This window comes from Clostridium mediterraneense (genome assembly GCF_900091705.1).
GTDB classification, from domain to species: Bacteria; Bacillota; Clostridia; order Clostridiales; family Clostridiaceae; genus Sarcina; species Sarcina mediterraneense.
This window is the reverse complement of record NZ_LT594785.1, coordinates 66,333-484,718: the sequence shown is the minus strand read 5'-3', so window position 1 is coordinate 484,718 and position 418,386 is coordinate 66,333. Positions and strand designations below refer to the sequence as shown.

The window sequence follows — 418,386 nt, the reverse complement described above, 5'->3', positions numbered from 1 at the left end:
TATATATGTGTAATTTTCAAAGAACAATTTTGAGTAACCAAAAGGTTTCTCAAAATTAAACAGAGAATTAAGTAGCATTCTTTTTGCTTTTATTTTTTGTCTTTCTAGTTATCCTAGAAAGTTAATTCCTTAGAAAGGAGGTGATCCAGCCGCAGGTTCTCCTACGGCTACCTTGTTACGACTTCACCCCAATCGCTGACCCTACCTTAGGCCGCTGCCTCCTTGCGGTTAGCTCACGGACGTTGGGTATTGCCAACTCTCATGGTGTGACGGGCGGTGTGTACAAGACCCGGGAACGTATTCACCGCGACATTCTGATTCGCGATTACTAGCAACTCCGGCTTCATGAAGGCGAGTTTCAGCCTTCAATCCGAACTGGGACAGGTTTTGTGGGATTTGCTCCACCTCACGGTCTTGCGTCTCTCTGTACCTGCCATTGTAGCACGTGTGTAGCCCTACACATAAGGGGCATGATGATTTGACGTCGTCCCCACCTTCCTCCTGGTTAACCCAGGCAGTCTCGCTAGAGTGCTCAACTTAATGGTAGCAACTAACAATAGGGGTTGCGCTCGTTGCGGGACTTAACCCAACATCTCACGACACGAGCTGACGACAACCATGCACCACCTGTCACCTTGTCTCCGAAGAGATTTCCCCGATTAAGGGTAATGCAAGGGATGTCAAGTGTAGGTAAGGTTCTTCGCGTTGCTTCGAATTAAACCACATGCTCCGCTGCTTGTGCGGGTCCCCGTCAATTCCTTTGAGTTTTAATCTTGCGACCGTACTCCCCAGGCGGAATACTTAATGCGTTAGCGGCGGCACAGAGGTATCGAAACCCCTACACCTAGTATTCATCGTTTACGGCGTGGACTACCAGGGTATCTAATCCTGTTCGCTCCCCACGCTTTCGAGCCTCAGCGTCAGTTACAGTCCAGAGAGTCGCCTTCGCCACTGGTGTTCTTCCTAATCTCTACGCATTTCACCGCTACACTAGGAATTCCACTCTCCTCTCCTGCACTCTAGATACTCAGTTTGGAATGCAGTACTCGGGTTGAGCCCAAGTATTTCACATCCCACTTAAGTATCCGCCTACGCTCCCTTTACGCCCAATAAATCCGGATAACGCTCGCCACCTACGTATTACCGCGGCTGCTGGCACGTAGTTAGCCGTGGCTTCCTCCTTAGGTACTGTCATTATCATCCCTAAAGACAGAGCTTTACGATCCGAAGACCTTCATCGCTCACGCGGCGTTGCTGCATCAGAGTTTCCTCCATTGTGCAATATTCCCCACTGCTGCCTCCCGTAGGAGTCTGGGCCGTGTCTCAGTCCCAATGTGGCCGATCACCCTCTCAGGTCGGCTACGCATCGTCGTCTTGGTAGGCCGTTACCCCACCAACTAACTAATGCGACGCGGGTCCATCTCATAGCGGATTGCTCCTTTGATTATCAAGTGATGCCACTCGATAATATTATGCGGTATTAATCTTCCTTTCGGAAGGCTATTCCCCTCTATGAGGCAGGTTACCCACGTGTTACTCACCCGTCCGCCGCTAATCCATTTCCCGAAGGAAACTTCATCGCTCGACTTGCATGTGTTAGGCACGCCGCCAGCGTTCATCCTGAGCCAGGATCAAACTCTCAATTTAAAAGTTTAATCTTAAGCTTAAAACATAAAAAGAATTGCTGGTTTACTTAATTTCTTCTGTTTAATTTTCAAAGACCTTTCAAATCGCATTCAAGCGACTTCTATATGTTATCATTAAGATTTTTTCTTGTCAACACTTTTTTCAAAACTTTTTTTGTTTTGTTTTTCGTGTTGTCTTAACGACAAGATATATCTTATCACCCCTTTAATTTATATCCCGCTTTATATTTATACAGTTTTACGATTTATTTTCACTTTTCTTTATTTTTTTATTCTTTTCTAATATTTTTATATATAGATACTCTAGGATATGTTTTCTTTAATAAACATTAAAAATATATATCTATAACTATAAAAAAGGATTATCCACTCTTGAATAATCCTTTTTTATTAAAAATATTTTGAAAAATATCTTTTTAACGGTATATATATTTATTAGTTTAAGTTATTTACTAACTCTTTAAACTTATTTCCTCTTATCATGAAGTTTTTAAACATATCAAAACTTGCACAGGCTGGTGATAAAGTTACCTTATCTCCCTCTTCTGAAATTTCTCTTGCTTTATTAACAGCTTCTTCTAAGCTATCTACTATATAAGTAGGTATACTTATATTTCTTTCTTCTTCTAACTTTTTAAATGCATCTTGTATTTTATATTTAGTTAAACCAAATAACACTAATGCTTTTATCTTTTCACATCCTTCATTAGCTAAAGGTTCAAAAGGAATTTTTTTATCATATCCACCCGCAAGTAGTATTACTGGTTTTTCAAATGCTTTAAGTCCTGCTACTGTTCTTGTTGGACTTGATGCAATTGAATCATTATAGTAAGAAACACCATCAAGTTCTCTTACAAATTCACATCTATGTTCTACACCACCGAAAGTTTCAGCTATCTTCTTCATAGTTTCTATCTTAACATCATCTTTAACTGCAAGAAATGCTGCTAAATAATTTTCAACATTATGCATTCCCTTTATTATTATATTTTCTTTTTTACATACTTCTTTTCCATCTAAATATAATGCTCCATCTTTATAGTAAGCATCTTCACCTTCTGTTTTAACTGAGCTAAATCTATATACTTTACCCTTAGCTTCTTTATCTAAAGTTTTAGTTATATAGTTTTCATCATTTATTATTAAAATACCATTTTCATCTTGATACTTAAATACATTCTTTTTAGCTTCAACATACTCTTCCATATCTTTATGCATATCTAAATGATTTGGAGTTACATTAGTAACAATAGCTATATCAACAGGACAATCCATTGTCATAAGTTGAAAACTTGATAATTCTAAAACTACTTTATCTTCATCTTTAATTTTTTCTATTTCGGCAAATAATGGAGTTCCTATATTTCCTCCAACCCATGTTGTATATCCTTCTGCTTTTAAAAGTTCTGATGTTATTGTTGTTGTAGTTGTTTTTCCATCACTACCTGTTATAGCAAATATCTTTCCCTTAGTATATCTAACAAACTCCTCTATTTCTGAAGTTATATAAGCTCCCTCTTCTTTTGCTCTAACTAAAGCTTCACAGTCTATTCTCATTGAAGGTGTTTTAAATACAACCTCAAACCCTGTTAGTCTATCTAAATAACCTTCTCCAAGTTCAAGTTTTACACCTTTATCCTTAAATCCTTTTGCTACTTCTCCAAGTTCACTTTCATTTTTCATATCAAAAGCAGTAACTTTTGCTTCTAATTCAACAAGAAAATTAATTAACGGAATATTACTAACACCTATTCCTACAACAGCTACTTTTTTATTTTTTATAAATTCTTTAAACTCATTAAAATCCTTTTTCATCTTAAATATCCTCCAAAACATACTATATGTTTTTAAAACAGTTTACATCTACTAATACTGTCCATTTTTACTATAATTATAACACTCACAAAGAACTTATTCTATAAACTTATATCTACTAACACAAGTTATTTTATCTATATAAAAATATATTTTTAACTCTAATCTTTAATGTAAAAAGTAGAGAATTAAATAAATAATTCTCTACTTCTTCTTATTCATTCCATATTGGAGGCATTTCTCTTTTATGCATATTTCTCTTTTCTTTAATTTCTATCTTTTTAAATAATTCTTCTGATATATTTTTTCCACCTGTTAAAATATAATCATCTATTTCACTATACTTAATTCCCATTTCCTCTTCATCAGTTTGACCTTCCCAAAGTCCTGCTGATGGAGCTTTATCAATTATACTATCTGGAACTCCTAAATATCTTGATAAAATTCTTACCTCTGTTTTTGTTAAATTTCCTATTGGATTAAAATCATGTCCTCCATCTCCCCATTTAGTTGAATATCCAACTGTTCTTTCTGATAGATTTCCTGTACCTCCAACAAGATATCCCATACTTTGACCTAATGCATATAAAGTAGTCATTCTAACTCTAGGTCTTATATTACTAAGAGCAAGTGATCCTAATTCTATCTTTTCTCCCTTATTTGTTACACTAGCTATATTTAAGCTTTTTTCTAAAGCATCAACTGTTGATGTTATATCAACTTCTGTATAATCAATATCAAACTTTTCTATTAATTCAAGTGAATGATCTCTATCTTTAGTTCTATTCATACTATCACCATAAGGCATCATAACAAGTAATAAATTAACTCCTGCTTTTTTGCATAAAGCTGCTACAAGTGAGCAATCTATTCCACCACTCATTCCAAGTATTACGCCATTTGCTTTAGTCTCTTCTACTCTTTCCCTAATAAAAGCTGATATTTTTTCTGCATATACATGTGCATTTTCATTTGTAATTAAAAAGTTTTTCTTCATTTCACCATACCTCCATAAAGATTATTTTTCTTTATATAACTTAAAACCTCTTTATCTATATAAGATTGTACTAATTCTATATTTCCTATATTTTCTCGAATGTAGGTAGAACTAACACTCTTATAAGAAGTATCTTTTAATATTAAGAATTTATCTTGATATTTATTTAGAAGATGATTTTCTTTTATTAACTTAGAAACATCATCCTCTTCTCTTTCTATAACTATAAAATAGAATTCTTCAAGTAAACTTTTGGGATTAGACCAGCTATTAAATTCTTTTATATTATCTGTTCCCATCACAAAAGCTAAATCCTTTTTATATTTTTCTTTTAATATTCTAAGGCTTTCTATTGTATATAATCTTCTGTCTGTATCCATTTCTAAGGTACTTATTTCAATATTAAAATCTTCTAAAACTAATTTATTAGAAATTATTTTTAACATTTCATATCTATAATTACTTTCTATAAGATTTTTTTTCTTATAAGCATCTCCAACAGGCAAATAGATAAGTTTATTAATATCACTTAAGCTTAATATATCTCTGGCAATATTTTCATGTGCTATGGTAGGAGGATTAAAACTCCCACCATAAATAGCTATAATATCTTTATTCATCACCTTTTAACCTTTCTATGAGTGTATCTTTCATCACCCATAGTTTCTTCGATAAGTCTACATAATATTTATGAGGATTTTCAAATCTTCTAACTTCATCCCAAAGTTTATTAACTTCTTCCATACAATAACTTCTTATATCTTTTAAATCAGGAATTTCATAAACTAACTCACCATTTTCAAATATAGGAACTTGTAATTCTTTTGCATAAAAATTAGTAACAGTTTTCTTCTTCCAAGTATGAACTGAATCAAATATTTTATATGGTTTTATTTCATCAATAATTTCATCAGCTACAGTAATAACATCTGCAATTGCTTTATCTGTTTCTTTATCAAATAATCTATATACCTTCTTAAATCCTGGATTTGAAACTTTCTCAGTATTTTCTGAAAGTTTAATTCTTGGTATTATTTCATTATTTTCTTCAACAGCAGCAAGTTTATAAACTCCCCCAAATACAGATTCAGCTTTTGAAGTTATTAATCTTTCACCTACTCCAAATGAATCAATTTTTGCTCCTTGTAATAAAAGGCTCATTATTGTATATTCATCTAATGAATTTGAAGCAATTATCTTACAATCTTCAAGTCCAGCTTCATCTAACATCTTTCTTGCTTTTCTTGAAAGATATGCTATATCTCCACTATCAAGTCTTACACCTTTAAGTCTTTTACCCATGGGTTCTAAAATTTCTTTTGAAATCTTTATAGCATTTGGTATCCCACTTTTTAATACTGAATAGGTATCTACAAGTAAAACACAAGAATCTGGATAATTTTTAGCATAAGTTTTAAATGCTTCATACTCCTCATCAAAAAGTTGAACCCAACTATGAGCCATAGTTCCTGAAACAGGAATTCCAAAATCTTTTCCTGCAATTGTAGTAGCTGTTCCATCTACTCCACCAATATAAGCTGCTCTAGCTCCATAAATTGCTCCATCATATCCTTGAGCTCTTCTTGCACCAAACTCAAGAACTTGTCTGCCTTCTGCTGCTCTTACAATTCTATTGGCTTTTGTAGCTATAAGAGATTGATGATTTACTGTTAAAAGTAACATAGTTTCTATAAGTTGTGCTTCTATTACAGGTGCTTTAACTGTTATTAATGGTTCACCTGGGAAAATTGGTGTTCCTTCAGGAATAGCATATATAGATCCTGTAAATTTAAAATCTGAAAGATATGTTAAAAATTCTTCAGTAAATAAATTTAAGCCCCTTAAATATTCTATATCGCTCTTATTAAAACTTAATTCTTTTATATATTGAATAAGTTGTTCAAGCCCAGCCATTATAGCAAATCCACCTTGTTCTGGAACCTTTCTGAAAAACATATCGAAATATACTATTTTATCTCCTATTCCTTCATTTAGATAAGCATTACTCATTGTAAGCTCATAAAAATCCATTAGCATTCCTAAATTTCTATTTTCTCTTACGTCAAAATTTTTCAAAACATTAACCTCCTAAAGTCTAGATTCCTAAACTTTTTTAATTTATATCCTTAACTATTTGTACTCCATTAGACTTCATTTCAAATAAAGATGTTAGATTCCAAAAATCTCTACTATGAAACTCAGCATCATAAGTTTCTACCATATTTGCTGGTACTATAATTCTCTTCTCCAAGTTTTTCTCATTAAAATAAGTTTTTAAAGATAATGCAAAATTCTTAACGCAAATATCTGTGCAAACTCCAACAACTATAAAGTTCTCTATATTTTTATTGTCCCTTATCTTTTCAAATCCATTAGCATTAAATCCATTTACACTATTTTTCTTGATAAAAATAGTATTTTCATTTGTCATAGCTTCACTTTTTAAAAATTCATCTATTAATTCTTCTTCAATTGTTCCTTCAACGCAATGCCTTGGATAAGACTCAAATTCTACTGAATTCTCATTATGACTATCTATAAAAAATACCTTTTTATAGTCTTTCATCTTCTCATTTAATTTAAGCATTGGTTCTATAACATTTTTAACATCTGGATTTGCTAAAGGACCTTCATTATAAAATCCCTTGACCATATCAACAACTATCAGAGCTGTATTCTCCTTATTTATCCTTAATTCTTCAAATGAAACACTCTCAATTTTGTTTAAATCTTCTTTCATATAAGCTAAAAACTTCTCCATACTCTCCACCTCATTAAATTCTATATATTTAAAATACCTTCCATAATTGCTTCTTTTCTTAATTTAAATAATCTTGAAGGTCTATGAGCCCCTTCTTTTTTAGTTTTATCAGTTTCTTCAACTATTTTACTCACCCATCTTCTAAAATTAGATTTTATAAGTTCCCTACCAAGTAAAATCTCATATACTTGTTGAAGTTCTGTTAAAGTAAATAATTCAGGCAATAAACTAAAAGCTATTGCTGTATATTGAACTTTATTTTTCATTCTTTCAAGTGCATAATCAATTATTTTTAAATGATCAAATGCTAAATCTTCTTTATGATCACATTTCTTGTACTCATATATAACTTCTCTATCAAACGCTTTAATTTTTGTTTTTTCTATTAAATCATATTTTATCTCTATATTTCTTTCTTTATTAAAAAGAGAAAGTCTATAATTATAATGAATCTCACTACAAGATATTTTTTTGCTTCCAAGGCTTTCTTTTTTAACAGAAAACCAAGCAATATCTTCTGCATCTTCATTCATTTTAGATTTTAAATCTTTATTATTCACAAGAGCCATATATGATGTTGATATTATCCTCATTCTTGGATCCCTATTTACATCACCAAATGTATATAGTTGTTCAAAATAAACATTTTCTATATTAGTTTCTTCTTTTAATTTTCTATATACACCATCATTAAGACTTTCATCTATTTTTATGAATCCTCCAGGAATAGCCCACTTATTTATAAATGGATGATCTTTTCTCTTTATTAATAAAATCTGTAGTTCCTTTTCTTTATTTTTTCTATTTAAGGTGTCTTTTTGTTTTTCTCCCAAAGTAAAAAGTACCATATCAACAGTAAGTGAAAGTTTTTCATACTTCTCACTCTTATATCTCTTCAGAAATTCTTCTTCTGTAATTCCATCCTTATTTTTATTTAAGTCCGCTTCTGATACTTTCAACTCATTCACCTCCAGTTATTACTATATAGATATTATCACTTTGATAATATCTATATGATTATTATATGCTGATGCCTCTAAAAATTCAATCAATTAATAAGCAATTTTCCTATTATATATATTTTTTACATTTTATTAACATTTATACTTAAGTTTACTTTTAAATTTATATAAAAAAAGAGGAAAAATCTTTTTTTGATTTTTCCTCTTAAATAGATTATATAAAAATATTAAAATTCTAAGCTCTTAGCGATATATGCTTCAACTTCTGAAATTTGAATTCTTTCTTGTTCCATTGTATCTCTATTTCTTATTGTTACACAGTTATCTTCTAATGTATCAAAATCTACTGTTATACAGAATGGTGTTCCTATTTCATCTTGTCTTCTATATCTCTTTCCGATACTTCCTGTTTCATCATAATCAATATTAAACTTCTTAGCTAAATCTGCATATACTTCATCAGCTTTTTCTGAAAGTTTCTTTGATAATGGAAGAACTGCTGCCTTAAATGGAGCTAAAGCTGGATGTAAGTGTAATACTGTTCTTACATCTGACTTATCTTCTGTACCTATTTCTTCTTCATCATAAGCTTCAGCTAAGAAAGCAAGAGTAACTCTGTCTGCTCCTAATGATGGTTCAATAACATATGGTACATACTTTTCATTTGTTGAAGGATCTAAGTATGTCATATCTTGACCTGAATGTTCTGCATGCTTATTTAAGTCATAGTCTGTTCTATCAGCTATTCCCCAAAGTTCTCCCCAACCAAATGGGAATAAATATTCGATATCTGATGTTGCATTTGAATAGAAGCTAAGTTCTTCTTCTCCATGATCTCTCATTCTTAAGTTTTCTTTATTCATTCCTAAGTTTAATAAGAAGTTCCAGCAATAATCTTTCCAGAATTTGAACCATTCTAAATCTGTTCCTGGTTTACAGAAGAATTCTAATTCCATTTGTTCGAATTCTCTTGTTCTGAATGTGAAGTTTCCTGGTGTTATTTCATTTCTGAATGATTTACCGATTTGAGCTACTCCAAATGGAACTTTCTTTCTTGATGTTCTTTGAGCATTTTTAAAGTTAACAAAAATACCTTGTGCTGTTTCTGGTCTTAAGTAAACTTCATTAGCACTTTCTTCTGTTATACCTTGGTGTGTCTTAAACATTAAGTTAAATTGTCTTATATCTGTATAATTTAATTTTCCACACTTAGGACAAACAATATTATTTTCCTTGATATAATCCATTAATTGTTCATTTGACCACCCATCAGCTGAAGCAACTTCAACACCTTGTTCTGTCATATGATCTTCAACTAATTTATCAGCTCTAAATCTAGCTTTACATTCTTTACAGTCCATAAGTGGATCTGAGAATCCTCCAACGTGACCTGAAGCTCTCCATACTCCTGTATTCATAAGGATTGCTGCATCAAGCCCTACATTATCTTTATATTCTTGAACAAACTTTTTCCACCATGCTTTTTTAACATTATTCTTGAATTCTACTCCAAGTGGACCGTAATCCCATGAGTTTGCAAGACCTCCGTATATTTCTGATCCTGGGAAGATAAATCCTCTATTCTTACATAGAGAAACTAGCTTTTCCATTGTTTTTTCAACTGCCATAATAAATTCCTCCAACTTAATTTATACAAAATTTATTTTACTCCTAAGAGTAATTAAAAATATCTAAAATTTATTTTATGAAATAAAAAAAAGCCTATACATAATAAAGGGACGAAAATATTTTCCGCGGTTCCACCCTTCTTAGCAAAAGCTCAACTTTAAATCATTGTACTCAAAAGCTCCCTTCCTATTAATCTTATGGTAATTTTCAGCTTCCATTACCTCTCTAAAATAAGTTTTAATAGTACTCCTCTTTATCAACGTACTTATTAAGTTTTTAACATTATATAATAATTTTATCAGAAATGTTACATATGTCAATATATTTATAATAAGCATAAATACTAATAAAATTAATATAAATTAATTTATCTTTAAAAGAATAATATTAATAGATGCACAATTTAAGTAAGCTAACAGTTTAATAAATTGTACATCTTGTTTTTAAAACATAATAATAGCAAAATTTATTTCACTATATCATATTATTTTGTTAATTCTTCCATGTTTAACTTTCCAACAAAATCTCCACCATGGTAGCAACGAACTAATTCAATATCAAAGTCTGCTAATTTCTTTATTGATTCCTTAGCTTGTTCTACATCATAGTTATAGAAGTCATTGATTCTTGATAATTTTCCATCTTCAATTGCTAATGTATCACCTGTTATTAATGACTTATCTTCTTTTATGTAAAGACAAATATGTCCTAATGTATGCCCTGGTGTATCTATTGTTTGAATTCCATCAAATAATGGTAAAACATCTCCAGCCTTGAAAGTTTCATCTACATTAATATAAAGTTTTGGGAAGTTTTCACTAAGCATGTTATAGAACCCTAAAGTTCCCTCATCTAAGTTTTCTTTATTAGCTCCTAATTTTTGAAGTTTTAAAGGCATCTTAGCTCCTGAAATATATTCAGCTTCAACATCTGTTGCATAAATTTTAAGATTATCTCCTAATAGATTCTTAAATTCCTTAGCTGTACCTATATGATCGAAATCATGGTGAGTTATTACTAAAGCCTTTAATTTATTTATATCTATATGTTTTTCTATTTCATTTTTAAGAATTTCAAAATGTCCTGGATAAGATGAATCTACTAATACTGCACTTTCTCCATCTGTAATAAGAACAGGGTATACTGTCATCTCATGTCCTGCAGCTACACTTGATGATTTTAAAGTTATTGCTTTTAAATTTGCCATAATATAAGCCTCCATTTCTATTTATAAAAAATATTTAAATTTTGGCTAAACCACTAATTAATCATTTTATTATATATATTATCACCCTAAAATAAAATATCTTTGTATCTAAGTAGTTACAATATTCTTTATTTTGTGGATAATTTATTTATCTTATAAGCTGTGGATAAATTCTTTATAAAAAAACTGTGGATAACTTTATAAAAAGTTATCCACAGTTTTAATATTTTATTAATCACCAAATTTGTCTTACAAAAAACAAAAAAACACCAACAACCACGTTGATGCTACCAAATAAAAAATGGCTCCAGAAGTGGGACTCGAACCCACAACCTCTCGGTTAACAGCCGATTGCTCCACCATTGAGCTATTCCGGAACATTGATTACAATATTATTATATCAAAGTTTTAAAAAATTACAAGCCTTTTTTTTAAACTTTTTTATATTTTTTATTTTATTATATAAAGCTATTTTTAATACTAAATATAAAATGTATACTCTCTATTAATATCTAGAAAAAAAGAAGCTGTCTAAAAAGACAGCTTTCTAATTATCTAAAAATTATTTATGATTTGGCTTCATTGTTGGGAATAGTAAAACATCTCTGATTGAAGCTGAATCTGTTAAGAACATAACCATTCTATCAACTCCGAATCCAAGTCCTCCTGTTGGAGGCATTCCTGTTTCTAAAGCACTCATGAATTCTTCATCTATCATGTAAGCTTCATCATCCCCAAGTTCTCTTTCCTTAGCTTGTTGTTCAAATCTTTCTCTTTGAACTATTGGATCATTTAATTCTGAGTAAGCATTACATACTTCTCTACCAAATACAAATCCTTCAAATCTTTCAGTAAACATTTCGTTTCCTCTCTTCTTCTTTGTAAGAGGTGAAATTTCTACTGGGTAATCTGTAACAAATGTAGGTTGAATCATTTTTTCTTCTGCATATTCTTCATATAATGCATTTAAAACTTCTCCCTTTGTTACATGCTTTAAGTCTTTAGGGAATTCTAATTCTTTTTCTTTAGCAATAGCTTGAGCTTCAGCATCTGTTGCTATTGTATTAAAGTCAATTCCTGCATGTTCTTTAACAGCATCAACCATTGTGATTCTTCTCCATGGTGGTTTAAAGTCAATTTCTGTTCCTTGGTAAGTAACCTTAGTTGTTCCATTAACTTTTTCACAAACATATGCTATTAAGTTTTCCATGATTTCCATCATGTCATTATAGTCAGCATAAGCTTCATATAATTCTATCATTGTAAATTCTGGGTTATGTCTTACTGACATTCCTTCATTTCTGAAGTTTTTACCCATATCATAAACTTTTTCGAATCCAGCAACTATACATCTCTTTAAATATAATTCTGTAGCAATTCTTAGATACATATCTATATCTAAAGTATTGTGATGAGTTATGAATGGTCTAGCAGCTGCTCCACCAGCAATTGGTGAAAGGATTGGTGTTTCAACTTCTATAAATCCTCTAGTATCAAGGTAATTTCTGATTTCCTTAATAATTTGTGCTCTCTTTAAGAAAGTTTCCTTAACTTCTGGGTTTGTTATTATATCAACTTCTCTTTGTCTATATCTTAAGTCTGGATCTTTAAGTCCATTCCACTTTTCTGGTAAAGTCTTAAGTGATTTACATACTAAAGTAATTTCAGTTGGTTTAATTGAAATTTCTCCTCTTTGAGTTTTAGCAACTGTTCCTGTAACTGCTACTATATCTCCTCTATCGTATGTCTTATATGCTTTAAGAGTTTCTTCTCCAACTAAATCAAGTTTGATAAATAATTGAATTTTTCCATCTCTGTCATGAATGTCTGAGAAAATAACTTTTCCTTGACCTCTCTTTGACATAATTCTACCTGCAACAGTAACTTCTTTTCCATCTAACTCTTCAAAGTTATCAATAATTTGTCCTGTTGTATGAGTTCTTTCAACTTTATATACATCAAAAGGATCCTTTCCTTCTGCTTGTAATTGAGCTAACTTTTCTCTTCTTAAAGCATCTTGTTCACTTAAGTCAGCTTCTATTTGATTAATATTCATATCCTCATTTGACATTTAGCATACCTCCGTAATTATCTTCTGATTTCTAAAATTTCAAACTTAGCCACTCCACCAGGAATGTTAGCTTCCACTACATCTCCAACTTTTTTATTTAAAAGAGCTTCCCCAACTGGTGACTCATTTGAAATCTTATTATTCATTGGATCAGCTTCTGCTGAACCTACTATTGTATATTCGACTTCTTCGTCGAAATCATAGTCCATAACTTTTACTATACATCCAACTGAAACTTTATCTGTTGAGATTTCACTTTCATCAACAACTTCAGCATTCTTTAACATAGTTTCAAGTTGAAGTATTCTACCTTCGTTAAAAGCTTGCTCATTTTTAGCTTCATCATATTCTGAGTTTTCACTTAAATCTCCATATCCTAAAGCTACTTTTATTTTTTCTGTTATTTCTTTTCTTTTAACTGTTTTTAAAAATTCTAATTCATCTTCTAATTTCTTAAGACCTTCATAAGTCATTATATGTTTTTTTTCGCTCATATTTTTCTCCCCTTTGAAATATTACTTTTATAATATCATATTTAAAAATATTAATACATATTTGTATCTATTTTTTTAGCATAATTGGAATTTATATCTCCCTAATTTTCAAATAATTATAAAGGGAATATGCTAACCTGTCAATAAGTAAACGTTTTTTCAGTTTAATATATCCGTTTTATTCTATTTATATTCCCAAATAAAAAAATATAAATTTATATTAACATATAACAAATATGTCTAATAAATATTATTCCTATAATCCTTCTTTTATAACAAATTCCTTATAGTTATTTAAAGCTTCTAAAACTGCTTGTGGATCATTTATTGTATTAAGCTTATTTCTCATTTCAGCTGAATTCTTAATTCCCTTTAAATAAGCTCCTGTATGTCTTCTCATTTCTCTAACAGCTCTTTCAGGTCCATTATATTTCATTGCAAGTTCATGATGTCTAATACACATAGCAATTTTTTCTTCAGAAGTTGGAAGAATAACTTCTTCACCTTTTAATTTTTGTTCTATCTGCTTAAATATCCAAGGGTTTCCTATACTCCCTCTAGCCACCATTATGGCATCACAATTTGAGATTTTCTTAAGCTCTAAAGCATCATCAGCAGTAAATACATCTCCATTACCTATAACTGGTATAGAAACTGCTTCTTTAACTTGTCTTATAATATCCCAATCAGCTTTTCCAGTGTACATTTGCTGTCTAGTTCTTCCATGAATAGCTACTGCATCAGCTCCAGCTTCTTCAAGCATCTTTGCAAATTCTACTGCTACTATTTGATCATTATAATAGCCTTTTCTTATTTTAACTGTTACTGGTTTTGTTGCAACCTTTTTAACAGCACTTACAATTTCAAAAGCTAATTTAGGATTAGTAAGAAGTGATGATCCATCATCATTCTTAACAACCTTAGGCGCTGGACACCCCATATTTATATCTATAATGCAAATATCTTCTCTTGGATTGAAGTATTTTTCAGCAGCATAAGCCATTATTTCAGGATCACTCCCAAACATTTGGCAAGCTACTGGTTGTTCTTCTTCAACTATTCTCATTAGTTCCTCAGTTTTTTCATTACCATGATATAATGCTTTTGAACTAACCATTTCAGTATATACCATTCCACAGCCCATTTCTTTACAAAGACCTCTAAATGCTATGTCAGTAACTCCTGCCATTGGTGCTAAGAATACATTACCATCTGGCTGTACATTTCCTATCTTCATAATGTATTACTCCTTATTCTTATCATAAAGAATCTTTAAGCCTTCTAATGTTAATCTAGGTTCTATATTATCTATAACATCTGTTCCATCAGATATTAATTTAGCAAGCCCTCCTGTTGCAATAACATATGGTTCTGCTTCCCCTAAATTCATCATTTCTTTTTTCATTCTTCTTACTATATATTCAACCTGCCCTATGTAACCATAAATAATACCAGCTTGCATACTTGTAACTGTATTTTTGCAAATTAAAGTATTTGGTTTTTCAAGTTCTACTCTTGGAAGCTTGGCTGCTCTTTCATATAAAGCTTCTGATGAAATCTTAATTCCAGGGCATATATTACCACCAAGATAATCTCCTCTTTCAGTTATAGCACAATAAGTTGTTGCTGTACCAAAATCTATTACTATCAATGCTCTCTTATTCTTTTCATAAGCTGCCACAGCATTTACTATTCTATCTGCTCCAACTTCTCTTGGATTATCATATCTTATATTAATTCCTGTCTTAATCCCAGGTCCTATTACTATAGGTTCTTTTTTGAAACATTTTATAACCATGTTTTCTATAGAATGCATAATATTAGGGACAACTGATGATATTATTATTCCTTCTACTTCTTCTGGATTTAAATTACTTTGACTAAATAATTGCATGATTTGTATTGAATATTCATCTGAAGTTTTATTAGCATCAGTAGATATTCTCCAACTAGCTATATAGTCATCATTCTTACTAAGTCCTAATACAATATTTGTATTACCAGCATCGATTAATAAAATCATTTGTACACCACCTTAATATAATTAAAAGCAGCCTTATTTGGCTGCCTGTAAAATACATTTAAATATATAAATATACAATATAATTTTATCAACAAATAGCTATTTGTCAAGCAGATACTCACTATTATAAGGAATTTTTCCTATTTTTTACTTTATTTAAAAACATAAAAAGAAGCTACTATAAACAAAGTAGCTTCTTTTTAACTTCTTAATTTTAAAATTAGAATAATCCTGTAATTTCTCCAGATTCACTAATATCCATTATATTAGCTGCTGGAACCTTTGGAAGCCCTGGCATAGTCATTATATTTCCTGTTTGAACAACTACAAATCCAGCTCCATTTGAAACTCTAACTTCTCTAACTGTTATATTAAATCCTTTTGGTCTTCCTAAAAGCATTGGATTATCTGATAAAGATGATTGGGTCTTTGCCATACATACTGGAACTTTATCCATATTGTACTTTTCTATTTCAGCTATTTGTTTTAAAGCTGCTGGCTCATAATTAACTCCATCTGCTCCATAGATAGTCTTAGCAATTTTAAGTATCTTATCTTTTATACTTTCATTAGTATCATATATAGGTGCAAAGTTAGAAGGTTTATTTTCAATAGTTTCTATAACCTTATTAGCAAGGTCTACTCCACCATCTCCACCTTTTTCCCAAACATCTGCTTCTGAAACCATAACCCCTTTAGCTTCACAGAAGCTCTTAACAAATTCAACTTCTGCTCTTGAATCAGTTATAAATTTATTAATAGCAACAACTACTGGAACTCCAAAGGCTTGAATATTTTCTATTTGCTTTTCTAAGTTTTCTATCCCAACTTTTACTGCATCAACATTTTCTACTGATAATTCATCTTTCTTAACACCACCATGATGTTTTAATGCTCTTATTGTTGCAACTAAAACAACACAATCTGGCTTTAAATCACCATAAACACATTTAATATCAAGGAACTTCTCTGCACCAAGGTCTGCTCCAAATCCAGCTTCAGTTACTGCATAATCAGAAAGTTTTAAAGCCATCTTAGTAGCAACTATTGAATTACAGCCATGAGCAATATTAGCAAATGGTCCTCCATGAATTATTGCTGGTGTATTCTCAAGAGTTTGAACAAGATTTGGTTTTATAGCATCCTTCATAAGAAGAGCCATAGCTCCTGAAACTTCTAAGTCCTTAGCAAATACAGGTTCACCATCTAAATTATAAGCAACTAATATATTACCCATTCTTTCTTTTAAATCTGAAATTCCTGTTGCCATACAAAGTATAGCCATAATTTCTGATGCAACAGTAATCATAAATCCATCTTCTCTAAGGAATCCATTAATTTTACCACCCATACCAACAACTATTTGTCTTAGAGCTCTATCATTCATATCCATAACTCTTTTAAATACAATTCTTCTTGAATCAATATTTAAAGCATTCCCTTGATGAATATGATTATCTATTGCTGCACAAAGAAGATTATTTGCCGCAGTTATAGCATGCATATCTCCTGTAAAATGAAGATTTATATCTTCCATAGGAACAACTTGTGAATATCCACCACCTGCTGCTCCACCTTTTATACCAAAGACTGGTCCTAGAGATGGCTCTCTAAGTGCAATAATTGAATTCTTTCCTATTTTATTAAGAGCCTGCCCTAATCCAACTGTAACAGTTGATTTACCTTCACCTGCAGGTGTTGGGTTTATAGCTGTAACTAAAATAAGTTTCCCATCTTTATTATCTTTATACTTATCAAAAACATCTAGATTTATCTTACATTTATATTTTCCGTATAATTCTATATCATCTTCTGTAAGACCAATTTTCTTACCTATATTAACAATAGGTTCCATCTTAGCACTTTGTGCAATTTCTATATCAGTATTCAAATTTCACACACCCCTTTTATATAAGTTAAAATTATTTCACTTATAATATCATTTAATATCATTATACATATAAATCGTAATAAATAAAATATGTTTTACGAATATTATTTAAAAATAAAGGAATATATTTCGTTTTTATACATCTAGGATATAAAAAAAGAACTATCTTTTATAGATAGCTCTTTTTTATTTTAAGATTCAACATAAATTCTTTCGAATTCGTCTGCATCAATTTTTTCTTTTTCCATTAATACCGCTGCAACAGCATGAAGTTTTAAAATATTTTCTTTTAGAAGTCTTTCAGCAGTTTCATAAGCTTCATCAACTAAAGCTTTAACTTCTTTATCAAGAAGTGCACTAGTTTCTTCACTTATATTTCTTGACTTACCAAATTCTCTGCCAAGGAATACTTCTCCACCTTCATCACCAAATGAAATAGTTCCAACCTTATCGCTCATACCATATTGCATTACCATAGCTCTAGCTATAGAACTTACTCTATCAATATCGTTCTTAGCTCCTGTACTTATGTCATTAAGTATAAGTTTTTCAGCCATTCTTCCTCCAAGTAAACCTGCCATTTCAGATTTTAGCTTAGATTTTGATGTATAACTTCTATCTTCATTTGGAAGATGCATAGTATATCCACCAGCCATTCCTCTAGGAATAATACTGATTTCATGAACTGGATCTGCATTTGGAAGTGATCTCATAACAATAGCGTGACCTGCTTCATGATAAGCTGTAAGCTTTTTATCATGCTCACTTATAACCTTGCTCTTTTTCTCTGGTCCAGCTATAACTCTAGTAATAGCTTCTTCCATATCATCCATATCAATCTTTTGCTTATTTTTTCTAACTGCAAGAAGTGCTGCTTCATTAGTTAGATTTTCTATATCAGCTCCTGTAAAACCTGGTGTTCTCTTCGCAAGAACATTTAAATCTATTGACTTATCTAAAACCTTATTTCTTATATGAACATTTAAGATTTCTTTTCTACCTTCTACATCGGGTGCAGCAACTACTATTTGTCTATCAAATCTACCTGGTCTTAAAAGTGCTGGATCAAGAATATCAGGTCTATTTGTAGCTGCAATCATAATGATTCCTTCATTTGCTCCAAAACCATCCATTTCAACAAGAAGTTGATTTAGTGTTTGCTCTCTTTCATCATGACCACCACCAAGTCCTGCTCCTCTTTTTCTACCAACAGCATCAATTTCATCTATAAAGATTATACATGGAGAATTCTTCTTTGCTTGCTCAAATAAGCTTCTTACTCTTGAAGCCCCAACCCCAACAAACATCTCAACGAAATCTGAACCTGAAATTGAGAAGAATGGTACTCCTGCTTCTCCTGCAACAGCTTTAGCAAGTAAAGTTTTACCTGTTCCTGGGGGACCTACTAAAAGAACCCCTTTAGGTATTCTAGCACCCATATCAATATAGCGTTTAGGATCTTTTAAGAAATCAACTATTTCTTCTAACTCTTCTTTTTCTTCTTTTGCCCCGGCAACATCTTTAAAGTTTACTTTCTGGGTATCAGGATTAGCCATTTTAGCTTTACTTTGCCCAAAATTCATTGCTCCCTTATTAGCTCCGCCACCTTGTGACTGTTGAATGAAAACAAAGAATATCACAACTCCTACAACCATTATTAATCCAGTCATTACTATTTGGAACCACTGAGAGTCATTATTAGGTGCTATATATTTAATATTTACATTCTCACTCTTATATTGCTCTTGTAATGCATTTAATTGATCTTGTGGCACATAAACTTCAAAAGTTTTATTATCTTTTGTTTTACCCTGTATCTCATTTCCACTAACAACTATATTAGTGATTTGATTATCAGCCCACATAGTTTTAAACTTCGTAAAGTCTATAGTATTCCTAGTACTACTTGAATCAAGTATCATATATGATCCAAAAACAATTATACCTATAACTAATAACCAAGTTATCAGTGTCTTAGACATATTTTTCATCTAGGGACCCCCTCTCTTCACATAAATTCTATTTATAATTATTTTTCATAAATTTCCCTTTTCAAACTTCCGATGAATGGTAAATTTCTATAATTTTCAGCATAATCAATTCCATATCCAACTATAAATTCATCTGGAACATCAAATCCACTATACTTAACTTCTACATTTGCTTCTCTTCTAGCTTCTTTATTTAATAAAGCAACTATTTCTATACCTGCTACTTTTCTAGCCTTTAAATAATCTACTAAATAACTAAGAGTTTTTCCTGTATCAACTATATCTTCAACTATTAATATGTGTTTGCCTTCAACATTAGTATCTAAATCTTTTAAAATTCTAACAATACCTGAACTCTTTGTAGACTTTCCATAACTTGAAACTGCCATAAAGTCTATTTCACAAGGAATAGTAATATATTTAATTAAATCAGATGTAAAAACAACTGATCCTTTTAAAATTCCTACTACTAAAAGTTCTTTACCTTGATAGTCTTCACTTATCTTCGCAGCTATTTCTTTTACCTTTGTTTGTATTTGCTCTTCTGAATATAAAACTTCTTTAATATCATTTTTAATGTTAACCATAATATTATTCCTTCCTAACACAACTTATCTTTAAAAGTTTATTATTTTTTTTGCTTATTTTAAATAGTTCACTAGTTCTAACTCCAACAGCCCAGGCAATATCACTATCAAATTCTATAATTGAAACCTTATCTCTCTGTTCTTTAGGAATTTTAGAATTAATGAAAATATCTTTTAATTTCTTTTCTCCCTTAAATCCAAAAGGAATCATTTTATCTCCATTTACCCTAGTTCTTATATTTATAGTTTCAACTCCATCAAAACTAAAATATTTCACATTAGTATCTTTAGAAAAATCTATTTTCCCGTCATTATCAACTATCTCAAACAATAAACTATCAGAATTAAAATCTATGGAAATTTTTTCAGACTTAATTAGATTTTCCACATTTAATTTAAATAATTCATCTTGATTTTGTTTCTTTATAAATTTATCCTTAGCTATATGTATATTGCAATATTCATTAATAGCAATAATTTTATTAGTTAAATCTAATCTTCTACCAGTCTTACCTTTTTGAAGATTTATAACATCATAAATATGCTTCATCTCAAAATTATTAAAAGCTCCAGATACATCCATAAGTGCCTTTCTTATTATTCTAGTTAGAATAGCTTCTTTTTCTAAAAAGGCATTAGCATTTATAACTACACCATCTTTATTACAAATACAAAATTCTTTGTACTTTTCTTCAACTACTCCATCAATAAAATCTGAATCTACACTTGCACTATATGCAAGTCTATTGAGAGTATTAATAATATCACTATTAAAATTATCCTTAATAAAAGGAATCATTTTTAATCTTACTTTATTTCTTGAATATAGCTCCTCTAGATTAGTTTTATCTATTCTAGGATCTAAATTATTTATCTCACAGTAATTTTCGATTTCTTCTCTAGTTAAAGAAAGTATAGGTCTTATATATAATCCATCTCTAATGGGTCTTATTCCTACTAAGCCTTCTAAGCCAGTTCCCCTCATTATTCTCATAATAAGAGTTTCTGCCTGGTCATTAGCATTATGGGCTATAGCTATCTTATTTATACCTATTTTTTCTTTAATTTCATCAAAGAAAGAATATCTTTCATCACGCCCTGCCATTTCCGTGGAAATACTTTTTTCTTTTGCTATCTTTTCTACTTCTACTCTTTTAACAAAGAAATCAACATTTAATGATTCACATAATGATTTAGCGTAATCCTCATCTGCAAATGCTTCATCACCTCTAATAAGATGATTAACATGAGCTGCAAAAACTTCTATATTAAGTTCATCTCTAAGCAAGCAAAGTATATGCAATAAGCAAACAGAATCTGGTCCTCCTGACAAAGCTACTAAAACTTTATCTCCTCTTTGAATCATGGAGTTATCACTTATATATTTCAATACTTTTTTCTTCATAAAATCATACACTCCATTATTTAAATTATACTAATTATTATAACATAATACTAATTTATTGTAAGTAATAAAGCAAAAAAATTAGCTACTTAATCCCCTCTAAATCAGGTTAATAAGTAGCTTTTTTTAACATAATATTATTAATAATTATGCTATACTAAATTACTGTAAATTATATATTTTAGAAACTACAACAGTCATATCATCCTTTGCTTTTCCCTCTGTTATTTCCTTAGCAGCTGATAATATCTCACTTGAAAGTTCCTTAGATGTTCTAGCTCTAGTCTTCTCTAAAAGATTTATAAGCCAAGTATTAGAAAGATCTCCATCTTTAAATAAATCTAAAACTCCATCACTTATTGTTATTATGAAATCCCCACCTTTTAATTGGAAATCAAATTCATCAATATCAGGAGTATCTAAAACACCAAAAGGTAAAGTCTTAGAATCTATAATTTTAACTTTATTACCTCTCTTAATAAAACTTTCCATAGCTCCAACTTTTAAGAACTTAGCTCTTCCATCATAAAGATTTATTTTTTGCATATCTAAAGTTGAAAACTTTTCTTCTTCTGAAAACTTAATACTCATAATTGAATTTATAGTATCTATCGCTGTCTTTTCACTAAAGCCAACTTCTGAAAACTTTTCAACCATTTCTACAGCAATTCTACTTTCTGCACCAGCTCTTGGACCAGTTCCCATCCCATCACATAATAAAATCATATGATGTCCATCCTTAGTCTTACCAAAACTATAAGAATCTCCAGTATATTTTTCTCCATCTTTTGAACATAAAGAAACATGTGAATTAACATGATATCTTGGAGCTTCTTCTATTAAAATTTCACAACAGCTAGTACTTGGATCTATATGACATTCTTCAGCTATACTCATAGTTCTACCTATTGTTTTATTTACAATAGGTAAAATATCTTTAACACAATATTGAAGACCTTCACAATTCTCCATATCAATTTTTATGTTAAGCCTTGATTCCTTATCTGTATAAGCAATAATATCTTTAATTTCAATATTATTTTTTAATAAAGCTTTTCTTATTATTCTCTCTATATCAATAGCAAGATTAACTTCTCCACTAAAATCATTAACTATTTCTCCAATAGTTGCAGACATATTTTTTATATGACTAGATAAAAGTCTTCTTCCCTCACCAAGTCTTTTCTTAAGCATTTCATCTGCTATATGCTTATTAACAAGTTCCTGTGTTTGAGCAATTAAAGCTCCTTCTTTTAAACATTTTTTCTTTAAATGAAGAGGAAATTGATTTTCACCTTCTTCATAAGATTGTATAAGCTCCTTAAATGAACTATAAGTCTCATGCATTTCTCTTTTCCAACAGATCTTTTTATAATCACAATTTTTACATACTCTATCAGCTAAGTTATCCACAAGTGCTTCAGCCTTATTTTTATCCACAAGCTTTTCATTTTCAACCATTGTATTTAAAGTTGTTCCCATGGTATTAAGAACATCTGTAAAATCTGAAAGTCTTCCTGATAATTCATTTTTCATTTTATTAAAATGCTTTTCATTAAACTCATCTTTTTTACTTTCATCATCAAATTCTATTCTAATCTTTTCTATAACTTTTTTAGGTATTAATATAAAAACTGTACTCCCAATAAATAATTCTATAAGCATATTCATATCAAATGACTTAAGATAAAATGCTAAAAGTATATACATTGTATTAAAAGATATATAACTTAAAAATCTTCCACTCTCTCTAAATATAGTTGATATAAGACAGCTCACTCCAAAAACAGCTATATAGAATGTAAGATTTCCTGTTATCATTCCAAAAACTGCACCAAGTATTAACCCTACTGTTGCACCTAAATTTCCTTTGCCTATGTAACTTATAAATAAAACAAAAAATATTGCAATTATATTTCTTATATCTAAGTTAAATATACTTATGTTACCTATTCCGACTATAATTATAGATAAAAGTAATTCTATACTTATTATTTCATCATTATCAAAATAATGTTGAGTTTTAAATTCATTCAAGCATTTAATTCCATAAGATATAATATAGTAAGTTGGAATTAATATACCTGTTATTATTCCTCCAACAACACTGCTTGCTATTAGATCTTTCTTTAAGATCAAAATTCCATAGCCTGTTATTAGTACAAAACTTAATATAAAATTTAAAACAATACTTATCTTATTATTCTTACCTAAAATTACAGTTGTTAATATCATTAATATAGACATAATGATAAAAATAGGTATTTCTTCAATCGTAGGTATTAAAGTTACATATCCTATTATTGATGATGCTAATGCAATTATACCTTCTTTTATACTCAAATTAGCTATCGATATAATAAATACAATACCAAATGGAGCTATAGTTTTAATAAATTCTAGATTTACATCAATATAAACTCTACTTATTAAAAAACTAGCTAGTGCTATAATTATAAGTCTACTATAATTATCCTCACTACTAAAAACACTCTCTTCTTTTATTTTTCTTTGCTTAGATTTTGTAAAACTTTTTATATCTGCTCCATATTGCATGTTTATATCCTCCATTCCCACTTTATAAAAATTATTATAACAATGGTAAATAGAAATATATGTCAATTTATTAGAGTATATTACAATAAAAATAAGACAAATACTATATTGATATTATTTCATTTTACAAATTATTCCTTTTTGTATAAAATTCATCTTTTTTAGTTTTTAATTTTTAGATATTTCTTGTATATTTATGTATTTATTTATCATAAACTTTTTTCTATTACATAAAAAATATATTTACTAAAAGAATATCTAGTAAGTATATTTCTAAAATAAAAAAAGCAATCTATAAAGATTGCTTTTTGGTGCCGAAGACCGGAATCGAACCGGTACGGTGTTTAACCACCGCAGGATTTTAAGTCCTGTGCGTCTGCCAGTTCCGCCACTTCGGCATACTACACAATTATGTTATATATATTATGTGTTTTTTGGTAGCGGGGACAGGACTCGAACCTGTGACCTTTGGGTTATGAGCCCAACGAGCTGCCGACTGCTCCACCCCGCGTTATTAAGTGTAAAATATGTGCTTTAAATGGTGCCGAAGACCGGAATCGAACCGGTACGGTGTTTAACCACCGCAGGATTTTAAGTCCTGTGCGTCTGCCAGTTCCGCCACTTCGGCAGGACATCATTTAAAATGGTAGCGGGAACAGGACTTGAACCTGCGACCCTTCGGGTATGAACCGAATGCTCTAGCCAACTGAGCTATCCCGCCAAATATGTGTGAATTATAAAGTTTGTGGTAGCGGGGACAGGACTCGAACCTGTGACCTTTGGGTTATGAGCCCAACGAGCTGCCGACTGCTCCACCCCGCGTTATTAAATTTAAATGGTGCCGAAGACCGGAATCGAACCGGTACGGTGTTTAACCACCGCAGGATTTTAAGTCCTGTGCGTCTGCCAGTTCCGCCACTTCGGCAGGACATCATTTAAATGGTAGCGGGAACAGGACTTGAACCTGCGACCCTTCGGGTATGAACCGAATGCTCTAGCCAACTGAGCTATCCCGCCATATTATGTTATATTATACAAACCTTATGGTAGCGGGGACAGGACTCGAACCTGTGACCTTTGGGTTATGAGCCCAACGAGCTGCCGACTGCTCCACCCCGCGTTATTTTGGTGCCGAAGACCGGAATCGAACCGGTACGGTGTTTAACCACCGCAGGATTTTAAGTCCTGTGCGTCTGCCAGTTCCGCCACTTCGGCTTATCTTTTGTTTTTGGGTTACTCCCTTAACGACAAGGATTATTATACCGAATATAAATCTTAGTGTCAACACTTTTAAATAGATTTTTTTCTTTTTTTTATTCACTTTTTTCTAAAGTCCGACAAATACTATGTTTAGCTAATAAAAATAACTAAAAAAACTTAATAAAAAGTATATAAATCTTATGTTTTTAATAATTAAATTCGTAATATAATTAAATAAAAATCTTATTTTTAAATAAACTTAATATATTTATTATAAAAAATAAAGGATGCCTAAAACTATGACATCCTTCTAGAAATTATATTAAATTACATTCTTCTCTTTGATCTTGGCTCTTGATTTTTCTTAACATCTTGAAGTCTTTCTTCACTGTCCTTTAAAAACTTTGCCATTATATCTTCAAAGCTTTCAGCAGATTGCTTCTTTCTGTTATTATTTGAGTAATTATTCCCTCTACTATTTCTGTTATTATTTTTTCCCCAGTCTACTTCTGCTGGTTTAACTGATTTTTTCTTAGGTGGCATAGCTTGCTTAATTGATAAGCTTATTTTACCTTTTTCATCTGTACCTAATACTTTAACTTTAACAATATCATTTTCTTTTAAATGTTCATTGATATCCTTAACAAAAGAATCAGCTACTTCAGAAATATGAACTAAACCAGTTTCTCCTTCTACTTCTACAAAAGCTCCGAAGTTTGTTATGTTTGTTACTTTACCTTCTAATATGTTTCCTGTCTCTAAGGCCATTTAAAAAGACTCCTCCTTAAAATAAATCAATATATATTATTATGTTTTAATAATAATAATCTTTTTATGTAATTATTTATCCTTTGAATCAATAATTACTTTTTCACCCTTCTTTATCATTCCAAGCCTCTCTCTTGCCATCTGTTCTATATATGAATCTGACTTAGAATTTTTAAATTCTTCAGTTAACTCAACATTTTTTTGATTAATGTTTTTCATCTGTTGTTCAACTTGAGATTTTTCCTTATTTAATCTTCTATTTGTTATCAATTGCTTTCCAAATGAAAAAACAAATAAAACACTCACCGTAACAATTACTAATTTCCTAGCAGTGAACTTACTTTTCATCTAACTTCCCCCACCCTTAATAATAAGGCTATACCTATATTTTAAACACTGTGAGGAACTTATTCAAGAAAATTCTATTTATTTTGTTACTATATTTTTAAATATATATCTAATATTTTTACCTAATACTCTACAAAACTTGAAAACAAGCCTAGCTACAACATTTTCTACACTTACAACCATCTTAGAAAATATAGCTAAATAAACCATTACTCCAATAAACATAAATAAATATACATAAGCACCTAAAAAACCATAATTAAATACTAATAAGAAAATAAAAATAACAATTGAGATTAAGATCCAAAATAATATATCTTGTATCATACCTAATATTTTAGGAACATTAAAACCTCTTATAAGTCTATAACCATCAAATAAAATTCCAACTAACATACCTGCCAAACAAGAAAATATAACTATATTAAACTGAATTCCTAAAGGTAATAACAAATTACTTCCTCCTTAGAATCTTATTTATAAAATGTAATTTTCTTTTTTTATTTTCTTTTGTATGGTATGACATAGAATTTACATATCCTGATATTATTACATCACCATTTTGAACATCAAGCTTATTAAGCTTTAAATTCTTACCAGTAATATTAAGTCCCCCAAGACTTGTATTAAGACTTATAGCATCATCATCAAAACTAAGCACTTCTAAAACACCTGTTAATGATAATTTTTTTCTATTTTCTAAACTCAAATTGCCTTTATTATTTTCACTTAGGTTTATATTGCCTTTATTACTTTCCATAGCATTTCCCCCTATATTTTTATAGTAAAATATATGAGTTTATGCTATCCTTTATGCTATTTATAATAAATAGTTCTACTCTTTATCTTCTTCACCTTCTAGAATCTCATACATATTTTTAGCATCTTCTTTTTTAACATGCTCTGCTATGTTTATTATTCTAGCTTTTAAAGTTCTGTTTCCAAATAATATTTCTATTATGTCTCCATCTTTTACTTTTGTTGATGGCTTAGCAACTTTATCATTTATATTAACTCTTCCACCTTCACAAGCTTCTTTTGCTACTGTTCTTCTTTTTATAATTCTTGAAACTTTTAAGTATTTATCTAATCTCATAATATCATTCTCCTAAAATACTTATTTAAATATATACAAGTATATATTCAAAAAAAACCCGAGAAATCTCGGGTTTTCATATTAATTAATAAAATTATTTATTAACTCTTTCTTTGAATTCTTTTCCTGCTTTGAAAACTGGTGCTTTTGAAGCTGGGATTTGAATTACTTCTTTAGTTCTTGGGTTTCTTCCTTCTCTTGCTGCTCTTTCTCTTGTTTCGAATGTTCCGAATCCAACAAGTTGAACTTTATCTCCACTTTCTAAAGCTTCTTGAACGCTTTCTATGAAAGCCTTTAATGCTACTTCAGCATCTTTCTTTGTTAATCCAGCTTTGTCAGACATGCTTGTTATTAATTCTGATTTATTCAATTCTACATCCTCCTTAAATTGAGTAATTTACTGTAAAGTATCTTACTGCAATCTTTATACTGCAATATATATAATAATATTATATATTTAAACTTTTGTATAGTACCAAAACTGCTATTTTACAGTATTTAATTAACTTTTTTTTCTCTTTTCTTTTATTTTTGACTATTAAAAGCCAAAATTACTACAAAATTCATTGAATATTAGACATTCTTCTCTTGTTTAACTAGCTCCCAAAGCTCATCCATCTCTTCTAAACCCATATTATCTAAATTCTTATTTTGAGCTATTGCAGCTTCTTCTATAAATGAAAACCTCTTTACAAATTTATTTGTTGTTTTTTCTAGAGCTTCTTCGCAATCAACTTTTAGGAATCTTCCAACATTAACTGCTGAGAAAAGTAAATCCCCTACTTCCTCTTCTATTCTTGACAGATTTCCAGTCTTATATACATCTTTAATTTCATTTAATTCTTCTTCTATTTTAGCCATAGCCTGTTCTACATTTTCAAAATCAAACCCAACCTTCGAAGCTTTCTTTTGAATCTTTGCTGATCTTGTAAGAGCAGGTAAAGCTCTTGCCACTGCATTCATTTCATCAGTTACAGTTTCAAAGCCCTTCTCTTTCTTTTTTCTCTCATCCCAACTATCAAGAACTTCATCTGATGTAATATCTTTTTTTACATCAAAAACATGTGGATGTCTGCCTATCATCTTTTGACAAATACCATCAATAACATCTGATATATCAAATTCATTATTCTCTTTAGCTATTAAGCTATGAAATACTACATGAAGTAAAATATCTCCAAGCTCTTCCTTTAAAGCACTCATATCTTCTTCATTTATAGCATCTAATACTTCATAACATTCTTCAACAAGTTGTCTTTGCATACTCTTATGAGTTTGCTCTCTATCCCAAGGACACCCTTGTGGTGATCTAAGTATTTGAATAATTTCTATTAAGTCATTAAAATCTTTTTTCTCTTTCATAATATACCTCCTACTAAACTAACTTAAATATACTAAAGGAGAAAAAATATTTCCATAAAATATTCTTTCTCCTTTGATTTCTATATAAATTTATGAAATTTTTCTATTATTTATTTTACCCATAGCTCTACCTTTTAAATACTTATAATCAAATACTTTAAGTAACATAATTAACAATAAATATATAATTCCACCTATACAAATTGATATTACACACATTAATGATTGCTTTGGCCAAACTTTAATTAATAAAAGAAAAGAACTCATAGTAACTATAATCATCCCTATACTAGCCATAAGAGGTTTCCATAAAGTTTCTTTTAAATCACTTTTATATTTAATATTAATCTTTATACAAATAACATTAAGTAATCCTATAATCACATAAGATGTTATAGTTGATATAACAGCCCCTTGAATATTAAATTGAGGCATTGGAACAAGTACCATTGTTAGAATTAATTTAGCAACAGACCCTACAAGCATATTTATAACTGGCAAAGTCATTTTACCTATTCCTTGTAAAATAGACGTTGTTATCTGTGTTAAAACTAAAAATGGTATACTAATTGAAAGCCATCTTAATATATCAGCTCCTCCATCTCTCCCTGGAAAAATAGTTGACATTATAGGTTCTGCCATAAAAAACATTCCCATAAAGCAAGGAAGTGATATAACAAAAACAAATTTCATAGCTGTACTTATATTTTTACTCATTTCATAATTATCTTTAGCTGCATTACTTGCAGATATTGCTGGAACTAAAGCACTTCCAATAGCAACTGATAATGTCATAGGTATATGAATAAGCGCTGTTGCCTTTCCTGTTAATTGTGAAAATAACACTGTTGCCTCTTGTCCACTAAATCCAGCCTTTAAAAGTTTTTGTGGAACTAAAATAGCATCTATTATTCCCATTATACTTACAACAGCTGCTCCTATTGCTATAGGTATAGATGCAAAAATAAGTTTTTTAGTTAAAGTACTATATCTAGTCTTACTTCTTGAAATATTCCTAGGCTTTAACTTAAAATATCTAAATATTAAATAAATAGCTGCTAGTCCACCTCCAGCAGTTGCTCCAAATGTTGCTCCTGCTGCTCCATATTCTATACCTTTAGGTAATAATATATAAGCTAGTCCAACTCCAAAAATTACTCTTCCAATTTGCTCTACAAATTGTGAAACTGCTGTTTCATTCATATTTTTATAACCTTGGAAAAATCCTCTTATAGGATTTACAACTGAAATAAATAAGGGGGCTACACTTATTGCTATAATAGAATAATATGCTTTCTTGTCCCAATTAAATAAATCAACTATTTTTTCACCATAAAAACTTAAAACAAATGTAACTGATAATGCTAAAAACATTAAAAGCATAACTGAAATTTTCATTAACTTAAAATTGTCTCCTTCTTTTCCAAGATTATTATTCTCAGATACAAGTTTTGACATAGCTATAGGTATTCCCCCCGCTATTGCTATAAAGAAACTATATAAAGGAAAAACCATTTGATAATATCCTAAACCTTCATCACCCATCATCATAACTAGTGGCCATCTAAAAAAAAGTCCTAAAAACTTACTAACAAGTCCTACCACAGCTAAGATTAAACCACCTTCTATAAAGGTTTGTTTTTTCATATAATACCTCCAAATTTAATTACTAACTATTTATTATTATTGTAAATTTGGAGGCATTATTACTTATTTTATGTATAGTTAAAATTTTAGTAGGATATATTATTGCTCCATTTGCTTTCCTAAAAATGCTGCTGCTGTTTCTACAAGCTTCTTTTCTACTTCTCCAAAAGAGCTTTCATCTTTTGAAAATAATATTACAGTACCTATTGCATCACCTTCAGCAATTATTGGTGCTATTGCTTGTGCTTTATACTTTTCTTCAGGATTATCTTCTGAATAAAGAGGTTCAACCTTACCGTTATTTCCTCCAAGTATTACTGCTTTTCTATTTTCCATTACTCTTTCTAGCTCATCACTAATTTTTCTATCAACGAAATCTTTTTTAGCAACACCACTAACTGAAATAAACATATCATTATCTGAAATTAATACAGAATGACCTGTTGCTTGTTGAAGTGCATCAGCATATTCTTTAGAGAAATCTGTCAATTCTCCTATAGGTGAGTATTTTTTTAATATTACTCCACCTTCTCTATCTGTAAATATTTCTAAAGGATCTCCTTCTCTAATTCTTAGAGTTCTTCTAATTTCCTTTGGTATTACAACTCTTCCTAAATCATCTATACGTCTTACTATTCCTGTAGCCTTCATAAATTATATACCTCCCTTTAGGTTAAATCTTTTCTTTTGTCTACACCCTTATTATTTTTCATATTTCAAATTTTATACACATTGGTTATATTTATATGAATTTATTATTATTTGTCCATTGATGAATTTTTTATAATTATAATAAAAAAAATACCCTTGGAACTTCCAAGAGTATTTTTAAATTTATTTTTTATTTATATTATTGATTTGCTGTTGTTCCTGTTGAAGCTGAATTTGATTCTGCTTGAGTATCTTGTGCTGGTATTGCATAATCTAATTTATTAGTGAATACTTCTACTCCAGCTGCTTTCTTCCACTCTTCAACCTTCGCTTGAAGTGCTTGTGATTTCTTTTGATTTGTTAAGTAATCAATTATTTCTTGTTTTTCATCTGCAAAATTCTTATATGTTGGTTGAAGATTTACTTCACTAGCAAATGCTATATTATAAACTGCACCATTTGGTCCTTCATTTTGAACTACTGCTGATACGTCTCCAGCAGCCTTAAGTCCTTTAACAGCTGTCATAAATGGAGCTTGATATTGTTGAGAATCAAATGGAATAAATCCTAATGCTCCACCATCTGATTTTGATGAGTCTACATTATTTGCTGATGCAATCTTCTTAAATACTGCAAGTTTATCTTCTACACTTGTCATATTTGCTGTTTCACTCTTATATTGAGCTAAAAGCTTATCAGCATCAGCTTTTGAGTTAACTACGATATCATAAACAACTGCTCCTGCTTGCTTAGCAACAAATTGTGATTTATTTTCATTATAATATGTTTGAGCTTCAGCTTCTGTTGCTGGCTTAACATCCTTTGTTACAATATCAGTAAGCTTTTGAACTTGTATTGACTTAGCTAATTGTTGTTTATAAGTTTCTTCTGTTAATCCATTTTGCTTTAAAGCTGCATCAAATGCTTGTTGTCCAGCTTCCTTACTACCTGCTTGCTTTATATATGCATCTAATTGCTTATTATAAGCTTCTTGTATTTCTTCAGGAGTAGCTGTTATTTTTTGTTCTTGTATTTGCTTATCAATAATAGGTTGTAATATTTCATAGTTAAGAACTTCCTCTCTATCTTGTATTACAGCCTTTTTAGCATCAGCATTATCCATTAAGTTTCCTGAATATTGTTGTTCTAATTGTTGATAATATGGAGCCATATATTTTTCAACTTGAGCAACTGTTATATCAGTGTTATAGACCTTACCAACAACAGTTTTTTGTATTGCTGCAGGAGTTTTTTGAATCATTCCAGTTCCTACAGCTACCGCTGCTACTGCTGCGATTACAACTGCAACCCCTACTATTCTCTTTATACTTTTCATTTTAATACCTCGCTTTTTTATACTTTACATAACATAGAAATAAGTATATCAATATTCACAATTTTTTTCAAACTACTTTTTTAAAGTAATCTTGTATTCTACTAGCTTATCAAGCAACTTTTTGAAAACTTGAATTAAGTCTTCTTTTTTCTCATCATCAAATCTATAAGAAAAACTTGGTTTCTCACCAAACTTAAATAAAATATTCTTTTTATAATCCTCAAGTACTTTAACAAGCAATCTTTTATCTGTTCTTTCTCTACTTTGGAATTCAAAAATAATTTCATTTTTTCTTTCCTTAATTTCTTCTATATCTAGAAGCTTTGCCTTGCTTTTAATATAAGCTATATCCATAAGGTTATAAACTGGCTTAGGAATAGTTGAATATCTATCTTCAAGCTCTTCCTTTACATAATTATAATCCTCTTCATTTTCAATAGCAGCAATCTTTTTATAAACTTCTATTTTTTGAATTTCATTATCTATATAACTTGAAGGAATAAATGCATCTAATTTAATATCAACAGTTGTTTCAACAGGTTCTTGCTCAATTTCACCCTTAATAAGCTTAACAGTATCTTCAAGCATTCTACAATATAAATCATAACCTATACTTGCCATATGACCATGTTGTGATGAACCCATCATATTTCCAGCTCCCCTAATTTCAAGATCTCTCATTGCAATCTTAAATCCTGAACCAAGCTCTGTAAAATCTTTTAATGCCTTTAATCTCTTCTCAGCAACTTCTGTTAAAACTTTATCCTTTTGATAAACTAAATAAGCATAAGCTACTCTATTACTTCTTCCAACTCTACCTCTTAATTGATAAAGCTGTGAAAGTCCCATTTTATCAGCATCATAAACAATAAGAGTATTTACATTAGGCATATCAATTCCTGTTTCTATAATAGAAGTACAAATAAGTACATCAGCTTCTTTATTCATAAAATCAATAAGCTCAGTCTCTAATTGTTTTTCTGTCATTTGTCCATGAATAACTCTAGGTGTACATTCTGGAACAAGTTCTTTAATATAGGCAGCTATAGATTGTATATTTTCAACTCTATTATAAACAAAGAATACCTGACCACCTCTATTAATTTCTCTTAAAATTGAATCTCTAATAAGTTGATCATTTTGTTCAACTACATAAGTCTGTATTGGATATCTATCTTCTGGAGGAGTCTCTATTACTGATATATCTCTAACCCCTGTAAGAGACATATGAAGTGTTCTAGGTATAGGTGTAGCACTTAAAGTAAGAACATCTACATTTTTCTTAAGATTTTTTATCTTTTCTTTTTGTGTAACACCAAATCTTTGCTCCTCATCAACAATTAAAAGTCCTAAATCTTTAAAGTTTATATCTTTTGAAACAAGTCTATGAGTTCCTATAAGAATATCAACATTTCCTTCTTTTAAAGCTTGAAGAGTTTGATTTTGCTCTTTTCTTGATTTAAATCTACTAATTACATCTATAGTAATTGGGAAACCAGCAAATCTCTTTTTTAAATTACTATAATGTTGATCTGCAAGAATAGTTGTTGGAACTAAGAAAGCAACTTGTTTTCCATCCATAACTGCTTTAAATGCTGCTCTTATTGCAACTTCAGTTTTTCCATACCCTACATCACCACAAAGTAATCTATCCATTGGTTTATCTGATTCCATATCAGCTTTAATTTCTTCTAATGAAACTAATTGATCTGGTGTTTCTTCATATGGAAACTCATCTTCAAACTGCTTTTGCCATTGAGTATCTTTAGAAAACTTATATCCCTTAACTGTTGCTCTTGCAGCATAAAGTTTAACTAAATCTTTTGCAATATCATTAATAGACTTTCTAACTTTAGCTTTAGCCTTCTGCCACTCATTTCCCCCGAGTTTATTAACCTTAGGACCTTTACCTTCTGAGCCAACATATTTTTGAACAAGGTCTAATTGCTCAACTGGAACATAAAGCTTATCTCCCTTTTGATATTCAATATCTAGATAATCTCTTTTATTACCACCAACATCAATTTGCTTTATTCCTTTGTAAATTCCTATTCCACTATTAACATGTACAACATAATCTCCAGGCTTTAATTCACCAAAGCTCTTAATTTTGGCCATACCTTTTTGCTTTTTATGTTTTTTAGTTGATTTTCTCTTTCCTTCCCCAAAAGCTTCTTTATCTGATATAACACAAAGTTTTAAATCCTTATAATCAAAACCTTTTGCTTGATTACCAAAGGTTACAACTACTTCACCATCATTTATTTCTGAAATTACATCTTTATAATTAGCTTCTATATCTCTATCTCTTAAAACTTCTACAAATCTTTCACCTCTAGGTCTAGTACCTGATAAAACTACAACTTTATAGCCATTTTTCTTTTTCTCTTGTATTTCTTCAATCAGAAGTTCAACCTGACCATTATAATTATGTAAACTAGCTTGATTAAACTCTACACTTTCTCTTGCTTCTAAAAATTTCAAATTTTTCTTTAATGCATTTAAGATAATAACGTCCTGACTTCTAAAACCTTCTTCTACCTCTTCATTTGATAAAACTAATTTATTTTGAGATGGAAGAATATCTCCTCTTTCAAGAAAAGCTTTATAATCCTCAAGAAACTCAAGTAAAACACTATCTACTTTTCCTTTACACCTATCTGATTCATCCATAATAAATAAATAATCATCTAAATAATCAAATAATTTTGATGGTTTATCAAAAAGAAAAGGAATATAACTTTCAATAGTTTCAAAGCTCCATTTTTCTCTAAGACTTTCAATATTATGATTAACAATAGATTTTAACTTATCAGTAAGTTCTGTATTATCTTTATTCTTCTCTAGAACTTTATTTAATTCATCTTCTATTTTCTCTAATGAACTTTTTAATATTTCATTATCTAAAATAATTTCTTTTGCTGGGAAAATATGAACTGAATCTTGTCTTTCAATACTTCTTTGTGACTCAACATTAAAAGTTCTAATAGAATCTATTTCATCTCCAAACAGTTCAATCCTAAAAGGAGTAGCACTATAAGGTGGATAAACATCTAATATTCCTCCTCTTACAGCAAATTCTCCTTTCCCTTCAACAACTTGAGTTCTTTCATACCCACACTCTACAAGCTTTTGTGTAACTGAATTAAGCTCTATCTCTTCTTCTTCAGAAAGAGTAAAGCTATATTTCTTATAAAGTTCAATTGGAGTATACAATGAAACAAAAGATTCAATTGAAGTAACTATTATTTTTTTCTTATTTTTATTTTCCAATATTTCTTTAATTACTTTAAGTCTAGCCCACCTCAAATCACCTGAGATAGCATCAATATTATAAAAAACAATTTCTCTAGTTGGTAAATAGTAAACATCTAAACTATAAAAACTTAAATCTTCATATAAAGTTCTCGCCTCAACATCACTACTTGTTACAATAACCATTGGCCTATCTTCATTTTCATATATAGCATTTATAAGATATGCCCTTCCCGAATCACTAAGTCCATTTACCTCAAAAGGAAAACTTTTTGAATCCAAAGCTTTTTTTAAAACATTAAAATTCTCACTATTAATTAAAGGATCCATAAGTCCATTTAATCTCATTTCTTTAACACCACCATTTCAAAATAAAGAGCTACTTTTCTACTAAAACACCGTTATATTTATTCATAGCACTTTTAACATCGCTCTTTAACATCTCTTCTACAGACTCACAAACTACAGGCATTACCTTTTCCATATGACTCCATTCATCAGCTGAAAATTTACCTAATACATGAGAAACTAAATCATGAGCTGGAGCTCCAACCCCAACTTTAACTCTTGGGAATTTATCTGAACCTAAATTACTTATAATACTCTTAATTCCATTATGTCCACCAGCACTACCTTTTTCTCTAATTCTGATTTTACCTATTTCAAGACTTATATCATCATATATAACAACAACTTCATCTTCACTTAATTTATAGAAATTCATTATTTCTCTTATACTATCTCCACTAAGGTTCATAAAAGTTTGTGGCTTTAATAAAATTACTTTTTTATTATTAATAAACCCTTCCCCATATGCACCTTTAAATTTTATCCTATTTATGTCAATATTATACTTATCTGAAATATAATCTATTATCTCAAATCCTATATTATGTCTTGTTCTATCATATTCCTTCCCTGGATTACCTAAGCCTACTATTAAAAACATTCTTTCTCCTCCGTATCATAAAAATATAAATAAATTATATCAATAATATTGTAATCTGTATAATAAAATAACTTGCCGCATAAAAAGCGACAAGCTATTTTAAATTATTATAAAATTTTTAAACTAATAAGTAAGTTTCATAGGTATTTTCATAGAATTACCATTTCTAATAAGATTAATGTAAACTACATCCCCTACAGATTTAAGTTTAACTATTTTATAAATCTCATTTATATTACTTACTTTAATATTATCAATATCAGTTATGATATCTCCATCTCTAATCCCTGCTTTATAAGCACAACCTTGTTCATCAACCTGATTAATAAGAACTCCCTTATTATGTCCTGTAGCTGATATACCTTCTATTCCTAAGAATACCCTTGATACTCTGCCATCATTAATTAAATCTTTTATAACATTTTGAGCATAGTTTACTCCTACCAAATAACTAAATCCATCTTTATTTTCAATAGTATTTGTATTAATACCTATAACTTGCCCATTTAAATTTACAGTAACTCCACCTACTATAGGTTTACTAATATTTAAATCTGTTTCTAAAACTCCTGTTTTAATAACATTATTATTTTGATCAGTAACATCAATAAGTTTATCTGTATTACTAATAACTCCTATTGTTGCAAGACTTCCGCCCTCTTCACCTGAGTTATTTCCTACCGCTATAGCTATTTGACCCTGATTAATATTATTACTCATCTTAACAGGTACTAATTTATCTACATCAATTTTTAGTATAGCTATATTAGTTATAGTATCCTCACCAACAATAGTTGCTTTAAAACTTTTTCCACTTATATTAGGAACTTCAACATAGATACTTTTAAAATCTTTTATACTTGAATATGCTGTAGCTATATATCCATTTTCTCTAACAACAAAGCCAGTAACCTTAATTCCATCCTTTGAATCTTTACTTTCATTTGTAATAGTAACAAGTGATGGTGTTACATCATTTATAGCTTTTGCTACATTATCAGAATTAGTATTGTTATCAATACTACCAATATCACTTAAATTATTATTCTTAGAACTATTTTCAAGCCATCCACTATCTAAGATATAAACAACCATAGCAGTTGAAATGCAAGCTGCTAATATAATTATTATTAGATATTTTAAAATAGCTTTTAAGATTTTATATTCTTTTTTCTTAACTATTGTAATCTTCCCAATAGGATGATTTTCTGTTTCTGTTGTTGTAGTTCCTTTTTGCTTAATCTTCTTAAGTTTTTCTTTATCCATGTAAGGCTCCTAACTAAAACATTAATCAATCTTGCTTAAAGTAAATGCGAAGATAACACCTTTTCCATCTTCTGAATTTTCTACCCATATCTCTTGATCATGGCTTGTTATTATATTTCTAACTATTGATAAACCAAGTCCTGTACTATATTTATTAGTTCTTGATTTATCTGCTTTATAGAATCTTTCCCAAACTTGTCTAAGTTGCTCTTCACTTAACTGTGGACTATCATTATAAATAGAAACCACTAATTTATTTCCACTCTTAGATTCTGTTTTTATTCTAATATTTCCATTATCAATACAATATTTAATAGCATTATCAATTAAATTAGTTACAACTTGAACTAATCTATCCTTATCTCCTCTTACATTCATATATTCTTCCTCAAGAACAAGATCTACATGTATATTTTTATCTCTTATTTTTGGCTCTAAATTTATTGCTGAAGTCTTTAGAATATAATTTATATCTACCTTACTGAAATTGAACTTTAATTTACCAGCTTGCATTGCTGATATATCTAACAAGTCACTTATAAGTCTTGTTAATCTTTCAATTTCTTCCGAAACTTTTTCTAAATAAAAATGTTCTTTATCAGGTGGTATAATTCCATCTAAAATTCCAGCTATGAACCCCTTAATTGAAGTCATTGGAGATCTAAGCTCATGTGAAACATTTGAAATAAATTCTCTTCTATTCATTTCAACTTGCTCTATAGACTCTGCCATAAGATTAAAATTCTTAGCAAGTTCTCCTATCTCATCATTAGAATTTATTTTAACTCTTTCTTCAACATGACCTTTTGCTATTTTTCTTGATACCTTATTAACTTCTTCGATAGGTTGTAGTATAAATTTACTACATACAGCGTAAATAACTATAGTTAAAATTATTAATGTTAATATAATGAAAAACCATATTATTGAATATATACTATCAAGAACCATATTCATTTCATCAAGAGGTGTCTTAACAATAATTACCCCATTAAAATAATTTTTATAATATAACTTTTGGCTATATACATTATAATCTCCACTATTATAGTCTAACTCATCATTAGTTAAAATACTCTTACCATCTATATCTGTTATTTTTTTGTATTCTAAATTATTATTATCTTTATTAGATACTGCAAATACTACACCTTGACTATCAGTTATTATAATATCTGCATTTAAAAATTGATGACTAAACTGCAAGATAGAATTTAACTGGTCTAAATCCTCTCCATTACTATTTACATAAGAATTAACTGACTTTTCAACTAAAGAACTTACTTCTTTTATTTTCTCTAGTCTATTTTTATAGTAGTATTCCTTTACACTAGCAGATAAAATAAAAGCAATTATGGCAAATATGATACCCACAATTGCCATAACGCTTAATAATAACTTAGGAACTAACCCTCGATTATTCATATTATTTAACCTCGAATTTATATCCTACTCCCCAAACTGTTTCTAATTGCCAATTTTCACCTTTGTTAAGTTTTTCTCTTAATCTCTTGATGTGTACATCAACAGTTCTTGAGTCACCTGGATAATCATATCCCCAAACTTCACAAAGTAATTGTTCTCTAGTAAATACCTTATTTTTGTTGTTTGCTAAATAATATAATAGTTCAAATTCTTTTGGTGGCATCTTAATTTCTTCTTCTCTATAAAGAACCTTATATGAATTTGTATCTATAACAAGTCCTGGGAATGTTAAAATATCTTCCTCTGTCTTGTCTACTGAATATCTTCTCATTACTGCTTTAACTCTAGCCATAACTTCTTTTGGCTCAAAAGGTTTTACAATATAATCATCAGCTCCAATTTCTAAAGCTAGTACTTTATCAAATACTTCTCCTTTAGCTGTAAGCATAACAACTGGAGTATTTCCTTCTCTTCTTATCCATTTTAGAACTTCTACCCCATCTATTCCTGGTAACATAACATCAAGTAACACTAAATTTGGTTTATAAGTTGAAAACACTTCTTGTGCTGATTTTCCATCATTAACAACTTTAACGTCATAATTAGCACTTTCTAGATACATTTTTAAAACTTGGCATATATTTTCATCATCATCTACTACTAAAATCTTTCCTAATAAACCATCCATTGTTCACACACTCCTAATCTTAATAAATAATTAATACAAAACACTAGATACCCTTACTTGTAACTATTTTGTATATTATTTAAACAAAAAAACATATTTTTTTTATTATACCACAAATTTCATCATAATTGGTAAATAAAAAACACCTAGGCCCAAATATAAGCCTAGGTATTTTATAATATTAATTAAAAAATGGATGTTTTATTATAATTTAATTATAAATTTCCATTTATTTTAGTTAAATTCTTCAAATAATCTACTTAATGGTTCATCATCGTAAATTCTTTCAATTGCATTTGCAAGTAAAGGAGCAACTGATAATGATTTGAACTTTTCAAGACCTTCCTTTTCTGGAAGAGCTATAGTATTAAGCATTACAAGTTCTTCTATTGCAGATGCATTAATTCTATCAAATGCTGGGCCTGAAAGTACACCATGTGTACAGCAAGCATATACATTTTTTGCGCCAAGCTCTTTAAGTGCATTAGCAGCATTTGCTATTGTTCCAGCTGTATCTATCATATCGTCTATTAATATACAAACTTTATTTTCTACTTCACCAATTATATTCATAATTTCTGAAACGTTAGCTTTTGGTCTTCTCTTATCTATTATAGCTATTGGTGCATGTAATTTATCAGCAAACTTTCTAGCTCTTGTAACAGAACCTAAGTCTGGTGATACAACAACAACATCATCTCTTTCACCAAGTCCTTTATCTACAAAGTAGTTTGCAAGTATTGGTGATCCTAACATATGATCAACAGGAATATCGAAATATCCTTGTATTTGTGAAGCGTGTAGATCCATTGTTAAAACTCTATCTGCTCCAGCTGCAGTTAATAAATCTGCAACTAATTTTGCTGTTATTGGATCTCTTGATTTAGCTTTTCTGTCTTGTCTAGCATATCCATAGTATGGCATTACCGCAGTTATTCTACCTGCTGATGCTCTTTTAAATGCATCAATCATAATTAATAATTCCATAAGGTTATTATTTACTGGACTACATGTTGATTGAACGATAAATACATCGCAACCTCTTACAGTTTCATCAATATCTACTGATATTTCACCATCACTAAAAGTACCTACCTTAGCTCTACCTAATGGTAATCCTAAACATTCAGCAATTTCTTTTGCAAGCTCAGGGTGAGAGTTACCAGTAAAAATCTTAATATTCTTTAACTGATTTTCCATTGTCGTGAAGACCTCCTTAAAATAATCCCATTTTACATTTGTGTATATTTAAAAAAAGAAAATTTATTTTCTTTTTCTATTAACCCAACCTTCGATATTTGTTTGTCTAGCTCTTGCTATAGCTAAACTTCCTTCAGTAACTTTATCTGTTATAGTAGATCCAGCAGCAATATAACTATTTTGTTCTACTTCAACAGGTGAAACTAAGTTAGTATTACATCCTATAAATGCATTATCTCCAATAATAGTCTTATGTTTCTTTTGACCATCATAGTTAACAACTACTGTTCCACATCCAAAGTTACATTTCTCACCAACTTCTGCATCTCCAATATAAGTTAAATGTGATACCTTTGTATTATTGCCTATAACTGATTTCTTTATTTCTACAAAATCACCTATCTTAACATTATTACCGATTGCTGATTCTGGTCTTATATAAGCAAATGGTCCCACACTTGTATTATCTCCAACTTTACTATCAAGAATAACTGAATTTTCTACCTTAACACCATTTCCTAAAACAGCATTACTTAATCTTGAATTTTGATAAATAACACAATCTTCACCTATAACTGTCTTACCTTCTAAAATAGTTCCAGGATAAATTATTGTATCCATACCAACTTCAACTTCAAGTCCTATATAAGTTGAATTTGGATCTATTATAGTAACTCCATTATCTAAATGCTTTTTATTAATTCTTTTTCTTAAAATTGATTCTACAACTGCAAGTTCTGCTCTTGAATTAACACCAATTGTTTCTTCAAAATCAGTAATCATAGCTCCAACTTTCTTATTATCATTTTTTAACATTTCTATAACATCTGTTATATAATATTCTCCTTGAGCATTGTTATTTGAAAGCTTGTCTAAGCATAATAAAAGACTTTCGATATCAAAACAATACATTCCTGCATTTATTTCCTTAACCTTAAGCTCTTCACTTGAACAATCTTTATGCTCAACAATCTTTTCAACTTCATCATTATTTCTAATTATTCTTCCATATCCTGTTGGATTTTCAATAACTGAAGTAAGTAGTGTAGCAAAATTATTTTCATTTATATGAGTTTCCATTAATTTTGAAACAGTAGCTGCTTCTATTAATGGAGCATCACCTGTAAAAATAGCAACTACGCCTTTTTTACCTTGTAAAAATTCTTTTGCACATTTTACTGCATGACCAGTTCCAAGTTGTTCTTCTTGTAATGAATAACTTACATTTCTTGATGCTGTTTTTTCTTTCACAAGTTCAGCACCTTTTCCAATTATTACATTAACATCCTCTAAACCAGAAGCTCTCATTGTATCTATTACATGATTGACCATTTCTTTGCCACATGCCTTATGTAGTACCTTTGGAAGCTTTGATTTTATTCTTGTACCTTGTCCTGCTGCTAATATTATAGCACATTTATTCATTTTTTCACCTCATTATGATAAAAATTTAGTAAATAGTCTATACTAATTATTTTTTTGATACTTTATTCCATTCGTATTCTTATACTAATTATATTTTAAACAAAGTCTTATTTCAATATGAAAACGAGCATTTACAGTGAATTGTCAAAAAATACACAAAAATTTTTTTCTATATAAAATACTAATTATTTCTAAAAAATTTTAAAAAAAATTAAAGAGGTTACCTATATTTAGATAACCCCTTAACACCCTTTTATACTTCTTCAGTATTTTTTACTTGTTCGTATTCACTAAGAATAGCTGTTTGTATCTTTTCTCTAGTCTCAGTGTTTATTGGATGTGCTATATCCTTGAATTCACCATCTGGTGTCTTTCTACTTGGCATAGCGATAAATAATCCACTTTGACCTTCTATAACTTTAATATCATGAACAACAAATTCATTATCAAAAGTTACTGATACAATAGCTTTCATTTTTCCTTCAGACGCTATTTTTCTGATTCTTACATCTGTAATTTGCATTGACCACACCTCCAGTTGTTGTAATAATTATATAATTCTATCTTTTTTTGTAAATTCCTCTTTTTTTTCTAAGTTTTTTTATTTTTTTTTAAAACTTTTATATTTAAAGAAATTTATAGGTTTTCTATTAGATTTTTTGATGGAATTACCTTTATTCCATTCTCTTCTTCTAACTCTTCAACATCAACAATAGAAATATAATCTTTAACAACTTTATTTGGAGAAAGTTTATTATCAACAAGAACTCCTATACCCACAAGTTCTGAATCAAATTCACGAAGTAAATCTATAATTCCCTTGGCAGTTCCGCCACCTCTCATAAAATCATCTATAAAAATACATTTACTTCCTGTTCTTAAAGCCTTTTTTGAAAGACACATTTGTTGTATTCTTCCTGATGTACCTGATAAATAGTTGATTGATAAAGTTGAACCTTCTGTTACTTTACTATCTCTTCTAGCAACTATCATTTGTACACCTAAATTTTTAGCTACTTCATAAGCTAATGGAATACCTTTAGTTTCAACTGTTATAACATAATCAATACTTTCTTTATCAAAGAAAGATGATAATAATACTCCAGCCTTACTAATAATAGATGGATCAAACATTAAATCTGTAACATATATAAATTTACTTGCTACAAGTCTATTATGTGAACTCATAACCTCACAAAGATTTTCTACAAAACTTAAAGCTTCTTCTTTCCCCATACTTGGAAGAAACTTTATTCCCCCTGCTGCTCCTGCTATAGTTTCAATAGTTCCCATTTCCTTTTTTTCTAAACTTTCTCTAACTATAACTATATCTTCACTTATTGTAGACTTAGCTGCATTTAATAGTTCAGAAAATCTATTTAATCCTATTATTTTATTTGGATTTTCCATAAGTATCTTTGTAATAATTGATACCCTACTATTCCTACTTAATTTTTCCATTTATATCACCTTCAATTTTATACGAATTATTACCTTAATATTTGCCTTAATATTCATATTTTATTCAATATTTTAAGTAATATCAACTAATATTAAAGAATTTAACTATATTTTTACGTTTATTTATTTAAAGTGTGTGTTTTTTTAAATTTGTGTATATAATTAGTATGTGGAATAAAAAAAGGAGTTGATACTTTTGTCTTTTAATTTAGAAAGAGATGTTAATAAAAAAGTTCATTTTATAGGTATAGGTGGAGTTAGCATGAGTGGTCTTGCTGCTATCTTACTTAACGCTGGATACAAAGTTTCAGGTTCTGATTCAAAAGAATCTGCCTTAACAGATAGATTAAAGAAAAGTGGAGCTGAAATTTACATAGGACATAGTGCAGACAATTTAAATAATGTTGACGTAGTGGTCTACACTGCTGCTATTCCTAGTGATAATCCTGAAATAGTTAAAGCTAAAGAAATTAATGCTTTACTTATGGATAGAGCTGAATTTTTAGGCTATCTATTAAAATCACATAAGCTAAATGTTGCTGTTTCTGGAACTCATGGAAAAACAACAACAACATCAATGATTACTCATGTAGCACTTGCTGGAAAGCTTGACCCAACAATATTAGTTGGTGGTGATTTAGATATTATTGATGGAAATTTCAGAGTTGGTAATAGTGATCACTTTATTACAGAAGCTTGTGAATATAAAAAGAGTTTCTTAAGATTCCATCCATTTATAGGAATAATCTTAAATATAGATGCAGACCACTTAGATTTCTATAAAGATATAAATGAAATTGAAGATACATTCTTAGAATTTGCAAGACTTATTCCTAAGGATGGTCAATTAATAGGTAATGCTGATGATGAAAGAGTAAGAAATATACTTTCAAAATGTGAATGTAATGTAATATCATATGGTATTAAAAATGGAGATTTAAAAGCTGAAAATATAACTTTCGATGGAAGAGGCTGTGCAAGCTTTGATGTTTATAATAAAGGAGAAATGTTATTCTCACTTTCATTAAACGTTCCTGGAATGCATAATGTTTCAAATTCACTTTCTGCTATAGCAGTTGGTTTAATATTTGGTTTAAGTGTTGAAGATATAAAAGCAGGTCTTTCTTCATTCGGAGGGGCTCATAAGAGATTTGAATACAAGGGAGAAAAAGATGGTATAACAGTAATTGATGATTATGCTCACCACCCTGTTGAAATTGAAGCTACTCTTAATACTACAAAGAAAATGAATACTAAGAGAACAATATGTGTATTCCAACCTCACACATACACAAGAACAAAAACATTATTTGATGATTTTGCAAAATGTTTCAGTAAAGCTGATGAGTTAGTTCTTATGGATATTTATGCTGCTAGAGAAAAAGATACAGGTCTTGTAAACTCAGTAGAACTTGGAGATGCAATAAGAGCTAATGGAGTAAAATGTACTAATGTTCATTCTCATGAAGAAGCTTTAGAATACGTTAAAAGTATATTAAAGAAAGACGATTTACTTATAACAGTTGGAGCTGGTGATGTAGTAAAAGTTGGAGAAATGTTCTTAGATAATAAATAGGATATAAAAAAGCTAGTATTGTACTAGCTTTTTTTAATTTAAATCTTAACTTAACAAAAATTTAAATAATTCCTAATGGCACTTTTCGAGCATTTTAATAAACTCCCCTTACATTTCTACTTTTTTTGATAATTTATTACTAATTAACTAACTTTATTAATATATTAATTAATATATTAATTTGCATATATTAAAATGTAATGATATGATTATTTTAACAATAAAAACTTTTTTGTAACTGTTTAAAGCTTGATGTAAGCGTTTAACTTCTTATTAAATCTAACTCTTAAATATGTTAACAAAAAAACTTTGTAAATATTTAACTTGATAATTTTGACATATTTTTCATTGTGCTTTTTATCATTAATATTTATAATTAAGGTATCTTATTTAGATAAATAATATATCTTATTAAATTATTTAATGTATATTATTTATTTAAAAATTACACTTAATTTCTCAAACGAATATTTATATAAATTAAGTACAAAATAATATATCAATTTATACAAATTGTGTTTTAGATTTAAAAAATTATATGTGAACTCTAATTTAAAGTTACAAATTATAATTATGAGGTGATTTTATGATTAATAGGGTTATTTGGATCGTTTTAGATTCTGTTGGTATTGGTGCTTTACCTGACGCTGATAAATACGGTGATGTAGGCTCAAATACTTTAGGACACGTTGTAGAATTTAATAACGGATTAAATTTAGAAAATATGCAAAAGCTTGGACTTTCATCAATAGATGGAATAACAAACCTTGATAAGGTTTCTAATCCAATAGGTTCTTTTGCTAGAATAAAGGAATCTTCAAAAGGAAAAGATACTGTAACAGGTCACTGGGAAATGGTTGGAATTGATACACAAGATCCATTCCCAACATATCCTAATGGATTCCCAAAAGAAATAATAGATGAGTTTGAAAAAAGAACTGGAAGAAAGGTTATTGGTAATAAGGTAGCTTCTGGTACTGAAATTCTTAATGAACTTGGTAAGGAACACATGGAAACTGGTGCTTTAATAGTTTATACATCAGCAGATAGTGTTTTCCAAATAGCTGCTCATGAAGAAATAGTTCCATTAGAAGAACTTTATAAATGTTGTGAAATAGCAAGAGAAATGATGAGTAAAATTGCTCGTGTAATTGCTAGACCATTTATCGGTACTGAAGGTAATTTTGTAAGAACTGCAAATAGACATGATTATGCTCTACTTCCACCACACAAGACAACACTTGATATGCTTAAAGATAAAGATTTATCAGTAATGGCTGTTGGTAAAATATCTGATTTATTCTCTGGTCAAGGAGTTACAGATTCTGTTCATACAAAGAGTAATTCAGATGGAGTAGATAAAACTTTAGCATATATGAAAGAAAACAAGAAAGGTTTAATCTTTACAAATCTTGTTGACTTTGATATGAAATGGGGACATAGAAATTTACCTAAAGAATATGGTGAAGGTTTAGAAGAATTTGATAGAAGACTTCCTGAAATCATTGATGCTATGAATGATGATGATGTTCTATTTATAACAGCTGACCATGGTTGTGATCCAACATATCCTGGTACAGACCATACAAGAGAATATGTTCCATTTATTGCTTATGGTAAGCAAATAAAAGAAAATAATAATCTTGGAACAATTGAAGGATTCTTCTCAATGGGTCAAACAATATGTGATATTTTTGATGCTGAAGAAATTCCACATGGAAAGAGCTTTTTACAAGAAATTAAAAAATAATCAATTGATATAAAACTTAAGAGGTGATTATGATGGATTTATCAACAAAAATTAAAGTTGCTGCAGACTATATATTAGAAAAAACTAAATATAAACCAGAACTTGGATTAATACTTGGTTCAGGACTTGGTGCTATAGCTGACACTATTGAAGAAGCTGAATATTATAACTATTCAGATATTCCTGGTTTCCCAGTTTCAACTGTTGAAGGTCATGCAGGAAGATTAGTAATTGGTAAACTTGAAGGTAAAGTAGTTGTAGCTATGCAAGGTAGATTCCACTACTATGAAGGATATGCAATGCAAGAAGTTACTTTCCCAGTAAGAGTTATGAAACTTTTAGGAACTGAAAAATTAATAGTAACTAATGCTGCTGGAGCAGTTAATAAAGATTTCACTCCTGGAGATTTAATGTTAATAACAGATCATATTAATTTATCAGGTGCTAATCCTCTTGTTGGAAGAAATCTTAATGAATTTGGAACTAGATTCCCAGATATGTCAGATGCTTATGATAAAGAACTTAGAAAAAATGTAAAAAATATTGCAGCTGATCTTGGATTAACTCTAAGAGAAGGTGTATATGCAATGTTTAGTGGTCCAACTTATGAAACTCCTGCTGAAATAAGAATGGCTAGAACTATAGGAGCTGATGCTGTTGGTATGTCAACAGTACCAGAAGTTATTGTGGCTAAACACAGTGGTATGAGTGTTATAGGTATTTCATGTATGACAAATATGGCTGCTGGAATTTTAGATCAACCACTTAATCACGAAGAAGTTATGGAAACATCCGAAAGAGTTAGAAAAAGTTTTATACAACTTATGACTAATATAATAAAAAATATTTAAAAATAGTATAGCTGTCCCACTCTTGTTGAGACAGCTATATTAAAATAAATAACCAAAACTAAAATAAACTACGTTGCGAAAAGGGGAGAAACTGTGGATAGATTTACTGGTGTTTTAGGAATTATGGCTATTTTAGGTGTCGCTTACCTACTTTCTGAAAATAAGAAGAAGATAAATTGGCGTTTAGTTATTACAGGAATTGGATTACAAATATTCTTTGCTTTCCTAATCTTAAAAACAGGAATAGGTGCAAAAATATTTGGTGGATTCAATGATATGATTACTAAGCTTTTAGGCTTTACAACTGAGGGAACAAACTTCTTATTCGGACCTCTTAATGATGGCTCAGGCCCATTACCAGCTGGTTCAATATTTGTAATTAATGTATTACCTACATTAATATTCTTCTCATCATTAATGAGTGTTTTATATCACTTAGGTATCATGCAATTTATTATTAAACATGTAGCAAGAGCTTTATCAAAACTACTTAAAACAAGTAGTGCTGAAACAATGAGTGCTGTAGGAAACATTTTCCTTGGACAAACAGAAGCTCCATTATTAATTAAGCCTTATATATCAAAAATGACTCGTTCTGAGATAATGGCTATTATGGTAGGAGGAATGGCAACTGTAGCTGGTGGAGTTATGGCCGGTTATGTTGCTATGGGAATTAGTGCTGGTAATTTACTTGCTGGTTCAATAATGGCAGCTCCTGCTGGATTATTAATTGCTAAAATGTTAATACCTGAAACTGAAACTCCTGAAACTGGAGAAAATTCAGAAGTTGAATTTGAAAAAACACATTCAAGTGTTATAGAAGCTGCTGCTAGTGGTGCTTCAGAAGGTTTAGGACTAGCTTTAAATGTTGCTGCTATGCTTTTAGCTTTCATAGCTTTAATAGCATTAATAAATGCTATGCTTTCAGGAGTAGGTTCATTATTCGGAATGGATTACTTAAGTCTTAACTGGATATTAGGTAAATTATTCACTCCAATTGCTTGGTTACTTGGAATTCCATCAGCTGATTTATCTACTGCTGGAAGTATTCTTGGTCAAAAAATAGCTATAAATGAGTTTGTTGCTTATTCAGAACTTTCAACTCACATAGCTAATGCAACATTACAACCAAAAACAATAATGATCTTAAGTTATGCACTTTGTGGATTTGCTAACTTCTCATCAATCGCTATACAAATAGCTGGTATTGGTGGAATAGCACCTGAAAAGAAAGGTATAATCGCAAAGCTTGGATTTAAGGCTCTTATAGGTGGAGCAATGGCTACATTTATGACAGCATCAATAGCTGGAGTACTATTCTCAGCTTAACATAAAAGAGGAATTGTCTCATATGGGACAACTCCTCTTTTTTTATTTATTCATAAATCCAAAGATTTTTTCTAAATCTTTCTTTGTACTATTATTTATTCTTTCTAAATTTCCACCAAAGCCTATTTCATCTTTACTTTCTTTAAGTCCAATCATAACCTCATCTATATATTCATCTACACCAACCATATCAAATTTAACTTTTGCTCTACCCTCTGGGTTTAAATTAGTATCAACTGCTGGTGGAATTATTTCTATAACTTTGATTCCCTCTTCTTTTAATTGATATCTCAAAGATTTAGTAAATGAATGCATTGCCGCTTTAGTTGCACAGTACATAGGTACTCTAGCTAAAGTCATAAATGCAAGTCCTGAAGATACATTTATTATAACTGGATTATTATTTTTTCTAATAGTTCCAAGTAATAATTGTATTAGATGAATAGGTGCTTCTAAATTAATTTTAAGTTCACTAAAATCATCTAAATCTATATTTTCTTTTGAAAAATCTACATCTCTTTGAATTCCTGCATTATTAACCAAAATATTAAGTTTCTTAAAGTTTTCCTTTATATAATTTGCAAACTCTACTCTCTCTTTTTCATTTCCTAAGTCACAAACTACTGTATGGATTTTAGGATATAATTTTTTAGCCTCATCTAAAGCTTCCTTACTTCTTCCACAAATAATAATTTCATTTTTATCCACAAGCTTTTGAGTTAAAGCTAATCCTATTCCTCTTGATCCACCAGTTATTAATATAGTATTTCCTTCTAAATTCATGACCCTTTTCTCCTTAGTTTAAATATATTTTTATCCTATTCTATTATTGTGAGTTCCTTTGGATATACATTAAGTCTTTGACATCCATCTTCAGTAACCATAACTAAATCTTCAATTCTTACTCCAATATCATCTTTTATATATATTCCTGGCTCAATTGAAAAAATCATTCCAGGTCTTAATATATCTTCATTAACTGAGCTTACATTTCCAAAGTCATGTACTTCTATTCCTATACAGTGACCTGTTCTATGTGTAAAGTATTCTCCATATCCTTTTTCAGTTATATAATCTCTTGCTGCCTTATCAACATCACAGAATCTTATTCCTGGCTTAACTGTCATTATTGCTCTCTTATTAGCTTCTAAAACTGTTTCATAAACTTCTCTATGTTTTTCTGAAACTTCTTTATAGAAGAAAGTTCTTGTCATATCTGAACAATAATTATTATGTCTACATCCCATATCTATAACTATACAATCCCCAGCTTTAAGCTTATTATCTCCTGATACACAATGCGGATCTGCTGCATTGGCTCCATAAGCAACTATTGGAGGGAATGAGAAACCTTGTGTTCCTTTTTGTGCATACTTTTCTCCTAATATTGCACAAATTTCTTTTTCTGTCTTATCACTTGATATACAATCTTTAATTTCTCCCATAACTTCATCATTAATCTTAGATGCTTTAATCATAAGGTCTTTTTCAATTTCATCCTTAACCATTCTTAGATTATCAATTATAGGTGAACCATTAACAAAGCTCTTAGCTCCATTTAGTTCCATAAGTCTTATTAAGAAATGAGCTTTCCAATCCTTATCAATACCTAAAGCTTCATTTTTATCAGTATACTTACTTAATATTTCAACAGCATCCTGTGTATCATCATACCAAACTAAATCTAAACCTTCAGTTTCCTCACAAGGGAATAATTTATTTATTATAAATTTGGCATCTCCATTTTTATTTATATATAAAGCTACCATTCTTTCTCCTGCTGAAATCCACTTACCTGTTAAATAAAATAAGCTTGGAGCTGAAGATATAAGCATTTGTGAAAGATTTTGCTCTTCCATAGCCTTTATTACTTTGGCAAGTCTTTCTTGATTCATTTTTACCCACTCCTTTTAAAATAATATTTATTCTTATTATATCATTCTAAACTACCATATGTATTACAGATAAATCCCAATACTTTCATAAAATTAAATTAACTCTAGACTATTTATATAAATTTCTACACAAAAAATATTAAATGGATTAAATTTTATATTAATTCTTTAATATTAATCTCACCTTTATTTAGCACTAATTTTTTTATCAATCTACTATATATAATAAAAAATGTAATTATTATTCACTAATTAAACCAAATTGTTAATATTTATAAGTTCTAGTGTTTTACAATAAATATTGTTTATTTAAACTTAATAATACAATAATTCCTTTAATATACAATTATTTTTTTAAAATTATTATAGTTATATCACAAAAATAATTTTTTAATTTTATTTATTTAATAATATAAATGCAACACTAATTACCTAAAAATATACTAATACAAAATAAAAAAATTAGAAAAAAATTTAAGGAGATTAAATGAAAAAAATATTTAACATGGCTACTTATAGGCGCAATAATAGTTATACTAGCTATAGCAGGTATCTGTTATTATCATATAAATACTAATACTAATAAAACAGAAGAAAAACCTTATAATGTATCTAAAACTATAGCAAAAATAGATAAGGATAATTATAATACTACTTATTGGTGGCATGCTACAAATTCACAATTATTAGAAAAGTTATCTAGTGAGGCTACAAAATACAATGATTCTCAGATACAATCAATAGTAAATAACTCTAAAGAAATACCTGAAGAATTAATTAGAATGGCAGTTATGCGACCTGAAACAATACCTTATGTGGCTGGATATCCAACAAGAGAAATAAATAAAGTAATTAATATTGAATCTTATTATAAAAAAGGGGAAATCCCTTTGTTTGAACAATTTGATAAACAATGGGGATATGATTATTACGGTACTGAACTTCTTGCCATTAATGGCTGTGGACCTACTTCTTTAGCTATGATCATTGTTGGATTAACTGGAGATACTAAAATTAATCCCAGAATCGTTGCTAACTATAGTGAAAAACATGGTGGTTATGTAAAAAATAAAGGCTCAGACTGGAGCGTTATGGATAAATTATCTACTTACTTTGGTGTAAAAGGAACTATGATTCCATCAAATCAAGTAATAAAATCACTAAAAGAAGGACATCCTGTTATAGTTTCTGAAGGTCCTGGAATATTTACATTGTCAGGGCATTTTATTGTTTTAAGTGGAATTACTTCAGATGGAAAAATTAAAGTAAATGATCCTGATAGTATTAAATATTCAAATAAAACTTGGGACTTCAAAGATATAGAGAAAAGTGCTAATGCATTCTGGAGTTTTAGCAAAATAAATTAATAAAAAATGTACTTAATTTGGTATTTTCAATGTATAATATATAATGAATTTATTATGTATTGGAGGTTATTATGAGATTAGCAATTATATCTGATATACATGGTAATCTATATTCACTTATGAAAGTGCTAGAAGATATAGATTCACAAAATGTAGACTCAATTATTTGTTTAGGTGATTTAGTTGGCTATGGTCCTCATCCTAATGAAGTTATAGCTCTAATAAAAAGAAAAAATATTCTTTGTATAAAAGGTAATTATGATGCAGCTGTTGTTAATAACTCTTTTGAATTTATAAGAAGAACAGCAATAAATGATTTTTCACTTAGTTGGACTATTGAAGAACTTAGAGCTTCAAATAGATTCTATCTTGAAAGCTTACCAAGTGATATTTCTTTATCAGTTTGTGATAAGAAAATTAAATTTGTTCATGGAAGTCCTAGAATGATAAATGAATATCTAGATAATAATTCACCAGAACTTGAAAAAGTTCTTAATGAAATTGAAAAAGATATTCTAATTTGCGGACATACTCATATTCCTTACTTTAAAGAAATAGGAAATAAAATGATAATTAATGATGGAAGTGTTGGAAAACCTAAGAATGGTACACCACATGCTACATATACAATACTAGATATATTTAATGGTGCTACTCCTAAAGTTAATATAAGAACAGTTGAATATGACTATATGAAAATAGTTAAAGATATGCAAATGAAAAACTTCCCACCATTACTTATAGCATCATATCAATCAGGAAAAGAATAAAATAAAAATAGCCTGTCTCAAAAGAGACAGCCCTTTTTATTTTATTATTGCATTAATACTCCAACAACTATAGCTTGTTTTAATAACTCTTTATTTTTCCCGTAATTTTCATAAAATTTTTCAGTTACATCCTCTCCCATCTTCATACCTTGCTCTTTAAAAGCTTTCCATACCCCATTATCCCCTAAATTATATACTGTTCCATCAACTGCTATATAATGTGGACTTCCATTTTCACCATTAAATTTTTTTAATTCTTCTAAAGTAAAACTTTTCATGTTCCTATATTCAATTTTATCTTCTTTAAGTAATTCAAATAACTTTAATATATGTTTTTTATAAAATTCTTTATTTTTAGGATTAGAAATCATATAATCTTTAAGTCTACTAATTTCAAAAAATATGATTAATTCATCTTTCATGTAAGTAACACCCCTATTTAAACACTTTATATATTTTTATGCTGATTATATTGCATTTGTTAAAGAGTTATTGTAGAATTGAATTAATTAAATTATTACAATTACTGTGAAGAGAAGAGTAAATTTAGGATTTTTTTCTAAGCGAGTGAGTTATGGTGAAAGTCTCATAAAAAAACCTTTATTGAAAAACGCCTCTGAGTTTCTAACCGAACAATTAATTTTTAGTAGGCTTAGACGGAGTCAAACCGTTATTGATTGAACAACATTTTAGTGTTGATTAAAGTTGGCTATATCTCTTTATAGCAATTTGGGTGGTACCGCGAATATTCCTTCGTCCCAGAAGAAGGATATCGGGGTTTTTTTTATTTTCAAAAATAATAAACTTATATAATGAAAGTGAGGATTTTTAATTATGAAAGATTCAGTTTTAGTAAAAAGTCTTTATAGAAATACTGAAGACTACACAAACAAAAAAGTAGTTATTTCTGGTTGGATAAGAACTCTTAGAGCATCAAATGCTTTTGGATTCATAGAAGTAAATGACGGTTCATTCTTTAAAAACGTTCAAGTTGTTTTTGCAAGTGATAAACTTTCAAACTATGATGAAATTGCAAAATTACCAATCAGCTCATCAATCAAAGTTATTGGTACTTTAATTGAAACACCCAACACAAAACAACCTTTTGAAATTCAAGCTGATGAAATAATCTTAGAAGGTATGTCAGATTCATCATATCCATTACAAAAGAAGAGACATACATTTGAGTACTTAAGAACTATAGCTCATTTAAGACCAAGAAGTAATGCTTTCTCAGCAGTATTCAGAGTTAGAAGTGTAGCAGCTTACGCTATTCATAAGTTCTTCCAAGAAAGAGGATTTGTTTATACACATACTCCAATCTTAACAAATTCAGATACAGAAGGTGCTGGAGAAATGTTTAGAGTAACAACTCTTGACTTAAATAACCTTCCAAAGACAGAAGAAGGAGCTGTAAACTACAAAGAAGATTTCTTTGGTAAAGAAACAAACCTTACAGTTTCAGGTCAATTAAATGGTGAAGCTTATGCATTAGCATTTAGAAACATCTATACATTCGGACCTACATTCAGAGCTGAAAATTCAAATACAGCAAGACACGCTGCTGAATTCTGGATGATAGAACCTGAAATAGCATTCGCTGATTTACAAGATGATATGGAACTTGCAGAAGATATGCTTAAATATGTTATAAACTACATCATGCAAGAATGTCCTGAAGAATTAGAATTCTTCAATAGTTTCATAGATAAAGGCCTATTAGAAAGATTAAATCACGTTGTATCATCAGACTTTGGTAAAGTTACTTACACAGAAGCTGTTGATATGTTATTAAAATCAGGTAAGAAATTCGAATATCCAGTTAAATGGGGTATAGATCTTCAAACTGAACATGAAAGATATTTAACAGAAGAAGTATTCAAGAGACCAGTATTTGTTACTGACTATCCAAAAGATATTAAAGCATTCTACATGAGATTAAACGAAGATGGTAAGACAGTTGCAGCTATGGACTGTTTAGTTCCAGGAATCGGGGAAATCATAGGTGGAAGCCAAAGAGAAGAAAGATATGAAAAATTAAAAGAAAGAATCACAGAACTTGGACTTAAAGAAGAAGAATACTGGTGGTACTTAGAACTTAGAAAGTTCGGAGAAACTAAACACTCAGGATTCGGTCTAGGATTCGAAAGATTAATCATGTATGTAACAGGTATGGCAAATATCAGAGACGTTATTCCATTCCCAAGAACAACAGGACAATCAGATTTCTAATTAATAAAAATCAGCACTTAATATTAAAAAATTAAGTGTTGATTTTCTTTTCCATTAGTGATATAATTTTTCAGTAAAAAAATATAATTAATTTAAAATAATGTAATATAAGGGAGTAGTTTGCTTACTTTTATATAAGTTCTTAGGTCAACATATTGACTTTCAGTCTGGCCTAAGATTAAAAAACGAGACTTATAGGTATTTTTTTGATACCTATAAATCTCGTTTTTTTTATTTTAAATTAATAAAATACTTGGGAGGAATTTTTTATGTCTTTACTTACTCTAACGCTTACAGGAGTTGGACTAGCTATGGATGCATTTGCAGTATGCGTAGCTAAATCTATTTGTTTTAGGAAGTTTGAATGGAAAAAGTCAATTAAAATGGCTTCAACATTTGGATTCTTTCAATTCTTAATGATTGTTATAGGTTCCTTTATAGGAGGTTTATTCTCATCATTTATTGATAAATATAATACCTTAATTGTATTTATAGTATTTGTCGCGCTTGGTTTAAAATTACTTTATGAATCTCTTACTAAAGCTCCTGAAACATGTGAGGTAGATGAAGTAATAAACTTTAAAGAATTAACTGCTATGGGAATCGCAACTAGTTTAGACGCTTTAGCTATTGGGGTTACATACGCTTCTCTACCAGATTCTATGAAATTACACGCTGGAATCATAATAGGAATTGTAACTTTATTCATCTCAGGTATTGGCTTACTTTTAGGCTACTTACTAGGTATGAAAATTAATAGTAAATACGCTGAAATTTTAGGTTCAGTTGCACTTATACTCCTTGGAGTAAAGGTTCTACTTTAATCTTTTTAGATTAAAATAGAAAAAAGAGATGTCTCTATGAGACACCTCTAAATTTTAAACTATCTTATTTAACTTATCTAAAAAAATTATCTTCTCTTAACAAGTTCATATAGAAGTCTTGCACCTTCACCAGTTCCACCTATTTCTGAATAATCCATAACTGAATCTGTCCATGCTGTTCCAGCTATATCTAAGTGCATCCATGGCTTATCTTGTACGAATTCACCTATAAATAATCCTGCTGTTATTGTTCCTGCAAATCTTCCGCCTGCATTCTTTAAATCAGCAACTTTTGACTTATTAAGTTCTTTATATTCATCAAAGATAGGTAATCTCCACACTTTTTCTCCTGTTGATGCTGAAGCTTCTTCAAGAGATTTGTAGAATTCATCATTATTTGCAAGTACTGCTGTTGTTGTTGTTCCAAGTCCTATAAGAGCTGCTCCTGTAAGAGTTGCAATATCAACTACTGAACTTACATTTTCTTTTTCAATTATATAGTTAACTGCATCTATTAATGTTAATCTTCCTTCTGCATCTGTATTAACTATTTCTATGAACTTCTTACCCATTGATCCAATGATATCACCTGGCTTATAAGCTGCTCCTGAAATAGCATTTTCACAAGCTGCAACAACTGCAATTACATTTTTCTTAAGCTTTCTTTGTGCAATTATGCTCATAGCTCCTATAACTGCTGCTGAACCACCCATATCTGATTTCATTGTTAACATTGAATCTGTTGGTTTAAGTGAGTATCCACCTGTATCAAATGTTAATCCCTTACCTACAAGTCCTTCAATCTTATCTTTATTATCTTCATCTCCAAAGTATCTCATAACTATAAGCTTTGGTTCATGAGCTGATCCTTTTGCAACTGATAAGAATGCTTCCATTCCAAGTTCTTCAATTTCAGCTTTTTCTTTAACAACTACTTCAAATCCATATTTATTTCCTGCTTCTTCAGCCTTTTGAGCTAATAAAGCTGGTGTCATTATGTTAGCAGGTTCATTTACTAAATCTCTTGCAAGGATTGTTCCTTCAACTAAAGCCTTAGATTCTTCTAATGCTTCTGCTGCGTCAGCTAAGCTACCATGTGTATATCTCTTGTCTGAGAAATAAACATTCATAACTTTCTTATCTTTTCTATCACTCTTGAACTTATCAAATTTATAATCTCCAAGTAGAACACCTTCTACGATTCCCTTTATGAAATCGCTAATGCTCATAACTTCGAAATCTGCTAATGATATACGAGCATTTTCACTATTTAACTTTCTAAGTTCTCTAACAGCCTTTGACATAACTTTTCTTACTTTATCAACTGTTAAATCTGCTTCTTTTCCAAGACCTACTGCTAATACATCTTGTAATTCTCCAGTAGCAAGTGTCTTTGTTACTTTAATTAATTCACCAAAAGCAGCTTTAAATTGTCCTTTTTTAACAGCTTGTGTTAATGCAATAGTAACTTCTTGATTTGGAACGCTTATTTCTTGATCTTCAAAGAAAGGGATTACTAATGAATCAACTTGCTTACAGCAAACTTTTTCTAAATTTATATTTATCACGGTTATCACCTCTTATTTTATATTTATATATGAAAATTCTCATATGATATCTATTATTTGTTGTTTTATTTATATATTATTCTATCACTTTAAAATTCTAAATTGTAACAAAAAAAAATTTTTTTTATGATTTTTGAAAAATAATCTACTTCAGGTATATATATTTAGTGAAAGAAAGGAGTGTTGCAAAATGGAAAACACAAATATTTTAAAATCATCACTAATACTAAAATATGAATATGGAGTTGATTCAAAAGGAGAACCTAAAACAGTTACTCAAAAATTTTCAAAAATCAATTCAAAAGTTGAGCTTGAAGCTTTTAAACTTGTAGGAGATGCCCTTGGAGCACTTATAGACTCAGAACAAGTTATTGTTAATCAAGAACAACTTATATCACTTGCTGATATCTAAACAGAATAATCAAAATAAAAGGGGGATTTTATTTATGGCAAAGATATTTACTTTAATTATGAGTTTTAAAAATGAGGAAGGGAAAACTTGTAATATATCATTAAAGAATGTTAAACCTATTTTAAGTGCACAAGATACTAAAGCAGCTATGGATCTTATAATTGAAAAAGATTTATTCGTAACATCAGGTGGAAGCTTAGTTTCTGCAATCTCTGCTGAAATAGTAGAAAAGACAACAACTGAATTAGAAATAGCATAATTTTAAAAGTAGGACTATTAGCAAAATAGTCCTACTTTTTAATACCACTTTCTAAATCCTTTTACATCCTCAGTAAATCCTATTCTTTCATAGAATTTATGAGCTCCTTTTCTATGTCCTGATGATACTAAAAGTGAATAAGCACAATCACTATTAATAGCAAACTCATCGAGTTTCTCCATTAATTTTCTACCTACTCCTTTACCTCTAGCCTCTTCTTTAACTATCACATCTTCAATAGCTAAGAAATATCCACCATCAAGAGCTAGAATCATACAGCATACTCCAAGAACTGAACCTATTATTCTCCCCTCTTCTTTAGCCACCAATAATAGATATTTTTCATCCTTTAGCATCTGCTTATATGTTTCTATTGCTATTTCTACTGAGCCTTCCATATCTGTTAGTTCTTTATATAAATTTAATAACTCTGGAATATCATCTATCTTTAATTTTTCAATAATCATAATTAATCTCCTTTTACTAAAATATATTATTTATTATAGCAAAAGAAATTAAAATTAATCTTCTTTATATTCATCTTTAAACCCATAATCATAAGGATTTATATTTCTGTGCTTCGTACACATATTATAGCACTCATATCTTCCCCCATTAACTACTATCATATATTCATTATATTCTTTATTATTTGTATTATACCAGTTCTTAGCTGAATCAATGGCTTTCTGACGATCAATATTAGAATTCTTCTTAAAGCCCATTAAAATTTCATCAGATATAAAAAATCTTTCTTCACCTTGATGAGTTTTTGTGCACCCTTCTTCACATATCTCATTCTCAGTAATCTCTATACTTGTATTCTTAGATTTTACATCCTCTGCTTTTGTAGCTGTAACACCTATTGAAATTATTGTACTCGCTAAAAGTACTGTTGTTATTACTTTTTTCATATAACCCTCCATAATTTTCCTTTTATAAGTAAATTATACCTTTATTTTACATAATAATAAATTACATAAATATTAATAATATAAAATCATTATATAAATAAGCTCTTAATTGTAAATTCATTTCTATATAATACAATAATAACTAAATTTGTTATATAATTGGTATAAAAATAAACATCAATGGGGGACAACTAGTGGAAAACAAAAAAAGCTTTTGGACAAAAAATAAAAAAATTATTTTAGCTATCTTATTTATTATAATTGGACATTTTTTAATAAATATTTCTTATATCATATATAATGATATAAACCAAAAAAGAACAGAAAAAATTAATAATGAAAAAGAAATACAATATAATATAGACGCTAATAGATTTGATATATTCATACCTAAAGGAGAGTATAAAGCTGTAAAAAGTAAAGCTTTCTCCTATAACTTAGATCAAAATTTTGAAAAAGAATTTAAAGCTCAATCTGAATTACTAACTTTTAATAAAGATATTGATACAAAATATTCAGATTATATAATTACAAAAGATTCTACTTACCTTAAATTAAATATAAATAATGAACAGTATATATTAAAATATCCTGTGCCACTTTCAGATAATCAATTAACTAACTTAAGAGATAGAATACATAAAAACGAAGACTTAAGTGTATTTCCATTTAATGATGGTATATATTGTTTAGTCCAAAGTTCTAATGGTTCCTATATTATAAATACAGAAACAGGTAAAGAAACTACAAATATAGAAGATGATTATGAATCTTTTAAAATAAATATTTATACTGATAAATTAGAATGTGAAAGATATTTAAATGGTGATACCTTTATTTATGATAAGAATAGTGGGTTTGAAGAAAGAATCAAAGTCTTACCACTATCAATTATCGACGTAATTTTTATCACACTAAGTACTGGTACTATCATAGCTATACCTATACTTATAAATCTAATTGTACTTCGTAATATAAAAAATAAACTAATAAAAATATTATCTATACTTCTTACAATTGGTTTTACTATACTTATAATTCTTATATATCTTTTCATTCTTTTTGCAGGATTAATACTTTAAAATAAAAAATGCTTATCATTTTGATAAGCATTTTTCTTGTATTTATAGTAAGACTACCTCACCAGCTTTAAGGCTTTTTGGTACATCTATAATTCTTTGATTACTTGAGCCCTTAAATTTTAAGCCCTCTTCTTTTAAGCTTTCTTCAAATCTTCCGTCAACTAGTACATCTATATTTTCTAGTAAATCTCTAAATTTATTTTGAGCATTACTATTCTCTAATAGATACTCAAATTTATATCCTGTATAGCACCAAATATTAAGATTCATTTTCTTAAATTCTTTAGCCATATATGCAAATTTATCTGCTTGTTCTAATGGATCTCCCCCACTAAATGTAATACCTTTAAGAATAGGATTTTCTTTAACATCATCTATAAGTTCGTCCATATCCCTAAGTTCTCCACCATTAAAATCATGTGTATCTGGATTAAAACATCCCTTACATTTATGTCTACATCCTTGTGAGAAAAATACTCTTCTCATCCCTGGACCATTAACTAAACTCTCGTATGCTATACCTGATAATCTTATCTTTCCGTTCATTTTAACCACCTCTATATCATTATAACAATATTATTATAACAGTGGTTTATTTTAGATAGCGAGATTTTCCACCTCTGTTTCTTCTATAACGTTTTTAATCCACTTTCCTGATTTTAATCTATAAATTTCAAAGAATAATTTAATAAATTCTTCTACACAAATTAAGAAATAAACAGATATTAGAGATAAACCAAATGTAGTTGCTCCTATAAAAGCTGCTGGAACTGAATAAAGCCATATTGTTCCTGCTTGAACGAGCATTGAAAAAGTAGTATCTCCACCACCTCTTAAAACTCCGACAATCATAACAACATTATAAGTTCTGATAGGAGTAAATACTGCTATCAATCTTAAAACATTAATTGTATCTCTTGTTGTTTCAGCACCTATATTAAAAGGTTTCACAATTATAGGTGCAAAAATCCAAAGGAATATACCTATTACCACTCCTACTATTGGTGATAATATTCCTATCTTACCAGCATAATCTTTTGCAACATCTTCCTCATCAGCTCCTATTTTATTAGCTATCATTATTGAAGAAGCAACTGCTATTCCTATACCTATAACCATAAATAAATTACTCAAAGTTGTTGCTATTTGCATTGATGCAACAGCATTTGTTCCTATTCTTGCGTATGATATTGAATAAACCATCATTCCAACAGACCAAATGATTTCATTAGCTATAACTGACCATGAAGTTTTAAAATAGATTTTTATAAATTCAAAATTAAAGTTTATTAATTCCTTTATTTTTGCTGATATTTTATTTTTTCCTATATAAACTCTTATTAAGATATAAGCCATTTCTACAGCTCTCGCTATTGTTGTAGCAAGTGCTGCTCCCATAACTCCCATAGCTTCTACACCTAAATTTCCAAATATAAATACCCAGTTTAAAAAAGCATTACATAATACTCCAATAATACTTGCAACCATTGGAATTCTAGGCTGTTCTGTACTTCTTAATGCTGCTGAATATGCCATTGTAATATTAGTTATTAAATAACTTATAGCTGCTACTCTTAAATATTCTACTCCAAGTTTTACAACTTTAGGATCTTTAGATAGTATCTTCATTATAGACTCTGCTGCAAAGAATGCAGCTATTGCAAAAATTATTGATGCTATAAAACCTATTACAATTGATAAACCCAATACTGTTTTTATTTTATCAACATCTTTTCTTCCCCAATATTGAGCCATAAAAATACTTGCTCCAGCAGTAATACCAGAAATACAAAGCATAAATACAAAGAAGTATTGATTAGCAAGTCCTACTGCTGCTATTGCCTCTTCACCAAGACTTCCAATCATAAGGTTGTCTACTAAATTTAATGATGACATTATGAAATTTTGAATAACTATTGGTATTGCTAAAATCCATAAGGTTTTTAAGAATTTTTTATCTTTAAATATTCCTTTCAAAACTATGTCCCCCTTATTAGTTCTTTCAAAAAAATAAGGCACATGGGTAGTTTTGCCACCCATCTGCCTTTATATTAATCATTCTAATTTTAAAGTATCTACTCCTAAAGTCAACAACTTTAGAATTAATTAACACAAATTTTTTATTTAAAAATTAATTTATAAAAAAATAAAATTTTTATTGACTAAAAAAAAACATAATGGTACTATAAAATCATTAACTGTATATACTGTTTATACACAGTAATAACAGATATATTTTAGTAGAATATCATGATATTAAAAAAATTGAAAAAAATAATAGGATGGGGGTCTAATATGAATATTTACACTACTCTTTTAAAAAAAGAATATGCTTACTCTACATTAAAAAATAAGTCTTTTATATGTCTTCTTATATTTTTAAACTTACTCATTATGTTTGTACCAGTTGTACTTTATATACCTCTAGTAATAGCAGTTCAAGCTTGCTTACTTTTTAGTCTAAAAAAAGAATATGCTTCTAATACAAATGCTCTGAATTTTAGATTACCAGTAAAAAAGTCTCAAATAATAAAATCTAAATATTTATTTGCTTTTATCATAATGATGTCTGGAACATTACTTTCTATTTTTGATTATATGGTATCTATTATTTTAAATAAATTTAATCTAATTTATTTTATAAATTCTCTTGATTATCAATTAAGTTCAATAGTGCTACTAACAGTTTTAAACCTTATTACATTTTCAATATTCATGCCTTTAGATATTTACTTTAAAAAAATTGTTTATCAAGTTGGATATGTAATTTCAATAGCATTAAGTACAACTTTTTATTCTAGATTTAATTCAGTTGTACCTAATATAGTTTTGATAATTTTATTAATAATAGCAATTATTTTATTTGTGATTTCCCTTATAATATCTATAGGAATATACGAAAGAAAACAACTTTTAAATTAAGGAGTTTAAACATGAATATACTAATTTCAAACTCATCTTCAGTTCCTTTATACAAACAAATAAAAACTCAAATAGAAGGTGAAATTCTAAGGGAGAATTTAAATCCTGGTGATCCACTTCCTTCTATAAGAATGCTTGCAAAGGAACTCAAGGTTAGCATAATAACAACAAAAAAGGCTTATGAAGAACTAGAAAGTGAAGGATTTATAGAAACTACTCCAGGTAAAGGAAGCTTCGTTGCTATGAAAAACAGTGATAGACTTCGTGAACTGACTATATCAAAAATTGAAGATAGTCTTACACAAATAATTAAGACTGCAAAGTCTATAAATCTAGAAGAGGAAAATCTTATAGAAATAATTAAAATTCTTTATGAGGAGGTATAACTATGAATGCAGTAGAAATTAAAAATCTAAAAAAACAACTAGGCAACTTTTATTTAGATATAGATAATTTAAAAATTCCTAAAGGTTATATAACTGGCTTTATTGGCCAAAATGGATCTGGTAAAACAACTACTATTAAATTAATTATAGATATGTTACATCCTGATAATGGTCAAATTACTCTATTTAATAAAAAATTAAGAGAAAATGAAGCTGAAATAAAACAAAATTTAGCTTATATAGGTAGTAATTCTGCATTTCCTGAAGATACTAAACTTATAGATATAAAGAAGATGATTGCTCCCTTTTATAAATCATGGGATGAATCACTCTATTCAAAATATATAAAAAAATTTTCTTTAGATGAATCTAAAAAGTTTAAAGATTTATCTTCAGGTAAGAAAAAACAATTTGAGCTTTGTATGGCTCTTTCATATAGACCTAAACTGCTTTTAATGGATGAGCCTACAGTAAATCTTGACCCTATAATAAGAAATGAATTTTTAGATATATTACTTGAAAATATGGAAGATGGTGAAATGAGCGTATTCTACTCTTCTCATATAACAAGTGACCTTGAAAAAGCAGCTGACTTTGTTTATTTTTTAAACAATGGTAAAATAATGCTTAGTGGCGAAAAAGATTTATTACTTGATAATCATAAAATAGTCAAAGGTCCTTTAAATCTACTTGATGATGAAATAAAACAAAATTTTGTTAGTATTAAAACTAATTCATTTGGATTTGAAGCTTTAACTAATGATTATAAAAAAACTTTCAACTTACTTGGAGAAGAAGCTATTTATGAAAAGCCTTCTTTAGAGAGTCTTATGCTTTATTATTTAAACTAAAGAAAAAATACAGGAATAGGAGAATATTATGGTTTTAGAAGTTAAAGGTCTTACTAAAAAATTTAAGAACTTCACAGCAGTAGATGGAATTAGCTTTAGTGTTAATGAAGGCGAAATTCTTGGACTACTAGGTGAAAATGGGGCTGGTAAAACAACAGCACTTAGAATGATAGCTACTATGCTTCAACCATCAGCTGGAACAGCAATAGTCAATGGACATGATGTAAATAAAGATCCTGCTGGAGTTAGGGGAAGCATTGGTATTCTTTTTGGTGGTGATGTTGGAATTTATGACAGACTCACAGCAAGAGAAAATATTATGTATTTTGCACAGCTTGGTGGGCTTTCAAAAAAACAAGCTAATAAAAATATAGAAAAACTTATCAAAGATTTTGAGATGGATAGTTATATAGATAGAGTTGCTGGAAAGTTTTCAAGAGGTATGAAACAAAAAGTTTCTATAGCTAGAAGTATAGTTCATGATCCAAAAGTTATGCTTTTTGATGAACCATGTACTGGACTTGATGTTTCAGCTACAAGATCTGTTCAAAGATTTATTTTAAATTGTAAAAAAGATAATAAGGCAGTAATCTTATCAAGCCACAGCATGTATGAAGTTGAAAAATTATGTGATAGAGTCGCTATAATTCATAAAGGTAAAATAGTCGAAGTAGGAACTATCCCTGAATTAAAAGCTAAATATCAAAATGATGATTTAGAAGAAATCTTCATTCATCTAATTGGAGGTGAGTCAAATGAATAGTATGTCATGGCTTGTCTTTAAAAAAGAAATGCGAGATTTATTCAGAGATAGAAAAGCATTTTTAGGCGCTGTATTATTACCAATATTTATTTTACCATTTATCCTTTACATTATAGGAGGGTCTGCTGCTAGTAATACTAATGCTGTTAAAGATGGACTTAGAATTGCGATAGTTGGAAATCAAAATTCATCACTTGAGCAAGCATTAGAACAAGTTAATGGAATTCAAATTATAAATGTATCTAATCCAGAACAAGCATTAAAAGATAATGAGATTTATCTTTATTTAGATATTCCAAATAACTTTAATTCTGCAATCGCTTCTAAAGATGGTAGTGCTAACTTAAAGATTTATTATGATAATACAAGCCAAAAATCACAAATAGCACTTTCAACACTTGAAGAAGTAATTAGTGGATTTAGTAAACAAACTGTAAGCAACAGATTATCATCACTTGGAGTTGATAATAATTTATTAAACCCTATTAATATAGAACCTGTTGGTGTCGGCATACAAAATGAGAATGAAGCACATTCACTTCAATTAATAGCTATGCTTTTACCTATGTTCGTTTTAGCTTATGCAGCACAAGGTGGAGCTGCAGCTGCAACTGATCTTGCGGCTGGCGAAAAAGAAAGAGGTTCACTTGAACCACTATTAAGTACTAGAGCTAGCAGAAGTTCAATTTTAATTGGTAAACTTGCTGCTATAACACTTATGGGAATCCTATCTACTCTATCTGGTTTTATAGGAGTCCTCGTATCAATGTTTATACCAAATAGTTTATTTATGAATACTGATGGCCTTGCACTTTCACCAAAAGCTATAATAATAATTGCAGCACTTGCTATACTTATTACATTAAGCTTTAGTGCATTACAACTTGCAATAAGTGTATTTGCTAAATCATTCAAGGAAGCTCAAACTTATCTTGGATTCTTAACATTTGCACCTATGATTGTTTCATATGGTACTATGTACCTAGATTCAACAGGATCATCACTATTATTATATAATATCCCAATAATCAACGCAGTTCTTGTTATGAAAGAAGCTATCTTTGGAGTATTTGTTCCAATGCACTTAATCTTAACATTTACTTGGTCAATAGTTTATATAATACTAGCAGTCCTACTTGCAAGATATATGTTCAATAGAGAAGATGCTCTATTTAGAAGTTAATAATTTAATTTTAAAAGTGCCGATAATATCGGCACTTTTTATTTGAAACAAATTTTATATACAAATTAAATTAGCTAAATAAAATAAAAAACATAAGAAAATCAACTAATTCTTTTTTATTATATTAAAATTATTTAATTATCTTTTATATTAAAATTTTAAATTTATACATTAAAATATATCCATATGAGAATAATAAGAGTAATACACTATAATCTTCTCATTGTGTTAATATTATTCCAATATAGTTAATATTGTTGACATTAAATACATATTATTGTAGTCTAAATTCGACAAATAATTATTTTTATGAACTTGTATTAGAGAAATAAATTTTACCAGGAGGTTACAAATGAAAAAATTATTATTAATAGTTCCTGCATTTAATGAGGAAAAGAATCTTCCTGAATTAGTAAACAAAATTAATGAAGTTCAAAATACTATGCCTATAAAGGTAGATACACTTATAATAAATGATTTTTCAACTGATAATACAAAGGAAGTTTTAAAAACTTTAAAAAATGTAAATTTCATAAATTTACCGTGTAACCTAGGCATAGGGGGAGCTGTTCAGACTGGCTATAAATATGCTAAAGAAAATGATTATGATTATGCCATACAAATAGATGGAGATGGTCAACATAATCCTAAGTACATAAAACAAGCTTATGAAGAAATAGAGAAAGGATATAATTTTGTAATAGGGTCTAGATTTATAAATAATCAAGGTTTTCAATCTAGTTTTGTAAGAAGACTTGGAATCAATTTCTTTTATTATTTAATAAGAATCTTAACTAGAGAAAAAATTACAGATGCTACATCTGGCTTTAGATTATGTGATAAAAAGGTTATAGACTTATTTTCTAGATACTACCCTGCAGATTATCCAGAACCAGAAACTCTTATGATTCTAATAAGCAATGGCTTTAAAGTTACTGAAATCCCAGTAATTATGAATGAAAGAGAACATGGTAAATCTTCTATAAATGTAGTTAACTCAATTTACTATATGATAAAAGTTACAACTGCTATATTACTATCATTTTCTCTTAAAAAGAAGGTGAAAAATTGAATGAAATATTCCAAATAATATTAATTATAGCGTCTTGTCTTTTTACGTTATATATAATATCAATAACTAAAAGGTCAAAGCTAACTATTAAGTATTCTATGCTTTGGATAGTACTTGGAATTTTCTTTATTGTACTTAGTATCTGCCCTGGAATAGTTTATAGCGTATCAAGACTATTAAGAATTTATAATCCTGTAAATACTTTATTCCTTGGAATAATATTTATATTAATTCTAATACTCTTCACTCTAAGCGTTGCTATTTCAAAGCTTAGAAATCAAGTAACAAGTCTTTCTCAAGAACTTGGAATACTAAAGAAAAAGGTTGATGAAAGGGACTAATACAATGAAAGAAATTATTTTAGTACTTATAAATTGTATCTTGCTTGTATCAGGGCAACTTTTATGGAAAATAGGGCTTGGTCATGTTTCTCTTGATGGAGCTAAGGCAATAATACTTGCACTATTTAATAAATTTATTTTTAGTGGAATTATTATTTATGGAGTTGCAACTATTTACTGGCTATACATACTAAAAAATTATGATTTAAGTAAGGTTTATCCTCTACAAAGTATGAGCTATATAATCTCATTATTTGCAAGTTACTTTATCTTAAATGAAAAAATAAGCACTAATACAATCATCGGAACAATAATAATACTTATCGGTGTTTTTGTTATTTCAATGAAGTAAGGAGCGTTTATGAATTTAAAAAAATATCTATGGGAAGACGATAAGAAATATCGACTTTTTTTATTTTTAGCAATAGCTATCCTACTTGGAATATCTATTTTTGAAGCTATAAAAAATAATAACTATTTCTATATCGGAAACCCAGTAAAATTAAATAATGATGATGTTAGATATCTACATACAGCTAGATTATTCTTACAAACAGGTCAACTTTATTATTATGGAGTACCTACTGCATTTATAATGCCTTTATTCCCTCTATTTTTAAGTGGAATTATGGCTATCTTTGGTACTGGTGACTCAGGTGTAACAGCAATTAGAATAATACAATGTTTAATGCAAGGTGTTTCTCTTTATTTTGTTTACCTTATTGCAAGAGAATTATTTAATAAAAAAGTAGCTATAATAGCTGCATTCTTATTTGCACTTTATCTACCAGAGGCAGTATCACCAAACTTAATATTAACAGAAGTTTTATTCCAATTCTTATTTATCATAATGCTTTATTTCTCAATAGTAGCTATAAAAGAAAATAAGATGATCTACTATATAATAACTTCAATATTTTGGGCACTTACTTGTCTTACAAGACCAAATGCAGCGATATTCCCTCTATTTATAGTTATCTTCTGGATAGTAAATAAATACACAATAAAAGATATGATTAAATATACTCTTGTGGCTTTTGTTACTTTCACAATTTTCTTCACTCCATGGTGGGTAAGAAATTATAATCTAAAAGGTCACTTTATTTTATTTACAGATTCCTCAGCCAATCCTAAGCTTTTAGGTGCATTTATATTTGATGCTCCTCCAAGTTTTGCAAAGGATATTCCTGCTGAAGATGGCTATGAAAAATTTGAAAATAATAAGTATATGTCTGATGAAGAGCAAAATAATCTTGCTAATTATATAATAGAAACTGGTTTTAAAACTCAACCATTAAAATATACAGCTTGGTATACTCTTGGTAAGACATTCATGCTTTATTGCATCCCTTATTATTGGCGACCAATACTGGGAATAAGTATGGGAGTAATGACTGGAATTCATTGGATTTATATTTTCCTAGCTATATTGGGAATAATATTTATGTTACTGAAAGGTAATAGAAATCGAAATGTAGGAATGCTTTTAACTATATTCACTATGTGTACTGTAGTTTATTGGCCATTTGTTACATTCTCTAGATATGGTTTCCCTAATATGTTTATGCTTATAATAGCTGCTGCTTTTGCAATTGCTTCATTCATAGACAGATAAACTTTTTTAGGAGGAGAGAAATGAAAAAAAAGGTCATTATAGTTTTATTATTACTTTTAGCCATAGGTGTAAGTATCTTTACCTTTATGGAAATAAAACAAAATCATGCATCTAATAATAACATTACTCAAAATTCTAATAAAAATATAAATTCAACTGTAATACCTACACCTGACTTATTACCAATTAAAGCTAAGCCACTTGATAGTTATACAGATGCTGAATTAATAGATTTACTTGATACACTTACAAATAATTTAAAAAATGTATTTATAAATAGTGTTAATCCTGATCAAAACTTATCAGGAAATTATCATTTACTAAAAGCACCTTATCAAACTAAGGAAGCTTTTACTACAGCTTTAGGAAATTATTTAAGTAATGATGTAATCTCTAAATTACAATTTAAAACTGAAAATAATAATACCTATATAAAATTCCCTGATCATATAACACAAAATGATTTAATAAATACATCCATAAAATTTGCTAACATTAAATCCAAAGAGATTAAAAATGGAGCATTAGTTGTTGTGTCTCATGTAAATATAACTTATAAAGGAATTAGCATAGCAAAAAATCTAACTACTGAATTTATTGATTCAGATGGTTATATTAAATTAAATACTAATCCCTTAGATATAAACTTAGGTTTTTAATCCACAATTTAAAAATAAAAAGTTATCCACAGGTAAAAGTTTAAAATTTACCTGTGGATAACTTTTTTATATTACTTATAAACATAATTTTTATTAAAAATTTCTTTATCGGAACTATTATTATATCTTTAAAAGTCTATTCAAACAAGTCTAAATTTTTCTTAAACTCATTATAATAATTTATTGTAAATTGCTTGAACTGTACCGATAAATCAGAAAGATATTTTCCTTTTAAATATGATAAACCAATTTTTCTTTTATTACATTTATCCTTAAGTCGTAGTATCTTAAACTCTTCTAATTCAGGAGTATGGTCCTTTCTATATCTATGCCTAATAGAAATTGGAGCTAAAGCTACCCCTCTATCCAATCTAAGAAGCTGCTCTATCATATTATTATCACCTTCAAAAACTATATTAGGTTCAAAGCCAGCTTGATTATATAATTGCTGAGTTATAAGTCTAAATGCATATGATTCTGTAAGCTCTATAAAATTTTCTTCTGATAATTCTTTTAAATATACATAATCGACATTAGCAAACTTCCCTTTAGCTGGTGCAATAACTACTATTTCTTCTTCTATTAATTCAATAGTCTCTATTTCCGGTATTTCAATAATAGGTGATGTTATTGCAAAATCAACATTCCCATTTTTTAAAGATTCAATAATTACATCTTGAGTATTTATAGATTGAGTCATTTTAATATTGGGATGCTCAATTAAAAAGTCCCTTAAAAGTTCTGTTAAAAATAAAGTCGCATTTACACTTAATGATATATGAGTATTTTTTATACCATAAAGCTCTAAAACCTCATCTTTTGCACTTTCAAGATCTGTTAGTATTCTGCTTACATGCTTTAAATATGCTTCTCCATATTGATTAAGCTCTATCTTCTTTCCTACTCTTCTAAATAGAGGAATTCCTATTTCCTCTTCAAGTTTTTTTATAGTTAAACTTAATGATGGCTGGGATATATGTAATTCATTAGCTGCTTTTGTTATATTCTGATGCTTTGCAACATGTTGAAAATATTTTAATTGAAGTAATTCCATGACTCTATCCTCCACTATATATTTATTTAAATAAATATATATATACAATAATATATATTTCTAATTATATAAAAAAGGTTATATAATACAAGTATAAATTGTTTCAAATTTGTAAATTTTAAAAATAAATATTAAACAAAGGAGATGTAATAATGGATAAACAAAAGAAAAAGTTAAGTCCAATGATTTTATTAGTACTCATAAGTATTTTAGTTTTACCAGCGTTTTATTCATTTACATATTTAAGAGGTTTCTGGAACCCATATCAACAAATGGGTAAAGTTCCTGTAGCTTTCGTAAATATGGACCAGCCAGTAACAAAAGATGGACAAACTATTGATATTGGTAAAAGTGTCGAAGCGAGTTTAAAAGATAACCATAGTGTAAAATGGGAATTTGTAAACTACGATGAAGCAAAAGCAGGAGTTGAAGGTAAGAAATACTATGCTATGGTAGTAATTCCAAAGAACTTCTCATATGATGTTGCAAATGCAATGACTGATGGATTTAAGAAGCCAGTAATTGATGCAACTATAAATCAAGGTAAGAACTATGTGTTCTCAAAGATATTCTCAGCAGTAGCTCAAGGAGTTCAAGGAAATATTTCAAAACAAATTTCTGAAGCTACTTCAATGACTTTAATACAAACATTAGAAAAGGGAGCTAAGCTTGGAAATAACCCTGAATTATTAAAGCAAATTAGTGCTTATATCGCAAACCCAGTACAACTTAACTATACAACTATAAACCCAGTATCATTATACGGTGAAGGGTTAGCTCCTTACTTTATTTGTATAGCATTATGGATGGGAGCAATGTACACTTACTTCGTTGCTTCAAGCCTTGGTAAGAAGTTTAAAGGTAAATTCATGGCTAAATTCTTCAAGGTTTATCTTGCAGGAATAATCATGACAATATTACAAAGTATCGTTATGGGAATAATTTTATGGGCTGTACTTGGATTAAATCCAGTTGCAATGCCACAATTCTTCTTATATAATGCATTAATTTCTATAACATTCTACTCAGTGTTAAATGGATTACATTATATAATAACACCAATAATGAAGGGTTCAGTAATTGTAATGTTCCTATTACAATTAACATCATGTTCTGGATTATACCCAATAGAAACATCACCAGAATTCTTTAAGGCATTACATCCTTGGATACCAATGACTTATGCAGTAAATGGACTTAAGATGACTATTTCAGGTATAAACCATGAAGGACTTGTTCATGACGTATGGATGTTAATATCATTTATAGTAGTTTCATTAATACTTGGATACTTAATGGGAAGAGTAAAAGCTTTATTACTTCATAAAGTAGATACTGATAAATCAGAATTAGTATCAAAGAAAGAAATATCAAACAGATTTGCTTAATAAATAATTTAAAATCCTAGTATAAGCAATATAGTTATTCAAATATTTAATCAACAATAGGATTTAAATAATAAATATAAAAAAAGGTATATCTCAAATTGAGATATACCTTTTTTATATTAACAAGATTTAATTTTTGTATAATTAAGCTTTCCACCCGCCTTAATAATTTCTATTTCTTTTTGTGAAAGCTGAGTTTTAACTCTAAAGCTTCTACCATTTGTAATATTCTTAACTTCTAAAACTCCATCATCTATTTTTTCTAATATATCTGGAATTTCTAAACTATCTAAAAGTCCTATATCATTATAATCTTCTTCATTTTCAAAAATCATAGGAACTATCCCACTATTAATAAGATTAGCTTTATGAATTCTTGCAAATGACTTACATATAACTCCCTTAATCCCAAGATATAAAGGTGCAAGTGCAGCATGTTCTCTACTAGAACCTTGTCCATAATTTTCTCCAGCTACTATAAATCCACCATTATTCTCTTTTGCTCTAGTTGGAAACTCTGTATCAACAGTATTAAAGCAATATTCTGAAAGATAAGGTATATTACTTCTATAAGGAAGAAGTTTTGAATTTGAAGGCATAATATGGTCTGTAGTTATATTATCTTCAACTTTTAAAACAACTTTTCCATTAATACTTTGACTTAAAGCAGTATTAATAGGGAAAGGTTTTATATTAGGTCCCCTTTCAACTTCAACCTCTTCTCCTAGTTTCGCTGGCTCTATTATCATACTATCATCTATTATAAATTTATCTAAACTTATATCATCAAAATCAACTTCAAAGTCTGTTGGATCTGATAAAACTCCCCTAATTGCAGTAACTGCCGCTACTTCAGGACTTACAAGATATACTTTAGCTGATAAAGTTCCACTTCTACCATAGAAATTTCTATTAAAAGTTCTAACAGAAACTCCATTTGTTTTTGGTGATTGTCCCATGCCTATACATGGTCCACAGCCATTTTCAAGAATTCTAGCTCCTGAACTTATAATATCTCCAAGTGCCCCATTTCTAGCAATCATCTCCATAACTTGTCTTGAACCTGGTGCAATAACTAAGCTAACATCATTATGAACTTTTTTGCCCTTAAGAATTTTAGCTACTTTCATTAAATCTTCATATGAAGAATTTGTACAACTTCCTATAGCAACTTGATCTACTTTTATTTCTCCAGCTTCTTTAACTGAACAAACATTATCTGGGCTATGTGGTTTTGCTACCATTGGAACTAGCTTATTTAAATCTACTGTAATTTCTAAATCATAAATTGCATCTTTATCTGCACTTAATTCTTTAAAATCATATTCTCTATTTTGAGCTTTAAAATATTCATATGTTCTTTCATCACTTGGAAATATTGAACTTGTAGCCCCTAGCTCTGCCCCCATATTAGTTATAGTAGCTCTTTGTGGAACTGAAAGAGTTTTTACACCCTCTCCTGTATATTCAAATACTCTACCAACTCCACCTTTGACAGACATTTGTCTTAAAACTTCTAAAATAATATCTTTTGAAGTAACCATTTTTCTCATTTTACCAATAAGATTTACTTTAACTACTTCTGGTGCATTAATATAATAAGCACCACCAGCCATTGCAATAGAAACATCAAGTCCACCCGCTCCTATTGCAAGCATTCCAACTCCTCCTGCTGTTGGAGTATGACTATCTGAACCAATCAAAGTATCTCCAGGTACTGAGAATCTTTCTAAAAATACTTGATGGCAAATTCCATTCCCAGGCTTTGAAAAATAAACCCCATATTTTGATGCAACAGTTTGAATATATCTATGATCATCTGCATTTTCGAATCCTTGTTGAAGCATATTATGATCAATAAAAGCTATACTCTTTTTGGTCTTTACTCTATCTATTCCCATAGCTTCAAGTTGTAAATAAGCCATTGTTCCTGTTGAATCTTGAGTTAATGTTCTATCTATCTTAATTCCTATAGGACTTCCTACTTTAAGCTCACCTTCTACTAAATGCTCTTTTAAAATCTTATAAACTAAATTTAACCCCATAATTATTTCCCCTCTTGAATATCATGATAGATTTGAACTACTTCTTTATCAAAAAGAGTTCTTTTAAGACTTACTGAAAGAGACCTTACTTTCTCTAAAACTCTATTTGCCATTTCAGGACTAAGCTCAATATTATATTCTCTAAATTTATTAACTATAGCTGCTTTTCCTGAATGCTTTCCTATAACTATTTGTCTTTCAAGTCCTATTTCTGCTGGATCAAAAGCTTCATAATTTTTAGGATTTTTTATAGCTCCATCAGCATGTATACCTGATTCATGTCTAAACATATTGTCTCCAACAATAGCTTTCCACTCAGGTAAATCTCTCCCTGCAGCTTTTGACACATATTCTGAAATTTCCTTAAATTTAGTTGTATCATATCCAAGGTCTACTCCATAAACATATTTAAGAGCCATTACAACTTCTTCTAATGCTGCATTACCAGCTCTTTCACCAAGTCCATTAACTGTGACACCTATATGATTAGCACCTCCCATAACTCCTGCTAAAGCTGTTGCAGTACCCATTCCAAAATCATTATGAGTATGCATTTCTATATCAGCCTTTGTCATCTTATAAAGATACTCTATATTTTCTCTTATGCCAAAAGGGTCCATAATACCAACAGTATCACAATATCTAAATCTATCAGCACCAACACTTTTAGCTGCTTCAATAAACTCAACTAAAAAATCTTTATCTGCTCTTGATGCATCCTCTCCATTTACAGAAACATAAAGTCCATTCTTTTTAGCAAATTCAACAGCTTTTTGCATATTATCTAAAACCCATTGTCTAGAAGTTCTAAGTTTATGCTTTATATGAATATCTGAAACTGATATTGAAATTGCTACGGCAGAACATCCACAGTCGATAGATTGCTGTATATCCCCAATCACAGCTCTATTCCATCCCATAATGCTAGCTTTTAAATCTCTTCTACAAATTTCTTTTATTGCCTCTTTTTCATCTCCACCCATAGCTGGAATTCCAACTTCTAGCTGATCAACACCTAAATTACTTAGAGCTTGTGCAATAGTTACCTTTTCATGATTTGCAAAAACAACACCAGCTGTTTGTTCACCATCTCTCAAGGTAGTATCAACAATAAATATTTTCTTATTTAATAAATCACTCATAAATTCTTGCCCCCTTTTGCTTTTATTTTTATCCTATTTTACCATAATATAGAATAACTTTCTATATTATTAATATCACACAATATTAATAAAAAAGTAATTTCTAATATATGTATTAGATGTTATAATTTTATAAAACAAAAAAAGGAGGATAAAAATGAATTTATACAAAATTGAAAGACCTCTTATTTTACTAGAAATAGCCTATTTCTTTATAGCTATAGTCCTTCAAATACCATTTATAGTTAACGTATTAATTGGAGCTATAACATTAACAGTTTTACATTATGCTTTTAAAGATATAATAGGCCTTAGAATTATAGATTATGTTTTTTATTATGCTTCAACTCTAATGGTTATACATCTTAACTTACCACTAGCAATTTTATCAGTTGTAGCTAGTGAATTATTAATTAAGCCTAGAGTAAAGCTTTATGCTCAAAAAACTAGATTTATTTAAAATCAATTAAATTAAATTTTAAGATAAAAAAAGCTATCTCTTCCGAGATAGCCTTTTTTAGATTAAGCTTTCAAGCCACTTTTTAGTTTCTTCATCACAAAAAGCACCTCTAACACTATTAAGATATATCTTTTTGTAATCCTCATAACTAATTTCATTTTGTTCATTTAAATTTTTACATTCTGTTGCTAAATCTATATTAGAAACAGTTCTATTATCTGTACTTAGATTAACTTCAAGTCCTTCATCAAGAAATCTTCTAATTGGATGACTTCCATAATTCTTAACTGCTTTAGTATCTAAATTACTCTTAGGACACATCTCTAAAGTAACTTTATTATCTTTAACAGTATTATAAGCTTTTAAATCATTTTGAATTGCAACAGCATGACCAATTCTTTCTGCTCCTAAAAGCTCTATAGCATCAATAACATTTTGTGAAAAACCAGTTTCTCCAGCATGAACTGTTACTCTAAATCCATATGCTTTAGCCTTATCGAACATTTCCTTATATTTTGGAGCGAAACCTTCGAGTTCAACACCTGCAAGATCTACAGCAACTACTCCTTTACCTATAAATTTCTTAGCTTCTTCTATTAATTTAAAGCCACTTTCTAAATCATGATGTCTCATAATACATATTATTAAATTACTCTTAACACCAAACTTTTCTTCTCCAAGCTTCATTCCATCAAGGACAGCTTGTATAACTTCTTCTGTTGAAAGCCCTTTTTCTTTATGGAATAATGGTGCAAATCTTATTTCTATATATTTAACATTTTCTCTATTAACATCTTCTATTAATTCATAAGCTACTCTTTTTAAATTTTCCTTAGATTGCATAACTGATCCAGTTAAATCAAATCTTCTAAGATAAACATCTAATGACTCACAGTCATCAGGTACTACAAGTAAGTTTTCTAACTCTTCGTAATTATAAGTTTCTAGCTCAATATTATCTTTTTTAGCTAATTCTAAAACTGTATTTGTTCTTAAACAACCATCTAAATGACAGTGTAATTCTATTTTAGGTAATTCATTAAATCTTATCATAGTATCTCCCCTTTTTATTTAAAAATGATTAATCCGAAATTTATTGTTTTTAATTCTATCATAAATCACGAATAAATCAATAGAAAATATTAGTGGTTTGTTCGTGTTTTTTCTAAATAAAATAAAAGCTACATGGTTGTGTCCCCATGTAGCCCTTGTAAGAATAATAATTAAAAGAGTTTAAATATTATCCATGCAATAGTATTTTATGTGAAAAAAACTTTTTTATACATTATAATAAGCTTTTTTATGTGATTCGTTATGAGAAATTCTATCTGCTCTTTCTCCATATTTACCAGGACCAAATCTTTCGTCAAGACTTAAATAACCTGTAACTCTTGAAACTCCTTGAATTTCAGTAGAACCACATTCTGTACATTTACTTTCATTATTTTTTAGATAAGTTCCGCACTTCTTACAGTATCTAATATGGAAGTTAATACCTAAGTAGCTTATATTAGTTTTCTTATAAGCATAATTAAGTATATCCATTATAACTTCACCTGTTGGACAATCATCAACTTCTAGATAACTTATATGTCCAGCATTACAAAGTTTATGATATGGAGCTTCTATATCAATTTTTCTAGTTATTGATATTGGATGATAAACAGGTACATGATAACTATTTGTATAGTACTCTCTATCTGTAACTCCCTTTATAATTCCAAATACTTTTTGGTCTTGTTTGATAAACTTACCTGATAAACCTTCTGCTGGTGTAGCATAACAACTCCAGTTAAGCTGAGTTTCTTTTGAAATTTTATCAGTATATTTTCTAATATGAGTTATTACTCTTTCTCCAAGTTCTCTAGAATTATCATCTTCTCCATGATGCTTTCCTGTTAAAGCTATAAGAGCCTCAGCAAGTCCTATAAAGCCTATTCCATAGCTTCCTTGTTTTAGGATAGGTTCAATTGAATCATCTTGTGAAAGCCCTTCTGAGCCTTTTAAAAGACCTTGACCTGCAACAAAAGGTAAATCTTTAACTCTTAAATTTTTAAGGATACTATATCTATGTAATAATGATTCCTTAGCTGTTTCTAATCTTTCATCTAAAAGTTCAAAGAATTTATCAATATTAGCTTTTGCAAGTATACCTATTCTAGGTAAGTTTATAGTTGTTGGAGCAATATTACCTCTTCCTTTGCAACCTGGCTCACCATTAATATTACTCATGATATATGTTCTACATCCCATTGTAGCTGGCATATATCCTCTATCATAATATTCTTTATTAAAATCAGCATCTATATTCATAAATGTTGGATTCATTCTTTTAGCTGCAACTTCACAAGCTATTTTATATAAATAGTGATATGGATCATTTTCTTCTCTATTTACTCCTTCTTTTACCCTAAATATTATATTAGGGAAAATTGGTTGTTCACCTTTTCCAAGACCTTTTTCATATTCTCTTAAGAAAATTTCACAAACTAATGCTGCATCTTCTGAATTAGGAATTCCAAGATTTATTGAACTAAAAGGTACTTGTGACCCAGCTCTACTATGCATAGTATTAAGGTTATAAACTACACCTTGCATAGCTTGATGAACTCTTTGTCTTAATTTCTTTTCTACTAATTCTTCTAATTTACTTTCATCTATTCCAAGTTCTATATATTCATTTCTTATTTCATCTCTAGTAGGCTTTATAAAAATAGCCATATCATTATCAAAATCAGGATGAGCCTGTCCTCCAAACATATCATTTTGAGTTGATTGAAGTAATATACAACTAAGCTCTGCTGCTGTTTCTATTCTCTTTGGAACATTTAAAGTTCCGTATCCTGTATTAACACCATTTTCTAACACTTCCTTTGTTGGAATGTGAAGACAGTTTATTGTTAAATTATAAGAATCTAAATCATGAAGGTAGATATCTCCATTTTCATGTGCCTTTGCTAAATGTTTTGGCATTGTAGCAAGATTATGCCATTTATTAGATTCTGAAGCTATTCTAAGAAGCTTTGAAGAGAAATTATTTCCTACATTAGCATTATCTCTATCTGTTTCCACTCCAATTTTGCTTATGGCTTTCATTAAATCTGATTTTATTTGTCTTACTCTTGTTCTTTCTGCTCTATAACTTGAGTAATTTGCTGCTATATGTCCATAGCCATTTTTCTTTAATGATTTTTCAACAAGGTTTTGAATTTCTTCAACAGTAATCTCTTGTTGTTCATTCTCATTTATATAACCTAGAACCCCTCTTGCGATTTCTTGTAAATCACAAAGTTCTAATTCTTCTCCTACATCTCTAGCAGATTTTCTTATAGCATTTGCTATTTTTTCAATATCAAAACTGGATTCTCTTCCATCTCTTTTTATAACTTTTGGCACAACTATCTCCTCCTAATTAATTTAGAGCCTCTCAAACTCCTTACTATATATAGTGATATGTAATTATTGTCAATACAATATATAGTGCCTTATTATTATAAACTACTTAATTTTTAATTACTAATTTTATAAAAATACTATTTAACAAACTTAAATTAATTTAAGTCATTTATGCTCTAAATTCCTTTATCTTGTTCAATTTTTTGGAAGTTGACTTTTTCATATAAAACTTATATTATTTCCAAATTTAGTAAGACAAACTTCGACATTCATCATAAATGTTATTGCAAATCATTTGCATTTAATTAATATTCCTGTTATTATTATTTGTACAACAAATGATGAAACAACATAGGAGAAATTTTTATGATTTATTTTTTAATAGCTTTAGCTGCAACTAGCATAGGAGGTCTTGTTGGACTTGGAGGAGACCTTTTAATAATCCCATTTCTACTAACACTTGGTGTCCCTAAAGCACTTATCTCTGTTAATGTGGATTTAACTATGTTTTTTATGAGCTTACTATCAACAATAATATTTGCTAGAAGAAAACAAGGTGATTTTAAAACATCTTTACTATTTGCACTTGGAATAATTCCAGGAGCAAGTTTTGGAGTTTACATAAACAATAATATAACAATACCGGAATTTCATTTATTTTTTATAGTATTACTGGTTCTATTGGGAATCTTAACATTTATAAAGGACAAGCTACCTAAAATAATTCTTCCAAACTACACAAAACCAATTGTAGGCCTTGGAATAGGAATTATATCTGGACTATTTGGAATTGGTGGTGGAGTTATCTTAATCCCTATACTTATAGCATTCTATAGTTTATGTAATAAAAAAGCTGCTGCTACAACAATGTACTTAATATTTATAAGCACAATTATTACAGTTTCAAACTACTATGTTAGAGGATATACTAATTTTACATATGCACTTTACATGATTCCTGGAGCATTAGTAGGATGCAGAATAGGAACTTACTTTAATAAAAAGGTTACTCATAAAACTATAGATATAACCTATAAATTAATTTTAATATTTATTTTAATAAAAGAGTTTATTACTATTTTCTAAAAATATATAAGTCTACCTAATATATAGGTGGGCTTTTTTGTTATATCTCCTTCTATTATTGCTAATAATATGGATAAGGAGATATTTTTTATGAAAAAACAAAAATTTAAATTTATAATAACCACGCTGTTATTAATTTTTTTATTAGTATTTTATAGCATTTTAAAAGATGAACTTAAAATTATAGATACTCTTAAAGCAATCAATTAAATTTTGATTGCTTTTTTATTTTATAGCACCTTATAAAACTATAATATTTGTTAATTTATTAGAATTGTTGAACAATCCTTAAATATTTTCAAAATTTTAAACATTATCACTAGTGATATAGTTATCACTTGTGCTATAATTTTGATTAATTAATACTGGAATGTATTGTTGAAGGGGGAGACTTTAATGCAAAAAATAGCTATATTAACAGATAGTTCATCTGATTTATCAAAAGAGGAAAGAGAACAAAAGGGCATTTTTCTTTTACCTCTTAGAATAATCTATAAAGATAGAGAGTATTTAGATCATCTTGATATATCACCTAGTGAAGTATATGAAACCCTTGATGTAGAAACACCAACAACATCACTTCCAAGCCCAGAATATATGGATAAAATCTTTGATAAAATAGAAGCAGAAGGTTATACTCATGTTATTGGTATATTTATATCAAATTCATTATCAGGAACTATGAATGCTGTTAGACTTCAAATTCAAGAAAGAACTAATTTTGAATATACACTATTTGATAGTGGCATTATTGGATACCCTCTTGGATGTATAGTTTTAAAAGCTTTAGAATTTGCTAAACAAGGCAAATCATTTGAAGAGATATGTGATGCTCTTCCATCAATTAGAGAAAAAACAACTGGTTATTATACATTAAATACTTTAGAATATTTAAGAAAGGGTGGTAGAATAGGAAAAGTAGCTGGAACTATTGGCCAACTACTTCATCTTAAACCAATAATAACTGTTGGTGAAGATGGTGCTTATATCACTATTGATAAGGCAAGAGGAAGAAAACAATCACTAAAGAAAATTAAAGACTTAGCTGATGGGCTTGTGAAAAAAGGAGCTTGTAATCTTTATATCCTACATGGAAACGCAAGGCTTGAAGCAGAAGCTTTAATGCAAAGTTTTATAGGTAATAATAATATTAAAAATTTAGAAATTCGTGAAATTGGTCCTGCTATGGGGGTTCATGCTGGTCCTGGAATGCTTGCTTTTGCTTATCAAAAAGAAATTTAGTATAAGGAATGTTAAAAATGGATATTAAGGCTGAAGAAAAAAAACTTTATGAAGAATATAAAATGAAACTAAATGAATTAAAAAAAGTTCAGAAAGAAAAAGATGCAGTTGGACAAGTCTTTACAAAAGGTCTACTTCCAATATATTTACTTTACATCTTGAGCCTAGGTCCCACTAATGGAAATGACATTGCAAAGCAAATAGGAGCAAGAACCAAGGGTCTTTGGATTCCTAGTACTGGTGGAATTTATCCACAACTAAAAAAACTAGAAAAACAAGGACTTATAATTGGAGCTTGGGATAATCCTGAAAAAAAATTTCAAAAGATTTATACTTTAACTGATGAAGGTTTAAAAGAATTTGAGCATAAAAAAGAACTTCTACAAAATAAGATTGAAGAAGCTCTTAAAGTTTTTACAATCATCTATAATGATTTATATTAAAATTTAATTAGATAATTAAAAAAAGGTGTCTCCTATGAGACACCTTTTTATATTAATATAAAGCTGAGAATAAGCTTGAATATAAAGGATTATCACTTATATATTCTTCTGCTCTACCTTCTTCTAATGCTTCTGTTAAATCTAAATTTATAGGTAATTCTGCGATTAAAGGTAAATCTAAGTACTCTGCATGTTCTTCTGAAGATTTTCTGCTAAATACATTCATCTTTTTGCCACAATCACATTCTATATAAGCCATGTTTTCTACAACACCTCTTACATTAACACCTACTTTATTAGCCATCTTGATTATTTTCTTAACTATCATAGAAACCATATCTTGAGGAGTAGAAACTATTACTAACTCCTTAATTGGATAACTTTGCATTAAAGTTAAATTAACATCACCTGTACCTGGTGGCATATCTATTAAAAGATAATCAAGTTCTTCCCAATTTGTTTCAGTATAAAGTTGATTTAAAACTCTTGTAACAACAGGACCTCTCCAAATAACTGGATCCTCTTCAGCTTCATTAACAAGATTCATTGAAATTACTTTAATTCCACTCTTAGTTACAACTGGTTCAAATTTAAAGCTTTTATCATCAACAGGTGTCATATAAGCTCTTTTATCATGTATACCAAAGATTCTTGGCATTGATGGACCTGTTATATCTGCATCTAAAACTCCTACTTTATATCCATTGCTGGCTAATGTTGTTGCAATTATTCCAGTAACAGTAGATTTACCTACTCCACCTTTTCCACTTGCAACCCCTATTATATTTTTAATATTGCCGTATTTTGGCATTATTTTTTGCATTACGTCACTTGGACATGACTTTCCTGTATTAGCTGATGAACAGCTATTTTTACTAGGGCATCCTGAACAATCTGGCATATGAATTCCCCCTTTTAATTATTCCATGATTGAGGCATTGAATTAAATACCTCTATATTCCAAGAATTTGTAAAATCTCCTTGTACATAATATTGTTTTTCTGAATTATTCAATTTATCATTTATAGTTATGATTGTTTTGAAAGTTTTAGTAGTAAAACCATAATTTTGTACATTTACTATTATATCATATTTACTTCTATCATGGTTCATAGTTTCTATACCTGGTACTATTTGTCTTGCTTGTTCTAAGAAGTTTTGTATATCAACTGATAATAAGAACTTAGTACATAAATAGTCATCAAGTAAATTAACTGCAACTTTTGCGTTACCTTGTGTAAGTTGAGCTTTATCTAATTTTAATACATCTAAAATTGAATCATAGTAAATAGTATTAAAATCTCTTGGCTTTTGAATAAATGATAGGTTTTGGATTATTTCATTATCAAGTCTCTTTGATAAATGGAATACTTGGTCTCCATTATAGAAGTTTCCAGTACTTCCACCAGTTGTTCCAGCAACATAATCATATTTTGATACTTGATTTCCTTCATATATTTCAACTATATAATCTGGTTGTAATTTACTCTTATCACTAGCTGGTACAAGTCTACCAGATGATAAAACCTTATATACATCTTGTATTGCAGTTGGTTCTGTAACAACAATCTTAAATCCTGGGTCTCTTGTACTTTGCATTGCAACCTCAGTTACTACACCTTGTTTGAAATAATTAAAGTAATTATTTCTTAATCCTAGTCTTACTGCTATCTGATTAAACATACTAAAGCCAGTACAAATAGCAATAATAATTATTGCTATAATAGCAACTATTGAAATCTTCTTAATATTCACTTCTACTCTTTCTCCCTTTAAGTTTATCTCTATTTAAAAGAAGTACTCCTGCAATTAATATAAATATTGATATAAATTGAGATGTACTTAATATTCCAATTTCTCCTCTAGGGTCATTTCTTAAAAACTCCACTAGAAATCTTCCTATACTATATATTATTAAATACATAGATGTGGTATCTCCAAGTTTCTTTGATTTTTTCTTACTATACCAAAATAAAAATACAGATAATAAAAAATCAAAGATAAATGAATACACTTGAGTTGGATATAAATGCTCTCCTACTGGTGCTAATCCTCCATATGGAAATACTATGTATAAAGGTCCATTTGTTATGGCTCCATAGCAACATCCTGCTAATAAACATCCAATTCTTCCAAATCCCTGTGCAAGTGCTACTTCAGGTACTAATAAATCAAATACTTCTAAAGTACTCCACTTTTTTTTCTTACTATATAAGAATACACTTACAATACCAAAAATTATAGCACCATATATTACAAAACCGTAACCAAATTGCTCAATTATAATACTTGGATTGCTAGCTATATGTTTAAAATCTGTTAATATGTAAAATACCTTTCCACCTAGTATCCCAAAAATTATAGTAATTATTATCATATTTAAAATATGATCTTCATTATAACCCCTATCCTTAGTTCTTTTCATAAATAACCAAACAGCTATAACTATACCAATAGCAATCATTAGACCATATCCATAAATATTAAAACCTGCAACACTAAATAATATAGACTTCATTCACCCTCCTTACCATATCTTTTCCATATTAATAAAAAGAGAAGCTTTTGGCTCCTCTTCATCTATAAATTATAATACATATCAAATTTTTACACAATAACTATTTAGCCTTCTTAAAGCTCTCTAAAATAAGCTTATACACTGTCTCATAATTATCTTTATACTTATCTTTACTAGCTGAAAAAGTAATTTTAAGCTTTACATTTTCCTCTAAAGAAAAATAGTATGTTTGAGTTAAAAAAGATCTTCCATTAGAAGTTTTTTCATCATATCTTAGTTTTTTAACAGCTGCTTCACCTATCTTATCATCTAAAACACTAATATTGCTTACCTTCTCTGCTTCAAAAGCCTTTTTATCATTACTTATTAACTCATCAATACTTGTTTTTGTATTAATAATTTGAACATAGCCTACTATCCCCATTTCTTTGCTAATAAAGCTATTATTATAGACTATGTAATCATCTGGAGCACTTTTTTCTGCCTTCCAGTTATCAGGAAGCTTATAAATTATATTTCCATCCAAAGCTATATACTCTATCATATCCTCAATATTATTATTAACAAGTGCAACCTTTTGTATATTACTATCGAAAAATTGCTGCATAACTACCATTACTCCCATTAAAAAAACTAAAATTGAAGTAACCATAAGCTGTTTCTTATTCATAAAATCCTCCTCCCTCTACATATTTTTAGAAATACTTTCCTTAAAATATACTAATTTCATTTTGCTATTATGCTTAAATTATTAATTTCTGCACATAATAATATCGCAGCCTTTGAATATTAAATAATTAATACCCTTCAATTTTACTTAATTTAAATAGCACTACATCAATAAAAAAGGTCTAGAGTTCTTCACTCTAGACCTTCTTTTTATTTCATTGGTACTACTACTAAACTATTTTTAAAATCATAGAACATTAGCCAATGTCCTTCATTACTACCTGGTCTTTCTGGAACAAATGTTACAAATCCTGTCTTACCACCATAAGGTTGACTTTGCTTATCCTTACTTCCTGGAACTCCATAAATTATATATTTAACTCTTCCTTTATTATCACATTTAAGCCCAACTAAGAAGTGACCTTTTTTAGATATATATGGATAATAATTAATCATAGGATAATATAAAGTTGTATATTTATTGTAGTTGGATATGTTACACATTTCATCAAAGTTCTTAACTTTAACCTTATACCACTTACATTTTTTAATTTCATGTGTTACTCTTAGTGGCTCAAGCCCATCAACAATACTAGTAAAGAATTCTCCTATAGAACCTCTTAATTCAAAATCATAATCATCGTTTATATCTCCAACCGCATTTCTATATCTTAGTTCTTCAAATTTTTGTTGTAGATCCTTTTCATATTCATCAAATTTATTTTGAGGCTCATTTAATTCAACTTTCTTAGTTAAGGCTGTATCTACTGATTCTAAATCCAAATCTATATCTAATTTTTCACTTATTTCATTCTCATCTCTATATTTACGTTGATTTGGAGGTGTAGCATAATTATCATTATTTAAATCAGCCATACCATCCATATTCATATTTGTAGTACCCATATTCATATTGGCATTTTGATTCATTCCTGTACTGCCCATATTCATATTGGTATTTTGATTCATTCCTGTACTACCCATATTCATATTGGTATTTTGATTCATTCCTGTACTACCCATATTCATATTAGTATTTGGATTCATTCCTGTACTGCCCATATTCATATTAGCATTTGGATTCATTCCTGTATTACCTGTATTCATATTGGTATTTTGATTCATTCCTGTAGTGCCCATGTTCATATTAGCATTTGGATTCATTCCTGTATTACCTGTATTCATATTAGTATTTTGATTCATTCCTGTACTACCCATATTCATACTAGTATTTTGATTCATTCCTGTACTACCCATATTTGTATTCATTTCTTGCATGTTTTGATTAGTTCCAGTTGTTCCTTCCTCTTTAGTCTTATCAACACATACACATTCTACTTTCTTCTCTATATATTGTTTCTTTCCATCATTAACATTTCTAGCTGCACTAACCTTTTTATATTCTTTCCAATTTGTTGTTGGCTGCTCACCATTTAAGAATCCACACATAAGGAAATTATTTTTGCCCCCAACTTCTTTACAAATAGCAGCTCCTACTATTTTTTCAAAGTCTATATCTGTATTTCCTATGTTACGGGCATCATATTCAAGGCTACTTTCAGCCTTCCCTTGTGGTGTTATGTTCATAGTTCCTAAGTCAACTAAAAACTTAGAGTCTTTCTTATTACATATAAGCATCATACGACATTGAGAATATTCTTTTTTAAGATTTTGAGCATAAAATGCAATTTTACAGACATTGTTCTTAACCTCAATTTTAGCATAGCCTGATAGAGGTTTATCTTTTGATACTGAATGGCCTCTTTCATCTTCTTGTAAAATTATAAAACTTCTATATAACTTACTATGTGCCAATATCTTGTTCCTCCGCTTTAAATTATTCATTATATTATATGAGTATATGCTTGTTTTAAGAATATGTTTATAAAATATTCTCTCCAAGCCTTTTTTAATAATATATTTCTTCCTTTAAATTTTTAGAACACATAATAAAAAAATGTTAAGTAAAAAAAATGCTCCTATTTATTTAGAAGCATTTTATATTAAAATTATTGATTTTTCATATAATGATTAATTCTATTTGATAAAGCACAGAATTCTTCTATTGATAGAGTTTCTCCTCTTCTCTTAGGATCTATTCCTGCTTCTTCATAAGCAACAGTTAAAACTTCTTTTGAAAGTCCTAGAGTCTTTGTTGAATTCCATAAAGTCTTTCTTCTCATATTAAATGAATTTCTTATAATATCAAAGAATAGCTTTTCATTATCAGGACTTACTCTTGGAGCATCAAGCTTATCAAGTCTTATAACTATTGAATCAACCTTTGGTCTTGGCATAAAGCATTTTGCTGGAACATTTCTAACTATACTTGTATTACAGTAATATTGAACAAGTAATGATAAAGCACCATATTCCTTACAATTTGGCTCTGCATTTATTCTTTCAGCAACTTCCTTTTGAATCATAATAGTAAGTGACTTAAAATTATATCGATCCTTTAAAAGTTTTGCTATTATTGGTGTTGTTACATAGTATGGAAGGTTCGCAACAAGCTTAACACTCTTCTCATCACCAATAACTTCATTAAAATCTACTTTTAAAGCATCGTTATGTATTAATTGGAACTTTTGATTATCACCAAGCTCTTCCATAAGTATTGGGATAAGGTCATTGTCAAGTTCTATTGCCACAACTCTTTTTGCTCTTTTTAAAATTTGAGCTGTAAGAGTACCAACACCTGGTCCTATTTCTATAACTAAATCTTCTTCATTAACATCTGCTCCATTAACAATATCATTTAAAACAGAATCATCAATTAAGAAGTTTTGACCTAAAGCTTTTGAAAATTTAAAGTCATACTTTTCTACTAGGTCCCTTGTTTTAATATCTTTCATCATTTAAAAATTTCTCCTGTATTATTTTATTTTTTCTTCTACCTTCTTCATAGCAGCAACAAATTCTTCTTTTGTTACTCCATAATTATTAAGTCTACTTAAAAGTTGATTTGCGTTACCATAGCCAATTGAAAGTTCTTTTCCAAGAAGTTCTCTTCTTTCTTTTGCCTTTGGATCAGCTGATAATTTAAAGTAAACTAAATCTGCTATTACAAATTCCTCACGTTTTTCTTCTACAGTTACTTTTGCTTCATTTAAAGCTCTTATAATAACTTCTGGTGAAGCATTTTCTACTCCTATATTTCCATCTTTTGCTCTTGTTCCATCAACTCTTGCTATATAAGCATGTTTAGCTTCTGGAACTCTTTTTCTTATTATACTTCTTATCTTTTCACCTGCAAAATCTGGGTCAGTTAAAACAATAACTCCCTTTCTTTTTTGCGCTTCTTTTATTCTTTCTATAACTTTTTTATTTATGCCAAAGCCACCAACAGCTATTAGCTCTGCATCAATTGCTCTTTTTACAGCTGCTACGTCATCTCTGCCTTCAACTACTATAACTTCTTTTATCAAGGTAATCTCCCTTTCTTAACTATGCTAAAGTTAATAAATAAATATTTTTATCACTTGTTAAACTCATTAGTTAATTAATATCTATATTTTAAATCTTATGTAGAGTCTGTGCAAGTTTTCCAAAATAAAAAGTACTCAAAAAGCTAATACTTTTTGAGTACTTATAAAGCCCTCTATCTTATAAGTCTACCATTGTCCTGGATAAGCTATTATAGTAACTTGTACACTTCTTCTGCCCCAATTAAAACATTCTGATGCAGAATTCATATATAAATCAATTATATTATTTTTAACAGCTCCACCTGTATCTTCAGCTATGGCATATCCATAACCACTAACATAAACTTTACTTCCAAGAGGTATAACTCTTGGATCAACAGCAATTGTGCTTAATCCGCCTGGATTTCTTCTAGGTGTTGTTCCTGTTGCAGTTACACTACCTTGATAATATGCAGTTGCTTGCATTGTCATTGTCTTATTAGATGATGAGCCACTATTTGATACTTGATTACTACTACTTGATGTAGAACTATTTACTGCAACACTGCTTGAATTACCTCTACTTACTGGGGTACTAGCCTTTGCTAAAGCAAGTGTTTGCTTAGTTCCTTGTTCTATTATTTTTTCTTGTGGTTCTACTAATACTTTTTCTGATAATATGTTTTTTCCGACTTCCTTACCATTTTCATAGATTACCTTAGTAGTAATTTCCTTTTCGCCCTTACTACCTGCTTGTACAACTTTTTTAACTGTTTTATCAAGCTTACTATTTTTTCTTACTATGGTTTCAAAGTCTATATCTTCTTTCTCTTTTACTAACTTCTCTTCAACTCTTACAACTTCAATTTTTTGTCCTTTTGCAATTTTAGAATCTAAACCTGGCTCTACTCTATCTTTTTCACCAAGCTTAACTTTTTCTGCTTTTAACATATCTTTTACTGAAGCTTCAGCTGTTTTTATTGTTTTTTCTTTTCCATCAACTAATAAAACTACCTCTCTAGCTTTATTAATTTTAATCACATCATTTCTAGATAATTTTTCATCTAGGCTTGGTGATACTTTATCTTTTTGTCCTAAAACAATTCCTTCTTGCTTTAGAACATCTTGAACAGTCCATTTCAAAGTCGCAGCTTCTACTGGTTTACCATCAACATCAATTGTAATCGTTTTAAGTGATAATCCAACGTAAGCTACTGCTACTATTGCTACTCCTGTCACTATTGATATAAATTTCTTTTTTGGACTGTCAAAGAAGTGGCTTTTTAAGTATTGAAATTTTTTACTCATACCTAATCCTCCTTTGGCATTCTATTTTTGCATTATATACCAATTTTTAAAAAGTGTCAAATTAGTTACAAAATTAGTACTATATAATTACAAAAATTCATTTTTGAGAATAGAATATTTTAAATAGCAAAATATTCTTTTATTTCCCCTTAAAACTAGCTAAAAAAAACTACTCTAACTAGCTCTATCGCTAGTATAGAGCAGTCAAATATGCCAATTACATAAAAAGCAGTTTATATATCCATATCTCTATTACTATTACTACTTTTCACATACTATACTAAATTTCTATAAATTTTACACAATGTTAAATAATTTTTTTGTATTTTCTATAGTCGCTTTACTTACCTCTTCACCTGATATTCCCTTGATTTCAGCTATTTTATCCATTACATATTCAATATATGAAGATTGATTTCTCTTACCTCTCATAGGAACTGGTGCCATATATGGAGCATCTGTTTCAACTAAAATTTTGCTTAAATCAATGTCCTCACAAACTTCTAGAAGTTTTCTAGCATTTTTAAATGTTATAACTCCTGTTATTCCTATGTAATAACCAAGCTTTACACATTCTCTTGCCATCTCAACTGATCCTGAGAAAGAATGAACAACTCCTTTAACATTTGGAAACTCCTTCATAATTTCTAAAGTATCACCATGAGCATCTCTATCATGAATAATTACAGGAAGTGATAATTCTTCTGCAAGCTTTAAATGCTTTCTAAAAACTTCTTTTTGCTCTTCTCTTGATGGGTTATCTTCCCAATAGTAATCAAGTCCTATTTCTCCAATAGCCTTAATCTTATCATGCTTAGCAAGTTCTCTTATTTCATCTATCATTTTATCATCAACATTAAAAGCATCTGTTGGGTGAATTCCTACTGCACCATAAAAAATATCATGCTTTTCACAAAGAGCTATAGTATCCTTAGAACTTTGAACATCTGTCCCACAATTCATTACTCCTATAACACCGTATTCCTTTATTTCTTCTATAACTGAATCTCTGTCTTCATCAAATTGCTCTGCATTATAATGAGCATGTGAATCAAAAATCTTATATCTCAACATAAAAACATCTCCTATTCTAAAATTCTCTTTATTTATATAATATATTTCACAGTATAAACAATATCAACAATTTTTATATTTATAAAAATAAAAGGTACTTTCTTTATTTGAAAATACCCTTTAATTAAATATTATATATCTCTTAAAATTAATAAAGCCATTTTACATATAAAGACTTGAAAGTAATGGAGATAATATTCCAAGTATTCCTCCAAGAACTGCTCCAAGCCAAGTAATAGCACTAAGTTCCTTATTAGCTATTCCAAGAATTATTTTTTCTGCATAATCAACTTCAAATGAATTAATTTGATCTTCAACTATAGCTTCAATATCTACAAGTTCTAAGATTCCATTTAAATCTTTACTTACAAACTTTTCATAATTATCATCTATAAGCTTTGAAATAGTATCTAGAATATTTTTCTTAGTTTCTTCTTCCTTACTTATTTCATAAGATAAGATTTCATTTTTAGCAAGAGCTATTCCTTGCTTTATAATTCTATCAATTTCTTTACTATAAACTAAATCATCTATAATTTTCTTGATGAATACTTCTAATTTTTGAACATAATTTGAATCAAAACTACTTATTAGCTCATCATAAGAATTAAAACTATTAACATAATCTTTTAACTTATTCTTAATAAGCTCAAGATTAGCATCATCTGAAATCATACCAGTAGATTTTTCAATTATAAATTGTGCTATATCTTTATTTAATCCTTCAGGTAATTTTTCTAGAATATCTGAAACTTCTGTTTCTGCAAATTTATCTATATACTCAACTATATAAGAAGCTAATTCATTAACATTATCTTCTTCTGTAAAGTGGTCACTTACTGCTTCTACAAATTTTTCATATATACCGTCAATCATACCTTGAAGCATAAATGCCATAGGCCCTTTAACTATCTTACTTAAAATAGCATTTTTTATTTTATAACTAACTTCTTCTCTTCTTAAAGTATTACAAAGTTCATTTGCTATTATCCATTTGTTATCATAAACAATATTTTCAGTAGCCTGCATTAAATTTTCTGGAACTACATCCTTTATAGATTTTTGACTTTTTGATAAATCTGTGGATAACTTTTCTATATTTTTTTCCACAAGTAAAACAATTTCTTCTTTATTAACTTTTTCAGAAATTGTTTCAATAAGATTCTTTAAATCAAGTTTATCTAAAAATTCCAAAACAATTGTTGGTTCTTCTTTTAATTTATCCTTTAGAATATTTACTATGTATTTCAAAGCTAAATCTTTATTTGATTCATCTTTTAAAAGTAAATTAACTTTACTATATATCTTATCTTCAATTCTTTTTTCTTGCACATTATAATTTTCTTTAAGTATTTTTTTAAGTCTTTGCTCTAATGTACCTTCTTCATTTAATAATTCGCTTACCTTATTTTCTACAGAAACTTTTACTTTCCCCTTAACTTCTTCTGTATTTAGTGAATTACTAATACTTTCAGGATTTATAAGATGCTCTTTTACAGTTTCAGCTATACTTTTAGCTATTCTTGGTTTTTCCTTCGGAATAAGCCCAGGTGTAAAAGGAACCTTAATTCCTCCAATCCTTTTCTCCGTATGTGGTTTAAATAACATCTTAATCGCTAACCAATTCGTAATATATCCAATAATAGCTCCTAAAATTGCTCCTATTATGTATGGCATATTATTTCTACACTTCCTCTCTTTTCTTCCATTTTGTAATTCTTTAAACTTTATTTAATAATACTATTGTATATAATTAAAGTATGTATTACCATAATTAAAGACTATTTTAAATAAATAACAAGAAAGTGGTGGCTTATATGGAGAATTATTTTGAAAATTTAAAGAAGTCTAAACTTTTCTCTAACTTTTCAGATGAAGATATACAAAAGTTAAAGGACTCTAATAATTATTATATTAAATCATATAAGGCTGAAGATGTTCTCTTTATAGAAGAAGAAGATTGTGAACACCTAAGCATAATATTAGATGGAAAAGTTGAACTTCAAAAATTAGATGTTAATGGAAATATACTTATAGTTTCATCTTTTGAAACTGGTAACTCATTTGGTGAAGCACTATTATTTGGTGATAGACACCTATACCCTATGTCAGTAGTAGCTAAAGAAGACTGCACTGTTATACATATTAAAAAGGATTATATATTTGCTTTATGTACAAGTAATCAAGATTTCTTAAAAGAATTACTTAGACTATTCTCAAATAAAGCTCTTATACTTAATTCAAAATTAAAACAAGTTAGTATGAAGTCACTAAGAGAAATGATATCTCATTTCCTAGTAACAAAATATAACCAAACTTCAAATCTAACTATAACAACTCATATGAGTAAAAAAGAATGGGCTGAAAAGCTTGGAGTTAGAAGACCATCTCTATCAAGAGAACTTATAAAGATGAAAAATGAAGGATTAATTGAATATAATAGAAAAGAAATTATTATTAAAGATATTGAAAGATTAGAAGAATTTATTTAATTAAAAATAGTTCACAAAAAATTTATAATTGACACTTAACTGTCATATAAGGATAGTAATATTATATTTGTAACGTAGCTAAAACACTAATTTAATTTTACCCCTTAAATTGAACATCCTCGGGATTCGTCCCCCTTACACCGGTTCCGAGGTATGTTTCTTTTCACCAAGTAGAAGATCTAGGTAACGGAAACCTAGGTCTTTTTTTGTTTTTAAAAATTTAAAAAATATAATTTTATTACATAAAGATTACTTTATCATTACTTTTTATATTTGACACATTTTTGCCATATAGCAGTAGTATATTTATAAATGTAACGTAGCTAAAACACTAATTTAATTTTACCCCTTAAATTAAATATGCTTGGGATTTGTCCCCCTTAAACAGTTCCAAGTATATTTCTTTTCACCAAGAAGACCTAGGTAACGGAACCTAGGTCTTCATTTTTTATTTAGATTTTTCTTTTATTTTTAAGTCTAAACACTTCCTCGGATATCTTTTTTTTATCTATCCTATTAAATAGTAATTCAACTTTACCTACATTAATCTCATCTAAAATTATTGGATTAAAACAAATTTCTTTAATCTCCAAAATTTTTCTTATCCTATCTGCTGTTTTAGGTATTATAGGATTCAAAAGATTTGAAAGATTAGCCACAATAATAGAACAATTATATATTACTTCCTTGCATCTCATTGGATCATTTCTAAAAAGTATCCATGGTTTTTCAGCATCAAAATATTCACTACCTCTAATAGCAAGATTTAAAATACTTTTAGTAGCTTCTCTTAAATTTCCTTTTTCAATAGAACTTGAAACTATTTTATAAGTCTCTTCTATTTGATTTTGAATAGATTTATTTATTCTTTGCTTTTCTAAGTTTCCATTATAATATTTTTCAACAAAGCTCAGACTTCTATTTATAAAATTACCATAGATACCTAGAAGCTCATTATTATGAACATTAATAAAATCCTTCCAAGTAAAATTAGAATTTCTTTTCTCAGCTCCATGTGTTAAAAAATAATATCTTATAGTATCACTATCGTATCTATCAATAATATCATCTAGCCAAATAACCCAATTTCTATTTGTTGAAAATTTCTTTCCTTCAAGATCCATATGTTCAGATGATAATATTCTAATATTAATATTTTCATATCCAAGTCCTGCAACAATAGCTGGAAAAGTTATAGTATGGAAAGGTATATTTTCTTTTCCATGAAGTAGATATAATCTTGAATCTTTACCTCCCCAATAATCCTCAAACTTTTCACCTTTTTCTTCTATACATTTTTTTGTTGCAGTTAAATAAGCCATAACAGCTTCAATCCAAACATAAATCTTTTGATCAGTAAAGCCTTCTATTGGAACATCAATTCCCCATTCTATGTCTCTATTAATAGGCTTGTCTCTAAGCCCTTCATCTAAATATTTCTTACTAAGTTTTAGAGCATTTTCTCTCCAAGATAAATCTTTAGAAACTAATCCTTTTAAATAATCTTCAAATGTGGATAACTTAAAAAATAATTTATCCACAGATTTTTTTATAATCTTTTTCCCACAAACAGTATGGATATTGTTTTCTATAAATCTATCTCCTACGCTTTCATTACAATGCTCACAAAAATCTTCCTCTACATTAAGTTTATAAATATAGCCCCTATTATAAAGAGTCTTAATAAACTCTTTAACATTTTCCTTATGATAATCAGAATCCGTCTTTGTAAAATAATCAAAAGAAAAATCTAATTCTTTAAACTTTTCTTCAAAATCTTTATGAAAATGACTACTCACAACTCTTGGTGATTTATCTAATTCTTTTGCTTTTTTTAATACAAGCTCCCCATGACAGTCTGAACCTGAAATAAAAATAACATTATCACCTTTTGCTCTATGATATCTAGCTATAGCATCACCTGGCATCCATGAAGAAACTCTCCCTATATGTAATAATCCATTTGCATATGGCAAAGCATTTCCTACAATAATATTCATTTTCTTACCCCCAATCTAATTTTAAAAAAGAGCTTTTCAAAGAAATACTTTGAAAAGCTCTAATGTTTATCTTATAAAGTCAATTATCTAACTTGGCTTCCTGTCTTTAATTCTCCTGGATTAACAAGTAATAATTCTGAATCATCTGAAGGTGCTGCTGCAAGAATCATACCTTGTGATAATTCACCTCTTAATGTTACAGGTTTTAAATTAGCAACTAAAACAACATATTTACCAACTAATTCTTCTGGTTTATAGTGCATTGCTATTCCTGAAATTACTTGTCTTTCTTCTCCTGCTAAATCAACTTTTAATTTTAAAAGTTTCTTAGCTTTTTTAACTGGTTCACATTCAAGAACCTTAACAACTCTTAAATCTATTTTTTCAAAATCATCTATTGTAATTTCTTCTTTAATAGGATTTTTTATTACTTCTTCATTAACTTCTGCTTTAGCTTCTGCTAATGCTTTTAATCTTAATTCTTCAAGCTCAGCAAGTTTAGCTTCAACATCAATTCTTGGGAAGATAACTTCTCCTTTTTCAACTTTTACGCCTACTTTTGTTCCATCGAAGCTAGCAAGACTTTCCCAACTAATAACGTCTGTCTTTAATTGTTCATTTATCTTTTCGCTTGTTGATGGTAAGAATGGGGAAACTAAAACTGATGCAAATCTTAATGATTCCATTAAGTTATACATAACTGTTCCAAGTCTTTCTTTCTTTTCTTCATCCTTAGCAAGTATCCAAGGCATTGTTTCATCAATATATTTATTAGCTCTACCTATAAGTTCCCATATGCTTGCAAGAGCTTCTGGAATCTTGTAGTTTTCCATGTAAGCTTCAACTTTCTTTGGAGTTTCAAGAGCTAAATTGATAAGTTCATCATCTATAGCTTCTTTAGCTGTTGGTGCTGGAATAACTCCATCAAAGTATTTGCAAACCATAGCTATTGTTCTTGATAATAAATTACCAAGGTCGTTAGCTAAATCTGAATTTGTCTTTTTAATAAATGTTTCATTATTAAATAATCCATCTGAACCAAATGGTATTTCTCTTAATAGATAATATCTAACTGGGTCTACTCCAAATTCATTTATTAAAACAACTGGGTCTACAACATTTCCTTTTGATTTAGACATTTTTCCACCGTTAACAAGTAACCATCCATGACCAAATACTTGCTTTGGAAGTTCTTCTCCTAAAGCCATTAACATAATTGGCCAGTAAATTGTATGGAATCTTAAAATATCTTTACCTATTAAGTGAACATCAGCAGGCCAGAACTTTTTGAAAAGTTCATCATTTTCTTGACCATAACCTAAAGCAGTTATATAGTTTGATAAAGCATCTATCCAAACATAAGTTACATGATCTGGGTCGAATTCAACTGGAATTCCCCAATTAAAACTTGTTCTTGAAACACATAAATCTTGAAGACCTGGTCTTAAGAAATTATTAAGCATTTCATTCTTTCTTGATTCTGGTTGTATAAAGTGTGGATTATCTTCAATATACTTTATTAATCTATCAGCATATTTACTCATTTTAAAGAAGTAAGCTTCTTCCTTAGCTGGTTCTACATCTCTTCCACAGTCTGGGCACTTTCCATCTACTAATTGATTTTCTGTCCAGAATGATTCACAAGGTGTACAATAAAGTCCTTCATAAACACTCTTATAAATATCACCTTGATCATATAATTTTTTAAATATCTTTTGAACTGTTTTCATATGATAATCATCAGTTGTTCTTATAAATTTATCATATTTAATGTCCATCATGCTCCAAAGGTCTTTTATACCTGCAACTATTTCATCAACATATTCTTTTGGAGTAACATTTTTTTCTTCAGCTTTTCTTTGAATTTTTTGTCCATGTTCATCTGTTCCTGTTAAGAACATAACGTCATATCCTGTTAATCTTTTAAATCTAGCAAGTGCATCAGCAGCTACAGTTGTATAAGTATTTCCTATATGTAACTTTGCTGATGGGTAATAAATAGGTGTTGTAATATAAAATTTCTTACTCATCATCTTATCCTCCTAAATCTTTATATAAAAAAACCTCTATGAGAAAATCCCATAGAGGCGTTAATTACGCGTTACCACTCTAATTCATAGTTCTATCACTAAAACTATCTCAATAAGTAAAAAAATTTTGCACAGATTTGGACAATTGTTTATATTAATACGCATAAATATATTTTTTGGACACACTATGCAAAAATTAATTACTTTAGCAATATAACGGTTGCTCCCGTATTTTCCTAAGAATAAATTCCTCAGAAAACAAGCTCAGAGGCCATCTTCATAAAGTTTCCTGTCTCTGGTTCTCAGCACCCCAGCTCTCTTTTGCACATTTCACTTTACTACTCTTCTCTTCATAGCATTTACATATAAATTATATGCTTTTTAAAGATACAATGTCAATCTATTTTAAATTGTATTTTCTCTTTCTTCAAATATGTCTGTATAATCATTTTCTAATTTTTCTTCTTCAAAATTATCTTCAATATTTTCTTCAATATCCTCTTCTAATTCTTCATCTTCTTCATCAAGATCTTCAAAGAATTCTTGTACTTCTATATTAAATATTTCACCTTTTTCTAAAAGTTCATGCTGAACTGAAAGATTACATCTAGCATCAATAGCTGCAAATAGTAAAAAGGCATAACATACAGTCATAAATATAATTAAAGCAGTTGAAGGTAGTATATTCATAAAGTTAATGATTACTAAACATAATATTAAAAATAATGCTATCATTACAAATATCTTATGTTTAGAACTTTGCTTTTTGATAACCTTATAATATTCTCCCGCTTCAATAGAATTATAATGCTCTTTTTTAATATACATTTTCCAAAGCTTATGAACTAAAAATACAGAAGCATAAACAGCTACTGCTATAGCTAAATATTGAACTATAACTATGTTTAAATTTAGAAAATGTCTTATAATAGCTTCAGCTATTATGATTACATTAAAAGTAAAAATATTTCTTAAGTACTTAATTTGATATTCTATATTTAAATTTTCCTTTTGTTTAGTCTTTTTTAAATTCCAAAGATTCTTTAATAGTTTAAACATAAGAGCTAAATCTAATACTAGAAATATTCCTCTTGATATTCCCTCGGAAATATATAATACAAAAGCCCCAATAGCAAAAGCAGCAAAAATTAAACAATTATAATAATACTCTTCTAATGAACTTCTCGAACTTTCCTTTAATTCAAAATAAGCTTTATTTTTTTCCTTTTCAGTTTCATCCATGCAAAACACCTAATTACCTCCTTTTAGTCCTTCATCCTCTATTTTATCATTAATCTGAATTTTAAATTATAATTTTCTATAAATATTGTTATTTTTCATTAATAATATCAACTCATAAAAATTTAATTAAAACTAATATGATATAATAAAATAAAGTGTAAAGGAGGATATTTATGGATAAATACAAACTCCCAAAAATCGGTGCAAGAAACTTAAAAACAGCCCTAGCTATATTTTTATCAATTATAGTGTTAAAGCTTCTAGGATTTGACTCATCATTTTATGCCTGCATAGCAGCCGTTATTTGTATGGGAGACTCATTTGAAAATTCATTAAAAATGGGCAAAAATAGAATGATTGGAACTTTAATAGGTGGTTGTGTTGGCTTATTCGCTACATTCTTATTATCTTATTACAGTAATTTCTGGTTTGAAACTATACTAATAACTGGACTATCTATAATAGTGATATATATATGTACCTTATTAAATAAGCCAGGTTCTGTATCAATAGCTTGTATAGTTTTTTTAGCTAATTTATTACTAACAAGAGATTACTCAAATTATGTCTATAATATAAGTAGAATATTTGAAACACTTGTAGGGATAGTAATTTCAATAATAATTAACATATATATTTTCCCACCAAAAGATGCAAAAGACGTGAAAGATAAAATAAATCTATTTTAAATAAAAAACCAGCTAATAATAGCTGGTTTTTATATTTATTATAAAGTTTTGATATTCTTATCGCTTATATCTTCATCTACCTTAGCACCTATCTCATCTTTATCAACTCTTTTACCTACAATCATTAAGAAAATCGTTATTACTGCTACTCCCATAATAAGAGTTATCCAAACATTTAAACCAAGTCCTGCTGGTATATATCCAAATAATATTGCAACTACTCCAACAAAAATTGCATAGAATATTTGAGTCTTAACATGGTCTATATGATTACATCCTGCTCCTGTTGATGATAATATAGTTGTATCTGAAATAGGTGAACAGTGATCTCCAAATATTGCTCCTGTAAGAACTGCTGATGTTGAAATTATTACAAGATTCATATCACCACTTGAAATTGTATATGAAAGTGGAATTGCTAGTGGCATTAATATTCCCATAGTCCCATATGCTGTTCCAGTTGCAAAAGCAATTACTGAACCTAAGATAAATATTATAGATGGAAGTATAAATGCTGGTACTGTATTTGATAAAATATCAACTAGATATTGAGCTGTTCCAACTTCCTTAGTAACTGAACTTAAACTCCATGCAAGAAGTAAAATTACTCCTGTAATAACTAATCCCTTCATTCCTTCTATCCAATTTTCTATTGCTTCTGAAAGTGTAAATATCTTTTTTCCAACTGCTAAAGCAATAGTTATAATTGATGATATTAAAGCTGATTGGAATAAAGCAATTGAAGCATCAGCATTTGAGAAAGTTTGTTGTATTGCTGTAAATCCAAATGGTGATTCATTAATAAGTACCTTAAGTGCTGTATCATTTCCAGCCATTATTGTTGAATATCCACTATAATAAAATGCTATAAGTGAAAATACTATTAATGACCCTACTGGTATTATTGCATTCCAAATACTAAGCTTTACACCTTCTTTTGGCTCTAATTCATTTATTACTTCATCAATTTGCTCTTTTGAATGTGAACTTACCTCTTTATTTCTTATCCCTTTTCTAGCATTAAGCTCTGCTTTATACATTGGACCAAACTCTCTAAGAGTTATAGCTGAAATAAGTACAAAAGCTAAGATTAAAATATTATAAAATCTATATGGAATTGTTTGAAGAAATACTCCAAAAGCATCTACAGATTGTCCTATACTATTAAAAGCATCTCCTATAAGTCCAACTTCAAGCCCTATCCATGTTGAAATTATAGCAAGTCCAGCTACTGGAGCTGCTGTTGCATCAATTACAAAAGCAAGTTTTTCTCTTGAAATCTTAAGCTTATCTGCAACTGGTCTCATTATAGGTCCAACTATTAAAGAATTTGCATAATCATCAAAGAAAACTGCAAGTCCAAGTAAGAAAGTAGTAAGCTGACCACTTCTTACTGTCTTTGCTTTTCTAGCTAGAGCTTCAGCTATAGCCTTAGCTCCTCCCATTTTACCAACAAGATGAATTATTCCCCCAATAACTAATACCTGAAGAATAATACCTGCATTCCAAGAATCTGCAAGTGATTCTAAAACTCTATTAACAAAATCCATAAATCCCTGAATCAAAGCTATAAATATATTACTATCTGTAACATAAAGCATTACACATCCAATAATAGTTCCTAAGAATAAGGAAACAACAACATTCTTTGTTATAAAAGCTAAAACTATTGAAACAAGTGGTGGTAGTATAGTCCAAATACCAAACTTATTTGCATTTGCTACTCCAACATTTTCACTAGCAAAAGCTACTGTAGAGAATAATAAAATATTCAAAGTTAACATAGCTGTAAAAATACTAATTCTCTTTTTCATTAATAAAACCTCCTTAAATTTGTGATATGACTTAAAGAGGCAATAAAAAAGAATCCTAGGCGCACACCTAGGATTCTTAAATATATCCAAATATTTAAAACAATCAAAATTAAATAGAAATCCTTCGATGATAGCTCTCCACATACGTGACAGTCCTGCATATATTCTATACAGACCCAGCAATATAAACTTAAAGTATATTTATATAACTTCGGCGATTCTTCCTTTCATTTTACATCTTAGCACTTCTACTCCATAAAACTACTCTTAATAATCGCGCCTCTACCTCTTTAAAAATATTCACTTATTTTATATCTATATTTATACATTAACTGTAAGAAATATGCAATATACTTTCTATATAATTTATAACTTGTTCATATATTTTTACTTATTATTTGACATAAACTCTTCTATATCTTTAACTGACTTTATAATATCTTTAGTTAAAACTTCATTACCATCCTTAGTAATAAGAACATCATCTTCTATTCTTATTCCTATATTTTCTTCTGGTATATAAAGACCTGGTTCTACTGTCCAAACCATTCCTTCTTTAAGTTCTCCCCATCTTTTACCTACATCATGAGTATCTAATCCAAGACTATGTCCTATTGAGTGGAAGTAATATTTTTTATAATCTTTTTCATCTTCTACTAAACCAAGTTCAACACATTTTTTAGCTATCATATCATTAGCTGTATCATTAACTTCTTTCATAGTAATTCCTGGCTTCATCATTTCTATAATTCTTTCATTTACATCAAGAACTGCTTCATATATTTCTTTTTGTCTAGCTGTGAACTTACCGTTTGCAGGGAATGTTCTACTAACATCAGCATTATAATAATTAACTTGTGCACCTAAATCAAAAAGAATTAAATCTCCATCTTGAATTTCTGAATTATTATCTGAGTAATGTAAAATTGCCGCATTCTTTCCTGAACCAGCTATAGTCTTAAATGCAAAATCCTTAACTCCATGTTGTTTTAAATAAAAATCAAAATGAGCTTCTAGAGCATATTCTATCATTCCAGGTTTTGAATTTTTCATTAAAGCTTCAATACCGCCTTTAGTTATTTCTATAGCCTTTCTCATTTCAGAAATCTCTTCATCATTCTTTACAAGTCTAAGTTCTGAAACAAGATTATAGAAATCCTTAATAACTATTTCTGGATATCTTTCTTTTAATTTAACTGCAAATGCTGCTCCTGTTCTTTGATCTTCATCAAAGCCTCTTCTTTCTAAATCAAGATATACATTTTCTATGTCCCCTGATTTTAAAAGAATATTAAGTTGTGATAAGAATCCATCAAGATAAGCTATATCATCAACTCCTGATTTTTCATTAGCTTCTTCAACAGTAAATGTTGCTCCTACCCATTTAGCCATAACTTCATCTATTTCATTTATAAATAAAGTTTCTGATACTTCACCATTGATTTTCTTAATAAGTAAAATATCTTGTTCTTCATCTATTCCTGTTAGATAATAAAAGTTTCTATTTGGTGTAAAAGGAAACTTCTCATCAGCACTCTTATACCTAGCTTCTCCAGCAAAAGCTATAATTACTGAATTATCCTCTATTTTATTAACTAGTCTCTCTCTATTATTTTTAAAAGTAATATTTTTCATAAATACACGCCCCTTTAGCTGTTTATTAATGCTTATTTCCCCAATGTAGCATTAATAAAATTATATCATATCTAGAAAAAATTATATCTTTTGAACAGTTAATTTTATCTTTAAATTAAAAAAGAGCTGTCTAAACATAGACAGCTCCTTTATATTTAATATCATCGAAAGGATGGTGATATTTCTTTATTAAACTCTTTCAACATTTCCTTCATAAGCATTAATATACATTTGCTTGATTTCACTTATTAATGGATATCTTGGGTTAGCTCCTGTACATTGGTCATCAAATGCTTCTTCACTCATTTTATCAAGTGAAGCATAGAATGCTTGTTTACTTACTCCACATTCAGCTATGCTTGCTGGAATTCCAACTTTAGCCTTTAATTCTTCAATAGCCTTAATTAAGTTATCAACCTTTTCATCCTCAGTATTTCCACCAAGATTTAAGTAGTCTGCAATCTTAGCATATCTCCACTTAGCATTTGGATATTTATATTGAGGGAAAGCAGCTTGCTTTCTTGGATTATCAACAGCATTAAACTTAATTGTATGGTTGATTAATACTGCATTAGCTACTCCGTGAGCTATATGATGTTCTGCTCCAAGTTTATGTGCCATTGAGTGACAAACTCCAAGGAAAGCATTTGCAAATGCCATACCAGCCATTGTTGAAGCATGAGCCATTTTTTCTCTAGCCTTAACATCAACTCTACCATTGTTATAAGCATCTGGTAAGTATTTGAATATTAATCTAATAGCTTCTAAAGCTTGACCATTTGTAAATTCTGATGCAAGAACTGAAACATAAGCTTCTATTGCATGAGTTAAAGCATCTATACCTGATGCTGATGTTAATCCCTTAGGCATATTCATCATAAGCTCAGCATCTACTATAGCCATATCTGGAGTTAACTCATAATCTGCTAATGGATATTTAACTCCTGTCTTTTCATCAGTAATAACAGCGAATGGTGTAACTTCTGAACCAGTACCAGCTGATGTTGGTATTGAAATCATCATAGCCTTTTCACCCATTGTTGGGAATTTATAAACTCTCTTTCTAATATCCATAAATCTCATAGCTAAATCATCAAAGTTAACTTCTGGATGTTCATATAATACCCACATAATTTTAGCTGCATCCATTGGTGAACCTCCACCAAGAGCAATAATTGTATCTGGATTATAACTTAACATAGCTTCTGCACCTTTTTTAGCAACAGCAAGTGTTGGATCTGGTGTAACATCACTAAATACTCTGAAATCTACATCTATTTCTTCTAATACTTTTGTTATCTTATCTACATATCCTAAATCTGCAAGAACTCTATCTGTTACGATAAATACTTTCTTTTTCTTTAAATCTTTAAGCTCTCTTAAAGCAACTCCTAATGAACCTGATTTAAAGTAAACTTTTTCTGGAATTCTATACCAAAGCATATTTTCTCTCCTCTCAGCAACACTCTTAACATTTATAAGATGCTTTGGACCAACGTTTTCTGAAACAGAGTTTCCACCCCATGATCCGCAACCAAGTGTTAATGATGGAGCTAGCTTAAAGTTATATAAATCTCCTATAGCACCTTGTGTTGATGGCATGTTTATTATTGTTCTACCTGTTTTCATAGTAGCTCCAAACTTTTCAGCTCTATCCTTTGAAATGTTTGTATCTGTATATAAAACTGATGTATGTCCAAATCCACCAAGTTCAACTAATCTTTCAGCTTTTACTAGAGCTTCATCGAAATCTTTAACTCTATACATACCAAGTACTGGTGATAATTTTTCATGTGAGAATTCTTCTTCTAATTCTACTGATTCAACTTCACCTATTAATACCTTAGCATCTTCTGGAACTTTAACTCCAGCCATTTCAGCTATTTTATATGCTGATTGACCAACTATATTAGCATTTAATGCTCCATTTATTAATATTGTCTTTCTGACCTTGTCCACTTCTTTTCCTTTTAAGAAGTAAGCTCCTCTATCAGCAAACTCTTTTTTAACTTCATCATAGATTGAATCTACAACTAAAACTGTTTGCTCTGAAGCACAAATAACTCCATTATCAAATGTTTTTGAAAGTAAGATTGAACTTACTGCCATTTTTATATGAGCTGTTTCATCAATTATAGCTGGTGTATTACCTGCTCCAACCCCGATAGCTGGTTTACCTGATGAATAAGCTGATTTAACCATTCCTGGCCCGCCTGTTGCAAGTGTAATATCTGCTTCTGCCATTAGCACTTGTGTCATTTCTAATGATCCTTCATCAATCCATCCAATAATTCCTTCTGGAGCTCCAGCCTTAACTGCTGCATCTAAAACAACTTTAGCTGCTGCTATTGTAGCATTCTTAGCTCTTGGGTGAGGTGAGAAAAGTACAGCATTTCTTGTTTTTAATGCTATTAAAGCCTTAAATATTGCTGTTGATGTTGGGTTAGTTGTTGGAATTACTGCAGCAACTACTCCTATTGGCTCAGCAACTTTTGTTATTCCGAATGATTCATCTCTTTCAATCACTCCACAAGTTTTCTCATCTTTATATTTGTTATATATATATTCTGAAGCAAAGTGGTTCTTAACAACCTTATCTTCAACAATTCCCATTCCTGATTCTTCAACTGCTTGTTTAGCAAGTGAAATTCTAGCATTATTAGCTGCCATAGCTGCTGCTCTAAAAATTTCATCTACCTTTTCTTGACTAAACTTAGCATATATTTTTTGAGCTTCCCTAATTTGCTCTAGTCTTAATCTTAGTTCTTCTACATTAGTAACTTTCATAAATACCACCTTAAACCGTAATTATAAATGTGTAAATAATTACGACCAATCCTTTCACAGTTTATTTTTACCATACTTGAAAAACACATTTTTAATTATTTTATTCCCACTAATTTTCTAGTTATGGTTTATTTTCCCTAACATTTGATAATATTTTAACATACATTTTTTTATTTGGTCAATAGTTTTTTGTCGATTTTTTTTTATTCTTATCTATATCTATTCTTTATAGGCTTATATTAGTATTATAATCGTTTTCTTTTGTTAATTTATTATCAAATTTATTTACTTTTAAATAAACTTTTCATATAAATTTTCTAAAAATTAAAAATATATTTTTTTATTATTTTTTTTGTTAATTTATATCTTTTTCATACTTTAAAATCTATAAAATAGCTTATTAAATTATTATAATACTTCTAAACTTTGAATGATTGAGTATTTAATTATAAAAAAGAGTATTTAAAGAATATTTGTAAAATTCAATACTTGAAGTAAATATTTGTATTAATCTATACTTTGTTTTAACTTCCTAAAAAAACTACAATTATCTTGTTATTAAATCTATATTTAATAACGGAATTAATCCAATATTGGCTAATATAAGTGAATAGTATTATAATAGATCACTCACTTTACCGAACTAACTTATATCATTTATATTAGCTTATATAAAATAAACTCTAAATAAAAAAATATTGCTAGGAAAACTTTATGTTATATACAAAAGATGAGAATTTATAAACTTCTAAGCAACCATATTCAGTAATCTTTAAAATAATATGCTACTTCCCTCATTCAAATAGGACAACATCCCATTTGTTCTAAAAATGCATATTATCCTCAAAAATTAATTACTGAATACGGAACAGACATATATCAAGACATAACTTTAATATTCATAAATAGTTTTAACCAAGCAATAGAAGACTTGACTAATTAGTCTTTTCCTAGAATAGGAGCCTATGGCTTCACACAATAAAATAATCCCTTTTATTTATGCAAAAGGAGTTATCTAAAAATTAGATAACTCCTTAATTATTTTAAACTAAAAAAATATATCAACCATAGTAATAGCCATTATAAGTGCTACTATATCAGCCATAACTGCTGCCCACATTGTATGTCTTATTTTTTTAACTCCTACTGCTCCAAAATATATAGTTACTGTATAAAATATAGTTTCTGTAGTTCCCATAAGTACAGATGCTATAAGTCCAGTTCTAGTATCAGGTCCAACTGTATTTAATATATCTGTAAATATTCCAAGTGCTCCGCTACCTGATAATGGCTTTATAAGAACAAGAGATATAAGATCTGTTGGTAAACCAATTAATGAAACTACTGGCTCAAGAAAATTATTCATATATTCTAATAAATTTGCTTCTTTAAATATTCTTACTGCAACTATCATAGCTAAAAGTGCGGGGAATATCTTCATACAAATGCCAAGCCCCTCTTTTGCTCCCTCTAAAAACCATTCATAAACTTTTCCACCTTTAAACATCCCATATATAACAATAACAACTAATATTATTGGTATTAAAGAATTAGCTAAATACTTCATATATTATCCCCCTAAAAATATCTCTGCAATAATTTACATATAATTATCCCACTTATAGCAGCTACTGCTGTTGCAAGAATAGCTGGAAGTACTATAGAAGCTGGTGATTGTGAACCTGCTGCTGCCCTTATAGATATAACAGTTGATGGCATAAATTGAATACAAGCTGCATTCATAACTAAAAATAGAGCCATATCATTAGTAGCCTTACCTTTTTCTCTATTAAGTTTATCAAGTTCCTGCATAGCTTTAAGTCCAAAAGGAGTTGCTGCATTAGCTAATCCAAACATATTAGCTGTTAGATTCATAACTATAGCTCCCATTGCTTCTTCACTCTTTGAAGCTTCTTTAAATAATTTTTTTAAGATAGGTTTTAATATATTGGCTAGCTTTCCTGTAAGCCCACTTTTTTCTGCTATCTTCATAACTCCACACCAAAAACACATTATACCAACTAATGAAATAATAAATTTTGTAGTCCCTTCTGCTGAGTTTATTATTCCTGCAGATATTGCTTCTCCTTGTCCTGTAATAAGTCCGACAATTACTCCAAGTGCTATAATTCCAAACCATATGTAATTAATCATAATTCTCTCCTTAACACTTATTAATTTCTGTATAATATATGCCTTGCATAAAAAAATTAGTAGTGATAACATAAAATTATAGATTTAGTCCTTCTAGTTTCTCTAGAATGTCTTATATCAAAATATTTATGTTAAAGACTTTGCTTAACATAAATTTTATATTGTAAGCTAATTAAGCATAAAGGAGATTTAATTATGAACGAAAACAACTTAAAATTAGCCCAAGAGGATATTGATGCAGCTTTAAAAACAATAGAATCTTTAGAGGAAAGTTTACAAAGTGGAAGTCTTTCAAAAGATGACCTAAAAAATAAGTTTGTATCTTTAACAGAAAAAGTTCACGAACTAGAAGAAGTACTAAAACAAGAAGGTATTCTTTAAAATTATAAGTGTCTTAGCAAAAATAAACCCTGTAGATTTATATATCTACAGGGTTTTTGTATTCAGTATTTCTTGAAAAAATATAACCTACATTACCATTATATTCAACTTTATACCATAAAGCAATTCTTGCTAATACATTTATTGTACTACCTTTTTTTATATTTCCTATTACAGTGGAACCTTTAAATGGATTAGACATTAATTGCATATCTTCTTTTACATATCCTTTAACATTTATTCCATCTAAGTCACCCTCTTGATAATTACTATATAAAATCAAGTTATTTTCATGGGCAGTATTATATGTACTTGGTTCTCTATGAGTTAATAATAATTCATTACGTACTATTCTATTACTTCTTTGTTGAACAGTAGGTAATATAATAATAGTAGCTATAATTGTTCCTGCTACAGTTACAGTAGACATCAGTTTAAATAACATCTTATTATTCATTTGTTTTTTCTCCTATATTAATTTTCTAATTCTATTCTAATTCTAATTTTAGTTTATTAGTAACTATACTTATATTACAAGTCTATAAAAATATTATATATATAAAAAACTGTATATTTATTAATTAATATAAATTTTCAAATAAGGTTTACCTTTATTATTAATAATAAAATACCTATTGTATTTGTAAATTAAAAAATAAAATACCTATCCATTTATTTCTTAATTACTTATAATTTAGAACAAAAAAAGCTTAGCCTTAAAATAAGACTAAGCTTTTATTTTATATAGCATCAGCTACTAATTCAGCCTCTTCTTGTTTATGAAGAAGTTTCATTTCTCTAACTATAAATGCACCTGTAACTATTGATGAAACTAAATCTGCAATAGCTCCAGCAAGCCAAACACCTGTAAGTCCCCAGAAGTTTGGTAAGATAATAAGTAATGGTATTAAAAGTATAACTTGTCTAAGTAAACTTAAAAACATAGCGACTTTAGCTTTACCAACAGCTTGGAAGTAGTTTGAACTTATTATTTGGAATCCTATTATAGGTAACATTGAAAGGAAAATTCTTATTCCTATACTACCTGTTTTAATAAGACTTGGATCATCATTAAATAATTTTATTGCATACTCTGGAAAAACCTGAATTAATACAGCTCCAATAGAACATATAATAGTTGCAACTATTATAGGATATAAAAGTGCTTGTTTAACTCTTATATATTTTTTTGCACCATAATTAAATCCTACTATCGGCTGAGACCCTTGATTCAATCCAAAAATAGGCATTAAAAATATCATTGAAATAGATGATATTATAGCCATTGCTGCAACAGCATCATCTCCACCATTTTTAATTAAAGCTGAATTAGATACAACTTGAACTAAACTAGCTGCAATTTGCATAGCACAAGGTGCCATACCGATAGCAAATATTTTTAAAACTAAAGGTCTCTCAAGCTTTAAGTTTTCTTTTTTTATTTTTAAATTAGATTTACCCTTTGTAAAATAATGAATAATAAATATGGTTGAAACTGCTTGTGATATTACTGTTGCATAAGCAGCACCTGCTATTCCAAGATCAAATACAAAAATAAATATAGGATCTAATACTATATTAGTTATAGCTCCTATAAGCATAGTAACCATAGCTATTTTAGGATTTCCATCAGATCTTATAGTTTGATTTAAAGCAAACCCTGCAACATTAAATATTGTTCCTGCTAATAATATATTTATAAATTGTATAGCATATTTTAAAGTTAATTCACTTGTTCCAAGCATAGATAATATCTTACCTGAAAAAGCTAGACCTAAAACTGTAACTATAGCACTAATTATTATAGTAAGTGTAACAGCATTTCCAAGTAACTTTTCTGCAACTCCTCTTTTTTGAGCTCCAAGTTTTATAGAAATACTTGCAGCTGTACCAACACCAATTAACATCCCGAGTCCCATTACAACATATGTAATAGGCATAGTCATTCCAACACCACTCATAGCTATTGAGCCTATTCCAGGTATTCTTCCTATAAACATTCTATCAACAGTTGTATATAGTGAATTAACCATCATTGCTATTATAGCTGGAAGTGAATACTGTACTAGTAATTTTATCACTGATTGGTTTCCCAATTCTTTTTGTTTATCCATAATATCCCCCTTATGTTAAATCTACAATAAGTATATAGTATAAAGTATTACTTATATTTTTACAATGTATTCCCATAAATATAATATTTTATATAATAATATTCCCAAATAAAAAAACTGTTTCTATACGAAACAGTTCTTTCTTTACTTTATATGAAAAAATCATCTAAACTCTCATCAATATTAAATGAACTTATATATGAAACTATAAATGAAATAAACATACTTAAAACACTAAAACCTATAACCATTAAAACTGGTATGTCCTTAAATAAAATAAAAGGACTAAATACAATAATACTTATAAAGAAAGTAACTAATAATTGTTTCCCAAAATTTAATTTAATCCTACTGTATAAACCTTTTAAAGCAGTTTTAAAATTATAATTATTCTTAGACATTGATATTGCTAATATAATTAGATAATTTAAACAACTACTAAATACTAATAAAATTATTAAATCTAAAAATAAAGTTGTTTTATTATTTAAAGTTAAATTATTAAAACTAGAAAATAATAGCTTAAAGATTACTATAAATAATAAACTTAAAAAATAATGAGATAATAAATTTTTCTTATTAAAATATAGCTTTTCTACACATTCTAATATTTTTTTATCTTCATTATTTACCTTTGAGATGAAATAATCCACACCTACAAAAACCCCAAAATCACCCACGAAAACTACTAAAGAAATTATAACTAAGCCTAATAAAATACTTACTAAAGAATTAAGTAAATTAGAATCTGTTAATACTAAAATAGATTCAAAAAGTAGACTTCCTGATAATATTGGGATTAAAAAAAATAATATACCAATAATAAAAATAATTTTTAGATTTTGTTTCAGAACTTCCTTTCTCAAAACCTCTTATCACCCTCTATATAATTGCTAAGTCTTCTAATATAAACTAGAAGAACACATACATTCATATATACGTTGATACTACTTATAAAATGAGTCTTTTGAAATAAAAGTCTAAGTTCTATCTAACTCTTATTCATTAAAAAGTATTTTTGTTATTTGCAACTGGTAAATTATAAAATAATACTATACTTGCTAAAGTAACTATAGTTGATAAAATCCCCATTGCAATAGCTCCTACCATAGCTACAACTGCATTAGCAGAAGATAAAGTTGTAACTCCAACCATTACTATACCAAGTATTGCTGATAATATAAGAATTTTAGCTGCAACATCAAAAAAATTAATCTTAACTAAGTTAACACTATCTATAATACTTGTTACTATATTTCTACCACCTAAAGTTGCAAGTGGAATTGATACTATAAGCATAATATTAACTATAATTCCTAAAAGACTAAAGAATTGAGCCCCTAGAGTTATTAATAAGTTTTGAACTAAAATTGCCCCTGTTGGTATCATCCAATTTTCTTTTATTGATAAAATAGCCTTGCTCCAAGTAATATAATTTCCTTTAGATCTACTATCTATAAGTTTTATTATCCCAACAGTCAACATTACATTTAAAGCTACTACAATAAAATTAACAATTAATTCTAAATATCCACCCTTTTCAACTATTAACTTAGATATTAAAAAAGGAGCATTAACTATTACAGCCATTATAGTTATATCAGTTATATTTTCTTTGAATATAGCAAAAACTAATTTTAAGAAAGTAGGTATACTCATTTTTCCATTAAAACACTCATTAACAAGTGCTGATGTATTATTCTTCATCCTTATCCCCCTTTTGATTATTATAAAAATATAATATCAAATAATTACTTATTTAATTGATATTATTATGTTTATTTTCATATTATTCTTTCTTTATTAATAAATTTACATAAAACAAAAAGAGTTATCTCATCTTGAGATAACTCATATTTTCTAAATATTAAATTAACAACTGCTTCTTTCAATAAGCTCATATGGAAGTTCATAATAAGCTTCTTCTAATTCTTGTTTATTAAGAAGTTTTATGAGCATTCTCATAGCAACTGAACCCATATCATACATAGGTTGAGCAACTGTTGTTATACTTGGGTAAAAATTCTTAGCTATTTCAATATTATTAAATCCAATAACTGAAACATCTTCTGGAACTCTAATACCTTTTTCTCTTAAAGTATTTATTGCCCCTACTGCTATTTCATCTGACGCACAAACTATAGCATCAAATTTTTGTCCTCTATCTAATAATTCAAGAACGCCTTCTCTACCACTCTTAATTTTTAAATTATTGAAGTAGCAAAGTTCCTTATCATATTTTATATTACTATCTGTTAAAGCTTTTTCATAACCTTCACATCTCATTCCAAAAGCATTTTTTTCACTTTTTTCAATTCCTATAAAAGCTATATTTTTTCTACCCTTTTCAATAAGATATTTAGTTGCATCATAGCTTGCCCTAACATTATCTATACTAACACTTGGAAGCTTTCCTTCTTTATCACTTGTTTCAACAAGAACTGTTTTTATATCAAGTTCATTTATTAAGTCAAGTATTTCGTCTTCTAATGCTGAACTCATATAAAGAATTCCATCAACCATTTTTTCCCTTAAAACTCTTAAATATTCTTTTTCTTTTTCAATATCAAAATCTGAATTACAAAGCATTACATTATATTTATAAATATTTGCAACGTCTTCAGCACCTCTAACTATTTCTGGATATAATTGACTTGATATATCAGGTACAACTATTCCTATTGTTCTAGTTCTTTGTGTTTTTAAACTTCTTGCAACTATATTAGGTCTATAACCTAATTTTTTTATTGCATCTTGAACTTTCTTTTTTGTTTCTTCATTTACAACATCTATGTCATTTAAAACTCTTGATACCGTAGCTATAGAAACTCCCGCTTCTTTCGCAACATCTTTTATTGAAGTCGCCATTATTCTATCATCTCCCACCTATATTATCACTGATATTTATCCATACTTAAACACTATTTTTACATTTTATTTACTACATTAATTATATTCAATAAATTAATGTTTTTCAATACGTTTTCAATTTAGTTACTACTTTAGTAACAACTCTGATTATCTTTTATTAATATCAATTAATTCTATACAAAAAAAGAGTTATCTCTTTTTTAGAGATAACTACTTTTTTATTATGAATCTTATTTCTTTTCAACAAACATTTGAAGTTTTTCACCATTTATTACTGTTTCAACATAATTTACTTCAGCACCATAGATAACTTCTACTGTTAATGTTTCTTTCTTGATATGATCTTCAAACTTCTTAACTACTTCAAGTAACATATCATTATCTGCCACATAAAGAGCTATCTTATCAGCAACTTCAAATCCACTTTCTTTTCTCATGTTTTGAATCTTTGATATTATTTCTCTTACATGACCTTCTTCTCTTAATTCATCTGTGATTGTTGTATCAAGAACTACTCCAACTTCACCTTCACCAGCAAAACCAAATCCTTCAAGACCGCTCATTGTTACAAGTAAGTTTTCTGAATTTAATTCAATTTCTGTTCCATCAACATTTATAACTTCTACTTCACCGTTACCTATCTTTTGAGCAAGTGCCATTTGGTTTCTTGCAGCAATTTCTTTTCTTATTCCAGGAATCATCTTTCCGTAAGCTCTTCCTAAAACAGGTAAGTTAGGTTTGATTTCAAAGTTAACGTATTTAGAAACGTCTGATCCAAATTCAACCTTCTTGATATTAAGCTCATCTCTGATAATTTCTCCATAATATTCTGGAAGCGCAGTAGTTGAGATTAACATTTCTGAAAGCGGTTGTCTGTTCTTGATGTTAGCTGTATTTCTAGCACTTCTTCCAAGCTTAACAATCTTATAAGCAAGATCCATTTCTGCTTCTAATGCTGGATTTATAGCTGATTCATCTACTACAGGCCATTTAGTTAAGTGGATACTTTCTTCTGCATTCTTATCTAATCCTACAACTAAGTTTTGGTAGATTTCTTCTGTAATAAATGGTACAAATGGAGCTGCAACCTTAGCAAGTGTTACAAGTACTCTATATAATGTTACATAAGCACCTATCTTATCATCAGTTAAGTTTTCTGCCCAATATCTAGCTCTATTTCTTCTTACATACCAGTTTGATAATTCATCTGTAAATTCTTCAATCTTAAGAGCTGAATTTGTTATATCATATGAATCAAGTCCTGCTTCAACATCTTTAATTAATGTATTAAGCTTAGACATTATCCATTTATCCATAACATTTTCTGAAACAAAGTCCTTGTATTCTAATGGATTGAACTTATCTATATCTGCATATAAAACATAGAATGAGTAAACATTCCAAAGTGTACTTAAGAACTTTCTTTGAGCTTCTGCAACATCATCTATTGAGAATCTTGTTGGAAGCCATGGAGCACTAGCTGTGTAGAAATGCCATCTTGTTGCATCTGCACCTTGTGAGTTTAATACATCAAATGGATCTACAACATTACCCTTAGATTTTGACATCTTAAGTCCCTTCTTATCAAGAACGTGACCTAAAACTATACAGTTTTCAAATGGGTTTCTATCAAATAAAGCAGTTGATATAGCTACTTGTGTATAGAACCATCCTCTTGTTTGGTCAACAGCTTCTGAAATAAATTGAGCTGGGTAGTTAGCTTCGAATAATTCTTTATTTTCAAATGGATAGTGATGTTGAGCAAATGGCATTGATCCTGAATCGAACCAACAGTCAATAACTTCTTTAACTCTTTCCATTTCTTTTCCACACTTTTCACAATTTAAGTGAACATTATCAATGTATGGTTTGTGTAATTCTATATCATCTGGAACATTAATTCCTTTAGCCTTTAATTCTTCAATACTTCCGATACATTCTCTGTGACCACATTCACATTCCCATATTGGAAGAGGTGTTCCCCAATATCTATCTCTTGAGATACCCCAGTCAATAACATTTTCTAAGAATTTACCAAATCTACCTGTTCTAATGTTATCTGGATACCAGTTTATTTTATCATTGTTCTTTAAAAGATTATCTCTTAAAGTACTCATTGCAATAAACCAACTTTCTCTTGGATAGTAAAGAAGTGGTGTATCACATCTCCAACAATGTGGATATGAGTGCATGTGCTTTTCAGCTTTGAATAATTGATTTCTTTCTTCTAAGTAATCACAAATCTTTTGATCACATTTCTTAACATTCATTCCAGCCCAAGGAGTAACTTCTTCTGTGAATTCACCCTTACCATCAACTAAGTTAATAAATGCTAATCCATTTTGTTTTCCGATTAAATTATCGTCTTCACCATATGCTGGAGCTATATGAACTACCCCTGTACCATCTGATAATGTTACATAATCACCATGTACAACAACAAAAGCTTTTCCTTCTGGTTTGTGGAATGGTAATAATTGTTCATATTCTGTTCCTAAAAGTTCTGAACCTTGGAATTCTCTTATGATTTCATAATCTTCCCCAAGAACTTTTCCTGCAAGATCTTTAGCGAGAACTAATATTTCATCTCCAACCTTAGCTTCAATATATGTGTAAGCCTTATTTATACATAAAGCTACATTTGAAGGTAATGTCCAAGGTGTTGTTGTCCAAGCTAAGATATACTTATTTTCTTCACCCTTAACTTTAAATTTAGCTATTGCTGTAAGATCTTTAACATCCTTGTATCCTTGTGAAACTTCGTGTGATGAAAGTCCTGTACCACATCTTGGACAGTAAGGCATAACTTTATGACCTTTGTATAATAAGTCTTTATCCCATATTTGTTTTAATGCCCACCATACTGATTCTATATATGGATTGTGATAAGTAACATATGGATTTTCCATATCAACCCAGTAACCAATTTGGTTAGTCATCTTTTCCCACATATTCACATATGTGAACACGCTGTTTTTACATTCTTCAACGAACTTCTCTACTCCATATTCTTCGATTTGTTCTTTACCTGAAATTCCAAGCTTCTTTTCTATTTCAAGTTCAACTGGTAGACCATGTGTATCCCATCCAGCTTTTCTTATAACTTTATATCCCTTCATAACCTTAAATCTTGGGATTATATCTTTCATAACTCTTGTTAAAACGTGACCTACGTGAGGTTTTCCGTTAGCTGTTGGAGGTCCATCATAAAATGTGAAATATTCTCCATCTTGATTTAAGTCAAAATTTTTCTTGATTACATTTCTGCTTTCCCAAAATTTTGCAACTTCTTGTTCCATACCTACAAATCCATTTGTAAGTTCAACTTTTTTATACATTTAATTCGCTCCTTTCAGTTTTAACTATTTTTATATTTATAAAATAATCTATAAATTAAAAAATTACTTTATATAAACAAAAAAACCTCATCCAACAGGACGAAGCTTACACTCGTTATACCACCTAAGGCTATAAAGCACCTCTAAAATTAGAAATACTTAAAATTCAAGTACATACATACTCTATCCTTTAACGCTGGATAGCGAGATCGCTTAATAGGTTTTGCCTTTCAGCTTCTAACTCCTAGGTGATATTCCTTAAGAGACTTTGTAATTTTCCAGCAACCAATTACTCTCTATAAAAGCTAATCTTAAGTACTTTTCCTACTCACAGTTTCTTTTTATTCAAATCACCTTATATTTTATACCATTAAAATTAATTTATCAATATACAATTATTTTGATTCTTTAAAATATTTTATTATTAACCTATTTTTTAATTATGCCCTAAAACTCTAATTTATAATATATTTATACTCATTTAATTTTAAAAATCATTTTACATTATATATATACCCAAATACATAATATTTTTATAAAGGAGAAAAATAATGATAAAATATCATGAAAAACTTAAGAGTTTCCCAATAGCCTGCGTCGGAGCAGCTTTAGGATTTATATCTATAAGTAATATTTGGGATATTCATGGAATTCATTTTTTAAAACCACTAGGAATAATCTTTGGATTAATAGCACTTTCTTTAATGTTACTAAAACTAATTTTACATCCAAAACAAGTTTGGAAAGAATTAAACCATCCAGTAGCAGGAAGCTTTTATCCAACAATAGATATGATTTTAATGAGCTTTTGTGTTTATCTTTTACCTTATAATAAACCTTTTGCTAGAATACTTTGGATTATAAGTATCATAATTCATTTTTCAATATTTTTCTTATTCTTTACTTTAAGACTTAAGAATTTTAAATTTAAATCAATTTTACCATCTTGGAATGTTGTCCTTGTTGGATATTGTACTGCTAGTGCTGGAAGTCTTGGAATGGGATTCCCTCATATAGCTGAATTTTTGACATATATAGCATTAATTCTATATATACCATTTTATCCAATACTTATATATAGAATTTACTTTTATAAACCTAAAATTGAGGTATGTGATTGTGCAACAATGGGAATTTTACCTGCTGCATCAAGTCTTGTATTAGCTTCTTATTATACAACTTCAGCTAATCCAAATATTTTAATTCTTCTATTTCTTATAATAACATCAATATTAAATGTTATTTTAATCTACATAGAATTACCTAAATTTTATAAAATGGGATTTATGCCTGGATGTGCTGCTTTTACTTTTCCACTTGCAATAAGTGTAATTGCTATGTGGAAAACTAATATATATGTTTCTAAGTATAGTATATGGTACTCTAATTTATTTAAAGTAATTTCTAATATAGAGCTTATTATTTGTTCAATAGTTGTTCTTTATGTAACTATAAATTTCATAATATTAGGATATAAAGCATTATTTAAACATTAATTTTAAAATAAGTATTTAAGATACTTAATAAATTATATTAATTAATAATTTTTATTGACTATATTTATTTGCTATGGGATAATTGAATAGAAATATGTAACCAACATGTTTCATCCAATTTTGACATTAATAAGCAATTCATAAGTTTGATAATTATAAATAATTCACAAGAAAGTTCAGGAGGACTAATATATGAGTACTGATAACAATTTAAATCAAGAAGTTCTTGATAAAATAACTAAAGTTTGTATATGTAAAGCAGTTTCAAGAAAAACAATTAAAGATGCTATAAAAAATGGCGCTGATACATTTGAAAAAATTCAAGAAGCAACAGGAGCTGGTACAGGTTCATGCAGAGGTATGAGATGTAAAGATAAAATTCTTGAATTAATCGATGATCATAAAGAAGGATTATTCTAATAGAATTTAAATTAACATAGAAAGAACATGAGTTAATTCTCATGTTCTTTTTTTATAATTCAATTTCAAAAAGTTCATCTGTATTTTTCCACGCTAAACAGTGCTTTGGACAACAATTATTTGTTAAAGCCCCAACAGTATATGATTCCTTTACATCAATACTATTATTTTTTATTATTTTATAGCCTTTTAATAAATACTTTATTCGCTCTTTGCTAAGTTGACATAATTCTGATGGCATATCCCCCCATGCTAATATTAAGTAATTTGCACTCATCATAGATTCAAATATTACTTCATCATTCTTTATAAGATTTCCTTTTTCATCATAAAAGCCATCATTTCCTATTAAATATTTTTCTCCATATTCATATAAAATATTTTCTAAACTTGAACATTCATATTCCATAACAGGAAATAAAAAAACTATGTCTACTCTAGATACTCCAATAAACTCTTCATTCTTTTTATGCTTTATATAATTTAGTATTCTTAAAACCATCTTATTGTAACCATCAAACTCAAAAGGCTTTACCCCTCTACTTATAACTAAAAGTCTTTTTCCACCTTTAAAATTTAATGGTATTGATAATTTAAATAATCTTCCATTTTGTACATCTTCTATTTTTTCAATATTATTTTTATCAACAAATTTAGGATACATAAAACTTCCTCTTTCACCTATACTTTATTAAAATACATATTTTTAATTACATAAATGTATTCATATTTTCAATATATTTTCTAAATTCTATTTTGTGACTTTTGTTATCTATAAAAATTAACGATAACTTAGTATCTATATATCAAAAAAATAATAATATAGAGCAAAAAAATTTATAATAGTATAATTATGTATAATAATTTTTTTAGTTCTTTAATTCACATAATATTTAGGGGGTAAATTATATGGAATTTCGTAAATCAATTGAAGCTGATATTGATAGAATAATGATTATAATCAAACAAGCTCAAAATTACTTTAAAGAAAATAATATTGATCAGTGGCAAAATAATTATCCAAATGCTGAAACTATAAGAAATGATATTAAAAATAATGATAGTTATGTTTTAATAAAAGATGGTGAAATTGTTGCAACTACTGCACTTTCTTTTGATGGGGACTCAAATTATGATCATATTTATGACGGTAGCTGGCTTAGTAATAATAAGTTTGCAGTTATTCATAGAATTGCTGTTGATAATAAATATAAAGGTCTTGGATTATCATCAGAAATTATTAAAAAGGCAGAAAAAATGTGTTTAGAAAGAGAGGTACATAGTATTAAAGTTGATACTCATAAAGATAATTTATCTATGCAAAAATTACTTAAGAAGAATAATTTTAAGTACTGCGGTGTAATTTATGTATCTGACGGAACAGCTCGTGTAGCTTTTGAAAAACTCTTATAAAATAAAAAATAGCCCTAGAGTATTCTAAGGCTATTTCTATTTTTATTTATTTTTCTTATTTTCTTCTATTTCAGCTGCAAGTTCGTTTAAGTATTCCCATCTTTCATACTTATGTTGAAGTTCTTCTTCTACAGCTTCTTTTTCCTTCATTAAATCTTGAAGCTTTGAATATTCTGTAGCACTAGCTGCCATAGCATTATCAAGTTCTTCAATTTTCATTTCAAGAGCTTCTATATCTGCATCTATAGTATCAAATTCTTTTTGTTCTTTATAAGAGAACTTCATTTTCTTAGTATCTTTATTATCTTTTCTATCATTAGATTTCTTCACTTTTTCAACTGGTTCTTCAGCTGCTTTAAGTTGTGCATTTTCTATTTCCTTTTTAATTAAATAATCACTATAGTTACCTGTATATTCTCTTACAATACCATTTCCTTCATAAGCAAATATTTTTCTACATACTCTATCAAGGAAATATCTATCATGAGATACAACCATAACTACTCCTGCAAAACTATCTAAATAATCTTCTAGAATTTTAAGAGTTTCAATATCTAAATCATTTGTAGGCTCATCAAGTAAAAGTACATTAGGTCCTCCCATAAGAACTCTTAGCAATTGAAGTCTTCTTCTTTCTCCACCTGAAAGCTTGCCTATAAGTGTATATTGCATTGTTCCATCAAATAAGAACTTTTCACACATTTCACCAGCTGTAATTCTTTCTCCTGTTGCTGTTGGAATATATTCTGCAACTTCTTTGATATAATCAATAGCTCTCATATTAAGATCCATTTCATCACTATCTTGTGAGAAGCAACCTACATTAACTGTTTCACCTTTTACTATTTCACCTGAATCTGGCATAATTCTACCTTCAATCATCTTGATTAAAGTAGATTTACCCATTCCATTATCACCAATGATACCTATTCTATCTTGTTTAACAGTTATATAGTTAAAATCTTTTATTAAAACTTTATCTCCAAAACTCTTTGATATATCATGGAATTCAATTATTTTTTTACCTAATCTACTTCCTGTAACTGATATTTCTATATCTTCATATTCTTTAAAACTTTCAATACTTGTAAGCTCATCAAATCTTTGAAGTCTTGCTTTTTGTTTAGTTGTTCTAGCTTTTGCTCCTCTTCTAACCCAAGCAAGTTCTTTTTTAATAAGGCTTTGTCTTTTAGCTTCCATACTTCTTTCTCTATCTATTCTTTCCATTTTCTTTTCAAGAAACATTGAATAGTTTCCATCATAACTAAATACTCTCCCTCTATCTACTTCAAGAATTCTATTAGTTACTCTATCAAGGAAATATCTATCGTGAGTAATCATAAGAAGAGCACCTTTTCTTGAATTTAAATAATCTTCAAGCCAATTTATAGTTTCATTATCTAAATGGTTAGTAGGCTCATCCATAATTAATAACTCACAAGGAGTAATAAGAGCTGAAGCAAGAGCTATTCTTTTTCTTTGTCCACCAGATAAATTTTTAACCTTAGCAGAAAAATCATTTACTCCAAGCTTTGTTAGAACCATCTTAGCTTCACTTTCTAAATCCCATAGATTTAAAGCATCAACTTTTACTTGTAAATCCATTAATTTTTTATGTAAGTTCTCATCTTCTGGAGACTTATTTATTAACTCTAGCACACTTTCATATTCTCCAAGTATTTTCATCTCATCAGAATTCCCTTTAAATACTTGTTCTAAAACAGTAGCATCTTCATCATAATTTGGTCTTTGTGAAAGATACTCTATTCTTACTCTATTACCTTTAGTAATAACACCTTCATCTGGTTCTAAAACACCTGCTGCAATCTTTAAAAATGTAGATTTACCAGCACCATTGACACCAATTACTCCTATCTTTTCACCTTCGTTAATACCAAGTGATATATTATCTATTAAAACTTTTTCAGAAAAACTCTTAGTTATATTTTCTAAAGTAATCAAATTCATTTAAATCATCCTTTTCTAAAATAATTACTAATTAAATAATAACATATCTCTCAATATATCCTAAAAAAATCTAAATATTTTTTTATAAAAGAATATATATTCTTTTATAAAATGTAACTATATATGATATAATTTAAAAGCAAACATTATATAATTAATAATAATTATTAGTTAATAGGAGGTATTTTAATGGGAACATGGCTTATTTATGCATTACTTGCAGCACTTACAGCAAGTCTTTCAACGATATTTACTAAACTTGGAGTACAAAATTTAAGTTCTTCTCTTGCTGGAACAATCAAAGCAATTATAATGGCAGTATTCTTTATAATAATATCAATTGGAAAAAATGATTTTACAGGTGTAAACATATTTAACTATAAAAAAGATTTAGTATTCCTTGTTTTAACAGGAGTATGTGGAGCTTTATCATGGTTATTCATGAATATAGCTTTAAAATACGGAAAGGTTACTCAAGTAGCTCCAATAGACAAGCTTTCAATAGTTTTAACTGTTATTTTATCAGCTTTAATATTTAAAGAAACCTTATCTATAAAAGCATTTATAGGTGTAATATTTATAGGAGTTGGAGCTATCTTAGTAGCTTTATTCTAATATATAATTAATAAATTTTATCCTACAAAGATTTAAATAAAAAATAAAAGGGAGTATCTCAAATTAGAATATAAATCTAATTTAAGATACTCTCTTTTCCTTAATTTCAGAAAATTAAGCTTAATAATTATATTATTGAACTAATATAATCAGCAGCTCTTATAACATCTTTTTCTGATTCTTCATTTAATGAAAATCTAATTCTTACTGGGAAATAAACATCAATCATACCAGTAGATTTTATTATCTCTGAAGTATTTAAAACATTACCATTTGTAGTGTTTAAATAATCTTGAATTATTTCTATAGGTTCACCACTCCAACCAAATGATCCAAAAGCACCTAAAATCTTATTACTTAAATCTAATTCAGGTAATTTCTTTAATATATCTTCAAGAGAACCTATTAAATCTCCATATAATGTTGAAGTACCAAATAATATTGCATCTGATTCCTTTATTGAAGCTAATATATCTTCTTCACTAGATCTATCTGCATTAAAAATAGTAACTTCAATATCTTCACTTTCTAATTCAGATTTAAATTTATCAGCTATTCTTTTTGTTGCATTTCTCATTGTAGTATAAACTATAGTAGCTTTTTTACCATTCTTAGTTTGTTGGCTAGATTTATCATATATATCAATATATTTTTGAACATTTTCATCTAATATATAACCATGAGATGGAGCAATCATTTCTATATCTAAATCTCTTAAAGCATCAATCAGTGGTCTAACATATTTTCTATGTGGTTCCATTATAAGCTTATAGTAAATTGTAAAATCTTCTGTAATATCTTCCTTTGCCTTACTTGCGAAACATTCTTTTGCAGCAAGATGAGTACTAAAAATATCACAAGGGAATAATATTTTATCTTCTATACAATATGTAATCATTGTTTCTTCAGTATGAAGATAAGGAGTCATTCTAAATAATAATGTTTTTCCTCCTATATCAAGTGTATCTCCATCATTTACTACTATAAACTCTCTATTGTGTAATTTATATAATTCTTTTAAATGATATACAGCTTTTTCACTGCAAACTATCTTAGCATTAGTAGCTCTTCCAGCTAGTCCACCTAATGCACCTGAATGGTCAGGTTCAGTATGATTAATTACTATATAATGTATATCTTTAAAATCTATAGTCTCTTTTACATTATTTAAAAATTCTTTTGTATATATTAAATCTACAGTATCAATAATTGTTGGCTTTTCAGTTTTTAATAAATAACTATTATATGTAGTTCCTTTTTCTAAGGTTAATCTATGAAATGGAACAGGTCTATCATCTATAACCCCTAATGAGTAAACATCCTTTTTTATTTCTATATTCATAAGTGTCCTCCTTACAGAATCTCTTTCTCAAAATCTATAAGTTTAGTTTAAAACATAATAAAATAATTAGATGTGATTAAACGCACATAAGAAAAAAATATATTAAAATTTAGATGATATTATATTTTAAAAATACAAAAAGACTATCCCTAAAGTGGAGTTTTTGTCCACTTTGAGATAGTCTCTTTTTAATTATTTATATATTTTTCAAATACTTCTGAGAAATCCTTTCTAGTAAATAATTCTCTATTATTCACCATCCAACTAAAAGCATACTCATTTATATTTTTAAATTCCATTCCTAATTGAGTTGTATCAGGTCTTATATTAGCAATTGAATTTGCAGCTAATTGTAAACTCTTTTGGCTATCTTCTAGATTAAGTCTATTTTCTCTTTGTATACTACTAATGCTAGTTAAAGCCTTATATAAATCTTTAAGCTGTTCTAATTGATTTTTATCTACATCAATAGAAAACATCTCTTGACCTATAGTAAACTTAATCTCAACATCTAAATCTACAGTTCCAGCTGTTTCTAAACTTACATTACTAATATTATTTAAGTAATAACTATATCTTTTCAAGTTTCTCTTTTTACTCATAGCACTTTGACCATCAACATGAATTAAAGCTCTATCTGTAAAACAATACTCATCTGATTTTGATTTTATTAAGAAAAATATTTTCTCATTATCCTCATGAAAAATATAATCATCAGATTCAACCTTATTATAATCACTAGGTCCTATTATTTTACCTATATCTGATAACCCCAATGCATCTGCAGCTAATCTATTAAACATCAAATCCCACTCCCCTAATTAACTTATTAACTATATCATATTATAAATTTAGCTTATATTCCAATTAATATATTATTAATTTCTTCACTAACTCTAAGTCTTTCTGAATTTACCCACTCTATATCTATTGGAAGATTAAATATCTTTGAGAATGAATAATACATATTTATCTTTTGATAATATATTTCAAGTTCAAATAGATTTTCTGAGAAAATCTGTGGTTTTGTAAGTTCCTCATATTTTAATATAAATAATTCATCTACAAAATTTAAAAATGTAGTCATAAGCTCATCTTGATTTACATCAAAGGCAACTTTTAAAAGATTCCATTCATCTTTATCCTTAAGCTTATACTTACTTATTCTATCAAGAATTAAAAGATATTCTGTAATATCCATCTTTCTATAATAATCAAGCTTTGAACTTCTATCTCTCCAAAGAGCAAGTTTTTCTTTAAGTCTGATATTCTTTATTCTAAGTATAGCTTCTGAAGGTCCTAAAACTGCTGATTTTATAACCATATCTTCTTCTTCTATTCTTTCTTTAATAAATTCTTGCCATCCTTTAATAGTTGCAACATAACCAACTTCATAAATTCCTTTTCTACCAGCTCTACCTGCTATTTGCTTAACTTCTTGTGATTTAAGTTCTCTAAACTCTTCACCATCAAATTTCTTAGTATTTACAAAGACAACTCTTCTTATAGGTAAATTAACTCCCATACCTATCGCATCTGTTGTTATAACTATTTTATTTTCTTTATTTATAAACTGATCATATTGTTTTTTTCTAACTTCAGGAGGTAAATCACCATAAATTATACTTGCTTTTATTCCCTTTTCTGAATAAGCCTTAGCCATTTCTAAAACTTTCTTTTTAGAAAATAGAACAATTGCATCTCCTTCCATTACATCATCAACATTAAAATCTGCCTTTTCAACTTCAAGAGGAGTATTTCTCTTATACTCTTTTATTTCATATTCTTCTCCACAATCCTCTAAAATCTTTATTAAAAGCTTTTTACTATTTAAAGCACCACATATATGAATTTCAGATGCTGGAAGTCCTAAAAGTGCTCTAGTCCAAGCGTCTCCTCTTTGTGAGTCATCAATCATTTGAATTTCATCAATTACAGCAATATCATATTGTTTCTTAATATTTGCCTTTTCAATAGTTGAGCTAACATGAGTTGCTCCTTCTTTAATAACTTCTTCTTCACCAGTAGATAAATTACAGATAACACCCTCATTATTTAATCTCTCAAAGTTTTCAAGAGCTAATATTCTAAGAGGTGATAAATAAACTCCACTTTTAGCTTCTTTAAGTCTTTGCATAGCATTATAAGTCTTTCCTGTATTTGTATCACCAAGATGAATATAAAATTTTCTTTCCATTCTTCTAGCAAGATTATACTCATCTTTTGGATTATCCGGGAAAACAGCTTCAAACTCTTCTGCTATAACTTTAGGAATATGCTGCTTAACAAGTATAGTCATAATTCCTGAATTTATAAGCTTTCTATAATTACCATCTATAACTTCAGCAAGCTTAAACTTACTTCCATTTTTGCTATTATAATCATCTAAAAGTCTTGATGATATATTTTCTAAAAGACCTATATAGTCTAATTTTACTTCATTAAAACCCTTAAAACCTATATTCTCTATTTCATCTAATGTTTGTAGCTTTTTCCTAATAGCAATATCATGTTCTATAAGTGCCTTAGTACCTGAGTTATAAACTATTTCTTCTATCTTCTTAAACTGACTTTGTAATTTTTTAAATTCTCTTTGTGCCGCGTTCCTTTTCATACTTTCCCTCCTCATGAAAAACCTACTAAATTAATTTTAACATTACTTTAGTTTTATACAATCCAAGTAAATTTATAAAAATATTTAAAATAAAAAAAGTTGCCCCCAAAAGGACAACTTTTCTAATCATTATTTATTATAATGCTTGCATCAGTTTGCGCTTCTTCAGTATTTAACCTATCTGTATCTGAATACTTATAAAAATATCCTGCAAAAGCAAATCTATCTGATCTAGCAATCTCTAATTCTTCACAAACATGATTTAAGAATTCAACTTCATCCATATCATAATCTTCATCTACAAGACCAAGTCTTAAAAGTTCGAAATAAACAATTTTTTTCACCTTTGCTGAACTATTTTTAAATAAAGCTATAGCCTCTTCAAGACTCATAGACTCTAATAAATCATCAGCTAGTCCCATTTCTTCACATGCTTCTTCTATTAAAGCCTTTTCCTCTAAATTAATATCATGATCTGCTAAAGCAAATTCTGATACTAAATTTACAAAAGCATTTGCTTCTTTTTTATTTAACGCCGTTAAAAACATATTAAACCCTCCAAGTTTATGTATAAATTCTAATAGATTAATCTTTTGTTATCTATTACTATATATTATACATTCTTAGAAGAGATAAATTAATTAAATATTTATTTCAATTCTCCATCCTTATACTCGACAACTATATCAAACATATCCTTTGTTGAACAATAATCAATATCAGCTTCAAGATTTAAAGATTTTAAAACCTCATAATGAGTAGCACCCTCTATATACTTTCTAATATCTTTATTATTTTCATATATTTCTTTTGCTACCTTTGCAATATCAGTTAAAACAACTTTTTTCTCTTTCATAATCTCTGAAATAATATATCCACCACAAATAAAATCATCAGTTGAAAAAGCACCATTAGTTCCTGCATTAACTAAGATAATATCCATATCTAAACTTATAAGCTTTTTAGCCATAGCCTTAGCATTTAATACAGAAGCTATAAATACTCTTTCACCTTTTGATGATAAAGTTAAAGCTCTTGTTCCATTTGTTGTACTCATAACAACTGTCTTTCCTTCAACTTTATCTTTTGTAAATTCTAGTGGTGAATTAGAAAAATCAAAGCCTTCTATTTTCTTTGCTTGTCTTTCTCCACCAAGAACAACATCTTCTTTTAATTTATTTTTTATATCAAAAGCTTCTTCTATAGTTAATGTTGGTATAACTCTCTTAGCACCATTTCCAATAGCAGTTACCATAACTGAAGTTGCTCTTAACATGTCAATTACAACTATAGCTTTACTACTTAAATCACTTTCTTTAATATGATCAGCAGATATCACAACATCTATTTTCATAACTCTTCCCCATTTCTTAATTTTTAATTAAGCTTTAAAGTTTTTACCTTGATAAAGATTATTATCTTCTAAAGTTTTATCTATAGCATTTAGAATCTCCCATTTTTTAAGACTCCACATAGGTCCTATAAGCATATCTCTTGGAGCATCACCTGTTAATCTATGAACTACCATATCTTCTGGCACTCTTGAAATAGCTTCACAAACTAGGCTAACATATTCATCTTGAGTTAAGAACTTAAGTCTACCCTCTTCATAATCTTTAACCATTCTTGTATTCTTCATTAAATGAAGAAGATGGAACTTAACTCCTCTAACCCCTGTTTTAGCTATATAATCTACTGTTTCAAGCATTTGTTCTCTAGTTTCACCTGGAAGTCCAAAAATAGCATGAACAACAGTATCTATACCTCTTGATTTTAAGCCTTCAATTGCTTTATCAAATACTTCTAAATCATAACCTCTATTAAAAGCTCTAGCTGTTTCATTATGAATAGTTTGAAGTCCTATCTCTACCCAAACATAAAGCTTTTTATTAATTTCTTCTAAAAGGTCTAAAACTTCATCGTCAATACAATCAGGTCTTGTTCCAAGTGCTAAAGCTACAACACCTTCTTTATTTATTGCCTCTTCATATTTTTGTCTCAACTCTTCTACTGGAGCATAAGTATTAGTATATGCTTGGAAATATGCAATATACTTATCACTCTTCCACTTCTTATTCATCATAATTTTAATATTTTCAAACTGTTCGCTAATTGGTTGAATTCTTGAACCTGCAAAGTCTCCTGACCCTCTTGAACTACAAAAAGTACATCCTCCCTTTGCAACCTTTCCATCTCTATTTGGACAAGTAAATCCACCATCTAAACTTATCTTAAAAACTTTTTCTCCAAATTTATTTCTTAGGAAATAGTTTAAGCTATTATACCTTTTATCTCCCCATTTTTTATCTTCGTTCATCTTTTTATCTCACCTTTTCCTCTTTTAATGTATTTATATAAAAATTAAAAATTCTATATGAAAATCAAGGGAATGTCTCTCTTGAGCCATCCCCTTACTTATTATACTATATTTTTTGTACTTTCATATCCTCTAAATCTAAGGAATATGTTCCTATAACTTCTTTTCTTATACCTTCTTTGCCCTCAGCTGCTTTGACATTAAACTTAAGTTTCTCATACTGACAACTTAAATAAGTTATCTCATATTTCTCTGGATCAAATAAATCATCAAAATTTAATTTCACCTTATCTCCAGCATTCTTATATAATTTAAATCTACTTACACCATATTCGTTTTTGTAGCTAATAATATTATATTTGCCATCATTAGAAAAGATTAAATAATCAATATCAATATCCTTAAAAATATCTAATGTTGTTATTTTAGTTGCTATACTTTTTTCAAGAACTTGCTGTAGCCCTGAAGATATACTCATATCTTGACCTGCTGCCTTTGAACTATCTCCTCCTTTATCTGATGAACCACCTGATGGAGGAAGCTGATTAAACTCTAATACTGCAACATAAGATCTATTATCTTCAACAGTTGCTATCATAGCAAACTTTTGCTCAAATGAAAGTCCTATTGCTTTAAAGCTTTTTTTAGGAACCGGAACTCTTCTTATATCACTTGATACACTCTTAATATAAGCCTCACTTGGTATTTCTGAAAGTTTAATCAAAGTATCCATATTCACCTTATCTTTAAATCTAATTCTTACTTGTTGCCCTTGAGCTTCTGCAAATATACTATCTGAACCTGATATCTTACCAATTTGGTATTTATCATCTTCTTTTTTATCTACTCTTATGTAATACTCCTCTAATATCGCCTTCGGTTCAGATTTAACTGCTTTAGCAACATTAAACTTATACATCTCTTTTTTCCCTCTTTGAACAGCATCAAGCAATTGATAAGCAGTTATATTATAAGTACTCTTATCTTGTACTTTAATTGCATCCACAACCTCTGAATCACTAATTCCCTCTAATTCTTTTAAATTATTATGGGCAATAGCATCCATTGCTTCTCTCCCAAGCTCCATTGCTTTTTCACTATCAAAATTAAAATTTTGTGCTACATGATCCTCTTTATCTTTTTTATCACAGGAAACTAAAAATAACATTAAGAAACTTAATAAAATTACTACTATCTTTTTCACATCTATTATCTCCCTATAACTTGCTTTTATATTTTAGTTTTCCAAGATTTTAGAAAACTATTTACTACTTTTATGAATAAACATAATCTCATCTTTGTATATTTATCATATGGAAGATTAAATTTAGGGGGGATTTTTTTGAAAGATGGGAAACAAGTTTTTCAAATAGCAGCTATATTTATTGGGACGATAGTTGGGGCAGGACTTGCTTCTGGTAAAGAAATAGCTAATTTTTTTACTGTATATGGTGTTAGAAGTATCTTTGGAATAATATTTACAGGTCTATTTTACATACTTTTATGTTCGATCATATCAAAAATAAGTATAGAAAATAATCTAAAATCTTATAGTGAAGTAATTTCACTTGTTAGTCCTAACTTCTTGGGAAAAATTACAGGAGTAGTAACAACACTTTACTTAATTTCTAGTGCATCGATAATTCTTGCAGGAAGCGGAGCCCTTATAAATCAGTTTTTTGGAATTCCTAAGATTGTTGGAACATTAATAATGCTTACAATTGCTGCACTTACTTTACTTAGAGGAACAAATGGTTTAGTAGAAATAAATTCTGTAATAGTTCCAACTCTTATTTTTGTAATAGGAACTATTACTATTCTTTATATCTTCTTTTCAGGTGATACTCTAAATCCTATAAAATTATTTGCCCTTGAATCACATAAAGCTAATGGTTGGATTATTTCAACTATTCTCTATGCTGGATATAATGTTCTTTGCTGTTGTGGAGTAATAGTTCCCATAAGTACTAAATACGGAAATAGAAAAACAATGTTTAAAGGAATTGCCCTTGGAGCTATAATTTTAACTCTATTATGTGTATTCATAAATCTTATGCTTATTGTTAATCAGCCTAAAATATATGAATATGAAATTCCTTTACTTTATGTAGCTGATAGATTTGGTAAACCAATTCAAGTAATGTTAATGGCAATAATTCTTGGAGAAATGTTCTCAACAGAAGTTTCAGATGTATTCTCTATAGCTCAAACATTAAAGCAATCATTTAACTTAAACTTTAAAAAGGGAATTTTCTTAGTATTGCTTATAGCACTACCTATATCACAAATAGGATTTTCAAATCTTATAAAAACTCTTTATCCTATTTTTGGTGCACTTAGTTTAGTGTTTATAGTTCAATGTTTTATTTTTTACTTAAAGAAGGGCGAAAAATAAAATTAAAAGGCTGTCTCATCAGAGGCAGCCTTTATCTTTTAATATTTTACTATTGGTACATTCTTAACTAAATCATTTATTACTGGTGGACAGAATATTCCGTTTTCATCTTCATCATAATTATCTGTTAACATTGATCTAGTAAGTTCTGCTAATTTATTTACAGCAACATAAGTGTTTGAAATTGAATACCAAGTTGCATAATCAACTTCTCCAGTTTGAGGTAAATTAAATATTTGTTGATAAGTTTTAACTGCATTAGCTGTTGCAGGTCCAAAATTACCATCAACTGCAACTTTTTGAATTAAAGGATAGTTATTTGAAATTGAATTTAAGTACTCTTGTAGTCTTCTAACATAAATATTATTATATCCAAGCTTTAAGATATATCCTGGAAAAGATTGTGGTATACCTTGAACCTTAGGAGCTGTGACCAAATTAAGATCATATCCAAAATAATGAGTTAAAATTTCATATGGTGAATTTCCTTGGTCTCCAAGATATTTACTTCCCCATTGACTAAGCCAATCAGGACATGTAACTGTAGTTCCATTGCAATATTGAGTTAATAGTGGTTGTTTTTCATTTGGTCTTTGAACAAATGTTGAGAAAATTTGATCAACAACAGCACTTATATTATCATAAATAGTTCTACCATAAACAAAGGCTTGGTCATAAGCTGTTGAATTTGTTATATCAAAATTCTTTCCCTTACCTCTATACCATTCAGTATATATCCTATTAAGTGTAAATGAAATTATACAATATATGTTTGCCCTTATAGTAGAATTTGGCCATGTTGAAAATATTTCTGATGATGCAACATTTTTTATATACTCTGCATAAGGCAGTGTATAATTCGGAGCACTTGTATTATCAGGAGTTCCAGCATGAACTACTACAAATTGAGGTACTACAGGTTCTGGAAGAACAACAGTGCCTGATGGCTTTGGTAAAGGTTTTATTGGGTCTTCAGGTATTTTAGCTGGAAAGTTTCCTACTAGTGTATTTGCTAATATATCTATAACATTAACAGTAGTAGCTCTAGTATTATCTAAAAACTCTAAATTACATTTTTGTATAGCAACTCTATTTGGGTAAACTTGAGCTCCATTTATTTGTAATGGATTGAATCCTTCTCTTTCTACCTTTACATCATATAAATAATAAGGTACATTACCTGGACTTTGTGATGCTGACATATCTGGTGTTTCAAGCTCTATTTCTTCTGTAGTTCCCACAGTATTTGTATATAAAACCTGTTCTTTTTTAGTTTGAGGATCAGTTACTGTTACTTTCGCCTTACCTACAGGCTGTATTGTACTACCACTAAAACATTGACATCTTAATCTTCCTATTCCACTCACTGCTTTAGTCTCCTTTTATATTTTTCTCTTTATCTTATGCTTTTCTCTCTATTTGAGTGATTAAATAATAGGATTCCTAATATATAAACTTCCTATATTAAATTCATTTTTATTATTTACAGCTATAATTCCTGCTTCTTCAGTATCTATATATATTCTTTCATCTTCTCTAAAACCAACCGGACTAGTTCCTATACTCTTATCATTTGATAAAACAGAACCTTTTATATTATCAAATAGCTTTTGCATATTAATAACCCCAAATCCCCATTGTTCATTTGGATATATATCTCCAATTCTTTGATCTGTTCCTCTCATAAGATAAGTTTGTACTTTTCTTGCATACATAGTTACATCATTTTTATTTACTATCCCCCATTGAAGAAGTTGACAACAACATCCTGAAATAACTGCACCTGCAATACTTCCTCCTGTCATCATTGTTTTTCTATTATTAGGAGCTGTTACAATTGCATCTACCCCACCTGCTGCAATAATTGGCGATATTCTACCATCTCTTGTATAACCTCTTCCTGATTGTGAAACAGTAGCATTAATATTTTGATTATAATAAGCAACAGGAATTATATAAGATGATGTTGCTGGAAGTGTCAAGGTTGTATATTGTGTAGGACTTAAAAATCTAGTTTTTGGTTCTAAAAGTTCTCTTTGAACAAGCCATGCATTATAGGTACCATTAACTATATATTCACCTATTAATCCAAAATTCCATATTCCTGGTCTAAGATTTGTTGCCCTTACTACTATTATTTCATCACCTGTATGCTCATCTGGCTCAATAAACATAACATTCATACTACTTCCTTCAAGAACAAAATTTACTACAGTTCCCTCTCTCTTTTTAGGAGTTATATTTCCAACTGCTTCACCAGCTGGAGAAACAATTGAAAGTCCCATTCTATCTGGCCTTGTAATATATATATTCATAAGTAAATCTGTTTGATTTGTATCTACATAAAGTTCTATACTCTTTGTTTCACCTTGTTTATCTATTTTTCCAGCTGTATGATTTTCTGCAAGACCTTGATTGCCTGTTGATGTAACTACAATAAGTCCACTATCTTGTGAAATGTCATCTATATACCTTTCTATAACTGAACTTCCATCATGTGCTCCTATTGTAGTTCCAAGTGGTATAAAAATTACCATTGGTTTTACTAATTGTTTAGCAAGGTCTGATAAATATTTTATTCCAAGAAGAATATCTGTATTTCTATATTGATATTCTGTTTTACCATTAGTTCCAAAATAATTTCTATACTGCTCATTAGCTGTGTGTAATTTAACCATAGCTATAGATGCATCAAAAGCTATACCTTGCTCTGCATTATTACCTCTTCCTGCAATAAGTCCTGCCATAGCAGTTCCATGTCCATTTATATCTCTACTTGGTACTATTGAATATGGGTCTCCTCCATTTAAACTTTCATTTAATGCCCTATTTATATCCTGTTCTTTATATTCAGTTCCAAAAAATATAGTGCTAGGTGTTGGTCCAGTACTAATTCCTTGATCCCATATTCTAATTATATTAGTTGTATTATCAGCTTTTATAAAATCTTTATTTAAATAATCAATTCCTGTATCAATAATTCCGATAATTGTACCATAACCTGTAAGATTTAAATATGGATTATAATGAAATGTATTAGCTTGGGATGCTTCTGCCGGACTTACAGCTTCTAAAGTATAAACCCCACCACTATCTATATAAACTATTTCATCAATTGATAAAAGAATCTGTCTATAATCTTCAACTCTTACAGAAACAATTGCATAATTTCTATCAAGTGCAAAAGCTGAAGCCTTATCATTTATTTTTTCTACAGCTGCAATTAAATCACCTTTATACTGAACTAAAAAATCAACAAATCCAGTGGTTAAATAATGTAGCTTAGTTGTTTTACCATAAACAGTTTGACTATCTATATTAAGATCTACATATCCTTGGGTTGCTGAAAATATAGTTTCTCCAGTTGTTCCTGTTACAGATGTTGCTCCAGTAACTCCTGTTATCATAGTTGGACCAGTTATTCCTGTAATTTGTGTTATTTGATTTAAATTTTGAGTAACACCTGTGGCTTGATTTGTATTAATATTTTCATTAGTTACTCCAGTTGCTCCTGTTACCACATTTAAGCCAGTTACTCCAGTAGATTGTGTTATTTGATTTATATTTTGAGTAACACCTGTGACTTGATTTATAGCATTTCCATTAGTTACTACACCAGCTGGAGAATTAATACTTCCTTGATTTGGACTTATATTTAAACTTTGATTTACATCTGGATTTCCACTAGGATTTAAAATGGGATCAGAATTTACAGACATATTCACATTACTTAAATCTTGATTAGTTATATTTCCTGGTATAGGAGTAGCTCTTTTATCTTTCATATCAATTAATTCATTATTATCTCCACTTGGTGCAAAAACTAATTTTTCCTCTTCTTCATCCTGCCCAGAAGTTAATAACAAACCACCAGTACTTGTATCATTACTTAAAAGACTCATACTATCTGCACCACACATAAATCCATACCCTGATTCTCTTGTAGGATAAACTACATCCATTCTAGTTCTTTTAGCTCCTTTAATTAAATAATATTTTAATCTTTCTCCAAAAACAAAAGCATCATTATTTTTTACAATTCCCCATTGTAAAATAAGTGCACACATACCAGCTACTTGAGGTGCTGCAACTGAAGTTCCTGTCTCCGGAGCAAAACCACCTCCTACATTAGCTGCCATAATATTTTGACCTGGAGCTAACAAATCTGGTTTTCTAATACTTCCTACTCGGTGTATTCCTCTACCTGAAAAAGCAGAATAATTATTTGCAGTAAAATCATAACTTCCAACAGAAATAACCCCATCAACAGTTGCTGGAATTCCTAATGTATTAAAAGGATCTGGTTGCAAAAATTTTGTATCAGGGCTTAAAGCCTCAGCAATAGGTAACCATATATCAAAAATACCATCATATTGATTAATTCTTTTTATATTTACCTGCCATTCTCCCGGATCAATGGTATTTCCATTTGGAATTATATTAATACTTATTTCACCAGCAGCATCAAAAGGTTTAGGACCACTATTATAAATAACACATCTTTGAGCACCAAGATTTAGTCTTTTTGCACCTTCATTAATTGACACTCTTCCAGTTGTTTGTCCTGAAGGTGCAACAACTTCTATAGTTATCTCAGATAGTGGTGGCTTATATAATTGTAAAATCATATTTGTTTCGCCACCTGCTATATTGAAAAAAATTTCATTACTAAGTTCTAAATTAGAACTATAGTGATGTCCTGCTTCACCTTCATTTCCTGCTGCAATAACAATAGCTACTCTTTGAATCTGAGAAAATTCTTGAATATATTTTTCTATAAGACTACTTCCATTATGAGCCCCATCATTCGAACTAAGACTTATATTTACAACAAGAGGCATATTTGATTCATTACTTTTATCAATAAGAAATTTAAGTCCCCTCATAATTTGTGTACTTAAAATAGATGTAAAAGTACCTTTACCTGTAACTTTAACCATAGCTATTGAAGCTTCATAAGCAACACCATAATTATTTCTTCCAAGATTACCACCTCCGGCAGCAACAGATGCTACTGCTGTCCCATGTCCTATAAGGTCTTCTTCTGGAACTATTGATTGTGGATCAGGTGAAGCAAGAGCTTGATCTATTTGCGCTTTATTATATGATGTTGCTGTATAAATATCATATATATATTCAATTCTTGTTTTACCAGTAGAATCAAGAAAAGAAGGATGAGTATAATCTATTCCAGTATCAATAAATCCAATTAAAACTCCTTTTCCACTAAGATTGTATTGCTCCCAAACTCTTGGAATACAACTTGCAGTATTACTTTGTATACCTGTGGTTGTAAATATTTTAGGAAACTCTGCATATTGAACACCTTTTAATTGTGATAACTTTCTAAAGTCACTTCCCTTTATACCTATAATTCCATAGCCCATTCCAAGGTCTTCAAATTTTGCACCTATTTCTTTAGCAGACTCTGCAACTAAAGCTGCATTATTCCCAAATAAAACTACAATTTCTATATAATCATTACTCCCCTGATGCTCATAAATAAACTTTATAACATTATCTATAGTTTCTTGAGGTACTCCACTTATGAAATCCCTATAATAATAACTACTAGTTTCTATGTTAATCACCCCAATTTAAAACTTATTACTCTACTATATATAAAGTATTCAAGTAAGTTGATTTAGTTATTGAAATATTTTGTCCCTTGTGTTAAATTAATTAAGTCATTATCAAATTTATTTATATAAATTTCTTTTTAATACATAATTAATAAGAGCTACCTACTGACAAAAATTAAATCTTATAAATACAAATTTTTAATTTTTGAAGTTGGTAGCCTTTTTTCTTTTCTTATTCACAATTCTAAAAAACAAAAGTTATCCACAGATATGAAATTAAAAAGTTATCCACAGGTTTCACTCTTAAAAGTTATCCACAAGTTTCATAAATCTTATATAAATTTAAATTAGAAAGATATATCTTAAATATTTCTATTTCATCAGTATAAAAATATATAAATAAAAAAAGCTGTGCAGAAATAATATTTATTATTTCTGCACAGCTTTAAAAAATTTATTATAGATTAAATTCTATTCTATAAAGTGTTGCTATTGGAGTTAATTCTTTTATTACAGCAGTTTCAGTCATCATACTTCCACCATTACTTACTAAAAGAACTTTAGAGTTATCAAGTTTTTTAATTTGTCTTACAACTCTTTTTCCTTTATGTTCAACTAAAGCTATAGTATTATTTTCAATTTCTTTGATACTATAACAAAGTGCCATATCACCCTTTTGAATTCTAAATCCAGTCATATCATTTTCTTCTATTTGTATATAGAATACTTTATCTGATGCGTGACCATCAATTTTACTTGAACTCATAGGAAGTTGTCTATGACCTAAAGCTTTATTTAGACCATAATTATATATAGGCACATTCTTTAAGTTTGAACCAAAAGCTTGACTCCACATTTCATTAACTTCTGTTTTTGGCTTTTGATACTTAACTTCTTCTTGTTTTCTAATTTCTGATTTTTCTTTTTCAAGTTCTGCATCAGTAGCAAGCATACTTACATCGTTTAAATCTACTTTTAAAACTTTAGAAATCTTGCTTATTAAAGCTTCATTAATTATCTTTCTTCCAAGTTCAACATCGTTAATAAATTTATCATTAACACCTAGCTTTTTTCCAAGAGCTTTTTGAGTTAAACCTTGAGAAAGTCTAACTTCTTTAATTTTTTCTCCAACTCTATTCTTGTTCATGCATAGCACTTCCTCTATTTGTCTTGAACCATTCACGTTCTTCCATAAGATGTTCAACTAAATAATCAAATTCCCATTCATTTGATGTTACAGTAACTGTTGCAAGAATAGGCTTCTTCTTGATTATTTTCTTAGTAAGTTCAACTATTGTTCTTAATTGAATATCAGGTATATTATTGAAAACAAGAATCTTTTCTCCTTCAATCTTTGTTTCTGAAGCAACTTTTTCTTCTTTTTCAGCAATAAGATCTTTGATTTTCATCTTAGTCATTTCAGGAGTAACTTGTAAAACTTTAAAACGAAGTTTTTCAAGATTTTTAATTTCATCATTATCTAATCCGTAAACTAATATGCACTTTTTAGCTTCCATCTTTCTCTCTCCCTTCTTAATATACTAAATCTATCTTTTAATCTTATATTGTTTTTACTTCTGGAATATCATCAGCATTTTCTACTGTTACTTTTTCCATAACTTGATCTTCGTATGGTCTATCCATTCTATCTGTTTGAGCTGAAACTATCTTGTCAGCAACTTCTATTCCTTCAATAACTTTACCGAATGCTGCATAATCTCCATCTAAGTGTGGAGCATCTGCTACCATAATAAAGAATTGGCTTCCACCTGAGTTTCTTGACATAGCTCTAGCCATTGATAAAACACCTTTTGTGTGCTTTAAGTTGTTATCAAATCCGTTTGATTTAAATTCTCCCATGATTGAATATCCTGGACCACCCATTCCTGTTCCTTCTGGACATCCTCCTTGAATCATGAATCCTGGAATTACTCTGTGGAATATCTTTCCGTCATAAAATCCTTTTTTGATTAAGCTAACAAAGTTAGCAACTGTATTTGGAGCTACTTCTGGATATAACTCTGCTTTAATTACGTCACCTGTGTTCATTTTTATTGTAACTATTGGGTTCATAATAAATTCTCCTTTCAAATATATTAATTTTTATTAAATAAAATTAATATCCTCATTAAACCTATTATATATTATTTTACTTATCATTGAAACATTATACAATAACATATATATTACTTTGTTCAATAAATAAAAAAGTGATGTCATAATGTAGACATCACAGTTTAAAACTATAAATTTATTTATATTTAGCCCTTTTATTTTAGCTACTTATATACCTATTGCTGAAAAGTAGTTCCCCTAACTACTCTTGAATAATCTCTGTAATTTGATAAATTTTTAACACCAATTTTCTTAATTATATTCTCTCTACCATTTCTATATATTAAATCATTGAAAAGACAGCATAGAAATGTTGTTGATACTCTTTCAACACCTTCAAAGTCTAATTCTATATCTTCATCTAAATTATTAGTTATAAACTGTCTAAGAATTATAGCATCTTCATTATTAAATTTAGTACCTAAAAACTCTTTTACCTTTATTATCATATCATTATCCCCTTACCAATGATTATTTATTTTGCTTATTATTTTTATAATTTTCAGAAAATTCTATTTATACTATTATAATAGCAATAAGATTCAAATATGTCAATAATTTCACAAACTTTTTTTAAAATTTTTTTATACTATTAATTTCTTTTACTTTTTTAGTGAATAAAAAAACTAAGCTAAAGTAAAAATATATAAATTTTTAACTATATATCTTTACTCTAAGCTTAGCTTACATATTCCTTATTATTTTTACTTTTCTAAAAGACTATAGCTTAAATCTATTATTTTAGGGTCATCTAATGAATTATAAATTTCAATTTTTCCTGGTTTATCACTTTTATTTAAAAGTCTAATTTCATCAAGTCTTCTTCTCATTTCTTTTGATGTTCCAAGACTACCATCTATAATATCAATATCCTTTCCTACTATTTTTGCAATTGTTTCTCTTACAAAAGGATAGTGTGTGCACCCAAGCACTATAGTCGCTATTTTTTCATCTTTATATACTTCAAACTTCTCTCTTAAGAAGTTTTCTATATTTTCTCCCTCAAGTTCTCCTTTTTCAATAAATTCTACTAGTCCTGGGCAAGGTAATGGAATTATATCCTCTTCTCTCTCTTTAGCTAATCTATCTACAAGCTTATTAAATTTACCTTCAGATAAAGTTCTATTAGTTGCCATTACAACTATCTTACCTTCTTTTTGTGATTGAACAGCTGGTTTTAAAGCTGGCTCTATCCCTACTATAGGAAAACCTTCATATTTCTTTCTAAGTTCTGCAACTATAACTGATGTAGCAGTATTACATGCTACCACTATTCCTTTTACACCTTTTTCTAAAAGAAAATTAACAACATCATATGATAATGCTCTAATTTCATCAGCTGTTTTTACTCCATACGGTGCATTTTTTGAATCTCCGTAATATATGTAATTTTCATTAGGCATAACTTCTAATGCTGCTCTTAATACACTAAGTCCACCTACTCCTGAATCAAAGAAACCTATAGGACTATTTGAATTCATGTTTTCTTCCTTCATATTAATTCTCCTCATAATACTTTCGTTTAAATAAGATATAATTCATCCTAATATAATATACTAAAAATATGAAATTTAATAAATTGACTGTGCTTTAAATCAGTGGTAAAATTTACACAACACGAACCTTAATTACTTATATTTCCATATTATTCGTTTATTAAATATAGAAAGGATGTGAATATAGATACTGCTATTTTATATCTTATTTTGTTATAACGATATATTAATATATTTATTAAATTAACTTTTATTATATTATAGCACTATCTTAAAATTTATGAGAACTGATTTAATATATACTATCCCCAAAGAAAATCATAATGAAAATGATTTAAGAAAAATATTTAAAAATTCCCCTGAAATAAAATTTGTCTCATTAGTTGGTGTAGACTTAGCAGGAAATGATACTGATGAGAAAATACCTATTAAACTATTTCTAGAGTCAATAGATGACTTCCTTTATGGAACTGCAATACAAACTGATGGTTCATCTGTTGTTTTACCTGGAATAGCAACTTTAAATGACGCAAAAGTAGATATGGTAGCTGATATAAATGTTAATTGGTTTGTAGATTATAACTATAATTTCATAGATCCTATAAGTCAAAAACCAGTTGGAACTGTAAGAATACCTTGTTTCCTTATGCATAATAATAAACCTGTTGATTCTAGACATATTTTAAAGGACTCAATAAAACTTTTAGAAGATAAAACTTTAGAATTATTAAAAAACAATCCAGATCTTTTAGAAGATTATGATATAAGTTTTGATGAAATAGACAGTGTTTCATTAACTTCTGCTACAGAACTTGAATTTTGGGTTAAAACTCCTAATGATAGAGCACATATAGAAGAATTAACAACATCTGAAGTTCTTCAAGAACAATATTGGACAAGAACTAAAGGTTCTGTAAGAACTGCTTTAGAAGAATCTCTACTTTTAATGGACTTATATGGATTTGAACCTGAAATGGGACATAAAGAAGTTGGTGGAGTTAAAGCTACTCTAACTAATGATGGTCAATTTGATCACATTATGGAGCAATTAGAAATAGATTGGAAGTTTTCAACTGCATTACAAGCTGCAGATAATGAACTCTTTATTAGAACATTAGTTAAAGAAACATTTAGATCTCATGGTCTTGAAGCTACTTTCCTTGCAAAACCTATTGATGATGTTGCAGGTTGTGGAGAACATACTCACCTTGGTATTTGTATTAAAACTAAAGCTGGAAAATTTATAAACTTATTTAATACTAAAGATAAAAATCATTATCTTAGTAAAATAGGATATGCTGCATTAATGGGAATTCTTAAAAACTATGAAGTATTAAATCCATTTATTTCTTCAACAACAGATGCACTTAAAAGACTTAGTCCTGGATTTGAAGCTCCTATATGTATAGTTACTTCACTTGGTCAATCACCATCTAATCCATCAAGAAATAGAACAATTCTTATTGGACTTATAAGAGACCTTGAAAGCCCAATGGCAACTAGATTTGAGCTTAGATCACCAAATCCATTTACAAACACATATTTATGTATAGCAGTTAGTTATTTAGCTATGCTAGATGGTATAGAATTTGTAGTAAATAATAATATGAGTAAAGATATTCTTCTAAAGGAAATTTCAAAAGCTCCTGGTGATGATGCTATTTATTTAGAAAAAGAAAGAGCCTATAGAAGTGAAGAAGATATTTATGAATTCTTTACCCCTGAGCAAAGAGATATTTATTTTGGTAAAGCACCTGCAACTGTATATGAAGTAGTAAAAATTTTAGATGAGGATATAGAAAAAACTAAAGTTCTAAAGTCATATGGAATATTAGACGATAAACTAATTAATAGTTTTAAGGCTTCTCTATTAAAAAGATGGACAACTGAAATTGCATATAGAATTATACCAAGACATGCAGAATCAATAAGAGGATTTAGTAAACTCCACTCTTCAGAGAGAGCTTTAGATTTAGACATATCTAACTGGGAAGCTATAAATAATTTAAGATTAAAAATTATGAAGGATAGTTATGGAAGTAAAAGCTTATTTACACAAATAAGACTCGCTATAGAAAATAATGATTTACAATTAGTTTCTGACTTACAGGTACAACTTCAAAAAGATATGAAATTACTTAGAAAATCTTATAGAAATTATAGAAGGAACCTACTAGATATTTAGCTAAAAATAATTTCATGAGGTGCTTTAGATGAGACTTGTTCCAATAGAAAGTATAAAAATAAACAGCGTGCTTGCTAGAACAATTTATGATAATGATGGTCGTGCTCTCCTTAAAGAAGGTGTTCATCTTACAGAATCATTATTAAAAAAAGTAAAAGAGCTTAAAATTTATTCACTTTATATAATAGATGAGTATAGCGATAAGGAGATTAATGATGTAATTTCTCCAGAACTTAGACAAAAATCTATTAGACTTGTAAAAGATATATTTAATTATTCTGATGGTATAAAACTTGCTTCTTCAAATGTTTTTGATTTAGATCCTAAAAAAAGACTAAGTATCTTAAAAGAAAAAGAGGCATATATTGATACCTTAAAAAATTTATCTGAAGAAATTTGCCAAAGTATTATAAATAATAAAGATATATCTGTAAGTCTTGTTGATATTAAAAATATGGATAACTATACTTATCAACATTCTGTTAATGTTGCCACCTTATCAGTAGTTATAGGAGTTGGACTAGGTCTTCCTAAAAATAAACTTGTGGACCTTTGTATAGGAGCACTCCTACATGATATAGGTAAAGTATTTGTTGGTAAAAAGATTATTCAAAAACCAGGTAAATTAACCGATGAAGAATTTGAGATTATAAAAACTCATCCTAAGAAAGGCTATGATTATATAAAAGATAATCCAGGCTTAAAGACTAGTTCTAAGATGGTTATACTTCAGCATCATGAAAGAGTAGATGGTACAGGATACCCATCTAACACAAAGGATGATGATATAAATATTCTAGCTAAGATAGTAGCAATAGCTGATGTCTATGATGCTTTAACATCTGATAGACCATATAAAAGAGCTATGTGCCCAAATGATGCTTTTGAATTTATACTATCTAAAGTAAATTCAATGTTTGACATTGAAATTGTAAAAGTTTTTTCTAGAGTGGTAGTTCCTTACCCACCCGGGTCTATTGTTAAGCTTAGTAATTCTAGTTTGGCTGTAGTAGAAAATACAAACTCTGTATATCCACTAAGACCTAAAATCAGAACTATTCAAAATCCTGATGAAAAATTAAATAATATAACTATAGATTTAGCTAAAGAATTATCTTTAGTAATATCATCTATTGAATACAAAGCCTAAATTCAAACGACTATCTCAATAACTCAGAGATAGTCGTTTTTTACTAACACTTTATTTTAAAATTGATAACTTACTTTTTAATTATATTGATATATTGTATAAGATATTTTCTATGATTTTTTAGAAATACTATTTCTATCAAGTATTTCACATGAGTAATATTTACTACCCATGAAAGGATTATTAAAAGCTAGTCTTTTTGCATCTTCATATGTATTGGCTTCAACAATTAAAGATCCACATCTTTTTCTATATGTACCACCCCAAAGAAGATATTTTGATGAATCAAGTTTTAAGTAACTATCTCCATTTTGCTCCCTATACTTTTTCATTTCTTCATCAACTCTATAACTAATTTTTAATAATACATTTGTTCTCATATAAAAACCTCCTATTAACCTTATAATCAATATATATTATGTAAATCAAACTTTTATTCTTAAAAATTTAAATCACATATGAGAACATTCGTTCTATATACAAGATACCAAACAAACGTTCCCCTGTCAACATAAACTCTTATTTTATACCATTTTTCTACAAACACTTTTCGAGTTATATCTTTATTTTTCTCATTATTAGGACGATTATCTATATTTTATATTTAAAAATAAAATAAGCTATCTCATAAGAGATAACTTATTTTCTATGTATATTACCATACGTAGTTATCGTATGTTTTTCTTGGCATCTTTTCAAAGTCATAGGCTCTTAATTCATCTAATGATGAAAGATAAGCTGTTAAACTATCACTTATCATTAAGTTAACTGCCTTATCTGATAAGTTAACAATTATAACTGGTTTCTTTGTTGCATATGCATAACCACATTCCCAAGCTGTTCCACTGTCTGAATAGTTTCCATTTGATATTATTGCAACTACGATGTCAGCTGTATCAATTCCATTTATATCTCCTGCAAATGTAGCGTCTCTCCATTCTTTTGAACCAAATTCTAAATGTTTATTTTGGTTTTCAAATGGTGCAAAAACTTCAAATCCCTTTTCTTCTCTTAATATCTTCTTTACGTTTTCCATTCTTTCGATTTCTACATCATTGAAAAAAGGTGATGCTAAATATACTTTCATGTTAAACTCTCCCTATTCTTCATTTTAACTAAAAACACAATATATTGTTTTTAATTTCTTTCTAAATACTATATATAGTATTATATATAACTTGTCCAATAATAGCAAATATTTTTTTACTTATTTTTCACTAGAATATCTTTTTACAAATCCCATTACAATCCTACTAACAATATATCCAATCATGATACCAACCATATTTACTACTATATCACTAACATCAAATACTCCTCGCTTAAATACATTTTGGAATAGTTCAATATTAAACTCTATAGATAATGCAAAAAGTCCAGCTTCCCATATTTTATACTTTCTAAGTAAATATCCTATAGGAATAAAGAATATCACATTTCCTACTAAATATAATTGATTTCTTACATGATCTAATCCATGCATAAAGTTTAAAGGATTTAATATAATTCCTCTTTGAACTTTTGGTCTAGCAAATAATAAAAGAAACATCGTTCCTGCATATAAACCAAATATAAAAAATTTCAATACTGCTCCTATTTTTCTTCTAAAAATCATTAGAAATACTAGATAGATAAGCATTACCGTAGTAAGTTTAAAGAAATTATATATTATAAATCCTTTCATACCATTAAGATTTATCAATATAAAACTCTCGATACATCTTCTTATTATGACCTTATAAAATACAGCTCCTAATACTACTGATATACCTAATAAAATAAGCTTTATAAAAAAGTTTATTATTAACTCTTTATACTTCATTTACTCTCTCTTTTCTCTCCTTTTCTTAGGTTTTCTAAATGAAAAATAGCCTACATAAACACCTATAATACTAAATATAATATCATTTACATCAAAATAGCCTGACTTTAAAGCATATTGCGATAACTCTATGGTTAAAACTAATAATACCACAAATGCAAAGCTCTTTAATACATTTTCTTTTCTTAAAAGGTAACCAATTGGGAGAAATAACGCTATATTTTTAATTAATATAAAAACATACTCTAATCCTGAAAATGATAATTTATTAAAAGGATTTAATCTAAATCCACTCCCCCCTTTGTTTATAGCAAAATTAATTATAAAAAATAAAATAAAATAATGAGCCCATAAAACATATATAAAGAATTTTGGTAACTTTCTTTCTAAAAGAAAGCTAAGTGATATATATATTAAGACCATACAAGAAGTCATAAAAAATAAAGCTATTAAACTTTCAAATCTGCTATTTGGCACTATTTTATTACTTACAGTTTCCCCTATAAAAAAATATAGTAAATAACCAACCATCAATGAAAATAAACTTACCCAAAATCCATTAAATCTTTCTCTACTTCTAACATTCATAAATATCTACCTCAACTCATATAATAATATTTAAACTATTTTTATTTTACCATTATTTACCAATTTATAGTAGATATTATTATTATCTTTTAATATAATTTTATAAAAATGAAAAAAGGAGTTATGTTTTAAACTCAAAACATAACTCCTTTTTTCTATCCTATAGTTGCAACCATAACTGCTTTTATAGTATGCATCCTATTTTCTGCCTCATCAAAAACTACTGAATTCTTACTTCTAAAAACTTCATCATCAACTTCTCTTATATCGACTCCAAGTTCTTCTTTAGCTTTTCTAGCTACTTCTGTATTAAAATCATGAAAAGCTGGTAAGCAATGCATAAATAAGCAATCTTCATTTTCAGTAAGTTTCATTAAATCTTTAGTTACTTTATAATCTTTTAGAAGATTTACTCTTTCAAGCATTTTATCTTCTTCACCCATTGAGCACCATATATCAGTATAGATAACATCTGCACCCTTTACATCTATAATCTTATCAGTTACCTCTATAACAGCCCCTGTTTCTTTTGAAATCTCATCTACCCTTTTTAAAACATTGATATCAACTTTTAACTCTTTTGGCCCTAATGCTATAAAGTGCATTCCCATTTTGGCAGCTCCATACATTAAAGCATAACTCATATTATTTCTTATATCTCCTACAAATACTACTTTAACCTTATTAAGCGGTTTTACTAACTTTTCTTCAATAGTCATAAAATCAGCAAGTATCTGTGTTGGATGATCAACATCTGTTAATCCATTCCATACTGGAATTCCTGAATATTTTGCTAGAGTATCTACAGTTTCCTTTTTAAATCCTCTAAATTCAATTCCATCATACATTCTTCCTAAAACTTTTGCAGTATCTTCTATACTCTCTTTTTTACCCATTTGAGAGTTTGTTAAAAAAGTTACTCCTGCACCTTCATCCATTGCCCCAACTTCAAAAGCACATCTTGTTCTAGTAGATGTTTTCTCAAATAAAATAACTATGTTTTTTCCCTCTAATAAATTTCCCTTAATACCGGCTCTTTTTTTCCTTTTTAAATCATGAGCTAGGTCTAAAAGATATCTAATTTCCTGAGGTTCAAAATCCAAAAGACTTAAAAAGCTCTTTCCCTTTAAATTTATAGCCACGCTCAGCCCCTCTTTATTTATTGCTTATTGTTATATATATAACAATATTTATAATTATACTCTTTAAAACTAATAATTACAAGTTTTTACTGTATAAATACTACTTTTAATGTATATTATTCATTTTTTTATTTTATTCAAAAGTAACTCCTTTCAATAGTATCAAAAAGAGTTACTTTTGTTTTTATTTTTATTAAATTAATTATTCTATATCTTCAATTACTCAATACCTTTTACTTAAATAGCCTACTCAATTTTTTATCCCTAATATAACTTCTTCTCATATCTTTCAATACAACTCATTTTCATATTCATTCAAATGAGTAAGTTTAAGTACTCAAATTAAGATTTGAACTTTCACTTAAGTTCGACTTACCAAATTAAAATTTGGAGTCTCACTTATGCACTACATCATAGATTTCTAAATCTTCTTTGTGTACTCCTTGTTGTTGTAAATCAACTAATGCCTTTAAAGTATCTAAAGCTGTCATTACACCTATATTTCTTTCGATAGCTGCTCTTCTAATATGGAATCCATCTCTCTTTGAATCATTTCCTTTAGTTGGTGTATTAACAACTAAGTTAATTTCTCCATTTACAACTACATCTAAAATATTTGGTTTTTCTTCAGTAATTTTTCTAACTATTTCTGCTTCTATTCCAGCTTCTTTTAATGAAATTGCTGTTCCCTCTGTTGCTACAAACTCGTAACCTAAACTTGAAAGTCCTTTAGCAATTTGTATAAATTCTTTCTTATCATGATTGTTGATTGTTGCAAGAATCTTTTTACCTTTATCTCCAGTATACATTCCAGCTGCTACAAATCCTTTGTGTAATGCTTCATAGATATTTTTACCTACTCCTAAAACTTCTCCTGTTGATCTCATTTCTGGTCCAAGACTTACTTCAACATTTGGTAGCTTTTGAGTTGAGAATACAGGAACTTTAACTGATACTAAATCAGGTTCTGCATAAACTCCAACTCCATATCCTAAATCTTTAAGCTTTGCTCCAAGCATTATCTTTGTAGCTAAATCTACTATTGGAACTCCACTTACCTTTGAAATATAAGGAACAGTTCTTGATGCTCTTGGATTTACTTCTATAACATATAGGTTACCTTGAAATTCAATAAACTGAATATTTATCATACCCTTTATTCCAATTCTAAGAGCAAGTTTCTTTGTATAATCTAATACATCGGCCTTAATCTTATCTGTTATATTTTGACTTGGATACATTGTTATACTGTCTCCTGAGTGAACTCCAGCTCTTTCTAAATGTTCCATTATTCCAGGTATTAAAACATCTTCACCATCTGATATTGCATCTACTTCTATTTCAGTTCCCATTAAGTACTTATCTATAAGTATTGGATTTTTACTATCTTTTTCAAAAGCATTACTTAAATAGAATCTTAATTCTTTTTCATCATGAGTTATCTCCATTCCTTGTCCACCAAGAACAAATGATGGTCTAACTAGAATTGGATATCCTAATTTTTCTGCTTCTTTTACTCCCTCTTCAACTGACCAAATACCTTTTCCTTTTGGTCTTGCAATTCCAAGCTCTTCTAAAAGCTCATCAAATTGTTCTCTATCTTCAGCAAGATCTATTTGATCTGAAGTTGTTCCAAGTGTCTTTATATTTTTATCCTTTAAGAACTTAGCAAGTTTAATTGATGTTTGCCCTCCAAATTGAAGAATAACTCCATCTGGATTTTCTTTATCAATAATACTTAATATATCTTCTTCTACTAAAGGTTCAAAATATAGCTTATCTGATATATCAAAGTCTGTACTTACCGTTTCAGGGTTATTATTAATTATTATTGTTTCTATACCTTGTGATCTAAGTGATTTAACACAATGAACTGAAGCATAATCAAATTCAACCCCTTGTCCTATTCTAATAGGACCTGAACCTATAACAATAACTTTCTTTTTATCAGAAACTACAACTTCATCATATTCATCATAAGTTGAGTAATAATATGGTGATACAGCATCAAACTCTCCTGCACAAGTATCAACCATCTTATAAACTGGTTTAATACTCCATATATTTCTTAATCTATAGATTTCATCAGTCTTAACACCAATCATATCTCCTATAGCTTTATCAGAAAATCCTTTTTTCTTAAGCTCTAATAACCATTCTTTATTTAAATCATCTACCTTTGAATTAACAAGCTTTTCTTCTTCTCTTACAATACTCTTGAACTTTTCTAAGAAGAATACATCTATTCCTGTTATTCTTGAAACCATATCTATTCTATAATCTCTTCTTAACATTTCTGCTAAAGCAAAGATTCTTTGGTCATCAGGTGTTATAACTTTTTCTCTAAGCTTTTCCATTGAAAGCTTAGCAAACTTTTTATCCTGTAATGAGAATTTTCCTATTTCAAGAGATCTAAGTCCCTTTAAGAATGCTGATTCAAAATTTGAACCTATAGCCATCACTTCTCCTGTTGCCATCATTTTAGTTCCTAAAACTCTATCAGCGCCTTCAAATTTATCAAAAGGCCACTTAGGTATCTTAGCTACTACATAGTCAATAGTAGGCTCACAGCAAGCAAATGTCTTCTTAGTTACTGAGTTAACTATTTCATCTAAAGTGTAACCAAGTGCTATCTTCGTAGCAACTTTAGCTATTGGATATCCTGTTGCTTTTGATGCAAGAGCTGATGAACGTGATACTCTTGGATTAATTTCTATAACTGCGTATTCAAAAGAATTTGGATTTAAAGCAAACTGTACATTACATCCACCTTCTATCTTAACAGCATCTATTATATTCATTGATGCTGTTCTAAGCATTTGAGTTTCTTTGTTAGATAAAGTTTGACAAGGAGCTACAACTATTGAATCCCCTGTATGAATTCCTACAGGGTCAATATTCTCCATATTACATACAGCTATCTTATTTCCCTTTGAATCTCTTATTACTTCATACTCAATTTCTTTCCAACCTTTAACGCTCTTTTCTAAAAGAACTTGTCCTATAGCACTTAATTGAAGACCTAATGAAAGTGTTACTTTAAGTTCATCTTCATTATTAGCTATTCCACCACCAGTTCCTCCAAGTGTATATGCTGGTCTTACTATAACTGGGTAACCTATCTTTTTAGCAAATTCTAAACCTGCTTCTAAATTATGAACTATTTCACTTTGAATAACTGGTTCATTAATATTTTTCATCATATCTCTAAAGAGCTCTCTATCTTCTCCTTCTTTGATTGATTCAATTGATGTACCAATTACTCTTATTCCGTACTTTTCTAAAATTCCTTTTTCATAAAGCTCAACAGCTAAATTTAAACCAGTTTGGCCACCCATTCCTGCAAGAAGTGAGTCAGGTCTTTCTTTCTTTATTACTTTTTCAACATATTCAACAGTTAATGGCTCTAAATAAATTTTATCTGCAACTTCTTTATCAGTCATTATAGTAGCTGGATTAGAGTTCATTAAAACAACTTCTAAACCTTCTTCCTTTAACGTTTGACATGCTTGTGTTCCTGAATAATCAAATTCAGCTGCTTGTCCTATAACTATTGGGCCTGAACCTATAACTAAAACCTTTTTGATATCTTTATTTAATGGCATAAATTTTTCCTCCTAACAACTACTTTAAAAACTCATCAAAAATAAATTCACTATCTCCACTTGGTACAAATTGTACTGAAAGTAAATCTAACTCTTTATGTTTAAGTCCTGCTACTGTGCTATCATTTACATTTTTATAGATAACTTCCATAGCTTCTGGTACCTCTGATACATAATATCCTTGACTTTGTGATGTTATATAAACCCTACCTGTATTTAAATCTTTTACTGGATGATTTGATCCTCTATGACCAAAATCAAGCTTTGAAGTCTTTCCACCCATAGCAATAGCTAAAAGTTGATGTCCAAGTCCTATAGCACTTATTTTCATCTTCTCTGAAAGTTTAGCTATTTCCTTTGATATTTCTTTTATATCTTCTGGATTTCCAGGACCGTTAGATAAAAATACTACGTCTGGATTTATATTTAATATTTCTTCTGCTTTTGTGTTATATGGGAATATTGTTATATCACAACCTCTTTTTATGAAATTAGATAAAACACTATTTTTTATACCTAAATCTAATATAGCTACTTTCTTTTCTGCACCTTCAATTCTATAAGCTTCTTTTGTTGAAACTTCTTTGACTACATCAGCATTTGAAAATCTAGCTATCTTTTCTTCTACTTCACTTAAAGTAAAATCATCTAAAGTTATAAGACCTTTCATAGAACCCTTATTTCTTAAAAGCTTTGTTAAAGCTCTAGTATCTATATCTTCTAAGCCTAAGATCTTATTATGCTTTAAATAATAATCTAATTCTAATTCACATCTGAAATTATTTGGGAATGAACATTTTTCCTTTACTATAAGACCCTTTATTTGAACAGAGTCTGATTCAATATCTTCTAGGTTAATACCATAGTTTCCTATTAAAGGATATGTCATTGTTACGATTTGTCCATGATAAGAAGGGTCTGTTATAACCTCTTGATATCCAGCTATTGATGTTGTAAAAACTACTTCTCCAATAGCCTCCTTTAAATATCCAAAGGCTTTACCCTCAAAAATTGTTCCATCTTCTAATATAAGCTTTGCTTTCATTAATTTAGACCTCCTAATAATTTACTAGAAAAACACACTTTAAAAGGTCTTATCCAACTTAGTTAAATTAAAATTTTAAAAAAAGGTAATAGAGAGATTAAAACTACGCATAATCCCCTATTACCTTTCTATATTAATTGGAATACAAAATCCAAAGCTATTCTCTTTTGAAATGCAATATTGTTGTTAAATTCTTTATTTCTCATTACTATACCTCTTTCTGGCCTCACGGGACCAATTTAAAGTGTATTTTCTAAATCTTACTACATATTGTAAGTTAAAAACCAAAAATAGTCAATACATTTTTAAACAAAAAGGTTCAAGCCCCGAGTATAAATACCCAGGGCTTGAACTAATTTCAACCTATTTACCTACTTCATTGTCCTATTGAAGCAATTTCTATTATTATATATACTCGCCTTTTTGTCAATTATTTTTTGTTATGTTTAGTAGAAATTTTAAATTTAGCAACTATATTTCGATAAAATACCCTAGTTTTTTAACAACTTTGCCACTTATTATAAATATTATTAAATAAACTTATTCCAAGAATAATATAATTTTCTATAAAAAATTTTTGTTATAAAAATAAAAAACAAAGAGCTTATCTATTAAATTTAGATAAACCCTTTATCATGTTGACTAATATTTATTTAAAGATGAATTTCATCTTTTAAACTTTTTATGAATAAGTTCAGCTTGCAAAAATAAATTTTGGAGCTTTACTTATGAAACTCAGCTCATCTTCATTCACTGAGTAAGTTCAGCTTACCAAAACAAGTTTTGGGGCTTCACTTAGAATATTGTGTATTGTTCTTCTTTATCAAATATGTGTAATTTGCTAAAGTCTAATGTATATCTTACTTCATCTCCTGGAGCGTATCCTTCACCTGTAGTTGTTTTAATAATCATATTTCTATTTTCAACTAATAAATAAAGATATGTTTCTGCTCCTAAGTTTTCGGCAACATCAACTTTTCCTGTAAATACTATAGCGCCATCTTTTTCTAAATCTGATTTTTTACAGCTTATATTTTCTGGTCTTATTCCAACTATAACTTCTGCATTTGCATGCTTTGTTCCCTTTATTTTATCAGCCTTATCTTTTGGAAGCTCAATTCTTTCACCAAGCATTTCAAGATAAACTTTTCCACCCTCTTCTATAGTTTTACCATAGAAATTATTCATTTGAGGACTTCCTATAAAGCTAGCTACAAACATATTTGCTGGGTGTTCATATATTTCCTTAGGTGATGCAACTTGTTGAATAACTCCATCTTTCATAACTACTATTCTTGTTCCAAGAGTCATAGCTTCTGTTTGATCGTGAGTTACATATATGAATGTAGTTTTTAACTTATTATAAAGTTTAGCTATTTCTGTTCTCATTTGAACTCTAAGCTTTGCATCTAAGTTTGAAAGAGGCTCATCCATTAAGAAAACTTTTGGATGTCTTACTATAGCTCTTCCCATAGCAACTCTTTGTCTTTGACCTCCTGATAGAGCCTTAGGCTTTCTTTCTAATAAATGTTCCATATCAAGAATCTTAGCTGCTTCTCTAACCTTTTTATCTATTTCTTCTTTTGGAGTTTTTCTAAGCTTTAAACCAAAGGCCATATTATCATATACTGTCATATGTGGATATAAAGCATAGTTTTGGAATACCATAGCTATATCTCTATCCTTAGGCTCTACATCATTCATAACATCATCGCCTATATATAATTCACCATTTGATATATCTTCAAGCCCTGCAATCATTCTTAAAGTTGTTGACTTACCACATCCTGAAGGACCAACTAAAACTATAAATTCCTTATCTTTAATATCTAAATTAAAATTATCAACCGCCTTAACATTTCCATCATATATCTTATCTATATTTTTTAATACTACCTTTGCCATTTTACTCTTCCCCCTAATTTAAATCCCATTAAAAACTCTTGGATTAATTCTTCTGCATATTTCTAACATTTTTCTATCCATAGCAATTTTATAAGCTCTTATTTGATTTTTTTCTTTAACATATAAAACTTTTTTATTTAACTTATTTTCAACATCAATATAAGTATCTATAACTTTACAAGCTTTTTTATCTGCTTCAACTTCAATTATGTTTTTTAACTCTATATTTGCAATTCTTTTTCTTTTCTTTTTATTTAAAATCTTTGTTATAGTTAATTCATCACAAACAAGTTCATATTCATATTCCACAAATTTATTATTTGAGTAAATCAATAATCCTAGATAAATTAAAGCCATAATAATTGATATTACCCAATTTCCAAGACCAAAGACTGCAACTGCAATCAAGAATAATAATAAACTTGATAAAGTATTTACCGTATTTTGATTTGGTCCATAATTTTTAGTTAAAAATTGCTCATAACATTCTTCCATATTTATCGCCTCTATTTACTTTCCACAATTGCTAGAGCTACCGCTCCTAAAACTCCTGCTTTTCCACCAAGCTTTGATGGTACTACCTTACAATGATTACGTATTGTATTTAAACATCTATCTTGCATTTCTTCATCAATGATATCGAAAACTATATCTCCACCATTAATTACTCCACCACCAACAACTATAACATCTGGATCAAAGCTATTTGCTGCATTTGCAACTGCTACTCCAAGATATCCTAAACATTCTCTTAATATACTCTTTGATACCTTGTCCCCATTTTCAGCTTCAGCAAAAACTTCCTTAGCTGTAGGATTTTCATATTTTTTAAGACTTGTTACAACATTACTTGTAATTGCTTCATTTGCAAGTCTCATAATAGCTGTTCCTGAAGCAAGTGTTTCTACACATCCCCTATTTCCACAGCCACATCTTCTACCATCATACTTAATAGTTGTATGACCAAGTTCTAAAGCATTTGATGTACTTCCTCTATATAATTTTCCATTTAAAACAGCTCCTGCTCCAACTCCTGTACTAGTAGTTATGAAAATCATATTTGTTGAACAAGTTCCAGCTCCAAAAGTAAATTCTGCTAGTGTAGCTGCATTAGCATCATTATCTAAATATGTTTTGATTCCAAACTCATTTTCTATATCTTTAACTATTTCATAATTCTTAAATGGTAAGTTTGGTGGTTCAGCAATTATTCCCTTTCTTACATCTAAAGGCCCTGGTGAACCTATTCCTATAGCTTTTACTAATGAAATATTTATATCTCTAGTAACTATTCTTATACTTTCTTTTATTTTTTCTATTATTTGTTCTGGTCCTTTACTCGCTTCTGTTGGTAAGATGAATTCTTCTTTTATTCTTCCTTCTTCATCTGCTAAAGCTGTATATATTTTAGTTCCTCCAAGATCTACTCCAACAAAAAATTGATTGCACATATCTAATTACCTTCCTTTATAAAATTTGCAACAGCACCTATTAAATTAGCATCCTTTTTATGTGTACATGTAAGTACCTGTGGTCTAACCTTTGCGATTTCGACTTTGCTCATTATTTCATCTATTTTTTCGTTAATTCTATCAATAAAATCTTCTCTTTCGCTTATTGCTCCACCAAGTAGAATCATCTCTGGATCGTAAACATATTGAATATTAAATATTCCTATTGCTAAATTCTTATAAAATCTTTCTATAGCTTCTATACAAACTTCATTACCATTTGCTGCTTCTTCAAATATTTTTACTCCATCCCAAGATTCATCATTATAATATTTTCTAACTCTTCTTACGAATGACATTGTTGAAGCAACTTCACTGAAGTTATAAAATTGTCCATCTTCTTCCTCCATTAACATGTAACCAAATTCACCACCATGTAAATGCTTTCCGTGATGTATTTTTCCATTGTTAACTATTGCTCCACCAATTCCTGTACCACAAACTAAGAACATCATATCTGATACACCTTTTGCAGTTCCTGAGAAAACTTCTGCTAAAGCTGCACAATTTGCATCATTTTCTATACTTGCTTTTAATGAAGTTCTTTTTAAAATTTCTTCTTTCCAATTAGGTCCATGTATACAAGGAACTGCACTAGCTCCTCCAACTATTCCTGTTTTTGTATCTACAGCTCCAGGTGAACTTATTGCTACACCTTCAATCTCATATTTTTCTTTCATTGAATTTATCCATTCAACTATATTTCCCATTAAAGCTTCAAATGTTTCTTCAACTTTAACAAAACCTTTTTCTTTTAAATTTCCTTCTCTATCTGAAACAGCAACCTTAATTGATGTTCCTCCAATATCTAAACAAGCTATCATTTAACTTTCCCCCTAAAATCTAATTAATAAAAATAAATTCTTTCTTCCTTTCTTCTAGGCCTTTATTTAGATAATTTATATCTATATTTTTATCATTTACATTTATTGAAATTAGATTAAATTCTCCATTTTTATACTTCATAGTCTTACCATCATCATAATAATGATCCGTCTTTGCATTTTTTCCATAAACCTTATAAGTAAATGTATCTGGTTGGCTTTCAACATTCATATAACTTTCTTTATAAGTTGGTATTATACTTCCTGATTTAATAAAGATTAAAATTTCATCTAAACCACAGCTTAATCTATATCTTTTGCCTCCACTTAATTTTTCACCTGAATCATATCTATACCAATCTCCCTCTGGAAGATAAACTATCTTTTCTCTTTCACTCTCATATAAAACAGGAGCTACTAAAATACTTTCTCCAAACATGAATTCTTCTTTTAGATTCCATACATTTTTATCTCTTGGATACTCCATAACTAATGGTCTAAATACTGGTAAACCTTCTTTATATGATTTATAAAACTCACTATAAATATAAGGTAATAATTCATATCTTAATTTAATAGCTTTCTTTGCTATATTTTCAGCATTTTTACCAAAGGCCCAAGGTTCTTGTCTTCTTGTATACATATTTGAATGATTTCTAAAGATAGGTAAGAATGTTCCAAGTTGCATCCATCTTATAAATAACTCCTCTGTAGTATCTAAGCCAAATCCTCCAACATCATTTCCAACAAAAGAGAATCCACTTATACCTAGATTACAATTCATAGGAATTGACATTCTCATCTGGCTCCAAAGACTCATATTATCGCCAGTCCATACTGATGAATACCTTTGTCCACCTGCATAAGTAGCTCTTGTCATTGAAAACTCTCTCTTATTTCCATCAAGCTCTCTTTGTGCTTCATGTGAACATCTGCTCATTTCCATTCCATATCTATTATGGAATTCACTATGTTCTATAACTCCATCATCTGAATTATGAATACAAGTTTCTAACATAGTTTTATGATCATTATTGAAAACACAAGGCTCATTCATATCATTCCAAATACCATCCATCTCATATTTAGAAATAAAACCCTTTAATTCTGTTTTCCACCATTCTCTACAATTCTTATTTGAGAAATCTGGGAAAGCACTATCTCCAGGCCAAACAGCTCCAACAAATACTTCACCATCTGCTTTAGTTGTAAAATGATTTCCTTCTTTTCCTCTTTTATAAATTTCATACTCTTCATCAACTTTTACTCCTGGGTCTAAAATTGTAATAACTTTAATCCCTTTTTGATGAAGCTCTTCTATCAATTCTTTAGCCTTATCAAAATGAGGAGTCTTAAATGTCATAACTCTAAATCCATCCATATAGTCTATATCTAGATAAACAACATCTATTGGTATTTCTCTATCCTCAAATTCTTTTATAACATCTTTAACTTCTTCTTGAGTGAAATAGCTAAATCTATTTTGTTGATATCCTAAACTCCATAAAGGCGGCATGTCCATTTTTCCTGTTAAGTTTGAATACTCCTTAACTACATCTTTAATATCCTCTCCTAAAATCAGATAATACTGAATTTGTCCTCCAACTGCTCCAAAGAATATTCTATCCTCATATTTTTCTCCCATATCGAAGAAGCTTCTGTGACTATTATCAAAGAACATCCCATAGCAATTGTTTTCGTTAACTCCTACATAAAACGGAATTGTCTTATAATACATTACTGAATCATCATCTGTTTCTGGATCATCAGTATTAAAGTTTTCTGTGTAATAACCTTTTTTATTAAGTTCTCCACCTTTTTCTCCAAGTCCATAATAAGCATGACAATCATTAACCTTTGATATATAAACTGTTCCATCCTCATCTTTAAAACTTGCTTGGAAATCCTGACATATTGTATTTCCATTAGAATCCTTAAATTTTATTTCACCATTAATCTTATTTACTATAGTTATTACTTTTTCTCCTAAGATAACAAGCTTTTCATCTAATTCTGAAACTGTCAGCTTAACATCTTCTATTTGTTTTATAACAGCATTAGTATTTCTTTCTTCTTCAAATTCTTCACCAATAAAGATCTTTACTATAAAATCATTAAAATATAATATTTTAATTTTTTTAGATGAAAAGTAAACTTCTACTGATGAATTATCTAAGTTATAACCTTTGTAACCATTAAGACTACCATTATATCTTTTTAAATCTTTATCTAAAACTTCCCTATAGTTTAATAATTTCATAATATAAACCTCTCTTTTAAATCTTTTAAAGAAGGAGAGATATATCCTTCACTTAAACTGAATAAATATATCTCTCTTCTAATCATAAATATATTTTATTTCTTTGCCCAAGCATCAATTTGTGATTGCATTTCTGCTATTACTTTGTCAAGTCCTTGTTCTTTAAGCTTTTTATTTAGCTTTTCTACATATTCTTTATTATCAACTGAACCACTATATAATGTTGCTTTATATTCTTCTAAAACATTGTTTATAGCAGCTATTTCATTACTTACTTTCTTAGTATCAAACTTAAATCCAAGTGCTGGTGATTCTTTAGCCTTATCATTAAATTCTTTAAATTCATCCCATTTTGTTAATGGTTCATTATGAAGAACATCTGTAATAAATAAGTTTCCAAGTGTGTAGTAACCAACATTATAATCTTTAAGTCCTCTTTCATTTAACTTAATCTGACCTTCCTTAACTCTTTCATAGTGAGTTCCTTCTATTCCATAGTTAATTAAGTTTCTAAGATATTTATCAGTATTTAATAAGTTTAAGAATTCTACTGCTTTTTCAGGATTCTTAGAATTTCTTGATACACCAATCATTGATCCTGTTGTAGAAGCATTAGTAATATAAGCATCCATCATTTGAGTAGCAACAACATCATATTTTAAGCTCTTTGACCATAAAACATCAGCGTAAGGTTGTCCATCACCCTTAGTAACAAATCTCTTAACTGTTTTATCATCTTGTGCTGTAGCAGCATCTGCATTGATATATCCAAGTTTATAGTATCTTGTTAATGTATCTAATGTTGATTTCATTTTTTCTGTTTCAAACATATTCTTTATTGTTAAATCTTTTTGTCCATATTCAACCCCTATTGGATCTACTAATTGGTCAAAGTATTGTGGAGCTGAGAATCCCTTTGTGATATAGAAAGGAACTACATCTGGTTCTTTTTCCTTTATAAGCTTTAACCATGGCTCTAAATCTTCTAAAGTCTTTATATCTTGATATGGTATGTTATATTTATCAACATACTCTTTTGTAAATGCCCACATTGGAGCTGTTGAAATTTCTTTTTGGTTTGGAACTGCATATGTCTTACCATCAACTTTAGCTCCATCCCAGAATCTTTCATCTATAGCAGCTTTCATATCCTTACCTTGATTGTCTAGGTATTGATCTAATTCTAAGAAAGCACCTTTTCTTGCATTTCCTAAATAATCTCCTGCCCATGAACTAACAAATGCTAAATCAAAATTTTCCCCTGTATTCATGATTACTGACATCTTTTGAGTGTAATCACCATAGTCAATAAAGTTCATATCTATATTGACACCTAATTTTTCCTCTAAATATTTATTAGCTTCTGCTTCAACTAATGATAAGTCCTTTGGTTCTTGACCAATTGTGTACCATTTAAGTGTTACAACGCCGTTATTTGACTTTGCTTCACTCTTACCACACCCTGCTAATACACTAGTTGCTAAAAGACCAGTTAGTCCTAAAGCTAATATTTTTTTTAACTTCATATTAACGTCCCCCTCTGTTAAAACTCATTTTGTATCGTTTACATTTTTAATTATATAGTAAATATTGGTACTATTATAGTGTACTTTTTCAATATTTCATTGTATAAATTCACTTTTATAACACTAAAAAAAGAAGATGCCTTTTTCAAGACAACTTCTTTTTATTTATTATTTTAATTTGAACTTTAATGTCTTAATTTCATAAGGCTTAATTGTAAACTCAACCTTATTACCAGTAGCTGTTAACTCTTCTAAATCTCTTTCCATTAAGTTACACTCTTTAATTTCTGCAATTTCTTTGTAGAATTCTAATGTAGCCTTAGTTGATTTATTATGATATTCATACATTCTTATTATTAGGTGGTCTGAATCTTCGGCCTTCTTAATAACTTCTATCATAACATTTTCTTTATCAACTTTTACGAAACTAAGTTCTGAAGAAAGGTCTCCTTCGTGTGCTTCTTCAACCTTTGTTATTAATGGATTATTTAATTCATAAGCAACTTCTGCTGTATTTGCTTCTTTCCATGTTCCTTCATGAGTATAAATTGAGTAAACAAAATTATGAACTTCTTTATCAGCATCTGGATTTGGATCTGTACCTGATTTAAGAAGTGTTAATCTCATATTACCATCTTGAATATCATGTCCATATTTACTGTTGTTAAGAAGTGAAACCCCAAAGTCTCCTTCTGATAAATCAGCCCACTTATGTCCACAAACTTCAAATCTTGCAACATCCCATGATGTATTATTATGAGTTGGTCTTGTAACATTTCCGTATTGGATTTCATAAGTAGCTTCGCTAGTATTGATTTCTATTGGGAATGCTGCCTTTAATAGAACATCATATTCTTTCCAATCAATTACTGAATCAAAGTCTACTCTAGCTATATCATTGTAGATATATATTTTTTGTGTAATTGTTGATTCTAAGAACTTTCTTTCTATCTTTAATGTACTTCTTACAGGTCCTTGTTCAACAACTTCTATACTTTGAACATCATCAACCTTCCACATTTTTTCTTTATAATAAATATCTATATCCCAGTTATCAAAGCACATAGGTTTATCTTCAAATGCTTGAATTTCATTTCCTATTGCACCATCTTTTAATATTTCTCTATTTGTTTTCTTATCTATGAATGAGATAATTTGTCCCTTATCATCAAACTTAATCTTAACAAATTCATTTTCAGCTTCTTTATTTGTTAACTTAACAAACTGAGCATCTGTCTTTGTAGCTTCTACTATCTTAAAGCTCTTATATCCATTTGCAGGTATATCTTTTGCAAAGAATATAGCCTTATTTCCGTCTATATTTTGACATACTATTTCATTACCATCTTCATCAATTACAGCAACATTTGTTATATCACTTGGAACTTCAAAAGTAGCTATATCACTTCTTTCAAATCCTAATGTATTAGTTACAACAACACTTCTATCCTTTAAGTTAATTTTTGAAGCTATGAAATCTGTACCATCTTTAACTATATTATTAGCATTTTCTATTAATTCTTTATATTCAACAGCTGTAACATCATAAACTTCTTTGATTGATGATCCTGGAATAATATCATGGAATTGATTTAATAATACTGTTTCCCATGAATCATTAATATTCTTTTGTGGGTAATCTGTCTTACCTTCTGCTAATGCTAATGAATGAATCTTTTCTGCTGAAGTATAAAGATTTTCACAAACTCTGTTATCTCTCTTATTTCTAGCCATTGATGTATAAGTTCCTCTATGGTATTCAAGATATAATTCTCCAACCCATTTTGGTAACTTATTATTATCCTTAACTTTTTCTTCTAATCTCTTGAAGTAATCAAGTGATGTTCCCATTTTAACTCTAGGAGCTCCTGGAATACCTTTTGCAAGTCTTCTTCCATTTTCAAGCATTTCTAATGTGGCACCACCACCACCATCTCCCCAACCGAAGGAAATTAAAACATCATCGTTTATATTTTTATTTTGGTATCTTCTCCAAGCACCCATAACAGCATCTGGTTGAATATGACCATTGTAAGTTGTAAAATGTGATTCTCTTTCTTGTCCCGGTCCTGTTGTTGTTATAAAGTGAGTTAGAACTTCTGAACCATCAATACCTTTCCACATAAATGTATCATTAGGAATTTTGTTAAATTGGTTCCAAGCAATTTTTGTTGTCATAAAGTAATCAACATCTGATTTCTTTAATATTTGAGGAATTGCTGCTGAGTAACCAAATACATCTGGTAACCAAAGAACTTTATTATCAACATTAAATTCTTCTTTAAAGAATCTCTTTCCGTGAATGATTTGTCTTACAAGTGATTCCCCTGAAGTTACGTTACAATCAGCTTCAAGCCACATTGAACCTTCTGGTTCCCAAACACCCTCTTTAACTTTTTGCTTAACTTTTTCATATATTTTTGGATGATCTTCTTTTAAGAATTTATAAAGTTGAGGTTGTGATGACATAAATATATACTCAGGATATTCTTCCATAAGTTTTAAAACTGTTGAGAAACTTCTTGAAACTTTTTCTCTTGTTTGAGCAACAGTCCAAAGCCATGCAACGTCTATATGAGTATGTCCAACACAAGTAGCAGTAACATCTTCATGTCCACACATTTCTCCATAGAATTTTTCATTTAAGAAATCGTTAGCTACTTTTACACTTTCATCATATTCTTTAGTCTTAGGTCTTCTTAAATCTACTAAATTGATAGCATCATTTAGCATTGTGATCATATCTATTCTTCTTTTATCTTCTTTCTCTAATTCCTTACATACATCTGCAGGAACTTTTAAGTTGAAGTATAATTCTCTTGAAGCCATATCAATAACAACAAGTTTTCCATGTAATGTTGGTTTTTTATCTGATAACATACCAGCATATGCATGTAAATCTATTTCATATTTTTCACCTGCAACAGCATCGTGACTTAAAATAATTTCTCTGTGATTTATATCAACACCTTGGATTTGTTCTCCATTAACATATAAAATAAATTGAGGATTTGTTGCATCCCAACCTTCATCAAAAGTATGGAAGTTTAATGCTATAGTTTGTCCAGCAAATTCTTCTGGTACTACAACTGAGCACTTGAACCAACCATGACAATCTCTTCCTCCCCATAAATCACCTTTTTTGAAATCTCTCCAACCATCTTCTGGAGCATTCTTTATTAAATCAATGTTATGGTAGTTTCCATCTATATATTTATAACCTTCTATTTCAATACTATTTCTGTAAATATTCTTTTCAATTTCTCTACAAGTTTTATCTATTCTTTCTAATAAGTAATGCATGTTTATCTCTCCTTATTTTCCTTAAACATATTTTTTATTCTTTAACTGCTCCAACTGTTAATCCATTTACAAAATATTTTTGGAAGAATGGATAAGCAAATATTATTGGTAAAGTTGTTATAACAACTATAGCCATCTTCGCTGTTTCAGTTGGCATCTTAGATGCTGCTTCTGCAGCACTAGCTCCCATTGTTGATGCATTGTTAACTAAGAATTCCATTGATGTTTCTATTCTTACTAACAGATACTGTAATGGTATTAAACTATTATCATCTATATAAAGCATGGCATTAAACCAGTCATTCCAGTAAGCTAATGTTAGGAATAATCCTACTGTTGCTATACCTGGTAAAGATATAGGAAGTACTATCTTTAAAAATAATTGCCACTCTGTAGCACCATCAATCTTTGCAGATTCAACAATTGATTCTGGAATTGTTGTTTTAAAGAAAGTTCTAAGAATAATGATATTAAATGAGCTAACACATAAAGGTAATATAAGTGCAAGTAAACTATTTTTAAGATTTAAGAAGTTTACCATTACTAAGTATGATGCAACCATACCACCTGAGAATAACATTGGTATAAATATAACCTTTGTGAAAAACTTCTTGTAAGCAAAACTTTTTCTTGATAATGCATAAGCATACATAGTCATTATTGCTAGTCCAAGTAATGTACCACTAATAGTTACAATTATTGTTATTCCATAAGCTTTTAATATTTGGTTACTTGAAGAGAATATATGCTTATAAGCCTCTAAACTCCATTCAGCAGGCCAAAAACTATATCCATTTGTTCTTAATGCATCTTCACTAGTAAATGAAATGATCATTACAAATACAAATGGTATGATACAAGCTGCTGCTAATAATCCAAATAAAATATTTATAGCAATTTGGCTTTTAGTTGATACTTTATTAAATCTATTTTCCTCAGCTTCTGATGAGGTACTATTTTTTTTGAAAATTTTCTTTATCTTGTCCAAAACATTTTCACACCCTTTCACCTAGAAGAAAGCATTCTCTTCGTCAACTTTTCTAACTATTCCGTTTGTTACAAGTATAAGAATCATTCCTACAAATGATTGATATAATGCAGCAGCTGAACTCATTCCTATGTTTCCAAGGTTCATAAGTCCTCTATAAACATAAGTATCTATAACGTTAGTTACAGAATATAAAGCTCCTGAGTTTTTAGGTAATTGATAGAATAGACCAAAATCTGCTCTAAATATTCCACCAACAGCTGTAATAAACATAATAATCATAATTGGTTTAAGTAGAGGAATTGTGATGTGTTTTATTTGTTGCCATTTAGTAGCTCCATCTATAAGTGCAGCTTCATAATAGCTCTTATCTATACCACATATTGATGCTAAATAAACAACTGTTCCATAACCTACACCTTTCCATTGGCTCATTACAATAATTATTAGAGGCCAATATTTAGACTCTGTATACCATGAAACTGGATCTTTACCCATTTTTACTAAAATTTCATTTAAGAATCCTTTATCTGGGCTTAAGAATGAGTATACGCAGTAACTAACTACAACCCATGATAAAAAGTAAGGTAAGAACATTGAAGTTTGATAAAATTTAGATAACTTTTTATTAAATACTTCTTTTAATAAAATCGCTAGTGTTACTGGAAGAACAACTCCCATCACAATAAATACAGCATTGTACATAACAGTATTCTTAGTAATTAACCAAGCATCTGTACTTTGGAATAAGAACTTAAAGTTATCAAACCAAACCCATTCACTTTGGAATAAACTTTCAAAGAATCCTCCATGTATTCTCCAGTCCTTAAATGCAACCAAAACCCCAAACATAGGTAAATATGCAAATACTAAAAACCATACAAGTCCTGGAATTGTTAAGATTAATAGTCCTAAATTACTTTTAAATTTTGATTTCTTTTTTGAATTACCCTTCTTATTAACAACCTTAGATGAATTTTCTACTTTTTCTTTTACTAATACTTCAGTACTCATCTAACCCCTCCCTTCTGTAAACGTTTGTTAAGTTATGAAATAAATATAACATAGTAATATTTTCCTTTATAGGTTAAAATTTTTAGATTTAGTGTACATATTTAAGTTTCATACATTTTTAGCTTACTAATAATGAAAAATATATTTATCCACAGACAAAATAAGCTAAAATACCTGTGAATAAAATAAAAAAGAGCTGTCTTTTTATAAAAGACAACTCTATAATAAATTCTAATAATTTTTCATTTCTCTAAGTGTTGAAGGACATACACCATAATATTTCTTAAACTTTCTATAGAAATAACTTGTATCAGTATATCCAACTTCTTTTGCTATATTATTAATTTTCATATTAGTAGTTAAGATAAGTTCTTTAGCCTTAGTATTCTTAACTTTATTTAAATAATCAGAGAATGAACATCCAACTTCTTTAGTAAAAATCTGACCTAAATATGAACTATTAATATTATATTTAGCTGATAAAGTCTTAAGACTAAGCTCATTTTTATAATCTTCATTAATTAGATTTATAACTTGCTGAACAACTGGACTATATTGGTTAGCATTATTACTAACTATTTTAATTAATTCGCACAACTCGGTAATTAAGAAATTCTCGATATTAACTCTAGTATCTTCATTACATAAATCAACTATTGTACTACTAAGACTTTCTCTAGCATATTTGTTAGATAACTTAAATTCACTAAGAACTTCATCTGTAAGGAATAGAACTTTAATTGAAAAATCATAAATATTCTTAGGTGTTAAATCTTGATTTTCAAAAATATCTTTAATATAAGTTTCTATCTCCTTAGGCTTTTTCTCTATAATAAGCTTATTTATTTCTTCTATTTCTTTCTTAAAATCTTTCTTCTCTTCTTTAATTCCTAATATCTCATCAAAAAATACTATATTTCCATAACCCTTACTTAAAATATGTTTTTTAATTTTTCTACACTCTCTATAACTTTCTGAAATACTCTTTGCACTATCTACTATATTTCCAACTGATATAAAGACATCTATATTTAAATCTTCTTTTATAGTATTTTTTATAAGTTCAAAGTACTCTTTTAAAGATTCTCTACTAATATCAGAACTTAAAGACTTTATAAGAACTATACTTGAATCATAGTTCCTTATAATCTCAAAATTCTTATCTTCATATTCTCTAATAGTGTTATCTATATTTTCAATAACACTTTCTATATCATCAGCCTTAAAAGAAATATTTGAAGCAATATAAGAATTACTATTAAAATCTAAAGTAATTATATCTTTTATATCAATAATTTCATCAATACCAACTCTTCCCCCTAGAAAATCTATTAACTTATTATTTTTTTCTAAAAGACCTTTTTCTTTTTTCTTCTCTTTATTTACCTCTTCTATTATAGATAATAAAGCCTCTTCTAATTCTTCTTCATTAACAGGTTTTAAAATATATGACTTAACTCCCAGTTCTATGGCACTTTTAGCATATGAAAACTCATCATATCCACTTAAAACTATAAACTTTACATCATCATTTAAATCTTTTAAACTTCTTAAAAGTTCAATACCTGTAACCTTTGGCATATTTATATCTGTAATTACTATGTCAACTGGAAGCTCCTTAAACTTTCTTATAGCTTCTTCTCCATTACTAGCTGTATTTACAACTTCTAATCCAAGATTATCCCAATCTATAATATTCTTAAGCCCTTCAACTATTAAATTTTCATCGTCAACTAACATAACCTTAAACACAAATATATCCCCCTATATCTTTGGAATTTTTACTAATATTTTTGTACCTAAATTTATATCCTTAGTAATTAAAACTCCATATTTTTCTCCATATAATGTTTTTATTCTCTCATTAACATTTAATATTCCTATTGATCTTGTATTATGTTTCTTTTCACTAAGCTTCTCATTTATTTCATCTATTTTCTCTATATCAATCCCTTTACCATTATCCTCAATATGAATAAGAATATCTTTATCTTCACTTACTATAGAAATTACAATCATATTATCATCATCTTCAAGCCTAATTCCATGTATTAAGTAGTTTTCAACTAAAGGTTGTAAAATAAATTTTATAACTTTATTTCCTAGTAAATATTCATCACAATATATCTCATAATTAAACTTTTCTTTATATCTAAACTTAAAAAGTTCGAGATACTTCTTACAATAATCAACTTCACTTTTTATAGTTATAATATCCTTCTCTTTAAGCTGACTTCTAAATAAAGTTGCTAGATTATATAGCATTTTTCCAACCTCTTTATTTCCACTACAAATAGCTTTCATCCTTATAACTTCTAAAGTATTATATAAGAAATGTGGATTTATCTGACTTTGAAGTGCTTTCATTTCAGCATTTTTTTGGTTTATCTCAGCTAAATAACTTTTTTCTATATGTTCCTTTAGCCTTTTACACATCTCATTAAAGTTAAATGCTATATAACTAAGCTCATCATTTTCTTCTCCAACATCTATTGATATATCAAAGTTTCCATCTTTAACCTCATCCATGGCCACTATTACTTTATTCATTCTATTATTTAATTTTTTAATTTTTAAATAAATAATTGCTTCAGCCATTATAAATGCAACTAAATCTAGACAAATTAAAGTAACATATACACCTAAAGGTATATTATCAGCTATCCCTTTAGATATTCTACCTATTACAGCTATATCTTCATCTTGATATTTTGCATTTAAATAATTTCCCCCTTTTATACTTAATAGCTCTTTTTTATCAATGATATTTCCATAATAAAAATTATATTCACCATTAGAGTCATATATAGTATTTCTATCTGAATCCACTATAGATACTTTATTATAGCTATCATACTCCTTTACTACATTCTCAACATTACTCATATTAAAGGTTAACATAAGAAGTCCTGCACTATTAAAATTCTCAGTATTATTTATATTTCTTATATAAGTTATAGAATCCTTATGCGGTATTATTTTCTTATCCACATATCGACTATAATCCTTTATCTTTTCATACTTTATTTGGTTCTTTCTATTAAAGGTACTAATCATTTCTCTGCTAAATGATACTATAGCAACACTCTCTAAATTTTCATATGAATTAAATATCTTTTTTATAAAAAGCTCTGTACCGATATTCCCCATATTAGTACTTTCACTTATAGTATCAAGCCTTTGCTTTTTATACTCACTTAAATCCATATTTATAAAATTGAGCATATCAAATAATACATCCTTATGATAATAAATATCATCTATTATCCTATTAGTTGCTGAAAGATCCTCATCAAGTTTTCCAGCTACCTCATTTACCATTTGCTGATTTATGTATAAATTTTTATCCTTTGTACTATCACTAAAATATTTTAAAAAATATATATCTAACGAGACTATAAGCAAGATTATAACAGCAGTATAAACTGTAAAGACTCTTCTATATATATTTTTCTCTCTACTTTTCAAATGACTGCCCCCCTAACAATATCAATTTTTAAGTAGTAATTCTTTTCTTGATAATACCATAATTGACAAAATAAATATTTTTAAATATACTTTATTTTACTACATTTAGATTATTATGTCTTTTATAAGGGGGTTTCATTTTTATGAACAATATCTTTAATTTAGAAAAAATTCTTACTTTTTTCAATTATGTTTTTTGGTTTTTAACACTTAATTTAATATTTATGCTTGTTAATATACCAACAGTATTGTTTTTAATATTTATCGGAATAAGTAAAGTGACTACATATTTACCACTATTCTTAGTTTGCTTAATTCCTTTTGCAGCCTCATTTACTACGTTATTATACTGCATGGGAAAAATCATTAGAAACAAAGACATAAATGTACTTTCAGACTTTATACATGGATTTAAGTCTAATTTTAAAAATTCAACAATCATATGGATAGGTGAACTTATACTAGTTTTCATACTTTATACAAATGTAAACTTTTTCTCAAAAGTTCAAAATAATTTAATTTTCAGCTCACTATTTATAGGTATATTTTTAATACTTATACTTATAACTCCATATATTTTCTTACTAATTAGTAGATTTTCTATGGATATTAAAAGTATTATAAAATCTTCTTTAATACTTTTATTTACTAGACCATTAATAACTATTGCTAATGTACTTTGCTTTATTTTTACTCTAATTTTATTTGAACTTGCAGCTAGTACAACAGTATTATTCATGTCTAGTATAACTGCATTTTTAATCATGTTTTCAAGCCAAGCCTTATTAAAGGAGCTTGAGGAAAAAGCTAAAAAGAGTGTATAAACTATTAATTTACTTAACTTATTATAGAAAGATATATTTATATATTTAAAGGTTTTCACTAATATTATAAAATCTAACATATAACTTAGTTTTTTAGGGGGACTTTTTTATGAATAAGTGCGAAGTAAATAAGATAGATACACTACAAGAAACTATAAAAACTCTAGCTTGTAATCTATCTAATGAAATAGAAAATCCAAAGTTAAGAGAAACTTTTTATAAATGTTTTATAGATACAATGGAAACAACAGTAATCTTAGATGAAGATGGAAACGATACATTTATAATTACTGGAGATATTCCTGCAATGTGGCTTAGAGACTCTACTTCTCAAGTAGAACACTATCTTCCATTTGTAAATGAATATCCTATATTAAAAGATGTATTTAGAGGATTAATTAAAAGACAATTAAAATGTATTGCAATTGATCCATATGCTAATGCTTTTAATAGAACTGCTAACGGTAAAAAATGGGACAATGATATAACAAAGGATAGTCCTTGGGTTTGGGAAAGAAAATATGAAATAGACTCTCTTTGCTATCCTGTTAGATTAATCTATAAATATTGGAAGAAAACTAATGATTCTTCTATCTTTAATGAAGATGTCTTAAATACATTTAAAACAATAATAGAACTTTGGACTGTTGAACAAGATCATTTTAAGAATTCAGATTATACATTCCAAAGATTAAATTGCTCAGAAACAGATACATTATGTAATAATGGACTTGGTAACCCTGTAAAATATACAGGAATGACATGGTCAGGCTTTAGACCTAGTGATGATGCTTGTAAATATGGATATCTTGTACCTGCTAATATGTTTGCTTCTGTAGTACTTGGATACATAGCTGAAATCTGCGAAGAAATTTATTCTAACACTGAAATTAAAGAAAAAGCACTTAAGCTTCAATATCAAATAGATACAGCTATTAAAGAATATGCAATTATTGAACATGAAGAATTTGGACCAATATATGCTTATGAAGTTGATGGATTTGGAAACTATAACTTAATGGATGATGCTAATGTACCTAGTCTTCTTGCTATTCCTTATATAGGTTATAAAGAAATTGATGATCCTATATATCAAAATACAAGAAAATTTATATTAAGCAAAGAAAATCCTTTCTTCTTTGAGGGAAAAGAAGCTAGAGGTATTGGTAGTCCTCATACTCCACATGAATATATTTGGCATATTGCTTTATCAATGCAAGGGCTTACAACTAATGATGAGTCTGAAATAGAAAGTCTTGTAGAAACTTTAATTAGCACAGATGCTGATACAGGTTATATGCATGAAGGCTTCCACTGTGATGATTCAACTAAATTTACTAGAGATTGGTTTGCATGGTCTAACTCACTATTTGCAGATTTTATATATAAAAAATATTTAAATACAAAATAAATCAAAGGTATATATCTGAAAAACTTAAATTCAGATATATACCTTTTTAATATAAAATAAATAATTTATTTTTGTTATCCCTATCTTCTAATTCACTTTTTCAAATTCTCACCATACAATATAGTGTTATAAATTTACTTAGGAGATTTTTATGGAAATTATTTATCCTGTCAATTATTTTAGAGTTCTTGATGACGGTGAAATAGAAGATTTAGAAGAAGGAGAAATTGGAGAATTCGAGATTAATGACGATTATATAGACTTAGAAAGTTCTGATGTATTTAATGAATTTGAAACTGAATCTAAAGCTTACTATGAATATGAAGATTCATATCCTAATTTAGAAAGAGATAACTTTTTAGCAAGAGATGGATTTTATAGAGAAGTATCAGAAGAAGAATTAGATGCTGAAAGACCTGATAACAATAATAATCCTATGAGTAATCAACCTATGAATAAGCAACCTATGAGTAATCAGCCTATGGGTAATCAGCCTATGGGTAATCAATCTAATCAAGGCAAGAATAATCCTTGGCCTTTAAATATGGGACCATTAAACAAACTCCCAATGCCTAACTTTGGAATGCCTTTCCCTGGTCCTATGAAACCAAATATACCACCATTTAATAAGATTCCACCTATGAATGAAATTCCACTTGTTAATTTGGTTCCCCCTTTTAATCAACCTGGTTATCCAAAAAATCTAGGATTACCACCATCAACTATTCCATCAAAATTTAATAAGAATGTTAAAAATATTTCTAATTTAAATTTTAAAGGTGGTCAAGATTGGAGTAATACAGTTAGATTTTGTCTACACAGATTCACTTATATTTGGCAAAGAAATGGCCGTTCTTACTGGGCATTTTTAATAAGTGCTAATAGAAACTTTATAACAGGTTGGAGATGGAACAACTGGAGATGGGTTTTCTTTGGAATTGATATGAGAAGAATTGAAGCATTCTATTGCTAGTATAAAAAAATTTCAAATAAAAAAGAGATGTTTTTAAAACATCTCTTTTTTATATTAAGCTTCTTTTTTTGCTACAGCTGCCTCTTCTGCTGCTCTTATAGCTTCTTCTTGATTTTTAATATCTCTATGAGCTGCTATTCCTACAAATGGAATGTAGATTAATGTATCTATTACTAATAGTATTATTGATAATAATCCACCTTGCCATGAGTTAGTTGCTATTGCACCACTTAAAATTGGAGGTATTGTCCAACTTGCTTGTAATGCTACAATAGGTACAAAATGTAATAAGGTTGCATAATAAGCTACTATAGCATTAAGTAAAGGTACTATTAAGAATGGAACGAAGTATATTGGATCTAAACTTATTGGAAGACCAAATATAACTGGCTCATTAATATTAAATACACCTGGTAAAGCTCCAAGTTTTGCAATTGTAAGTTGAGCTTCACTCTTCTTCTTTCTTGTTCTATTTACTATAAAGATTGCAGCAACTAAACATATTGTAGCTCCAGCTCCACCCATAAATACAAATGAGTTTAAAAATTGATCATTAATAATATGTGTTGGAGCTTTTCCAAGCTTCACCATGTCCATATTATCAATTGTAAGTGGTAATAATACTCCATTAACTATTGGAAGCATCATATTTGAACCATGTAATCCAAAGAACCATAATATTTGAATTACAAATATAAGTACTAATACTCCCCAGAAGCTTCCTACTATACCTTGTAAAGGTGCTTGTACAGCTGAATAAATTGCTGCTGGTATATTTGAATCACCAAATATTGTGTATATTACTTGAATTGTAGCTGCAATTGCTAAAACTATCATTGATGGGAATAATGCTGCAAATGATCTTGCTACTGCTGGTGGAACTCCTGCTGGCATTTTAATAACAAGCTTTGGATTTCCCATTAAATAACTCATTAAGTCTCCAACAATTAATGATACTGCAAGAGCTAATAATAAACCGTTTGTTCCTAAAAACTCAGTTGTCTTAGCTAAATCTCCAAAGAAAATAATAAATGTTCCAACTGCTGTTAAACCAGATGCTAGTCCATCTTTTCCTCTAGATCTAGCAAGATTATATGCGATACTAAATGTAACTAGTAAGCTCATTATTGCATATGAACCATTCCATATTGAGCCGCCCCAGTTTTTCCATCCCTCTCCAAATATATTTTTCATAAATTCTTGGTACCATGGCCAAGAGAAATTGTTTATCAATATTGCAAAGGCTCCTGCCATTATTATAGGAATAATTGCTACGAAACCATCTCTTATAGCTGCAAGATGCTTTTCTGCTCCAATCTTAGCAGCCACAGGAATAAAGTGTTCTTCCATCCAATCGAAGAATTTTTTCATTTGTATTCCTCCTTACTTTTTCACAAGTAATTTTTTTAATTAAATTGATATCCATATTTTATCTAAAAAACTTTTCAACAACATTTTAATATCGTTTTAATAAAATGTAAACTTTTTTATTACGAAATACAAATCACTATTAATTAAAATATTGTTAAATCTTTAAATATTTTTATTAAGATACAAATACTTGTTAATAAATATTTTATACACTTAATCAAAATATTTAAATTTACACTACTTATATAACGCAAATTACATGCCACACTAAGTTTACTTGTTACTTATTTGTAAATCCAGTTAACAAGCCGTTGTTTATTTTAATACTTTTTACACATTTACAGTGTATTTATAATGTAATTTTTAAAACTTACACACTATATATGGAATTTCTATATATTAATGTAGATTCTGTATTTTTAAAAACCTAGAAAGTTTATCCTTTGTGATATTTTTTTAAGTAATCTTTGTATTTTTAATATCTATTAGTCTTTTAGCCCTAATTTATTATTTTGAAATGTACAATCTTTAATAAAATATATACTTTTTATAATTTTACAATTTAATAAAGCAAGAATATACTAAGGTTAAAGATACATTTTATAACAAACATGAGAATTTTAATAAATAATTTAATAATTATTTATTAAAGAATCTATTAATTAAATTCAATAGATTTACTGAGGAGGAATTTATATGAACACAGATCATTTAGTAGAAAAAATACGTGAAGAAGAAGCTAATATATTAGATAAATTCGAAAAGATGGAAGAACTAGAAAAAGAACGCGAAAATTTAAATGCATCTGTTCCTGATGATATAAAAGATAGAAAACTTCGTGATAAAGAACAACATCATCTTGAAAAGATAGAACATAAGCTTGAAAAAAAAGAGCATAAACAAGAGCATAAATTTGAAAAAAAAGCTGAAAAGTTAGAACATAAGCTTGAAAAAATAGAAGAAAAAGTTGAACATAAGCTTGAAAAGAAAGAAGATAAGCTTAATCATAAGCTTGATAAAAGAGAAGAAAAAGAAAGACATCATCTTGAAAAAGTAGAAGCTAAAGAACATTATCGTAACGAAAAGAGAGAAGAAAAAGAAAGACATCATCTACAAAAAGATGAAAATAAATATGAAAAAAAAGTGCATAAACATGAGGAAAAATACGAAAAGTAATTTAAATCTTGATAACTTCTCCATACAATCTTGATTAGTTCTTCACATAATCTTGATTACTTCTACACATTGGTATACTAGAATATAAGCAAATCTAGAGGAGCTAGCTACTAGAGAATAAGAATATATGAAGGAAGAGGTATAAAGCATGAAATTTAATACAAATGATACAGCAATAGTTTTAACAGATCCACAAAACGAATTTTTAAGTAAAAATGGAGCTGGATACAATCTAGTTAAAGATGTTCTAGAAAAAAATAATACTATTGAAAATTTAGTCAAGTTACTTAAAACAGCTAAAGAAAAAGATTATAAAATCTTTATTTCACCACATTACTACTATCCTCATGATCACCAATGGGCTTTTGAAGCTAAAGGCGAAAAAATGATGCATGATATGAATATGTTTGAAAGAAAAGGGCCTTCAGAAGCCGTTGATAAAAACTCTGGTGCTGATATTCTTGAAGTACTAAAGCCATATATTGAAGATGGAAGAACTATTATATCAAGTCCTCATAAAATATTTGGACCACAAACTAATGATTTAGTATTACAATTAAGAAAGCAAAAGATTGATAAAATAATTCTTGGAGGTATGAATGCAAATCTTTGTGTTGAATCTCATTTACGTGATCTTGTAGAACAAGGGTTTGAAGTTTATATAGCAAATGATGCTACAGGTGCTCCTGGATTTGATTCTTTCAATGCAGCTTTAATTAATTTTGAAATGATTTCTAGTGGTTCATATTCAACTGAAGAAATAATCAAGAATTTATAATATACAAAAGATTATCTTATTAGTTTAAGATAATCTTTTTTTCTTAATTAAATAATTTTTATATCTATAAAAAATATCAGTTTTTATTAAAACTATTGTATAAATAATACATTTAATTACATTTAGTATATTCTCCTATAAATATTTTTCATCAAATAACTATATATTGAATAAATATCTATCTATACATATTTTACAAAGATAATTTCAGATAATATACTTTAATTAAAGGATTTTCATTCTAAGCACTTACTAAGGAGGAAGCTAATATGGATAAACAAAAATTAATAAACAAATTAAAAGAAGAAGAAGCTAAATTTGTTGATAAATTTGAAAGATATGAAGAATTTGAAATAAGACGTGAAGAAATAAATTTAGGCCTTCCTCATGACCTTAGAGAAGAACTCGCTGAAAAAAGGGCAGAAGAAAGAGAAAAACACCTAGAAGAGAAAAAAGAAAAAAAACTAGAAAAAGAAGCTAGAAAGGAAGCTAAAAAATTAGCTCAAAAACATGACTTTGAAGATTAAAGATACTTTTAAATATACTAAGAAGTTCTTTAAAAAAAAGGATCCTTTACTAGATTCATTTTCTAAATTAGAACTTGATAGTTTGGAAGAATTAAAAAATGAAGGTGAGTATTTAGCTAATTTACACCATCACAGTCATCTTGAAAAAGAAATTGAATCAGACAAAATTAAATTCGAAGATTAGTTTATTATAAATATAAAAAGAGTTGTCCTAAGACAACTCTTTTTATATATTTTTTTTATCTTTAAGAGTATTTCTAATGTAAAAAAATGATATTACTGAACAAATTAATATATATCCTTCTACAATAAATAAATTACTTATAAGTCCTGTTTGATACATAGCAGGAATAAAATCAACTCCTGCATGAAATAGAATTGCACAGATTAAATAAAATATACTTTTCTCTTTTACTGCTTTGAATACTAATAAAGTTAAGCCTAGTTGTATGAGCAATACAAATCCCCTCTCTAAAGCAGCAAGGATATTAATAAATATTGATGTTTGTTGTAAATTAGAAATTAGAGAACCATCTATACTTACCCCTTTATTAATTAAAATAACTAGTACAATTTGAATTATCATTGTAATAGCATAAACAATAAGTATTTCTAGACCTGCATGACCAAGTCCATAAGCTAAAGCATCATACACTCTATTCTCTTTTTTAAGAATAAATTTAAAGCATACAAATCTAGCTAATTCTTCAAAAATACCAGCCATAAAAGCACCATATAGAACAAATATAAAAGGATTATCTTTTATAAATTTTCCTATAACAATATTTTTATTTAGTAAATAATAATTTATAAAGCCCTCTAAAATAATTACAGCTACAAAAAATGCTATCGCTCCTACCAAAAGTGCTTTATAACTTACTTTATACTTTTTTCTTAAAGTAATAATTAATATACTAGGAATTGCTAAAGTTAGTACTATAGATATAAACATAACAATTATTTTAGCAATACTTATCAATTTGATTCCCCCAAAGTTTACTCCTTAATATATCTTATTCCTATTTGTATAAAAAAATATCCAAGTAGAATAATCTCTACCTGGATATTTTATAATTTATATTAATCTTAAGCTTCTTGGTTTTCAGCTTCCATAGCTAATTCTTGTCTTGTTGCCATTCTTACAAATGGGATGTATATTACAACTGAAACTGCGATACATACTATTGCTACTAAAGCTCCTCTTATTGAGTTTGTTGATAACCAAGCTCCTAATACTGGAGAAGTTGTCCATGAAGCAAGTATTGATACTTTAGGCACAAGACCTATAACTGTAGCTACATATGCTATAGTTCCTGAAACAAGTGGTGCTATAACGAATGGTATAAAGTATGTTGCATTTAATACAAGTGGCATACCGAATATAACTGGCTCATTAATATTGAATGCTCCTGGAGCTGTTCCAAGTTTTGCAATCATCATTTGAGTCTTACTTTGTCTACCTACTAAGTATATAGCTATAATTAATGCGATTGTTGTTCCTGAACCACCCATATTTACAAATGAATCAAGGAATTGGCTGTTTACAATATGTTCTGGAGTTTGTCCAGCTTGTACTGCTGCCATGTTTGCTTGTGTTAATGGTAATAATACTGCACTTATGATTGGTGCTAATATATTTGATCCATGTAATCCAAAGAACCAAAGTAATTGTTGTATTAATATTAAAGCTAACATTCCCCAAACACTACCTACCATATTTTGTAGAGGTGCTTGAATCACTGTAAATAAAGCTTCGTGTATATTTTCTATTCCTACATATCCTAATAATAATTTTACAAGTGCTACTATTGATAATGCTATGATTGATGGGAATAAAGCTGCAAATGATTTTGATACTGCTGGAGGTACTCCTGCTGGCATCTTAATAACAAGCTTTTCATTTCCTGCTAATCTAACAAATATTTCAGTTACTAATAGTGCTACTATAATTGATACAAATAATCCTGATCCACCAAGATATGTTGCTGGAATACTTCCATCTTTATTTGGTGTATATAAAAGCATTGTTGAACCTAATGATAACATTGCTGCTGCAAGTCCATCTTTGCCATACCCTTTTGCTAAGTGATATGCTATTGTACATGAAGCAAGAATTGCCATAATAGCAAGTGATCCTGCCCATATTCCTCCACCAAAATCTTTCCAATTTGATGGTAATAACCAATCCATAAAGTTTTGGTATGGTTTAAAGCCTATGTTATTTATTAATGTTGCAAAGGCTCCAGCCATGATAAGTGGACTTATAGTAACAAATCCATCTCTAATAGCAACTAAGTGTCTTTGTGATCCAACTTTTGCTGCTACTGGAACAAAGTATTTATCCATTAAGTCAAAAAACTTTTTCATCTGTATTTTCCCCCTAAATTAAAATTTTGCTAAAGTTTTTTTATGTCAAATTATTTTTTATTTGCTTTCAAAATATGATTTAAATTGTGGTAAATAATCTTTATGTGCTTCTAATAATTCATCCACTAAAGTTTTAGCAAGTGAATCTGAAGCTACAAGTGGATTTACCGCTAAAGCTAAAACTGCTTTTTCATAATTTCCTTCTACGGCTGCTTCAATTGTTAATCTTTCAAATGTCTTAATTTCTTGAACAAGTCCTTTTACTGCTACTGGTAACTCTCCAATTTTAAGAGGTACTGGACCATTCTTTGTAATGATACATGAAACTTCAACTGTTGAATCTGGATCTATATCTTTAATAGCATCTCCATTTCTAAAATCTACTGGTTGAATATCTTGTGTATCATTATATATTGATGTTATAAGTCTACAAGCTGCATCACTATAGTAAGCGCCTCCTCTTTTTTCAAGTTGAGTTGGCTTAACATTTAGATTTGGATCTTTATATAAGTTGAATAATTCTGCTTCTACACCTTTAACAACTTCTGCTCTTGTTTCACCCTTTGAGAATTCTTTTAATTCTTCTTGTAACATCTTTTCTCTTTGGAAGTAGTACTTATGATATGGACAAGGCATAACTCCTAATCCTCTTATAAACTCTGCATTCCATGAGAAATCTGAAATATTTTTAACTATTTGTCCGATTTCTCCTTTTGCTAAAGCTTCTATTAAATCATTTGTTCTATCTTCACCTTTTACTTTAACCTCTGTTCCAAATACCATGTGGTTAAGTCCTGCAAATATCATTTCTAAATCTTTGTGTTCTACACCTAAAACTTTAGCTGCTGCCATTTCCATTCCTATTGGAACATTACATAATCCAATGTACTTACCATTTTGTCTTGCTCCATATCTATTAAGAGCTTCAGTAACCATTCCTGCTGGATTTGTAAAGTTTATAAGCCAAGCATCTGGACAAAGTTCTGCGATATCCTTTTCAATATCAAGAATAACTGGTATTGTTCTGAAAGCTTTAAACATTCCTCCAGCACCATTCGTTTCTTGTCCTATAACTCCATGACTTAAAGGAATTCTCTCATCTTTTATTCTTGCATCTAAAAGACCTACTCTCATTTGAGTTGTAACAAAGTCTGCTCCTGGCAACGCTTCTCTTCTATCGTAAGTTAAATGAATTTCCATAGGAACTCCAGCTTTTTCTACCATTCTCTTTGCAAGGTTTCCTACAATTTCTAGCTTTTCTCTACCTTCTTCTATATCAACTAACCATAATTCTTTAACTGGTAATTTATCATATCTCTTAATAAATCCTTCAACTAATTCTGGAGTATAACTTGAACCTCCACCAATTGTAACGATCTTTAAACCTTTTTTCATTAACTTTACCTCCTTAAAAATAATAAAGATAATAATTAAAACTCTCTTTTATAATTACACCAATATACTATAGCAATTAGCATGCCAACTTTTATTTTTAAGAAAATTTCATTTGTTTTTTTTCAAAATGGCTTAATCACAGGATTTGTATAGACAAATTTAAAATGCACAGTTTTTTATTTTTTTGCGCCTTATTTTTGCACACTAATAAGTAATTGTACACTTATCTTTCTAAATTTTTAATAATATGAACCATTATTAACAATTTAATTATTTGTGTTAATACTTTAGAAATATTATTTATACAAAATACAAAAATACCCCAAAAAAGCTTACACTCTCCCAGGGTATCCCATATTATACATATATTAAAATAAGCAAATATTATTTTTCTTTCTTAGTAAATCCAAAACTCATCCAAGGTTCAATATAGTCAAGTAAGAATATTTCATCTTCTGCTACTCTTCCAACAACGCTTGTCTTTCCTGAATTTTTCATATCCTTTATAGCAACTTGAAGTTCTCCTGCATATCTTGTATATAAATCTGAGTCAATTAAGATATCTCCTCTTTTTATATCCCTAGTATTTTTAGGAGGGAATTTTTCACCTTTATATTTAACTCTACTTTGAGTACTTCTTATCATATATTCTGAAACATCTCCTCTATTAAAATGATGTTCTTCAAATATAATCTTTTCTTCAAGTTCTGAAGTTTCAGGATAAACTTCTGCATTTAAAGTTATCATTGATTTATTTAATTCACTTAAAGCTTTTAATTCTCTTTCTGAAGCAAAAGCGTTAGCAATGATAACATCATCAATTAATCCTGTTGCAAATAAATGTTTAGCTTGAACTTCTATTGGCATATCTCTATGTTCTTCTAATGTACATAAACCTTCTGATACAGGCCATGGTCCATGTGTTGCATCCTTTGAATTAACAAAAGCTGCTGTTCTTATTCCATATTCCTTAAATTGCTTACTACATTTTATAAAATGATCATATGAAAGTCCTGTATATACATGAGGATAGAAATTATGACATCCATATAGATTTTCTTTATTTGGACTATATGAAAGTATATTATCTAAATATTTAGTTCCATTACTTACATTTAGCTCAATTTTTAATCCGTATTTATTATATGTCATTATTGATTCTTCATGTCCACTAAATCCAGCATCAAGTCTTATACCTGATAAGCCCATTTCTTTAAATACCTTTAAATCTGTTATTGAAGCATTTAAATTTTTGAATACTGTCGGATCAAGGTCTGCTATAACTTCCATACCTTCCTCATTTGCAGCATCAAGCATAACTTTAAATTCTTTTATAAGTTCATCAACAGTTTTATCCTCTGCTGATAATAAACATGTGAAAATTCTTTTAAAGCCATATTTTCCTGCTAAATGTATATATTCTACAACATCCTCCATTTTTGCATGGTTTGGATATACTGATATTCCAAGTCTCTTCATTATAATGTCCCCTCCTAATTTTTTTATCTTATTGTCTTATTAATTAAATTTATTTATTATTTTTCTTATAAATATAATATGCACCCTTAGCTGCTGAAACTTGTGATTCAACAAACTCCACTACATTTATATTCTTTAAAAGATAACTTTCAAAAATATCCCTTACAATTTTGCTCTTTCTTATAACTCCACCTACAAGACCTATTGAACAACTTTCAAATTCAAGCCCTTTAAATGTGTTTTCTGTAGTTTTTGCAAGTGCTAGACCTTCTTTTTCCATTATTTCAATTGCTACTCTATCTCCATTTTCAGCAAACTTTGATACTACTGGAGCTACCTTTGCAACTTCATCTTTAGTTGATGAATAAACAAATCCTATTACATCATCTTCTGAATCAATTCCTATTTCATTCATAATAGCTTCAATAAATTCTGATTTTGGAAGTCTGTTTTCTTTAACAAAAATCATATGCTTAATAGCCTCTATTGAAATTTTATATGCAGAACCTTCATCACCTAAAAGATGACCCCAGCCACCACATCTAAGCCTTTCATCTTTATTAACTCCAAATGATATTGAACCTGTTCCTGCTATTGTTAAAATCCCATCTTCACCTTTTAACATTGCTCTTAAAGCAAGTTCTCCATCATTCATAACAACAGAATCTTTAAAGAACTTATCAGCAACTTCTTTTATTAACTGCTCATTATCACCAGCTTCTGAACCTGCTATACCAAGATAAAGTCCTTTTAAATTTTCTTGTCCATATTCATCTACAAGTTCCTTAATTGAATCATGAATATTGTTTAAAGCTTCTTCCTTATTATTAAGAAGATTAGCAAACCCTTTTAAAGAAGTTTTTAAAACATTTCCGTCTAAATCATAAGCAACAGCTTCTGTTTTTGTTCCACCACCGTCAACACCTATAATATACTGCATTTAAATCCCCACCTTATAATTTGTAGCTAGAAGTAAAGCTCTAATGAAAACATTAGAGCTTTATATATTATTTGTTTTCGATTTTTTCATGTAAATCTACTATTTCTGCTGCTAAATCCTTTAATGTCATTGATGTCATTAAGTGATCTTGTGCATGCACTAATAATAATGATACTTCTGTTTTATTTCCACCAGCTTCACCTTGGATTAAAGCTGTTTGTGATTTATGAGCTTCTGCAAGTTTTTCTGAAGCTTGATTTATAAGTTCTCTAGCTTCTGCTATCTTTCCTTGTTTTGCAAGTGCCATTGCTTCCATTCCGTAGCTTCTAGCTTCTCCACTATGAATGATAAGATTCATGATTATTTCTTCCATTTTACTTCACTTCCCTAACTAATTTAATTTTATCTATATATCTATTAACCGATTAATTCTAAAGCTCTTGTAAGAACCTTTTCACCATTCATTGTTCCGTAAGCTACTGTATCAATAACTTCAACTGGTACGTTCTTACCTTCTGTTAATCCTTTGAACTTTGATAATAAGAATCTAACTTGAGGTCCTAATAATAATACATCAATATCATCAATTTTATTTTGAGCATCTGCTTCTGCAACTGCTTCTATTGAACATTCAATTCCTTTATTTGCTGCTGCTTCTTGCATCTTTGTAACTAATAAACTTGTTGACATACCTGCTGAACATACTAATAATATCTTTTTCATAATTAATTCCTCCTAAAAGTTCATTTCTAAATTTATTTCTTTTTTCTTATGCCTATATATAAAGCAATTTGCATGCCAACTTTTATTTTACACAAAAACTTTTTTTACCCGCCTATAAGCTAGTATTTAAGCCATTTCTATTTTTCTATAAAAATAAAATAATAGTGTGTAATAATATACACACTATTATTGTCTAGACACACTACATAATAATACTATTATTTTTTGCTGAACTATTATTAAGTATCATCTTTACTATATATCCAATTTCATTATCTCCAACATTTACATTGTAAGCTACCTCTAATGGTTTAAGACCTTTCTTAACCATTATAAATGCCTTATTATTTTCTGCCCTATATTCATTAAGATCTGGGAAAGGAGTTTCCTTACCACCTTTCTTTATCTTATCTATAAGGAAACTAATATGCATCAATATTCCAAGTCTTGCATCAAACTCTATAATAATATCTAAATTATTTTCCATATCTCTTATTGCATACCTAATATTTTTGATAAGTTCAAATGAATCTATCTCTTTAAGCTGTGTTTTTAAAGATTCAGCAATTTGAATATAATCAATTTCTCTTTTTACTAACCTATTAAGAACTACTATTCCATCGCCAGTAAATATATCTGCTCCTGAAATAAATGGAATATTTTCAACATACATATTTACAGTTCCTACGATAGCTAATACTTGATAAGTCTTATTTACCTCTTCTAGATTCTTAAGAAATTTTTCTCTATCTAAAATATCCATAGGAATAATATTAAGTCTATCAATATTATTTAACTTATCTTCAAGCACACTTCTAAGTTTTTCTGCTGAACCTTCTCCTGTAAAACAAGTAGTAAGTATAGCAAGGCTTTTTCTTTCTTCTTTTTCTGGTACTGATTTTAAACCATACCTATTAATATTATTACATGCTTCATAAATTGAATTAATATCTCTACCATTAAGAGCTTTTCTTCCAGCTTCAATAACTGCTAAAGTACTTACCATATCAACAGTTTTGACATTAACACCAATCTCTTCTTTTAACATATCACCAAAATTAACAAGTGATCCCATATCAGCAAGAATTATAACCCCCTTGCCCTTATCCATCTTTTTAACCATATCCTTAACTCTTTCAAACATTACCTCAGCTTTCATATCAAGCGGCATATCAAGAGCCTTAACATATTCTTCTCCTATAAGGGTATTAGCAACTTCAACCATACTTGTAGCTGTTGCTCTACCATGCATTATAACTAATACAGCAACTTTTTCTTCATTAACACTATCTAGTTTATCTGTATCAGTTGCAAGGAACATAGTTATATATCCAATTTCATCAAGAGAAATTGAAATATTAAATTTATCCTCTATCATCTTTGCTATTTGCATAGCAACCATAAATTCTTTACTATACTCTTTTCTAACATTATTAAGTCTTGGATGATAAATATCATTTCCATTAAGTATTCTTTCAATGCTACCTTGCATATGAAGAGCTAAACCAAAATAAACTTTTTCATCAAATTCTCTATCAAGAGATTTACTTGCGAATTCTAAAGATTCTTCAACAACATCAACAACTCTAGTATCTACTATTTTAGAAATCTCTTCTTTTCTAAAGTTACCATTAAGTCCACTTATATACTTTCTAAAATAAATATCTATATCATCATTTAAAACATTATCTATTTCATCATTAGTTAAGCCTTGTTTTTTAAGTTCTTCTAATTTATTTTCTATAGTTGAATAAAACTGCTTTATATTTTCAGTTTCATATTTATCTCCATTTTTATCTTTGCAGTTAGTACATTCATCACCACAAATAGTACAAGCATTTTCATCATTATCTGCAAAACAAATTATATCTCCAAAATTGCTAAGTAAAGATTCTACTTCATTTCTCTTATCTTGGATTTTCATTATTCCTCTTTTAACTGAACCCTGAAGATCAGATTGTTCAACAAGAATTATATCCTTCTTTCCACTCTTATAATTTAAGAATGCCTTAGCACAAGAAAGTTGTATATCACTCTTTAATTGACCTATATTATTCTGGCAATCATATAAAAGGAAAGACATTAAAGCATTTTTTCTAAAATAAATATTTTCATTAACCCTTACTGACTCTGCTCTTATAAATTCATTTAAAAGCCCATATCTTTCATTTAAACTTCTTTCTCTAAGTGGAGGAAGAATTATAGTCATGGGAATTCTTCTAGTAAATGTTTGTAATAAATATGATTTTGGATCTTCTGTTGTTGCAGCTATAATCTGTAATTTTGCCTTAACTTGCTTTTCAGTTTCTCCAAGTGGTCTAAAGAATCCCTTATCTATAAATGTAAATAACATTTCTTGTCCTTGAGGGGATAGTCTATGTATTTCATCTAAAAATAATATTCCACCATCAGCTTTCTTTAAGAAACCATCTCTATCTTTATCAGCTCCAGTAAAAGCACCTTTTTTAACACCAAATATTTGAGCCATAACAAGTTGTGGATTATCTGCATAATCAGCACAGTTAAATCTTATAAACGGAGCATTTTCTTTTAAAACTTTAGTTGCTTTTGCAAAATCATACATTGATTCAGCAAACATTGACTTACCTACCCCAGTTTCTCCAAGTATTATAGTATGAAGTCCATTAGGTGGATAAAGTATTGCTGCCTTAGCTTGCTGAATAGCTATTTGAAGCGAGCTATCTGCTCCAACTAGTGAATCTAAACTATTTTTTTGTAAAGTAGCCTTACCCACTTCTTCTCTATCTAAAGTTTTATCTATATTTTCTTCTAAATTTTTAAATCTTGTTCCAGTAGTATATCTAACTGGTCTACCATCTAACTTATCTAATTTATCTTCCTTAAAGAGCTTATTTAAATATCTGCTAACATTTGCCCTATCAAGCCCCATGTATTCACTTAATTCTATAGCTGATACAGCTTTTTCATTTATTTTTTCAAGCTCTATAACAGATTCTAAAACACTATCTATTTTTCTCATTTTAAAATCCTCCATATTATACTTATATATTATTATACATTATTTATTTATACCTGAGTTGTCAAAATTCTTATAACTCTACATTTTTTTCAAAAGTTTTTATAGAAAAATTTTATCTTGTCTAAAAAATATATTTTTTTATACAAAAAAAGAAGTCTATTTTAAAATAAACTTCTTTCTTCTAAACTAATTATTAACTTCTAAATAATACATCTTCTCTATTAAACATATATCTTGCAAGTAAAATTGCTAATACTATATAAACTATTGACCAACCAAATGTTAAAGCTAAATGCATTGAATCATAAACACCAAATATTGCTTCCTTCATAACAAGAACTGCATTTAATATTGGTACATTATATAAAACTAAAGGTGTTCCATTAACATCTAAATACATTGTTGCATATGAAATAATCATAGGTGCAAATGTTAAGAATCCAAGATAAGTTTGAGATTCCTTAAATGATTTAGCAAATACACTTATAGCAAGTTGTAACGCACTAAAACTTAAAGTAATAAGTATAGCAAGTACTACTATTACTACTATTGCCTTTACTTGAAGTGCCATTCCTCCATTAGTCATAAGTAAACTACTTGGTAGAAGCATTGATACTAAAAATCCTATAAAACCAGCTATTGTAGATAAAATTCCCATAACTGTTATAGCTCCAAGTTTTCCTATTAAAATAGAACTTCTACTAGCCTTAGTACTTAATAAAGGTTCAAGTGAACTTCTTTCTTTTTCACCAGCTGCAAGATCAGTAGCTGCTGCTGCTCCCCCTTGTGCTGCATAAATTAAAACAAACATAGGTAATAACATTGCTAAAAATTGCATAGCATGAGCTTCATCTTGATTTTCAATCCCAACTCCAACTGGCTCTATTTTAATTGGGTTTAATAAATTATTATCAACTTTAAGCGTTGATAATCTCTGACTAACCTTTTGATTATTATATTGATTTATTATAGCTTCTATTGTTGAAAGTGCTATTTGCGATTTTTGACTTGTATTATCATAATAAATCTTTAAATTAGCACTACCATCTTTTGAATCTATTTTTGAATCTAAATCATCTGGAATATCTAAATAAAGATAAATTTCTTCACTTTTTAATGCTTCTTTTGTATCTTCTACTTTAACAATTTGAATACTATTATCTTGCTTTAAAACTTTTTCTAAAGATGAATTTTGATTTCCTACTATCGCAATCTTAAGATTTTCTTTAACTGCATTACTACTACTAGCTAAAGAACCTCCTAAAACATACATTATAAGTGGAAATAAAAATATAGGTAATATTACTGCACTTAAAAATGCTTTTCTATCTCTAAAAAGGTCTTTAATCTCCTTTTTAAAAACAAGCCACGACATACTATTCATCTATTTCACCCCCAATTAATTTGATAAATATTTCTTCTAAATCATCACTTTCATATTTATCTTTTAATTCAGGGATAGTTCCAACTTCAACTATCTTACCTTTATGAATTATAGCAACTCTATCACATAATTTTTCAACCTCATACATACTATGGCTTGATAAAACTACTGCTTTATTTTCTTTTTTACAATTTAAAATAAATCTTTGAACCGATCTTGTAGCTGAAACATCAAGTCCTGTACTAGGCTCATCAAAAAGCATAACCTTTGGATTATGAACTATACTTCTAGCAATAGAAACTTTTTGCTTCATCCCTCTTGAGAACTTTCCAGCAACTCTATCTATATAATCTTGCATCTCAAAATCTTTTACTAGTTTTTCTATATTTTTATTAGCTTCTTCTTTTGAAAGTCCGCCAAGCTGTGCAAAATACATAATATTTTCTCTTGCTGTAAGCCTGTCATAAATTCCAACATCTCCACCAAAAAGTATACCAATGCTACCTCTAACGGCTTCTGGCTCCTTATTTATATCATATCCATCAACTATTGCTGTTCCAGCTGATGTTTGAAGCATAGTAGCTATCATTCTAAGTGCTGTTGTCTTTCCAGCTCCATTTTCACCAAGTAATCCTAAGATTTCACCTTCATTAACATGAAAACTAATTCCGTCTACTGCTATAAAGTCTTTAAATTTTTTAGTAAGACCTTTAACCTCTAAAACCATCTTTTACCCCTTTTCATTTAATTTAATACAAATTTCTCAATAACGTGTGCCACACCATCTTCTTCATTAGTCTTAGTAATATAATCTGCTATTTCCTTTATTTTTTCACTAGCATTTCCCATTGCAACACCAAGACCTGCAAATTTTATCATCTCAAAGTCATTTTGCTCATCACCAATACTAACAACTTCTTCTCTCTTTACTCCAAGTTCTTTAATTAACTTTTCTAAACCAAATCCCTTATTACATTCCTTATTCATAATTTCTAAAGTCATTGGTAAGCTTTTTACTAATGCATATCTCTCTTTAATTTCTTCTGGAAGCATTTTTATTTTTTCATCAAGTATTTCTGGCTCTTCAAGCAGTAATACCTTCATTATGTCATCATCTTCTTTTATATCTTTACAGAAATCTATAATTTCTATTTTAGAACCTATATGCTCCCTTTCAAACTTTGTAAATTTATTTTCTTCATTAGCAAAACATAAATCTAAAGTATAAGCCTGTATTTTTAGATTTAATCCCTTGTTAATTTCATTTATAATGTGCAAATCCTTTCCCTTTAAGCCCACACTAGTTATAACTTCTCTAGTATAGCAATTATATGCTGCTCCTCCATTGCAAACTAAAGCATATTCACCTTGCTTATTTAAACCAAGCTCATCTAAAAATCTTTCAATTCCTGAAAAACTTCTACCTGTAGTAATAACAACCTTAACTCCATTTTCAGTAGCTTTATTTATAGCTTGTCTATTCTTCTTAGAAATTTTGCCTTCTTTATTTAATAATGTACCATCCATATCTATTGCTATTAATTTATACATATTTACACACCCCTTTATCTTTCGGTTTTATATAATTATAATCCAAAATTTTCTATTATTCAAACTATAAGGATATTTTATAAATTTCAGAAAATAAAAAAAGCTATCATTAACATAGATAGCTTTTCAAATTATTATCTTATTTGACCATTTCCATAAATAATATATTTAGTAGTTGTAAGCTCTTTAAGTCCCATAGGTCCTCTTGCATGAAGTTTTTGAGTACTAATTCCTATTTCTGCTCCAAATCCGAACTCACTACCATCTGTAAATCTTGTTGATGCATTAACATAAACAGCTGCTGCATCTACTCTTTGTAAGAATTTTTCTGAATTAAAGTAATTTGTTGTTACTATAGCTTCTGAATGACCTGTTCCATGTTCATTTATATGGTCTATTGCCTCTTCAAGACTATCAACAACTTTTACAGAAATAATATAATCAAGGAATTCTGTATAGAAATCTTCTTCTGTTGCATCTAAAACTGAAGGAACTATTTTCTTAGTCTCCTTACATCCTCTTATCTCTACACCTTTTTCTTTTAAAGCTTCAATTGCCATTGGTAAAAATTCTTCAGCTACATCTTTATGAACAAGTAAAGATTCTGCTGCATTACAAACTCCAGGTCTTGAAGTCTTAGCATTAACAATTATATTTTTACCCATCTCCATATCACATTCTGAATCAATATAAATATGACAATTACCTGTTCCTGTTTCTATTACTGGAACCGTAGCATTTTCAACAACTGCTTTAATAAGTCCAGCTCCACCTCTTGGAATAAGAACATCTAAATATTTATTTAATCTCATAAATTTAGAAGCAGTTTCTCTTGATGTATCTTCAATAATTTGCACACAACCTTCTGGAAGTCCAACTTCTAAAATAGCCTCTTTTATAATTTCAACAATTTTAAGATTAGAATTTAAAGCTTCTTTTCCCCCTCTTAAAAATGCTGCATTACCAGTCTTTAAACATAAAGCTGCTGCATCTGCTGTAACATTAGGTCTTGATTCATAAATAATTCCAACAACACCAAGTGGAACTCTTTGAACTCCTATTCTAAGTCCATTCATTCTTTTCTTCATGGAAAGAACTTCTCCAACTGGATCTTCTAAAAGAACTATTTCTTTAACACCACTAGCCATAGCTTCTATTCTTTCCTTAGTAAGCTTTAATCTATCAAGTAAAGATTCCTTTGTTCCTTTTTCTATAGCAATATCAGTATCTTTCTTATTTTCAATAAGAATTTCTTCAGCTCTTTCAACAAGCTTCTTAGCTATATTCTCTAAAGCCTCATTTTTTTTAACTGTTGAACTTATACCAAGTTCATAAGCTGCTTTTTTAGCAAGCTTCCCTTTAATTTCTAATTCACTCATCACTAAATTCTCCCCTTTCCAACAAATAAAGTCCCTTTTCTTTCCCCATCAACTAAGATATCTCTTAATATAGATGGTTCTTCACCATTTGCAAGTATCATATGAATTCCCTTATCAACAACTTTTTCTGCTGCAGAAATCTTAGTTCTCATACCACCAGTTCCAAATGAAGTTCCAGCTCCACCTGCACATGCTTTTATTTCTTCTGTAATCTCATCTATTTCTGATATAAGCTTTGCATTTTCATCTTTTCTTGGATCACCATTATAGAATCCATCAATATCTGATAAGATTATAAGTAAATCTGCATCAACAAGTAAAGAAACAATTGCTGATAAATTATCATTATCACCAAAGTTGCATATATTCTCAATCTCATCAATAGATATAGTATCATTTTCATTTACTATTGGTATAATTCCTTGTTCTAGAAGAGTACCAAATGTATTGCAAACATTATTTCTCATTCTATCATCTTCAATAACATCTCTAGTTAATAGCACTTGTGCTACAACATGTCCATATTCCCCAAAAAATTTACTATATATATTCATCAAATGACATTGCCCAACAGCTGCTGCCGCTTGTTTTCCCTTTGTTGTTTCAGGTCTTTCTTTTAAGCCCAATCTACTGCATCCAACCCCAATTGCTCCTGAAGAAACAAGAACTATCTCTTTGCCCATATTTTGAAGGTCAGATAAAACCCTAGCAAATTTCTCTATTCTCCCAAGATTTATATTCCCATTTTTATGTGTAAGACTTGATGTACCAACCTTAACAACAATTCTTTTAGCTTCTGTTATTTTAACTGACATTTACTTTATAGCCCTCCTTAATCCTTTAATAATTATAATTATTATACACTAAACATATCTATGTTATATATAAGAATTTAAAAATAAAAACTCCTAGATATTCTAGAAGTTTTTATAAACAATTTAACTAGTTATCATTTCTCCACCATTAACATGAATAGTTTCTCCTGTAATATAAGAAGCACCTTGACTTGCTAAAAATACATAGCTCTCAGCAAGCTCAACTGGTTGCCCCGCTCTATTAAAAGGTAAATTATCACTAAACTCTGAAACCTTCTTTTTATCGAATGATGAAACTATTAAAGGAGTCCAAATAGGTCCTGGTGCTACTGCATTTACTCTAATTTGTTTTGGAGCTAAATTCATAGCTAAAGATCTAGTAAAACTTGTTACAGCTCCCTTTGTTGCAGAATAATCTATAAGAGCTTTATTACCTTTATATGCAACTACTGAACTTGTATTTATAATACAAGAATTTTTTTTCATATGAGGAAGTGCTGCTTTTACTAAATGAAAAGAAGCAAAAATATTTGTCTTAAATGTTTTTTCAAGTTGTTCACAGCTTATATCTTCTATTTTATCCTGTGGATATTGTACACCTGCATTATTAACTAAAATATCAACACATCCAAATTGTTTTACTGTTTTATCCACAATTTCTTTGCAATGATTTTCTTCACATATATCGCCACCAATTAAAAGGCATTCGCCACCTCTTTCAATTATTAACTTTTCAGTTTTTTTAGCATCCTCTTCTTCATTTAAATATGCAATAACAACTTTTGCTCCTTCTCTAGCATAAGCAAGTGATACTGCTCTTCCAATTCCACTATCACCTCCAGTAATTATTGCTACCTTATCTTTTAGCCTATCACAAGAATAACTATATTCCCCAGCTTCATAAATAGGTTGTGGGGCCATTTTTTCTTCACTCCCAGGTTGTACATCTTGATGTTGTGCTGGAAACTTATCTGGAAATTTATCTACTATAGTCATAAAAATATTCCTCCTCAATTAATCTTATTACTAATAAGTATTTTCATAAGAACAATATTTTATGTAGATTTAGCTTATAAATTAAAAATGTGTTGTTAGCTAAAAGCCAATCAACACATTTAATTAGATATCTTTCTTTATTAAAACTATAGCAGGTAAAACTATATAAGCTATAATTGCTGCTATAATTCCTAGAATTATTAATGTAATATTCATTACACATCACCTCAACCTCTATTTGATTAGATAATTTTGGGTTGTTTTTAATTTATTAAATAAACTTATTAATAAATTAATGAAATACTATGAGTTAAATAAGTAGCTTATCATCTCATACTTTTCTTACATTTTATTCTCAACATTTAATATAGTCAAATATTTTGTATTTAAATGAAAATATTGTAAAACTATTCAATAAAAAAATAGCATAACCTCATTGGTTATGCTATCTTTATATATTTAATCTTTTAAGCTAAAGATCTTTCTTTATTAGAACTAATGCAGGTAAACCTAAATACGCTACTCCTGCTGCAATAAATCCTAATGTCATTAATATTGGATCCATATTATCACCTCAGTATTTATATTTTAGGCAATTATAGAACACGTCCAAAGCTGTTCATAAATAGTTTCTTTGCAAGTTGGCTTAATAAGAAGTAAGCTACTATTACGAAGAATATGAATATGAAGTACATAGGATTCATATATACCATTCCTACTGCTTTTCCAATAGGTGTATATGGTAAGAACCATCCTATTAATAATGATACAACAATTGACGCATTAAGTTGCCATGATGGATTACTTTGAGTAAATGGTACTTTTTCAGTTCTTAACATATAAAGAACTAAAACTTGAGTAGTAAATCCTTCTATAAACCAACCTGTTTGGAATAAATTAGCTGTTGCAGCTGTTGTGCATCCGTATCCAAACCACATAAGTGTAAATGTTGCTATATCAAATATAGAGTTTGTAGGTCCAAATACTATCATCATTTTACCGATATCTTTAGCATCCCATTTTCTAGGCTTTTCTATAAGCTCTTCATCAACATTATCCCATGGGATAAATACTTGAGTAATATCGTAAACTAAGTTTTGTATTAAAAGTTCTATAGGTAACATAGGTACGAATGGTAAGAAAATACTTGCAAGTAAAACACTTATGGAGTTACCATAGTTTGAACTAGCAGTAATCTTTAGATACTTAGTTGTATTAGCAAAAACTTTTCTTCCTTCAATGATACCTTCTTTTAGTACCATTAAGTCTTTTTCTAAAAGTATTACGTCAGCTGATTCTTTAGCAATATCAACTGCTGTATCAACTGATATTCCTACATCTGCTTCTTTTAAAGCAATAGCATCATTGATACCATCACCCATAAATCCAACAACTTTATCTCCATTCTTAAGTACTCTAACAAGTCTAGCTTTTTGTAATGGATTTAATTTAGCAAATACATTTGTTCTCATAGCTAATTTAAATAATTCAGCATCAGTTAAATCTACTATTTCTGAACCAACAACTATGTTTGTTATTTTAAATCCAACTTGTTCACATACTTTCTTTGTAACAAATTCATTATCTCCAGTTAAGATCTTAACATCAACACCATAGTGTGCAAGAGCTGCTAAAGCTTCTTTTGTAGTTTCCTTTGGTGGATCTAAGAATCCAATGAATCCAACTAAGATCATGTCACTTTCATCAGGTACTCCAAATTTCTTATTAGGGTCTTGATTATCTTTTCTTGCTACCCCAATAACTCTCATACCTTCATTATTAAGTTCTTTAACTTGATTACGTAATTTCTTTATTAATTTTTCATTTAATTCGATAGTTTGTCCATCGACTTCAACATACTTAGAAACTTGAAGCATTTCTTCAAGTGCACCTTTAGTAATAACTTGTGCCATTCCTGTATTTTGGTCTTTTATTATTATTGACATTCTTCTTCTTGTGAAGTCGAAAGTAATTTCATCTAATTTTTCAATCTTACTTCCAAGCTCTTTTTCAAAATTCTTTTCATTACCACAATCTATTATTGCATGGTCAATAACATTTTGTAATCCACTTTGGAAGTAACTATTTATATATCCGTACTTTAATACATCATCACTTGTTTCACCATTAATATTTATATGGCTTTCAACTTTAATTCTATCATCTGTTAAAGTACCAGTTTTATCTGTACATAAGATTTCCATTGAACCAAAGTTTTGGATTGAACTAATCTTCTTAACAACTGTCTTTTTCTTAGACATTTTAACAGCACCTTTTGCAAGGTTTTCTGAAACGATTGTTGGAAGCATGATTGGTGTTAATCCAACTGCAAGTGAAGCTGAGAACATTAATGAATCTAAGAAACTCTTTGTTTGGTACCAGTCTATAACAAGAACTAAAGGAACCATAACAACCATAAATTTTAAAAGCATTTTTGAAACATTCTTAACACTCTTTTCAAAGCTTGTTTCTTCATCTGCTTCCATAAGTGAGCTTTGCATTGCTCCAAAGTAAGTATGTTCTCCTGTACCTATAACAACTGCTGTAGATGTTCCACTAACAACATTTGTTCCAAGTAGACAAATGTTTGTATAATCTCCAATTTCTCTACTATTTGATCTATTGTCACAGTGTTTTTCAACAGGTTCTGATTCACCAGTTAAAGCTGATTGACTTACAAATAAATCCTTACATTCTAATACCCTAAGGTCTGCAGGAACTACATCTCCAGTAGTTAATTTAACAATATCACCTACTGCTAAATCTTTCATATCTATCTTTTCAAAATCTTTTCCGCCTCTTTTAACAAGACAAGTAGTTTTAATAAGACTCTTCAAAGCATCAGCTGCTTTTTCTGACTTATACTCTTGAACAAATGAAATAATTCCACTCGCTAGGATTAAGATAACTATAATTATAATTTGTGACCAACTTTGTTGTGATTTTGGTACAAATACTACGCTAGTTAAGTAAGTAATAATACCGATTATTATTAAAACTAATACAAAGGCATTTGCAAATGATTTAAAGAATTGAACTATTACAGGAACATCCTTTTGTTCTTGAGTATCATTCTTTCCATATTTAGAAATGTTCTTTGCTACTTGGTCATTACTTAACCCATCTCTTGAGCTGTTAAACTTCTTGAAAAGTTCTTCTGTAGAGTTTGCACTATTAGTATGTAAATCTTTAACGACTTTATCAAAGGCTTCTCTGTTAAACTCTTTTTTATTATCCTTCTTCATATGTTTTCTCCCAATCTTTTATTTTTCATATAGTTTTCTGTTTGTAAATTATTTATTACTCAAAATTAAAACATAATTGTCTATATGTAGATTAGGTCAATACTGTAAATTCAAAATATTCAATTTTTAATACTTAAAAGCATAAAATTAATTTGGTTTCTGAAAGTTCAGTATTCACTCCAAACTAAATTACAGCTATTCCAACTGTGAGTAATACTAAACTGACCTGGTACGTCTTCCATGAAACCACCACCTTTATTTTATTCTCCATTCTTTTTGCTGATAATTTATTATCATTTAGAAATTCTAGTGTTGATAACACATTATCAATAAAAAAAATTTAAAGCTCTCCTGTGTTGGCTAAGCCTCTATTTGATAGTAATATACAGCACATAAAATATCAATTACAGAGAAATTACATAAAAAAACATAAAGGTTACATAAAAAATTAATAATAGTAAAAAATAGCTATTAATTTTAAAATTATTAAAAATTAATAGCTATTTTTATTATACTCTTGTAATATACCAATAAATTTTTTTCTATTTTTTCATGGCTTTTGACTGTATCTTTTTTACCATTTTTGAAGTAAAAGTATATGGTAAGATTCTTGAGAAAGCTACTGCAAATTTATTCATAAGCCCCGGAATTATAATAGCTTTTCCATTCATTAAACCATTATAAGCAATTTTTGCAACAAGTTCTGGAGACATAGCAACATCTAAATCGCCTTTTCCTGCTCTTCTACTAAACTCAGTTTTTGTAGCTCCAGGACATAAAGCTGAAACAGTAATATCTCCATAATCTTTAAGTTCTTCTCTCATAGCTTCTGATAAAGATAAAACATAAGCTTTACTAGCATAATAAACAGAAATAAGAGGTCCTGCTTGATAAGAGCCTGTTGATGCAACATTTAATATTTTTCCTTGCTTCTTCTCTTTCATATAACTTGCAGCTAAATAATTAAGTCTTGTAAGAGATTTTATATTTAAATCAATAACCTCTTCATGCTTTTCCCAATCTATATTTGTAAATTCACCATTAAATCCAACACCTGCATTGTTTATAACAATATCTATCTGTGGATAACTTTCTTTAATAGTTATCCACAGCTTTTCTAATAATTCTATTTTAGAAATATCCACAGCGAAAGCTTTTACTTCAACTTTATAAATTTCTTTAAATTCACTTTCTAATTCTTTAAGTTTATTTTCATTTCGACTAACTAAAATAAGATTATAATTTTCTTTTGCAAAAACTGTAGCTAAAGCTAATCCTATTCCACTACTTGCACCAGTTATTAAAATATATTTACTCACTAGACTCACCTAACCCTAAAATTAAATTTCCGTTTTATTTATCACTAAACTTAAATATAAGTTATTTAGACTTAAAAGAAAATAAAATATTGATTTATTAACATAAATATTACTTATAATCTAAAAGTTTAAATAACTTAATATAAAAATATTTCTTTAAAAATTAAATAAGTAAAATAGCAATAATCATCTATTTTTTAACTTTTGAACATATTTCTTTTGGATGATATTATCTGTTAGTAAAATTATCCTAAGGAGAAAATCAAATGAAAAAAATAATAATTTTAGTTGCTGCCATAGTTGTTATAAGTGGTGGAGTAATAGCTTATACATCTGAGCATAAAAATAATGGTTCTAATAATGTAAGTAATATTGAATCTAATAATGAGCAAACAAATTCTACAAACTCATTATCAAATCAAAATTCTAATAATACAAACTCAAGTAGTAATCAATCTAATACTAGTAGTAATTCAAACTCAAATTCAGAATCAAATCAGAATTCTAATAATAATTCTAATAATAAAAACACTACTAAATTAAGTAATACAACTACAGAATCAAATAATTCAAACTCTACACAGATTCTACAAACATATGATGATACTGTTGCTGTTACTATTGGAAATGATAATTCTACATATAAAAACTGTGTTTCTGGATATGCAAAGCCTAATCCAAATAGTCAAGTTAGATCATTATTATCAGACTATGGAGAAACTGAAGTATTAGCTAAATTAGAAAATCAATTTGGAATATGGTATAAAGTTAGCCATTGTGGAACTATTTCTTATGTACCTAAACAAAATATTACTTTTGATACTAAAGAAGCTAAATATGATCTATAAAAAATAGATATTATATTGAATATATTATCCTTTATATAACTTCGTTAATTTACTTTTAAATAACTTAAATTTCAATTTTATATACAAGTTTTCTTTGTTATAATATTGATTGTATCGAGAGATATGGGTGGGAGAGGGAAGAATTAACGAGGTTTTCGAAAGGATGAATAATTTATTTAAATTAAAAGAACACAACTCAAATCTAAGAATTGAACTTATGGCAGGTTTAACTTCTTTCTTTGCAGCAGTTTATATTGTTGTCGTTAATGCCAGTATTTTAAGTGATGGAGGAAAATCAATGCAGCCGCTAATTATAGCGACAGTACTTGCATCAGTAGTTGGTTGTTTGCTAGTTGCCTTTATTAGTAACACTCCACTAATTATTATGCCTGGAATGGGTATAAATGCTCTATTTACTTATACTATTGTACAAACTATGGGACTTAGTTTTGATCAAGCCCTAGGAGCTGTCTTAATTGCAGGTATTTTATTTACCATAGTTGCTCTTACACCTTTATCCAGATTATTAAATGAAGGAATTCCAACTTCACTAAAAACAGCTATTACTGTAGGAATAGGTTTATTTATTACTTTCCTTGGTCTTCAAAAGGCTGGAATAGTAGTAGGAGATAAATCTACTTTAGTTAAGCTTGGTGATCTTTCTAGTCCACACATTCTTGTATTTGTCTTAACTTTAATAGTTATGCTTATACTATTTATAAAAAATGTGCCTGGTAACTTTTTAATAGGAATTATATTTGGAACTATTTTATCTATAGTTCTTGGGGTAAGTTCATTTAGTGGATCTGCTTTTGCTATTCCAAGTTTCAAAGAATATGGTAGTGTATTTATGCATCTAAACTTTTCAAGTATTGGTTCTGTTAACTTCTGGATTGCAACCATCTCACTAACACTTGTTTTAATCTTTGAAAATATAGGATTATTACATGGTCAAGTTAATGGAATGCTTAAAGCACCTGAAAAAAATAAAAAAGCTTTAAGTGCTATTGCACTTTCAACTATAGCTTGTGGAATATTTGGAACAAGTCCTTCTGTTTCAACAGTTGAAGGTCAATCAGGAATAGTAGCTGGTGGTAAAACTGGGCTTACATCAATATTTGCAGCTTTATTTATATTCTTATCATTGTTCTTTATACCATTGATAACTTTAATACCAAATGAAGCAATTGCACCTATCCTTATAATTATCGGTTCACTTATGATGAGTCATATAAAGGATATTGATTTTAATGATTTTTCAGAAGCATTTCCTGCTTTTATAATACTTATATTAATACCTTTAACATATAGTATTGTTGATGGTATGGCATTTGGATTTATACTTTATCCAATAACAAAGATAACTTCAAAGAAATGGAGAGATATTCCTATACCAACTTATGTTGTTGCAGTAATATTCTTAGCCTATTTCTTAATGAACAGCTTATAAAAATAAAAACTATGAAAGCTCTACTCTGCTTTCATAGTTTTTTTACTTCTAAAAATATATTACTAAATCATTTAGTTAAATTACATATAGTAAAATACTATCTAATAAATTTATCACTTTCTAACAAATTTAACCTAAATATATATATGTTATTAATTTATACTTTTTGAAATTATAAGGATTATTTAATATACTAACTAAATGGAAAATTTAACTTAAGGAGAAAACAAATGAAAAAAATAATAATTTTAGTAGTTGCTATTTTAACTATAGGTGCTGGAGCTATGGCTTATGCTTCTTCAAAAGATAGTAATAATACTCAATCTAATAATGAAATAAATACTACTCAAAGTACTAATTCAAATACAAGTTCATCATCTAATAGCAATGAAAACTCTAATACAAATACACAATCAAATAATTCAAGTTCTTCATCAAAGCAAAATTCAAATAATAATTCTGCGTTAGAACAAAATTTAAATAATACTAATTCTAATAATGAATCTAACAGTAAATCATCACCTACTGCTGTAATAAATAAATTTACAACCTCAAAAGTTATAAATCAATACGGCGTAATATCTAATACAAATAAGCCTAATAACTATGATGGATTAGATTGGGAGCCTAATACAGTTAAAGTATTTAGTTGTCCAGATTCTTATTCAAAAGGAATTGGTAATTTGACAGTTGGTACAAAAGTATTTGTTCTCAGTGAGCAAACATTTGAAAAAGCTCCTAAGTACTGGTCAAACTCACAAGTTGGTACATGGGCTGCTATAAAATTTGATAATGGAGCTCGTACAGGATATGTTTATGCATCTACATTAAATATTAACTAATAAAAAAAGAAACTACCTCTATAAAAGTAGTTTCTTTTTTACTGTATCTCTATTTAGATATTTAATTAAGACTTGTTTTTGTTAAATATACATATATCTCATTTGATTTATCAGCTTTTCCATATAAAAACTCTTTATATTTTTCTTCACTAACTTCTGGCATACCTTTTAAAAGCTCATTAAGTTCTTCTCTATTAGAATAAGCTTCTTCTACTCTAATCATATTATAGATATCCATCTCTATATCGTTGTATTTAGTATTTTCTAATAATGTAGCCCAAGCTCTATTATATATTTGAAGTGCAGTTTCATTACTTAATTTAAAATACTTATTATATAATTCTTGAATCTCCTGAAATTTTTCTTGTGGATTTCTATTTAAACAATAATTAGCTGCATTTTCAAGGAATACTAATGCAAATTTAGTAGCTCTATTAAACATCCTATTAAGACTATGTCTAAGTAATACTGTCATCATTCCTTCAGTATCTAGAGCATCATTCCCCCTAAAATCAACATTTACTAACTCACTCACAGCTATATCAATGTTTTCTTTATAGATTCCTTCAAACATTGCTTCTATTACAGCTGATGCCATAATAAATTCATTTTCCATTTCTTCTTTTGTCATAAAGTTACTCATTTATTTTATCCTTTCGTACTAACATCCTCTATATAACTGTATTTCTAATATAATCTTATATTGGATTATTTTATATAACTAATAACTATTATAAAACTATCCTTCAATTTTTTTCAATAAACTATAAGTTTAATTTAGTACCAAAAAATAAAAAAAAGAAACTATTTCTAAGAAATAGTTTCTTTTTTAAATTATTCCCCAAGGAATAACTTAATATCATCTTCAACATCACCGATTCCTGCAATTCCAAAGTTCTCTACAAGAACGTTAGCTACATTTGCTGATAAAAATGCTGGTAATGTTGGTCCTAAATGAATGTTCTTGATTCCAAGGTGTAATAATGAAAGTAATACTATTACTGCCTTTTGTTCGTACCAAGCTATGTTATAGCTTATTGGTAATTCGTTAACATCATCTAATCCGAATATTTCTTGAAGTTTTAATGCTATTAATACTAATGAGTATGAATCATTACATTGTCCAGCATCTAAAACTCTTGGAATTCCTTGAATATCACCAAGGTCTAATTTGTTGTATTTGTACTTAGCACATCCTGATGTTAATATAACTGCATCTTTAGGTAATGCTTTTGCGAAATCTGTGTAGTAGTTTCTTGATTTAGCTCTACCATCACAACCTGACATTACGAAGAATCTTCTGATTGCTCCTGATTTAACTGCATCAACAACTTTATCTGCTAAAGCAAATACTTGCTTGTGAGCAAATCCACCAATGATTTCTCCTCTTTCGATTTCTATTGGAGCTTCACATCTTTTAGCATGTTCTATTAATGCTGAGAAGTCTTTGTTTCCGTTCTCATCCATATCTATATGCTTTAGACCTTCAAATCCAACAGTTCCTGTTGTGTAAACTCTGTCTTTGTAACTATTCTTTGGTGGTACAAGACAGTTTGTTGTCATAAGGATTGGTCCATTAAAGCTTTCGAATTCTGTTGTTTGTTTCCACCAAGCATTTCCGTAGTTTCCTACAAAGTGTTCATACTTCTTAAATGCAGGATAGTAGTTAGCAGGTAACATTTCACTATGTGTATAAACGTCTACTCCTGTTCCTTCTGTTTGCTTTAATAATTGTTCCATATCTTTAAGATCATGTCCTGAAATTAAGATAGCTGGATTGTTTCTAACACCGATATTAACTTTTGTCATTTCTGGGTTACCATAGCTTTCTGTATTAGCTTTGTCTAGAAGTGCCATTCCTGAAACCCCTACTTTACCCATTTCTAAAGCCATTGCTGTTAATTCATCAACTGTTAACTTATCATCTGTTAAAGCTGCAAGCATTCTGTGCATGTCTCTATCAACTTGCTTGTCGTAGTATCCAAGTGCTGATGCATGCTTTAAGTAAGCACAAAGTCCTTTTGCTCCATATGTGATAAGTTCTCTTAAACTTCTTATATCTTCGTTTTCTGTTGAAAGAACTCCTACTTCAGGTGCCTTAGCATCCATTTCTTCTCTTGTTTCACATGTCCATGTTGCATGTTCTGGAAGATTTTCTAGGTTTCCACCTGCTTTTAATACTTCTTTCTTTAATTCTTCTCTTAAAGCTAAACCTTCTTTAATTCTTGCAACGAATATTGATCTATCGAAGTTAGCATTTGTTATTGTTGCAAATAATGATTCAATTATAAATTTATCTACTCTATCATCAGTAACATTAACTTCACTTGCTCTTGTACTTACTACTGAAAGTCCCTTAACTACGAAAACTAATAAATCTTGAAGTCCTGCTAGTTCTGGGCTCTTTCCACATACACCTTGGATTGTACATCCAGTACATCCTGCTGTCTCTTGACATTGAAAACAAAACATTTTCTTCTTCATAATGGATCTCCTTTTTATTATATTAGAATTATATTAGAATTAATTTTTATTGAGTTTAAAGTACATTTGATTTGCACTTTTAAAGGTATAAATAATATTGGTTTTATATTAAAGTGTTATAAGTTTTTTAGTATGTGTATACTATATCATCTTTTTAAATTTATTTCGGTAACCAAAGTTACCTTTTGAAAAAATATTTTTATTTTTGCTCTATGAATATTTATGCAAAAAATCAATTGAATTTATACATTTTTTATTGATTAATAGCAAATTTTTATGTATAATCAGTACATAACATGGTATAAAGTTTAAAGGGGGATATACTAATGGATAATACAAATTTAAATAAATTAGCTAAGAAACGTTACACTACTTTAGAAATTTCAAAATTCTTAATTCCATCACTTATAGGAATTTTACTTTTTATGGTTCCAATAAAAACAAGTGAAGGACTTACTATTCCTGTTGCTTATTTTTCTGGACTAGTAAGCAATTCTTTAGCAGATGAATTACCTTTAATTCTTACAATAATAATTTCAGCTACTGCAATTATATCCGTACTAACAAAAATATTTAAACCAAACTTTATTTTAAAAAGTGAAACATTAAACTCACTATTTAATGTTTCTACACTTTGGTTTGTATCAAGAATTCTTGGAGCAGTCTTTGCTATATGTACATATTTTCAAATAGGACCAGCTTTTATAATAAGTGATGCTACTGCTGGAACTGTACTAAATGGTCTACTTCCAACATTATTTGGAGTATTCTTATTTGCAGGACTTTTACTTCCTCTTCTTTTAAATTTTGGTCTTTTAGAGTTTTGTGGATCTATGCTTACCAAAATAATGAAACCTTTATTTGGACTTCCTGGTAGAGCTTCAGTTGATTGTATAACTTCATGGATAGGAGATGGAACTATTGGTGTTTTACTTACATCTAAACAATATGAACAAGGTTTCTACAATAAAAAAGAAGCTTGTATAATCGGAACAGCTTTTTCAGCAGTTTCAATAACATTTAGTTTTGTTATTATATCTCAAGTTGGACTTCAACATATGTTTGTTCCATTTTATTTAACAATCACTTTAGCTGGAATTATTGCTGCAATAATAATTCCTAGAATCGGACCATTAAAAAAGAAATCAACAGAATGCTATGATGGAGTTACTCATCAATCAACAGAACTTTTACCTGAAGGTCATACATCTTTTAGCTATGGTATTGAACTTGCTGTTGAAAAAGCAGCTAGTACTAAAGGCTTTAAATCTCTTGCTGTTGAAGGAGTAAGAAATGTATTAGATATGTGGATTGGTGTTATTCCAGTAGTTATGGCAATGGGTGGAACTGCTCTTATACTTGCAGAATATACTCCTATTTTCAAAATACTTGGTATTCCATTTATACCACTATTCTGGCTTTTAAATATTCCAAATGCAACAGATGCCGCTGGAACAATACTTGTTGGTTTTGCTGATATGTTCCTTCCATCAGTTATGATTGCTAAAGAAGGAATTCCTGAAATAACTAAGTTTGTAGTTGCCTGTGTTTCAGTAACTCAACTTATATATATGTCCGAGGTAGGAAGTGTTCTTCTTGGTTCATCAATACCAATAAACTTTAAAGAATTATTTATAATCTTTATTCAAAGAACTCTTATAACACTACCAATAATAGCGATAATCGCACATTTATTATTCTAAAAAAGGAGCTATCTAATTATGATAGCTCCTTTTACTTTAATTAAATTCTTCTATTCTTATTAAATTATCTATTTTTTTCATTCCCTTAATTTCATAGATAGTATCTATTGCTGTAATTATATTAACTTCCTTTGTTTCATGTGTTTCAAAAACTAATGTAACATATTGCCCATCTCGTCTTTTTCCTCTTTGTATAACTGACCTTAAACTTACACCATTTACTCCAAAGCTTTTTGTTATATCTCCAAGAACTCCTGGTTCATCTATAACTGTTGCTCTTATATAATATCTACTCTCAACTTCACTCATATCCTTAATTTCTTTTTTCCACAAATTATTTTTAACTACTGGAATATAATTTTCATTTTCAACATTACTTCTTAAAATCGAAATAATATCACTTACAACCGCACTACCTGTTGGTAAATCTCCAGCCCCTTGTCCATAAAACATTAAATCTCCAACTGCATTACCTGTAACAAAAACAGCATTAAAAGCATCATAAACATTAGCAAGAGGATGTGTAGCTGGTATCATAGTTGGATGAACTCTAAGCTCTAAAGCTCCATCCTTTTCTTTAACTGTTGCAAGTAATTTTATTTTTAACCCAAGCTCTTTTGCATATTGTATATCCAAAGAATTTATATGTGTAATCCCTTCTCTATAAACATCTTGAACTTCTATTTTTGTTCCAAATGCAAGTGATGAAAGTATAGCAAGTTTATATTGAGCATCAAAACCTTCAATATCTGATGTTGGATCTGCCTCTGCATACCCCTTATCTTGTGCTTCTTTTAATGCATCTAAAAAGCTAATTCCTTCAAGCTCCATCTTAGTTAAGATATAATTAGTTGTTCCATTTACTATTCCATATAATTTTTCAATCTTATTAGCTGTAAGACTTTCATTTATAGCACTTATTATCGGAATTCCTCCAGCGACACTAGCCTCATAATTAAATTTAACACCCACCTTATCAGCTTCTTCAAAAATTTCATCTCCACTAGTTGCTAAAAGCATTTTATTAGCTGTTACTATATGCTTTCCCCTTTTTATTGCTTCAAGAATATAACTTTTAGCTGGTTCTATTCCTCCCATAAGCTCTACTACTATTCTAATTTCATCATCTTCAATAATATCTTTATAATTTGTAGTTAATATCCCATCTGGAATATGTACTCCCCTAGATTTTTTTAAATCTCTTACAAGTACCTTTTTTATTTCTACCTCATATCCTGAACGTTTTATAATTTCATCTTTATTTTTCTCAAAGATTTTCCAAACTCCACGACCTACATTACCTAGACCTAAAACTGCTATTTTAATTTTTTTCATATTTAATAACCCCCTTTTTTCAAAATACCCCAATATAAATTTCTCTATAAGATATATTATATATGTTAGTTGAATTAATTTCCACTATTTAACAATAATTTAAAGACAAATGTCCTCCAAAGAATTACATTAAAATAAAAAAAGACTACCTCTTTCAAGATAATCTTTCAAAATTTATATAAATGAACCTATAAACACAATCAAAATTAAAATTGGTGTTATATATTTTGAAGTAAATAATATAACGTCTACTAACTTCTTATTATTTAATGTTCCGTTATTAGTAAGCTGATCTACAAAATATTTTTTCTTTATAAAATAACCTGCAAATATTGATATAAGTATTCCGTTAATAGGTAACATAACCATAGATACTGATTTATCATAGAAATCAAAAATACTATATCCAAATAATTTTATTCCTGCTAAAACTGAATCTGGACTAGCTGATAAAGCAGCTAATGCTCCAAATAACATAACAATAATTATATTAATAACTTGAGCTTTTTTTCTACTAATCTTAAATTGTTCTATTAAAGCAGCTGTTAAAACCTCAAAAAGAGAAATCATAGCCATAGTTGCTGCCATTGCTGTTAAAGCAAAGAATAATATTAATAATATATTTCCTCCAGGCATTCCTGCAAAAATAAGAGGTACTGTTTTAAATAAAAGTCCTGGTCCACTCGTTGCTTCTAATCCAAATGAAAATACTGCTGGAAAAATAGCAAGTCCTGCAAGTAAAGAAACCCCTGTATCAGCAAGAACAACTTTTGTACCTGTCGCAGGTAAATTATTATCATCAGTATAATAACTACTATATGTTATCATTGTTCCAGTTCCTACACATAGTTTAAAGAAAGCAAGTCCCATTGCTGAGATAATAACTCCAATATTTATTTTTGAAAAATCAGGTTTTAAAAGAAAACTTACCCCCTCCATGGCTCCTGGTAACATTAAACTTCTAATAGCACATATAATTAAAAGTCCTATAAGAACTGGCATTAAAGTTTTCGTAAGCTTTTCTATTCCACTTTTTACTCCAAACATTAAAATACCACAAGTAACTACTACGGCTACAAGCTGCCAAGTAAGTGAAGCTGTTGCACTTCCACTAGTCTGAGCAAAAATATTAGAAACCTCACTTGCACTCATTCCTGTAAAAATACCTTTTATTGCTTTAAATATGTATGAATAAACCCAACCTGCTACAACTGTATAGAAAAATAAAATAAAGCAAGTTGCTATAATTCCTATAAATCCTATACTCTTAAAAATTTTTTTATCTGTAAAACTAGAAATAACTCCATATATATTTTTTCTCTTACCTCTTCCCATAGAAAATTCTATTAAAAGTACTGGTAAGCCTATAAGAAAAATACATATAAGATATGTAATTATAAATGCTGCTCCACCATTTTCCCCTGTAACATACGGGAACATCCAAATATTACCCAGTCCTACTGCTGAACTAAGTGTAGCTAAAAATACTGCAATCCCTGAAGAGAATTTTTCTCTATCTTTATTTAGTTTTACATCCACTATACTTTCCCCCATTCTTCCTAAAGTTTTATTTTTACATTATATACTAATAAATTGTTTATTTTCAATATTTTTCTTATAAAAGAAAAAAGCTATCTCTAAAAGATAGCTTTTATTTTACTTTATTCTGCTTACTAACACATTCCCATTGTCTATTTTAAATTCTATAATAAGATTTTCAAATTTATTATCACTTACTTTAACTCTTAATCTCAAAACTACTTTATAAGATGAAATACTTCCTAGATTCTCTAGGCTAATAATCTCTATCTTTTGCATACTATAATTCTTTTTTTCATCATATAAATCGACAACTTCTTTATCTATATATGGCTTTAATAAAGATTTTATAACATCTAATTCTAATTTTGAATCTGGTATAAAATCAAAACTATTTTCACCAATATAGTCATCCACTATCCCCCAATTTTCTATTTTATCGTAGTAAGGGAGAGAGGATTTAAAACAAACAATCACATTAGATTGTTTTAAGTAAGCATGTTTGTTTATTAATTTTATATCTGCTTTAAGTATTTGTTTTATACAATCAACTAGGTTTCTTCTAATAATTGCATTTCTAACACCAATACCTGCAGGTCTATTGCACTTATCAAGATGTATATGAAAATATAATATATATTCTCCTTCTGTTACAGCCCATTCCCCTAATATCTCATTTCCTTTTGACGCTAGCTTTTTAAAGTTATATCTTAGTCCTATGCTTAAACTAGCATTTTCATCCTTTGAATCAACAAAAGTATATCTTCTATGGTTTATAGGATCCTCTGTACTAATAGAATCTTTAAAATCTACCTCAAGTTTTAAATCTTGATATTTAGCCAAACCTCTCACCTTCTTTAAATTAATACATTTCATTATATGTATCTTAGTTAGTATTGTGAGTTTTATTAAGTATTCTTAATGTATTTTTAATAATTTGATAAGTAGGGTCATTTGAAAACTCTTTATTAATTATTAAAGAAAAAAAGGCTATCTTAAATAATAAGATAGCCTATAAATATTAACCATATATATTTAAAGAAAACCCTTTATTTAATACCTCTCTTGCGCAAGCTTTAGCTCCATCTAAAGATAAATCTCTATAATTGCCACATTGAATTTCATTAGCTGCTGGAATTTCTTTAGCTTTTAAAACCTCATTTAATGAATATTCTAATGCTTCTTTGACTTCTTTTGCTTCTATATCTCTAAATACACTTAAATAAAATCCTGTTCTACATCCCATAGGTGAAATATCTATTATATTATCAAGCTTTTCTCTAAGATACGTTGCAAGTAAATGTTCAAGAGCATGTATACTTGCTGTTTCAAAATATTCTTTATTAGGCTGAAAAAATCTTAAATCAAATTTAGTGATTTTATCCCCACTTACTCCATCTAAAGTACAACATTTTCTAACATAAGGAGCCTTAACCTTTCTATGGTCTAATTCAAAACTTTCTACTTTATTTTTTACTACTTCCATTTAAATTCCCCTTCCAACTTTAATTTTTGAATCTATATCACTATAAATTCCTATATTATTAAACTTATTTATTTTTGAATTTTTATTTATTGACTTAACTATCGAGCTTATACTTTCTGATATTTTCTTTGCAACATAAGGATTATTCATAGTATATAAATGAATTCCATCTACTCCTGTTGAAATTAAATCAACAATTTGTTCAACTGCATAAGCTATTCCTGCATCTCTTAAAGCAATATTATCATACTCATATTTTTCTACTATTTTCATAAACTTTCTTGGGAATTTTGCTCCACAAAGAGATACTATTCTTTCTATTTGCTTTCTATTAAGAACTGGCATAACACCTGCTTCTATTGGTATATTAATATTTTTTTGTCTTGCCTTATCTAGAAAATCATAAAAGTAATTATTATCAAAAAATAATTGAGATACTAGATGACTCACTCCTGAATCTATTTTCCTCTTAATCATATCTATGTGAGTATCAAGAGTTTCATTCTTATTGTATCCTTCAGGGTAACAAGCTCCTGATATATTAAAGCCACCAAAGTCATCTATATGTTTTGCAAGGTCGCTTGAATACTTATATCTATTAACTGAAATATTTTCTTTTGGTAAATCCCCTCTTAAAGCAAGAATATTCTCTACATTATTTTTTCTTAAGCTTTTTAACACTTCATTTATTTGTTCTTCTGTTGAATTAATACATGTTAAATGTGCTAATGGTTCTATATTATATTTTTCTTTTAAAAGCCCAGCTATTTCAACAGTCCTATTATTATTAGCCTTGCCACCTGCCCCATAGGTAACACTTACAAAGTCTGGATTTAAACTTTTAAGCTCATCTAGTGTTTTATAAATAACATCTATCTTTGAACTTGGCTTTGGTGGAAATACCTCAAAAGATAACACCAATTCTTTTTGATTAAAAATTTCTCTTATATTCATTTTTTAGCCCCCTATTTTAAAATTAATTTTTACCCCAAGAAAATAAAAAAATGCCCAAGGATTATTCCTTAAGCATTCTAATACTCTAATAATACCCTTATCTCTCAGAAAACTGCAGGAATTAGCACCTATAGAAAAAATTTCCTATTGGTTGCTGGGCTTCATAGGGCCAGTCCCTCCACCACTCTTGATAAGTTTTAAATATATTTATTATTTTCTATATAATATATTATTTTACTTTATTTGTAAATATGTTTTTTATTTATTATACTTTTATCTTTCTCTTGAATATTATATTAAAAAAGCATTAGGCTTATCACTTAATATAGGAGGATTTTTATGGACTTAAATCATATACAATCAAGACAGATATTAAACTCTAAAAAAAGAAAATCCAGAAGTAGAAAAACTACTAATAAAATTACTGTACCACTTAATAAAAATAAAGTTATTTACAAAACTCCAATGGGTTCTTCTGGCCCGATTATAGGTGCCTTTCCTGTTATCCTCTCAGAATTTGATGTAAATATTTTTTGTGAACTTAAATATAAATATCCTATTATTTCAATGAAATCAGATGTTAGCACAGTTATCTTAAAACTTTGTAAGTTTAGTTCTGATAATAAAAAAATGTACCTTGAAGGGTATATAGATAAAGGTGTTCAAATTACTCTTGCTGATTCTGCTGAAGATCAAAAAACAACTGTAAAGCTTCCTTTTAAAACAATGATAAATATAAAATACAATAAAGAACCTAATTTTGATACAGATTATAAAAGTCTAGATAAAGACAATAACTCTTTAACTTATTATTTCTCTCCTGCAGATAAAATTTACTGGAGTCACGAATATACAAAAATTACTGAAAAATATGAAGAGTTACATTCCGAGTCCAATGATAAACAAGAATTTGTTAATAAGATAGTTTTAACACTTGGAATGGTAATACTTCAGGACCAAAGAGTATTTATTCCTGAAAGTACTGATGATGCTACAGTTATAGCTGAATTCAATAATTCTAACTCTGAAAATATAACACATATTGATGTTGGCTATGATTCTAAACAAGGCTTAGTTGCTAGGGTGATAAAAAATTAGATTTTATTAAAAACTGTGTCAAAGTATTCTACAGAACATACAATATACTATGCAAACCTAATAATAAAATTTTAATAAACTTATAGATAAAAACGGAGGTAACAAACTTATGAATTTAAATTTCCCTAACGAAAGTGATAGTTATAAGGATGAAGATTGCTACGAAAGTAGAAAATCTAACAAATATGATTGTGACGATTCAAGAGAATATGAATCAAGAAAATCTCGTTCAAGAAGCAGATATTATGATTCAAGAAAATATGAATCAAGAAGTAAATATTATGATGAATCAAGAAAATATGGTTCAAAGGAAAAGAGCTCAAGAAAGTGCAGTTCAAATAATTGTTGCTGTAACTGTTGTGAAAAGAAGGTAAAACCATGTCCACCTATGACATTTGAAGCTTGTTGTGGTTCAACAACAACTCTTCCACCAACAATAACTCCTGGTAATGCACCACTTCCAATTACTCCAATTTCTCTTGTTTGTATCTCATTAGATACAGAATGCTTAAAAGACCCTAAAGTTTTATTAAGATTCGAAGCTCAAATACACGCTAGATTTATAAGTGTTGATACAATTAGAGCAAACTTTGAACTTGTTAAAACTGATGGATGTAAAGAAATTTCATGTGGTACTTTTAGTTTCACATTCCTTCCAGGATCTGCTCCAACTGAAATAGAACAACAATTCTCATTCGATAAGATTGATTGTGGTACTTGTTCAGAATGTACAACTTATTCAGTAAGAGTAACAAATATATCTAATAACCCTGATGATGTTGCTTTCTTCCAAATCGAAAATCCTACACTTACAGCGTTTGCTAAATCTTGCTAATTTATTAACTTAGATATAAATGGTTAATCATTTAATTAAAGGGAGAGTTAAATACACTCTCCCTTTAATTTTTAATTATATTTACTTAAAACTTCATAGTAATCCTCTCTTACTTTAATTCCATCAATATCTTTTCTACTGATATTAACAGTTTCATCAATTACTATATTCTTCTTTAGTTCTTTATCAGTTTCAACTTTTCTTTTTGTGATAACTTCATCCCAAATAAAATAATTTCTTTCTCTAAGCTTATTAGATAATCTCACTATATTTATTAAGTTCTGCTTATCATATCTTTCAGCCTCTAGTTCTTTTAACTTATCAAGAATTCTTTTATAACTACTCTTAATATCTCCAATTATAAATGACTTATATTTTTCTAAAGCCTTTTTTCTCTCATTAGTTCTAGGAAATCTTTCTAGCTTCCATTCAACTACTTTTGATAAATAAAACTCATATTTAGACTCTGTATCTCTTTCTACTTTTATTGGTGAATAAACTCCCTTTTCATCAACTCTAAATAAATTTCTCATATCTGATTCTTCTCTATTTAAGTTACTATCCTCTTCTAACTCTACTTCACTAAAAACTTCTTTTATAAGATTTTCTAAAGCCCAAATTTCACAATCTAAAACTCTTACATCATATAAATACTTAGCTAATGTATATTCATTAATTAGCTTACTAGTTCTCTTATTTGTAAGTCTTACATTCTTAAGATTTAGAACACATATCTCTTCATCGTAGACTTTTATAACATCTTTAATTAGCTTCTGATTCTTAATTTTTGATTTAAGGCTTTTAGATAGCTTACACCAAATTTCATCAGTATTTATATTTCCATTAACAACAAGATTATAATCTCTATATATACAAGCATTCATCATAAGTTTATTCTTAATATTTTGGACAACTCCATTAATTTTCACCTTAACTCCTATATTAAGTTTTTTACTTCCTACTGTTATGCTTGTAACATCACCATAACCTGTTTTAGGTCTTATAAATTTATAATCATCCTCTATTTGCTTTTCTCTAACTCCTATTCTCTTATAATTATAAGAATAATCCCATAAAAGCTTTGACTCTTTATCATCCATAATTTCTTTTAAAATCTCTAAAAGACAAAGAGGTTCAGTTTCTTCATTTTCTAACTTTATAGTCTTCTTACCCTTTTTAAACCTCTTACTTCTATCATTATATAAAAGATCTAAAAATTCTAAAACTTTTCCCTTTTCACTAAATGAATAACAGTTAACAAGAGATTCATAAGCATAAATATCATTACTTATAGCAACTGCAACTTCCATATTATCTATATCATCCTGATAAACATAATATCTAGCAAGACTATAACTAAAATCCTCTATATACTGTCTTTTAAGTACTTTTTTATTACTCTGTATAACTTTACCGTCTATATTTAAATCTTCATCAAAAACTACTATTATATTCTCTTTATTAGTTTGAATACTATTAACAGTATGTTTTCCCCTAATGTTTTTATTAGAATTTACTAAGAAGTATTCCTTATTATCAATCTCAATATTTACTTCTTCACTATTATTAATTCTTCTTACTTCTGATAGAACAACCCTTGAATAATCTTTTATCTCTTCTATATGACTAAGTCTTCCACCATAAGATTTACCTGCTAAATCCTTTAAGAAATCTCTATCATAATAAGCTCCAAAGCCTACTGTATTTATACACACATTTAACTCTTCTAATTTTTCCACCATTTCCAAACAAGATTCTTTTTCTTGAAATTGACTTGAATCAACATTTGAAAAATATCCATCAGTAAAAATAATTATATTGTGTCTTGTTGTTTGTGAATTAAGATCATTTATTATTTCATCAGATTTTACTAAAGCGTTAAATAGTGAACTTCCCTCTCTAGTATAAAGCTCCGTATCTATTTTTTTATAAATTCTGCTCATTCTATATGAAGAATCATCACATCTAATTCCTTCTCCTAAAACAATTAGATTTTCATTTCCTGCATATAAAATTACAGAAACAAAATTATTTTTTTCTTTCTTAAGAGCTCTCAAAGTTTCTTTTACACTTTTACTTAACTTTAAAATCTCATCTTTCATACTTTCGGATATATCAATAAGTAAAATATGATGATTTAATATATCCTTATTATTCTGTCTACTCTCTAAAGAATAAAATTTACATATTTTATTTTTATCCACAGCAATATCAATAGATTTTTGCCCTAAAAATTTAACATTACATTTATCCACAGAAAATCTCCTACTTAATTACTCACAAATTTCTTCACTTATATAAATATATGAAAAGCCTTTTCTTTTAATGTGCTATTTTATTATTTTATTTGAGAAAAAACTACTTATCTTTACATAATTTTTATAACTTTATCTAGAATCTAGTATTATTATTCCAAGTCTTAAAATAAATACTCAAACACTCATAAAATATAAAAAAAGATAGTTACCAAATTAGTAACTATCTTTTTATTTATATCTTATAATCCTGATTCTTTAAACTTTTCTTCCATAAACTCTGTTGACTTATTTACTAAAGGTTTTGCAAATCCCAGTATTAAGAATATTACTGCAAAGATTGCTAAAACTTTAATGTCTGTATTTACCATGCTCCAGTTTGGACCAGCTATTGCTTCTCTAAAACTATCTATTGCATAAGTAAATGGCCATAAGAATTGTAAGTCTCCAAATATTTTTGGATTAGTTTGAATTGGATATATTCCTCCTGAACCTGCTATTTGGAATACCATTATAACTATACATAAAGCTTTTCCGAAGTTTCCAAATAGAGAAACTAATGTGAAGATTATAAATGTAAATACTAATGAGCAAAGCCATGCCATTCCAAGCATCAACCACATATTTGCAGGATTTAATCCTAAGATAAATTTATCTCCTACTGTTACTATTGTTGTTTGGATTAATGATAAGATTACGAATAAAAGTAATTTACCAAAATGCTTTTGCATAAGATTTAGCTTTGTTCCATCTTCAAAATCTTCAGCATGAACAGTGAATAATGAAGTTAGAAGTAATGATCCAACCCATATAGCAAGAACTGTATAGAATGGTGTAAGACCAACTCCAAAATCATATGTTCCATATACATTTTCTTGTTTTACTTCAATAGGTGAAGCTAAGAATGAAGATATTGTTTCTGGATTCTTATTTAGTAATTCAATTAAATTATCTAAACTTTGCTTATCAACTCCATTAACTTTATTTTGGAAAGTAGCAAGTTGACTTGAGAAACTATTTAACTTATCTTTCAATTGATTAGCTTTTTCCACAGCAGTATCACTTGTATTTATACCGAAGTTTGCAAGTGAATTTAATTGTGGAACTATTGATTTACTACTTTCAAGTAATGAATCAGCACTTGTTAATCCTGATGTTAAACTTTGTCCTATTGAATTTATAGCTGGTATTGTATTAGTAGTTATACTATTTGCAGCTGAACTAATTCCTGAAGTTAAGTTATTACTCATATTTGAGATTGACTTTAACTTATCGCCTATAACTTGTGGATTATAATCTGTTGCATTAAGAAGATTTGCTAATCCTTTTAATTGTTCTTGTTGTTGTTCAATCATACCTTTAACATTTTGAAGCTTAGCTATACTTGCTTCAATACTTGGATTGTTAAAGATACTATTTATAGATTGTAGCTTATTAATATTAGCTTGAACTTCACTTATTAATTTATCTGCAACTCCGATTGCACTATTTACAGTTTGCTTTAATTTATCTTTATCAGCTACTGAAGTATTTAGTGTACCTAAAGTTGATAAAAGTTCTTGTAACTGACTATTTACTGATGTTATTTCTGGTACAGCTGAAGTAACACTATTTCCTAGGGAATTAACTGTACCTTGAGTTGAAGAAATTAAGTTTTTGCTTGCTCCAACAACTCCTTGTAATGTATTTATTTGATTTGTTATTTGTGGTAAATCAGTCTTCATAGTACTTAAATAACTTGAAAGACTATCTGCACTCTTACTTGATTGACTTATACTTTGGTCTATTTCAGTAAGTCTTTGATCTGCTGCATTCATAACAGATTTTAATTGGTCTAATACTGGTTTATTAGTTTCTAACTTTTCACCAAGTGTATTAGCCATATTTACAGCTTGCTCATTAACTGCCTTAACAAAATTAGTTTTAATTTGTTTAGCTAATTCAGTCTTGGCAAATCCTGTTATCTTAGTAGCAATTATATTAGTTTTATCATTTACTATATATTTTAATGTAGGTTTTACAGGTGCAGCTGTTGTAAGACTAGCAAGATCTTGTGAAAAATCTTGTGGTATTACTATAAGTGCATAATACTCACCATTCTTTAAACCTTCTTCACCTTGTTGCATAGTAGTAAATTTCCAACCTATACTTTTATTTTGTTGTAATTGGTTTACTACATCATCACCAACATTAAGTATCTTATCTTTTACTATAGTTCCTCTATCTTCATTAATAACACCAACTGGTAAGTTTCCTGTATTTATATAAGGATCCCAGTTAGCTTTTAAACTTATCCAAGCATATAAAGATGGGATAATACAAATTCCTAAAACAATTACTATTGCTGCAGGATTTTTGAATATATTAACTAAGTCTCTTTTTAAAACTTTAAATATTTTTCTCATATCCTCACCTCTATTCTCCTATTCCTGATTCTTCAAACTTCTCTTCGAATTTTGCCATTGGTTTATCTAAAAGTGGTTTTAAGAAGTAACCAAGTAAAACAAATCCTAATGAGAAAGCAAATAGAACTACAAAATCTGTAACAACATGTTTAACAACTACTCCTGCTACAGCTTCTCTAAATCCTTCTACTGCATAAGTAAATGGAGCAATTGGTTGTATTATTCTAAAGAATAAAGGTAAAACTTGAACTGGATATGTTCCTCCAGTACCAGCAAGTTGAATAACCATTAAAACAATAGCTGTTGCTTTTCCCATATTTCCTAGTAATGAAACTAAAGTAAATACTATTATTCCAAATGTAATTCCTGTTGCAATTCCAAATGCTAATAATAGTGGGAAACTTGCTGTTTGAACTCCTAAAATATACTTATCTCCAACTGTAACAATTATTGATTGTATTATTCCAAGAGTAACAAAAGTAAACATCTTTCCAAAATGCTTTTCTCTTATTGAGATATTTTCGCTTCCTTCAAATTCTGGTGGTCTTACTTTTAATAATGATGATAAAAGTAAAGCTCCAACCCATAAACAAAGAACAGTGTATATTGGTGCCATACCTGAACCATAATTGTGAATTGGGAATACTGATTCTTCTTCAACATTAAAAGGTTCTGACATAAAGTTACCCATAACTTCTGGATTACCTTGAAGTAAAGTAATTATGTTATTAAGGTCAGCAGTTGATATATTTCCTAATTGCTTACTTAATTCTGATATAACTCCTCTAAATTGATTTAAAGTTGAATTAATGCTTGTTGCTGTACTTGAAGCAAGTTGTGAACTTGAACTTGCTGATGAAAGAACATCATTCATTTTTTCAACTAATCCATTTGCTTTATTTATAAGCTCTGCTGCTGTTTTTGTTGAACTTGATAATCCACTTCCTATAGTTTGTAAATCACCCTTAGTTGAATTGTTATAAGTTGAAATTACATTCCCAATTCCTGATGAAACATTTCCAAGTCCATTAATTGCAGCATTAAGTGCTGATTCTTTAACTTGACCCGTTTGGTCAATTGCATTACTTGCTAAATCTAATTTACCTTGTTCATCTGATATAGTAGATTGAACATTTGATATAGTATTAATTAAATTTGCAATAGATTGTTTTGGATCAGACTTTTGCATACTTTCTAAGAAAGTTTTAACTCTTCCTAGCATCTCACTTGATTTAGTAAGACTCCCCTTAATACCTGTTATAGTATTTTGAGCTTGTGCTGCTGTGTTTGAACCTGAGTTAAGTGAAGATAACTTTCCTTGAACTCCAGCAATTTCACTTTGAGCTCCTTGTAAATTAAGACCTATATTATTAAATGCTGTACTTAATGTACTGTTTGTATTATCTATTATTTGTCCTGTATTTACTGTTATAGTCTTTACATTATTTAAACTAGCAGTAATTTGTGGTAAAGACATTTTTACTGTATTTAAATAATTATCTAAGTTTGTAGCACCTGTGCTAACACTATTTAAAACATTAGTTATTAAATCCATATTATTATTTACATTAATAACTGAGTCTTTTAACTTTAAGATATTTTGCTCATTTTCTTTAATTTTTCCACCAGCTACATTTAATTTAGAAAAAACTTCCTTATTTACTGTGTCTAAGAAACTAGTTTTTATTTGTGTAACTAAAGTTGATTCTGCTGCATCAGTTATTTTATTAGCAACAGGGTTAACTTTTGTATTAACTTTATATATTATATCTGCCTTTACAGGATTATTTGTTGTTAAACTAGTTAAATTCTTTGAAAAATTGCTTGGTATTTCTATAATTGCATAATATGTACCATTTGCAATACCTGCATTGGCCTGCTCTGCGGTGACAAATTTCCATCCTATCTTATTATTCTGTTTAAGTTGATTTACAACATCATCACCAATATTCATGCTTTTTCCATCAAAAGTAGTACCTGCATCTTCATTAACCACAGCTACTGGTATAGTACTTGTATTTTCGTACGGATCCCAACTAGCTTTTATATTAACCCAAGCATATAAAGATGGAATTATACATATTCCTATTATTATTACTAAAGCTACAGGGTTAGTGAACATACTTTTTATATCCCTTTTATACACTCTAAAAGCATTTTTCATAATTTCACCTCCATGAATTTATATATTTACTTTTCCCAATTACCTATGGGCTATGAATTAAATTTAAATAAACATAAAAATTTTGTCTAAATTAATCTCACTACATCTAAATATATCAAAAATTAGTTTACAAGTAAACTAAAATTAATACTTTTTTTATCTTTTATTTAATAATATTAAAATAAGGTAAAAAGCCATAAAATATGCAATTTATAAGAAATTTATTGATAAAATAATAATTAGTATTAAACATATTTTTCCTGTTAATATTTAATAAATAATGTAAAGTTTTTTATACATAAAAAAAGGAGAATATCTAAAAGATATTCTCCTTAAATAAAATATAAATTAATAAACTTTTTCTCTAGTTGCATCTTCATATTTATCAACTAAACCATTATCAATTTTTTCATTTGGATCTAAATTATTATCATCATTTTTAAATACTAATTTTAATAATATTGGTGTTACTACTGTAGTTACAACAACTACTATAACTACTGGTGCTAAGAATTTATCATTCATAAGCCCTATAGCAATTCCCTTACTTGCTACTATAAGGGCAACTTCACCTCTCGATACCATTCCAGTTCCTATTTGCAATGACTCTTTACTTGAATATTTGCAAACTTTTGCTCCAATAAAGCAACCTAATATCTTAGTAAGTATTGCTACTACTAAAAGAAGAACTGTAAATAATATTACTTCTGAATTCATTCCTGAAAGTATTACCTTTATACCTATACTTGCAAAGAAAATAGGTGATAATAACATATATGATAGAGTTTCAAATCTAGCATTTATATAGCTTGTCTTAGCTGTATTCGAAATTATCAGCCCAGCTATAAAAGCTCCTGTAATATCCGCAACTCCAAAAAATTCTTCAGCAACATATGAGAATATTAGACATAAAGAAAATGCTACAATAACAAATCTTCTTAAGTCTTTTTCATAATTACCTACCCACTTATTAAATATATAATGGAATATAACTCCCATTATCGCAGAGAAAACAAAGAATAAAACTATCTTTATAAGAACTATTTTTATATTTACTGTAGAATCTGCCATACTTGTTATAAGTGTAAGCCCTATAATACCTAGAATATCATCTATTAAAGCTGCACCAAGTATAGTGTTACCAGCTCTAGTATTAAGCTTACCAAGTTCTTTTAAAGTTTCTACAGTTATACTTACTGACGTAGCTGTTAAAATAATCCCTATAAAAACATTTTCTAAAAATGCTTGATACCCTGAACCATCATGGAAGAATATTGAGATAACGAATCCACCAACAAGAGGTAATAAAACTCCCAAAGCTGCTACAATAAACGAAACAAGACCCGTTTTCTTGAGCTCTTTAATATCAGTTTCAAGCCCTGCTGTAAACATTAGAATAATTACACCAAGAGATGCTACCTGTTGTATAAAGTCTGTTTCTTGCAGAACATCTAACATAGCTGGTCCCAAGACTAGTCCTGCAATTAATGCTCCAACAACTTGAGGCATATGCAATTTTTTAGTAATAAGTCCCAGCAATTTTGTACTTAACAAGATAATTGCAATATCTAATAAAAATTTATGTGACACATTATTCACCCCTTACATTAAACCTATATGAATTATATTCCTATTTCCAAATACTATCAATATCCCTTTTAATCCCTTTTAAGGATTATTTTATAATTAACCCTCATCATTACATTTACATTTCTACTTTTCTTTATTTTACCTTTATTTACTTTAAATAACTCCAATTATCATATTTCATTTGTCAATAGTTATTATAAGTTTCTAATTTTATTTATAAAAAAAAATTATTATGTATATAAATAAAAAAATCATTATTTATAAAGACTTTATCTATTAAAATAAAAATACTCCTTAGACATTACTACTCCTAATATCTCCATAATATTAACCATTTTATTCTTCTTGCATAAAAATACAGATATAATTTAATTTTTATACATATATAAATATATTTTTTTTATAAAAAACTAAAAAATATAATAATTACATAACCATTTATATATTAATTTTTCAAATTGATTTAGACACATATTAATAATATATACATTACTAATAAAAGCTGATTTTTACTTGATTTAAAGTAATTTCACCTCTTTGTTTTCACTATATTTTTTTGATAATATTATGAATGTAATTTTAGTAAGTAATTATATAAATCAATTTAATGTTAAAGAGGTAAACTTATGAAGAAAAAAGCTAAAGATTTTACAGTCATAGGATTTATGATTTTCTCATTATTTTTTGGAGCAGGTAATTTAATATTTCCTCCTAAACTAGGACAAAATGTTGGAAATCATTTTTACTTAGGCATAATAGGATTTTGTCTAACAGGTGTATTACTTCCTATGCTAGGTCTACTAACGTGTATGAAATGTAATGGTAACTTTGAAGAACTATGTATAAAGTGTGGAAAGAACTTTACTAAGATATTCTCTATTTGCTTAGTACTTTTACTAGGTCCTTTAATAGCATTACCAAGAGCAGCAGCTATAACTTATTCAATAGCTATAAAGCATAACTTTCCATCTATTAATCTAATAGAATTCCTAATAGTATTTCTATTATTACTATATTTTTTAGTAGTAAAAAAATCAGGAGTTATAGAAATTATAGGTAAGTATTTAACACCTATTCTTTTAATAGTTATTTTTGCAATAATAATAAAAGGTATTATTACTCCTATAAGTGGATTTTCAAGAAATATTATTCCTAATGATTTTTCTTTATCACTACAAGATGGTTATCAAACTATGGATACTATAGGATCTGTACTATTTGCAAGCATCGTAACAGCTTCTATTAAATCAAAAGGATATAAAAATAATGAAGTATTTGGAGTTATATTAAAATCTTCAACTGTAGCAATTATACTTTTATGTGCTGTGTATGGTGGACTTGTATATTTAGGATCTAGAACTGGAAATTTAGCAAACGGTTTTTCAGATTCTGATTTACTTTTATTTATATCAGATTCTACCCTTGGAAAACTTGCTGTTATAGCAATAGAAATAGTTTTAGCTATAGGTTGTTTAGCATCATCTGTTGGACTGTTAGCAGCTAGTGGATCTTTCTTTGTTAGAATTTCTAATAATAAAATTAAATATAATGTAGCTATTGCAGCTATACTTGTTGTAACTGGAATAACTGCTAGTATCGGACTTACAAACATAATCTCAGTTTCAACAGTAGTCTTAAATATAGTTTATCCAGCAACTATTGTTGTTGTTGTCTTAAATATTTTTAGAAAATTTATCGTAAGCCATTTAGTATATAAAATTTGTACATATATAACTTTAATAATAAGCTTTTTAGAAGCCTTTCCTAAACAATTTGGATTTATAACAAGATATCTACCTTTAAGTTCTCAAGGTTTTGGATGGGTGTTGCCATTTATAATAATACTTATACTTAGCAACTATTTCTTAAAGTTTTCAAATTATAAAGTAAATATCAACAAATAATTTAATAATACAAGCTATACAAAATAATAAGATACCTCATTAAAATTAATGAGGTATTTTTTTTAATAAAAAAGAACATATTCATAAACTAAAGTTTATAAATATGTTCAATATTTTAAGTTTTATTATTTAGCCTTTTTTAATTCTGGTTCTTTCTTATCTTTAAATACTAATTTTAGAATGATTGGTGCTACAATAGTAGTAAATACAACCATTATAACAACTGGTGCTAAGAACTGATCTGCCATAAGTCCTACGCTCATTCCATTACTTGCAACAATAAGAGCAACCTCACCTCTTGATACCATTCCTGTACCTACTTGTAATGATTCTCTATTACTGTATCCACATAATTTTGTTCCTAATCCACATCCAATTATCTTTGTTATTATTGCTACAACTATTAATGCTACTGTGAACCAAATCATTTTTGAATCCATTTGACCAAGTTCTAGCTTTAATCCTATACTTGCAAAGAATATTGGTGATAATAGTAAGAATGATAGTGTTTCCATCTTACCATTTATATAATGTGTCTTTTCTGTATTAGATACTATCATACCTGCAATGAATGCTCCTGTAATATCTGCAACTCCAAAATAATGTTCTGCAATATATGCTAAGAATAAGCAAAGTGCAAATGGTATAACAACAAAACGTCTTAAATCTTCTTTACCACGTTTTGCAAACCATAAAACAAATAATTTACGGAATACAAATGCGATTATTGCTGCTACAACAAAGAATGCTACTATTTTGAATAATACCATACCGATACTTACTGATGAATCAGCCATACTTGTTACTATTGTAAGAGCTATGATACCTAAAATATCATCTATTAAAGCTGCTCCAAGTATTGTATTACCAGCTCTTGTACTGATTTTTCCAAGCTCTTTTAAAGTTTCAACTGTAATACTTACAGATGTAGCTGTTAAGATTATTCCTATGAATACATTTTTAAGAACTTTATGTGGTCCTACTCCTTCATGGAATAATGTAGCTATTAAGAATCCACCTAATAAAGGTAGTATAATTCCTAGTATTGCTGCTATAAGTGATGCTTTACCACTTTTCTTTAATTCTGTTACGTCAGCTTCAAGTCCAGCTGCAAACATTAATACTATAACACCTAAAGATGATAACTGTTCAACTAATGGTGAATCTTTTAAAATATTTAAAAATGATGGTCCAAGTATTAGCCCTGCAAGTAATGCACCAACTACTTGTGGCATCTGTAATTTCTTTGTTAATAAACCTAATAATTTAGTACTTATAAGAATTAGGGCTAAGTCAAGTAAAAAGTTGTGTGACATATTATTTTCCCCTTTCAATTTTATCTTTTGTTTTGTTAAAAATAAGATATAAAAAATATCTTTATGTACTAGCTAAATTACTTTTAATCACTCCTCTTTTATTTGTTTTTTATCTTTTGTATTAACTTACATATTTAAGTTTGTCCACTACTATAAAATTTTATGTAAAATATTAAGTATTTCTCTCTGAACAATTTCTAGTATATATCATTTTGTTATCTTTCTCCAGTATTTTTAGTAATTATTTTAATTAATTTAACATTTTATTGTTCATGTTTAAATTAATTCCTTATTATTTTATTTATTTATTAATATTATTAATTATTTATTCATACTTTTGCCGTTTTTTGTATAATAAAAAACCATATAAAGAAAAAATATCTTTTCCCCTTAATATGGTTTCATTCTCTTTAATAAACTAAACTATCTACAATTTATATTAAAAGTTTCCTAAAATTAAATTATAAATCATATTTCCACCTAATAAAGCAAACATTATCCATAATATTATATATCCTATCTTATTAGTCTTAGCTAATTTTTCTCTATCATAATCATTAACCCCTTTATCTCTTATAGCTTCTAAAAATTTTTCTAATTCCTTTTGCTTCTCTCTATTATGAATAATCATTGCTATTGACTTATCTTTTAGCTCTATAATATTTTCATAGTATGGGATAATATCTTCTTTATCATCTCCATCACTACTTGCGAGTCCTGCTGATTGTATATCTTTTATAGAGATAGTTTCTTTATTTAGAAGAAGATAATTAAAATCAAAGCCATAATAAATAAGCTCATCTGCTGTTAAATATAAATAATAATAAGCAACTGATCCATAATAATAGCCCATAGGTCTAACATTTACTCTAAGACTTCTTTCTATTTTTTTATTTGCTAATTCTTCCACCATAGTTTTTTCAACTATCTCTTTCATTACACCAGCATCTTTAACACCATTAATATTTTCTTTTCCAATAGATATAAGATTTCTTTTTATCTTTAAAACCTCTTCTTCTGTAATTGTAAAATTCATTTCTTTATTTCTTTCTTTTAAACCATCTAAAACCTTTCTAGCATTCATTTTTATCTTCTCCTTTTCTAAATCACTAATTTCTACATCTGGTAAATCAATTTTTGAAAAGTCCTCTATTTTATCTAAAAAACTATCATCTTTTTTCATCTTTAACTCCCTCCTCAAAAACCTTACATACTCGCTTTTTCCCTCTAAAAATCCTAAGATTAATAGCATTCTGTGACATATTCATAATCTTTGCTATATTAGATATCTTTTCTTCATAAAAAAATCTCCTCACAAATATTTCTCTATCTATATCCTCCATAGAGTTAATAACATCTTTTAAAATCATTACTTCCTCTCTCTTATCTTGGTTTATAAATATTTCTTGTTTCAAATCATCTATATTAAAATTTTCTTGATGCTTTTCTTCTTTTCTAAGCATATCTATAGCTCTATACTTTGTTATAGTACAAACCCAGTTTCTAAAGTTATCTTCATTCCCTTCAAAATCAGAAACATAACTCCATATTTTCATATATACATCATTTATACATTCATTAGAAAGCTCTCTATTATTTAAAACACTATACGCTACCCTAAACATCAAATTAGAATATCTATCTATAATATAATCTAAAGCTTCTAAGTTTTTTGATTTTAGATATGCTATATAATTTTTAGAATTTATCATCCATATCTCCCCTTAAATTTCTAAAACTTATTCCTTCACTAATATAGACGTAAATAATCTTAAAAACCTTTCATCTCAAATTAAATTTATAAATTGTTAATAATAAAAAATAAAAAACCTGTGGATAACTTCTTTAAAAAGTTATCCACAGGTTTTTACTTTATACTTTAGTATCTATATAGTTCAAATTTATTTTATTGATTTGTACATTATCTTTTCTCTATATTCTATAGGTCATCTATTAATGCCCCAGCCTTTGCATAAGCTGTTGATTTTGCTTCAAAGAAATCTGTTTTAACCATATTAGGATCTGAATATAATTCAACCCATTTAGCTGGATTTTCTAAATTACTTTCATATAATATTTCTAAACCTAAATCTCTAAGTCTTAAGTTTCCTACATACTTGATGTAATTTTCAATAAGTGTTTCATTCATTCCTTGGATTCTGTTACCTATTACATATTTACCCCAAGCAATTTCATTTTCTACACCTATTCTTACCATATCTCTAAGTTCATTTTTGAACTCATCTGTAAATACTTCTGGCATTTCATAAGTAAGTTCTCTAATTATATTTCTAAATAACCATAAATGAGTATTTTCATCTCTATTGATATATCTTATTTCTTGAGATGAACCTGGCATTTTACCCATTCTTTCTAAGTTGTAGAAGAACATAAATCCTGAGTAGAAATAAACTCCTTCTAAAACATAGTTAGCCATTAATGCTTTGATAAAATTATATAAGTTTGGTTCATTTATAAAGTTATTATATAAATCCCCAATAAACTTATTTCTGCTTAAAAGAATTTCATCATCTTTCCATTGATATAATATATCATTTCTCTCTTCTGGAGAACAAATACTATCAAGCATATAGCTATAACTTTGTGAGTGTACTGCTTCTTGGAAAGCTTGAATTGTTAAACATAAATTAACTTCTGAAGCTGTAATATAATTATTTATATTTCCAAGGTTAGCTGTTTGTATTGAATCTAAGAAGATTAAGAATGATAAAATCTTATCGTAAGCTGTTTTTTCATCCTTAGTTAATCTCTTATAATCCTTTAAATCTTGTGATAAATTAATTTCTTCTGGTATCCAGAAATTATTCATCGCCTGTCTATACCAATCTGAAACCCAAGTATATTTCATATTGTTAAAGTCATTAAGATTAGTTGTATTACCATTTACCATTCTCTTCTTTGATACTTCTGTATCACCAAATTCATTAAATAATGCTTTTTTATTTAAATCCATTAAACTCACTCCTTTTTAGTTATTTAAAATATTGAAATCTATACTGAGCAAACTGCACATTCTTCAATTTCTAGAGATTTACTTCTTACATAGTAGATACTCTTCATTCCTTGCTTGCAAGCTTCTATATATAAATTAGCTATTTGTCTCATTGTCATATCAGTTGTTATATAGAAGTTAAATGATTGACCTTGATCTATATGTCTTTGTCTTGTAGCAGCAGCTTTTACTGACCATAATTGATCTATTTCATATGCTGACATATAGTAGTAACCATTATCAATTCTTAGATTTGGAGCTGTTCTTGGAACTATGCTACCTTTCTTTTCTTCTAACCAGAATTTTGATACAACAGGGTCTATTCCTTCTGATGTTCCTGAAATTGTAGCAGTAGAACCATTAGGTGCTATTGCAAATAAATAGCCATTTCTTAGTCCAAATTCTTTTACTTCATTTCTTAGCTCATTCCATCTATCTGAGTTATAATCTCTTAAATCAAAATATTCACCTGTTTGCCAGTCTGAACCTTCAAATAAACTGTAACTTCCTTTTTCCTTTGCAATCTTCATACTTGCTTTAATTGCATAGTAATTTATGTTTTCATATACTTTATCAACAAATTCTATATGTTTATTTGTTTCCCATAAGAATTCATTATTAGTTAGCATATGGTGATAACCTGAAGTTCCAAGTCCTATTGCTCTATATTTTTTATTTGTTATTTCAGCAAAAGGAACTGAATAATAATTTAAATCTATAACATTATCCATAGCTCTTATTTGTGTTTCAACTAACTCTTCTAGTTCTTCTTCTGAATTAACATTAACATTTCCAAGTACTATTGATGAAAGATTACATACAACAAAATCTCCAGCCTTTGTTCTTTCTACAACAATAGTATCTCCATTTTCATCAATTATTTCTGATTTTTGAATTTCTGATGCACTCATATTTTGCATAATTTCTGTACATAAGTTTGATGAATAAATCATTCCCTTATGTTTATTAGGATTCATCTTGTTAACTGTATCTCTATAAAATGCAAATGGTGTTCCTGTTTCTGATGCACTCTTTATTATAAGTCTAACAAGCTCTCTTACTTGCATAACTCTTTTTTCGATTCTATCATCAGCTACACAATCGTAATATCTCTTTTCCCATTCTTCACCGTAGAAATCTTCTAATGAATATCCTTTAACTGTTCTTATTTCATGAGGACACATCATATACCACTCTGATGACATATCTTTTTCAGCAAGTTTCCAGAATAAATCTGGGTAACATATACCAGGGAATATATCATGAGCTTTCTTTCTATCATCTCCATTATTAGTTCTAACTTGTAAGAATTCAGCTACATCTCTATGCCAAATATCAAGCCAAACTGAAACTGAGCCGTTTCTAACACCTAATTGATCAACAGCTACAGCAGTATCATTAAATAGCTTTACCCAAGGAATAATCCCACCTGAAGCACCTTTAAATCCTCTTATTGATGAACCAAGTGCTCTAACTTTTCCTATATAAACACCCATTCCCCCACCGAATTTAGATACTTTAGCAAAATTATCTACTGATTTGTATATTCCATTAAGACTATCATCAACAGTATCTATAAAACATGAACTTAATTGATAAAATGGCTTTCTAGCATTAGACATAGTTGGTGTAGCCATTGTTGCCTTTAATGTACTTAATGAATTATAGAATCTCTTTACCCAGTGTAATCTATTTTCTTTTTTCTCTGGAATCGCAAGGTGCATAGCAATTCCCATAAACATTTGTTGTGGTAATTCCTTTTTCTTTCTATCAAAATTCTCTATTAAATATCTTTCTGATAAAAGCTTTATTCCACTAAAAGTGAAAAGAAAATCTCTCTCTGGCTTTATTTCCTTTTCTAATAGCTCTATCTCCTCTTTAGAGTAATTCTCTAATATATACTTTCCATATAACCCTTCTTCAGTTAACTCCTTTATAAAGCTATAGAAATCGCTATAAACTTCATTGCTATCTATTCCCCTATTCTTAGCAACTTCTTCTCTTAAATTTAAAACATAAATATGAGAAGCTATTTGTTGCCAATTTGGTTCAATTTGAGAAGTTAATTCTAAACTAATTTGCATAATACAATTTCTTATCTCTTTTTCGTTCATATTTGGAGTTATTATATTTTCTAATCTATCAATTAACTTATCTTTTGAATATCTATCTGAATCATCTTTTAGATAGCTCATAGCAGTTTCACACGCTTTTTCTATCATTTTCTCTCCACCCTTCCTAATACAATATGTAGTGTTTTTCAATTTCAAACGTCCAATATAATACTATATATAGTATCTAACTTAATATATTATAATTATCGATTTTATAAAAGTAAAACCAGAATTAAATCATTTTAAAGGAGTTTTTTAATGCTAGACTTCTATTACTTATCTTTTACTCCATATTCATCAACCACTCAATTTTAATTCGACTTTATTTTTATAGTTATTAAAAATTTTAGCAATAAACACTTGGAATTTAAGTCTTAATTAAAATTGCTATAACTTTATTTTTTTATCCTAATATTTTTTAGAAAACTTAAATTTTACTTTTTAAAATTCATTAGATATTCCATAAATCCTGAATCCTCATTTTCTTCTTCTTTAACAATTTTAAATCCAATATTCTTATAAAAATTTACTGCCTTTTCATTTTGTTTGTAGACAGATAAAGATAAACTTTCATATCTATCAATTAAATATTTTATAAGTTTTTTCCCTATACCATTCCCTTGATAATCAATATCTACAAATAAAGCTCCTATATAGTTACCATCAATTAAACTTATAAATCCTTTTATCTTTGTATCCTCTTCATATACAAAAGTTTCTGATGCAGGTATATATGTATCTTTAACTAAATTATAATTAGCTTTCCAATAGCTCTCTTCAATAAATCTGTGCCCATCAATGCTACTCTTTAACCATATCTGCATTATTCTATCTATATCTCTAGACTTAAGTTTTCTTATCATTTATTTCTCCTCCTTAAATTACTTATATAAACAATACAATATTATCCATAATAAAGCTAGAAATAATATATAAACTAAATAGCAACAAAAAAGGGACTGTCTCAAAGTGGAATTAGATTCCATCTTTAGAGGCAATCCCTTTTTTTGCGTTTAAACGACTTTTTATAGATTTTGTTTAAAATATAAGTATGCAAAAAACAAACAAAACCTATGATATAAATTTAACCATAAATACAGAAAATATTCTAGAAAAAAATTGTATGGTGAGGACGCTAAATTACTTTATAGATAATTTAAAAATAAGAAAGGATTTAAGTAATCTCTACAAAAAAGGTAGAAATCCAGCGGTAGAACCAATTACTATGCTAAAATTAATAGTTTATGCTTACATAAAAGGGATATATTCTAGTAGAAAAATAGAAGATGCGTGTAAACGAAATTTAGATTTTATTTGGTTATTAAAAAATTTAAAACCGCCTACACGAAATACAATATGCAGATTTATAAAAAAAGTATCTCCACTTATGAAGAAAATACTTAGTAAGTTTGTTGATTATCTTTCATCTATTGGTGAAATTAACTTTGAAAATATCTTCATTGATGGTACTAAAATAGAGGCATATGCTAATAAATATTCCTTTGTGTGGAGAAAGTCCATAGAGAAATCTAAGGAAAAATTACAAGAAAAGATTAAAAATCACTTTTTACTTTATGGGGTTTCTGTTAATGATGATTATTTATATTGCCTATTAATTTTGCAAAAATATTTAAAAGAAATGATAAGTAATGAAGCTATTAAATTTGTTTATGGCAAGGGTAAACGGAAATCACCCGTTCAACGAGAATATGAAATAATAACTGAATATATAGAAAAACTTGAAAGGTATTGCACTTATGAAAAAATCTTAGGAAAAAGAAATAGTTTTTCTAAAACAGATACTGAAGCCACATTTATGAGAATGAAAGAAGATCACATGCTAAATGGACAATTAAAACCGGCTTACAATATACAAATAGGAGTTGCTTCTGGATATATAGTAAATTTTATGGCTTCTCAAGAAAGAACGGATGTTAATACGTTAATTCCATTTCTAGAAGATACATCTAAATATCATAAATATAAAAATATAATTGCAGATGCAGGTTATGAAAGTTTAGAAAATTATAGATATCTAAAAGAAAATGACTATAAATCATATATTAAACCTAATAATTATGAAATAAGAAAAAAAAGAAATTACAAAACCAAAGTAAGCAATATTGATAATATGACTTATAGCCCTAAAGATAATAAATACATATGTGCTAATAACGTAACTTTAAGTTATAAATATACGGGGAAACGCAAGAATAAAAGTGGTTTCGAATATATTGTAGATATTTATGAAGCAGAAGACTGTAGTAACTGTGAATTTAAATCATTATGTAAAAAAACTAATAGAAATAAAACAATTCAAGTAAATAAAGAATTTCAATTAATGAGAAAAATATCAAATGAAAACATAAAATCTGAATATGGTATTAAACTTAGGACAAACAGATCAATACAAGTTGAAGGTGTCTTTGCATTGATAAAAGAAAGTAGAAAGTTTAGAAGGTTTTCATACAGAGGATTAAAAAACGTTGAAACGCAATTTTTATTAATTTCATTAGCACATAATATGATTAATTATATTAGCAAAAGAGATACAGGTAGATTAAAAAAGCACTTATTCTAACATTTTTTCATATTTATTCAAATGGGTATTTCTAATACCTTTATTTATCATGCATAAAAATAAATTAAAATAAAAGGAACCGTCTCACTCTTCCAAATTGTGGTATTATGAGACAGCCCCTTTTACTAATTTATATTAATTAAAATTCAAGATCCCCAAACTCACCATTTCTATAGTCTTCAAATGCTTGGTATATTTCTTCTCTTGTATTCATAACAAATGGACCTGCTGAAGCTATTGGTTCATTAAGTGGTTCACCACTTAAAACTATAAATGTTGCTTCTTCACCAATTGATTCAACTTTTATTTCTCCATCTACATTATCAAATAATATGAAATCATCAGCCTTGAAGTTTTTATCTTCATTAACTTTTACTTCACCCTTTATTACAAGTATTGCAGTATTATGATTGGATGGTTCATTTAAAGTAACTTTTCCATTATTCTTTAAATCAACATTATAAAGATTTATATTTGAGAAAGTACTTGCTGGTCCTTTTACCCCATTTACTTCTCCTGCTATAATTCTAATTTGACCTTCATTATTTTCAAGATTATAAATTCCCATATCATCTTTTGTAAGTGGTTGATATTTAGGCTTTGTCATCTTATCCTTAGCTGGAAGGTTAACCCATAATTGAATCATGTGTAGTATTCCACCATTTTTAGCGAATTCTTCTGAATGATATTCTTTATGAAGAACACCAGCTCCTGCTGTCATCCATTGAACATCTCCAGGCCCTATTATTCCATGATTCCCCTTATTATCGTGATGTTCCACACTACCTGAATAAGCAATAGTTACAGTTTCAAATCCTCGATGTGGGTGAGCATCTACACCAAGTCTTTTATCTGTTGGTGCAAAATATTCTGGTGCACCATAATCCAATAATATAAATGGTGAAAGACGTTGCATTAACTCACTTCTATTTGCTGGGAAGTATTGTGATACTTTAAACCCATCTCCTACAAAGTGGAACCCTGTTCCTTTAAATGTTGTTTCTATATTTCTAAATTTTTTCATAATAACCCTTCTCCCCAAAATCTTAATTTCTAAATAAGATTTTTTATTTTATTTTTTATCCTTTGTTTTATAACTCTTTAAATTCTCATTTTATAAAATTAGAAATCTTTAGCTATATTTTTAGCTACTTCTATACTTTCTTGGACTTTAGCATCAACATCTACACCTACTATATCTACACCTTCTACAGCTATAGTTTGTATATCTTGAATACCATAGAATCCAAATATTGTTCTTAAGTACTTATCTCCCATTTCAAATGGAGAATCCCCGTATACTCCACCTCTTGATGTGATGTGTAATGCTTTCTTTCCACCTAGAAGACCTACTGGACCCTCTGCTGTATATTTAAATGTAATACCTGCTACTGATACATAATCTATATAAGCCTTTAATATTGCTGGTATACTTAAATTCCACATAGGATCTGCAACTACGATTTTATCTGCTTCTGCAAATTGATACACATATTTTAATAATGGACTATTTTTACTATTTTCATCCTTTGGTCCAAATAATTCGCCTAAATTTTCAGCTCTTAAAAAGTCTATATTTTCATTATATAAATCTAATACTTGAACTTCATCATTAGGATTAAGCTTCTTATATTCTTCTATGAAACTGTCCGATACTCTAAAAGTTCTTGATTGTCCTTCTGGTTTGATATTTGCTTTTATATATAATACTTTACTCATTTTATTTCTCCTTTTATTGTATATTATTTTATACAATCCCTTATTATTTTTAATATTCATTTATATTCTTTAATTTATCCAAATATATATTTTTTTATTTAAACAAACTTTTTATCACTAATTAGTGATATTTATCTAAAAATTAAAGATTTAATTATAAATCTTTAAATTTCTTAAGTATTGTTTTTAATGTTAATTTTTCTTCTTCAGTTAAAACTGCGAATATTCTACTTATATTTCTGACATGTTCTGGTAAGATTTCTTCTACGATATCTCTACCTTTATCTGTTATTGAAATAAGACTTGCTCTCTTATCTAATGGATCTTGTAATTTCCTAATAAGACCGCAATTTTCTAAATTTTTTATAACAACAGTGATATTACCAGAAGTAGTTAATAGCTTTTCTATTAGTTCGCATATTCTTAAGTCACCCTTACTATATAAAGTTTCTAAGACACCAAACTGAGCTATTGTTAAACCACTTTTTTTAATAGTTTCATATTCTAGTTTATGAATTTTATGTTCTGCTCTAGTAAAAGCAATTAGCGTAGTCAAATCTAATTTATTTTCCTTTATTATTTCATCTATATAACTCATGACTTAATATTATCACTAACTAGTGATAATGTCAATAAGTTAATTTTAAAAAAATATTATCTTATCTTTTATTTAAATTATAAATATTGTTCTAAATCTAAGCTTCAAACATATAAGGTACTATAAGTAACATATAAAAGGAGAATAATATTTATGAAAAATACTAATGCAAGTATAGCATTAAAAATTCTACACGAAAAAGGAATGACTCCTAAAAACATAAATTTAAAAGTTCTAAACGATACAAAGGAGACACGAATTTTGGAATTAGAAGAATTAAAAGAAAGAATAGAAAAAATTAAATATGAATTATCAACATTAGAAGTTGATATAAATACAATTAAAGTACTTTATAAAAACTGTTATAAGTTCTTTAAATCAGAAGAAATGACAGCTTCAAGAGATGATTTAACTGCAATAGAATATAAACTTAATGAATATAATAACTCATTAGAAGAAAAAGAAAAAAACTATTCTAAATCTAAACTATCAATGGAAGAACAAATAGAAAGTCTAAAATTTAAAAAGAGATTCATAGAAAGTGAACTATCTGCATTAAACTCAGAGATATTAAAAATTTCTACATCTAAATAGAATTATATTGATAAATAATTTTACTTAAACTCATTGACATTAAATTCAATATTATATATAATTATCCTTAAAATTTTAAAATTCAAGGGGGGATATTCCTTAATGGAAAATCACGAACAGATGCCTTGGCATTCACAAACAATTCAAGAAGTATTAGAAAATCTAGATTCTTCTGAGGATGGTCTGTCGGATCTCGAGGCTAAAAACAGATTACTTAAAAACGGGGCTAATGAATTAAGAAAAAAGCCTAATCGTACACTTCTACAAATGATTTACTCTCAATTAATAGATCCTATGGTACTAATTCTAATTTTTGCAACAATCCTATCTTTTGTTTTAGGAGAAATAGTTGAGGGGTCTGTAATCTTATTTATCATTATACTTAATACTCTAATTAGTATTATTCAAGAAAAAAAAGCTGAGTCATCATTAGAAGCATTAAAAAATATGAGTGCTCCTAATGCTATAACTTTAAGACAAGGTGAGGAAAGCATAATCCCTGCTAAAGACCTTGTTATTGGAGATATTGTTTTTTTAGAGGATGGTAGTATAGTTCCTGCAGATATTCGTTTAATCCAATCTTACAATTTAAAAGTCCAAGAATCTTCATTAACAGGTGAATCTACTTCATCTGAAAAAAGTTCACAAGATATATTACCTAAATCTTGTCCTATAGGTGATCGTACTAATATGCTTTATTCATCTTCTATAATAACTTACGGTCGTTGTATAGGTGTTGTTGTTGATACTGGGATGGATACAGAGGTTGGTAAAATAGCTAAATCACTAGATTCAGAGGAAAATGATGATACTCCTTTAAAACGTAAACTTGCATATGTAGGTAAAATTCTAACTATAATTGGTATAGTCGTATGTATACTCATAATTATTATAGGCTTACTATATGATAAACCATTAATACCAATGCTTATGATTGCAATTTCTTTAGCTATATCAATAATTCCTGAAGGTCTACCCGCTACTGCAACTATAATTATGGCAATTGGTATTCAGCATATGGCTAAGAAAAATGCCTTAATTAGAAAATTACCAGCTGTTGAAACTCTAGGAAGTACAACCGTTATATGTTCTGATAAAACGGGTACACTAACTTTAAATAAAATGACTGTTACTCATATTTTTAGTAGTGCTAATCTAAATAATTCTAAAATTACTTCTATGAATGATATAGATAAAAAAGATTTACCAGAATATAAAGATATAGTATTTGCTAGTGCACTATGTAACAATGCTAACCTTAATCCCGATAAAGAAAATGAGATATTAGGTGACCCAACAGAAGGTGCTTTAATCTTTATGGCTAAACACTTTGGTATTAATCAGGATGAATTTGAAGAAAATCATAATCGTGTATATGAGCAACCATTTGATTCAGATAGAAAACTTATGACTACAGTATCAAATATCGATGGTACTTTAGTTTCTTATACTAAAGGTGCTATAGATGAATTGCTTCCTTTATGTACAAATATTTTAGATTCAAATGGAATAAGAAAAATAACTGATAAAGACTGTGAATTAATCCACAGTATATGTTCTTCAATGTCATCTAAAGCTTTACGTGTTTTAGGGTTTGCTAAGTCAACATTAAAAGATATTCCTAAAGAAGGCGATAATATAGAAAATAATCTTACTTTTATAGGTGCTATTGGTATGATAGACCCTCCAAGAAAAGAGGTTAAAAAATCTATAGAAACTTGTAAGCGTGCTGGTATTAGAACTATTATGATTACTGGTGATCATAAAACTACAGCAGTTGCAATAGCTAAAGAGCTAGGAATATTCTCTAACGGTGATAAAGCAATTTCTGGTGATGAATTAGAATTAATGAGTGATGATAAATTAGATAAATTAGTAAATCAAACTACTGTATTTGCTCGTGTATCTCCAAATGATAAACTTAGAATTATTAAATCACTGAAAAGAAATGGCGAAATTGCTGCTATGACAGGTGATGGTGTTAATGATTCTCCTGCTTTAAAAGCAGCTGATATCGGGGTTGCTATGGGGGTTAATGGTACAGATGTTGCAAAAGATTCTGCTGATATGATATTACTTGATGATAATTTTACTACTATTGCCTATGCTATGAAAGAAGGTAGAAGAATTTATAGAAATATACAAAAAGTTATACAATTCTTATTAGTAGGAAATATCGCTGAAATCTTAACTCTATTTATTGCAACATTATTTAACTGGGATATGCCACTACTCGGTGTTCATATATTATGGGTAAATCTTGCTACAGCGACCTTACCTGCACTTGCTCTTGGAGTAGATCCTGCAAGTAAAAATATAATGAATAACCCTCCAGTAAAATCAGGAACATTATTTGAAAGAAAGCTTATTATAAATGTGCTTACTCAAGGTATATTTGTTTCTCTACTAACGATATCAGCTTATATTATAGGTATTAAGTATTTTGATTATGCTACGGGACAAACAATGGCATTTTGTGTATTAGCATTTTCACAAATGTTACGTTCCTTTAGTCAGCATTCAAATACTGAGTCTATGTTCTCTAGAAATAAGGCTCATAACCCTTACCTATTCTTATCATTTATAATTTCTGGACTTTTAATGATGGCTATTTTATTTATACCAGCATTAAAATCTATATTTAGTTTAACTTCTCTTTCAATACAGAACTGGCTTATTATTCTTTTCTTATCTTTACTTTCTGTTATTCAAGTTGAACTATTTAAACTTATCAAAAGAAAATAACATTATAAAAATTAAGTTGGTCATATCTTATATAGATATGACCAATGCAAAAAATTTCACTAGATAAATGGAGGTCTTTAATGGAAACCTTTCTAATACAAAACATAAATAAATATGGATACTTTGGTATACTACTACTTATTGCTATTGAAAACATATTTCCACCAATACCATCTGAAATAATTTTAACTTTTAGTGGATTTATGACTACATATACAAATATGACAGAACTTTATGTAATACTATTCGCAACTCTAGGTTCTATAATAGGAGCAGCTGTTTTATATTTTATTGGTACATTTTTTACTGAAGAAAGACTTTATAAAATTATAGATTATAAATTTATATCATTACTTGGTTTTAAAAAATCTGATGTAACTAAAGCTATTAATTGGTTTAATAATAAAGGTAAATTTGCTGTTCTCATAGGAAGATGTATTCCTATAGTTCGTAGTTTAATTTCTATTCCAGCAGGTGTTGCTAAAATGAATTTTGCAGTTTTCTTAATCTATACAACTATTGGAACTTTAGTCTGGAATACTGTTCTTGTCTATCTTGGAGCATTTGCTGGCTCCTCATGGAGAGATATTTTAAAATATATTGATGAATACTCTACAGTAGTACTTATATTAATAATACTTATAACTATTATTGGTGGAATGTTCTATTTTAAAAAAAGAAAACTTAATAAAAAACAATAAAAATAAAGCCTACAATATAAATTAATTTAATCTATATTGTAGGCTCTTTTTATTTATATCTTTTTAATTATTCAGCAGTCTTTGGAATAAAGATGCGTAAGAATAATATAAGAAGATTTATTAATACATAAATGATTGTCAATGTTGTAATTGCTAGTTCTACATTTCCTATAATATTAAAAATTCTAGCTAAACTTGAATTTATCCCTATTAAACTATCATGTAATTGATACATTACTAAAGTAGATATTGTTAATGGGAATGTAAATGCTGCAAACAATGGTTTAAATCCTGTTACAAATAATTTGAGCATTACAGTATAAACTATAATAATATTTATTATTGATAATATTGCTAATCCATATACTAAGTACATATTTGGATTTGGAACTACTATTAAATAACTTATTAAAGTTAATGAAGCAGGTGATGCTAAAAGTGCTGCTGTTGGCTTAATTGAAATTGGTAAAGCATCCTTTTTAAATATTTTATATAACATTATAGGATATAAAACTATAAAGGATATCATTGATAAGTATAAAGTAAATAATGCTATTGATGGATGTCTCATTCCTGGACTTGTTTCAGTAGCAACTGCTGCTCCTGCAAGAACTACATATATACTTGGTGCAAGCTTTGTAAATTTAAAATCTTTAAGTATTACAAAAAAGGTAAATAAAACATAATAAGCTAAATGTACTATTACTGATAATGTCCAAGCTAACTTAGATACTTCAGGCATAACTGGTAAATAGTATTGGGCAAGTAACATTACTGCCATATCTATTATTGGATAAAATGTTCCTACAACAGGATTTTTTATCTCAACCCAAACTTTTTTAGGATAAAATATGATTTTAATAAGCATTATAGCTAATGCAATCCATGTATATGCTACACTAATAGGAATTAAAAACTGTACATTTTTAACTTGCCATGCATCTGCTAAAACCATAAGTGCTACTCCAGTTCCTACAATTCCAACTGGATAATTCTCTAGTGATTTTATTAGTTTCTTCATTAGTTACCTTCCTCCTTTTATATTCTTTTAAATTAATATAACTAGCCTCTTTAACATATAAAGTTCCCCTATAAAAATAAAATAATACTCAAATTTATTGAAATTGATTATTATTTGATAATACTTAGATAAACTTATACTGATAGTTATATTATTCTAAAATATTTTTAATATAAATCTAAAAATTATATATCCCTTTTTAAATTAAGCTCATTATATTCTGAGATTTTAAATTTCTTATGAAGTCTATTAAATAAAAAATAATTTAGTAATAGAATATAACATTATGTAACCTTACTGAATAGTATATATTATCATAAGCTAGGAGGTAGGCTATAAATGAATATAGGAGATTTAGTAAGCAGAAAATCATATAATTCTGATATTGGATTTATTATTAAAGAGATTCAAGGAAATCATGTTATTCTGTCAGGTATAAACTATAGATTGATAGCAGATACTGATATACATGACCTTGATTCTTTTTTTATTAGCCCTAATTTAAATAACTTAGATACTTTATATACTCCAAATAAAACTTTAAAACAGAGTAAGCTAGCTGAAACTTGTTATACAAGTCTTAAAAGTGCTTCTTCAATATCAGATAAAAAATTAGGATTAATTCTTCATATTGATTCAGATAAAGTTTATCTTAAACGATGTATAGATTTATATAAAAAATTTGGAGTAAAAGCCATAGGATTTAATATACCAGAAAAGAAACAACCTTTTGAAATATTGGATTTATTAAAAATATATAATCCAAATATCTTAATACTCACAGGTCATGATGCTCTAGCAAAAGATACTTTAGATTCTACTGATATTAATAATTATAAAAATTCTAAATACTATGTAGAGTCTGCAAAAATAGCTAGGCATTATAATAAAAACTATGATGATTTAGTTATTTTTGCAGGTGGTTGTCAATCTTACTATGAAGAAATAATGAATGCTGGAGCTAATTTTGCTAGTTCTCCAAATAGAGTTCTTATAAATGTAACTGATCCAGTATATTTAGCTTATAAATTTGCATCTACATCTATAAGAGATTTTTTAGATATAGATACTATATTTAATAAATCTAAATCATCCATAGGAGATATTGGAGGAGTTGAAACTAGAGGTCAATGTAGAAATGCTAAACCTTTCTTTTAAGATGATTATCTTATAAAAGTCACGATTATAATATACTAATTTATAATCGTGGCTATATTTTTGATATTAGCTTAATATCTTTAGATATGCTAATAGATATACCGCACTTAAACATAATATTATTAATGAAAATGGTATTGAAAATTTTAGATATTCTTTTAAGTTAAAAATTACGTTAATTCTATCTTTTTCAGGTTTTGGAACATGAGGTCTTTTTGCAAATCTATTAACCTGACTAAGAAGTATTGGCCCCCCTGTTGCAGACCATGGCAACATACTACTTCCTGCTAATACTCCAAGTGCTAAAGCTGCATATATTAATTTAAATGGAATTAAAGGTGCTAAGACAGCACAAATAGGAAGTAAGGTTGCTGCTGCTGGACCTGCTGATAAGAATGTTGCAATTATAAAAGCAATAAATAAAACTGATAATAATATTAAATAAGGATTATTATTAGTAAGACCTATAATATATTCGGCAGCAATTTTTAAAATTCCACTATACTCTAAAATCCCACCTATTAAAAATAAAGCTATTATAAAAGCTATTGAATCCATAATAGGAAGTTTATTTAAAGTATCCATTGGGTCTGGTTTATCTATAATTAATAAAATACCACCAAATAATAAAGATATATAAGCTATTGATATTCCAACAAAAGGCCCCACACTAACTGCAATAATATATAAAACAAAAACTATCATCGGTAATCTTGCTTCATGCCATCTTACAGGTGGCTTCTTCTTAAATGGAATCTCTCTTTTCAGTTCTTTACTTGGTGTAAAGTGTTTGTAGTACATATAAGTGTACCCTGCTAGTAAAATTACATAAACTAAACAGGGAATAAATAATTTAGTTAAAAAATCTGCTAAATTAAAATTAGTATATAAAGTTAGTATAACTGCTGGTGTATCAGCCCAAGGAAGTGGTGCTCCACCTATATTAGATCCTATAACTACACTAACTAAAACAGGAATAATGGGTAACTTATATTCCATACATAGATATAAAGCCATGTAGGTAAATAATAAGACAACAGTTAGATTATTCATCCAAAGTGACATAAAATAAACTATAAGTGGAATTGTAATCATTATAATAATTCTATTTTCTTTCGAAAAAGATATAAATTTATATCCAATATAATTTATTAATCCTACCCTTTCAAAAAGGTCTGTAAATAAGGCTAAAACTATAATAAGAATAATTATTTCACTTGGAAACTTTAAAAAGGCAGCATTAACATCAAAATATGAGCTTACACTTCCTAGAATGAGTAAAAATCCAGCCCCTATAAATGCAATAGAAGTCCTATGCTTAGCAAAAAATATCATTCCTATATAGACAATAAGCGTTATTATTAATATTAAAGTCATATCATCCTCCTAGGATACTAGGGTACAACTAAAAAATGTAGCCCTATTTTATACTATATTCTATTGATAATTGTATAATTTTGTACCTTAATTTAATTTTACATATCTATAATTCATCTGTTTTTAAAGACTACACCCCTCACTCTAATTAATCTTTTTATTTCTAATATAACTCTTAAAACATTACATAAAGTAAAGCCCACTTAATATTCTTATAATAAAAATCTCCTTATAGTAAATAATAAGAAAAGTACTATACAGATACTTAAAAATATAAAAATTCAACTTAGGTACTTTAAGTAAGAAAATCGAAGAAAAAAGGATAATGATAATCACTATCGTTTCTAATTAATAATTATTATCCAATATTATATTGACATTTTATTAAATAATAATTATTATTAATTACAAGAAGACGTGATACATAATATCAAATATAAATAATCATAAGGAAGGTGTTTTAATATGTCATTAATCAATAAAAAAGTTTCAGACTTTAAAGTTCAAGCTTACCACAATGGAGACTTCAAAGAAGTAACTCAAGATAATTTAAAGGGTCAATGGTCAGTATTTGTATTCTACCCAGCTGATTTCACATTTGTATGTCCAACAGAACTTGGAGAACTTGCAGATAACTACGAAAAATTTAAAGAAATCGGATGTGAAGTTTACTCAGTATCAACAGATACTCACTTTGTACACAAAGCATGGGCTGATACAACAGATACAATCTCAAAAATTCAATATCCAATGTTAGCAGACCCAACAGGAAAATTAGCTAGAGACTTCGAAGTAATGATCGAAGAAGAAGGTGTAGCTTTAAGAGGATCATTCGTAATTAATCCTCAAGGGGAAATCAAAGCTTACGAAGTTCACGACAATGGAATCGGAAGAGATGCAGAAGAATTATTAAGAAAAGTTCAAGCAGCTCAATTTGTTGCAGCACACGGAGATCAAGTTTGTCCAGCTAAATGGAAACCAGGTGAAGAAACATTAACACCAAGCTTAGACTTAATAGGAAAGCTTTAATAAATAAAAAGAGTGGTTTTTCCACTCTTTTATTTATCAAAATATTTTTAAGTTATTTAGAGATAAATATTTTAAAAATATTTTGATTAAGATTATTTGATTGGAGGAGTTATTATGAATAAAATTTATGATTTAGTTATAATTGGTGGAGGACCTGCTGGTCTTTCAGCTGCTTTATATGCAGGAAGAGCTAAAATGAATACATTAATTATAGAAAAAGATGAAATTGGTGGGCAAGTAACTAAAACATATGAAATCTCTAACTACCCAGGTGCTAAAGGTACTAATGGACCTAAGCTTATGGCTGAAATGAGAGAACAAGCTGAAGAGTTTGGTGTTGAATTTATGGGGGCTGAAGTTACATCAGTAGATTTTGAATCAGACAAAGACCTTAAAATTTTATCAACAAATAATGGGGATGTTAAAGCTAGAGCTGTTATTATAGCTACAGGTGCCGTGCCAAGAAAAATTGGATTTAAGGGTGAAGAAGAATTTACAGGTAGAGGTATAGGTTACTGTGCTACTTGTGATGGTGAATTCTTTGATGGATTAGAAGTATTTGTTATTGGTGGTGGATTTGCTGCTGCAGAAGAAGCTGTATTTTTAACAAGATATGCTTCAAAAGTAACAATAGTTTCAAAATATGCTGAATTTAAATGTTCAAAATCAATTGCTGACATGGCATTAGATAATCCTAAAATAGAAGTAATGTTCAATACAGAAATAGTTGAAGCTGGTGGAGAAGGTTTAGTAAACTACGCTAAATTTATTAACAATCAAACTGGTGAAACATTTGTATATAATGCTAAGAAAGAAGATGGAAGCTTTGGAATCTTCGTATTCGTAGGATATTCACCAAAAAGTGATTTATTTAAAGATATCTTAGAATTAGATGAACGTGGTTACATAATCACAAATGAAAATATGGAAACTAAAATTCCAGGAGTTTATGTTGCTGGTGATTTAAGACCTAAGGAACTCAGACAAATAGTTACTGCTGTTTCTGATGGAGCAATTGCAGCAACAGTAGCTGAAAAATATGTTGCTGCATTAAAAACTAGACTTGGAATTAAAGATGAACCTGTAGCTGCTAAAAAAGAACAAGTAAAACAAGAAGCTACTCCTTCAAATACTGAACTTGGCTCAGTTTCAAAGAAAAGTTCACTTTTAAATGATGCTATGAGAGCTCAACTTAAAAATGTTCTAGATAGAATGGAAAAGGAAGTTACTCTTGTTTCAATAGTAGATTTAGAAAATGAAAAATCTATAGAACTTAGAGATTTAATTCTTGATATAGCTGATCTAGGAGATAAATTATCAGCTGAAATCTATAATAAGGGTGAAAACTTAGAAATAGAAGAAAAGGTACATGCAGATAAATTCCCAGTAGTATCTTTATTAGATCATAATAAGGAATATAGCGGAGTTAAGTTTCATGGAGTTCCTGGTGGACATGAATTAAATTCATTCATCTTAGCTATATATAATCTTGCAGGTCCAGGACAACAATTACCTGAATCAGTTTTAGAATCAATAAAATCTATTGATAAACCTGTGAAAGTTAAAGTATGTGTATCATTATCATGTCACTTATGCCCTGAAGTAGTTGTTGCAGGACAAAGAATAGCTATAGAAAATAAGAATGTAGAAACTGAAATGTTAGATATCTCAAACTTCAAAGAAATAAGAGATAAATACAAAATAATGAGTGTTCCTGCAATTATTGTTGATAATGAAGAAATCCATTTTGGTGCAAAAAAAATAGATGAAATAATAAACTTATTAAAAAAATAATATAATTAATATAAAGTAAATTTTATACTGCAACTTAATTTTAAATTTATCTTTATCCTCCACTCAGAAGAGATATTTTCAAATACTGAAAATATCTCTTTTTTATTTTATGTTAATATCCTTATTTATAAAAACCTGTGGATAACTTTAACTAAAAGTTATCCACAGCTTACTAATAATAAAAATTAACTAAAGCCACCTCTCTACTACATTACCATCCGAATCTTTAAACTTATTTAAAAGTATTCTTACTATATCTATTAAAACTAGTACATATGCAATACATGTTGTTATACCAAAAGTTAAAAAGCCTAGTACTGTTAAAGCTATATAAAGTATTCCTCTTTGATTTTTCCCTACATAAAATTGATGAACTCCAAGTGATCCTATAAAAACTGCTAGCAATAAAGTAACAAGCTTTAATTTTTCTCCATCATATCCCCCAAATGGTCTTCTAAAATCTTTTCCACAGTTTAAACACACATCTTGATTTTCACTTTTTCTTGGAGTACCACAATTTGAACAATATTTATTTCCATTACCTTTTTTTACTCCACAACTTAAACAATAACTAGCTTCTTCATTCGTATACATCATTCCACATTCTTTGCAATACATAAATACACCCCCATGATTTACATCTATGAGGGTGTATTTATTAATATTACATTATTACATTTTTATTTATAAAACTTTTCTCTTATTTTGCGTATAAAGAAATAATATCACATAAGATATTAACTACTCGTTCTCCAGCTCTATCATTATAATATTTAGCAAATCTTTCATCTGCAATATACATCTGTGCAAGCCCTATATGAGCCTGAGCTGAATAACTAGGCCATGAGAATTTTAGCCACTCTTTATGCTTTTTAAATACATTTTTAGCAGCAGCTGAATTTAAATCCTTTGTCTTTGCAACCTCTGCTAAAGATTTAAACATATCTGCTTCAATCTCTTTCATCTTTTTAAAATCCTCTTCACTAAGATTCATAAATTTTTTATTAGAAGCATCTACTGTTTTATCACCATATTTTTCTCTAATCTCTTTACCATACTTCTTTTCATTTTCAGCTAACTTTTCTTTTTTAAAACCTTCAAACTTTTCTTTATCTGCCATATCCCTTTCTCCTTTTTTATAAGCTATTGTTTTTTCAACAGTTAAAATTAAACTATCAAGCTGATTTCGTCTGGAAATAAGCTTTTCATGATGCTCAATTAATGATTTATAAATATCAAAATCAGGCTTAGAAATTATCTCTTGTATCTCATCTAATCTCATATCCATTGATTTATAAAATAAAATTTGTTGTAATAAATCAACTTCATTTTGCCCATAAATACGATACCCTGATGAATTAATTCTCTTTGGCTTTAAAAGATTAATCTCATCATAATATCTTAAAGTTCTTACACTAACTCCCGCAATCTCTGCAAGCTTTTTAATTGTATATTCCATCCTCTTTCCTCCTGACAATTTTATAATAAAGGATTCCGCTACGTGAAGGTCAACAGCTTTTTAAATTTATTTTTATTATATAAATATAGAGAGTAAAATTCACCAAATTTTACTCTCTAATGTTTTATCTTTTTTTATTTATTATATTTTTAGCTCCCATAAAGGTAGTTATAAAGTAAAGTCCATAAATTATAGCTATGAATATTACAGCAAATATTATATTATAGGTAAAATTTCTTGCTCTATCTAAATGTATTACTCTATATGAAAATATAAGTCCAGACACAGAATTTATTATAGCTACTGCAAGTGGAATTAAGAAATACATGCCTATTTGCATAACTAATGCTTTATTTATCATCTTCTTATCATATCCAAGTTTTCTAAGAATCTTATATCTTTCTTCATCTTCACTTACCTGTGATAATTTTTGAATTGAAAGAATTGCTCCACTAATTATTAAGAATATCATTCCTATATAAAAACCTATATAAGATGCCATCATACATGAACTAAGAATACTTACTTCCATTGTTTTTCTGCTAGTAAAGAAATAATCTTCTCCAAGCATTGTGTTCTTTTGTAAATTAGCAAATAGCTTCTGAATTTTTTCTGCTTGTTTATATGTAAACTTGTTATTAAAATTCATAGCTAAAGTCTTATCAAAAATTTGTAGTTTATCACATGCCTTATCTGGAAGAATGAAAATTTCTGAACTTGAACCAGCTGTTATATTTGTGATGTTATTATACAAAACGTTCTTATATGCTGGAACATATTCTTTATTATTTATATCAATCTTATTTCCTAAACTTAAAGCCTTATCATTTGCAGCTATAAGATCTTTTTTATTAGTACATACTGCATATTGATTATCTTTAAGATAAATTGGCTTTTCTCCTTTCATCTCTAAAAGCTTATTATAATCTGAAAGCTTCATAATATAGGTATCCCATAATTGATTTTTTAATTGTGTATACTCAACAGGTGTTAAAGAAGCAAAATAACTTTTTTCTATCATATCAGTTATTGTCTCATTTATAGTATATCTATTATATTCAACATCATTTTTTATATATAAATTCATATCAATACCATTATTCTTAAGTAAGCTGATGATATTCTCATTTGGACCAATATTACTTATAACAGCATCATATGGATATCTAAAGTTTACATTTAAACTTGAATAGCCACTTAGTCCCATTCCTAATCCTGCTGAAAAAATACATATTGTTATAAACAACATTAAGCTTATAATACTCATTGATATAAAATTATTACTAAGACTATTTTCTAATTGTCTTAGTATAAAAGGATTTAAATTTCTAAAATATACCCTCTCATTTTTCCTAAAATAATTTATAAAAAATCCTGATATAGAAATAAAGAATAATACAGTCCCTACTATTCCAAGAATTATTGCTACCTGAATTGACCTTGTAATCTCTGCTACTTCACCTACTCTAAGAATTATTGTATAAGCTGATCCTAAAGTGATTACTGCTAATATAAAGATTATTATAGATAGTTTTATATTCTTTACTTTTATTTCTTGATTCCTATTTACTGAATAAATTAAATCTACTGCCTTATATTTACTTATAATTACTATGTTAAAAATACTTATAAAAATAAATATTAGTCCAAAACATAAAATAGTTTTAATAAAAGCATTAAATGAAAAAATAATATTGTACTTTAAGAAACTGACATTAAATATTCTAGCTGTAAATGCTGCTAATGCTTGTGATAAAAATATACCTATAATCATTCCTACAATTAAACAAACTATACCTATAGCAATAGTTTCAATTAATAGAATTCTAGATATCTTTGATTTTCTCATCCCTAAGCTTATATATATTCCAAACTCCTTTTTTCTTCTTCTAATTAAAAAGTTATTAGCATATATAATCAAAAAAGCTAATACAACAGACATACATATTGTTAAAATATCTAAAACTTGATTTATAATCCTTAGATTTACGATATTTTTAGCAGTTACTGGAATCATTATCTCCTGGGAAATAATACAGTTGAATGAATAATATAATGCTATTGCTAAAGTTAAGGTTAAAAAATAAATTAAATAATCCCTAAAACTTCTTTTTACATTTCTAAATGCAAGATTATAATACATTGTTACCTTCACCTCCTGGTAAAGTAACAAGCTTAATAAGCCTATTAAACTCTAAAACTCTTCTCATAAAATATCTCCTCTTTAGTTAAATTTACCTTACATATTTAGTTTATCGTAAATTTTTATAATCTTATATTGATTTACATTTCTTGAATTTTTCATTTTTGAAATATTTCTTTATCAAAATAAATATAGCGAGTAAAATTCACTAGATTTTACTCGCTACTTCCTTTTTCTTCTTATTTGTCTAATATATCTGATAAACTATTCAATTAATTTAACATGAATTAAATCATTATTAGTACTTTCATACCATATATAAATATCATCAGTTAATTTAATTAATTTATCTACATTTATTCCATCTATACTAATAGTCTTTTTATCACTTGTTTTTAAATACCCAAATACAAAATATTTTTCAGGATCTTTATTAATTAAAACTTGTTCCCAACTAAACTCTTTATCTACAATTAGATGCTGTTCCTGAATACTTTCCCATATATTTAAAAACTTATGTTTATATAATGTTATATTAATAATAAGATTTTGATTTTGATTTATATCAAAATTTTTTTCAATTATTAATAAGGTATCTTTATCTATAGTATTATCAATAAAATATTTTTTTGAATTATCATCTTTATAAAGTGTAATTATATTAGTAGAACTTTTTAGGATAGTTTTATTATTAGTTAAATATAATAAAATCCCTAAAAATAATATCATGATGATAAATACTATTAAAAATATTAACTTTTTGAGTTTATACTCTCTTCTCATATATATTTACCCCTACCAAATAATGTAATATTATTATACTGATATCTTACATAAACATCTATATCAAATAGTAAAAAAGGATTTAGATTAGAGTAAAATAAATATAACGAGTAAAATTCACTAAATTTTACTCGCTACTTTCTTATCTCTTCTTATTTATTATATTTTTAGCTCCCATAAATGTAGTTATAAAATAAAGTCCATAGATTACACATATAAATATAGCAGCAAATATTATATTACCTACCATATCATCTCCTCCATTTAATTGTACAATCTTATTTGAAACTTTAAGTCCAACTATAGAATGTATTATTGCTAGTAATAAAGGCATTATAAAATATGTTCCAATCTGAATAAATAATGCTTTATTTATCATTTTTCTATCTGAACCTAATTTTCTAAGAAGAGAATATCTTTCTTGATTGTCACTAGTTTCTGATAATTGCTGAATTGCTAGTACTGAACCACTAGTAATTAAGAAAATTATACCTATATAAATACCTATATATCCTATAAGCATAGACATACTTAATGCTTCTACTCTAAGATCCTCTTTAGTATAAACAAAATAATTTTTTTCATATCCTGTATCTTGTTGTATCTTTGCAAATAAATCTTTAATTTTCTTATCTACATTAGCCGTAAACTTATCATTGATATCCATAACTAAAGTTTTATTATATACTTTCAAATTATCACATACACTATCAGGTACTATTAAAGTTAAAATAGTATTATTAATCATTGAATTATCAATATTATTGTATAATACAGTTTTATATGCTGGTAAGTATTCTTTATTATCTATGTCTACGTTCTTTCCGGTCTTTAAAAATTTATTATAGAAATCAACCATCTCTTTATCATTTGTATATATTGCATATTGATTATTAGTAAGACTAATTGGCTTTTCTCCTTTCATCTCTAAAAGCTTATTGTAATCTGAAAGCTTTATGGCCTGAGTATCTCGTGAAGTAAAATCTACAAGCTTTTCTGTGGCAGTTACATACTGTTTCTTACCTAGAATTTCAGATGGAAGTTTATCAATAATATATCTATTATAGTCAATAGAATCCTTAGTATATAAATTTATATCAATCCCATTTTTCTTTAAAAGCTCTTTCATATTAGTATCTGGATCATTTTGGTGTATAACTGAATCATATGGAATCTTAAAGTCTAAATCTGAATTTACTCCTTTACCTATTCCTATTCCTGAAGCCAAAATACATACAGTTACAAATAACATTAAACTTATAATACTCATTGATATAAAATTAGTTTTTATATTATTTCCTAATTGTCTTACTACAAAAAAATTTAAATTTTTAAAATATATATTTTCACTCTTTTTAAGAGAATTTACTAAAAATCCTGCCAAAGAAACAAAAAATAATACTGTTCCTATTATTCCAAGGGCTACTGATAGATAAATTTCCTGTGTTCTACCTAATAAACCTTCTTTAAGAATTATTGAATAAGCTACTCCTAAAATAACTACTGATAATATAAATATTGCTAAAGACACTTTACTATTTTTAAGATGTAACTCTTCATTCTTTTTAGAAGCATAAATTAAATCAATTAATTTATATTTCTTCATAATTCTTATATTAAAAATACTTATAAAAAGAAATATTATTCCAAAGCATAAAATAGTTTTAATTAATGCATTACTAGAAAAAATAAAAGTGTATTTTGAAAGACTTATTTCAAATACTTTTGCCGTCATTGCTGATAATCCTTGAGATATAAATATTCCTATAATTAAGCCTATAACTAAACAAAATATCCCTATAATAATAGTTTCCATTAATAAAATCTTTGATATCTTTGATTTGCTCATTCCAAGTGTAGTATATATACCAAATTCTCTTTTTCTTCTTTTAATTAAAAGATTGTTAGCATATATAATTAGAAATGCTAATATAACAGATACAAATCCTGATAATATTCCTAAAAATAAATTTATAGCTTTTAATATCTCATCATTTGAAGAGGTAAATGGAATCATCATGTCTTGCGAACCTAAAGAATTAAATGAATAAAATATAGCTACTGATAAAGTTAGTGTGAAAAAGTAAATTAAATAATCTCTAAAACTTCTTTTTACATTTCTAAGCGAAAGATTATAATACATTACTAGCATCACCTCCAAGTAAAGTCACAACTTCAATAATCTTATTAAAGAACTCTTTTCTTGAAGAATCTCCTCTATAAATTTCAGTAAAGATTTTACCGTCCTTAATAAAAAGTATTCTATGTGCATAACTTGCTGTAAATGCATCATGTGTAACCATTAATATAGTTGCTTTAAATTCATTATTTAATTTTTCAAATGATTCTAATAATAATTTTGCAGATTTAGAATCTAAAGCTCCTGTTGGTTCATCAGCTAATATTAATGATGGATCTGTAACTATTGCTCTTGCTGAGGCAACTCTTTGCTTTTGTCCTCCTGACATTTGATAAGGAAACTTATCTAAAACATCCGTTATCTCTAATTTCTTTGCAACTTTTGTTATAAGCTCTCTTATTTCTGCTGGTTTTACCTTTTTTATAGTAAGAGCTATTGCTATATTTTCATAAGCAGTTAATGTATCTAATAAATTAAAGTCTTGAAATATAAACCCAAGCTCATCTCTTCTAAACTTTTCTAAATCTCTATTTTTAAGCTTTGTTATATCAATATCATTAATCTTAAGTTCTCCTGAAGTAATTTCATCAATTGTAGAAATACAATTTAAAAGTGTAGTCTTACCACTTCCTGATGCACCCATTATCCCTACAAATTCTCCTTCATTTATCTTAAAACTTATCTTATCTATCGCCTTTGTTATATTACTCTTATTTCCATAATATTTTTCAATGTTAGTAACCTCTAAAACTTGTTTCAAAATTTCTCTCCTCCTTGTATTTATCTTACCCCTTAATTCTATCTCAATTTTTTCCAATATTATATTGATTTATATTTCGTGAACTTTTCATTTTCGAAATATTTCTCCCTTAAAATAAAAAACTCAGTATTAACTGAGTCTTAAATTTTATCTATATATTTGTTAAATCTCCTATTGGGAAAATTATATTTACTTTAGTTCCTACTCCAAACTCTGAACTTAATTCTAAGCCAAAACCAAGTTTATCAGCTAAGTTTTTACATATATAAAGTCCCATTCCTGTTGATTTTCCATACTTTCTACCATTTTCACCAGTAAAGCCTTTATCAAAAACTCTTCTAACATCTTCAGTAGGAATTCCAACTCCATTATCCTCAATAGTTAAAATTACATTCTTCTCAGTCCTTACTGAATATATCTTAATTCTTGCCTCTTCTTTTTTAGAGTATTTTAATGAATTTATAATAATCTGATTTATTATAAAATTAACCCATTTTGGATCTGTATAAACTACTTCATCTAAATCTTCTAAAACAAGACTTATATCATTATATATAAAACTCTTCATATTTTTCTTAAGGACAGTTTTTATAAGCTCTTTTAAAATTATTTTTTTAACTATATAATCCTTACTAGTATCATTACTTCTAGCATAATATAGGACTTGTTCTAAATACTCTTCAATTTTTAGTATTTCTGTTTCTATATTTTTTGTAGCTTCGCTTTTATTATTATTTATTATAAGTTTTGTTGAAGCTATTGGAGTCTTTATTTCATGAATCCAAGCTTCTATATATTCTCTATAATTAATTTCCTTATTTTCGTGATAATTAATCTTCTTATGTATATCTTTTTCTATACTTTTTAAAGCATCATAAACTATCTTCCCTTCTAAAAAATAAGGCTCGTCCATAACTTCAGCTACTAAATATTCTCTATCTAATGATTCTAAGCTATTTATAAGAGTATAATAAAAATCTTTTTTCTTTATATAATCTAGAGTAAAATAAATAATCATAGGTAAAAACCAAATTATAAATATTCCTATCCACCAAATAAAGCTTATTTCTATATAAATTAAGAACATCAATAATAAAATAAATAACATTAAATTTATTGATATAAATAAAAGCTTATCTTTTAAATATTCTCTTAAACTCATGGCATTATATACCCTTGTCCTCTTCTAGTTTCTATGGCATTATCTAAACCTATTTCAACAAGTTTTTTTCTAAGCCTAGTAACATTTACTGATAATGTACTGTTATCCACAAAGAAATCATCATTCCATAAATGCTCCATAAGTTCTTCCCTTGAAACTATAACTCCCTTATTACGAACCAAGAAAATTAAAATTTTAAGTTCATTTTTAGTAAGCTCTATATTATTATTTTTATAAGTCATGCTACTATTATATAAATTAATCTCAAGATCATTATAATTTAACTTATCTTTAGTGCTAGATTGTTTTGAACTTCTTCTTATAAGTGAATTGGCCCTAGCTAAAAGTATTTCTATATTATAAGGCTTTGTTATAAAATCATCTGCACCTAAATTAATACTCATAAGCTCATCCATATCACTATCTCTGCTAGTAACTATAATTATTGGAATATCTGAGCTTTTTCTTATTTCTCTACATAAATAATAACCATCAAATATAGGTAAATTTATATCTAGTATTATTAAATCTGCATTTTCTCTTTTTACAAAGTCCAATACATTATCAAAACTATCCGGAACTTTTACCTCATATCCATATCTCTCAAAAACTTCTGTTAATTCAAGTCTTATTCTTTCTGCATCCTCAACTATAATTATCTTTTTCATACCTACATTCCTTTAATCTATAATATTAATTTTAAAATTATGTATTTATACTATATATAATTATACCTTAATTTTACTAAATAAGAATAAAACCCCGTCATATTTATATGACGAGGTTTGCTATATTAATTAAAGTGCTTTTAATGCTACTGCATTTAATAAACTCCAAGGCTTATTAAAATGTGGTTGGAAGAAGAAGTCTGTCATTGCAAGTTCTTCAATAGTCATATTATTTTGAATAACTACTGATAAAGTATTCATATATTGAGTTAAATCAATCTTAGAAATAATTTGTCCACCAAGAATTCTTCTTGTATCTTTATCAAAAACAAGTTTTACTGTTGCTGGTTCATAAGTTGGCATAAATTCTGGTCTGTAGTTATCTGTTAATATTACAGTTCCTATATTCATATCTGTTGTTGATTTTGCTACTTCTTCAGTCATTCCTGTTGAAGCTATTGATTGATCATATATCTTAATTCCTGATGTTCCTTGAGTTCCCATATACTTAAGAGTAGGCTTCACAATATTTCTAGCTATTAATGTTCCCATTCTTACAGCATTAGTTGCTAAAGGTATATATCTCTTATCATTAGCAGGATTGTAAGTTACAACACAACAATCTCCAGCAGCATATACATCTTCTTTGCTTGTTCTCATATATTCATCTATTATTATTGCTCCATTTGGTAAAGTATCTAATTTACCTTGTACAAGTTTACTATTTGGTGCAAATCCTATACATAAAACTACTAAATCACCTTTATAAGCTCCATTTTCAGTTACAACTTCAGTTACCTTACCATTTTCTCCATTGAACTTTTGAACTTTTTCACCTAAAACTAAATTTACTCCTCTATCAGTAAATTCTTTTTCAGCTATATCTGTAAATTCTTTATCTAGATACTTAGGCATTATTCTATCTTCAGCATCTATTAAAGTTACTTTCTTTCCTTGCATTTCAAAAGCTTCTACTAGTTCTACCCCTATATATCCAGCTCCTATAATTACTACATTTTTAGCATCCTTAGCTTTTTCTATTATATTTAAAGCATGGTCATGATTTTTACATAATACTATATTTTCAAGCTCTCCACCTTCAAACTTTGGTACTATTGGCCATGAACCTAAAGTAAGAACTAATTTATCATAACTATCTTCAAAAATTTCTTCTGTAATTAAGTTTTTAACTTCTAAAGTTTTCTTATCAAAATCAATATTTAAAACTTCATGCTTCATATTTGTAGTTACGCCTAGCTTGGCTAGATTTTCTGGTGAATTATAAAATAAGCTATCAGTATCTTCAATTACCTTTCCTACATTTAAAGCTATTCCACATGATAAAAATGAAATATTATCATTCTTTTCATACACTGTTATTTCGCTTTCTGGGTAAAGCTCCTTTAAATTTACTACTGCTGCGGTTCCTGCATGTGTACATCCTACTACTACTATTTTCATATATATCCCTCCAAGATTCTAAACACCTTAATTGTTTATTTTTTAACAATATCCTATTACATACTATTTTACTCTGAATTTCCAATAAAGTAAATATAATTTTTAATAATTTTTATTTATTAATAATTATTTTTATTAGTTCTATAAATTCTAATACACTTTATTAATCTAATTAAAATAATTACAAAAAAAGATACTTGATATATTTTTTTATCAAGTATCTTTTTAATTCTAAAAACTTAAATTACTTTCTGATTTCTTTTTGTATTTTCTTTAAAGCTTTCTTTGAACCTCTCTCTATATCTCTTTGAAGCTTTCTTTCTTCAAAACTAATAAATAAAGAATCTAAATCGTAACCATCTGGGTATAATTCTTTAGCACTTATCTCAAGATTTACTCTATTTAAAGGAACTTCAATATACTCATCTTTATAGAAAACCACTAGTTTATTAAACTTATCCTCTGGCTTAAAGACTATTCCACTTTCATTAAAATCTAAAAGTAAAACTTTATCACCAACATTATATCTAAATTCCCTTTCCTCATCTAAGATATCATTTATACTATCTGTTTGCTTTTTAATTTTACTCTCTTTAACTTTTTCATAATTATAGTTCTTACTATCAATATAAGTTTTTGCTCTTTCTAATATTGAATCCTTTATTCCCATCTTCTTAGAAATCCAAAGAGCATTACTTTGTCCTGATTTACCTATTAATAATTTATACAAAGGATTTAAAGTTTCTTTTTCAAATTGCATTGCTGCGTTTTGGAAGTCTTCATGAACTTCTGAGAAATTCTTTATCTCTCCATAATGAGTTGTTGCAACTGTTATACTTCCTTTATGATAAAATTCTTCTAAAATAGCTATTGCAAGACCTGCTCCTTCATTAGGTTCTGTTCCACTTCCTATTTCATCACATAATATTAAACTTGATTTATTGCACTGATTCACTATCTCACATAGATTTTTCATATGAGATGAAAATGTACTAAGAGAGTTCTCTATACTTTGATTATCTCCTATATCAACAAATACTTTTTCAAAGATAGACATATTAGTTCCTTCTTTTACTGCTATATGAAAACCACTCTGCACGGCTAAAGTTAAAAGCCCAACAGTTTTTAAAACTATAGTTTTTCCTCCAGCATTAGGTCCTGTTATTATAAGTGATCTATAATCATCACCTACTCTAAAATCTAAAGGAACTACCTCTCCTTTTAAAAGTGGATGCTTTCCTTTAACTATATTTATATAACCATAATCATTAATTTCAGGCTTTATTCCATCTATAGCTTTACTATATTTAGCTTTAGCAAAAATCATATCAAACTCTGCTATTGCTTCTATATTTATTTTAAGTTCCTTAATCTTATCATGTATAAGATTTGAAAGCTCTGAAAGTATTCTATATTCTTCTATAGCTTCATCTGCTTTGAATATCTCAAGCTCTGTTCTATATTTTGATATAACTGCTGGTTCTATAAAAACAGTTGAACCTTTTGATGATACTTCGACAACAGTTCCTTCAACTTGATTTTTATAAGATGCTTTTATTGGAATTGTAAATCTCTCATTTCTTTTACTAATAAAGAACTCTTGTATATATTTCTTATTAGTACTACTTTGTAGAAACTTCTCTAATCTTTCTTTAATCTTAGTTTCACAATTATCTATATGTCTTCTTATCTTCTTTAAATCTTTACTAGCATTAGAATCAACTCTTGAACCTTTTATACTATTTTCTATTTCTTCTTCTATACTTCTAAACTCTGATATAGACTGAGCATAGCTTGCTAAAGTTTTTGCATAATAACTCTTATCTTCCATAAACTTTTTTATCTTTCTGCAACCTCTTAAGAAGTCACAAATACTAATAAGCTCATTTGGTTCAATAATTATTCCTTTTTCTATTCTATCTATAACTACTTTTATATTTGATATACCATCTAGTGGAATATGACTTGCCATATCCAAAATGGTTACACCTTCACTAGTTTCATTTAATCTTTTCTCAACCACTCTTAAATTACTAGACGGCTCTAATTTATCTATTAACTCTTTTCCTAGTCCACTAACACAGTAAGACTTAACTATTTCCTTTAACTCATGATATTGTAACTTTTCAAATGTATTCTTATTCATCTTTTTGTCCCCTTTCAACTAAAAGCATTAATAATAAACATCTATAAAGATACATAAAGATAGACTCCATATATCTTAAAAATAAAAAAAGCTGTGGATACTCCACAGCATAAAATTCATACCTATAAATTTAATCTCTTAAATCATCTAAAAATAAATATAGTTATCCTATATTCACTATTGGTACCTTTTTGCTAGTTGTATCTTCATAGACTATCTTAAATAAATCCACAACAAATAAAGGTATGCTTATACCCCATTTTTAGATTTATTTAACTATAAAATTTATCTATTTAGATACTACCCCGCTCATCAAGCACCTCACTAATTAATTTATTTCATCTTTAATGAAATCTATCTTTAATCACATCTTATTATAAAGAACTATTTCTTGTCAATAAATCTTGAGCTATCCATAAAATGTTTCCACATACGTAACATTTTATTTATTTTTATAATAAAAAAACTAGGTAAATTACCTAGCTTATTTATATTTATTAAATTATATCTTTTTAACAAATTCTGATTTTAAGCTCATAGCTCCAAAGCCTTCAATCTTACAATCAATATTATGATCTCCATCAACTAAACGTATATTCTTTACTTTTGTACCCTTCTTTAATGCTGATGAAGCTCCTTTTACTTTAAGGTCCTTTATTATTGTTACAGAATCACCATCTTGTAATATGTTTCCGTTTGAGTCTTTAACTATTAATTCATCTTCATTATTTGCACCTTGCATATCTGCATTCCATTCATAAGCACATTCTGGACAAACTAAAAGACTTCCATCTTCATATACATATTCTGAATTACACTTTGGGCAATTTGGTAAAGTATTCATAATTTAATTTCCTCCATTTGTTATCTATTCTAGTATTAAAATTAATTTTAATTTTTAAAATCTACACCAAGTAACTACATAGATTATTATATAAAATCCTTATATAAAGATATAAGTACTTTGTTATAGGCTTATATAATATCATAGTATTTGCCTATTTACAAACTTTACTCCAAAAGCTAGAGCTTATAAATTATATTTATTATGTTCTATTTACTATGAATAAAGTTCAATATTCTAAGCAAAGCTAATAGATAATAATTAAATATGAGGTAGATACTTATGATAAAATTTTTAAAACCCAAAATATTTATATTTTTTAGCTGCTTATTCTTTATCTTTATTTCCTATTCTCCTAAAGTTTTTGCAAACTCTAGTTTAATACAACAGCCTTTATCACAATTAAGTAAAACAAATGAAGCTGATTCTCCTTTTATTAAAAATTCTATAATTCCTAAATGCCTTTATGTAATTTCAGAAACTGATATGACTAAAGAAGAACAAACTATGATAGCTACACTTCAAGGTATTGTGGCTACTAAATCTGATAAGCAAATTTATATTATAAGTCCTACTGAACCTGATTATGAAATTTGGCTTCAAGATTTAAAAAAGAATTATAAAGTTAAATATAAAAAAGTTAAGGACCCTTGGAAATTATTAAATCAATTCAAGTCACTTACTAATGGATATGTACTATATAGTAAATTAAATATGTCATCTATAAATAATGCTTGTACTCTTGCTTCATTAAAAAATTCAATAGCTATAGATGAATCTTTAGAAACTAAAGTTAAAGACTTAGGCATAGATAATTTAATGAAAGATTGTAGAGATACTGATAAATACTGGGCTTTCAATAATCTTTGGGATTCATTAAATCACTCCACAGTTATAGAATTATCTCCTTATAATCCTATGGCTTTAAGAGATTATGCAATAATATCAAAATCTCTAATTTTCTATGAAGATAGTCTAGATGACTTTTCTTTAAGAGAAAAAATCTTTAACTCTATGGATAATAATGCTCATTGTCTTGGTTGGGGACCTGATGAACATAAAAATGTATTATCTGCTTCTAAAGCTGGTGTAGATGTAATTGCTGCTGATTGGTCTTATAATTTATCTATACTAAGCTCATTTCCATCTATTCCTCAAAAACAAAAAATTAATAATAAAATAATTTCAGAAGATGGTGTTCATTATGTTACCTTTATTATGTCTGATGGAGATAATCAGCAATGGCTACTTGGAAGTAATTATGGCTCAAAAAATTGGTTTGGTTCTCCATATAGGGGGAATTTCAATTTAGGTTGGTCAATAAGTCCTTCTCTTTATTACTTAGCTCCAAATGTTTTCAATAAATACTATGACAGTACCAGCTATTTAAAATATAGTGATAACTTTATAGTCCCTCCATCAGGTAATGGATATATGTATCCTAGTAAATTTCCTATAGATAAATTAGATAACTACACTAAAGTCCTAAGTGATTATATGAAAAAAGTAGATCAGCATTCTGTATTAATACTTGATGATGAAGCTTTTTATAAAGAAGATTTATGGAATAAGTATACTACTCATGATAATATAAATGGTCTTTTCTATCTTAACTATGAAAAGAATAATAGTTATAACGGAAAAATATTATGGTCAGATAATAAGCCTATAATATCTTGCAGAGATTTACTTTGGGGTGGTTTAGAAGATGAGAAAACACTTATAGAAAATATTAATGAAAGAGTGAAACTTGGATATACAGATATAAAAAATCCTAATTCTTATACATTTGTTTATGTACATGTATGGAGTAATACTATGGATAATGTTCAAGATGTAGTAAATAAACTAAATCAAAATCCTAAAGTAAGAATTGTAACTCCAGATAATTTTATAGAATTAATTAAAAATAATGTAACTAAATAAGATACTTAATTTATAAAAAAGGCACCCATTAAATTAAATGAGTGCTTTTTACTATACATCAGCTTTTAGTTTTATTTCCTTATTCATTCTCCTTATTTCAAAATACATAAGTGTAGCTGCAAGAGTGGCAGCAATAATATCTGAAATAGGTCCTGCATACATTATTCCATCAATTCCAAAGAACAATGGGAAAATTAATAATAATGGAATTAAAAATAAGATTTGTCTTGTTGAAGATAAAATTATACCTTTCTTTGCTTTTCCTATAGCTGTGAATAAGGTTGATGTTACAGGTTGAATTCCATTTATAAAAGTCATAATCATATAAATTCTAAAATATTCTATAGCAAATTCAAAATACTCTTTGCTTCCACCACCAAAAATACTAATAATTTGTTTTGGAAAAACCTGAAATACTATAAATCCAATTGTAGCTATTATGCTTGCGATAATTACTGAAGAAATATATGTTTTCTTTACTCTACTATAATTTTTTGCCCCATAATTAAAGCTGGCAATTGGCTGACATCCATGTCCTACGCCCATAATAAAAGCCATAAAAACTATATTAACTTTTGAAATAACACCAACACAAGCAAGTGGAATCTCACTACCATATTTAGATAAAGCTCCATAATATGTGAGAGTGTTATTCATTGTTATTTGTACAAGAGTCATAGCAAGTTGATTAAAACAAGCAGAAACTCCCAGTGCAGCAATTGATTTTATATATCTTATTCTTGGTATAAAATTTTCCTTTGATAACTTAACTGATTTAAAATTTAATATATATCTAAAGGCAAGTACACTTGATGCAATTTGACCAATAACTGTTGCCCATGCTGCTCCTGCAATCCCCATATCAAAAACAAATATAAATAATGGATCAAGTATTGTATTTAATACAGCTCCAAAAAGTACACATAACATAGAATATTTTGGACTACCATCTGCACGAATTAAATGGCTAGCTCCAGTTGAAAATATAAAAAAAGGAATCCCAAAAGAAGTGATACTTGTATATGTCAAAGCAAGAGATAAAACTTCACCACTTGCTCCAAACACTAGTATTAAAGGTTTTAAAAAAATAATAACAATACCTGTAAGTATTGTTCCACCAATTAACATTGAAGAAAAGCTATTCCCTGCAATATAAGCTGCTTTTTCTTTTCTTCCAGCTCCTAAATTTAAATTATAATTAGAAGCACCACCAATTCCTAAAAGTAAAGCTATTGATGTACTTATTGTAGTTATTGGAAAAGCAACATTTGTAGCTGCATTCCCTAATATCCCAACTCCTTGACCAATAAAAATTTGGTCAACTATATTGTATAATGCACTTACTAATAAAATAACGATAGATGGGATGGCAAACTTAAAAATTAATTTGCCTATTTTTTCTGTTCCTAAAAAATTTCTTGATTGTTCCATAGTTGCTTTCATAAATATACTCCCTTATTATAACTACCTATTAATACTTATATGATTTATAAGTGCAAAAGAGTTAAACAAATTTAATTTAGTCTTTACCTTAATAAGTTTATAAAAGCTATAAGAAGTTATATAATAATACCCACTTAAAAATTATTTAATTAGAATTTTATATAACAAACAAAAGAGGAGATTTAAATATGAAAAAACTAAGCGTAAAATCATTAGAAGCTTCATTAACTTTTGGTGGAAGAGAAATGATTATTCATCCTGTTCTTATTTTCGATGAAGAAAAAGCTGTTCTTATAGACTCTGGATTCTCAGGGCAATTTGAAGTTTTAAAAAAAGAAATCGAAAAATATATAGATATAAATAAATTAAAGGCACTTGTTATAACACATCATGATATTGACCATATTGGTACTGCTAAAGAATTTAAGGAACTTTTAGGTGATAATCTTAAAATTTACTCAACTGATGTAGAAGCTGATTATATATCAGGTAAAAAAATACCACATAAACTAGCGGCATTAGAGAATAATAAAGAAAACTTAGATGAAAACTCAAAAGGAAGACTTGAATTCTTTAGAAATGGATTTAATAAGATATTTGTAGAAGTTGATGAAACCTTTAAAGCTGGAGATAACTTACCTATATTTAATGAAGTGCAAACATTAGATATGCCAGGACATACAATAGGACATATCTGCATTTATATCCCTATTGAAAAAACTTTATTAACGGGTGATGCATTAATGCTACAGGATGGAAAACTTATAAGATCAAGAAATACTTCTAACTTTAACCCAGAACAGGCAATCCAATCATTAGATAAACTAAGAGGATTAGATATAGAAAAAGTTCTTTGCTATCATGGTGGAGAATATTTTGGTAAAGTAGATGTTGATGAATTACAAAAATAATATCTTTCCTGGGAAATAAGATTAATATATCAAAAAGGTAGTTAAATTAATTTACCTACCTTTTTATAAAATCTATTTTACAGCATTCTTATAAACTACAAAGTATTTAATTATTTGATATATTATTATTCCAACAAGCATACCAATAACTAAATACTTACTATCTATTCCAAGTCCCTTTATAATCATTGTACCTAATATACCTATCAATACACCAAAGAAGTTATTCCATTTCATATATAATCCCCCTAAACCTAAATCACTAATTCCCAAATCATTATATTTAATTATAGTATTACTTTACTTAATTTTATGTCGATATAAGAACTATATTCATTAATTATTTTTGCTCCAATAATAATATTTAGGGATTTAGGATAAGTGGAAACTAATCAAAGATATGTGGATAACTTTAATTAAAAGTTATCCACAGCTAAATAAAAAAACTACCTACAACAAGTAAGTAGTTTTTTAGTATTTTATTTATAGATTAAAGTTCCTGAGTAAATTCTTTCTGTTCTAGTACCAGGTTTAACTTCTCCATTTATTGAATATATATTATCTCCTTCAAGAATTAACCCTTCTCCACAAGGTGCATTAAAAGGTATTTCTCCTGTACTTGTCCATTCATTTGTCTTAGAATCATATATTAAAACTTTTCTATTCCAATTAAATTCAGCAGGATCAGCTCCAAAATAAGCTTGTTTAAAATCATCTAATTCTTTATCTTTTAATGAACCTAATTTATCTACTGCATTATCATAAATCTTTTTATTAAATCCACCTATAACAAGCATTCTATCTTCATCTAGTTTTACAGAGTTTGCTCCTAAAAGTGAAATTTCTTCATCACCAATTTTAACATCAGCAATCTTACTCCAAGAATTATTTTTTATATCATATTTATATCCATCTGTATAAGCAACCTTATCTCCACCACTAAATACATAAATATTATCCCCAAGCACTTGAGCTACTGCTTGATTTCTAGTAGCTTCACCTGGAATAGCTGCTAATTCTTCTGTTTTTCCAGTTTCAGTATCAAATTTATAAAATTTATTACTTGCTTCTCCATTTTGTTTTCCAAGTCCAGTATATATAAACTTATCATGTTTTACTGAAATACCATCAGCAAGAGTAAAAGGTAAATCTCCTATATGTTCTGTAGTTATTTCACCTTTATCATCAGCTTTAATAAGTGTAACATTATCAGCTTCTTTTTCATTTGGACTTCCACCTACATAATATATCCCTTCATCAGTAGTTATTGAATTCCCATATCCAATCTCATAATCTAAAGTTGTATGATTTACTTGTTTCAATCTTCCATCTTCAGCTTTTAACACATAGATATCTGGATATAATACTTTTGTTCCACCTTTTGAAGCTGGTTCTTCTGGAAAGTTTGCTCCACCACCAACAATAATATAGCCATTAGACTTACCAGCAAGTATACCTGCAGTACCAATATTTTTATCATACCTTTTTTGTGCTTCTAATTCTCCACCTTGTTCCCAAAGAATTTTTTTCACTTCTTTTTTCTCCTTTGAGTCCTCAACCTTAGAGCTTGTCCCACTAGTACATCCAACTAAAATTAATGATGTAGCTGCTATAGCTACCATAGCTTTTAACACTTTTCCCATACACTCCACCTCACAAAAATATTTATAAATTTGAATACTGGTTATACTCTATAATACTTTTATGAAATCGTTTCTATACCAATCAATAACAAATATTTTTATTAAATTTAAAAATAAAAAGAGGTTATCTTAAATCAGATAACCTCTTAGTTTATTCTTCAGTATATTCTATTATATCTCCTGGTTGACATTCTAATTCTTTGCATATTGCTTCTAATGTAGAAAATCTTATAGCTTTTGCCTTATTATTTTTAAGTATTGATAGGTTAGCATTAGTTATTCCAACCCTTTGAGCTAGTTCTTGTAGTGACATTTTTCTTTTTGCCATCATTACATCTAAATTTATTACTATAGCCATACATTCACCTATATTGTTAGATCATTATCTTCTTTATATTTAACTGCTTGCTCAAACACTTTAGAGAGTATTCCTATAAAACATCCAGCTAATAGAAATATAAATATTTCAGCATCAGTATGAATACCTTTTGAATCTATATAAACTATACTATAGCTCTCTTTTCCTATATTCACAAGAAAGTTTATAAGATAACATCCTGCTATTATAAAACAACTAAAAGTTATTCTTCTTAACGATTTTACATTCTCCCAAGTAAAAGGATTCTCTAAAACTAATGTTTTTATAACTCTTCTTAATTCTATTATAACTACAAAAGTACATATAATCCCTATTGTTAAGAGAATAATTAAAATTATACCTTCAATACTTTTCATATTGTTTTTAGAAAATGTTGTGTAATAAGTAAACCCTGTTAATATAACTCCAAAGAATAATACAAATCCAAGAATAATGTTTAAAATGCCTGATAAAGATTTTTTACCGTAATACTTCATTCTTACCCTCCAAAATATCTTTACACATATTCATAACATTATAATACCATACAACTATATATTTTACATTTTATTTATCGTTATAATAATTGTATTCATACCACTGTGAAGTAAGTTGTTTCTGCTCTTTATATTGCATAAATTGTTCTTTACTTATTTTCCCTTGCTCATAAGCTTTTAATACTACATCATAACTATCTAATGATAAAGTAGATAAATACTCAATATCTACACCTTTTCCTTTTGCATTTAAATTATATTCAGCTATCATCTTATCCATATTACAGAAGTTAATTCCTAAATAAATTATACTTCCTATAATTATACAATATTTAAATAGCTCAATCTTTTTCCATAGTGATACAGCTATAAGCACTAACATAATTAATATAAATATCATAAAAATGCTAGTTACAAATCTTAATTGTGTCATACCAAACTCTCTTATATAAAGTCTCATTTTATATAAAGATGTAAGTCCCATATTAAAACTTAGTATAGTCATTAATGTATTTAAAGAACAAGTTAATTTACTATTATCTATTCTATTTTTAAAGTAAAGAATTATCATTATATTTAAAACAACTACAGCAATCAGTTGGAAGAATCCATTTCTCGCATAACTTGAATACTCTGCTGGGCTAAGATTAAAATTACTAACCTTTATATATAAATATTTTATTTGTACATAAGTAAATACAAGATAAAGTACATTTACTAAAACTAATATAGTATTAACCATACTTTTATCAAGTTTAGTTACAGTCATCTTATATGTTCTTTTAACCATAAATTTAAAGCTTGAGAAAAGATAATATATATATATAAATACTAAAGCAAATACTATTAACTTTAATAATACTCCACCTGTACGTATTAAAGATATTGCATTTATCATATTATTTATAGTATCTTCAAATATACTTGCAAATATTTCATCTGCTGAAGATAAAAGTACTATAAGAAAAATTAACAATGGTATTGAAATAATTACTCCTTTTATAACTCCTCTATACTTACTATTTTTAAAATTGAAATCTTCTCTATTCTTAAATAACTTTCCAATCATTCCAACATGGGGATTAATAAAAATTCCTATAGTTATATTAGGTATAACATTATTAAGTAAATCTTCTCCCTTTAATCTTATATCTGAGAAGTTTATCATATATAAACTTGTTGCTAAAGTTAAAGGTATCAATATTATATTTATCTCTCTAAAAATATAATTAGTAAATATCGCATAAGTTACACTAAGTAATATTGATACTCCTAAAAAATAGACACCAGTATAATTTATCTTTTTTACTTTTCCTATAGAAAATATAGCACTCGCAGAAATTATTGTAACTATTATAGGTACAGATATTCCAAAATAATTAAATTCATTATTACCTACAAAAAGAATAATTGTAATTAAACCTATTAGTACCGCCATAATTGTATTTTTTATAGTAACTTGTTTTTCTTGCTTATTAAGCTCAAAATCATTTGTTATAAATTCATAAGAACAAAATATATTTAATAATCTAAAATCCCTATAACCTATATCTTCAGATTTTATTTCATTAAAAGCCTTTAAAGCGCTTCTATCAGTAACACCTTTGTATTCAAGAACATCAATTAATATTACTTTATACTCATCGCCATAATAAATAACATCCTTTTCCTTAATTATTTTTAAAAAGCTATACTCCATTTTATCTTTGATATATTTCTCTACTCTTTCTAAATGATCTGTGTCCTCTCCCTCAAAATATTTTAATTTCTCATCCTCATGCATAACTATGGATGAACCTTTAGTTTTTAAAATGTATAAATATTTTTTCATATTTCCTCTCTCCCAAATTATTTCTTACTAAATAATATCACCTTCATTTTCTTTTTTCAATATATTTTTATTGTTTTTCAATAAAATTTTATTAATAATCAATTAAATATTATTTTTAAACATAAAAAAGCTATCTTAGCATTACACTAAAATAGCTTCTCTTTTAAAACACTAATTTAATTTTACTTCTCTTATAAGTAGAAAAAAAACGTCCCTATAATTAAAGTCATAAGAATAGGATTTGCCACTAATAGTATCATAAAAATCTTTTTATTTTTTTCTTGATTATATTTAAGATTTACTCGATAAACTATATAAGTTAAGACCTCCATATATATACTCATTGATATTGAAATATATATAGAAATATTGTTTATATCTGCATTTAACCTACTAATTCTCTGAGCAAAAACTGCAAAGAAATAAAAAAATACTAAGAAATGTATTGGTATTAATATTGTATATATCAATACATACATCCAAATCATTTTTGATTTATCTGTCATATATCACCTCAAAACAATAATATATAGTTTATTATCTAAAATTATAAGATAAATTAGAATTAAAATAATTATCAAAATGATGATAATATACTCCTATTCCATGTCCCAATAAATTCTTCTTACATTCCTTGTCTAATGCTTTTTTTGCATTTATAAACTTAACATTTCCCACTAAATAACTATTAATTCCAAACAAACTAACAAGATCTGAATCTATTTTATAACTAAATAATTTATTTTTAAATATTTGCTCACTCTTGCCTACTAATATTTTACTTTTTGGTACAAATCCAGGAGCAGCCAAAGGAACACTTTTCTTAAGTTTAGAACTATTATCCTTTAAAATCCCCCCATATAACCTAGCTGGTATCTTAAGTATTGAAGGTATTTGCCTAGCTATATTATCATTAGTATTTATTATTGACCCTGTAACTTTTGTTGCTAACCATCCACCTAAAGAATGTCCTGTCACATAAATTTCATCATTTTTATACTTTGCCATTACTTTTGCTGTAAACTCATAAGCTTTATATAATTGTAATGATGATGATCCCTTAACAATTCCATATATATCAGCCCAAAAAACATCCCCTATAAGATCATTCTCAAAATCTGTTCCTTCAAATGAAATTATTATTTTATTCCCCTTTTTCATAGCAATAGCTCCAAATCCACCATCTAATATCTCTTCTAATTCTATTTTATTATGAGAATCATCTGATTCAATAATTGTCCAATCTAATAGTCTATTAAATTCCTTAGAATTAGCTCCTACTGCACTAGATACTTTTTTATTCTTATACTTATCAGTTTTACTATATGCTAAATTAGAAGCCTGTTTAAATATTTTATCACTCTTATCAAATTTTCCTAATACAATATTATTTTCATAAGGTTTATCATCTTCCTTGTCAGGTATACCATCCCCATCCATATCTTGATTTCCAGCATCACCATGTATATCATCTTCTATATCTCCTATTTCTTCTCCTGTCTTAACATGATAATACTTTCCACCAGTTTCATTTGCTATTTTTTCTAATAATTTTTTATCATAACTTGTTCCTAGACCTATTGTATATATTTTTATATTTTCTTTTTTAGCAGCTTCTAATGAACTATCATAAAAAGTTCCTTCTCCATCAGTTAATAAAATTATTTTTTTGTCCCTATTAGAACTATCTTTTAATTGTTCTATAGCACTATCTACTCCTGATGATATATGAGTTCCTCCACTAGCTAATCCTAATTTATCTACATTAGATAATAATAAACTCTTATTATCAGTTAGATTCTGATATATATTAGAAGAACTTGAGAATCCAATTAAAGCCATTCTATCCTCTTCCACTTTTTTATTTATGAAATGTTTAGCTAATTGTACTCTATATTTATTTCTATCATTACTAGACATACTTCCAGAGGTATCAATTACAAATGCTAAATCTAACTTTCCCTTTTCTGATGGATGTTTAATCTCACTTTCCCAATATTTATCCCATTCTTTTTTATCTATTAAAATAAAATTATCATTTATATAATAATCTATTTCCTCTGAACTTTTACTATTCTTAGTAAATTGTTCTATATTATTCTTTAACTCTAATGAAACAATTCCGTCTTTTGATTTATCCTGGCCTTTTACTTCAACTAAAGTATTCTTTTCTTTATCTAATTTGTATAATGTAGGGTCAGCCCCTTCTTTTATTCCTGATTTATCATAATTAAATTTCATTGATACATCTGTTGAACCTTTTGGTACTTTAATTGAATATGGAGAACCCATATACCCTGGAGTCTCTTTAGAAGTCATAACATGCATTCCTTCCATATTTGTAATAGATATATTCTCTATCTCCTTTGCCAAGAAATTTCCCTTTATCTCTGCATTTACATTATTATCTTTTTGATATTCTTCTGCTTCATAAGAATATTTAACTATCTCATCTCCATCTAATACTCCATCACTATTACTATCTGTATTATTAGGATTAAACTTCAAGTCAATTTCTAGGCCATCTAGAATACCATCTTCATCTGTATCTCTATTATTTGGATCCGTTTTATATTTATATATTTCATCTTTATCACTTAAACCATCAAAATCACTATCTATTTCTTTTGGATTTGTATTTAATTTCAATTCTTCATTAATAGTTAATCCATCTTTATCTAGATCTTCATCTCCATCTAACACTCCATTTTCATCTGTATCTTCCTTTAATGGACTAGTATCAGATACATATACTTCATATGCATCATCTAATCCATCATTATCAGTGTCCTTAATAAGTGGATTAGTCTTATTTACTAATACTTCTTCTCCATCAGTTAATCCATCACCATCAGTATCACTATTATTAGAATCTGTTCCTAATTTTATTTCTTCTTCATCACTTAAAGAATCATCATCACTATCTTTAAATGAATCTACTTTTATATTTCTAGATTTTCCAATTCTATTTCCATCTTTATCAAAAGCTATTACTCTATAATAGTATGTAGAGTCTAACTTTTCTGCTGTTGGATCTACATACATATTAGCAATCAAATTATTTTTTACTTCTGTAAAATTATTACCATTTATAGAACTTTCGATTAAATAATATGCATCTTCTATTTCAGTCCATTTTAATGAAACTGCATTGCTCCTTCTCTCAGCTTTTAAATTTATATCTTGAAGCCCATCATTAATTTCTGGCTCTTCACCTGAAATTATATTACCATCATATAAAACTAAAATTTTACTCCAATCTGTATAGTCTATTGCATCCTTATTGAAAGAATAATCATTATACTGATCATATGTCTCCCAATTCTTTTTATTAAATCTACTATGAATCTCTAACTCTTTTCCAACGCCTAACTTATCATTAGAATTTAGTTTTATTGATAAATATCTGTCTGCTTCTTTTCTATCTTCAATATTTTGTATTTCTGGTATAATCTTTTCTTTTCCTATATTAGCCCAGTCTATTACTACTTCTTCTGATGAATCAGAATCTATTGTATAATAGTATCTTAATTCTAGTTTTGATAAATCTAAATTAACATTACCTGAATTTATAATCTTGAACCAAGGATATATGGCTGTAATATCCTTATTTAACTGTTTATTATACATTTTTGAATCTACTTTTATAATAGGTTCTTCATCTGGAATTTCATTAGGAGTAGTTCCAAATATATTTTCTCCATTATATTGAGCTGTTATATCGTTCATAAATGAATAATTTTTTTCCTGATTATAAGACTCCCATTGTTTATTTTGCAATCTAATATTCAATTCAATCTCATCATTCTTTTTTAATTCATTTAATCCATCTTTAAAACTTATGTTTATCCTACTATTTGCTCTTTCATAAGATTGATTCATCTTTTCTATCTCAACATCTACCTTTGATTTATCAATAGAAATCCAATCTTTTATTACCTCTTCATTTTTTATTCCTTGATCATCATACCAATAACTTAGTATTAATTTAGATAAATCTAAATTTTCTTCTTTATTATTTTGAACTCTTATTTTAAAAGATAAAGTATTACTTTCCTTATCTTTTATAACTTCTTCTTTTGATATTTTTACTTCTTTTACTTCTTCAGCATATACTACTTTAGCTATATAAAAATTTTGAACCATTTGTAAAATAAAAGAAAGTAAAATAAGTGTTGCTATTTTTCTTTTTTTATTATTTTTCAACATAATCCTCCCCCTCTCGCTACAATTTTACCTTTTAAATGTTTTTTTGTAAATATTTTTCATTTTTCTTTTTTTTACATTTTTTTTATAAATATTAATTAAATAAAAAATTCAATTAAACATATATTTGTCACTAAATATAGTTAAAAATAACCAATAAAAAAGAGTATCTTTTCTGATACTCTCTAATCTAGACCTCTAACATTTACCTTAATTAAATTTTATTTCTATATATATTTATTTTAAATATCCTATATCTTAAAAATAGATATATATACAATAAAAGGTGTACAAATAAGATTTACTACTGACAATATTTTAAATATTTTTTTATTTTTTTCTTTATACATATATCTTAAATTGTATCGATAAGCTAAATAAGTTAAAACTTCTATATATATATTCATTGCTATCGAAACGTATATCCAAGCATTCCCTATATCTGCATTTAACCTATTAATTTGTTGAGCAATGGCAAAAAAGAAATATAAAAATACTAAAAAGTGTATTGGTATTAATATTGTATATATCAATACATACATCCAAATCATTTTTGATTTATCAGTCATATTTCCTCCCTTACATATTTAAAATAATTATTTATATCTAATATTTTACATTTTATTACTTGAACATTATATAATAAATTCTAGTAAATATGTTATATAATATTAGCATAATACATTTTTGAAGAGAGGTTCCGTTTTATGAATAATACACTAACACCAGAGAATATGAGAAAATTAAAAGAAGAATTAGAATATAGAATGACAACTAAAAGAGCTGAAATCGCAAAAGAAAAAATGATTGCTGCTGCACATGGTGATAGATCAGAAAATGCAGAATATAAAGAGGCCTGTGCAAACTATAGAGCAAATGATAATAGAATCCAATATTTATTAACTATGATTTCTACTGCTACTGTAGTAGATGATACAACTTTAAATAAATCAGTACTTGGAATTAACAGCAAAGCTAGAGTTAAGTTTGTAGAAGATGGAGATGAAGATGTTTTAACACTTGTAACTACTATGGATTTAGATCCTGAAAATATGTGCATAAGCATAGAATCAGATTTAGGAAAAGCTCTATCTGGTAAAACTGTTGGAGATGTAGTTGAAGTTAATGCTCCTGGTGGAAGCTACACAATAGAAGTATTAGAAATATTAGAATAATCTTTAATCTAAACATAAATAATTATATTATTGATATATTTTATTTAATAAACGTATACTTTACTTATATCATAGGTTTAGCTATAAAAATAATAATTTTAATTGGAGGTATATTAATGAATAAAAGACAATTTGTGTGCCCAAAATGTAATCATACTGAATATGAAAGTGACCAATTCCAAGCAACAGGAGGAAACTTATCAAAAGTTTTCAATGTTCAAAACAAGAAATTTATCACTATTAGTTGTAAAAATTGTGGTTTTACTGAGCTATATAAAGGTACAACTTCTACTGGAATGAATATCTTAGATTTATTAATGGGTTAAAATACTATATACTTATCGAACTAAAATGGGGGCTTATTAAAAGTCCCTATTTTTATATTTATAAATGTAATATACTTCCTATCACCGTGTACTCTCTAATAAATTAATTAAAATATTTAATTTTTTGATTAATTTATCTCTATCTACAACTACTTTTTTATACTATTTTCCCTTAAAATAATAAGATTTAAAAAAAATAAAATTTAAATCAAAAAATTATTTTATTTTTTAGTCATCTTTTTGTCATTAATTATACCATCTATAACACTTCAAATTACATCTCATTTTAGTCATTTACACTTTATTGATAATGCATTATCATTTTTAAGATATTGATAACGTATTATCAATTGAATAATTTAAATTCCTTTTTTTATAGTTGTTTCTTTTATAATTTAATACTTAATTAATTTAATATAATATAAAATCTTTACTTATTATATGTTAAACTTCATACTTAACATTATATATTAATTAATAAAACATTAAACAAACTAATTAGTAATCTTTTTGTTTTATTTTGTACTGAATCGTTTTTTATTTGTAGTGAACGTATCTTTTTGATTTATTATAATTTACACGTAAATTAACAATGAAAGGACTGATTATTTTTTATGAAAAATAGTAGTGCAAACTGGAAAGTTGATGCAATAAAATATGGTGCATTTATAATCTTTATGTTTATTTGTGGAATCGTATTACTTTCAACTGGAGTTTTCAAATTCCCAACTCTTTTAGGAATGGGTGTAGTATCTTTAACTTTTGGACTTGCACATGCATTTGACTGTGATCACATAGCATGTATTGATAACATGACTCGTAAACTAGTTCAAAAAGGTGAAAGAACTAGAGGGGCTGGATTCTTCTTTTCATTAGGACATTCAACAGTTGTTATCATCATGGGAATAGTAACAATTTTTGCTGTTAACTGGGCAAAGAAAGCAATTCCTGAATTCCAAGCTGTTGGAGGAGTTATAGGAACTGTTATTTCAGCAGTATTTCTATTAATTCTTGCTATCGCTAATTTTGTTATATTAAGAAATGCAATCAAAACTTTTAAAGAAATAAAAAATGGTACTTATACTGAAGAAAGCCTTGAAAGACCTGATACAGGTTTTGTAAATCGTTCAATAAACACTTTACTTAATGTTGCTAATAAAAACTGGCATATTTATCTTATAGGTTTCCTATTTGGACTTGGATTTGATACTGCTACACAAATAGCTGTTCTTGCTACATCAGCAACTGCAACTGCTCAAGGAGTTCCATGGATCGCAGTATTATCTTTCCCAATTTTATTTACTGCTGGTATGTGTCTTATGGATACATTAGATGGTTTCTTCATGTCAACAGCATATCAATGGGTACTTACTTCACCATTAAAGAAAGTGTACTACAATATAACTATTACTACTCTTTCTATATTAGCAGCTGGTGTTATAAGTATTATAGAAGTTGGACAAGTTCTTGCTATGGAAGAAAACTGGAATAGTGGCTTCTGGGGTTGGTTACAAAACTTAGACTTCGGTAAAATGGGATATGCTCTTGTTGCAATATTTGTAACAGTTTGGGTAGTATCATTAATTTGTTGGAAAGTATTTAATTTAGACGAAAAAGATAAAAGCTTAATGGCAAATTAATTTTCAATTTATTATTTGATATAATAAACCGAAAATAGACTTTAGTAAATACAGTTTACTAAAGTCTATTTTTTATTTTTCTAAATACCTATAAAAACTCAAAAACTCAAAAACTTTTTTTCACTTCAATAAGCTTCTTTCGTTTATCATCACTTCTAATAGTTATAAATAATTTCTAACTTTACCTTTTGTCTTATTTTTATATTCAATAGCTTCTTTAGGACATTTATTAATACAAGCCATACAATGTGTACAATCTTTTCCCCACTTAGGTCTTCCATCAACTAATTGAATATTATTCAGTGGACACACTATCTCACATTTTCCACAACTAATACATTTATCTGTGGAATAAAAACCTTTTGCACTTACAAATGCTGAATAAAATATAGTGTTAACAACTCCACTTTTAAGCTTATCCACAACTGTTATTTTTTCTTGTGGAATATCTTTATTTTCATTTATATCTCTTGATATATCAGATATTTTTTTAGCTGCCTTTTGTACAATCTTATCTGCTTCTTCTTTGGTTGGTGCATCATACATAGCAATATAATTGTCCGGCATAATTACTGAACTAAGTCCTTTAAACTTAAATCCTTTTTCATTACAAAGTTTCTTTGTATAATTTACTGCTTCTCCTGTATCTCCACCACAAGTTAATACAAAATAAGCCTCATTATTTCCTGAAAATTTAGTTTCTCTAATAAAATCTTCTACTACTCTAGGTATTCTCCAAGCATAAGTAGGACAAACAAATACTAATGCCTTATCAGATTTAATTTCTTCTTTACTTCCTCTTTTCATAAGATCATTTATAGAAATAACCTCATCTCCACTAACTGATTGAATCTTCTTTGCTACATACTTACTATTTCCTGTAGCACTAAAATATAAAATCATATTATATCCCCCTATATCTCATAGTTTAATTTAATAAATCTTATTTCAAACAATATATCTGTAATCAATTAAGTTACAAATATTAAATATATTTAACTTAAACTTATTAACAATTACTCATCTTCACACCCTTCTCTATTTTGTTTATCTGAATAATTCTCAATTATCTCATTGATATGTTTAAAAACATTAAAAATCCTTCCGAACTCTGTACCATTAGCATTTATATAATAATAATTTTTAGTCCCTTCTCTTCTCATACCAATAATCCCAGCTTCTTTTAATATCTTTAGATGATGTGATACTGCTGGTCTTGAAAGATGTGTTTTCTTTGTAATCTCTCCAACACGAATACCACTACAATCACTTTCAAGTAAAGCAATGATAATATGCTGTCTTGTTTCATCACCAATTGCTATAAAAGCCTTATTACATTCTTGAAATTCTTTTGATAGCTTAAGCATATCTTCCTTACAATCTTTCATGCACAGCTCTTCCTTTCCTAAAGTATTCGTCCAATTGTTTAAACCATTATATCATATGATTTTCTAAAAATTTCAATGGTTAAGAAAATCGAGACCATTAAGTTAATATCTTCACTATGTTATAATTAAATTAACGTATTGGAGGTGTTTTTTATGAAGGTATATGATACATTCAGCTTTAAACCTACTTGCTCCTGCAAAGACTACAACAAAGTCAGCTATGCTTTGTTTGGAGCCTAAGTTGTTAGTTAGCTGAAATACGTATATTTTAGGCTCTGTAACACATAGCATTTTAGTATTCTTTGCTTTAATTGTACTTTTAAAGTTAAGGAGTAAAAAAATGAAACATGTAAAAGCACTAGATGTGTTACCAACAGAAGTTATTGAAATAATACAAAAATATGTAGATGGAGAATATCTTTATATCCCTAGAAAAAATGAAAATCATAAAGCTTGGGGAGAAAAAAGTGGTATAAAAACTAGCCTTAAGATTAGAAATAATGAGATTTATAAAAAATATCTTAATGGTAGTACCATAAATGAACTAGCTAAAGAATATTATCTATCAGAAAAAAGTATAAGAAGAATTATAAGTCAAGAAAGACAGTTATGCTCATAATCATTACAGAATCATTTATTAGATTGAAGGCTTATTTAGGCTATGATATTATTTCATTGTGGTAAGCCACTTGAAGTTATCATTTCTAATTTAAAATATTGATATAAAATGATTATGGATATGAAATATATTTTTAGAGATGATTATTATTACTTTAAAATCATGTAATATTAATCATCTCTTTATTTTATTAAAAACAACAAACAATTTATATAAATATAAGAAGAGAGGTGCTAGATTTTATGAAAACTTTTATTAGAAAATATGAATATAACTATATAAAAAAATGCTTATTTGATTTAAATAATACTCTAAGAAATTGTACAGACCCTAATATTGTTGAAGCTACTAGAGCTTATATACAAGATAAGATATTAAATACTTTTAAAGATTTATCAAAAGAAGAAATAGAAATACTTGATATTAGTAAGCTAACTGATCCATTACATATTGAAAGTTATCTAAAAGATTTAGACCAATATGTATATGGAATGCCAAGCATCACTAGTACTCAACTAACTAAATTATTTAAAAAAGAAAAGAAACTTAAACTACCTAATTTAGATAATCAGGATTCAAAACTTGTATATTTAGGTTGGATTGATGAATCAATTAGAAAATTACTTATAGCTTATAGTATGGATGGTAAACTTGTAGGAATGGCTTGTAGACTTACAAATTCTAATTCAAATAATGCTAATGTATGTGCTGTTTGTAACCATATAGGTTCTGATAGTGAAGTTGCTTTTGTTTCTCCTATTTGCAAAACATCTAATACAGGAATAGGAGCTTATAAATCAATAGCATTCCATATATGTTTAGATAGTGCAAGTTGTAATGATAGAATTACATCCACAGAAAAGCTCGAAAAACTCTTAAAGGATGTTAATAATTTAAAATAATAATTTTTATCTCCCTCTCCGAAATAAAAAAGCCTAAAGTTTATGTACTAACTTTAGGCTTTTTTACTTATTAAAACTTTTAAAACTTGCTATTAGCTCTTTATATCTTATTACTCTTCTTAAGACTTAACTTTACATAAATCCCCAGTAATATATAACTAAGTATATTAATTACTCGGTGTGAAATACTAATATCGAACTTAATAAAAGGAGGTACGAACATGTTTAATCAATTAAATCATTTAGAGTTACAAAACTTACGTCATTTAATAGGAGCTCACTGCAATACTGAAAAAAAATTAAATGACTATGCTGAAAAATGTACTGATCCTGAATTAGTACAAATGCTAAGAAAAGATGCTGATGACGCAAAAAACAGTAAAGAAAAATTAATGCAATTCTTAAATTAGGAGGTACCTACTATGCAAGAAAAAGAAATGATAAGCGATTACCTTAGCAGCATAAATGCGAGTTTAGCAGGTTATGGTGCTACAATCGCACAAACAGAAAATAGAGAACTTCGTCAAACATTACAAGATATGAGAAACCAAGACGAAATTCGTCAATATAACTTATTTAAAAAGGCTAAGGAAAAAGGTTACTATAAACCTGCTGAGCCTGCTACACAAGATGAAATCTCATCAATTAAGCAAGAATTTTCACAAGAACAACAATAAAATAAATATAAGCTATAACACGAGCTGTGTTGTAGCTTATATTTTTAAAAATACTTACACATTTAAAATATATCTTATCTATTCATATTAAGTAGCTAATTCTTTTATCTTTCACTATTAATAACTTTTTCCATTGTACTTTTATCCATAGCACCTGGTATATATTTAGTTATATATCCTTCTTTATTTATTATAAGTGTTGTTGGAAATGCACTTATACCATATTCAAATGCCATAGTTCCATTATTATCAAATACTACTGGAAATGTAATTCCCTCTTTCTTTAAAAACTCTTTTATATGCTCTTCTGAACCTTCTCTACCTAAATTAGGTGATGCAACTCCTAATATTACTACATCATCTTTATTTTCATTATACTGCTTATACAGCTCTTCTATATAAGGCATTTCTTCTTTACAAGGTGGACACCATGTAGCCCAGAAATTTAAAAATACTGTTTTCCCCTTATATTCACTAAGCGTATGTTTCTTTCCATATTGATCATATAGAGTGAAGTTTATTGGCGCTATTTTATTCTCTTCTTTACTACCTTCATTAGTACTTTCTTTATTATTCTCACTTACACTACTTGCATTTATATTTTGATTTTTAATAGTTAGTTCTTTGTTCATATTACTAAATCCATTAAAAATCAGAACTAATCCAGCTATAATAATAAAAATTCCACCTATACCTTTTATCACCTTCATATAACGTTTCATCTTATCAAACTTTTTAAATAGCTTATTATAGAATAATGATGCTATTATAAATGGCAAAATAAATCCCACTGTATAAGCTAATATAAGTAAATTAGACATAACAATATTATCTGAAGTTGATGCCATAATAAGTACTGATGCTAATATAGGCCCAATACAAGGAGTCCATCCAAAACTAAAAGTAAAACCTAATAAAAATGCTGCTATTGGAGACATAGTCTTAGATTTAATATTTAGCCTCTTCTCTCTACTTAAAAAGTCTGATTTTATAATATCTAAATAAAATAATCCCATGATTACTATGATGATTCCACCAATACTCATTATCATATTTTTATTTGTATCAAAAAATGAACTTAGTGCATGTATAGATGAGCCTAGTATAAAGAATGTAGTAGAAATTCCTAGTGTAAAGAATATTGTATTTCTTAATAAAATACTACGACTGAAATTCGAATTTTTTATATCATCTATACTACTATTAGATAATATACTTAAATATATAGGAAGTATTGGTAATATACACGGTGAAAAAATTGATAATACCCCTTCTATAAACACAATAAAAAAGTTTATATTCTGCATAAAATCCCCCTAATTAATAAACTTTAAGTATATCTTAAAGTAAATACCTAACTTACTCAATTAGGCACTTTTTTGTAACTAGTTATATAACTAAAAAATACTTAGTTAAATTATCTTATAACTATTAACTAATTCTACTTTATTTCCTTTCACATGAAAGATTATTATTGCTCCAGTTTATCATCTTATCCATAATAGGTAATAACAATAAGCCTGAATCACTTAAATAATATGTAGATTCGACTTTATTATTAACTCTCTTTTTTTCATTAATTATAATATTATTGCTAATTAACAATTCTAATTGTTGAACTAACATTTTTTTGCTACATCCTTCAACAGCTCTTTGCAATTCTCCAAATCTCATTTTTTTATCTTGCATACTCCATATTATAACTGCAACCCATTTTTTCCCTAACATATTTGATAAAGCCTCAACAGGACAATCATATATATATTCATCTATATTGTACACTCTAACATCCCCCAATATTATATTTATACTATACTTTATATCTAAACTATTTTATTAATCATTGATATTAATGAATCTTTAGGTAAGAATCCTACCTTTGTAGTAAACTCTTCTCCTTTTTTAAATATCTTTATTGTTGGTATATTCATAACTCTATATTCTACTGCTACATTAGGATTTTCATCTATATCAATTTTAACTATCTTTATATTTTCCATCTCTTCTTGCAACTCTTCTAAAATAGGCTCTAACTTTTTACAAGGTCCACACCAAGTTGCAAAAAAATCAACAACAACTACTCCGCCTTCTTTTAATACTTCTAAATCAAATTCTTTTTCATTTATATGCTTTACCACTTTTAATTCCCCATCTTTCATTTTTTATTTTAATTCTACCAATTAACATCAATACTAACAATTAGGAACTTTAAAGTTACTATTGTCATATCTATATATTTTTACTCTTTTAACTTATACTAAATTTAATTATTCATATATACCATTCTTACAAAGCAAACACATTATATAAATATATTTCATATAATATCATGAACTTCGTGAAAGGAACTTTTAATATGTATAAATTTTATAGAGCATATTCATACCCTTATTGGATTGATACACCAATGTATGATCCTTATTCTTATTGGGCTAATGCACAAATGTATAACCCATATCAATTTATTGATACAACCACATACAACTCAGGCTTTAGACAAGTATCTACTGATTTAAAAGATAATGGACCAAATCCATTTGTAGTTAATATTGAAGAAGCCACTACACGAAATAATACTTTCCGTACAACTTTATGGACAGGAAATCACTTACAAGTTACTTTAATGAGTATTCCTGTTGGAAGTGATATAGGATTAGAAATGCATCCTTCAACTGATCAATTCATACGTATTGAAGAAGGTCAAGGACTTGTTAGAATGGGGAATACTAAAGATAATTTAAATTTTCAAAGACAAGTAACTGATGATTTTGCAATTATGATACCTGCTGGTAAGTGGCACAATATAGTTAATACAGGTACTAAACCTCTTAAATTATACTCAATTTATGCACCACCTCATCATCCACACGGTACAGTTCATCAAACTAAAGCAGATGCAGAAAAAGCTGAGCGTTGATTAAGAGCTTACTGTAAAAACAGTTTTCTATGATAAGTTTAAGCTTTCATAGAAAACTGCTTACAATAAAATCTTTCTCATACTTAATTACACAATAAAAATAGCTTTACATAATTAATTATATTTATATATAAAATAAGCCGTATCACTATTTGCGATACAGCTCTTTAAATTTATTAAATATATATTATTTCTACTCCTGCTAAATCAACTCTTCCAACAAGCGTTAAAACATTTTCTGAATTTTCTAAGTTCTTATTTTTTTCATTTACACCACCTAAATGTACACTTACTCTGTTATCCACACCCCAAGTTTTAGGTACATATAATTCTATTCCAGAAAATGAGGCATCCATTCTAACAATACCTCTTCCATTAAGAAGAGTAGCATTATCAAAATATATCTTCATTGATCCAAAGTGGCATTTTAAATCTGCTTGTTCAAACTTATCTGTATTTATATATTTTATACTTTCAGCAAATGAAGTTTGAAATCTTATATGACTATCATCTTCTATATCAATAATTTCTTCTTTAGAATTCCACTTAGTATATCTACCATACCATCTTGATTCTTTATAAAATATTATATAAAGACCAATACTTCCGAGTAAAGCTGTAAGTAGTACGGTCCATGGAGTAATATCTGTAATACCTAGTTGCTTATCATAAATTATACAAATAAATGCTATTGGGAATAAAATACCTGCAAAACTAATTCTAAATAAGCTTCTTATAATAATTCCTACTAAAAATACAGTTGCTGTTATGCTAAAAGCATTTATACCTGAAAAATAACCTAGTTTACCTACAATTAGTGCTATTGCACATAATATAAATAAGCAACCCCAAAATATCCTTTCCTTTTTCATACTATCTCCTCTTTTCTAATAACTTAAGTTTTAATTGCTTATAATAATGTCTTGAAACATACACCTTTTTATGGGTATTCTGAAATTCAACTAAACTTGATGATGTAAGATTTCTTGTTATTGAATAAATATGATTTATATTTACTATTGTTGATTTAGAAGCTCTTACAAAATCCTTTGGTAAAATTTCTTCTAACTCATAAAGCTTATATTTTACTAAATACACATTATCCACAGTATGTGCACTTATATTAGATTCATCTGTTTCAAAAAATAATATTTCATCTAGAGAAATATAATACTCTGTATTATTCTTATAAAAAGTTATTTGCATCTTTTGTGACAGCATATCTGAAAGTACTCTTTGAATATTTTTAACTTCTTCACTTAGTTCACTACATCTAATAATAACTTCATCCTCTGATATTTTTTCATCAAGTTCAATTCGTATTTTCATATCTTCACTCTCCACATTATCAATTATATTCACTTGATTTTCCTTGTAAACAGATTAAAAGTAAGTGGTAAATTAATAGCTCTAACAGGTAATATTTTATTAGGTTATTACATTTACAAAATAAAAAACCTCATTATTTCTAAATGAGGTTTTGATAATACTTTTACAATATAAGTTCCTTTTATTTATAATAAAATTATACTTTTCTGTACTTAATGTTCATATTATAATATATATTTAAATATTTATAATTTAACTATTCATTTAAGCATGCTTTAGCATAAAACTCAAACTTTCGTCCTGCTTCTTTTAAAGATTCTAATGCATAATACCCTTCCTTAGTTTTTCCTACACATTCTATTAATGGTGATGATAATAATTCAAGTATAGCTTCAATTTCCTTTAAATCAGGTTTAATATCAAATCTCTCATCATTTCTAATAGAACGATAAATATCTCTAGCAAGCAATATTCCCTCTGTTACTAAATCTGTACTTTCTTCTGCTAAACAATTCATTATTGCTTCTACTAAATACCCATATCTTTGAATTTTATTACGTTCATCATTTAAAACACTTAAATTAACTAACCCTGCTTTACTAAATATTTTTCTATAGATACTTATTTGAACAGGAATCTCCATATGATTTCTTATTATCTCTTCTAAATTATTTATATCAATAAGAACTACATTATGCTCTAAAGCTCGCTTAACTAAACGGTCACCTTGAAATGAATATCCAACTACTACAGTATAATCAGCATTATGTAACTTTTTATGTTCCATTAATGTATCAAAATTAATTAAGCCTTCAGTAACATTTCCAGATGCAGTTGATTTAGTATCTACAGTAACTTTATAAGATAATTTAGCTGCATTTTTAGTTTCTAATAATATATCTGTTTTTCCAGGCCCTCCAAGCCATTCAGCTTTAAATCCTAATAATTCAAATGTTTCTCTTATTGCTTTTTCAAACCTACTTGGATTTGATGAATCCTTAGAAGCTAATCTAGCTTCCGTTAATATACTATCTACTTTCTCATTAATAATCTTTTCTGTTAAGTCTAATTTATTTGTTTCATCTTCATTAGATATATTAACTTCCTTTTCCTGAAGATGTATAAATTTTAATAATCTCTTTCCTCGTTCTGTTAAAGAATAGCTTTCAGCTCCATCTTCTCTTATAAGATGAGCTTCTTTAAATAAGATAATCCTTTTTCTTATTTCATCTATATTTTCACGATTAAACCCATAAGATACTTTTGCTATAACAGCTAACTCCTTTGCACTTAGCCTTTTCTCTTCTAATTCTTTAAGTAATTCAAATATAAATAAAAACTTTATATGTAAACAACAAAGTAAATCAATTAAATTATTTTTCTTTAGCCATAAATCTCCTAAATCAGTTATTTTATAAGTACTCCTACTTTTTCTATCAATAAATTCTATACTATTTAATAGTGTAATAAACATATTTGATGATGAAACTGATATACCATATAAATTTTTTGAATACTCACGAATTATATCTTGTGTTACTTCTTCACTCATCAGCTGTAAATATCCTATAAAAGTTTCTACTGCATTAGATACATTACCAGGTATATATCCAATAGATGATTTCCTTAATTTTAAATTTTCTTGGTCTATTTTACACTTTTCTATTGCCCAATCTGATATTGGTATATTCTCTTCATTTATTGTACTATCTATTTCAATAGTAATCTCCTCTGGTCTTATAATATCTATATTTTGTACAAATTCTTTTCCCTTATTTGTAAGTGAATATTGTAATAAATAATCTTGAAAATCTACTAATCCAAGTTGTCTAAGCCAAGTTAATCTATTATTTATCTCAGATGTTGTTTTCCAATTTAAATGATATTCATTAATAGCTATTTCATACAAATCTTGCATTTTTTTAGGTTTTTCTAAAAAATATAAAATTTCTCCAACAAATCTTATATTCGCGCATAAAATAGCTGTTAAATATAAATCATCCCCTGTCTCTAGCCAACGTTTACTTTCATCTGAAATCTTCCAAATTCCATCTTTTTTATATACTAATCCTATAGGCCTTAACCATATACATAAACGTTCTAATGTAGCTTTACTATCACTTCCTTTAAACTTTAAAACTGTTTGATTAGGTTTTCCTTCTTTAATAGCTTCTAAGATAGATTTTAAAACCACTGCTTGTCCCTCTTCCCCCCTTGGTATCTTCGGTATAGAAAATACCTTCACATTCCACTCTCTATTTTCTGGATATTCTTCTTTTTTAACTACTTTCATAACTTCATGCTCCTTTTTTTGTATTTAAAACTATATATCTTTCTAATTTATATATAACTATTCTCTTCTATCATTAAATTAGTGCCCTATAAAGAAATTAAATTTAAAGTACTAAATTTTTTTCACTAATTTAATCTATAAATATAGATATCTTTATAAATGACTAGTAATGAATATAACTATATTTAAGTCTAATATATTTATTATACAATTTCCAGAAAGAGTATCTTTTTTCTCTAATTTCTCTTTATTACTTATATAACTAACTATTGTTAATTACTAAAATTACTTAATATACTTTTAATAAATTTATAATATATTTCTGCTTATAACCGACTACTAAAAAATTATTTTATACTTATAGAATAAAAAACCTCATTATTTCTAAATGAGGTTTTGATAATACTTAAATTAAATTTTATTATATAAATTATAAATTCTTTGGTAATTTTCCATAATAACATCTAAGTGGACGCTCTTCAATACCAATAATACAATAATTACAGTTTATACATCTAGATTCTGTTTGCTTACCCTCTTTAAACTTTTTAACTATATTAGGCTCTATTATAAAGGGTTTAGCCATCGCAACAAGATCACTCTTATTACCTTTTATAATTTCTTCTATTTCACTTAGCTTTCTTATTCCTCCGACTGTAATCACTGGAATACTTACTTGCTTTTTAATTTTTTCTGCACTATCTAAATTATATAATCTATGAGGTGTGGGACTTTTGAATTTTCTTTCAAGTACTGGCTTAGCAAGATTTCTAATAGGCTTTGGTATCTTTTTAATTCTAAAATTATCATGTTCCATAATTTCAAATGGGAAATCTCCTCTAAGAGTAAAGAAGCCATCCTCTGCTATTCCACAAGATACAGTAATAGCATCACATCCAGTCTCCTCAAGATATTTTGAAATCTTAATAGCTTCATCTATATTCATACCATCATTTGATTTTTCATAAGCATTTATCTTAGCTATTATTGTATAGTTTCCCACTACTTCTTTTGCTTTAGATAAAATTTCTTTTACAATTCTAAATCTATTTTCTGTATTTCCACCCCATCTATCCTTACGTTTATTCATATGTGGTGATAAAAATGAGGATAATAAATATCCATGAGCTAAATGTAATTCTACACCATCAAATCCTGCTTTTTTAGCTCTTTCTATACCTTTCACGAAATTATCTATTATTTCTACAATCTCACTTTCCGTTAATTCATGAGGCTTATCCTCATTATATAACTTATCCTTGATTGGAGATGGTGCAACTGTTGGATATCCTGTCATCTTTGATCTTGTCTGTCTTCCACAATGTGCAAGTTGTAATATTATAGGCGTATCATACTTATGAACTCTATCAGCTACTTTTTTAAAAGAATCAATCTTTTCATCACTATCTATCATATTCATAAATGGAACTTTACCATTTTGCATAATTCCAACAAATCCTGTAACTATTGCTCCAACTTCACCTTTTGCAAGTTGCTCATATTTTTTGATTAACTCTTCAGTTGGTTCTCCATTTTCGTTAGCCATACTTTCATGAGCTGCTGATCTAATAATTCTATTATTTAAAACAATCTTACCTATTTTAACCTTTTCAAATACTTGATTCATAAAACTATACCTTCCATACTCTATTTTAACTTTAGATTATTATTTACTTACAACTAGCACTAATTGACAATCATCCAGATTTTGATATGATAATATCATCAAGTTTGACAAGTGTCAATGTTATAACAACAACTTATACAAAAAGGAGATTTTGTCAATGTATAAAGGAAATAATAAAATTGCATTACAATCACAGCAAATGATTGTTGATGCATTTATGAAACAATTAAAAGATAAACCATTTCATAAAATAAGTATTAGTGAACTTTGTAATGAGGCAATGGTATCAAGACAAACATTTTATAGCTTGTTTGATTCTAAAGAAAATATTCTATATTATGAATATGAAAAATACGCTCTAGATTTTTCAGATCATTTTATTAATGAAGATATAATTACAATTCGTAAATTAGTACATGTATTTATTGAATACATAGCTCAATATGATGAGCTTTTTACAATACTAGTGAATAATAATTTAACTGAAATCTTAGGGAATGGCATAAGAAACTCTCTTTTGAGCTGTGAAAAATTATCTTTTTCTACTGAAGATTTAAAAAATGATTATGCTATTTCATTTATCTCTGGTGCTTTAGTTGAAATGACAAATAAATATATTAAAAATGGAAAAGTTGATGATTTGAATATGATTGAAGAACTATTAGTTGAGTTATTTGAAGGTAAATATCTTTCAGCATATAGTGAAGAATCTAATTCTTAAGTAAAAAAATAGCTTTCTATGAAAATTAAATATTATCATAGAAAGCTATTTATATCTTAAAGCTTATTAATTAATCTTGTTATAAACAATTTTATCTCTTAGATTATTATACCTTCGAAATGATCCATTTCATGTTGGATAATCTGTGCTGTAAATCCACTAAATACTTGCTTATGTTTTTTAAAGTTTCTATCAAGATATTCTACCTCTATTGTTTCATATCTCATTGTTTTCCTAAAGCCAGTTAAAGATAAACAACTTTCTTCTGTCTCATAAGCTTTTTCCTTCTTTAATATAACTGGATTCACCATAGGAACTATCATATCACCCATACAAAATACTAGTATGCGCTTTTTAACTCCTATCATATTAGCAGCCATACCAACACATTCATCTAAATTTGCTCTTAATGTATCTACTAGGTCATCAACAACTGCTATATCATCTTTAGTTGCAATTTCTGATTTTTGTCCTAGGAATACTACATCTTTTACAATTGGTCTTATCATCTTTATTCCAGCCTTTCTATGTATATTCTATTTATTTAATAATATTATAACTTGTATTATTATTTTGATAATAGCTTAATAATCTACAATTTATCTCTAATCAATATCTAACTTTAGTAAAATCCTCGTTTATTTATGATACTATTCATTATTACTTATTCTAACTCTATTTATCATAAAATGCAGAGTAAAGAGCTTTAGCACGTTTTTCAATCATTATCTTTGTTATTTCAGTATTTAAAAACATATCATAACCATGGAAAACATTTTTTATATCTTCTAGCTGAACTTTTACACCTGCTGATATCAGTGACTTAGCATAATCTATACCTTCATCATAAAGACAATCATATTGTGCTGTCTCTATATATGCAGGTGGCAACTTTGAAAAATCCTCTGCTAAAATTGGACTTGCATACTCTTTCTTTTCTTTAATACCATTTCTTAAATAGACTTTCCACATCTTTTTTATTAAAGTAGAATTCCATAATGGACTATCTACATATTTTTTCATAGTTTCAGTTTCCATACGTGAATCAATTACTGGATAAATCAACATTTGAAAACACAATTTTATATCAGTTTCATCTCTACACCATAATGTACATGCACCTGCTAATGCTCCACCAGCACTATCACCACCTAGTGCAATTTTCTTTTTATTTACATTAAGTTGCTTAGTATTTTTCCATACATATTGAATTACATTACAACAGTCTTTAAAAGGTATTGGAAATGGATATTTATCAGCTGTTCTATAATGAACAAATATAGCCATACATTTTGCTCTCTTAACATATTCACAAACCAACTTATGCATATATCGCTCATCTTTAAGGAAAAAGCCACCACCATGAAAATAAATAATACAAGGAATATTCTCATTCATATCTTTTGGCTTATAAATACTTAAAGGTATATTTTCTTCATCTTCAGCCTTAATATATCGTATTTCTCTAATAATATCATCAGATGTTTCTGGCAATCTCTCTTTAGATAATAATCTATTAGCTAGCCTAACATTCGATAATGTTAATACTTTATCTGGTATACTGAATTTATTCATTAGATAATAACCTTTTGCCAAAGGATATTTCCTATCACGATAATAACACCATATTCCTATTAGCCCAGCAATACCTGCTGATGTAGCAACTATTTTTTTCATTATATCTTCTCCTTCTTAGAACTATCTCAGATCACTCAATTTTAAATTACACTTTTGTATATCAGTTGTTACATCTATTTTTATTGTAAATTCAATAGTATTACCTACACTCATAAAGTATCTAAAATAGTCTGCTCTATCAAATTTTTTCATATCTATTATTCTATATAATTTGATAGTATAACCCTGCATCTCTTAAATTATTTCTTAGCTGATTAAATTGGGATTATATAAAATATAAATATAACTTATATATAATTACTCAACAGATTACTATAACTAAATTTGAAATTCTTTATTAAAACTTAATAAAAATCGTACCTACTCATAATCATTTAGTCATCCAGATTATACATAATAAATAGAAATACACTTAAATATTTAAGCTTATTATGGTAAACTTTACTAAATAACTTTCTATAGAGCAGAAATGTTATATAAAAAAGATCAAGAAAGAATTAAATTATCTATATAAAACTTGGAGGATATATTATGAAATATGAGCTTATATTATTTGATGCAGATGAAACATTATATGATTTCAAAAAATCTGAAAGAGAAGCATTTAAAAACACAATGCTTAAATTTAATATAAACTATGATGAAAATTATCATTTAAAAATTTATCAAGAAATAAATACAGCTATATGGAAAGAGTTTGAACAAGGACTTATTACACAAGAAAATTTAAAAATAGAAAGATTTAAAAGATTATCAGATAGATTAGGAGTAAGTTTTGATGAAACTGACTTTGCAAAATCATATATGGAGCATTTAGCTGATGCATCATTTTTATATGATAATAGTATTGAGCTTATAGAAATTTTAAGTAAGTCTTACAGACTTGCTATAGTAACTAATGGACTTACCTTAGTTCAAGATAAGAGGATCAGAAAATCTACTATAGCAAAATTTTTTGAGACTATAGTAATATCTGAAGAAATATTAATGTCAAAACCAAATCCTGATATTTTTGAACATACTTTAAAAACTATAAATTTCTTTGATAAAAGCAAGGTTTTAATAGTAGGAGATAGTTTAAGCTCTGATATACAAGGTGGCATAAACTTTGGTATAGATACTTGTTGGTATAACCCTAATAAGATTATAAATAAAACTTCAATAAAACCTACTTATGAGATTTCTAGTTTTGATGAACTTAAAGCTTTGCTACTTAAATCATAAAACATTTATAAATAATATTAAAGGTATAGAATTAAATCTAATTCTATACCTTTTTAATGTTTGATAAACTGTACTCCCTTACTTATAATACAGTTTATTATTACTCATTCTAAAAGCATAACTCTAAATAACTGATATAAAAAAGTTATCTTTGATTAATAATTACATATTAACTCTAATAGGTATTTATATCTTACTTCCCCCTCTTAACTGTCTTCATTCCAAATACTATCTATTTTAAAACTACTAATTTTCAGCACTATATATCCTGATTTCTAATTAAATTAGATTCAGTACAATCGTTATAAACTACTAAAACTTTGGGTACATCTTTAATTTTCATATTACATATACTATGTATTTATCAATTTACATAAATATACATATTTGATATAATATAAACATACATAATGTATGAAAAGAGGTGTATTTATGCCAAGAAACAAATATCCTGAAGAAACCGTACAAAAAATACTTGATGCAGCACTTCATCTTTTTTTGAAAAAAGGATATGAGCAAACCACTATTTTAGATATTGTAAAAAATATGGGTGGCATGACTCGTGGTGCATTTTATCATCATTTCAAGTCAAAAGAAGAAGTATTAGATGCGTTAGGCGATAAACTTTTTTTTGATAACAATCCTTTTGAGAAGGTAAGAAAACAAACAAATCTAACTGGTCTTGAAAAACTTAAACTGATACTAATACTTTCAACAGAAAGTAACGATAGAAATAAAATAAATGTTATGTCAGTACAAGCTCTTCAAAGTCCAACATTCTTAAAAAAGCTAATTGATAATAATCGAAATATAATTGAACCTCTTTATCAAGAAATTATTGAAGAAGGTATATCAGATGGCTCTATCAAAACAGATTATCCTAAACTACTTTCACAACTGATAACCTTTTTGACAAACTTCTGGACGTTACCAATGATATACCCCTCATCAATAAAAGAAAATATGGATAAACTTTTCTTTATTAAAGAAATTACAGAAAAAATGGGTATTCCTCTTTTAGATAGTGAAACAATTACAATAATCATGGAAAACACTAAAAATATGATTTCTCAATAAAATTGCCTTAAGGCAGTTTTATTTTTAGATAGTACATACATACTGTATGAATAAAAATTATAAAAGAAAGGATTGAAAGCATATGACTGGTAGAGAGTTTATTAGCATTGGTAAAAACAAAATATCAACACAATTACTTGGGGAGGGTGAAATTCTAATTGTTCTATTACATGGTGCAGGTGTACTATCTCCTATTTTAGAATTTAAAGCACTTTCTAATCTGTTAACAAAAAAATATAAAGTTTTAGTTATTGAAAACTTTGGATATGGATGCAGCGATTGTATCAATAAGGAAAGAACAGTTCAAAACATTGTTTATGAAATACACGAAATAGTTTCAAAATTTCATCACAAGCAATATATTTTAATGGGACACTCCATTTCTGGAATCTATTCGTTATATTATTCAAATCAATATCCCAATGAAGTACTAGCTTTTATTGGCATAGATTCTTCCGTCCCTAAACAAATAGATGTTTTAAATACACAAAAAATAAATATATTTATGATAAAAATAACTCGCTTTTTAATAAAAAGTGGATTGTTAAAACTAATAGCTAACAAACCTTCAAGTTTTCTACCTTCCATAGATGGCGTAAATTGGTCTAATGATGAAGCAGCCCTTTTTAAACAATTATATTTACAAAATAATTCTAACGATACAATTCTAAATGAATTACAGAACATGACTCAAAATTTTAAATCAGCTTATAATATGAAATTTGCAGATACAATCCCCACTTTATTTTTTCTTTCAAAACAAACATGTAAGCAAGTGAAAAATTGGGAGCAATTACATCTTGATATAACAAACCAACATAAACAAAATAAGGTTATTTCATATGATGGAACACATTTTTTACACTATAGTCATCCTTTTCAAATTGCTCAAGAAACTTTTAAATGGCTTACATCAATTGGATTATAGTACTTTTGTACTGAGTTTTATTTGCTACAGGAATAAAGTATTGTTTCTGCATTTATAAATAATATGATAGCTTTAAATACACATTATAAATATAATATGAAATCAAACAAGTTCCTATTTACCTTTTACTTAAAATTATTACTTATCTCTTTATAACATAATCTATGAATACTCCCTTGTTTATGATATTTTTAATAATAAAAATAGCTCTAACCATTTGAGTTCAATGACTAAGACTATAAACCTTATTTACTTATGATATGGTTCTCCGTATCAATTTTAAGTGAGGTTTATTATATTCTTTTTAGAACATCTATTAATTTATAAAGCTCTCTATAATGTATTTTTATAACATCACAAGATACTAATCCTAATTTTGAACATATCTCATCAAATCTACTTGATTTTAATTATGAAAAAGTGGAAATTCTCTTTATTAAAATCACAAATATAATTATTTCTTCATAAAATAACTAGTATTATAAATATCTAAGGAGTATATAATGAATCCATATTGTCATAATAGTATAAACTTTGAAAAGTTACCAAAGAAATTCCCACCTCAACATCAATCAGTTCAACCTGGAATAGAATCAATAATGGTTCCTAATCCTATATTTGATAATCCTGATTATAAGGGCAGTGGAAAATTAAAAGGAAAATCAGTTCTTATTACTGGTGGTGATAGTGGAATTGGTAGAGCAGTTTCTATAGCCTTTGCAAAAGAAGGAGCAAATATTGTAATATCTTATCTTTACGAAAATGATGATGCTGAAACTACAAAGAAATATGTAGAAAAATATGGTGGAAAATGCTACTTAGTTCCTGGTGATATCTCTAATAAAAACTTCTGTGATAAATTAGTTAGATTTACAGTGAAAAATTTAGGTGGAATAGATGTTTTAATAAATAATGCTGGAGTTCAATTCCCTCAAAATAATATAAACTGTATTTTACAAGAGCAACTTGAATTAACCTTTAAAATAAATATTTTCTCAATGTTCTATCTTACACAAGAAGCTTTAAAATACATGAAAAGAGGAAGTACAATAGTAAATACTACATCTGTTACTGCTTACCAAGGCAAGGAAAATCTTATAGATTACTCCTCAACAAAAGGTGCTGTAGTTACATTTACAAGATCACTTTCACAATCAATCATTAAAAATGGAATAAGAGTTAACGCAGTAGCTCCAGGTCCTATTTGGACTCCTCTTATAGTATCAAGTTTTTCAGAGGAAGAAGTAGCTCGTTTTGGATCTGATGTCCCAATGAAACGTGCTGGTCAACCTTTTGAACTTGCACCAACATATGTCTACTTAGCATCTGATGATTCCTCCTACGTAACAGGACAAGTTCTTCATGTAAATGGTGGAACTATGGTAGATAGTTAAAAGCTTTACATTAAAATAAAAAGCCTGTTTTAAATAAAAACAGGCTTTTTTTAATTCTATTTATGATACAACTCAACATAATATATCTAAATTTTCTTTTAAATTAATTATTAAATCATCTGCTTCTGGTGTAGAATACATATGTTTCATATTAGTTTGAAGCGTAAAAAGTTTATAAATAGTCCTTTTATTAGGTAATACTTCTACATTATAATAATTTTTTTCACTTTCTAAATCTTCATAGCCTTTCATTTTATATATATCTAACATCGCTTGTGTACTATTAAATTGAGGATCTGCATCAATTAATAAAACTGAATATCCATTTTCAGATTAACTAAGTATTTTTATTAATAAAAGTGTCTTAGATAAGTTATACCAATACCTAAGACAATACCTTTCATTTATTTATGGTACTATTCATTATTACTTATTCTAAAAGCATGACTCTAAATAATTAAATGGGAAAGTTATCTTGGAGAAATATATCTTATGATTAGCTCTTTTTAATACTTCATCTGATATTCCAAGACTTCCCCAAACTATAAATACAATATTTAAGTTACCTGTTATTCTACAGTTATCCATAAAAGTAAAAAACTCTTCTGATATCATTTACTTTAGTTTAAGATCCATTACTAAAACTAACATATTATCATTACATAGATTTCTAGGATTGATTATTTCTTAACCCTATTAATAATTATATATTTACTTTAACAGGTACTTGTATCTCAGTTAGCCAGTCCTCTTCACTTTCTTTATTCCAAATACCATCTATATATGATTCTCTTGGATTTCCTATCACTTCATATTTATTTTCTTTTATCCACTTAAACGCATATGAATAACTTTTACCTAAATTAGCATATGGACCTTTATGAAGTATACAAACAGCTTCATCAACTTTATCTATTACCTTAAACTTTAAAATATCACTATCTTCTTTTAATGTTGTTATAGATTCACATATCTCTACATCTATATCAGATTCTTTATATTCACCATCATAATAAATATTAAAACAGTAGCTTGGACTTGCACATACGCATCCTAATCTCATCATTTCTTTAGCCATTATATTAGGACATAAATGAAAAAGATCATCGTAGCTTTTCATCACAGTTCTCATTGATGCAACTTTAACCTCTGGTAATGATTTAATTATTATATTTTTCATTTCATCTTCCCCCTTCAAATCAGAAAGATAATTACGAAGCTTTAAAAGTTTATTTTCCTCTTTTCTTATTAACTCCAATATCTCTAACTCTTTAGCTTTTAATATTTCTTCAACTTTAGTAGAATCATCTATTACTTCCTTTATCTCATTTAAAGATAATCCCATCTGTTTTAGAGTTATTATTTTATGTAGCTTAATCATTTGATTTGTTGTGTAATATCTATATTTTGTCCCCTCATCTACATACTCTGGCTTTAATAAACCTATATCCTCATAATATCTTAATGTCTTTGTTGTTACCTTATTAATTTTTGAAAACATTCCTATTGAAAACATCTAATCACCTGCGCATTTGATTTGATAATTTAATCTTAATCTTTACCCTAAGGTTAAAGTCAATATAAATTTATAATATAATTTTTAAAACTATAAAAATAGCCTTAACTATTTAAATTAATAGTTAAGACTATATCTAACTTATGTGAATTAAATCCCTATTTACATACATTCCTAAAGATAAACTCACCATATCACTCATAAGTATTAGACTTATATTTATTATATTCAACTTTATATTTTTCTAAATACTTTTCTTTAATCATTTCACATTCCCGAGTATTTTTTTCAATAATATTATTTTTAAAAGTACATATATAACAATCTATTGCAACAAATGTCAAAAATATTTCTGCTACAAGTGATGAAATTAATTGTTCATTTATTCCATTAAAAGCCTTTATTTCTGTCATACTTATAACTCTTGTTATTATATATAATAATATAGAAATTTCATAACATAACTTTCTAATATTTACTTTAGTAAAATACTCTACCCCCTTATAATTACAATATCCACTCAATATTCCCTTTGTATCACCAGTAAGTCTAATATAAATATCTAATAATTTACCTCCTTTATAAGATGAGGTGACAAGTGTTATTATCGCTGATAGATATATTATACTTTTATAATTAATAATACCCGCAGTAATATATTTATTAATAAATGTTATTAGCACTATCAAAATAATAAATATTAGAGCCATCATCATAACTCCTACTCCATATGATGTAATATACACAGTTATAAGTGCGACAACGCCTGCCATATTACTTATTATACTTTTTATAAAATTAATTATTTTATTATTATTACTAATAATTAATATTTTTAATAATGCATTTAATACTATTATTAAAAATCCACTCATAATAATTTCTATTATTATTAAATCAGTTGATCTCATAATTATTCCAATTAGGAATATAAATATTGTTAATATGAATAATAAAATATACTTTACAATATTATTAATAATATTCCCCCTATATTTATACTTTTAAATACACATTACCATAAACTTAATAAAATTATCCCATTTTATTAATTCTAGTAATATATTTACCTATCATTCCCAGGATGCTTCTTTAACTTCAATTAGCTCTTACTAATAATATCACTTATTGTTATATACTCCATAAACTCTCTACCTATATCAGAAACCCTAGATGCAAGACTCCCATCTATAGTACATGATGCATTCGTAAAGTCAATCAATAAATTCTTAGATATTAGATTTTTTAATCTTATATTAACTAAACTTTTATCTATAGTACTTTCTTTATTACAATCATAAAATATGCTTAAAGGAGTAGTCATGTAGTAGCTATTAATATTTACTCCACTTTCCTCACATCTTTTTCTAGGATTCATGAAATGATAAAGTAATTTAATATCAATAACTAAAAGTTCATCTATATATTTTAAAAACATTGCTTGTTTATCATCATCTGTATTAATTGCTAAAGCTGTATTAATACATACATTTTTTAAAGCTACTAATTTTTCAGCACTATGTGTTCTAATTGCTAGTTGAGTTGCATTCAATACAATCGTTATAAACTGCTCATTATTTTTTAAATTTGCAATATTAAATGAATCTACTCTATCCTCTAAAATTTTTAAATCCTCGTAAAGTTTAATTAGCCATTCATCTCTTCTCTTACTCACTGGATCACTTATAACTAAATCTACCAACTCAGTAATTGCTCCACCTACAACTGGAATAAATCCTAGCGCAGCTCTACTAGCAGCTTTTATATAATCTCCTGTCTTATTTTCTAAATCACTTCTTATATCATTCATAATAACACCTCTATAACCTTTTTATTACATAAATAAATTATACTTCATCACAATATAAAAAACCATATCACTTACTTGTGATATGGTTCTCCGTACTAAAGCAACTGAGGTTTTTCTATTTTACTCTTTTGTAAAAATTTATTTTTACTTTTTTCTTCCTCACGCAGCTCTTGAAAAGTATGTATATCCAACATATAAGTATTTTCACAATATTTTATAACAATACTTTTAATTCTATTTATAATTTTATAAACCTCCTCTTCATTTAATTGCAAATCAATGATTGATTTACCACCATGTAAAAGTGGATTTCTTACATTTCTCCTTAAATCTTTTAAATAGTTTACTAACATATTTTTTTCTGTTTGTGTATTACAGCAAAATGTTGCAATACGGTTGATAAGCTTATTTCCATCATATGTAGTTGGGTAAAGCATATCCATAGCATCAAATATAGTAAGAATTGTTTGGTTAGCATCCTGAAAGTAAGTACTTTCTGCTATTCTATTTAAAGCATTACGGTTTATAGAAAATACCTCATCAGAACGCGAACCAAAAAAACAATTATAGAGTGTTTCAGAATAATCAGTCAAAGATGGAATAAATAGCGTATGAGGCTCAATATATTCTCCATAAACACGACCTGGAAGAGTGTATATTGAGCTACTCTCTTTAGGATTGATATATGCTACTCTGATTCCAGTAGCATTAATTCCAACTTTAGATGGTAATATAGTATCTTTTTTTATTTCACTTGATAAAATTAAATAATTCAACGCTTTCTGTATAGTATTACAAACAATATCAGAAAATTCATAGTAAAACGAATATTTAAACTCATTAGTTGGACTTTCCCAATAAGACTGATTTTCAATTATTGCAAAAGGACCATCAATACTAATATTTCGTAATAAAACTGTCAATATTACATCTACATCCCATACAGTAAATGATTTTTCCTCTACATTAAATTTTGAAAACAAATGATAATTTGGGAAATCACTATCTACTTTAAGTTCTTTTTCATCTGAAGCACCTGCCATACAAAGCCCTAAGCCATGCTCATACACTTCATAAAACTCTTTAACCCTATTTTTACTATTAGCTGGTAAAAATAATGTTTCTCCAATTTTTAAGCAAGTAGTTATATTTAAATTATTCACTTCAGCAAAATAGTCACATTTTCCCGAAATAGTAACTGGCATTTCACTGATAGCTATATCACTATTTGGAGAAGAGTATAAAAACTCATTACACTTTTCACATATTTTTTCATCTAGTTCAGAAAAAGTTGTTATACCAGATTTTATTGAAGCCATACAAAATCTAATAACAAGTAAATATAAATTATCCAGTAAATTATATATTTCTTCCCAAGGAAGGATATCATATAAAGATTTCCCTGCATGGATTATCTCAGTACGAACTGTTTTAGAGTAAAAATAAAGTTGTTTCGAAAGGATATCAAATTCATTTTGATTTTCAACAATGTAAGAGAGAATTCGTATTTTTTTAGCTTGAAAATTATATGAAGGGCTACAGTCTAACCCTTCAATTGTTGAAAATAAATATGCAAAGCAAGTATTTGTATCATAAATCTGTATTGCCTTAAAAAGTCTATGTAAAATATTTCTATACTTAACATAAACCTCATCTTCTCTAAAAGATAATAAAATATCATTTTCATCTGTATAGAATTCAGTAGCATCACATCCGATTCCTTCTGATAATTCATAGTAAAGTTCTTTACCCTTGATAATTTTATAAGATTCAAAATTATCACTTAATACTACTGCTACTTTACTTCCCTCATAAAATCCTGGTGTTCCTATTACTTGTTCATGAAAGGTAAAACTATTCAAAGATACTCTCAAACTATCCAGTGCATAATCCACGGGTTTTATTAACTGCTCTACTAGTTTTATTTCATCTCCATAAGTATCTAACTCATCGATATGATATATTGCAAAAGATTCATTGAATAAATCTAAAACATTGGATTTATTCAGCAAGCTTATTGAATACTCCTTATTATTTATCAATATATTGTCGCTTTCATTTACAGCAATATTTGAACTTACAGTAATATTTTTGAGTACGACAGAATGCTCTATATGTAACCTTTGTATTGGAATAAAAATTAACAATATAAATACCTCTCTTTCGGAATCATCAATATAAATAAAATTAAGCAATGCCTTTCCTGCTTTTACGTTAAAGCTATTATTTCTTCTAGTAATATAAATAATGAAAAACTGTGTACTAAATTACTATTTGTCTATCACTTTAAAATTATTTCACTCTTTTATCATAATATATTTTGTTAATTAATCATTGTTGTATTTTCCTGCATAAAAACAACCCTAAGCAAGTCATATCAATGCTTAAGGCTATAAACCTCTTTTACTTATGGTATGGTTCATTATTACTTATTCTAAAAGCTCTATATATTTGTTCTAAAAGCATAACTCTAAATAATTGATGTGGGAAAGTCATCTTTGAGAAACATATCTTATGATTAGCTCTTTTTAATACTTCATCTGATATTCCAAGGCTTCCACCAACTATAAATGCAATATTTGAGTTACCTGTTACTCCACAGTTATCTATAAAAGCAGAAAACTCTTCTGATGTCATTTGCTTTGGTTTAAGATCCATTGCTACAACAAACATATTATCTTTTATTTTTGATAGTATAAGCTTTCCTTCTTTTTCTTTTATTTGCTCCTCTTCTTTTTCTGAAGCATTATCTGGTGTTTTTTCATCAGGAAGTTCTATTATGTTTAACTTACAGTATCTTGATAGTCTTTTTGAGTATTCATCTATTGCCATCTTAAGATATTTCTCTTTTAATTTACCTACTGATATTATTGTTATATTCATGCTTTTCTCCTTATTTATTAAATATAACTGCTATGCAAATTATATTTATTATTACTGTTATTAAATTTACTAAACATATTGCTATTGTCATTTTACTGAATCTTTTCATAGCTATCCCCTTTTTATTTAAGCAAAATTCATTACAGCTGTAACAATAGCTATTATTACTGAAACTATTGTTATTCCAATTGCTTCTTTATCTAATTTTCTCATATTACCTCTTACTATATTATTTATGTACTAATTTATTTATAAAAGGTTTATTGACCATTTCCCTCTGCTTAATTCATTACAATAAACTTATATACCACCCTAACATCTCATTTCCAAATAAAACAGTAAGAAGCGTACCTCCTGTTATATATGGAACAAAAGCTATGTCTTTTAATTTTCTTTTCACTATAAAAATTATAAGTACTCCAATCCCACCTAAAATCATTGATAGAATTAATGTTAATACACTTTGTAATGGCTTTAGATATAAAGCTGTATATAAAAATACTTCTAAATCTCCACTACCCATTCCATCAATTTTACGACTAAGTAGCATAATCAATCCTATTATTACAAGAGGTATTCCCACACTTATTAAAACACTTAGAATACTTTCTCCATTTATAATAGAGACGATGCCAAAAATAATTCCAAAAACTATACCAACTAAAGAAACTTCAAAATAAACAAACATAGTTTTATAGTCTATAATAGCTGAAATTATAAGGACTGAAAATAATATAGAGAACTTTACAAAATTTACACCCATTCCAAACTTTATATATAATAAAGTAATAATTATTGCTGTACTCACTTCAGTTATTGGATATGTAAATCTTATATCTTCATCATGTGCTACTTTATAAATTATCTCTCTAAATCCTATTCCTATAGTGAAAGCTAATGAAAAAATTATAAATATCATACTATCACCTTATCAATACAAAAAGAAAAGATAGACATATTATGTTGCCTATCTTCATCTATTTTTTATTATTTTCCACAGCACTTCTTATATTTCTTACCGCTTCCACAAGGACAAGGTTCATTTCTTCCAACCTTAGGTTCGTTAACTATTGTCTTTGATTTCTTGTATCTAACTGCTATTTCAGCTCTCTTTTCATCTGAGAATATTCCATCCCATTGTGGTAATTCATATAAGTAGTCAGCCTTTGCGTCTAACATATTGAAGTATAATTCTTCAAAGTTTACATTTAATTCGATTTCTGTCTTTTCATCAATAGCATCTAAATCATACATGTTAACTAAACTATCGTTTATTCCATCTAAGAATCCCATTATAAATTCTTTTGTTGTTCCGAATTCTTTTGCGAATGATTCTATTGTTCCTTTTTTAACTTCGTTGTTCTTTGCTAAGATTTCTCTGTAGATTCTTGTTTCTATATCACTGTATTCAGCCCAGAAAGCATCTTCTCCTTTTGTCTTAACATAATCTACAACCATATCTGTCCATTCAGTATATAAACTCATTCTTATATCTCCTTTTTATCTATACTATTCTTAAATTATAATAATTTAATTCTCTCTTTTCAATCTCAAAATTTGTACAAATTGAATACTATTTATACTTATATTAACCAATATATTGATTTTAAAGTAAATTTTTTGATAATAAGTTTAGAATTTAAAACTTACATTATCTGATTAAAAATTACACACTAGCAAAATTACACTTTTATTAAGTTAAACTTTTAACTAAAACTCATAGATGAGTACATAATTAATGACTCATCTACTAATATGTTCTTTTAAATTTTTATGTAATTACTTGGTTCATGTCTTTTAGCTATTGTAAGCTTTAAATCTTTTTTATAGTCTAAACCATTTTCATCTAAGATATTAACAACTGTTTTATAAGCAAGTTCTGGAACATTATTTGTATTGCTAAGATGTCCTAAAACTATATTTCTATATCTACCATCACTCATTAAATCAACTATAGCTTTTGCACAGTCTTCATTGCATAAATGCCCTGTTTCACTTAAAACTCTTCTTTTTAGTTCATATGGATATGGTCCAAATTTAAGCATCTCTTCATCGTGATTAGCTTCTAGAAGAATTATTTGTGAATCAACTATATTTTGTTTAATTTCTTCAGTAACTGTTCCTATGTCGGTTACAATACTAGCTGCTTTATCTTTATGTCTTATTGTATACCCCATGGATGCAATAGCATCATGTGGGGTATTAAAAGCTTGTATTTCCAAATCTTCAATATTTGTTACACTTCTTTTTTCTATAACCTTTATATTTGACTCTTTTATTTTACCTACTTTATCTTTCATAGCATCCCAAGTAGCTTGATTTGCATATACCGGTATATCAAATTTTCTAGATATTATTCCAACACCTTTTATATGGTCTAAATGTTCATGAGTAACAAATATACCTTTTATATTTTTAGGGTCTTCCTTTATTCTATCTAAAGCTTCTATGATCTTTTTACCTGCAAGTCCTGTATCTACTAATATCTTAGTATTCTCTGAACCAACTAAAATACAATTTCCACTACTCCCGCTATACAATGAGCAAAAAATCATATCTCCCCCACCTAAATACCTATATATATTAAACTCTTCTTATATCTGCTCCAAGATTATTAAACTTATCTTCTATATGAGGGTATCCTCTATCAATATGTTTAATGTTTCCTATCTTAGTTTCACCTTCTGCTACAAGTCCAGCTATAACCATTGCAGCTCCAGCTCTTAAGTCAGTTGCTTCTACTTCAGCTCCTGTAAGCTTTTCAACTCCTGTTATTATAGCTTTTCTTCCTTCAACTTCTATGTTAGCACCCATTTTATTAAGTTCTTCTGCATGCTTATGTCTATTTTCCCATATGCTTTCAACAATTGTACTCTTTCCATCAACTATTGTTAATAATGCTGACATTGGTTGTTGAACATCAGTTGGGAATCCAGGATATGGTGTTGTTTTAACATTTACTCCATGTAAAGGTCCATCAACATAAACTCTAACACTGTCATCTCCTTCTTCAACTTTAACACCCATTTCAATAAGTTTTGCTGTAATTGATTCTAAGTGCTTTGGAATAACATTGTTAAGTGTTACATCACCTTTTGTTGCAGCAGCAGCTATCATAAATGTTCCTGCTTCTATTTGGTCAGGTACTACACTATAATTACATCCTACAAGTTTTTCAACGCCTTGGATTCTTATAATATCTGTTCCTGCTCCTTTGATGTTTGCTCCCATTGAGTTTAAGAAGTTAGCAACATCAACTACGTGTGGTTCTCTTGCTGCATTTTCAAGTGTTGTTGTTCCTTCTGCAAGTGTTGCAGCTAACATAACATTTATAGTTGCACCAACACTGACAACGTCAAAGAATATATTTGTTCCAACTAATTTTTCTGCTTTTACTTTTACATAATCTGATTCAATAGTAACATCTGCTCCTAAAGCTTCAAATCCTTTTATATGTTGATCTATTGGTCTTACTCCTATTGGACACCCCCCTGGTAAATCAACTCTTGCTTCTTTAAATCTAGCAAGTAAAGCTCCTATGAAGTAATATGATGCTCTCATTCTTCTTACATCTTCAGTACATGCACTTGTGTGACTTACATCTGTTGCATCAATTTCTAAAGCATTCTTTCCTACTTTTTCAACTCCACAACCTAAGCTCTTTATTATTCTTTCTAAACAACGTACATCTTCGATATCTGGTACATTATCTATAATACATTTTCCTTCACTTGCCATAATAGCAGCTGGTAAAATAGCAACAGCTGCATTTTTTGCTCCATTTATTTCAACAACACCTTTTAAAGGGTTGCCTCCTTTTACAATCAATCTTTCCATCCATTTCACCCTTACTATCTTTATAATTTTATAAAATAGTTCCTATATATACATTTTCCATTTATTTCTTTTTTATTCGTTTTATATTACCTAAATTATCAATTTAATGCCTATATTTTCGGCATTTTCCTTATTTCATAAATATTCACGATTATCATTATATCAATAATAGTTCAATATTTAAAGTAGTTTTTGTTTTATGCTATTTTCATGATGAAATTTTATATATTATACATTAAAAATTAACTAAATGATATGTAAATATCTACTTAATTAAGATTAATTTGTTTTATCATTTATTAGTATGATATAATCTAAGCATATTAATGGTAGATTTAAGTTTAATTTAAGTGAGGGTTAAATATGAAATATTACTTAGTCGCATTATTTGATGATGAATCATATAGAAAAATAGACCCTATCAAGAAAAATATTCTTAAAAAGTATAGATTGCCAAGATATCAACTTTCATCTCATATTGTATTGAAAACAATAGAGTCACCCGATTTAGAAAAATTGGATGAGGTTTTATGTAAAATATTTAAACCTTATAAGAAGTTTAAAATTGAACTTACAGGCGATATATTTTCTTATGATAACAACGCAAAGAATGTCAATCTAAAAATAGAAAACAAAGGATACATAAGTAAAATCCACCGTTCATTAAATGATATGTTAAAGCTACATGGATTTAATGCTAAAGATGAAAGAAAATATCTTTCAATAGCTCTAAGTACAACAAACTTTATTGGAAAGGACTATAAGAAAGATTTTACAGCCTCTCTTGTTAATAAAGGGAGTCATGAGTGTGAAACAATTAAAATCGATAGAGTTGAACTTTGGAAGGTTTCTAGCAAAAAGGAAACTATAATAAAAAGTTATAACCTTAGAGAATATTAATAAAGCCATCATGAAATATAAAAGTTATTTCATGATGGTTTTTGTATTTCTACTAATTAATAAGTATTTATAATTTATTTTTACATTACTACTTTCCTTTATCTTGTTTTTTGTATAAAATATGTAAGGTAGGATAAAACTTAGGGGGAGTTATATAATTATGAATATAGAAAATCTTTTTTCACATCAAAGAATGCTTAATAAAAAGCTATTAATTGATGAAAATTTAAATGATTATAAAATAACAGCAAGGATGCATCTTTCAATACAAATTAAAATTAGTGATCTTGCAAATAGTACTAACTGCTTCGTTTACTGGAAGGATGCAGAAACTAACTTTGATAAAAACATAATTTTAGATAAATATATTAAAACTTTAAATCACTTAATTACATTAGGTCTTGATAGGGGTTACTGCTCACTAAAGGAAGTTTTTGTAGAAAATAATGAAGCTTGTCTAAGCGATCAGTTCTCTAACCTTTTTGTTGATATAAATGATTTAAGGTCTTTCCCTTCTATTGATCATTATCAAACATTGTTAGAAGACTTCCTTTCATTAGGACTTAGTCTAAATCTAACTCTCGAAGAAATAGAAACAGAATTTTTAAATAAAACTTATTTTAAAATAGCTCATTAATTAGGGCTATTTTTTTTATATCTAGACATAATAATCATGAGGTGATTTGTTTTGTTTGGAATTATTTTTTCTATAGTTGCAGGACTTGCAATGAGTATTCAAGGTGTGTTTAATACTAGAGTATCAGATAAAATAGGGCTCTGGGAAACAAACCTTATTGTTCAAGGAACAGCTTTTGTTTTTACATTAATAGCATACTTCTTCTTAAAAGATGGAGATTTCGGAAGAATTAAGACAGTTAATAAACTTTATCTTTTAGGTGGACTTATTGGAGTTATTATAACATTTACTGTTATGAAGGGTATTGGCTCACTTGGTCCAACTTACTCAATTCTAATAATTTTATTCTCTCAACTTATTTTTGCAGCTCTTATAGAATGCTTTGGTTTATTTGATACTCCAAAACTTTGTTTTGATTGGAAAAATTACGTTGGAATAATACTAATGTTGGCTGGGATACTTCTATTTAAGTTTAAAAAGTAACTTAATTTAACTAAATAAAATTTAAATTATAACTTATTTATAATTGTTTAGTTTTTCACCACATTAAAAGAAGCTTCATATACTATAATGAAAATACTTTAGGAGTCTTTTTTATGTTTTTTAAAAATAAAAAAATATCTAGTAATCTAGTCCCTTTTTTGAAAAGTGGTTGCTATGACTCATATAGAGTGCTTATAGAGTTTAAAAAATTTCATAAGGACTCTGAAAAAATAATAAAAAGCCTTCGTGGTGAAGTTTTATTAAGTTTTACTTACTTAAAACTAGTTTGTGCCACCTTACCTGCTAGAGCTATCTATAGATTATGTGAGTATCCTGAGGTTCTTAGTGTAAGCCTAGATGATTATTGCTTCCTTTGTGAGCTTAGTGAATCAAATAGTAGTGTTGTAAATAATAGAAATATAGATAATTTTACTGGGAGAGATGTAATATCAGCCATCATAGACAGTGGAGCTTTTCCACACCCTGATTTATTATCACCAAGTAGGATAGTTAAATTTACTGATTTAGTAAATGGACTAAAATATCCTTATGATGATAATGGTCATGGAACTGCAATTTCTACATTAATATGTGGTAGTGGTTCTAAATCTAAATTTAGATATAAAGGTGTTGCTGAAAAAAGCTCTCTTGCTATATATAAAGTGTTTGATAGAACAGGTAAAGCATTTTTATCTAATATTCTACGTTCATTAGAGTTAATACTAGATGATATAGAGGAAACTAATATAAAGCTACTTTACATGCCATTTGAAAGCTTTAATACACCTTTAAAACATATAGAGTACTTTGATATTCTACTTGAAAAGATTACTGCTCTTGGAGTTATTCCAATTATGCCAAGTGGAAGTAATAAAAATTCAAAAGATTCAATGTCTGGTTTAGCACTAGCTAAAAACCTTATAATTGTTGGAGGATTAAAAAGTGATTTATCTCCTTATGAGTACTCCTCTGGATGTAGTAATAATAAAAAAATAAACATATGCTATAAATGTACAGATATGGTGTGTGGAAATACTATAAGATCATATATATCTGAAAGAGATTCAATGAAGATATTTCCGCCTAAATTAAAAAATTTCTATAAGACATATACAGGAACTGCTATTTCAGGAGCATATATTTGTGGTATTTGTGCTTTGCTTCTTGAAAAATATCCTGATTATAACTTTAAAGATGTTAGCTCTAGACTAGAGCTTTGTTCAAAAAAAATAAATGATATTCCATATAATTTAGTAGGAAACGGTTCTTTAGATATAGAAAGCTTCCTTAAATAGAAAATGCATTTCAATTATATTAATTGAAATGCATTTTTTTATATGAAATATCCTATAGGATTTACTGCCACTCCATTATTTCTAAGTTCAAAATGTATATGTGGACCTGTACTTCTTCCTGTACTACCAACTTCAGCTATCTTATCACCCTTGCAAACTTTTTCTCCTGTTTTAGCAGTAAGTTTACTTGCATGAGCATATAAAGTTTCAACATTACTTCCATGATCAATAATAACTGTATATCCATAGCCATTCATCCAGCCAGCAAATTTTACTCTACCATCAAGTACAGCTTTTATACTTTGGCCCATTCTACCATCAATATCAATTCCACTATGATGTTCATTACCCCATCGTCTTCCATAAGGTGATGTAATTAATCTACTCTCACTTGGATAACTAATAAAAGCAATTCCTTTACTAACAGGGTTCTGAACTCCTGTATAGATAATATCATCCTTTGGTCTTGATATTAAATTTTCTTCTAAAACCATGGTACTAACTACTTTCCCATCAACATATATATTTTTTCTTTTTATTTCTTTCTTCCCTGCTTCTCCTTCTTTTTTCACAGTCTGCCCTAGATATAAATTATCACTAGATAATATTTTTGTATTTTGCTTAACGTCTTCTATTTCTTTTTTTAATTCTAGAATTTGAACATTTGCTATTTTCTTATCTCTAGCACTATTAATATCTTCTATATTACTTAAAATATTTTTCACTGTACCAACCTTACTTAACTTAACCATTTCCTTGTTATAGTTCACATTTTCTTGTAGTTCTACACTTAAAAAATGATTATTAGTAAGCTTAGTTTGATTTATTGCTTCTTTCTTTAAATTATAAACAACTTCATCTCCACATTTTAAGTTATCAACACATCCTACATTGACATCATTAAAATACATACTATAAGCTTCAACATTAATATCAGCTTCACTTATTATATTCTTTTTAATTTCATCTCTATTGGTAAGCTTTTCGCTTTCATTTGCATTTTTAAAAGTAAATTTATTTTTACCTACATCCACAGCTAAGAATTTTTCTGATGCTTCATTAATAACTTCCTTATAAATTAATCTTGCTTCAAACTTATTATTTACATAGCCAATAAATTTATCATTTACATAGGCTTTATAAATATTTGTCATACCATATGCCCCTGTAAAAAGAAACATAACTACTAGAATAATGGCTATTTTTCTAGTCTTTTTCAAAAAACTATCCATTTCTCTACTCCTTTATCTTTAGTACGCTTTTTACAAAATACAATTTTTAATGTTCCCTTTTTAAAAAAATATATACAAAGCAAGATTTATTTTCCTTACTCTACATAAAAGTGTGTTGAGTGTTAAAATTCTCTTTGTTATAATTATTAAAGACCTATTGTAGCGTTTTAGTTACACTAGGAAGTAAATTGTCTTTGTTATAATAATTAAAGACCCTTTAAACTATTAATTTATGAAAGGCAGATATATAATTATGAGTACTTTTATGTTAAAAAACTCAAACATTGACTTTACTCCAATAAGTAATATATTTATCGATAAATATATGACTAAAGCTAGAGGTGAATTTGTAAAAGTCTATATTCTTTTATTAAAATGTACTGTCAGCGGGGAACCAGGTGTAAGCTCATCAATCTTAGCAGCTAATCTTGGGTTATTAGAATCAGAGGTAACAAACGCCTTAAAATACTGGAATAATGAAGGCGTAATAAAACTTATTCCTATAGATAAAATGAATAATTTTAATATAGAATTCGTTAATTTATCAGATAAAGAGTCAACTGAAAATGAAAAGGTTAACCTTCTTAGTGCTTTAGAGAAAAACTCAAATAAAGATATGCTAAAAGATATAGAAAACCTACTTAGCAGACCTTTATCTAATAAAGAAATAGAAATGTATCTTTCTTGGACAAAAGAACTTGGTTTTACTTTAGAACTTATTTTATTCCTTATTGAATATTGTGTATCTAAAGAAAAAAGAACAGCAAATTATATAGAATCTGTTGCTCTTGCTTGGCATGATTCAGGTATAAAAACTATAGAAGATGCTAATAAATATATTACTAAGTTTGAAGATAAGTGGGTAAAAATCAGAACTATCCTTGAATATCTAGGTATAAAAAATACAGATATCATGAAACCACATCAAGATATGATAGAAAAATGGTTATTTACTTATAATTTTTCAACTGACGTAATCCTAAAAGCATGTAAAATTTGTTCTGAAAGAATAAATAAAGCCGATTTTAAGTACATAGATGGAATACTTACAAAATGGAGAGAGGCTGGCTTTAAAACTCTTAAAGATATCGAAGATAATGATAAACTAAAAGCTAATAAACAAATAGTACAAAATATAAATAACAGAAAACCAAATAAGACATTAAGATTTGCAAACTATACTCAAAGAGAATATGATTATGATACTCTTGAAAATGAATTATTAGGGTGGGATGATTAATGATAAATGGAACTAAGGCTGAACTTATGGAATATTACGATAAACTTCGCCAAACTGAAAAGAAAAAACTTAATAAAAGAGTTGAAGAAATATCAAAACTTCATCCTGAGATAATTGAACTTGATAAGCAAATAGGAAAATTATCAGCTAAAATTTCTTTAATAGCAATAAGAAAATCTGCTAATAAAGATGAAGAAATGGGAAAATTACGTGATTTAATAGATGATCTTAGAACTCAGCAATATGAGCTACTTATGGCTCATGGTTATGCTCCTAATTATCTAACTCTTCATTATCATTGTGAAAAGTGTAGAGATACAGGGTATATAGAAACTAAGAAATGCTCTTGTTACAATAAAAATTTAGTTGATATATATTATAAAAGATCACATATTGCAGAGCTTTTAGAGACAAATAACTTTTCTAATTTTACTTTCCAATATTTTAGAGCAAACAAATTAGAAACAGAACGTATATCTCCAAAAGAAAATATGCAACAAATTATCGATAATATCCAAAATAATTATCTAAAAGGTTTTAGTAGTCATGATAAAAATCTTCTATTTACAGGACTCGCAGGTACTGGAAAGTCATTTTTATCACAATGTATAGCTAAATATCTTCTAGATAAAAGTTTTTTAGTAGTTTATAGAACTTCTGATGAACTTCTTAAAGATTTAAAAGATATTAGATTTAACAATAATAAAGAGCTTGAATCTTTACTTCTAAATTGTGACTTACTTATAATAGATGATTTAGGAACTGAACAAATAACTGATTTCTCAATATCAGAATTCTTCACATTCTTAAATAATAAGTTACTAAAGAAGAAAAAGATGATAATATCAACAAACTTATCTATGTCTGAGATAAAAGCTAGTTATGATGAAAGAATAAATTCTAGATTACTTGGAAACTTTACTGTTTTAAGTTTCTTTGGAGAAGATATAAGACTTGAAATGAAAAAAAGAAGAAGAAGAACACAAGATTAATTATTTTGTGTTCTTTTTTCTATAAAAATTATTTTAAAAACAAAAAAAGCTTCATATAAAATGAAGCTTTCTTAACACCATTTGGCGACTCAGAAGGGGTTCGAACCCTCGACCTCCGGCGTGACAGGCCGGCACTCTAACCAGCTGAGCTACTGAGCCATAAAAAAAATGGTGGTCGCAACAGGGATCGAACCTGTGACCCCCTGCTTGTAAGGCAGGTGCTCTCCCAGCTGAGCTATGCGACCTAAAAATTGGTGACCCCTAGGGGAATCGAACCCCTGTTACCACCGTGAAAGGGTGGTGTCTTAACCGCTTGACCAAGGGGCCGCAGCATATTAAATTTTAAAAATAAAAAATGGAGCTGATAATCGGACTTGAACCGATAACCTGCTGATTACAAATCAGCTGCTCTGCCAATTGAGCCATATCAGCGTAATATTGGCGACTCAGAAGGGGTTCGAACCCTCGACCTCCGGCGTGACAGGCCGGCACTCTAACCAGCTGAGCTACTGAGCCATTTAATATTATGGTGGTCGCAACAGGGATCGAACCTGTGACCCCCTGCTTGTAAGGCAGGTGCTCTCCCAGCTGAGCTATGCGACCTAAATTGGTGACCCCTAGGGGAATCGAACCCCTGTTACCACCGTGAAAGGGTGGTGTCTTAACCGCTTGACCAAGGGGCCAAATTATGTGGCGACTCAGAAGGGGTTCGAACCCTCGACCTCCGGCGTGACAGGCCGGCACTCTAACCAGCTGAGCTACTGAGCCATATATGTGGTGGTCGCAACAGGGATCGAACCTGTGACCCCCTGCTTGTAAGGCAGGTGCTCTCCCAGCTGAGCTATGCGACCAAATTGGTGACCCCTAGGGGAATCGAACCCCTGTTACCACCGTGAAAGGGTGGTGTCTTAACCGCTTGACCAAGGGGCCTCATAGACTGCTTTCCACATATTTATTTTACACAATTTTTTCGGCTGTTGTATCGGTTCTGCCCGACTCAACATAAACTATAATACCCGAATTAACTTAAGCTGTCAACACTTTTTATAAACTTTTTTTCTTTTTATTTTTACTCCTCAAACCTAACTATCCTTAAACCCTCTTTTTTACTTGCTTTAGCTTATATTTATTAATTAATATTTTTTATATTTTTTTATCAATTTATACTATATATATATCCATTTAATAAGTTTTTTTATATTAAATCTTAAAAATTTTATACTATAATCTAAAATATTAATATCTATCTTATTTAATATTTAAATTAAATAATTCGATTTATATTAATTATTTAATTAAAAATTATAACTAACTGCATATATACTTATTATAAGGTAGATATAACAAAATAAATTATTAACTAATTATACAAAAAAACTTTACATATCTAGTATTTTATTTTATCGCTTTAAAGCTTAATACTACTATGCTAAAATCAATTTATAAATTAGAAACAAAAGGAGTAATTTTTATGATATATCACGATCTAATTGTAGTTGGTGGTGGAGCATCTGGTATGATGGCTGCTATATCAGCTAAAGATTTTGGGCTAGATGTAGCTATAGTTGAAGGTACAGATAGAGTTGGTAAGAAAATTCTTATGACTGGAAATGGACGTTGTAATATCACCAATTCAACAATAGCTTACCCTTTTGATACATACCATAGTGAAAATGATGGCTTTTATCAAAATGTTCTAGCAAATTTTTCAGTAGAAGACACTAAAGCATTTTTCTTAAATCTTGGTCTTCCTATTGTTGAGCTTAAAAAAGGTAAAAGTTATCCTAAATCATTACAAGCTTCTTCAGTAGTAGATATTTTTAGACTTGCTCTTGAAGAAAGAGAAGTTCCTATATACAATTCATTCAAAGTTAAACAAATTTATAATAAGAAAGGTGAATTTAAACTTATTTCAAATGATGAGACAGCTGAAACTATTTCATGTAAAAAGCTTATATTAGCTTGTGGCGGAAAATCAGCTACTCCAAGTGGTTCAGACGGTTCTGGATATAACCTCGCTAAGATATTTGGACATAAGATTGTGGATCAAGTTCCTGGAATAGTTCAATTAAAACTTGAACATCCTGCTTTAAAAGCTTTATCAGGAATTAAATTTGATGGATATACAGAAGTAACTAGTGATGGAAAATCTCTTAGAAAAGATTTTGGAGAAGTTCTATTTACTAACTACGGAATATCAGGACCTCCTATATTCCAAATATCAAGAACTGCATCTTATGAATTTTCAAAAGGTAGAGATGTAAAAATTATAGTAGATATGACACCAGATAAAACTCAAGAAGAAATTGAAAATTTCCTTGAAGGACATTTTGCTGTTCTTTCAAATAGGAAAGTTATTGATTCATTAATAGGAGTAGTAAATAAAAAACTTATACCTACTTTATTAAAAGAAGCTGGAATTGATAATCTTCATAAACCTTGCTACGAATTAACATGGCAAGAAAAGAAATCTTTATTTAAGTTATTTAAGCATTGGGAATTTAAATGCATAGGAGCAAATGGATTTAGTAATGCTCAAGTTACTGCAGGAGGAGTTGATACTAGAGATATTGACCCTGTAACACTTGAATCAAAGCTTGTTAAAGGTCTATTCTTCTGTGGTGAAATTATGGACGTAGATGGAGATTGTGGTGGATTTAACCTACAATGGGCTTGGAGTTCTGGTTTTGCTGCTGCTCTTGGCGCTACAAAATAAATATATCTATTAAAAATAAAGTCACAATTTTTAATAATAAAAAATTGTGACTTTATTCTTAAAACAAAACTTATATTTTATAAGGAATACTATTTTGACCAATATGTGTCTATTGCATTTACTTCTTCACCTAGGCTATTTAGAATTCTATGCTTTATTTTAATACCATCTTCTATATCTAAAATTTCAATATTAACTTTTACAGTATCTTCTTCTACTATTTCTTTTTCAAACTTAATTTGAACTTGTTTTAAATTATAATCTTCTAGTATATTTTTAGGAACTGTACTAAGTGCCCAATCAACATATTTAACATTGTTAATATGATTATTACTATCTATATCAGAATATCTTATATGGAATTCTTTACTTAAATCAACTTGTCCCATAGGTTCTAATGTTAATCTTTCACTTCTAATCTTCTTACCCTTTTCAATATTATGTTTTTCATAATATATATCTGGTACTCTAGCAATCTTTCTTTTATTAACATCAATAACAACAGCTAAAGCATCCGCCTCAACTAAAAGCTCTGAATTTTCTCCAAAAACCTTATATTTTCTAGTAGCATAAAATCTTTGAATATTATCCACAGATGTAACTATCTTAATTTTTTCTTTATATTTTGGATATTTATTTATTCTTATATCATAATCATAAAATACAAAGACTACCCCATCCTTATTATTTAAGCTTATATCAATACCAAGTGATTCTTCATGACTCATACCTACATCTGTTAAAAAATCTAAAATAGAAGTTATTCTACAATCTAAATTTTTATCTATATCTCTATGTAATACCTCATACTCTTTAGTAAAATCAATTATCATTTGTTGCACCTCTTTGAAACTTTAAAATTTATTACCTACTATTTAATTATATATTTATATCTAAACTAAAAAAAGGACTTTCATATTACTGAAAGTCCTTATGTTCTATATCTCTAAACTAAATCTTAGTTGAAGTATCTGTCTAATAATCCTTGGAATGCTCTTCCGTGTCTAGCTTCATCTTTACACATTTCATGAACTGTGTCATGGATTGCATCAAGGTTTAATTGTTTTGCAAGTGTAGCAATTTCTTTCTTTCCTTCACATGCTCCGTGTTCTGCAGCAACTCTAGCTTCTAAGTTAGCCTTTGTATCTGCAACAACAACTTCTCCTAATAATTCTGCGAATCTAGCAGCATGTTCTGCTTCTTCGAAAGCTATTCTCTTATAAGCTTCTGCTACTTCTGGGTATCCTTCTCTATCAGCTTGTCTTGACATAGCGATGTACATTCCTACTTCTGTACATTCTCCTATGAAGTTAGCTTGAAGTCCTTCGATTATTCTTGGATCTACATCCTTAGCAACTCCGATTCTGTGTTCATCAGCGTAAGCCATTCCTTCTGTTTTTTCTATGAACTTATCTGGTCCTACTCCACATACTGGGCACTTTTCTGGGATTGATCCTTCTGCGATGTATCCGCATACTGTACAAACATATTTCTTCATATTAAATTCCTCCTAAAACTTCTATTAAAATAAATAAATCTTTTCATTACTTATCTATGGGTATATATTTTCTAATTTACTTTGCGTTAGTAATTTTTTCTTTTGATGTTATAATTATTATATAATAATAATTATTATTTAGCAATAGTTTTTTAAATTTTTTTTAAATTTATTTAAATCACTTATTTTTTCTCTCTTATGTATATTTTAAAATCTTTATCTTTGCTATTTTCACTAAATAAGAGTGATTTACTGATTCAATTATTAAAAGCTATAAAAATAGCTTGTCCCTTTAATTTAAAATAAAAATACTAAAATCAAATATAAAGGGAATCCCTAGCTAAGATCCCCTTTATATCTACACTTCTACTATCTATTTAATGCATCTAGTAAATCTTCTAAATTTAATCCATGAACCATTGCAGCTTCTTCTAATGTTTCAGCTTGAGCTGATGGACATCCAACACATCCCATTCCAAAATCCATTAATGTTGAAGCATTTAAAGGATTTTCTCTGATTATTTCACCTATAGTCATATCTTTATTTATCATAGTTTAAATTCCTTTCTTCGCTGTTTAAAATAATTATACTAAATGAACTTTTCCCATTCAAGCCACCTAGATTTCAATAATTAACTTAAAATCTTATAAAATTAAAATTCTATTGTATTAATTAGCTCTCTTATAACTATTCTATCTGGAGGATTAATATCCTCTATTTTAGGCAAATTATCTCTAGAATAAAAAACTGCATCTAAAGTTTCTTCTTTATCTAACTTTAACTCACCTGAAAATTCTCTGCATATATAAACTGCTGTAGCTATATATACTTCGTGCCCATTAGGATATATATAATGCAAATCTTCACCTGAATACACATTAAAAAGTTCTAGGTTTTTAACTTTTAAATTTACTTCTTCAAGCACTTCTCTTTTTGCAGTATCTTCAAAGGTTTCGCCCATTTCCATTGAACCACCTGGTAATCCCCATTTTTTATTATCAACTCTTTGTTGTAATAAAACTTTACCTTCTTTATTAAAAATAAGAACAGCTGCTGCTGGCATCATTAAAGCTCTTTTTTCATTTTTTAATTCTTTTCTAAGATCTAATATATATCCCATTAACTTCTCCTATCTGTGTCTTAAAATTACTCTTTGAAGAGGAATTCTTCCCATAGTAAAATCTCTTTCTGTAAATAGATATTCTTGCCCATCAACATCAAGCTTATTTTCCCCTAAATATCTACACTTTCTACCCTTTTTCTCTAATTTACTTATTGTAGCCTCTATTAGTTCTTTTCTCTTATTGTATCTATCATTAAGCTCTAAAACTATACTATCTTTCTCATCCTTTAATTCCATTAAATATATTGAAATTAAGCAAAATACTCCTGTAGCAATCATAGAAATCAAAAATCCTATCATACTAATTTCCCCTTAATTTTATTATTTTTATTACTGTTATCAATTAAATCATAACATGTATACACTTAATTTCAATCTACATTTAATCCTAAAAACAGCCTCTTAATACATATAATGTAATTTATAATCTCTTCTTTCATTTTTTCTCATTATTTCTTTGATTTAGGTTATTTTTCATATTTAATTTTTAAAGGTAAATATTTTTTAATTAAATGCATACTCTAATAGTGAATTTCAATAGCTTATTGAATTTATAATCTAAAAATTTAGGAGTAATACTTATATATTTTATTTTAAATAATAGAATGTATAAAAGTCATTTTCATATTGAATAATTTTTTATAAAAAATGATTATACAATGAAAACGGCTTTTTATTTTGTACATCTTATATATTCAATAAGTCTTTTTAATTTTTATATAAAAGGAGAGGATTCTATGTACAAAGATTTAGAAGCTAAAAATTTTGATACTAATAATATTAAAGGTCTTAGTCAAAGACAACTTGAAGAACATTTAAAGCTTTATAAAGGATATGTTTCTAAGGTTAATGAAATTTCAAAGCTTAGTAAAGATGCTAAAGATTTTCCTGGCTCTAATCCAACTTTCTCAAAAATGAGATCAGAAAAAGTAGCTGAAACATTTGCTTTAGATGGAGTAATTCTTCATGAATTATATTTTGAAAATATTTCTTCTAATACTAGAGCTAAATGTGTTGCTTATGGGGATATGATAAAGCTTATAGATGAACAATACTCAAATTTTGAAAACTTTATGGCTTATTTTAAGCAAGTAGCTCTTAGTGTAAGAGGTTGGGCAATAGTAACTATTGATAGTCTTACAAATCAACTTAGAGTTATAGGGGCTGATGCTCATGATCATGGTGCTGTTTGGTGTGCTGCTCCACTTGCTGTAATTGACGTTTATGAACATGCTTATTTCATAGACTTTGGAACAGATAGAGCTAAATATTTAGATACAGTTCTTGACGATATCAACTGGGAAGTTGTTGAAAGAAGACTTCAACAATATAAGCAAATAAAAAAAATTTCCTATTAATGAAATATAATGAAAAAGTGTAGTTATTCTTTTCAGAATAACTATTCTTTTTTTATTGATTTAACTATAAAATTAATTTAACATAAGGGTAGATAAATCTTTTAACTAGGAGATAAATTTTATGAATAAATTCAGTGTTTTCGATATAATAGGACCTATTATGATTGGTCCATCAAGTTCTCATACTGCTGGTGCTGCAAGACTTGGAAAAGTTGCTAAAACTATTTGTGGAGAACCTATAAAAAAGGTTACTTTCTTACTACATGGTTCTTTTGCTAAAACTTATAAAGGACATGGAACAGATAAGGCACTTGTTGCAGGTATTCTTGGTATGGAACCAGCTGATGTAAGGCTTCGTAATTCTATGGAAATAGCTAGTGATACTGGACTAGAAATAGAATTTGTTGAAACAGACCTTGGTGAAAATCTACATCCTAATACGGTAAAATTTTTAATAGAAACTACTTTAGGTAATACATGTGAAGTTATGGGTTCATCAATTGGTGGTGGAAATATAGCTATTAATGAGGTTAATGGAGAAAAAGTTAATTTCACAGGACAATATCCAACTTTAATAGTTGCTCATAGAGATGTTCCTGGAGCAATTTCAAAAATTACTTATATACTTTATAAGCAAAATATCAATGTAGCTTCTCTTAGAGTTTACAGAACTGAAAAAGGTAAATCTGCTACTATGATTTTTGAGGTGGATAATAATATTCCAAGCGAATTATTAGAAGAAATCAAAATTCTAGAATGTGTAGACAAACTTATAATGATTAATCCAAGTACAAAGGAGCTTTAATTATGTTTGCAAAAAATGGTGAAGAACTTTTAAAAATATGTGATGAAAATAATTGGTTACTTTCTGATTATGCAATTAACTATGAAATAGAAAATAGTGGGCTTTCAAGAGAACAAGTTCTTGAAAATACTTTAAAAATATTACACGTTATGCGTGAAGGAGCAAATGAAGGACAAGAGAAAAAGATATTTTCAGTAAGTGGTCTTATAGGTGGAGATGCTTATAAAATCAATAAATACATAGAAAAGAATAATACTCTTTGTGGAGAGACTGTTGTTAAGGCAATGGCTAGAGCTATCTCTTCTTCTGAAGTTAATGCCGCTATGGGAAAAATAGTTGCTTGTCCTACAGCTGGTTCTTGTGGAATATTACCTTCTGTTATATTAACAATAGGTGAAAGATTCAATCTATCAGATGATAAACTTGTTCAAGGTTTACTTTCTGCTTCAGCTGTTGGTATGATTATAGCTCAAAATGCTACTTTATCAGGTGCTGAAGGTGGTTGCCAAGCTGAATGTGGCTCTGCTGCTGCAATGGCTAGTGCTGCTTGTGTTGAATTAATGGGTGGAACTCCTGATATGTCACTTAATGCAGCTGCAATAGTTCTTAAAAATATTTTAGGACTTGTATGTGACCCAGTTGCAGGACTTGTTGAGGTTCCTTGTGCTAAAAGAAATGCTGCTGGAGCAATTAGTGCTTTAAGTAGTGCTGATCTTGTTATGGCAGGAGTTTATAGCAGAATTCCTTTTGATGATACTGTTGAAGCTATGTATAGAGTCGGAAAAATGCTTCCTGCAAGTTTAAGAGAAACTGCTCAAGGTGGACTTGCTACTACTAAAACAGGACTTGAATTAAATAAAAAAATATTTGGAGAATAATATTTGAGTAAAAAAAGACTAAGTTTTGAATAATCAAAACTTAGTCTTTTTGATAGATTAATTTTTAGGAATTTAAACTTTATTTTTAGGAATTTAATTTTAATTGTCTATACGCTTTAACATCATTTTCTAACGCTTAATTGAAAATCATTATCATTTGTTTGTAATTATAGTATATACCAAGTGATAATCATTGTCAATTACTTTTTTGAAATTTCTTTTGATTTTTTTTCGCAAGCTTCCATAGCTTTTATAATTGAGCTTCTAAAGCCTGTATTCTCAAGTTCTACAACTGCTTCTATAGTTGTTCCTCCTGGTGAACATACTTTATCTCTTAATGATGCTGGATGTTCTCCTGTCTCTAAAACCATCTTTGCAGTTCCTAAAAGACTTTGTGCTGCAAGTCTATATGCTTTAGAACTTTGTAATCCTGCTTTTATTCCTGCTGTTCCCATAGCTTCTATAAACATATATCCATAAGCTGGTGATGAACCACATATAGCTATAAATGCATCAAAATATTTTTCTTCTAATATTTCTGATTTTCCAAAGCTATTAAATATAGCTTCTACTTCTTTAATTTCATTATTATTTAAATAAGCATTAGGACATAAAGCTGTCATTCCCTCACCTACTAGAGCTGGTGTATTAGGCATAGCTCTAACAACTTTAAGATCTTTAATTTCAAATAACTCCTCTATATCCTTAATTTCTACTCCTGCTGCTATACTTATGATTGTAGAATCTTTTTTCACAATAGATTTAATTTGACCTATAACTTCTGAGAAGAAATGAGGCTTAACTGCTAAAATTAAAATATCACATTCTTTTGCTACTTCTTCATTACTTCCTACATTTATTCCAAACTCTTTTTTTAATCTTTCCTTACTTTCATTAGTCTTTGCACTACAATAAATATTTTCTTTTTCTAAAAGCTTTGAATTTATAATTCCAGCAAGCATTGCTGAACCCATATTTCCACAACCTATAAAACCTATTTTCTTATCCATAATAATCTCTCCTTTTACTTTATAACTTCTAAAAAAAGCACACAAAGACAAAAGTCTTGTATGCTTTATATTATTCTATATCTGATAAATCTAAATTACCAAATCTACTGTATTGTCCAAGCCATGCTAATTTAACTGTACCAACTGGGCCGTTTCTTTGCTTGGCTATAATACATTCACCAATATTTTTATCTTCAGTTTCTTTATTATAATATTCATCTCTATAAAGGAACATTACAAGGTCAGCATCCTGCTCAATAGATCCTGATTCTCTAAGGTCAGAAAGCATTGGTCTATGGTCTGCTCTTTGCTCTGGCGCACGAGAAAGCTGTGATAATGCTATTACAGGACATTTCATTTCCTTTGCAATTGCTTTTATATTTCTTGAGATTTCTGAAACCTCTTGTTGTCTACTTTCTTCACCACTACCACTCATAAGTTGAAGGTAGTCAATAAGAATAAGATCAATTCCATGCTCGGCTTTAAGTTTTCTACATTTTGATCTCATTTCCATAATAGAAACACCTGCTGTATCATCTATGTAAATTTTTGCTGATGATAAAGGCCCTGCTGCTCTAGCTATGTTTTCCCAGTCTTTATCTTCTAATTGACCAGTTCTAAGACTAAGCATATCAACACTTGCTTGAGAACATAATAATTTATATGCAAGTTGTTCTTTAGACATTTCTAGTGAAAATATAACTACACTTTTTCCTTCTTTTAATGCTGCATGTTCTGCTATATTAAGGGCAAATGTTGTTTTACCCATTGATGGTCTAGCAGCTATAAGCACCATGTCCCCTGCTTGGAACCCAGATGTTTTATCATCAAGATCAGTGAATCCTGAACCTACCCCTGTTATCTCACCTTTATTATTATAAAGTCTTTCGATTTCTTCAAATCCTCTTTCTAAAACCGCACTAATTGGTTCAAAGTCTCCAGAGTTTTTAGTCTCAGATATATCAAATATCTTCTTTTCAGCTCCATCAACTACTTTTAGAACATCGCCTTGATTATTATAACAACTAGATATTATGTCAGTGGAAGCTTTAATAAGTCTTCTTAAAATAGCTTTATCTGAAACTATTTTTATATAATCCCCAACATTTTCAGCACTGACAACTCCAGCTTCCATTTCAGCTATGTAAGTTATACCACCAGCTTTTTCGAGTCTATCATTTGATTTTAAATATTCTATTAAAGTAACTTGGTCAACAGCATCATCTCTTTGAAACATTTCAACGATACTTTTAAAAATAACCTTATGTGAATCTCTATAGAAATCATCAGCTGACAAAGCTTCTGCACTTTTAGCTATAGCTGCTCTTTCCACCATCATTGCTCCAAGTACAGCTTGTTCTGCCTCAATACTTTGTGGCAGGCTTTTCATTACTGGTGCATCCATATCTCTTCCTCCTAATCTTTTAATAGTCTCTTACTCCATTTTATTTCGCTCTATTATTGCAAACTTAATTATGCAACATTTAATTCTTTTTTACAAGAAACTTATTCTTTTCAATCTTCTTATATTATATCATCTTACACTCTTTTTAATCAAAAGGAGCATACATTTTTAGTATGCTCCTTATTTCTTATGAAAATGCTATTTCCATAAGTTCTTCTATATTATTAAGTGCCTTAACTTCAATATCTGTTAATCCACTAGGTATTTCTCTTTTATTATCTATTGGAACAGTTACAAGTTTAATTCCTTTTCTTCTAGCTCCATAGATCTTTTCAAAAATTCCTCCAACTGGTTTTATATGACCTCTTAAAGAAATTTCTCCTGTTACAGCTAAATCTTGTCTTATAGGTTTATTTAATAGTGAACTTATAATACAAAGAGTTATAGCAGCTCCAGCTGATGGTCCATCTATTTTTCCACCACCAACTACATTTACATGGATATCATAATCTCTGATATCTTTATCAGTAACTTTTCTTATAACTGATGCAGCATTAAATACTGAATCTTTAGCCATAGAACCTGCAGTATCATTAAATCTGATTTTACCTGTTCCTTCTTTTTTAGCCTTAAAGGTAACTGCTTCAATTTCTAAAGTTGAACCAAGGAATCCTGCAACTCCAAGACCATAAACTTTTCCAACTTCTTTTGTATTAAGATCTTCAAACTTTTCATATGGAACAAATCTTCCGATGCTAAGAACTTCTTCAACATCCTTTAGCATTATCTTAACTCTCTTAGGTTCTTTGCTCTTACTTCTTAGAAGCGCCTGTCCATAGGCATCTGCTAATATGTTTACAGCCTTTCTTCCTTCGATTGTATAATTTGCTATAAGTTTATCTATTCCAGCTTCTAATGTTGCTGAAAGTTTCTTTGCAGCATTTCTTATTATTTTTTCTATATCAGCTGAACTTAAAGGTTCAAAATAAACTTCTGTACATCTTGATCTTACAGCAGGATTTATTTCTCCTGGGCTTCTTGTAGTTGCTCCTATCATAACAAAATCTGCTGGAGCTCCTTTATCAAATAAGTACTTAATATATTTTGGAACATTCTTATCATCTGGGTCATAGTAAGATGAAGTAAATTCAACTCTCTTATCTTCTAGAACCTTTAATAATTTATTTTGTAAGAATGAATCAAGTTCTCCTATTTCATCAATAAATAAGATACCACCATGAGCTTCTGTTACAAGCCCAGTCTTTGGTTCTGGAACTCCTATTTCAGCAAGATCTCTCTTACTTCCTTGATATATCGGATCATGTACTGAACCTAAAAGAGGGTTTGAAATTTCTCTTGGGTCCCATCTTAAAGTTGTTCCATCAACTTCAACAAATTTTGAATCATCATTAAAAGCTGAATTCTTAATTTTCTTAGCTTCTTCTAAAGCTATTCTAGCAGCAGTTGTCTTACCAACCCCTGGAGGTCCGTAAAGAATTATATGCTGTGGATATGGTGATACAAGTTTTGAAACTAATGATTTAATAGCTCTTTCTTGACCAACAATCTCTTTAAAACTATCAGGTCTTAATAATGACATAATATTTTTACTTGGAATTTTATTATCTAAATCCTCTAAGTTTTTAAGCTTCTTTAAAGTATTAGCATTTTCAGGACCTTTTTTCTTTCTTATAATTTCAAGTCTCATGTCATCCATGTACTTTTCTTGTTTTTCTTGTAGAGTTTTTTCAAGCTCTCCATTAATCTTTTTCTTTAAATATCTCTTAGCAAGCTCTGTAGAAATAAAATTACATGTTTCTTCTAAAACTTTTTCAGCATTCTTTTCATCTGGAACTACTTTTATTCCATTACCTTCTGAAACTATCGTATTTAAAGCAAATAGCTTTTCATATACATTTTCTGAATTAACATACTTTTGAAGTTTGAATCTTACAACTCTAGCTCTCATAGCACCATCATCTAGCATCTTAGTTGCTACATCAAACAATACTTCTACTTGAGTTTCTAAACTAAGCCCATCTGTCATAAGATAGCTTATTACTTTATTCTCATCTACTGATTTCAAATTTTAATCCCCCTTCTATGCAGGAACAACCATTACCTTCATCTTTGTTGATACTTCTGGGTATAATTTAACTTCTATATTGTAAGTACCAGCAATCTTTATTGTTTCCATTACTATCTTCTTTTTATCAATTTTAACATTGAAGTTCTTTTCTATAAGTGCTGCTACATCTTTATTTGTAATAGCTCCAAATAGTTTTCCATTGTCTCCTGATTTTGATTCTATTTTAATAACTTTATCTTTTAAATCTGCTGCAAGCTTTTGAGCTGCTTCTATTTCAGCAAGTTTTTCTTTTCTTTCTATAGCCTTTTTAGCATTTAAGATGTGTAAATTTGCATCTGTTGCTAATTCAGCAATCTTCTTAGGTAGTAAGTAATTTCTTGCATATCCATCTGATGCTTCTATAACATCACCTTTTTTTCCTAATTTTTTATCATCTTTTAATAATATAACTTTCATTATTTATCACCCTTCTCTAAATATTTATTTAAAGTCTCCTTAAGTCTACTCTTAGCTTCTTCAATGCTTATATTAGCAAATTGAGCTCCTGCCATAGTTCTATGACCTCCACCTCCAAGTGCCTCCATAATTATTTGAACATTGACCTCACCAAGTGATCTTGAACTTAAATAAACTACATTATCAATTTTTACAAAAACAAAAGAACACTCAATACCTATAATATTTAAAAGTTCATCTGCCCCTTGAGCAGCAAATGCAATTTCTGATATATTAGGTGGACAAACAGCTATTGCTATTCCATCCTTAACTTCTGCAGACCTTATTACATCTGCTTTAGCTATATAACTCTTTAAGTCATTACTAAATAACTTTTTAACTTCTACTGTATCTGCTCCTAATTTTCTTAAAACTGCTGCTGCCTCAAAAGTTCTTACACCTGTTTTAAAAGTGAAATTCTTAGTATCCATACATATTCCAGCTAAAAGTGCTTCTGCTTCTAAAACTTTTAACTTAGGCTTTTCTATCATATACTGAATTAACTCTGTAACAAGTTCAGAAGTTGAAGAGGCATATATTTCATTATAAGTTAGTAAAGTATTTTTGATATAATCTGTACTTTTTCTATGATGGTCTATAATAACTACTCTATCACAACTTTTCAATAAATCAATATTTGAGACATAACCTGTGTTATGTACATCTGTTATTATTAACAATGATTTATTATCAATTTTTTTAATAATCTCCTTAGAACTTACAATTAAACCTTTATATTCCTCTTTCGATCTAATATCTTTTAAAAAGAAATCTATAGATTTTGTATCATTTTCTAAGACTATATTACACTCTTTACCTAGCTGCTTAACTGCTGAAGCTAAGCCAAAAGCTGCTCCAAAGCAATCCATATCAGGATTTTTATGACCCATTATATAAATATGATTACTTTCATAAATTAAATTTCTTATAGCATGAGCTACAACTCTAGCTCTAACTCTAGTTCTTTTTTCAAGCTCTGGAGTATTTCCACCAAATATTTCAGTCCTATCTTTTGACTTAATAACTACTTGGTCTCCACCTCTTCCAAGAGCAAGCTCTAAAGCCTTACTAGCATACTTTTGATTTTCTTGTGGGCTATTTCCTTCAATTCCCACTCCTATACTAAGAGTTAATCCTGAAGTATTCCCAACATTTATTTCTCTAACTAAATCTAAAATATTAAACTTTTTAGATACTTCATTATCTATTTCAGAATTTAAAACAGAAAGAATATATTTATTATAATCATACTTTTGTACCATTGCTCCAAGTGATATAGCATAATTATTTATCGTTCTTTGTATTTCAGCAATTAATAAAGGTCTTTTATCTTCTTCAAGGTCAGCTTCAACTAACTTTAAGTTATCAACTTCGATAATCATTACACCTTGTTTAATTGTTTCTTTTGAATATGTTATATCAGTAAAATTAACAATCATTAATTCTTCATTATTATCGTCTATAACCTTGTTACCATATACCTCATACATAGTATTATCTATTTCTATTATCTCAGAACAACCTTTTTTACACTTTGATATATTATCAATATCAAGTCCTCTAACAACTGCAATTAGCTTATTATTTTTAATACTTTGTGATGAATATAAATTTTTAAAAGCATTATTAAACCAAATAATTCTTTCATCTGAATTTATAACAACCACTGGATGTATAATATCTAATGCACTATTTTTTATGCTATTCTTAATCTGTAAAGCAATTTGTTCACTTTTTTTATGACTAAATTCTTCTTTCTTTAAAAATTCCATGAATTTTATATTTAATAATATCAAATAAAGTATGGATAGTAAAATACCTAGAAATAGTTTTCTCTCCAAATAGCATATAATCAATATAAAGATACAGAGTATAGTTGCAATAGTTAATTTATTGTACTTTTTTAATTTCATAAATATCAACTCTCCTCTTTATTAACTTAAATTATTTTATATTCACTTTTCTTCTTATAAAACTTCCTAAACTATTTGGATCTATACCTCTATAATCTAATATTATATCTACAAGTCCAAAGGCAACTAAAAAGAAAACAAATCCAGATAAAAATAGAAATACACATACCATATTAGATGTAAATCTACTAAGTTTTAATTTTTCTCTTAAGAAATATGAAGCAAGAGCTAATCCTTGTACTACCATAAGTAATCCTACTATATACCAAGCTGCTTCAAATAAAGTTCCTCCTTGTGAAACTCCATTCTTTTTAAGTTCTAATCCTATAAGAGCGATAACTATTAAACTAGCAATTACTTTAGCATCTATGTACCATTTAGAAAAACTACTCATTTCATTAACTTTATATCCAAGCTTTTGTAATATTCTTTTAGATATAATAAAACTAACTATTGAGCTTATAAATGAATAGAATAAAATTCCTACTGGAATTATTATCAGAAGCTTTTGTAAATTAAAGCTTGCGAGCATTTCTTGCATTTTAACAGCCTGTGGATTATTAGCCCCAACGCTTGAAAGTTGAGCTGATAAGGACTTAAACTCTGCTAGCATACTTGTAAGACCATCCATAAATCCTTTTCCACCAAATAAATACATACTCATTAATAGTGTTGTTACTACTACAAATATATTAGAAATTATAAGATAAAATAAAATTGTATTTCCCGATTTTTTATTTCTTATTCCATAGCCAAGTGGAATACCAATAAATCCTGCGTAAAATATAGTATAAACCCCTAGTACTGGACCAAGTGAAATTCCTACTAAAATTGCACTTACTAATACCGATAATACAGATACCTTTAGTTTATACTTTATATATAGCACTGCAACTGGAATTGCTACTAATATATTTCCTAGGACATATAATCCTGGAAGACTTGTTAAAAGTGAAAGTATAAAAATTATACCAGTAAGTAACGCCCCTTCTACTAAAGGCTTACTTTTTAGATTATTATTCATTTTTTCCTCCCAACTTTAATAGAAATTAAAGCTTATTCTTAAAGTGTCTTAATAATTTACTAAGGCTCTTTCCTTCTCTTTCTAAGACGTCATCTTCTATTATAGCCATCTTTAAACTTTTCTTTACACTATCATCTACTTCCATAGCACTATATCCAAGTTTTTCAGCTAAAACATATAAGACTATTACTAATGAGCCAATACAATCTATTATTACATTTTTTGTTGCACCAGCTCCCTTTGTAAGAAGAGTAAATAATTCTCCCGTTATACAAATAAGTTGAGCCTTTAATTCTTCTATTGCTTTTATATTACCCATTATATTAAAATTATCCTTTTTCATAAAATCCCCCATACACCTAATGTCTTTTATTTAATTGTAAATTTTTTCACCTTTTTATGCAACTAAAAACTAAGCTCTGGTGCTGGCTATACTTATAGTTTATTTAAAAGATAAAATATTATTATTGTTTTATATAATAAAAAAACCCTGGCATATAGCCAGGGCATAAACATTACTATTCTGTTGTGTATGGTAGTAATGCGATATTTCTTGATCTCTTTATTGCTTCTGTTAATGTTCTTTGGTGCTTTGCACATGTTCCTGAAATTCTTCTTGGTAATATCTTACCTCTTTCAGTGATGTACTTCTTTAACTTTGGAACATCTTTGTAATCTATTTCAGTAGCTTTTTCTGCACAGAAAGCACAAACTTTCTTTCTGCCTCTTCTCATTTTGCTACTTCTTCTCATTTCTCTGCTCATTTTCTTACCTCCTTACTGTTAAAAAATTAAAACGGAATATCTCCATCATCAATTGGCATCATATCATCATCTGATGTGTCGTTAAAATTACTTGCTGAATCAAAAACTGAAGGTTCATCATTTCCATTGCTGTAAGATGAATTACCTCTCATTCCGCCATTATTTTCAGATATAAACTCAAAACTATCGATTATTACATCAGTAGTATACTTTCTAGTTCCATCTTTAGCGTCATAGCTTCCTGTTCTTATGTTTCCAGTAACAGCTAGTTGTCTACCTTTTGTTAGATATTGTGCTATAGTTTCACCAGTTTTACCAAATGCAATACAGTTGATAAAATCAGCTTCATCTCTTTTCATAGGTCTGTTTACTGCAAGAGTAAATCTAGTAACAGCAGTACCACTACCAGCTGCAAACCTAAGATCTGGATCTTTTGTAAGTCTTCCAATAAGAATAACCTTATTCATTACAATATCACCTCAATTAGTTTTCTTCTTTAACGATTATGTGTCTGATAACGCCATCTGTAATTCTGAATACTCTGTCTAATTCTTTTGGTAATTCAGCATCAGCAGTGAAGTTTATTAATGTGTAGAAACCTTCGTTTACTTTGTTTATTTCGTAAGCAAGTCTTCTCTTACCCCAGAAATCTACGTTTTCAACTGTTCCTCCACCATTTTCTATAACACCCTTGAATTTTTCGATTAAAGCCTTAACTGCTTCATCGTCTAATGATGGTTGTGCTACAAATATAGTTTCATACTTTCTCATCATCTACACCTCCTCCCTATGGACTCTGGCCGTACTTTATACGGCAGGGATTTACAATACAGTATTGTATCACTAAAAATTCAGTTAAGCAAGGATATTTGCAATTTATTTATTAGTTAAATTGTAAATTTTAATTACTTTTTCCAATGTAGCTTTATTCCTCACTTTTTTTAACTACTTTTTTAGCATCTTTTACAAATTTACTTCTTGGAAGCATTACTAACCTATTGCATCCTGTACATTTTATTTTTATATCAGCACCAAGTCTTATAACTTCCCAAGTATCTGAACCACAAGGATGACCTTTTTTCATTTGTACTATATCCCCTAATTCAAACTTATCAATCATAAATTTATTTACCTCCTTTATTTTATAACTTGTAATTTATTATATGGAATTTCTATTCCTGCTTCATCTAAAGCTTCTTTTATAACTTTTCTAAGTTCTGCTTCTACATTCCATTGAGTCATAGGCTTTGCTTCTCCTAAAACTCTTATAGTCATTCCTGAAGCTCCAAGATCTGTTACTCCTCTAACTATTGGAGCCTTAGTAACATCTTCATGTTCATTTGCAAATTTTTCACAAGCTACTTTTATAACATTTATAGCATTATCTATACTTTCTTCATATGCTATAGAAACATAAACATTAATTTGCATATTTCCTTTTGAATGATTAGAAACTACTGATATAAGCCCATTAGGAATAATATGATAAGCTCCTGAAAATTCTCTAAGAGTTGTTGTTCTTATTTCTATGCTTTCAACAATCCCTGTATATTTATCAATAGTTACATAATCTCCTACACTATATTGTTCTTCAAATAAAATAAAAATTCCATTTATAAGGTCTTTAACAAAACTTTGTGCTCCAAGACCTATAGCAACCCCTCCAACAGATGCAAATGCTAATGGTACTTGACCACCAATAATAATACCTATCATCATTAATATCCCAAAAAAATAAGCACTGTATTTTAAAATACTTTTTAAAAGTGTACCTAAAGTATTAGCTCTCTTTTCATTTATAGAGAATTTACTATTTATTTCAGATTGCTTTTCAACTATCTTATCAATTAATTTATTACCAAATTTAATAATTAATAAAACTAAAATTAGTATAATAACTATCATAACAAACTTTATAATAAATTTATTTATTACATCTGTATGAAATTGTAGTCCAAAAAAAGTAAATATTCCTAGTTTATCATTGAACCCAAATAACTTACTAAAGTCCAAATACTACACCTCCTATAACTCACTATTTATAAATTTTAAATCCTTCCTCATCTTTAAAATATATATTTTTAAACTTTATTTTTTCTTCATCTATAAGGCTATCTACAAGATTTATACTACGTTCATCAAATCTTAAACATATTCCACAACTTTTTGTTATATAAGTTGGTGTTGGCATTACCATAGCACTTATATTATTTTCTTGCATTGCTTTTTCTCCTGCCATAGCTTCATGAGTATTATTAAATACCATTATAAATAACTTCATTTAAATTGTTCCTCCCATAAACTTTATGTAATTGACCCTTTTAGTATATCCTAGTAAAAAAAATAATTAAATATAAATTTAATAACAAAACATTCTTTCATAAATACTACAATCTTTTATAATAGTATTATATATAATTAACAAAAGAAAAGGTGTTTTTATGTTTATATTTAAGGCAATTTTACTTGGGGCCATAACAGGTTTTAGTACATCACTACCACCTGGACCTGCAACAATGGAATCTGTTAAAAACACATTAAATAGCGGCTTTTGGGCTGGGTTAAAAGTTTCTGCTGGTTCTATAGTTGCAAATTACTTTTATCTATTATTGCTACATTTTGGACTTGATGAGGTACTAAATTCAAGTAGACATATAGAAGGTGTCTTTTGGATTTGTTCAGGAATAATCTTAATTATCTTTAATCAATATTCTCAAAATAAAAGTAAAAAAAGTTTTGAGAATACCAATAATGAAATTAGTTCTCAAAAGTTTTCCACATTTATTGCTGGATTTTTAATAACATTTTTAGATCCCTCTAATCCTTCAATATGGTTAGCATTAAGTGCTACTGTTATGAAAGACTGGCAACAAAACGGAACTTTATTTTATTACATAGCGTTATTATCAATGCTTGGAGCTACAATTATTTGGTTTACACTTATTAATGTAGTAGCTGCTATATCTTCTGAAAAATTAAAAGAAAAAAATCTTAATAGAAAAGCTTCTAATCTTATTTATTATATTCTTTGGATTTTATCAATAGGATTTATTATTAGTGGAATATTCACTCTACTTAATATAAATATAAAATTATAATAAATTAGATTCTTAATTTAGATACAGAATCTCTATTTTAGAGGTTCTTTTTTTACATAATATAATATCTAATTGTTAATAATGCCAAAACCTTATGAATATTCTAGATAATTATGATAATATTAAATATATCACTAAATACAAAGAAAAAGGTGTTATAATGTTTATTTTAAAAGCAATTTTTATTGGTTCAATAACAGGATTTAGTGCTTCTATTCCACCTGGACCTGCTAGTATAGAATCTATAAAATCATCTATAGATGATGGCTTTTGGTCTGGATTTAAAATATCACTTGGCGCAGTATTAGCTGATTATGTATATATATTATTAATACATTTTGGACTTTCTAGTTTATTAAGTTTTAATAAGAAAGTAGAAGCCTTATTCTGGATTATATCAGGAATAATCCTAATAATATTTAATAGATTTTCTCAAAAGTCTAGTAATAAAAATCTAGATAACCAAGAAAATATCAATAAAAGAAAGATTCCTGGACTACTTCAAGGATTTCTTTTAACATTTCTTAATCCATCTACTCCTTCAATTTGGATAGCAGTAAGTGGAACTGTTATGAAAGTATGGCTTAAACATGGTGATGCTTTTTATTATTTATGTTTAATATCTATGGTAGTAGCTACACTTCTATGGTTTATATTCCTTAATTTAATAGCTGCTAATGGAATTAAGAAATTTAAAAATGATAATCTTACTAATAATACTTCAAATGTAATCTATTATATACTTTATATATTAGCTATAATCTTTATTATTAGTGGATTAATAAAATTATTTATGTGAGGTTTAAATTATGAATGAATCTATTTATTTAGATAATGCAGCTACTAGCTTCCCAAAACCTAAATGTGTTGTAGATTCTATGACTGATTATATGATTAATAATGGTGGAAACCCATCTCGTGGTTCCTCTTCTACAGCTCTTGCTGGAAATAGAATTATTTTTGATACAAGGGAAGCTATAGCAAAGTTTTTTAATTTTGATAAAAGTGAAAATGTTATTTTTACTAATAATATAACTAGTTCAATTAATATAATATTAAATGCATTAGTTAAACCACATTATCATATAATAACATCTACAATGGACCATAATTCTGTTTTAAGACCACTTTATAAATTAAAAAATGACTTAAATATAGAATTAGATATTGTAGAAGCATCTAAAGAAGGATTTATTTCTGTTGAGTCTATAAAAGAAAAATGTAAGGAAAATACTAAGGTTATTATTTTATCTCATGCATCAAATCTAATAGGCTCAATTCAAGATATAAAATCAATAGGTAAGCTTTGCAAAGAGAAAAATATATTTTTTATAGTAGATTCTGCTCAAACTGCTGGAGTCATTCCAATAGATATGAAGGAATGTAATATAAATGCTCTTACTTTTACAGGACATAAATCTTTACTTGGTCCACAAGGAATCGGAGGCTTCATAATTGATGATAAGATAAATGAAGAAATGTCTTCTGTTTTTGTTGGTGGAACTGGAAGTTCTTCATCTTCATTAGAACAACCAAATAATCTACCAGATAAATTTGAATGTGGAACTTTGAATACAGTTGGTATAATTGGGCTTAAAGCAGGAATAGAATTTATAAATAAAGAAAATATTCTAAAGATTAGAGAGAAAGAAGAAATTCTTTGTCAGTATGCATTAGATAAGCTTTCAGATATAGACGATATAATAATTTATGGCTCTATAGATGCTAAAAAAAGAACTTCAACAATCTTATTTAATATAAAAAATATAGATCCATCTGACCTTGGATTCTATTTAGATTTTGAAAAGAAAATAATGACAAGAACTGGTCTACACTGTGCTCCACTTGCACATAAAACTATAGGTACTTATCCATCTGGTGGTGTTAGAATTAGTCTTGGATACTTTAATACAAAAGAAGAGATAGATTATTTAATTGAGGCTTTAAAAAATAAAAGCTGGAGGTAGAAATGAATTTATTTCTTAAAAAAATTGAATATTTACTTATCTTTTTTATTGCTTATACACTAATATTTTTAACTTTCTTTAGTACATTAAAATTTACTATCCCATTCATCTTAGCTTTAATATTTTCATTTATCTTAAGAGAACCTACAAGATTTTTGATAAGAAAGCTTAAGATGAAAGGATGGTTAGCATCACTATTAACCACATCTATATTTTTTATTTTAATAGTCACAGGAACTACTCTTTTAATATTTGTACTCGTCATAGAAATTAGCGAAATAATTAAATATCTACAAAATTTACTTTCTATATATGGTAGTGACTTTACTAATTACTTTTCTAATATACAAAATGCTATAAATGAATTTAATATATTTAATATAGATTTAGACCCTAAAATAATAACAATAATAAAAAATAATCTAGCTACCTCTTTAGATTCTTTAATAAATGGAGCATTAAATATCAGTACTTCAGTTTTAGAATCAATACTAAAATATTTAGGCTATGTTCCTTATATTTTAATAGCTACTATTTGTACAATCATATCTACTTATTTTTTCACTAAAGCAATTAGTGCTAATAACAATGGACAAACCTTAAAGAAATTTCTTCCAAACAAAAGTGATAAAGCTAAATCTATTTTTGAACATTCTAAACATATGTTAATTAATTATACTGTTTCATATATGTTTATAATCTTTTTATCAATGGCCTTTACCTTTATTGGTTTTTATATTTTAGGCATAGATTTTGCACTTATCCTTAGTATAATAGCTGGTATTCTTGACCTACTTCCTATTGTCGGAATGGCAATGGTTTATATACCTTTAGCTATAATTAATATACTTAACGGTAATACACTAATAGCTATTTTAATATTAGTCTTATATGGACTTGTATGTTTATTTAGACAAATAATTGAGCCTAAAATAATGGCAAGTTCCCTAGGGATACACCCTGTATTATCAATTGCAGCTTTATTTATAGGTATGCAAATAGATGGCTTTGTTGGTGTTATATTCTGCTTATTCTTAGTAGTGAGTTATAATATTCTAAAAAAAGTTAATATAATTTAGTATAAATACCTCTTTAGTTGATAATAATTCCACTATGGAGGTGTTTATTTTGGAAAACAATATTTATATAAACTCTTATGATAAAAACTCTTCTTTTTTAATAAGAGATTACCTTTATTCAAACCTTAAATATAAAATTAAATCTAACCATAATATAGTTTTTTTATGTATTGGCTCAGATAGATCCACTGGCTATTCTCTTGGTCCAATAATAGGTCAAAAAATTAAATCCTTAGAAAGAGATAATTTATATGTTTATGGTACTCTTGAAAACCCAGTTTATAGTCAAAATATAACCTCTACTTTAGAAGAGATTAATAAAAATATTAAAAAGCCTTTTATAGTTTTAATAGATGCATGCCTAGGACCTGTTGATAAAGTTGGTAATGTAATAATGAAAAAATCTCACTTGATTCCTAATATAGCTATTAATGACTCTATCCCAACAGTCGGAGAGCTTAGTATACTCGGAGTCGTTAATTTCTCAACTAAAATGGATTTTACATTACTTCAAACAACAAGATTATTTACAGTTATGAATATAGCAAATTCCATATCAATTGGAATTCACTTATTTATAATGAAAGCACTAGGTTATTCAAAAAATCAAAACCTAAAATTTACTCTGGAAAATATTCTAGGTTAATTTTATTCCACATAAAAAAAGGATGTCTATATAGACATCCTCTAAAATTCTTATATTATTTACTCATAGCCTCACTTAAAGCTTGCATTTCTTCATCTGATAAATCATATCTTGAAATACCCTTATCTATTGGTTTAGCATAAGTAGTACTTTCCATTCTTCCATATATACCTGTAATAATAGCTCCATCATTATTACCATCTAATAAAGCTACTGAGAAACTTAAATCACTTCCTACATCTTCAAAAGCTTTATATCTAACAACAGCAACTTTTTGAACACTCTTACTTAAGCTTGATTCTATTCTGCTAAATCTACCTGCTATATCAGTTGTATTTACTTCTATGCTTTGTACTTTATTTAAGTACTCTTCCATTACAGCTTCAAGGTCTTTATTTTCATTACCTTTCATCATCTTATTGTACTTACTCTTAATTGATCCAACTTTAGCAAATGAAATTATTATAAGAATAAATTCTAATACTACTATTACTGCAAGCGCTATTGCTATAAATGCAATATTTTGATTTATAACATCTAAAAAATTGTTCACCTAAAATACATCCTTCCTGCCAATGTTCCACGTAGAACATTTTATATTGTGAAACATCCTATAAATTAATTATGTCTAAAATTCTTTGTAAATCCTCTTCTGAATAATACTCTATTTCTATCTTACCTTTATTCTTATTAGAATTTATATTAACCTTTGTGCCAAAGTAATCTTGAAGCTTATCCTTTATATCTTTATAATAAGGATTCATTTTCTTTTCCTCTTTAGGCTGTTCTTCTTTATTTTCCTTTGACTTTAAAAATTTTATAAAACTTTCTACTTCTCTTACAGATAATCCATCATCTATAATTTTTTGAGCAACTTTATATTGTTCGTCACCTGATAAGCTTAAAAGCACTTTCCCATGTCCTTCTGAAATGACACCTTGTATTATGTACTCTTGAACTCTTGAATCTAAATTAAGTAATCTCATAACATTAGCAATAGCTGTTCTTGACTTTCCAAGCTTACGAGATAATACTTCTTGAGTTAAGTTAAACTCTTCTTTTAGCTTTTTATAAGCTAATGCCTCTTCTATGGCATTTAAATTTTCTCTTTGTATATTTTCTATTAAAGATATTTGTAATAATTCTTCATTACTCATTTCTTTAATAATAACAGGAACTTTTTTAACTTTTGCAAGCTTTGCAGCTCTCCATCTTCTTTCTCCTGCAATAATAGTATATTTATCTTCCTCTACTTTTTGAACTATTAAAGGTTGTATTATCCCATGCTCTTTAATTGATTGAGACAACTCTGCTATCTTACTATTATCAAAAAACTTTCTTGGTTGATCAATATTTGCATCTATAGAATCTATATCTATTTTCACAAACCCATCTTTTGTTTTAGTTTCTTCTACATTAGTATCTCCAGGAATTAATGCTTCTAAACCCTTACCTAATCCAAATTTTTTTACCACTATAATTCAACTCCCTGTCTTTTTAAAAACTCATTTGTGACATCCTCATAGGCTTTAGCCCCTCTGCACTTATCATCGTATAAAACTATAGGAAGTCCAAAACTTGGAGCCTCTGCAAGTCTTATATTTCTCGGAATAGTTGATTCATATAGTTTATCATTAAAGTAAGATTTGACTTCTTTGTAGACTTCATTACTTAGATTAGTTCTTCCATCATACATAGTCATTATTACACCTTCAATCTCTAAATTTGGATTTAAAGATTTCTTAACTAAATTAACTGTATTTATAAGTTGTCCAACACCTTCTAATGCATAATATTCTGCTTGTATAGGTATTAAGACAGATTCAGAAACAACTAATGCATTTATAGTTAACATACCTAATGAAGGTGGGCAATCTATAAATACAAAATCAAATTTATCTTTAACTTTTTCTAATTGATTTTTTAGGATAAATTCTCTCTTTTCTTTTCCCATAACCTCTATTTCAGCTCCTGCTAAATCCATATTAGCTGGTGCAACATAAAGATTCTCTACTAATTGACTTTGTACTAATATATCTGTGATAGATACACTCCCAGCTAATACATCATACATTGATTTATCAACTTTTCTTTTATCTATCCCAACACCACTAGTAGTATTTCCTTGTGGGTCAATATCTATTGCTAAAACTTTATACCCTAGGGTTGCTAGATAAGAACATACATTGATATTAGTAGTTGTTTTACCTACTCCACCCTTTTGGTTAAAAATACATATAGTTTTCATAATACTCCCAAAATGAAACACTCATTTTGAGAACCTCACCTCCCTTCCATATAAATATTATATATTCTAATATCTGATATTAAAAGGATATTCTTCTTACAAAAATATAATATTACATTTAAATGTTCTACGTGGAACATTTACAAATATTTTTTTAAAATTGTTCCACATAGAACATTCTATAATACTTTAAAAATTGTTCCACGTAGAACAATTAATATCCTGTATTATTAACATAACCTTGACTATTTTGTAATGTGTAAGGTGTAGCTCCGTTCATATTAAGGCTAGCTCCTAAAGCTAATAGATGAACCTTAACATTATTTATTTCATTACTCAAAGCTGAAATATCAGCACTTGTAAAGCTAGGCATTGAAGCTATATTTATTTCCCCAGTTTTTATTCCTTCATTTAAATAAGCATTAACCTTATTAAGATAAATATCATAATTTTTAGCTCCTTCTTGTCCTTGTACAGTTGAGAAGGTATTATTATTCTTCCAATAATTATTTATTTGCTCTTCTACCTTTTTTGCTAGTTGTGTATTAATTTTTATTACACCACTAGTCTTACCATTTATTAATCTTTGGCATTGAACCATAACTTCTTGATTAGCAGCTGTAAGTTTATCCTTATCTGCATCTAAAAACATTAACTGCGACTTTAGTTGTCCTATTTCATTTTCTTTAGGTGTTAATTGTTGCAATTCAGAATTTAGCTCTTTCTGTTTTTCTGCCTTATAATTTATGTAAGCATTTAAACCATTATATATAACTTCTGTTCCTACAATAACTCCTACGAAAGCTGAAATAGTTATAACTAACGATTTTATCTTCATAGCATTAACCTCTCATAAAAAAAATTAAGCATTTTAAATTTAATTAACTTAAAATGCCTAATATATATTATCATACAATTAATTAAAGTTGATTAATTAATTGTTACACTATTTTTTATTTTTAGGTATATTAACTGTTATTTGAACATAATCTCCACAATCTTTAGATTTATAGCTTGCAGGTATCTTAAACTTATCAAAAATTTGTTTTATAGAATTAACATAAACCTTTGTTGGGAAAGAGCCAAGTATTTTCTTTTTATCTTCTTTAACATTTAAATCTTCCCCTGCAATTTTTAATAATATCTTATTTATAAGTTCTTCTGTTTTCTTAACATTAAGTCCCTCTTTAACAACCTCAGAAATAACTTCTTTTTGTAAATCCTCAGTAGGTAAAGATAATAAAGCTCTTGTATGTCTTTCTGTCAATTCCGCCTCTAAGCATGTCCTTCTTACTTCATCTGAAAGTTTTAGAAGTCTTAACTTATTTGCTATTGTGGATTGTTTTTTCCCCATCTTTTCAGCTAACTTTTCTTGAGTAAAATTATGATCATTAATTAAATTAAAATAAGCTTCTGCTTCTTCAATAAAATTTAAATCTTCTCTTTGTAGATTTTCAAGTAAAGCTATTTCTGCTGATTCTGTATTTGTTATATCTACAATTGCACAAGGAATTTTTTTAAGTCCTGCTAATTTTGAAGCTCGCCATCTTCTTTCTCCTGCAACAATTTCAAACATATTAGCTACTTTTCTAACAGTTATAGGTTGTATAACTCCATACTGCTTTATTGATTGTGCTAATTCATTTAAAGCGTCTTCATCAAAATACTTTCTTGGCTGATATGTATTTGCTATAATCTCATCAACCTGAACATAAATCACTTGATTGTGCATATTTTGTACCATCCCTTACACTAGTTATTTTTTAAATTTCCCTGATTATTTATAAGCCCCTTTACTTATAAATAAGCTTGTATCACTTATTTTATCAAAACTACAGGATAACAAACAACTTATTTTCCTTAACTATTTTCTAGATAATCTATGAACTTTTCTTTTACGGCTTTTGTATTCAATCTACTTATAGGAATAATTTGTCCATTTTTCATTTTTACACTTGTCTTCTCTATCTCATCTATAAACTTACAATTAATTAGATAACTTCTATGTGGCTTTACAAAGAAATATTCTTTAAGCTTTTTTTCAATATTATCTAATTTATCATAAAATTCCATAGTTTCATGTTCTGAAACAAGAGTTATTATTCTATTAGTAACCTTAAAATACATTATAGAATTTATGTCTACAGTTCTAATAAGTGATTTCTTATTTACATAAAATAAGTCTCTATCCTTTTTATCAACTATATTACTAACAGCCTTTAAAAATTGTTCTTCTAATTTTTCTTCATTTATTGGTTTTAATATGTAATTTAAAGCACCAACATCATATCCATCAAATACATAATCCATACTTACTGATACAAATATGATTTGAATACTCTTATTAAACTTCTTAACTTCTCTAGCCACATCTACTCCAGTTATACCACCCATTAATATATCAGAAAAAACTATATTATAATCATGATTATTTTTATTAAAATCTTCTAATAAGTCTTCTCCTGATTCAAAAATATTAACACTCACACTAATATTTTCTCTTTTAGCTATCTTGTGAATAACTTTATTTATATAATTAGAATACACCGCTTGATCATCACATATTGCAACTTTTATCACGATAATCAACTCCCTATTTAGCTAATCTTTTAGTTTATCTTAATTTTGTATTTTATATATTTATATTATATAGCAAAACACACTACAATTAATACCCTTATACAACATTAAATAAATTAGTATTTAAAAATTAATAATGAAATTTTCTTATAAAGCATTAAAAATTTCATATATTGCATGAAAAACTTCAAAAATATTAACAATTTATTTTTTTATTAACATTTCAAAAAAAACTTTTTGTTGTTAATGTAATTTAAATTCCTTTTTCTTTAAATTATCTCTAAATCCTATTAATAATCTGTTAATGAATTTATTTGTAATAGTTTTAATTTAGGTGTATAACAATATTGTAACAGGGCAAAATATAATTATTAGTAATAGGTACGTAAATATTATTAATAAATATATTTTCAATTAAATTTAATATTAATTGGAGGTGGCACGCAATGTTAGGTGCAATACTATTATATGTTGGGGTTGTCTTAATAGTTAACGGTATCGGAAGATTAACTAAGATAGATCCTAAAGCAACAGCAGTTATGAACTTATTTACAGGTGCTTTATCAGTAATAATGAACTTCGGTACATTATTAATTACTCAAGCAGGAGTAGGACTACAATCAGGATCAAATTCTTGTTACTACACATCAGCAACAGGATTATTATTCGGATTCACATACCTATTCATAGGTATCAACTCAATCTTCAATCTTGAAGGTAGAGCATACGGATGGTACTGCTTATTCGTTACAATTACAACAGTTCCAGCTGGTCTTATCTCATGGGGAGATGGAAAGAACATCTACAATGTACTTATGGCTTTAATCTGGTGGGCATGGGGTGTCCTATGGCTTACAGGATGGATCGAACTTGTTCTTAAGAAAGAACTTAAGTTTACACCATACTTAAGTATTTTAGAAGGTGTATTCACAGCTTGGATACCAGGATTCTTAATCTTATTAGGAATTTGGAAGTAATAAAAAAAGAACTAACTTAGATTACTAAGTTAGTTCTTTTTTTATAAAATTAAATATAAAGTTGTTTTAAATTTAAAATTAGTATTTTTATATACTATATTTCCATTATATTTTTTAACTATTTCTTCAATATTTTTAGTTCCTAATCCATGATTATTAGCATCTAATTTTGTTGTTATTAAAGTTTCAAATATTTTATTCTCTTTTATATTACTTGAATTTTCTATTTCAATAATTAATCTATTTTCTAACATCTTTACTTTAATATCTATAAATCTCTTATCTATATCAACTTTTTCACAAGCTTCTATAGCATTATCAAGTAGATTTACAAACAAAGTAGATATATCAAAATCACTTATATTAAGTTCTCTTGGAATCTTAAAATCTGTTATAAACTTTATATTATTTTCTTTTATCTTATTTATTTTGGTTTTTAATATAACATTAATAATTAAATTATTACATACCCTAAAGTCTTCTGTATTATTAACTGCATCTTTTATAGATTCTAAATACTCTATTGCTTCATTAACCTTATTTTCTTTTAATAAAGTAGTTAAGATATTATTATGATTTTTAATATCATGTGATATCTTTCTAATTGATAATGATGAATTAACAACATCTATGTATGTTTTTTCTTTTATATCAATATATGTTTGAAGTTTTTGTTGTCTCTCTTCAAGTTCTAATCCCATCTTTAATAAATATAACACTAAAAAATTTAATGCAAATAAACCAAATAGATAAATTTCTAATATACTTACCATAGACGAATCATCTAAATAATAATTAATTTTACTCAATGATAATGTTATAAATAAATAATACGCCATAACACTTAAGTACATAAGTATCATATTCTTATTAGATTGTAACAATTTATAAATATATTCAATAATTTGATTATATCTATAAAAATAATAATCTATAACTGTACATATAATCATGCTTAATATTATTATTATTACTAATACTATTGCATAATTAAAATTACCCATTTTTATAGAATCAAGTTTTGGGTGAACTCTTTTTAAAGTATAAAATGTAAGCCAATATGAAAGCTTTGCAGCTAATGTGTATAACATATATGTCTTAAATGATATAAAAAGAGTTTGTCTTAAGTTATTTTTATATAAAATTAAGTTAGTTACACAATAAATAATAAACACTTTAAAAAATCCATTAAATTCTAGTGATTCACTATATACATGTATAGAGTACTTTCCTAAAACATATATAATCATAATATCTATAAAAAAACATAAGATAAAAAGTAAATAATGAATTACTTTATTACTTACTTTTTTCTTTAAAACCATTTCTGAATTGATCATAAATGCTAGATAAAGTATAAAGGGTATTGTTAAAGTTTCCATGCACTTCCCCCTTTCTTCTTCTGTATCTTAATCACGTAGTATATAAATAGCTATATAATATATGATTTTATACTCTGTTTATTTTAAAGGTTTCTTCTTTATCATTCCCATATTTCTTGGATAAAGTTTTCCACAGGTTTTTATCTTCTTTACAACAACAAGATTATGTTTTAAATCTGTATCTTCTACCTTAACTTCTCTTACTTCCTTAATTTCTCCACCAAGTATTTTGACAGCATTTTTTCCACTTTCTAATTCTTCTTCTATACTAGGTCCTTTTAGTGGAATAAAATGTCCCTTTACTTTTACATAAGGCATACAAAATTCTGAAAGCATACTCATATTTGCAACCGCTCTTGAAGTAGCTATATCAAACTTTTCTCTAAATTGTGGTTCCCTTGCCCCCTCTTCTGCTCTCGCATGAATAGTTTGAACATTTCTAAGACATAATTCATGTACAACTATGTTTAAGAAGTTTATTCTTTTATTTAAAGCATCTAAAAGAGTTATTTCTGCGTCTTCCCTCATAATAGCTATAGGAATCCCTGGGAAACCTGCACCTGTTCCAACATCTATAATTGTTTTTGCTTCCTTAAATTCATCAAGTTCAAAAGCATTAATACAATCTATAAAATGTTTTTTAACTATAGCTTCATCCTCTGTTATAGCTGTTAAATTAATTTTTTCATTCCATTCTTTTAGCAATTCTTTATACAACATAAACTTACTATACTTATCTTCATTAAATTCCATTCCTACTCTATCACAAGCTTCTTTCATCAAATCATAATATTTCATCTTTTTTTCCTCCATTAATTTAAATATATTCCCTCTATATAAATGTTTCTTTTTCACAAGACAACTATATACTATTATATCCTGTGGATAACTTTTTAAAAAGTTATCCACAGGGTGATTATTTATCTTAAATCAAATATATATATAATATTTTAACAAAAAAGTACTAGTAAATACTAAGTATTTACTAGTAAGTTTAAGTTAAATTTATCTTTTATTTAATTGCTCTAGGTAAATTAATAATACTGAAATATCTGCTGGTGAAACTCCAGAAATTCTTGAAGCCTGACCTATATTTAAAGGTCTTATCTTTGTAAGCTTTTGAACAGCTTCAGTTCTTAAATTATGAATTGAATCATAATCTATTGAATCTGGTATTAATCTATTTTCAAGCTTCTTAAATTTCTCAACTTGTTCTAATTGATTATTTATATACCCTTCATATTTAGCCATAACATTTATTTGTTCACCTATATGATTTGGTATGTCAGGTCTATCTGGGTCAAGGTCCTTAACAGCAAAATAATCAAGTTCTGGTCTCTTTATAAGTTCATAAAGACTTATTGGCTTTTTAAGATCTGTTGAACCAAGAGCTAAAATTATTTCATTATTTTCAGGCTTTGTTGTTATTGAAAGAGCTTTTATTCTTTCAATTTCATCTTCAATATTCTTCTTTCTTTCTAAGAATATTTCATATCTTTCATCATCAACAAGACCTATCTTTCTTCCAAGCTCAGTAAGTCTTAAATCAGCATTATCTTGTCTTAAAAGAAGTCTATATTCTGCTCTTGATGTCATCATTCTATAAGGCTCAGTAGTTCCTTTTGTAACAAGGTCATCAATAAGAACCCCTATATAAGCATCTGATCTTTTTAAGATAATTTGTTCTTTTCCTTGAACTTCTAAAGCAGCATTAATTCCTGCTATGATACCTTGTGCTCCAGCTTCTTCATATCCTGAACTACCATTAATTTGTCCAGCACTAAAGAATCCTTTAATTGCCTTCATTTCAAGAGTTGGAAGAAGAATTGTTGAATCTATACAATCATATTCAATCGCATAACCAGTTCTCATAACTTCAACATTTTCAAAACCTTCCATAGTTCTAAGCATTGCTACTTGAACATCTTCTGGAAGTGATGATGACATTCCTCCAACATACATTTCATCTGTATCTAAACCTTCTGGTTCTAAGAATATTTGATGTCTTTCCTTATCAGGGAATCTTCTCATTTTATCTTCTATTGAAGGACAATATCTTGGACCAACCCCTGTAATTGTACCATTGTACATAGGTGATCTATCCATATTTGCTTCTATAACTGCTTTAGTTTTTTCATTTGTGTAAGCAAGCCAACATGATATTTGCTTTTTATCATTTTTATCATGAACATATGAAAATGGTGAAACTTCTCCATCTCCTGGTTGTTCAATAAGCTTTGAAAAATCTATTGATCTTTTATTAACTCTACAAGGTGTTCCTGTTTTAAATCTTCTAAGTTCAATTCCAAGGTCTATAAGCTTTGCTGAAAGCTCATTTGCTGGTATAAGTCCATTTGGACCTGCTTCATATCCAGTATTACCAATATAAATCTTACTCTTTAGATATGTACCACTTGTTAAAATAACTGCCTTTGTCTTAAAGTATCCACCGTTCTTTGTTAGAACTCCTTGAACTACTCCATCTTTAACATCTATATCAACAACTTCTAATTGTCTTAAATATAAATTTTCTTGTCTTTCAACAACTTGTTTCATTGTTCTTTGATATAAGTTTTTATCAGCTTGAGCTCTTAATGAATGCACAGCTGGGCCTTTTGATGTATTAAGCATTTTTGTTTGAATATAAGATTTATCTATATTCTTACCCATTTCTCCACCAAGTGCATCTATTTCTCTAACAATATGTCCTTTAGCTGTTCCTCCTATATTAGGGTTACATGGCATTAAAGCTACTGATTCTAAACTTAAAGTACATAAAAGTGTTTTACAACCCATTCTAGCAGCTGCAAGTCCTGCTTCACATCCAGCGTGACCAGCACCAATAACAACTACATCATATTCTCCTGCATCATATCTCATATGTTTATCCTCCAATTTTATTTTCCACAACAGAATTCCATAAAGATTTTATTAACTAAATCTTCTTCAACTTCTGCTCCTGTAATTTCTCCTAAAGATTTTAAAGCTGACATTATATAAATAGAAATTAAATCTAAGAACTCATTTCTATTTATACCACCTAGCCCACCTTCAAGGCTTTCAAGTGCTCTATATAGAGCTTGTTTATGTCTAGTGTTAGTAACCATTAAACTTTCAGTATCAACTCTTCCACTAAAGAATAATTCCTTAATTTCTTCTTTTAATCTATCTATTCCTATAGCTTCCTTAGCTGAAATTTCTATTTTATGTGTTAAACCACTAATTTCATCATCATTGATTTTTCTCTCTAAATCAACTTTATTAAGTAAAACAATATATTTCTTATCCTTAATATAATTAATTATTTCTCTATCCTCATCATCAAGCTCTCTACTTGTATCAAGCATAAAGATTATTAAATCTGCTTCATCAATTTTTTGTTTTGATTTTTCTACTCCAATTTTTTCAACAACATCTTCTGTCTCTCTAATTCCTGCTGTATCAATAATTCTAACAGGTATTCCATCAAGATTGATATATTCTTCTATAATATCTCTTGTTGTACCTGCAACATCAGTAACAATCGCTCTTCTCTCATTTAAAAGAACATTTAAAAGTGATGACTTACCAACATTAGGCTTACCTACAATAACAACATTAAGCCCATCTCTTATAAGCTTACCTTCATCAGCGCTCTTAATAAGAGTATCAACTTCTGATATAAGTTTTTCAACACCATTCTTAACATCTACATTAATAGATGGATCAATCTCTTCTTCATCCTCAGTAAAATCTACCGCATATTCGATAAGAGCTAAAACATCTAAAGTTTGCTGTCTTAATCTATTTATTTCAGTTGAAAGTCTTCCTTCACTTTGTCTCATAGCTGATTTCATTGAAAGCTCTGTCTTAGCACTTATAATATCCATAACAGCTTCAGCCTGACTAAGGTCTATTCTACCATTTAAAAATGCTCTCTTAGTAAATTCACCAGGCTCTGCAAGTCTAGCTCCAGCCTTAATAACTTCTTGCAAAACTGTATTAGTAGAAATAACTCCACCATGACAATTTATTTCAACAGTATCTTCTGCTGTAAAACTTCTTGGTCCTTTCATAAAGCTAACAATAACTTCATCTATAACCTCTTCATTTTTATCAATAATATGTCCATATCTCATTGTATAAGGTTTCATTGAAAACATGTCTTTTCCATTAACAGGTCTAAAAATTTTATCCACAATTTCTAAAGCCTTATCACCAGATACTCTTATAATAGCTATTCCACCTTCCCCTAAGGCAGTTGCAATAGCAGCAATTGTATCAAATTCCTTCATGATACCCTCCTATATATAAATTATCTATCTAAAAACTCTCTCTAAAAAATATAATATTTCTATAAAAAATCTATACTTAATTTTACCTAAGTAAAGTTAATAAGTCAAAGCACTATACTAATACTTATACTATATAATTTTTGCACTAAAATCCTATTTTAAACATAAAAAAAGAAGCTATTAAGCTTCTTTTTTATTTTTAAGTTCTATTACAACTCTTCTAAACGGCTCTTCACCTTCGCTATAAGTAAAAATCGACTTATCAGCTTGTAGTGTTGAGTGAATAATTCTTCTTTCATATGGGTTCATAGGCTCTAATTTCAGAGTTCTACCATATTTTTTAACCTTATATGCAGTCTTATTAGCAACAGTTTTTAGAGTTTTCTCTCTCTTTGCTCTATAATCCTTAGTATCTAAGATTATTCTTTTATAACTACCTTTATTATTTTTATTAACAACTAAACTTGTTAAATATTGAATAGAATCTAGAGTCTCACCCCTATAGCCAATAATACTAGCTGTATTATCTCCTACTATATTTATGTTAACCTTATACTCTTCTTCTTTAATAACTACAGTAGCTTCTAAACCCATCTTTTTAAGTATATCTTCTAAAAAGACCTTGCCTTCTTCTATAGCATTTCTCTTTAATGTAACTCTTATCTTAGCAGGTTTAGCTCCTATTAAATTTAAGAACCCTCTGCTTCCCTCATCAGTTATAGTATAATCGACTTTCTCTTTAGATACACCTAATTGTTTTAAAGCCATACCTAAAGCTTCATCTACTGTTTTGCCAGTACATTCAATAGTCTTCAATACCTTTTCACCAACCTTTGAAGAATTAATTATTTCTTTTTCTTATTCTTTTTATTCTTAACTTCTTTAACATCCTTAACATCAATAAAGTCAGTTTCTTTATTAACTCCACTATTTCTTTCTTTTCTTTGCTTTGGTAAGATAATTAAGAAATAAGTTTGAACCATTTGAATTAAGTTACCAGTTATCCAATATATAACAAGTAGAGATGGGAATTTCATTGACATAAATCCAAGCATTACAGCCATAACTATATTCATAGTTCCCATATTAATAGGACTAGCTTGTGATGATCCACTTCCCTTTTGCATTAAGTATGATGAGAAGTAAGTTGTAAGCCCTGAAATTACAGGTAAAATATAGTAAGGGTCTGGTTGCCCTAGATTACTTAACCATAAAAATGAAGCTCCCCCAGTATTAATATTACGGAATACATCATATAAAGCAAATAAAATTGGCATTTGTATTAATAGTGGAAGACATCCTCCAGACATTGACACATTATTTTCTTTATATATTTTCATTACTTCCATATTAGCTTTTTCTGGATTACCTTTATACTTTTCTTGTGCTTTTTTTACTAAAGGTTGAACTTCTTGCATCTTCGCAGATGATCTCATCTGTTTTATCGTTAAAGGTAAAATGATTAACCTTACTAGTAAAGTTAATAAAACTACTGCTATTACATAATTAGTTCCCGGACTAAAATGTCCCAATGATGAAACAAAATTCAAGAACGCATTAAATATTTGTAGAAAAATATTTGTAATAGGCGCTAAAATTTTATACACTCGTGTTATACCTCCAAAAATATTATTTATTTAATAGGGTCATATCCACCTTTATGAAATGGATGACACCTTAAAATCCTTTTCATAGCCATAAAGCTGCCTTTCAAAGGTCCATACTTATTTATAGCATCTAATGCATATTGAGAACAAGTAGGTATGTATATACAGCTTCTTTGTTTTTTAAGTGGTGATAAATATTTTCTATAAAAATTAATTAGTGCTATTAATATCCTTTTCATTTTTATAAATCCCCGCCTTTGCAAACAATTGCTTCATAGATTTTTCAACATCTTTGTATGGCCTTCCATTGATAGGATTTCTAGCTATAAAAATAAAATCGTGTCCTTCAACTAAATTTGCTGAGTTTAATCTATATGACTCTGAGATTAATCTCTTAACTCTACTTCTAACAACACTGTTTCCTATTTTTTTACTAACTGATATTCCTACCTTATTATAAGACTTATTATTTTCATCTTTATTATTTCTATTTTTAAATACGTATAGAACTAATAATTTATTAGAAAGAGAGCTCCCCCTTCTATATACTAGTCTAAACTCTTTATTTTTTCTTAGTCTTTGCATACTCATTTGAAAGTTCTCTCTCCTTATTTTCTGCCTTTATTGCAGAAAAAGACCACAAAATAGTGGTCCTTATGCTGTTAATCTTTTTCTACCTTTTTGTCTTCTAGCCTTTAAGATATTTCTTCCAGCTTTAGTTTTCATTCTTTTTCTGAAACCATGTTCTTTTTTTCTTTGTCTCTTTTTAGGTTGGTATGTCATGAACATTCAAATGCACCCCCTTCAACAAAATATTTTCTATAGTAAAACTATATATCGACAATTTTAAGTTTCACTGTTTAATTATATATTTGAATGCTTACTCTGTCAAGAAAATAACCTTTTTTCTATAACACAAATTATGGAATTTCTAGGAATAATTTTTGCTCTATTTTTAAAGTTATCCACAGGTTGTGTGGAAAATCTTTTTAGCTTATACTAAGGATTCAGTTATCCACAGATAAAGTTATCCACAGACAAGCTATTTTTGTGGATAACTTCTTGATACCCCCTATTAAATTATGTTAATATATAGGAGTATTATTATTAAATTGTGGATAAGTATACAAGTTATCCACATCTGTGGATAAGTATGTGGATAAACTGTTTATAACTTTTAAACAACAATTTAAAAACTAATGATAAGTTAGTAATATACCAATTTTACATAAATTATTTTTTGTGGATAAAAGTTATCCACAGGTTGTGGATAACTATATTTTAAATAAACTTTTCAACAATCTTATCCACAGGTCTAAAAAGTTGTTAACATTTCGAGTTTTAAAAAGCTCGTCCTGTGGATAACTTTGTGGATAACTTGTGGATAAGTCGTATTTTCAGGAATTATACTATGAATTTATAAGAATTATTACAATTATTTAGTGGCGGAGGAAGTAAAATGGAATATCAGCTAGATAGTACCTGGGAAAAAGCACTAGATATAATCAAAAGTGAATTAACAGAAATAAGTTTTAATACTTGGATTAAATGTTGTGAACCACAATCTTTATCTGATGATATATTAAAGCTCACTGTACCTAATGAATTTACCCGTGGTATTTTAGATAAGCGTTATAAAGATTTAGTTATTCAAGCGCTTAAGATAGTAACATCTAAAACTATAGATGTTGAGTTTCGTTTAGAAAGCGAAATTGAAGAAGAAGTTGAAGATCCATCTGAAGTTATTGAATCATCAGATGATCTAAATATCGGCTCTGTTACTGTTAGTGATGAAATGTCTACAACATTAAATCCTAAATATACTTTTAACTCTTTTGTTATAGGTAACAGTAATAGATTTGCTCACGCTGCATCACTTGCAGTTGCTGAATCACCAGCAAAAGCTTATAATCCTTTATTCATCTATGGTGGAGTTGGTCTTGGAAAAACTCACTTAATGCATGCTATAGGACATTACATATTAAAAGAAAATCCAAAAGCAAAAGTAATGTATGTTTCATCAGAAAAATTTACAAATGAACTTATAAATGCTATAAAAGATGACAAGAATGAAGACTTCAGGAATAAATACAGAAATATAGACGTTCTTTTAATAGATGATATTCAGTTTATTGCTGGTAAGGAAAGAACACAAGAAGAGTTCTTCCATACATTTAATGCTTTGCATGAGGCAAATAAACAAATAATTTTATCATCAGATAGACCACCAAAAGAAATCCCAACTCTTGAGGATAGACTTCGTTCTAGATTTGAATGGGGCTTAATTGCTGATATTCAAGCACCTGATTTTGAAACTAGAATGGCTATACTTAAGAAAAAGGCTGATACAGATCACCTTAATGTTAGTAATGATGTTATGGTATATGTAGCTACTAAAATTAAATCAAATATTAGGGAACTTGAAGGAGCTTTAATAAGAATACTTGCTTATTCTTCATTAACAAATAGAGAAATAACTGTTGATTTAGCTTCTGAAGCTTTAAAAGATATAATAGCTAATAAAGGTAGCACAACTATTACTGTATCAGGGATTCAAGAAAGTGTAGCTAATTATTTTAATCTAAGGGTAGATGACTTAAAATCTCAAAGAAGAACTAGAACAGTATCTTATCCTAGACAAATAGCTATGTATTTAAGTAGAAAATTAACTGATATGTCTTTACCTAAAATTGGAGAAGAATTTGGTGGAAGAGATCATACTACAGTTATTCATGCTTATGAAAAAATTTCCGAAAGTTTTAAAACTGATGAGGGATTACAAAATACAATAAATGACATTACAAATAAATTAAACCATAAATAATCCACAGCTTGTGGATAACTTTTTGTGGATAACTTTTTCTCTGAATAGTTATCCACAATTTCATTTTTACCTGTGGATAACTCCTTTAGTTATCCACAGAGTTATCCACAAGTAAAATTCAGCCCAAAGCTGCATTATTACTGGATTTTTAAAAGTTATCCACATTATCCACAGCCCCTACTACTATTACTATATATTTATCTATATATATTTATCTATATCTATAGTATTTTTAGTTAGTGGATATTTGTTAAATTTTAAGGAGGATTTTAATTATGAAATTCATATGTGAAAAAAGTAAATTACAAGAAGCTATAGCTATAGCTCAGAAAGCAATAACTGGTAGAACTACTATGCCTATACTTGAAGGTATGTTTATCGAATGTAAAGATAACACTGTTACATTTATAGGTTCAGATAAAGATGTAAGTATAGAAACTAAAATAGAAGCAGATATAGAAGAAGCAGGTAGCATTGTTGTAGATGCTAAGATACTTGGAGAAATAGTTAGAAAATTACCTAATGATGAAGTTAAATTAAGTACAGAAGGAGATAATATTCTAAAAATAGAATGTCAAAAATCAGTATTTGATCTTATCCACATGAGTGCAGATGAATTTCCAAGCTTACCAACAATAGCTGAGGATAATGCATTCTCTATTCCACAAGGCTTACTTAAAAATATGATAAAAGGAACATCATTTGCTACAGCTCAAGACGAAACTAGACCTATACTTCAAGGTATTCTTTTTGAGGTTAAGGATTCAAAATTAAATCTAGTAGCTTTAGATGGATATAGATTAGCATTAAGAAGAGAATTTATAGATAATCCAAATGATATAAGTGCTGTAATACCAGGAAAAACATTCAATGAAGTATCAAAAATATTAGATGATGCAAATATAATGCTTGAAATAACATTTACTGCTAATCATATATTATTTAATATGGGGAAAACTAGAATAATATCAAGACTATTAGAAGGTGAATTTATAAGTTATAGTTCTTTACTTCCAAAAGAACATAAGATTTTCATAGATGTTAATAGACAAGAATTACAAAATGGAATTGAAAGAGCATCTCTTATGGCTAAGGATGGAAATACTAATTTAGTAAAATTTAATATATCAAATGATAATATAGTAATCACATCTAATTCTCAATTGGGAAAAGTTAGAGAAGAAGTATCAGTAGAAATGCAAGGTGAGGATTTACAAATTGCATTTAACTCAAAATATCTTCTCGATGTGTTAAAGAGTATGGAAGAAGAAGTTGTTCAAATTAAATTAACAAGTAGTGTTTCACCATGTATTATAAAAAATAAAGATAATGATGACTGTGAATATTTAGTATTACCAGTTAGAATGGCAAAATAATAAAAATTAGGAGGATAGCTACAGGCTACTTTAGGTAGCTTGTAGTTTAATATATTATGCAAGAAATAAAGATTGAAACTGAGTTTATAAAATTAGATTCACTTTTAAAGTGGGCTGGGGCAGTTAGCCTTGGATCAGAAGCAAAATTTTACATTCAAGAAGGTGTAGTTTTAGTAAATGGAGAAGTTTGCTTACAAAGAGGTAAAAAAATAAGACCTGGAGATGTAGTTGAATTCCAAGAAGAAATTTATAAGATAATTTAATAAAATCAAGGCTTTATAAATAGTTATATGTTATAATTAATATAGGTGTTTTTATGTATATTAAGAGTTTACAATTATTAAATTACAGAAACTATAAAACCCTTGCCTTACAATTAGGCAAGAATGTAAATGTGTTTATGGGCGATAATGCTCAAGGAAAAACTAATATTCTTGAATCAATTTATTATTGCGCATTTGCTAAATCACATAGAACTAATAGAGATAAAGATCTTATAATGCTAAATGAAGAAAAGGCGTTTATAAGATTAGAAATTGGAAAGAATAGATTAGATAAGAGGATAGATATAAACATATTAAAAGATGGAAAAAAAGCAATAACGATAAATTCTATAAAGGTTTCTAAGATAGGTGAATTAGTAGGAACCTTTAATGTTGTTATGTTCTCACCTGAAGATTTGAAAATTGTTAAAGAATCCCCTGGAATTAGAAGAAAATTTATAGATATGGAACTATGTCAGTTAGATTCTAAGTATTATTATAACTTAGTTCAATATAATAGGGTTCTAGGAGAGAGAAATTTAATTTTAAAACAAAGAAATATAGATGAGGCAATGTTAGATATCTATGATATGCAGCTTGCTCAATATGCAAAGTTAATAATACAGTCTAGATTAAGTTATATACAAAAAATGAATACTTACTCTAAAGATATCCACAGTGATATTACCAGAGGAAAAGAATTTATAGAGTTTAAATATATTTCTACTGTTAAAAATTTAAATAACATAGAAGATTCAATAATAGAACAATTAAAATCATCTAGAAGAAGGGATATTGAAAAAAGAATAACTTCAGTAGGGCCTCATAGAGATGATTTTAATATTTTTATAAACGATATGGATGCAAAGGTATATGGTTCACAAGGTCAGCAAAGGACTGTAGTATTAACTATGAAGTTTGCTTCATTAAAAATAATCAAGGAGTTAACAGGAGAATATCCTGTTTTGCTTTTAGATGATGTTTTATCTGAACTTGATTTTAATAGAAAAAGATATATTTTAAAATCAATTAAGGAAATTCAAAGTATAATAACATGCACAGGAATCGAAGATTTATCAACATATCTTGATGAAAATTCTAAGGTATTTAAAGTTAAAGAAGGATTCGTTAATGCTTAAGAAGGAGGAATATCTGTGTTTCTACACCTAGGGGAAAATGTAGTTGTTCCCATTAAAGATGTTATAGGTATATTTGATATACAATCTGCTATGGATAGTTCAGATACTATTCAATTTTTAAGAATGGCTGATGAAGATGGATTTGTTGAAAGAATTACAGATGAAAAACCTAAATCATTTGTCATAGCAGAGGTTAATAAGATGAGTAGGGTGTATTTATCACCAATTTCATCATCAACTTTAACAAAAAGAACAGATGTAAATTATAATCAAAATCCTTAAATCTTAATGCTTTGGCCTTAATATTTTAGGTGAAGTGTATGTAGTAGGAGGAGTTATATGTTAGAAGAAAACAATCAAAACTATGATGCGAGCCAGATACAGGTTCTAGAAGGTCTTGAAGCTGTAAGAAAAAGACCAGGAATGTACATAGGTAGTACAAGTGCAAGAGGATTACACCATTTAGTTTACGAAATAGTTGATAATAGTATTGATGAAGCTTTAGCTGGATACTGTGATCACATAAAGGTATATATACACAAAGATAATTCTATAACTGTTATTGATAACGGAAGAGGTATGCCAGTTGGAATTCACCCTAAGATGGGAAGACCAACTGTTGAAGTTATTATGACTGTTCTACACGCTGGAGGCAAATTCGGTGGTGGCGGATATAAAGTATCAGGAGGACTTCATGGAGTTGGTGCATCAGTAGTTAATGCTCTTTCAGAAAATTGTAGTGTAACAGTAAAAAGAGATGGGGAAGTTTGGAAGCAAACATATTCAAGAGGAGTAGTTACTTCTGAACTTGAAAATATAGGTACAACTAATGAGCATGGAACAACAGTTTATTTCAAGCCAGATAAAGATATTTTTGAAGAAGTTGTATTTGACTTTGAAATATTAGCTCAAAGATTAAGAGAACTTGCTTTCTTAAATAAAAAAATAAGAATTGAACTTACAGATGAAAGAGAAGAAGGAGAAGTTCATGAAGAATTCTACTATGAAGGTGGGATAAAATCATTCGTTGAACACTTAAATAGAAACAAAGAAGCTTTACATCCTGAACCAATATACGTTGAAGGAGAAAAGGATGACATAGTTGTGGAAGTTTCTCTTCAATATCATGATGGATATAACGAAAATATTTTTACATTTGCAAATAATATAGATACCATTGAAGGGGGAACTCACTTAGCTGGATTTAAGACTTGTTTAACAAGAGTTATAAATGATTATGCTAAGAAGTTTGGACACTTAAAAGAAGGAGATAAAAATCTTTCAGGGGATGATATTAGAGAAGGGTTAACTGCAGTTGTTTCTGTTAAGATAACAGATCCACAATTTGAGGGACAAACAAAAACAAAGCTTGGAAATACAGAAGTGAGAAGTGCAGTAGATTCAATAGCAGGACCAGGTATTGCAGCATTTTTAGAAGAAAATCCAGCTGTTGGTAAAGTAATAGTAGAAAAAGCTTTACTTGCTTCAAGAGCTAGGGAAGCTGCTAGAAAGGCTAGAGAATTAACAAGAAAGTCTGTTTTAGAAAGAAGTTCTTTACCAGGAAAATTAGCAGATTGTTCATCAAAGGATCCTAAGGAATGTGAAATATATATTGTCGAAGGGGATTCAGCTGGTGGTTCAGCAAAGCAAGGAAGAGATAGAAGATTCCAAGCTATTTTACCTTTAAGAGGTAAAATAATGAATGTTGAAAAACAAAGATTAGATAAAATATTAGGTTCAGATACAATAAGATCACTTGTTACAGCTATAGGAGCTGGAATAGGACCAGAATTTGATATAGAAAAAATTAGATATAATAGAATAATTATAATGACTGATGCTGATGTTGATGGTGCACATATAAGAACCTTATTATTAACATTCTTCTATAGATACATGAGAGAACTTGTAGAAGGAGGACATGTATGCATTGCTCAACCTCCATTATTTAAAATCTCTAAAGGTAAGAAGGAAGCTTATGCTTATTCAGATAAAGAATTAGAGCAATTAATTGAAGAATTTGGTGGAAAAGATAGTAGTGTAAACATCCAAAGATATAAAGGTCTAGGAGAAATGAATGCTAGTCAATTATGGGATACAACAATGAACCCAGAAGAAAGAATTTTATTAAGAGCAACTATTGAAGATGCTATGGCAGCAGATGAAATATTTACAATTCTTATGGGAGATAAGGTTGAACCAAGAAGAGAATTTATAGAAAAGAATGCTAATAAGGTTAGCAACCTAGATATTTAGTATGAGCGAGGTGAAATAAATGAGTCTGAATGAGGGAAAAATTTTACCCATAGATATTAAGAATGAAATGAAAAAATGCTATATAGACTATGCGATGAGTGTTATAGTAGGGCGTGCTTTACCTGATGTAAGAGATGGATTAAAGCCTGTTCATAGAAGAATACTTTACTCAATGCAAGAGCTTAATTTATATCCAGAAAAGGGATATAGAAAATGTGCCAGAATAGTTGGGGAAGTTTTAGGTAAGTATCACCCACATGGTGATTCATCAGTTTATGAAGCATTAGTAAGAATGGCTCAAGATTTCTCAATGAGAGAAATGCTTGTAGATGGTCATGGTAACTTTGGATCTGTAGATGGAGATTCAGCAGCTGCTATGAGATATACAGAAGCTAAAATGGCTAAGATAGCTACTGAAATGCTTAGAGATATTAATAAGAATACTGTTAATTTTGTTCCAAACTTTGATGGTGAAGAAAAAGAACCAGAAGTTTTACCTTCAAGATATCCTAACTTATTAGTAAATGGTTCATCAGGTATAGCTGTTGGGATGGCAACAAATATACCACCTCATAATTTAGGTGAAGTTATTGATGGAACAGTAGCATTAATAGATAATCCAGAATTAGAATCTTTAGAATTAATGACATATATTAAGGGACCTGATTTTCCGACTGCCGGAATAATAATGGGTAGAGCAGGAATAAGAGCCGCTTATGAAACAGGTAGGGGTAAAATTGTCGTTAGAGCTAAAGCAGAAATAGAGGAAGAAAATAATAGACATAGAATAATTGTTACAGAACTACCATACCAAGTTAATAAAGCAAAACTTATAGAAGGGATTGCTAACTTAGTTAAGGATAAAAAGTTAACTGGTATATCAGATTTAAGAGATGAATCTGATAGAGAAGGTATGAGAATAGTTATAGAACTTAAGAGAGATGCTAATGCTAATGTAGTTCTTAATATGCTTTATAAACATACTAAGATGCAAGATACATTTGGAGTTATAAATTTAGCTTTAGTTAATAATGAACCTAAGGTTTTAAATTTAAAACAAATGTTAGAGCATTATATAGCATTCCAAAAAGAAGTTGTTACAAGAAGAACTATTTTTGATTTAAATAAAGCTAAAGAAAGAGCTCATATCTTAGAAGGATTAAGAATAGCTTTAGATAATATTGATGAAGTTATTAATATTATTAGAAATTCTAAGACAGGAGATATAGCTAAAGCTCTTCTTATTGAAAAGTTTAACTTAACTGATAAACAAGCTACAGCTATATTAGAAATGAGACTTAGAAGACTTACAGGTCTTGAAAGAGATAAAATAGAAGCTGAATATAGTGAACTTATGAAGCTTATAAATTACTTAAATGAAATTCTTAATAGTGAAGAAAGATTATTAGAAGTTATAAAGGAAGAATTATTAGCTATTAAAGCAAAATATGCTACTCCAAGACTTTCTCACATAGAACAACAAATGAATGAAATTGATATTGAAGATTTAATCCAAGAAGAAGATGTAGTTATAACATTAACTAACTCAGGATATATTAAGAGAATATCAGCTGATACTTATTCATCTCAAAAAAGAGGGGGTAAGGGAATACAGGCTATGACTACAAAAGAAGATGATTTTGTAGAGCATGTATTTGTTACATCAACTCATTCAGATATATTATTTTTTACTAATCTTGGTAAAGTTTATAAGTTAAGAGCTTATGAAATTCCAGATGCAGGAAGAGCTGCAAAGGGATTAAACCTTGTAAACTTAATACAAATAGATCCTGATGAAAGAATTGAAACTGTTCTTACTGTAAGTGATGACCAAGAAAAGAATGGATTCTTATTCATGGGAACAAAGCAAGGTATTGTTAAGAAAACTCCTATATCAGACTTTAAGAATATAAGAAAGTCAGGGCTTATTGCTATTAGCTTAAGAGATGGTGATGAACTTCTTAAGGTTAAGATAACTCATGGAGATGCTGAGATGATAATGGCTACTAGACAAGGTTACTCAATTAAATTCAGTGAACAAGATGTTAGACCTATGGGTAGATCAGCTTCAGGGGTTAGAGCTATTAAACTTAGAGAGGATGACGTTGCAGTATGCTTAGATATAGCTGTAGAAGGAGAAAAACTACTTGTAATAAGTGAAAATGGTTATGGTAAGAGAACACCTTTAGATGAATATAAACTTCAAAATAGAGGTGGAATGGGACTTATAACTTATAAGACAAGTGAAAAGACAGGTCTTGTTGTAGGAGCCACTGTATGTAAAGCAGATGATGAAATGATGCTTATTAATAATAATGGCGTTGCTATTAGAATTAATGTAGCGGATATATCAGTTACAAGTAGAGCAACTATGGGAGTGAAGCTTATGAGAACTCTTGAAGATGAAGCAGTAGTGGCTATTGCTAAGATACCAGCAAGTGAAAAAGAAGGTAATGAAGAAGATACTGATATATCAATAGAAAAAAATGCTGATATTGAAATATCTGAAGATAATAACATAGATGCTTTACTTGAAAGAGCTGAATCAGAAGAAGATAATCAATAATTTTAGTTAATTAAGTTATTTTACAGAAGGAGAAATTTGAAATTTCTCCTTCTTATTTTTTAGGATTTTAAAGGTTTTTTTATGTTAAAAGCGAATAAAATGAAGAAGTAATTATTAGTGCATAAGGGGGACTTAAAATTGAGGAAGGTATTAGTTACTGATATAGACGGTACACTTATTTATTATGATGAAAGAGATAAACAAAATTCTGATGCTATAAGGAAGTTTAGAAGAGATAAGAATTTAGTTATAGCATGTACAGGTAGATCATTGCAAAGTGTAGCTGAATTAGAAGAGGAGAATTACATAAAATTTGATTACTACATACTTCTTAATGGTGCAATGATAGCAGATGCAGATAAAAAAATAGTTTATCATAAGAAGATAGAAAAAAGCTGTGTAAATGAAATTATTAATATGTTAAAAGATGATAGACTAAATATTTCGATAAATAATGGTTTTGAATATTACATAGTTTTTGGTGATGGAGAAAATATGTATAGAGTACCAAAAAGATTAAGTATAAGTCAGGTTGAAAAAGAGGATGTATCAGCAATTTTAGTTAATTATAAAAAGCTTGATGGAAAATATGAAGAATTATTAGATGACTTAGCAGATAGAATAAATAATCAGTACGGGCATCAGGTTGTTGCTTATAGAAATAACAAATATGTTGATATAGTTCCAGTTAGTTGTTCAAAGGGCGATGCAGTTAATAAGATAGAAACACAACTTAATATATCTGAAAAAGAAATTTATACAATAGGAGATTCAAATAATGATATTTCAATGATTAATAATAGATATAAGAGCTTTACTTTTAATAGTTCATCTTTAGAGATAAAAAGTAAAGCAGATTATTTAATTAATGATTTTAGAGAATGTATTAGTATGATTAGTAAAAAGGTTAAATAAATTATTTGAATATAAGTATGTTGTGAATAAGTTTTCATTAAGGCTAACTTATCCACAATATATATAGTTAGTTGTTTATAATATATAAAGAAACTCCACTTATCCTAGTGTATCTATATGTTTAAAAGAGATTATTTAATAGTATGTATAAGAATTTAAGAGATAAATTCATTTAATGTATAGTTGTATATTTATAAGTATTACATGTAGATGATAAGATAAATCTTGTCGTTAAGGCAACACAGAAACTTAATAAAAAGTTTTTTAAAAAAGTGTTGACAAAGGAAAGTCTTAATGATAAGATATAGAAGTCGCTTAAATGTGATGAAAAAGGTCTTTGAAAATTAAACAGAAGAAATTAAGTAAACCAGCAATTCTTTTTATGTTTTAAGCTTAAGATTAAACTTTTAAATTGAGAGTTTGATCCTGGCTCAGGATGAACGCTGGCGGCGTGCCTAACACATGCAAGTCGAGCGATGAAGTTTCCTTCGGGAAATGGATTAGCGGCGGACGGGTGAGTAACACGTGGGTAACCTGCCTCATAGAGGGGAATAGCCTTCCGAAAGGAAGATTAATACCGCATAATATTATCGAGTGGCATCACTTGATAATCAAAGGAGCAATCCGCTATGAGATGGACCCGCGTCGCATTAGTTAGTTGGTGGGGTAACGGCCTACCAAGACGACGATGCGTAGCCGACCTGAGAGGGTGATCGGCCACATTGGGACTGAGACACGGCCCAGACTCCTACGGGAGGCAGCAGTGGGGAATATTGCACAATGGAGGAAACTCTGATGCAGCAACGCCGCGTGAGCGATGAAGGTCTTCGGATCGTAAAGCTCTGTCTTTAGGGATGATAATGACAGTACCTAAGGAGGAAGCCACGGCTAACTACGTGCCAGCAGCCGCGGTAATACGTAGGTGGCGAGCGTTATCCGGATTTATTGGGCGTAAAGGGAGCGTAGGCGGATACTTAAGTGGGATGTGAAATACTTGGGCTCAACCCGAGTACTGCATTCCAAACTGAGTATCTAGAGTGCAGGAGAGGAGAGTGGAATTCCTAGTGTAGCGGTGAAATGCGTAGAGATTAGGAAGAACACCAGTGGCGAAGGCGACTCTCTGGACTGTAACTGACGCTGAGGCTCGAAAGCGTGGGGAGCGAACAGGATTAGATACCCTGGTAGTCCACGCCGTAAACGATGAATACTAGGTGTAGGGGTTTCGATACCTCTGTGCCGCCGCTAACGCATTAAGTATTCCGCCTGGGGAGTACGGTCGCAAGATTAAAACTCAAAGGAATTGACGGGGACCCGCACAAGCAGCGGAGCATGTGGTTTAATTCGAAGCAACGCGAAGAACCTTACCTACACTTGACATCCCTTGCATTACCCTTAATCGGGGAAATCTCTTCGGAGACAAGGTGACAGGTGGTGCATGGTTGTCGTCAGCTCGTGTCGTGAGATGTTGGGTTAAGTCCCGCAACGAGCGCAACCCCTATTGTTAGTTGCTACCATTAAGTTGAGCACTCTAGCGAGACTGCCTGGGTTAACCAGGAGGAAGGTGGGGACGACGTCAAATCATCATGCCCCTTATGTGTAGGGCTACACACGTGCTACAATGGCAGGTACAGAGAGACGCAAGACCGTGAGGTGGAGCAAATCCCACAAAACCTGTCCCAGTTCGGATTGAAGGCTGAAACTCGCCTTCATGAAGCCGGAGTTGCTAGTAATCGCGAATCAGAATGTCGCGGTGAATACGTTCCCGGGTCTTGTACACACCGCCCGTCACACCATGNTTAAAAGGTCTTTGAAAATTAAACAGAAGAAATTAAGTAAACCAGCAATTCTTTTTATGTTTTAAGCTTAAGATTAAACTTTTAAATTGAGAGTTTGATCCTGGCTCAGGATGAACGCTGGCGGCGTGCCTAACACATGCAAGTCGAGCGATGAAGTTTCCTTCGGGGAACGGATTAGCGGCGGACGGGTGAGTAACACGTGGGTAACCTGCCTCATAGAGGGGAATAGCCTTCCGAAAGGAAGATTAATACCGCATAATATTATCGAGTGGCATCACTTGATAATCAAAGGAGCAATCCGCTATGAGATGGACCCGCGTCGCATTAGTTAGTTGGTGGGGTAACGGCCTACCAAGACGACGATGCGTAGCCGACCTGAGAGGGTGATCGGCCACATTGGGACTGAGACACGGCCCAGACTCCTACGGGAGGCAGCAGTGGGGAATATTGCACAATGGAGGAAACTCTGATGCAGCAACGCCGCGTGAGCGATGAAGGTCTTCGGATCGTAAAGCTCTGTCTTTAGGGATGATAATGACAGTACCTAAGGAGGAAGCCACGGCTAACTACGTGCCAGCAGCCGCGGTAATACGTAGGTGGCGAGCGTTATCCGGATTTATTGGGCGTAAAGGGAGCGTAGGCGGATACTTAAGTGGGATGTGAAATACTTGGGCTCAACCCGAGTACTGCATTCCAAACTGAGTATCTAGAGTGCAGGAGAGGAGAGTGGAATTCCTAGTGTAGCGGTGAAATGCGTAGAGATTAGGAAGAACACCAGTGGCGAAGGCGACTCTCTGGACTGTAACTGACGCTGAGGCTCGAAAGCGTGGGGAGCGAACAGGATTAGATACCCTGGTAGTCCACGCCGTAAACGATGAATACTAGGTGTAGGGGTTTCGATACCTCTGTGCCGCCGCTAACGCATTAAGTATTCCGCCTGGGGAGTACGGTCGCAAGATTAAAACTCAAAGGAATTGACGGGGACCCGCACAAGCAGCGGAGCATGTGGTTTAATTCGAAGCAACGCGAAGAACCTTACCTACACTTGACATCCCTTGCATTACCCTTAATCGGGGAAATCTCTTCGGAGACAAGGTGACAGGTGGTGCATGGTTGTCGTCAGCTCGTGTCGTGAGATGTTGGGTTAAGTCCCGCAACGAGCGCAACCCCTATTGTTAGTTGCTACCATTAAGTTGAGCACTCTAGCGAGACTGCCTGGGTTAACCAGGAGGAAGGTGGGGACGACGTCAAATCATCATGCCCCTTATGTGTAGGGCTACACACGTGCTACAATGGCAGGTACAGAGAGACGCAAGACCGTGAGGTGGAGCAAATCCCACAAAACCTGTCCCAGTTCGGATTGAAGGCTGAAACTCGCCTTCATGAAGCCGGAGTTGCTAGTAATCGCGAATCAGAATGTCGCGGTGAATACGTTCCCGGGTCTTGTACACACCGCCCGTCACACCATGAGAGTTGGCAATACCCAACGTCCGTGAGCTAACCGCAAGGAGGCAGCGGCCTAAGGTAGGGTCAGCGATTGGGGTGAAGTCGTAACAAGGTAGCCGTAGGAGAACCTGCGGCTGGATCACCTCCTTTCTAAGGAATTAACTTTCTAGGATAACTAGAAAGACAAAAAATAAAAGCAAAAAGAATGCTACTTAATTCTCTGTTTAATTTTGAGAAACCTTTTGGTTACTCAAAATTGTTCTTTGAAAATTACACATATATATAATGAAGCCGAATTAGTTGAAAAACTAATTTAAATATAATTCTTTGTAAATTTACGAGATATAAAAATAATCCGTAATTGACTAATAGGTCAAGCTACAAAGGGCGTACGGTGAATGCCTTGGCATCAAGAGCCGATGAAGGACGTGATAAGCTGCGATAAGCTTCGGGTAGGCGCAAATAGCCTGAGATCCGGAGATCTCCGAATGAGGAAACTCACATGGGTAACCCCATGTATCCTTAAGTGAATACATAGCTTAAGGAGGGAACACCTAGGGAACTGAAACATCTAAGTACCTAGAGGAAGAGAAAGAAAAATCGATTTTCTTAGTAGCGGCGAGCGAAAAGGAAAGAGTCCAAACCAGAAACTTGTTTCTGGGGTTGAGGATATAACATCAAAGTTAAGAGTTTGTAACCGAAGAGAGTTGGAAAGCTCTACCGTAGGAGGTAATAGTCCTGTAGGTTAAACGAACAAATAACGAGTTATAATCCAGAGTACCACGAGACACGAGGAACCTTGTGGGAAGCAGGGAGGACCACCTCCCAAGACTAAATACTACTTGATGACCGATAGTGAAGCAGTACCGTGAGGGAAAGGTGAAAAGAACCCCGGGAGGGGAGTGAAATAGAACCTGAAACCGTATGTCCACAACCGATCAAAGCGCCTTATGAGCGCGATGATGTGCTTTTTGTAGAACGAGCCAACGAGTTACGGTATGTAGCGAGGTTAAGTACTTAAGGTACGGAGCCGAAGGGAAACCAAGTCTGAATAGGGCGACTAGTTGCATGCCGTAGACCCGAAACCGGGTGACCTATCCATGAGCAGGTTGAAGCGAAGGTAAAACTTCGTGGAGGACCGAACCACGTTACTGTTGAAAAAGTATGGGATGACTTGTGGATAGCGGAGAAATTCCAATCGAACTCGGATATAGCTGGTTCTCCCCGAAATAGCTTTAGGGCTAGCGTCGGAACATTGAGTAATGGAGGTAGAGCACTGAATGGGCTAGGGGGCATAGCGCTTACCGAACCTTATCAAACTCCGAATGCCATATACTTTTACTCCGGCAGTCAGACTGTGAATGATAAGATCCATGGTCGAAAGGGAAACAGCCCAGATCGTCAGCTAAGGTCCCAAAGTGTAAGTTAAGTGGAAAAGGATGTGGGATTTCTAAGACAACTAGGATGTTGGCTCAGAAGCAGCCACTCATTTAAAGAGTGCGTAATAGCTCACTAGTCAAGAGATCCTGCGCCGAAAATGTTCGGGGCTAAAACTTACCACCGAAGCTACGGAATTGAATTTATTCAATTGGTAGGGGAGCGTCGTAATCGGGCTGAAGTCGTACCGTAAGGAGCGGTGGACTGATTACGAGTGAGAATGTTGGCATTAGTAGCGAGATGTGGGTGAGAATCCCACAGGCCGAAAACCCAAGGTTTCCTCAGGAAGGCTCGTCCGCTGAGGGTTAGTCGGGACCTAAGCTGAGGCCGAAAGGCGTAAGCGATGGACAACTGGTTGATATTCCAGTACCACTACAATCGTTATTATCGATGGTGTGACGCAGGAAGATAGGATGTGCTAGCTGTTGGATATGCTAGTCTAAGCGTTTAGGGAGTCATGGTAGGCAAATCCGCCATGGCAATTCTGAGGCGTGATGGGGAAGGTTCTACGGAACCGAAGTATCTGATTCTACGCTGCCGAGAAAAGCATCTAGAGAGAGAAGTAGTGCCCGTACCGCAAACCGACACAGGTAGGTGAGGAGAGAATCCTAAGGCCGGCGGATGAATCACAGTTAAGGAACTCGGCAAATTGACCCCGTAACTTCGGGAGAAGGGGTGCCTACGAGAGTAGGCCGCAGAGAATAGGCCCAATCAACTGTTTAGCAAAAACACAGGTCTCTGCTAAAGCGTAAGCTGATGTATAGGGGCTGACGCCTGCCCGGTGCTGGAAGGTTAAGGGGAATGCTTAGCGCAAGCGAAGGTATGAACTTAAGCCCCAGTAAACGGCGGCCGTAACTATAACGGTCCTAAGGTAGCGAAATTCCTTGTCAGGTAAGTTCTGACCCGCACGAATGGCGTAATGAATTGGGCACTGTCTCAACTGTGAATCCGGCGAAGTTGTAGTACGAGTGAAGATGCTCGTTACCCGCGATTGGACGGAAAGACCCCGTAGAGCTTTACTGTAGCTTAGCATTGAATTTTGGTATTGTCTGTACAGGATAGGTGGGAGACTGAGAAACCAGGTCGTCAGACTTGGTGGAGTCGTCCTTGGGATACCACCCTGACATTACTGAAGTTCTAACTGGCGGCCATGAATCTGGTCACAGGACATTGTTAGGTGGGCAGTTTGACTGGGGCGGTCGCCTCCTAAAAAGTAACGGAGGCGCCCAAAGGTTCCCTCAGAACGGTCGGAAATCGTTCGTAGAGTGCAAAGGCATAAGGGAGCCTGACTGCGAGACATACAGGTCGAGCAGGGACGAAAGTCGGGCTTAGTGATCCGGTGGTACCTCGTGGGAGGGCCATCGCTCAACGGATAAAAGCTACCTCGGGGATAACAGGCTGATCTCCCCCAAGAGTTCACATCGACGGGGAGGTTTGGCACCTCGATGTCGGCTCGTCGCATCCTGGGGCTGAAGTAGGTCCCAAGGGTTGGGCTGTTCGCCCATTAAAGCGGCACGCGAGCTGGGTTCAGAACGTCGTGAGACAGTTCGGTCCCTATCCGTCGCGGGCGTAGGAAATTTGAGAGGAGCTGTCCTTAGTACGAGAGGACCGGGATGGACTGACCTCTGGTGCACCAGTTGTTCTGCCAAGAGCATAGCTGGGTAGCTAAGTCGGGAAGGGATAAATACTGAAAGCATCTAAGTATGAAGCCCCCCTCAAGATGAGATTTCCCATAGCGTAAGCTAGTAAGTTCCCTTCGAGAACAGGAGGTTGATAGGTCAGAGGTGTACGCATGGTAACATGTTTAGCTGACTGATACTAATAGAACGAGGGCTTGACCAAAAAGAAAAAGGCAAATATATATGTGTAATTTTTAGAGAATAATTTCTCAAAAATCTGGTGATGATGCTCTTTAAGGTAACACCCGTTCCCATTCCGAACACGAAGGTTAAGCTTTTAGAGGCCGATGGTACTGCACGGGTAGCTGTGTGGGAGAGTAGGTGGTTGCCAGGTCATATGGACCTTTAGCTCAGTTGGTTAGAGCAACCGGCTCATAACCGGTAGGCCCTGGGTTCGAGTCCCCGAAGGTCCACCATTTTTGGGGGTATAGCTCAGTTGGGAGAGCACTTGCCTTGCACGCAAGGGGTCAGGAGTTCGAATCTCCTTACCTCCACCATAAATCTATGAACTTAGTTCATAGATTTTTTTTTATAGAATATTACTTATTTATAAAGAGCATTTTAGATTAATACTAAAGTGTTTTTTTATTATATAATTATAAAGAATATTTTATTTATTTAGGAGGTAAGATGTAAAGTGTTCTATAGAGTAAAGCAATTTATTTGGGCAGTAGTATCAAGCTTTAAAGAACTTGATTATAACTATATAAATTTATTTTTAAATAGTGAAGAGAAAACATTATTTTTTAAACTTATAAAGTCAGAACAACAACATTGTATAAGAGTATCTAAAGATATGCTTGCTACTTTAAATATAGATATTAATAAAATAGATAAAAAAGAAATTGATATTGGAAAATTAGGATTATTACATGATGTAGGAAAAATAGAAGGGTCATCAGGACCAATAAGTAAATCAATTATAGTTATTCTTGATAAGATTAGTAAGGGAAATCTTAAAAAGTTTAATCAATTTAAAAGGGTAGATGTTTATTATAATCATGCTAAAAAAGGCTTAGATATTTTAAAGGGACTTAAGGAATCAAAATACTCAGATGATTTTTTAGAAGCTGTTGAATCGCATCATAGGAGTTCTAAATATATAAATAGTAAATCTAATGAATATCTTAAATTGCTTAAGTTATGTGACGAAAGAAATTAATATTTTTTTATTTAAGATTTTTAAAATTTTCTAATGCAATGGAGTAATTATAAATAATTTGTTTGAGAGTAATTTCATAAAAATATAGCTTAATAAGATATTTTAAGCAGTTTAATTTAATAAAGTTATTTTGTTGTATTTTAATTGTTTATCAACATGCTATTAGTGCATTTGTCATATCTAGTAATGCTAATATAAGTACACATATTGTTTATGGAGGAATTCTTAATTTTTCAAGGTTTGCAGTTACTGTATTTATGGTTATTACAGGCTTTTTAATTATTAGAAATTATGAAGAGATAGGTATTAGAAATTTTTATAAGAAAAAATTTAGTAAGATACTTATAATATATTTGCTTGCTAACTTTATTTTTATATTACCTAAATTCTTTACTGTAGATAATTATTCATTAAAGTTATTTTTTAGAGATATTATATGGGGGAAATCATATTATCATACTTGGTATCTTAATACCTTGATTAAGATTTATTTAATTTTTCCTATCTTAAGATATATTGTTTTGAAGTTAGATAAAGTTTTAAGATGTAAATCTATAATATTAATTACTTTAGTTCAATTTATTATAATTAATAATGCTTATTCTATTTTAAGTAGGAAAAGCTCATTTATAGGAAAAATACTATTTTCTTATTTAGATAGAAGTCTTATTATATGGATTTATTACTTTATTTTAGGGGGACTTATATATAAGAATTTTATATATTTAATTGGATTTATAAAAAAATACTATATTATATTAGGTTTTCTATTTCTCTATAAATTAATTGATATAAATTTAAAAGTTTTTAAAGGCGGAAGTTTTGAGAATGTGAACTATGTTATTGGATCTCCATCATCAAGGCATCTTATTATTTATAATTTAGTAGCATTAGCAGTTTTATATTATTTTGCTAACTTATTAGTTACTAGAAATGTATTTAATATAAATAAGTATATTGATAATTTTTCTAAGTACATACTTTCAGTATATATAATTCATCCATATATTATAAAATTAAATACTTTATTTAATTTTAATTATTTAAACTATAATTTTAAAATAGCTATTTTAGTTATTTTGAATATAGTTTTATCATTTGTTGTTGTTTATTTATATGAAAAGTTAATAACTAAAATTATTAAACCTAAAAAACATATAGAAGAAATAGAAGAAAAGATTAAGGTAAATGTTTAATTGGATTTTGCAAAATAGACATTTTTATTATGTTATAATTATTAGGAAATATAATTACTGAATATGTAATTAGGAGTTGATAGAATGGATTATGATGTTTTAATTTTAGGTGGCGGAATTATAGGCTGTGCAGTTGCTTATGAGCTATCAAAATATAATCTTAATATAGCTGTTATTGAAAGAGATTTTGATATAGCAGATGATATTTCTTTTGTTAATGCAACTGTTGTTTATGATGGTTCAGAGAGTAAAGATGATCTTATGAGCAGTTTAGAAAGTAAGGGAAATAAGATCTTACAAGAAGTAGCTAAGAAATTTAGAGTACCTTTTACTAAAAGAGGAACTTTAAGACTTGCTGCTGATGAAATTTCAGAAGCTATAATTGATAAAATGTATAAAAAATCTATGAGAAGAGGAATTAGTGGAGTAAGGCTTTTAAATGCAGATGAGGTTAGAGAGATAGAGCCTAATTTACATTGTGATGTTACTAAAGCCTTATATAGTGAAAATACTGCTGTTATAAATCCATATGAGCTTGCTATAGCTTATGGGGAAGTAGCTTTTGAAAATGGTGTTAGATTTAGACTTGAAGAGCAGGTAATGGATATTCAAAAGCTTGTTAATGGGTTTAGAGTAACTACAAATAAAAATAAATTTACTTGTAAGTTTGTTGTTAATACTATTCCAGGAGATTTTTATACTGAAGAAGAACATGAAGAGCATGATGAAACTTTAAAAACATATTATTTACTTTTAGGAGGCTGCTCTGAGGCAGAATACTCTAATTTAATTGTTAAGATTGATGATGAAGATAATTTTATTACACATATACCTAATGGAAGTGGAGAAAGAGTTATTGGGCTTAATTCTGATAAACCTTTAGGCTTTTATAAATCACTTAGAAAGGCAAAGACACTCCTTCCTACTATAAGTAATAATAATGTTAATAATGTTTTTTATGATGAGCATCATAAAGACCTTATAATTATAGATGATAATGAAATTAATAAAGGATATATAAAAATTGTAGGTAAACATTATGCAGAAGTTACTATAGCACCATCAATTGCAAATCTTATTTGTGAGAGTGTAGTAGAAAACTTAAACTGTTCACTTAATAATAACTTTGTTGATAAGAGAAGAGAATTTTATAGATTTAGAAGTTTATCAAATTCTGAAAGAAATGAGCTTATTGAGGCTGATAATAAATATGGAAGAATTCTTTGTATGTGTAATCTTATCTCAGAGGGAGAAGTTGTTGATTGTATAAGAAGACCTCTTGGAGCTAGAACGCTTGAAGGTGTTAAAAGAAGAACAGGAGCTACTTTTGGTAGATGTCATGGAGCTCAGTGTATAACTAAAATTATTGATATATTAGCTAGAGAACTTGATAAAAAGCCAACAGAAGTTGTTGAGGATTCAAAAAATTCAAATTTACTTGCTTCTAGAATTAAAGAATTTGATGGAGTATAGAGGTGATTTTTATGAGTAAAGAAGTTTTTACAAGTATAATTAGATTAAGGGGTTCTAAAAAGCATAAGGTTGTTCCTGTTAAAAGTAGTGAGCCAATTGATATATCTTTATGGATAGAATTCTCTAAAGTGCTAGGAAGACTTTATATGAGTGTTCCTACTAGAATTGGAGATGTTGTTTGTAGAAATGTACTTAATACAGGAATAGATATAATATGTACAAGAAATATAGATGAAGATTAATGATAAATTATTGACAATAATGTAATTGATTAATATAATAAATTCAAAAGCAATATTGAAATAAAACCTATGATCAGGCTAGTAATAGATTATTTTAATTAAGAGAGTTAGTGGTTGGTGAAAACTAATTTAAAATATTTATGAATCCACCTGTGAGGGACTGTGAATACAAGCAGTACGGAACTAATCGTTAATAGTTAAAGTGGATAAGTCATTATGCATTATGATTTATCAATTAGGGTGGCAACGCGGAGTCTTTTCGTCCCTTTGTGGGAGGAGAGGACTCTTTTTTTGTATAAAAAACAGATTTTTTCAATATTTTGATGCTAGAATATTTGATTTTAAAGGAGAAGATGTAGAATGTTAGATTTAAAAGTAATCAGAAGCAATCCAGAAGAAATTAAAAAAGCTCTTACAAATAGAGGAGAAGATTTTGATGTTAAAGTTATAGATGAAGTTATAGCTTTAGATGAAGAAAGAAGAAAAATCTTAGTTGAAGTTGAAGCTTTAAAGAGCCAAAGAAATAAAGTTTCAGCAGAAATACCTAAGTTAAAGAAGGCTGGAGAAGATGTTGCTGTAATAATGGCTGAAATGAAAAAAATAGGTGAAGAAATAAAAGAACATGATACAAGTCTTGCAAGTGTTAATGAAAAGATAGATTATATCATGTATAGAATACCTAATATACCAAATCCACAAGTTCCAGAAGGAGAAACAGATGAGGATAATGTTGAAATTAAAGTTTGGGGTGAACCAACAAAGTTTGATTTTGAACCAAAGGCTCACTGGGATTTAGGAACAGATTTAAACTTATTAGATTTTGAAAGAGCTGGTAAGATAACAGGTTCAAGATTCACAATATATAAAGGTGCAGGTGCCAGACTTGAAAGAGCAATGATAAACTACTTCTTAGATAAACATATATTTGAAAATGGATATACAGAAATATTACCTCCATATATGGTTAATAGAGATAGTATGACAGGAACAGGTCAATTACCTAAGTTTGAAGATGATGCATTTAAAGTGGATAATGGATATTTCTTAATTCCAACAGCTGAAGTTCCAGTTACAAATATGTATAAGAATGAAACTTTAGCAGGAGCAGATCTTCCAATAAAGCATGTTGCTTATAGTGCATGTTTCAGAGCAGAAGCTGGATCAGCAGGAAGAGATACAAGAGGTCTTATTAGACAACATCAATTTAATAAGGTTGAATTACTTAAGTTCTGTAAGCCAGAACAAAGTTATGAAGAATTAGATAAGTTAGTTAAAGATGCAGAATCAGTTCTTCAAGGATTAGGACTTCCATATAGAATAGTTAGAATATGTAAAGGGGATCTTGGATTTACAGCAGCTCTTAAGTATGATATAGAAGTTTGGATGCCAAGTTATAATAGATATGTTGAAATATCAAGTTGTTCAAACTTTGAAACATTCCAAGCTAGAAGAGCTAATATTAAGTATAAGGAAACTCCAAATGATAAACCACAATTTGTACACACATTAAATGGTTCAGGAGTTGCTATAGGTAGAGCTGTTGCTGCTATGCTTGAAAATTATCAACAAGCAGATGGATCAGTAGTAATTCCAGAAGTTTTAAGACAATACATGAGATGTGATGTATTAAAATAATATAAGTTAATTTTATTATATAAAGCTAAGAAAACTTAAAATTTTCTTAGCTTTTTTATTTTTATAATAAAATAAGAAAGAGTAAAAATTTTAGATTAGGATAGTTTACTTACATTTTTATTAATTATTCTTATAGAAGTTTATTTTAGCTTTTTTTAGGTTATTAAATTTTATTGGAGCGAGATATAAGTTATATCCTACTAATTGTTTAAGAAGATGCAGTCGCAGTTCTTGTAATTGATCATTTGCAAATTCACTATCTTCATTTGTTAATATTTCATACTCATATCCTGAAATTTTCATTAGTTGAAGACACAAAACTAATTCTTTTAGTAATTTTTTATCAGTTATTAGTTCTAAAAGAGAGGTATTATAATTATAAAACTTAGATATATCAATATCTTTAGTTTTTAAATACTTAACTATTTTATTAACTATTTTACTTAAATTTCTCATCATCTACCCATTCCTTTTAAATTCTATTTTGATTCATATATAAATTTTTAATACTTTACATAATACTAGTCTATGGTAAGGAAAGATTATTGCTTTATATAATTTATAATTTTTTAAAAAAGGTGTTGACATATTTATATCTCATTGCTATAATAATTCTTGTAGCTTGGAGAGATGGTCGAGCTGGCTTAAGGCACCGGTCTTGAAAACCGGCGTACCTTTACGGGTACCGTGGGTTCAAATCCCACTCTCTCCGCCATTTTTTTTACCCTTTTTTAAAATGGTAATATATGGAGAATTACTCAAGTGGCTGAAGAGGCGCCCCTGCTAAGGGTGTAGGTCGGGCAACCGGCGCCCGGGTTCAAATCCCGGATTCTCCGCCAAATAAGGACTGTATCAAAGTTTTTTGATTCAGTCCTTATTTTTATATATAATTTAAGAAGAGAAATTAAAGAGATAGGGATAAGTTAAACTAATGATAAAAAATCTAATAAAATTATATTTTAGATTTAGAAAAGGAGTAGATTTATGAATAGTAATGGAAAAAAGCCATTTATAGTTTCAGCAGCTTGGTCTTTAGGTTGGATGAGTATTATAGGTGCAATAGTATCATCTTTAACAGGAATAATTTTAGCAATAATAGCAGCCATATTTTCTTTAATAGCTATTTTAAAATATAAAGAAAATAAAAAAGTTTTAATACCTTGGATTGTAGCTTTAATTATAAGTATAATAATTTTAATTATTTTTTCTCATATTGGACCAGTTAGTAATCCTTTTGTAAAATAGATATTTAAATAGACTAGAAAAGCTACTAATAGTCTATTTATTTTATAAATAGATAAATTCTATAAAAAATTTCAAAAAAACATTGACATTTATTTTTATAGTTGATATAATAATTCTTGTAGTTTGGAGAGATGGTCGAGCTGGCTTAAGGCACCGGTCTTGAAAACCGGCGTACCTTTACGGGTACCGTGGGTTCAAATCCCACTCTCTCCGCCATTTTAATTTTATAATTTATAAAATCAGCTTGGAGAATTACTCAAGTGGCTGAAGAGGCGCCCCTGCTAAGGGTGTAGGTCGGGCAACCGGCGCCCGGGTTCAAATCCCGGATTCTCCGCCAAAAACCTAGTATATATACTAGGTTTTTTTGTTGTAAGTATAATAAGTTTTATATAGGGTTATAAACATTATTAGGTTTTATATTTTAAATAAATATGTTTTAATAATTTAATATACCTAAACTATAAATTATTAAAATAAGAGAAAGAGGATATCTCATAATCTGAGATATCCTCTTTTTTATTAGTTAACTGTTTTCTTTAAATTTTTTTTATATCTTAGGTGGAATATATATCCTATTATTCCGAATAATACAGGTCCAAGAGCTACCCAGAAACTATTTTGATAGTTTCCACTAAGGCTTGGTTGTATTATTGAGAAGATATTAGTAAAAGTAACAGCTATAAAACATATTATACTTATTACTACACCTGTCTTTTTACTAAAGAATTGATATTCTTTCTTTATTGAATCATCCTTCTTAAATTTTATATAAGCAAGTAAGATAAATGATATTGGAACGCTACCAGCTATGAATGTCATAAGAGTTATCTTGTTATACATAGATGATACTGATCCACCACCGAATCCTAAAAGTAATATAAATCCTACAACTATTATTGTTTGTAAGGCTATAGCATTTGAAGGTAATCCGTGTTTATTTGTCTTTGTAATTTTTTCAGGTAAAACACCCTTTGGTAATCCTTCAAACATATGCTTAATAGGACTGTAAACTCTAAGAGGCATTGAACAGAAACCTATTAAAGTAAGTAAATTCATAATTCTATTTACCCAGTGTCCAAGGTCAATTGAAGCTGCTGGTGATAGGTGGAATAGCATTCCAAGTCTATAGAATTCCTGTTGAGTTATGAATATTTGGAAGTTAGCTAAGTTAACCTTACCATTTCCAAATGTTGCTGACCAGTTACAAACCATTCCTGTTATTATAACAATTACTATATATAGAAGTGTTATTAATGTTGCTGATAAAAGAATAGCTCTTGGAACATTCTTTTTAGCATCTTTAACTTGGTCAACAAGTCCAGCACTATTTTCCATCCCAGCAAATACGAAGATTGTATATACCATAAATGCTATTGCAGGAAGTAATGATGCATATGTTGGATTAGGTCCATAGAAATATGATTGAATCTTTCCAAAATCAAATCCTTGAGCAAATTTAAATCCTGATAGACAAAATACTAATAGACCTCCTCCTAGAATTAATATGTGAGATAATATTACAGTTACTATTGATATATTTGATAGTAAAGTCATTTTCTTTAATCCTTTTGTTGATACAAAAGAAATTACTATCATAATAACAGCACCTATTATTGCTATTGTTTCAGGGGAGCTTAGTCCGAAGATACTCCAAGTAGCTGTCTTATCAACTCCAGAAAAAGCAACTGACATATTAACGGCAACTGCTGTTATTGAGAACCATAAAACAACAAATGATCCATACCAAATAAATGTACCAACTAAGGCAAGTCCTTTTCCTATAGTCGCTTCCATCCATGAATAAATACCACCTTTTTTATCTTTAAAAGCTGAACTCATTTCAGCAACTATGAAAGCATATGGAATAAAGTAAATTAGTGCTGCTATTATAAGATAGGTTATTGATGCATATCCCATCTGGTAATATATTTGTTGAGCATTTTGTAGTCCATAAACTGTTAGGAATATTATAGATACAAAACTTATAAACGATATTTTATATTTATTTTTATCTTTTGTTATGTCTTGCATATCTCTCCTTAGTTAACATTAGCTTTTTATCTTCTATGTATAACTAAGACTCCCTCCTCTCTTTTTATCTTTTTATTTTACTGAATTTTAATTTGTATAAGTGAATAATTATAAATTTATTTATTTATACAAATTTATTTAATATGTATTTATATATCCAAAAATGATAAAAAAAACTCTTTATTAGGTTAAAGTGAATTTATTATTTTTTTATTGATTTATTTTGGATAAATATTTTATTTATGAACACATGTCTTTATGTTGAGTACTATATTATTAAATATTCATATAAAAATAATTAAAATCTCAATATTCATAAATAAATTCATTAAATTTTTATTAATTTTGTTAAAAAACTTTTTTTGAATTGTTAACATTTTACCATCTTTAATACCCTAAGTCAATTAAAATTTGATTTCAATAAATAGACTATTAAATTTAAATTGTAATAAAATTTAGATTTTGAAAGAAAGGATTTTTTTTATTGCATTTTTAAATTTAGGGATTTAAATTTTTAAATAGTATAAATATAAAATTTTAAATAATAAATATTCATTTCTAGTTATTAAGTATCTTTTTGTCTATTAAGTTTTATTTAGTAAATATATAGCAAAGGAAAGTCTTTTTAATAGATATATTAGTAGGAGATATTATCTTGGAGGAAATAGATGAGTGATATTAAAAGATTTAATAACATAAAGGAAAATTCTAAGAGAATAGATATCAATAAGAAGAGTAAAATTGTTATTTTTAGTGATTGTCATAGAGGGAATGGGACGTATTATGATGATTTATATCCTAATGTAAATATTTATCTTGCTGCTCTTAGATACTATTATAATGAAGGGTATACTTATATTGAGAATGGAGATGGAGATGAACTTTGGAAGTTTAAAAAAATATCAGATATATTTGATGCACATAGGGATGAATATAATATTTTAAATGAGTTTAAGAAAAAAAATAAACTTCATATGATTTATGGTAATCATGATAATGTTAAATCTAAAAAGAGATTTAAAAGAGAAATAGTAAAACTTCAAAATAAGAGAGTCAAGTTATATGAGTTCTATAGAAATTTAGATATTGTTGAATCAATAACTTTGAAATATCATGAGACAATAGATAGTTCAAGAGATTATATTTTATTTCATGGACACCAATTTGATTTTCTTAGTTATGAACTACTAGAGGTGTCAAAATATTTAGTTAGATATGTATGGAATATTTTAAATGGGGTATTTTCAGTTAAAGAACCAACAAGTCCTGCAAGAAGTGATAATAGAAGAGATAAAATTGATAAAAGAGTTTTAAAACTTAGTAAAGAAGAAAATGAAAGTATAATAATTGGACATACTCATAAAACTATGTTTCCTAAAGATTCTGAACCACAGTATTTTAATATAGGGGCAGCTGTTTTACCATACACAGTTACTTGTATTGAAATAAGTAATGGTGTTATAGCTCTTGTTAAATGGATAGTAACTACTAATAGTAATGGAACTTTAATTATTAGAAAAGAAATTATTGGGGGACCTAAAAATTTAATATAATTTTTGTGAGTTATCTTAAGTAAATTAGGATAACTCTTATTTATTTGTTTTATGAATGGTAAATAAAGTGTAGAATTAAATTAATGGAAAGTAATTTTTAAAATTGAGGTGAAAGTTATGTCCTTAAGAATTATATATGGAAGAGCAGGAACTGGTAAAAGTTCTTATTGTATAGATCAGATTAAAAATAGAATAGATAGAAATGAAGATAATAAGTTTATTTTAATAGTTCCAGAGCAATTTACTTTTGAAACAGAAAATAGAATGCTTAGGGAAATAGGTGAAAAATGTGTTTTAAATGCTGAAGTTTTGAGTTTTAAGAGACTTGCAAATAGAGTATTTAGTAATTTTGGTGGAATAACTAAAAGAACTATAAAAGATGCAGGAAAAAGTATGTTGATACATAAGGTTTTAGATGAAGTTATTTCTGATATGAAGGTATTTGCTAGAGCTGCAAAACAAGATGGATTTATTGATGTTATAGCTACTCTAGTTACTGAATTTAAAAAGTATAATGTTGATGAAGAAGTTTTATCTGAAATGATAAAGGAGCTTGAAGATGTAGAGCTTACTAATAAACTTGTTGATTTAGAGAAGATTTTTAGAGCTTTTAATGAAAGATTACATAAAAATTATATTGATGGTGAAGATGAATTAACTATTTTAGCTGATAAGTTAAAAATTTCAGATATGTATAAAGGAGCTGAAATTTGGATTGATGAATTTACAACTTTTACTCCACAGCAAATGGATATAATAGTTGAGCTTTTGAAAAAGGCTAAGAGAGTTAACATAACTTTATCAATGGATGAAGGAAATACAAGGGCGAGAGAAACGGATGTGTTTAGTGTTACTAAAAATACTGAAAGAAGGCTTCTTAGAGCAATTGAAGAAAATTCTATAGCTTTTGATGGATATGAAAATATAAATGAAGATATTCCACAAAGATTTAAGAATAGTGAAAGACTTGCTCATATAGAAAGACAGATATATTCTTATCCTTTTAAAAGTTATTATAAAGATGTTAATGATGTAAGACTTTATAAGGCTAATAATAGTTATGATGAACTTGAATTTATAGCTAAAGATATCTTAAGACTTGTAAGAGAAGAGGGATATAGATATAGAGATATTGGAGTCGTTTGTAGAAATATAGATTGTTATGAAAAAATAGCTTCAGTAATATTTAGTGATTTTGAGATTCCTCATTATATAGATAAAAAGTTAGATGTAGCAAGTAATCCTTTAATTGTTCTTATTAATTCAGCTATTGATATTATAAGTAGAAACTGGAGTTATGAGAGTGTATTTAAGTATTTAAAGAGTGGGCTTACTGGAATAGATATAGAAGAAATTGATAGACTTGAGAATTATGTTTTAGCTTATGGAATTAAGGGAGCTAAGTGGAAAGTTGATGAATGGACTTATTATAGTTCTAATAGTTTTAAAAATGAAGAAATAACAGAAGAACAAAAAGTTTATTTAAATAGAATAAATGATATTAAGAGTTGGGTTGAAGAGCCACTTATTGCTTTAGAAGAAAAATGTAGTGGAAAAAAGACTTTAAGAGAATTTGTTATAGCATTATATGAATTTCTTGATAATGACCTTGGTGTATTTGAAAGAATAAAGGAAAAGATTAGTTATTTTGAAGAAAATGAAATGCAAAATAAAGTTAAGGAATATTCTCAAATTGTAGATATACTTGTTGAAGTTTTAGAGCAGGCTGTAGAAGTTCTTGGAGATGAAATTATTGATAAGAAAGATTTTATTAGAATATTAAATGTAGGTTTTTCTAAATATGAGATGGGTGTTGTACCTGTTGCTTTAGACCAAGTTAATATTGGAGATATAACAAGAATAAAAAGTAGAAGACCTAAAACACTTTATGTAGTTGGAGTGAATGATGGAGTTCTTCCTTCAGCTAATAAGGAAGAGGGGATTTTATCAGATAGAGATAGAAATATTTTATTAGAAAAAGGTATGGCTCTTGCTTCAGATACTAGAACAAAAGTATTTGAGGAGCAGTTTTTAGTTTATACAGCTCTAACAATGGTTAGTGATTATTTGGTGATAACTTATCCATTAGCTGATTTTGAGGGAAAAGCAATGAGAGCCTCAATAATTATCCACAGGTTGAAAAAAATATTCCCCAAACTTAAAGAAGAAAGCACAGGATATAATTTAGATAAACAAAAAGATAAATATTATGATATAACAGCTAAATCACCTACTTTTAATGAGCTTATAGGAGCAATAAGAAGAGAATATGATGATAAAAATATTGGTGAATGTTGGGATGAAGTTTATAAATACTTTGATAATCTTGAAGGTTGGGATTTAAAACTTAAAAATGTTGTAAAAGGTCTTAAATACTCAAACCTTGAAGAAAGTATAAGTAAGCAAATGGCTAAGAAACTTTATAGTAATTCAAGTGGAAATTTAGTTTTTTCTGTTTCTAAATTAGAAAGATATGCACAATGTCCTTTTGCTTATTTTATTGAATATGGGTTAAAAGCAAAAGATAGAAAGGTTTATGATTTCTCAGCACCTGACCTTGGAACATTTATGCATGAAATCTTAGATGATTTCACTAATGTAATTAGAGATAAGGGAATTAGGTGGAATGACCTTAGTAATAAAGAGTGCAGAGGTATAATAAATGATCTTGTTAATAATCAAATAAATACAAATGATGGTTCAATTTTAAGTAGTTCATATAGATATAAATATTTAACTGAAAGATATAAAAAGATTCTAACTAGATCAGTAACTACAATTGCAGAACAAATGAGAAAGAGCAATTTTGAGATATTTAAAAATGAATTTTCTTTTGGAACATTTGATGATAGTGACCCAATAGAGGTTGAACTTCCAACAGGAGAAAAAGTTTATTTAATAGGTAGGGTAGACAGAATAGATAATCTAGAACTTGATGGAAAGCAATATTTAAGAGTTATAGATTATAAGTCAGGTAAAAAGAAATTTGATTTAAATAAACTTTATAATGGACTTCAAATACAACTTCTTGTTTATTTAGATGTTCTTTTAAGAAATTCAGAAGAAATATTAAAAACACAAGCTCTTCCAGGGGCAATGTTCTATTTTAAAATAGATAATCCTATGATATCAAGTAAAAAGCAACTTTCAGAAGAGGAAATAGAAAAAGAAATATTATCTAAATTAAAATTTGATGGATTACTTTTAAAAGATCCTAAGATTATTATGTCTATGGATAAAGATATGACTAATGGTGAAGGCTCACTAATAATACCAGCAAAATTTAAGAAAGATGGTAATTTAGCTTCTAGTGATGCTTTAATAACTGAAAAGCAGTTTGATATTTTAAGAGAATATGTTAATAAAAAAGTAGTAGAGCTTTGTAGTGAAATGATAAGTGGAAATATTAAATTAGAACCATATGAAGATGATAAGGAATATTTATATGAAAATTCTCCATATGCTCATATATTCCAATTTGATACTGCTATTCCTGGTAATAAGTATAAAGTTTTAGAAAAAGATAAACCAAAAGAAGTATGGGAAAAAATGAAGAATGCAGTAGGCTTTGAAGAAGAAGAAAATGTTGTTGTGGATGAAAAAAAGGAATAAAAAATAAGAAGGTATCTCTTAGTGAGTTGTAAATCAGCTAAGAGATACCTTTTTTTATTTAAATTACGCATTTTTATTATTTAATTTTCTCCAATTATAGAAACCGTATATAGCATTAAGTGTAAATTGAATCCAAATAATCATCCCTGATAGTGTATCTACTGAGATTTTCTTTGAACTAATAAGTGATAGTATAAATAAAAGTATTCCTATTGAGTTTGATAGTAGCCAGAAATACCATTGTTCAACAAATCTTTTTGTTGATAGGATAACAGCATAGATAATAAGTGTTGATGATAATGAATCAACAATAAATTCTTTATCTGCTGATATTGTTATGTTAAATAAGTTTTGGAATATTGATGGTAAGAATTTTAGGAATATACCATATCCAATCCAAACTAATATAAATGTAATTACAAGAACTATCCAATTCTTTTTAGTAAGTTTTTTTACTTCAACAGTAGTTCCATCTGTATTTTCAATACTCTTTTTCCAAGCATAATATCCTACTATTTGCATTGGTAGTTTAAAGAAAGTATAAAGAATAGCTTGCCCATACATATGTCCTGTAAATACTATGTAGATATAAACAAGGGCATTTATAAATCCCCAAATATAACAAGCAACTTCTCCTCTAGCTGTGTATATAGCTGCGAAAAGTCCTGCAAATGTTGATATAAGTTCTATAAGTGAAGATATACTAATTAAATTCATTATTGAACCAGTTTGTATTGCTGGAACTATAAATAAAATTAAGTTTATTATAGCGAATACTGAGAAAAATATCTTATGAAATGTTGAAAACTTCTTAAAAAAATTCATTAAAAACCTCCCTATTAAAATTATTTTATCTTTTATAAAAAATAAAATATTGAGTTCAAAATATGAACAAATTTTGAACTCAATATTAAAATACAATTCTATATTAAAATAAAAAATAATTCAAGCATTAAAAACTAATTTTTTTTTGAATAGTTGAAAATAGTCTAACCTTGTTGATTTTTAAGATATTTTCTCCATTGATATAATCCGTAAAATGCATTTATCTCTAACTGTAACCACATTACTGCATCTGAAATTGAAGATACTGAAAATGAACTTGAATTTATGAATGAAATTATAAATAAAAGTATTCCTGTTGTATTTGCGATAATCCAGAAATGCCATTGTTCGATATATCTTTCTGCTCCAAGAAGAATTGCAAAAAGAGTTGCCATAGCATTTATAGAATCTATTATGTATTCATCATCTGCAGCTATAGTTATATTGAAGAAATAGTTAAGTATTTCTGGTAATTTTAAAATAAATATTCCATAGATAATACAAGAGATTATAAATACTATAGAGTAAGTAATCCAATTTTTTTTATTGAACTTTTTTATTTTTATTATTTTAGTGTTATTTTCTTTTTGATTTTTATACCAAAGGTATAGTCCTGCAATTTGTATAGGTAAAAGACCCATAGCTGTTAAAATAACTTGCCCATAAAGACTTTGAACATAAGTTATATATGTATATGAAACACTATTTGTAAGTCCCCAAACAAAAAACTCTGCTGATGCTTTGGAGTTATATATAGCCATGAGTAAAGCACTAAGACTTGAGATAAATGTCATTATCGAAGTTAATGTAAAAAGTACAGATGTTGATTTTGCCTGAATGGCAGGAATTAAGAATAAGATGATATCTATAACTAAAAATACTAAAAAGAAAATTTTATTGAATGTAGAGTAATTCTTAAAAAATTTCATTAGTTTTATCCCCTCCTATTTGATTTGTTTTATTAAAAAATCCTAAGAATATCAAGATAATTCTTAGGACTTTAAATTACTTTCTAACACATCTGAAGAATACACCGTTTGAGTTAACAATTATATAGCTACCCATAAGATATACATCTCCAAAATTGAATTTTGGATCTTGGTTAGGTGGTGAACCATGTCTATTAACAACAAGTGTTGGAACTCCTCCATATAAACCAACCTGTGCAGCACTTCCTAAATGATAGGAATTTATTAAATCTTCAGCAGATGGATATATTACACTATACTGTGGATTTTTCATAGCTTCTGGATACATTTCACAATCATTGTTGAAATAATCAGGTTCTATTGTAATTGTTTTTCCAACTCCATATGTTGTTGCATTAGTAGCTGGATAATATCCTATACCAGTAATGCTTTTAACTACCCATGTTCCTAGATAAGGTTCTACAGCAGCAGGAACTGGACTCGCTGGCTGTTCTGGGAAATAAGCAGGAGTCGGTATTCTTGGTATGTATTTTTGACTAGGCTGTTGTTGCTCATTATTAATAAAAGTAACTTTTGGCGCTGAATGAGCTTTATTATAAATATAAGCTGTAAAACCAATAAGTATTAATAGTGCAACTATTGCCGCTATTATTAGTTTTTTCATTAGTAAATCTCCTTAATTTTTAATCATCTATTTTGTTTATTTCGACAGATATAAACAAAAAGTTCATAAAAAATCTCCTTATCCAATAATGAAATAATAACGTAAAATAGCTAAAAACTCAATTAAAATAAGATTACAAATTAATCTTTAATTAACATAATATTAATAATATTGAATGATAAAATATTTTTTTAGTAATTTAAAGTGAGTGTAGATTTATAAATTTAGATTTTGTATGAGTAAGAAATTTATACCTTTATTAAAAGTTTTTATTAATTTAACTTAATAAAAAGTTAAAGTTGAAACTTTAATTAGTAATTAAGGAAATTTTATTAATTACAAGTAGTGATTTGCAAATGAAATAATTTTGATTCTAAGCATATAAAATATTATATTAAAATAAAACTATAAATATAGATGTAGTTGGGGGTGGGTCTATTTGAAATTAGTACAAAAGGAAGTATATATAAGTTCAGGAATAGGAATTTTATTTAATATAATTTCAATTATTATCTTATTAAGTAAAAAAATTAATGCTACTGGTTCCATGATTTTAGTGGCTATTATAGCTCTTATCATATACATATTAAATACAAAAAAGCTTACTAGATGGAAGAAGAGTGTTTATAATCTAAATAACATTTCATTAATCCTATCTTTATGTTCCGTTTTTTTAACTCTTATTTTTATTTATTCTTTAGTATTTAATAACTTATCATGTCTTATTATTGAGTCAATATTTTTTATAATTTATTTTATATATAATTTATTCTTAATTATTCATATTATAAGAGTTAGTTGTAAGCGATAATTAAAGTTTTATACTTAGAATAATTTTAATAGCTAATCAGTTTGTTTAGGAGATTTTATTTGGCTATAATATATTTATATAGTTACAGAAATTTACTTAGATTATTATAGATATTAGAGAAGGAGATTCTTATGGCAACTAAATGGACTAAAGAGCAAGAAAGAGCTATTTATACAAGAAATTGCAATTTACTAGTAGCAGCTGCAGCTGGCTCAGGAAAAACAGCAGTTTTAGTTGAAAGAATAATAAAGATGTTAACTAAGGGGGAGAATTTAGCATCAATAGATAGATTATTAGTTGTTACATTTACTAATGCAGCAGCATCAGAAATGAGAGAAAGAATTGGTGATGCTATATCAAAAGAACTTGAAAAAGATCCAAGTTCAGAAATTCTCCAAAGACAGTTATCACTTTTAAATCATTCAAATATTATGACAATGCATTCATTTTGTCTTAATGTTATAAAAAATAATTATCATTTAATAGATTTAGATCCAGGCTTTAGAATAGCTGATGAAGCTGAATGTTCAATTTTAAAAGATGATGTAGTTTCAGAACTTTTAGAAGATAAGTATGAAGAAGGTAAACAAGAATACTTAGATTTAGTTGATGCTTTTGCAAATGGAAATAATGATGAGAAATTAAAAGATGAGATTGAAAAACTTTATAGATTTGTTATGAGTGGACCTTGGCCTGATAAATGGTTATTAGAAAAGGCTGAGGAATATAATCTTAAAGAAGTTTCAGATATAGATAAAACTTTATGGAGTAAAGTTATAATAGAGGGCTTACAACTTGAGTTTTCTAATTTTGATTATATATTATCAAAAGCAATAGAAACTTGTGATGAAGTAGAGTGGCTTGCTCCTTATGCTATTACTTTAAGAGAAGACTTACAAATTGTTAGAAATATTGTATCTGAAATAGATACAGGAAGTATTTCTAATGTTTATAGAGCAATGAGCACAGTGAAGTTTGCTACTATAAAAAGGCTAAAAAAAGGTGATATCTTAGATGAGGTCTTAAAAGATAGCATAAAAGATATAAGAGATGATGTTAAAAAGAAAATCATAGCTTTATCAGAAAGTGTTCCAACAGATAATTTAGAAGAAATATTTAAAGGAATAAAGCTTATGTACCCTATAGTTAAATGTCTAGGGGAACTTGTTATTGAGTTTAGAGATAGATATAGTGTGAAAAAAAGAGAAAAAAATATTTTAGACTATAACGATATTGAACATTTATGCCTAAAAATATTAGTAGAAAAAGATGGTGATGAAATAAAACCATCAGCAGTAGCTAAAGAACTTAAGGAAAAGTTTATTGAAGTTCTTGTTGATGAATATCAAGATAGTAGTAATATTCAAGAAACTATTATAAATATGATTTCAAGAAGAGAAGAAGAAAATCCTAATGTTTTTATGGTTGGAGATGTTAAGCAAAGTATATATAAATTTAGACAGGCAAAGCCAGAACTTTTCTTAAGTAAATATGAGAATTATGGTGAAAATGAAGAAGATACAAGTAAAAAGATAATGTTATTTAAAAACTTTAGAAGTAGATCAGAGATATTATCATCAGCAAACTTTGTTTTTGAAACACTTATGAGTAAAACAGTTGGTGAACTTGAATATGATGAAAAAGAGAGACTTAATCTAGGTTTTGATTATCCTGATATTAGTGAAGATTTTATGATTGAGGGAACTAATATTAATGAAGTTTATAATTCATTAGAAACAGAGATACATATTTTAGATAAGAGTGGTAATGATAGACCAGATGAAGATGATGACTCTGAAGAAAAAGAAGATGAAGATTTAAATGATATAGAATTTGAAGCAAGAATTATAGCAAATAGAATACAAGAGCTTATGTCACCCAAAGACGGTAAAAGTTATGTTGTTTGGGATAAAGACCTTGGAAAGTATAGAAATCTTAGATATAAAGATATAGTTATTTTACTTAGAAGTACAAAAAAGTGGAGTGAAGGAATTTTAGATGAGCTTGGAGCTGTTGGAATACCAGTTTATGCTGATACAGGAACAGGTTATTTTGATACTACTGAGATAAGAACCATAATGTCACTACTTAACATAATAGATAATCCAATGCAGGATATTTATATTATAGCAAGTCTTAGAAGTCCGATTTTCTCATTTACAGCGGAAGAATTAGGAGAAATTAGGCTTATAAATAAAGATAAATACTTCTATGAAAATATAGAAAAAATCTGTGATGAAGAAGGTTTAGTTTCAAGTGAACTTAGAGAAAAGTGTATTTATTTTAAAGATAGACTTACAGAGTGGAGAGCAAAAGCTGAATATACTCCAATAGATGAGCTTATTTGGTATTTATATACTGATACTGCTTACTATGGATATGTAGGGGCAATGCCAAATGGTCCACAAAGACAGGCTAATTTGAAAATTCTTTTCCAAAGAGCAAAGCAATATGAATCTACTAGCTTTAAGGGATTATTTAATTTTATAAACTTTATAAAGAAGATAAAAAAATCTTCAAGTAATGATATGGGTTCAGCAAAAATCCTTGGAGAAAATGAAGATGTAGTTAGAATTATGAGTATTCATAAAAGTAAGGGACTTGAGTTTCCAGTAGTCTTTTTATCTGGAACAGGTAAACAAGTTAATCTTATGGATCTTAAGAAGAATGATGTTCTATATCATGATGAATTAGGAATTGGTGTCGATGTAGTTGATGTTAAGAGACAACAAAAATATATAGGGCTTCCTAAAACAGCTATAAAAAATAAAGCTAAAATAGAAGCTTTGTCAGAAGAAATGAGAATCTTATATGTTGCACTTACAAGACCAAGAGAAAAATTAATTATTACAGGAGCTATTAAGGGCATAGAAGGTAAGTTTGCAAAATGGGCTGAAGCTGCTAGAATTTCAGAAGGAAATAAAATAAATCCTGCAAAGCTTTTAGCAAGTAACACTAGTTATTTAGATTGGATTGGGATGGCGCTTGCAAAACATCCTGATGCAAATGAAATAAGAAATGGTGAGAGTGGTATTACACTTAATATTGAGGATAAATCAAAATGGCAGATTAAAACATGGTATAAATCAGAACTTTTAAAAGATAAAAAAGAAGATAGTTGTGAAGAAAAAGAATCAGCTTTAGCGAATTGTGAAAAAGAAGTTAGTGAAGAGATAAAGAGAAGACTTAAATTTAGATATAAATATATTGATATTTGTAATGTACCATCTAATATATCTGTATCAGATTTAAAGAGAAAAAATATAGATGATTCAGATATTGAAAGTTTATATTCAGCTGATGATATAGAACAATTTAATAAAGAAGATGGAGAAGTTATTACTGAAGAAGATAAAGCAAGAGAAAAGTTACCTATGTTTATGGAAGAGAAAAAAGGTATAACACCTGCTGAAAGAGGGACTATAATGCATTTTGTTATGCTTCATGTTGATTTTGATAAAATAAGTGTTAAAGATATAAAAGATCTTCTTCATGATATGGTGGAAAGAGAGCTTTTAAGAGAAGAGGAAGCAGCAGTTGTCAATGCCATTGGAATAAGCATGTTCTTTAAATCAGAATTAGGAAAAAGACTTTTAAGAGCTAAAGAAAAAGGATATAAAATTCATAGAGAACTTCCTTTCTTTAGAGAAATACCAGCAATAAATCTTTATGATAATCTTGATAAAGAACTTTATAAAGATGAAACAGTAAGACTTCAGGGGATTATAGATTGTTTCTTTGAAGATGAAGAAGGAGTAGTTTTATTAGATTATAAAACTGATTTTGTTCTTGAAGGTGATGAAGAGAAAATTTTAGAAAGATATAGAATGCAAATAGATTTATATGCAGAAACATTAGAACAGATTCTAGGAAAGAAAATAGATGATAAATATTTATATCTATTTGGCTTAAATAAAGAGGTTAAATATTAGATGAAAATTAAAATAAAGAGGTATTAAATTTAAAAAAAAGCTAATAATAAGATTAAAATAAATCAAAATTAGCCAACAAAAAAATTCCCCTAAGATATTACTTAGGGGAGTTTTTTATTTAGCTGATTTAACAGCTTCAAGTACAGCATCATAATTTGGTTGATTTGTAACTTCTTCAACGTATTCTGAGTAAACAACCTTGTTGTTTGAATCAACTACAAATACTGCTCTTGTTAAGAGACCTAGCTCATTTATATAAGTTCCAGTAACTTCTCCAAAGTTTCTGTCTTTGAAATCAGATACTGTCTTTACTATATCTATGTCATTAGCGCCACACCATCTTGCTTGTGCAAATGGTAAGTCCATTGAAATTGTGTAACAAGTTACATTTTCAACTTTAGCTAATCTTTCATTAAATGTTCTTACTTCTAAATCACAAACTCCAGTATCAAGTGAAGGTACTGCAACAAAAACTCTTATTCCTTTTGTATCTTTTGAATTGAATTCTTGAAGAGCATTATCGATAGCTGTAAAGTTTCTGAATTCTTCTCCAACAATAACTTCTTGACCTTTTAAACTAACTGGATTTTGATTAAAAAATACTGTTTTCATATTAAAATCTCCTTATGTGTCAAATTTAGTTTAATGTTATTGATTTAATTATATAAATTAAATGTGAAGATAAAATGAATATTTTACCCATAAATTTACATGTTTGAAATGAAATCATTTTCTATTATATTAAATAAATCTGCTTTATTATTAAGTTTTGGATTTTCTAAGACTTTATCAACAAGATGGTTAATAATAGCACCAAGTTCCTTACCTGGTTTAATTTTAAATTCAGCTATAATGTCTGAACCTGAAATAGCTAAATCCTTAGTTGAAATAGGCTCTTTATTATTAAGTATTCTCTTTGTTTCAGATATTAATTCATGAATCTTTTCTATATCTTGATCTTTTAGATTAGGTAATAAAAGAGTATATTCAAAGAGGATAAAGATTAAATCACTTCCTATAGAACTTATAAGTTTTTTTAGTTCTTTATTAGATTTTATTTTTTGGTAACTATTTAAGTTGCTATATAGAATAAAGCAATTATTTATTGTTTTATTATCAAATCTTAGTTGTCTTAAAATCTTTCTAAAATCAGAATCACTTATATCTTTAAAATAAGTTGATATTAAAAGGCTTAATCTTAATGCTAAAGAGTTAGTTGATTTGTCTAAAGAGATAATATTTCCTCGAAAATATTCTTTAGAGAAATATTTATTATGATCCTCTAAAAATAAATTTTCTATGATTCTTGTATCTTCTAAAAGTAGAACTCCCTTACTTGGATTCTTACTAAGTAGAGTTTTAGTAAGTTCTACATTTATTCTTTCAATACTTATATTTTTTATAAGCTCTGAATTTTTCTTAATAGCATTATAAGTTTCTTCTTCAATTTTAAAATCAAGCTGGGCACTAAATCTTATAGCTCTAATCATTCTAAGAGCATCTTCATTAAATCTTTTATTTGCATCTCCAACAGCTCTTATAAGTTTATTTTTTAAGTCTTCTGTACCATTAAAATAATCCTTAAATCCTAGATAAGGACTATATGCAAGAGCATTTATTGTAAAGTCTCTTCTTGCAAGATCATCTTTTATATTACTTACAAATATGACTTCTTCAGGTCTTCTATTATCTAGATATTCTCCATCAATTCTATATGTTGTAATCTCATATGCTTCTTTATTTATTAACACTGTTATTGTCCCATGTTTAATTCCAGTAGGTATAGTTTTTTCAAATAATTTTATTGTTTCTTCTGGCATAGCATTAGTTGTTATATCATAATCATTTAATGGTCTACCAAGAAGAGTATCTCTAACACAACCACCAACTATAAAAGCTTCATATGAGTTATTATGAAATTTATTAAGTATAAATTTAACATCTTCAGGGATTATCAAAATTTCCCACCTCCGAGTAGATTAAAAGAGTTTACAAATTCTATATATATGTCAATAATATAAAGTATAACATTAATTGTTCAAGAAAGGATATGAATATGAGCGTTTTAGAAAAGAAAATAGCTGAATTTGAGCAAGGCGAAAAAGTCGAAGGATTTTATTTAATAAAATCTATTATTTGTAAGGTAGCTAATAATAGTAATAAAAAGTATTTAGATATTATACTATCAGATAAAACTGGAGAAATATCAGCGAAGATTTGGGAAGTAACAGATGAAAATGAAAATTTATATAACTCTAATGAAATTGTAAAGGTAAGAGGAACGGTTACTAATTGGCAAGGAAGTCTTCAATTAAAAGTTGAAAAAATAAATAAATTAGAAAGTACTGATAATATAGTAATAGAAGATTATGTGCAAACTGCACCAATGCCAAGTGAAGAAATGATAGCACAAATAGAAGCATATGTAGAAAAGATAAAGGATGATGAAATTAGAATTCTTATAAGCACTATGATAGATAATAATAGAAAAGAACTTATGTATTATCCGGCAGCAAAAAGAAATCATCACTCACTTAGAGGTGGACTTTTATATCACATTTTAACAATGTTAAAGCTTGGTGAAAGTATTGCTACTTTATATGATTTCTTAAATGTAGATTTAATATATGCAGGTATTATTCTTCATGATCTTGCAAAGATAAAAGAAATGAGAGCTTCAGAGCTTGGTATAGTTGATGAATATACTCTAGAAGGAACATTACTTGGCCATATAACACAAGGAATAAAAGAAGTAGAGGTAGTTGGAAGAGATCTTGGAATTGAAAGTAATAAATTAATTTTAATTCAACATATGATACTTTCACATCATTATGAACCAGAGTACGGAAGTCCTGTAAAGCCTATGATAGCAGAAGCAGAGATGCTACATTATATAGATACAATAGATGCAAGAATGTATGATATGCAAAAGCTTAAAAGAGAAACAAAGGTTGGAGAATTTTCTGAAAGACTTTGGTCACTTGAAAATAGAAGAATTTATAATCATGGACTTGGAAGAGAAGACTAGGAAATATTTAGCTTGAATTTGGAGTTTTAAAGTATCATAATATAATTAATAAAATACGAATTTTAAGGAGGAGACTGTTTTGAAGAAAGTTCAAGAGAGATTTATAGAATACGTTAAGATAGACACAAAATCAGATGAAACAACAGGTTTAACTCCAAGTACAGAGGGTCAACATGTATTAGCTGATAAACTTGCAAAAGAATTAAAAGAAATTGGTATGCAAAATGTAGTTAAAGATGAGTTAGGATATGTATATGCAGTTTTACCTGCTAATACAGATAATAAAGATATACCATCAATAGGCTTTATAGCTCATATGGATACAGCTCCAGATATGACAGGAAAAAATGTTAATCCACAAATAGTTGATAATTATAATGGTGAAGATATTGTTTTAAATAAAGAATTAGATGTAGTATTATCACCAAAACAATTCCCAGATCTTAAAAAATATGTTGGTAAAACATTAATAACAACAGATGGAACAACACTTTTAGGAGCAGATGATAAAGCTGGTGTTGCTGAAATAATGACAGCTATGGAATATTTAATAAATAATCCAGAAATAAAGCATGGTGATATTAAAGTTGGATTTACTCCAGATGAAGAAATTGGTGAAGGAGCAGATCATTTCAATGTTGAAGCTTTTGGAGCGGACTTTGCTTATACAATGGATGGTGGAGAAGTTGGAGAGCTTGAATATGAAAACTTTAATGCAGCAGGAGTTAGTGTTTCTATAAAGGGTAGAAATGTCCACCCAGGATATGCAAAAGATAAAATGATAAATTCAATATTAATAGCACATGAATTTACTTCAATGCTTCCACTTGATGAAGTTCCAGAAAAAACATCTGGATATGAAGGATTCTCACATCTTATGGATATCAAGGGTTCAATTGAAGAAACAAAAATGGCATTTATAATAAGAGATTTCTTTGAAGATGGATATGAAAGAAGAATGAAACAATTTAAAGAAATTGAAGGAAAATTAAATGCTGTATATGGTGAAGGAACTGTAACTGTAGAAATTAAAGAAAGTTATAGAAATATGAAAGAAAAGATAGAACCAATGATGCATATAGTAGAAAATGCTAGCAAAGCTATGGAAATGGCAGGAATAAAACCACTTGTAAAGCCAATTAGAGGTGGTACAGATGGTGCTAGACTTTCATTTATGGGACTTCCAACACCTAATATTTTTGCTGGAGGAGAAAACTTCCACGGAAAATATGAATATGTTGCTATAGAATCAATGGAAAAAGCTGTTGAGGTTATAATTAATATAGTTAAAATTTATGGTGAAAAATAAGAAAGATGAGAGTTAGTTAACTAACTCTCATCTTTTTTTTTAGTACATGAGATTTATTTTTTGTACTATTTATAACAAATAGTATACCTGAAATAATACTTGGTATTATTGGTAGGTAAACTGATGGTGTATTAAGAAAATCCTGTAATCTTAATATAAATAAGTCTTTATCCGAATTATAACAATTTGAATCTAGAAGTAAAAAAACTAATGCAATATTCATAATTAAGAATATTATAGCAACTTTTCTATCTTGTAGATTAAATGCATGTAAATCAAATGAGTAGTTTATTGATTTGTAGTTATCATTTAAATAAGTTAATATAAGTAAAATAAGACTAAATATATTGATTAAGAAAAATAAATATAATTCAGCCTGAGTAATCACTGTAAATGAATTTACTGAAATCATTATTAATTCGAATGATCCTAATACGAATGTGGAAAAGAAACCTAAGTAGCCAAAAACATAAGCTGCTTTTTTCATTAATTTTTACTCCTTTCATTGTTATCTATAATTTATAATGATAATTATATAAGAGAGAAAGTTAAAAATAAAACCTATTAAATTAAGATATATTGACAAATTTATATCATAATAAATAGCTTATAATAGAAAATAATATTGCTTAAGGAGGAAAACTAAATGAGTAATTTTTATAAAATACATGAATTCGCTAAAAAGGCAGGAGTTACAGAGAGAACCCTTAGATATTACGATAAAATAGAACTTTTAAAACCAAGTTATAAAAATGAAGCTTTACATAGATTCTATACAGATGAGGATTTTAAAAATTTACAAAAGATAATAGGACTTAAGTTCTTAGGTTTTTCTATAGCTGAAATTAAGGAATATGATTTAGATAATAAGGAAAAAACTGAGGAACTTATAAATAAACAAAAAAGAGCTATTGATATAAAGATAAAAAATTTAAGTGTTATTAGAGAATCACTTGATATGGTTGATAATAATTTAAAGGCGACAGATAGAGTAGATTGGGATGTGCTTATAGAAGATATAAATTCTCTTAGATTAAGTAAGCATAAGAAAAGAGATGGGGTAAAGGAAAATATAGATGAGTTTTATAGAGAAAATCATAAAATAATGTTAGATTTATTAGTTGAATTTTCTAAGACTAGAAAAAAGGATAAAAAAATAGAGATATTACAAAAGCTCAATCTTAGTGTTAATAATATGGAGGAAAGAGAAGATGGGCTTGAAAGACTTTTAAAGGTACTTGAAGAAGTTGATGTAATACCAGAAGATTTAAGAGGAGTTAATAGTAAGGACATAGAAAATCTAATCGAATTTATTAGAATTTATATAGAAACTGAAAAAAAATAAAAAAAATTTAAAAAAGTACTTGAACTTGACCTAAGGTAAACATCTATACTTTAAATCAAGGAGGAAGTCTTAGATAAACAAAAAGTAAAAATAACATTGAAAATATCTAAGATTATATGATTAGTATGGATAAAAAATTTGAAGATATAGTAATGAATGCACATGAAGGAATGCATCAAAAACATGTTGAAGAAAAGAGAGATATGTCAGCACTTAGAGCTATGCATGAAGAAATGCTTAGTGAATTAATTACTTTAAAAGAAGCAAATCCAACAAAGGAAGAAGCTTTAAAGCTTCATGCAGATTTATTCTTAAGAAGTGTTGGGGTAAAGAGTGAGGATGAATTAAATCCAGGACAAAAACATGGATTTATAGCTCATATGAATTCAACAAAGGATTTAGATGCACAATCATTAATAGATATGAATATAAAAGTAATTAAAAAGTATATAGAAAATGAAAAGTAACAAACGATAGTAAATAAACAAAGGAGAGATTAGTTATAATGAATATAAGCTTGAAGATTGCAGCTAGATTTTTAAAGTCTAACAAGGTGCAAACTACTCTTATAGCTATAGGGATAGCTTTAGGTGTTACAGTTCAAATCTTTTTAGGTCTATTAATAAAAAATGTAGCAAATAATATGGTTCAAAATACTGTAGGAAATAGTTCACAGATCACAATTACAGATGAGCAAGGTTCATCAAAGACATTTGATAATTATAACGCAATTATAAATAAGATAAAATCAGAGTATCCTAATAAGGTAACAGAAATTACAGGAGTTTTAGATACACCAGGCCTTATAAGTGAAGATGGAGTAGATTCATCAATTCTTGTTAGAGGTATGAATTTTGGAAATGGTCAAAATATTTATGATGTAAAGAAAGACCTTATATCAGGTACTTTACCAAGCAATTCTAATGAAGTTGTAATAGGTGAAGGAATTGCTAAGAAATTTGATTTAAAAGTTGGAGATACATTTAAGTTTACTGCAGCTAATAGAGACGTAAAAGAAGTTAAGATAAGTGGAATAGCAAATCTTAAGGTTGCGCAATTAAATGATACTTGGGTAGTTACAGACCTTTCATATGCACAACAAATGTTTGCTGAAAAAGGAAAAGTTAATTCAATCGAAATGAAAGTAGATAGTAAGGACATATTTAATGCTAATGTAATAGCAGATGGAATTAAGTCAGATTTAAGTAGTAATTTAAAGATAACAAACTGGAAAGCACAAAATGAAAGTCTTTTAAGTGCTTTAAGTGGACAAAATTCATCAAGTCTTACAATACAAGTATTTATAATGATTTCTGTAGCAATGAGTATAGCATCAGTTCTTGCTATTTCAGTATTACAAAAATCAAAGCAAATAGGTATATTAAAAGCTATGGGAATTAAAAATTCTAAGGCTGCTAAGATATTTATCTATCAAGGGTCAATTCTTGGAGTTATAGGAGCAATAATTGGTGGAATTTGTGGTGTAGGCTTATTTGAAATCTTCGCAAACTTTGTAAAGAGTTCAGATGGAGCACCAATCGTAACAAATGAGTTATATCCAGCTTTTATAGTAATAAGTATGATAATAGCATTCTTTGCTTCAACACTTGCAGCAGTATTTGCAGCAACTAAATCATTAAAGTTAGACCCAATGCAAATAATAAGAGATAACTAGGAGGGCAGAAAATGAGCGTTTTACAATTAAAAAATATAAACAAAATATATGGTGAAAAAGTTAAAACACAAGTTTTATTTGATGTTAACCTAGAAGTTGAAGAAGGAGAATTTGTTTCAATAATAGGGCAAAGTGGTAGTGGTAAAAGTACTATGTTAAATATTCTTGGAACTTTAGATTCACCTACAAGTGGAGAAGTATATATCAATGGAAATAGAACAGATAAAATGAGTAAGGATCAACTTGCTGATGTAAGAAATAAAGATTTAGGGTTTATATTCCAATTCCATTACTTATTACCTGAATTTACTGTTATGGAAAATGTCTTAATGCCTTATATGTTATCAGGTAAAAAGATAACAAAGGAAATTAGAGATAGAGCAGAAGAATTACTTGAAATAGTAAATTTATCAAAGGTTAAAAATAATAAGGCTACTGATTTATCAGGAGGACAACAACAAAGAGGGGCAATAGCAAGAGCTCTTATAAATAATCCAAAGATAGTTCTAGCTGATGAACCAACAGGTAACTTAGATTCTAAGACAACAGATGATATTTATGAACTTTTAAGAGATATAAATAAAAAATTTAACACAACTTTTGTAATCATAACTCATGATCAAAAAATAGCAGATAAAGCTGATAGAGTTATTACTGTTAGTGATGGTAAGATTATAAAAGACGAAAAAAATAATTAATAAAAATAGCTGTATCTATTTAGGATACAGCTATTTTTATTTTTTTAATTAGTTTAAGTTAATGGAGAGATAAATATTGTTATTTATCTCTTTTTTTATTAGATTAAGTTATAATTAATATAAGGAAATTATGTAAAGTTGAGGTGGAGGTTATGAGATTTATTCATACAGCAGATTGGCATATAGGAAAAGTAGTAAATGAATTTTCTATGCTGGATGATCAGAGATATATTTTAGATAATTTAGTTGATTTATTAAATGAAGAAAAACCAGATGCTCTTGTTATTGCAGGAGATTTATATGATAGAAGTGTTCCACCTGCTAAAGCTGTTGAACTTTTAAATGAGTATTTTAGCAAGATAGTATTAGAACTTGGAATACCTATAATAGCTATATCAGGTAATCATGATAGTGGAGAGAGACTTTCTTTTGCTAGTTCACTACTTCAAAAACAAGGTTTATATATAGAAGGAGAGCTTAAAAGAAATATTAAACCTGTAACTATAAAAGATACAGATTTTTATTTAATACCTTATTGTGATCCAGCTTTAGTTAGACATATTTATGAGGATAATGATATAAAGACTCATGAAGAAGCTATGCAAAAAATTACAAGCGAAATTAATTTAAATAGAGATAGAAGCAGAAAAGCTGTTATTGTTGCCCATGGATATATAAGTAATCTTGCAGATAGAGAAAATAAATCAAGAGATGAAATTTTAAAAGAAAGTGGACTTGAACTTAGTGATTCTGAAAGACCTTTAAGTATGGGGGGAACTGATATTATTTCAGCTAGAGTTTTTGATGGATTTGATTATGTGGCACTTGGACATTTACATGGAGCTCAAAAAATTGGAAGTGATAGAGTGAGATATTCAGGTTCACCACTTAAATATTCATTTTCAGAAGAAAATCATAAGAAGAGTTTAACTTTTGTAGATATTTCAGAAGATGATATAAAAATTGAATTAAAGCCTCTTGCTCCAACAAGAGATATGAGAAGCATTAAAGGAAATTTAGAAGAACTTATAAATAAAGAATTTTATAAAAATAGTAATATAAATGATTACATTTTTGCTTATTTAACAGATGAGGGAGAACTTCATGAACCAATGGCAAGTCTTAGAGCTGTATATCCTAATATTATGGGATTAAAAAGAGCAGTTGATAAAACCCTTGATTTTAAAATGATTGAAGTTAATAAAGCTCAAAGAGAAAAATCAAAGATAGAGCTTTTCAAAGATTTTTATGAAAATGTTACTCAAACAGAGTTATCAAGTGAAAGAGAGAATATTGTTTCAAAAATTATTGAAGAAGTGGAGGGAGAAATTTAAATGAAGCCATTAAAATTAACTTTGAGTGCTTTTGCTAATTATGCAGATAAGCAGGAAATAGATTTTACAAAGCTTAATGGAAGAAATATTTTTCTTGTTACAGGTAAAACAGGGGCTGGAAAGACTACTATTTTTGATGCAGTGAGTTATGCTTTATATGGTTCTCCATCAGGTGATTTTAGAGATGTTACCTCACTTAGAAGTGATTATGCAGATGGTTCTGTTAAAACATATGTTGAACTTGAGTTTGAACTTAGAGGGAAAATATATAAAATAATAAGAAATCCAGAGCAAATGCTAAATAAGAAAAAAGGTGATGGATTAAAAAAAGAACTTGCAGCAGTTGAATTATATCTTCCAGATGGTGAAAAGCCTTTAACTAGAATTAAAGATGTTGATGAAAGAATCAAAGAAATTTTAGGTGTAGATAAAGATCAATTTAGACAAATAGTAATGTTACCACAAGGAGAGTTTTTAAAGTTATTAAAGGCTAGTTCTGGGGATAGAGAAAAAATATTTAGAAGAATATTTGGAACAGAGAGCTTTAATAAGATTCAAGACAAGCTTACTTCTAAAGCAAAAGTTCTTGCTTCTGAACTTAAGGGAAGCAAAACTGAAAGAGATGTTTATGTAAGACAAATTAAAGCAGATGAAAATAGCCTTTTAGAATCACTTATAGAAAGTGAAGATGTTGATATAAATAGAGTTTTAGATAGTTTAGAAGTTTTTATAGATTCTGATAAAAAAGAAGCTACTAGGATGAAAGAAGAGGAAGAAAGTTTAAAGAAGAGTCTTAAAGAACTTGATGAGAAGAAAAGAAGATTTGAGCTTGATAAAAAATCTATATTAGAGTTTGAAGAAAATGATTCAAAGCTTAAAGAACATTTAGCTAAGATAAATCAAGTAAATGAATTTGAAAAGAAACTTGAAAGTGGACGTAAGGCTCAAAGAGTAAAAGTTGTAGAAGATAAATTAAATAATTCTAAGAAAGATATGCTTCAAAGGGAAGAAGATTTAAAGAATTATACTTTAAAAGAAAAAGAGCTTAAAGATTCTTTAGTAAAAGCTAAGGAGTTATTAGAACAAGAAAAGCTAAATAAAACTAAGATTGAAGCTTTAAATATTAAAATTGAAGAACTTAAAAAGCAAGAACAAATAGTGTCTGAATATGATATAAAACTTAAAGCAGTTCAAAATCTTGAAAGAGAGCTACAAATCTTAGATAAAGAAATTAATAGAGTAAAAACTCTTCTTACTAAAAGTGAAAAAGATAAAGAAGAATTAGAAGTTTATATTGAAAAGTTTAGAGATGCAAAAGCTAAGATGGAGAAGCTTATTTATGAAGGTAAGGAAGCAAGAGCAAATGCTGATAAACTTAAAACTTTATTTAATAACTATGAAAATGTTAGATATAAAAAGATGGATCATGATAAAAAGGCTGAAGAGTTTAAGCTTATTGATAAATCTTATAAAGATGCAAAGAAAATATATGAAGAAGCAGATGATTTATTTAGAAGTGGGCAAGCTGGTATATTAGCACAAATGCTAATAGATGGAGAGAATTGTCCAGTTTGTGGTTCAACAGAACATCCAAATAAGGCAAAAATGCAAGATAATGTTCCAACAGAAGATGAACTTGAAAAGTTAAAAGTAAAATTTGATGCTGAAAGTAAAAAAAGAGATGAAGGATTTACAGAATTAAAGCTACTTAATAATGAAATAGAAAAGTTTTATGAGAATACAATTTATCCTAGTGCAAAAGAAATATTAGATATTTTATCAGAAGATTTCTTTAAACTTAGTGAAAATAAGCAAAGAATTCTTGTCCAGGATAATGGCATTAAGATGAGTTCTCTTGTTGAAAAGAAAAGAAATGAATATAAGGAAATAGAAGCTGAAGTTAAGTTATTAGAAGCAAAGCAAAAAGAACTTGAATTAGTTAAGCAAAGCATAAAAGAGCTTACTATTTCTAATGAAAGAGTTTTAGAAAATAAATTAAGGCTTAGTTCAGATATTTCAGCAGCAAAAGAATCTCTTAGTAATATAGAAAAACAAGTACCAGAAAATCTTAGAGATAAGAATCTTATAGTAAAAGAAAAGAATTCTAATATTGAGCTTTTAGAAAAACTTAAAAAATCTCTTGATGATGCAGAGAAAAATTATTTTGATTTAAATGAAAAATATTCAGCTTCATCTAAGGCAAGACAAATAGCAGAAAATGAATTATCTAAAGTTAAAGAACTTGTGGATAACTTAGAGAAAGAATTTATAAACAGTTTAAACTTAGAAGGATTTATTTCTGTGGATAACTATAAGACTGCTTTGGCTGTGGATAACTTAGAGCTTATAGAAAATAGAATAAAATCTTATTATGAAAACTTAAAAGCATATGAAGCTTTATTAGAAAAAAGTAAAGAAAGATTAGAAGAAGTAGAAGTAAAAGATAAGGAAAAACTTGATTCTGAAATTTCTATATTGAAAGATAAAATTTTAGATTTAGAATTAAAGGATAAGAACTTTGCTGATGAAATAAATAAATTATTAAATAGAGTTACTCATAATAAAGATTGTAGAGATAAGATAAAAGAAGTGACAGTAAAAATTAAAGATAAAGAAGATATCTACAAAGATGTTGCGCATCTTAGTAGTGTAGCAAATGGAGATAAGGGGAATGATAAAAAAGTAAGCTTTGAAAGTTATATTTTAACTTCATATTTTGATGAAATTATTTTAATGGCTAATCAAAGACTTGATAAAATGACTAATGGTAGATTCCATCTAAAGAGAAAAGAAAGTGAAGGAAAAGGTAATGGTAGAAAAGGACTTGAACTAGAAGTCTTTGATAATAATACAGGAAGTATTAGAGGAATAAATTCACTTTCAGGTGGAGAAAGCTTTAAAGCAGCTCTATCACTTGCTTTAGGACTTGCAGATGTTATACAAAGTTATGCAGGTGGAATATCTATAGATACTATGTTTGTTGATGAAGGTTTTGGAACACTTGATCCTGAATCATTAGATAATGCTATTGAATGTTTATTAAATCTACAAAAGGGGGGAAGACTTGTAGGAATAATATCTCATGTTACAGAACTTAAGGAAAGAGTAGATGCAAGACTTGAAGTAACAGCTAGTGAATTTAAAGGAAGTAAAGCAAACTTTATAATTTCATAAATATAAAAAGAAGCTAGGATTTTTTATCTTAGCTTTTTTATTTATAAAATTGATGATTAAGAAAGTTTCTTAATACCAAAACGATAAAATTTTGATATATCTTTGTCTATTTTTATTAATTTGATTTACATTGAATAGATATATCTAATGGTATATACTTGATAAGTGAATTTTATAGATGAAAATTGATTGTTAATTGATAATAGAATATCAAGTATTCTTTAAATCTTATAAAATATAGTAATATTTAAAGAGTATTTAGTATTTAATCAATAAATTAGTTTTTAAATTTAGATAAAATAGAAAGAGGTATTTTATGAATAGTCAAGCTAGAACTAGTAGTCCAGCTAGAAATTTAGCAATAGCAGGATTATTATTAGCAATAGGAATAGTTTTACCATATTTCTTTATGCTATTTGGAACAGAACCAGGTAAGATATTCTCACCAATGGATTTAACTATTCTTTTAGGTGGTTTAATACTTGGTTGGAGATATGGTTTAGCTTTAGGGATTGTGACACCAATATTATCATCAGTACTTACACATATGCCACCATTATTTCCAATAGCAATAACAATGATGTTCCAATTAGGAGTTATGGGACTTGTTACAGGATTACTTAGAAATAAGGTTAATAATTTTATAAATGTAGTTATAGCAGAAATAATTGCAAATATAGTTTATGCTGTAGTTCTTATAATATTATTAGGTATGAGACATCATCATGTAGCACTAGAAGCTGCTTTATTTGGAGTATTTATTAAGGGATTCCCTGGAATATTACTTCAATGGATTATCATTCCTTATTTAGCTAAGGTTTTAAAGAAAGCTGGCGTTTATAATGGATAAAATAAAGGAATATTTCAATAATAGAGCAGCAGACTGGGATAGTCATTCAATAGCTGATGCAGAAAAGGTTGAAAAAATACTTAAAATATCAGAGCTTGAAGAAAACTCAGAAATATTAGATATAGCTTGTGGAACAGGGATTATGGAAGAATTCTTAATAAAGCATAATCCAAAATCTATATTAGCAGTAGATATTGCTGAAAATATGATTAAACAAGCTAAAGAAAAATATAATGATCCTAGAATAGAATTTTTATGTGAAGATGTATTTAATATAAAAGATAAGAAGTTTGATTTTATAATTATATACAATGCATTTCCACATTTCTTAGAACCAGAAAAATTTATAAGCCATATCCATAGCATATTAAAAGAAAACGGAAAATTTGTTATATGCCATGGAATGGGTAGAAAAGATTTAAATGGACATCACAAGAGGGTAGCAAATGAAATTTCATTAGGACTTGCACCAGCGGAAGAGACTGCAAGCATGTTAAATGGATTTGAGGTTAAAACTATTATAGATGAAAAAGAAATCTATATAGTTTATGCTACTAAAAAGTAATATAAAGTAGTTTTGCAATAAGAAGGAGATATTTTCAAATGGTATCTCCTTTTTTTATTTTTTAAATTAAGTGGCACATTATTTTAGGATAAATACATATAATATAATTATATAGAATGTTTCTAAAACTTGATTTATTATGCATTTTATGATAAAATCTTTAAGTATTATGCGTTAGTAGCTCAGCTGGATAGAGTAGTCGGCTACGAACCGATTGGTCGGGGGTTCGAATCCTCTCTGACGCACCAAATAAAAAAACACCAAGTTTAATATTAAACTTGGTGTTTTTTTTATATAAATTTATTTGTTTAGGTTTTTTACAAAGAAAGTTGAAATAATACCTATCAATAAGATTATTGCAATTAATATAAAGGCTAAAATAAATTCATTATTGTTTATTAAATCTACAGTAAGAATAGGTCCAACACTTGTACCAATAAAAAGTATAAATGTATGTAGGGATACTGCACTTCCTTTATCTTTTCCACTAGCCACACCTATAAGAGCAATAAGAGCTGGTACTGCAAGAGAAATTCCTAAAACAAAAATAATACTTACTATAATAAGAAGAATTAGATTATTGATAAATCCAATAAATACAAGAGATATTACTGATATCAGTAAAGATATTCTTAATACTGATAGTATAGAAAATCTTTTTATTAAATTACTTGATATAGGTGAGAATAACATTCCAAGTATTCCTAATGCATTAATATATAAAATATCATTATTACATAAGTTAAATTTGTTAGTAGTTAGATAAGAATTAAGTACTGCATACATAGAAACAAATGATAGTAATGATACAAAAGAAACAACATAAATAAATCTTAAGTTTACTATTTTTAATGGATTAGCTAAAGATTTTATACTAGTTAAAATACTTAAGTCAGCTTTTGTAGCTGGAAATGATGGAACAAATAAAGTAACTAGAATAATAGTTATTATATAAATTAGTGCAAGTATTAAAAATACATAGTTCCATCTAAAATTAAAGGCTACATATTTACTAAAGACTTGTCCTACAATTCCTGCTATTAAAAATCCAGTACTGATAAAGCCTAAAGCTAAAACTTTTTTATTAGTTGGGAAGAACTCCATTATATATGATAGAGCAACTGGTGAAAATGTAGCAGCTGCAAGACCTTGGAATGCTCTACATATTATTATCATATATATATTATCTGAAATTCCTGTTAGGAAAGAAAAGATGGTTAAAAATATTAGTCCTATTAAAATTACTTTTTTCTTTCCGTATTTATTAGATAAAGGTCCATAGAATAGTGATCCAATAGCAAAAGTAATAGAAAATATACTAGATGTCCAAACCGATATAGAGCTATTTACTGAAAAATGATTTGAAAAGTAACTAATTAAAGGTATTGTTACATATAAGCTAGACATAACTACTATTGCACTCCATAAAAGTACTAAGGTTATTAAATTATAATTTTTATCTTTGGTGTATCCTTTAATTTTTTCCAATTTTAATCTCTCCTTTTTAAATTTTTCTTTTGTTATTTAATTAAGTTTATTTTTAAAATGTAACTAAAATTATAAGTAACGAATGTTACATGTAATGTATGTTTCAAATTATAATAGTTTTAAATTTATAAATCAATAAAAATATAGTTTAAATAAAAAATACCTATGAACAATTTTGTTCATAGGTATTTTTTATTATGCTTTATTGGGATCTGCTTTAAAGACATTATCTCCATAATCTTTAACTCTTAATTTAGTTTTTTCTAAATAAGATAAAGCCTCATCATACATTCCACAATTAAAATAATCTCTTTTATATATTTTTTTTAACCATAGCTCAAGTTTTTTTATATCCTCTTCAGCCTCTTCAAATTCAAGAAAGTCATAATTATTTTCTTCACTTTCTCTATCTAATTCATAAATTGTATTTTTGCAGTTCTTTATGAATTCAGTATATTCATTTATTGATTGTGAGTTAAATTCATTTATAATAGAATCTTCATCTTCTTTACTTAGGAAGCTTAATTCACTTAATGTTGATTTTGCACCTTCAAAAGATTTAACTTTATCATTTAATTTTTTTAATTTAGTAAGTATATCTTCTTTTTGAGGAAAGAGAGCAACACCTTGTTGTAGATAAACAGCTCCAAGGTTTTTCATAGATCTCCAAATATAAACTCTATTTTTAGAAGGTTCACTAGGTATTTTATATGAAAAAACTAAAAAATTTATTTTCATTTATGTCCTACATCCTTTCAATAAACTAATCTAACTATTAAAAAGCTAATTAGATTTTTAATAGCTAACTTTAAAGTCATATAATAAAGATATTATAGCATAGAGAAATTTTAAAATTAGAAGTATACTATAATTCATCTGATATTTTATTTTTATATTTAAGTAAATAATACAAAGATTAATAGTATAATAAGAGTACTAGAATTTAGATAATATTAAAGATAATATAGATATTTTTTAAAACTAAGGAGGAAGACTATTGGAATATATAGCAGTAGTAGATACTAACGATAATATAATTTTGTATCAAGAAAAGATAGAAGTTCATGAAAAGGGTATACTTCATAGAGCATTTTCTGTTCTTTTATTTAATGATAAAAATGAGCTATTACTTCAAAGAAGGGCTTTAGAAAAATATCATTCACCAGGCGAATGGACTAATACTTGTTGTAGTCATCAAAGAGAGGGAGAAACTTTATTAGATGCTGCAAATAGAAGAATAACAGAAGAACTTGGAATTAAAGATGTTGAGTTAAAAGAAGAGTTTACCTTCCATTATAAGTGCAAATTTAGTAATGAATTATATGAAAATGAAATAGACCATGTTTATACAGGAACATATAATGGTGATATAAGTAATTTTAATAGGGATGAAGTTTGTGAAGTTAAATGGATTAGTTATGATAAACTTGTTGTTTGGATGGAAAATAGACCTGACGAGTTTACTTTCTGGTTTAAGGATATAATGAAAAGAATACCTAAAGACTTCAAATTTGATTAAAAAGGATGTGCTCAGTAGAGAGCACATCCTTTTTGTTTATAAGAGGTGAATAGAAATATATAAAAGAGTAGAAGATATTAGTAATTAATAGAAAAGTTGAGGTAGTGTTTTATGACTTTTGATTTACTTATTAATATTTTTGATGAACATAATGAGGCTAGTATCTTACTTACAGAAAAATATAAACCTAAAAATATATTATTTTTTTATACAGAAAGCTTTGAAAAAATACAATTAGAAAAATTAAAAAGATATTATAATGAGAAATTTCCGAGTTGTATATTTGAATATAAAAGATTAAGTATAGATAATCCGTGTAGTATAGAGAGGATAATAACTTCTTATGAAGGAATGGAGGCCGTTTGTAATTTAACTTCAGGAAAAAAGCTTTGTACACTTATGGTTTATAGCTTTTGTCTAAAACATAATATTGATTGTAGATATGTAGATATAAAAAATGAAAAGCTTATAACTCTTACTAAAGATGGAGTTTTTGAAAAACAAAATAGTTTTGTAGATTTAAATATCGAAGATATTATAAAAAGCATAGGTGGTTCTATAATTATAGATTCTACTGAGTTTTATAATAAAGGAGTTATAGATGAAATCACAAGTTGGATATCAAATAATCTTGATAAGTGGGAAGAGGTAAAACTTACTCTTCAAGATAACACTATTTTTATAAGAGATGATAGGAATCCTGATTTTATGAAAATAAAAAAGGAAGCTTTAAATAGTAATGATATTAAATTTTATAGGGATGCTTTAAGGTTTTTAGAATCTAGAAAGCAAATAGCAGTAAAAGAAAATAATGAATTCTATAAAATCTACTTTTTAAATGATTTCTTAAAAAGTTTTATTTTTAAAAGTGGAACATGGCTAGAAGTATTAACTAAAAAGGTTGTTGAAGATATAGAAGTAATAGATGATGTTAAAAGTGGAGTATTATTTCTTTGGAATGATAATAAAGCAAAAGTTAGAAATGAATTAGATGTTGTTGCAATAAAAGATTCTGTACTTATTTGTATTTCATGTAAGGATTCTAGAAAATACGATGAAGTTGCTTTAAATGAGCTTAATGTATATGCAAGTCAATTAGGTGGAGAAAATGTTATTAAAATTCTTGTGGCAACTAAAAAACCACTAAAGAGTACTATTTCTCATAGAGCTAAAGAAATGAATATAAATATTGTTATTTATGATGGAAATTTAAATAAGTTTAAAAATATAATAGAAGGTATAATAAAAAATAATAAAAAAAACTAGTAAGATAATTTATCTTACTAGTTTTTTTTATTAAGATATTTGTTCTGCTATTACTAACATATGTCTATTAGTACTATTTTATAATTGTGTATTAAATAGTAGTTATCTAGTTTACTGTGTTCTATTGGATAATTTATGTTTGTTTTATTTATAAAAATTTATCTAACAACATCATAATTAATATGGTGGAAATTGTAATAAATATTAAAGATATAAGACTATATAATAATTATTAAAAAATATTAGTTATTGATATGGATTTAATAATGTTACTAGATTGTACTAATAAAGTAATAATACAGAAACGGAAATGTTAATATTTACGTTTGATTTCATTATAAAAATTTTTTAAACTAAAAAATAATTTCTACTGTATAAATTTAGATTATTTGTTATAAATATTAACCTAACTAAGGAGGAAATAAATGAAGAGTAATAAATTAAAATCTATTGTAGCTATGGCTACTATGACTAGTATAGTTTCTATGGCATCCACAGGATATACCAGTAGTAACAAAGTAAATAATAAAATAAAAGAGACAACTATGCTAACTAATACATCTGGTACAACAAAAATTAGTCCCAGTGACTTACAAGTAAATGTTACAAATGTAAATATTTCTAAAACTGCATTAGGTGCTTCAAGTAATACAGATAAATATATACCTGAAAATAATGTTCCTGCAACAGGGAATATAGCAACAACAGGTACAGTGATAACATATAAAATATCTGTATCGCTAAGAAGTAAATCAGGTAAGCTTTATAATATATCAAAGTGCTATCTTTCAGCAAATCCAACTGCTAAATATGTAACAAATGGTAAACCAGAAACGCCACAAGAAAAACAAGCAATTACAAATATGCTTGATTCACTAAATGTTAATTTACAAAATTTAACTAATTTAGACAGTACATCTACATTTACAATAACAGCTTCATTTAAAATAGGAGAAGCTGATTGGGATGTAAATATGATACCAAATATAGATCTTCATATAGATGTAAATGGTAGTACGAAGACAATTCCAATAAATGTTCCAGATATTAAACTAACAAAGCATTATTTAAACTATGTAGCTCCTAATGTAAAGGTAACACCGGATGAGTCAAAACCACATATACAGTACGTGAGCTTAAACTTTAATAATAATACGCTTAATAATAACTCTGGAGTATATAATGTAAATAATAGTAAACCTTCAAGTATAACATTTAAGATATATACTCAAGGTCAAAATTTTACTATAACACCTTTAGATGTTCCAGGTTTAGTATCTAATCCTAATGGTACTTATACAATATCTGGAAAGTTGATGGATGGAGTACAAAAATTATTTAAAATTACAACAAATACAGATAATAGATTTGTACAGCCTATTTATGTGACACCGGTTAATGAAACTTTTAACAGTCCTTCAGGTGTAGATGCAACGGCTGCTACAACAAATCAATATGAGGTTGGTAAAGCAAATGTAATACAAAATGAGTTGATTACTAAGGGGAATCCTATTAATATGCAACAGTTCTCTACAACAGAGAGTAGTGATTTAAGTAATATGTCTAGTTTTGATAATGTTTTTTTTGGTACAACAATAGATGCTGGATTAAAAGGAACTTATGATGNATAGCTTTTGTCTAAAACATAATATTGATTGTAGATATGTAGATATAAAAAATGAAAAGCTTATAACTCTTACTAAAGATGGAGTTTTTGAAAAACAAAATAGTTTTGTAGATTTAAATATCGAAGATATTATAAAAAGCATAGGTGGTTCTATAATTATAGATTCTACTGAGTTTTATAATAAAGGAGTTATAGATGAAATCACAAGTTGGATATCAAATAATCTTGATAAGTGGGAAGAGGTAAAACTTACTCTTCAAGATAACACTATTTTTATAAGAGATGATAGGAATCCTGATTTTATGAAAATAAAAAAGGAAGCTTTAAATAGTAATGATATTAAATTTTATAGGGATGCTTTAAGGTTTTTAGAATCTAGAAAGCAAATAGCAGTAAAAGAAAATAATGAATTCTATAAAATCTACTTTTTAAATGATTTCTTAAAAAGTTTTATTTTTAAAAGTGGAACATGGCTAGAAGTATTAACTAAAAAGGTTGTTGAAGATATAGAAGTAATAGATGATGTTAAAAGTGGAGTATTATTTCTTTGGAATGATAATAAAGCAAAAGTTAGAAATGAATTAGATGTTGTTGCAATAAAAGATTCTGTACTTATTTGTATTTCATGTAAGGATTCTAGAAAATACGATGAAGTTGCTTTAAATGAGCTTAATGTATATGCAAGTCAATTAGGTGGAGAAAATGTTATTAAAATTCTTGTGGCAACTAAAAAACCACTAAAGAGTACTATTTCTCATAGAGCTAAAGAAATGAATATAAATATTGTTATTTATGATGGAAATTTAAATAAGTTTAAAAATATAATAGAAGGTATAATAAAAAATAATAAAAAAAACTAGTAAGATAATTTATCTTACTAGTTTTTTTTATTAAGATATTTGTTCTGCTATTACTAACATATGTCTATTAGTACTATTTTATAATTGTGTATTAAATAGTAGTTATCTAGTTTACTGTGTTCTATTGGATAATTTATGTTTGTTTTATTTATAAAAATTTATCTAACAACATCATAATTAATATGGTGGAAATTGTAATAAATATTAAAGATATAAGACTATATAATAATTATTAAAAAATATTAGTTATTGATATGGATTTAATAATGTTACTAGATTGTACTAATAAAGTAATAATACAGAAACGGAAATGTTAATATTTACGTTTGATTTCATTATAAAAATTTTTTAAACTAAAAAATAATTTCTACTGTATAAATTTAGATTATTTGTTATAAATATTAACCTAACTAAGGAGGAAATAAATGAAGAGTAATAAATTAAAATCTATTGTAGCTATGGCTACTATGACTAGTATAGTTTCTATGGCATCCACAGGATATACCAGTAGTAACAAAGTAAATAATAAAATAAAAGAGACAACTATGCTAACTAATACATCTGGTACAACAAAAATTAGTCCCAGTGACTTACAAGTAAATGTTACAAATGTAAATATTTCTAAAACTGCATTAGGTGCTTCAAGTAATACAGATAAATATATACCTGAAAATAATGTTCCTGCAACAGGGAATATAGCAACAACAGGTACAGTGATAACATATAAAATATCTGTATCGCTAAGAAGTAAATCAGGTAAGCTTTATAATATATCAAAGTGCTATCTTTCAGCAAATCCAACTGCTAAATATGTAACAAATGGTAAACCAGAAACGCCACAAGAAAAACAAGCAATTACAAATATGCTTGATTCACTAAATGTTAATTTACAAAATTTAACTAATTTAGACAGTACATCTACATTTACAATAACAGCTTCATTTAAAATAGGAGAAGCTGATTGGGATGTAAATATGATACCAAATATAGATCTTCATATAGATGTAAATGGTAGTACGAAGACAATTCCAATAAATGTTCCAGATATTAAACTAACAAAGCATTATTTAAACTATGTAGCTCCTAATGTAAAGGTAACACCGGATGAGTCAAAACCACATATACAGTACGTGAGCTTAAACTTTAATAATAATACGCTTAATAATAACTCTGGAGTATATAATGTAAATAATAGTAAACCTTCAAGTATAACATTTAAGATATATACTCAAGGTCAAAATTTTACTATAACACCTTTAGATGTTCCAGGTTTAGTATCTAATCCTAATGGTACTTATACAATATCTGGAAAGTTGATGGATGGAGTACAAAAATTATTTAAAATTACAACAAATACAGATAATAGATTTGTACAGCCTATTTATGTGACACCGGTTAATGAAACTTTTAACAGTCCTTCAGGTGTAGATGCAACGGCTGCTACAACAAATCAATATGAGGTTGGTAAAGCAAATGTAATACAAAATGAGTTGATTACTAAGGGGAATCCTATTAATATGCAACAGTTCTCTACAACAGAGAGTAGTGATTTAAGTAATATGTCTAGTTTTGATAATGTTTTTTTTGGTACAACAATAGATGCTGGATTAAAAGGAACTTATGATGTATTAACAGGTTCATTAATTACAAATGGTCAAGTTCTGTTTTCTGATTTTGGTAAAATAATTAGTGCATATACACAAAATGCTCAATGTTATTATAATTTAAACCAAAATACGGTTGATATATTAAAAAGTGGAACAGCTGAACAAAAGGAACAAATTCTTTGGAAAATAGCTACTGGAGAAATGAATGGTATTGGTACAATGTATACAGCAAATGAGATATCAGAGATGATGTCGAATGGGCAGCCACTACCTTCAGTTAATTTTGTAGTGGCAGCTGGAGTTTATGATTCAAAATCAAATCTAAAAATAACAGGAAATTATATAACTGCTCCAACAGGAGGTGTTAATAATAGGGTAATTTCAAGAACGTATACATTAGGAATCTTAGTGGGAAAATATAGTAACACTGAACTTTCAACTATGCAATCACAAATAGAACAGGGTAAAGCAAAGCAGGATGGTGTTTTAATACGAGATGGTAAATTCGCAGGGTTTATGATGTCGCCTCCTAATAATTATACAGATGAAGTAATTAATTCAAATTATATTTCACAAATTACAGATACAAGATACACAGGATATTCACATGGAATTTCATCAGGAGCTGTTATGGCTCATGATTATACAGGGGTTTCAGTAGATAATCCATTTGGTGGGAGTTCACAAAATACCATTGAAAAGGTTGGTGTTAGTTGGTTAGATAAACCACATATGTTTAATGCTCAAGTAACAGGATTTGGAAGTGGTCCACAACTTACTTTCACAAATAAGTCTCAAATGGTAATTAATATGGGGGCACCATTTAAATTAATTGGTGGTGTACAATTAATGTGGGATAATTTAAGCCCTAGTGATTATAAGATTGATGGAGATAAATTAATAGTTAATATACCAGAAGGGTGGGAAGTTAATTTAAGCGACTCTCCTAATGTTACATTTAACGCACAGTATATAAATCCAGATAAGATAAATAATTTAGATATTAGTGCAAAAATGGTTGGACCAGATGGACATCAAGGTTTAGAGTATAACTATAATGATATAGCCAATCATAGTGTTGTAGCTGGAGGACTTCCTCCACAAACAATATACCACACAAAAATAGACATTATTAGAGCGGCAAAAACTGATTGTATGCATAGTTCCACTCCATTAAATAGTAATAATGAGACGACATTAACTGATATGATTCATAATGAAGATAGCATTACAAAACAATATATGATTGTTGGAGAGATACCTGTAAATGGAAGTGATAATTTACCTGGTCAAGATGGAGCAGTTAGTCAAGGCGGATTAAATACTACATTAGAGACTTTAGATACAAATGGAGTACCAACTTGGGTATTACCTAAATCAGCTTTAAACTCAACTAATCGTGAATTACTAGAATCACCAGATGCTAATAAATTAAATGGAGAAATGTCATATATTGAAAATCCTAAAAGTGGTTGGATAAAGTATGTACCTGGACAGACCAATTTATCAGATATTGTTGGGTATGTAGCAACTCCAACAGTACAAGGTGGACAAGATTTTACAATGCAATATAAAGTTAAATTAGGAGGAATTCAGAAAGGAAAATATCAACTAATTAACTCAGCATTTAAGTATTATGATATGACAGATGATATTGGTTCAACAAGTAATGTTGTTACAATTACTCCACCATGTGAAAATTTAAATTATACTTGGATTTCAGGAGTAGTAACTCCAACTGGAGTGTTAACAAAACAAGAATTAACAAAGAATGTTGATGGTCATTCATTACAAGAATTATTTGGACATGGTCCAGATAATGATGGAAGTTGGGATTTAACACCTAAGGCTTTACAAAGTAAAGTCGATTTAGCAACTAATGCTGAAGAAATGAAGGAACTAGGATATAAATTAGATGAGATAGAAGTCAATGGAAAAGTCGTAACTCCAGATTGGTTTAAGACAGTAGGTATATTACAAAATTCAGGAATTACTCATATTAAATTTGTAATTTCAAAATTACCAGAGCAACCTGTACAAAAATATACAGATACAGTAAAGGTAGTTGATGAAAATAATCAACCAGTGATACCTGAAGTTTCAGTAACTGGGGTTTCTGGAACAGATACAGGACTTAAAGCTCCTAAAATACCAGAAGGATATCATATTGTAAATGTTACTGATAACAATAAGACAATAGAACCTGGAGTACCAAGTAAATTTACAAATGATGACCAAAATATTGTTTATCATATTGCTAAGAATCCAATAACAACAGTTGAAGAATTTTATCCAAATGGAAAGCCAGTAGTAGCAAACAAGACAACTACAAATCTAGAAGGAGCTAAAGTTGATACAGCTATTCCAGATTTACCAAACGGATATCAAATTACAAAGATAACTGTTAACGGAAAAGAAGTTTCACAAAACGAAGTTCCAACTGTTCAAAGCAAGGATAATCAAACTATTGTATATACAATAGATAAGATGCCAACAGATACAGTTAAAGTTATTGATAATAAAGGAAATGAGGTTGTACCATCAGTTTCAAAAACAGGTAAGATAGGAAGTAACACAGGATTAAATATTCCTGATATTCCAAAGGGTTATCATATAGTTAATATAACTAATGGGAATGGTGAAAAAGTAACTGGAGTACCAAGTACATTTGGAAATAGTGATAATACAACAATTTATCATGTAGAAAAAGATATTACAGATAAAGTTTATATTGATGTTAAAACTGAATCAGGAACTGTTTTAACTCCAAGCCATGAAGTAGCAAGTGGGGCACCTGGAGCTAAGGTAAATGTTCAAATGCCTGAAATTCCAAAGGATTATCATATTGTAAAGGTAACAGTTGATAATAAAGTGATTACTCCAGATAGTAATGGAAAATATGAATTACCTAATACTTTATCAGATAATCAAAATCAAGAAGTTGATGATCATATAGAAGTTATTGTTGCAAAAAATCCAACAACAACGGTTGAAGAAAAATATCAAGACGGTACAAACGTTGTTCCGGATAAAACAACAGTAAATCTTCAAGGAACTAAGGTAGAAACAGGTCTTCCAGAGCTTCCAGAAGGCTATAAAGTAATTAAGATTACTGTAAATGGAAAAGAAGTTTCGCAAAATGAAGTTCCAACAGTACAAAGTGCAGATAATCAAACAATTGTTTACACAATAGGAAAGGTTTCAACAGATACTGTAAAGGTAGTTGATGAAGATAATCAACCAGTAGTACCTGAAGTTTCAGTAACTGGAGTTTCAGGAACAGAAACAGGACTTAAAACTCCACAAATACCAAAGGGATACCATATTGTAAATGTTACTGATAACAATAAGACAGTAGAACCTGGAGTGCCAAGTAAATTTACAAATGATGACCAAAATATTATTTATCATATTGCTAAGGATCCAAGTACTACAGTTGAAGAAGTTTATCCAGACGGAAAACCAGTAGTAGAAAACAAAACAACTGTAAACCTTGCTGGAACTAAAGTTGATACAGCAATTCCAGAACTTCCAAATGGATATCAAATTACAAAGATAACTGTTAACGGAAAGGTTGTTTCACAAAATGAAGTTCCAACTGTTCAAAGCACAGATAATCAAACAATTGTTTATACAATAGATAAAATGCCTACTGATACAGTAAAAGTTATGTATAATAACACAGAACTTGTACCAGCAGTTTCAAAAACAGGTAAGACTGGTAGCAAGACAGGATTAACTATTCCAGATATTCCAAAAGGTTATCATATAGTTAAAATAACTGATGGAAACGGAAATATTGTTACAGGAGTACCAACAGTATTTGGAAATAGCGATAATACAACAATTTATCATGTAGAAAGAGATATTACAGATAAAGTTTATGTTGATGTTAAAACTGAATCAGGAACTGTTTTAACTCCAAGTCATGAAGTAGCAAGTGGAGCACCTGGAGCTAAGATAGATGTTCAAATGCCTGAAATTCCAAATGGTTATCATATTGTAAAGGTAACAGTTGATAATAAGGTGATTACACCAAATACTAAAGGTAAGTACGAATTACCTAAGACTTTATCAGATAATCAAAATAAAGAAGTTGATGATCATATAGAAGTTATTGTTGCTAAAAATCCAACAACAACAGTTGAAGAAAAATATCAAGATGGTACAAACGTTGTTCCAGATAAAACAACAGTAAATCTTCAAGGAACTAAGGTAGAAACAGGACTTCCTAAACTTCCAGAAGGATATAAAGTAATTAAGATTACTATAAATGGAAAAGAAGTTTCACAAAGTGAAGTTCCAACAGTACAAAGTGTAGAAAATCAAACAATTGTTTACACAATAGGAAAGGTTTCAACAGATACAGTAAAAGTAGTTGATGAAAATAATCAACCAGTAGTACCTGAAGTTTCAGTAACTGGAGTATCAGGAACAGAAACAGGACTTAAAACTCCACAAATACCTAATGGATACCATATTGTAAATGTTACTGATAATAATAAAGTAGTAGAACCTGGAGTACCAAGCAAATTTACAAATGATGACCAAAATATTATTTATCATATTGCTAAAGATTCAACAACTACAGTTAAAGAAGTTTATTCAAACGGAACACCGGTTGTAGCAGATAAAACAAGTGTAAATCTTGCAGGAGCTAAAGTTGATACAGCAATTCCAGATCTTCCAAATGGATATCAAATTACAAAGATAACTGTTAACGGAAAAGAAGTTTCACAAAACGAAGTTCCAACTGTTCAAAGCAAGGATAATCAAACTATTATTTATACAATAGATAAGATGCCAACTGATACAGTTAAAGTTGTTTATAACAATAAAGATCTTATACCAGCAGTTTCAAAAACAGGTAAAACAGGAACAGAAACAGGACTTAAAACACCAGAAATTCCAAAGGGATATCATATAGTTAACATAACTAATGGAAATGGTGAAAAAGTTAATGAAGTACCAAAGACATTTGGAGACAACGATAATACAATAATTTATCATGTAGCAAAAGATATTACAGATAAAGTTTATGTTGATGTTAAAACTGAATCAGGAACTGTTTTAACTCCAAGTCATGAAGTTGCAAGTGGAGTACCTGGAGCTAAGGTAAATGTTCAAATGCCTGAAATTCCAAAGGATTATCATATTGTAAAAGTTATAGTTGATAATAAGATGATTACTCCAGATAGTAATGGAAAATATGAATTACCTAAGACTTTATCAGATAATCAAAATCAAGAAGTTGATGATCATATAGAAGTTATTGTTGCTAAAAATCCAACAACAACAGTTGAAGAAAAATACCAAGACGGTACAAATGTTGTTCCAGATAAAACAACAATAAATCTTCAAGGAACTAAGGTAGAAACAGGTCTTCTAGAGCTTCCAGAAGGATATAAAGTAATTAAGATTACTGTAAATGGAAAAGAAGTTTCACAAAACGAAGTTCCAACAGTACAAAGTGCAGATNAAAACTTACTCTTCAAGATAACACTATTTTTATAAGAGATGATAGGAATCCTGATTTTATGAAAATAAAAAAGGAAGCTTTAAATAGTAATGATATTAAATTTTATAGGGATGCTTTAAGGTTTTTAGAATCTAGAAAGCAAATAGCAGTAAAAGAAAATAATGAATTCTATAAAATCTACTTTTTAAATGATTTCTTAAAAAGTTTTATTTTTAAAAGTGGAACATGGCTAGAAGTATTAACTAAAAAGGTTGTTGAAGATATAGAAGTAATAGATGATGTTAAAAGTGGAGTATTATTTCTTTGGAATGATAATAAAGCAAAAGTTAGAAATGAATTAGATGTTGTTGCAATAAAAGATTCTGTACTTATTTGTATTTCATGTAAGGATTCTAGAAAATACGATGAAGTTGCTTTAAATGAGCTTAATGTATATGCAAGTCAATTAGGTGGAGAAAATGTTATTAAAATTCTTGTGGCAACTAAAAAACCACTAAAGAGTACTATTTCTCATAGAGCTAAAGAAATGAATATAAATATTGTTATTTATGATGGAAATTTAAATAAGTTTAAAAATATAATAGAAGGTATAATAAAAAATAATAAAAAAAACTAGTAAGATAATTTATCTTACTAGTTTTTTTTATTAAGATATTTGTTCTGCTATTACTAACATATGTCTATTAGTACTATTTTATAATTGTGTATTAAATAGTAGTTATCTAGTTTACTGTGTTCTATTGGATAATTTATGTTTGTTTTATTTATAAAAATTTATCTAACAACATCATAATTAATATGGTGGAAATTGTAATAAATATTAAAGATATAAGACTATATAATAATTATTAAAAAATATTAGTTATTGATATGGATTTAATAATGTTACTAGATTGTACTAATAAAGTAATAATACAGAAACGGAAATGTTAATATTTACGTTTGATTTCATTATAAAAATTTTTTAAACTAAAAAATAATTTCTACTGTATAAATTTAGATTATTTGTTATAAATATTAACCTAACTAAGGAGGAAATAAATGAAGAGTAATAAATTAAAATCTATTGTAGCTATGGCTACTATGACTAGTATAGTTTCTATGGCATCCACAGGATATACCAGTAGTAACAAAGTAAATAATAAAATAAAAGAGACAACTATGCTAACTAATACATCTGGTACAACAAAAATTAGTCCCAGTGACTTACAAGTAAATGTTACAAATGTAAATATTTCTAAAACTGCATTAGGTGCTTCAAGTAATACAGATAAATATATACCTGAAAATAATGTTCCTGCAACAGGGAATATAGCAACAACAGGTACAGTGATAACATATAAAATATCTGTATCGCTAAGAAGTAAATCAGGTAAGCTTTATAATATATCAAAGTGCTATCTTTCAGCAAATCCAACTGCTAAATATGTAACAAATGGTAAACCAGAAACGCCACAAGAAAAACAAGCAATTACAAATATGCTTGATTCACTAAATGTTAATTTACAAAATTTAACTAATTTAGACAGTACATCTACATTTACAATAACAGCTTCATTTAAAATAGGAGAAGCTGATTGGGATGTAAATATGATACCAAATATAGATCTTCATATAGATGTAAATGGTAGTACGAAGACAATTCCAATAAATGTTCCAGATATTAAACTAACAAAGCATTATTTAAACTATGTAGCTCCTAATGTAAAGGTAACACCGGATGAGTCAAAACCACATATACAGTACGTGAGCTTAAACTTTAATAATAATACGCTTAATAATAACTCTGGAGTATATAATGTAAATAATAGTAAACCTTCAAGTATAACATTTAAGATATATACTCAAGGTCAAAATTTTACTATAACACCTTTAGATGTTCCAGGTTTAGTATCTAATCCTAATGGTACTTATACAATATCTGGAAAGTTGATGGATGGAGTACAAAAATTATTTAAAATTACAACAAATACAGATAATAGATTTGTACAGCCTATTTATGTGACACCGGTTAATGAAACTTTTAACAGTCCTTCAGGTGTAGATGCAACGGCTGCTACAACAAATCAATATGAGGTTGGTAAAGCAAATGTAATACAAAATGAGTTGATTACTAAGGGGAATCCTATTAATATGCAACAGTTCTCTACAACAGAGAGTAGTGATTTAAGTAATATGTCTAGTTTTGATAATGTTTTTTTTGGTACAACAATAGATGCTGGATTAAAAGGAACTTATGATGTATTAACAGGTTCATTAATTACAAATGGTCAAGTTCTGTTTTCTGATTTTGGTAAAATAATTAGTGCATATACACAAAATGCTCAATGTTATTATAATTTAAACCAAAATACGGTTGATATATTAAAAAGTGGAACAGCTGAACAAAAGGAACAAATTCTTTGGAAAATAGCTACTGGAGAAATGAATGGTATTGGTACAATGTATACAGCAAATGAGATATCAGAGATGATGTCGAATGGGCAGCCACTACCTTCAGTTAATTTTGTAGTGGCAGCTGGAGTTTATGATTCAAAATCAAATCTAAAAATAACAGGAAATTATATAACTGCTCCAACAGGAGGTGTTAATAATAGGGTAATTTCAAGAACGTATACATTAGGAATCTTAGTGGGAAAATATAGTAACACTGAACTTTCAACTATGCAATCACAAATAGAACAGGGTAAAGCAAAGCAGGATGGTGTTTTAATACGAGATGGTAAATTCGCAGGGTTTATGATGTCGCCTCCTAATAATTATACAGATGAAGTAATTAATTCAAATTATATTTCACAAATTACAGATACAAGATACACAGGATATTCACATGGAATTTCATCAGGAGCTGTTATGGCTCATGATTATACAGGGGTTTCAGTAGATAATCCATTTGGTGGGAGTTCACAAAATACCATTGAAAAGGTTGGTGTTAGTTGGTTAGATAAACCACATATGTTTAATGCTCAAGTAACAGGATTTGGAAGTGGTCCACAACTTACTTTCACAAATAAGTCTCAAATGGTAATTAATATGGGGGCACCATTTAAATTAATTGGTGGTGTACAATTAATGTGGGATAATTTAAGCCCTAGTGATTATAAGATTGATGGAGATAAATTAATAGTTAATATACCAGAAGGGTGGGAAGTTAATTTAAGCGACTCTCCTAATGTTACATTTAACGCACAGTATATAAATCCAGATAAGATAAATAATTTAGATATTAGTGCAAAAATGGTTGGACCAGATGGACATCAAGGTTTAGAGTATAACTATAATGATATAGCCAATCATAGTGTTGTAGCTGGAGGACTTCCTCCACAAACAATATACCACACAAAAATAGACATTATTAGAGCGGCAAAAACTGATTGTATGCATAGTTCCACTCCATTAAATAGTAATAATGAGACGACATTAACTGATATGATTCATAATGAAGATAGCATTACAAAACAATATATGATTGTTGGAGAGATACCTGTAAATGGAAGTGATAATTTACCTGGTCAAGATGGAGCAGTTAGTCAAGGCGGATTAAATACTACATTAGAGACTTTAGATACAAATGGAGTACCAACTTGGGTATTACCTAAATCAGCTTTAAACTCAACTAATCGTGAATTACTAGAATCACCAGATGCTAATAAATTAAATGGAGAAATGTCATATATTGAAAATCCTAAAAGTGGTTGGATAAAGTATGTACCTGGACAGACCAATTTATCAGATATTGTTGGGTATGTAGCAACTCCAACAGTACAAGGTGGACAAGATTTTACAATGCAATATAAAGTTAAATTAGGAGGAATTCAGAAAGGAAAATATCAACTAATTAACTCAGCATTTAAGTATTATGATATGACAGATGATATTGGTTCAACAAGTAATGTTGTTACAATTACTCCACCATGTGAAAATTTAAATTATACTTGGATTTCAGGAGTAGTAACTCCAACTGGAGTGTTAACAAAACAAGAATTAACAAAGAATGTTGATGGTCATTCATTACAAGAATTATTTGGACATGGTCCAGATAATGATGGAAGTTGGGATTTAACACCTAAGGCTTTACAAAGTAAAGTCGATTTAGCAACTAATGCTGAAGAAATGAAGGAACTAGGATATAAATTAGATGAGATAGAAGTCAATGGAAAAGTCGTAACTCCAGATTGGTTTAAGACAGTAGGTATATTACAAAATTCAGGAATTACTCATATTAAATTTGTAATTTCAAAATTACCAGAGCAACCTGTACAAAAATATACAGATACAGTAAAAGTAGTTGATGAAAATAATCAACCAGTAGTACCTGAAGTTTCAGTAACTGGAGTATCAGGAACAGAAACAGGACTTAAAACTCCACAAATACCTAATGGATACCATATTGTAAATGTTACTGATAATAATAAAGTAGTAGAACCTGGAGTACCAAGCAAATTTACAAATGATAACCAAAATATTGTTTATCATATTGCAAAGAATCCAAATACTACAGTTTCAGAAGTTTATCCAGACGGAAAACCAGTAGTGGCAAGTAAAACAACTGTAAATCTTGCAGGAGCTAAAGTTGATACAGCTATTCCAGATTTACCAAACGGATATCAAATTACAAAGATAACTGTTAATGGAAAAGTTGTTTCACAAAATGAAGTTCCAACTGTTCAAGGCAAGGATAATCAAACTATTGTATATACAATAGATAAAATGCCTACTGACACCGTAAAGGTTATGTATAATAACATAGAACTTGTACCAGTAGTTTCAAAAACAGGTAAGACTGGTAGTAAGACAGGATTAACTACTCCAGATATTCCAAAAGGTTATCATATAGTTAAAATAACTGATGGAAACGGAAATATTGTTACAGGAGTACCAACTGTATTTGGAAATAGCGATAATACAACAATTTATCATGTAGAAAAAGATATTACAGATAAAGTTTATGTTGATGTTAAAACTGAATCAGGAACTGTTTTAACTCCAAGTCATGAAGTAGCAAGTGGAGCACCTGGAGCTAAGATAGATGTTCAAATGCCTGAAATTCCAAATGGTTATCATATTGTAAAGGTAACAGTTGATAATAAGGTGATTACACCAAATACTAAAGGTAAGTACGAATTACCTAAGACTTTATCAGATAATCAAAATAAAGAAGTTGATGATCATATAGAAGTTATTGTTGCTAAAAATCCAACAACAACAGTTGAAGAAAAATATCAAGATGGTACAAACGTTGTTCCAGATAAAACAACAGTAAATCTTCAAGGAACTAAGGTAGAAACAGGACTTCCTAAACTTCCAGAAGGATATAAAGTAATTAAGATTACTATAAATGGAAAAGAAGTTTCACAAAGTGAAGTTCCAACAGTACAAAGTGTAGAAAATCAAACAATTGTTTACACAATAGGAAAGGTTTCAACAGATACAGTAAAAGTAGTTGATGAAAATAATCAACCAGTAGTACCTGAAGTTTCAGTAACTGGAGTATCAGGAACAGAAACAGGACTTAAAACTCCACAAATACCTAATGGATATCATATTGTAAATGTTACTGATAATAATAAAGTAGTAGAACCTGGAGTACCAAGCAAATTTACAAATGAT

Annotated in this window: 352 protein-coding genes, 27 tRNA genes, 5 rRNA genes, 2 riboswitches and 5 other annotated features; of the genes, 131 read left to right on the top strand and 253 right to left on the bottom strand. The window is 28.5% G+C overall.

From position 1 onward, the window contains the following. Positions 1-133 precede the first annotated feature (133 nt). From BN8917_RS04235 to purR, 47 genes are all read right to left on the bottom strand, one after another. Positions 134-1,647: ribosomal RNA gene (locus BN8917_RS04235) — 16S ribosomal RNA — on the bottom strand. Positions 1,648-2,081: 434 nt separating this feature from the next. Continuing rightward, entirely contained in the window at positions 2,082-3,461 is a 1,380-nt protein-coding gene (murD, locus tag BN8917_RS04230) for a UDP-N-acetylmuramoyl-L-alanine--D-glutamate ligase (RefSeq protein ID WP_066871082.1), read from the bottom strand. 214 nt (positions 3,462-3,675) lie between these two features. Further along, positions 3,676-4,458 (bottom strand): NAD(+) synthase, encoded by a 783-nt coding sequence (nadE, locus tag BN8917_RS04225; protein ID WP_066871079.1) that lies wholly within the window; start codon positions 4,456-4,458, stop codon positions 3,676-3,678. After that, positions 4,455-5,078, bottom strand: a complete 624-nt coding sequence (gene nadD, locus BN8917_RS04220; RefSeq protein ID WP_066871076.1) for a nicotinate (nicotinamide) nucleotide adenylyltransferase — start codon at positions 5,076-5,078, stop codon at positions 4,455-4,457. The genes nadE and nadD overlap by 4 nt, the downstream gene beginning before the upstream one ends. Further along, the gene (locus BN8917_RS04215) at positions 5,071-6,534 is read right to left on the bottom strand and encodes a nicotinate phosphoribosyltransferase (protein ID WP_265327632.1); all 1,464 of its coding nucleotides are present in this window, start codon (positions 6,532-6,534) and stop codon (positions 5,071-5,073) included. Before BN8917_RS04215 ends, nadD begins: the two co-directional genes overlap by 8 nt. A 37-nt stretch (positions 6,535-6,571) precedes the next feature. Beyond that, entirely contained in the window at positions 6,572-7,219 is a 648-nt protein-coding gene (locus BN8917_RS04210) for a cysteine hydrolase family protein (protein WP_066871073.1), read from the bottom strand. A gap of 20 nt (positions 7,220-7,239) precedes the next feature. Continuing rightward, the gene (locus BN8917_RS04205; protein WP_066871070.1) at positions 7,240-8,178 is read right to left on the bottom strand and encodes an NUDIX hydrolase; all 939 of its coding nucleotides are present in this window, start codon (positions 8,176-8,178) and stop codon (positions 7,240-7,242) included. Between the two features lie 230 nt (positions 8,179-8,408). Continuing rightward, positions 8,409-9,809 carry a glycine--tRNA ligase gene (locus BN8917_RS04200; RefSeq protein WP_066871067.1) on the bottom strand — a complete coding sequence of 467 codons (1,401 nt, stop codon included), beginning with the start codon at positions 9,807-9,809 and terminating at the stop codon, positions 8,409-8,411. Between the two features lie 104 nt (positions 9,810-9,913). Beyond that, positions 9,914-10,079 (bottom strand) — a binding site (T-box leader). 215 nt (positions 10,080-10,294) lie between these two features. After that, complete coding sequence (locus BN8917_RS04195) at positions 10,295-11,017, bottom strand: MBL fold metallo-hydrolase (RefSeq protein ID WP_066871064.1); 723 nt, start codon at positions 11,015-11,017, stop codon at positions 10,295-10,297. A 302-nt stretch (positions 11,018-11,319) separates the two neighbouring features. Continuing rightward, positions 11,320-11,394: transfer RNA gene (locus BN8917_RS04190), tRNA-Asn, on the bottom strand. Between the two features lie 185 nt (positions 11,395-11,579). Continuing rightward, on the bottom strand, positions 11,580-13,088 hold the full coding sequence (gene lysS / locus BN8917_RS04185; RefSeq protein WP_066871061.1) for a lysine--tRNA ligase: 1,509 nt from the start codon (positions 13,086-13,088) through the stop codon (positions 11,580-11,582). Between the two features lie 17 nt (positions 13,089-13,105). Next, positions 13,106-13,582: a transcription elongation factor GreA gene (gene greA, locus BN8917_RS04180; RefSeq protein ID WP_066871057.1), complete on the bottom strand. Its 477-nt coding sequence runs from the start codon at positions 13,580-13,582 to the stop codon at positions 13,106-13,108. Positions 13,583-13,838: 256 nt separating this feature from the next. Continuing rightward, positions 13,839-14,819: a tRNA dihydrouridine synthase DusB gene (gene dusB, locus BN8917_RS04175; RefSeq protein ID WP_066871054.1), complete on the bottom strand. Its 981-nt coding sequence runs from the start codon at positions 14,817-14,819 to the stop codon at positions 13,839-13,841. 6 nt (positions 14,820-14,825) lie between these two features. Continuing rightward, complete coding sequence (locus tag BN8917_RS04170; protein ID WP_066871051.1) at positions 14,826-15,605, bottom strand: type III pantothenate kinase; 780 nt, start codon at positions 15,603-15,605, stop codon at positions 14,826-14,828. A 220-nt stretch (positions 15,606-15,825) separates the two neighbouring features. Beyond that, positions 15,826-17,496 (bottom strand): formate--tetrahydrofolate ligase, encoded by a 1,671-nt coding sequence (locus tag BN8917_RS04165; RefSeq protein ID WP_066871048.1) that lies wholly within the window; start codon positions 17,494-17,496, stop codon positions 15,826-15,828. A gap of 191 nt (positions 17,497-17,687) precedes the next feature. Next, complete coding sequence (gene ftsH, locus BN8917_RS04160; protein ID WP_066871046.1) at positions 17,688-19,487, bottom strand: ATP-dependent zinc metalloprotease FtsH; 1,800 nt, start codon at positions 19,485-19,487, stop codon at positions 17,688-17,690. Between the two features lie 38 nt (positions 19,488-19,525). Then, positions 19,526-20,074, bottom strand: a complete 549-nt coding sequence (hpt, locus tag BN8917_RS04155; protein WP_187117186.1) for a hypoxanthine phosphoribosyltransferase — start codon at positions 20,072-20,074, stop codon at positions 19,526-19,528. A gap of 4 nt (positions 20,075-20,078) precedes the next feature. Next, positions 20,079-21,479, bottom strand: coding sequence for a tRNA lysidine(34) synthetase TilS (gene tilS / locus BN8917_RS04150; protein ID WP_066871043.1), 1,401 nt, complete (start codon positions 21,477-21,479; stop codon positions 20,079-20,081). Positions 21,480-21,641: 162 nt separating this feature from the next. After that, the gene (gene spoIIE / locus BN8917_RS04145) at positions 21,642-24,035 is read right to left on the bottom strand and encodes a stage II sporulation protein E (protein ID WP_066871040.1); all 2,394 of its coding nucleotides are present in this window, start codon (positions 24,033-24,035) and stop codon (positions 21,642-21,644) included. A 309-nt stretch (positions 24,036-24,344) separates the two neighbouring features. Then, positions 24,345-24,433 (bottom strand) — tRNA-Leu (locus tag BN8917_RS04140). 37 nt (positions 24,434-24,470) lie between these two features. After that, positions 24,471-24,546 (bottom strand) — tRNA-Met (locus BN8917_RS04135). A gap of 28 nt (positions 24,547-24,574) precedes the next feature. After that, positions 24,575-24,663: transfer RNA gene (locus BN8917_RS04130), tRNA-Leu, on the bottom strand. A gap of 16 nt (positions 24,664-24,679) precedes the next feature. Continuing rightward, a tRNA-Met gene (locus tag BN8917_RS04125) sits at positions 24,680-24,756 on the bottom strand. Positions 24,757-24,781: 25 nt separating this feature from the next. After that, positions 24,782-24,857, bottom strand: a tRNA-Met gene (locus BN8917_RS04120). A 14-nt stretch (positions 24,858-24,871) separates the two neighbouring features. Continuing rightward, positions 24,872-24,960 (bottom strand) — tRNA-Leu (locus tag BN8917_RS04115). A 15-nt stretch (positions 24,961-24,975) separates the two neighbouring features. Continuing rightward, a tRNA-Met gene (locus BN8917_RS04110) sits at positions 24,976-25,052 on the bottom strand. 27 nt (positions 25,053-25,079) lie between these two features. Next, a tRNA-Met gene (locus BN8917_RS04105) sits at positions 25,080-25,155 on the bottom strand. Between the two features lie 6 nt (positions 25,156-25,161). After that, positions 25,162-25,250 (bottom strand) — tRNA-Leu (locus tag BN8917_RS04100). A 312-nt stretch (positions 25,251-25,562) separates the two neighbouring features. After that, the gene (locus BN8917_RS04095; protein WP_066871037.1) at positions 25,563-26,003 is read right to left on the bottom strand and encodes a S1 domain-containing RNA-binding protein; all 441 of its coding nucleotides are present in this window, start codon (positions 26,001-26,003) and stop codon (positions 25,563-25,565) included. A 72-nt stretch (positions 26,004-26,075) separates the two neighbouring features. Then, positions 26,076-26,351, bottom strand: a complete 276-nt coding sequence (locus BN8917_RS04090) for an FtsB family cell division protein (RefSeq protein ID WP_066871034.1) — start codon at positions 26,349-26,351, stop codon at positions 26,076-26,078. Between the two features lie 78 nt (positions 26,352-26,429). Beyond that, positions 26,430-26,804: a spore cortex biosynthesis protein YabQ gene (gene yabQ / locus BN8917_RS04085; RefSeq protein ID WP_066871031.1), complete on the bottom strand. Its 375-nt coding sequence runs from the start codon at positions 26,802-26,804 to the stop codon at positions 26,430-26,432. A 1-nt stretch (position 26,805) separates the two neighbouring features. Beyond that, positions 26,806-27,111, bottom strand: a complete 306-nt coding sequence (gene yabP / locus BN8917_RS04080; protein WP_066871028.1) for a sporulation protein YabP — start codon at positions 27,109-27,111, stop codon at positions 26,806-26,808. Between the two features lie 75 nt (positions 27,112-27,186). Further along, positions 27,187-27,447, bottom strand: coding sequence for an RNA-binding S4 domain-containing protein (locus tag BN8917_RS04075; protein WP_066871025.1), 261 nt, complete (start codon positions 27,445-27,447; stop codon positions 27,187-27,189). A 94-nt stretch (positions 27,448-27,541) separates the two neighbouring features. Then, positions 27,542-27,844, bottom strand: coding sequence for an HU family DNA-binding protein (locus tag BN8917_RS04070; RefSeq protein ID WP_321220966.1), 303 nt, complete (start codon positions 27,842-27,844; stop codon positions 27,542-27,544). Between the two features lie 176 nt (positions 27,845-28,020). Next, positions 28,021-28,809 carry a nucleoside triphosphate pyrophosphohydrolase gene (mazG, locus tag BN8917_RS04065; RefSeq protein ID WP_066871019.1) on the bottom strand — a complete coding sequence of 263 codons (789 nt, stop codon included), beginning with the start codon at positions 28,807-28,809 and terminating at the stop codon, positions 28,021-28,023. A 90-nt stretch (positions 28,810-28,899) separates the two neighbouring features. Next, entirely contained in the window at positions 28,900-30,456 is a 1,557-nt protein-coding gene (locus BN8917_RS04060) for a putative polysaccharide biosynthesis protein (RefSeq protein WP_066871016.1), read from the bottom strand. 99 nt (positions 30,457-30,555) lie between these two features. Next, positions 30,556-31,107 (bottom strand): stage V sporulation protein T, encoded by a 552-nt coding sequence (gene spoVT, locus BN8917_RS04055; protein ID WP_066871013.1) that lies wholly within the window; start codon positions 31,105-31,107, stop codon positions 30,556-30,558. Positions 31,108-31,306: 199 nt separating this feature from the next. Next, a complete protein-coding gene (locus BN8917_RS04050) occupies positions 31,307-32,443 on the bottom strand; it encodes a SurA N-terminal domain-containing protein (RefSeq protein ID WP_066871011.1) in 1,137 nt (378 codons plus the stop codon). 72 nt (positions 32,444-32,515) lie between these two features. Next, on the bottom strand, positions 32,516-36,046 hold the full coding sequence (mfd, locus tag BN8917_RS04045; RefSeq protein ID WP_066871007.1) for a transcription-repair coupling factor: 3,531 nt from the start codon (positions 36,044-36,046) through the stop codon (positions 32,516-32,518). A gap of 31 nt (positions 36,047-36,077) precedes the next feature. Then, complete coding sequence (gene pth, locus BN8917_RS04040) at positions 36,078-36,647, bottom strand: aminoacyl-tRNA hydrolase (RefSeq protein ID WP_066871004.1); 570 nt, start codon at positions 36,645-36,647, stop codon at positions 36,078-36,080. Between the two features lie 123 nt (positions 36,648-36,770). Beyond that, the gene (locus BN8917_RS04035; protein ID WP_066871001.1) at positions 36,771-37,913 is read right to left on the bottom strand and encodes a S1C family serine protease; all 1,143 of its coding nucleotides are present in this window, start codon (positions 37,911-37,913) and stop codon (positions 36,771-36,773) included. Between the two features lie 21 nt (positions 37,914-37,934). Beyond that, positions 37,935-39,338 carry a HAMP domain-containing sensor histidine kinase gene (locus BN8917_RS04030; RefSeq protein WP_066870998.1) on the bottom strand — a complete coding sequence of 468 codons (1,404 nt, stop codon included), beginning with the start codon at positions 39,336-39,338 and terminating at the stop codon, positions 37,935-37,937. A gap of 1 nt (position 39,339) precedes the next feature. Next, the gene (locus BN8917_RS04025; RefSeq protein WP_066870994.1) at positions 39,340-40,026 is read right to left on the bottom strand and encodes a response regulator transcription factor; all 687 of its coding nucleotides are present in this window, start codon (positions 40,024-40,026) and stop codon (positions 39,340-39,342) included. A gap of 234 nt (positions 40,027-40,260) precedes the next feature. Further along, complete coding sequence (locus tag BN8917_RS04020; protein ID WP_066870991.1) at positions 40,261-41,226, bottom strand: ribose-phosphate diphosphokinase; 966 nt, start codon at positions 41,224-41,226, stop codon at positions 40,261-40,263. A gap of 63 nt (positions 41,227-41,289) precedes the next feature. Beyond that, positions 41,290-42,651, bottom strand: coding sequence for a bifunctional UDP-N-acetylglucosamine diphosphorylase/glucosamine-1-phosphate N-acetyltransferase GlmU (gene glmU, locus BN8917_RS04015; RefSeq protein WP_066870988.1), 1,362 nt, complete (start codon positions 42,649-42,651; stop codon positions 41,290-41,292). A gap of 253 nt (positions 42,652-42,904) precedes the next feature. After that, complete coding sequence (gene spoVG, locus BN8917_RS04010; RefSeq protein WP_066870985.1) at positions 42,905-43,174, bottom strand: septation regulator SpoVG; 270 nt, start codon at positions 43,172-43,174, stop codon at positions 42,905-42,907. Between the two features lie 113 nt (positions 43,175-43,287). Next, positions 43,288-44,112, bottom strand: a complete 825-nt coding sequence (gene purR, locus BN8917_RS04005; RefSeq protein WP_066870982.1) for a pur operon repressor — start codon at positions 44,110-44,112, stop codon at positions 43,288-43,290. Positions 44,113-44,308: 196 nt separating this feature from the next. On the opposite strand from purR, the gene murC reads away from it, so the two are divergent. From murC to BN8917_RS03985, 4 genes are all read left to right on the top strand, one after another. Then, entirely contained in the window at positions 44,309-45,688 is a 1,380-nt protein-coding gene (murC, locus tag BN8917_RS04000) for a UDP-N-acetylmuramate--L-alanine ligase (protein WP_066870979.1), read from the top strand. Positions 45,689-46,274: 586 nt separating this feature from the next. After that, positions 46,275-47,438 (top strand): phosphopentomutase, encoded by a 1,164-nt coding sequence (locus BN8917_RS03995; RefSeq protein ID WP_066870976.1) that lies wholly within the window; start codon positions 46,275-46,277, stop codon positions 47,436-47,438. Positions 47,439-47,470: 32 nt separating this feature from the next. Then, the gene (locus BN8917_RS03990; protein WP_066870973.1) at positions 47,471-48,289 is read left to right on the top strand and encodes a purine-nucleoside phosphorylase; all 819 of its coding nucleotides are present in this window, start codon (positions 47,471-47,473) and stop codon (positions 48,287-48,289) included. A 93-nt stretch (positions 48,290-48,382) separates the two neighbouring features. Beyond that, positions 48,383-49,618, top strand: a complete 1,236-nt coding sequence (locus tag BN8917_RS03985) for a NupC/NupG family nucleoside CNT transporter (RefSeq protein WP_066870970.1) — start codon at positions 48,383-48,385, stop codon at positions 49,616-49,618. Positions 49,619-49,660: 42 nt separating this feature from the next. Here BN8917_RS03985 and BN8917_RS03980 read toward each other — a convergent pair whose 3' ends face one another. Together BN8917_RS03980 and BN8917_RS03975 are read right to left on the bottom strand one after the other, a co-directional pair. Next, positions 49,661-50,401, bottom strand: a complete 741-nt coding sequence (locus tag BN8917_RS03980) for an SDR family oxidoreductase (protein ID WP_066870967.1) — start codon at positions 50,399-50,401, stop codon at positions 49,661-49,663. Positions 50,402-50,436: 35 nt separating this feature from the next. Next, positions 50,437-51,513: a M24 family metallopeptidase gene (locus tag BN8917_RS03975; RefSeq protein ID WP_066870964.1), complete on the bottom strand. Its 1,077-nt coding sequence runs from the start codon at positions 51,511-51,513 to the stop codon at positions 50,437-50,439. 782 nt (positions 51,514-52,295) lie between these two features. Here BN8917_RS03975 and BN8917_RS03970 point away from each other — a divergent pair. Together BN8917_RS03970 and BN8917_RS03965 are read left to right on the top strand one after the other, a co-directional pair. Continuing rightward, entirely contained in the window at positions 52,296-52,880 is a 585-nt protein-coding gene (locus BN8917_RS03970) for a C39 family peptidase (RefSeq protein WP_066870961.1), read from the top strand. Between the two features lie 71 nt (positions 52,881-52,951). Further along, positions 52,952-53,650 (top strand): metallophosphoesterase family protein, encoded by a 699-nt coding sequence (locus BN8917_RS03965; protein WP_066870958.1) that lies wholly within the window; start codon positions 52,952-52,954, stop codon positions 53,648-53,650. Positions 53,651-53,694: 44 nt separating this feature from the next. Here the strand turns inward: BN8917_RS03965 and BN8917_RS14030 are convergent, their stop codons facing one another. Further along, positions 53,695-54,072 carry a cytochrome b5-like heme/steroid binding domain-containing protein gene (locus BN8917_RS14030; RefSeq protein WP_084748475.1) on the bottom strand — a complete coding sequence of 126 codons (378 nt, stop codon included), beginning with the start codon at positions 54,070-54,072 and terminating at the stop codon, positions 53,695-53,697. Positions 54,073-54,169: 97 nt separating this feature from the next. After that, positions 54,170-54,414 (top strand) — a binding site (T-box leader). A 70-nt stretch (positions 54,415-54,484) separates the two neighbouring features. On the opposite strand from BN8917_RS14030, the gene asnS reads away from it, so the two are divergent. After that, positions 54,485-55,882: an asparagine--tRNA ligase gene (asnS, locus tag BN8917_RS03955; protein ID WP_066870955.1), complete on the top strand. Its 1,398-nt coding sequence runs from the start codon at positions 54,485-54,487 to the stop codon at positions 55,880-55,882. A 269-nt stretch (positions 55,883-56,151) separates the two neighbouring features. Continuing rightward, a complete protein-coding gene (locus BN8917_RS03950) occupies positions 56,152-56,706 on the top strand; it encodes a manganese efflux pump MntP (protein WP_066870951.1) in 555 nt (184 codons plus the stop codon). A gap of 86 nt (positions 56,707-56,792) precedes the next feature. On the opposite strand, the gene BN8917_RS03945 is transcribed toward BN8917_RS03950, so the two are convergent. Further along, positions 56,793-58,274, bottom strand: coding sequence for a leucyl aminopeptidase (locus BN8917_RS03945; RefSeq protein ID WP_066870949.1), 1,482 nt, complete (start codon positions 58,272-58,274; stop codon positions 56,793-56,795). A 190-nt stretch (positions 58,275-58,464) separates the two neighbouring features. Between BN8917_RS03945 and BN8917_RS03940 the strand changes: the two genes are divergently transcribed. Together BN8917_RS03940 and BN8917_RS03935 are read left to right on the top strand one after the other, a co-directional pair. Then, on the top strand, positions 58,465-58,686 hold the full coding sequence (locus BN8917_RS03940; RefSeq protein WP_066870946.1) for a DUF1659 domain-containing protein: 222 nt from the start codon (positions 58,465-58,467) through the stop codon (positions 58,684-58,686). 34 nt (positions 58,687-58,720) lie between these two features. After that, complete coding sequence (locus BN8917_RS03935) at positions 58,721-58,945, top strand: DUF2922 domain-containing protein (protein WP_066870943.1); 225 nt, start codon at positions 58,721-58,723, stop codon at positions 58,943-58,945. A gap of 38 nt (positions 58,946-58,983) precedes the next feature. On the opposite strand, the gene BN8917_RS03930 is transcribed toward BN8917_RS03935, so the two are convergent. Both BN8917_RS03930 and BN8917_RS03925 read right to left on the bottom strand, forming a co-directional pair. Further along, positions 58,984-59,412: a GNAT family N-acetyltransferase gene (locus BN8917_RS03930; protein WP_066870940.1), complete on the bottom strand. Its 429-nt coding sequence runs from the start codon at positions 59,410-59,412 to the stop codon at positions 58,984-58,986. A gap of 54 nt (positions 59,413-59,466) precedes the next feature. Next, positions 59,467-59,859, bottom strand: a complete 393-nt coding sequence (locus tag BN8917_RS03925) for a hypothetical protein (protein ID WP_066870938.1) — start codon at positions 59,857-59,859, stop codon at positions 59,467-59,469. A gap of 194 nt (positions 59,860-60,053) precedes the next feature. Here BN8917_RS03925 and BN8917_RS03920 point away from each other — a divergent pair, with 194 nt between their 5' ends. Then, positions 60,054-60,941 (top strand): hypothetical protein, encoded by an 888-nt coding sequence (locus BN8917_RS03920; RefSeq protein ID WP_066870935.1) that lies wholly within the window; start codon positions 60,054-60,056, stop codon positions 60,939-60,941. Positions 60,942-60,983: 42 nt separating this feature from the next. On the opposite strand, the gene nrdG is transcribed toward BN8917_RS03920, so the two are convergent. Together nrdG and BN8917_RS03910 are read right to left on the bottom strand one after the other, a co-directional pair. Further along, positions 60,984-61,487, bottom strand: a complete 504-nt coding sequence (gene nrdG / locus BN8917_RS03915) for an anaerobic ribonucleoside-triphosphate reductase activating protein (protein WP_066870932.1) — start codon at positions 61,485-61,487, stop codon at positions 60,984-60,986. Between the two features lie 51 nt (positions 61,488-61,538). Further along, complete coding sequence (locus BN8917_RS03910) at positions 61,539-62,918, bottom strand: MATE family efflux transporter (protein ID WP_066870929.1); 1,380 nt, start codon at positions 62,916-62,918, stop codon at positions 61,539-61,541. Positions 62,919-63,236: 318 nt separating this feature from the next. On the opposite strand from BN8917_RS03910, the gene BN8917_RS03905 reads away from it, so the two are divergent. The 10 genes from BN8917_RS03905 to BN8917_RS03860 all read left to right on the top strand — a co-directional run bounded on the left by BN8917_RS03905 (position 63,237) and on the right by BN8917_RS03860 (position 70,733). Continuing rightward, complete coding sequence (locus BN8917_RS03905; protein WP_066870926.1) at positions 63,237-63,863, top strand: ABC-2 transporter permease; 627 nt, start codon at positions 63,237-63,239, stop codon at positions 63,861-63,863. An 11-nt stretch (positions 63,864-63,874) separates the two neighbouring features. Further along, entirely contained in the window at positions 63,875-64,249 is a 375-nt protein-coding gene (locus tag BN8917_RS03900) for a GntR family transcriptional regulator (protein ID WP_066870923.1), read from the top strand. 2 nt (positions 64,250-64,251) lie between these two features. Continuing rightward, a complete protein-coding gene (locus BN8917_RS03895) occupies positions 64,252-65,100 on the top strand; it encodes an ABC transporter ATP-binding protein (protein ID WP_066870920.1) in 849 nt (282 codons plus the stop codon). A gap of 28 nt (positions 65,101-65,128) precedes the next feature. After that, positions 65,129-65,863: an ABC transporter ATP-binding protein gene (locus tag BN8917_RS03890; protein WP_066870916.1), complete on the top strand. Its 735-nt coding sequence runs from the start codon at positions 65,129-65,131 to the stop codon at positions 65,861-65,863. After that, entirely contained in the window at positions 65,856-67,046 is a 1,191-nt protein-coding gene (locus tag BN8917_RS03885; protein ID WP_066870913.1) for an ABC transporter permease, read from the top strand. Before BN8917_RS03890 ends, BN8917_RS03885 begins: the two co-directional genes overlap by 8 nt. Before the next feature lie 352 nt (positions 67,047-67,398). Beyond that, complete coding sequence (locus tag BN8917_RS03880; protein WP_066870910.1) at positions 67,399-68,118, top strand: glycosyltransferase family 2 protein; 720 nt, start codon at positions 67,399-67,401, stop codon at positions 68,116-68,118. Next, the gene (locus tag BN8917_RS03875; RefSeq protein WP_066870906.1) at positions 68,115-68,459 is read left to right on the top strand and encodes a DUF2304 domain-containing protein; all 345 of its coding nucleotides are present in this window, start codon (positions 68,115-68,117) and stop codon (positions 68,457-68,459) included. Before BN8917_RS03880 ends, BN8917_RS03875 begins: the two co-directional genes overlap by 4 nt. 4 nt (positions 68,460-68,463) lie before the next feature. Continuing rightward, a complete protein-coding gene (locus BN8917_RS03870; RefSeq protein ID WP_159426726.1) occupies positions 68,464-68,811 on the top strand; it encodes an EamA family transporter in 348 nt (115 codons plus the stop codon). A 9-nt stretch (positions 68,812-68,820) separates the two neighbouring features. Next, positions 68,821-70,074 carry a glycosyltransferase family 39 protein gene (locus BN8917_RS03865; protein WP_066870902.1) on the top strand — a complete coding sequence of 418 codons (1,254 nt, stop codon included), beginning with the start codon at positions 68,821-68,823 and terminating at the stop codon, positions 70,072-70,074. 20 nt (positions 70,075-70,094) lie between these two features. Beyond that, positions 70,095-70,733 (top strand): hypothetical protein, encoded by a 639-nt coding sequence (locus BN8917_RS03860; RefSeq protein WP_066870900.1) that lies wholly within the window; start codon positions 70,095-70,097, stop codon positions 70,731-70,733. Between the two features lie 136 nt (positions 70,734-70,869). Here the strand turns inward: BN8917_RS03860 and BN8917_RS03855 are convergent, their stop codons facing one another. Further along, positions 70,870-71,787 carry a LysR family transcriptional regulator gene (locus BN8917_RS03855; protein WP_066870898.1) on the bottom strand — a complete coding sequence of 306 codons (918 nt, stop codon included), beginning with the start codon at positions 71,785-71,787 and terminating at the stop codon, positions 70,870-70,872. 152 nt (positions 71,788-71,939) lie between these two features. Here BN8917_RS03855 and BN8917_RS03850 point away from each other — a divergent pair, with 152 nt between their 5' ends. Further along, positions 71,940-73,175 carry a YhgE/Pip domain-containing protein gene (locus BN8917_RS03850; RefSeq protein ID WP_066870895.1) on the top strand — a complete coding sequence of 412 codons (1,236 nt, stop codon included), beginning with the start codon at positions 71,940-71,942 and terminating at the stop codon, positions 73,173-73,175. 119 nt (positions 73,176-73,294) lie between these two features. Here BN8917_RS03850 and BN8917_RS03845 read toward each other — a convergent pair whose 3' ends face one another. Continuing rightward, on the bottom strand, positions 73,295-75,220 hold the full coding sequence (locus BN8917_RS03845) for an aconitate hydratase (protein WP_066870892.1): 1,926 nt from the start codon (positions 75,218-75,220) through the stop codon (positions 73,295-73,297). Positions 75,221-75,222: 2 nt separating this feature from the next. Continuing rightward, the gene (gene nifV / locus BN8917_RS03840; RefSeq protein ID WP_066870889.1) at positions 75,223-76,362 is read right to left on the bottom strand and encodes a homocitrate synthase; all 1,140 of its coding nucleotides are present in this window, start codon (positions 76,360-76,362) and stop codon (positions 75,223-75,225) included. 157 nt (positions 76,363-76,519) lie between these two features. Here nifV and BN8917_RS03835 point away from each other — a divergent pair, with 157 nt between their 5' ends. Further along, entirely contained in the window at positions 76,520-76,822 is a 303-nt protein-coding gene (locus tag BN8917_RS03835; protein ID WP_066870886.1) for a hypothetical protein, read from the top strand. Positions 76,823-76,879: 57 nt separating this feature from the next. Here the strand turns inward: BN8917_RS03835 and add are convergent, their stop codons facing one another. Beyond that, positions 76,880-77,872: an adenosine deaminase gene (add, locus tag BN8917_RS03830; protein WP_407641398.1), complete on the bottom strand. Its 993-nt coding sequence runs from the start codon at positions 77,870-77,872 to the stop codon at positions 76,880-76,882. Between the two features lie 228 nt (positions 77,873-78,100). Continuing rightward, complete coding sequence (gene nrdD / locus BN8917_RS03825) at positions 78,101-80,218, bottom strand: anaerobic ribonucleoside-triphosphate reductase (RefSeq protein ID WP_066870882.1); 2,118 nt, start codon at positions 80,216-80,218, stop codon at positions 78,101-78,103. Between the two features lie 366 nt (positions 80,219-80,584). On the opposite strand from nrdD, the gene BN8917_RS03820 reads away from it, so the two are divergent. From BN8917_RS03820 to BN8917_RS03810, 3 genes are all read left to right on the top strand, one after another. Then, positions 80,585-81,304, top strand: coding sequence for a sulfite exporter TauE/SafE family protein (locus BN8917_RS03820; protein ID WP_066870880.1), 720 nt, complete (start codon positions 80,585-80,587; stop codon positions 81,302-81,304). Positions 81,305-81,700: 396 nt separating this feature from the next. Then, entirely contained in the window at positions 81,701-82,546 is an 846-nt protein-coding gene (locus BN8917_RS03815) for a DegV family protein (protein ID WP_066870877.1), read from the top strand. Positions 82,547-82,554: 8 nt separating this feature from the next. Further along, the gene (locus BN8917_RS03810; protein ID WP_066870873.1) at positions 82,555-82,989 is read left to right on the top strand and encodes a PadR family transcriptional regulator; all 435 of its coding nucleotides are present in this window, start codon (positions 82,555-82,557) and stop codon (positions 82,987-82,989) included. Positions 82,990-83,041: 52 nt separating this feature from the next. Here BN8917_RS03810 and BN8917_RS03805 read toward each other — a convergent pair whose 3' ends face one another. From BN8917_RS03805 to BN8917_RS03760, 10 genes are all read right to left on the bottom strand, one after another. After that, on the bottom strand, positions 83,042-83,890 hold the full coding sequence (locus BN8917_RS03805; protein ID WP_066870871.1) for an Mrp/NBP35 family ATP-binding protein: 849 nt from the start codon (positions 83,888-83,890) through the stop codon (positions 83,042-83,044). Positions 83,891-83,904: 14 nt separating this feature from the next. Next, entirely contained in the window at positions 83,905-84,744 is an 840-nt protein-coding gene (locus BN8917_RS03800; protein WP_084748471.1) for a YhfM domain-containing protein, read from the bottom strand. Then, on the bottom strand, positions 84,734-85,507 hold the full coding sequence (locus BN8917_RS03795) for a prolipoprotein diacylglyceryl transferase (RefSeq protein ID WP_066870869.1): 774 nt from the start codon (positions 85,505-85,507) through the stop codon (positions 84,734-84,736). Before BN8917_RS03795 ends, BN8917_RS03800 begins: the two co-directional genes overlap by 11 nt. Positions 85,508-85,607: 100 nt before the next feature. Next, the gene (locus BN8917_RS03790; RefSeq protein ID WP_066870867.1) at positions 85,608-86,177 is read right to left on the bottom strand and encodes a hypothetical protein; all 570 of its coding nucleotides are present in this window, start codon (positions 86,175-86,177) and stop codon (positions 85,608-85,610) included. A gap of 209 nt (positions 86,178-86,386) precedes the next feature. Then, the gene (locus tag BN8917_RS03785; protein ID WP_066870865.1) at positions 86,387-87,991 is read right to left on the bottom strand and encodes a hypothetical protein; all 1,605 of its coding nucleotides are present in this window, start codon (positions 87,989-87,991) and stop codon (positions 86,387-86,389) included. Positions 87,992-88,185: 194 nt separating this feature from the next. After that, the gene (gene rsmA, locus BN8917_RS03780; protein ID WP_066870862.1) at positions 88,186-89,034 is read right to left on the bottom strand and encodes a 16S rRNA (adenine(1518)-N(6)/adenine(1519)-N(6))-dimethyltransferase RsmA; all 849 of its coding nucleotides are present in this window, start codon (positions 89,032-89,034) and stop codon (positions 88,186-88,188) included. Positions 89,035-89,052: 18 nt separating this feature from the next. Next, a complete protein-coding gene (rnmV, locus tag BN8917_RS03775; RefSeq protein WP_066870859.1) occupies positions 89,053-89,604 on the bottom strand; it encodes a ribonuclease M5 in 552 nt (183 codons plus the stop codon). 186 nt (positions 89,605-89,790) lie between these two features. Then, the gene (locus BN8917_RS03770) at positions 89,791-90,891 is read right to left on the bottom strand and encodes a ubiquitin-like domain-containing protein (RefSeq protein WP_066870856.1); all 1,101 of its coding nucleotides are present in this window, start codon (positions 90,889-90,891) and stop codon (positions 89,791-89,793) included. Positions 90,892-91,188: 297 nt separating this feature from the next. Continuing rightward, a complete protein-coding gene (locus tag BN8917_RS03765; RefSeq protein ID WP_066870853.1) occupies positions 91,189-91,965 on the bottom strand; it encodes a TatD family hydrolase in 777 nt (258 codons plus the stop codon). Between the two features lie 162 nt (positions 91,966-92,127). Beyond that, complete coding sequence (locus BN8917_RS03760; RefSeq protein ID WP_066870850.1) at positions 92,128-93,642, bottom strand: DUF445 family protein; 1,515 nt, start codon at positions 93,640-93,642, stop codon at positions 92,128-92,130. Positions 93,643-93,782: 140 nt separating this feature from the next. On the opposite strand from BN8917_RS03760, the gene BN8917_RS03755 reads away from it, so the two are divergent. Further along, the gene (locus tag BN8917_RS03755) at positions 93,783-94,457 is read left to right on the top strand and encodes a Crp/Fnr family transcriptional regulator (RefSeq protein ID WP_066870847.1); all 675 of its coding nucleotides are present in this window, start codon (positions 93,783-93,785) and stop codon (positions 94,455-94,457) included. A gap of 452 nt (positions 94,458-94,909) precedes the next feature. Here BN8917_RS03755 and metG (BN8917_RS03750) read toward each other — a convergent pair whose 3' ends face one another. The 3 genes from metG (BN8917_RS03750) to BN8917_RS03740 form a co-directional block, all read right to left on the bottom strand. After that, entirely contained in the window at positions 94,910-96,457 is a 1,548-nt protein-coding gene (metG, locus tag BN8917_RS03750; RefSeq protein ID WP_066870844.1) for a methionine--tRNA ligase, read from the bottom strand. 83 nt (positions 96,458-96,540) lie between these two features. Next, a complete protein-coding gene (metG, locus tag BN8917_RS03745; protein ID WP_066870843.1) occupies positions 96,541-98,490 on the bottom strand; it encodes a methionine--tRNA ligase in 1,950 nt (649 codons plus the stop codon). A 47-nt stretch (positions 98,491-98,537) separates the two neighbouring features. Then, positions 98,538-98,850: a binding site (T-box leader), on the bottom strand. Positions 98,851-98,892: 42 nt separating this feature from the next. Then, entirely contained in the window at positions 98,893-99,738 is an 846-nt protein-coding gene (locus tag BN8917_RS03740; RefSeq protein ID WP_066870842.1) for a hypothetical protein, read from the bottom strand. Between the two features lie 164 nt (positions 99,739-99,902). On the opposite strand from BN8917_RS03740, the gene BN8917_RS03735 reads away from it, so the two are divergent. Continuing rightward, positions 99,903-100,418, top strand: coding sequence for an FUSC family protein (locus BN8917_RS03735; RefSeq protein WP_066870841.1), 516 nt, complete (start codon positions 99,903-99,905; stop codon positions 100,416-100,418). Positions 100,419-100,456: 38 nt separating this feature from the next. Here BN8917_RS03735 and BN8917_RS03730 read toward each other — a convergent pair whose 3' ends face one another. From BN8917_RS03730 to BN8917_RS03710, 5 genes are all read right to left on the bottom strand, one after another. Then, entirely contained in the window at positions 100,457-102,232 is a 1,776-nt protein-coding gene (locus BN8917_RS03730) for a Na+/H+ antiporter NhaC family protein (RefSeq protein ID WP_066870840.1), read from the bottom strand. A 123-nt stretch (positions 102,233-102,355) separates the two neighbouring features. Then, a riboswitch (Lysine riboswitch) is annotated at positions 102,356-102,525 on the bottom strand. Between the two features lie 94 nt (positions 102,526-102,619). After that, complete coding sequence (locus BN8917_RS03725; RefSeq protein ID WP_066870837.1) at positions 102,620-103,867, bottom strand: aminopeptidase P family protein; 1,248 nt, start codon at positions 103,865-103,867, stop codon at positions 102,620-102,622. A 189-nt stretch (positions 103,868-104,056) separates the two neighbouring features. Beyond that, the gene (gene adhE, locus BN8917_RS03720) at positions 104,057-106,654 is read right to left on the bottom strand and encodes a bifunctional acetaldehyde-CoA/alcohol dehydrogenase (protein ID WP_066870834.1); all 2,598 of its coding nucleotides are present in this window, start codon (positions 106,652-106,654) and stop codon (positions 104,057-104,059) included. Between the two features lie 1,048 nt (positions 106,655-107,702). Continuing rightward, on the bottom strand, positions 107,703-108,221 hold the full coding sequence (locus tag BN8917_RS03715) for a spore maturation protein (RefSeq protein ID WP_066870831.1): 519 nt from the start codon (positions 108,219-108,221) through the stop codon (positions 107,703-107,705). 11 nt (positions 108,222-108,232) lie between these two features. Beyond that, on the bottom strand, positions 108,233-108,808 hold the full coding sequence (locus tag BN8917_RS03710; RefSeq protein WP_066870830.1) for a nucleoside recognition domain-containing protein: 576 nt from the start codon (positions 108,806-108,808) through the stop codon (positions 108,233-108,235). Between the two features lie 195 nt (positions 108,809-109,003). On the opposite strand from BN8917_RS03710, the gene BN8917_RS03705 reads away from it, so the two are divergent. Then, complete coding sequence (locus BN8917_RS03705; RefSeq protein WP_066870827.1) at positions 109,004-109,189, top strand: hypothetical protein; 186 nt, start codon at positions 109,004-109,006, stop codon at positions 109,187-109,189. 37 nt (positions 109,190-109,226) lie between these two features. On the opposite strand, the gene BN8917_RS03700 is transcribed toward BN8917_RS03705, so the two are convergent. The 6 genes from BN8917_RS03700 to ileS form a co-directional block, all read right to left on the bottom strand. After that, a complete protein-coding gene (locus tag BN8917_RS03700) occupies positions 109,227-109,646 on the bottom strand; it encodes an SH3 domain-containing protein (protein WP_066870824.1) in 420 nt (139 codons plus the stop codon). 283 nt (positions 109,647-109,929) lie between these two features. Next, positions 109,930-111,303: an MATE family efflux transporter gene (locus tag BN8917_RS03695; protein WP_066870821.1), complete on the bottom strand. Its 1,374-nt coding sequence runs from the start codon at positions 111,301-111,303 to the stop codon at positions 109,930-109,932. Positions 111,304-111,452: 149 nt separating this feature from the next. Then, positions 111,453-112,169, bottom strand: coding sequence for a hypothetical protein (locus tag BN8917_RS03690; RefSeq protein WP_066870819.1), 717 nt, complete (start codon positions 112,167-112,169; stop codon positions 111,453-111,455). Positions 112,170-112,308: 139 nt separating this feature from the next. After that, complete coding sequence (locus BN8917_RS03685) at positions 112,309-113,010, bottom strand: hypothetical protein (protein WP_066870816.1); 702 nt, start codon at positions 113,008-113,010, stop codon at positions 112,309-112,311. Positions 113,011-113,175: 165 nt separating this feature from the next. Continuing rightward, entirely contained in the window at positions 113,176-114,171 is a 996-nt protein-coding gene (locus BN8917_RS03680) for a LacI family DNA-binding transcriptional regulator (RefSeq protein ID WP_066870813.1), read from the bottom strand. A gap of 233 nt (positions 114,172-114,404) precedes the next feature. Next, positions 114,405-117,512, bottom strand: coding sequence for an isoleucine--tRNA ligase (gene ileS, locus BN8917_RS03675; protein WP_066870810.1), 3,108 nt, complete (start codon positions 117,510-117,512; stop codon positions 114,405-114,407). A 92-nt stretch (positions 117,513-117,604) separates the two neighbouring features. Further along, positions 117,605-117,853: a binding site (T-box leader), on the bottom strand. Between the two features lie 210 nt (positions 117,854-118,063). Here ileS and BN8917_RS03670 point away from each other — a divergent pair. Next, the gene (locus BN8917_RS03670; RefSeq protein WP_066870808.1) at positions 118,064-119,008 is read left to right on the top strand and encodes an SLAC1 family transporter; all 945 of its coding nucleotides are present in this window, start codon (positions 118,064-118,066) and stop codon (positions 119,006-119,008) included. Between the two features lie 192 nt (positions 119,009-119,200). Then, on the top strand, positions 119,201-119,428 hold the full coding sequence (locus BN8917_RS03665; protein ID WP_066870807.1) for a (2Fe-2S)-binding protein: 228 nt from the start codon (positions 119,201-119,203) through the stop codon (positions 119,426-119,428). 52 nt (positions 119,429-119,480) lie between these two features. Here the strand turns inward: BN8917_RS03665 and BN8917_RS03660 are convergent, their stop codons facing one another. Beyond that, complete coding sequence (locus BN8917_RS03660) at positions 119,481-120,092, bottom strand: hypothetical protein (RefSeq protein ID WP_066870805.1); 612 nt, start codon at positions 120,090-120,092, stop codon at positions 119,481-119,483. A gap of 245 nt (positions 120,093-120,337) precedes the next feature. On the opposite strand from BN8917_RS03660, the gene BN8917_RS03655 reads away from it, so the two are divergent. Next, entirely contained in the window at positions 120,338-120,841 is a 504-nt protein-coding gene (locus tag BN8917_RS03655; RefSeq protein ID WP_066870802.1) for a GNAT family N-acetyltransferase, read from the top strand. Positions 120,842-120,883: 42 nt separating this feature from the next. On the opposite strand, the gene BN8917_RS03650 is transcribed toward BN8917_RS03655, so the two are convergent. After that, positions 120,884-122,809: an ABC-F family ATP-binding cassette domain-containing protein gene (locus tag BN8917_RS03650; RefSeq protein ID WP_066870793.1), complete on the bottom strand. Its 1,926-nt coding sequence runs from the start codon at positions 122,807-122,809 to the stop codon at positions 120,884-120,886. Positions 122,810-122,998: 189 nt separating this feature from the next. Here BN8917_RS03650 and BN8917_RS03645 point away from each other — a divergent pair, with 189 nt between their 5' ends. Next, positions 122,999-123,424, top strand: a complete 426-nt coding sequence (locus BN8917_RS03645) for an EamA family transporter (protein ID WP_066870790.1) — start codon at positions 122,999-123,001, stop codon at positions 123,422-123,424. A gap of 127 nt (positions 123,425-123,551) precedes the next feature. Here the strand turns inward: BN8917_RS03645 and BN8917_RS03640 are convergent, their stop codons facing one another. From BN8917_RS03640 to BN8917_RS03610, 7 genes are all read right to left on the bottom strand, one after another. After that, entirely contained in the window at positions 123,552-124,766 is a 1,215-nt protein-coding gene (locus BN8917_RS03640; protein WP_066870780.1) for an FprA family A-type flavoprotein, read from the bottom strand. A 188-nt stretch (positions 124,767-124,954) separates the two neighbouring features. Then, positions 124,955-125,569, bottom strand: a complete 615-nt coding sequence (locus tag BN8917_RS03635) for a PH domain-containing protein (RefSeq protein WP_066870777.1) — start codon at positions 125,567-125,569, stop codon at positions 124,955-124,957. Positions 125,570-125,622: 53 nt separating this feature from the next. After that, positions 125,623-127,380: a helicase-related protein gene (locus BN8917_RS03630; RefSeq protein WP_066870774.1), complete on the bottom strand. Its 1,758-nt coding sequence runs from the start codon at positions 127,378-127,380 to the stop codon at positions 125,623-125,625. A 122-nt stretch (positions 127,381-127,502) separates the two neighbouring features. Then, positions 127,503-127,928 (bottom strand): hypothetical protein, encoded by a 426-nt coding sequence (locus tag BN8917_RS03625; protein ID WP_066870771.1) that lies wholly within the window; start codon positions 127,926-127,928, stop codon positions 127,503-127,505. 101 nt (positions 127,929-128,029) lie between these two features. Then, complete coding sequence (locus BN8917_RS03620; RefSeq protein ID WP_066870769.1) at positions 128,030-128,734, bottom strand: 2-phosphosulfolactate phosphatase; 705 nt, start codon at positions 128,732-128,734, stop codon at positions 128,030-128,032. Positions 128,735-128,761: 27 nt separating this feature from the next. Further along, positions 128,762-129,697 (bottom strand): tRNA modification radical SAM protein MnmL/YtqA, encoded by a 936-nt coding sequence (locus BN8917_RS03615; RefSeq protein WP_066870767.1) that lies wholly within the window; start codon positions 129,695-129,697, stop codon positions 128,762-128,764. Positions 129,698-129,803: 106 nt separating this feature from the next. Continuing rightward, positions 129,804-130,901: a hypothetical protein gene (locus tag BN8917_RS03610; RefSeq protein WP_066870765.1), complete on the bottom strand. Its 1,098-nt coding sequence runs from the start codon at positions 130,899-130,901 to the stop codon at positions 129,804-129,806. Positions 130,902-131,039: 138 nt separating this feature from the next. Here BN8917_RS03610 and BN8917_RS03605 point away from each other — a divergent pair, with 138 nt between their 5' ends. Beyond that, positions 131,040-132,092 carry a YkvI family membrane protein gene (locus BN8917_RS03605; protein ID WP_066870764.1) on the top strand — a complete coding sequence of 351 codons (1,053 nt, stop codon included), beginning with the start codon at positions 131,040-131,042 and terminating at the stop codon, positions 132,090-132,092. Positions 132,093-132,130: 38 nt separating this feature from the next. Here BN8917_RS03605 and BN8917_RS03600 read toward each other — a convergent pair whose 3' ends face one another. The 7 genes from BN8917_RS03600 to murI form a co-directional block, all read right to left on the bottom strand. Further along, positions 132,131-133,459, bottom strand: a complete 1,329-nt coding sequence (locus BN8917_RS03600; RefSeq protein ID WP_066870762.1) for a peptidoglycan-binding domain-containing protein — start codon at positions 133,457-133,459, stop codon at positions 132,131-132,133. 60 nt (positions 133,460-133,519) lie between these two features. Then, a complete protein-coding gene (locus BN8917_RS14335) occupies positions 133,520-137,683 on the bottom strand; it encodes a S8 family serine peptidase (RefSeq protein ID WP_066870759.1) in 4,164 nt (1,387 codons plus the stop codon). 448 nt (positions 137,684-138,131) lie between these two features. Next, positions 138,132-138,821 carry a helix-turn-helix domain-containing protein gene (locus BN8917_RS03590; protein WP_066870756.1) on the bottom strand — a complete coding sequence of 230 codons (690 nt, stop codon included), beginning with the start codon at positions 138,819-138,821 and terminating at the stop codon, positions 138,132-138,134. Then, positions 138,808-139,191, bottom strand: a complete 384-nt coding sequence (locus tag BN8917_RS03585) for a DUF3783 domain-containing protein (RefSeq protein ID WP_066870753.1) — start codon at positions 139,189-139,191, stop codon at positions 138,808-138,810. Before BN8917_RS03585 ends, BN8917_RS03590 begins: the two co-directional genes overlap by 14 nt. Before the next feature lie 43 nt (positions 139,192-139,234). Then, on the bottom strand, positions 139,235-139,747 hold the full coding sequence (locus BN8917_RS03580) for a peptidylprolyl isomerase (protein WP_187117185.1): 513 nt from the start codon (positions 139,745-139,747) through the stop codon (positions 139,235-139,237). A 218-nt stretch (positions 139,748-139,965) separates the two neighbouring features. After that, positions 139,966-140,238 carry an STAS-like domain-containing protein gene (locus BN8917_RS03575; protein WP_066870749.1) on the bottom strand — a complete coding sequence of 91 codons (273 nt, stop codon included), beginning with the start codon at positions 140,236-140,238 and terminating at the stop codon, positions 139,966-139,968. A 255-nt stretch (positions 140,239-140,493) separates the two neighbouring features. Beyond that, positions 140,494-141,285, bottom strand: a complete 792-nt coding sequence (gene murI / locus BN8917_RS03570; RefSeq protein ID WP_407641388.1) for a glutamate racemase — start codon at positions 141,283-141,285, stop codon at positions 140,494-140,496. Between the two features lie 280 nt (positions 141,286-141,565). Here murI and BN8917_RS03565 point away from each other — a divergent pair, with 280 nt between their 5' ends. Further along, positions 141,566-143,470, top strand: a complete 1,905-nt coding sequence (locus BN8917_RS03565; protein WP_066870747.1) for a type I glutamate--ammonia ligase — start codon at positions 141,566-141,568, stop codon at positions 143,468-143,470. A 28-nt stretch (positions 143,471-143,498) separates the two neighbouring features. Next, the gene (locus BN8917_RS03560) at positions 143,499-144,620 is read left to right on the top strand and encodes an HD-GYP domain-containing protein (protein ID WP_066870745.1); all 1,122 of its coding nucleotides are present in this window, start codon (positions 143,499-143,501) and stop codon (positions 144,618-144,620) included. A 110-nt stretch (positions 144,621-144,730) separates the two neighbouring features. On the opposite strand, the gene BN8917_RS03555 is transcribed toward BN8917_RS03560, so the two are convergent. The 18 genes from BN8917_RS03555 to BN8917_RS03470 form a co-directional block, all read right to left on the bottom strand. Then, positions 144,731-145,000, bottom strand: coding sequence for a hypothetical protein (locus tag BN8917_RS03555; RefSeq protein WP_066870742.1), 270 nt, complete (start codon positions 144,998-145,000; stop codon positions 144,731-144,733). Positions 145,001-145,275: 275 nt separating this feature from the next. Next, on the bottom strand, positions 145,276-145,707 hold the full coding sequence (locus BN8917_RS03550; protein WP_066870740.1) for a nucleoside 2-deoxyribosyltransferase: 432 nt from the start codon (positions 145,705-145,707) through the stop codon (positions 145,276-145,278). A gap of 120 nt (positions 145,708-145,827) precedes the next feature. Continuing rightward, positions 145,828-146,442 carry a VanZ family protein gene (locus tag BN8917_RS03545; protein ID WP_066870738.1) on the bottom strand — a complete coding sequence of 205 codons (615 nt, stop codon included), beginning with the start codon at positions 146,440-146,442 and terminating at the stop codon, positions 145,828-145,830. Continuing rightward, the gene (locus tag BN8917_RS03540; protein WP_066870736.1) at positions 146,443-147,030 is read right to left on the bottom strand and encodes a VanZ family protein; all 588 of its coding nucleotides are present in this window, start codon (positions 147,028-147,030) and stop codon (positions 146,443-146,445) included. 155 nt (positions 147,031-147,185) lie between these two features. Further along, the gene (argF, locus tag BN8917_RS03535; RefSeq protein ID WP_066870732.1) at positions 147,186-148,172 is read right to left on the bottom strand and encodes an ornithine carbamoyltransferase; all 987 of its coding nucleotides are present in this window, start codon (positions 148,170-148,172) and stop codon (positions 147,186-147,188) included. Positions 148,173-148,567: 395 nt separating this feature from the next. Then, complete coding sequence (gene carB, locus BN8917_RS03530) at positions 148,568-151,777, bottom strand: carbamoyl-phosphate synthase large subunit (RefSeq protein ID WP_066870729.1); 3,210 nt, start codon at positions 151,775-151,777, stop codon at positions 148,568-148,570. A gap of 19 nt (positions 151,778-151,796) precedes the next feature. Then, the gene (locus tag BN8917_RS03525; RefSeq protein WP_066870728.1) at positions 151,797-152,822 is read right to left on the bottom strand and encodes a carbamoyl phosphate synthase small subunit; all 1,026 of its coding nucleotides are present in this window, start codon (positions 152,820-152,822) and stop codon (positions 151,797-151,799) included. Between the two features lie 795 nt (positions 152,823-153,617). Continuing rightward, positions 153,618-154,727 carry an ABC transporter ATP-binding protein gene (locus BN8917_RS03520; protein ID WP_066870726.1) on the bottom strand — a complete coding sequence of 370 codons (1,110 nt, stop codon included), beginning with the start codon at positions 154,725-154,727 and terminating at the stop codon, positions 153,618-153,620. A gap of 18 nt (positions 154,728-154,745) precedes the next feature. Beyond that, positions 154,746-155,222, bottom strand: a complete 477-nt coding sequence (locus BN8917_RS03515; RefSeq protein ID WP_066870724.1) for a hypothetical protein — start codon at positions 155,220-155,222, stop codon at positions 154,746-154,748. Between the two features lie 11 nt (positions 155,223-155,233). Further along, the gene (locus tag BN8917_RS03510; protein WP_066870721.1) at positions 155,234-156,178 is read right to left on the bottom strand and encodes an ROK family protein; all 945 of its coding nucleotides are present in this window, start codon (positions 156,176-156,178) and stop codon (positions 155,234-155,236) included. A gap of 2 nt (positions 156,179-156,180) precedes the next feature. Next, complete coding sequence (locus BN8917_RS03505; protein ID WP_066870719.1) at positions 156,181-157,062, bottom strand: ROK family protein; 882 nt, start codon at positions 157,060-157,062, stop codon at positions 156,181-156,183. Positions 157,063-157,081: 19 nt separating this feature from the next. Next, entirely contained in the window at positions 157,082-159,322 is a 2,241-nt protein-coding gene (locus BN8917_RS03500) for a glycoside hydrolase family 31 protein (RefSeq protein ID WP_066870717.1), read from the bottom strand. A 95-nt stretch (positions 159,323-159,417) separates the two neighbouring features. Further along, entirely contained in the window at positions 159,418-160,848 is a 1,431-nt protein-coding gene (locus BN8917_RS03495; RefSeq protein WP_066870714.1) for an ABC transporter substrate-binding protein, read from the bottom strand. Between the two features lie 168 nt (positions 160,849-161,016). Next, entirely contained in the window at positions 161,017-164,151 is a 3,135-nt protein-coding gene (locus tag BN8917_RS03490) for an alpha-mannosidase (protein WP_066870711.1), read from the bottom strand. Between the two features lie 34 nt (positions 164,152-164,185). Beyond that, on the bottom strand, positions 164,186-165,139 hold the full coding sequence (locus BN8917_RS03485) for a carbohydrate ABC transporter permease (RefSeq protein ID WP_066870709.1): 954 nt from the start codon (positions 165,137-165,139) through the stop codon (positions 164,186-164,188). 21 nt (positions 165,140-165,160) lie between these two features. Then, the gene (locus tag BN8917_RS03480; RefSeq protein WP_066870707.1) at positions 165,161-166,153 is read right to left on the bottom strand and encodes an ABC transporter permease; all 993 of its coding nucleotides are present in this window, start codon (positions 166,151-166,153) and stop codon (positions 165,161-165,163) included. Between the two features lie 231 nt (positions 166,154-166,384). After that, complete coding sequence (locus BN8917_RS03475) at positions 166,385-167,905, bottom strand: response regulator transcription factor (RefSeq protein ID WP_066870703.1); 1,521 nt, start codon at positions 167,903-167,905, stop codon at positions 166,385-166,387. A 12-nt stretch (positions 167,906-167,917) separates the two neighbouring features. After that, entirely contained in the window at positions 167,918-169,621 is a 1,704-nt protein-coding gene (locus BN8917_RS03470; protein WP_066870700.1) for a sensor histidine kinase, read from the bottom strand. Positions 169,622-169,764: 143 nt separating this feature from the next. Between BN8917_RS03470 and BN8917_RS03465 the strand changes: the two genes are divergently transcribed. The 3 genes from BN8917_RS03465 to BN8917_RS03455 all read left to right on the top strand — a co-directional run bounded on the left by BN8917_RS03465 (position 169,765) and on the right by BN8917_RS03455 (position 172,829). Continuing rightward, positions 169,765-170,445, top strand: coding sequence for a DUF624 domain-containing protein (locus BN8917_RS03465; protein ID WP_066870697.1), 681 nt, complete (start codon positions 169,765-169,767; stop codon positions 170,443-170,445). A 109-nt stretch (positions 170,446-170,554) separates the two neighbouring features. Continuing rightward, positions 170,555-171,856, top strand: a complete 1,302-nt coding sequence (locus BN8917_RS03460; protein WP_066870694.1) for a glycoside hydrolase family 125 protein — start codon at positions 170,555-170,557, stop codon at positions 171,854-171,856. A gap of 151 nt (positions 171,857-172,007) precedes the next feature. Beyond that, positions 172,008-172,829, top strand: a complete 822-nt coding sequence (locus BN8917_RS03455) for a hypothetical protein (protein WP_066870692.1) — start codon at positions 172,008-172,010, stop codon at positions 172,827-172,829. Between the two features lie 54 nt (positions 172,830-172,883). Here the strand turns inward: BN8917_RS03455 and BN8917_RS03450 are convergent, their stop codons facing one another. Next, on the bottom strand, positions 172,884-174,200 hold the full coding sequence (locus BN8917_RS03450) for a PTS sugar transporter subunit IIC (protein ID WP_066870689.1): 1,317 nt from the start codon (positions 174,198-174,200) through the stop codon (positions 172,884-172,886). A 696-nt stretch (positions 174,201-174,896) separates the two neighbouring features. Here BN8917_RS03450 and BN8917_RS03445 point away from each other — a divergent pair. The 4 genes from BN8917_RS03445 to BN8917_RS03430 all read left to right on the top strand — a co-directional run bounded on the left by BN8917_RS03445 (position 174,897) and on the right by BN8917_RS03430 (position 176,865). Next, on the top strand, positions 174,897-175,376 hold the full coding sequence (locus BN8917_RS03445; RefSeq protein WP_066870687.1) for a hypothetical protein: 480 nt from the start codon (positions 174,897-174,899) through the stop codon (positions 175,374-175,376). A gap of 148 nt (positions 175,377-175,524) precedes the next feature. Beyond that, the gene (locus BN8917_RS03440) at positions 175,525-176,154 is read left to right on the top strand and encodes a cysteine hydrolase family protein (protein WP_066870684.1); all 630 of its coding nucleotides are present in this window, start codon (positions 175,525-175,527) and stop codon (positions 176,152-176,154) included. Between the two features lie 269 nt (positions 176,155-176,423). Continuing rightward, a complete protein-coding gene (locus BN8917_RS03435) occupies positions 176,424-176,681 on the top strand; it encodes a hypothetical protein (RefSeq protein ID WP_066870680.1) in 258 nt (85 codons plus the stop codon). Continuing rightward, positions 176,671-176,865, top strand: a complete 195-nt coding sequence (locus BN8917_RS03430; protein ID WP_207644760.1) for a hypothetical protein — start codon at positions 176,671-176,673, stop codon at positions 176,863-176,865. Before BN8917_RS03435 ends, BN8917_RS03430 begins: the two co-directional genes overlap by 11 nt. A 42-nt stretch (positions 176,866-176,907) precedes the next feature. Here the strand turns inward: BN8917_RS03430 and BN8917_RS03425 are convergent, their stop codons facing one another. The 16 genes from BN8917_RS03425 to BN8917_RS03350 all read right to left on the bottom strand — a co-directional run bounded on the left by BN8917_RS03425 (position 176,908) and on the right by BN8917_RS03350 (position 197,275). Next, positions 176,908-177,660, bottom strand: a complete 753-nt coding sequence (locus BN8917_RS03425; protein ID WP_066870675.1) for a YhfC family intramembrane metalloprotease — start codon at positions 177,658-177,660, stop codon at positions 176,908-176,910. A 107-nt stretch (positions 177,661-177,767) separates the two neighbouring features. Continuing rightward, positions 177,768-179,048: a PTS sugar transporter subunit IIC gene (locus BN8917_RS03420; protein ID WP_066870672.1), complete on the bottom strand. Its 1,281-nt coding sequence runs from the start codon at positions 179,046-179,048 to the stop codon at positions 177,768-177,770. A 57-nt stretch (positions 179,049-179,105) separates the two neighbouring features. After that, positions 179,106-180,443 carry a 6-phospho-beta-glucosidase gene (locus tag BN8917_RS03415; RefSeq protein WP_066870669.1) on the bottom strand — a complete coding sequence of 446 codons (1,338 nt, stop codon included), beginning with the start codon at positions 180,441-180,443 and terminating at the stop codon, positions 179,106-179,108. Between the two features lie 384 nt (positions 180,444-180,827). Beyond that, a complete protein-coding gene (locus tag BN8917_RS03410) occupies positions 180,828-181,922 on the bottom strand; it encodes a DUF871 domain-containing protein (protein WP_066870666.1) in 1,095 nt (364 codons plus the stop codon). A gap of 49 nt (positions 181,923-181,971) precedes the next feature. Next, positions 181,972-182,862 carry an N-acetylglucosamine kinase gene (locus BN8917_RS03405; RefSeq protein ID WP_066870663.1) on the bottom strand — a complete coding sequence of 297 codons (891 nt, stop codon included), beginning with the start codon at positions 182,860-182,862 and terminating at the stop codon, positions 181,972-181,974. A gap of 67 nt (positions 182,863-182,929) precedes the next feature. Next, entirely contained in the window at positions 182,930-183,235 is a 306-nt protein-coding gene (locus BN8917_RS03400; RefSeq protein ID WP_066870660.1) for a PTS lactose/cellobiose transporter subunit IIA, read from the bottom strand. A 44-nt stretch (positions 183,236-183,279) separates the two neighbouring features. Further along, entirely contained in the window at positions 183,280-183,585 is a 306-nt protein-coding gene (locus tag BN8917_RS03395; RefSeq protein ID WP_066870657.1) for a PTS sugar transporter subunit IIB, read from the bottom strand. A gap of 202 nt (positions 183,586-183,787) precedes the next feature. Beyond that, positions 183,788-186,586, bottom strand: coding sequence for a sigma-54-dependent transcriptional regulator (locus BN8917_RS03390; RefSeq protein ID WP_066870654.1), 2,799 nt, complete (start codon positions 186,584-186,586; stop codon positions 183,788-183,790). Between the two features lie 193 nt (positions 186,587-186,779). Next, entirely contained in the window at positions 186,780-187,970 is a 1,191-nt protein-coding gene (locus BN8917_RS03385; protein ID WP_066870651.1) for an ABC transporter permease, read from the bottom strand. Next, a complete protein-coding gene (locus BN8917_RS03380; protein WP_066870647.1) occupies positions 187,963-188,697 on the bottom strand; it encodes an ABC transporter ATP-binding protein in 735 nt (244 codons plus the stop codon). Before BN8917_RS03380 ends, BN8917_RS03385 begins: the two co-directional genes overlap by 8 nt. Positions 188,698-188,714: 17 nt before the next feature. Next, positions 188,715-189,521, bottom strand: a complete 807-nt coding sequence (locus tag BN8917_RS03375) for a Cof-type HAD-IIB family hydrolase (protein WP_066870642.1) — start codon at positions 189,519-189,521, stop codon at positions 188,715-188,717. Between the two features lie 134 nt (positions 189,522-189,655). Further along, positions 189,656-190,900: a glutamate-5-semialdehyde dehydrogenase gene (locus BN8917_RS03370; protein ID WP_066870639.1), complete on the bottom strand. Its 1,245-nt coding sequence runs from the start codon at positions 190,898-190,900 to the stop codon at positions 189,656-189,658. Between the two features lie 2 nt (positions 190,901-190,902). Beyond that, on the bottom strand, positions 190,903-191,715 hold the full coding sequence (gene proB / locus BN8917_RS03365; protein ID WP_066870636.1) for a glutamate 5-kinase: 813 nt from the start codon (positions 191,713-191,715) through the stop codon (positions 190,903-190,905). Positions 191,716-191,838: 123 nt separating this feature from the next. Next, positions 191,839-192,711 carry an SDR family oxidoreductase gene (locus BN8917_RS03360; RefSeq protein ID WP_066870633.1) on the bottom strand — a complete coding sequence of 291 codons (873 nt, stop codon included), beginning with the start codon at positions 192,709-192,711 and terminating at the stop codon, positions 191,839-191,841. Between the two features lie 596 nt (positions 192,712-193,307). Next, complete coding sequence (gene mgtA, locus BN8917_RS03355; RefSeq protein ID WP_066870630.1) at positions 193,308-195,956, bottom strand: magnesium-translocating P-type ATPase; 2,649 nt, start codon at positions 195,954-195,956, stop codon at positions 193,308-193,310. A gap of 542 nt (positions 195,957-196,498) precedes the next feature. Next, a complete protein-coding gene (locus tag BN8917_RS03350) occupies positions 196,499-197,275 on the bottom strand; it encodes an SDR family NAD(P)-dependent oxidoreductase (RefSeq protein ID WP_066870626.1) in 777 nt (258 codons plus the stop codon). Positions 197,276-197,541: 266 nt separating this feature from the next. Between BN8917_RS03350 and BN8917_RS14490 the strand changes: the two genes are divergently transcribed. The 3 genes from BN8917_RS14490 (at position 197,542) to BN8917_RS03335 (ending at position 200,415) form a co-directional block, all read left to right on the top strand. Then, positions 197,542-198,123, top strand: a complete 582-nt coding sequence (locus BN8917_RS14490; protein WP_066870623.1) for a hypothetical protein — start codon at positions 197,542-197,544, stop codon at positions 198,121-198,123. Between the two features lie 163 nt (positions 198,124-198,286). Further along, entirely contained in the window at positions 198,287-199,573 is a 1,287-nt protein-coding gene (locus BN8917_RS03340) for an NCS2 family permease (protein WP_066870620.1), read from the top strand. Between the two features lie 230 nt (positions 199,574-199,803). Further along, entirely contained in the window at positions 199,804-200,415 is a 612-nt protein-coding gene (locus BN8917_RS03335) for an SH3 domain-containing protein (protein ID WP_066870617.1), read from the top strand. A gap of 61 nt (positions 200,416-200,476) precedes the next feature. Here the strand turns inward: BN8917_RS03335 and BN8917_RS03330 are convergent, their stop codons facing one another. Continuing rightward, complete coding sequence (locus tag BN8917_RS03330; RefSeq protein ID WP_066870614.1) at positions 200,477-201,058, bottom strand: hypothetical protein; 582 nt, start codon at positions 201,056-201,058, stop codon at positions 200,477-200,479. A 191-nt stretch (positions 201,059-201,249) separates the two neighbouring features. Further along, complete coding sequence (gene hcp, locus BN8917_RS03325) at positions 201,250-202,899, bottom strand: hydroxylamine reductase (RefSeq protein ID WP_066870611.1); 1,650 nt, start codon at positions 202,897-202,899, stop codon at positions 201,250-201,252. A 326-nt stretch (positions 202,900-203,225) separates the two neighbouring features. On the opposite strand from hcp, the gene BN8917_RS03320 reads away from it, so the two are divergent. Further along, positions 203,226-204,602, top strand: a complete 1,377-nt coding sequence (locus BN8917_RS03320) for a YjiH family protein (RefSeq protein ID WP_066870608.1) — start codon at positions 203,226-203,228, stop codon at positions 204,600-204,602. A gap of 36 nt (positions 204,603-204,638) precedes the next feature. Here BN8917_RS03320 and BN8917_RS03315 read toward each other — a convergent pair whose 3' ends face one another. From BN8917_RS03315 to metF, 5 genes are all read right to left on the bottom strand, one after another. Beyond that, positions 204,639-205,937: a homoserine dehydrogenase gene (locus BN8917_RS03315; RefSeq protein WP_066870605.1), complete on the bottom strand. Its 1,299-nt coding sequence runs from the start codon at positions 205,935-205,937 to the stop codon at positions 204,639-204,641. Positions 205,938-206,111: 174 nt separating this feature from the next. Then, positions 206,112-207,491 carry a sodium-dependent transporter gene (locus BN8917_RS03310; RefSeq protein WP_066870601.1) on the bottom strand — a complete coding sequence of 460 codons (1,380 nt, stop codon included), beginning with the start codon at positions 207,489-207,491 and terminating at the stop codon, positions 206,112-206,114. 102 nt (positions 207,492-207,593) lie between these two features. Next, positions 207,594-208,319 (bottom strand): staygreen family protein, encoded by a 726-nt coding sequence (locus BN8917_RS03305; protein WP_066870598.1) that lies wholly within the window; start codon positions 208,317-208,319, stop codon positions 207,594-207,596. Positions 208,320-208,497: 178 nt separating this feature from the next. Next, entirely contained in the window at positions 208,498-208,962 is a 465-nt protein-coding gene (locus BN8917_RS03300) for an S-ribosylhomocysteine lyase (protein ID WP_066870595.1), read from the bottom strand. Next, entirely contained in the window at positions 208,963-209,916 is a 954-nt protein-coding gene (gene metF, locus BN8917_RS03295) for a methylenetetrahydrofolate reductase [NAD(P)H] (protein WP_066870592.1), read from the bottom strand. It lies immediately after the preceding gene. A gap of 94 nt (positions 209,917-210,010) precedes the next feature. Beyond that, positions 210,011-210,113, bottom strand: a riboswitch (SAM riboswitch). 142 nt (positions 210,114-210,255) lie between these two features. Here metF and BN8917_RS03290 point away from each other — a divergent pair. Both BN8917_RS03290 and BN8917_RS03285 read left to right on the top strand, forming a co-directional pair. Continuing rightward, positions 210,256-211,014, top strand: a complete 759-nt coding sequence (locus tag BN8917_RS03290; protein WP_066870589.1) for a hypothetical protein — start codon at positions 210,256-210,258, stop codon at positions 211,012-211,014. 109 nt (positions 211,015-211,123) lie between these two features. Then, complete coding sequence (locus BN8917_RS03285) at positions 211,124-211,849, top strand: DUF4489 domain-containing protein (RefSeq protein ID WP_066870586.1); 726 nt, start codon at positions 211,124-211,126, stop codon at positions 211,847-211,849. A gap of 71 nt (positions 211,850-211,920) precedes the next feature. Here BN8917_RS03285 and BN8917_RS03280 read toward each other — a convergent pair whose 3' ends face one another. The 4 genes from BN8917_RS03280 to BN8917_RS03265 all read right to left on the bottom strand — a co-directional run bounded on the left by BN8917_RS03280 (position 211,921) and on the right by BN8917_RS03265 (position 220,263). After that, positions 211,921-214,104: a vWA domain-containing protein gene (locus BN8917_RS03280; protein WP_066870583.1), complete on the bottom strand. Its 2,184-nt coding sequence runs from the start codon at positions 214,102-214,104 to the stop codon at positions 211,921-211,923. A 242-nt stretch (positions 214,105-214,346) separates the two neighbouring features. Next, positions 214,347-216,509, bottom strand: a complete 2,163-nt coding sequence (locus tag BN8917_RS03275) for a YhgE/Pip domain-containing protein (RefSeq protein ID WP_066870580.1) — start codon at positions 216,507-216,509, stop codon at positions 214,347-214,349. Between the two features lie 10 nt (positions 216,510-216,519). Beyond that, positions 216,520-218,673, bottom strand: a complete 2,154-nt coding sequence (locus BN8917_RS03270; RefSeq protein ID WP_066870577.1) for a YhgE/Pip domain-containing protein — start codon at positions 218,671-218,673, stop codon at positions 216,520-216,522. Positions 218,674-219,021: 348 nt separating this feature from the next. Next, entirely contained in the window at positions 219,022-220,263 is a 1,242-nt protein-coding gene (locus BN8917_RS03265) for a cation:proton antiporter (RefSeq protein WP_066870574.1), read from the bottom strand. A gap of 626 nt (positions 220,264-220,889) precedes the next feature. Between BN8917_RS03265 and brnQ the strand changes: the two genes are divergently transcribed. After that, on the top strand, positions 220,890-222,167 hold the full coding sequence (gene brnQ / locus BN8917_RS03260) for a branched-chain amino acid transport system II carrier protein (RefSeq protein ID WP_066870571.1): 1,278 nt from the start codon (positions 220,890-220,892) through the stop codon (positions 222,165-222,167). A 125-nt stretch (positions 222,168-222,292) separates the two neighbouring features. On the opposite strand, the gene BN8917_RS03255 is transcribed toward brnQ, so the two are convergent. From BN8917_RS03255 to BN8917_RS03230, 6 genes are all read right to left on the bottom strand, one after another. Beyond that, positions 222,293-223,483, bottom strand: a complete 1,191-nt coding sequence (locus BN8917_RS03255; RefSeq protein WP_066870568.1) for a cation:proton antiporter — start codon at positions 223,481-223,483, stop codon at positions 222,293-222,295. Positions 223,484-223,922: 439 nt separating this feature from the next. Continuing rightward, positions 223,923-224,666 (bottom strand): hypothetical protein, encoded by a 744-nt coding sequence (locus BN8917_RS03250; RefSeq protein ID WP_066870565.1) that lies wholly within the window; start codon positions 224,664-224,666, stop codon positions 223,923-223,925. Further along, positions 224,653-225,195 carry a sigma-70 family RNA polymerase sigma factor gene (locus tag BN8917_RS03245; protein WP_066870562.1) on the bottom strand — a complete coding sequence of 181 codons (543 nt, stop codon included), beginning with the start codon at positions 225,193-225,195 and terminating at the stop codon, positions 224,653-224,655. Before BN8917_RS03245 ends, BN8917_RS03250 begins: the two co-directional genes overlap by 14 nt. 227 nt (positions 225,196-225,422) lie before the next feature. Continuing rightward, positions 225,423-226,457: a ribonucleotide-diphosphate reductase subunit beta gene (locus BN8917_RS03240; protein ID WP_066870559.1), complete on the bottom strand. Its 1,035-nt coding sequence runs from the start codon at positions 226,455-226,457 to the stop codon at positions 225,423-225,425. 38 nt (positions 226,458-226,495) lie between these two features. Beyond that, positions 226,496-228,718 (bottom strand): ribonucleoside-diphosphate reductase subunit alpha, encoded by a 2,223-nt coding sequence (locus tag BN8917_RS03235; protein ID WP_066870556.1) that lies wholly within the window; start codon positions 228,716-228,718, stop codon positions 226,496-226,498. A gap of 326 nt (positions 228,719-229,044) precedes the next feature. After that, positions 229,045-229,473, bottom strand: coding sequence for an N-acetyltransferase (locus BN8917_RS03230; RefSeq protein ID WP_066870554.1), 429 nt, complete (start codon positions 229,471-229,473; stop codon positions 229,045-229,047). 188 nt (positions 229,474-229,661) lie between these two features. Here BN8917_RS03230 and BN8917_RS03225 point away from each other — a divergent pair, with 188 nt between their 5' ends. Beyond that, positions 229,662-231,191 (top strand): IS1182 family transposase, encoded by a 1,530-nt coding sequence (locus tag BN8917_RS03225; RefSeq protein WP_084748467.1) that lies wholly within the window; start codon positions 229,662-229,664, stop codon positions 231,189-231,191. Between the two features lie 139 nt (positions 231,192-231,330). On the opposite strand, the gene BN8917_RS03220 is transcribed toward BN8917_RS03225, so the two are convergent. The 3 genes from BN8917_RS03220 to BN8917_RS03210 all read right to left on the bottom strand — a co-directional run bounded on the left by BN8917_RS03220 (position 231,331) and on the right by BN8917_RS03210 (position 233,508). Continuing rightward, the gene (locus tag BN8917_RS03220) at positions 231,331-232,215 is read right to left on the bottom strand and encodes a pirin family protein (protein ID WP_066870551.1); all 885 of its coding nucleotides are present in this window, start codon (positions 232,213-232,215) and stop codon (positions 231,331-231,333) included. A gap of 98 nt (positions 232,216-232,313) precedes the next feature. Continuing rightward, the gene (locus BN8917_RS03215) at positions 232,314-232,910 is read right to left on the bottom strand and encodes an FMN-dependent NADH-azoreductase (RefSeq protein WP_066870548.1); all 597 of its coding nucleotides are present in this window, start codon (positions 232,908-232,910) and stop codon (positions 232,314-232,316) included. A 154-nt stretch (positions 232,911-233,064) separates the two neighbouring features. Then, positions 233,065-233,508 (bottom strand): MarR family winged helix-turn-helix transcriptional regulator, encoded by a 444-nt coding sequence (locus BN8917_RS03210; RefSeq protein WP_066870545.1) that lies wholly within the window; start codon positions 233,506-233,508, stop codon positions 233,065-233,067. Between the two features lie 153 nt (positions 233,509-233,661). On the opposite strand from BN8917_RS03210, the gene BN8917_RS03205 reads away from it, so the two are divergent. From BN8917_RS03205 to BN8917_RS03195, 3 genes are all read left to right on the top strand, one after another. Then, positions 233,662-234,102 carry a hypothetical protein gene (locus tag BN8917_RS03205; protein ID WP_066870542.1) on the top strand — a complete coding sequence of 147 codons (441 nt, stop codon included), beginning with the start codon at positions 233,662-233,664 and terminating at the stop codon, positions 234,100-234,102. A 102-nt stretch (positions 234,103-234,204) separates the two neighbouring features. Further along, positions 234,205-236,847 (top strand): calcium-translocating P-type ATPase, PMCA-type, encoded by a 2,643-nt coding sequence (locus BN8917_RS03200; RefSeq protein ID WP_066870539.1) that lies wholly within the window; start codon positions 234,205-234,207, stop codon positions 236,845-236,847. 80 nt (positions 236,848-236,927) lie between these two features. Beyond that, positions 236,928-237,548 carry a DedA family protein gene (locus tag BN8917_RS03195; protein WP_066870536.1) on the top strand — a complete coding sequence of 207 codons (621 nt, stop codon included), beginning with the start codon at positions 236,928-236,930 and terminating at the stop codon, positions 237,546-237,548. A 67-nt stretch (positions 237,549-237,615) separates the two neighbouring features. Here the strand turns inward: BN8917_RS03195 and BN8917_RS03190 are convergent, their stop codons facing one another. Next, positions 237,616-238,569 (bottom strand): TDT family transporter, encoded by a 954-nt coding sequence (locus BN8917_RS03190; protein WP_066870533.1) that lies wholly within the window; start codon positions 238,567-238,569, stop codon positions 237,616-237,618. A 339-nt stretch (positions 238,570-238,908) separates the two neighbouring features. On the opposite strand from BN8917_RS03190, the gene BN8917_RS03185 reads away from it, so the two are divergent. Beyond that, positions 238,909-239,727, top strand: a complete 819-nt coding sequence (locus BN8917_RS03185) for a sporulation peptidase YabG (protein ID WP_066870530.1) — start codon at positions 238,909-238,911, stop codon at positions 239,725-239,727. A 66-nt stretch (positions 239,728-239,793) separates the two neighbouring features. On the opposite strand, the gene BN8917_RS03180 is transcribed toward BN8917_RS03185, so the two are convergent. Next, entirely contained in the window at positions 239,794-241,104 is a 1,311-nt protein-coding gene (locus tag BN8917_RS03180) for an ArsB/NhaD family transporter (RefSeq protein ID WP_066870527.1), read from the bottom strand. Positions 241,105-241,569: 465 nt separating this feature from the next. Between BN8917_RS03180 and ahpC the strand changes: the two genes are divergently transcribed. Further along, on the top strand, positions 241,570-242,133 hold the full coding sequence (gene ahpC, locus BN8917_RS03175) for an alkyl hydroperoxide reductase subunit C (RefSeq protein ID WP_066870524.1): 564 nt from the start codon (positions 241,570-241,572) through the stop codon (positions 242,131-242,133). Between the two features lie 114 nt (positions 242,134-242,247). Then, complete coding sequence (locus tag BN8917_RS03170) at positions 242,248-243,927, top strand: FAD-dependent oxidoreductase (protein ID WP_066870521.1); 1,680 nt, start codon at positions 242,248-242,250, stop codon at positions 243,925-243,927. A 189-nt stretch (positions 243,928-244,116) separates the two neighbouring features. Here BN8917_RS03170 and BN8917_RS03165 read toward each other — a convergent pair whose 3' ends face one another. From BN8917_RS03165 to BN8917_RS03115, 11 genes are all read right to left on the bottom strand, one after another. Continuing rightward, positions 244,117-244,545 (bottom strand): NINE protein, encoded by a 429-nt coding sequence (locus tag BN8917_RS03165; protein ID WP_066870519.1) that lies wholly within the window; start codon positions 244,543-244,545, stop codon positions 244,117-244,119. A gap of 82 nt (positions 244,546-244,627) precedes the next feature. Continuing rightward, positions 244,628-245,386 carry a MerR family transcriptional regulator gene (locus BN8917_RS03160; RefSeq protein WP_066870516.1) on the bottom strand — a complete coding sequence of 253 codons (759 nt, stop codon included), beginning with the start codon at positions 245,384-245,386 and terminating at the stop codon, positions 244,628-244,630. A gap of 124 nt (positions 245,387-245,510) precedes the next feature. Beyond that, complete coding sequence (locus tag BN8917_RS03155; protein ID WP_066870513.1) at positions 245,511-247,529, bottom strand: FtsX-like permease family protein; 2,019 nt, start codon at positions 247,527-247,529, stop codon at positions 245,511-245,513. Positions 247,530-247,793: 264 nt separating this feature from the next. Further along, complete coding sequence (locus BN8917_RS03150) at positions 247,794-248,312, bottom strand: hypothetical protein (protein WP_066870510.1); 519 nt, start codon at positions 248,310-248,312, stop codon at positions 247,794-247,796. Positions 248,313-248,454: 142 nt separating this feature from the next. Continuing rightward, entirely contained in the window at positions 248,455-250,455 is a 2,001-nt protein-coding gene (locus tag BN8917_RS03145; RefSeq protein WP_066870507.1) for an ABC transporter permease, read from the bottom strand. Then, positions 250,445-251,212 carry an ABC transporter ATP-binding protein gene (locus BN8917_RS03140; protein WP_066870504.1) on the bottom strand — a complete coding sequence of 256 codons (768 nt, stop codon included), beginning with the start codon at positions 251,210-251,212 and terminating at the stop codon, positions 250,445-250,447. The genes BN8917_RS03145 and BN8917_RS03140 overlap by 11 nt, the downstream gene beginning before the upstream one ends. Before the next feature lie 151 nt (positions 251,213-251,363). Beyond that, entirely contained in the window at positions 251,364-252,374 is a 1,011-nt protein-coding gene (locus BN8917_RS03135; RefSeq protein WP_066870501.1) for a sensor histidine kinase, read from the bottom strand. Beyond that, positions 252,371-253,042, bottom strand: a complete 672-nt coding sequence (locus BN8917_RS03130) for a response regulator transcription factor (protein ID WP_066870498.1) — start codon at positions 253,040-253,042, stop codon at positions 252,371-252,373. Before BN8917_RS03130 ends, BN8917_RS03135 begins: the two co-directional genes overlap by 4 nt. Before the next feature lie 129 nt (positions 253,043-253,171). Continuing rightward, positions 253,172-254,503, bottom strand: a complete 1,332-nt coding sequence (locus tag BN8917_RS03125; RefSeq protein ID WP_066870495.1) for an FAD-dependent oxidoreductase — start codon at positions 254,501-254,503, stop codon at positions 253,172-253,174. A 244-nt stretch (positions 254,504-254,747) separates the two neighbouring features. Then, entirely contained in the window at positions 254,748-256,649 is a 1,902-nt protein-coding gene (locus BN8917_RS03120; protein WP_066870492.1) for an endonuclease MutS2, read from the bottom strand. Positions 256,650-257,151: 502 nt separating this feature from the next. Beyond that, positions 257,152-257,493: a zinc ribbon domain-containing protein YjdM gene (locus BN8917_RS03115; protein WP_066870490.1), complete on the bottom strand. Its 342-nt coding sequence runs from the start codon at positions 257,491-257,493 to the stop codon at positions 257,152-257,154. A 282-nt stretch (positions 257,494-257,775) separates the two neighbouring features. On the opposite strand from BN8917_RS03115, the gene BN8917_RS03110 reads away from it, so the two are divergent. After that, positions 257,776-259,419 carry a GxGYxYP domain-containing protein gene (locus tag BN8917_RS03110; protein WP_066870487.1) on the top strand — a complete coding sequence of 548 codons (1,644 nt, stop codon included), beginning with the start codon at positions 257,776-257,778 and terminating at the stop codon, positions 259,417-259,419. A gap of 51 nt (positions 259,420-259,470) precedes the next feature. On the opposite strand, the gene BN8917_RS03105 is transcribed toward BN8917_RS03110, so the two are convergent. Next, positions 259,471-260,862 (bottom strand): MATE family efflux transporter, encoded by a 1,392-nt coding sequence (locus BN8917_RS03105; RefSeq protein ID WP_235829976.1) that lies wholly within the window; start codon positions 260,860-260,862, stop codon positions 259,471-259,473. Between the two features lie 188 nt (positions 260,863-261,050). On the opposite strand from BN8917_RS03105, the gene BN8917_RS03100 reads away from it, so the two are divergent. Then, the gene (locus tag BN8917_RS03100) at positions 261,051-261,773 is read left to right on the top strand and encodes an MBL fold metallo-hydrolase (protein WP_066870484.1); all 723 of its coding nucleotides are present in this window, start codon (positions 261,051-261,053) and stop codon (positions 261,771-261,773) included. Positions 261,774-261,845: 72 nt separating this feature from the next. On the opposite strand, the gene BN8917_RS14330 is transcribed toward BN8917_RS03100, so the two are convergent. From BN8917_RS14330 to BN8917_RS03065, 8 genes are all read right to left on the bottom strand, one after another. Next, positions 261,846-262,010, bottom strand: coding sequence for a hypothetical protein (locus tag BN8917_RS14330; RefSeq protein WP_159426724.1), 165 nt, complete (start codon positions 262,008-262,010; stop codon positions 261,846-261,848). A 242-nt stretch (positions 262,011-262,252) separates the two neighbouring features. After that, entirely contained in the window at positions 262,253-263,416 is a 1,164-nt protein-coding gene (locus BN8917_RS03095) for a cyclically-permuted mutarotase family protein (RefSeq protein WP_066870481.1), read from the bottom strand. 151 nt (positions 263,417-263,567) lie between these two features. Then, entirely contained in the window at positions 263,568-263,774 is a 207-nt protein-coding gene (locus BN8917_RS03090; RefSeq protein ID WP_066870478.1) for a helix-turn-helix domain-containing protein, read from the bottom strand. Positions 263,775-263,782: 8 nt separating this feature from the next. Next, entirely contained in the window at positions 263,783-264,271 is a 489-nt protein-coding gene (locus tag BN8917_RS03085) for a DUF2975 domain-containing protein (RefSeq protein WP_066870475.1), read from the bottom strand. A gap of 70 nt (positions 264,272-264,341) precedes the next feature. Beyond that, positions 264,342-266,102 carry a DUF4153 domain-containing protein gene (locus BN8917_RS03080; protein ID WP_084748463.1) on the bottom strand — a complete coding sequence of 587 codons (1,761 nt, stop codon included), beginning with the start codon at positions 266,100-266,102 and terminating at the stop codon, positions 264,342-264,344. Positions 266,103-266,293: 191 nt separating this feature from the next. Beyond that, the gene (locus BN8917_RS03075) at positions 266,294-266,608 is read right to left on the bottom strand and encodes a hypothetical protein (RefSeq protein ID WP_066870472.1); all 315 of its coding nucleotides are present in this window, start codon (positions 266,606-266,608) and stop codon (positions 266,294-266,296) included. A gap of 31 nt (positions 266,609-266,639) precedes the next feature. Beyond that, positions 266,640-270,311: a VWA domain-containing protein gene (locus BN8917_RS03070; protein ID WP_066870469.1), complete on the bottom strand. Its 3,672-nt coding sequence runs from the start codon at positions 270,309-270,311 to the stop codon at positions 266,640-266,642. Between the two features lie 248 nt (positions 270,312-270,559). Further along, a complete protein-coding gene (locus BN8917_RS03065; RefSeq protein WP_066870465.1) occupies positions 270,560-270,877 on the bottom strand; it encodes a hypothetical protein in 318 nt (105 codons plus the stop codon). A gap of 138 nt (positions 270,878-271,015) precedes the next feature. Between BN8917_RS03065 and greA (BN8917_RS03060) the strand changes: the two genes are divergently transcribed. From greA (BN8917_RS03060) to BN8917_RS03050, 3 genes are all read left to right on the top strand, one after another. Then, positions 271,016-271,483, top strand: a complete 468-nt coding sequence (gene greA / locus BN8917_RS03060; RefSeq protein WP_066870462.1) for a transcription elongation factor GreA — start codon at positions 271,016-271,018, stop codon at positions 271,481-271,483. Positions 271,484-271,599: 116 nt separating this feature from the next. After that, the gene (locus BN8917_RS03055; RefSeq protein ID WP_066870459.1) at positions 271,600-271,809 is read left to right on the top strand and encodes a zinc ribbon domain-containing protein; all 210 of its coding nucleotides are present in this window, start codon (positions 271,600-271,602) and stop codon (positions 271,807-271,809) included. Between the two features lie 614 nt (positions 271,810-272,423). After that, on the top strand, positions 272,424-273,449 hold the full coding sequence (locus BN8917_RS03050) for a HoxN/HupN/NixA family nickel/cobalt transporter (protein ID WP_066870456.1): 1,026 nt from the start codon (positions 272,424-272,426) through the stop codon (positions 273,447-273,449). 162 nt (positions 273,450-273,611) lie between these two features. On the opposite strand, the gene BN8917_RS03045 is transcribed toward BN8917_RS03050, so the two are convergent. Together BN8917_RS03045 and BN8917_RS03040 are read right to left on the bottom strand one after the other, a co-directional pair. Then, positions 273,612-274,352, bottom strand: a complete 741-nt coding sequence (locus BN8917_RS03045; protein ID WP_066870453.1) for an EFR1 family ferrodoxin — start codon at positions 274,350-274,352, stop codon at positions 273,612-273,614. Between the two features lie 113 nt (positions 274,353-274,465). Continuing rightward, entirely contained in the window at positions 274,466-274,837 is a 372-nt protein-coding gene (locus BN8917_RS03040; RefSeq protein WP_066870450.1) for an ArsR/SmtB family transcription factor, read from the bottom strand. A gap of 340 nt (positions 274,838-275,177) precedes the next feature. On the opposite strand from BN8917_RS03040, the gene BN8917_RS03035 reads away from it, so the two are divergent. The 4 genes from BN8917_RS03035 (at position 275,178) to BN8917_RS03020 (ending at position 277,035) form a co-directional block, all read left to right on the top strand. Next, positions 275,178-275,456, top strand: a complete 279-nt coding sequence (locus BN8917_RS03035; protein WP_066870447.1) for a CD3324 family protein — start codon at positions 275,178-275,180, stop codon at positions 275,454-275,456. A 242-nt stretch (positions 275,457-275,698) separates the two neighbouring features. Then, positions 275,699-276,358 carry a FusB/FusC family EF-G-binding protein gene (locus BN8917_RS03030; protein ID WP_066870444.1) on the top strand — a complete coding sequence of 220 codons (660 nt, stop codon included), beginning with the start codon at positions 275,699-275,701 and terminating at the stop codon, positions 276,356-276,358. 221 nt (positions 276,359-276,579) lie between these two features. After that, entirely contained in the window at positions 276,580-276,768 is a 189-nt protein-coding gene (locus BN8917_RS03025; protein ID WP_066870441.1) for a hypothetical protein, read from the top strand. A 12-nt stretch (positions 276,769-276,780) separates the two neighbouring features. Continuing rightward, positions 276,781-277,035, top strand: coding sequence for a spore coat protein (locus BN8917_RS03020; protein WP_066870439.1), 255 nt, complete (start codon positions 276,781-276,783; stop codon positions 277,033-277,035). A gap of 104 nt (positions 277,036-277,139) precedes the next feature. Here the strand turns inward: BN8917_RS03020 and BN8917_RS03015 are convergent, their stop codons facing one another. The 3 genes from BN8917_RS03015 to trxA all read right to left on the bottom strand — a co-directional run bounded on the left by BN8917_RS03015 (position 277,140) and on the right by trxA (position 279,173). After that, positions 277,140-278,342, bottom strand: a complete 1,203-nt coding sequence (locus BN8917_RS03015; protein ID WP_066870436.1) for a cytochrome c biogenesis protein/redoxin — start codon at positions 278,340-278,342, stop codon at positions 277,140-277,142. A gap of 139 nt (positions 278,343-278,481) precedes the next feature. Next, positions 278,482-278,763: a winged helix-turn-helix transcriptional regulator gene (locus BN8917_RS03010; RefSeq protein ID WP_407641397.1), complete on the bottom strand. Its 282-nt coding sequence runs from the start codon at positions 278,761-278,763 to the stop codon at positions 278,482-278,484. 95 nt (positions 278,764-278,858) lie between these two features. Further along, positions 278,859-279,173: a thioredoxin gene (gene trxA, locus BN8917_RS03005; protein WP_066870431.1), complete on the bottom strand. Its 315-nt coding sequence runs from the start codon at positions 279,171-279,173 to the stop codon at positions 278,859-278,861. A gap of 218 nt (positions 279,174-279,391) precedes the next feature. On the opposite strand from trxA, the gene BN8917_RS03000 reads away from it, so the two are divergent. Next, positions 279,392-279,952: a cupin domain-containing protein gene (locus BN8917_RS03000; RefSeq protein WP_084748461.1), complete on the top strand. Its 561-nt coding sequence runs from the start codon at positions 279,392-279,394 to the stop codon at positions 279,950-279,952. A gap of 176 nt (positions 279,953-280,128) precedes the next feature. Here BN8917_RS03000 and BN8917_RS02995 read toward each other — a convergent pair whose 3' ends face one another. The 4 genes from BN8917_RS02995 to BN8917_RS02980 all read right to left on the bottom strand — a co-directional run bounded on the left by BN8917_RS02995 (position 280,129) and on the right by BN8917_RS02980 (position 285,201). Next, the gene (locus tag BN8917_RS02995) at positions 280,129-280,824 is read right to left on the bottom strand and encodes a LiaF transmembrane domain-containing protein (protein WP_066870426.1); all 696 of its coding nucleotides are present in this window, start codon (positions 280,822-280,824) and stop codon (positions 280,129-280,131) included. 1 nt (position 280,825) lies between these two features. Further along, complete coding sequence (locus tag BN8917_RS02990; RefSeq protein ID WP_066875355.1) at positions 280,826-281,281, bottom strand: LytTR family DNA-binding domain-containing protein; 456 nt, start codon at positions 281,279-281,281, stop codon at positions 280,826-280,828. Positions 281,282-281,537: 256 nt separating this feature from the next. After that, positions 281,538-283,574, bottom strand: coding sequence for a hypothetical protein (locus tag BN8917_RS02985; protein WP_066870423.1), 2,037 nt, complete (start codon positions 283,572-283,574; stop codon positions 281,538-281,540). A 430-nt stretch (positions 283,575-284,004) separates the two neighbouring features. After that, positions 284,005-285,201 carry an NADH:flavin oxidoreductase gene (locus tag BN8917_RS02980; protein WP_066870420.1) on the bottom strand — a complete coding sequence of 399 codons (1,197 nt, stop codon included), beginning with the start codon at positions 285,199-285,201 and terminating at the stop codon, positions 284,005-284,007. Between the two features lie 157 nt (positions 285,202-285,358). On the opposite strand from BN8917_RS02980, the gene BN8917_RS02975 reads away from it, so the two are divergent. After that, positions 285,359-285,922: a TetR/AcrR family transcriptional regulator gene (locus tag BN8917_RS02975; RefSeq protein WP_066870417.1), complete on the top strand. Its 564-nt coding sequence runs from the start codon at positions 285,359-285,361 to the stop codon at positions 285,920-285,922. Between the two features lie 98 nt (positions 285,923-286,020). On the opposite strand, the gene BN8917_RS02970 is transcribed toward BN8917_RS02975, so the two are convergent. After that, complete coding sequence (locus BN8917_RS02970) at positions 286,021-286,431, bottom strand: peptide deformylase (protein ID WP_066870414.1); 411 nt, start codon at positions 286,429-286,431, stop codon at positions 286,021-286,023. 166 nt (positions 286,432-286,597) lie between these two features. Continuing rightward, positions 286,598-287,599, bottom strand: coding sequence for an alpha/beta hydrolase (locus BN8917_RS02965; protein WP_066870411.1), 1,002 nt, complete (start codon positions 287,597-287,599; stop codon positions 286,598-286,600). 492 nt (positions 287,600-288,091) lie between these two features. Here BN8917_RS02965 and BN8917_RS02960 point away from each other — a divergent pair, with 492 nt between their 5' ends. From BN8917_RS02960 to BN8917_RS02945, 4 genes are all read left to right on the top strand, one after another. Next, the gene (locus tag BN8917_RS02960; RefSeq protein ID WP_066870408.1) at positions 288,092-288,784 is read left to right on the top strand and encodes a YjjG family noncanonical pyrimidine nucleotidase; all 693 of its coding nucleotides are present in this window, start codon (positions 288,092-288,094) and stop codon (positions 288,782-288,784) included. A gap of 432 nt (positions 288,785-289,216) precedes the next feature. After that, a complete protein-coding gene (locus BN8917_RS02955; RefSeq protein WP_066870405.1) occupies positions 289,217-289,861 on the top strand; it encodes a TetR/AcrR family transcriptional regulator in 645 nt (214 codons plus the stop codon). 82 nt (positions 289,862-289,943) lie between these two features. After that, entirely contained in the window at positions 289,944-290,789 is an 846-nt protein-coding gene (locus BN8917_RS02950) for an alpha/beta hydrolase (RefSeq protein WP_066870401.1), read from the top strand. 503 nt (positions 290,790-291,292) lie between these two features. Beyond that, entirely contained in the window at positions 291,293-292,183 is an 891-nt protein-coding gene (locus BN8917_RS02945) for an SDR family oxidoreductase (RefSeq protein WP_066870398.1), read from the top strand. 72 nt (positions 292,184-292,255) lie between these two features. Here the strand turns inward: BN8917_RS02945 and BN8917_RS02940 are convergent, their stop codons facing one another. From BN8917_RS02940 to BN8917_RS02895, 11 genes are all read right to left on the bottom strand, one after another. Beyond that, on the bottom strand, positions 292,256-292,453 hold the full coding sequence (locus tag BN8917_RS02940) for a hypothetical protein (RefSeq protein WP_066870395.1): 198 nt from the start codon (positions 292,451-292,453) through the stop codon (positions 292,256-292,258). A gap of 165 nt (positions 292,454-292,618) precedes the next feature. Beyond that, complete coding sequence (locus BN8917_RS14015; RefSeq protein ID WP_235829974.1) at positions 292,619-292,771, bottom strand: 23S rRNA (pseudouridine(1915)-N(3))-methyltransferase RlmH; 153 nt, start codon at positions 292,769-292,771, stop codon at positions 292,619-292,621. Between the two features lie 115 nt (positions 292,772-292,886). Then, a complete protein-coding gene (locus BN8917_RS02935; RefSeq protein WP_066870392.1) occupies positions 292,887-293,699 on the bottom strand; it encodes a MerR family transcriptional regulator in 813 nt (270 codons plus the stop codon). Between the two features lie 194 nt (positions 293,700-293,893). Next, positions 293,894-294,610, bottom strand: a complete 717-nt coding sequence (locus BN8917_RS02930; RefSeq protein ID WP_066870389.1) for a hypothetical protein — start codon at positions 294,608-294,610, stop codon at positions 293,894-293,896. A 191-nt stretch (positions 294,611-294,801) separates the two neighbouring features. Beyond that, on the bottom strand, positions 294,802-295,509 hold the full coding sequence (locus BN8917_RS02925; protein ID WP_066870386.1) for a hypothetical protein: 708 nt from the start codon (positions 295,507-295,509) through the stop codon (positions 294,802-294,804). Between the two features lie 95 nt (positions 295,510-295,604). After that, on the bottom strand, positions 295,605-297,704 hold the full coding sequence (locus tag BN8917_RS02920) for a hypothetical protein (protein WP_066870383.1): 2,100 nt from the start codon (positions 297,702-297,704) through the stop codon (positions 295,605-295,607). 208 nt (positions 297,705-297,912) lie between these two features. Continuing rightward, complete coding sequence (gene rlmH, locus BN8917_RS02915) at positions 297,913-298,392, bottom strand: 23S rRNA (pseudouridine(1915)-N(3))-methyltransferase RlmH (protein ID WP_066870380.1); 480 nt, start codon at positions 298,390-298,392, stop codon at positions 297,913-297,915. 289 nt (positions 298,393-298,681) lie between these two features. Continuing rightward, entirely contained in the window at positions 298,682-299,311 is a 630-nt protein-coding gene (locus BN8917_RS02910) for a prepilin peptidase (RefSeq protein ID WP_066870376.1), read from the bottom strand. 68 nt (positions 299,312-299,379) lie between these two features. Beyond that, positions 299,380-299,877: an SEC-C metal-binding domain-containing protein gene (locus BN8917_RS02905; protein WP_066870373.1), complete on the bottom strand. Its 498-nt coding sequence runs from the start codon at positions 299,875-299,877 to the stop codon at positions 299,380-299,382. Positions 299,878-300,155: 278 nt separating this feature from the next. Beyond that, positions 300,156-300,947 carry an MBL fold metallo-hydrolase gene (locus tag BN8917_RS02900; protein ID WP_066870370.1) on the bottom strand — a complete coding sequence of 264 codons (792 nt, stop codon included), beginning with the start codon at positions 300,945-300,947 and terminating at the stop codon, positions 300,156-300,158. A 28-nt stretch (positions 300,948-300,975) separates the two neighbouring features. Further along, the gene (locus BN8917_RS02895) at positions 300,976-302,229 is read right to left on the bottom strand and encodes a UDP-N-acetylglucosamine 1-carboxyvinyltransferase (protein ID WP_066870367.1); all 1,254 of its coding nucleotides are present in this window, start codon (positions 302,227-302,229) and stop codon (positions 300,976-300,978) included. A gap of 363 nt (positions 302,230-302,592) precedes the next feature. Here BN8917_RS02895 and BN8917_RS02890 point away from each other — a divergent pair, with 363 nt between their 5' ends. The 4 genes from BN8917_RS02890 (at position 302,593) to BN8917_RS02875 (ending at position 305,544) form a co-directional block, all read left to right on the top strand. Then, a complete protein-coding gene (locus BN8917_RS02890; protein ID WP_066870364.1) occupies positions 302,593-303,129 on the top strand; it encodes a 2'-5' RNA ligase family protein in 537 nt (178 codons plus the stop codon). A 160-nt stretch (positions 303,130-303,289) separates the two neighbouring features. Further along, on the top strand, positions 303,290-303,766 hold the full coding sequence (locus BN8917_RS02885) for a dUTP diphosphatase (RefSeq protein WP_066870361.1): 477 nt from the start codon (positions 303,290-303,292) through the stop codon (positions 303,764-303,766). 51 nt (positions 303,767-303,817) lie between these two features. Then, the gene (locus BN8917_RS02880) at positions 303,818-304,249 is read left to right on the top strand and encodes a DMT family transporter (RefSeq protein WP_066870358.1); all 432 of its coding nucleotides are present in this window, start codon (positions 303,818-303,820) and stop codon (positions 304,247-304,249) included. A gap of 113 nt (positions 304,250-304,362) precedes the next feature. Then, positions 304,363-305,544, top strand: a complete 1,182-nt coding sequence (locus BN8917_RS02875) for a S8 family serine peptidase (protein ID WP_066870355.1) — start codon at positions 304,363-304,365, stop codon at positions 305,542-305,544. Between the two features lie 38 nt (positions 305,545-305,582). On the opposite strand, the gene BN8917_RS02870 is transcribed toward BN8917_RS02875, so the two are convergent. Continuing rightward, a complete protein-coding gene (locus BN8917_RS02870) occupies positions 305,583-306,776 on the bottom strand; it encodes a peptidoglycan DD-metalloendopeptidase family protein (RefSeq protein WP_066870353.1) in 1,194 nt (397 codons plus the stop codon). A 253-nt stretch (positions 306,777-307,029) separates the two neighbouring features. On the opposite strand from BN8917_RS02870, the gene BN8917_RS02865 reads away from it, so the two are divergent. Together BN8917_RS02865 and BN8917_RS02860 are read left to right on the top strand one after the other, a co-directional pair. After that, on the top strand, positions 307,030-308,016 hold the full coding sequence (locus BN8917_RS02865; RefSeq protein ID WP_066870350.1) for a DnaD domain protein: 987 nt from the start codon (positions 307,030-307,032) through the stop codon (positions 308,014-308,016). Continuing rightward, a complete protein-coding gene (locus BN8917_RS02860; protein ID WP_066870347.1) occupies positions 308,016-309,008 on the top strand; it encodes an ATP-binding protein in 993 nt (330 codons plus the stop codon). Before BN8917_RS02865 ends, BN8917_RS02860 begins: the two co-directional genes overlap by 1 nt. Before the next feature lie 82 nt (positions 309,009-309,090). Here BN8917_RS02860 and BN8917_RS02855 read toward each other — a convergent pair. The 10 genes from BN8917_RS02855 to BN8917_RS02810 form a co-directional block, all read right to left on the bottom strand. Further along, positions 309,091-309,167, bottom strand: a tRNA-Asp gene (locus tag BN8917_RS02855). A gap of 10 nt (positions 309,168-309,177) precedes the next feature. Next, positions 309,178-309,253 (bottom strand) — tRNA-Val (locus BN8917_RS02850). 7 nt (positions 309,254-309,260) lie between these two features. Next, positions 309,261-309,335: transfer RNA gene (locus BN8917_RS02845), tRNA-Glu, on the bottom strand. Between the two features lie 29 nt (positions 309,336-309,364). Continuing rightward, a tRNA-Thr gene (locus tag BN8917_RS02840) sits at positions 309,365-309,440 on the bottom strand. A 7-nt stretch (positions 309,441-309,447) separates the two neighbouring features. Then, positions 309,448-309,524: transfer RNA gene (locus BN8917_RS02835), tRNA-Asp, on the bottom strand. A gap of 11 nt (positions 309,525-309,535) precedes the next feature. Continuing rightward, positions 309,536-309,611 (bottom strand) — tRNA-Val (locus BN8917_RS02830). Between the two features lie 5 nt (positions 309,612-309,616). Continuing rightward, positions 309,617-309,691: transfer RNA gene (locus BN8917_RS02825), tRNA-Glu, on the bottom strand. Positions 309,692-309,699: 8 nt separating this feature from the next. After that, positions 309,700-309,776, bottom strand: a tRNA-Asp gene (locus tag BN8917_RS02820). 7 nt (positions 309,777-309,783) lie between these two features. After that, positions 309,784-309,859 (bottom strand) — tRNA-Val (locus BN8917_RS02815). 4 nt (positions 309,860-309,863) lie between these two features. Next, positions 309,864-309,938, bottom strand: a tRNA-Glu gene (locus BN8917_RS02810). 541 nt (positions 309,939-310,479) lie between these two features. Here BN8917_RS02810 and BN8917_RS02805 point away from each other — a divergent pair. Then, positions 310,480-311,724, top strand: a complete 1,245-nt coding sequence (locus BN8917_RS02805; protein WP_066870344.1) for a BaiN/RdsA family NAD(P)/FAD-dependent oxidoreductase — start codon at positions 310,480-310,482, stop codon at positions 311,722-311,724. Positions 311,725-311,813: 89 nt separating this feature from the next. On the opposite strand, the gene BN8917_RS02800 is transcribed toward BN8917_RS02805, so the two are convergent. The 5 genes from BN8917_RS02800 to BN8917_RS02780 all read right to left on the bottom strand — a co-directional run bounded on the left by BN8917_RS02800 (position 311,814) and on the right by BN8917_RS02780 (position 314,646). Next, entirely contained in the window at positions 311,814-312,557 is a 744-nt protein-coding gene (locus tag BN8917_RS02800; protein ID WP_066870341.1) for an acyl-[acyl-carrier-protein] thioesterase, read from the bottom strand. Positions 312,558-312,682: 125 nt separating this feature from the next. Beyond that, positions 312,683-313,222, bottom strand: a complete 540-nt coding sequence (locus tag BN8917_RS02795) for an NADH peroxidase (RefSeq protein WP_066870339.1) — start codon at positions 313,220-313,222, stop codon at positions 312,683-312,685. 369 nt (positions 313,223-313,591) lie between these two features. Next, complete coding sequence (locus BN8917_RS02790) at positions 313,592-313,774, bottom strand: DUF1858 domain-containing protein (protein WP_066870336.1); 183 nt, start codon at positions 313,772-313,774, stop codon at positions 313,592-313,594. A 101-nt stretch (positions 313,775-313,875) separates the two neighbouring features. Then, positions 313,876-314,343, bottom strand: coding sequence for an NUDIX hydrolase (locus tag BN8917_RS02785; protein WP_066870333.1), 468 nt, complete (start codon positions 314,341-314,343; stop codon positions 313,876-313,878). Positions 314,344-314,352: 9 nt separating this feature from the next. Then, on the bottom strand, positions 314,353-314,646 hold the full coding sequence (locus BN8917_RS02780) for a hypothetical protein (protein ID WP_084748459.1): 294 nt from the start codon (positions 314,644-314,646) through the stop codon (positions 314,353-314,355). Between the two features lie 437 nt (positions 314,647-315,083). Between BN8917_RS02780 and BN8917_RS02775 the strand changes: the two genes are divergently transcribed. The 3 genes from BN8917_RS02775 (at position 315,084) to sdaAA (ending at position 317,387) form a co-directional block, all read left to right on the top strand. Then, on the top strand, positions 315,084-315,704 hold the full coding sequence (locus tag BN8917_RS02775) for a superoxide dismutase (protein WP_066870330.1): 621 nt from the start codon (positions 315,084-315,086) through the stop codon (positions 315,702-315,704). 121 nt (positions 315,705-315,825) lie between these two features. Beyond that, on the top strand, positions 315,826-316,509 hold the full coding sequence (gene sdaAB, locus BN8917_RS02770; RefSeq protein ID WP_066870327.1) for an L-serine ammonia-lyase, iron-sulfur-dependent subunit beta: 684 nt from the start codon (positions 315,826-315,828) through the stop codon (positions 316,507-316,509). Positions 316,510-316,511: 2 nt separating this feature from the next. Next, on the top strand, positions 316,512-317,387 hold the full coding sequence (gene sdaAA / locus BN8917_RS02765) for an L-serine ammonia-lyase, iron-sulfur-dependent, subunit alpha (protein WP_066870324.1): 876 nt from the start codon (positions 316,512-316,514) through the stop codon (positions 317,385-317,387). Between the two features lie 200 nt (positions 317,388-317,587). On the opposite strand, the gene proC is transcribed toward sdaAA, so the two are convergent. The 13 genes from proC to BN8917_RS02700 all read right to left on the bottom strand — a co-directional run bounded on the left by proC (position 317,588) and on the right by BN8917_RS02700 (position 328,368). Beyond that, positions 317,588-318,397, bottom strand: a complete 810-nt coding sequence (proC, locus tag BN8917_RS02760) for a pyrroline-5-carboxylate reductase (protein WP_066870321.1) — start codon at positions 318,395-318,397, stop codon at positions 317,588-317,590. Positions 318,398-318,467: 70 nt separating this feature from the next. Then, positions 318,468-319,802, bottom strand: coding sequence for a replicative DNA helicase (locus tag BN8917_RS02755; protein WP_066870318.1), 1,335 nt, complete (start codon positions 319,800-319,802; stop codon positions 318,468-318,470). 187 nt (positions 319,803-319,989) lie between these two features. Beyond that, positions 319,990-321,888, bottom strand: coding sequence for a Lon family ATP-dependent protease (lonC, locus tag BN8917_RS02750; protein WP_066870316.1), 1,899 nt, complete (start codon positions 321,886-321,888; stop codon positions 319,990-319,992). 15 nt (positions 321,889-321,903) lie between these two features. Continuing rightward, positions 321,904-322,347 (bottom strand): 50S ribosomal protein L9, encoded by a 444-nt coding sequence (rplI, locus tag BN8917_RS02745; RefSeq protein ID WP_066870313.1) that lies wholly within the window; start codon positions 322,345-322,347, stop codon positions 321,904-321,906. Next, positions 322,347-324,158: a DHH family phosphoesterase gene (locus BN8917_RS02740; RefSeq protein WP_235829972.1), complete on the bottom strand. Its 1,812-nt coding sequence runs from the start codon at positions 324,156-324,158 to the stop codon at positions 322,347-322,349. The genes rplI and BN8917_RS02740 overlap by 1 nt, the downstream gene beginning before the upstream one ends. A 172-nt stretch (positions 324,159-324,330) precedes the next feature. Further along, positions 324,331-325,323 (bottom strand): DUF2232 domain-containing protein, encoded by a 993-nt coding sequence (locus tag BN8917_RS02735; RefSeq protein WP_066870307.1) that lies wholly within the window; start codon positions 325,321-325,323, stop codon positions 324,331-324,333. Positions 325,324-325,348: 25 nt separating this feature from the next. Further along, positions 325,349-325,666: a MazG-like family protein gene (locus BN8917_RS02730; protein ID WP_066870304.1), complete on the bottom strand. Its 318-nt coding sequence runs from the start codon at positions 325,664-325,666 to the stop codon at positions 325,349-325,351. Positions 325,667-325,841: 175 nt separating this feature from the next. Continuing rightward, entirely contained in the window at positions 325,842-326,087 is a 246-nt protein-coding gene (gene rpsR / locus BN8917_RS02725; protein WP_066870301.1) for a 30S ribosomal protein S18, read from the bottom strand. A gap of 26 nt (positions 326,088-326,113) precedes the next feature. Then, the gene (locus BN8917_RS02720; RefSeq protein WP_066870298.1) at positions 326,114-326,554 is read right to left on the bottom strand and encodes a single-stranded DNA-binding protein; all 441 of its coding nucleotides are present in this window, start codon (positions 326,552-326,554) and stop codon (positions 326,114-326,116) included. Positions 326,555-326,570: 16 nt separating this feature from the next. Further along, a complete protein-coding gene (rpsF, locus tag BN8917_RS02715; protein ID WP_066870295.1) occupies positions 326,571-326,858 on the bottom strand; it encodes a 30S ribosomal protein S6 in 288 nt (95 codons plus the stop codon). 154 nt (positions 326,859-327,012) lie between these two features. After that, the gene (locus BN8917_RS02710; RefSeq protein WP_066870292.1) at positions 327,013-327,207 is read right to left on the bottom strand and encodes a DUF951 domain-containing protein; all 195 of its coding nucleotides are present in this window, start codon (positions 327,205-327,207) and stop codon (positions 327,013-327,015) included. 17 nt (positions 327,208-327,224) lie between these two features. Next, positions 327,225-328,100, bottom strand: a complete 876-nt coding sequence (locus BN8917_RS02705; protein WP_066870289.1) for a mechanosensitive ion channel family protein — start codon at positions 328,098-328,100, stop codon at positions 327,225-327,227. A gap of 22 nt (positions 328,101-328,122) precedes the next feature. Further along, on the bottom strand, positions 328,123-328,368 hold the full coding sequence (locus BN8917_RS02700; RefSeq protein WP_066870286.1) for a putative Se/S carrier protein: 246 nt from the start codon (positions 328,366-328,368) through the stop codon (positions 328,123-328,125). Between the two features lie 160 nt (positions 328,369-328,528). Between BN8917_RS02700 and BN8917_RS02695 the strand changes: the two genes are divergently transcribed. From BN8917_RS02695 to yyaC, 5 genes are all read left to right on the top strand, one after another. Next, complete coding sequence (locus tag BN8917_RS02695) at positions 328,529-329,185, top strand: LysE family translocator (RefSeq protein WP_066870283.1); 657 nt, start codon at positions 328,529-328,531, stop codon at positions 329,183-329,185. A 94-nt stretch (positions 329,186-329,279) separates the two neighbouring features. Continuing rightward, positions 329,280-329,984: a LysE family translocator gene (locus tag BN8917_RS02690; protein ID WP_235829970.1), complete on the top strand. Its 705-nt coding sequence runs from the start codon at positions 329,280-329,282 to the stop codon at positions 329,982-329,984. Positions 329,985-329,994: 10 nt separating this feature from the next. After that, positions 329,995-331,152, top strand: a complete 1,158-nt coding sequence (locus tag BN8917_RS02685; RefSeq protein ID WP_066870277.1) for an aminotransferase class V-fold PLP-dependent enzyme — start codon at positions 329,995-329,997, stop codon at positions 331,150-331,152. A 2-nt stretch (positions 331,153-331,154) separates the two neighbouring features. Then, positions 331,155-332,231, top strand: coding sequence for a sporulation integral membrane protein YtvI (ytvI, locus tag BN8917_RS02680; RefSeq protein WP_066870274.1), 1,077 nt, complete (start codon positions 331,155-331,157; stop codon positions 332,229-332,231). A 49-nt stretch (positions 332,232-332,280) separates the two neighbouring features. Further along, a complete protein-coding gene (gene yyaC, locus BN8917_RS02675; RefSeq protein WP_096030710.1) occupies positions 332,281-332,877 on the top strand; it encodes a spore protease YyaC in 597 nt (198 codons plus the stop codon). A gap of 55 nt (positions 332,878-332,932) precedes the next feature. On the opposite strand, the gene BN8917_RS02670 is transcribed toward yyaC, so the two are convergent. From BN8917_RS02670 to BN8917_RS02645, 6 genes are all read right to left on the bottom strand, one after another. Further along, the gene (locus BN8917_RS02670) at positions 332,933-333,430 is read right to left on the bottom strand and encodes a DUF4446 family protein (RefSeq protein WP_066870267.1); all 498 of its coding nucleotides are present in this window, start codon (positions 333,428-333,430) and stop codon (positions 332,933-332,935) included. Positions 333,431-333,488: 58 nt separating this feature from the next. Continuing rightward, positions 333,489-334,352 (bottom strand): ParB/RepB/Spo0J family partition protein, encoded by an 864-nt coding sequence (locus tag BN8917_RS02665; RefSeq protein ID WP_066870265.1) that lies wholly within the window; start codon positions 334,350-334,352, stop codon positions 333,489-333,491. After that, the gene (locus BN8917_RS02660) at positions 334,352-335,125 is read right to left on the bottom strand and encodes a ParA family protein (RefSeq protein WP_066870262.1); all 774 of its coding nucleotides are present in this window, start codon (positions 335,123-335,125) and stop codon (positions 334,352-334,354) included. The genes BN8917_RS02665 and BN8917_RS02660 overlap by 1 nt, the downstream gene beginning before the upstream one ends. Positions 335,126-335,339: 214 nt before the next feature. After that, positions 335,340-335,963: a hypothetical protein gene (locus BN8917_RS02655; protein WP_066870259.1), complete on the bottom strand. Its 624-nt coding sequence runs from the start codon at positions 335,961-335,963 to the stop codon at positions 335,340-335,342. Between the two features lie 108 nt (positions 335,964-336,071). Beyond that, positions 336,072-336,857 (bottom strand): nucleoid occlusion protein, encoded by a 786-nt coding sequence (gene noc / locus BN8917_RS02650; protein WP_066870255.1) that lies wholly within the window; start codon positions 336,855-336,857, stop codon positions 336,072-336,074. 128 nt (positions 336,858-336,985) lie between these two features. Next, positions 336,986-337,705, bottom strand: coding sequence for a LytR/AlgR family response regulator transcription factor (locus BN8917_RS02645; RefSeq protein WP_066870252.1), 720 nt, complete (start codon positions 337,703-337,705; stop codon positions 336,986-336,988). A 446-nt stretch (positions 337,706-338,151) separates the two neighbouring features. Here BN8917_RS02645 and BN8917_RS02640 point away from each other — a divergent pair, with 446 nt between their 5' ends. Next, positions 338,152-338,682 (top strand): AmiS/UreI family transporter, encoded by a 531-nt coding sequence (locus tag BN8917_RS02640; RefSeq protein ID WP_066870249.1) that lies wholly within the window; start codon positions 338,152-338,154, stop codon positions 338,680-338,682. Positions 338,683-338,723: 41 nt separating this feature from the next. On the opposite strand, the gene BN8917_RS02635 is transcribed toward BN8917_RS02640, so the two are convergent. The 9 genes from BN8917_RS02635 to rpmH all read right to left on the bottom strand — a co-directional run bounded on the left by BN8917_RS02635 (position 338,724) and on the right by rpmH (position 346,734). After that, positions 338,724-340,064: a sensor histidine kinase gene (locus tag BN8917_RS02635; protein ID WP_066870246.1), complete on the bottom strand. Its 1,341-nt coding sequence runs from the start codon at positions 340,062-340,064 to the stop codon at positions 338,724-338,726. 78 nt (positions 340,065-340,142) lie between these two features. Continuing rightward, entirely contained in the window at positions 340,143-340,862 is a 720-nt protein-coding gene (gene rsmG, locus BN8917_RS02630) for a 16S rRNA (guanine(527)-N(7))-methyltransferase RsmG (protein WP_066870243.1), read from the bottom strand. A gap of 207 nt (positions 340,863-341,069) precedes the next feature. Next, entirely contained in the window at positions 341,070-342,944 is a 1,875-nt protein-coding gene (gene mnmG / locus BN8917_RS02625; RefSeq protein ID WP_066870240.1) for a tRNA uridine-5-carboxymethylaminomethyl(34) synthesis enzyme MnmG, read from the bottom strand. Positions 342,945-342,961: 17 nt separating this feature from the next. Next, positions 342,962-344,338 (bottom strand): tRNA uridine-5-carboxymethylaminomethyl(34) synthesis GTPase MnmE, encoded by a 1,377-nt coding sequence (mnmE, locus tag BN8917_RS02620; protein WP_066870237.1) that lies wholly within the window; start codon positions 344,336-344,338, stop codon positions 342,962-342,964. 180 nt (positions 344,339-344,518) lie between these two features. Next, complete coding sequence (gene jag / locus BN8917_RS02615; protein WP_066870235.1) at positions 344,519-345,154, bottom strand: RNA-binding cell elongation regulator Jag/EloR; 636 nt, start codon at positions 345,152-345,154, stop codon at positions 344,519-344,521. A 29-nt stretch (positions 345,155-345,183) separates the two neighbouring features. Further along, positions 345,184-345,945, bottom strand: a complete 762-nt coding sequence (yidC, locus tag BN8917_RS02610; protein ID WP_096030709.1) for a membrane protein insertase YidC — start codon at positions 345,943-345,945, stop codon at positions 345,184-345,186. Between the two features lie 26 nt (positions 345,946-345,971). Further along, positions 345,972-346,184 (bottom strand): membrane protein insertion efficiency factor YidD, encoded by a 213-nt coding sequence (yidD, locus tag BN8917_RS02605; protein WP_066870232.1) that lies wholly within the window; start codon positions 346,182-346,184, stop codon positions 345,972-345,974. Then, positions 346,156-346,530, bottom strand: coding sequence for a ribonuclease P protein component (gene rnpA, locus BN8917_RS02600; protein ID WP_235830022.1), 375 nt, complete (start codon positions 346,528-346,530; stop codon positions 346,156-346,158). Before rnpA ends, yidD begins: the two co-directional genes overlap by 29 nt. A gap of 69 nt (positions 346,531-346,599) precedes the next feature. Continuing rightward, entirely contained in the window at positions 346,600-346,734 is a 135-nt protein-coding gene (gene rpmH, locus BN8917_RS02595; protein ID WP_066870226.1) for a 50S ribosomal protein L34, read from the bottom strand. Between the two features lie 670 nt (positions 346,735-347,404). Here rpmH and dnaA point away from each other — a divergent pair. The 19 genes from dnaA (at position 347,405) to serS (ending at position 369,350) form a co-directional block, all read left to right on the top strand. Next, a complete protein-coding gene (gene dnaA, locus BN8917_RS02590; RefSeq protein ID WP_066870224.1) occupies positions 347,405-348,769 on the top strand; it encodes a chromosomal replication initiator protein DnaA in 1,365 nt (454 codons plus the stop codon). A gap of 275 nt (positions 348,770-349,044) precedes the next feature. After that, a complete protein-coding gene (gene dnaN / locus BN8917_RS02585; protein ID WP_066870221.1) occupies positions 349,045-350,145 on the top strand; it encodes a DNA polymerase III subunit beta in 1,101 nt (366 codons plus the stop codon). Between the two features lie 56 nt (positions 350,146-350,201). Then, the gene (gene yaaA, locus BN8917_RS02580; protein WP_066870218.1) at positions 350,202-350,408 is read left to right on the top strand and encodes a S4 domain-containing protein YaaA; all 207 of its coding nucleotides are present in this window, start codon (positions 350,202-350,204) and stop codon (positions 350,406-350,408) included. Between the two features lie 53 nt (positions 350,409-350,461). After that, positions 350,462-351,547 carry a DNA replication/repair protein RecF gene (gene recF / locus BN8917_RS02575; RefSeq protein WP_066870215.1) on the top strand — a complete coding sequence of 362 codons (1,086 nt, stop codon included), beginning with the start codon at positions 350,462-350,464 and terminating at the stop codon, positions 351,545-351,547. Positions 351,548-351,562: 15 nt separating this feature from the next. Further along, on the top strand, positions 351,563-351,829 hold the full coding sequence (gene remB / locus BN8917_RS02570; RefSeq protein WP_066870212.1) for an extracellular matrix regulator RemB: 267 nt from the start codon (positions 351,563-351,565) through the stop codon (positions 351,827-351,829). Positions 351,830-351,886: 57 nt separating this feature from the next. Beyond that, positions 351,887-353,803, top strand: coding sequence for a DNA topoisomerase (ATP-hydrolyzing) subunit B (gene gyrB / locus BN8917_RS02565; RefSeq protein WP_066870209.1), 1,917 nt, complete (start codon positions 351,887-351,889; stop codon positions 353,801-353,803). A 19-nt stretch (positions 353,804-353,822) separates the two neighbouring features. Further along, positions 353,823-356,369, top strand: a complete 2,547-nt coding sequence (gene gyrA / locus BN8917_RS02560) for a DNA gyrase subunit A (RefSeq protein WP_066870206.1) — start codon at positions 353,823-353,825, stop codon at positions 356,367-356,369. Between the two features lie 138 nt (positions 356,370-356,507). After that, positions 356,508-357,284, top strand: coding sequence for an HAD-IIB family hydrolase (locus BN8917_RS02555; RefSeq protein WP_066870203.1), 777 nt, complete (start codon positions 356,508-356,510; stop codon positions 357,282-357,284). A gap of 408 nt (positions 357,285-357,692) precedes the next feature. After that, a 16S ribosomal RNA gene (locus tag BN8917_RS02550) occupies positions 357,693-359,135 on the top strand. A 27-nt stretch (positions 359,136-359,162) separates the two neighbouring features. Continuing rightward, positions 359,163-360,676 (top strand): 16S ribosomal RNA (locus tag BN8917_RS02545). 221 nt (positions 360,677-360,897) lie between these two features. Beyond that, positions 360,898-363,805 (top strand): 23S ribosomal RNA (locus BN8917_RS02540). 53 nt (positions 363,806-363,858) lie between these two features. Next, a 5S ribosomal RNA gene (gene rrf, locus BN8917_RS02535) occupies positions 363,859-363,976 on the top strand. Positions 363,977-363,981: 5 nt separating this feature from the next. After that, positions 363,982-364,058 (top strand) — tRNA-Ile (locus BN8917_RS02530). A gap of 5 nt (positions 364,059-364,063) precedes the next feature. Further along, a tRNA-Ala gene (locus BN8917_RS02525) sits at positions 364,064-364,139 on the top strand. A gap of 140 nt (positions 364,140-364,279) precedes the next feature. Further along, positions 364,280-364,804 (top strand): HD domain-containing protein, encoded by a 525-nt coding sequence (locus BN8917_RS02520; RefSeq protein WP_066870200.1) that lies wholly within the window; start codon positions 364,280-364,282, stop codon positions 364,802-364,804. 92 nt (positions 364,805-364,896) lie between these two features. Next, positions 364,897-366,000 (top strand): acyltransferase, encoded by a 1,104-nt coding sequence (locus tag BN8917_RS02515; RefSeq protein ID WP_084748451.1) that lies wholly within the window; start codon positions 364,897-364,899, stop codon positions 365,998-366,000. Positions 366,001-366,084: 84 nt separating this feature from the next. Next, positions 366,085-367,473, top strand: coding sequence for an NAD(P)/FAD-dependent oxidoreductase (locus BN8917_RS02510; RefSeq protein ID WP_066870192.1), 1,389 nt, complete (start codon positions 366,085-366,087; stop codon positions 367,471-367,473). An 11-nt stretch (positions 367,474-367,484) separates the two neighbouring features. Then, positions 367,485-367,715, top strand: coding sequence for a DUF1667 domain-containing protein (locus BN8917_RS02505; protein WP_066875349.1), 231 nt, complete (start codon positions 367,485-367,487; stop codon positions 367,713-367,715). Between the two features lie 60 nt (positions 367,716-367,775). After that, positions 367,776-367,985: a binding site (T-box leader), on the top strand. A 90-nt stretch (positions 367,986-368,075) separates the two neighbouring features. Beyond that, positions 368,076-369,350 carry a serine--tRNA ligase gene (gene serS / locus BN8917_RS02500; protein WP_066870189.1) on the top strand — a complete coding sequence of 425 codons (1,275 nt, stop codon included), beginning with the start codon at positions 368,076-368,078 and terminating at the stop codon, positions 369,348-369,350. 120 nt (positions 369,351-369,470) lie between these two features. Here serS and BN8917_RS02495 read toward each other — a convergent pair whose 3' ends face one another. Next, positions 369,471-369,809, bottom strand: a complete 339-nt coding sequence (locus tag BN8917_RS02495; protein ID WP_066870186.1) for a hypothetical protein — start codon at positions 369,807-369,809, stop codon at positions 369,471-369,473. A 165-nt stretch (positions 369,810-369,974) separates the two neighbouring features. On the opposite strand from BN8917_RS02495, the gene BN8917_RS02490 reads away from it, so the two are divergent. The 5 genes from BN8917_RS02490 to BN8917_RS02470 all read left to right on the top strand — a co-directional run bounded on the left by BN8917_RS02490 (position 369,975) and on the right by BN8917_RS02470 (position 370,932). Then, positions 369,975-370,065: transfer RNA gene (locus tag BN8917_RS02490), tRNA-Ser, on the top strand. Positions 370,066-370,098: 33 nt separating this feature from the next. Beyond that, a tRNA-Ser gene (locus BN8917_RS02485) sits at positions 370,099-370,189 on the top strand. Positions 370,190-370,334: 145 nt separating this feature from the next. Then, positions 370,335-370,595 carry a hypothetical protein gene (locus BN8917_RS02480; RefSeq protein ID WP_066870183.1) on the top strand — a complete coding sequence of 87 codons (261 nt, stop codon included), beginning with the start codon at positions 370,335-370,337 and terminating at the stop codon, positions 370,593-370,595. Positions 370,596-370,720: 125 nt separating this feature from the next. After that, a tRNA-Ser gene (locus BN8917_RS02475) sits at positions 370,721-370,811 on the top strand. A gap of 30 nt (positions 370,812-370,841) precedes the next feature. Then, positions 370,842-370,932: transfer RNA gene (locus tag BN8917_RS02470), tRNA-Ser, on the top strand. A gap of 182 nt (positions 370,933-371,114) precedes the next feature. Here BN8917_RS02470 and yjeM read toward each other — a convergent pair. Continuing rightward, positions 371,115-372,626: a glutamate/gamma-aminobutyrate family transporter YjeM gene (gene yjeM / locus BN8917_RS02465; protein WP_066870180.1), complete on the bottom strand. Its 1,512-nt coding sequence runs from the start codon at positions 372,624-372,626 to the stop codon at positions 371,115-371,117. 668 nt (positions 372,627-373,294) lie between these two features. Here yjeM and BN8917_RS02460 point away from each other — a divergent pair. Together BN8917_RS02460 and addB are read left to right on the top strand one after the other, a co-directional pair. After that, positions 373,295-374,179 carry a metallophosphoesterase gene (locus tag BN8917_RS02460; RefSeq protein WP_066870177.1) on the top strand — a complete coding sequence of 295 codons (885 nt, stop codon included), beginning with the start codon at positions 373,295-373,297 and terminating at the stop codon, positions 374,177-374,179. Positions 374,180-374,296: 117 nt separating this feature from the next. Continuing rightward, positions 374,297-377,791, top strand: coding sequence for a helicase-exonuclease AddAB subunit AddB (addB, locus tag BN8917_RS02455; protein ID WP_066870173.1), 3,495 nt, complete (start codon positions 374,297-374,299; stop codon positions 377,789-377,791). Between the two features lie 63 nt (positions 377,792-377,854). Here the strand turns inward: addB and pnuC (BN8917_RS02450) are convergent, their stop codons facing one another. The 3 genes from pnuC (BN8917_RS02450) to BN8917_RS02440 all read right to left on the bottom strand — a co-directional run bounded on the left by pnuC (BN8917_RS02450) (position 377,855) and on the right by BN8917_RS02440 (position 380,209). Beyond that, on the bottom strand, positions 377,855-378,616 hold the full coding sequence (gene pnuC / locus BN8917_RS02450; RefSeq protein WP_066870171.1) for a nicotinamide riboside transporter PnuC: 762 nt from the start codon (positions 378,614-378,616) through the stop codon (positions 377,855-377,857). Between the two features lie 164 nt (positions 378,617-378,780). Then, positions 378,781-379,545, bottom strand: a complete 765-nt coding sequence (gene pnuC, locus BN8917_RS02445) for a nicotinamide riboside transporter PnuC (protein ID WP_066870168.1) — start codon at positions 379,543-379,545, stop codon at positions 378,781-378,783. Between the two features lie 76 nt (positions 379,546-379,621). Continuing rightward, positions 379,622-380,209, bottom strand: coding sequence for a hypothetical protein (locus BN8917_RS02440; RefSeq protein ID WP_066870165.1), 588 nt, complete (start codon positions 380,207-380,209; stop codon positions 379,622-379,624). 942 nt (positions 380,210-381,151) lie between these two features. On the opposite strand from BN8917_RS02440, the gene addA reads away from it, so the two are divergent. Continuing rightward, positions 381,152-384,952, top strand: a complete 3,801-nt coding sequence (addA, locus tag BN8917_RS02430; RefSeq protein ID WP_066870161.1) for a helicase-exonuclease AddAB subunit AddA — start codon at positions 381,152-381,154, stop codon at positions 384,950-384,952. Between the two features lie 114 nt (positions 384,953-385,066). Here the strand turns inward: addA and tpx are convergent, their stop codons facing one another. Together tpx and BN8917_RS02420 are read right to left on the bottom strand one after the other, a co-directional pair. Beyond that, the gene (gene tpx, locus BN8917_RS02425) at positions 385,067-385,564 is read right to left on the bottom strand and encodes a thiol peroxidase (RefSeq protein WP_066870158.1); all 498 of its coding nucleotides are present in this window, start codon (positions 385,562-385,564) and stop codon (positions 385,067-385,069) included. 95 nt (positions 385,565-385,659) lie between these two features. After that, complete coding sequence (locus BN8917_RS02420; RefSeq protein ID WP_066870155.1) at positions 385,660-386,910, bottom strand: CCA tRNA nucleotidyltransferase; 1,251 nt, start codon at positions 386,908-386,910, stop codon at positions 385,660-385,662. A gap of 98 nt (positions 386,911-387,008) precedes the next feature. Between BN8917_RS02420 and BN8917_RS02415 the strand changes: the two genes are divergently transcribed. After that, complete coding sequence (locus BN8917_RS02415) at positions 387,009-387,980, top strand: 3'-5' exoribonuclease YhaM family protein (protein ID WP_066870152.1); 972 nt, start codon at positions 387,009-387,011, stop codon at positions 387,978-387,980. Positions 387,981-388,059: 79 nt separating this feature from the next. After that, entirely contained in the window at positions 388,060-389,289 is a 1,230-nt protein-coding gene (gene pepT / locus BN8917_RS02410) for a peptidase T (protein WP_066870149.1), read from the top strand. A gap of 16 nt (positions 389,290-389,305) precedes the next feature. Here the strand turns inward: pepT and BN8917_RS02405 are convergent, their stop codons facing one another. Next, a complete protein-coding gene (locus BN8917_RS02405) occupies positions 389,306-389,776 on the bottom strand; it encodes a hypothetical protein (protein ID WP_066870147.1) in 471 nt (156 codons plus the stop codon). A 159-nt stretch (positions 389,777-389,935) separates the two neighbouring features. Between BN8917_RS02405 and BN8917_RS02400 the strand changes: the two genes are divergently transcribed. The 9 genes from BN8917_RS02400 to BN8917_RS02360 all read left to right on the top strand — a co-directional run bounded on the left by BN8917_RS02400 (position 389,936) and on the right by BN8917_RS02360 (position 399,178). Further along, positions 389,936-390,634: a MerR family transcriptional regulator gene (locus BN8917_RS02400; RefSeq protein ID WP_066870144.1), complete on the top strand. Its 699-nt coding sequence runs from the start codon at positions 389,936-389,938 to the stop codon at positions 390,632-390,634. Between the two features lie 125 nt (positions 390,635-390,759). Beyond that, complete coding sequence (locus BN8917_RS02395) at positions 390,760-391,101, top strand: hypothetical protein (RefSeq protein WP_066870142.1); 342 nt, start codon at positions 390,760-390,762, stop codon at positions 391,099-391,101. Positions 391,102-391,139: 38 nt separating this feature from the next. Continuing rightward, positions 391,140-392,309, top strand: a complete 1,170-nt coding sequence (locus BN8917_RS02390) for an ABC transporter permease (RefSeq protein ID WP_066870139.1) — start codon at positions 391,140-391,142, stop codon at positions 392,307-392,309. Positions 392,310-392,320: 11 nt separating this feature from the next. Further along, the gene (locus tag BN8917_RS02385) at positions 392,321-393,007 is read left to right on the top strand and encodes an ABC transporter ATP-binding protein (protein WP_066870136.1); all 687 of its coding nucleotides are present in this window, start codon (positions 392,321-392,323) and stop codon (positions 393,005-393,007) included. Positions 393,008-393,159: 152 nt separating this feature from the next. Further along, positions 393,160-394,341, top strand: a complete 1,182-nt coding sequence (locus tag BN8917_RS02380) for an exonuclease SbcCD subunit D (protein WP_066870133.1) — start codon at positions 393,160-393,162, stop codon at positions 394,339-394,341. Continuing rightward, positions 394,342-397,515, top strand: coding sequence for an AAA family ATPase (locus tag BN8917_RS02375; protein ID WP_066870130.1), 3,174 nt, complete (start codon positions 394,342-394,344; stop codon positions 397,513-397,515). Positions 397,516-397,831: 316 nt separating this feature from the next. Continuing rightward, on the top strand, positions 397,832-398,365 hold the full coding sequence (locus BN8917_RS02370; protein ID WP_066870127.1) for an ECF transporter S component: 534 nt from the start codon (positions 397,832-397,834) through the stop codon (positions 398,363-398,365). Then, positions 398,358-398,930, top strand: a complete 573-nt coding sequence (locus BN8917_RS02365) for a class I SAM-dependent methyltransferase (protein WP_066870124.1) — start codon at positions 398,358-398,360, stop codon at positions 398,928-398,930. Before BN8917_RS02370 ends, BN8917_RS02365 begins: the two co-directional genes overlap by 8 nt. A gap of 171 nt (positions 398,931-399,101) precedes the next feature. Next, a tRNA-Arg gene (locus BN8917_RS02360) sits at positions 399,102-399,178 on the top strand. 52 nt (positions 399,179-399,230) lie between these two features. Here BN8917_RS02360 and BN8917_RS02355 read toward each other — a convergent pair. Together BN8917_RS02355 and BN8917_RS02350 are read right to left on the bottom strand one after the other, a co-directional pair. Next, entirely contained in the window at positions 399,231-400,418 is a 1,188-nt protein-coding gene (locus BN8917_RS02355; protein WP_066870121.1) for an MFS transporter, read from the bottom strand. Between the two features lie 195 nt (positions 400,419-400,613). Further along, positions 400,614-401,156 carry a Chromate resistance protein ChrB gene (locus tag BN8917_RS02350; protein WP_066870117.1) on the bottom strand — a complete coding sequence of 181 codons (543 nt, stop codon included), beginning with the start codon at positions 401,154-401,156 and terminating at the stop codon, positions 400,614-400,616. Positions 401,157-401,415: 259 nt separating this feature from the next. On the opposite strand from BN8917_RS02350, the gene idi reads away from it, so the two are divergent. The 5 genes from idi to BN8917_RS14325 all read left to right on the top strand — a co-directional run. Beyond that, complete coding sequence (idi, locus tag BN8917_RS02345; RefSeq protein ID WP_066870114.1) at positions 401,416-401,937, top strand: isopentenyl-diphosphate Delta-isomerase; 522 nt, start codon at positions 401,416-401,418, stop codon at positions 401,935-401,937. A 111-nt stretch (positions 401,938-402,048) separates the two neighbouring features. Further along, positions 402,049-403,203 (top strand): Card1-like endonuclease domain-containing protein, encoded by a 1,155-nt coding sequence (locus tag BN8917_RS02340; RefSeq protein WP_066870111.1) that lies wholly within the window; start codon positions 402,049-402,051, stop codon positions 403,201-403,203. A 1,620-nt stretch (positions 403,204-404,823) separates the two neighbouring features. Then, positions 404,824-405,690, top strand: coding sequence for a Card1-like endonuclease domain-containing protein (locus tag BN8917_RS02330; protein WP_084748449.1), 867 nt, complete (start codon positions 404,824-404,826; stop codon positions 405,688-405,690). Between the two features lie 7,144 nt (positions 405,691-412,834). Beyond that, complete coding sequence (locus tag BN8917_RS02320; RefSeq protein WP_066870099.1) at positions 412,835-413,392, top strand: Card1-like endonuclease domain-containing protein; 558 nt, start codon at positions 412,835-412,837, stop codon at positions 413,390-413,392. A gap of 425 nt (positions 413,393-413,817) precedes the next feature. Continuing rightward, positions 413,818-418,386: hypothetical protein (locus tag BN8917_RS14325; RefSeq protein ID WP_159426723.1), on the top strand; the 4,569-nt coding region annotated here is incomplete at its 3' end.

What these genes read in the sequence shown, in the direction of transcription:
- murD (WP_066871082.1), bottom strand. Translation starts at nt 3,461, where the DNA reads ATGAAAAAGGATTTTAATGAGTTTAAAGAATTTATAAAAAATAAAAAA.
- nadE (WP_066871079.1), bottom strand. Translation starts at nt 4,458, where the DNA reads ATGAAGAAAAACTTTTTAATTACAAATGAAAATGCACATGTATATGCA.
- nadD (WP_066871076.1), bottom strand. Translation starts at nt 5,078, where the DNA reads ATGAATAAAGATATTATAGCTATTTATGGTGGGAGTTTTAATCCTCCT.
- BN8917_RS04210 (WP_066871073.1), bottom strand. Translation starts at nt 7,219, where the DNA reads ATGGAGAAGTTTTTAGCTTATATGAAAGAAGATTTAAACAAAATTGAG.
- BN8917_RS04200 (WP_066871067.1), bottom strand. Translation starts at nt 9,809, where the DNA reads ATGGCAGTTGAAAAAACAATGGAAAAGCTAGTTTCTCTATGTAAGAAT.
- BN8917_RS04195 (WP_066871064.1), bottom strand. Translation starts at nt 11,017, where the DNA reads ATGGCAAATTTAAAAGCAATAACTTTAAAATCATCAAGTGTAGCTGCA.
- lysS (WP_066871061.1), bottom strand. Translation starts at nt 13,088, where the DNA reads ATGTCAAATGAGGATATGAATATTAATCAAATAGAAGCTGACTTAAGT.
- greA (WP_066871057.1), bottom strand. Translation starts at nt 13,582, where the DNA reads ATGAGCGAAAAAAAACATATAATGACTTATGAAGGTCTTAAGAAATTA.
- dusB (WP_066871054.1), bottom strand. Translation starts at nt 14,819, where the DNA reads ATGAAGATAGGAAATGTACAGCCAGATGGTAATGTATTCTTAGCACCA.
- BN8917_RS04170 (WP_066871051.1), bottom strand. Translation starts at nt 15,605, where the DNA reads ATGATTTTATTAATCGATGCTGGTAATACAAATATTGTATTAGGACTT.
- ftsH (WP_066871046.1), bottom strand. Translation starts at nt 19,487, where the DNA reads ATGAAAAATATGTCTAAGACACTGATAACTTGGTTATTAGTTATAGGT.
- hpt (WP_187117186.1), bottom strand. Translation starts at nt 20,074, where the DNA reads ATGGTTAACATTAAAAATGATATTAAAGAAGTTTTATATTCAGAAGAG.
- tilS (WP_066871043.1), bottom strand. Translation starts at nt 21,479, where the DNA reads ATGAAGAAAAAAGTATTGAAATATATAAGTGATAACTCCATGATTCAA.
- spoIIE (WP_066871040.1), bottom strand. Translation starts at nt 24,035, where the DNA reads ATGCAATATGGAGCAGATATAAAAAGTTTTACAAAATCTAAGCAAAGA.
- BN8917_RS04095 (WP_066871037.1), bottom strand. Translation starts at nt 26,003, where the DNA reads ATGGCCTTAGAGACAGGAAACATATTAGAAGGTAAAGTAACAAACATA.
- BN8917_RS04090 (WP_066871034.1), bottom strand. Translation starts at nt 26,351, where the DNA reads ATGAAAAGTAAGTTCACTGCTAGGAAATTAGTAATTGTTACGGTGAGT.
- yabP (WP_066871028.1), bottom strand. Translation starts at nt 27,111, where the DNA reads ATGGAAAGTAATAAAGGCAATATAAACCTAAGTGAAAATAATAAAGGC.
- BN8917_RS04075 (WP_066871025.1), bottom strand. Translation starts at nt 27,447, where the DNA reads ATGAGATTAGATAAATACTTAAAAGTTTCAAGAATTATAAAAAGAAGA.
- mazG (WP_066871019.1), bottom strand. Translation starts at nt 28,809, where the DNA reads ATGAAAGAGAAAAAAGATTTTAATGACTTAATAGAAATTATTCAAATA.
- BN8917_RS04060 (WP_066871016.1), bottom strand. Translation starts at nt 30,456, where the DNA reads ATGAAAAAACAAACCTTTATAGAAGGTGGTTTAATCTTAGCTGTGGTA.
- spoVT (WP_066871013.1), bottom strand. Translation starts at nt 31,107, where the DNA reads ATGAAGGCTACAGGAATAGTAAGACGTATAGATGATTTAGGAAGAGTT.
- BN8917_RS04050 (WP_066871011.1), bottom strand. Translation starts at nt 32,443, where the DNA reads ATGAAAAGTATAAAGAGAATAGTAGGGGTTGCAGTTGTAATCGCAGCA.
- mfd (WP_066871007.1), bottom strand. Translation starts at nt 36,046, where the DNA reads ATGAGATTAAATGGACTTATGGATCCTTTAATTAATAGTGAGAATTTT.
- pth (WP_066871004.1), bottom strand. Translation starts at nt 36,647, where the DNA reads ATGTTTTTAATAGTAGGCTTAGGTAATCCAGGGAAGGAATATGATAGA.
- BN8917_RS04035 (WP_066871001.1), bottom strand. Translation starts at nt 37,913, where the DNA reads ATGGATAAAGAAAAACTTAAGAAGATTAAGCAAAAAGGAACTACAACA.
- BN8917_RS04030 (WP_066870998.1), bottom strand. Translation starts at nt 39,338, where the DNA reads ATGAATAATCGAGGGTTAGTTCCTAAGTTATTATTAAGCGTTATGGCA.
- BN8917_RS04025 (WP_066870994.1), bottom strand. Translation starts at nt 40,026, where the DNA reads ATGGATGGTTTATTAGGAAAGATTTTAGTAGTAGATGATGATGAAAAT.
- BN8917_RS04020 (WP_066870991.1), bottom strand. Translation starts at nt 41,226, where the DNA reads ATGGAAAATCAGTTAAAGAATATTAAGATTTTTACTGGTAACTCTCAC.
- glmU (WP_066870988.1), bottom strand. Translation starts at nt 42,651, where the DNA reads ATGAATAAATGTGCTATAATATTAGCAGCAGGACAAGGTACAAGAATA.
- spoVG (WP_066870985.1), bottom strand. Translation starts at nt 43,174, where the DNA reads ATGCAAATTACAGATGTAAGAATCAGAAAAATAGCGTCTGAAGGAAAA.
- purR (WP_066870982.1), bottom strand. Translation starts at nt 44,112, where the DNA reads ATGGAAAAATTAAGTAGGAATAGTAGGGTATCAATTATTACAAAGATA.
- BN8917_RS03995 (WP_066870976.1), top strand. Translation starts at nt 46,275, where the DNA reads ATGATTAATAGGGTTATTTGGATCGTTTTAGATTCTGTTGGTATTGGT.
- BN8917_RS03990 (WP_066870973.1), top strand. Translation starts at nt 47,471, where the DNA reads ATGGATTTATCAACAAAAATTAAAGTTGCTGCAGACTATATATTAGAA.
- BN8917_RS03980 (WP_066870967.1), bottom strand. Translation starts at nt 50,401, where the DNA reads ATGAATTTAGAAGGAAATACTATATTAATAACTGGTGGATCAAGAGGA.
- BN8917_RS03975 (WP_066870964.1), bottom strand. Translation starts at nt 51,513, where the DNA reads ATGAATCAAGAAAGACTTGCCAAAGTAATAAAGGCTATGGAAGAGCAA.
- BN8917_RS03970 (WP_066870961.1), top strand. Translation starts at nt 52,296, where the DNA reads ATGGCAGTTATGCGACCTGAAACAATACCTTATGTGGCTGGATATCCA.
- BN8917_RS03965 (WP_066870958.1), top strand. Translation starts at nt 52,952, where the DNA reads ATGAGATTAGCAATTATATCTGATATACATGGTAATCTATATTCACTT.
- BN8917_RS14030 (WP_084748475.1), bottom strand. Translation starts at nt 54,072, where the DNA reads ATGAAAGATGAATTAATCATATTTTTTGAAATTAGTAGACTTAAAGAT.
- asnS (WP_066870955.1), top strand. Translation starts at nt 54,485, where the DNA reads ATGAAAGATTCAGTTTTAGTAAAAAGTCTTTATAGAAATACTGAAGAC.
- BN8917_RS03950 (WP_066870951.1), top strand. Translation starts at nt 56,152, where the DNA reads ATGTCTTTACTTACTCTAACGCTTACAGGAGTTGGACTAGCTATGGAT.
- BN8917_RS03940 (WP_066870946.1), top strand. Translation starts at nt 58,465, where the DNA reads ATGGAAAACACAAATATTTTAAAATCATCACTAATACTAAAATATGAA.
- BN8917_RS03935 (WP_066870943.1), top strand. Translation starts at nt 58,721, where the DNA reads ATGGCAAAGATATTTACTTTAATTATGAGTTTTAAAAATGAGGAAGGG.
- BN8917_RS03930 (WP_066870940.1), bottom strand. Translation starts at nt 59,412, where the DNA reads ATGATTATTGAAAAATTAAAGATAGATGATATTCCAGAGTTATTAAAT.
- BN8917_RS03925 (WP_066870938.1), bottom strand. Translation starts at nt 59,859, where the DNA reads ATGAAAAAAGTAATAACAACAGTACTTTTAGCGAGTACAATAATTTCA.
- nrdG (WP_066870932.1), bottom strand. Translation starts at nt 61,487, where the DNA reads ATGAACGGAAAGATAAGATTATCAGGTATAGCATACGAGAGTTTAGTT.
- BN8917_RS03905 (WP_066870926.1), top strand. Translation starts at nt 63,237, where the DNA reads ATGAATATTTACACTACTCTTTTAAAAAAAGAATATGCTTACTCTACA.
- BN8917_RS03900 (WP_066870923.1), top strand. Translation starts at nt 63,875, where the DNA reads ATGAATATACTAATTTCAAACTCATCTTCAGTTCCTTTATACAAACAA.
- BN8917_RS03895 (WP_066870920.1), top strand. Translation starts at nt 64,252, where the DNA reads ATGAATGCAGTAGAAATTAAAAATCTAAAAAAACAACTAGGCAACTTT.
- BN8917_RS03890 (WP_066870916.1), top strand. Translation starts at nt 65,129, where the DNA reads ATGGTTTTAGAAGTTAAAGGTCTTACTAAAAAATTTAAGAACTTCACA.
- BN8917_RS03885 (WP_066870913.1), top strand. Translation starts at nt 65,856, where the DNA reads ATGAATAGTATGTCATGGCTTGTCTTTAAAAAAGAAATGCGAGATTTA.
- BN8917_RS03880 (WP_066870910.1), top strand. Translation starts at nt 67,399, where the DNA reads ATGAAAAAATTATTATTAATAGTTCCTGCATTTAATGAGGAAAAGAAT.
- BN8917_RS03870 (WP_159426726.1), top strand. Translation starts at nt 68,464, where the DNA reads ATGAAAGAAATTATTTTAGTACTTATAAATTGTATCTTGCTTGTATCA.
- BN8917_RS03865 (WP_066870902.1), top strand. Translation starts at nt 68,821, where the DNA reads ATGAATTTAAAAAAATATCTATGGGAAGACGATAAGAAATATCGACTT.
- BN8917_RS03860 (WP_066870900.1), top strand. Translation starts at nt 70,095, where the DNA reads ATGAAAAAAAAGGTCATTATAGTTTTATTATTACTTTTAGCCATAGGT.
- BN8917_RS03855 (WP_066870898.1), bottom strand. Translation starts at nt 71,787, where the DNA reads ATGGAATTACTTCAATTAAAATATTTTCAACATGTTGCAAAGCATCAG.
- BN8917_RS03850 (WP_066870895.1), top strand. Translation starts at nt 71,940, where the DNA reads ATGGATAAACAAAAGAAAAAGTTAAGTCCAATGATTTTATTAGTACTC.
- BN8917_RS03845 (WP_066870892.1), bottom strand. Translation starts at nt 75,220, where the DNA reads ATGGGGTTAAATTTAGTTTATAAGATTTTAAAAGAGCATTTAGTAGAA.
- nifV (WP_066870889.1), bottom strand. Translation starts at nt 76,362, where the DNA reads ATGAGTGATTTATTAAATAAGAAAATATTTATTGTTGATACTACCTTG.
- BN8917_RS03835 (WP_066870886.1), top strand. Translation starts at nt 76,520, where the DNA reads ATGAATTTATACAAAATTGAAAGACCTCTTATTTTACTAGAAATAGCC.
- BN8917_RS03820 (WP_066870880.1), top strand. Translation starts at nt 80,585, where the DNA reads ATGATTTATTTTTTAATAGCTTTAGCTGCAACTAGCATAGGAGGTCTT.
- BN8917_RS03815 (WP_066870877.1), top strand. Translation starts at nt 81,701, where the DNA reads ATGCAAAAAATAGCTATATTAACAGATAGTTCATCTGATTTATCAAAA.
- BN8917_RS03810 (WP_066870873.1), top strand. Translation starts at nt 82,555, where the DNA reads ATGTTAAAAATGGATATTAAGGCTGAAGAAAAAAAACTTTATGAAGAA.
- BN8917_RS03805 (WP_066870871.1), bottom strand. Translation starts at nt 83,890, where the DNA reads ATGCCAGATTGTTCAGGATGCCCTAGTAAAAATAGCTGTTCATCAGCT.
- BN8917_RS03795 (WP_066870869.1), bottom strand. Translation starts at nt 85,507, where the DNA reads ATGAAGTCTATATTATTTAGTGTTGCAGGTTTTAATATTTATGGATAT.
- BN8917_RS03790 (WP_066870867.1), bottom strand. Translation starts at nt 86,177, where the DNA reads ATGAATAAGAAACAGCTTATGGTTACTTCAATTTTAGTTTTTTTAATG.
- rsmA (WP_066870862.1), bottom strand. Translation starts at nt 89,034, where the DNA reads ATGATGAAAGATATTAAAACAAGGGACCTAGTAGAAAAGTATGACTTT.
- BN8917_RS03770 (WP_066870856.1), bottom strand. Translation starts at nt 90,891, where the DNA reads ATGAGTAAAAAATTTCAATACTTAAAAAGCCACTTCTTTGACAGTCCA.
- BN8917_RS03765 (WP_066870853.1), bottom strand. Translation starts at nt 91,965, where the DNA reads ATGTTGAGATATAAGATTTTTGATTCACATGCTCATTATAATGCAGAG.
- BN8917_RS03760 (WP_066870850.1), bottom strand. Translation starts at nt 93,642, where the DNA reads ATGCCATACATAATAGGAGCAATTTTAGGAGCTATTATTGGATATATT.
- BN8917_RS03755 (WP_066870847.1), top strand. Translation starts at nt 93,783, where the DNA reads ATGGAGAATTATTTTGAAAATTTAAAGAAGTCTAAACTTTTCTCTAAC.
- metG (WP_066870844.1), bottom strand. Translation starts at nt 96,457, where the DNA reads ATGAATATTATTGTAGGAAATGCTTTGCCATATGCAAATGGATTATTA.
- metG (WP_066870843.1), bottom strand. Translation starts at nt 98,490, where the DNA reads ATGATGAGTAAGAAATTTTATATTACAACACCTATTTATTACCCATCA.
- BN8917_RS03735 (WP_066870841.1), top strand. Translation starts at nt 99,903, where the DNA reads ATGGATAAATACAAACTCCCAAAAATCGGTGCAAGAAACTTAAAAACA.
- BN8917_RS03730 (WP_066870840.1), bottom strand. Translation starts at nt 102,232, where the DNA reads ATGAAAAAGAGAATTAGTATTTTTACAGCTATGTTAACTTTGAATATT.
- BN8917_RS03725 (WP_066870837.1), bottom strand. Translation starts at nt 103,867, where the DNA reads ATGAAAAATATTACTTTTAAAAATAATAGAGAGAGACTAGTTAATAAA.
- adhE (WP_066870834.1), bottom strand. Translation starts at nt 106,654, where the DNA reads ATGAAAGTTACTAATGTAGAAGAACTAAGATTAAGACTAGAGCAAATT.
- BN8917_RS03715 (WP_066870831.1), bottom strand. Translation starts at nt 108,221, where the DNA reads ATGAAGTATTTAGCTAATTCTTTAATACCAATAATATTAGTTGTTATT.
- BN8917_RS03710 (WP_066870830.1), bottom strand. Translation starts at nt 108,808, where the DNA reads ATGATTAATTACATATGGTTTGGAATTATAGCACTTGGAGTAATTGTC.
- BN8917_RS03705 (WP_066870827.1), top strand. Translation starts at nt 109,004, where the DNA reads ATGAACGAAAACAACTTAAAATTAGCCCAAGAGGATATTGATGCAGCT.
- BN8917_RS03700 (WP_066870824.1), bottom strand. Translation starts at nt 109,646, where the DNA reads ATGAATAATAAGATGTTATTTAAACTGATGTCTACTGTAACTGTAGCA.
- BN8917_RS03695 (WP_066870821.1), bottom strand. Translation starts at nt 111,303, where the DNA reads ATGGATAAACAAAAAGAATTGGGAAACCAATCAGTGATAAAATTACTA.
- BN8917_RS03685 (WP_066870816.1), bottom strand. Translation starts at nt 113,010, where the DNA reads ATGAAGAATAATACATCAGCACTTGTTAATGAGTGTTTTAATGGAAAA.
- BN8917_RS03680 (WP_066870813.1), bottom strand. Translation starts at nt 114,171, where the DNA reads ATGGCGACTTCAATAAAAGATGTTGCGAAAGAAGCGGGAGTTTCTATA.
- ileS (WP_066870810.1), bottom strand. Translation starts at nt 117,512, where the DNA reads ATGTATAAAAAAGTTGAACTTACAAATGGATTTGTAGGTATGGAACAA.
- BN8917_RS03670 (WP_066870808.1), top strand. Translation starts at nt 118,064, where the DNA reads ATGATAAAATATCATGAAAAACTTAAGAGTTTCCCAATAGCCTGCGTC.
- BN8917_RS03665 (WP_066870807.1), top strand. Translation starts at nt 119,201, where the DNA reads ATGAGTACTGATAACAATTTAAATCAAGAAGTTCTTGATAAAATAACT.
- BN8917_RS03660 (WP_066870805.1), bottom strand. Translation starts at nt 120,092, where the DNA reads ATGTATCCTAAATTTGTTGATAAAAATAATATTGAAAAAATAGAAGAT.
- BN8917_RS03655 (WP_066870802.1), top strand. Translation starts at nt 120,338, where the DNA reads ATGGAATTTCGTAAATCAATTGAAGCTGATATTGATAGAATAATGATT.
- BN8917_RS03650 (WP_066870793.1), bottom strand. Translation starts at nt 122,809, where the DNA reads ATGAATTTGATTACTTTAGAAAATATAACTAAGAGTTTTTCTGAAAAA.
- BN8917_RS03645 (WP_066870790.1), top strand. Translation starts at nt 122,999, where the DNA reads ATGGGAACATGGCTTATTTATGCATTACTTGCAGCACTTACAGCAAGT.
- BN8917_RS03640 (WP_066870780.1), bottom strand. Translation starts at nt 124,766, where the DNA reads ATGAATATAGAAATAAAAAAGGATGTTTACTCATTAGGGGTTATAGAT.
- BN8917_RS03635 (WP_066870777.1), bottom strand. Translation starts at nt 125,569, where the DNA reads ATGTTTAATAGATTAGCTGCAGATGCATTGGGGTTATCAGATATAGGT.
- BN8917_RS03630 (WP_066870774.1), bottom strand. Translation starts at nt 127,380, where the DNA reads ATGAAAAGGAACGCGGCACAAAGAGAATTTAAAAAATTACAAAGTCAG.
- BN8917_RS03625 (WP_066870771.1), bottom strand. Translation starts at nt 127,928, where the DNA reads ATGTTTTTAACGGCGTTAAATAAAAAAGAAGCAAATGCTTTTGTAAAT.
- BN8917_RS03620 (WP_066870769.1), bottom strand. Translation starts at nt 128,734, where the DNA reads ATGAAAATAGATGTTGTGATATCTGCTGATCATATTAAAGAAAGTGAT.
- BN8917_RS03615 (WP_066870767.1), bottom strand. Translation starts at nt 129,697, where the DNA reads ATGAACGAAGATAAAAAATGGGGAGATAAAAGGTATAATAGCTTAAAC.
- BN8917_RS03590 (WP_066870756.1), bottom strand. Translation starts at nt 138,821, where the DNA reads ATGAACAAGAATAGAGTTGGAGAAAAAATTAAAGAAGTTAGACTTTCT.
- BN8917_RS03585 (WP_066870753.1), bottom strand. Translation starts at nt 139,191, where the DNA reads ATGGAAGCTAAAAAGTGCATATTAGTTTACGGATTAGATAATGATGAA.
- BN8917_RS03580 (WP_187117185.1), bottom strand. Translation starts at nt 139,747, where the DNA reads ATGAACCCAATAGTTACAATAAAAATGAACACAGGTGACGTAATTAAA.
- BN8917_RS03575 (WP_066870749.1), bottom strand. Translation starts at nt 140,238, where the DNA reads ATGATAATAAAGGTAAAAGAGTTTTTAGGTACTAAATTTAATAATGAA.
- murI (WP_407641388.1), bottom strand. Translation starts at nt 141,285, where the DNA reads ATGAAGGAAGAAAACATGAATTCAAATAGTCCTATAGGTTTCTTTGAT.
- BN8917_RS03565 (WP_066870747.1), top strand. Translation starts at nt 141,566, where the DNA reads ATGAGAACTGATTTAATATATACTATCCCCAAAGAAAATCATAATGAA.
- BN8917_RS03560 (WP_066870745.1), top strand. Translation starts at nt 143,499, where the DNA reads ATGAGACTTGTTCCAATAGAAAGTATAAAAATAAACAGCGTGCTTGCT.
- BN8917_RS03555 (WP_066870742.1), bottom strand. Translation starts at nt 145,000, where the DNA reads ATGAGAACAAATGTATTATTAAAAATTAGTTATAGAGTTGATGAAGAA.
- BN8917_RS03550 (WP_066870740.1), bottom strand. Translation starts at nt 145,707, where the DNA reads ATGAAAGTATATTTAGCATCACCTTTTTTCAATGATGTAGAAATCGAA.
- BN8917_RS03545 (WP_066870738.1), bottom strand. Translation starts at nt 146,442, where the DNA reads ATGAAGTATAAAGAGTTAATAATAAACTTTTTTATAAAGCTTATTTTA.
- BN8917_RS03540 (WP_066870736.1), bottom strand. Translation starts at nt 147,030, where the DNA reads ATGAATGTTAGAAGTAGAGAAAGATTTAATGGATTTTGGGTAAGTTTA.
- carB (WP_066870729.1), bottom strand. Translation starts at nt 151,777, where the DNA reads ATGCCATTAAATAAAGATATCAAAAAGGTTTTAGTTATAGGTTCAGGC.
- BN8917_RS03525 (WP_066870728.1), bottom strand. Translation starts at nt 152,822, where the DNA reads ATGAAAGCAAAGCTTATATTAGAAGATGGAACAATTTTTGAGGGTAAA.
- BN8917_RS03520 (WP_066870726.1), bottom strand. Translation starts at nt 154,727, where the DNA reads ATGGCAAAGGTAGTATTAAAAAATATAGATAAGATATATGATGGAAAT.
- BN8917_RS03515 (WP_066870724.1), bottom strand. Translation starts at nt 155,222, where the DNA reads ATGGAAGAATGTTATGAGCAATTTTTAACTAAAAATTATGGACCAAAT.
- BN8917_RS03510 (WP_066870721.1), bottom strand. Translation starts at nt 156,178, where the DNA reads ATGTGCAATCAATTTTTTGTTGGAGTAGATCTTGGAGGAACTAAAATA.
- BN8917_RS03505 (WP_066870719.1), bottom strand. Translation starts at nt 157,062, where the DNA reads ATGATAGCTTGTTTAGATATTGGAGGAACATCAATTAAGGTTGCTGTT.
- BN8917_RS03500 (WP_066870717.1), bottom strand. Translation starts at nt 159,322, where the DNA reads ATGAAATTATTAAACTATAGGGAAGTTTTAGATAAAGATTTAAAAAGA.
- BN8917_RS03495 (WP_066870714.1), bottom strand. Translation starts at nt 160,848, where the DNA reads ATGAAGTTAAAAAAAATATTAGCTTTAGGACTAACTGGTCTTTTAGCA.
- BN8917_RS03490 (WP_066870711.1), bottom strand. Translation starts at nt 164,151, where the DNA reads ATGCATTACTTATTAGAAAGAATAGATAAAACTTGTAGAGAAATTGAA.
- BN8917_RS03480 (WP_066870707.1), bottom strand. Translation starts at nt 166,153, where the DNA reads ATGAGTACTGAAGTATTAGTAAAAGAAAAAGTAGAAAATTCATCTAAG.
- BN8917_RS03465 (WP_066870697.1), top strand. Translation starts at nt 169,765, where the DNA reads ATGAACAATATCTTTAATTTAGAAAAAATTCTTACTTTTTTCAATTAT.
- BN8917_RS03460 (WP_066870694.1), top strand. Translation starts at nt 170,555, where the DNA reads ATGAATAAGTGCGAAGTAAATAAGATAGATACACTACAAGAAACTATA.
- BN8917_RS03455 (WP_066870692.1), top strand. Translation starts at nt 172,008, where the DNA reads ATGGAAATTATTTATCCTGTCAATTATTTTAGAGTTCTTGATGACGGT.
- BN8917_RS03450 (WP_066870689.1), bottom strand. Translation starts at nt 174,200, where the DNA reads ATGAAAAAATTCTTCGATTGGATGGAAGAACACTTTATTCCTGTGGCT.
- BN8917_RS03445 (WP_066870687.1), top strand. Translation starts at nt 174,897, where the DNA reads ATGAACACAGATCATTTAGTAGAAAAAATACGTGAAGAAGAAGCTAAT.
- BN8917_RS03440 (WP_066870684.1), top strand. Translation starts at nt 175,525, where the DNA reads ATGAAATTTAATACAAATGATACAGCAATAGTTTTAACAGATCCACAA.
- BN8917_RS03435 (WP_066870680.1), top strand. Translation starts at nt 176,424, where the DNA reads ATGGATAAACAAAAATTAATAAACAAATTAAAAGAAGAAGAAGCTAAA.
- BN8917_RS03420 (WP_066870672.1), bottom strand. Translation starts at nt 179,048, where the DNA reads ATGAAAAAGTTTTTTGACTTAATGGATAAATACTTTGTTCCAGTAGCA.
- BN8917_RS03415 (WP_066870669.1), bottom strand. Translation starts at nt 180,443, where the DNA reads ATGAAAAAAGGTTTAAAGATCGTTACAATTGGTGGAGGTTCAAGTTAT.
- BN8917_RS03410 (WP_066870666.1), bottom strand. Translation starts at nt 181,922, where the DNA reads ATGAAGAGACTTGGAATATCAGTATATCCAAACCATGCAAAAATGGAG.
- BN8917_RS03405 (WP_066870663.1), bottom strand. Translation starts at nt 182,862, where the DNA reads ATGCAGTATATTATAGGTGTTGACGGTGGTGGAACAAAAACAGAAGCT.
- BN8917_RS03400 (WP_066870660.1), bottom strand. Translation starts at nt 183,235, where the DNA reads ATGGAAGAAATAATCATGAATCTTATCATTCATAGTGGAGAAGCTAGA.
- BN8917_RS03395 (WP_066870657.1), bottom strand. Translation starts at nt 183,585, where the DNA reads ATGAAAAAGATATTATTAGTATGTTCAGCAGGTATGTCAACAAGTTTA.
- BN8917_RS03390 (WP_066870654.1), bottom strand. Translation starts at nt 186,586, where the DNA reads ATGAGAAAAATAGATAGTGTTTTAGAATCTGTTATAGAGCTTGAAAAA.
- BN8917_RS03385 (WP_066870651.1), bottom strand. Translation starts at nt 187,970, where the DNA reads ATGAATAGTATGTCGTGGCTTGTTTTTAAAAAGGAGATTAAAGACCTT.
- BN8917_RS03380 (WP_066870647.1), bottom strand. Translation starts at nt 188,697, where the DNA reads ATGGTTTTAGAGGTTAAAGGTCTTACTAAAAAATTTAAAGACTTTATA.
- BN8917_RS03375 (WP_066870642.1), bottom strand. Translation starts at nt 189,521, where the DNA reads ATGTATAAATTAATAGCAATAGATATGGATGGTACATTATTAAATAAA.
- BN8917_RS03370 (WP_066870639.1), bottom strand. Translation starts at nt 190,900, where the DNA reads ATGAGTGAATTAGAAATTAAAGGGAAGCTTGCTAAAAAAGCAGCTTAT.
- proB (WP_066870636.1), bottom strand. Translation starts at nt 191,715, where the DNA reads ATGTCAGTTAAAATAACAGAAGCTAAAAGAATTGTTGTTAAGGTTGGT.
- BN8917_RS03360 (WP_066870633.1), bottom strand. Translation starts at nt 192,711, where the DNA reads ATGACTATAGTAGATAAATTTCCAGATAAGTTTCCAGCACAACATCAA.
- mgtA (WP_066870630.1), bottom strand. Translation starts at nt 195,956, where the DNA reads ATGAAGAAGGATAATAAAAAAGAGTTTAACAGAGAAGCCTTTGATAAA.
- BN8917_RS14490 (WP_066870623.1), top strand. Translation starts at nt 197,542, where the DNA reads ATGAAAAAAATAATAATTTTAGTTGCTGCCATAGTTGTTATAAGTGGT.
- BN8917_RS03340 (WP_066870620.1), top strand. Translation starts at nt 198,287, where the DNA reads ATGAATAATTTATTTAAATTAAAAGAACACAACTCAAATCTAAGAATT.
- BN8917_RS03335 (WP_066870617.1), top strand. Translation starts at nt 199,804, where the DNA reads ATGAAAAAAATAATAATTTTAGTAGTTGCTATTTTAACTATAGGTGCT.
- BN8917_RS03330 (WP_066870614.1), bottom strand. Translation starts at nt 201,058, where the DNA reads ATGAGTAACTTTATGACAAAAGAAGAAATGGAAAATGAATTTATTATG.
- hcp (WP_066870611.1), bottom strand. Translation starts at nt 202,899, where the DNA reads ATGAAGAAGAAAATGTTTTGTTTTCAATGTCAAGAGACAGCAGGATGT.
- BN8917_RS03320 (WP_066870608.1), top strand. Translation starts at nt 203,226, where the DNA reads ATGGATAATACAAATTTAAATAAATTAGCTAAGAAACGTTACACTACT.
- BN8917_RS03315 (WP_066870605.1), bottom strand. Translation starts at nt 205,937, where the DNA reads ATGAAAAAAATTAAAATAGCAGTTTTAGGTCTAGGTAATGTAGGTCGT.
- BN8917_RS03310 (WP_066870601.1), bottom strand. Translation starts at nt 207,491, where the DNA reads ATGGGGGAAAGTATAGTGGATGTAAAACTAAATAAAGATAGAGAAAAA.
- BN8917_RS03300 (WP_066870595.1), bottom strand. Translation starts at nt 208,962, where the DNA reads ATGGAAGTAGTAAAAAATAAAGTAGAAAGTTTTGAATTAGACCATAGA.
- metF (WP_066870592.1), bottom strand. Translation starts at nt 209,916, where the DNA reads ATGAATATAAGAGAAATTTTTAATCAAAAAGAATTGGTGTTATCTTTT.
- BN8917_RS03290 (WP_066870589.1), top strand. Translation starts at nt 210,256, where the DNA reads ATGGACTTAAATCATATACAATCAAGACAGATATTAAACTCTAAAAAA.
- BN8917_RS03285 (WP_066870586.1), top strand. Translation starts at nt 211,124, where the DNA reads ATGAATTTAAATTTCCCTAACGAAAGTGATAGTTATAAGGATGAAGAT.
- BN8917_RS03275 (WP_066870580.1), bottom strand. Translation starts at nt 216,509, where the DNA reads ATGAGAAAAATATTTAAAGTTTTAAAAAGAGACTTAGTTAATATATTC.
- BN8917_RS03270 (WP_066870577.1), bottom strand. Translation starts at nt 218,673, where the DNA reads ATGAAAAATGCTTTTAGAGTGTATAAAAGGGATATAAAAAGTATGTTC.
- brnQ (WP_066870571.1), top strand. Translation starts at nt 220,890, where the DNA reads ATGAAGAAAAAAGCTAAAGATTTTACAGTCATAGGATTTATGATTTTC.
- BN8917_RS03255 (WP_066870568.1), bottom strand. Translation starts at nt 223,483, where the DNA reads ATGTCACACAACTTTTTACTTGACTTAGCCCTAATTCTTATAAGTACT.
- BN8917_RS03250 (WP_066870565.1), bottom strand. Translation starts at nt 224,666, where the DNA reads ATGAAAAAAGATGATAGTTTTTTAGATAAAATAGAGGACTTTTCAAAA.
- BN8917_RS03245 (WP_066870562.1), bottom strand. Translation starts at nt 225,195, where the DNA reads ATGATAAATTCTAAAAATTATATAGCATATCTAAAATCAAAAAACTTA.
- BN8917_RS03240 (WP_066870559.1), bottom strand. Translation starts at nt 226,457, where the DNA reads ATGGATTTAAATAAAAAAGCATTATTTAATGAATTTGGTGATACAGAA.
- BN8917_RS03235 (WP_066870556.1), bottom strand. Translation starts at nt 228,718, where the DNA reads ATGATAGAAAAAGCGTGTGAAACTGCTATGAGCTATCTAAAAGATGAT.
- BN8917_RS03230 (WP_066870554.1), bottom strand. Translation starts at nt 229,473, where the DNA reads ATGATAAGAAAACTTAAGTCTAGAGATATAGATAGAATAATGCAGATA.
- BN8917_RS03225 (WP_084748467.1), top strand. Translation starts at nt 229,662, where the DNA reads ATGCAAAAAACAAACAAAACCTATGATATAAATTTAACCATAAATACA.
- BN8917_RS03220 (WP_066870551.1), bottom strand. Translation starts at nt 232,215, where the DNA reads ATGAAAAAATTTAGAAATATAGAAACAACATTTAAAGGAACAGGGTTC.
- BN8917_RS03215 (WP_066870548.1), bottom strand. Translation starts at nt 232,910, where the DNA reads ATGAGTAAAGTATTATATATAAAAGCAAATATCAAACCAGAAGGACAA.
- BN8917_RS03210 (WP_066870545.1), bottom strand. Translation starts at nt 233,508, where the DNA reads ATGAGTTATATAGATGAAATAATAAAGGAAAATAAATTAGATTTGACT.
- BN8917_RS03205 (WP_066870542.1), top strand. Translation starts at nt 233,662, where the DNA reads ATGAAAAATACTAATGCAAGTATAGCATTAAAAATTCTACACGAAAAA.
- BN8917_RS03200 (WP_066870539.1), top strand. Translation starts at nt 234,205, where the DNA reads ATGGAAAATCACGAACAGATGCCTTGGCATTCACAAACAATTCAAGAA.
- BN8917_RS03195 (WP_066870536.1), top strand. Translation starts at nt 236,928, where the DNA reads ATGGAAACCTTTCTAATACAAAACATAAATAAATATGGATACTTTGGT.
- BN8917_RS03190 (WP_066870533.1), bottom strand. Translation starts at nt 238,569, where the DNA reads ATGAAGAAACTAATAAAATCACTAGAGAATTATCCAGTTGGAATTGTA.
- BN8917_RS03185 (WP_066870530.1), top strand. Translation starts at nt 238,909, where the DNA reads ATGAATATAGGAGATTTAGTAAGCAGAAAATCATATAATTCTGATATT.
- BN8917_RS03180 (WP_066870527.1), bottom strand. Translation starts at nt 241,104, where the DNA reads ATGACTTTAATATTAATAATAACGCTTATTGTCTATATAGGAATGATA.
- ahpC (WP_066870524.1), top strand. Translation starts at nt 241,570, where the DNA reads ATGTCATTAATCAATAAAAAAGTTTCAGACTTTAAAGTTCAAGCTTAC.
- BN8917_RS03170 (WP_066870521.1), top strand. Translation starts at nt 242,248, where the DNA reads ATGAATAAAATTTATGATTTAGTTATAATTGGTGGAGGACCTGCTGGT.
- BN8917_RS03165 (WP_066870519.1), bottom strand. Translation starts at nt 244,545, where the DNA reads ATGTATTGCAAAGAATGTGGAATGATGTATACGAATGAAGAAGCTAGT.
- BN8917_RS03160 (WP_066870516.1), bottom strand. Translation starts at nt 245,386, where the DNA reads ATGGAATATACAATTAAAAAGCTTGCAGAGATTGCGGGAGTTAGTGTA.
- BN8917_RS03155 (WP_066870513.1), bottom strand. Translation starts at nt 247,529, where the DNA reads ATGTATTATAATCTTGCATTTAGAAATGTAAAAAGAAGTTTTAGGGAT.
- BN8917_RS03150 (WP_066870510.1), bottom strand. Translation starts at nt 248,312, where the DNA reads ATGAGAAGAGAGTATAAACTCAAAAAGTTAATATTTTTAATAGTATTT.
- BN8917_RS03145 (WP_066870507.1), bottom strand. Translation starts at nt 250,455, where the DNA reads ATGTATTATAATCTTTCGCTTAGAAATGTAAAAAGAAGTTTTAGAGAT.
- BN8917_RS03135 (WP_066870501.1), bottom strand. Translation starts at nt 252,374, where the DNA reads ATGAGTTTAAGAGAATATTTAAAAGATAAGCTTTTATTTATATCAATA.
- BN8917_RS03130 (WP_066870498.1), bottom strand. Translation starts at nt 253,042, where the DNA reads ATGAAAAAGATAATTATAGTTGAGGATGCAGAAAGAATAAGACTTGAA.
- BN8917_RS03125 (WP_066870495.1), bottom strand. Translation starts at nt 254,503, where the DNA reads ATGAAAATAGTAGTAGTAGGATGTACACATGCAGGAACCGCAGCAGTA.
- BN8917_RS03120 (WP_066870492.1), bottom strand. Translation starts at nt 256,649, where the DNA reads ATGAATAAGAATACATTTGAAAAGTTACAATATCATGAGTTAAAGGAA.
- BN8917_RS03115 (WP_066870490.1), bottom strand. Translation starts at nt 257,493, where the DNA reads ATGAATACTTTACCAAATTGCCCAAAGTGTAATTCAGAATATGTATAT.
- BN8917_RS03110 (WP_066870487.1), top strand. Translation starts at nt 257,776, where the DNA reads ATGATAAAATTTTTAAAACCCAAAATATTTATATTTTTTAGCTGCTTA.
- BN8917_RS03105 (WP_235829976.1), bottom strand. Translation starts at nt 260,862, where the DNA reads ATGAAAGCAACTATGGAACAATCAAGAAATTTTTTAGGAACAGAAAAA.
- BN8917_RS03100 (WP_066870484.1), top strand. Translation starts at nt 261,051, where the DNA reads ATGAAAAAACTAAGCGTAAAATCATTAGAAGCTTCATTAACTTTTGGT.
- BN8917_RS14330 (WP_159426724.1), bottom strand. Translation starts at nt 262,010, where the DNA reads ATGAAATGGAATAACTTCTTTGGTGTATTGATAGGTATATTAGGTACA.
- BN8917_RS03095 (WP_066870481.1), bottom strand. Translation starts at nt 263,416, where the DNA reads ATGGGAAAAGTGTTAAAAGCTATGGTAGCTATAGCAGCTACATCATTA.
- BN8917_RS03090 (WP_066870478.1), bottom strand. Translation starts at nt 263,774, where the DNA reads ATGGCTATAGTAATAAATTTAGATGTAATGATGGCAAAAAGAAAAATG.
- BN8917_RS03085 (WP_066870475.1), bottom strand. Translation starts at nt 264,271, where the DNA reads ATGAAGTATTACGGTAAAAAATCTTTATCAGGCATTTTAAACATTATT.
- BN8917_RS03080 (WP_084748463.1), bottom strand. Translation starts at nt 266,102, where the DNA reads ATGAAAAAATATTTATACATTTTAAAAACTAAAGGTTCATCCATAGTT.
- BN8917_RS03075 (WP_066870472.1), bottom strand. Translation starts at nt 266,608, where the DNA reads ATGACAGATAAATCAAAAATGATTTGGATGTATGTATTGATATATACA.
- BN8917_RS03070 (WP_066870469.1), bottom strand. Translation starts at nt 270,311, where the DNA reads ATGTTGAAAAATAATAAAAAAAGAAAAATAGCAACACTTATTTTACTT.
- BN8917_RS03065 (WP_066870465.1), bottom strand. Translation starts at nt 270,877, where the DNA reads ATGACTGATAAATCAAAAATGATTTGGATGTATGTATTGATATATACA.
- greA (WP_066870462.1), top strand. Translation starts at nt 271,016, where the DNA reads ATGAATAATACACTAACACCAGAGAATATGAGAAAATTAAAAGAAGAA.
- BN8917_RS03055 (WP_066870459.1), top strand. Translation starts at nt 271,600, where the DNA reads ATGAATAAAAGACAATTTGTGTGCCCAAAATGTAATCATACTGAATAT.
- BN8917_RS03050 (WP_066870456.1), top strand. Translation starts at nt 272,424, where the DNA reads ATGAAAAATAGTAGTGCAAACTGGAAAGTTGATGCAATAAAATATGGT.
- BN8917_RS03045 (WP_066870453.1), bottom strand. Translation starts at nt 274,352, where the DNA reads ATGATTTTATATTTTAGTGCTACAGGAAATAGTAAGTATGTAGCAAAG.
- BN8917_RS03040 (WP_066870450.1), bottom strand. Translation starts at nt 274,837, where the DNA reads ATGAAAGATTGTAAGGAAGATATGCTTAAGCTATCAAAAGAATTTCAA.
- BN8917_RS03035 (WP_066870447.1), top strand. Translation starts at nt 275,178, where the DNA reads ATGAAACATGTAAAAGCACTAGATGTGTTACCAACAGAAGTTATTGAA.
- BN8917_RS03030 (WP_066870444.1), top strand. Translation starts at nt 275,699, where the DNA reads ATGAAAACTTTTATTAGAAAATATGAATATAACTATATAAAAAAATGC.
- BN8917_RS03025 (WP_066870441.1), top strand. Translation starts at nt 276,580, where the DNA reads ATGTTTAATCAATTAAATCATTTAGAGTTACAAAACTTACGTCATTTA.
- BN8917_RS03020 (WP_066870439.1), top strand. Translation starts at nt 276,781, where the DNA reads ATGCAAGAAAAAGAAATGATAAGCGATTACCTTAGCAGCATAAATGCG.
- BN8917_RS03015 (WP_066870436.1), bottom strand. Translation starts at nt 278,342, where the DNA reads ATGCAGAATATAAACTTTTTTATTGTGTTTATAGAAGGGGTATTATCA.
- BN8917_RS03010 (WP_407641397.1), bottom strand. Translation starts at nt 278,763, where the DNA reads ATGTTAGGGAAAAAATGGGTTGCAGTTATAATATGGAGTATGCAAGAT.
- BN8917_RS03000 (WP_084748461.1), top strand. Translation starts at nt 279,392, where the DNA reads ATGTATAAATTTTATAGAGCATATTCATACCCTTATTGGATTGATACA.
- BN8917_RS02995 (WP_066870426.1), bottom strand. Translation starts at nt 280,824, where the DNA reads ATGAAAAAGGAAAGGATATTTTGGGGTTGCTTATTTATATTATGTGCA.
- BN8917_RS02990 (WP_066875355.1), bottom strand. Translation starts at nt 281,281, where the DNA reads ATGAAAATACGAATTGAACTTGATGAAAAAATATCAGAGGATGAAGTT.
- BN8917_RS02985 (WP_066870423.1), bottom strand. Translation starts at nt 283,574, where the DNA reads ATGAAAGTAGTTAAAAAAGAAGAATATCCAGAAAATAGAGAGTGGAAT.
- BN8917_RS02980 (WP_066870420.1), bottom strand. Translation starts at nt 285,201, where the DNA reads ATGAATCAAGTATTTGAAAAGGTTAAAATAGGTAAGATTGTTTTAAAT.
- BN8917_RS02975 (WP_066870417.1), top strand. Translation starts at nt 285,359, where the DNA reads ATGTATAAAGGAAATAATAAAATTGCATTACAATCACAGCAAATGATT.
- BN8917_RS02970 (WP_066870414.1), bottom strand. Translation starts at nt 286,431, where the DNA reads ATGATAAGACCAATTGTAAAAGATGTAGTATTCCTAGGACAAAAATCA.
- BN8917_RS02965 (WP_066870411.1), bottom strand. Translation starts at nt 287,599, where the DNA reads ATGAAAAAAATAGTTGCTACATCAGCAGGTATTGCTGGGCTAATAGGA.
- BN8917_RS02960 (WP_066870408.1), top strand. Translation starts at nt 288,092, where the DNA reads ATGAAATATGAGCTTATATTATTTGATGCAGATGAAACATTATATGAT.
- BN8917_RS02955 (WP_066870405.1), top strand. Translation starts at nt 289,217, where the DNA reads ATGCCAAGAAACAAATATCCTGAAGAAACCGTACAAAAAATACTTGAT.
- BN8917_RS02950 (WP_066870401.1), top strand. Translation starts at nt 289,944, where the DNA reads ATGACTGGTAGAGAGTTTATTAGCATTGGTAAAAACAAAATATCAACA.
- BN8917_RS02945 (WP_066870398.1), top strand. Translation starts at nt 291,293, where the DNA reads ATGAATCCATATTGTCATAATAGTATAAACTTTGAAAAGTTACCAAAG.
- BN8917_RS02940 (WP_066870395.1), bottom strand. Translation starts at nt 292,453, where the DNA reads ATGTTAGATATATATAAAATGAAAGGCTATGAAGATTTAGAAAGTGAA.
- BN8917_RS14015 (WP_235829974.1), bottom strand. Translation starts at nt 292,771, where the DNA reads ATGGATAACTGTAGAATAACAGGTAACTTAAATATTGTATTTATAGTT.
- BN8917_RS02935 (WP_066870392.1), bottom strand. Translation starts at nt 293,699, where the DNA reads ATGTTTTCAATAGGAATGTTTTCAAAAATTAATAAGGTAACAACAAAG.
- BN8917_RS02930 (WP_066870389.1), bottom strand. Translation starts at nt 294,610, where the DNA reads ATGAGATCAACTGATTTAATAATAATAGAAATTATTATGAGTGGATTT.
- BN8917_RS02925 (WP_066870386.1), bottom strand. Translation starts at nt 295,509, where the DNA reads ATGAATGATATAAGAAGTGATTTAGAAAATAAGACAGGAGATTATATA.
- rlmH (WP_066870380.1), bottom strand. Translation starts at nt 298,392, where the DNA reads ATGAATATAACAATAATATCAGTAGGTAAATTAAAAGAGAAATATCTT.
- BN8917_RS02910 (WP_066870376.1), bottom strand. Translation starts at nt 299,311, where the DNA reads ATGATATTTATAATTTTTTCATTAGCTTTCACTATAGGAATAGGATTT.
- BN8917_RS02905 (WP_066870373.1), bottom strand. Translation starts at nt 299,877, where the DNA reads ATGAGTTTATATACTGAATGGACAGATATGGTTGTAGATTATGTTAAG.
- BN8917_RS02900 (WP_066870370.1), bottom strand. Translation starts at nt 300,947, where the DNA reads ATGATTTTTTGCTCATTGTATAGCGGGAGTAGTGGAAATTGTATTTTA.
- BN8917_RS02895 (WP_066870367.1), bottom strand. Translation starts at nt 302,229, where the DNA reads ATGGAAAGATTGATTGTAAAAGGAGGCAACCCTTTAAAAGGTGTTGTT.
- BN8917_RS02890 (WP_066870364.1), top strand. Translation starts at nt 302,593, where the DNA reads ATGAAATATTACTTAGTCGCATTATTTGATGATGAATCATATAGAAAA.
- BN8917_RS02885 (WP_066870361.1), top strand. Translation starts at nt 303,290, where the DNA reads ATGAATATAGAAAATCTTTTTTCACATCAAAGAATGCTTAATAAAAAG.
- BN8917_RS02875 (WP_066870355.1), top strand. Translation starts at nt 304,363, where the DNA reads ATGTTTTTTAAAAATAAAAAAATATCTAGTAATCTAGTCCCTTTTTTG.
- BN8917_RS02870 (WP_066870353.1), bottom strand. Translation starts at nt 306,776, where the DNA reads ATGGATAGTTTTTTGAAAAAGACTAGAAAAATAGCCATTATTCTAGTA.
- BN8917_RS02865 (WP_066870350.1), top strand. Translation starts at nt 307,030, where the DNA reads ATGAGTACTTTTATGTTAAAAAACTCAAACATTGACTTTACTCCAATA.
- BN8917_RS02860 (WP_066870347.1), top strand. Translation starts at nt 308,016, where the DNA reads ATGATAAATGGAACTAAGGCTGAACTTATGGAATATTACGATAAACTT.
- BN8917_RS02805 (WP_066870344.1), top strand. Translation starts at nt 310,480, where the DNA reads ATGATATATCACGATCTAATTGTAGTTGGTGGTGGAGCATCTGGTATG.
- BN8917_RS02800 (WP_066870341.1), bottom strand. Translation starts at nt 312,557, where the DNA reads ATGATAATTGATTTTACTAAAGAGTATGAGGTATTACATAGAGATATA.
- BN8917_RS02795 (WP_066870339.1), bottom strand. Translation starts at nt 313,222, where the DNA reads ATGAAGAAATATGTTTGTACAGTATGCGGATACATCGCAGAAGGATCA.
- BN8917_RS02790 (WP_066870336.1), bottom strand. Translation starts at nt 313,774, where the DNA reads ATGATAAATAAAGATATGACTATAGGTGAAATAATCAGAGAAAATCCT.
- BN8917_RS02785 (WP_066870333.1), bottom strand. Translation starts at nt 314,343, where the DNA reads ATGGGATATATATTAGATCTTAGAAAAGAATTAAAAAATGAAAAAAGA.
- BN8917_RS02780 (WP_084748459.1), bottom strand. Translation starts at nt 314,646, where the DNA reads ATGATAGGATTTTTGATTTCTATGATTGCTACAGGAGTATTTTGCTTA.
- BN8917_RS02775 (WP_066870330.1), top strand. Translation starts at nt 315,084, where the DNA reads ATGTACAAAGATTTAGAAGCTAAAAATTTTGATACTAATAATATTAAA.
- sdaAB (WP_066870327.1), top strand. Translation starts at nt 315,826, where the DNA reads ATGAATAAATTCAGTGTTTTCGATATAATAGGACCTATTATGATTGGT.
- sdaAA (WP_066870324.1), top strand. Translation starts at nt 316,512, where the DNA reads ATGTTTGCAAAAAATGGTGAAGAACTTTTAAAAATATGTGATGAAAAT.
- proC (WP_066870321.1), bottom strand. Translation starts at nt 318,397, where the DNA reads ATGGATAAGAAAATAGGTTTTATAGGTTGTGGAAATATGGGTTCAGCA.
- BN8917_RS02755 (WP_066870318.1), bottom strand. Translation starts at nt 319,802, where the DNA reads ATGGATGCACCAGTAATGAAAAGCCTGCCACAAAGTATTGAGGCAGAA.
- rplI (WP_066870313.1), bottom strand. Translation starts at nt 322,347, where the DNA reads ATGAAAGTTATATTATTAAAAGATGATAAAAAATTAGGAAAAAAAGGT.
- BN8917_RS02740 (WP_235829972.1), bottom strand. Translation starts at nt 324,158, where the DNA reads ATGGAATTTTTAAAGAAAGAAGAATTTAGTCATAAAAAAAGTGAACAA.
- BN8917_RS02735 (WP_066870307.1), bottom strand. Translation starts at nt 325,323, where the DNA reads ATGAATAATAATCTAAAAAGTAAGCCTTTAGTAGAAGGGGCGTTACTT.
- BN8917_RS02730 (WP_066870304.1), bottom strand. Translation starts at nt 325,666, where the DNA reads ATGAAAAAGGATAATTTTAATATAATGGGTAATATAAAAGCAATAGAA.
- rpsR (WP_066870301.1), bottom strand. Translation starts at nt 326,087, where the DNA reads ATGAGCAGAGAAATGAGAAGAAGTAGCAAAATGAGAAGAGGCAGAAAG.
- BN8917_RS02720 (WP_066870298.1), bottom strand. Translation starts at nt 326,554, where the DNA reads ATGAATAAGGTTATTCTTATTGGAAGACTTACAAAAGATCCAGATCTT.
- rpsF (WP_066870295.1), bottom strand. Translation starts at nt 326,858, where the DNA reads ATGAGAAAGTATGAAACTATATTTGTAGCACAACCATCATTAGACGAT.
- BN8917_RS02710 (WP_066870292.1), bottom strand. Translation starts at nt 327,207, where the DNA reads ATGATTGATAAGTTTGAATTAGGGGATATAGTACAAATGAAAAAAGGT.
- BN8917_RS02700 (WP_066870286.1), bottom strand. Translation starts at nt 328,368, where the DNA reads ATGAAGTTATTTATAATGGTATTTAATAATACTCATGAAGCTATGGCA.
- BN8917_RS02695 (WP_066870283.1), top strand. Translation starts at nt 328,529, where the DNA reads ATGTTTATATTTAAGGCAATTTTACTTGGGGCCATAACAGGTTTTAGT.
- BN8917_RS02690 (WP_235829970.1), top strand. Translation starts at nt 329,280, where the DNA reads ATGAATATTCTAGATAATTATGATAATATTAAATATATCACTAAATAC.
- BN8917_RS02685 (WP_066870277.1), top strand. Translation starts at nt 329,995, where the DNA reads ATGAATGAATCTATTTATTTAGATAATGCAGCTACTAGCTTCCCAAAA.
- ytvI (WP_066870274.1), top strand. Translation starts at nt 331,155, where the DNA reads ATGAATTTATTTCTTAAAAAAATTGAATATTTACTTATCTTTTTTATT.
- BN8917_RS02660 (WP_066870262.1), bottom strand. Translation starts at nt 335,125, where the DNA reads ATGAAAACTATATGTATTTTTAACCAAAAGGGTGGAGTAGGTAAAACA.
- BN8917_RS02655 (WP_066870259.1), bottom strand. Translation starts at nt 335,963, where the DNA reads ATGAAGATAAAATCGTTAGTTATAACTATTTCAGCTTTCGTAGGAGTT.
- noc (WP_066870255.1), bottom strand. Translation starts at nt 336,857, where the DNA reads ATGCACAATCAAGTGATTTATGTTCAGGTTGATGAGATTATAGCAAAT.
- BN8917_RS02640 (WP_066870249.1), top strand. Translation starts at nt 338,152, where the DNA reads ATGTTAGGTGCAATACTATTATATGTTGGGGTTGTCTTAATAGTTAAC.
- BN8917_RS02635 (WP_066870246.1), bottom strand. Translation starts at nt 340,064, where the DNA reads ATGGAAACTTTAACAATACCCTTTATACTTTATCTAGCATTTATGATC.
- rsmG (WP_066870243.1), bottom strand. Translation starts at nt 340,862, where the DNA reads ATGAAATATTATGATTTGATGAAAGAAGCTTGTGATAGAGTAGGAATG.
- mnmG (WP_066870240.1), bottom strand. Translation starts at nt 342,944, where the DNA reads ATGAGATATGATGCAGGAGAATATGATGTAGTTGTTATTGGTGCTGGT.
- mnmE (WP_066870237.1), bottom strand. Translation starts at nt 344,338, where the DNA reads ATGAAGGAATTTGATACAATTGCTGCTATTGCAACTGCCTTAGGGGAA.
- yidD (WP_066870232.1), bottom strand. Translation starts at nt 346,184, where the DNA reads ATGAAAAGGATATTAATAGCACTAATTAATTTTTATAGAAAATATTTA.
- rnpA (WP_235830022.1), bottom strand. Translation starts at nt 346,530, where the DNA reads ATGCAAAGACTAAGAAAAAATAAAGAGTTTAGACTAGTATATAGAAGG.
- rpmH (WP_066870226.1), bottom strand. Translation starts at nt 346,734, where the DNA reads ATGTTCATGACATACCAACCTAAAAAGAGACAAAGAAAAAAAGAACAT.
- dnaA (WP_066870224.1), top strand. Translation starts at nt 347,405, where the DNA reads ATGGAATATCAGCTAGATAGTACCTGGGAAAAAGCACTAGATATAATC.
- dnaN (WP_066870221.1), top strand. Translation starts at nt 349,045, where the DNA reads ATGAAATTCATATGTGAAAAAAGTAAATTACAAGAAGCTATAGCTATA.
- yaaA (WP_066870218.1), top strand. Translation starts at nt 350,202, where the DNA reads ATGCAAGAAATAAAGATTGAAACTGAGTTTATAAAATTAGATTCACTT.
- recF (WP_066870215.1), top strand. Translation starts at nt 350,462, where the DNA reads ATGTATATTAAGAGTTTACAATTATTAAATTACAGAAACTATAAAACC.
- gyrB (WP_066870209.1), top strand. Translation starts at nt 351,887, where the DNA reads ATGTTAGAAGAAAACAATCAAAACTATGATGCGAGCCAGATACAGGTT.
- gyrA (WP_066870206.1), top strand. Translation starts at nt 353,823, where the DNA reads ATGAGTCTGAATGAGGGAAAAATTTTACCCATAGATATTAAGAATGAA.
- BN8917_RS02510 (WP_066870192.1), top strand. Translation starts at nt 366,085, where the DNA reads ATGGATTATGATGTTTTAATTTTAGGTGGCGGAATTATAGGCTGTGCA.
- BN8917_RS02505 (WP_066875349.1), top strand. Translation starts at nt 367,485, where the DNA reads ATGAGTAAAGAAGTTTTTACAAGTATAATTAGATTAAGGGGTTCTAAA.
- serS (WP_066870189.1), top strand. Translation starts at nt 368,076, where the DNA reads ATGTTAGATTTAAAAGTAATCAGAAGCAATCCAGAAGAAATTAAAAAA.
- BN8917_RS02495 (WP_066870186.1), bottom strand. Translation starts at nt 369,809, where the DNA reads ATGATGAGAAATTTAAGTAAAATAGTTAATAAAATAGTTAAGTATTTA.
- BN8917_RS02480 (WP_066870183.1), top strand. Translation starts at nt 370,335, where the DNA reads ATGAATAGTAATGGAAAAAAGCCATTTATAGTTTCAGCAGCTTGGTCT.
- yjeM (WP_066870180.1), bottom strand. Translation starts at nt 372,626, where the DNA reads ATGCAAGACATAACAAAAGATAAAAATAAATATAAAATATCGTTTATA.
- BN8917_RS02460 (WP_066870177.1), top strand. Translation starts at nt 373,295, where the DNA reads ATGAGTGATATTAAAAGATTTAATAACATAAAGGAAAATTCTAAGAGA.
- addB (WP_066870173.1), top strand. Translation starts at nt 374,297, where the DNA reads ATGTCCTTAAGAATTATATATGGAAGAGCAGGAACTGGTAAAAGTTCT.
- pnuC (WP_066870171.1), bottom strand. Translation starts at nt 378,616, where the DNA reads ATGAATTTTTTTAAGAAGTTTTCAACATTTCATAAGATATTTTTCTCA.
- pnuC (WP_066870168.1), bottom strand. Translation starts at nt 379,545, where the DNA reads ATGAAATTTTTTAAGAATTACTCTACATTCAATAAAATTTTCTTTTTA.
- BN8917_RS02440 (WP_066870165.1), bottom strand. Translation starts at nt 380,209, where the DNA reads ATGAAAAAACTAATAATAGCGGCAATAGTTGCACTATTAATACTTATT.
- addA (WP_066870161.1), top strand. Translation starts at nt 381,152, where the DNA reads ATGGCAACTAAATGGACTAAAGAGCAAGAAAGAGCTATTTATACAAGA.
- tpx (WP_066870158.1), bottom strand. Translation starts at nt 385,564, where the DNA reads ATGAAAACAGTATTTTTTAATCAAAATCCAGTTAGTTTAAAAGGTCAA.
- BN8917_RS02415 (WP_066870152.1), top strand. Translation starts at nt 387,009, where the DNA reads ATGAGCGTTTTAGAAAAGAAAATAGCTGAATTTGAGCAAGGCGAAAAA.
- BN8917_RS02405 (WP_066870147.1), bottom strand. Translation starts at nt 389,776, where the DNA reads ATGAAAAAAGCAGCTTATGTTTTTGGCTACTTAGGTTTCTTTTCCACA.
- BN8917_RS02400 (WP_066870144.1), top strand. Translation starts at nt 389,936, where the DNA reads ATGAGTAATTTTTATAAAATACATGAATTCGCTAAAAAGGCAGGAGTT.
- BN8917_RS02395 (WP_066870142.1), top strand. Translation starts at nt 390,760, where the DNA reads ATGGATAAAAAATTTGAAGATATAGTAATGAATGCACATGAAGGAATG.
- BN8917_RS02390 (WP_066870139.1), top strand. Translation starts at nt 391,140, where the DNA reads ATGAATATAAGCTTGAAGATTGCAGCTAGATTTTTAAAGTCTAACAAG.
- BN8917_RS02385 (WP_066870136.1), top strand. Translation starts at nt 392,321, where the DNA reads ATGAGCGTTTTACAATTAAAAAATATAAACAAAATATATGGTGAAAAA.
- BN8917_RS02380 (WP_066870133.1), top strand. Translation starts at nt 393,160, where the DNA reads ATGAGATTTATTCATACAGCAGATTGGCATATAGGAAAAGTAGTAAAT.
- BN8917_RS02375 (WP_066870130.1), top strand. Translation starts at nt 394,342, where the DNA reads ATGAAGCCATTAAAATTAACTTTGAGTGCTTTTGCTAATTATGCAGAT.
- BN8917_RS02370 (WP_066870127.1), top strand. Translation starts at nt 397,832, where the DNA reads ATGAATAGTCAAGCTAGAACTAGTAGTCCAGCTAGAAATTTAGCAATA.
- BN8917_RS02365 (WP_066870124.1), top strand. Translation starts at nt 398,358, where the DNA reads ATGGATAAAATAAAGGAATATTTCAATAATAGAGCAGCAGACTGGGAT.
- BN8917_RS02350 (WP_066870117.1), bottom strand. Translation starts at nt 401,156, where the DNA reads ATGAAAATAAATTTTTTAGTTTTTTCATATAAAATACCTAGTGAACCT.
- BN8917_RS02340 (WP_066870111.1), top strand. Translation starts at nt 402,049, where the DNA reads ATGACTTTTGATTTACTTATTAATATTTTTGATGAACATAATGAGGCT.
- BN8917_RS02320 (WP_066870099.1), top strand. Translation starts at nt 412,835, where the DNA reads ATGAAAATAAAAAAGGAAGCTTTAAATAGTAATGATATTAAATTTTAT.